Below are 442,976 nucleotides of genomic sequence, written 5' to 3'. Positions count from 1 at the left end.
GCAGTCAGCAACGGATCGCCTGACTGAACCGTTCGTCGGCATCACCTTCCGGAGCACTGCCATCGGCGCATCATTTGCTTGCCCCTTGGTCAAGGCTCGCTTGGGTGCCGCGCGACGGACCGGCCCGGCGCGGCTTCCGCGAATGAGCCTCCCTGTGGACTAGGCCGGAAGCGAGGTGCCCCATGCGCATGCCTCACCCCACCCCCACCGATCACCCGCTGCCGTTCGAACATTTCCGCGGCGGACTCACCGACGCCCTCGGCGCGCCGGCGGGCTTCCCCGAGATCGCCCTGTCGGGACCGGCCGTGGTCCGTTTCGACGAACTCGTCCATGAGCTCTACGCCGACGCCGCACGCGTCGACCAGCCGCGCCTGCAGCAACTGGTGGCCTGGCTGCTGTCGCTGCCGGAGGAAGAGGCGCAGGAGGAACTCGATGCGCGCCTGGCCCGCATGGATGAGCTGCGCGGCGTGCTCGAGGATCCCGCCTGGGACTGCACCGATGCGATGCGGATGCGCATCAACAAGCTGCTGGCGTACATCGACCGCGAGGACGACCTGATCCCGGACAGCCTGCCCCTGCTCGGCCGCCTCGACGACGTGCTGCTGATCGAACTGGCCTGGCCGGCCTTCGCCGAGGAAGCCAACGAGTACCGCGACTTCTGCCAGTACCGGCGCAGCGAGCACCCGGCCGGCACACCCGAAGAGCAGCGCAATGCCTGGCTGCGCGACCGCCTCGCCGAGCTCGAACTGATGCGGCAGAACACGCGGATGGAAGACGTGCATTTCAGCAACGGGCGCACGCCGGAAGGCCCGATGCGCGTGACCGGCTCGCCGCTGTAAACCTCTGACGGTTCGGCGGACCTGGCCCGGGTCCGCCCCTGCTCCGAATTGGTGCGGGGCGAAAGTCAATCTCGTGCGGCTTCGTCCCGGCTGCTAACCTGCGGGACCAGCCCGTCCCGGTCCGCATGTCCCGCTTCGTTCACCTCCACCTCCACAGCGAGTACTCGCTCGCCGACTCGACGATCCGCATCGGCGAGTTGGTCAAGCGCTGCGCGAAGCTGGAGCAGCCAGCGGTGGCGATCACCGACCTGGACAACCTGTTCGCGGCGGTGAAGTTCTACAAGGCCGCCGAAGGCGCGGGGATCAAGCCGATCATCGGCGCCGACATCGGCCTGGCCGACGGCAACGAGACGCCGGCGCGCATGACCCTGCTGTGCCGCGACCGCGCCGGTTACCTCACCCTGTCGCGCCTGCTCACGCGCGCCTGGATGGAAGGCCACCGCATCGACGGCGTGGCGATCCGCCCGGAGTGGCTGCGCGAGGAAAACGTCGGCCTGTTCGCGCTCGCCGGCCGCAAGAGCCTGGCCGGCCACCTGGTCGCGAGCCATCGCCATGAACTGGCCGAGGCTTCGCTCGCCGACTGGCGCGAAGTCTTCGGCGACCGCCTCCATCTCGAACTCACGCGCTCCGGCCGCGAGGGCGAGGATGCGTTCAACGCCTTCGCCCTGCATGCCTCGTCGCGCCGCGGCATTCCGCTGGTGGCGAGCAACGATGTGCGCTTCATCGACAGCGAAGGCTTCGAAGCGCACGAGGCGCGCGTGTGCATCGCCTCCGGCCGCGTGCTCGACGACCCCAAGCGTCCGCGCGAGTACAGCGCCGAGCAGTTCCTGAAATCGTCGGAAGAGATGGCGAAGCTGTTCGCCGACGTGCCCGACGCGATCGACAATGCGGTGGCGCTCGCCACGCGCTGCAACGTCACGATGAAACTGGGCGAATACGCCCTGCCCGCCTTCCCGGTGCCGAGCGAGCACACGATCGAATCGTGGCTGCGCAACACCGCGCGCGAAGGCCTCGTCGCGCGCATGGAAAAGAACCCCGTGGCCCCGGGCAAAACCCGCGAGGACTACGACGCGCGCCTGGAAGTCGAACTGGACGTCATCATCAAGATGGGGTTCCCCGGTTACTTCCTGATCGTGGCGGACTTCATCAACTGGGGTAAGGCGCAGGGCATTCCGGTGGGTCCGGGGCGCGGTTCGGGCGCGGGCTCGCTGGTGGCGTGGGCGCTGGGCATCACCGACCTGGATCCGCTGCCGTACGACCTGCTGTTCGAGCGCTTCCTCAATCCCGAACGCGTGTCGATGCCCGACTTCGACATCGACTTCTGCATGGACCGCCGCGACGAGGTGATCGACTACGTCGCGCGCAAGTACGGCCGCGACCGCGTCTCGCAGATCATCACCTACGGCACCATGGCGGCGAAGGCGGTGGTGCGCGACTCCGGCCGCGTGCTGGGCCATCCCTATGGCATGGTCGACGGCATCGCCAAGCTGATCCCCAACACGCTGGGCATTTCGCTCGACGATGCCCTGGGCGAATCCGAAGCCGCGAAGAAGGACAGCAACCTCGCCTCGGCCGAGCTGATCCAGCGCTACCACGCCGAAGACGAAGTGCGCGATCTGCTCGATCTCGCGCGCAGCCTCGAAGACCTCACCCGCAACGCCGGCAAGCACGCCGGCGGCGTGGTGATCGCGCCCTCGCCGCTGTCCGACTTCTGCCCGCTGTTCGCCGAACACGACGGCGAAGGCCGCGGCAAGAACCCGGTGACGCAGTTCGACAAGGACGACGTCGAAGCGGTCGGTCTGGTGAAGTTCGACTTCCTCGGCTTGCGCACGCTCACGATCATCGATTGGGCGGTGAAGGCGATCAACGTGCGGCGCCAGCGCGAGGGCCTGGAGCCGCTCGACATCACCACGCTGGAGCTGACCGACAAGCCGACCTACGAGCTGTTCGCGCGCGGCGACACGGTCGCGGTGTTCCAGTTCGAATCCCGCGGCATGCGCGAGCTGCTCAAGCGCGCGCGGCCCGACACCTTCGAGGACATCATCGCGCTCGCCGCGCTGTTCCGTCCGGGCCCCTTGGGCTCGGGGATGGATCGCGACTGGGTCGATCGCAAGCACGGCAACGCCGAAGTCACCTACCCGCACGAATCGCTGGAGCCGGTGCTGGCGCCTACCTACGGCGTCATCGTGTACCAGGAACAGGTGATGCAGATCGCGCAGGTGCTGGCGGGCTATACGCTCGGCGGCGCCGACATGCTGCGCCGCGCGATGGGCAAGAAGAAGCCCGAGGAGATGGCGAAGGAGCGCGCCAAGTTCGAGGAAGGCTGCCTGCAGCGCGGTATTCCGGCCCGGCAGGCGAGCCCGATCTTCGACCTGATGGAGAAGTTCGCCGAGTACGGCTTCAACAAGTCGCACTCGGCCGCGTACGCGCTGGTCGCCTACCAGACCGGTTGGCTGAAGGTGCACTACCCGGCCGAGTTCATGGCCGCGGTGATGTCCTCGGACATGGACAACACCGACAAGGTGGTGGGCTTCCTCGACGAAGCGCGCGTCATGGGCCTGACCGTGCTGCCGCCGGACGTGAATGCGTCGGCGTACATGTTCGAAGCCGTGACTCCAGACACCATCCGTTACGGCATCGGCGCGGTGAAGGGCGTCGGTCGCGGTGCCTGCGAAGCGATCGTGGAAGCACGTCGTTCCGGCGAATTCACCGATCTGCTCGATTTCTGCAAGCGCGTCGACAGCAGCAAGCTCAACAAGCGCGCGCTCGAAGCCCTGGTACAGGCCGGCGCGCTCGATGCGCTCGGGAAGAACCGCGCCAGTCTCTCGCTGCAATTGCCGGAAGTGCTGAAGGCCACCGAACAGCTCGCACGCGAACGCGAGGCCGGCCAGGTGTCTTTGTTCGGCGGCGTGGAGGCGGCCGCGCCGACGCTGCACATCGAGCTGAGAGAAACGGACGAGTGGCCGCTGGTGCAGCTGCTCAGCGGCGAACGCGAAACCCTCGGCCACTACCTCAGCGGCCATCCTTTCGATCCCTATCGCGAAGAGTTGCGCGCGCTGGTCGGTCACGACCTGGGCGACCTGGAAAGGATCTGGGACTCGCGCCCGGAAAGCGCGCGCAGCGGCTGGCGCCCGGAACTGGAGACCGTCGTCGCCGGCCAAGTGGTCGGCCTGCGCAAGAAGGGCGACAGCCAGATGTTCGTGCAGATCGAAGACGGCCGCGGTCGCCTCGAATGCGCCTTCTTCGCCGAGACCTACAACGAGTTCGCGCAGCTGATCGCGCGCGACCGCTTGCTGATCGTGCAGGGCGGCCTGCGCGAGGACGCCTTCAGCGGCGGCTTCGCCCTGAAAGCGCAGCGCTGCTGGGACTATTCGCAGCTGTGCGCCAAGCACGTGCAACGGCTGTCGCTGCGCCTGGACCTGCGCGTCCCGGGCACCTGGTCGCGCGTGGATTCGCTGCTGGCCAAGCACCGCCCCGGTTCGACGCCGCTGCGGCTGGACCTGCTGCGCGACGGCGCGGCGGGGATGCTCGATCTAAACGGCAGCCATTCGATCCGCGTGGATGCGGACTTGCCGGGGACGCTGCGCTCGCAGCCGGGCGTTAGGACCGTGAAGCTGGCGTTTTCGCGGCCTTGGGGATGATTTCCCAAACACCCCCGTACGGCCCCTTTGCTTCACCTCGGCTACACTTCCGCCCCTCACCGGCCCCGGCCAGCGCATGAACCCGAACTACCTCGACTTCGAACAACCCATCGCCGACCTGGAAGCCAAGATCCAGGAGTTGCGCCATGCCAGCCATGGCCCGGCGGTCAACATCGAGGCCGAAATCCACGCGCTGCAGGAAAAGCTGCGCCAGCGCACCGCGCATATCTTCCGCGACCTCACGCCGTGGCAGATCTCGCAGCTGGCGCGCCATCCGGCGCGGCCTTACACGCTCGACTACGTGCGCGTGATCTGCGACGAGTTCCAGGAACTCGCCGGCGATCGCGCCTTCTCCAACGACAATGCCATCGTCGGCGGCCTGGCCCGCATCGACGGCCGCAGCGTCGTGATCATCGGCCACGAGAAGGGCCGCGACACCAAGGCCAAGGTCCGGCGCAACTTCGGCATGCCCAAGCCCGAGGGCTACCGCAAGGCGCTGCGGCTGATGAAGCTGGCGGAACGTTTCAGCCTCCCGGTCCTCACCTTCATCGACACCGCCGGCGCCTGGCCGGGCATCGATGCGGAAGAGCGCGGCCAGTCCGAAGCCATCGCCCGCAACCTGCTGGAGATGTCCGAACTACGCGTGCCGATCATCTGCACCGTGATCGGTGAGGGCGGTTCCGGCGGCGCGCTCGCGATCGGCGTCGGCGACCGCACGCTGATGCTCGAATACGGCACCTATTCGGTGATCACGCCGGAAGGCTGCGCCTCGATCCTGTGGAAGACCGCGGAGAAGGCGAAGGACGCCGCCGAACAACTGGGCATGACCGCCAAGCGCCTGAAGGAACTCGGCCTGATCGACAAGATCGTGCGCGAACCCATCGGCGGCGCGCACCGCAATCCCACGCAGATGGCGAAGCGTTTGAAGGCCGTGCTGCTCAACGAGCTCGACGCGCTCGAGCAGATTCCGGTGCCGGATCTGCTCGACCGCCGCTACAAGCGCCTGCGCGGTTACGGGGCGTACGAGGCGGCGTAATTACTTCGCCGCCGCCGTCACTTCCGCCTCCGGCGCATCCCCCGCCCGCACCGCCAGCGGACGCACATCGTTGACCAGATGCATCAGGAACAGCCCCGGCTGCTCCTGCATCATCATGTGCGCCGAGTCGTCGAACCAGAACATCTGCTTGACCGGCGCCTGCAGCGTGTCGAACCAGCGTGCGGCCACCTCGGACGACGTGGTGTAGTCGTGGCGGCCGTTGAAGATGAAGACCGGCGTCTGGAAACGCGTGTTGCGGCTGAAGTCGACCGAAGCCAGCGGCGTGAGCAGGTGCTGCAGCGAGAACAGGCTGCCCTGATCGATCGCCGCCACTTCGGCGTTGCTGTAGTCCGGCGACAGCTTGCGCGCATCGTCGAAGGGCTTGAACTCGGTGCGGCCCCAGGCCAGGCCGCCGTAGTACATGGTCCATTTGCGTTGCGCACCGATGCGCTCGATGGTGAGCTTGTCGGCCGGGCCAGGGTACGGCGCCAGCGCTTCCAGTTCGCGAATCGCTTCCTGGTTGCCTTGCGCGCGCGCCTGCTGCAGCGCCCACTGGTAGCCGATCGCCTCGCTCGCGGGCATGTTCGCGATCTGGCCGGCGCCCAGGTACGCGTGCAGCCACTGCGGATGCCGGCGCGCGATCTCTTCGCCGACGACGCTGCCCCAGGAGTGGCCGAGCACGAAGATCTTCTGCTTGCCGTAGGTCGCCATCAGATAGCGGATCATGTCTTCGGCGTCGGCGACCATGCCGTCGATGCTCATGCGCGGCGCCATCGCCTCCGGCGTATTCGCGGCGAAGGTCTTGCCCGCGCCGCGCTGGTCCCATTGGACAACCGTGAAGAAGTCTTCCCATGGCCGCTGATAGCCGTAGGACTCGACCATCTCCACCGAACCCGGGCCGCCATGGATGTAGAGCAGGATCGGGTTGCGGCGATCGTTGCCGCGCACGGAGATCCACTGGCGGATGCCGCCGATCTCCACCAGCTTCAGTTCTTCCACACCGTGCGGGGACAGGATCTTGCGGCTCTGCGCGAGGATCGCGCGGGCGTCGTCCTGGCCGAAGGACTTGCGGGTCGCGGGCACGTCGCCGGCATGGGCCACGGATGCCGAGGCAACCACCGCCAATGACAGCGTCGCCAACAGCAGCGACGAAGCGAAGCGTCCAATCGAGTTCATCTGCATCCTCCTTGTGGGTTGCGATGGATTGTCGCGAAAGCCGGGCGCGTCTGGTCGTGCCATGCGTCACTGCAACCCTTCGCCGCCTTGCTGCAACACGCGCTGGGTGGCGCGGCCGCGCTACGATGCGGCGATGACCACGGCCCGGCTCATTTCGGCTTCGACCTTGCCCAGCGGCGGCGCGTTCGTGGTCGGACTCAGTGGCGGCCTGGATTCGATGGCCCTGCTGCATGCGCTGTCGGTGCTGCCGGAAGTGCGGCAACGCGGCCTGCGCGCACTGCACGTGCACCACGGCCTACATGCAGACGCCGATGCCTGGCAGTTGCACTGCGAAGACGCCTGCACGCAGTTGCAAGTGCCGTTGCGAAGCGTGCGCGTGGACGTCGCGCACGCAGGCGAGGGCTTGGAAGCGGCGGCACGGCAGGCGCGCCGCGCCGCGTTCGCCGGCGAACTCGAGGACGGGGAAGTGCTGGCGCTCGCGCATCATCGCGACGATCAGGCCGAGACCTTCCTGTTGCGGGCGCTGCGCGGTTCCGGCGTCGACGGGCTCGGCAGCATCCGGCCCGTGCAGCGCTTCGGAATCGGCTGGGTGTGGCGTCCTCTGCTCGACTGCGCCCGTGCGCAACTGCAGGCCTACGCACAAACGCAGCACTTGTCCTGGGTCGAAGACCCGAGCAACGCCGACGACCGCTTCGACCGCAACTTCCTGCGCAACCGCGTAGTGCCGCTGCTGCGCGAACGCTGGCCGCACGCCGCAGATGCGCTTGCCGCTTCGGCCGCACTGTGCGCGCAAGCGGACGAGCTGCTCGACGCCGAAGATGCGCGCGGCCTCGCATCGTCTCGCACCGCCGATCCGCAGGTCCTCTCGCGCGACGCGCTGCTCGTCCTGCCCGCAGCGCGACGCGCACGCGTGCTGCGCCGCTGGATCGAGGCGCTCGGCCTGCCGCCGCTGCCGGCCGAAGGCGTGGCCCGCATCGAGGCCGACCTGCTGCCGGCCCGTGCCGATGCCGAACCTTGCTTTCAATGGCAGGACGCGCAGATCCGCGCCTGGCGCGATCTCCTGCATGCCGCGCGGGTGCGGCCCGTATTGCCATCCTCATGGCGGCAGGCATGGGACGGCGCGGTGCCGCTGGCCTTGCCCGACGGTTCGACGCTGGCGCTGCGCGGCACCGATGCGTTCGATGCACCGCTTACGGTCCAGGCACGCCAGGGCGGCGAGCGCATGACCCTGCCCGGCCGCGCGCATTCGCACACGCTCAAGCACGTCCTGCAGGACCTGGGCGTTCCGCCCTGGGTGCGCGAACGGCTGCCGCTGCTGTGCACTGCCGACGAACTGCTGGCGGCCGCCGACATCGCCTATTCCGCCCGCTTCGATGCCTGGCTGCGCGAACGCGGCGCCCGGCTCGACTGGCGGCAGATTCCGATCGATGCCACCGGTCCGCACGATTGACCGTCCTGCACCCCGCCCTCAAACTTTCGCCATGGCCGCCCGCACCCCCGACAACGACACACCCGCCGCTTCGCCGGTCGCCGATTTCGAGCAGTCGCTGGACGCGCTCGAGCACCTGGTCGAACAGATGGAACGCGGCGACATGAGCCTGGAGGAGTCGCTGGCCGCCTACGAGCGCGGCGTCGGCCTCTATCGCAAGTGCCAGACCGCGCTGGAACAGGCCGAGCTGCGCGTGCGCCTGCTCAGCGATCCGCAGGACCCCGCCGGCGGCGAACCTTTCGCTTCGCCCGATGCCTGATTCGCTTTTCTCGCATTGGCGCGTCCGCGTCGATGCCGCGCTGACCCGCGCCCTGCCCGCCACCGACGCCTCGCCGCAGCGTCTGCACGCCGCCATGCAGCGCGCCGTGCTGCTGGGCGGCAAGCGCATGCGTCCTCTGCTGGTGTACGCCAGCGGCGCGCTGGCGGGCGCGAGCGAAACCGCGCTCGATGCGCCCGCGGCGGCGGTGGAACTGATCCACGCCTATTCGCTGGTGCACGACGATCTGCCCGCCATGGACGACGACTCGTTGCGCCGCGGGCAGCCGACCGTGCATGTCGTCTTCGACGAGGCCACGGCCATCCTGGCCGGCGACGCATTGCAGTCGCTCGCGTTCGAAGTGCTGGTGCAGACGCCGGTCGCCGATGCGATCCGCGTCGAACTGCTGCGCACCCTCGCCCAGGCCGCGGGCGTGGCGGGCATGTGCGGCGGGCAGGCATTGGACATCGACGCTACCGGCACCCGGCTGACGGTCGAGCAGCTCGAACGCCTGCACGCGCTCAAGACCGGTGCGCTGATCCGCGCGGCGGTGCGCATGGGCGCGCTGTGCGGCGGCTTCGGCGGCGAGGACTTGGAACGGCTCGACCGCTTCGCCACTGCGCTCGGCCTGGCCTTCCAGGTGCGCGACGACATCCTCGACGTGGAGAGCGACAGCGCGACGCTGGGCAAGACCGCCGGCAAGGACGTGGCTCAGGACAAGGCGACCTTCCCCGCGCTGATCGGATTGGATGCCTCGCGTGCGCGTCTGGCCGAGCTGGCCGACACGATGCGCAATGCGCTGGCGCCCTTCGGCGCGCGCGCGGATGCATTGGCCGCGCTGGGACGCGTGGCGATCGAACGCGATCGCTGAGTTCGCCCAACTCGGCAACGAAAAACGCCGGCAAGATGCCGGCGTTTTCGTATCCCGCAGTCGCGGCCGCAGCCGCGACACTTCGTCGGGATCAGCTGATCAGGCGCCACGTAAGGGGATAGCGATACGTTTCGTTTTCGCTGGTCTTGACCGCGGCAACGATGCACAGGATCAGGTTCGCCAGACAGACGGCCGGCAGAAGCAGGAAGCCGATCAGGACGAAGATCAGTAACCAGGAAACGATCATCGCGATGGCCACGGTGATCTGGAAGTTCAGCGCTTCCTTCGACTGTTCGACCAGATAGGCCTTGTCTTCCTTGTCCTTGTGAATCAGCCAGACGATCAGCGGCATGATGAAGCCGAGAAAGATCCCGGACAGATGAGTGATCATCGCCAAGGTCTTGTCATCGGACGACGCGGGTTCGTTCATTTGCTTTTCCCCTAAGCAGTGCGGCGGACGGATGGTCCCGCACTGTCCCGCGCCCGTCAGGGCCCTGTCAAGGGAAGGCCGAGGGAACCGGCGAGCGCCGGCGATCAGCTTTCGCCGGCCACCGTCATGCGCCCGACCAGGATCGAACCGGTGCGGATATGCGAGCGCGGATCGACGTCGGTGCCGACCGCTTCGATGGCATTGAACATCCCGCGCAGATTGCCGGCGATGGTGATGCCGTCGACGGGATAGGCCAGCGCCCCGTTCTCGACCCAGAAGCCCGCGGCACCGCGCGAATAATCGCCTGTCACGGTATTGACACCCTGCCCCATCAGCTCGGTGACGAGCAGGCCGCGTCCCATATCCTTCACCATCGCGTCCAGCGACCCGGCATTCGCGGCGACCTGCAGGTTGTGCACGCCGCCGGCGTTGGCGGTGGTCGCCAGGCCCAGCTTGCGCGCGGAGTAGCTGCCCAGCACGTAGCGTTCGAGGATGCCGGCGCGCACCAGCGAGGTTTCGCGCGTCGCCACGCCTTCGGCGTCGAAGGCGGAGGAGCGCAGCCCGCGCGGCAGGAACGGGCGTTCGTCGATGGCGAACCACTCCGGAAACAGCCGGGTGCCCACGCTGCCGACCAGGAAACTGGCCTTGCGGTACAGCGCGCCGCCGGAGACCGCGCCGATCAGGTGGCCGATCAGCGAACGCGCGACTTCCGCGGCGAACAGCACCGGATACTCGCCGGTAGGGACCTGCCGCGGCGACAGACGCGACACCGCGCGCTCCGCGGCCCGGCGACCGATGGCCGCGGCCGATTCCAGGTCTTCGGCGGCGAGCGCGTAGCTGTACCAGCCGTCGCGCTGCATGGCATCGCCACGGCCTGCGATCAGTGCGCAACCGATGCTGTGGTTGGTGCTGCGCTCGCGGCCCAGGAAGCCGTGCGAGTTGGCGTAGACGCTCAGGCTGCTGCCGCTGCCCAGCGAGGCGCCGTCTGAGTTCTCGATGCGCTTGTCGAGCGCGCGCCCCGCCGCTTCGCAGGCCAGGGCCAGATCGACGGCCTGATCCGCTTCGATCGCCCAGGGATGCCAGCCGTCGAATTCGCGCAGCTGCGTGGCCATCAGCTCGCGGTCGGCGAGCCCCGCGGCTTCGTCGTCCTCGGTGTGGCGCGCGATCGCGCAGGCCTGCTCGACGGTGGCATCGAGGCTGGCGTCCTGCAGGTCCGCCGTGCTCGCGCTGCCCTTGCGCTTGCCGAAGAAGACGGTGACCGCGATACCGCGATCGCGCGTGGCTTCGACCGTCTCCACCTCGCCCATGCGCACATTGACGCTGAGCCCGGTCTCCTCCGAGCACGACACCTCGGCCTGGCTTGCCCCGCGCTCACGGCAGCGGTCGAGCAGGCGCTGGGCGATGTCGGCGAGCCGGTCCAGGCGGGTCTGGCTGTCGTCTTGGGCGGGGGCGGCCGGGAGGATGGCGTTCAATGATTTATCCTTTTCGCAGGAGCCGGATGCCCGGCGTGCAATATTGAATGAGTGCTGCAACCGCAGGCACTACAACATGAGTGATGCGCGATGCGTGGTCGTGACGACGAAACCGGCGAATTTTTGAGCCCCAGCCGCAGCCAGAATCGGCGCGACGCGCTGGAAGTACTGGCGCTGGGCGAGAAACTGGTATCGCTGACCGAGGCCCAGCTGGCGAAGCTGCCGGTTCCCGAGTCGCTGCTGCCGCACATCCGCGAATGCAAGCGCATCACCCAGCAGATCGCGCACAAGCGCCAGCTTCAGTACCTGGCCAAGCAGATGCGCCGCGAGGACGACGAGGTGCTGGAGGCGATCCGCGACGCGCTGGATGAAAAGGGCGAAGCCGCCCGCCGCGAGGTTGCGGCGATGCACCGCGTGGAAACCTGGCGCGACAAGCTGCTCGCCGAGGGCGATGCGGCGCTGGCGCAGTTGCTGGACGAGTACCCGTCCGCCGACCGCCAGTTGCTGCGGCAACTGACGCGCAATGCGCTGGAAGAGCGCAAGCGCAACAAACCGCCGCGGGCGTTCCGCGAGTTGTATCGCGAACTGCGGACTGTGCTGCTGGGCGATGCTGCGGATGCCGACGCGGGCGACGAGCCCTTGGACGACGAAACCGAATAACTGCGCAAACATGAGCGTCACGCAGCCTGCGTGCCGCCCACCGTCAGCGCTTCGATCAGCAACGACGGCTGGCCCACGCCCACCGGGACGCTCTGCCCATCCTTGCCGCACACGCCGACGCCTTCGTCCAACGCGAGGTCGTGGCCGATCATCTTCACCCGCTGCATGGTTTCCGGGCCGTTGCCGATCAGCGTGGCGCCCTTTACCGGCGCGGTGATCTTGCCGTCTTCGATCAGGTAGGCCTCGGTCGCGGAGAACACGTACTTGCCGGAGGTGATGTCGACCTGGCCGCCGCCGAAGTTCACCGCGTACAGGCCCTTCTTGACCGAGCGGATCATCTCTTCCGGATCGTGCGTGCCGGCGAGCATGTAGGTGTTGGTCATGCGCGGCATCGGCAGATGCGCGAAGGATTCGCGGCGGCCGTTGCCGGTCGGCGCCATGCCCATCAGGCGCGCGTTGAGCGTGTCCTGCATGTAGCCGACGAGCACGCCGTCCTCGATCAGCGTCGTGCAATTGGTCGGCGTGCCTTCGTCGTCGACGTTGAGCGAACCGCGACGGCCCGGCAGCGTGCCGTCGTCGACGATGGTGACGCCGGGCGAAGCCACGCGCTGGCCGATGCGGCCGGCGTAGGTCGAGGTGCCCTTGCGGTTGAAGTCGCCTTCCAGGCCGTGGCCTACGGCTTCGTGCAACAGCACACCGGGCCAGCCGGAGCCCAACACCACTGGCATCACGCCGGCAGGCGCGTCGATGGCGTCGAGATTCACCAGCGCCTGGCGCAGGGCTTCCTTCGCCAGCGCCTCGGGCCGGCCGCCGCCCAGCAGTTCGGCGTACGAATAGCGGCCACCGCCGCCGGCATAGCCGCTCTCGCGGCGGCCGTTGTGTTCGACGATCACCTGCACGTTGAAGCGCACCAGCGGACGCACGTCGGCCGCGAGCACACCGTCGCTGCGCGCGACCAGGACCGTGTCGACGCCGCCCGACAGGCTCACCACCACCTGCTGCACACGCGGGTCCGCGGCGCGCACGTAGCGGTCGATGCGGCGCAGCGCTTCGACCTTCTCTTCGTTGCCGAGCGAATCGATCGGGTCGTCGCTGGTGTACAGCGCGCGGCCATTGCCGCGTGCCAAGGCGCGCGCATTGTGGGTCGAGCCATCGCGCGCGATGGCGCGCGCCGATTTCGACGCCTCCAGCAAGGCCGCCGTGTTGATCTCGTCGGAATAGGCGAAGCCGGTCTTCTCGCCGCTGATCGCGCGCACGCCCACGCCCTGCTCGATCGAATGCGCGCCTTCCTTGACGATCCCGTCCTCGACCGTCCAGCTCTCGCGGCGCGCGTGCTGGAAATACAGATCGCCGAAATCGATCCCCGGCCCCAGCAGCGTGCCGAACGCGCGTTCGAGTCCGCCGGTATCGAGGCCGGCAGGCAGCAGGAGACGGGATTCGGCGAGCTGGATGGGCAGGGTCATCAGGAAACCATGTTGGGGAGACTGGAGAGCGCGCGTGAAGGCGCGCGGGCAGCTGCGGCGGCCGTAGGCCACTCGGACATCATGGAGGTGCGCGGGCCGGAACCCAACCCGCGATCGCCTGACCCGATCAGGTCTGGGGGACGACGGGGGCCGTCCCGGCGCGGCTTTGTTCGCGCGTAATCACTTCGACCTTGGGCTCCTTCCACGGCCCGGTGACCCGATAGGTCTTCGCCGCCAGCGAGCCCAGGGGCTTGTTCAGCACGACATTGGCGGCCGCACCGATGGCGGCGCCCACCGGCCCGCCCGCCACGGCGCCGATCGCGGTGAGCAGGTTGCCGGCCTTGGGCCGCACCTCGATGGTCTGGTCGTAGCTCTGCGCCTGCAGATTGGCAGTGCCGCGGATGTCGATCGTGGCCGCGGGGCCGTCGATCACCAGCTTGTCGCTGCGCGCCTGGGCATTGGCGAAGTGCACCGTGCCCTTCATTTCGTTGAACGCGAAGCCCTTGGAGAAGAAGTCGCGGAAGTCCAGGGTCAGGCGCTTGGGCAACTGAGCCAGGCTTAGCAGGCCCAGCACGCGGCCGGCGCCCGGCTCGATTTCGAGCAAGCGTCCTTCGCGCGCGTCCAGCTGCAGGCTGCCTTCGAGGCGATCCAGGCGGAACCCGACCGGACTGCCCGGCCAACCGGCGTCGAACTTCACCGTGCCCTCGCCGCCGCCGAGGCGATTGCCCAGGCCGAAACCGGCCAGCAGCGCACCGAAGTCGTCGCTGCCGATGTCGAGCTTCAGGTGCGTGCTCGCGGTCGTGCCTTGGCCGTTCCAATCGCCGCTCAGGTCGATGCGGTGCTTGGGCGCGCGCGTCTGCACCTGCTCGATGCGCATGCCCGCCGCGGTGGGATGGGTGCGCACGCGGGCGTTGCCGAGCTTGGCGTCGCTCAGATGCAGATCGTCGATATCGATCGTGAGCGCGGGGATCTTGGCGGGGTTGATGTCGTCGCCGGTCGCGGGCGTGGTACCCGTCGTGGCCGCCGCGCTGTGCGAGGCGGTCGTTGCGGAATTGCCCGCGTTCGTCGATGCCGGCGGCGCCGCGGCGCCGCGCCAGTAGACGCGCTGCAGGCGGCCCGCGATCGCTTCGCTTTCGTTCGCCGGAATCAGCAATGCACCTTCCAGGGTGGCACCGTCGGCCTGCACCGCGATCGCGCCGCGCGGCGCCGGTGCGACGATCACATGCGTGTCCGGGAAGGTGCCGCCCAGCAATTGCAGGCGATGCGCGGTCACGTCGATGCGTTGCAGCGGCAGCGAAGCGCCGCCCGCGCCGCCGCGCGTGAATGCTATCCAGTCGATGGCATCGAGCGTCTCGGCTTTACCGGTTGCGATCAGACCTGACGCCGGCGGGACCTCGTCGACGCGGTTGGCGCCCAACGCGACGCGCACGCCGGTCTGGCCCTTGTTGCTGCGGGCACGGATCGCCATGACGTTGCCGAACCCGACCAGGATGTCGCCGCTACCCAGCGGCAGCGCCGTTTCGATCGACGTCGCCAGCGGCGTCGTCGCCGGCTTGCGCATCGGTGCCGGCAGGGTCAGCGCGGTGCCGACCAGATTCGACTGCAGCTGCAGCAGCGTCGGTGCGGTCTTGCCCGGTGCGGCCTTGGGAATCGCGATGCCCACGGTCCAGTTCGAACGCCCGGACAGATAGGGCTTCAGCCAGCTCATCTCCTGCGCACGGTCGATCAGCTCAACCGCGCCCAGACTCGCATCGAGTCCGGCTTCGAAGACATGGCGCTGATCGCGCACATAGTCGCTACCGGCACGCAGCGACAGGCGGCCAGGCTCGCCTTCGTTGCGCACGGCGAGATTCTCGGCACCGAAACCATTGTTCGAATACACGGCGTTGCCGCTGACCTGGTCGAAGGCGAGCTTCCAGCGCGGATCGGCGAGCTTGGCGTTCTTCAACGCGACCGTGCCGTCGATGCGCATCGGCTTGCCGTGCTGCAACGGCAGCGTCAGGCCGAATCCGACTTCGGCCGGGCCGCTGGCGCGCACGTTGTCGATGGTGTCGGCGTGCTCCTTCTGCAGCGGACTGTGCTTGAGCACCGCGAGCAATTGCGAGGCATCGCCATCGCCCTGCGCCTTCACGGTAAGCGCGCCGCCGCGGTAGTCATCGATGCCTGCATAGAGCTTGCGGATCGCGACGTCGCCGAGACGGCCGCTGCCGTCCACGTCGAAGCCGATACCGGTGAAGCGCGTTTCCGCCTCCACGCCCTGCGCAGCCGGCCAGCCTTCATTGAAACGGACCGTGCCGTCGCGGATGTGGCCGGTCGCTTCGAACAGGCCGGTGTTGTTGCGGAACGGCCAGTCGTCGAGATCGCCCGAGACCACCGCACGGCCGCCGGTCACGGTGCCGCCGACGAGCGCGGTGTCGAGCCAGTGCACCGTCGTCGGCGACATGTCCTTGCGCAGCCAGAAGCTCTTGGCGACCGGCACCGGGGTGTCGTCGATGTCGGCGGCGATGTCGATCCACGGGCGTGTGCCATCGCCCTGCCACCACAGGCCGCCGCGCGCATGCGCGCCGTAATTGCCGAATTCCGTGCGTGCGTCGATGTGCAGGCCGGTCGTGCCCACTCGCCAGCCGGCGCCTTCGCGCCAGCCTGCGGCTTCGCCACGCAGCTTCATGCGATGCACGACACCGAAGCCCCAGGGCCAGTCGAAGGCCACTTCGGCCTGCGGATCGAATTGCAGGGTGAAGCCGTTGCCGTCGCCGTCGATCGTGCCCGCCAGGTTATGCACACCGGGCGATTTGCCGACGGCATCGAAACCCAGTTCACTGACCGCCGCATGCGCTCGCAACGGACCGCTGCGGCGGCCGGCGATTTCCACGTCGCGCAGCACAGCCTTGGGGCGCGATGCCTGCAGCCAGCGTCGCAGGCCCGGCGACAGCCGGTCGCTCAGCGCCAGCGCCGCGAACAGCGGGCCGGCATCGACCTGTTGCGCCTGCACGGCGTAGCTCTCGCCGCCGGCTATGAGCAGGCCGTCCAACTTCTGTGCGTCGTCGCCGCGGCCGATGCGCAAGCGCGGCGCGTCGACACGCCAACCGCCACGGATGAGCCGGTAGCCGGCTTGGGCTTCGACGTGATCGAAGCGGCTGCGCGGCGACGGCGCGCCGGCCTCGATGGGTTTGCCGCGCAGCGCGACGTTGTCGAGCATCGCGTCCACGGTGATCGCGGCCACGCGATTGCCGCGCAGTTCGCCCCAGGCTTCGGCACGGCCGACGCCGCTTTCGACCGCGATGCCCTGCGCCTGCAGCAGCGGCGACCACGCCGCCAGATCGGCGCGCTTGGCGCCGGCATAGGCGCGGCCGTCGCCCTTCTTGCGATCGAAGTCGATCACCGCGTCCAGCGGCGTCGCATCGAGGTGCGGCCACGCGCGCACGCCGGCGCGCACGCGATTGCCGTCGACGCGCAAGCGCAGATTGATCTTGGGAATGCGCGCATCGATGCCGAGCGAAGGTGCGTGCACGGCCAGCTTGCCGCCGATCACCTGCAACTCGCCGAGCCCTTCCAGCGCGGAGAACGGATCGCTGCCGGCCTGCTGCTGTCCCGGCAAACCGCGCACCTGCCAGCGGCCGTCGGCGGCGCGCTCCAGAGTCAAATCGAGGCCACGCAGGCGCAGCTCGGAGAAGGCATGCCCGGGCAGCAGGCCCGCGTACACCGACACCAGCATCTCGGTATCGCCGACGGTGAACGCGCGCGCACCTTCACCGATGCGCAGATTGTCCAGCTTCAACAACGGGCCGCGGCGCGTCCATGCGGTTTCGACCCGGTCGAACGCTACCGGACGCCCGGCGCGTTGGCTCAGCCAGGCGGCGATGCGTTCGGGATGGCTTTCCGCCATCGGCAGCACCTGGCTCGCTGCGCCCAGCAGCAACGCCACCAGCACGAGCACGATCGCCACCGTGTAGCCGAAGCCACGGCGCGCCATGCGCAAGCGGCGGCGCATCGGGGTGGGCATCAGCGTCGCGCTCCGCGCGCCACTTCGCAACAAGCTACTTCACAACAACACGACATCGAACTGCTCCTGCGCGTACTGCTCATCCGCCTGGAAGCGGATCGACTTGCCCAGGAATTCCTCCAGCTCCGCAACGGACGCGGATTCCTCGTCGGTGATGCGCGTTACCACTTTGGGCGAGGCAATCACCAGCAGGCGCGCGGCGTCGAACTGGCGCACCTGGCGGACGATCTCGCGGAAGATTTCGTAGGTCACGGTCTCCGGCGTTTTCAGCGTGCCGCGGCCGCCGCACTCGTGGCAGGGTTCGCTCAGCTGGCGCTCCAGGCTCTCGGTGGTGCGCTTGCGCGTCATCTCCACCAGGCCCAACGGCGAGAATTCGTACACCGTGGTCTTGGCGTGGTCGCGCGTCAGCGACTTTTCCAGCTGCCGCAGCACCTGGCGGCGGTGCTCAGCGTCGATCATGTCGATGAAGTCGATGATGATGATGCCGCCCAGGTTACGCAGGCGCAGCTGACGGGCCACCGACTGCGCGGCCTCCAGGTTCGTCCGATAGACGGTTTCCTCGAGGTTGCGCTGGCCCAGGAATGAACCGGTGTTCACGTCGATCGTCGTCATCGCCTCGGTCTGGTCGATGACCAGGTAGCCGCCGGACTTGAGCGGCACTTCCTTGTCCAGCGCGCGCTGGATCTCGTCTTCGACCCCGTACAGGTCGAAGATCGGCCGCGCGCCGGTGTAATGCTCGATCTTCTCGGCCAGGCCCGGCATGTATTGCGCGGCGAAGGCCTTCAGCCGTTCGCTGGTCTCGCGCGAATCCACCTTCACCTTCTCCACGTCCTTGCGCATCAGATCGCGCACCGCGCGCAGCGGCAGGCTGAGGTCCTCGTACACACGCTCGCCGACCTTCGAGTTGGCGGATTTCTCCTCGATCAGCTGCCAGGCACGGTTGAGGTAGGCGATGTCTTCGGCCAGCGCCTCTTCCGGCTGGCCCTCGGCATTGGTGCGGACGATGTAGCCGTGGTGTGCGCCGGTCGGCGACAAGGTGCTGACATGCGTCTTCAGGCGGGCGCGCTCGGCCTCGTCCTCGATGCGCGCGGACACGCCGACGACGCGGTTGCGCGGCAGCAGCACGAGATAGCGCGAAGGAATGCTCAGCTGCGTGGTCAGGCGCGCGCCCTTGCTGCCGATCGGGTCCTTCACCACCTGCACGATGATGTCCTGGCCTTCGCGCAGCAGCTCGGCGATCGGGCGCGTCGGCGCGGGCGGCAGGGGTGCGGCATCGGCTTCGCCCTCGCCTTCGGTCACGACCTGCGCCGGCTTGACGATGTCGGCGGCGTGCAGGAAGGCTGCGCGCTCCAGGCCGATCTCGACGAACGCCGCCTGCATGCCCGGCATGACCCGCTGCACGCGGCCCTTGTAGATGTTGCCGACGACACCGCGGCGCCAGCCGCGCTCGATGTGCAACTCCTGCAGCATGCCGTTTTCGACCACGGCGACGCGGGTTTCGCGCGGGGTGACGTTGACCAGGATTTCTTCGGTCATGGTGCAGCCACCGGCGATCGCGACGGTGCGGCGTTGAACTCAGCAGGCCTGGATTCCGCCGGCACGGGTTCATAGCCGAACTGGCGCAGGAGCTGCGCGGTCTCGTGCACCGGCAGTCCCATCACGCCGGAATAGCTGCCGCTCAGGCCGGTGATGAAGGTTTCGGCGAAGCCCTGGATCGCGTACGCACCCGCCTTGCCCTGCCACTGATCGCCGCCGATATACGCGGCAATCTGCGCTTCGCTCAGCGCAGCGAAGGCGACTTCGGAAATGGACACGGTCTGCAGCTCGCGCGATGGAGAGACCAGCGACACGGCCGAGATCACCTGATGCGTGCGGCCCGACAGGCGGCGCAACATGCCGGCGGCATCCTCGGCGTCCCGGGGCTTGCCGAAGACCTCGTCGTCCAGCACCACTTCGGTGTCGCTGCCCAGCACCACGGCGGCCGGATTCGCCATCACCTTGAGCAGGCCGGCGCCGGCCTTTTCGCGGGCGACGCGGCGCACGTAGGCTTCGGCCGGCTCGCCCGGCGCCCGCTGCTCCGGAACGTCGAGATCGATGATGCCGAACGGCAGGCCGAGGCGGCCCAGCAGTTCACGCCGGCGCGGGGATTGGGAGGCGAGATAGAGCATCGGGTCCTTGGGGCCATGAGCGCCCGACAGGCTCGGTGAGGGCGGGCGCGGGGCTGAATTCGCGAGGCCGAAGAATAACCCGGGCTGACTGGACGCCACCCCGCCCATGGTCACGTAACCCTGACCGGACTCACGAATCGTTTACCGTAGCCGCGCCCAATGTCCGCAAGCCGGCGCTTCCCCTAGTCCAACACGGAGTCAGACCCCATGCCGTCGCTGTCCCGCCTTGCCCTGCAACCGCTTGCCCTGGCTGCCCTCCTCACCTTCGGAGCCTTCACGCCGATGTCCTCGAACGCCCAGACCACGCCCTTCGTCGCCACCGACGGCACGCTGCTGAACGTTTCCGCGCAAGGCGAAGCCAAGCGCGTGCCCGACATCGCGCGGATGTCCACCGGCGTGGTGACCCGCGCCACCGATGCCAATGCCGCGATGCGCGCCAACGCCGAACAGATGGCCAAGGTCGTCGCCGCGATCAAGGCCGCCGGCATCGCCGACAAGGACGTGCAGACCAGCGGCATCAACCTCAACCCGACGTACCAGTACCGCGACAACCAGCCGCCCGCGATCACCGGCTACGAGGCCAACAACACGGTGAGCATCGTCGTTCGCGACATTCCCAAGCTCGGCAAGATCCTGGATTCGCTCGCCGCGGTGGGCGCCAACCAGATCAACGGCCCCAGCTTCGATGTCGACAAGAAGGACGAGGCGCTGGACGAAGCCCGCCAGAAGGCCGTCGCCAGCGCGCAGACGCGCGCCGCGATGTATGCCAAGACCCTGGGCATGAAGGTGCGCCGCATCGTCAGCATCAGCGAGGGCGGCAGCTTCAGCCCGCCGATCCCGATGGCACGCGGCATGATGGCGATGAAGGCGGAAGCGGCTGACACCTCGGTGTCTCCGGGCGAGAACACGCTGAGCGTGAATCTGGACGTGGTGTTCGAACTCGGGCGCTGAGCCCTCCCGTCGCAGTGAAACAAGAGGCCCGCAAACGCGGGCCTTTTGCTTTTCCTTCTCCCCGCGCGCGGAAAAACAAATAGCCCTCCCTTCTCCCCGCCTGCGGGGAGAAGGTGGCGCGAAGCGCCGGATGAGGGGGAGCGAGCGCAGCGAGCTGCTTTTGCTTCCGACTCTGTGCTGCAAGAGCAGACGCAACAGCAGCTCGCTACGCTCGCTACCCCTCATCTGCCCTTCGGGCATCTTCTCCCCGCAAGCGGGGAGAAGAAGAAGCGCGCCGAATCTTCTCCAACCCCATTCGCCACATCGCCGCGTTGTCATCCATACCGACAACCTCTGGAGGTGGCCCATGGTTCGAACCCACGCTCTGCACACGCCGCGCTTTCGCTTCGGCAAGCTGGACTTCACCCGCATCTCGGCCGAAGCCGGTGCGATCGCCATCAACGGTGCGGCACTGCTCTTGTTGCTGGCGCCCTTGAACATGTATGTCCCGCCGGTGTTGGACAAGGAAACCATTGTTTTCCCGACCTACCCGAAGAAGGTCGATCCGCCGCCTCCGCCCGTTCCAACTGAGCACGTTGTAATCACACCACCGCGCCATGCGTCCGTGACTCCCACACTGCCGCAGCAGATCGAAACACCGCAGCATCCGGTGTTCGAAGACTCGCAGGCCGGCGACATCCCCGCCGATCCCGAACCGATCGCAAAGCTCGAACCCGGTCTCGGCGATTCCATCACACAGCCCCTAGCAGGCGCGCATCTGGAATATCTGGAAGCGCCGGCGCCGCGCTATCCGGTCGAAGCCATCCGTGAGGCGCTGACCGGGACGGTGACGCTGCGGGTACTGGTCGATGTGGACGGCAAGCCGCTCGACGTGCAGATCGAGCACAGCAGCGGCCATCGCGTGCTCGATGCCGCGGCGCGCAAGCAGGTGCTGGCGAAGTGGCGCTTCAAGCCGGCGACGGAGAACGGTCGCGCGGTGCAGGCGATCGGCCTGATCCCGGTCGTGTTCAACCTCAACCAGTGACTCCCGAAGAAAGAAGGCCCGGGCAACCGGGCCTTCTTCGTATTTGCGTGCCCCGCTACCGGCGGCGAACTAGGCCCGGTGATAAGGATGATTCGCCAGCAGCGCCGCCGCGCGATAGAGCTGTTCGGCGGCCACCAGCCGCACCAGCATGTGCGGCAGCGTGAGCGGGCCCAGCGACCACTGCTCGTCCGCGCGCGCGACGACATCGGGCGAATGGCCTTCGGGGCCGCCGATCAGCAAAGCCAGATCGCGCCCCTGCGCACGCCAGTGCTCCAGGCGTTGCGCCAGTTGTTCCGACGACCACGGCTTTCCGCGTCCGTCGAGCGCGACCACCGTCGCCTGCTTCGGCAGCGCCGCCAGCACGCGTGCGCCTTCGTCCTGCGTCGCGCGCGCGGCGTCGCGGCCCTTGCCGCGCAGGCCCGGTTCGATCTCGATCAGGTCCAACGGCAACCAGTGCGACAAGCGCTTTTGGTATTCGCCGAATCCTTCCGCGACCCAGCGCGGCGCGCGTTCGCCGACGGCGATGAGCTTGGCTTTCATGGCGGCATGGTAGCGGACGCGCCGCTGCCATGATGTCCCGCCGCTATGGTTGCGCGCTGCCCGCGCCTTCGCGGATGTAGCGGCGCGCGAACGGATCCAGCTCCATGTCACCGATGTCGGCGTAGTCGATTTCGCGCATGCCGTCGGTGCGGGTAAAGGCTTGCGCTACCGGCTCCGTCTTCAGTGCACGCAGCTCGAGCGTGTAGGCGGCCCTGCCCTGGCCGCTGCGATACGACGCGGGCAGCGCGGCTTGCTCCAGCCAACCCAGTTCCACCGGCACGCCGCGAACCTGGCCGCGATAGCGCTGCACCTCCGCTCCGTTCGCGCTGCGCGACCGTGTGCTGCCCTGCGCCTGCAAATGCTCGCGCACAGACGGGTCGACGACATGGTTCAGCGCAACCCAACCGGGATCGCGCCCGAGCGCGCGCAGATCGCCGGGCGTATAGCTCACCACCTGGCCTTCGGCGACGAAGACTTCCTGATGCGTGAGCCCATCCGCGCCGCGCATCCACACGCGAACCGGCTCACCGGCGATCCGGTACTCCACGCGATCGTCGCTGCGTGCCAGCACCAGCGTGCGGTCGCCCTGACCATCGTGCACGCGGTATTCGGCGACCCATGCGGTCGCGCTGTCCGCTCCGGTGCTATCCGAGGATGCCTGTGCCGCGGGGCCGGCCCAAACCTGGCCGGCCCCCAGCAGACATGTCGAAAGCAGGAACGCCCGCAGCAAGCGCGTGCGACGCATCACTTGCCTTTCGCCATGCCGGCAAGCAGATCGCTCACCATCAGCGGCGGTACGACCTTCACCGTGCGGCCGCAATTGCCGTACAGGTGACACAGGAACACGTTCACGCCCTGCTCGGACTGCGCCATCACGTGGAAGATCGTGTTCTGCTCGACCACGCCCTGGAACGCGTGCGCACCGGGACCGCGTGCGTAAACCGCGACGTCCTCGGCGGCGTGCGTTTCCGATTCCAGCGGCACGGCCGCTTCCTGCAGGAACGCCGGAGCGGTGGTGTCGGTCAAGGTCAGGTCGGGACGCGGACCGGGCACGCGATAGCCGGGACCGTTGGCATAGCCCAGCGTGGTGTAGGGCTTGCCGTTGGCGTCGAGCGCGAGCTGGCCGTTGGTGCGTACCTTGCCGAGGATGTCGTTGCCGCGATCGGGATAGCCGGCGACGGTGAAGGTGTGGCTATGGTCGGCGGTGACGACGATCAGCGTGTCGTCGGCGGAGGCCTTGCTCTGCGCGACGCGCACGGCGTCGGACAGCTCCACCGCGTCGGTGAGCGCGCGGAAGGCGTTGCCGGCGTGGTGCGCGTGATCGATGCGGCCGCCCTCGACCATCAGGAAATAGCCCTTCTTACCGCTGGCATTGAGCAGATCGATCGCCTTGGCGGTCATCTCCGCCAGGCTGGGCTCTTTGCCAGTATCGACCGGGCGGTCGTACTCGTATTCCATGTGCGAGCGTTCGAACAGGCCGAGCAGATGACGCGTGCTGCGCGGATCGATCGCGTCGAACTGCGCCTTGTTCCACACGTAGGCCGACTGCGGCTTGCCAGCCCATTCGGTGGCGAGATTGCGGCCGTCCTTGCGGCGGCCCTTGGCGCCGGCGTCTTCCGGATCGTTGAAGGTGTTGGGCAGGAAGTAGCTGCGGCCGCCGCCCAGCGCGACTTCGATGCCGTCGCCGAAGGGGAATTCGACCAACTGGCGCGCGATGTCCTTGCAGCCGTTGGCCTTGGCTTCGGCGCTGAGTTCGGCATCGCTTTCCCAATCGCGGTTGGGCGTGTGCGAATAGGTCGCCGCAGGCGTCGCATGGGTCAGGCGCGCGGTGCTGACGACACCGGTCGCCAGGCCCATCGCTTCGGACATTTCCAGCAGCGTCGCCACGCCCTGCCCACGCGCGGACGCGCAGTCGTTGTAGCGGACGGCCTGGGTGACGCCGATCACGCCCTGCTTGGTCTTGATGCCGGTCATCATCGCCGTCATGGTCGGCGCGGAATCCGGCGTCTGTCCGTCGACCGAATAGGTCTTGGACAGGCTGACGTAGGGGAAGCGCTCGAAGCTCAGCGAATTCTCTTCGCCGGGATGGCCGTTGAGCTGGCCTTCGAGGATGCGGGCGGCCGCTACGGTGGACAGGCCCATGCCGTCGCCGACGAACAGAATCACGTTCTTGGCGGGGCGATTGTTGGGACGCAGCGTGGCGCCGTTATGCGCGGCGCGTGCGCCGTCTTCGTACCACTGCTTCGGGCTTTCGGCAAAGCTCGGTGCGGCCGCAATAGCGGTCAACGCCGCACAGCACAACATCAGGGTGGACTGACGCATCGGGGGAACTCCATCCGGTGGAAAGCCGACAGCCTGGGGGGCCGATGTTGCGAGGAGATTGCGCGGATGCGACGCGCGCGCATCGCCCGGCACGAACGAATCCGGCGACGCCAACAAAAAGCGGCGCGTTTTCACGCGCCGCTCACGAGCGATTCCGTGCGGATCGAAGGTCAGTAACGACTGTCGGTACCGGTCTCGCCTTCGTAGTCGTCCTGTTCCAGGCGCGAGGGCGGCTGGTCGCCTACCGTCCACAGCCGCTCTAGCGCATAGAACTCGCGGATGCGCGGCAGCATGATGTGCACGACCACGTCGCCGAGGTCGACGAGCACCCATTCGGCTTCACGCTCGCCTTCTACGCCCAGCGGCTGGACGTCGAGGTTCTTGGCGAACTTGACGACTTCGTCGGCGATCGACTTCACGTGGCGGGTGGACGTGCCGGAGGCGATCACCATGTAGTCGGTGACGCTGCTCTTGCCCCGGACGTCGATCTCGGCCACATCCCGTGCTTTGAGTTCTTCTACCGCGGCGTGGACCGTCTTGAGCAGGACTTCGGTCGGCGGCGGGGGATTCGGAAGACGGGTCTTGATGACTTGGGCTTGGCTGGTCAAGGGTGCGTGGCTCTGTGGGATTGCCGGTGAATTATAGGGAACCCGAGTTTGGCTCGGCTGTCGAGTACAAACGGTGACGATCGATGAAACCGGCGACGGACGGCGGCAGCCAGTCCCGCCAGCCCGGATCGCCCGCCGCGATGCGGCGGCGCAGCTCGGTGGAGGACTCCGGGCGTAATTCTTGCAAGGGCAGCACCGCCAGGCCGCCGGCCGGCGCCTCCGCCAGTTCGGCCAGCGTGCGCCAGCGCGACGATACTTCGGCGGCCACCTCCGGCGCGGTGCGGGCCAGCGATTCCGGATCGATGTGCGCGCCCGGCCGCTGTACCGCCAGGATGTGCGCATGCGCGAACAGCTCGCGCCAGCGATGCCAGGTGTGCAACTGGTTGAGCGAATCGCCGCCGACCAGCCAGGCGATCGGCAACGCGCCGCCGAACTGCGCGCGCAATTCCATCAGCGTATCGACGGTGTAGGACGGGCCTTCGCGCTGCAGTTCACGGCGGTCGACCTTCAGTCCCGCTTCGCCCGCGGTCGCCAGGTCGAGCATGCGTGCGCGCTGCAATGCGTCCGCATGCGTGGGCCCCTTGTGCGGCGGATCGGCCGCCGGCAGCAGGAACACCGTCGAGTCCATCGCATCGCGCGCTGCGCGCGCCACCGCCAGGTGGCCGTTGTGCACCGGATCGAAAGTCCCGCCGTAGCAGATCATCGCGCGCATGCGGCGGCGTGGAGGCGACTCAGCCGCGCACCGTCAGCAGCCGCGCGGCGCGCGGTTCGGCGACGGCGAGCAGCAAGCGCTCCAGCGCCAGCCAGGCATCGTCCGGTTCCTGCCCGCGGCGCGGACGGCCCTTGGCGATGCTGTCGACACGACCGGCCTGGGCGAGGAAACCGTCCCAGCGCGCGGCTTCGTGCCGTTGCAGGGCGCGCCGATACATCGGCTGCTTGGATTCCCAGATGCGCTGCGCCTTGAACGCATTGGCCAGATTGCCCGCGCGCGCCAATGCGGCGGTGGTCTGCAGTTCCTTGATGACCATGCCCAGCAGCGCCGGCACGGCTTCGCCCTCGCCACGCAGGCCGCGGATCATGCGCACGACTTGCGCGCCCTGCCCGTTCATCGCGGCGTCGACCAGGCGGAACACGTCGAAGCGCGCCGCGTCGGCCACCAGGTCGTGCATGCGCGCGGAATCGAGGATCTCTCCGTCCGACAGCAGCTTGAGCTTTTCGATTTCCTGCGCCGCGGCCAGCAGATTGCCTTCGACGCGATCGGCCAGCACTTGCACGGCGTCGCGATCGGCTTTCAGGCCGCGCGAGCGCAGGCGACTTTCGATCCAGCCCGGCAGTTCGTGCGGCTTCACCGGCCAGGCGACGGCAATCTGACCGACGCGCGCGATCGCCTCGCTCCACTTGCCGCCGTGCTGCTTGCTCCACTCGCCAGCGGTGACGAGCAGGGCAATGTCGCCGGGAGGATTGGCGCAGAACTCGCTGATCACGCGCGCGCCTTCCGTGCCGGGCTTGCCGGTGGGCAGGCGCACTTCGAACAGGCGCTGGCTCGAGAACAGGCTGGGCGCACGCATGCTGGATTCCATCGCCGCCCAATCGGGCTCGCGCTGGTTGCCTTCGGCTTCGAAGATTTCCCGCTCGCTAAAGCCTTGCGCGCGTGCGGCCACGCGCACGGCGTCGGCGGCTTCCAGCACGCGCAGCGGTTCCGCACCGGCGATGAGATAGGCGGGACGCAGCGGGCCGGCTTGCACCTGCGCGGCCAGCTGTTCCGGTTTGAGTTCCATGGGGCCGGCGGTCAGCGCGGTTGCGGCGGATTGACCGGCGGCGGCTCGGGCTGGGGCTCGGGGCGCGCCTCAGGTTCCGGCGGCGGGTTGGCGTCGGCGGCTTCCAGCGCGGCGCGGGCGGCGTCTTCGGCGACCGGTTCGTCCAGGCGCGACTTCGGCGCGCCGGTCACGGTCCCCGCGCGTGCGACCGCATCGAGACGGCGCAGGATCGAGGCGGACATTTCCCGGCGCATTTCAATGACCAGCAACTCGCGCTCGCTCTCGGTACCGATCGCATTGACCGGATTGGAGATGTAGTCGCGCGAGAGTTCGACCGCCTGGCGCGGCACCGGCTTGCTGCCGTCGGCCTTGCGGACTTCGAAAACCACCGCATAGCGCAGGCTGTACTCCTGCGCGCGGCCCAATTGGTCGACGCTCAGCGGCGTGTCGCCCCAGCGTTCGGACAGGATGTCGAGCACGGTGGCTTCCGCGTCGCCTTCCTGCGCCATCTGCGCACCGGCCCGCCGGATCGACAGCGCCAGCGAATCGGCGAGCGGACTGTAGCGATCGACCGTATGGACGCGTACCGGCCCCAGGTCGCTCGGCAGGACCAGCGGGTTGCGGAGGTGGAAGCCGCAGGCCGCGAGGGCCAGTGCGAGGACGATGGGCAGGCTGCGACGAATCATGCGCGAAGTCTGGACGAGGCCGGCGCAGGCGGCAAGCCGGAGCGATGCGGCCGGCCTGCGCTAGGGTCCGGCGGCCGCATCGTTCACGGTCGTGTCACGGCGAGGGTGTCAGCGGCGCGGCTTGAGAATCGCCGCCATGCCCAGGCCGGCGAGCAACCACCCGCCCCACTGGTCGACCAGGTCGCTGATCAGGAAATCGGTGCTGAAGCCGTACCAGGTCCATTGCGACACCGAGATCGACAGCCAGGCCACGACACCGAAGGCGAACAGCGTGCCCGCGCGTGCGCTGTAGCTGCGCAGCGCAAGGCCGCCCACGGCCAGCGCCGCCACCAGCGCGGCGAGGAAGTTGCTGAGGAACTCGATCGACAATTCCCGCTTCATGTCCATGCTGACACCGCCGGTGCGCACCACCATCAGTGCGCTGGGACCGTTGGCGACCTTGTCGGCATAGACCTTCTGATCGGCTTCGCTGGCCTGCATGTAATTGAGGTGCGGGGCGACATACACGCCGTTCTCGGTGATGTTTCCGCGCAGCGCTTCGATCACGGCGGCTTCGTTCGGCACCGGCTTCAGCGCCTTCTCGGAGAATGGCAGCGCCATGTGCGCCACAGCGCCCCACAGGAACAACAACAAGCCGCCTACAACGGCTGCAATGATCGTTCTCACTTGCCCACTCCCCTTGGCTGGATGGTAGCGCCGCCCCTCGCGGCGACGGCGAACGCCGCCGGCGGATCATAGACCCGGGCGGGTGCGGCTGCGCTCCCCTGGATCAGGTGGTATTGCGCGCTGCAGGTGTAACGACGCGCAAGGGGCGCCGCTTCGTTCGCCCCTCATCCGCCCTGCGGGCACCTTCTCCCGCTGCGCGGGGAGAAGGAGATATAACCCCCTCGCCCCGCTTGCGGGGAGAGGGACAGCGTCGCGTAGCGACGCAGGGTGAGGGGACGTATCAGCCCAGTGAGGGGCCGTGTTCAGCCCACCACGATATTGACGATCTTCCCCGGCACGACGATGACCTTCTTCACCGTCTGCGTGCCCACGAATGCAGCGACGCTCGGTTCGGCCAGGGCCATGCGCTCGGCATCTTCCTTCGACACGCTCACCGGCACCTCAATGGTGCCGCGCAGCTTGCCGTTGACCTGCACCGCCAGGGTGATGCTGTCGCGCACCAGCGCGGCCGGATCGGCGACCGGGAACGGCACGTCCTCCAGCAGCGCTTCCGGATGGCCCAGCGCCTGCCACAACGCGTGGCAGACGTGCGGCGTGACCGGATTGAGCAGCAGCACCATCGCCTGCAGCGCTTCGTGGCGCACGGCACGGCCCTGGTCGCTCATGTCGTCGAACTTCGACACATGATTGAGCAGCTCCATCAGCGCGGCGATCGCGGTGTTGAAGCTGTGGCGGCGGCCGTAGTCGTCGCCGACCTTCTGGATCGTCTCGTGCAGCTGACGGCGCAGGGTCTTCTGCGCGGCGTCGAGCTGCGAAGCATCCACTTCCGGATGATCCGGCTGCGCCACATGCGTGAGCACTTCGCGCCAGAAGCGGCGCAGGAAGCGCGCCATGCCTTCCACGCCGGCTTCGTTCCATTCCAGCGACTGCTCCGGCGGCGCGGCGAACATCGAGAACAGACGCACGGTGTCGGCGCCGAACTTGCCCACCATCAGCTGCGGGTCGACGCCGTTGTTCTTCGACTTCGACATCTTCTCGGTGCCGCCGATGTGCACCGGCTTGCCGTCGGCCTTCAACTTCGCGCCGACGATGTGGCCGCGCGCGTCGCGTTCGACTTCGACGTCGGCCGGGTTGATCCAGTCCTTCGAGCCGTCGGCGTTGTCGCGGTAGTAGGTCTCGGCGATCACCATGCCCTGGCACAGCAGGTTGATCGCAGGTTCGTCCGAATCTACCAGGCCCTGGTCGCGCAGCAGCTTGTGATAGAAGCGGAAGTACAGCAGGTGCAGGATCGCGTGCTCGATGCCGCCGATGTACTGATCGACCGGCGTCCAATACTTGGCGCGCGCGTCGACCTGCTGCGCGGCGCCCGGTGAGGTGTAGCGCGCGTAGTACCAGCTCGACTCCATGAAGGTGTCGAAGGTGTCGGTCTCGCGCTCGGCCGCGCCGCCGCATTGCGGGCAGGTGGTCTTGCGCCATTGCGGATCGGCCTTGATCGGCGAGGCGACGCCGCTGAAGGCCACGTCTTCCGGCAGCACCACCGGCAATTGTTCTTCCGGCACCGGCACGTCGCCGCACTTGCCGCACAGGATCACCGGGATCGGGCAGCCCCAGTAGCGCTGGCGGCTCACGCCCCAGTCGCGCAGGCGGTAGTTCACGCGGCGCTGGCCGCGGGCGGCCTGCTCGAAGCGCGCGGCCAGGGCATCGAAGGCCTGCTGGTATTCCATCCCGTCGAGTTCGCCGGAATTCACCAGGAAGCCGCGGTCGGTATACGCACCCTCTTCGGCGATCTGGCGCTCGAATTCCCGCACCACCTGCACGGCGGCGCCGGTGGCGTACGCATCGAGCGCACCGCCCTCGCCCAGCGCGGTGCTCATGGCATCGCCGTGACGCGCGACGTCGCGGGTGATCTCTTCGATCGCATCGCGCACGTCGGCCGGCACGATCACCATCTTGATCGGCAGTTGGTAGGACCTGGCGAATTCCCAGTCGCGCTCGTCATGGCCCGGCACGGCCATCACCGCACCGGTGCCGTAGTTCATCAGCACGAAGTTGGCGACGTAGACCGGCACCTGTTCGCCGCTGAGCGGATGGATCGCGCGCAGGCCGGTGTCGCGGCCACGCTTCACCTGGGTTTCCAGTTCCGCTTCCGACACGCCGCCCTGGCGCAGGTCGGCGATGAATTCGGCCAGGTCGGCGTCGCTCTGCGCCGCGTGCTGCGCCAGCGGATGTTCGGCGGCGATCGACACGAAGGTCACGCCCATCAGCGTGTCCGGACGCGTGGTGAAGACGGTCAAGCCGCCTCCATTCGGCATGTTGACCGCATGGCCGTTGCCGTCGACCACGTCGAAGCGGATCTCCAAGCCTTCGCTGCGGCCGATCCAGTTTCGCTGCATGGTCTTGACCGCATCCGGCCAGCCCGGCAGAGCATCCAGGCCGTCGAGCAGTTCCTGCGCGTAGTCGGTGATCTTGAGGAACCACTGCGGGATCTCGCGCTTCTCCACCAGCGCGCCGGTGCGCCAGCCGCGGCCGTCGATCACCTGCTCGTTGGCGAGCACGGTCTGGTCGACCGGGTCCCAATTCACCACCGAGTTCTTGCGGTAGGCCAGGCCCTGCTTCATCAGGCGCACGAACATGCGCTGCTCATGCACGTAGTACGACGGCTGGCAGGTGGCGAATTCGCGCGACCAGTCGATGGCGTAACCCATCTGCTGCAGCTGCGCCTTCATATGCGCGATGTTGGCGTAGGTCCACTTCGCCGGCGCGGTGTTGTTCTTGATCGCGGCGTTTTCCGCCGGCAGGCCGAACGCGTCCCAGCCCATCGGCTGCAGCACGTTATGGCCGGTCATGCGCTTGTAGCGGCTGATGACGTCGCCGATGGTGTAGTTGCGCACGTGGCCCATGTGCAGCGCGCCCGAAGGGTACGGCAGCATCGACAGGCAGTAGTACTTGGGCTTGGCCGAGGCCTCGTCGACCTCGAAGGCCTTGTTGCCGGTCCAGAACCCCTGCGCGGCGGCCTCGACGGCTTGCGGGTCGTAGGCTTTGGGATCGGCGGTGGATTCGGTCTGGACGGCTTCGCTGGACACGGTCGGCAAAAGTACGGGAAAGACCGGAAAGCCTACCGCAGCGCACCATTCGCCGCCATTCGGCTGCAGCCGGCCGTCGGGCCGCCGACAGCCGTTCTGCAGGGTGCGGCCGGGAGCCCGGCCCGCGCGGCCGCTGCCTGCCGCTACTCCTGCAGCGCCGGTTCGGGCAGCGCAGGTTCGGACGGCGCTTGCGCGGGCGTATCCGCGAAGACCGACCGGTTCTCCTGCCGAGGCAGCCCGCCGGGCACACGGCGCACCAGATCGAAGCGGCAACACTCCGCACCGTTGTGCATGCACTGGGTCTCGTGGATTTCGACCACTTCGCCGAAATGATCCTTCAGTCCGCGCATGATGCCCTTGGCGACCATGCACAGCTTGCGCTCCGACTGGTAGGTGAGCTCCATCCGATTGGCATCCAGGCGCCGGGCGACCAGCCGCGGCGGCAGCCGCTTGGGGTTGTAGCGATGGATCGCGTCGTGGATGCGGGCGCTGGCGTTCTCGAGCACTTCGAACGTGCGCCACTCCGGCCGCACGAACATCTCGTAATAGGTGATCAGCTGCGGACCGGCGAAATGGCCGAAGTCCTCCAGCACCGCCGGCAGCGGCACCCGCAGCATGCGCGATGCGGTCGAGGCGAGCTTGACGATCTCCTCGTCCGGATACTGCACGACCGGGAAGTACACCTTGTAGCCGATGCCTGCCTCTTCGAGCAGGACTTCCCAGGTGGCGCGGCCACCATGACGCTCGATCACGTAGCTGCGCAAAAAATCGAAGATGACTCCGTACATGGCCTGCCCCCTGCAAGCGTCGACAACGGTTGGAATGCGACGGGCTGGCTCCCCTGAGCCAGTGACCCTGCGTCCGAACCGCTGCAACACCAATCCATGGCGGCCGGTGCACGAAACCTAATAGCTACCCGTGAAGGCCTGTGCGAACACGGTCACACTTCACGCGGTGGTCCTGCCTTCGGGCGCCAGCTTCGGCAAGGACGAAGTCGGAACGCGCGTGCTTAGAATCGGGCCCTTCGGCCTCCAGTCGGCCGCCAAGCAACGGGCGTTTCGCCCCAGGGGAAATCCATATGAGCCGTCTTGCACTCGCCGTTATCGCCGCCCTGGCAGCGGGCCATGCCGCCGCCGCGGAACCGGTGGCGCTCCACTGCGGAAAGCTGTTCGACGCGCGCAGCGGCAAGCTGCTCGAGGACCGCACCGTAGTCGTGCGCGAGGGCAAGGTCGCCGAAGTGCTCGCCGGCCACGCCGATGTGCAAGGGGCGAAGGCGGTGGATCTGTCCGGCCACACCTGCACGCCGGGCTGGACCGACCTGCACGTGCATCTGTCGTCGGAAAGCAGCCCCAAGGCCTACGAGGAAGAATTCCGCCTCGACGACACCGATTTCGCCTACCGCTCCGTGGTGTATGCGAAGAAGACACTGCTGGCCGGCTTCACCAGCGTGCGCGACCTCGGCGGCGAAGTGACGCTGCACCTGCGCAACGCCATCAATCAGGGCCTGGTGGAAGGGCCGCGCATCTGGGCCGCGGGCACCGCGATCGGCACCACCGGCGGCCATGCCGATCCCACCAACGGCTACAACGCCGAACTCTCGCACCTGATCGGCCCGCCCGGCCCGACGGAGGGCGTGGTCAATTCCGTCGACGACGCGCGCCAGGCCGTGCGCCAGCGCTACAAGGACGGCAGCGACGTCATCAAGATCACCGCGACCGGCGGCGTGCTGTCGTACGCGAAGTCGGCCGACGCGCCGCAGTTCACCGTCGAGGAGATCAAGGCGATCGTCGACACCGCGAAGGACTACGGCTACCGCGTGGCGGCACACGCGCACGGCACCGAAGGCATGAAGCGCGCGGTGCTCGGCGGTGTCACCTCGATCGAACACGGCACCTACATGACCGACGAAGTCATGACGCTGATGAAGCAAAAGGGCACCTGGTACGTACCGACGATCTACGCCGGCCGCTTCGTCGCCGACAAGGCCAAGGTCGAGGGCTACTTTCCCGAGATCATCCGACCCAAGGCCGCGCGCGTGGGCGCGCAGATCCAGGAGACCGCCGGCAAGGCCTACCGCAACGGAGTGAAGATCGGCTTCGGCACCGACATGGGCGTCGGCCCGCACGGCGACAACGCGCGCGAGTTCGTCTACATGGTCGAAGCCGGCATACCCGCCGCGTACGCATTGCAGGCTGCCACTATCAACGCCGCGCAGGTGCTGGGCGTGGACGACCAGGGCGTCATCGAAACGGGCAAGCGCGCGGACATCGTCGCCGTGCCCGGCAATCCGCTCGAAGACATCAAGACCGTGCTCAACGTCGACTTCGTAATGAAGGACGGCACCATCTACAAGCAACCGCAAGGTTGACGTAGTAGAGACCGCTCGCCTCCTCTTTGCTTTTTTTGCCGACGCAACCCAGATGTGTCAGAGGCAGGCGGTGCTGGTGGGCAGGCGTGACTGTCAGCGGCATGGATGCCGCTGACAAGCCTCCATGGATGGATTCACGGCGTGTCACGACTGCCCACCGGCGCCGCCTGCCTCGCCGGCGCGCTAACAGTCGCAAGCCCTTCTCCACGAGGCGGCACTGGCTCACACTGACGCCGCACACATACGCGGACGACACACCCAATGAACGGCGAATGGATCGGCTACATCGCGGCGACGCTGACGACATTCTCGTTCGTACCGCAGGCGATCAAGACGATCCGCACCAAGGACACCCGCGGCATCTCGCTGTGGATGTACGCCACGTTCACCGTGGGCATCATGGGCTGGCTGGCCTACGGCTTCGTGCTGATGTCGTGGCCGATGATTCTTTCCAACATCGTCACCCTGGCACTGTCGGCGACGATCCTGGTGCTCAAACTGCGTTACGGCTGAGCCGATCCGTACGGCGGTCGGCGACGATCGCCCAGGCGAACCAGATCGCGATCGCGATCCGTTGCGCCAGACCCGGCATCAGGACCTGCGACACGAACAACGCGAACATCGGCACCATCGCCGCGGCCAACATCGATCCGGCCGCGAACATCTGCCACGACTGCACCCGATGCATGGCCAACGCCAGCAGCCCGCCCCCGGTGGCGAAGGCGAGCCACCACAGCAACCAGGCCGCCGCGTGGCGGCCACTGGCCACGCTGTCGATGTCCCCATCCAAGGGCAGCAGGCCCTGCGCTAGGAACGCCAGCGCCGACAGCAACACCATCTGCGTGCCGATGCGCGCCAGCCAAGGCGCCTGCGCGGTCAGCGCGTTGCGCAAGCGAAGCGCACTGACCGCAACCAGCGCACCCGGCACGACGAACGCGAGCAGGTTGAACAGCAACCCATGCGCCGCGCCCTTCGCCCCGAGCAATGCCAGCGGATGCCACAGGTGCGAGTAGCCTTCGATCGCGGGGGCGAATACCACGACCGCAACCACACAGGCCGCGGCCGCGATGGCTCCGGAATGCCGCAGCACAAACGCCAGCGGCGGGTTCGACGATAGGTTCATCGCCACATGCTAGCGTGCCGCCGGTGCAAGGCTTGCCTTCGCTGCGGGCCGACCCCATCTGGACACGCATAACCTGCCCCGCCGGAACGCCCCATGGCCCTCGATACCGCCGCTCAGTCCCACGTCTTCGACGCCACCACCGCCAACTTCGAAGCCGAGGTCCTGCAGAAGTCCCTCGAGGTGCCGGTACTGGTCGATTTCTGGGCCGAATGGTGCGGTCCGTGCAAGCAGCTCGGACCGATCCTGGAAAAGCTCGCCGGCGACTACAACGGCGCCTTCCGCCTGGCCAAGGTCGATGTCGACAAGGAGCCGCAACTGGCGGGCGCCTTCCAGGTGCGATCGATCCCGACCGTTTTCCTGGTCAAGGGCGGCCAGCTCGTCGATGGCTTCCCGGGCGCGCTTCCCGAAGGCCAGCTGCGCGAATTTCTCCAACATCACGGCATCGCGCCGGCGTCCGGCGACGCCGCGGCCAACGAATCCATGGACGAAGCCATTGCCGAAGATCCGCACGCCGAAGTCGTCCGCTTGCGCGGCGCCGCGGCGGAACATCCCGAGGACGACAGCCTCAAGCTGGATCTCGCCCTGGCGCTGCTGAAGACCGGCGCGGCGCGGGAAGCCGAACAGTTGCTGGACGCCCTGCCCGCCAATCTCGCGCACGACGATCGCGCGGTGAGCGCGCGTGCGCGCCTGGGCTTCGCAGCGCTGCTCGACAACGCGCCGCCGACCGCCGTGCTCGAGGCGGCGATCGCGAGCAATCCCGATGATCTGCGCGCGCGCCACCTGCTGGGGGTGCATCGCATCGTCGCCGGCGACACCCAGGCCGGCCTGGATCAATTCCTGGAGATGCTGCGGCGCGACCGCAATTACGAGGACGGCCTGCCGCGCAAGTCGCTGATCGACGCCTTCCGCATCATCGAGGACGAAGACCTGGTCGGCACCTACCGCCGGAAGATGTCCTCGCTGCTGTTCTAGCCGTCCGGCCCGCCAGGGCTTGACTATACGCAAGCGTATGGCGAAGCTGCGGCCCGCCCTCCCCACGGCTAGCGCGGCATGAAACGTACCTTCGGCCCCGGCACCTTGCGCCGGATCCTCAACCTCTGGCCGCCGTTCCTGTTCAACGGCATCCACGTCGGCGCCATCGCCGCCGACTGGCGCAGCGCCAGCGTGGAACTGCGCGCGCGGCCCTGGAACCGCAACTACGTCGGCGTGCATTTCGGCGGCAATCTGTTCGCCATGGCCGATCCGTTCTGGATGCTGCTGACCATGCACGCGCTGGGCGGCGACTACATCGTCTGGGACCAGGCGGGCGCGATCGAATTCGTGAAGCCCGGCCGTGGCACCGTGCGCGCGAGCTTCCAGCTCGACGAGGCCATGCTGGCGCACTTGCGCGCGGCAACGGCCGACGGCGCCAAGCATCTGCAGTGGTTCGAGACCGAAATCGTGGATGCCGGCGGCGACGTGGTGGCGCGCGTGCGCAAGCAGCTATACGTGCGGCGCAAGCGCGCCCGTCCTGCCGAAGGCGAGAAACCGCGGCTCGCGGCGTAGGAGGAGTCGCGCCGGCCCGGTTGCATGCCGCGAATGGCGATGACGGTCACACTCTGCGTCCCGCCCGCCGCCGCGCGCATCATGCGAACCTGACCTGCCCACAGGGTATGCTTGCCTCGCCACAGGGGGCGCAGGAACCATGGCTGAAGAGCCACGACACGACGACGGAACACCGTTGCCGGAAATCGCCGGCTATCGAATGCTACGGGTGATCAACCACGGCGGCATGTCGACCGTGTATCTGGCGCGCCAGCATTCGCTGGGCCGCGACGTCGCGATCAAGGTGATGTCGCCGCAAGCCCTGTCCGACGAAACCAGCCGGCGCCGCTTCGAGAACGAGGTGCGCACCATCGCGCGCCTCGAGCACCCCAACGTGGTGCGCATCCACGAGGTCGGGCGCACGCTGGAAGGCCTGCCCTACTACGCCATGCCGTACATGGCGCGCGGCCACCTGGGCCAGCGCAACTACACCAAGAGCGAACGCCGCGCAGTCGAGATCGCCAACATGCTGTTGTCGGTGCTCGGCTACGCGCACGCGCGCAACATCGTGCATCGCGACGTGAAGGCCGAGAACGTCCTGTTCGACGACGCCGACCGCCCGCTGCTGGCCGACTTCGGCATCGCCCTGCGCAAGGACTGGGGCGGCGCGCGCATGACCGGCACCGGACTCGCCGTCGGCAGCACCGCCTACATGGCACCCGAGCAGGCCCGCGGCGAAGTCGTCGACGGCCGCGCCGACTTGTATGCGCTGGGCGTGCTCATCTGGGAGATGCTCACCGGCAAGCTGCCGTTCGAAGCGCAGGACGCGCTGTCCATGGCGGTGATGCACGCGCAGGATCCGATTCCGAAGTTGCCGGCGCACCTGGCCCATTGGCAGCACTTCATGAACCGCGCGCTGGCCAAGCAGCCATCGCAGCGTTTCGAGGACGCGGCGCAGATGCGCGCCGGCATCGAATCGGTGACGCAGCGCAGCCTGATGCCCGCGCTGCGCGACCGCCTGCACCGCCTGGCGCCACTGCAGCGCTACGCCAAGCCGATCTGGGCCACCTGCGCGCTGCTGGCGATCATGGGTGTGGGCGTGCTCGGCGTGGAATACCTCTCGCGTCGTCACGGCGATGGCGACCTGCCCAGTGGCGGCGCCGATGCTGCAAGCGTCGCCGCGCACAACGAAGTCACCGCCGCGATGCTCAAGCCGCTGGAGGACACGCCGGCCCGCCGCGCGATCGACACCGCGCGCAAGCGCATCGCCGCAGGCCAGCTGACCTCGCCGCTCGATGCGAACGCGTACACCAGCGTGCTGGAAGCCTGGAACGCGGATGCGACCAATCAGGAAGTGGTCACCGTCGTCGAAGAGCTCACCGACGCCTTCGCCGGCGCGATCTCCGCGCAGATCCGCGACCGCAACGACGCGCGTGCGCGCGAAATCCACGCCATGGCCACGGCCCTGGCGCAGCAGACCGGCACGGTGAACTCCGCGGCCTTCCAACGGCTGCATAGCCGCACGGAGGCCGCGGTAAAGGCGCGCTTCGAAGCCGCGGCCAAGCGCTACGACCGCGACGATGCAGGCATGGCCATCCAACTCGCCACCGATTTCGAACTGCCGCCGCAGCTCGCAGCGGCATGGACCAGCCGCGTCGACAAGCTACCCCGAATCGGCACTGTGCTACCCGATGGCGGCGTGGTGCGCGCCAGCACTACCGGCGCGGTCGCGGTGAACCGGCTGCCGATCACGCGTTCGGACTACGCGCGTTTCGTCGGCGCGACCAAGCGCATGCCTTCGCTCTGCCGCGAACGCGCCTCGCTGTTGCGGGTGCTCGCGCCGCGCGACTGGCGCACGCCCGGCTTCACCCAGGTGGAAACCGAACCGGTGGTCTGCGTGTCGCTGCAGGACGCGGAGGCCTACGCCGCCTGGTACAGCCGCCAGACCGGACAGCACTGGCGCCTGCCGACCGTGGTCGAAGCGCGCGATACGCCGGCGCAAGCGGGCAAGCGCGCGCTGGCGCTGTGGTCGCAGGACTGCGCCACCGGTTGCGCACTGCGCATGGTCAGCGGCCGTTCGTGGCGGACAGCGACGGCGCAACGCCCCTTGCTCGCCAATCGCGGCTATGACGACGTCGGCTTCCGTCTGGTCCGCGACCTGCAATAGGAAGCCACCGGTTCGGCGCGCGCAACGCCTACAATGCGCGCATGACCACGCCCCCCCGCGCCGCGCGCCCCAGCTTCCAGCGTCTTTTCCTCACCGGGCTGCTCACGCTGCTGCCGATCTGGCTGACCTGGGTCGTCATCAAGTTCGTCTTCGTCCTGCTCTCCGACATCAGCCGGCCGGTCGTGCAGCCCTTGCTGCAGGAACTGGCCACCACGGCGCCGAACGCCCTGGGCTGGGTCGTGCAGCCGTGGGTACAGACCGCATTGGGATTGCTGGCGACACTGGCTGTGATCCTCCTGTCGGGCGTGATGGCACGCCTGATCATCGGCCAGCGCATGCTGCGCTGGTTCGAAGCGCTGATCCGCCGCATTCCCCTCGCCAGCACGATCTACGGCAGCGCGCGACAGCTGCTCGACATCCTGCAGACCAAGCCGGACGGCACCCAGCGCGTGGTGCTCATCGACTTCCCGCATAACGAGATGAAGACGTTGGGATTCGTCACCAAGGTGATGCGCGAACACGGCACCGGCCGCGAGCTGGCTGCGGTGTATGTGCCGACGACGCCTAATCCGACTTCGGGCTATCTGGAAATCGTGCCGGTCGAGAAGATCACGCCGACCGATTGGAGCGTGGATCAGGCGATGAGCTTCATTATTTCCGGTGGTGCTGTGTCGCCGGATACGATTCCGTTTACGCCGCGCGGCGATAGCGTGTGACGCTGCGTCACGTCCCCTCACCCTGCGTTGCTTGCGCAACGCGGTCCCTCTCCCCGCAAGCGGGGCGAGGGGTGGCTTTTCCTTCTCTCCGCGCAAGCGGGGAGAAGGTGCCCGAAGGGCGGATGAGGGGCGCTTTTAAGGACGACAAGTGAACGACACCAGCACCCCCGCACTTTCGATCCCCGCCTCGCGCCTCCTCGACGATCGCGCGTTGCGCTTGTTCGTCATCCTGGCCACGTTCTTCTGCGCCAACGCGGTGCTGGCCGAATTCATCGGCGTCAAGATCTTCGCGCTGGAAGACACGCTCGGCATCGCGCCGCTGCAATGGAACCTGTTCGGGCAGAGCGGTTCGCTGAGCTTCACCGCCGGCACGCTGCTGTGGCCGGTGGTGTTCCTGATGACCGACGTGGTCAACGAGTTCTATGGCCGGCGCGGCGTGCGCCTGATTTCCTGGCTGGCGGCGGGACTTATCGCGTACGGCTTTCTCTTTGCCTTCGCCGCCATTTCGCTGGCGCCCGCGGGCTGGTGGGTGAAGGCTGCGCAGTCGCAAGGCGTGGCCGATTACCAGGCCGCCTTCGCCGCGGTGTTCGGTCAGGGGCTGTGGACGATCGGCGGCTCGCTGGTGGCCTTCATGTTGGGCCAGGTGATCGACGTGGCCGTGTTCCACCGCATCCGCGACGTCACCGGCGAGAAGCACGTATGGCTGCGCGCGACCGGCTCCACCGCGGTGTCGCAATTGGTCGACAGCTTCGTGGTGCTTTACATCGCCTTCGTGATCGGCCCTCAGCATTGGCCGACCTCGCTGTTCCTGGCCGTGAGCACGGTCAACTATGCCTACAAGATGCTGGCCGCCATCGCGATGATCCCGCTGCTCTACGTGATGCGGCGCGTCATCACCGGCTATTTGGGCGAGCGTCGGGCCGAGCAGCTGCGGATCGAGGCGGCGCAGTAGTCGGCGCGTAGAAGCGAAAAGCCCGCAGCCTGTTTTTCAAACGCGCTGCGGCGCGCTCTATTTCCCTATATGCGAGTCGTGTCGCGGCGCGCCATTACTTCCGACCGGGGTCCGGGCCGGCGTCATCGGCCATGCTTGGGATTCCGTCCCATGACCAGGAACCGTCATGACACTGCGTCCGCTCGTCCTTTCCGTTGCCTTGCTCACGGCCCTCGCTGGCTGTGCGAGCCATCCCGCTCCCGCCGAGGCGCCTCCTTCCGCGGCCGCCGCACAGGCGCCGGTGCAGGACAAGGCTGCCCGCCTTGAAGCGCTGTACGCGCAGTACTGGGAAGAGACGCTCAAGCTCAACCCGATCCAGGCGACGTTCCAGGGCGATCCCCGCTACAACGACCAGCTGCCCGACTTCCTGTCCGCCGACTATCGCCAGCAGACGCACGACTTCAACGAGCGCTGGCTCAAGGCGGTCAAGGACATCGGTTCCGACGGCCTCGATGGCCAGGCGCTGATCAGCTACGAAATCTTCGTACGCAACTCCGAGCAGTCGCTGGAATCCGAACAGTTCCCGGGCTGGATGCTGCCCATCGACCAGTTCAACAACATCGCCGGCTTCATCGCCCAGATGGGTTCGGGCACTAGCGCCCAGCCGTTCAAGACGGTGAAGGACTACGACAACTGGCTGGCGCGCGGCGCGCGGATTCCGGGCATCTTCGACACCGCCATCGCCAACATGCGCGAAGGCATGCAGACCGGCGTGGTGCAGCCCAAGGCGCTGATGGTGAAGGTGCTGCCGCAGTTCGACGCGCTGATCAAAGACAAGCCCGAAGACACGCTGTTCTGGAGTCCGATCAGCAATATGCCGAAGGACTTCTCCGCGGCGGACAAGGAACGGCTCACCGCCGCCTACCGCGAGCTGATCGGCCAGCAGTTGATGCCGTCCTATCGCAAGGTGCGTACCTTCATCGCCAACGAGTACATGCCGAAGACGCGCGCGACGCCGGGCATGGACGGGCTGCCCAACGGCAAGGCCTGGTACGCCTTCAACGCGCGCAACTCGACCACCACCGACAAGTCGCCCGAGGAGATCCACCAGATCGGCCTCAGCGAAGTGGCACGCATCCACGGCGAGATCCGCAAGGTGATGCAGCAGGTCGGCTTCAAGGGCTCGCTGCAGGACTTCTTCAAGTTCATGCAGACCGACAAGCGCTTCAACTTCAAGAGCGAGGATGCGCTGCTCGCGCATTACCGCGCGTTGGAAGCAAAGATCAACCAGAAGATCCCCGAACAGTTCTCGCTGATTCCGAAGTCGCCGTTCGAGATCCGCCCGGTGGAAGCGTTCCGTGCCAAGTCGGCCGCGGGCGGCCAGTACTACCCGCCGAGCGAAGACGGCTCGCGCCCCGGCATCTTCTACGTCAACACCTACGACCTGCCGACCCGCAAGACCTGGGACGCAGAAGACCTGTACCTGCATGAAGCCATCCCGGGCCACCACTTCCAGATCGCACTGCAGCAGGAACTGACCAACCTGCCGGCGTTCCGCCGCTTCGGCGGCGAAACGGCGTTCGCGGAAGGCTGGGGCCTGTACGCGGAATCGCTGGGCAAGGATCTGGGCGTGTACACCGATCCGTACGACTACTTCGGCTACCTGCAGAACGAACTGTGGCGCGCGATCCGCCTGGTCGTCGACACCGGCCTGCATAGCAAGGGCTGGTCGCGCGAGCAGGTAATCAAGTACATGCTCGACAACTCCGCCGAGTCCAAGACGCAGTCGACTGCGGAAGCCGAGCGTTACATGGCCATCCCCGGCCAGGCGCTGGCGTACAAGATCGGCGAACTCAAGATCCAGGAACTGCGCCACCGCGCCGAAACGGCGCTGGGCGACAAGTTCGACCCGCGCGAATTCCACGCCGAAGTGCTGAAGGACGGCGCCGTGCCGCTGTCGGTGCTGGAGGCCAAGATCGACCGCTGGATCGCAACGAAGAAGGGATAAGCACGCTTCCCAGTCTGTGCGCGGAGGGCCGGTCGATGACCGGCCCTTTTTTTGGAGCCGACCTAACGATCCAGCGGACTGACCACGGAGTCCAGTCTGGCCATCGCCTTTACCGCCTTCGGGCAAAAGGATCTCCTCGCCGGCGGACACTTACTTTGAGGCCGGCGGCCGGTACTCTGTTGCCGTCGTGGTCACGCCCAACCTGGAGGCATCTGCTGATTCGCAGTTGCACCCCTACTAGGCGATGGCCTAACAATTCATTCAAGCCGAAGCCGCTTCGCGGCTCGGCTTAATTCAGGCGTTAGGCCGCATGGACAGAGAAGTAGAACCCCAGCCCTCTCCTCACGTCGTTAGTCGCGGCGACATCTTCTGGGTCGCTGCCGACGAGACGAAAGGCTCGATTCCGGGGGTGCCTCACCCTCATGTTGTCGTACAAGAGGATGTCTTTAATCACTCTCGTATCAGCACTGTCATCGTATGCGCCTTGAGCTCAAACCTTCGCAAAGCCTCCGAGCCCGGCAATGTCCTGCTGGAGCCAGGTGAGGGAGGTTTGGAGCGGCAAAGCGTTGTGGTCGCCTCGCAAATATCCTGCATCTATAAAGCGCGGCTAGGCTCGCACATTGGGTCGTTGTCGCAGGCACGTATCGGCCAAGTTCTTTCGGGATTACGCTTTGTCCAAGAGGCCTTTCATCGCCGGGGCTAGAGCGCGAGATATGCGGCCTAACAATTCATTCAACCGGAAGCCGCTTCGCGGCTCGGCTTAATTCAGGCGTTAGGCCGCAGGAGCAAGATATGAAGCGCTTGTGGACAATCATCGGCGTAGCAGACGTAGCCCGCGCCTTCACGTGGTACCAGTCGCTCTTGGGGCTACCCGCCACGACACCTGCCCATGATTACTTTGGACAAATCCTCGATACGGACGGGACGGTATTGCTGTGCCTACACCAGTGGGGCGCGCACGAGCACCCCACCCTGGTCAGTCCAGATCGCGCGGGGACTGGAAACGGCCTACTTCTGTTCTTTCGCGTGGATGACTTTGACCAAGCGCTCAAGCGGGCACATAGCCTTGTCGCGGCGCTTGAAGAAGAGCCAAATATCAATTCCCACACAGGCACCAGAGAGTTTGCACTCCGTGATCCTGACGGTTACTACGTCATGGTCAGTGCGCTATCTGCGGCCTAACAATTCATTCAAACTCCGCAGCTCGATTCAATTCTGACGCTAGGATTTATGGGAAAGATCTCCACAACCATCTTGTTGCTAGTGGCTCTAGCGGCGCCAGTAGCGCTGCTCTTACTGCTCTGGCAGCAGTTCCACCTGCAGCCCCTGGTCGCGGCGGCTATTGCTGTTGCCACCGGCTGGGCCCTAAACGTAGCTTGGGCCTTCGCTGCTCAAGGCACCGTGTCCACCGACCCATCGCCGGCCAGCCGAAACGCTCTTTCAATCGCCGTGTACTTCGGTTGGGCATGCCCGGTCGTGTTGGTTCTCCTGACCTGGCTCGTCTGGCGTCTCGTCGCGTGAACACCCGAATTCAGGCGCGTTTGGTCGGTTGCTTCGCAATCAACCCAGGCCATGCTCTCGCGCATACTCAAAAAGCTCGACATCCGATTTCAGGCCGAGCTTCTTCATACCGTCCAACTTCTGCCTGCTGATCGTCTTGACGCTGCGGGCGCAGCGCTGCGCAATAGCGGACACTGACAGCCCGGAAACGAAAAGCCTAAATACCTCTGCCTCTCTCGGTGTCAACCTGCGCCCCGCTTTGGCTTTTGGGAATCTGGCCATACAGGTCCTGAAGCTCTGGCTCACGTACTCCCGTCCCCGACGTACAGCCTGTACTGCTGCGACCACATCCTGCACGTCCGAAGCTTTGTCGACGATGGCCAGGACGCCGCTCTTCATGAGCGCGATGTGTACGGCCGAATTCGCCATCATGGTGACTACCGCTATGGGTAACTGAGGGTGGTCGCGCCTGATCCCGCGGATGAGCGAAAGTCCATCCGCGAAGTCCCCCGGCATGGAATAGTCCGTCACCAGGATGTCGCAGTTAGTCTTCGCAAGGCACTCGATGAGTTCCTCCGCAGAGCGGGCCTTCGCGACCACTTGAACTTCCGGGATGCTGGCGAGCAGCGTCACGAGAGTGGCCAGTATCATGGGGTGATCGTCGGCGATCACCACGCGCGTTGGAGAGGTCTCGCTCTTGCGCTTCATTGCTGGCGCACATTGCGGACACACAGTTCCGCCTTGGCGATCGCTACGCCGATCAGGGGCAAGAGTTGCCTGCACATCGTGTCAAGCGAAGGGCCGTCCGCTTCCTGCTTGGCTTGCATCTCTATTTCGGCAAGCCGGCGGCTGATGGCGATTTCGCCCGCTTGATGAAATCCGGAGCGAAGTTTGTGCGACAGCTTCCCAGCTATGCGCCAGTTGCGTTCGGTGCACGCGGCTGTCCAGGCGTCCAGATCTTCATGCACGGACTGCACGAAAACCCCAAGCAGGTCGGCTACCGCCGCTTTGTCGCCTCGACAGATGCTCATTAGGTAGACGTAGTCTCCTAGCCGATCCATGTCCGGCGGAGCGATGCTCCATTGGCTATCGCTTTGCCGCTCGAAGCTTTGTGACTCTCCGCCTTGCGGATCAAATCTTTGCTGCTGGGCAGAGAGATCGGATGCTGGTCGGTAGGTGCCAACGGAACCCATATCGTTCACCATGATCATCAAGGTGATCCGATGCTGCACAGCTTTCGGTGCCGGCTCCATCAGGAAGCACGCAACTGCTGGTTGCAGAAACGACAATCGGCGCGCTGAGTCGGCGCAAGAAAACGGAGGAGCTAGTGCTCCTCCGATGGCCGGGCAGGCCGGGACATTTACCTCCCACATTGGGGGGGGAGATAGATGCCCTGGATCGATTCACCGATCCGCCCTATTCCTCCTCCGCCCGGCTAGGTGTGCAGGGCCCAGGTATTGCGGAGACGCCGATGTGTCGGTGTGGGTGCGCCCTGCAGTTGATCAGCACGGCGCACATGCCATCCAAGTCTCCAACCAGCGAGATCGGGTAGGAAGTTTGGCCTTCGTCCAGTGAGACGCGGATCTCCGCCTCCTGATCCTCGATGGACTGCAGCTCCTCGATCAGGCGCGCAACGGTCTTTCCCTTGCTGCCCGATCCAGAGTTGAAGGGCAGAAGACACGGACTCGACCTCGGTCGGACAGTCGACACCGTTCTCGCGTGATCCGCCGAAGCGACCTTCGCTCTACGTCGAATGAAGACCCTGCTGATTATGAGCCTTCGTAGTGAATCCACACCGGTGACGAGGAAGTAGGTCTTCCTTCCCAGCTGACACACACATTCGACAATGCCGTCTTCCGCCAATGCCACACAGAAGTCGTGGTGCACCGTGGTGCCGTACGGCTCGTAGCGATAGGCGCCTGGAACGAGAGGCGCCGAAGCTGCTACGAAAAGCCCTACCGGCTCCCCATTGAAGTAGAACTCGACCGCCTGATCAACATCCATATTGCTCGGACTCCAACCTTTGGCAGCTAAGACTGACGTTTGATCCGCCGCCCCTGAAGGGGGCGACGCCGATACTGCCCTGATTCCCTTGAAAACGGCGCGACCGGATTACGAACATCCTGTTCGTTCTCATGCAACACGAGACCGGATGGTTGGCGTGGCGGCGATGGTTGGTGCTGAGCGACGCCTTCCATTGGCTTGCTATTCGCACGCGCCACGCGCACTCATTCTTGGCAGTGGATATCGGCCGCGCGGCACCTGAAACTCCGTGTTTGGCAACGCGCAACCAATACTTTTGTCCAACGCGATATATAACTCGCGTTACCCACCCAGTTCCCTTGATACCGAACTTCTACCGACAAGAAGCACCATCCGATGCACGACCTTATCGATAACCTCTCTGCTATGGGCGATCACGAAACTCTGTCGTTGCTACGCAGATCGGGGTCGCACATGAACCAAGCCCATCCCACGGAGTTCTACCTCTACTTTCCCGAACTGTCCCCAGCGGAAAAGGCGTCGGCCCGCGTCGTGGCAAACGGCTATCGGGTGTCCGTGGAAACGTGCACGTTGAGTGGGCGTTGGCTGGTTCTTGCAGGCAAGTCCATCCTGCTCACCGCTGAAAACCTGGCTTTCGCGCGCTCGGAGCTGAGCGCGATTGCGGAGTCGGAAGGCGGTGTTTACGACGGCTGGGCCTCGCGCCTGATGCCGTCGCTGGCCGCCAACGCATTCGCAGAATCAACTGGTGAGAGCCACTAAGCCGCGAGCTTTCCCGCTGCGGCCTGCGCCTCAACTGCCATCGCATCAGCGTCGTTGGAGCGGGATACGGAACCACAATACATAGCCACCCGCCTGTGCTGGAACCAGTTCGATAGTCGCAGAAAGGTTGTTCATGAGCTGCTGGCTGATAGCCAAAGGCAAGCTGGCGGAAGGATTGCTGTAGAGCAAATCCCTCGTGGTCAACAAGGCACCGAACAACACGGCGGGGAAACCGACGGGGGAAGTCTCCAGCTCCACATCCATGCCCTTGTCATGGTGCAGCAGGGAAACTACCAGGCGCTTCTGGTCCAACCCATCGAGCGCGTGTACCACCAACCCCATCAGGACATGCCGTACGGCATTGAAGTCGACAGCCACCGGAACCGATCGCTCGGCGACATGAACCTCAAACTCGATGCCTCGCAGCTCGGCTTGCAATTGGAAGGCATCCTGTAGATAGATCGCCAGCTCGTGCAGGCTTCCCTGCTCTTCGCCTTGGCCATTGGAGGATTCGATGGCGCCCTGGAGACCGGCGGTTGACAGCGCCTCCAGACGGACGAGGGCACCGCGAATGGCTGCGACCGACCTCATCGACACTGCATCGTGCTCGAGGTGACCGGCCAGGAAACGAACATGGCCGGACATGAGGGCCACCGGGGACCGCATTTCCCGGATGACCGAACCCAACAGGCTGCTGCTCCGGAACGATACGCCACTCTCTTCATATATTTCGCTGCTGTCAGCCAAGCGCAGCGAAGTCTTCAGTTGGCGATGCAAGGCGCGGTGCTCGAGCAGCGCTTCGTTCTCCTTCTGCTGCCTTACGCGCAACACCTGCATCACTTCGGATGCATCTAACAGCACCAGATGGCGAAGACTTCCTTCAGCGAGAACATGGATGTCCGCGTACCGATCGGTCGATACCTCCACCGCACTCAGGGTCTCCGTGATCGAACCATCTCCGATCAGAAGGTCGTACATCCGGAGAAGCATTTGCTCCGCCGTGTCGTCCACTCCGACAAACTGGCGCACGTCGCCGACGACGTCCATGACCCTGCCGCGTTCGTCGAACGTAATGACGACCGGCGACTGGTCCTTGCCTCGCGACTCGCTCCGTCGCAACCGTTTCGTGGTTTTCATGGCGCCACCGCCCCCGCAAGCAGGGAGAAGGCTTGCTCGACCCCTTCGGCGGTTTTCGCGCTCACCGTAATTACGGGCAACTGTTGCTGAAGTGCCAGCATCCTGGCCGGCGTGACGGCCCAGCGGTCGGCGAGGTCGGACTTGTTGAGGACAAGAATGGCGGGCACGTCGCGGCCGAGCAGTTGAGCCGCTTGTTCCCGCAGATACAGCGCGGTATCCACCGTCTCCTGGCGCGAGCCGTCCGCCACCAGCAAAAGCCCCTGGGTGCCCTTGATGTAGCTCGATGACAACTGAGTGAGTGTGCTGGCTCCGGCGATATCCCACAGCACGATCCGCAGCTCCTTGTCGGCGCTGAGGCTTACCAACTTACTGTCCACCTTGACCCCGACGGTGGTCAGATATTTTTCGGAGAAGGTGTTCCGAACACCTCTGGCGACAATGCTGGTCTTGCCAACTGCAAAGTCACCGAGGAGACATACTTTTCTTGAGACGGACATCATGGCTAGTTGGTAGGTGTGGCGGCGACAGGACTAACCGGTGCCATGCATTCGCAGACAGGCTTCCGGGCAGCTCGTTGGATTCCACCTCTCGTCCGGGCGGACGCTGGCGACATTAGCCTTGCTGGGGCACATACTTCACGGCGAAGCGCTCCAATGAAGGGAGACCGGCCAATTTTTCGCTGAAGAAGTTGACGATCGCTTGCAGTTTCGGAGAGCCCCTTCTGCTGGGCGGGTACACGACCGAGATGGGGCTTGGCTTCGCGACGAACTGGGGCATGACGATCATCAGCGAGCCAGACGACACAGGCTCATCGAGCATGTAATCCGGCAGCATGGCCAAGCCGAGGCCGGCACGCGCGGCGTCGAGCAGCTGGAAGTTGCAGTCGCTGCGCATCCTCTCGTTGACTCGCACCAGGCAATCTTCACCGTCGGCGGAGAATTGCCATCCGTCGCCTCCGACGTTTGCATGTAAGAGACAGGAATGGGATTCCAACGCATCGACCGACTGCGGAGTCCCGCGTTCCTTCAAGTAGCCCGCGCTTGCAACCAACCAGTACCGGCAGTGCCCCACGGTCTTTGCCACCATCCCCGCGTCCAGCAACGAGCCGATGCGCAGTGCCAGGTCGAATCCGGAATCGTGCAGATTGCCCACAGTATCGTCGGCACGAACTTCTACCTTCAGCTCGGGGTAGAGAGAGGCGAATTCGGAAAACATCGGCGAGGTGACCAGCAGATTGAAGCACTTTGGCACCAGCGTCCGGATACTCCCACGAATCCCGCCATGGAAGCCTGTCACGAAGTCGTTTGCGGATTCGATGGACTCCAGGATGCGGACACATTTGGCGTAGTAGACCGCGCCCACCTCCGTTGGCCGAACCCGTAGCGCATTTCGGTCGATGAGCGAGACACCCAACTGCGCCTCCATGTCGCTGATGCGACGACTGATGACCGACTTGGAGACCCCTATACGACGGGCCGCGATCGTGAAGCTGCTTTCGCTGATGACCGCCACGAAAGTCGCCATGCCGGACACGTCGACCAATGCATCACCGCGAATCGAGGTTCCGGCAGTGAATACGTCCTGATTCATAGCCACCATCCGCAAGCTGCAGCCAGCCGATGAGTGTCACCAGGCCTGTCCGTTAAAGCCGCGCCTCTCGTGTCGAGTTCACATACGGGAAGAAGCCCCCCTTCGTCCAGAACGGGTCGTGGGGAATTCGGTTGAAGCGACATGATCTCCACTCTCCACTGGGTCAACTAGCGGTGTTCTCCTTCCGCATTCGGGCCCTCGCAGCTCGCGGCATTTCTGCGACGACTGCGAATATAGGTGCGCCTTCGCAAGCCAGACATTGGGAAAAGTCTTACTTCGCGGTGAACCGACATCGGTTCCGTCGCGTACCCCGTCGCCTTCCGAAGGGCGTCCATGCGGAAATGACTCTGCGTTGTGCGCGGCACAACGCTGCCTCCTGGGAATCTTGGCTCCAGCTTGAACATCTGGATCCGTCAATAATCTTGCATCGCTTGCCGACCAGGCGATCGCGGAGATGAGCAACCATCTGTTGCGGATAACGAAACCTCTCCCTAGGCGCCGCCCCCCGACTCGTGCAAACTCGGGCAGCGCCCCAACAATTGGTGGGTCTGAACCCGTCGCCGCCCGTGGGAACCATCTCGAATCTGAAAGATTGGCTGGCCCGTAGATCCCAGCCGGAGTTGCCGCCGGTCACGGTGGGCGCATTCGGCTTCACCGTTGGCTCTGCCTTCCTCGCCTGGCAAAACGTGTCCGAAGTATGGGGCTATAAGGCGGACCGCCTTACCACGGATGAGGTCTTTCTCGAGTTCGCCGCTGGCGGTCTGACCATCGAGGTTGGCGAGGGGCAACCGGGCTTCCTCGACCTGGAGGCAGCGATGATCGCCGTGTTTCCCACGACTTCAACGTGGCGCCAAGCGGTCCTGTATCCGGCTTTTGCCCGTAGCCGAACGCTGTTGTACCGTCGCGGCTGACTCTCACCACGAGTCCGACAAGAATCGAGGAGCCCACCATGACTAACAATCCTGTTGGCTGGTTCGAAATTTACGTGCAGGACATGGCACGAGCGAAGGCTAGGCCAAGTTTTCCATCGGCCAGTACGGTTTCATTGCCCTAGTGAACGACACGGAGGGCAACATGATCGGACTGCACTCATTGCAATGAATGGCCAGCCAATGCACGTGTCAGCCGTGAGCCAAGCGCCGATCGCCACCACGCTGCTTAGCGAAGAGGGCGACTTCCTGCTGCGCGCCTACGACATGGCGGATGCGCAGGCCCTGCATGCGGCCGTACGCGATTCGGTGGAATCGCTTTCGTATTGGCTGCCTTGGTGCCATGAGGACTATTCGCTCACCGATGCACAGGCGTGGGTGGCCTACTGCACGAACGCCTGGGCCGACCGCTCCGAGTTTCCCTTCGGCATCTTCGACCGCGCCAGCGGCGCCGTACTCGGCGGCATCGGCCTCAATCGCATCAACGGCCTCGACCGCTCCGCCAATGTCGGCTACTGGGTCAGTGCACCGCACCGTGGACGGGGCATTGCGACCCGCGCCCTCGCCCTGGCCGCAGCCTTCGGCTTCGAGGAACTCGGCCTGGTCCGGCTCGAAATCGTCGCGCTGGCGCAGAACCTCGCCAGCCAGCGCGTCGCGGTGAAAGCGGGCGCCACCCGCGAGGTGGAAGCCCGCAACCGGCTCATGTTCCAGGGCCGCCCCGCCAGCGCCGTGGTGTTTTCGCTCATTCCTGGCGATGTCCCGCAGATTCGCGCGCCGCTCCCCTGACTTTCGACACACCTCCCCGGCCCGCCGCCCGGCTAATGTCGCGGTTTGCCCCGCCTGCGGGGTGATGTCCATGCCTTTGGCCCCGGAGCCTGTCTGAACATGAATGCCGCAAAGAAGCCGCAAGTCCTGATGTTGTCCCTGGCCGTCGCAGCCGCGCTCGCCGGCTGCGCCAAGAAAGAAGAACCCGCAGCGACCGCGACACCCGCGACCGCCGACGGCGCGTTCAAGCTGGACGAGAGCAAGTTGCCGCCGGTGAATCGCTTCGCCATCGGCGATCTGGATGCGGCCAAGGACGCTTGCGTCGACTTCAACGGCTATGCCAACGGCAAGTGGCTGGCCAGCAACGCCATCCCCGGCGACCGCACTTCGTGGGGCTCATTCGAAATGCTCGGCGAGCGCTCCAAGGCCGTGCAGCGCCAGCTGGCCGAGCAGTCCGCGGCGAAGACGAATGCCACCGGCGTCGAGAAGATCGTCGGCGACCTCTTCGCCACCGGCATGGACGCGGAAAAGATCAACGCGCAGGGCATCGCGCCGCTGAAGTCGCGCCTGGACGCGATCGGCACGCTCGACAGCAAGGACAAGATCGCCGATTACCTGCGCACCAGCGCGGCCGAGGGTGAAAACGTCCTGTTCAACTTCTTCTCGTCGCCGGACTACAAGGACTCGACGATGAACATCGGCGTCGCCTTCCAGGGCGGCCTGGGTCTGCCGGACTCGACCTACTACACCGATCCGCAGAAGAAGGACAAAGTCGATCTGTACCAGGCCCACGTCGCCAAGGTGCTCGAACTGTCCGGCGTCGCCGCGGCCGATGCCGCGCAGCAGGCCAAGGACGTCGTCGCCTTCGAGACGCGCCTGGCCAAGGCCTCGAAGTCGCGCGCAGAGCTCTCGCGCGATGCCGAACTGTTCTATCACCCGGTCAGCCTCGCCGACGCCGACAAGGTCTCGCCGAACTTCTCGTGGAGCAAGTTCTTCGAATCGCAAGGCGTTGCAGCGCCGAAGATGTTCTCGCTGGCGATCCCGGCCTTCCACGCCGAGGTCAGCAAGATGCTCGACGACGTGAAGCCCGCCACCTGGCAGTCCTACCTGCGTTACCGCACCGTCGACACGGCTTCGCCGTTCCTGTCCGATGCGTTCGTGCAGGAGAACTTCGCGTTCTACAACCAGAAGCTGAGCGGCCAGAAGGAACTCAAGGAGCGCGGCAAGCGCGTGCTCGATCTGATCGAAAACCAGGCCGGCGAGACCATGGGCCAGCTCTACGTGAAGGTCGCCTTCCCGGCCGAATCGAAGGCGCGCATGGAAACGCTCGTGCAGAACATGCGCGAGGCGCTCAAGGCGCGCATCGAAAAGCTCGACTGGATGAGCGACGAGACCAAGAAGAAGGCGCTGGAGAAGTGGGCGGCGTTCACGCCCAAGATCGGCTACCCCGACAAGTGGCGCGACTGGACCGGCCTGAACACTTCGCGCGACAGCTACATCGGCAACGTGCTCGGGTTGAACGAGTTCAACTACAAGTGGGACATGGGCAAGATCGGCAAGCCGGTGGATCGCACCGAGTGGGGCATGCCGCCGCAGATGATTAACGCCTACTACAACCCGTCGCTCAACGAGATCGTCTTCCCGGCCGCGATCCTGCAGCCGCCGTTCTTCGATCCGAACGCTTCGGATGAAATGAACTACGGCGGCATCGGCGCGGTGATCGGCCACGAGATGACCCATGGCTACGACGACCAGGGCAGCCGCTTCGGGCCGACCGGCAACTTCGAGGTGTGGTGGACCCCTGCCGACGCCAAGGCATTCGCCGGCCGCACCGACAAGCTGGTCGCGCAGTTCAGCGGATACGAGGCCGCACCGGGCAAGCACGTCGATGGCAGCCATACGCTCGGCGAAAACATCGCCGACCTCGGCGGCCTGGCCACGGCCTACGATGCGATGAAGAAGGCCACCGACGGCAAGCCGGATCCCAAGACCGACGGTTTGACGCGCGACCAGCGCTTCTTCCTCAACTGGGCGACGGTGTGGCGCCGCAACTTCACGCCGGAAGAGCTGGAGAAGCGCATCACCACCGACGAGCACGCTCCGGCACCGTTCCGCGCGGTCGGCGCGCCCTCCAACCTGCCGGCGTTCGCCGCGGCGTTCTCGTGCAAGCCGGGACAGCCGATGGTGCGCGAAGGCGACAAGCAGGTAGTCATCTGGTAAGCGCGTGACCTCGCGCATCGGATGATGCAACGAAGGCTAGGCCGCCGGTCTCCGGCGGCTGACCCGAAGGCCCGGCACTCGTCGTCCGGGCCTTCTTTTTTGCCTGGCGAACAATGAGCAAGCCGTTCGCAGGGCCCTTGTTACACTCGGGCGCCCCTCCACCGGACCCGTTCGATGCGCACCCCACGCCCTCTCGCATTGGCCCCGATCGCGGCACTGATCGTCACTCTGATTGCAGGCGCAGCAAGCACCGACGCACAGGCCGCGAAGAAGAAAGCCAGCAAGGCGAAAGCGCCGGCGGCGACCAGCGTGACCGCATGCAGTGATTTCTACAGTTACGCGAACGCCAGCTGGTTGAAGGCGAACACCCTGCTGCCCGACGTGCCCTCGCTGTCCGCGATGGAACAACTCGGCGACCGCGCGCGCCAGCAGCAGATCGATCTGCTCGATGCGGCGATGACCGCGCCGCGCGGCAACGTGCAGAAACTGCTCGGCGATTTTTGGGCCAGCGGCCTGGATGAAGCGGCGGTAGAACGCGATGGCTCCAATCCGATCGCGCCCCTGCTCGGCCGCATCAACGCGATCAAGAAGGCCGGCGACGTGTCGGCGTCGATCGCGGCACTGCATCAGGTCGGCATCCCGGTAGCCTTCAACTTCGGCGCGGACATCGATCTCAACGATCTGGACCGCCACATCGGTTACTTCAGCCAGGGCGGATTGGGGCTGCCCGATCCCGCGTACTACACACGCTCCGATGCCGACACGCGCAAGCTGCTCGGGCTCTACAACGGCTACGTGCAGAAGATCCTGGTACTCACCGGCACCCCGCAGGACAAGGCCGCCGCCGAAGCCGCACAGGTCATCGACCTGGAAACGCGCATCGCACAGGCCAGCAAGCCACTGACCGATTTGCGCGACCCGCGCACGAACTACGCGCCGGTGGCGGTTTCCAGCCTGGCCAAGAGCTACCGCAAGTTGCAGCTGGCCGAGTTCCTCAAGGCGCAGGGCGTGAAGGACGACGCCGTGTCGATCGCGAATCCGCAATTGTTCGCACAGCTGGATTCGCTGATCGCTGCGGTGAAGCCCGCGCAATGGAAGGTGTATCTGCGCTGGCGCGTCGGCGATGCCGTGGCGCCGTACATGGCGCGGCCGTGGCGCGACGCCAGTTTCGACTTCCGCGGCCGTGTCCTCGGCGGCCAGTCCGCGCCGCCGTCGCGCCAGCAGGTGGTGCTCGATGCGATCAACCTCGCGGCGGGCCCGATGCTGGGCCACGAATACGTAGCCCGTTTCCTTCCCCAAGCGACGCGAACACGTGCCGAAGAGATCGCCGACAACGTACGCAAGGCGCTGGAGGCCGCCACCGACGGCGATCCGCGTCTGGGCGAGCAAGCACGCGCCGAGGCGAAGGCGAAGCTGGCCGCACTGAAGATCGAGATCGGCGCACCGCGTCGCGATCTCGACTACAGCGTGCAGCCGATGGGCCGAGGCAGCTTCGGCAGCAACATGCTGATCGCGTCCACTTGGCGGCATCGCGAAGAAATGAAGCGCATCGGCCGCGGCAACGCCGATCGCCGTTGGGACGTGCTGCCGCAGCAGCCCGCCCTCGCCTACGACCTCGCTGGCAATCGGCTCATCGTCACCGCCGCGGTACTGCAGCCGCCGGTCCTCGATGCGGTCGACAGTGTGGCGACGCAGTACGGCGCATTTGGCGCGCTGGCAGGCCGCGAGCTCAGCCATGCCCTCGACAACCGGGGCCGCCTCGTCGACGCAAAAGCGCAGGTCCGCGACTGGTGGTCACCCGCCGAGATGTCCGCCTGGGATGCCCTGGCCAATCGCGTGGCCGCGCAGTACGGCGCTTACGCCGTGCCGCTCGCCGGAAGCAAGGTCAACGGCAATCAGGTGCGCGACGTCGCGATCGCCGACCAGGCCGGCGTCGAACTGGCCTGGGCCGCTTTCAATGCGACGCAGTCCACTCCCGCGAAGGACGCGCGCCAGGCCTTCTTCAACGGCTGGGCGCACCTGTGGCCGCAACAGCTGACCCGCGAAGCGGCCGCCGAACACGCCGCGAACAGCGTCTATCCACCCGGCCAATGGCGGGTCAATGGCCCGCTGTACAACTTGCCTGCATTCGGCGATGCGTTCGCATGCAAAGCGGGGACGGCGATGCAGGCGAAAGCGGATCAGCGCGTCGTCGTGTGGCCTGCTTCGGCCCCGGAAAATACATCCAAGAAGTAGGCACGCGTTGCGCTAGGCACCGCGCCGACGGTTGCTCACTTGCTGATCTTCGCCACATTCGGGTAACCGAAGAAGACGGGGATCCGCACCTCCATCGGCGCCTTTTGGGCATGTGGATAGTATTCGTAGACACTCGCGCATGAACGCAGAGCCGCCCCAATTTTTGGAGTTGGAGAAAAGTTCTCCAGCACCACGCGCCCCACACTCCCATCCGGCATGATCTGCACGAGGTAGGACGCATATCCGGCCGTACGACTGATCACGCCGCTGCATAGATGCACGGCGCGTATGCGGGGTTCATCGGCAGCCGGGCCCCTCGAACTTGCCTTCACCGCTCTGGCGTCGGTCGCATCGATCGCAGCGAGAATCGCCACGCCGCTCTCCCCTTTCAGATACTCATTGAGATCGGCGCTGATCAGGGCGCGATCCAAGCGCGGCCGCGCGGCCCGCCATTCGCGATCCGCTCGCACCAGCAGGTCGGCGTTGTAGCCCGATCGCTCGAAGCTGTCGTCGGTGCGATCGTAGGCGGCTCTGTGCCTGAGCAGATAGAGATAGACCTGGGTCCATTTCATCGCCTCCCTGGCCTGCCCATTCCGAAGCGCCATCTCGGCCAGATCAGCGAAGGTGAGGAGATTGCCCAATTGTGCACTGCGCAGCAGCAGCTCGTGCGCCTGCGTGTCATCCCGCTCGACAGGGTTGCCTGGCAGGTCGGCTCCATGGCGGTACAGCAAGCCGAGCGAGCGTGCCGCATCCGGGCAATGCACCCGCTCCTTGAGCAGATGTAGCTGCTCCTGTCGCACTTCCGGCGCCGCCTCGGGATCCAGAAGGTCAAACAACCGGTAGGAGTTACTGTCGTCGTCGCAGGAAGGAGCCGGATCTGCGTAGGCATTGAACCCCAGGGCGCAGATCAGCGCGGCGAATAACCACTTCGGCATTCGCTTTTCCTCAACGAACGATGCGTGGACTGAAACGGCCGCGGCGTCGGCCGCGGCCAAACGGCGGCTTCCCGCTCCAATACCGCAGCAGCAACCATCCGAACAGCATGCCGCCCAAGTGGGCGAAGTGCGCGACGCCCGGCTGCCAACCGTTCAATCCGAACAGCAGCTCGGCGACGGCATACAGGATTACCAGCGTACGCGCCTTCATGGGGATCGGTGGGAACAGCAACATCACGCGCTGGTTGGGGAACATCAGTCCATACGCGAGCAACAGGCCGAAGATGCCGCCGGATGCACCGAGCGTCGGATACGGCTGCCCGCCCTGCGACAGGGTCCACCAGCCCACCGCCAACTGGCAGAGCGCAGCACCGACTACGCAGACCAGATAGAACGTAAGGAAACGCTTCTGGCCCCAGACGTATTCGACCTGCGAGCCGAACATCGCCAGGGTGAGCATATTGAAGACGATGTGCGGAAGGCTGCCATGCAGGAATGCATAGGTCACCAACTGCCACGGCATAAAGCCTAGGGAGAACCAATTGCCGTCGATGCCGATAGGCCACAACGCGAGCGTGTAGAACTGCTCGTCGCCTACGAGCCACTGCAGGAGAAACATCAGCCCGTTGGCAATCAACAGGCCCTTGGTCACGGGGGGAAGTCGGGAGAACATCGGGCACCTCGGGGGATGCCACATGGTAGCGGCAAGCGGCATCCACCGCGTCGCGACGTGGCTGGAATCGTCAGCGCTTGGGCGCCGGCGTTGTCTTCGACCTTGAACCGACCTTCGCAGCGGCCTTCCGAACCTTCTTCGCAGCAGACTTCACGCCATGCCGGTCTTGGTCTTGGACGCGGTCGACACGCGCCGCGACGGCGATAACGGCGGCGCGCCCCAGATTTCCGCATCCAACGCCTGTTCCGGCGTGACGGCCGCGTTCTGGCCGCGTACGCGGCCGTTCTCCACCCTCACGCCTTCGCTGCGCAGGCGGGCACTCTGTTCACGCCAGCCCTCGGAGCCTTCCGGGAATGCGATCCGGCCGTCCGAACGCAGCACGCGATGCCAAGGCAGGCGGCGGTCTTCGTTCTGGCTGAGCAGGCGCGCCACCAGGCGCGCGCGGCCCGGCAGGCCGGCGCGGCGGGCGACTTCGCCATAACCGGCCACTTCTCCCTTCGGAATCGCGCGGATCGCCGCGAGGATGCGTTTGGTCGTGTCCAGGTCCATCGCGGTAGCATAGCCGCCGATGCTGCAGACGGTCCCCCGGCCGCTTGCCCAAGACGAACGCAAGGAGCCCTATGGTGCGCAACTTCGAATCCCTCCGCCGCCACGTGAAGACCGCCGGCTACAACGCGACCCTGCACGAGGAGGACGTGATCTGCATCGAGCTGTCGCTGGAGAAAGGCACCCGGCACCAGTCGATCTTCCTGTCCGAACTCGACGACGACGATGGGCGCCCGTATCTGCGCGTGAGCACCGCGATCGCGCCGACCACCGGCATGGATGCGAAGCGCGCGCTGGCGTTCAACTGGCAGAGCGTCGTCGGCTATCTCGCGATCGGCGATCTGGACGGCGTGCCGTACCTGCAACTGGTCGAGAATCGCCCGTACGAAGGGCTGGACGCGGCGGAAATCGATCGCCTGGTGCTGGAAATCGGCGGGCTGGGCGATCGCATGGAACGGATGATGTCGGCGGGCGGCGATCTGCTCTGAATCCGGTGCAGTGCGCCACGAAAAAGGCCCGCATAGCGGGCCTTTTTTATTGCATGTCGTACGCGAGCGTCACGTCCAGCCCATCGCCTCGATCAGCTTGAAAAGCCCGTACGCGACACCGGCAGCGGCTGGAAGGGTCAGGATCCAGGCCCACACGATGCGTTCGATCACGGTCAGCTTGAGCTTGCGCGGATTCTTGCCGAAGCCCACGCCCATGATCGCGGTGGAAATGCTGTGCGTGGTCGAGACCGGCATGCCGAAATGCGCGGCGGTCACCAGGATGGTGGCCGAAGCGGATTCGGCGGCGAAGCCGTCGATCGGATGCAGCTTCACCATTTTGTGGCCCAGCGTCTTGATGATGCGCCAGCCGCCGGCAGCGGTACCGGCCGCCATCACCAGCGCGCACGAAACCATGATCCAGCTGTCGATGTCCTTCTCACCGCCATCGGGATGCAGGAACGCCAACCACGATGGCAGTCCATCCAGTACGCCCGAGCTCTGCGCGCCGAAGATCGCCAGCGCGATGATGCCCATGGTCTTCTGCGCATCGTTGGTGCCGTGGGCGAAGCCCATGTAGCCGGCCGACAACAGCTGCGCCTTGCCGAAGAAGGCATTGACCCAGCGCGGCCGCGCCGCGCGCGCCAGCGCGCCGCGTGCGCGCTTCATGCCGGCGATGATCGCGTACAACAGCGCGAGGATGAGGAAGCCGAGCAGGAAGCCCGCGACCGGCGAACTCACCATCGGCAGCAGCACCTTCCACAGCAGCCCCTTGTTCGAGGTCCAGCCTTCATCGCCGAGCTTGGACCAGATCAGCGCGGCCCAATTGTTGTGCGCCGCGGCCATCGCCGCACCGCACAAGCCACCGATCAGTGCATGCGACGACGACGACGGCAGTCCGCGCCACCAGGTGATCAGGTTCCACACGATCGCACCGGCGAGCGCGCAGATGATCACCTGCGAGCTGACATGGACCACGTCGGTGTTGATCAGGCCGGAAGAAATCGTCTTGGCGACCGCGGTGCCCCAGAACGCACCGATCAGATTCATCGCCGCGGCCAGGATCACGGCCTGCCCCGGCGATAGGACCTTGGTCGCCACGACCGTCGCGATGGAGTTGGCGGTGTCGTGGAATCCGTTGATGAACTCGAACAGCAACGCCATCGCGATGACGACGATCAGGAGGGTCAGCATGACCGGCGCCTCAGCTGTTCTTCAACACGATTTCGTAGGCGACCACACCGGCCTCGCGGCAGCGGTCGATAGCCTTTTCCAGGATCTCGAAGAATTCCTTGAGCAGGAACATCTGCAGATGGTCGAGCTTGCCGGAGTAGATGTCGCGGTACAGCTCGAGCATCAGGCGATCGGCTTCCATCTCGATCGAGCGCAGCCGGTCGTTGAGCTCCTTCATGCGCTCGAGCTTCATGTTGCGCAGGTCGTGGACCATCTCGACCACGACCGCGGCGGCCTGTTCCAGCATCGCCGCGCGCGGCGCGAAATCGATGCCCTGCAGATGGGTCAGGGCCAGCGAGTAGCGGTCGGCGAACTTCTCGACCTGCTTGGGGATCTTGTACAGCGCGGTGCCCAGCCCTTCGATGTCTTCGCGCTCGATCGGGGTGATGAAGCTGTTGACCAGCTCCTGGCTGATCTTGTCCGAGGCCTCGCGTTCGCGCTGGCGTGCCAGCTTGAAGGCATCCAGCGAAGGCGCCCGCCCGGTGTCCTTCAGCATCGCGTGCAGGGCCTTGGTGCTGTCGTGCGCCGCGTTGGCGGCCGCTTCCAGCAGCGTATAGAACTGCATGCCTTGGCCGAAGATGGTTTGCAGGGAGAACATGCTGGAGAGCCTCGTCGTCGATCTGGCAGCGGAATGGGCCGGTTGGCGGCGACGGATTATGACGGTTCGGTGACATGGAAGCCCACCCCCCGGCGATCCCGGCCGCTTGTCCCGGGCCGCCGCGGCCCCCAATACGAAGGGACGGCGTCCTTTCCGCATGCCGGGGCGCCGACAGGTAGCCTGCTAACATCCCCCCGCCCACGCTGCCGCCTTCCCATGGACGACGACCCAAAACCGCAGTTCCCCCCCGCCGCGCCCCCATCCTTCGGCGCTGACTTCCCCCTCATGGAACGGCCCGGATGCTGCATTTCCTGATCGTCCTGGCCCTGATCCTGTTCAACGCCTTCTTCGCGATGTCGGAGATGGCGGTGATGACATCCCGCAAGACCCGCCTCAAGCAGATGGCGCTGGGCAGCCGCCGCGCCGCCAAGGCGCTGGAGCTGGCCGAGCACCCCGAAAGCTTCCTGTCGGCGGTGCAACTGTGGATCACCTTGCTCAGCCTGCTGACCGGCTATTTCGGCGGCGAGTCGATGGGCGTCGAAATCGCGGCGCCGCTGCGCGATATACCGCTGCTTGCGCCGTATGCGGGCAAGATCGGATTCGCCTCCGGCTTCCTGCTGATGCTGTTCCTGTTCGGGCTGATCGGCGAACTGGTGCCCAAGCGCATCGGCACGCTGCGTCCGGAGCAGATCGCCGCGGCGGTGGCCTATCCGATGGACTTCTTCGCCAAGGCGGCCAAGCCCTTCGTGATGGCGCTCGCGTGGTGCACACGCAACGTCATGCGCCTGATCGGCCTGGGCAGCAGCGGCGGCGAGCGCGTGACCGAAGAGGAAATCCGCATGCTGGTGAGCGAAAGCCACGAGCAGGGCGTGATCGACGCCGACGAGCGCAAGATGATGCATCGCGTGCTCAGCCTGGGCGATCGCACCGCCGAGAGCCTGATGACGCCGCGCATGCGCATCGCCTGGCTCGACGCCTCCGCCAGCGCCGAAGAGAACCTCGCCGCGATGCGCGAGCATCCGTATTCGCGCTACCCCGTGTATCGCGGCAGCGACAGCGACGTGCTCGGCGTGCTCGAAGTGAAGCTCCTGCTCGACCGCATCGGCAGCGCCGAGGTGGACCTGTTCGGCGACCTGCGCGAGGCGCTGTTCGTCTCCGAATCCACGCACGCGCTGAAGCTGCTGGAGATCTTCCGCGAAGAGCAGCAGTCCTTCGCCCTGGTGGTCGACGAATACGGCGACGTCAGCGGCGTGGTCACGGTCAACGACCTGATGGGCGCGGTCATGGGCCGCGTCTACGACACGCTGCACGACGAGACCGACGCGCACGAACCGCCGGTCGTCCAGCGCGAGGACGGCTCCTGGTACATCGATGGCGCCCTACCGCTGGAAGAGCTGCGCGAACTGATCGGCGGCCGCCGCCTGCCGGGCGAGGAAGAGCACGACTTCCACACCGCCGCGGGCATGGTCATCGCGCATTTCGGCCGGATTCCCCACGTGGGCGAGAATTTCGACTGGGACGACTGGCGGATCGAAGTCGTCGACCTCGACGGCCCGCGCATCGACAAGCTGTTGCTGCAGTACACGCGCAAGGAAGAGGAAACGCAGGCCGATGACGCCGCCGAATAAGCACCGGCCGGCCGAGGCGCCGGAAGCCGACGCGCCCGAAGTCAGCACACCCGAAGTCAGCACGCGTGTCCTGCTGGACCGCTTCGCTCAGGGCGATCCGAACGAGGTCATCCGCCTCGACGACGTGCTCGGCGGCCTGGAGGAGCGCGCCTTCGGCATGCTCTTGTTCCTGTCGATCCCGACCGCCTTCATTCCCGGCGTGGCCGGCGTCATCAGCGGCCCCTTGGTGATCCTGGTGGGCGTGCAGCTGCTGTTCGGACGCAACGAGCCCTGGCTGCCCGACTTCCTCAGCCGGCGCGGCCCGCACCGTCACGCCATGGCGACGTTCCGCAACAAGCTCGGCCCGTGGCTGACACGGCTGGAACGCGTGGTGAAGCCGCGCGCGCACGTGCTGCTCGATCACCCCATCGCCAGCGCGTTCACCGGGCTCAACCTGGTCCTGCAAGGCGTACTGCTGTCGCTGCCGATTCCGTTTACCAACGTGCTGTTCGCGATACTGCTGCTGGTGTTCGCGCTGGCGCTGTTGGAGCGCGACGGCCGCTTGCTCGCTTCCGCCTGGGTCGCGAGTGTCGCGGCCATCGCGGTATTCGGCGTGCTGTCGGGCAGCCTGGCCTCCGCGGCCACGCGCTGGATCGACATGCTGATATAAGGCGCCGCGCCGCAGCGCCGCTGCGGTTACAGCAGCGCCTGGAATTCCGCCATCGTCAGCGGATGACCCAGTAGATAGCCCTGGGCCAGGTCGCAATCGCGTTCGCGCAGCAGGTCGTACTGCCCTTCGCGTTCGACGCCTTCGGCGATGACGATGATGCCCAGCGAATGCGCCATCGCGATGATCGCGGTGGTCAGCGCCAGATCGTCCGGGTCGCGCAGGATGTCGGCGATGAAGCTGCGATCGATCTTCACGCCGTCGATGGGCACGCGCCGCAAATGGCTGAGTCCGGAGAAGCCGGTACCGAAGTCGTCCAGCCACACCTGCACGCCGGTGCTGCGCAACTGCGACAGCAGCGCGCTGGCCAGGGATTCGTCGCCGAGCACGGCGGTCTCTGTGAGCTCCAGATGCAACTGGCCCGGATCCAGACCGGTGTCGTGCAGCACGCCGGCCACGATCTGCGGCAGATCGCCGGTGCGCAGCTGACGCGGCGACAGATTGACCGAAACGAACAGCGGCTCGCGATCGCCGCGCTTGTCGCCCCAGCGCACCGCGTCCTGGCAGGCCGCGCGCAGCACCTGCGGACCGAGCGTTTCGATCAGGCCGCTTTGTTCGGCGACGTCGATGAAGACGGACGGCGCGATCGTGCCGTGTTCGGGATGTTCCCAGCGCAGCAGCGCTTCCGCGCCCAGCAGCGCGTTGTCGGAAACCCGGTACAACGGCTGATACACCAGACTGAGTTCGCCGCGATCCCAGGCGCCACGCAGTTCGTGCTCCAGATGCACGCGGCGCTCGACCGCCTGATCCATCGCGCGGCTGTAGAAGCGGTAGCAGTTCTTGCCGGCCACCTTCGCCTGGTACATGGCGATGTCGCCGTTCTTCATCAGCGCGTTGGCGCCGGAGGCGTCCTGCGGGAACAGGGTGATACCGATCGACGTGCCCAGGAACACCTGGCGCTCGTGCACGGTGATCGGCTGGCCCAGTTCGATGACCAGCGCTTCGGCGAGGCGGCTGGCCACCTCGCGCGCGTCCTGGCCGGTCTGCGCGTCGGGCTCGACCAGGATCACGAACTCGTCGCCGCCGAAGCGCGCCAGTGCCGCACCGGCGCCGCCGATGCGGCGCACGGTTTCGCGGATGCGCTGGGCGAACTGCAGCAGCACCTCGTCGCCGGCGTCGTGGCCGAGCGTGTCGTTGACGCGCTTGAAGTCGTCGATGTCCGCGAACAGCAGCGCCAGTTGACGGCCCGCGCCCTGCATCTGCAGCAGGCGCTCGTCCAGCGTCTCGCGGAAGGCGAGGCGGTTGGCCAGGCTGGTCAGCGCATCGGTGTAAGCCATGCGGCGGATTTCGCGATCGTGGCGCGCGACCGAGGTGTTCATCCGGTTGAACGCGCGCAGCAGATCGCCGACTTCGTCGTTGCGGTTGCTGACCGGCGTACGCGCGGTTTCGAAATGCCCCATTTCGATCGAGTGCGCGGCATCGGCCAACTGCCGGATCGGTTGCACCAGGAAGCGCTGGATCAGCCACAGCATCAGCACACCCAGGCCGATCAGACTGGCGCTGAGCACCACCACCCACAACAGCTGACGGCGCGCCAGTTCGTCCAGGCGCGTGCGCAATTCGCCGACGGCCGCGTCCTGGTCGTTGCGCAGGCCGCGCAGGTCGAAGCCGACGCGGACGCCGCCGATGCGCTCATTGCCGATCATCACCGGCGCAGCGACGTCCATCACCTCATCACTGAACTGCGTGAGCAATTGCGGCGCGGCGATCGCCTGCGGCGCCATCGCGTCGTCCATGCGTTTGCCGTAGCTGGGAATTTCCTCGCTGCCGTCGTGCAGGATGTTGCCTTCGGCGTCGAAGACCAGCACGTAGCGGATGCCCGGCTGGTTGAGCGCCGTGCGGCTGAGCGCGCCGATCGCATCGAGGTCGAAGTAGTACAACGGGTTCGCCAGCGAGTCCGACAACTGCGTCACCAGCCCTTCGCCCTGGCGGCGCAGGCTGGCGCTGACGATGCGTTCCATGCCGTCGCGGGTGACGGTCTCGACTTCCGACTGCATGCGCGCCTGCCGGCTCCACAGCAGCGTCATCAACGCCAGCACCACCAGTAGCGCTAACGCCATCAGGGCAAGGAAGCGGGCCTGCAATCCGTAGCGAAGATTCATCCGCGGCAGGCCCTGTCGATCGCTCGCATGCGTCCTCGCCTCATTCCACTTCGCTACGGACACGGGCTACGCCATCGGCGAGATTGTCCAGTGCGTGCTTCGAGGCCGTGTCGACCGGCAGGAAACGCGTGGTCTGGAAGAAGCCCTGCAGGGCATCGCGCGCCTGCGGATCCTTCGCCGCATCGCAGAGTATCTGGCGCAGCCGCGCCTCGACCTTGGGATCCAGATCGCTGCGTACCAGTTCGAGCGCACGTGGCACATCGCCGGTCTGGCCGATCACGCGCAGGTCCTGGCGGAATGCGGTCGGTACCCGGCGCGGATTGTCCCAGTCCAGATTGCTCATGACGCCCACGTCCACCAGACGCTTGTGCACCCAGGTGGCGATGTTGAGTTCGGAGCGTGCGAAGACGTAACCGACGACGCTGGAATCCAGCTTGTCCGTGGGCGACAGCAGCAGTTCGAGCGAGTTGCCGCGATGCAGGAGCTCAGTGGCCGGCAAGAAGTACGCGCTGGTCGAACTCGGCCGCTGGAAGGCGACGCTATGCCCGCGCAAATCGTCGAGCGAGCGGATGTCGCTGTCGGCGCGGGCGAAGAAAACGGAGTGGTAGTGGCTGGTGCCGTCGCGCTCGGTGAGCAGCAGCGTCTTCGCCCCAGCGCGCTGCTTCAGCAGCATGCCGGTGCCGGCGGTTTCGGTGACCCAGTCGACGCGGCCGCGGCGCAGGTAACTGGCCATCTGGGTCGCGTCCTTGGCCATCAGGATGCGGCCCTCGCGGATACCGACGTCCTTCATCCGCGGCACCACGTAATCGAGCAGGGACTTGAGCTGTTCGTAATGCGCCTTCGGATCGTCGCTGATGCGGCCGATCACGAGCACGCCCGGATCTCCGGCCAGGGCCGGCAGCGGGAGCAGGAGGACGAAAGCGAGCGCCAGGGCGGCGATACGTCGCAATGGGGCAAACAGACTGGCGCTCAAGCAGGCGAACCGGAATGCAGACGACGCCGCAGACTAAAGCAAAAGGTCGAGCTAGGCGAATGCTCTTCACGCCGTTCCGTGTGCGCTATGCGCCGCCTATCCGACCCCTACTCCCCGCCCCTTTCCCCGGCCAGGCGGGCCATCCGCTGGGCGTCGGCGAGTACGCCCCGCAAAATCCGCACCTCGCGCGCATCCGGCTGGGCGCGCAGGAACAGGCGGCGCAGTTTTCGCATCGCCGATTCGGGGGCGCGGCCCTTGTGGAAATCGATGGCGTCCAGGGTTTGCGCCAGCTGGGCGAAGAACCCTTCCATTTCGGCATGGGGCACCGGCTCGTGGCGCTCCTCTTCGTCGGGCGCTCCGCCGGCCCCCAAGTCGCTCGCCAGCGCCGCCAAGCGCACTTCGTAGCTGAGCACCTGCACGGCCATGGCGAGGTTGAGCGAGCTGTAGTCCGGATTGGCCGGGATGTGCACCGCGGCGTGGCAGAGCTCGTATTCGTCGTTGCTCAGCCCGGTGCGCTCGCGGCCGAAGACGATGGCGACCTGCGCACCACCCACGGCGTCGCCGACGGCACGCGCGCCGGCCGCGTGCGGGTCCAGTTCCTCCAGGGCGATGCGGCGGCTACGGGCGGTGCAGCCCAGGACCCGCTGGCAATCGGCGACGGCCTCGGCCAGGGTCGGGAAGGTCACCGCCGCCGCCAGCACGTCGTCGGCGCCGGCCGCCAGGGCGTAGGACTCGGCGTCGGGCGCGCGCTCGGGCGCGACCAACACCAGCCGCGACAGCCCCATGGTCTTCATCGCCCGGGCCGCCGAGCCGATGTTGCCGGGGTGCTGGGTGCCGACCAGAACGATGCGGATGCGCTCGGCGGCAATGCTTTGGCCTGGGGAACGGCCGGTCGTGGAATCGGTACTCATGCGGGCCAATGGTAAACTCCGCGCCCCGGTCTCCGAACCGGTCCGCTCTTTCGCACCCGCCAGTCCGTCCCCCGCCCCCGATCAGAGAGGCTCGTAACGCCATGCAGAAACCCGCCGTCACCCTCATGATCAAGGCCGCCCGCGCCGCCGGCAACGTCCTGCTGCGCAACATGCACAAGCTCGACGCGCTCAATGTCGTGCAGAAGGAGCGGATGGACTACGCCAGCGAAGTCGATGGCCTGGCCGAAGCCGCGATCATCAAGGAACTGCGCAAGGCCACGCCTGACTACGCGATCCTGGGCGAAGAAGGCGGCGCGCAGGGCGCCGGCCGCTATACCTGGGTGATCGACCCGCTCGACGGCACCAGCAACTACCTGCACGGCTTCCCCCACTTCTGCATTTCGATCGCCCTGGTCGAGAACGGCGAGCCGATCCACGGCGTCATCTTCGACCCCCTGCGCAACGAGCTGTTCACCGCCAGCCGCGGCGGCGGCGCGGCCCTCAACGACAAGAAGATCCGCGTCGCCGAGCGCAAGGATCTGGCCGGGGCGATGCTGATCACCGGCTTCCCGCCGCGCGAGCGCAAGAACGTCAGCGCCCAGCTCAAGTGCATCGATACGCTGCTGCTCGAGGCCGAGGACATCCGCCGCACCGGTTCGGCGGCGCTGGACCTGGCCTATGTCGCCTGCGGCCGCGCCGACGCCTACTTCGAATCCGGGGTGAAGCCGTGGGACATCGCCGCCGGCGCGCTGATGGTGCGCGAGGCCGGCGGCAAGGTCGTCGACTACCGCGGCCGCAGCACCGGCCCGATGGACACGCGCGGCCTGATGGGGCGCGCGCTGGTCGCCGGCAACCTCAAGATCTGCGATGCCCTGCAGAACAAGATCGTGGCGACGGGATACGCGAACGCGTTGGATTGACCCCGCGACAAAAGAAAAGGCCGCGCATTGCGCGGCCTTTTTTGTTGCCTTCGAACCGGCTTACGGGCGACGCGCCAGTGCCGCCTCGTCGCGTGCCTTCGGCATCAGGTCCTGCTTGGTCACGCCCAGCCACATCAACAGCGGGCAGGCGACGAAGATCGAGGACAAGGTACCGATGATGATGCCGAGCATCTGCGATTCGGCCATGCCGCGCAGCGAGTTGCCACCGTAAATGTACAGCGCCAGCACGGTCAGGAAGGCCACGAACGAGGTGATCACCGTGCGCGACAGCGTCTGGTTGATCGACGCGTTGAGCACCTCCGACGGCGAGGCGCGCAGCGAACGGAAGTTCTCGCGCACGCGGTCGAACACCACGATGGTGTCGTTGACCGAGTAGCCCATCACCGATAGCGCACCGGCCAGCACGGTCAGATCGAACTCGTGTCCGGTCAGCGCGAACCAGCCGACCACGATCACCACGTCGTGCAGCGTCGTGATGATCGCCGCGACGGCGAACTTCCACTCGAAGCGGAACGAGATGTAGATCAGGAAGCCGACGACCACGAACACCAGGGCCAGAATGCCCTTGTCGCGCAGCTCCTTACCCACCTGCGCGCTGATCTCGGCGCTGCTGCGCACTTCGGCCGGGTTGTCGGCAGACGCGGCGGCCTGCCGCACTTCCTGCGCGATGCTGGTGGCGACGTTGCTGCCGCCTTCGCGCTTCTGCAGGCGGATCAGCAGGTCGGTGCCGGTGCCGAAGCTCTGCACCTGCGCGTTGTCGTAACCGGCCTTGGCCAGGTTCGAGCGCACGGTCTCGACGTCCACGGGCTTGGCGAAACGCAGTTCGATGCCGACGCCGCCGGTGAAGTCCAGGGCGAAGTTGAAGCCGTTGACGGCCATCGCACCGAACGCCGCGAACATCAGCAGGGCCGCGACGACCAGCGACGCCATGCGCACGCGCATGAAGTTGATCTTGCTGTCGTAAGGGAAGACGTTGAAGGGTTTCATGTAAGCGGCTTCCTCAGATCCAGATCGACTTCAGCTTGCGACGGCCGCCGTAGATCAGCGTGGCGATCGCGCGCGAGACGGACACGGCGGTGTAGGCCGAGGTGGCGATACCGAGCATCGTGGTGACGCCGAAGCCACGCAGCGGGCCGGTGCCGAACGCGGCCATGGCCAGGCCGACCAGGAACGCGGTGATGTTGGCGTCCAGAATGGTGCCGGCGGCACGGTCGTAACCGGTGGCGATCGCCGTCTGCGACGGCAGGCCCAGGCGCAATTCCTCGCGGATGCGCTCGTTGATCAGCACGTTCGCGTCGACCGACATACCCACCGTCAGCGCGATACCCGCCAGGCCCGGCAGCGACATGGTCGCGCCGAAGAACGACATCAGCGCGAACACCATCACCAGGTTGAGCAGCAGCGCGATGCAGGTGATCAGGCCGAACATGCGGTAGTAGACCAGGAAGAAGATCAGCGCGAAGGCGAACGAGAAGGTCACCGCCTTCAGGCCGCGTTCCACGTTTTCCTTACCCAGGCTCGGACCGACGATGCGCTCTTCGACGAAGTCCATCGGCGCGGCCAGCGAGCCCGATTTCAGCAGCTTCGACAGGTCGGCCGCTTCCTGGCTGCTCAGGCCGGTGGTCTGGAATTCGTTGCTGAAGACGCCCTGGATCGTGGCGACCGAGACGACTTCCTCGCTGACGCGGGTGCTGCGCACTTCCTTGCCGTCGACGATCTTCACCTCCGGCAGGCGCTCGATGTACACCACCGCCATCGGCTTGCCGACGTTCTCGCTGGTGAAATCGAACATGCGCTGGCCACCGGCGCTGTTGAGGCGCACCGACACCGTCGGCGAACCGCTGCGCTGGTCGAAGCCGGTGGTGGCGCCGACGAGCTGGTCGCCGGACGCGATCACGCGCTTGTTGAGCAGGATCGGGATCTGCTTGCCGTCCGGGCCGCGCTCGCGACGGTAATAGACGCGGGCTTCCGGCGGGATGTTGCCGCTCTCGACGGCTTCGACCGGATTGCCTTCGACCACGGCGCGGTATTCCAGCGTCGCGGTCGCACCGATCATGCGCTTGGCCTGCGCGGTGTCCTGCACGCCCGGCAACTCGACCACGATGCGGTCGTTGCCCTGGCGCTGGATGACCGGCTCGGCCACGCCCAGCGAGTTCACGCGATTGCGCAGCGTGGTGACGTTCTGATCGATGGCGTCGGCGGCATAGCGCTGCAGCTCGGCCGGCTGCGCCTGCAGCACGATCTGGTTGCCCTGCGGCTGCTGCTGCAGCGTCGGCTGGCTCTTGGCGATGAAGCCGGTAGCGGTAGCGACCGCACCCGGATCACGCAGCGTGGCGACGATGCTGTTGTCGGGGCGGCGATCGACCGAGACGTAGGGGATGCGGTTGTCGCGCAACAGCACGCGCAGGTCTTCGGCCGTCGCGTCCAGGCGCTTTTCCAGCGCCGCCTTCTGGTCGACCTGCATCAGGAAGTGCACGCCGCCCTGCAAGTCCAGGCCCAGCGACATCGGCCGCGCGCCGACCTTTTCCAGCCACTCGGGCGTGGTCGAGGCGATGTTGAGCGCGACGATGTAGTCGCTGCCCAGCTCCGGACGCAGCGCGTCGGCCGCCTTCACCTGCAGATCCGGATTGGTCAGGCGGACCAGCAGGTTGTTCTTTTTCTTGTCGACCTCGATCTGCTTGGTCGCGATGCCCGCCTTCTGCAGGCTGTCGGCGACGCGCTTGCGCAGCGCCTCGTCGACGGGCGCGCCGTGGTTGGCCGTGACCTGCACGGAGGGGTCCTGCGGAAACATGTTCGGCACCGCGAACACGGCACTGAGCAGCAGGACGAACAAAAGGACGACGTATTTCCAGCGTGCGTAAGTCAGCATCGAAGGGTTCCCGTGGCAGCTCCCCGGCCGCCAACTTGCCAAACGTGGTGGCGGCGGATCAGGCCGACTTCAAGGTGCCCTTGGGCAGAACGTTTGCGATGGCACCCTTCTGGATGCGCAGGCGCACGTTGTCGGCGACTTCGACCGTGATGAAGTTCTCGCCGATGTCGGTGACCACGCCGGCGATGCCGCCGTTGGTCAGCACTTCGTCGCCCTTCGACAGCTTGTCGAGCATGGTGCGGTGTTCCTTCTGCCGCTTCATCTGCGGGCGGATCATCAGGAAGTACATGATCGCGATCAGCGCGATGGGCATGATCAGGCCCAAGCCGCCGAAGCCCTGCGGCTGGGCCGCGGTCTGGGCATAGGCAGGGGCGATCAGGAGGTCGAGCAGGTTCATCTTGGATGCGTCCGGATGCGAAATAACGGCGGATTATGCCATGCCCCCGACCCTTGGCCGGGCAGCAATGGGCGGGGCTAGCCCCCCAGCGGGGGGACCGGCAGGGAACGTGCGGCGTAAAAGGACTCCCGGAACGCCAGGAAGGTTCCCGCGGCGATGGCTTCGCGCATCTGCGCCATCAGGCGCTGGTAATGGCGCAGGTTGTGCAAAGTCCCCAGAACCGGGCCGAGCATCTCGTTGCAGCGGTCCAGATGCCGCAAGTAGCTGCGGCTGAAGCCGTTGCGGCAGGTGTAGCAGTCGCAGCCCTCCTCGATCGGCCGGGTATCGCGCTCGTACATCGCATTGCGGATGCGCACGGCGCCGGTCGCGGTGAAGAAGTGGCCATTGCGCGCATTGCGGGTCGGCATCACGCAATCGAACATGTCGACGCCGCGCGCCACGGCCTCCACCAGATCCTCCGGACGCCCCACGCCCATCAGGTAGCGCGGCTGATCGGTGGGGAGCTGGGGCGCGGTGTGATCCAGCATGCGGTTGCGCTCTTCTTCGGTTTCGCCCACGGCGAGGCCGCCGATCGCGTAGCCGTCGAAGCCGATCGCCTTCAGACCGGTCGCCGAGCGCGTACGCAAATCGTGGTGCACGCCGCCCTGGACGATGCCGAACAGCGCCGCATCGTTGCCTTCGTGCGCGCGCTTGGAGCGCTCCGCCCAGCGCAGCGACAGTTCCATCGAGCGCTGCACGAGATCCGCGCCGACCGGCTTGCCTTCGATATGCACCGGCGGACATTCGTCGAAGATCATCACGATGTCGGAACCGAGCACCTTCTGGATGTGCATGCTCTCTTCCGGACCGAGGAAGACCTGCGAGCCGTCGGTGGGCGCGGCGAACTTCACGCCCTGCTCGGTGATCTTGCGCCGGTGCGCCAGCGAGAAGACCTGGAAGCCGCCGGAGTCGGTAAGGATCGGCCCGTTCCAGCGCGCGAAGCCGTGCAGGCCGCCGTGATCGCCGATGACGTCCAGGCCAGGGCGCAGGAACAGATGGAAGGTGTTGCCCAGGATGATCTCGGCGCCGAGTTCGCGGACCTGCTCGGGCAGCACGCCCTTCACCGAACCGTAGGTGCCCACCGGCATGAACGCAGGCGTTTCCACCGTGCCGCGCGGGAACGTGATCCGGCCACGACGCGCGGCGCCGTCGGTTTTCAGCAGTTGGAAGGACATCCGGCTCATGGGTGCGCTATTCCGGGGGGATTCGATTGAAAAGCCCGCACGTGGATTTTCATAACGCGTTGCGACGCGCTCATTCGCTCTGCCCGCCTATTTCATCTGGGCGCGGATACAACAACATCGCATCCCCATACGAGAAGAACCGGTACCGCTCCCGCACCGCATGCGCGTACGCGGCGAAGATCCGCGCCTTGCCGGCGAACGCCGACACCAGCATCAGCAGCGTGCTCTCCGGCAGATGGAAGTTGGTGATCAACGCATCCACCGAGCGGATGCGATAGCCCGGCAGGATGAACAAGCGGGTTTCACCGGCGAAAGGCTCGAGCTCGCGCTCGCCCGCCTTGTTCACGCGTGTCGCGCTTTCCAGCGCGCGCACGACGGTGGTCCCCACGGCGACGACACGGCCACCGGCGGCGCGCGTGCGCCGGATCTGTTCGATCAGTTCCGGGCCGACGTTGAGCCACTCGCTATGCATCACGTGCTGCGCCAGATCGTCGACGCGTACCGGCTGGAACGTGCCCGCGCCGACGTGCAGGGTGACATGGCCGAACTGCACGCCCTTCGCACGCAGCGTGTCGAGCAGCGCATCGTCGAAATGCAGGCCCGCGGTCGGCGCGGCCACGGCGCCGACTTCGCGCGCGAATACAGTCTGGTAGCGCTCGTCGTCGTCCGCGCCGGGTTCACGCTGGATGTACGGCGGCAGCGGCAGGCGGCCCGCGTGCAGCAGCCACTGCTCCAGCGATTCGGGCACGTGGAAGCGGACGAGATAGAACTCGCCTTCGCGGCCGAGCACTTCGAGTTCGCCGCCGGCATCCAACGCGATGCGCGCGCCCGTCTTGGGCGACTTGCTCACGCCCAGTTGCACGCGCGCGTCGAAACCGCCGAGCAGGCGCTCGATCAGGATTTCGACGCGGCCGCCGGTGGCCTTCTGCCCGAACAGCCGCGCCGGAATCACGCGCGTGTCGTTGAACACCAGCAAATCGCCCGCGCGCAGCAGCGAGGGCAGATCACGGAAGGCACGATCCTCGAAGCGATCCTCGAAGCGCCCGTCGGACGCACCCGGCGGCACCACCAGCAGGCGGCTCGCCGAACGCTCGGGCAATGGCGCCTGCGCGATCAGTTCCTGCGGCAGGTCGTAGTGGAAATCAGACTTCTTCAAAACGCGGAGGGACCTTTGGGGGGCGGCAATTGTAGGGCTTTCGGACGAAGTCGCCCGATCCCTCAGCGCTCGAACTTGGCCGACAGGATGATCGACGAGGTAGTGCGCTCGACGCCGTCGATGGCGCCGATGCGGTCGGTCAGTTCGTCCATCTCCGCGGCCGTGGGGACCACGCCCATCGCCACCAGGTCGAACGGACCACTGACCGAGTGCAGCGCCCGCACTTCCGGCATCGCGCGCAGGGCTTCCACCACGTTGTTCATCTGCTTGGGCAGCACGGTGATCATGATGTGCGCACGGATATGGCCGCGCTCGGCCGCATCGTTGACACGCACGGTGTAGCCGCCGATCACCCCCTCGCGTTCGAGCCGCTCGATGCGGCTCTGCACGGTCGTCCGGGAGAGCTTCAGACGGCGCGCGATTTCGGCGGTCGAGGCGCGCGCGTTCTCGCGCAAAACGGTGAGCAACTGCTGGTCGGAGGCGGTGATTTTCACAAATGCGCGGCAACTATCGGCGGATTGACGAAATATACGATTATTTCGTCCAAATCCGTACTACCGATCGACGAATTAATCCCGATAATGGTCGAATGGCCCCGACTCGGGGGGCCCCAGACCAGGAGACCTCCATGGGTATCACCGCCAAACTCGCGCCCCTGCGCGCCCATGCCGGCAAGCGCCGCACCGTAGGCCTCGACGATGCCGTCATCGTCCGCTTCGCCGCCTCTCACACCGACCTGGTCGAGGCCATCGACGCCGCCGCGAGCGAGTACGAGAAGATCAAGGGCGAATTCGCCGATCTGCTCGACCTGGACGAAGACGCGCAGCTGCACGCCGTGCAGGCCGGCTACGTCAACTTCTACCCGGACGACGGCGTGAACCCGTACGTCGCCCTCGCCGCCCGCGGCCCGTGGGTCGTCACCCTCAAGGGCGCGGTCCTGCACGATTCAGGCGGCTACGGCATGCTCGGTTTCGGCCACACGCCCAAGGCCGTGATCGCCGCGATGGCCAAGCCGCAGGCGATGGCCAACATCATGACGCCCTCGCTGTCGCAGCTGCGCTTCGAGAAGGCGATTCGCGCCGTCATCGGCCTCAGCCGCGGCGCCTGCCCGTACGACAAGTTCCTGTGCCTCAACTCCGGTTCGGAATCGGTCTCGCTCGCCTCGCGCATTGTCGACGCCAACGCCAAGACCATGACCGACGCCGGCGGCAAGCATGCCGGCCGCGCGATCAAGCGCCTGGTGGTGAAGGGCAGTTTCCACGGCCGCACCGAGCGTCCGGCGCTGTATTCGGATTCCACCCGCAAGACCTACATCCAGCACCTGGCCAGCTTCCGCGGCGAAGACACCGTGCTGACGGTGGAGCCCTACGACGTCGAAGCGCTGAAGAAGATCTTCGCCGATGCCGACGCCAACGGCTGGTTCATCGAAGCGATGTTCCTCGAGCCGGTGATGGGCGAAGGCGACCCGGGCCGCAGCGTGCCGGTCGCGTTCTACAACGCCGCGCGCGAACTGACCAAGGCGCACGGTGCGCTGCTGCTGGTCGACTCGATCCAGGCCGGCCTGCGCGCCAACGGCGTGCTGTCGATCATCGACTACCCCGGCTTCGAGAACGCCGAAGCGCCGGACATGGAGACCTACTCCAAGGCGCTCAACGCCGGCCAGTACCCGCTGTCGGTGCTCGCCGTGACCAAGCGCGCCGGCGACATCTACCGCAAGGGCCTGTACGGCAACACCATGACCACCAATCCGCGCGCGCTCGACGTTGCCGTCGCCGTGCTCGAACAGGTGACGCCAGCACTGCGCGAAAACATCCGCGCCAAGGGCAAGGAAGCGACCGACAAGCTGGAGAAGCTGAAGGCCGAACTGGGCGGCATGATCACCAAGGTCCAGGGCACCGGCCTGCTGTTCTCGTGCGAACTGTCCAACGAGTTCAAGTGCTACGGCGCCAACTCGACCGAAGAGTGGCTGCGCGAACACGGCATCGGCGTGATCCACGGCGGCGTCAACTCGCTGCGCTTCACCCCGACCTTCGGCATCACCAGCGAGGAGATCGACCTGGTGGTGGGCATGGTCGCCCGTGCACTCAAGGAAGGCCCGCGTGCGCAGCAAGCGGCTGCGGCCTGAGCGCTACCCCCTCCCCCAACTTGCGCTCCAGAAGGCCGGCTTTGCCGGCCTTTCTGTTTTTCGGACACCAACGGGAATGTGCGAAGAAGCCGGTGGTCGTGTCCCTTCGCGTGACTGTCAGCGGCATGGATGCCGCTGACAAGCCTCCAGGGATGGATTCACGGCGTGTCACGCGAAGGGGCACGGCCACTGGCTTCACCCGTAGCACTTACCCAGCAGCGCTTACCCAGCAGCGCAGCCACTGCAATCTGCGCTAGGCTCTCTCGCCATGAAAATCGTCGAAGTCCGCCACCCGCTGGTAAAGCACAAGCTCGGCCTGATGCGCGCCGCCGGCATCAGCACCAAGGAATTCCGCGAGCTGGCTTCGGAAGTCGCCACCTTGCTCACCTACGAAGCCACCGCCGACCTCGAAACCGAGGAAGTGGTGATCGCAGGTTGGGCCGGCCCGGTCGCGACGCAGCGCATCAAGGGCGCGAAGGTCACCCTGGTGCCCATCCTCCGCGCCGGCCTGGGCATGCTGCCCGGCGTGCTGGAGCTGATCCCCGCGGCGAAGGTCGGCGTGGTCGGCCTGCAACGCGACGAACGCACGCTACAGCCGATCGGCTACTACGAAAAACTCACCGGACGCATGGATGAACGCACCGCGCTCATCCTCGACCCGATGCTCGCCACGGGCGGCACCCTGATCGCCACCATCGACATGCTGAAGGCCGCCGGTTGCCGGCGCATCAAGGGCCTATTCCTGGTCGCCGCGCCGGAAGGGCTGCGTGCGCTGGAAGCCAGGCATCCGGACGTCGAGATCTACACCGCCGCGATCGACGAACGCCTCAACGAAGTGGGCTACATCATGCCGGGCCTGGGCGACGCCGGCGACAAGATCTTCGGCACGCGCCACAACTGAGGCGACGCTACTTCGGGTGATGCCGGCGCCAGCGCCGCGTCGCCACCACCAGCGCGGCGATCACCAGCAGCCCGGCACCGAAGAACGGCCAGACGCGCTGCGCGTGTTGCGGTTCGTTGGCCGTCGACGCGAGCTGAGCATTCGGACGCGTATCGCTGTTGGGATCGGCGACCAGTTGCCAGACGCCGTCACGCAACGCGATCTTGCCCGTCAGCGGCGGCAACACCAGTTCGCGCCAGGTGATGCGCAGGTCGCCGATCTGCGGTTCCAGCGGGTTCTCGGCGCTGCCCAGCCCCTCGCCTTCCGGTTGAAACGACGCGGCCAGATTGGCGGGCAAACGCGAAAACCCCGGACGCAACTCGCGCCACTCGCCCAGACTGCGCAGCACCGCCGGATCGAGCGGCTTGCCGTCCAGCGTCGGTTGCTCCGCCCACCAGCGGCGATTGTCGAGCGGGAGCTTCGGCGGATTCGCGTGCGCGGCATCCAGCCCGGTGGAATCGATCAGCGCCTCGTGCCACACGCGCTCGAACTTTCCTTCGGCGACGCGCCACTGGTACATCTCGACGCGGCGATCCAGACCGAACTGCCGCGTGGAAACCTTGAAGTCGGGATCCACCAGCATCGGACCCGGATCCGGAAAGCCTTCCGGCTCGCCCTGCGCCGCCGCTCGCGCCGCAGGCAACAACGAAAGCAACATCGCCAGTCCCGACGCGATCACGACGCGCGGCATGGCGATGGCAGCGCTCATGCCCCGAGCGCCCTGGCGTGCAGCTCGGCCACTTCGTGCGTGGTTGCGAACTTGCCCTTCTCGTCGCGGACCACCTGCGCCAGCGCGCAACCTGGATCGTGGGTAAAGAAAAGATGCACCTTGCGCGCGAGCTTGTCTTCCAGGAACAGCTTCTTCTCGTCGATCAGCAGCTCCGCGTTGCGGTCGTAGCCCATGGTGATCGGCACGTGCACCCACGGGCGCCCCGGGATCAGGTCGGCGCAGAACACCACACCGCCGTGCGCATCGCCGTTCACCAACTCGGGCCCGACGATCTCGGACAACATCAGTCCAGGCGTATGCCCGTCGCTGAAATGGAAGCGGACCGCCTGGCCCAGCAACTTCGAATACGCACCATCGACCAGTTCCAGTCGACCGGTCGCCTCCAGCAACCCGGGCAATTCGGCGATGAAGCTCGCACGGTCGCGCGGGTGCGGATGGCGCGCGCGTTCCCAGTGTTCGCGGCCGACGATGTAGCTCGCGTTGGGGAACACCAGGCGCGGCGCCACGCCCTCTTCCCACTTCGCCAGCACGCCGCCGGCGTGGTCGAAATGCAGATGCGAGAGCACGACGACATCGATGTCTTCGGGCTTGAATCCCGCGGCCGCCAACGACTCCAGCAGCACGTGGCGCTCCTCGTTGACGCCGTAACGCTCGCGCAGCTTCGGCTCGAAGAAGGCGCCGATGCCGGCTTCGAACAAGACCGTCTTGCCGGCGAGCGGCGTGGCCAGCAACGCGCGGCAGGCCAAGTCGATGCGGTTCTGCGCATCCGGCGGCGACCACTTCTCCCACATCGCCCGCGGCGCGTTGCCGAACATGGCGCCGCCGTCGAGCTTCTGGCTGTTGCCGAGCAGGGACCAAAGCTTCATTGCCGCCGTTCCATTCGGGTCACGAGCGGATTATCGCGCCGATCGATGCCGACGCGAAGCGAATATTGCGTCCCGGTCAGCGCGCGCCGTCCCGCAACACCTCCGCGCCGCCCACCGGATTGCGCGGATCGGTGCCGCCTTCGAGCTGGCCGGTGCGCTTGTCCCACGACACCGTCTGCAGGTTGCCCCAGGTCGGTTCGGCCGCGTTCACCGTGTGTCCCATCGCCTGCAATGCGGCGACGGTGGCCGGGTCGATCGCGCCCTTCTCCGCAGAAATCGCATCCGGCAACCACTGGTGATGGAAGCGCGGCAAAGCCGCGACCTGCTGCGCATTCAGACCGGCGTCGTAGCCGAGGATGCCGAGCAGCACTTCGGTGATGATGCGGCTGCCGCCCGGTGCACCGATCACGGCAAGCTTGTCCTTGGATTCGATGAAGCTCGGCGTCATCGAGCTGAGCATGCGCTTGCCCGCTGCGGGCGCGTTGGCGGCGAAGCCCATCACGCCGAACGCGTTCGGCGTGCCCGGGCGCAGCGCGAAGTCGTCCATCTCGTTGTTCAGCAGCACGCCGGTGCCGGGCGCGACCATGCCCGAGCCGTACAGCAGGTTCACCGTCTGCGTCGCCGACACGCGGTTGCCTTCGGCGTCGAGGATGGAGAAGTGCGTGGTCTCGTCATCCTCCAGCGGCGCGGGCTGGCCCGAGAGCAACGCGCTTGGCGTGGCCTTGTCCGGATGGATCGTCGCGCGCAGACCGGCGGCGTAGTCCGTGCTCATCAGGCGGCGGATCGGCACCTTCACGAAATCCGGATCGCCCAGATAGATCGTGCGATCGCGATACGCGCGGCGCATGGCTTCGACGATGACGTGGTGGCGATGGGCGTCGTCGAGCTTGGCGAGGTCCCAGCCTTCCAGCACCTGCAGGATTTCCGCCAGCGCGACACCGCCCGACGACGGCGGCGGTGCGGTGGTTACATCCCAGTCGCGGTAACGGAAGCGCAGCGGCTCGCGCTCCTTGACCCGATAGCCGGTGAGTTCGTCGGCGCGCCAGCGGCCGCCCTCTTCCTTCACCGCGGTAAGCAGCTTCTTCGCGGTCTCGCCGCGATAGAAGCCGTCGAAGCCCTTCTGCGCGATGAGTTCGATGGTGTGTGCAAGTTCGGGCTGCTTGAGGATTTCGCCCGTGGTGGGCGGCGTCCCATCGGCGAGGAACACCGCGCGCGTGCCGCGATAGCGCTCCATCACTTCGCGCCGGCTGGCGTAGCCCTTCTCCAGACGCGGGTAGATCTCGAAGCCATCGCGCGCCAGCTTGATCGCCGGCGCCAGCGTGGTCTTCAAGGGCAGCCGCCCGTATTTCTCGGCCAGATGCACCAGTGCCGCCGGCAAACCGGGAATGCCGGCCGACCACGGTCCGTTGGTGGCGCGATCGCGGTTGAGTTCGCCCTTCGCGTCGAGGAAGGCCGCCGGTGTCGCCGCAGCCGGCGCGGTTTCGCGCGCGTCGACGAAGATGTCGCGGCCGCTCTTGGCGTCGTGCAGCAGGAAGAAGCCACCGCCTCCGATGCCGGAACTGATCGGTTCGACCACCGACAAGGTCGCCGACACCGCGACGGCGGCGTCGAAGGCGTTGCCGCCCGCGCGGATCATGTCGAGTCCGGCCTTGGTAGCGAGCGCATGGCCGCTGGCGATGGCCGCGCCCGGCGGTTTCGCCTGCACCGTGCCGGCATCGCCGGCGGTCTGCGCCGCGGAGGCGACCGCCGGAACGCACAGCAGCAGGGAAAGAAAAAGCGTGCGCAACGGCCGGGGCATCTTCGTCACAGGCAGGTCACTCCTCCGCCCGTGCGGATCAGGCGGCTGGGTAGCAGGGTAATGCACGCGGGCTCAAGGCAGCCGCATCAGCCCTGCGTCTGCAAGCGCGCGAGCTTGGCCAGCAACTGCTCGTGGGATTCGGGGAAGGCGGGATCCGGATCGATGCACTCGACCGGGCAGACGACCACGCACTGGGGTTCGGCGAAATGACCCACGCATTCGGTGCAGCGCGCCGGGTCGATCACGTAGATGGTTTCGCCCTGCGAAATCGCCTGATTCGGGCAAGCCGGTTCGCAGACATCGCAGTTGACGCAGAGCTCGTTGATCTTCAGAGCCATGTTGGATCGGGTTCTCTTGCTCGTCATTCCCGCGTAGGCGGGAATCTAGTGACTTTGAGCTTCCGGCAGAGCAACTGCAACAGCAAAGTCACTGGATCCCCGCCTTCGCGGGGATGACGTTTGGCAAAGCCGCGCCCGCCGAAGCGGGCGCGGGCCAAACGTCACTTAGCTTCTACGAACTTGTAGCTTGCGCCCGACGGATCCACCGCCGCCTTGACGCGATCGCTGTCCGCCTGCGTGCCGATGAAGAGCACCTTGACGCCCTTCATGGCGTCGGGCATCGCCTTGGCGAAAGCCGCCACGGCCAGGTCGGCGCTCTTGGCCGAATTCGGGCCACCGAACGCGAGCAGCGTGCCTTCCACGCCGCCGCGCGACATGTCGGCTTCGGCCTTTTCCAGCTGACGATCGTAGGCGCCCTGGAAGTCCGGCGACGAGTCGGCCGGCAGCGTGTAGACGTAGGTGCTGGTCGCGTTGTCGAGGTTGCGGGTGACGACGTCGGTCAGGTACGCGTTCCAGGCGTTCTCGTCGGTGGCGGCGGCCGGCATGGCGACCGGGGCCTTCGCGGTTTCCTGCACGGCTTCCTGCTTCTTGCAGGCGCCCAGGAAGGGCAGCGCAAGGCAGGCGGCGAGCAGCAGTCGGGTCGAAATCTTCATCGGGCGTTCCCCCATTCTTGGTAGTGCGTGGTTGTAGTAGTTGGTTGGTGCGTGCGGATCATGCAACGTGATTGCGCTGCCATTGCGCCTGCAACGCGGAGGCCACCGCCGGCGGCACGAAAGCGGAGACGTCGCCGCCGAGGCGGGCGATCTCGCGAACCAGCGATGAGGAAATGAAGCCGTATTGCTCCGCCGGCGTCAGGAACAGGGTCTCGACGCCGGGGATCAGATGGCGATTCATGCTCGCCAGCTGGAATTCGTATTCGAAGTCGGATACGGCGCGCAGGCCGCGCATGATCACGCCGGCACCGACTTCCTCGACGAAATGCGCGAGCAGGCCGGAAAAGCCGCGCACCTCGACGTTGCCGTGGTGGGCGATGGCGTCCTGCGCGAGCTGCACACGCAGCTCCAGCGGCAAGGCCGGGCCTTTGCCGGGGCTGGCCGCGACGCCGATGATCATCCGCTCGAACAGCGGCGCGGCGCGGTCGACGAGGTCGACGTGGCCATTGGTGATCGGGTCGAAGGTGCCGGGATAGACGGCGATGCGGTTGCGGGCGGTCATTCGCGGGCTTTCAATTCGCTTGTATGGCTAGTTGGCGTTGGCGGCTGGCCCGGCCGGATTGGGCGCCAGTGTAACAGTGGCATCGGACTTGTCGGGGGCGCCGTCCTTGTCGGCCTCCGGCCTGCGCCGGTAGAGCGCGAAACGGACCTCGCGCGTATGCCCTTCGCGGTGCAGCGCCCAGCCCGGCGGCGGCGCGGCGTCGGCCGAGTGTGGGCATTCCACGTATAGCCAGCCTGCTTCGGCAAGCTTGGACGTAAGCGCCGGGAGCACGCCGCCCCACAGATTGGCGTCGAACGGCGGGTCGACGAAGGCAAGGTCGAAGCTGCCATCGGGCTGGCCGTTGAGCCAGGCCAGCGCATCCGCCTGGATCACGTTCACCGCTTCGCCGCCCTGCAGCCGCGCGGCCGTTGCGCGCAGTGCGGCGGTCAGCTTCGCATCGCGTTCGACCAGGACCGCCGCGGCTGCACCGCGCGAAACCGCCTCCAGGCCCAGCGCACCGCTACCCGCGAACAGATCCAGTACGCGCGCGCCCGCCAGCATCGGCTGCAGCCAGTTGAACAGCGTCTCGCGCACCCGGTCGCTGGTGGGACGCAGGCCCGGCGCGGCCGGCACGTCCAGGCGCGTGCCTCGCCAGCGGCCGGCGATGATGCGCACTTTGCCGGGCGCGGCGGGTGCGGAGGTCGAACGCGGTCGATTCATCGGGCAGCGCTGGGCGTGGGGGCTATCATGTGCCCCTATTCTCGCGCACTCCCGCTTCCCCCTCGCGATGCTCAATTTTTTCCGCCGCAAGAAGCCCGAGGCGTCGCCCGCGACGCCCAATGATCCGCGTGCACCGCAGGTCGCGCCCGAAGCCGGCGAGGCCAACGCTGCCGGCATCGCAATGCCTGCCGAACCTGCATCCGCACAGCCCGTGCCCGCCGAGATCATCGCAGCGGCCATGGATGTCGAGCCCGTATCGCAGCCCGGCGAGCCAACCGCCGAAGCCGCTCCCGCCGCTGCGCCCGGCAAGAAGGGCTGGCGCGAACGTCTGCGCGGCAGCGCTTTCGCGCGCACGCTGGGCGGCCTGTTCTCGCGCAACCCGCGCCTGGACGACGACCTGCTCGACGAGATCGAAACCGCGCTGCTGATGGCAGACGTCGGCGTGGCCGCGACCACGCATCTGGTCGGCGACCTGCGCAAGCGCATGAAGGCGCGCGAATTCGCCGACGCCAATGCGTTGCTGGCGGCGTTGCGCGGCGACCTGGTGGCGATGCTGCAGCCGGTCGCCCTGCCGCTGCAGATCGATCGCAGCGCCAAGCCCTTCGTGCTGCTGACCGTAGGCGTCAACGGCGTGGGCAAGACCACCACGATCGGCAAGCTGGCCCGGCGTTTCAAGGACGAAGGCCGTCCGTTGATGCTCGCCGCAGGCGACACCTTCCGCGCCGCCGCGGTCGCGCAATTGCAAGCCTGGGGCGAACGCAACGGCGTGCCCGTCATCGCGCAAGGACAGAACGCCGATGCCGCTTCGGTGGCGTTCGACGCCTTGCAGGCGGCGAAATCGCGCGGCACCGAAGTACTGATCGCCGACACCGCAGGCCGCCTGCACACGCAGCAAGGCCTGATGGCCGAGCTAGGGAAGATCAAGCGCGTGATCCAGAAGCTGGACCCCGCCGCGCCGCATGAGGTGCTGATGGTGATCGACGGCACCACCGGCCAGAACGCGTTGTCGCAACTGCGGCAGTTCCATGCCGCGGTCGGCGTCACCGGCCTGGTCGTCACCAAGCTCGACGGCACGGCCAAGGGCGGCGTGGTGTTCGCGCTCGCGCGCGAATTCGGCATACCGATCCGCTTCGCCGGCATCGGCGAGCGGCCGGAAGACCTGCGCGTCTTCGACGCCGAAGCCTTCGTCGACGCCCTGCTGCCTGAAGCCCTCGGGACGACCAGCTCCAACTGATGACGCGCCGCCGCATCCTGCTCGTCCTCGCGCTGGTGGCGGCTGCGCTGTTGTTGGCGCTGCTGTGGCTGTCGCGTCCGCGCACGGTCGCGGCGATCGTCACCCGCCAGATCGGTGCGGCGCTCGGGCTGGAAGTCGAAGCGCGCGGCGTCGCCGAATACCGCCTGCGTGGCGCGCCCATGCTGGTACTGCGCGACGTCAGCGTGCGCGAGCCAGGCGCGGCGACGCGGCTGTTGAGCGCAAGCCGCATCCATGTCGCCCTGCCCTGGTCGACGCTGCGTGCGGGCGGCAGCGAACTGGTCGCGCGCCGTATCGAACTGGATTCGCCACGCCTGGATCTGCCCGCGCTGCAGCACTGGCTGGCCACGCGTCCGCCTTCCGCAAAGCGCATGCCGACGCTGACCGACGGCCTGCGCATCCGTGACGGCGAAATCGTCAACAACGACTGGAGCATCGACGGCATCGACGCCGACATGCCCCTGCTGCATCCCACGCAGCCTTTGCGCGCGCGCCTGCGCGGCCGCTACCTCGATGCGCCCTTGGCCATACCCGTCGATCTGGCCGTGTCGATCATCCGGCCCGAGGCGCTGATCAAGAACGGCACGACCGGCTTCGCCACGCACGGCACGCTCGCGGTCGAGCACGGCAAGGACTGGCGCCTGCCCGCGACCGTGTCGCTGTCCGGCCCGCTGCGCATCGGCGAAGACGAATTGCGGATCACACCGGCGCGTGTCGGCGCGGCAGCCACTTACGAAGCCGGCACCACACGCATTCCGTTCGCACTCGGCGCGCACGGCCCGCTTCGCTTCGACGAGGCAACCTGGACGCTGGCGCCGGCCGGCGTGTCGCTGCGTCGGCGCAGCGAAGACCCGAGCGATCCCATCCCGGAGATGGACGCACACGGGACGCTCGCGCTGGGACGCAGGCTGACACTGCAGCTCGACGGTGAACTGGCGCAGTGGCCGGCGGCATGGCCGGCGCTGCCGCCACCGATCGGCCAGTCGCGATCCGCCCTGCCCTTCGCACTGCACTACGACGGCTCGGCGGCGTTCGAGGACGCCGCGACGCTGCGATTGGCGCGCGATGCGACGCGTTTCGAAGGCCGCTTCCGTCTGCCGCAAATGCTGGCCTGGATCGATCAGAAGGATGGCTCGCCGCTGCCGCCGCTGGCGGGTTCGCTCATGACACCGAAGCTCGAGATATCCGGCGCGACGCTGCAAGGCGTGCAAGTCGAGTTCGACGACTCCGAAAGTTCGTCAGAGGTAAGTACGCCGTGACGGTGCGAAGCAAACGCGTGGAAACCACCGCAACGGCGAAGCGCGAAGCGCAGGACGATTTCGCACCGCGCCTGCTGCGCTGGTTCGATGCCAGCGGCCGCCACGATCTTCCCTGGCAGCATCCGCGCGCACCGTATCGGGTGTGGCTGTCGGAAATCATGCTGCAGCAGACGCAGGTCAAGACCGTCATCCCCTACTTCGAACGCTTCGTCGCCGCGCTGCCGACGCTGCCCGCGCTCGCCGCAGCGCCGCGCGACGACGTCATGGCGCTTTGGTCCGGGCTCGGTTACTACGCTCGCGCGCGCAATCTGCAGGCGGCCGCGCAGCGCTGCGTGGAGCTGCACGGCGGCGACTTGCCGCGCGATATCGAAGCGCTGACGGCGCTGCCTGGCATCGGCCGCAGCACGGCCGCGGCGATCCTGTCGCAGGCCTGGGGCGACCGGCACGCGATCCTGGACGGCAACGTCAAGCGCGTGCTGACGCGTTACCACGGCGTCGATGGTTATCCCGGCCTGCCCGCGGTCGAGAAGCAGCTGTGGAAACTCGCCGAATCGCACCTGCCCGCCGCGCGCATGGCCGACTACACCCAGGCGCAAATGGATCTGGGCGCAACCCTGTGCACGCGCAGCGATCCCGCCTGCGTGCTGTGTCCCTTGCAGGATGACTGCGTCGCGCGTGTGCAGGGCCGTATCGCGGAACTGCCCACGCCCAAGCCCGGCAAGGCCGTGCCGCAGAAGCAGGCCTGCGTGCTGTGGCTCGAAAATGCGGACGGCGCGGTATTGATGCTGCGCCGGCCGCCGACCGGAATCTGGGCGTCGCTATGGACGCTGCCGCAGGCCGACGATGCAATGGCTTCGCAGGCATGGTTCGAGCGCGAAGTGCGCGGGGATTTCGAAGCGGCCGAATCGCTGCCGCCGATCGACCACGCCTTCAGCCACTACAAGCTGCGCCTGCAGCCGCTGCGGGTGCGCGATGTCGCGCTGCGCATGCGCGTCGGCGACAATGACGATCTACGTTGGGTCGCGCGCGCGGAACTGGCGACGCTCGGCATTCCCGCGCCGATCCGCAAGCTACTGGAAACCTGATCCATGCCCCGCACCGTCCATTGCGAATACGAACACCGCGACACCGAAGGCCTGGACTTCGTGCCCTGGCCCGGCGAGCTGGGCAAGCGTGTGTTCGCCAGCATCGGCAAATCGGCGTGGGCGAAATGGCTGGCGCACCAGACCATGCTGATCAACGAGAACCGCCTCTCGCCGATGAACCCGCAGCACCGCGCCTTCCTCGAAGGCGAGATGCAGAAGTTCCTGTTCGGCGGCAGTGCGGAAAAGCCCGCCGGCTACGTTCCGCCCGAAGAGTAAGCCGGCCTTAGCGGCTGGCCTGCTCTTTCTGGTGGCGGATGTCCTTCTCGGCGGACTTGATCGCCTTCACGTCGAGAGGGCGGATCTGCTGGATGTAGCACGGAATCGGGCGCGCCCCACCGCTGGCAAGCGGAAGCACCTTGTCGAAGCGCGAATAGACGATACCGAACTGGTGCGTGAGCCCGATCGCCTGGGCGAAGTCCAGATCGGGACAAGGTCCGCCGATTTCGAGCAGATACGCCTCGTTCGGTCGGGTCCAGATCGCCAGGGCCGAATCGCCCAGCGGGGTCCAGCCATCGATGCGATTGAGGTAACGGAAGCTGCCGACCGGCGCCATCGCGTGGGCACGGTAAAGCGCGAGCTTGTCGTTGTCCGACATCCGGTCGGTGGCGCAGGCGGACGCCGCGAGCGCGAGCGCTGCAAGCGCGATTTTCAAGGATTTCATCTGAGCCTCCCCGTGGGCGCATAGGGGTTTGAAGCCATGATGCGCTTGTCGATGCGTAGTGGAAGGCCCCGCCCGCTCGGTGTTCAGCGCAAATCCGGCTTGCCATCGGCCCGCCTGAACCGTATCATTCCGGTTCTTTCACGGCCGACGCACGGCTTGTGACCGGCCGGGTAGCTCAGTTGGTAGAGCAGGGGATTGAAAATCCCCGTGTCGGGGGTTCGATTCCCTCCCCGGCCACCATTAATTAGGATTCCGAGATGCGTCATAGCGTCTCGTGAGGCGCCAAAACCCCGCTAATCGCGGGGTTTTTTGTTTCCAGAACGGCCCTGCCCTTGCACTGCCACCGTAGGCATACCAGTCCACGCGTGGGGGGCGATTTTTCACAGGCCGACCAAGCTGGGACTGAAGTTCGCCGGCCCCAGAAGGTCCACGCCGCACTGCAGCGCCGCCAACCAGTCAAGAAACCGATCCGCTACCTCGCCGCGCATCGGCAAGCCGTGCTGGGGCACGATCATCGCCGGTTGCATGTCGCGCACCATCTGTACCCACAGCCGCACGACGCTGTTGGAAGCCATGTACCGACGGTGGAAGCCGGCCATGTTTGGCACGTGCGCGTCGAAGTCTTTGACGAAGACATAAGGTGTGTTGCTGGGAATCAGTGACGAACCGATGTCACCTGAAAACAGGATCCGGCTAATCGGATCGTAGAAACTGAAGTTGCCGACAGAATGCATGAAGTGCGCAGGCAGGGCGCGTATGTATGCGTCGCCCATCGGCACCCGTCCACCTTCATCTGGCAGCAGCAGGTAGCGGTCGCTTCCTGCATTGGCCATGTAGTGCGGCACCAAATGCGGGACGAAGCGGCCCCAAAGGCGAGAGCACACCACGGTGGCCTTGGAATAAAGCAGCCACTTGTCCACCGAACCGATGATGTCGGGATCCTGGTGCGAGCAAAGCAGCCAAGTCAGTTCGGTCGGCTGCATGTACGCGTTCAGCGCCAGAATGAGCGGGTTGTAGAGCAGCTGTCCTCCTGGATCGAGCAGGGCGCTGTGTCCGTCGTGCTGGATCAGAAACTGATTGGCCTGAATGCCATCCCCACCCCGCACCAGATCGCTGAAGGCCACGCAACGATGGCCTTGCTGTTCAAAGAGAATCGTCGCCATGCCGTCCGCCCTAACCGCACTTGCCGCAGCAACCGCAGTTGTCGGGCTTCTCCTCCGCATCCGCGGTCATTGCGAAGTCGATGACGAACGTGCCCGGTGCGCGCTCTATGTACCCAACCGCAAGGGTTCTGCCGAAGCGCTGTTGTAGCTGCGACAACAGCAGCAACGGATCGTGGTCATTGATCAGACGCATCGCCTTGCCCGGCTTCAGCGCATCGAGCGCGCCCAGGATGGCAGCGTCGCGGACGCACTGGCTGATACCGCGTGCATCGAAGTGGAGCGCGTGCTCATCATGGAAAGAGGCGATCATGGCGTCGGATGCGTATTGGGAAAGTCCCCCATCCTGCGATCCGGCTTTATGTCGGCGCTTGATCCTGATCAAACCGCTGACCCCGATTGGGGCAGACCAGGGAGCCACCCCGCTCAGGCGCGGCGGCGACGCGGCTCCTCGTTTTCGGCACTATGCGCGAGCCGGCCAAGGGCGGCAGGATCGCGGATGTCGATGCGGCGACCCACGCTTTCGATCACACCGTCGTCCTGCAGCTTGGTGAAACCGCGGCTGATGGTTTCCAACGCCAGGCCAAGATAGCGCGCGATGTCCTCGCGGCTCATCGGCAGCTTGAACTGCGTGGCCGACTGGCCGATGTTGCGGTAACGCTCCGACAAGCTATGCAAGAACAGCGCGATGCGGCTACTGGCTTGTTTGCGGAAGAGAATGCCCAGATGGGCCTGGCCGCGCTCTGCATCCAGACCGATGACGCGCAGCAACTGGTGGTGCAGGGTCGGCAGCTGCGCGGCGACGCTGGCCAACTGGTCGAACGGCACTTCGCAAACGTTGGCCGCCGTGAGCGCGACGGCCTCATAGCGATGCGTCCTCCCGCCCAGTGCATCGAGGCCGATCAACTCCCCTGCGAGATGGAAGCCGACGACCTGTTCCTCGCCATCCTCGCTGATGCTTACGATCTTGAACGCGCCGTCGCTGGCTACGCAGACCGCTGTGAGGGGAGCGCCCGGGCGATACAGGCGTTCGCCCCGCGCCACCGGGCGTCTACGTCGCACGATGGCGTCGAGCTGCTGTAACTCGTGCGAATCGATTCCCACCGGCAAGCACAACGGATGCAGCGAGCAATACGCGCAACTACGCCGCAAGGTCGCCAGATCGAGGACGGACGCGCTAGACATGGAGATATGGTGCCATGAACGGCGCGCGCCCATGTACCTGGGGCTGATCGCCGGTCCGGGCCCGAGCCCGGCCGGCGACGTTCGGCCGTCAGAACTTGAACACGTAGGCGGCGCCGTAGACCAGCGGGTCGATTTCCACCGTACCGAGCTTCGCGCCGTTCACGCTCGCTTCGGTGTCGATGTCGATCCAGCGCACATCCACCCGGATCGCGCCCTTCTCGCCGACCGCGAAGTCCAGGCCCGCATGCGCGGCGAGGCCCCAGGAATCATCGAGCTTGAGCTCGCTTCCTTGAAGCGCGCCTTTGGTGTCTTCGCTGAAAAAGGTCGTGTAGTTGAGGCCGGCACCGATAAACGGCGAAACAGTGCCGGTGCTGTTGAAGTGGTACTGCAGCGACACGGTCGGCGGCAGCTGTTTGGTGCTGCCTACCGTGGCACCACCGACGTCGATGTCGTGCTCGAACGGCAGCGCCGCCAAGACTTCGATACCCAGGTTATCGGCGACGAAGTATTCGCCGGTGATGGTCGGACGGACATTGCTGCCGACATCCAGGCCGTCGATGCCGCTATCGGACTTCGGATCGACCTGATGGACGCCTACACCCACGGTCCAAGTCCCGGCGGATTGGGCGAAGGCAGGCACGGCGGCCGTGGCTAAGATCAGACAGGTGGCACTACGGATGAGTCCTTTACGCACGTTGATCACTTGTTTGGGGAGGTGGCGCCACTATCCGCATCGGTCGGGACGGCGACTTGATCACGATCAAAATCGCGTTAAGAAGTCCGTCTACGATGACGCCATGATCGCCCCCGACCTCCACGCTGAAGCCCTCGGCACCTTCGACCAGTTGTTCGACGAAGCCGAGGCCGCCGGCGAACCCGACCGCACCGCCATGATCGTTGCCACGGCCACGCTAGACGCGCGGCCCTCGGCGCGGACTTTGCTTCTCAAGGCCCACGACGCACGGGGCTTCGTCTTCTACACCCACCTCGATGGCCGCAAGGGCCGCGAACTCCAGGCCAACCCGCATGCGGCACTGCTATTCCACTGGCCGCGCGTGCGCAACGGCGTGCAGGTACGCATTGAAGGCGTGGTGGACATCGTCAGCGACGTCGAAGCTGACGCTTACTTCGCCTCGCGCCCGCGTGGCAGCCAGCTGGGTGCCTGGGCGTCGAAACAGTCCGAGACGCTTGATTCGCGCGCGACATTCGAGCAGCACTTGGCAAGGGCCGAAAGCGATTTCGATGGCCGCGAGGTGCCGCGTCCACCGCGCTGGAGCGGCCTCCGGGTGAGGCCGGAAAGGATCGAGTTCTGGTTCGGCGCTGAGTTCCGGATGCACGAACGCTGGTTGTATGAGCTTCGCCCCGGCGGATGGGCTAAGCGGATGCTGTACCCGTGAATCCGGCCTAGCCGTTGCACACTTTCTCCGGGTAAGCGCGCATGACGAGCTCCACCGCACATTCAATTCTTGCCCCACCATCGGCGTGTGATGATGAGGGCATCGAGTCCAGGCAACCCACAGACAGCAGTACGAACTGATGCGCCAGGTTTTCCGGTCGCTCGCAGCCGCAGTGTCTTTCGAGAAGCCCTGCAAGGACGCCTTCTAGCGCGGCATAGCGTTGTTGCCACGCCTGCAGCTGCTGTGGAGCGAGGCGATGCTCTATTTCGGCAAGCCTTTTTGCCAACGAAATCGCCGCAGGGTGGGTGGACAGTCTTTGCAACTGCCACCCGATACCGACCAGCTGCTGACGAAGTGAAGAACCACGGGCAATGGGCGTAGCGCCAGGTACTTCATGCAGCCATCGGTCAATGACCGCATCTATCAGCGCGGATTTGCCGTCGAAGTAGTTGTACAGCGTGGCCTTCCGCACGCCGGCCGCCATGGCGACCTGATCCATGGTGGGCTGGTCGAAGCCATACTCTGCGAACAGACGGGTCGCTGCACGCAGGATGGTGGGTAGAAGCTTGCGCTTCCGGCCCAGTTGGCCCACCGACGGCAGACCTGTTGGTTCGTCCTGCTTCGTGTCAACCGTCGGCCCGGGTCTGCGATTCGCAGAGGCATTCGGAAATGGCTTTGAACCGGTGCACATCATGGCGTCGTTACGTCAAGCGGTAAGGGAAAGGAAAGCGGTCCAGCACCGCCGCAACGTCGGGCTTCGTGCGGTCATCCGTCAAGGTGACGCAAGTGCAGACGCCGTGCTTTCCTTCATCGGCTTCGATGTGGACTGAGCGCACCTGCACCCCGGCTTCATCCAACGCCTGCTGCAGCGCTTGCCCGACTTGGCGGCGCCTGAGTTCCGGCTTGAATATCTTGCCGACCGGTGTCAGAGGCATCTCATCGATCACCGTGATCGATTTTGGCATCGCGGCGCGCTCGGATATGCGCTCGCTGAGATACGCCAGTAGTTCCGCTTCTTCCGCCTGCTGATGCGGCTTGAGTTGCACATAGGCAACCGGAAGTTCGCCTGCATAGCTATCGGGTCGGCCGACTGCGGCGACAAGCTGTACGGAGGGATGCGCGTACAGCGGCTGTTCGATCACCGCCGGGTCGATGTTGTGGCCGCCGCGGATGATCAGTTCCTTCGTACGACCCGTGAGCCAGAAATAGCCCTCCGCATCCCGACGCGCCAGATCGCCGGTATGCAACCACCGCTCGCCATCGCCGAGATCGAGCCAGATACCTTGGTTCTGCTCCTCCAGGCGATACCCGGCAAACACGTTCGGCCCGCTGACGACGAGTACGCCTGGCTCGTCGTCGAGCGCATCGCGCTGATAGTTCCCGCTGGCATCGAGGATCACCGCCTTCATCGCCTGACCGGGAAGTCTCAATCCGATCGAGCCGCTTCGGCGCTCGCCAAGCGGCGGATTGAGGCTGCTGACACATGTGGCTTCGGTCAACCCATATCCCTCCAGGATCCTCACGCCCGTTTCCTGCTGGAAGCGGTTGAGCAGTTCCCGTGGCATAGGTGCTGCGCCGCAGATGCCGTATTCCAGAGATTCCACGCGGCATTCGCCGCGCGGCACCTGGAGAAGCGCGCTGTACACCGTTGGGACCGCACTGAAAAAATGGATGCGATGGCGCTCGACAATCGACCAGAATTTCTCGATTACGCCTTTGCCCCGATATCCTTGGGGCGTGCCCAACACCACGTGCGCTCCTCGGGAGAAAGGCAACAAGCCGGTCACCATGGCGCCGTTGACATGAAAGAGCGGCAATCCGCAGAAGATGTTCTTGCCTGGGCCGATGCCGTCACCGAGAACCTGCGCTGCGCTCCACGCGTTGGCCACTTCATTGCGGTGGCGACGCATAGCGATCTTGGGAGCGCCGGTGGTGCCGCCGGTGCAAAAGAACGACGAATAATCGTCGGGATGGATACGCCGTCCGCTCAGTAGTCTGTCCGCCGGCTGCCTGCGCAGCGCCCTGTCGAATTCGTGTATCCGGAAATTGCCGGCCGGTGCCTGCCTGACCGAACGCGCGACACTGCAAGCTTCGCGCCACTGCAGCATGCGGGCCGCCCAACGCCGAGTACCAACGACATGTTCGGCCAGGCTGACGAGCAGGACATGGCGAAGGCTGCCGACGCGCCCCAATGCCGGTCGCAACCGTTGCCACAGGTCTGTTCCCGGATAGGGCGCGAGCGTGACCAGGATGCTCGCATCCATCGCTTTCAACAGCTCCGCGATGGCCTCAGGCTCCAACATCGGATTGACCGCCGCGACGATGCCAGCGGCCTGCCCGCCCCAGATCACGAGATGCGTTTCGGGAAGGTTCGGCAGGACGAACGCAATTACGTGGTCCTTGTCCGCACCCAGGCTGTGGAAGAGGTTGGCCGTGCGGGTGATCTGGGCGAAGAGCTGGCGGTAGTTCCAGGTTTCCGGCTTGGTGTGGTCGATCGTACGCAGGAAGAACGAGAGCGCCGGCGCTTCCGGGTGCGCGGCCGCAGTGCGTCGGATCGCCTCGTAGGTGCTACCGGGCAGATTGGTCGGAGGGCCGTTCGCTTCGATTGCGGTGACCTCGGCCTGGGTGGCGATGCCGCGCATGTCAACGCTCCTTGACGATCCGGTTGCGCTGCACGCCCAGATCAATCGCGCCATCCGCGCTGCGGATGAACGCTTCGACAAGATCGCCCGGCTTCAGGTACTGCGGTCGCCGCGCCTGGATCTTGAAGAACAGCTCCCACTTCTTGCGTTCGGGCAACAACCCCACAAGTCGCTGCTTGGCCGGGGTGGGAACCGATAGCGCGCAGCCGGCGGGCGTGCCGGTGGCCAGCAGGTCGCCGGCGTGCAGATCGTGTACACCCGAAAGTTCGGTCAGGGTTTCCGCCGGACCGTAGACCAGATTGGCGGTGCTGTCGTTCTGGCGGATCTCGCCATTGACCACGAGTTTCAACTGCAGGCTGCGCAGCCGCGGAAAGTCGCTAGGTTCGAGGAGACACAGATACGGTCCGACCGGACCAAAGGTACGGAAGCTCTTCCCCTTGTAGAACTGCATCTGGGGAATCTGCACATCGCGGGCGGAGTAGTCGTTCACGATCACCAGGCCCGCCACGTACTCGTGAAGGTCGAGGTCGGTAATCGTCTTGGGACCGTGGATGCTGCGCTTCAGCACCACGCCCAGTTCGATCTCGTAGTCAAGAAAGCGGACCTGCCCCGGCATGACCACGTTCGAGTCGGCAGCTACGATGCAATCCGGCGACTTGGTAAAGATCATGTTGAACTTCTTTACGTCCGGGTCCATGCCGGACTCGATCATGTGCTGGCGGTAGTTGGCGCCCTGGCACAAGAATCGATGGTTGCGAGTGATCGGCGACAACAGCTGCAACTCGGTTTCCCGCAACACCGGGCCATCCAGCGACGCCAGGTGCGGGATCGTGTTGTAGATGATGAATTCGCTGGTCGTGGCAAAGTCCCCGGGGACGGGGGTGACCAGGCCATCGCGGACTACGCCCCATTGGGCTCGGCCGTTGTGTTTGAAATGAATGACGTTCAGTGCCATGGAGCTGTATCCGGAAATCGGTAGGGAGACGACGGAGTCATCCAAAGATCTTGGCGAGGGTGCGGAGCTTGGTAAGGCTCAGGTCGGGACTGCGACGCAGGTTGCGCACGATCGCAACGAGAGAAGAGAACGTGAGTTCGGGCCGAGTGAAACTGCCCGGCATTACCTGCCCCCACTGCGACATCGCTTCGCGGCTGACGGCGTGCAGGCCCGTCGGTTCATCGGCGGTGAACAGGTCTCCGTCGCAGTAGTGCTCATGCTTGGCGCCCCATGGGTCCTGCCAGTAGTCGAAGATCTGGCTGCCGAGAATGTGGCGGCCGATGCCCCAGGCGTGCTTCCATCCGCGTTCTCGCAGCACGCGCTGCCCCATGCCTACGGCGTCCGCATCGATCAGCTCGAAGGCGCTGTGGCTGTACTTCGGCGCGAACCCCTGCGCGAGCGCCAGGGTGTGGTGATCGGCAGGGGTGTCGCCGAGATCGAGTCGCATGAAGGCGACCGCCGGCGATCCGTCGGGAAGCACCTGCACGTCGCTTGGGATGAAACCGAAGTGTTGCGTGTACCACGCACAGGTGGCCTGGTAGTCGGCCAGTTCCATCACGACATGACCCAATCGCACGACTTCGGGCGGAGCGACCGGCGGCCGTTGGGTGCCGTTGATGCGTTCGACCGCATCGGTCGAGTTGAAACGCAGCATCGCGCGGTGTGGGAGCGCTTGCACCATCGCTTGCCCGTGTATGGCGTCGACACGGAAGCCAGAGGGATCGGTGAGACGCACGCGCAGCCCGCCGCCAGGCCAGTCCATGGGTTCGATCTCCCCGGCACCTTCCAGGCGCGACAACGCTTGCAGGTCTTCCTGCGTTTCGACCCTAAGGCCGAATCCGGCGAAGCCTGGCTTGTCCGCGCGCCGGACGACATAGCAGAACGGGGAAGCATCCGTCCCGCGCAGGAACAACATGTCGTCGTAGCGTTCGGCGCGTCGCAGTCCGAAGTCGGTCAGGAAGCGCTCGGCCTCGTCGAGATCCGGACGCTCGAAGATCAGGTATGCCAGTGCCGTTGCCCGCGTGGTCGGGCTTGGATGCCGGTTGGGTTGTTCGGTGGTCAGTCTCATGGCGATGAACTCATGCCTTGTATGCGAAGGTGTGGGTTACTGCTGCCGCACTGGCAGGCGCACCGAGCAGATCCAGGCTTTCGCGCACCAGCCGACTTGCATCGGCTACGGGGCCGTCATGGAGGATGGTGCGATCCGGCCGCAGCACTGCAGCCCAGCCCACGGGAGCGACGCCCGGCAGGAACACGCCATCGAGGTCTTCCCAGCAGCGCTCCTGCGCGACACGCAGACGCTGGCCGCGATGGGCGATCTGCACGACGGTGCCTCCCGCCGCGACGAATCGCTCCAGGACAACTTCGTCGAGCTGGGTCTGCGGGTCGTGTCCGAATCCCACGAGCGTGAGACCAAGCCCCATGATGTCGTCGCTCAGGCGTACGACGCCGTCGGCGTTGCGTACGCGACCCTGTGCGATCACAGCACCGCGGACTAGCTTCGGGCCCGCACGGCCCCTGACGAACAAACCCGTCGGAAACGCGTTCTTCGGCATGATCTCGAGTTCTTCGAACTTCCGGCGCAACGCAGGGATCAGCCAGATCAGGCGCATGAACCCGTGCGTCATCAGCGCCACCGCCGCGTTGCGCGGCATCACCAGCTTTCCCATCAGCTTGGCCATGTCGATCATGGCCTGCGCATGTGGGCGTCGCTCTTCGTCGTAGGTGTCGAGGATCTTCGCGGTGGCGCGTCCGTGGAGCACCCACGCCAACTTCCAGCACAGGTTCGCGGCATCGCGAAGGCCCGACACCATGCCCTGCCCTACGAAAGGCGGCGTTACATGCGCCGCATCGCCGATGAGGAACACGCGGCCCTTGCTGAAAGACTTTGCAGTGCGGGCGTGGAATCGGTAGACCGCCTTCCGCTCGATGGTCAACGGCTCCGCACAGCCCGACCGCGCGAGCAGTTCCTGAATACGGGCATCGGACTCCATTTCCGTCCGGCTTTCGCCGGGTTTCAGCATGAACTCCCAGCGTTCGCGTCCACCCGGTGCCGGCATATGCGGCCCGGGACGGCGGTAGTCGCAGATGAACTCGACGTGGTCGATGGGCTGAGCCGATCCGTGCGCATCCACGATCAGCCAGTCTTCACCGTAAGTCCTGCCTTCGAATTGTTGGCCGATCAGCTTGCGCACGAGCGAGCCGGCGCCGTCGGCGCCAATCAAATAGCGCGCGCGCACGGAAGCTTGACGTCCCTCGCCCAGGTCGAGAGTCGCCCGCAGGCCATCGGCACCTTCCTCGAATCCGGTCAGCGTCGCGCCTAGCCTGATCTGCACGCATTCGTGCCAAGCGAGATGTTTGCGCAGCGCGCGCTCCAGCTCGGGCTGGTAGAAGCTCATCACCTTGGCATGGCCGTCGGCGCTGCCCAGCGTATTGATGCGCGCGAATTCGCCCAGGAGGGGCGACCACATTCGGACATGTGGAATGGCGACGGTCTCGAAGGCGTCTTCAGCCAAGCCCGCGAGCTGCAATACGCGCATTCCCTCGTGGTCGATAATGATCGCGCGTGGCGCCGCATAGATCTCGGTCGCCTTGTCGATCGCCAGAGTGCGCACTCCGTAGCGGCCCAGCAGATTCGCGACCGTCGCACCGACGGGACCTAGTCCGACGACCAACACATCTACTTCCGCCGGCAAGTCGCCGTCCTGCGGTGGTGCAACGCCGCGCGTGACGCCGGTGAGTCTATTGGGGCCCAAATTCTCTACTCCGTTTGCAAGCGAGATCATTCACATGTACGTTTTAGTCATTACTGATAGTTTTGTCAATTATGACGCAACGCAACATTTCAGCCGATCTTTCAACGCGGAGAACACGCATGCAGCAGCACGGCTACACGCGCCTGACGGCGCTAGCGCTCGGTATCGCCGGCGCGCTGACGCTGGGCCAAGTCCAGGCCTCGGGCTTCCAGATCAAGGAAAACAGCGCCAAATCCATGGGCAGCGCATTCGCCGGCGCCGGCGTCCGCGACGACGACAGCTCGGTGGTCGTCAACAATCCGGCCACCATGGCGCGCTTCGAAGGCACGACCTTTCAGGCCGACGTGACGACGATCGATCCCGGCATCGAATTTCAGGGCGCGGGCACCGACGCCCTTGGCCGTCCGCTGACGGGTGGTAATGGAGGTGACGCCGGCAACATTGCCGCGATCCCCGCGCTGTCGGTGATCCACAAGCTCGACAACGGCCTGGCGTTCGGCGCCATGATCAGCGCGCCGTTCGGTCTGAAGACCGAATACGACAAGGGCTGGCGGGGGCGTTACTTCGCGCAGGAGTCCGAAGTCGAAATCGTCGACTTGACCCTGTCCGCAGCCCTCGACATCGTGTCGGACCGCTTCTCCGTCGGTGCTGGCCTGATCTATTCGCGCGCCGACGTGACTCTGTCGCAATCGGTCGATTTCGGGACCGCGCTGTTCTCCAATCCGGCCACCCGTCCACTGCCTTTCGCCAGTCCGCAGGCCGCCGACGGCTTCGCCAAAGTGAAGGGCGATGACACCGGCTTGGGCTTTATCGTGGGTGCGAATTTCTCTCCGACCGACAAGCTGGCGATCGGCCTGAGCTACCGTTCGGAAATCGACTACGAGATCTCCGGCTCCGTCGACTGGACGGTGCCGGACAACGTCGCCGGCGTGTTCGCGATGAGCCCAAGCACGCGTCCACTGTTCCAGGACGGCGCGATCACTGCCGATCTGACCACTCCGTCGATCACCAGCGTCGACATGCATTACGACGTCACTGACCGCTTCGCAGTGATGGCGACGTGGGCGGAAACCGGGTGGTCGTCGATGCGCGAGGTGCGCATTGAATTCGACAACCCGGACCCGGACACGGTGGAGCCCTTCGATTGGAGCGACACGGAGTTCATGTCGCTCGGCGCCGAGTTCAAGCTCAATGACAGCTTCACCCTGCGTGCCGGCGTGGCGTACGACGAAACACCCACCCCCATCGAAACGCGCAGTCCGCGCCTGCCAGACGCCGACCGCACCTGGTACTCGATCGGCGGAACCTGGAACGCCACTCAGGCGCTGGAAGTGAACTTCGGCTACACCTATCTCAAGCCGGATGCGCCACACGTGGACATTACCGCCCGTGGGTCGCACCTGATCGGTCCATTCGAAGGCCATGCCGATCTGTTCGCCGTTTCGATGCAGTACAAGTTGTGATCGAAACCCGTCATCGCAGTCACAAAAAGGCCCCGCTTCGGTGGGGTTCTTTTTTGCGGAGCGCCTGCCCCTTGTGATCTGCATGCGAGTTTCTTCTGAAGCCAAAGAAAGGCGGCCGCGACACAGCGAGCAGAAAGCCGGGTGGTGGGAGAGAGGACACCGCCGGGCAGGCTCTGTCTTGCCTGTGAATCTGCCCGCCTGTCGCGGACCGCCCATGCAGCTTCCTCGCAGGTGTCCCACGGATGACCTACGGATTCGCGAATTGGATTGGCCGCCCGCCTCATTTTCCCGCCAACTGAATCATAACTGATTGATTTGTCATTTATGACGCAATGCAATACACTCGGGGCTCCTGGACCACAGGTATCGTGATGCCCTCCCCCTCTTCCAGTGCCAAGAAACGCCCCGCTAAGAAGCGCCCCTCCTCGAAGGCCAAATCGATCGTCCCCGCGGCCAAGTCGACCATCCCCGTGGCCGAGCGCGAGCCGCGCGGTGCGCGGCGCAAACGCGAAACCAGACAGCGCTTGCTCGAAGCAGCGCTGCGCCTGATGGCGAAGAAGGGCATGGAAGGGGTGGTGATCAACGAGATCACCGAGGCGGCGGACGTGGGCTTCGGTTCCTTCTACAACCATTTCGAATCGAAGGAAGCGATCTACAGCGCGGTGGTAGATTGGGTGTTCGAGGATTTCGCCGATGCCCTGGATCGCCTGGTCAGCACCATTGCGGATCCGGCAGAGGTGGTCTCGGTGTCCGTGCGCCACACGCTGTTGCGGGCGCAGCGCGAACCGGTGTGGGGCCAGTTCCTGATCCGCGAAGGCTTTTCCGCGCGCGTGCTGGAACGTGGGCTCGGGCAACGATTGCTACGCGACATCAAAAAGGGAATCGCGTCCGGGCGCTTCAAGCGTGAAGATGCCCTGATGAGCTTCCTCTCCGTCGGCGGCACCGTGCTGGCGTCGATATCGGTCTGGCTTCAGTTCCATGAGGCCCACGGCGCACGCGCCGCCGCGATCCATCAGTTGGGCTTCAATGTGGACGACCTGTCGCAGCGAGTCGCCAAGACGCTGCTGTTGACGTTGGGCCTGACCCGCCTGGAAGCGGAGAAAATCGCCTACCGCCCGCTGCCCGGCGACGGCATGCTTCCGGACACGTCGACCGGATCCGCGGCAGCAGCTGCCGGATAACTCGCGGCGATCACGCTGCGTGACGAGAACAAAATGTCTGCAGTTCATCAAGGCGCAACGCCCGTACCGCAGCTGGCCAAGCTCACGCGGCCACGGCTTCATCGGGTGCTGCCGCGCGAACGTTTGTTCGCGCGTCTCGACGCCTGCAGAACGTCTCCGCTCATTTGGGTCACCGGCCCTCCCGGAGCCGGCAAGACCGCGCTCGCCGCAAGTTGGCTGGACTCGCGGCGCATCGGCGGAATCTGGTATCAGCTGGACTCCGGCGACAGCGACCTGGCGGCGTTTTTCCATTACCTGGACCGGGCCGCACCACGGGGAACGCGCAAGCACGCGCCTTTGCCGAAGTACACAACAGCGCATCAAATGGATCCGGCCGGTTTTGCTCGGCTGTATTTCCGTGCACTGTTCGAACGACTCAAGACACCAGCGGTGCTGGTCTTCGACAACTACCACGAGTTGCCCCCCGCAGCGCCGCTGCATGGGCTGCTGGAGACGATCGCGCGCGAAGTACCTGACGGGATCACCTTGCTGGTAACCAGCCGGAGCGATCCGCCGCCACAGTGTGCCGGGCTCCGCGCGAGCGACCGTCTTGCCCTGCTCGACTGGGACGCGCTGCGCCTGACCTTTGAAGAAACCTGCGGCATCGCCTCGTTGCGACGCGAGCTCGACGAAGACAGCCTGCGGGCGCTGCACGCGCAGGCGGACGGCTGGCCGGTCGGCTTGGTTCTCACCTTGGAGCACACCGGTCGGCAAGCGGCCGGCGCGCATCTTCCGCGTCCGGACAACCGCGAGATTCTCTTCGGCTACTTCGCTGGCCAGATCTTCGACGACTTGCCGGAAAATACGCGCAGCCAGCTCGCGCAGCTGGCGCTGCTGCCTCGGGCGACAGCGGAACAGGCCGCGGCGCTGACTGGCGATGCCGATGCGGGCGTCTTGCTCGAGGAGCTCTATCGCAGGCGACTGTTCGTCGAACGGCATGCAGACGCTTACCAGTTCCACGACCTATTCCGCTCCTTCCTATTAAGGCAGCTTGAGGCTAGAGCGGACGTCGAGTGTATTGCGGCGGTGCGGCGACGCGCTGTCGCGATGCTGGCCGACGCCGGGGAGCCGGAAGCTGCCTTCGATTGCGCCGCCCGCGGTGGCGACTGGGCCGATGCGACGTCGCTGATGCTGCGCTTCGCGCCCACGCTTTTCGAACAAGGACGCATTGCGACCCTGCGCACCTGGATCGGCGCGATACCGACCGCGCTGGTACAGGCTTCGGCGCAACTGTTGTTCTGGCAGGGAATCTCGCTGATATCGCACCCCCTGAAAGCCCGGCCGGTATTCGAGGCGGCCTACGAACGCTTTGGCGACGACACGATCGGCCGAATTCTTTGCTGTGGGGCGATCCTGTCGACCTATTACCTTGAATTCGGTCAGGGCGCGTTCGATCTCTGGCTGGACAGGCTCTTGTCGCTGCTGGCGTCCAATCCGGATTTTCCGGCGCCGGGGGCAGACCTGCGGGTACACGCCGGGCTACTGTTTGCATTGGGTTATCAGCGGCCGCGCGCCGATCTGATCGAAGCTTGCCTCGACCGCCTGCAGCGGTTGCTGCTCTTGCCCGATATCCCGCTGCACGCGCGTGTCGACGTGACGACGATGATGCTTGCGCATCACCAGGTGACAGGCGACTTCGACGAGGGCGAACGGATCGTCGCGATGGTCTCGCCCTGGATCGCCGATACGTCATTGACGCCGAACCATCGCGCAATGTGGATGCTGCAGCTGGGCCACTTCCGTTCCAAGCAAGGTCGTGACGCGGAGGCGGAGCAGCTCTTCGATGAGGCAGTGCGGATCGCCGACGCCAACGCCCTGGTGCTGCCGCCGCTGCGGATCTATTCCCATCTTGGGCGCACGGTGATCGCGTTGTGCGCAGGCAATCCCGAAGCGGCGGACGCGGCGCGGACGCAGGCCGCCGCACACTGGACGTTCGCACGCCCATTGGACCTTGCGCTCGATGCGTGCTTCCGCACCTGGATCGCGGTCCATCGTGGCGAGCATGGCCAAGCTCTTGTCTTCGCTCGCGAGCTGCGCGAGCGCATGGATCAGGTGGGACCGGTCTGGTTGCGCTGCATGGCACGCCTGCAGCTGGCCATCGCAGAACTGGAGTGCAACAAGGACGCAGACGTCGCAGTCCTGTTCGAACAGGCGCGACAGCTGCTGACCGGTACTTGCCTGACGCGCCTGGGCAGTGCGGTGGACGCGGTCGAGGCCTGGATGCACTTGCAGCGCGGCGACGCCTCGGCGGCGCGACCGCTGATCCAGAATTGCGTGGCCAGCCAAGGCGCCCTGCACGGGCAGTTCCTGCTGCGCCTGCATCCGCGGTTGCTGGCTGACGTGTATTCGGCGGCGCTCACATTCGGAATCGCGGAGGGCGAAGTACGCCGCGCCATTCGCGAATACGGTCTTCGAGCCCCCGCCGTGGATATCCCCGGCTGGCCATGGCCGCTCGAAGTTCGCATGCTGGGCCGTTTCGAGGTACTGCGTGACGGCCAGCCGCTCGTGTTTTCCCGCAAGGCCCCGAAGAAGACGCTCGCCTTGCTGAAGGCGATGGTCGCACTGGGCGGACGTGCCGTTTCCGAGCATCGCCTGCTCGATGCACTGTGGTCAGGCGAGGAGGGTGATGCCGCTGAGCGCGCGCTCGATTCGACGCTTCTGCGCCTGCGAGGGTTGTTAGGCGATCCGGCCGCGATCGAGCAGCAGGGCGGCAAGCTGAGCTTCAATCAGGAGCGCGTGTGGGTCGACGTGTTCGCTTTCGAACAGGCGATCGTTGCGGCAGACGACCAGCGGAATACCCCGTTGGAAGAGGCGCATCTCTCACGCGCCATCGAGCTGTATCAAGGAAGTTTTCTCACTGAGGACGGCGGCGAAGCCTGGCCGGTGGCGACACGCGAGCGCCTGCGGGGCCGATTCATACACGCCTTGAGTCGTCATGCCGAACGGCTGGAAGCCCACGACGACTTCGAGGGCGCCGTCAGCGTCTATCTGCGCGGTCTGGATGCCGACGCGATGATGGAAGCCTTCTATCAGGGCCTGATGCGCTGCTACCAGCAGTTGGGTCGGCGCAGCGAAGGGATCAGCGCGTATCAGCGGCTAAGGCAGGTCCTGTCGGTCACCTTGGGGCTTACCCCGTCTCCTGCCAGCGAAAAGCTCTTTCAGGCCCTGCGCACGCAGTCGCCGCCCTAGCCTTCAGCCGTCCTGAAATGCAGGGCCGCCGCCCTCGTCCCTGATCGTCAAGCGATTCACGACCTCCCGCCCGGCGCCCGCGGGACCGTCGACCAGTCGGATTTTCATAAAAGAAGGAAATCCGTAGGAACCCTCCGCTGATGCTCTCCACAGTTTCCAGGAGAGCCCAATGGCGTCCATTCGCAGCTACGTCGTCCGGATATACCGCAGCAGTCGTGCCGGCATTACCGGTGTCGTCGAAGACGTTCAAACCGGCCGCACGCAACCCTTCAGCTCGGTCACCGAACTTTGGCAGGCGCTACGCAAGCGACCGCGGCCAGCACAGCCGCCTATTGGCGAAGCCCAGCCCTCGCCGTCCGCGAACCCCTCCGACGTCTCCCCCGACTGACCGTCACCGCTACAGGTACCCTCCCATGTTCCGATCTCTCGCTACCACTACCACCTTGGTTCTGGCGCTGTCGGCCTGCGGTCACTCCGCCGATGCGGTGGAAGACGTCCGCCCGGTCCGCACGCAACAGATCAGCCGCGCCGGCGTCAACAACACCTCGACCTATTCGGGCGAGATCCGCGCCCGACACGAGGCCTCGCTCGGCTTCCTGGTCGGCGGCCGCATTCAGCGCCGCATGGTGGAGGTTGGCGACCACGTCGCCGTGGGCCAGCCGCTGTTCCAGATCGATCCGACCGATACCGCGCTCAACGCCAATGCCTCGCGCACGCAAGTCGAGTCGACCCGAGTCCAGTACATCAAGGCCCAGAACGATTACCAACGCTACGCCGAGTTGGGCCGCTCGCAGTTCGTCTCCAAGTCGCAAGTGGAGCAGATGCGCTTGGCCATGGAGACGGCGCGCGAGTCGCTGCGTGCCGCACAAGCGACCTACGGCGTAACCGCCAACCAGTCCTCGTACACCACGCTCCGCGCGAGCACATCGGGCGTGGTCACGTCGATCACCGCGGAGGCGGGCAACGTCGTCGCCGCGGGTCAGGTCGTGGTCAAGATCGCCGAGCGCGGCGAACGCGAAGTCGTCATCAGCATTCCCGAAGCGCGCGTGGACGAGCTGCGCAATGCGCGCGGCCTGTCCGTGGAGCTATGGGCGATGCCCGGGCGCAGCTACACCGGCCGCCTGCGCGAATTGGCGCCGGACACCGATGCAGTCACCCGCACCTATTCGGCGCGCATCAGCATCGTCAACGCCGACGACAAAATCGGCTTGGGCATGACGGGCAAGCTGCTGGTCTTCCTCAGCGGTGACGAGCGCTTGCGGCGCCTGCCGCTCACCTCGCTCTACGACCTCGACGGCCAGCCCAAGGTGTGGGTGGTGGACGCGAAGACCTCGCGCGTACAGCTGCGCAACGTCGTGGTCGCCCAGGCGCAACGCGACACCGTGCTCATCAGCCGCGGCCTGCGCGACGGCGAACTCATCGTCACCGCGGGCACCAACCTGCTGCACGCCGGGCAGAAGGTCCGTCCGGTCGATGCCAGCGAACTGCCAGGAGCCCGCTCATGAAGTCTTCCTTCAACGTGTCGGCGTGGGCTCTGAAGCACCAGCAGTTCGTGCTGTTCCTGATGCTGCTGCTCAGCATCGCCGGCGCCTACGCCTACCTCCATCTGGGCCAGGCGGAGGATCCCAAGTTCACCGTGAAGTCCATGGTCGTGCAGTCGGCTTGGCCGGGCGCCAGCGCCGACGACGTGGCGCAGCAGGTGACCGATCGCATCGAGCGCAAGCTGCAGGAAGTGCCGGAGATCGACTACATCACCAGCTTCTCCAAGCCGGGTGTCTCACAGATCACCATTACCTTGCTCGAGTCCACGCCTTCGAAGGACGTGCCTGACGTCTGGTACCAGATCCGTAAGAAGATCGGCGACATCCGGCCCACGCTGCCGCAGGGCGTGCAGGGGCCGGCATTCAACGATGAGTTCGGCGACACCTTCGGCAACCTCTACGCGTTCACCAGCGACGGCTTCAACTACGCCGAGCTGCGCCGCTTCGTCGACCAGGCCCGCGACGAGTTCCTCCGCGTCCAGGACGTGAGCAAGGTGCAGTACGTCGGCGTGCAGGACGAAAAGGTGTTCGTGGAAACCTCGTCCGCGCGCCTTGCGTCGCTGGGCATCGATCCGCGGCTGATCGAGGAAACGCTGCGCGCTACCAATGCCGTGGTACCTGCCGGTACCGTCGAAGGGGACCAGCAACGCGTGGCGCTGCGCGTCACCGGCGAGTTCGACTCGGTGGAGTCCATCGCCAACATCGGTATCCAGGCGGGCGACCGCCGGTTCCGTCTGGGCGACATCGCACGCGTCTACCGCGGCTACGTCGACCCGGTCGCCAGCAAGATGCACTTCAATGGCAAGGAAACCATTGGTATCGCCATCGCCATGCGCGACGGCGGCGACGTGATCCGCATGGGTAAGGAACTGGACGCGGCGGTGGCGCGCGTGCAAGCGGCAATGCCGGTGGGCGTGGAGATCCATGCGGTCTCCAATCAGCCGGAGGTGGTGCAGGAGTCGATCCACGAATTCACCAAGAGCCTGGCCGAGGCGATCGCTATCGTGCTGGCGGTGAGCTTCCTCTCGCTTGGCTGGCGCACCGGCATCGTGGTGGCGCTGTCGATCCCCTTGGTGCTGGCGATTACCTTCCTGGTGATGTTCGCGCTGGGCATCGATCTGCAGCGCATCTCGCTGGGCGCGCTGATCATCGCACTGGGCCTGCTCGTTGACGATGCGATCATCGCCGTGGAAATGATGGTCCTCAAGCTGGAGCAGGGCTGGGATCGGACGCGCGCGGCGACGTTCGCCTACACCGCGACGGCCTTCCCCATGCTTACCGGCACGCTGATCACGGCCGCGGGCTTCCTGCCGGTCGGGCTCGCCAAGTCCAGTGCGGGCGAGTACACCATCTCGATCTTCCAGGTCGTGGGCATTGCGCTCCTCCTGTCGTGGCTGGTCGCGGTCCTGTTCACACCCTACCTGGGCTACAAGCTGCTGCCGGAATCCAAGAAGCACGACTCCGGCCACGACGCGCATGCGGTCGACACGACCAAGGGCTTCTACGGGCGCTTCCGCGTGCTGCTCGAATGGTGCATGCACCACCGCGGCCTGGTGCTCGGCGTGACGCTGGCCGTATTCATCGGTGCCCTCGGCCTGTTCCGCACCGTGCCCCAGCAGTTCTTCCCCGCGTCGAGCCGCCCCGAACTGATGGTCGACCTGTGGCTGCCCGAAGCGGCCAGCATCACCGCCACCGAGCAGGCCGTGTCGAAGCTGGAAGCCAAGTTGAAGAAGGATCCGGACGTGAAGTCGGTCACCAGCTACATCGGCGTCGGCAGCCCTCGGTTCTATCTGCCGCTCGATGTGCAGCTGCCCAACACCAACTTTGGCCAGCTGATGGTCATGACCAAAGACACCGAATCGCGCGAGCGCGTGCTCGAACGCCTGCACAAGGGCTTCGAGAGCGGCTTTCCCAACGTGCGAGGACGCGTATCGCGGCTTGAGAACGGTCCGCCCGTCGGCTATCCGGTGCAGTTGCGCGTCTCCGGTCCTGACCAGAAGAAGTTGATGGGCATCGTGGCCCAGGTGCAGGACGTACTGCGCAAGGATCCAGCGATCCGTGCCGTCAACACCAATGCCGGCGAGCGCCTGCAGGCCATGCGCGTGATCGTCGACCAGGACAAGGCACGCGTGTTGGGCCTCACTTCCAAGCAAATCTCCGACGCCACGCAGAACTCACTGTCCGGCCTGGCGATCACCCAGTACCGCGAGGGCGACCAGTTGATCGACGTCGTTGCGCGCGTGGACCGTGCCGAACGAACGGATCTGGAGAACCTCAAGGACGCCAAGATCTATGTGCGCGACGGCCGCTTCGTGCCCTTGTCGCAGGTCGCCCGCATCGAGGTCGGTAGCGAGAGCAGCATCGTGTGGCGTCGCGACCGGATTCCCACGGTGACGGTACGTGCCGACGTCAGTGGCGCCGAGGGGCCCGACGTGACCGCGCGCGTGTGGCCGAACATTGAGAAGATCATCGCAACCCTGCCGCTGGGCTATCGCATCGAGGTCGGCGGCGCGACGGAGTCCAGCATGAGAGCCCAGCGCTCGATCGGCGCCGTTGCACCGCTCGCGGTCGCGGCCATCCTGATCCTGCTGATGATCCAGTTGCAGGACATGAAGAAGATGGCGCTGGTGCTGCTGACTGCGCCGCTGGGGATGATCGGCGTGTCGCTGGTCCTGGCGATCTTCCGCGTGCCGTTCGGATTCGTGGCGTTGCTGGGCACGATCGCACTGGCGGGCATGATCATGCGCAACTCGATCATCCTGATCGATCAGATCGATCAGGACCTTGCGCACGGCCTGGCGCCCTGGGAAGCAATCGTCGGCTCCACGCTGCGCCGCTTCCGTCCGATCGTGCTGACGGCACTTGCCGCGATCCTGGCGATGATCCCGCTCACACGTTCGACGTTCTGGGGCCCGATGGCGTGGGCAATCATGGGTGGGCTCTCAGTGGCCACGCTGATGACGCTGGTCGTCCTGCCCACGCTGTACGCGCAGTGGTACCGCGTGCGCCCCGACACTCCCGCTTGCCCGCGCTCTTCCGCGGAAGACGACGATGTTCCCCCTGCGATGCTGCCGGAGTCTGCGTGACGCGGACGACGCATCGCCACCCCCTGCTGCGCCGGTTCCGGCAATCGGCGCAGCCCTTCCTTCCCCCAGCCTCGATCCTTCCGTAGCGCCCGGCTTTCCGCGCCCCGCACAACCACTACCCACGTCAAGACACTGGAGTTCCCCATGCGTTTCACTGCCCGCGCCGCGACGCTCGTCGCTGCCCTGATGCTTTCCTCGCCGCTGTTTGCCGCCGGACTGTCCAATCCAACCCTCGAGGAACGGCAGGTCCTCGCCAAGGCCGAAGAAGCGCAGGTGCAGGAGAGTCCGCAAAAGCGCGCTTTCATCGACCAGCAGCTGGCCCTCTCGCCGCAAGACGCGGCGAAGTTCTGGCCCATATACGAACAGCACCAGGCCGCTCTCAACGACCTCAACCGTCGTAGCGTCGAAAACATTCTTACCTACGCGCGCGCTTGGAACGCCGGCAGCGTGGACGACGAGACCGCCAACCGTGTAGCGCGCGAAGCGATCGCGATCGAAGAAGACGAGGCCGCGCTGCTGAAGCGGACCTATGTGCACGCCAGCAAGGCGGTGTCTCCCGCGCAGGCGGCGCGTTACGTGCAGATCGAAGCCAAGGCGCGGTCGGTACTCCGCGCTCAGGCAATGATGAGCGTCCCGCTCATCAAGTAACCAACCCGTGCGAGCAGGGCATGGACATCTCGTCATGCCTTGGCTCGCAACGCAACTGCCCTAAGCCGCTCCTCGCCGTAGACAACCCACCATGCGCATCTCTTACCTTCCCCAATGGCTGCTAGCAGCCGCCATCCTCCCGGCCTGCGTATCGCAAAGCGCGCAGGCCCAGGAAGCAGACGCCTGCGGCAATGGCAACGTGCCCAGGCCTCCGGTCGTCAATCTGCGCGTCGACAACGACATCTTCGGCGGACAGGACCAGGGCTACAGCAACGGCCTGCAGCTGACACTGGTCTCGCCCAACCTTCGCGACTACGCCACCGATCCCTGCATTCCCCGCCTGGCGCAGTGGATCAATAGCCATCTCTCCGCACTGCAACCCAAGGGGTTCGAACAGCGGAACATGATCGGCACCTTCGCCCAAGGCATCTTCACCCCGACCGACAACGAACGCCGCGATCTGATCGGAGACGACCGCCCGTATGCGGCCGTGCTTCTGTTCGGCGTCGGCTACAACGCGCGCAACGAGGATCGCTTGCATACCACGCAGCTGCAGGTTGGCATCCTGGGGCCGGCGGCAATGGGCGAGCAGGTACAGAATGGCGTGCATGGAATGCTTGGCATCGACAAGTTCCGCGGCTGGGACAACCAGCTGAAGAACGAGCCCGTGTTCCGCATCGTCCACGAACGCATGCGGCGATTCGCACCCGAAGCGCATGACAGCGGCTGGGGCTGGGACGCCATCTCTCACTACGGCGGCAGCTTCGGCAACCTCACCACGTACGCTAATGCTGGTGGCGAAATTCGCTTCGGCCGTAACCTGCCCGACGACTTCGGCAGCACGCCCCTGCGTCCGGCCGGCGAGAACACCGCGCCGATCCGCGAGTCACGGAACAGCTATCCGCAGGGCGCGCACCTGTTCGTGCACTTCGACGCGCGCCTGGTCGCCCGTGACATCTCCTTGGACGGCAACACCTTCCGCGACAGCCACAGCGTCGACAAGCGCGAAGCGGTCGCGAACTTCGGCTACGGCTTCGCGTGGATGCTGAATCGATGGAAATTCGCGGTGGCCCGCTACCACAGCACGCGCGAGTTCGAAGGTCAGAAGGAGTCGCCGGTCTTCGGCAGCTTCACCATCAGCAAGGCCCTCTAAGGGTCGTACTGCTGAACCCCATACAGAGGCAGGCAACCATGACGCGAGTGCGCTCCACCCAGGCAGGATGGTTCCTCCTCCTGCTACTGATGGCCGTCTCAAGCGGCTGCGCCTTCATGCCTGCCGTGGGCGTCAAGACCGTAACGCCTAGCCAGTACATCATTGCCAAGCGCGGTGACATCCTCACGACCCGCCGACTCAGCGAAGCCACGGTCGAAACCGTCCGTGTCGCGGGCCTAAACGACGGGCCCTGCGCCGAGCCGTCCCCTGCCTGTATCCAAGCGCTGGGCAAGGTGAACGGCCTCTCGAACGAGCGCCGGCTGCTTGCTCTCTCCGAGCTGTGGCTGCAGCGGGCGATGTCCTTGCAGAACCACGCGCGGGCAGAACCAGACGACGTTCGGCTTGAAGCCTGGCTGGAAGTCGCGCGGCACGCGTACGCCTATCTGTTCTTCAGCGAGCGCACACCGGGAGAGCGCGCTTTCGAAGACCGCCAGACCCAGGCCCGCGACTACTACAACCTCGCCGTGCAGGAAGCCACTGTCGCCATCTTCGGCAAACAGGTTCGTGGGAAGGCGGATTTCGACCGCCTCGGCGTGATGCATCTTTCCCGCTGGACGGTCCGCGCCGACCTGTCGGGTCTGCGCCGGTCGGACACGCCCGAGGTACCGCAGGAACTGGTACCAGCAGACTCACTATCTTTTGCCGGCGTGCGCAGCGTGTACCGGCGCGACGGCTTTGGCGCCGAATTGGTGACCATGCTCGATGATCCCGCAAAAGAAGTAATGCGCGAGGAGCGCAGCAAGCCGGGCCTGCGCCCGCGGCGACCCGCCCCCGTGTGGAGCCAGATGCCGTCGCCGACCGTCACTGTACTGATCCGCTTTTCCGGCGAGACCTTGGCGGAGGTGATGAACACATCCGAGCTTGTCGTCGCTGCCTACGATCCCTTCCAGGTTGCGCGGGCGGACGTGCATGAGCAGGATGTCCCGCTGGCGGCGAACTTCACCGCAGGCTACGGCCTGTGGCTGGCGCATTCCGACTTCTCGCGGCAATCGATCCGCTCGTTGCTAGGCAGCCGACTCGGCATCGACCGTCCGCACCTCTACCTCATGCAGCCCTACGATCCGAACAAGCGGATCCTGTTGATGGTGCACGGGCTGGCGAGCAGCCCCGAGGCATGGGTGAACGTCGCCAACGAACTCATGGGCGACGAAGAGTTGCGGCAGCAGTTTCAGATTTGGCAGTTCTACTACCCCACCAACATGCCGATCGCGCTGAACCATGAAGCGATCCGGCAAACGCTGGATGACGCCATGCGGCACTTCGATCCGAGCGGTGGGAATCGAGCCTCGCGGGGAATGGTGATTGTGGGGCACAGCATGGGCGGCATCATCGCCCGCCTCATGGTGTCCTCGTCGGGAGACGCCCTGTGGGACCACCTGGTCGCCGAGAAGATTCACGACAAAACGCGCCTGGAACGTATCCGCCAGAAGGTGGCACCCATGCTTCGGTTCGATCCATTGCCGCAGGTGGAGCGAGTAGTGTTCATTGCTACCCCCCACCGTGGCACCGACCTGGCAGGCAGCCACCTGGGGCGATGGATCGGCCGCATGGTGCGTGTGCCGCTGGCAACACTGCAAAGGTTCGCCGACGTCCTGCCGGATCTAACTTCCAGCACCGATGGCGTCCGCCGGCCCACGTCGATCCCGACGAGCATCGAGAATCTCGACAAGTCGGATCCGTTCGTACAGGCCGCGGCCGATCTTCCGATTTCGACGCGCGTGCATTACCACTCAATCATCGCCCAGCGTCGGCCGGGGGTGCCGTTGGAAGCATCCGACGACGGCCTGGTGCCTTACTGGAGCTCCCACCTCGAGGGCGCAGTTTCGGAGGAGGTCGTCCATGCGGGCCATAGCGTCCAGGAAACCCCGCAAGCGGTGATGGAACTGAAGCGCATCCTGCATCTGGACATTCGCGAGAACGCCATCGATGGCGCAGCGGCGGCCCTGTAGATGTCTGCGGATCTGATCATGTTCATTCAATCGTTGCAGCACTACTGGAGCGGCAGTTTTCTCGCCGCCAATGGCTTTATCGGCTTGAATCTGCTTGGCGCGCTGCTGCTGGGCATGCTTGTGGGCTACGAGCGTTCCTATCAGGGCCGAGCGGCAGGCATGCGCACCTATGGTTTGGTTTGCATGGCGTCGACTGCCCTAACCGTTTTCGTAGGCTTTGCGTCGCAGTGGTACGGAGGCCACGGGACTCAAGCCATCGTCGATCCGACGCGAGTCGTCCAAGGCATCGTCACCGGCATCGGCTTTCTCGGCGCCGGTGTGATCGTGAGAGATGGCCTGAGCATCCGTGGCCTGACCACGGCAGCTTCGATCTGGGCTGTGTCCGCTGTAGGCGTGCTGCTCGGAGTCGGTCTCTACGCCGCCGCACTGTTCTTTGCGCTGCTGTGCGCACTTTCAATGTCGCTGCTACATCGCCTTGAAATGCGACTGCCAGGACGTGCCACTCTCGACGTTACGGTGAGCTTCCGCCCGGGCTTCAAGCCCGACTTCCAGGAGGTGGAACAAATTGCCACAGCACGTGGCTACCGCGTCCTGCGCGACAGCGTGACGATCACGTTCGCCGACAACCAGCCCGTATGGCGGTTCTGCGCCGTCGCGTTGGAACGTTCCCGCGCTCTATCTCCGGCAATGCTTGCCGATGAGCTCTCGGTGTCCGATGGCATAGCCAAATTCAGCATCACACCGGTTCGAAACTGAACCCGGCCGCCGGGGTCCGCTAGTTACACGCGCCGCCGCCTGAGAGCAAAATGCGTTCAACACATCCGCAAGAGACAACGGTCATGGCTGGCGCGGCGGCGGGCTCCGGGTCCCTGCGCGTCCGGTTCGACGAGTTCGAGCTGGATGAAGCTAACGCGCAGCTGTTGCAGGCCGGCAGTCCAATAGCGCTGGCTCCGACGCCATTCGAGCTACTGTGCGCACTCGCACGGCAGCCCGGCACCCTCCTGACCAAGCACGCCCTGCTCGACGCAGTCTGGGGGCATCGCTTCGTCAGCGATTCGGTCCTAAAAGGCGCGATCAGCGACATCCGGATCGCGCTAGGCGACGATCCTCGTCAGCCGCGCTTCATCGAGACAGTGCCGCGGCGCGGCTACCGCTTCGTGGCGCAGAAGCTCGACGCCCAGCCTGCGCCTTCTCCTGGCGGACGAGTCGAGGACGGTCAGCGTGTACTCGTTCATTCATTCCGGGACGCGGCACAGTCAGGCGAGTTCGTCGGCCGCGCGGCCGAGCTGACGGTGCTGCAGCGAGCCTGGCAGCAGGCGAGCCAAGGTCGTCGGATGGTGGCTTGGGTGGCTGGCGAGCCCGGCATCGGCAAGACCGTCCTGATCGAGCATTTCGTCGCCGGCCTTGGTGACATCGCCTACGCACACGGAAATTGCGTGCAGAGCTTCAGCGCGGGTGAGCCGTACCACGCCGTACTCGAGGCACTGGCAGAACTTGGCCGGCACGACGACACGGTCGCACCATTGTTGCGCGCCGTCGCGCCGACCTGGCTGCTGCAGCTGCCCTGGCTCACCACGGCGGAAGTCCGCGACGCGTTGCTGCGTGAGCTGGTTGGTGTCCATCCCGAGCGCATGTTGCGCGAGATGGGCGAGTTCCTCGACCGCTACACGGAGCATCGCCCGCTGCTTCTCGTCACCGAGGATCTGCACTGGGCCGATCGCGCGACAACGCAACTCATCGACTACATCGCGCGTCGCCGCGGTCCTGCCCGGCTCATGTGGCTATCGAGCTTCCGACTGACCGAGGTGATCGCGCTCGACCACCCGCTCGGCGCGCTGCGCAACGAGCTCCGTTTGAACGGACTGTGCGAGGAGATCGTGCTCGATTCGTTCACCGAGCGCGAGATCGCGGCCTACCTAGCCGGGCGCGCTCCGGAAATGGCGCAAGACGAAGACTTCGTGCGTGCGCTGCACGACCGCACCGAGGGCGTACCGTTGTTCGTCGCGTCGGTGGCTGGCGACGTAAGGTCGCGCATCCTCACCGGCTGCACCGCGACGGAGGCGCTCACCAACATTCCGGTGTCGCAAGGGCTGTCGACACTGATCGATCACTATTTTGGGCGCCTCGATGCAAGCCGCCGCGCGCTTCTGTCCGCGGCAGCGGTTTGCGGCACGCAGTTCCGTGTAGAAACACTCGCATGCGCCCTCGACCGCGACGTGCTTGAAGTAGCCGATACCTGCGACGCGCTGGCGCGCGAACAGCTCTGGCTCGTTACGGCGCAAGAGTCGCTTCCGGCCGATGCGCTTAACGTGCACTACCGATTCCGGCACGCGCTGTACCGCCAGGCGTTGATCGACCGCACGGCACCGGCGGCGCGGATCGAGTTGCACCGTCGGATCGGGATCGCGCTCGAACGAGAGCGTGCGGATGGCGGTCCGATCGCGGCATCCGAGCTCGCGGTCCATTTCGACCAGGGACGCGCGCCGTCATCGGCGCTGGGGTATTACGCCGAAGCTGCGCAGGCAGCACTGCAGCAACTGCGTCCGGCGGAATGCCTGGCACTCACTGAACGCGCGCTCGGATTGATCGATCAGACTGCCGCTGGCCCGGAGCGGGCCGCGCACGAACTCACATTGGGCACGTTGCGTGGTGTGGCGGCCTTCCATTCGCTTGGTGCGGGTGACGTTGCGCGCGACGCATTCTCACGCGCCGCGGCGTGTCTGGACCAGACGCCCGAACATCCGATGCGTGGCCTGCTGCTGCACGGGCTGGGCGTCCTGCTCAACCTGCGCGCCGAATATGACCAGGCGCTGCTGACGGCCGCCCGAGCCGAGGCGCTTGGCGAGGTAAAAGGCGACACACTGCTGGTGGTGGCGATGGGAACAGTGCAAGGCTTTGCACACGTGATGCAGGGCCGGCACGAGGCGGCGCGGCGCGCACTCGAGCGCACCCTGCCCGCACTAATCTCGCTCGCCGATGCCTCGGAGACACGGATGTACGGCTTCATCGCCGATCCCCAGGTCACGGCGCGCGCAATGCTGAGCCTTCCGCTGGTGCACTTGGGCCTCGTGCGCCAGGCGCGCGCACAACTGGACGCGGCGTACGCGCGTGCTCGCAGTCTCGGCCAGCCGATGGCGGTGATGATCGCGATCTGGTTCGACGCGCTGCACGAGACTCGGCTCGGCAATACAGGCCGAGTGGCTGCGCTCGCGGCGGAGATGCGGGCAGTTGTCGATGAGTATTCCCTGGCGCAGGGTCGCACGGCGTGCCGGTGGTTCCAGGGTTGGGCCGAGGCCCGCCTGGGACAGCCGCGTGAAGGCTTCCGCCGCATTCGGGACGCTTGCGACGAGAACATGTCGCTGGGAATGCTCGCCGGCGCTACCGAGACACTGACCTATGCGGCCGACGCCCTCATCGCAGCGGGCGACTTCGACGCGGCGCAGATGCAGCTCGACGAGGCACTCATGCTGGCGGATCGGCATGACGAGCGGATCTGTCTGCCGCAACTGCGGTTGAGCGAGGCGAACATCGCTCGACATAGGAGCAATCCGCGCCGAGCCGATAGCGCGATACGTGCCGCCATTGAGGAGGCACGTGCGCAGGGCGCGTCATGGTCGGAGCTGCTTGCACTGGTCGACCTCGTCGAGCACGCCAAGCCCGCCGCGGACGACTTCGCCGCGCTGGCTTCGCTGGTCGCACGGCTCGATGAATCGCAAGACACCCCCCTGGCCATTCGCGCGCGGGCGCTGCTCTCGGAACATCGACCAACGTAGCCCTGACCGAAGTTCCACCGATCCGCGACCACGTGCAGGTGACGGCTGCCTAGGATGGCCCGCAAGTCATCATCTTCGGTCATGCCATGATTCTGAAATCCGATTCCAAATACCCCTCCAGACGCGCCTACGTCGTCAAGGTCCGTAGCGATGCCACGCCCGGCGCGCTGCGTGGCCGCGTGGAGAACCTCCTTACCTGCAGGCACCATGACTTCGCGTCGGCGCAGGAGCTCGTCGAACTACTCGAGGCGGACCTGCAGGCGTACGGCCCGCCCCTTGCTGCGCCCTAGACCTGGAATCGCACGAGCCGACGCCGATGTGCTCACTGTCTTTTAGCGCTGCGCCTGGGCGCAGACCCACGCGCCTGAACGCACGGATGCCACGGCGCTGGTTGGCCACGAAAAGGTGACCGAGCGCCGACGCTTCGCTGACCACTCTTCGGGGCCTGCTCTCTATGCTCGGTCCCAGCAGAAGTGGAAACAGATTGCGACCATGAACCTCCTCGCCACCGCGCCCGATATGCAAGCCGATCTATCTCCGGCTGCCCGTGCGGTGCTGCTGACAGGCTCGGCCGGCTTCCTGTTCGCAAACTTCACCGCCCAGCTCCTGAGTGCCCACTATGGCGCGCATACCGGAGCGGACCTGTCTGCTACCTGGCACTCGTGGGCCACGGCCGCCTTCACGCTGGCCAGCTTTGTCGGAGTGATCTCCGCGCAGCCGCTCGAGCAACGATTGGGGATGCGCCGATACTTCGTGGGAGGCGCACTGCTCCTCGCGTGTTTTGGCTTGCTGCAAGCGCTCATGCCGTCCCAACCGGCGCTGCTTGCCATGCGCTCGTTCGAGGGCCTGGCCAGCGGCAGCTTTGGCCCAAGGGCGCTGCTGGCGGCCTTCATGTTCTACCGCGCCGGACGGCTGCCCATGGCGACGGCCCTCGCCGTGTTCTTTCTATTCGTCGCGGGCGTCATCGGATTCGTGATGTTCGGAGCGTCCGAGTCAGTGCTGGGTAGTCGCGGCCTGTTTCTCGTCCAGTTCGCGGTGGGTTTGCTGATGGCATTGGCGGGAGTGCGCTGGCTCCCGAGCATCAAGCGCATGGTGTCGCGGGCGCCTATTTGTTCCGTGGCGTCTGCGTCGATCCAGCGCTCCTTCAGCTCGTCGCGGCGCCGTCGCCGCGGGTATCGACACGGCGCTTGCCCAGCGCTGCGCTCGCGTGCGCCGTAGTGCCCGGCACTGTCGACCGCATCCCATCCCTATCTCCGCAGGAGCACCCAAGCAGTCCCTGCTTCCCAACGCAGCGCGAGCTGCGTTCGTTAGTACTCCTCACGCCAAACCGCACCACTGAAGGAACCTCCCTTTCCATGAATCTCCTGCATCTCGATTCCAGCATCCTCGGCCCGCAGTCCGTGAGTCGCTCCATGTCCGCCCGCGTGGTCGACCAGTTACGCCAGAAGGTGCCTGGCCTTCGCGTGACGTATCGGGACCTGGCAGCAGCGCCGATTCCTCAACTGTCCGGCCCGTACGTCGCGGTCACTCGCGGCGGTGGGACCGAACCACCAGACGAGGCGTTGAGCGAGGATCTGGCCCTGGGCGATACCGTCATGGAGGAATTTCTTGCCGCCGACATCGTGGTCATTGGCGTGGCGTTCTACAACTTTTCCATTTCCAGCCAGCTCAAGGCTTGGGTCGACCGCATCGCCATCGCCGGGAAGACCTTCCGCTATACGGAGTCCGGCCAACTGCAGGGTTTGGCTGGCAACAAACGCGTCATCTTGGCCATCGCACGCGGAGGCTTTTACGGCTATGCGTCACCGACGCGGTCGATGGAGCATGCGGAAACCTACCTGCGTAGTGCGTTCTCGTTCATTGGCGTGACCAACCTTGACGTCATCGAAGCAGATGGGCTAAAGACAAGCGCCGAACAACGGCAGATAGCGATCGCCCAGGCCGAACAGCGAATCGCGCAGACCGTCGCGGCGTTGGCATCCTGAGTGGGCTCGACCATGACCGCCAGCGGCTATTCGGGCCAGGCGCAATGGACGAGGGCCGCACGGTCATCGAGCTTCGTGACCTTCGTCCTACTCATGGTCGCAGGACTGTTCCCGCTGTTTTCCTGGTTCGCTGGTGGATCTTCGGCACCGTCGCAACCAGCGTCGATCGTCACCCGGTCGACGCTGATGCAGCCGGCACCAGCGTCGGTCGCCAGATCGGCACGCCACCGACACGAATGCATGCCATGAAGTAGTCGACGCCCTCGAGGGCATCGACACTGCGCTCGCCGCCAAGTCCACCGTTCTGGGGACGCGATTGGTTTATGGAACCTGACGTCGAGCGGCCGACTCGCGAGCAAGCGGTGCGGCCTTCTGTACGTAATCGCCTCGCCGCCATCCAACCGCTGCTTCCGCCAATGCCGCCGCCGAATCGAGATCGAGCTTGCGCTTGATGCTCTCGCGATGCGTCTCGATTGTTTTTACGCTCACACCCAGTTCGCGGGCGATCTGCTGAGTGCCCCGTCCATGTCCGATGCGTTGGAATATCTGGTACTCACGATCAGATAGGCCCAGCATGGGCAGCTTTACCGAATTTCGTAAGGGGCAGCTGCCGCAATAGCCTTGCCCCAGACGCGAGGCGCCACAAGCGCCAATCATGTGCAGTGCTGAGCGTATATGCCACAGGGGCGACTGTTCGCGCACGAAGCCGCAAGCGCGGCGCTCGCCACATGCCGACTCAGTGCCTATGTGATGACGCGCCGACAGCAATAGTACGCGCGGGCCGCCATCCATCAAATCGATCCCCTTGGCGCCGGCGTAGCCGTGCACATCGGTCACCAGTTCGTGGTCCAGCAACAGCACGTCCGGCTGATGGTGGACGAGTGCCTTTACGACACCCGGCCCATCGTTCGCGCTAGCGATGTGCACTACTTGCGGAACCTGCGGCAGCAACGACAACAAGCCAGCCCCTAGCAGTTCACTCCGCGCCGCAATCATCAACGTGGCTGGCTGTCCATCGTCCCCCGCATCCTTGCCAGGCCGGTTCTTGGAGCTCATAAGGTCTTGCGACATAAGTTGGTTTCGACCATATGGCGAGTTTGGCGAGCCAGCGCTGCGCTGCGCATCAGGGGTTCCCGGATACGCAACGGATGAAGCTTGGTGTCACGATGAAATCGTCGTGGCGTCCATGCCACATGGATATACGTCGTTGCACCGACGCGCACGATGTGGGGAGTATGGGGCCGCGTGTTCGATCTGCAATTGTTCAGCGTCCACCGACAGGGGAAACCGGTGGTGCGGCATACATCGTTGTCGGTGCAGAGTCCCGGCTTGCTCTTCATCGTCGGTTCCGGCGGTGCGGGCAAGTCGTCGTTGCTGGCTGCACTTGCGGGTGGCGACCGGGAAAACATCCTCCACATGGGCACCGCCCACCTAGATGGCGAAGAGCTGGGTGCTGCAGGCACGTGTGTCATCCAGGGAGCAGCTCGCGCGTAATCCGATGCGCCGATCCGCCCGGCGAAGGCCAGACGGCGCTTCGGTGCTTATCGTTTCGTGGTCGCGCCCGGGAAGCTCGCGAACATCCGGTCGATCGCTGCCTGCGTCTTGGCGGCCGCCTTGTAGCTGGTCTTCGGGAGCGCCCCCGACGCGGTGCCACGCCAGACGGCGCGCTTGGTCCTGGCGTCGAGGATATCCAGCACCAGCGTGCCCACCGTGTAGCTGCGAACGCTGGCCGAGCCACGGCCCGGAGGGCCCCAGCCGCCCCAGCCGCCGGAATTGAACGTGTCGATTGAAAGCTGTTCGCGCGTGATCACATGGGCGGTGATGACTGCATCCGCTGTAGCCGCCGGAGCGGGCGTCCAACCCATCGCGCCGAGCTTGCCATCGATGGATGTGGTAATGCGCTGCTGCATCAGGGGATCACCAAACTCTGGCGTCGCGGCCCACGTGTAGGTGCGATATAGACCGAACTGCGCTGCGGGATCGAAATCGGTCTGCACGTCAGGCGTGCTTGCGCACGCGGCCAGCATCATCGCGACGGTGGCCGCGAAAGCAAGGCGTTTCATGCTGTTTCCTTTGCGTCGGTAAATTGGAAGCGGCGCGGCTTCGGGAAAGGGATTCGGTGCGGTGCGGCCCGAGAAACCACACCGCCCGGCCAGGTTCATCGGCGTCGACTAAGAGCCGGTAGACGATGAGGCCTGCGTGGCCGTCGCGCGGTTGGACGTCCAGTCCGTCGTTGACGAGGTGGTGCCTTCACCAGGCGCCCTGAGGCCCGCTGCGCGCGCGCAGGCCTCGGCCTTGCGTAGAAGGCGATCGACTTCGGCCGGATCCGGCGGCGTGCTGCCGGGCTTCGGCAAGAGGCTCGACAGCCCGGCGGGCGAGAACTCCGTCGACGGGAGCGCGGGCAGCGTGCAGTTGTCCTGTTGCGTCGTCGCCTCGGTTTCCTGCTTCGAGGCGTCGGTGCCAGCCGCGGAGGTGCCGGAGCCGGCAGCCAGCAGGGGGACTGAGGCGAGCAGGGCAACCGCGAGCACGGTGACACCGGAGGGGATCTGCATGGGTAGTTCCTTCTGGAGCGAGGGAGAGAGGCGGCCGCGACGCAGCGGACAGAAAGCCAGCGGGAGGGGGAGAGAACCGCCGGGGGAAGCGACGGCACTGGCTGTGGATCTGCCCGCCGGTCGCGGACCGCAGGCATAGCTTCCTCGCGCGCGTCCTACGGATCACCTACGTATTCGTGAAGTGACTCGGCGATGACGGCCTAGCTACTCGAATGGGCCAAACGTGGCGAGCGATTTACAGAAGGCGCGTATCCACAGCGCAACTCAGGAAATTCACGGCTTTGAAGCGTCGTTGTCATGGAAATGTGATTGCGGCGCTGGGATCTGTCATGACTTGTTCAAGCCGCTCGCCGATGCGGCGCCCAGGGTTGGAGCGGGGAGTTGGCAGGGGGCGGGTACGCCTGAGGGCCATTCCCATTCCTTCAACCGAGAAACCACCAATGTCTGCAAAGCTGCCGTCCGGACTGCCACGTCATCTGCTCACCGCTGCGCTCCTTTCTACCCTCGCCTCGCCCGCCTATGCCGGGCTCAACTGCCAACTCGTCGACGACACCGGCGCCCCGATCGCGGTCGACAGCACCGCCCCGGGCGCGGAAGCGCTGGCCTGCGGGCCGAAGGCCAAGGCCGAAGGCGACGGCGCGACCGCCATCGGCGACGAAACCACTGCCACCGGCGCGAACACGACCGCCATCGGTTCCTGGATCGACCTGGACGGCGATGGCCTCGTTGATCCGGACGAGATCACCTGGGCCGTCGGCGACAACTCCACCGCCGTCGGCGCCGCGGCGCAGGCTATCGGCAATTCGAGCGTGGCCATCGGCGTGCACTCGGTGGCCGGCATCGACAACAGTGTGGCACTGGGCAACCAGTCGCAGACGCAGGCGGTAACGACCACGACCGTCGAGACCACCGTGCAGGGCGATCCTGATAATACGGTCACGAGCACAACAAGCACTGCGTCGGGGACGGGTACCGGCAGCGTGGCGATCGGCGACCAGGCGCGTGCCAACGGCGACAACAACATCGCCATGGGCACAGGTGCTACCACCGAGCTGGTGGAAACGACCCTCGACATGAGCACCACCGGTGGCGTGAGCACGCTGGTGTCGACGACCTCGGTCTCGCCGGCGCACGACGCGATCGCCATCGGCACCTACGCGCGCGCCAATGGCGACGGTGCGGTCGTGATCGGCAACGGTGCATTGGCGGAAGGACAGGTCGTCGAGCTGTTGAGCGGCTTCGGCAACAAGTATCCGTACTACCACGTCGCGCCAGCCACCAACGCGACAGTCATCGGCAACTACGCCATCGCCCAAGGCAACAACGATGTCGTGATTGGCGCCGGTGCCATGACGATGGGCGACATCGTGCTGCAGCAGGTCGATCCCAACACCGGGGTGCCGCTTACGGATCCCGTCACCGGTGAGTGGCTGTACCGGCCGGTGTTCAAGGATCACAACTCCACCGTCATCGGCACCGAAGCGGCCGCGGTGCGCGGCTGGGGTACCGCCCTGGGTTATCGCGCGGCTGCCTACGGCTACCAGAGCAATGCGCTGGGCAGCTTCAGCTTCGCCGTGGGCCAACAATCGACCGCGGTCGGCGGCTTTCTCGATTGGGCCGCCGCTTTCGGCAATCCGCCGCGGTCGGGACCCGTCGGCTACAGCCCTTATGGCCGTGCCGTCGCGCTCGGTATCGGTTCGCAGACGTTCGGCAGCGGCGCCTACACCTGGGGCAACTACGACACCGCGGTGGGGCCCGGCGCCCAGACCAGCGACAAAATGTTTTCCGATCCCAACTACGGCGGCAACAGCCTCGACGTGACCGTGATTAACGGCTCGGTCGCGGTCGGCTTCATGGCCAACGCCCATGGTCATTCGAGCGTCGCCATGGGTGTGAAGAGCATTGCGGCAATGGAGTACGCGGTCGCGATCGGCAATGAGAGCTATGCCGGCGCCTGGGCGACCGCCGTGGGCAATCAAAGCTCGGCGGACGGCAAATACAGCGTCGCGATCGGCGATAACGCCATCGGCGCGTGGCACGAGACCGTTGCGATCGGCCATGGCGCCATCGCCGGCATCGGCGGCGACGACGCCACCATGCAGGCCATCGCTGTAGGGACCAACGCAACCGCTACTGGCGGCAAGTCGCTTGCCATCGGCAACGAGGCGCAGGCAACGGCCGAGTCCACCTCCGCATACGGCGATGGCAGCCAGGCGATGGGCGAATTCTCATCGGCGTTCGGTGCGTATTCGTACGCCGCAGGTGGCTACAGCACCGCGGTGGGCACGAACGCCTTCGCGCTGGGCCTGAACAGCGCCGCGTTCGGATACAACAGCTACGCGGAAGGCAACAACAGCCTCGCACTGGGCGCCGGTGCAATGGTCAACAGCGACAATAGCGTGGCTCTCGGCGCGTACTCCTCCGCGACCGGCGCGACGCTGGGTGACGCCGCCTACTTGACCGGTGGCACCGCGACCGGCGAGGTGAACATCGGCACCGCGGGCAACGAGCGTCGCATCACCGGCGTGAGCGCTGGCTCGGCCGACACCGATGCGGTGAACGTGGCGCAGCTGAAAGTCGTGGACGCCCGCGTCGGCACGATCGAAGGCAACGTAGGTGCGCTGGACGGCCGCGTCACCTCGGTGGAGACCAGCCTCACCCAGGTCGACAACCGTGTCAGCAACGTCGAAGGCGATGTCGCCAGCCTGCAGACCGATGTCAGCTCCCTGCAGGGCAACGTGAACCAGTTGGACGGGCGCATGACCGCTGTCGAAGGCAAGTTCGCTTCGATCGACAATGCCGTGGCGTATGACAGCAGCGCTAAGAGCCAGGTCACCCTCAACAAGGGCGGCAACTCCGTGAAGCTGAGCAACGTGGCAGCAGGCACCGCGGCGACTGACGCCGCCAATGTCGGGCAGATGCAGGCCGGAGACGCCCAAACGCTCGCCGCCGCCAACACCTACACCGACACCACCGCCACGCAGACCCTCACCCGTGCCAACAATTACACGGACAGCCGCATGCAGGCGTTCGACACGCAGTTCGCACAGCTCAGCGATGACGTTTGGAACCGCCTGGGCGAGCAGGACGAGCGTATCGATCGCGAGGGCGCGATGAACGCCGCAATGATGAACATGGCGATCAACGCCGCCGGCGGCCGCACCCCGCGTGGCCGCGTCGCGGTCGGCGCCGGTTGGCAGAACGGCGAGAGTGCGCTGTCGGTGGGCTACTCCAAGCAGATCGGCGAGCGCGCGTCCTTCAGTCTGGGCGGTGCTTTCAGCAGCGACGACACCTCGGCTGGCATCGGCTTCGGCTTCGATCTCTAAAACAAGTCGATGGCGGCCGCCACCGCCGCGGCTCTAACGAATCTTTCTTCAGGACTCCGAATATGACCCTTCGTCGTACCACTCTCAGCCTGCTCCTCGCCGCCGCGTGCTCGCCGGCTTTTGCCGGCGCGCGCATCGATCTCTCCTCGCTCGATGACGCGACCGTTTCGCCGACGCCGCGCTTCATCATCAAGTACCGCGACGGCAGCGCCGAACGCACGCAGGCAGCGGCGCGCGCGCGTTCGCTCGCCGCTGCCGCGGGACGCGCGCAGCCGCAGATCCGCCAGACAGACGCCAACGGCCACAGGACCACGCTGCGTATCGACACGGTGCGTGCTACCGCGCGTGGCGGCATGCACGTGATCAAGGCTTCACAGCGCCTGTCGCACACCGAAGCCGAAGCGCTGATGCGTTCGATAGCCGCGGACCCGAACGTCGAATACGTTGCGGTCGACGCCCTGATGCACACGGCGGCGCTACCCAACGATCCGATACTGCCCACGCACCAGTGGCACTACGGCACCGGTAACGGCGGCGCGCGCGTCACCACGGCGTGGGACATGGGCGCCCGCGGCGCGGGCGTGGTCGTCGCGGTCCTCGACACCGGCGCCACCCATCACGTCGACCTGGAACCGAACCTGTTGCCGGGTTACGACTTCATCACCGACGCCTTCGTATCGCGCCGCGCAACCGACGAGCGCGTTCCGGGCGGCTGGGACCTGGGCGACTGGATGACGGCGGGCGACTGCGGTTTTGGCTCGCCAGCGAGGGACAGCAGCTGGCACGGCACGCACGTCTCGGGCACGATCGCCGAAGTCACCGACAACGGCATCGGCGGCGCCGGTGTTGCGCCGCAGGCGAAAATCCTGCCGGTGCGCGTGCTCGGCCGCTGTGGCGGTTATACCTCCGACATCGCCGACGCCATTGTCTGGGCTGCAGGCGGCACAGTTCCGGGTGTGCCAGCCAATCCGACCCCGGCCGAGGTCATCAGCATGAGCCTCGGCGGAGGCGGAACCTGCGAGCAGGTCACCCAGGACGCGATCAACGCAGCGGTGGCCCTCGGCACGACAATAGTCGTCGCGGCCGGAAACGACAATGACGATGCGTCGCACTACAATCCAGCGAGCTGCGCCAACGTGATCACCGTGGGCGCTACTGGCTACAGCGGCCAGCGCGCCAGCTATTCCAACTACGGTGCCAAGGTCGATCTCTCCGCACCGGGTGGTGCCGGCGTCGAAGGCTCGCCGAACGGTTACGTCTGGTCGACCATCAATGCCGGAAAAACCACGCCAGGTGCGGACACCTACGGTGGCTACACCGGCACTTCGATGGCAACGCCCCACGTCTCCGGCGTGATCGCGCTGATTCAGAGCGTTGCCGCGAAACCGCTGACACCCGCGCAGGTCGAAGGCTTGTTGGTTTCCTCGGCCCGGCCGTTCCCGGTAACGCCGAGCGTGGCGATCGGCAGCGGCATCCTGGATGCCGCCGCGGCTGTCGAGCGCGCCAAGACGTGGGGGCAACCGATCAGCGCGCTCCCATTGAGCAACGGCGTCACCGCTACGATGCCCTCGCTGGCTGCCGGTCAGAGCGTGCTGTATTCGATCGACGTGCCCGCTGGCGCGACGCGCCTGGAGTTCATGAGCTACGGCGGCACCGGAACGATTAGCGTGTACCTGAACTATGAGGCCGAGCCGTTCCCCACCGCGAATATCGGCACCTCGCTGCGCCCGGGCACCAACCAGACCCTGACGCGCAATTCGCCGGCGCCGGGCCGCTACTACTTCAAGGTCGTGGGCAAGACCAGCGCCTCGGGCGTGCTGCTTCGGGCGAAAGTCTACTGATGTTCCTTAGTCTTGGCGGCAACGATAAGAGCCGGGGCGACATCGCCCCGGCAAAGAAGCAACGAGGGTTCACCCATGTCTTTTCAATCACGCCGGTGGAGCATTCTGTTGATGCTCGCCCTCACCGCGTGCTACGCCACGTATGCGTATCGCCGCCTTGGCGAACAAGCTGCGCCCAGGCCTGAAGATGACGTCGCCAGTCATATCGGCGCACGACCGCCAGGGAATTGTCGCGAAACAACCGCCGATGCCGCGGCGCAGAAACCCAATCGTGTCGCCGGCCTGGAGCCGTCGGCGCTCGATGTTCTGCTGACGGATGCGTCAAAGCCGGTCTGCGTGTACAAGGGCCAGGCGTTGCGTATCCACTTGCCCGCGAGCCCGGCGATCGGCTACGAGTGGGTGCTGGAAGACGGCGCTCCCTCAGTGCTGCGCCTGGAGACCGACCCGGGCGGAGAGCCCACCAGCCGCCTGCTCACCGCCACGACCAGTGTGCAGAGTTGGGAGTTCCGTGCAGAGCACTCGGGCCGTGCAACGCTGCACTTCGCCTGTCAACGGCCTTGGGACGCTCATTTCATGCAGATGCGGACTGCGCGCTTCGACGTCATCGTTTTTTAGACTCTCCGGTACGGTACCGCGACGGATATGGATGGCTTAGCATCCGAGACGCGATGCTCGATTGCGTGTGCTGTCGGGGCGAGTAAATAAGGCAGGTCGGGCGTCATGCGCCTTCCGCTGTACCGGTTTGGCGAATTCGAACTCGACCCGGCTTCCCGAGAGCTCTCGCGCTTCGGCGAGCGTATCGGATTGCCGCCGAAGTCGTTCGAATGCCTCGTGTATCTGATTACGCATCGCGACCGCGCGGTCGGTCGCGATGAACTGATTTCCGCCGTGTGGGGACGCGTCGAGGTCAGCGATACCGTGGTCGCGCAGACGCTGCTGCGTGCGCGCAAGGCCCTCGATGAGACCGGTGACCGACAGTCCACCATCCGCACTGTGCCGCGCTTCGGCTATCGCTGGGTTGCGCCGGTGGAGGAAACCCGCCCGGAAGAGGCTCGCGGGCCTGCGCCAACGCCCTTTACAGCTCCCGCTGCACTCACACCTCCCGAGCCTGTGGTCGCACTTCCAGCCGCGCCGCGTAAGGCAAGGCTATGGCTTTGGGGATTGGCAGCGATCGCGCTGGCGGCGTTGGGATGGATCGTTTTGCGCGAACGGCCCGCGCCGATCGAGACAGAAGCTGTCGCACTGGTACTGCCGGTGGCCGTCGCCCCGACCAACGGCGATAACGCCTGGATTCGTCTGGGCGCCATGGATTACGTCGCGAATCGCTTACGCCACAGTGGACTGAAGGTTCTGCCCAGCGATCAAACACTACACCTGAGCGCGCAGTTGGGCGGAGGGGCGCTGACCACAACCGCATTGCAGAAGCTGCAGGCGGCCAGTGGCGCGCGATGGATTCTGGCGCCGGAAGCCGACTTCGACCGCGGTGGCTGGCGCATGCGCATCACCCTATTTGATGCGGGCCAGAAGCGCGTGCTCGAGGCGCGCGGAAGCACGGCGTTGGCGGCTGCGGCGGCGGTGTCGGATTCGTGGCTGCGTCGAATGGGTCGCCATAGTACCGACGGCGAAACCACGCCCAGCCCTCTGACCGAGCGCGTACAACAAATCGATGCCGAGCTCCTCGCGGGTCAGCTGGGCGTCGCGCGTGATCTCTTGGATAGCGCACCGAAGGCAGAGCAGAACGATGCACGGCTGCGGATACGGGCCGGCCAGATTGAATTCCGCGCTGGACGCGTCGACGCTGCGGCCGCGATCTTCCGCCAGGTCCTGGAACGCCAGCCTGAGGTGGCGGACGACCTGCGTGCAAAAGCTCTGATGGGGCAAGGCGCAGTCGAGATCCGGCGCAACAATTTCGCTGCCGCGGAAACGTATTACACCCGGGCGTTAGCCGTGCTCGAGCCCGCACCGCCCGGCGTGGTCGATCCGGTCGATTTTGGGAACGCCTACAACGGCCGCGGCGTAGCCCGTGTCCAGCAGCGGAAGATGGAAGCCGCAATACGTGACATGGGCCTGGCGCGAATCGCGATGCAACGCTCGGGCAACCTGATCGCAGCCGCCGGAGTGGGTACCAACCTCGGCACGATCGAAACCCAGCGCGGGCACTATGCGCAAGCACTCCAGGAATTCGATAGTTCCCTTGCGGTGTTCGAACGCTTCGACGTGCATGACTACACGGCCGCCACCTTGATGGGCAAGGCTGCTACGCAACTGGAGCAGGTTCAGCCCGCCGCCGCCGCCGCATCCATCCGGCGCGCATCGGAGCTGGCGAAATCATTGGAGGACCCCTATCTCGCCTCCGACATCGAGCTCGTCAGGACGCGCGCGCTGCTGGAGACAGGTCGACTGCGCGATGCGGGACGCAGCCTGGTTCGCCTGCAGTCGCTGGGATTCAACGGATCCGATCCGCGATGGCAGGAGTTGAACCTGCGCGTGAGGCTGTCGCTCGACGTGCGCACTGCGGGTGTGCTGGCCCGGCGCTACCCGGCACCGGGGGATGCTGTGCCCGGTTCGCTTGCTCTGGCGGCCGTTCAGGCCGCGCTACTCAATCACCAGGTCGCCATGGCGCAATCGTGGTTGTCGCGCGCGCCAGCACCTGCAAGCACGACAGACGTTGCTTGGACCGTGGCTGGGGCGCTGGTGGCCCAAGGCGAACACCGGGACGACAGCGCGTTGCAACTGGCACATCAGGCGATGGCCATCGCCGAACGCACGGGCAGTCCCAGCGACCGGGTGCGGACGGGCGTGCTGCTGGCGCGCTTGCTGCTCGCACAGGGCCATCGCGATGCTGCGGCAGCGGTCCTCGGAGATCTGGATGCGTTCGTCGCGTTGGACTATCGCGTGGCGTGGACGACCCTGGAGTTGTACCGCGAACTCGGCGATCAAGGCATGGTTCGCGATGCGCTCAAACGAGTACAGACGTTGCGCGGCGATCGCGACATAGAAATGGCGCCGCTGCTCTAGCGGACGTCAATGTAGACCTCGACACCCTGCCGCCCTTGCGCCTGGATCCAGCTGGCGTCGCCATGATGGCGTCTCGCGATTTGTCGGACCAGGCTCAATCCCAGCCCGGAGCCGCGCGCATTGCGCGACTCGCTGCGCCGGAAGAAGGGTTCGAACACGCGCTCGCGCTCCGCTTCGGGAATGCCGGGGCCGCTGTCCTCGACCAGAATGCGGACGCCATCGCCAACCGGGGCCACGGCGACACGGATGGGCGCGAGACCATGCGTGTGCGCGTTGTCCAACAGGTTGCGGAGCATGCTTCTCAGCAGCGCGGGCTCGCCGCGAACGACACAAGGCGCGCCTTCCAGTTCGACTTCGGGATAGCGGGCGCATTCCTCGGCCGCCAGCGCCAGCAGGTCGACGTCCTCTTGCGCGCCGGTTTCGGGAAGCGCATCGAGCTTGCTGGCCAGCAGTATCTCCTCGATCAGCCTGTCGAGCTCGGCGATGTCCTGATCCAGCCCTTCCTTCTGTTTCGCGTCCAGGGTCTGCTTCGCCAGCTCCACGGCGATGCGGATCCGCGTCAGCGGAGTGCGCAGCTCATGCGAAGCATTGGCAAGCAGTGCCTTGTGCGCGCCCACCAGTTGTTCGATACGCGAAGCCGCGCTGTTGAAGCTTCCAGCCAGCCGCGCCACCTCGTCCTTGCCCTCCACCGCGACGCGTGCGGACAGGTTGCCGCCGCCCAGGGATTCGACGCCCGATTGCAGTCGCTCCAACCGTTTCGTCAATCGGCGCGCCACCGGGAATGCACCGACAGCGACCGCCAAGGCAATCAGGGACAACGTCAGCAGCAGCGCATGGAGTGGATGGCGGTAGCCGGTCGGCATTGCCGCGGCGATCCAACGGCCGTCGGGCAGCCGCATCGACCACACCGGATCTTTCTCCCACGGGTGCAGCCAACCGCGCATCTGTTCGTGTTCGGTCGGCAGGGAGATGGGGCGTCCGATGGCGGCGATCGGTTCACGCGTCGGAGAAAGCAGGCTGATCTCCGCGTCCAGATTGTAGGCAAGGCGTCGCAACGCGGATTGCTGCTGTTCCATCGGCGCACCCGCCGGAGGCAGCGTGTTCTGGATCAACTGCGCGAACTTGGCGCCGCCGGGCTCCTGGACGCCGAGATGGCGCCAGAACACGGCGGTGACGATCACGAAGACGAGCAGGCTCGCCAGCAGCGCCAGGTAGAAACGAACGTAGAGGCGTAACACGTCAGGCCTGCGCTTTTGCGAACACGTAACCCGCGCCGCGCACGGTAATGATGCGGCGCGGCGCCTTGGGATCGTCTTCGATCGCGGCGCGGATGCGTGAGACATGCACGTCGATCGAGCGGTCGAACGCCTCGAACTGCTGCCCCTTGAGCGCATCCATCAGGAAGTCCCGCGACAACACGCGACCGGCGTTCTCGGCCAGCACCAGCAGCAGTGCGAACTGATGCGAGGTGAGATCGCACTCGCGGTCGTCCAGGCGGACCGATCGCGCGGCGCGGTCGACTTCCAGGCGCCCGAAGACCAGCGAAGCTTGACCCGCGCCGCCCGCGCCACGACGACGCATGAGGGCACGCAGACGGGCCAGCAATTCGCGTGGGTCGAATGGTTTCGACACATAGTCGTCGGCACCCAATTCGAGCCCCACCACCCGATCCGTCGCATCGCCGCGTGCCGTGAGCATCAGCAAAGGAACATCCGACTGCCGACGCAGCTGTTTGCAGACATCCAGCCCGTCCATGTCGGGGAGCATCAGGTCGAGCACGACGGCCTCGTACTGCCCGGCGGCGAGCTGCTGCAGTGCCGTGGCGCCCAAAGGCGCCACGGTCACCCGGTAACCCGCCTTGCCCAGATACTCGGAAGTCATCGCGGCAAGGCGGGCATCGTCTTCGACGAGCAGAATGCGTTCGGCCATATGTCGAAACTGTAGACCGTCACCTTCGGAACAGCCACAGGCGCTACGGCCTGCGCACGTATCAGCCGTGGCCACCGGCGTGATGCTGCCGGATCCGCTCCAGCAGGATCTTGCGCTGCGCCGGGGTCAGTACGTCCGACACATCCGCCACCAGATTCACCAGGATGCGCGAACCCTCGTCCGCCATCCGCAGATGCTCCTGGCGGGCGGCTTCGAGCGCCAGGCGATCGACGTGATCCTTGGCCAACAGTTCGTGCGCTACCGCGCGGCTGCCCTGCATCTGCTGGTAGAGCGGGATCAGTTGGTCGGCAGCTCGCTTGACGATCGGCCCGAGGCGACGCTTCTGTTCTTCGGTGGCGTCGATTTCGACGTAAACGTGCTGGAGCATCTTGTCGACGTGTGCGTCGCGCTGCGCCGGATCTGCCAGCGCGGCCAGATCACCGCGGCCATGATGCCAGCCTCCCATCGCGCCCGACTGCATGCCGACGGCAGCGGCTACGCCTGTCAGGCCGGCGAGGAGAACAAACGAAATCCGCGGTAACCACTTGCGGCTTGCCGAATCCCTTGTCGTTGCGGAACGGTGCATGGTCTTTCCCTGTTGGAGTGGGCGATTCCCACGGCGGGCAGATTGCTCGCGCCAGGTAAGAGCCGGATTTCGCGCATGTAAAGTTGTGTAAAGCGCTCAATCGATCGGCCTCACCCGGCGGAACAGGGCCAGCAATGCGAGGTCGTAGGCGATCTTCAATGCACCGCAGAGCAGCAAAGGCGCGGCCAGGTAGCCGGCAGCAAGCATCGCCGCGCTCAGGGCCGGGCTCGTCGCAGCGGCAAGGCTTCGAGGCACCAGCGTATAACCCGCCGCCGCGACTCGCTCCGGTGCGGACACTACCGACATGACATAGGACGAGCGGGTTGGAACGTCCATCTGCGACAGCAGCGACCGCAGTAGCAAAAAGCCCAGCGCCAGTTCGAGATTGGGAGCAAGCGCAGCCGCGATGAGCGCCAGACTGGACGGGATGTGAGTGAACACCATCGTATTGAGCAAGCCGATGCGCTTGGCGATCCACGGCGCGGCCAGTTGCGAAAGGGCCATCATCAGGCCGGCCCAGAAGAAGAAGCTTCCCGCCGCAGTCAGCGACAGATCGAAGCGCTTGAACAGCCACAACGCGAGCAAGGACTGCACCAGCAGTCCGCCCGCGAAAGCATCGACGGAGAACAATGCCGCGAGCTTTACGACGATGGGACGCGACTCGCCCAGTCCGATGGCAGGTGGATTCGGCGCCTGATCGGGACCGGGCAATTTCCGATAGAGCAACCAGATGGCCAGGCCCGCGACGGCATAGAGCCCGAACATGATGCGCATCGCCGGCAGCGCTTCCATGCCCATCTTCGTCAACTGTTCCGGCGTTGCCGCGGCCAGCGCACCCAGAGCCGCGCAGAGGGCTCCTACGAGGCCATAGCGGGCAAACAGTCGGGTTCGCTCGTGTCCTTCCGCAGCGTGGGCCAGGCGCGCATGCTCCAGTGGCAGGAACACGCTCACGTCGCCGGAACTCGGGTTCAACGTGCCGACGAATGCCACGACCGCCAACGGCCAAAAGTCCGAGAACGCGGCAAACGACAATCCCGTCAGCACCATCAGGATGGCCGCCATGCGCAGCAAATGGGCGCCATGCAGTCGATGGCCCCAGCGGCCGACCAGCAGTGTCATCAATGCGGAACCCAGCAATGTCGCCGTGCTCAGCAAACCCACCTGTAGCGTGCCCAGGCCAAGGGCCAGCAGATAGGCCGGAAGCAATACGGCTATGAAACCGTCGACGAGCGCGCGAATGCCCCGCCCCAGCAGCAGGAGCCTTGCTTCTTGCCGGTGGTCGACCGATGCGCTCAAGAGTGACGCCCAGGGAACGGACGCTCGCATACTAACGGCGCCCCCATCGGAGATGGGTACGCTCGGCCTGAGCCGACTTCTATCCAGCATCATGTCGCCATGACTTTCCACAGCAAATGGACACCGGGAATCGGCGCGGCCTTGCTGGCTGCGTTGCTGTTCGGCGCCAGCACGCCCTTGGCCAAACTGCTGATCGCGGAAGTCTCGCCGATGATGCTCGCGGGCCTCCTCTACGCCGGGTCCGGCCTGGGTTTGGGGCTCTGGCTGCTGCTCAGGCGCCTGCGCTCCCACAACGGTGGCGCTGAAGCGGCGTTGAGACGCCGCGATATTCCTTGGCTCGCCGGGGCCGTGTTATTCGGCGGCGTACTCGGTCCGGTCCTGCTCATGTTGGGTCTGGCCAGTACACCCGCATCCGCCGCCTCGCTGTTGCTCAACCTGGAGAGCGTGCTGACCGCATTGCTGGCGTGGGTGGTGTTTCGCGAGAACGTGGACGTGCGGATTTTCCTCGGCATGGTCGCCATCGTGGCCGGCGGCGTGTTGCTGTCGTGGACACAGACACCGCCTTCCGGGCTACCGTGGGGTGCCTTCGCGATCGCTGGCGCCTGCGCGTGCTGGGCGATCGACAACAACCTCACCCGTGTCGTGTCCGGCGGCGACCCGGTTCAGATCGCGGCGATCAAGGGTGGCGTCGCAGGCGCCATCAACATCACGGCGGCTCTGGTCATGGGACAACGGCTGCCGGATGCGTTGCACGTGCTGGCGGCCGGGGCCATCGGCCTGACCGGTTACGGGATCAGCCTGGTGGCGTTCGTGCTGGCCCTGCGCCACCTCGGCTCGGCCCGCACCGGCGCGTATTTTTCGACCGCGCCCTTCGTGGGTGCTGCGCTGTCGCTCGTCCTTCTGCGCGAAGCGCCGACCCTCAGCTTCTGGATCGCCGGCGCGCTCATGGCGCTCGGCGTCTGGCTGCACGTCAGCGAGCACCACGAACACGAGCATGCGCACGAGGCGATGGAACACGAGCATCTGCATGCGCACGACGAACACCACCAGCACACGCACGATTTCCCATGGGACGGCAGCGAGCCTCACTCGCACCCGCATAGGCACGAGCCCATGATCCACTCACATCCGCATTATCCCGACCTGCATCACCGCCACGGGCACGGCTAGCCCTTGGGCCTTCATACGCCTCCCCTGACTGATGGGGAGCATTCAGAGCTTGCGCCGACGATAGCCAGTGGGCATTCTCGCCACAGGCTCAACCACGGCCCCTCTCATGGACGACAGGCAAAAGCTATTTCACCGTGACAGCTACCCCATGCTGGTGTCGGAGGGGCGGGACCTGGGGGCAGGATACGAGCGAGGCAATCGCCTGGAATTTGGCGCGCTCATCCGCCAAACGCTCGCTGACGATAGGTTGTTTCGAGAAGCCGCCGATGCGAGCCGCGATCGTGGCTCATTGCTCTCCGACGACAAGCTGGCGAACCTGTACCTCATCATTCGATACGCGATGCCAGAAGATGCAACGTGCATCTTTGAGTTCGGCAGCTACATGGGTGGGTCGGCGGTATTCATGGCGACCATCCTTAAACGCCTGGGACGGCCGGGCAAGGTATTCGCCTTCGACACCTTCGCAGGCATGCCAGAAACGGACCCGGTGCGCGACCTACATAGGGCGGGGGACTTTGCAGACGCCCAATACGACGGCCTCGTTCGATACATCGCCGACAACGGGCTTGGCGATCACGTCGAGCTTGTCAAAGGGCTGTTCAGTGCCACGCTGCCCGCCGTGCTATCCGCAGGGAACAGGCCCAGCCTGCTGCACATCGACTGTGACATCTACGAGCCCGTCAAATACACGATCAACGCATGCTTGCCCTACCTGACGCCGGCATCCCACATCGTGCTGGATGATCCGCTACATGGGTCATGCTTGGGGGCATTCGACGCCGTGCAGGAGGTGCTTATCCGTCGCCGCAAGCTGACTGCCGAGCAAGCCTATCCCCACCTCGTGTTCCGGTATCCGCCACTGCCTGACCCGAGCGCAGGATGGATTTCGCGGGCCATTAACCGCTTACGCGCTACCGCCTAAGCGTGCGCCGGAGACGCCATCGCTTCTATCAGCCTGCCGATTCGCGCAATCTCCGGTTGGATATCGATTCCCTGCTCGAAGCTCACCGTCACGTGACCGCCCGGCACGGGCAGGATGTAGGCGTCGAAATTGCCGTAGCTCACCACGACATGGCGCAAGCCTCCGCAATCGATATTCCCTCGCTGCGTCAACAGCGTCAGCAGGGTCGGATTGACGATGATTTCCTCATATCGGTCGGATTCGTTGGATCCGAGCAGCTGCAGATCCGCGCGCGATCTCAGCGCCAGGGTGCGGTGCAAGTACGCCGCAACGTAACGCACATTGGGCGATGCCTCGAAACATGCGTCGATGATTGCTTCGCCAGTCGACATCGGTGTTCCTCTTGACGGTGGATGTGGGTTGCTGATCGCTACTCTGATGCCGCAAGGGCTCCCGCGGGAATTTGCAAGATCGCTTCCAGCCCCCCACCCTCGCGATTGCGCAGGGTCAGGTTGCCGCCTAATGAATCGGCGAGCTGCTGTGCGATCGCCAAACCCAGGCCGGTCCCGCCGGTGTCGCGGTTGCGCGAGGATTCCAGGCGGTAGAACGGCGCCAGCACCTTTCCCAGCTCGTCGTCGGGAATACCGGGGCCGCGGTCGGCTATGACGATGCGCACGCCGCCGCGGTCGTCGTTGCTTACATCCAATTCGGCCGCACCCGCGTACTTGATCGCGTTGTCGACCAGGTTCGCGACCACACGGCGCAAGGCGTGCGGGCGTGTGGTGACCGGGCCCAACACGCGGCCGGTGAGCGTTACCTGCCTGCCGCTGTCCACGTAGTCGTACACCAGGCTGTCGAGGAAGGCGTTGAGATCGATCCGCAGCGGCGGCTCCGACCCGCCATGGGCGCTGCGCGCATAGGCGATGCCCTCGCGCACCAGATGCTGCATCTGACCGAGGTCGTCGATCATCTTCTCGCGCCCCGGCGATTCGTCCATGGATTCGGCGCGCAATTTCATGCGCGTGATCGGCGTCTGCAGGTCGTGGGAAATCGCCGCGAGCATCTGCAGGCGATCCTGCATGTACTGGGCGATGCGATCCTGCATGGCATTGAACGCCGTCACCGCGTTCGCCACTTCCACCGGACCGCCTTCGTGCAGACGCTCGCCGTCGCCGGCCGGGCTCAGGGCCTCGGCCGCGTTCGCCAGCCGCTCCAGTGGCCGGGTCGCCAATCGCACCGCGGCCCAGGTGATCAACAGCAGCAGGGCCAACTGGGCGACGAGGACATAAGGCAGCCACTTGGCGGCCGGCATCACCGATGGCTGCACCTCGACCACGAGCGGACTGCCATCGCTCAAATGGAGATGCACCTGGAAGCGTTCGGGATCGTCCGAGACGACGTTCGCCTTGATCGGGTAGTCCGGCCCAAGCGCCGAGGCGATCATCTGGGTCATGCCGCGCGCGGTCTCGCTGGAGACCGGATGCCCACCCTGCCCCTCGCCCAGCATGTAACGGAAGGTGCGCCGCTTTAGCACAGGCACCCAATGCTCGCGCTCCTGGGGCGGGAGGCGATCGAGCAATTTCACCGCGACCACGACGTCCTGCTCCAGGTTGCTCATCAACATGGAAGTGGCGGATTCGTAGCGTTCGTAAAACGTCATGCCGAAGGACAGGCCGTACGCGATCAGCAGACCGCTGAAGAGGATCAGGTACAGGCGCGAAGCCATCGTCCTGGGCAGCCAGCGTGACCACGAGCTGTGGCGCGTCGCGTTCATTCGTCTTCGCCCAGCAGCGTCACCGCCGCGCTGAAGACATAGCCCTCGTTGCGCACGGTCTTGATGTAGCTCTGCTCGCGCGCGTCGTCCTGCAGGCGCTGCCGCAAACGACTGACCAGCAGATCGATGGAGCGATCGAAGGGCTCGGAGTCGCGCCCCTGCGTCAGGCTGAGCAACTGATCGCGGTTGAGCACGCGATTGGGATGATCCAGGAACACGCGCAGCAGGCGGAACTCGGCGCCGCTGAGCGCCACCGCGGTGCCTTCCGGATCGAGCAGATGGCGCGCCGTGGTGTCCAGGCGCCAACGGCCGAACGCCAGCGTGCGGCTGGCCTCGGTCACCTGCAGGTTCGGCGGCAACATGCGCGTACGCCGGATGACCGCCTTGATGCGGGCGAGCAGCTCGCGCGCGGCGAACGGCTTGGTGATGTAGTCGTCCGCGCCCATCTCCAGGCCGATGATGCGATCGGTCTGATCGTCGCGTGCGGTCAGCATCACCACGGGGATTGCGCGGTGTTTGCCGGCGCGCAGGTTGCGCGCGATGGTCAGGCCGTCTTCGCCCGGCATCATGAGGTCCAACACGATCAGGTCGACGGCATGGGTCTCCAGCAGGGCGCGCATCTCCCTGCCGTCGGCCGCGGTGGTCGCGCGCAAGCCGTTCTTCTGCAGGTAGTCGGCGACCATCTGGCGGATCTCGCGATCGTCGTCGACGACCAGGATGTGATCTACGTGTTCCATGCAATGCCTGGGCAATGGCTCGGTGAGCGAGGGCGATTATGCTCCGCGCCTCGCGGCTCCGTCAGGGCGCCGCGCGGCGGAGGTCAGTGGGCCGCCAAAAGTTGTTGGATCCGCGCTTCGGTCGTGTCGTAGTCGCCTTCGCCGTAATGGCGGTAGACGACTTTGCCCTCCTTGTCGATCAGGTACAACGCCGGCCAATAGCGGTTTCCATAGGCGTTCCAGGTGCGGTAGCCGTTGTCCTGGGCGACCGGAAAGGTAATGTCGAAGCGCCGCATCGCTGCCCGCAGATTGGCCGCGCTGTATTCCTCCGGCAATTCGGGGGTGTGCACGCCGACCACGACGAGTCCCTTGGCCTTGTAGTCCTGGTGCCATTGCTTCACGTGCGGCATCACGTGCACGCAGTTGATGCAGGCGAAGGTCCAGAACTCCACCAGCACGACCTTGCCCTTCAGCCCGGCCATGGTGAGCGGAGAGCTGTTGTACCAGCGGTCGATGCCGGTGAATTCCGGCGCAGGTTTGCCCTGCTCCGCGGATGCGACCGGAGCGCATCCCACACCGGCCAGGGTGAGGCACAGCATGGCGATGAAATTTTTCCACATGGCTCGGTTTCTCCTTGCGTTCTCCTGAAGCCACAGTCCGCCAGCAATGGCGGACCGTGGCGCAGGGACGAATCGACTAACTTAGGCGATCGCCAGCTCGACTTCGACGTTGCCGCGCGTCATGCGCGAGTACGGGCAGGTGTTGTGCGCGATCTCGACGAGTTCGCGCTTCAGCTCCTCATCCAGTCCCGGCAGATTGACATGCAGGGTCACTGCCAGCTGGTACTGGTCGGCGCTGGTCTTGCCGAGCGCGACATCGGCATCGACCGAGGCACCCTCGGGGAAACGTACCTTCTTGAAGGCGGCCGCGTGCTGCAGCGCACCGATGAAACAGGCCGAATAGCCGATGCCGAACAGCTGCTCGGGGTTGGTGCCGGGCTTGCCCGAGCCCGGCGTGCTCAGGGCGACGTCGAGGGCGCCGTCGCTGGAATTACCGCGGCCTTGGCGGCCGCCGGTGACGTGGGTATGAGCGGTATAGATGGTGGTGGCGAGTGCAGTCATGACAGTGTCTCTTTGAAGTGGGGGTTAGGTAGTGCGGAGGCTAGGTGGGTGCGGCTTGGCCGCTGGGTAACGCCATGGAGATGGCGGAAAACGGAATAGCGCGGATGGAAATTGCTCTAGGTCTGGTCAAGCGGGAACGGCTCCCGGCGACGCGATACCCAGCACTACGCCCTGGGCCTGCAGTTGCTGCAGCAGCGCCAGACCATGCGCGGTCATCTCGTCCGCCGGGATACCGGCTTGCGCTGCCAGCGCCGTCAGGTGCTCGCGGCCGGTGCGCTGCATGTTCTGCACGGAAGTCAGCAGTGCGTACGCCAGCGGTGCGATCCGGGCGAAGTGCACCTGGTGCTGCGCATCGCGATACACGAGCAGCGTGGTGATTTCCGCCGGCGGCGCGTCGGGAACGTGGGAAGGGCCGATCTCCATGACGGGCCAGCGATAGGCCAGCGGCAACGCCAGCGGCGAGAGCACCGGCACGCCTTCCAGCAGGTCGCTTTCGGAATCGTGCGCCGGCATCTGCGCGTCGCTGGTGAACAGCGCCTGCTCCACCCACTCGTAGTGCGCCAGTTCGGGCAACCACGGCGGCAGGTCGGCGTCATCGGCGCGTCCTTCGATGTAGGCGACGAACTCGCCGGCGATCTGCGGGAACAACGGCGTCGTGCTGCGGTACCCGGTATAGAAGGCCTGCACCAGCGCCTTCCATTCCGTCTCGCCCAGCGTCTCGCGAATAACCGGAAACCCGTTGGCCAGCAGGCTTTGAATGTTGTTGAAGAACAGCTCGCGGTACACGCGCAGGCGGCGCGCCTCGATGCCGGGCGGCGGCGCATGGGCGTCCGGGTCGCGCAGATGGCGCGCGAGCGTGAACTGCTGTTCGCGCAGGGTGGCGATGGCGTCAGGCTGCACGGCTCTGCTCCAGCAGGCGCGCGCGGTCGGTGTAGGCGGTCTGCATCATGCGGATGCGCCCCGTCTCCTCCAGCAACTCCTTCAGCGGCGGGAAGTTGAAGTCGCGCTCCAGCAGCGTCGGGCGCACGCCGAAGCGGCGATAGGCGCTGGCGAGCAAGGCCCACACGTCGGGCTTCACCGGCGCGCCATGCGTGTCGACCTTCAGATCGATGGCTTCGTCGTAATGGCCGGCGATGTGGTACTGGGCGATGCGGTCCACCGGCAGGCTCGCGAGGAAGTCCTCGGCGTCGTAGCCGTGATTGATGGAATTCACGTACAGGTTGTTGACGTCCAGCAGCAGGTCGGTGTCGGCCTCGGCCAGGACGGCGTTGATGAAATCGACCTCGGCCAGCGCCTGATACGGCGCGGCGTAGTACGAAACGTTCTCCACCGCGATGCGGCGGCCGAGCACGTCCTGCACCTGGCGGATGCGCGCGGCGACGTGATGGATCGCCTCTTCGGTGAAGGGAATGGGCATCAGGTCGTACAGCTGCCCTTCGTCGGAGGTGTAGCTGAGGTGCTCGCTGTACAGCGCGACGCCGAAGCGATCATTGAACTCGCGCGTGCGGTGCAGCAGTTCCATGTCCAAGGGTTCGGCACCACCGAGCGACAGTGACAGGCCGTGCGCGGTGATCGGGAAACGCGCCGACAACTGCGCCAGCTGCTCGCCGAATTGCCCGCCTACGCCGATCCAGTTGTCCGGCGCGACTTCGAGGAAATCCACCGCACCATCCTTCATGGCCAGCAACTGCGGCAGCAGGCCGCGACGCAATCCCAGGCCGGCGGAAGTGGAGGAGTTGATCGTGCGCATGGCGAAATCCTTGGACGGAAACTCTTGAAGAAGCGCGCCCCCTCGGGAGAGGGGGAGGGAAACGAGGGGGCGCGCCGGGGAACTACGAAACGGTCGACTTACTTGGCGTAGTTGGCGAACAGGCCGGCCGGGACCGACTTGCCATTGGCTTCGAAGGCGCGCTTGACGTTGTCGTACGCTTCCTTCTCGCTGATGTAGCCGTCGCTGCTCTTGTCGATCTGGGCGAAGTAGCCTTCGCCGTTCGGCACGACGGCGAGGAACTCGGCGCGCGAGACGCGACCGTCGTCGTCGGTGTCGGTCTGGGCGAAGCGGGCATCGCCGCACTTGCCTTCACCGCACTTGCCTTCGGCGGCCTTGCTCGCAGCTGTCGCGGCCTTGCCCGCACCACACTTGCCTTCACCGCACTTGCCTTCGGCCGCCTTGCTCGCGGTCGTGGCCTTCGCGGCCTCGGCCTTGCCGGCGCCGCACTTGCCTTCACCGCACTTGCCTTCGGCGGCGGCGTGGCTGGCGGCGACCATGTAGCCCTGGGCCAGCGGCTGCATGGCGAAGGAGGTGCCGCTGAGGACGAGGCCAGCCAGGGCGATGCCGAGCATGCCGACGGTGTTGCGGGTGGTGTTGGTGGACATTTGTATTTCTCCAGTTGGGGTGCGGACCGAGGCCGCGTGGGGGTGCCGGAATACGGCGGGATAAGGGATTCGGTGTTCGGTGCTGCGTTTCGGTGGTGCTATTTCGCGCTGCGCAGGTATCGCGCGCTTGTCGCGAAACCCTTGGATTTGTCTGCGAAGTTGGCCGCCGGGGCAGCCGATACATTCGGATACAAATCCCTATTCGCCCTGGAACTGCTTGAAGCGGCCGGCTGGCAGCGACTTGCCATTGGCTTCGTAGAGCGCCTTGATCGACTCGTAGGACTCCTTCTTGGCGATGTAGCCGTCGCCATCGACGTCCTTCTTCGCGAACTCGGCGATGCGCTCCGGCGAGGCCGCCAGGAACTCGGCTCGCGAGACGCGGCCGTCGTGATCGGTATCGACTTGGGCGAAGTGGTCGTCGCCGCACTTGCCTTCGCCGCATTTGCCTTCCGCAGCGGCGTGGCTGGTGGCGACCATGTAGCCCTGGACCAGCGGCTGCATGGCGAAGGCGGAACCACTGAGGACGAAGCCGGCCAAGGCGACACCGAGCGAGCCGAGGGTGACGTTGCGTGTTTTGTTCATGACGTTTCTCAGGCGGTGGCGAACGCAGCCGATGCACTGGCGCGGCTACGCGGCCAGGCCATGAGCACGATGCCGGCGATCGCCAGCGCACCGCCGGCCCACGGCAGCAGCAGGGAAACGGTGACGCCGATGGCGAAGAGCACCAGGCCCCAGGACTTGGTGTCGCCGGTGGTCGTGGCCGTACTGCGCGCACCGATCAGCTGATCGAGACTGAAGCGGCCAGGGCCGTTGAGCATCAGCGGCAGCAGCATCACCAGGTAGATCAGCGGCAGCTTGTAGTTGCCGAAGCCCTCGTTGCTGATCGCGTAGCCCTGCCACAGCTCGGACAAGCTCGACCATTCCGACGGCCAATGCACCGCGTAGATCGCGACCACCGTCAGCACCCACAGCGCAGCCGCGGCATAGCGCGTGCCCAAGCCGATCAGCAGGGCGATGCTGCCGACGATCTCGAACCAGGTGGCCAGGGTCCAGTTGACGTTGGGTCCGAGCAGCGAGAACGGCAGCGGAAACTTGTCGCCCAGATCGGCGAACCAGTTCTGGCCCTGCAGCTTCTCGCGGCCGGCTTCGAAGAATTCCCAGGCCAGCAGGACGCGCAGTCCGAGCGGCGCCAGCCAGTGGCCGACGCCATCGACGCGCGTCAGCAGCGGCGGGGTCTGTGGTGTTTCGGTAAGAGTGGACATTGCGACTTCCTCGGCCTGGCGGCCCTGCGTTTGGGTGGCGCCATTTCGAGCCGCTGCGGTATCCCGCATGTGTCACGGTCGCGGAGAATTTGTAGGAAAGCGCCGCGGTAGGCGGTGCTGGATACGTTCCGATACAAAAGCCGGCGGAGGAGAAGCTAGGCCTCGGCGGCCATGGCGTAAATGTCGAATGCCCTCGATTTGGGACATGAGCTGGAACGCGCCTCAACAAGCGCTTCGGCCAGCCCGCTTACGCCGGCATGACACGCGCATTGCGACGCATCGCCTGCGGCGGCTGGCCAAACGCGCGCAGGAACGCGCGGCGCATCCGCTCCGGATCGGCGAATCCGGTTTCGCTGGCCACCTCGTCCATGGTGTGGCGGCTCTGCTCGATCATCACGCGCGCCGCTTCCACGCGAAGGTTCTCCACCGCCTTCGCAGGCGACTGTCCGGTTTCCGCGCGGAAGGCGCGGCTGAACTGGCGCGGGCTCAAGTGCGCGGCCTCGGCCAGCTCTTCGACCGAGAGGGCCGCGCGCAGGTTTCGGCGCGCATAGTCGAGCGCGCTTTGGATGCGATCGGACTTGGCGCCCATCTCCAGCAACGCCGAATGCTGCGACTGGCCACCCGCGCGGCGGTGGTACACCACCAGTTTCTGCGCCACGGTGCGGGCGAGCTCCGCGCCGAAATCCTTTTCGATCATGCCCAAGGCCAGATCGATTCCCGCGCTCATTCCCGCCGAGGTCCAGATCGGACCATCGATGATGAAGATCCTGTCTTCCTCGACATGCGCCTCGGGGAATTGCTTTTGCAGTTCGCGCGCATGGAACCAGTGCGTGGTCGTGCGCCGTCCATCCAGCAATCCGGCTTCGCCGAGAATGAAGGCGCCCGTGCAGACGGAGGCGACTCGCCGGCTGGCTTCCGCCGCGCGGCGGATCAGTTTCAGCAGGTTCGGATTCGAGGGCTGCGGATGCAACAAGCCGCACACGATCAGCGTGTCCGGTTTGTGCCTGGCCAAGGCCCGGGTTTCCACCGCCATGCCGAGCGAATTGACGACCGCGCCGCCCTCCTCCGACAACAGCCGGATGTCGTAAAGGCGCTCCTTGGCGTTGGTGTTGGCCAGTTCGAACGCCGAAACGGCCGCCAGCCCCATGATCTGGAAACCCTGGGGAAGTACGAAACCGACGGTGAGCATGGCGGCACCTCTACGACTGCGGCCCAATAGGGTCATGGCCTAAAAGGAGGTATATACGTCATTTACGCCATGGTCAAGGCCCCCTAACTTTTGCCTCCCAACCGGCATCCGCCGGCTATCGGAGGCCTTTCATGAACACTCTTGCCCACCATGGCACCGCGCTGATCACCGGAGCGTCCTCCGGCATCGGCGCCCTCTATGCCGAACGCCTGGCCCGCGCCGGGTACGACCTCATCCTGGTCGCGCGTCGCGCCGACAAGTTGCGCGAGCTGGCGAAGGAACTGACCAACCGCACCGGGCGCTCGATCGAAACGATCGCGGCGGATCTGACCCGCCCGGCCGACCTGGCGCAGGTCGAAGACGTGCTGCGCACCGATGCCAGCATCACCCTGCTGGTCAACAACGCCGGCATCGGTGCGACCGCGCCGCTGCTGCAATCCGACGTCGGTGAAATGGAGCGCATGCTCACGCTCAACGTGAACGCGCCGATGCGCCTGGCCTACGCCGTGGCCCCGGCCTTCGTCGCTCGCGGCACCGGCACCATCATCAATATCGCGTCGGTCGTCGCCATCGCTCCCGAACTGCTCAACGGCGTGTATGGCGGGAGCAAGGCCTTCCTGCTCGCCTTCTCGCAGTCGCTGCAGCATGAGTTGGCCGACAAGGGCGTGCGCGTGCAGGCGGTCCTGCCCGGCGCGACCGCCACCGATTTCTGGGATGCCGCCGGAACGCCGATCGCGCATCTGCCCGAGCAGATCGTGATGTCCGCCGCGGACATGGTCGATGCCGCACTGGCCGGCCTGGCGCAGGGCGAGTCCGTGACGATTCCCGCGCTGCCCGATCTCGACGACTGGAACACCTTCGAGCAGGCGCGCAGAGCGTTGGGACCTGGCCTCTCCCGTTCCGTTCCCGCCGACCGCTATCGCGCGGCCGGCTGATCTATCACGCACGGCGGCCGCCCGATGGCGGTCGCCGCAGACACGATCAGGTGTGTCATGACCAACCTATCCACAGCACCCACGACCGCTGACCTGGAAGTCGCGCCCACACGGACACGACGTCGAAAAGTCATCGCCGCGGCGGTTACCGCGATCGCGCTTGTAGGCGGCGGATGGTTTGCCGCGCACTGGTGGAACGTCGGCCGCTTCGTCGAAGAAACCGACGATGCCTATGTCGGTGGCGACGTCACCGTCATTGCGCCGCGCGTCCCTGGCTACATCGTCGAGATGGCCGTGCACGACAACCAGCGCGTGCGCCGGGGCGAGCTGCTCTTCCGCATCGACGACCGCGATTTCCGCACGTCGCTGGCGAAGGCCGAGGGCGCGGTCGCGGCACAGGAGGCCCTGATCGACAACCTCGACGCCACCGCGCGCCTGCAGCAGGCCCTGGTGCGGCAGGCGTACGCCGGCATCGGCGCGGCACAAGCGGAAACCGCCCGCTCGCGCGCCGACGAGGTCCGCTACACCGCCCTGTCCGCGCAAAGTCTGGTCTCGCTGGAAAGCGCGCAACGCGTCCAGACCACCTATCTCACCGCCGTCGCCAATTCCGAACATGCGCAAGCCGGTTTGGATGCAGCGCATCGCCAGCTCGACGTGATCGCCTCGCAGCGCCGCCAGGCAGAAGCCGCCCTGGTCCAGGCCCGCGCCGAGCGCGATGCGGCGAAGCTGCTGGTGGGATACACCGAAGTGCGCGCTCCCGTCGACGGCGTCGTCGGCAATCGACGTGCGCGACTGGGTGCCTATGCGGCGGCGGGCACGCAACTGCTCGCCATCGTTCCGTCGCGCGGCTTGTGGGTCGACGCCAACTTCAAGGAAGACCAGCTCGCGCACATGCGCGAAGGCGCGCCGGTGGAAATCCGCGCCGACATTCTTAGCGGCAAGGTCTTCCATGGCCGCCTCGCCAGCCTCGCGCCGGCCACGGGCGCGCAGTTCAGCGTGCTGCCGACCGAAAACGCGACCGGCAACTTCACCAAGATTGTCCAGCGCGTGCCGGTACGGATCGTGCTGGAACCCAGGGACGCCGCGCTGGGATTGTTGCGCCCCGGATTGTCTGTGGTCGCCGAGGTGGATACGCGCGCCGCCCATGAGGACGCAGGGCCGTGAACGCGCAGGCGATCGGCGTAGGCAGAACCGCGCCGCCTTCCACGGGCGCCGCCACGGCGTTACCCATTGGCGCGCGCAAGATCCTGGCCTTCGCGGTGATGTGCGTAGGCATGTTCATTGCCCTGCTCGACATCCAGATCGTGTCGGCATCGCTGCGCGACATCGGCGGCGGCCTGTCCGCGGGCGCGGATGAAACCGCCTGGGTGCAGACGAGTTACCTGATCGCGGAGATCGTCGTGATCCCGCTATCGGGCTGGTTGTCGCGCGTATTCTCCACGCGCTGGCTGTTCACCGCCTCCGCGATCGGATTCACCCTGGCGAGCGTGCTGTGCGGCCTCGCCTGGGATATCCGCAGCATGATCGCCTTCCGCGCCCTGCAGGGTTTTCTGGGCGGTTCGATGATCCCGGCCTTGTTCACGGCCGCTTTCATCTTCTTCGACGGCAAGCAACGCATCGCGGCGGCGGCGACCGTCGGTGCGCTCTCCTCGCTCGCGCCCACGCTGGGCCCGACCCTGGGCGGGTGGATCACCGATCATGCGTCCTGGCATTGGCTGTTCTTCGTCAATCTGGTCCCCGGCACGTTGGTGGCGGTGCTCGTTCCGCGGCTGGTCCACATCGACAAGCCGGATCTCACGCTGCTGCGCGGCGCCGACTACATCGGCATGCTGCTGCTCGCGGTATTCCTGGGCTGCCTGCAGTACACGTTGGAAGAAGGCCCGCGCTGGGACTGGTTCGGCGACGACGCCATTCTCGCCACCGCATGGATCGCCGCCGGTACGGGTATAGCGTTCATCGCGCGCACCCTCAGCTACCGCCAGCCGGTGGTCGATCTGCGCGCATTGGCCGATCGCAACTTCGCCTTGGGCAGCCTGTTCTCGTTCGTGACCGGCATCGGCCTGTTCGCGACGATCTTCCTGACGCCCCTTTTTCTCAGCCGCGTCCGCGGCTACAGCGCACTGCAGATCGGCATCGCGGTCTTTTCCACCGGTGTCTTCCAGGTGATGGGTGTTGGCGTGTATGTCTGGTTGGCGAAGCGCTTCGACCTGCGCTGGATCTTGATGAGCGGACTGGCGCTGTTCGCGCTGTCCATGTGGGAGTTCACCCCCATCACCCACGACTGGGGGGCGCGGGAACTCCTGTTTCCACAGGCTTTGCGCGGCTTCGCGCAACAGCTGGCGGTTGCGCCGACGGTGACGCTCACGCTCGGCAGCCTGCCGCCGGCGCGGCTGAAACTCGCCTCGGGCTTGTTCAACCTGATGCGCAACCTGGGCGGTGCGATCGGCATCGCCGCCTGCGCGACCATTCTCAACGATCGCACCAATTTGCATTACCTGCGCCTGTCGGAACATCTCACCGCGAGCAACGAAGCCTTGAATGCATGGCTGGGCACGGCGGCCGAACGGCTTGGGACGAGTGCGCCGGATGCGCTGCTTCGGCCGCTGTGGCAGGCCGCTTTCCGCGAGGCGCAGACGCAGGCGTATTCGGATGCGTTCCTCGCGATCATGGTCGCCTTCGTCGTGGCGACGCTGTTGGTGCCGCTCATGCGCAAGGTGGCGCCGCCGCAGCAGCCGTCGGCGGATGCGCATTAGCAAGAGCAGCTCGCTGCGCTCGCTCCCCCTCACACCCCAAGGGTACTTCCTTCGGGCGTCCGCCCTGCGGGCACCTTCTCCCCGCCAGCGGGGAGAAGGAAAGCCCTCGCGATGCGCTAGGCCTTGGGCGTGAGACGGGCGAAACTCGCGCGCAGGCGCGGAATGGCGAAATCGACGAAGGCGCGCACCTTCGGCACAGCCAGGCGGCCGTACGGCGAAACGAGATTGACGGGGATGGGCGGCGGCTCCGCTTCCGGCAGGATGATCCGCAGTGCGTCCTGCTCGATTTCCGGCGCGACGTGGTACGACAGCAGCCGGGTCACGCCGTGCCCATCGACCGCCGAAGCCGCCGCCGCGCGCACGTTGTTGACGATCAGGCGCGGCGTGAACGAGACCGAGCGCGGTACCGACGATCCGTCCGCCGGCGGAAAACTCCACGAATCCAGCCCCATGTGCGTCATCGTGATGATCTGGTGCCTGGACAGATCGGCCAGCGCCTCGATGCGCGGATGCGCGGCGAGATAGCGTGGCGATGCCACCACCACGCGCCGCACTTCGGCGATCGGCTGCGCGACCAGCGTCGAGTCGGACAGATGGGTTACGCGCAGCGCCAGATCCATGCCTTCGTCGATCAGGTTGACCGCCCGCTCCAGTAGGTGCAGGCGCACGTTGACGGTCGGGTATTCCTCGATGAAGGCGTCGACGATCGGACGCAGCAGCTCCACGCCGACGAACACGGTGGAGGTGATCGTCAGCGTGCCGCGCGGCACCGAGCGCTCGCCCGCGGCCTGGCGGTCCGCCTCTTCGAGATCGGCAAGCACCTTCCTGCAGGCCATCGCGTAACGCTCGCCGGCTTCGCTGAGCTTGATCGAGCGCGTCGTGCGGTGCAGCAGCGGCACGCCGACATGCGCTTCCAGATACGCGACGGCGCGGCTGACCGCCGCGGCCGAACGGCCGGTCTTGCGGCTGGCTCCGGCGAGGCTTCCCTCGTCGAGCGCCGCAATGAAGATCTTCATCGCCTCGAGGCGATCCATGGGGCTGCCGATGCTCCGCGCTAGGAGCCTGCTGGTCCGGACTGCGATTTGAGCACTACGGAACGATGGCGTCGAGGTGGCGTCGCATCACCCCGGGGTCGCGGGCGCGTCGGACTTCACGTACTCGAACGACACGATGTCGCGCGGCTCGTGCCGGTGGACGATGACACCGATGGTCTTGGGATCGGCGCCGAGCGTCCGCGATGTCGCCTGCACCAGGTCGGAGAGGAGCGTGCGTTGCTGTTCGGGCGACAGATCGGTCGCAAGATGGCATTGGATGAGGGGCATGGCGGGGCCTGCTAGGAGCTGGATACGGGAGCGCCGAATTCCGGCAGATGCTGGTTGTTCTCGACGAAGTGGATGCCGGGCGCTTCGCGCATCACCAGCACGATGTTTTCGCGCGGCTCGCCGGTGGCGCGGCTGAGCACGTCGAGGACGGCGGCCGCGAACTGGCGCTTCTGCTCGTCCGTGCGGCCGACGCGCATGTCGATGGTGAGGATGGTCATGAGCCTGCTCGCTGAGTCGCACGCATCGTGCACGGTCCGCATAGCGTGGACCCGATCGGACGCCGCCAGAAACCGTGCCAGCCGGCAGACAGTCTTCCGCTCATTGCAACGATCGGCAGGCGGCGCTCACACCGCTTCGGCCGCCTGCACGCGGTCCTTACCCATGCCCTTGGCGTCGTATAGCGCGCTGTCCGCCGCACTCAACATCGGCACGAGCGAGTCGCCCGGGCTGGGAACCGCGCTGGCGACGCCGATGCTCACGGTCACGCGGCCCGCGCCAACGCCGCGATTGGGGATGGCCAGCTCGCGTACGCCGGCGCAGATCTGTGCGCCGATATCCATGGCACCACTGAGCGGTGTGGAAGGCAATACGACGGCGAATTCCTCGCCGCCGTAGCGGGCGGCGACGTCCGCGGGGCGTTTCGCGCATTTGCGGATCACCGCGGCGACCTGCCTGAGCACTTCGTCGCCGGCCATGTGTCCGTAGGTGTCGTTGTAGATCTTGAAATCGTCGACATCGACCATGAGCAAAGAGAAGTCGGCCTGTTCGCGCACGGCACGGCGCCACTCGGTGTCGAGGTAGGCGTCCAGATAGCGGCGGTTGTTGAGAGCGGTCAGGCCATCCACGTCGTTGAGCCGGCGCAGCGTCTCGTTCATCGCCATGAGCTGCTTCTGGTTTTCGCTCAAGGCGCGATAAGCGGCATCGCGTTCCAGCAGGTTGAGGTAGGCGGAGGAATGGTGGCGAAGGCGGGCGATGAGCTCGATCGACTCCGGCAACTTCACCAGGTAGTCGGCGGCACCGGTGGCGAAGGCCTGGCTCTTCACCGCCGCGTCCTCCTTGCTCGACAGCACGATCACCGGCACCTGGCGCAGCACGGGGTGGCGGCGATACAGATGCACCAGGGTCATGCCGTCGACGTCGGGCATCAGCAGGTCCTGCATGATCACGGTCGGCCGCAGCGATTCGGCCATCGTGAGGGCGTCCTTGGCGACGGCGCAGTAGTGCAGGTCGATGTCCTGCTCCCCGGCCAGCGCGCGTCGCACCGCCTCGCCGATGATGGGCTGGTCGTCGACCAGCAGCACGACGATGCGGCGTTCGCCGGCGAGTTCGGGAGAAAAGCTGAAATTCGACGGTGCAGTCGTCATTGCACGGCGCTCCTTGTGTCGAGAATGGCCCGTAGCCGCGGACCGATGCGATCCAGCGGAAGTATGTCGACGGCGGCGTTCAGTTCGGCCGCCGCCTTGGGCATGCCGTAGACGGCGCTGGTGGCCTTGTCCTGGGCGATGGTGTGATGGCCGCGCTCGCGCAGCGCGCGTAAACCCAGCGCGCCGTCGCGCCCCATGCCGGTGAGCAGCACGCCGACGATCGGTCCCTCCCAGGCGTCGTTGGCGCTGTTGAAGAACACGTCCACCGAAGGGCGATACGACAGATCCGCCGGCTCCTGCGTGTATTGCAAGGTACTGTCGGCGCGCATGATCAGGTGTTCGTTGGTACCCGCCAACAGGATCGTACCCGGCTGCGGACGCTCGCCCGCGCGCGCCACGTGCACGGGCATGTGTGCGTAACGACCGAGCCAGTCGGCCATGCTCGCCGCGAACTTCTCGTCGATGTGCTGCACGATCACCATGGCCGCGGGCAAGCTGGCGGGCACGTCGGCCAGCATGCGTGCCAGCGCCGCCGGTCCTCCCGCCGAAGCGCCGACCGCGATCAGCGGCATCGTGCTGCGTCGGCGCGGCGCCGGCCTGGCGATCGTGCGCACCGCATTCGCGCCGACGAGCCGTTCAATCAGGTCGATTTTCGCCAGCAGCGCTTCGACGCCCGGATCGTCGTCGACGCCGAGCGCGGGCAGATCCACGGCGTCCAGCGCACCGTGCCCCATCGCCTCGAACACCAGCGGTGCGTTGCCGCCGACGCTGACGGTTACGACCAGGATCGGACAGGGATGTTTCGCCATGATCCGACGCGTCGCTTCGACGCCGTCCATGCGCGGCATCAGCAGGTCCATCAGGATCAGGTCGGGCGGATCCTTGGCGCAGCGCTCCACCGCTTCCACGCCGTCGGCCGCCGTCCACGCGACGCTGTGCCGCGGCCGCTGCGCCAGGGCGCGGCGCAGCGCTTCCACGGCGAGTGCCAGATCGTTGACGATCGCGATTTTCATAGGGCGATTCTCATCGGCCGCCTCTCATGCGCGCGCCTCGCCGATCATGTCGATGACCGTCTGCAGCAGCGTCTCTTCGTGGAAGCCGCTCTTGGTCAGGTAGAAATCCGCGCCCGCATCGAGGCCGCGGCGGCGGTCCTCCTCGCGGTCCTTGTAGGACACGATCATCACCGGCAGCGACTGCAGCCGCGGATCCTTCTTGATCAGCGACACCAGCTCGATGCCGTCCATGCGCGGCATGTCGATGTCGGTGACCACCAGGTCGAACTGGCCTGAGCGCACCGCGTTCCAGCCATCCATGCCGTCCACCGCCACCTCCACCGCATAGCCGCCGCCTTCGATCAGCTTGCGTTCGAGTTCGCGCACGGTGAGGGAGTCGTCCACCACCAGCACGCGCTTGCGCGCCACTGCCGCATGGCCGTCGTCGCAGCGTACCTGCGCAAGATGACCGCTCGAAGCCAGCCGTTCGATCGAACGCAGCAGATCGTCGACATCCACGATCAGCAGCGGCGTGCCGTCGTCCAGCAGCGCGCCGGCGCTGATGTCCTTGACCTTGCCCAGGCGGGGATCCAGCGGCTGCACCACCAGCTCGCTCACGCCGCGGAAGGCATCGACGGCCAGCGCGTATTCGCGGTGGCGATCGCCCAGCACCACGACGTGCACGTGGTCGTGTGCGCTCGCGGCATCGCGCCCCTCCAGCACCTGCTGCGCCGAAACGAGTCCGACCTGGCGATCGTCGAGCAGGAAGTGCTGACGGCCCTCCAACCATTGCAGCTGCGCACGCCCCACCGTCGCGGTACGGACGATGTGCGCCAGCGGGAACGCATACGGCTCGCCGCCGACATCGACCACCAGCGCCTGCAGTACCGACGTGGTCAGCGGCAGGTGCAACTGGAAGACGGCGCCCTCGCCCGGCCGCGACGCCAGACGCAGGCTGCCGCGCAGCTGCTTGACCATGTTCTGCACGGCATCCAGGCCGACGCCGCGCCCGGAAATCTCCGTGACCTCGTCCTTCATGGTGAAGCCGGGCAGGAACAGGAACTCCAGCAGCTCGGCCTCGGTGAAGCGTTGCGCGGTCGCCGCGTCGGCCAGATTGCGGGCGACCACGACCGTGCGGAGCCGTTCCAGATCGACGCCGCGTCCGTCGTCCTTGACGTTGATCTCCAGCCGACCGGCCACGTGATGCGCCTGCAGCAGCACCGTGCCTTCGGCGGGTTTGCCCTGCGCCGCCCTTTGCGCGGGCGGTTCGATGCCGTGATCCACCGCATTGCGGAGCAGGTGTCCCAGCGGGCCTTCCAGTTTCGCCAGCACATCGCGATCGACCGGCGTCGCTGCACCTTCGATTTCCAGGCGGACTTCCTTGCCAAGTTCGCGTCCCAGGTCGCGGACCATCCGCTTGCAGCCGCGCGTGCCGTCCGCGAAGGGCCGCATGTGGCTGGACAGGGCTTCGTCGTAGAGTCGCCGGGTGACGCTGCTGAGGCGCCGCTCGAACGCATCCAGATGCGCGGTGCGGTCGCTCATTACGCGCTGGTTCTCGGCCAATGCGGTGCGCAGTTGCGCCAGCAGACTCTCCGCATGCGCGTCGGATGACAACGCGGGAAGTTCGGCGAGCCGATCCAGCGTGCGCGATGCGTTGCGATTCACCTGTTTGAGCCGCGCCAGCGAGCGCACGAAGGGATCCAGCCAGCGCGATTCGACCAGCGCTTCGCTGGTCAGGCCGAGCAGCCGATTCAGGTTGCTGGCCGCGATGCGGAGCACGCGTTCTTCGCCGGCGGATGCGTGCGACGGGTCTTCATTGGCGGGAGCCGGGGTGGCAGCCGGCGCCTGTGGCGCATGTCCGGAAGCGAGCGCGGTCGCGAGCGCCGTCTGGAAAGTGACGACTTCGGGGGCTTCGGCCGAGGTCCAGGCGGCTTCGCCCGAAGCTGCGTTCGCGATCCGCGAGAGCAGGTCCACTCCCGCCAGCAACACGTCGATGGTCGCGCGGCCCAGCACGATACGGCCGTGTTGCGCGTCGACCAGACAGTCCTCCATCGCGTGGGCGATCGCGACCGCCGCCGACAGGCCGACGATGCGTGCGGCACCCTTGAGCGAGTGCGCCGCGCGCATGCACGACTCCAGCTCTGCTGCCGACACCGGATCGCGCTCTAGTACCAGCAGGCCGTCGGTCAGGGTCGCGCGCTGCCCCTCCACTTCCATGCGGAAGAGTTCGTGCAGGGACAGGTCGCGCAGGTTTTCCGTGCTCATCCCAGGCGCCTGTCGACTGCGCGCGCCACTAGCTCCCCATCGAGCAGGCCCACGCTGCGGCCTTCGACGTCGAGCAGACCGGTCGCGAAGCGCGACGATGCATGCGCGACCGTGGCCGGAAGCTGGCGTAGGGCCGCAGGATCGAAGCGATGGATGCCGTGGACTTCGTCCGCCTCGAATGCCCAACGATGCTCGTGTTCCGCCAGCACGACCAGGCGCCGGCCGAGCACGCGGTGCGCCGCGCGCGATCCGATCTCCAATTGCAGCAACGATTCCAGCGCCACGCACACGGTCAGGCGACCGCCGATATTGGCCAGGCCGCGCAGGAATCCGTCGCGGCGGTGCGGCAGGCTGTGGATCGTCCGCGGCGGCACGACTTCGTCGGCGAATGAAGCGGGCAAGGCCAGCCATTCCTCGCCCAGGCGAAAGACGAAGATCGATGCGCTGGACGCCGATCGTTCGTTCTGGCGCGCGGCGGCGTTTTGCGTCGCGACGCGCACGTCGGCGGCTTCCAGCGTGCGCGCGAGCAGGCGCGCCACCGCGGAGTCGGCGGCCCCTTGGCTTGCCTTTTTCTGGACACGACGACTCATGGCGCCTCACGCGAATGGTGTCGACGGGCACGTTGCCGCAGCAGGCGCCCGCCCGCCGCGTCGCCGCGGTGTTCCAGCAATACGGCCAGATGCACGAGTGCCTCCGCATGATCGGGTTGCAGGTATAGCGCCTTGCGGAAGTGCACTTCGGCGAACTGCGGCCTTCCCGCTGCGCTATCGATGAGGCCGAGCAGGTAGTGCGTCTGCGCCGACGGACCGCACTGCCGGGCGTGCGCTTCGCACAGACGTGCGGCTTCGTCGAACTGGCCGGCGTCGGCCAGCGCTTGCGCGGCGGTGAGCGAGGGTGCAACTGCGGGTGTCGCGGTGACAGGGCGCGAAGGCGCCACGCGCGGCGTTGGTCGCGCAGGCTTCACCGCAACGGGCGCGTGGACAGGTCGTTGGGACACCTGCGCTTTCGTCGGCGGCGGCATCGAGACCGATGCGGCGGCGGGCTTGCCCTTCTGGAAGGCGAACGCCATCGGAATCTGTGCCGACGAAAATCCCAGGCTCAGCATGAGGCCGGTTTCCGACGGACCGACGAACAATAGGCCCTCCGGACGCAGCAACCGGGACAGCACGCCGACCGCCCGCGTCTGCGTCGCCTGGTCGAAATAGATCAGCAGGTTGCGGCAAAAGATCGCGTCGTAGAGCGATTCGCCGGGAAGGAAGCCCGGCTCCAGCATGTTGCCGCTACGGAAACTTGCCCGCGCGCGCACCTCGGCCGACAGCTCCCAACCATCCGCGGTCGCACGGAAATGGCGCTCGCGGTAATGCAGGTCCTGGCCGCGGAAGGAGTTCGCGCCGTAGATCCCGCGCCGCGCCTTTGCGAGCGCGCGTTCGCTGATGTCGACGGCGTCGACGCTCAGGCGTTCGATCGGATAACCGGCGTCGCGCAGCGCCATGATCATCGTGTAAGGCTCCTCGCCCGTGGAGCACGGCAGGCTGAGCAGACGCAAGGTCGCGTCCGCACGCGCCGCGAGCCAGGCCAGGTCGAAGGTCCGCGCAAGTGCGGCGAAGGCCTCGCGGTCGCGAAAGAACCAGGTCTCCGGCACCACCACGGCTTCGATCAGCTCCTGCTGTTCGACGGTGCGGCTGCGCAGGAGCTGCCAGTAAGCGGCGAGGTCGTTGCAGCCGCAGGCCTGCATGCGTTCGCGCACCGCGCGTTGCACGACCAGCGGACCGATGGTGGTGACGTCCAATCCCATCGTGTCCTTGAGCCAACGTTCGAAGCCGTCGACCTGCATCAGGCCTCCAGCGCTGTGCGATAGAGCAGATCGCGCAGCGACGCCGGCAACAGCGCCTCCACGTCGACCCGTTGCAATAGCCCGTCGCCGTCGCGCGCCACGGGCCCCAGGTATTCGGCTTCGTCGTGCGCGACGCCGCTGTCGGTGAAATCAGCCGGCTCGCGCCGGACCGTCTCCAGCACTTGTTCGGCGATCAAGCCCAGCGCGCGCTCGCGGCCGGCGACGGGATAGCGAACGACCATGGTGCGCGTGCTCATGCAGCGTTGCGCGGGGCGATCGAGCGCCAGCCGGCACAGGTCGATCAGCGGAATGGTTTCTCCACGGAACTCGAACACGCCCGCCACGGCGGCGGGCGTCTGCGGAATGGCCTTGGGTTCCACCAACGGCAGGACCGCGATCACCTGCCCCGCTTCGATCGCGTAGCGGTCGCGGTCCAGCCGAAACACCAGGAAAAGCATCCCGCCCTCCCGTCCGGGCCGTGCCCGGAGCCTGTGGTCACGCCAGCAACTTGAACCGCGATACGCCGTCGCGCAGACCGGCACTGACCTGATGCAGCTCGTCGATGGCCTGATTGGATTGCTTGAGCGCATCCACCGTCTGCTGCGCCGCCTCGCTGAGCTGGCTCAACGCCAGGTTGATCTGTTCGGCGCCGCCGGCCTGCGCCTGCACGCCTTCGTTGACTGCTTCGAAGCGCGGCACCATCGCCTGCACGTGCTCGATCACCTGCGAGAGCTGGCTTCCGACTTCCTGCACGTCATGCGTACCGCGGCGCATTTCTTCGGAGAACTTGTCCATGCCCATGACGCCGGCGGACACGGCCGACTGGATCTCGCGCACGGTCTGTTCGATATCCAGCGTCGCCACCGCAGTCTGATCGGCGAGGCGGCGGATCTCGGTCGCCACCACCGCGAAGCCGCGGCCGTATTCGCCGGCCTTTTCCGCCTCGATCGCGGCGTTGAGCGAGAGCAGGTTGGTCTGGTCCGCGACCTTGGTGATAGTGGTGACGACCTGGCTGATGTTGTCGGCCTTCTCCGCCAACACGGTGAGCTTGGCGCTGATCGCGGCGGTGGCGTCGATCATGCGGCCCATGGTCGCTTCCATCCGCACCAGCCCGGTCTGGCCGCTGCCGGCGAGCGCCGCGCTCTGCTCCGCGCCGGAGGCGACCGAGCCCATCGTGCGCGCCAGTTCCTTGGACGTCGCCGCGATCTCGCGCGCCGTCGCGCCGATCTCGGTGGTCGTGGCGGCGATCTGCGCGGCCGTCGCCTGCTGCTCGCGCAGGGTCGCGGTGATCTCGTTGATCGAGGAATTCACCTGGATGCCGGAGGTCTGCACCTGGCCCACCAGCGTGGACAGGTCCGAGCTCATCCGGTCGTAGCCTTCGGCCAGCACGCCGAATTCATCGCTGCGTGCGAATGCAAGGCGATGGCTGAAGTCGCCCTTCGCCAGCGTCTCCACCGCGCGACCGAGCCGCTGCAGGGGCTGGCTGATCGCGCGCAGCAGATAGAAGCCCGCCAGGCCCGCCAGTATCAGCGCGCCGACGAAGGTCACGCCGATCCCGGTATTGGCCGCCACCACGGCGGTGTTGATGCGCTCGCCGGCACTCGCGGCCTGGGTCCGGTTGTAGTCGAGCACCTGGTCGATCGACTGCGCCGCGCGTTCGAACGTGGTCTCCAGCTGGCTCGCGACCGCCGCCTGCCGTAGGTCCGCATCCGGACGCAGCAGCGCCTGGAACGCGGCGCTGTCGCGCTTGGCAGCTGCGAACAGCTGGCGGTCGGCCTCGGCGTAGATGGTGAGTTCGTAGCGCGCCAGGGCTGCATCGAATGCCTCGCGTCGCGCGCGAACCCGTTCAGCGGCATGCGGCCGTGCGGCTTCGTCGGCGGCGATCAGGCCATGCACCGCGGCGTAGTTGGCGTGCCAGGCGGACTGCATCTGGCTGGCGGCATACAGTCCCGGAATCGAATCCTTCCGCAGACGGTCCTCTTCGGCCTTGATGTGCCCCAGCCGCTGCAATGCCAGCGCGCCCATCACCAGCATCACGCCGAGAATCACGGCGAAGCTGAGCAGGATGCGCTGACGGATGGTGATATTCCTCATGATCCAGCTCCCTTCGGGAAGGTCGGCCAAGACGGCAATCACTGCTGATCAGGTCACTGCGGAACGCACTGCACACCGCGTCAGGGCGGTGGATGCGGACGCTGGAATAGTGGGGCCGCGCGCGATGGCGGCTGCGGGTTCCCTGCCTTCCGAGTCATGTCTCCTCCCCGGTCTCCATGCACACCATAGGAACTGCTCCTGTCCCCGGGCCCAAGGCCAGAGGCGTGCTGGCGCTGAATCTACACCGGTTTCACGCGCTGTTGCATGTGCAGGGCTCGCGTGGGGGGCGTGGCACGAACAAGAAAAAAGCCCGCATCGCTGCGGGCCTTTTCCGTTGAGCAGCGGTCCTCGCTGCGGTTGCGCGGCGTCAGTCCTCCGCCGCCTGGTACGCCGCCTGGTAACGGCCGGCCGCCACCGCGTAGGCGGCACGCGTCACCGTCTTGCTCGGATCGAAGTACGCATGCAGCGTCGGCTGCAGGTCGAACGGCCCCTGCGTCACGGCGAAGCGCGCATTGATCAGTCCCTGGTCCAGCGCCAGCTGCACATAGCCGCGCAGGCTTGCCGGAATCGAAGCGGCGTCGTCGATCGGGATGCGCTTGCCGTCGTAGAAGGCGGTGAGGCTGCCGTTGAACGCACGCGCCTGGTCTTGCAGGGCCAGCGACTGCACCAGCGAGTAGGCCAGGCTGACGCGGGTGACGTAGTCGTTCGGACGGAACTGCCCGTTGAGCAGGCCCATCACGCCGTCGTGCGCGTTGCTGAGGTCGCGCAGCGGCGCGCCCTTGGCGACCGCGGCTTCCGCATAGGCGTACACCGGCGACGTGGTCGATACGTCGGTGAAACTGCGCTGGCCGTTGAAGGGCAGATGTTGGCGAACGCTCGCGCCCATCAGCAGGTACTGCGCCATTTCGCCGCGACGCAGGAGCTGGTCGGGACGGAAGCTGCCGTCGGTGTAACCGTCCATCAGGCGGTTGGCGACGGCGAATTCGATCGCCTGCCGCGCCGCATGGTTGGATACGTCGTTGAGGCCGCTGTAGCCGCCGCTCTTGAGGAAGCTGACTTCACCGGTGATGGTGCCCGGCAACGCATAGCCGTTGGTGATCTTCAGCGGGTCCAGCCCCGTGCCCGAGACCGAGCCTACGCCGCGCACCGTGACCGTCCACGTGCCGGCCTTGCCGGGAGCGCCGGTGGTGACGGTGTCGCCGAGCACCGGCAGCGCGATCGCCGATCCGTACTTGTTGCCGTCCGGATCGGTGAGCACGATCGCGACCGGGTTCGCATCGACCGTCGCACGCGCCGCCACCCAGGCGATGTCGGAGCCGACGGTGAAGCTCTGCGACTCGACCGTGCCTACCGGCGCGAAGTCGATCGAGAACGGCACGTTGGGCACGCCGCCGACCAGGATCGCGTTGCTGTTGAACGTGCGCAGCGTATTGACGGTGCCGCCGAAGTCGTTGCGCAGGCCCGTCGCCGCGGCGAGCGCTTCGTACGCGTTGACGTGGCCGCTACCCGCTTCCCAGGCCAGGCGGCCGGTCATGTTCGAGGCGGTGCGGATCAGGATGTCCTTGACCTGCGCCGGGGTGAGGTTCGGATTCGCCTCCAGCAGCAGCGCGATGATGCCGGCCACGTGCGGCGTCGCCATCGAGGTGCCGCTCATGTGCGTGTAGAACGGCAGGTACTGCGGGTCGAGGGTTTCGGCGTCGTGCTGCGCTTCCAGCGGCGGCAGAGCGCCGGCGAGGTCGCGGGTCGAAACGATGTCGACGCCCGGCGCCACGATCGTCGGCTCGTTGTAGTAGGTCCAGCTCTTGCCGTCGGCGGTGGTGAACTTGCCGCTCTCACCGCGCTTGCCGCGCGAGGAGAAGCCGGTGAGCACGCCGTCCTTCTCGCCGGCGCCGACCGAGATCACCCAGGGCGCCTGCGCGTACGGGTTGTGGGTGTCTTCGCCCGGGCCGTCGTTGCCGGCGGCGAAGACGCTGACGATGCCGCGCTTGTACAGCTCGTAGCTGGCGATGTTCACCGGGTTTTCGGGGTCGAACTTGCCCGACGAACCCCACGAATTCGAGACCACGCGGATCGGCGTGCTGTAGTCGAACTGATGCGTCGCCGCATAGTCCAGGCCGCCCACCGCGTCGAGCACGAGCAGCACCGCGCCCGAGCCGTAGCCGACCAGATCGGCGCCCGGTGCCGCGCCACGGTACAGGCCGTTGCTGCGCGAACCGTTGCCCCCAACGATCCCGGCGCAATGGGTGCCGTGGCCGGAACCCAGATCGGTATTGGGCACGTTGTTGACGCGGGTGATAGGCAGGATGCCCGGGGCGACGTCGGCGGCGACTTCCGCCAGCACGTTCTGCGGTGCCAGCACGTTGTCGACCACGTGCGTGCCGAGCTTGACGTCGTCGTGGGTGGCGTCGATGCCCGAGTCGTTCACCATCACGGTGACGCCGCGGCCGCTGAAGGGAACGGCGCGGCCGTAGTCGCCCGGATTCGCCTGCGCACGCGCGGTGCTGGTGATCTCGCGCGCTTCCTGGTTGAAGTAGCGCAGCGGTGCGTTCCAATAGATGGACGCGACGTCGCTGCGCTGGGCCAGCGCGCGGATTTCCGCCGGCGTGGCGATCAGGCCCGCGATCGGCAGCGTGTGCATGGTCACACCCTTGCTGATGCCCAGCGATTGCAACGCGGCGATCTGGCCGGGGGTGACGGGAGCGGACTGCTTGTAGCTGACCACGACTTGTAGTTCGTCGGTAGAGCGGGCGCCGTCCATGCGCGCAAGCAGTTGCGGATCGAGATGCGCGTCGGCAAGGGCTACGCCACTGGCCAGCAGGCCGATGGCGAGGGCGCTGAGCTTGACGCTGCGCTGCATGGAAGCTTGGAACGGCATGGCGGACGATCTCCCGGTGGCGGCTCACGGAATGGAGCGCTGACCGGGAGTGTTCGGCCCCGGGCTTGTCGGTCCCATCCGGGAGAGCCTTCACGGCCCCCAGGGGAAAGCCCCCAACCGTCACACTTTCGCGACCGCACCCACACGGCCGCTTCACCGCCCTGAACCCGCCGCCAATCTGGGTGGAAATCCCTACTGACGCGGGCGATCGAGTCCACGTACGCTCGCGGGTGCGTGGCCTGGCATCGGGATGGCTGGGACGGGATGGCCGACAAGCCACGCGAAGGCACGCTGCCAGAGGCCCCGCGGCGTGCGATCCGGATCGGACCCCGGGTCACGGGGGATCGCTTCCGGAGCTGTCTCGATGAATTCGCTTTCGATCCAGGTCTCGCACCGCTACTCGCGGATGCTGGGTGCTTGTGCGGTCGTGCTCGGCCTGCTGTTGGCCAGCCCGGCGACCCGCGCGCAGGCCCTTCCCGTCAATGTGACCGTCTCCGGCAACCATGCCGAAGCCGTCATCGGCGTATCCACCAGCCCGATCGCCGAAGTGATCCTGGACTTCCAGGACGCGAGCAACCTCAGCGCCGCCAGCCTCGGGATCAGCGCGCAACAGGTGAGCCTGACCGATCCGGCCCTGCTCTCGCGCCTGCCCGATTTGAATCTCACCGCCCTGCAGAGCGCGCTGCCGCTGCTGGTGACGGTCGAGCCGCCCGCGACCGGCGGCCTCAGCTTCCGCAACACCGGACGCCTGGAGATCCACACCCACGCCCTGCCCTATGTGGTCGGCAGCTCGCTGCGCATCCTCAAGGCGCCGCTGGGCGGTCCCTTCCGCGACGTCACCGACGAAATCGCCCGCGGCAGCGTTCGAGCGCGCACGACCTACGGCGGTTTCTCGCAGTTCCTGATCGTGACCGACCTGCGCACCACCGCTGCGGTGATCGACGAGAAGATCGGCTGGCTGCGCGACAAGGTCGACGCACTGCCTTCAGCGGAACAACCGGCTCTCGAGGCGTACCTGGATCAGGCCGAAAGCGCGATCGACGACGCCGACTACTCGGCGGCGATCACCGCGATCGACGCCTTCCGCACCCGCGTGCAGGCACGCGCCGGGCAGTACATTCCCAACGAGTGGCGCGCCACGCGGGACGTCGACAACCAGGCCGGCAACCTGGTCGCGGGCGCCAATACCCTGCGCTTCAGCGTCGCCTACCTGAGCGACTTCGGACAGTAGTCCCCGCAACAACAAAAGCTGCCCCTCATCTGCCCTTCGGGCATCTTCTCCCCGCTAGCGGGGAGAAGAGATCCCCCGCTTGGCCCGGGTAGCTCTGCCCGGGCGCGCGGCGTGCGCGCGACGAAGCCCGCGTTAAGATGCGCGCCATGCAGGCACGCCTGATTGCGTATCCACCCGATGCCGCGGCCGTGAGCCGATGGCTGCAGCCCGAACAGCGGCTGCATATCGGCCGTGAGTTGCCCAGTGAAGGCGCCGAGTGCGGCCTGCTGATCCCGCATCCGTCCATATCCCGCGCGCACGCCGAGATCTACCACCGCGACGGCCGCTGGTGGCTGCGCGACCTGGGCAGCAAGAACGGCAGCTTCGTCGACGGCATCGCCGTCACCGACCATCCCCTGCCCGCCCAATGCTGGCTGCGCCTGGGCGACAGCTACTGCGACTTCGAACAGATGGACACGCGTCAGGCCGAGGCGCTGCGCAGCCGCCAGGCCGACCGGCGCGCGCTTTCCCAAGCCATGGCGCTGCGGATGTCGCAGCAGGCTGATGCCGACTCGCTGCCGGCGCACGTGCTGCGCGGCGTGATCGAGCTGTCGGGTTGCACGCGCGGCTTCATGCTCCTGGCCGATCCGCGCAGCGGCGAGTTGCGGGTCTCGGCGAGCCTGCGGCTGGACGGTGATCACGTGGACGAGCGCGCCTTCTCCGGCAGCGTCGGCGCAGTCCAGCGGGTGATCGCCAGCGGCCAGCCGCTGGTGGTCAACGACATCGGCAGCGAACGCTGGCTGTCCTCGCGCGCCTCGGTGATCGCGGGCGGGCTCACCACGCTGATCGGCCTGCCGCTGCTGGACGGCAGCAAAGTCTTCGGCGCGGTCTATGCCGACCGCCGCGGCCCCGGCGAGCCGATTACCGAATTCGATCTGGAGCTGCTGTCGGCCTTTGCCGAAAGCGCTTCCTTGTATCTGCTCACGCGCCAGGCGATGCGTTCGCTCGACGGCGCGCCGCGCTGGCAGACCCTCGTGGACAGCCAGGCCTCGGCCTCCGCTATAGATACGGCGACATGACCGATCCCACCGCCACCGGCCTCTACGCCCAGCATCAGCACGCGCCCGGCAGCGTTTTGGCCGGGCGCTTCCGTATCGAAGCGATGCTCGGCATCGGCGGGATGGGCGTGGTGTACCGCGCCACCGATCTGGCCTTGAACGTACCGGTCGCGCTGAAGCTGCTGCGGCCGGAACTGGCCGCGCGTCCGGACGCGTTCGAACGCTTCCGCCAGGAACTGCTAATGGCGCGGCAGGTCTCGAGCCCGCGCGTCGTCCGCATCCACGACATCGCCCAGCACGATGGCCAGTGGCTGATCAGCATGGATTACATCGACGGCGAAGGCCTCGATCGCAAGCTCGACCGCGACGGCGCGCTGACGCCGGACACCGCCGCCGGCATCGCCCGGCAACTGGCGGAAGGCCTTGCCGCCGCGCACGCGCGCGGCGTGATCCATCGCGACCTCAAGCCGGCCAACGTGCTGATCGATCGCGACGGCAACGCCTACATCAGCGACTTCGGCGTGGCCCGCTCGCTGGCCGGCACCGGGCTGACGCAGTCGGGTGCCGTCGTCGGCACGCCCGATTACCTCTCGCCGGAACAGGCGCGTGGCGACGCCATCGACGGGCGCAGCGATCTGTATTCGCTGGGCCTGATCCTGTACGAAATGCTCACCGGGGCGATGCCGTTCCAAGGCGGCACGCTCGGCGAGATCCTCGCCCAACGCATGCTGCGTTCGCCGCCGCCGGTGACGCAGGCCAAACCGCAGACGCCGGCGTGGCTCGCACGTCTGACCGATCGGCTGCTGCGCGTGCAGCCTGCGCATCGCCTGCCGACGGCGGAAGCGGTGATGCGCGCGATCGATACGCGCGAGGTGCCGCGCGACTTCCGCCTTACCCGCAAGCACGCACTTGTCGCCGCTGTGCTGGTCGCACTGCTGGGCGCGGGCGGGTACGGATTCTGGCGCTACACGCATCCGGCGACACCGGCCGGCATCGCCACCGTCGCTCCCTTGCATCGCGTGCTGGTGATGCCGCTGTCGCCACGCGGCGACGCGCTGGACGAGGCACGCGCGACGGCGCTGGGCGCATTGCTGCGCAATGCCTTGCAGGCGAGTCCCGGTCTGGCCGTGGTCGACGACGAACGCACCCTGCAGGCCTTGCGCCAGCTCGATCCTTCCGGCGCCGTCACCGTCGATGCCGTCGCCCTGCAACGCATCGTCGGCGCGGATCGCGTCCTGAAAGTCGAGCTGCAGCCCTCGGGCAAGGCGTGGCGGGCCAGCGCTCGTCTGCGTGCACCAGGTGCAGACACTCCGGCGACGATCGCCGACGCTGCCGATCCCGCCGTGGCTTTGGCGCACCTCATCGCTTCGCCGTCGTTCGCGCAAACGCTTGGCGTGCGCGCAGGAACGCTGGCCTTCGCGGCGCCGTGCGCGGAGCCGTGTGGCAGCCGCAGCCTGCAGGCGTTCGGCACGGCCCTGCTCGCCAGACAACGCAGCGCACCGGCGACCGCGCTGAACGAAGTGCGCAAGACGACGGCGCAGGCGCCCGATTTCGCCCCGGCATGGCTGCTGCAAGCGGAAATGGCGCAAGCGGTCGGTGAAGCGGATGTGGCCTACGAGGCGGTCGAAGCCGGACAGCGCAGCGCGGGGAAAGCACCGTGGACTTCGTTGCAGCGGCGCTTCGATGCCGAGCGCGCATTGCTCGACGGCGATCCGCCCACCGCGGCGGCGCAATGGCGCGCGCAGCTCGCGCAGACCCCCGACGACACCTACGCCGAACTCAGCCTGGCCCGCGCGCTGGGCGCGGGCGGCGACTTCAAGAGCGCGACCGCCGTTCTGCAGAAGCTGGTGACACGCGATCCCAACGATCCGCGCGCGTGGTTCGAACTGGGCAAGTTCTCGATCCTCGCCGGCGATGCGCAGCGTGCGGTCGACGAACACCTGGTGCGCGCGCTCGTGCTCTACAAGCGCAGCGGCAACCGCTATGGCGAGGCGGAAACCGCGAACGCGCTCGGCATCGGCTATGCGCGCCTGGGCCAGACCGCGGATGCGGAGAAGCAATACCGCGAAGCGGTGCAACTGCGGCGTGCCGTAGGCAACCGGCGTGGACTGGCGACCAGTCTGCGCAATCTCGGCAACATCCTCAGCCAACAGGGCAAATTCGACGAAGCCGCGCAGGTGCTGCGCCAGTCGGGCGAACTGCACGCGGCGCTCGGCGACCGCGGTGGCCTGGCCGCCGTGGAGAACGAATTGGGCATCCTCGCCGAAGAACGCGGCGACTACCCCACCGCGCTCGCGCATTTCCGCCGCGCGCTGCAGAGCTGGCAACAACTGGGCGAAACCGGGGGCACGGCGCAGGCGCTCAACGACATCGGTTTCGCGCATTACCAGCTGGGCGCCTACGACGATGCCCAGGCCTATCTGGTGCAGTCGGCCAACGCCTACCGCGAGCTGGGCGATCAGACCGGCATCATCCGCACTCAGCAGAACCTGGGGCTGCTCGCGATCGCACGCGGGCAATGGAACGAAGCGCGGCGGCAGCTCGAAGCCTCGCTCGGCGCCGCAGAAAAACAGCAGATGCTGGAGGAAGCTGCGGTCAGCCGGCGCAACCTCGCCGAACTGGAGCTGCAGCAGGGCCATCTCGATAGCGCGATCGCCCAGGCGACGCAGGCCGAGAAGTTGTTCCGCGAACGCGAGGACGGGCGCGGCCTCGCCGACGCCGGACTGCTGCGCGTGCAGGCGCTGCTAGCCGCGCACGCCGATGCCGACGCGCGCAAGGCGCTGGAGGGTTTGCACGACGCCATCGCACAGGCTTCCGCCGAACAACAAGGCATCGCGGTATTGCTGCAGGCCGAGCTGGCCAATCGCAACGGCCAGGCGGCCGAAGCGGCGCGCCACGTCGCCCAGGCACGGCAACTGGCGCGTGCTTCGGGCGTGAAGCAATTGCAGCTGCAAGTCGCGCTGCAGGAGCCGGGCTTGTTGCCGGCGGACCTCGACCGCGGTACGACCGCGCTGGGCAACGTGCCGCTGCGGCTTCGCTATCTGCTGGCGGCGATGCGCGCCGCCGCGGCGCGGAACGACGCGCGCGCACTGCAGTCCGCCTATCGCGAAGCCGCCCCGTTGCTGCGCCGCGGCGACTACCTCGACGCCTGGCGCCTGCACGAACTCGCCCGCGCGCAGTGCGTCGACAGCGGCGGGCAAGCCTCCGACACCTGCGGACGTGCCGCCGACACGGCGCTGGGGCGGCTGCGTTCGCGGATTCCGCAACCGCTGCGCGCCGGCTTCGACAAGGCCGCGCCGCAGGCCGCGGGCCAGCACTTATGAACGACGACCTCGACACGCTGCGCCAGCAGTACCGCGAACTGCTCGAGCGCCTGGAGCGCAACGAACGCGAATTCCGCCGCCTCGGCCGCGCCGTCTGGCGCGTGCAGGAGGACGAGCGCCGCCGGCTCGCGCGCGAACTGCACGACGGCGTCGGCCAGAACCTGACGGCGATCAAGCACCGCCTCGCCACGGTCGTGCGCACGCTTCCGGAAAACGACGAGGCAGCGCGCGCCGCACTGGAAGCCACCATCGCGCTGTGCGGCGACACCCTGGAAGATACGCGGCAGCTCTCCCGCCTGCTGCGTCCGCCGGTCCTCGACGACCTCGGCCTGGAAGCGGCGCTGCGCTGGCTGGCGCGTAGCCAGGGCGAAGCCACGGGCCTGGACATCGGCGTCGATATCGAACCGCTGCCACCCCTGGACACCGACCTGCAGACCTTGCTGTTCCGGGTCGCCCAGGAAGCGCTCAACAACATCGCCAAGCACGCCCAGGCGCGCAGCGTGCTGATCCGCGTGGTGCCGCGCGCCGGCTTCGTGCAGTTGCAGGTGGCGGACGACGGCCGCGGTTTCGATCCCGAGGCCGGCCTGCGCAGCGGCGGCAGCGGACTGGGCGGCATGCGCGAGCGCCTGCGGCTGTACGACGGCAGGCTGGAGATGCATTCGGCTCCCGGCGAAGGGACCCGCCTGCGGGCGGTCGTGCCGCTGCGTACGGGCTGACCTTCCGGCTTGACGCCACCGGCCCGCGACGCGCACGTTAGCGCGCATGGGGAACTTTGCCGTACGTGTCCTGATCGCCGACGACCACACGCTGGTCCGCGAGTCGCTGGTCAATCTCCTGCAGAGCTCCGCCGACATCCAGGTGGTGGCGCAGGCGTCGGACGGTCTGGAGACCGTCGAGAAGGCGCTGGCCACGCGGCCGGACATCGTCATTACCGACATCTCGATGCCCCACCTCAACGGAATCGAAGTGGTACGCCGCCTGCGCGAAGCGCTGCCGGAAGCGCGCGTGCTGGTGCTGACCATGCACAGCGAGGACGAGTACGTGCTGCAGCTGGTGCGCGCCGGCGCCTCGGGGTACCTGGTGAAGGACAGCGCGGCGTCGGAGCTGCTGGCTGCGATCCAGTGCCTGCGCGACGGTCGCGGTTACTTCGGCCCGCAGGCCGCGCGCATCCTGGCCGAGCAGTTGCAGCATCCCGAACGCCAGGTCGACGATCCCTATGGCCGGCTCACACCGCGCGAGCGCGAGGTCTTCCACCTCATCGCCGAAGGCATGACCACCAAGGAAATCGCGCGCGCGCTCGACATCAGCGCCAAGACCGCCGAGAACCACCGCGCCCGCGTGCTCGACAAGGTCGGCGTGCGCAATACCGCCGAGCTGGTCCGCTACGCGCTGCGCAAGGGTCTGCTGGACTGACGCCGGCTGAGGGTATTCCCGGATAGCCGCCGCCCCACGGCATACGCATGCTGCCTGCACCGCCCGGATGCAAGGCCCTGCATCTGGACGGGTGTGACCCAGGCCGTCCCATCCCATCCCACGGCCTGCTGAAGCCCGCTACAGGAGTGGCGGGCTTCATCTTTTGTGCGCGTTGTATGCTCGTCTCCCCGACACGGTGGAGCGAGCGCATGAAGGCAGGAGTTTGGGTACAGCTGTCACGAGTGCAGCGGTCATGGATGCAGCTGTTCACGATCGCCGCCGTCGTGCTGCTGGGCGCCTGCTCCCATGGCCAGGTGCGCCGGGTCTCCGAGCCCTCCGCGCTGATCCAGCAACTGACCGTGCGCACCGACGGACGCTGGGATGTGGAGCTGCGCATCGAGAACTTCAGCAGCATCCCGATGCGTTTCGATTCGGTCGACCTCGCGCTCACCATCGGCGACAGCGAGGCCGGCCATGTCACCGCGCAACCCGCCGTCTCGATCGGTCCCGAATCGGCCGACGTGGTCAGCACGGTGTTCACCCCGCAGGCCGCAGCCAAGCTGGCCGTCGCCGACGCCCTCGCTGGCGGACGCAGCATCGGCTACACGCTCGCCGGCACGATTACGGCAACGCCGGACGAAAAGCGCCAGCGCAGCTTCCAGGTCAAGCGCGGCAGCCAGCTCAATCCGGCACCGGGATTGCCGGGCGTCCTGCGCTGAGCGGCCCGCGCGCTCCTGCTGTCAGCGCGTTCTCCTACTGCTTGAAGTCCCGGCTCTAAACCGCGGCAGCAGACTTCGGCGCAACGCCGGCGAGTCCGCCGGCTCCCATCGCAACCTTCGGCGGCCGACATGAGTACCTACAAAGCTCCTCTCAGCGACATGCGCTTCGTGCTGTACGACATGCTCGGCGCCGAACAGGAATACGCCCGCCTCGGCCACACCGACGCGACCCGCGACGTGCTCGACGCCGTGCTCGACGAAGCCGCGCGCTTCACCGAAACCGTGCTCGCGCCCTTGAACGAAACCGGCGACCGCATCGGTTGCAAGTTCGACCCGGCGACCGGCGCGGTCACCACGCCGCCGGGCTTCAAGCAGGCGTATGCGCAGTTCGTCGAAGGCGGCTGGACCGGCCTGGTGTCGCCGGTGGAATTCGGCGGGCAGGGCCTGCCCTACAGCGCGGGCGTACCGCTGAAGGAAATGATCGACGCGTCGAACCTGGCCTGGGGCAACTTCCCCCTGCTCTCGCACGGCGCCACCGATGCATTGCTGCATCACGGCGAGGACTGGCAGCGCGAAGTCTTCCTCAAGCCGCTCGTCGACGGCCGCTGGACCGGCACGATGTGCCTGACCGAACCGCACTGCGGCACCGACCTGGGCCTGCTCAAGACCAAGGCCGCACCGAACGAAGACGGCACCTACGCGATCACCGGCACCAAGATCTTCATCACCGCCGGCGAGCACGACATGACCGAGAACATCATCCATCTCGTTCTCGCCAAGCTGCCCGACGCACCGGCGGGCAGCAAGGGCATCTCGCTCTTCATCGTGCCCAAGTACAAGGTCGCGCGCGACGGCAGCATCGGCGACGCCAATGCCGTGCGCTGCGGCAGCATCGAGCACAAGATGGGCATCCACGGTTCGGCCACGTGCGTGCTCAACTTCGACGGCGCGCAGGGCTATCTGATCGGCCAGCCCAACAAGGGGCTGATGGCGATGTTCACCATGATGAACACTGCGCGCCTCGGCGTCGGCGTGCAGGGCCTGGGGTTGTCCGACCGCGCATGGCAGAACGCATTGCGTTATTCGCGCGAACGCCTGCAGAGCCGTTCGCTATCGGGCCCGAAGTTCCCCGAGAAGCCGGCCGATCCGATCATCGTCCAACCCGACGTGCGGCGCATGCTGCTTACCTGCAAGGCGCTGGTCGAAGGCGGCCGCGCGCTCGGCTATTACGCCGGCTTGCAGGTCGATGTGTCCGAACGCGCGCCGACGCCGGAAGAACGCGAGCAGGCCGATGCGCTCGTCGGCTTCCTCACCCCGATCGTAAAGGCCTGCCTCACCGAATGGGGCGTGGAATGCACCTATCACGCGCTGCAGTGCTTCGGCGGCCACGGCTACATCGCCGAACACGGCATGGAGCAGCTCGCCCGCGATGCTCGCATCACCACGCTGTATGAAGGCACGACCGGCATCCAGGCGCTGGATCTGCTCGGCCGCAAGATCATGCAGTTGCAGGGTGCGGGGCTGAAGATCTTTCTCGGCGAGATCACGCGCTTCTGCGATGGCTGCACCAGCGGTGCGGTGCCGGGCAGCGAAGCGGCCGCCGAGTTCGTGGGTCCGCTGCGCGAGAAGGTCGCGCAGTGGCAACAGCTCACGCTGCAGATCGGCCAGCGCGCGATGAAGAACCCAGAAGAAGTGGGCGCGGCGTCGTATGACTATTTGATGTACTCGGGCTACGTCGCCCTCGCCTACTTCTGGGCGCGCAGCGTCGCGGCGGCGCAGGTCTCGGCGCATCCTGCAGCGTTCAAGCAGGCGAAGCTGGAAACCGCGCGCTTCTACTTCGCCCGCCTGCTGCCGCGCACGCTGACCCATGCGGCGGCGATCGCGAGCGATGCGAGCACGGTGACGGCGCTCGATGAGGCCGCATTCGACGCGTAGGCCCCTAGCCTCACGATGAATACGCCCCACGCGACGCTGACGAGTACACAAAACGTAAACATAGGCGTATAAGCTGATGTCCCAATGGAGACCGATAGAGCCAACCTGAGGCTGGTCCGAACTGGAACACGCGCGGCCGACATGCTTGCGCGTGATCCGGCCCTCCATTCGACGCCCGAATTTGCTGCCCGACCCTCGACGGACCGCCTCAATGCGGTCCGTTTGCTTTCTCTGGATGCCCACGGCCGCGTGCTGGACTGGATGAGCTGGCAGGACGCGGCGTGCCTGTATGCGCGCGGCGCGGTCGCCTGGACGCTCGGCGATCCCTGCCTGCAGGTCCACGGCGGCCTGTGCCGCCGCACCGGTTCGCAGAGCCTCATCGAACTGCATCCGATCGTCGCGGCGCGCGGCCATGCGCGCGCGCACGCTCTGGATCCGACGCCGGCGCTGACCAACGCCGCGCTGTTCGCCCGCGACGCCTATCTGTGCCTGTACTGCGGACGCGACTTCCCGCGCCCGCACCTCACCCGCGACCACGTGCTGCCGGTATCGAAGGGCGGCCGCGACGTCTGGGAAAATGTCGTAGCCGCCTGCTTCCACTGCAATTCGCGCAAGGGCAACCGCACTCCGCAGCAGGCGAACATGCCGCTGCTCGCGGTGCCGTATCGCCCGAGCTGGGTCGAGCACCTCATCCTCAGCAACCGCAACATCCTCGCGGATCAGATGGCGTTCCTGAAGGCGCAGTTGCCCAAGCGCACGCGTCCGGAACTCGTGGCGCTGTAACGCGCTATCGCCTTCCCCGCGGCGACCGTCGACCGCCGGTACGCGCGTGACTCCGGTCTCACCTGAACAGCGCGCGTCACAAGGTGACGTTCACCGCGCGTTGACGGCCCCAGGGAGCCGAGCAACACTCGCCGCCTTGTCACAATCACCAGAATGGATCGGAACATGCTCCCGACGTTCGGCCTCACCGGCATGGATGCCGCCACCGAAACCTCCCTGAAGTCCGCCTTCGCCGAAGCCAGCATGCGGCTGGGCGGCCGCTGGCCGCTGGTGTCGGAGCAGGACGCGACTCATGTGGTGGTCGACATGGACAGCATGTACGGGCCAATGAGCTGGCTGCGGCTGCACGGCGCCGGCAAGGTCGTCATTGGCCTGACCTCCGCACCGCGCGCGCAGACCGACTTCCGCCTGGGCAAGCCCTTCAACGCCGAATCCGTGGCGGACCTGCTGCAGCAGATCGCGCCTTCCGACGGCGCGCCGCACGGGGTCACACCCGCACCGGCGCCGCAGCACCAGTTGCCGGAAGAAGTCGCCAAACCGGTCAGCGAAGAAGCCGCCGCACCCGATCAGCGCCCTTCCGCTGCAGTCTCCGCGACGCTTGAAACACCCGCGGCACCGCCCGCGCCTGCGATCGAAGCGCCCAGCGCCGTTCCGCCGGCACCGAGCGCGACCGCACCGGTCGCACCGCCCGCTCCGGCTCCGGCGCCCGCGCCACAGCCCGTCCCGCCCAGCGACCGCACGCTGATCGACTGGCTCGCGCCGGGCCAGCTCAAAGGTCGGGTGCGCCTGGAACGCGGCGGCGTCGGCGTCCTGCTCGACCTCGACCAGCACCAGTACTTCGGCCCGGCGACGCTCAAGCCGTTGGCCTCGCACGTCGAGTCGGTGCTCAAGGCCGGCGACTTCAAGGACGTGGACACCGCGGCCTGGAACAGCGAATCCACCATGCACGGCCAGGCCCAGCCGCTGGCGCGCCTGCTGTGGTTCTGCGCGTTGCAGGCGGGCAAGGGCAAGCTGATGCCGGGCTTCGATCCGGGCGCGCAGTACCGCCTGCTGAAGTGGCCGCAGACCGAGCGCGAGTTCCCCAAGCACTTCCGCATCGCCACCGCGATGATGAAGGGCCCGGCCACGCTGGACGAAGTCAGTGCCGCCTGCGGCGTGCCGGTTCCCGACGTCGCCGACTTCGTCAATGCGAATCTTGCGACCGGCTATGCCGAGCCCTACCGCGAACCGGAGCCGGAACCGGAACATCAGAAGTCCGGCGGGCTGTTTGGGCGCCTGCGCGGGCGGTAAAGCTCAAGCCTGTAGCCGCGCATGGCTAGCCGCGCGCGCGGCATCACTTGACCGGTGGGTTGGATCTGCGGGGGGCGGCCCTCGTCGCTTCCGGCGCGTCGGTTGTCCCACGGGCGTCCTAGCGGGACAATGACGGACTTGTCGTCCGCGCCGTTCCAGGCTGCCCGCCCCGCATGATCGATCCGCAGCGTTATCCGCGCCTTTCCCGCATCCAGGTTCCCGCCGACCTGCGCCAGTTCCCGGAAGAGGAACTGCGCGCGGTCGCCGATGAACTGCGCGCCTACCTGATCGAGCAGGTGGCGATGGTCGGCGGCCACTTCGGCGCGGGCCTGGGCGTGATCGAACTGACCGTCGCCCTGCACTGGCTCTTCGAGACGCCGGTCGACCGCCTGGTCTGGGACGTCGGCCACCAGTGCTATCCGCACAAGATCCTGACCGGCCGCCGCGACATCATCCACACGGTCAAGCAGAAGGATGGCGTCGCGCCGTTCCCCAAGCGTGAGGAATCCGAATACGACACCTTCGGCGTCGGCCATTCCTCGACCTCGATCTCCGCCGCGCTGGGCATGGCGCTCGCGCTGCAGCGGATGGGCGACGAGCGCAAGGTCGTCGCCGTCATCGGCGACGGCGCGATGACCGCCGGCATGGCCTTCGAGGCGTTGATGCACGCCGGCGGCATGGGCGATGTCGACGACAGCAGCGAGCCGAACCTGCTGGTGATCCTCAACGACAACCAGATGTCGATTTCCGAGAACGTCGGCGGCCTCACCAAGATGCTCGGCCGCATGACCGGCAGCCGCACGCTCAACGCGATCCGCGAAGGCGGCAAGAGGTTGCTCGGCGACAAGCACCGCCCGGCGGCGAAATTCGTCAAGCGCTGGGAAGAACACTGGAAGGGCATGTTCGTGCCTTCCACGCTGTTCGAGGAGATGGGCTTCCACTACACCGGCCCGATCGACGGCCACGACATCGGCGCCCTGCTCGCCGCGATGAAGACGCTCAAGACCCTCAAGGGTCCGCAGTTGCTGCACATCATCACCACCAAGGGCAAGGGCTACGAGCTCGCCGAGGACGACCAGATCGGTTATCACGCTGTCGGCCCGTTCGATCCCACCAAGGGCCTGGTCGCCAAGCCCGGCGCGAAGAAGCCGACCTACACCGACATCTTCAGCGACTGGCTGTGCGACATGGCGGCGGCCGATCCGCGCCTGATGGGTATCACTCCGGCGATGCGCGAGGGCTCGGGCCTGGTGCGCTTCAGCAAGGAATTCCCCGCGCGCTACTTCGATGTCGCGATCGCCGAGCAGCACGCGGTGACGCTGGCGGCGGGCATGGCCTGCGAAGGTGCGAAGCCGGTGGTGGCGATCTACTCGACCTTCCTGCAGCGCGGTTACGACCAGCTGGTGCACGACGTGGCGATCCAGGATCTCGACGTGTTGTTCGCGATCGATCGCGGCGGCGTCGTCGGGCCCGACGGGGCGACGCATGCGGGCAATCTCGATCTGTCCTACCTGCGTTGCGTGCCCAACATGGTGGTGATGGCGCCCGCCGACGAGAACGAATGCCGGCAGATGCTGTCCACCGGTCACCACTACGAAGGCCCTGCTGCCGTGCGTTATCCGCGCGGTACCGGTCCGGGCGTCGCGGTGCAGCCGACGCTCGACACGCTGTCGATCGGCAAGGGCGAAGTGCGCCGCCGTGGTTCGCGCATCGCTCTGCTCGCGTTCGGCGCGATCGTGCCGGCGGCCGAGGTCGTAGGCGAGGAGCTCGGTCTCAGTGTCGTCAACATGCGCTTCGTGAAGCCGCTGGATCGCGAGCTGATTCTTGAGTTAGCGAAGACGCACGACGGCTTCGTCACGCTCGAGGACAACGTCGTCGCCGGCGGCGCGGGTTCCGGCGTCGCCGAGCTGCTTGCCGCCGAGGGCATCACCTTGCCGGTCCTGCATCTGGGCCTGCCCGACGAGTTCCAGCATCACGCCAGCCGTGAGCAACTGCTTTCCGAAGCAGGTCTCGATGCCGCCGGCATCCGCGCTTCGGTCCTGCAACGCTGGCCGCAACTGGGCGCCACGCATCCGCGCAGCGCCGCACTTTAAAAATTTTCCGCTCGTCATCTCCGCTCGTCATCCCGGCGAACGCCGGGATCCAGCCTTTGATGTTGCCGCTGCCGTTGCTCCTTATCACCGGCGGGAGGGCGGCGCCGGCGGGTAGGCGTGACACGCCGTGAATCCAGTCCCATCGTTCACCACAGACACGCGCTGCGGCGCGTTCGGCACAGTCATAACTTCCGTTCACGGGGGCGCGGCTTGTCAGCGGCATCCATGCCGCTGACAGTCACGCCTACCCACCAGCACCACCCTCCCCGATACATCTCGGGTTCGGCGCAAAAGAAAAGTCCAAGCCGTAGCAATTCACGTCATCCCGCAGTCATATGACTGCAACGGCCGGGACACGCCCGACGCCCAAGCTCCCCAAAACCGGGAGCTGTGCATGCGTTACGCCATCGTCACCGAGACCTACCCGCCGGAAATCAACGGCGTCGCCCTGACCGTTCAAGGGCTGGAACAAGGTCTTCGCGGCCGCGGGCACGAAGTCACCTTGGTGCGACCGCGCCAGGTGAGCGAAAGCGCCGACGCGACCGGCGCAGCACACGAATTCCTCGTCCGCGGCGCGCCGCTGCCGCGCTATCCGGGTCTGCGCTTCGGCTTGCCGGCGACCCGCAAGCTCGTCGCGCAATGGCAGAAATCACGGCCGGATGCCATCTACGTGGCCACGGAAGGCCCATTAGGATGGTCGGCGCTGCGCGCTGCGCGGCGTCTGGGAATTCCGGCCTCGACCGGCTTCCACACCCGCTTCGACGAATACATGCGCGACTACGGCGCGGCGTTCCTCGCGCAGACCGCGCTGCGCTGGATGCGCCGTTTCCACAACGGCGCGGACGCCACGCTGGTGCCGACGCGCGAGCTGCAGCAGTTCCTGCAGAGCAACGGCTTCAACGACGTGGTGTTGCTGCCGCGCGCGGTCGATACGACGCTGTTCGATCCTGCGCGGCGCGACAACGCATTGCGTGCGCAATGGGGCGTGGACGAAGACGGGCTCGTCGCCATCTACGTCGGCCGCATCGCAGCGGAGAAGAACCTCGATCTGGCCGTTCGTTCGTTCCGCGCACTGCAGAAGCAGCGTCCGGACGCACGCTTCGTCTGGGTAGGCGATGGCCCGGCCCGCGCCAAGCTGCAGCAGGAAAATCCCGACTTCATCTTTTGCGGCATCCAGCGCGACGAAACGCTGGCCAAGCACTTCGCCAGCGGCGACTTCTTCATCTTCCCCAGCCACAGCGAAACCTTCGGCAACGTCACTCTCGAAGCGATGGCCAGCGGCGTCCCGCCGATCGCCTTCGACTATGGCGCGGCGCGCGAGCACATGCGCGATGAAGTGCACGGCGCCGCGATCGCCGATGGCGACGACGAAGGCTTCATCCGCGCGGTCGTGCGTATCGCGACGGAGCCGGTGCTGCGCGCCGCGATGCGCCGCGCCTGCCGCGAAGCCATGCTCGGACTGCGTCCCGAACAAGTCGCGGCAGATTTCGACGCGTTGTTGCAGGCACTCGCCGACGAGCGCGCCGACGCCGAATCCTTCCAAGCCGATCCGCAAGCCGACCGGGAGATCGCATGAAGACGACCTTGCCCAAGCGTTTGCTCGCCAATGAATCGGGTTGGTGCCTGCGCGCCAACCGGCTGGGCGAACTCGGCAGTTCACGCGCCTACTTCGCCGCCATCAGCCGTCTCGGCGATGGCGTGTTCTGGTACGTGCTGATGGCCGCGCTGATCGCGGTCGACGGCATGAAGGGACTCGCCGCTTCCGCCCACCTGGCGGCGACCGGCCTGATCGCGCTCACCTTGTACAAGCTGCTCAAGCGCTGGACCCGCCGTCCGCGACCCTTCGCCAGCGATGCACGCATCCGCGCCTGGGTCGCGCCGCTGGACGAGTTCTCGTTCCCGTCGGGCCACACGCTGCATGCCGTTGCATTCACCGTGGTGGCGCTCGCCCATTACCCGGTACTGGCGTGGGTGCTGATTCCGTTCACCGCCAGCGTTGGCGTTTCGCGCGTCGTGCTCGGCCTGCACTACCCCAGCGACGTGCTCGCGGCGACGGGTATCGGTGTGGCGCTGGCGAGTCTGTCGTTGTGGCTGGTGCCGGGCGTTTCGCTGTTCGCCTGAGTTCCTCAGCGTCGCCGTGCTGTCCGCGGTAACGATCTCGGCGCGGGCAGGCGGCGCCGGTGGGTAGTCGCGACACGCCGTGAATCCGTCCATGGAGGCTTGGTCAGCGGCATCCATGCCGCCGACAGTCGCGCCTACCCACCGGCACCGCCTGCCCTCCCATAGATTTCGGGCGCGTTGGCAAAAAAACAAAGACGAAGCGCAGGATCCCGGCTCGCGCCGGGATCACGATCGACCATTACTGCGCCGGCAGCGGCGGTGGACGGCTCGCGGACAACTTGTACCAATCCACCTTGCGCGTGATCACCATGATCGTGGCGAGGATGACGAACAGCAGCACCGCCCCCAGCACCAGCGCGTTGTCCTCGGATATCAGTAGGCCGTAGAGCGCTGCATACAGCGTCGCCAGCATCGCAGCGAAGCCCCAGCCGCGCCCAGCGCTACGTAGCACCGCGCTCAGATAGAACCCGAGCAGGCCGATGCATGCCACGCTCGCGGCCAGATAGGCCCAAGGGAACGGGATGTGCTCGCTCAGGCTGACGAGCAGCAGGAAGAAGATGGCGAGCGCAAGACCGACCAGTCCGTACTGCACCGGGTGAATCGGCAATTGCTTGATCAGCTCGAACATGAAGAAGCCGACGAAGGTCAGCACCACGAACAACAGGCCGTACTTGCTGGCGCGATCGGCCTGCGAATACACATTGACCGGATCGACCAGCGCCACACCGACCGCATCGATACCGCTGGTGTCGAACGCCGGGCCATTGTCGCTAGCGCTTTCGCCGCGCTCGTAGCCGCGCGTGGTCTCCAGGCTCGGCAGTGTCTTGCCGGCAAGGAATTGCGCCTGCGCATTCGACGCCAGCGACGACACCTCCCAGCGCGCGGAAAACCCCTGGCCGCTCACGCTCGGCTGGCGCGGCAGGAAATCGCCGCCGAAGCGCGGATGCGGCCAGGCCGATTCGAGCCGGAACACATTGCTGCGCGCCAAGGGCACCAGCGCGAGCGACTCGGTGCCGGCAAGCTTCACATCCAACCGCGTATCGAGCTTCAACACCGAGCCCGCGGCCGGTTCCGGCAGGCGCACGTGCACACCACCGCCTTCGCGGCTGCCGAAGCCTTCCTGCAACTTCATGTCGCGACCATCCACGCGCAACTGCGGCGTCCCGGCCAAGCCGCGCACATCAGCGATGCCGTAACTCAACCACGGCCGCCCGATCTTCCGCGGCAACTCGGGATTATCATCAGCCGGAATGCGCGCGTCGAAACCGGCCTGCGCCAGCGCCTGCAGCTCGTACACGCGCACTTCGTGCAAGCCCAGCCGGCGCGTGTTCGGCAGCAGCTTGCCGCTCACGTCGAGGCGATCGGGGAAGAACGTCCAACGACCGGCTGCGCCGTCGCGCTTGACCTTGCGCACGACCTCGCCCTTGTCGTTCTTCTCTTCCACTTCGATGGTTTCCACGTACGGCACGATCAGCACCGGCCCCGAGAGCGCCTGTGCGCCGGCCGAACTGCGTGCGATGTTGGCCACCGCCTGGTTGCGGTAGTACTGCCGCTCGGTGATCGTGCCGCGGATCAACATGAGCGGAATCAGGATCGCGATCGTCATCGCGAATACGAAGAACAGCTTGAGCAACAAACGCATGGCTCCCTCCCGTCGTGGCGTTGGCGACAGGATGGGCAGCGCGCATGAGTGCACGATGGTGCGATGGTGAAGCGAGGGTGAAGTGCGGTCAGTGGACAGCCGGGATCTCCAGGCTCGCCCTGGCGCCGCCGGCTTCGCGGTTGTGCAACTCGGCGCTGCCCTCGTGCAGCGCGGCGACTTCCGCGACGAAGCACAGGCCCAGTCCGCTGCTGCGGCTGCCGCCGTGCGGACGCGGCAGGGAGTAGAAGCGTTCGAACACGCGCGACAAGGCGTAATCGGGAATCCCCGGCCCCTCGTCGTCGACTTCGAATCGCACCCGGCCTGCGTCGGACCGTGCGCGAATTCGGATCGTGGCGCCCTGCGGCGAGAAATCCGCCGCGTTCTCGATCAGGTTCACCAGCGCCTGGCGTAACAGAAAGGGATCGCCCTGCAGCGTCGGCAGCGGCTCGGACAGATCGGTCGCCAGTGCAAGTCGGTCACGGGACAGCCGCGGCGCGCATTGCTCGGCAGCCGCATGCACCAGCGCAGCAACGTCGACCGGTTCGGGGTTTTCCAGGCGTTGGCGATGCTCGACGCTGGCGAGCGCCAGCAGTTTGTCGATCATCTGCGCCAGGCGGTCGCTCTGCAGGCGGATGCTGGCGGCGAAACGGGCGCGGTCGGCTTCGGCCATCGGCTGCTCGCCTTGCGCCTCCTCCAGCAGTTCGGCGCTGCCGCGGATGGCCGCCAACGGGCTCTTCATCTCGTGGGTCAGCGCATGCACATACTGCTCGACGTACTGCTTGCCTTCCAGGCGGTTGCGCATCGTCTCCAGCGCGCGGCCCAGATCGTCGAATTCGCCGACGGTATCGGGCAAAGTCGCGCGCTCGCCAGCGGTCACCGCGTGTGCGTAGCGGCGCAACCCGCCAAGTTGCCTTGAAAGCCACCAGGCGGCGACGAGCCCGATCAGCAGGGCCACGCCGAGTAACACCGCACCCCAGCGGATCACCACCGCCTGGCTGCGCGCGATCACCGGCGCGATCGCGCGATTGGGCTTGGCGAGGGTAAGCACGCCGACGATGCGCCCCTGCGTGTCGTGCAAGGGCGCGGCGACGTACATCACCGACGACTTCTCATCGTTCGGATCGCTCGGTGTCGAACGCGCGCCGTAGCGGCCGCGCAGCGTCAGGTAGACATCGTTCCAGCGCGAGTAGTCCTGACCGACCGCCAGACCGTCGCTATCGAAGACCACGATGCCGCGCGCATCGGTCACGTAGACGCGGTAGCTGGTGCCGTGCTTGCGCAGGCCCCAGATCTCCGCATCGACCTTGCGGCTGCGCAAGGCGTGTACACGCCGGGCGAACTCGCCATCGTCGATGTGGCCGCTGAGGAAATCGGCGGTCGCCAGTTCGGCCAGGGTATTCGCCGTGTCGACCAGCGTATCCTCCATCGCCTGCCGCACGCCGGGCTTCACTTCGGCGACAAACACGCGCATGAGCAGGAACGCCGCCAGCGCGACGATCAGGAAGTAACCGAGGAAGATGCGCAGGCCGATTTTCATGCTTCGAGCGAATACCCCAGTCCGCGATGCGTCCGGATCGGATCTGTTTCCGGATCCACTACGCGCAGCTTCGCCCGCAGGGTCTTGATGTGCGTGTCGATCGTGCGGTCGCCGCTGTCCAGCGCATCGCCCCAGACGCGGTCCATCAGCTGCGCGCGCGACAGCACTGCGCCCGGTCGTTGCAGCAATGCCGCCAGCAGGCCGTATTCGTAGCGGGTCAGGTCAAGCACGCGGCCGCGGTAGCGGATGCGATGGCCCTCGGCATCGTGTTCGAAGCCATGCACCGGCGCAGCGGCGGCCGCAGCGTTCTGACCACGGCGCAGCACCACCCGCACACGCGCCACCAGCTCGCGCGGCGAGAACGGTTTGGTCACGTAGTCGTCCGCGCCGATCTCCAGGCCCAGGATGCGCTCGGCTTCGGCATCGTGCGCGGTGAGGAAGATCACCGGGATGTCGCGATCGCGTCGCAGCTCCCGGCATAGCGCGAAGCCACCGATATCGGGCAAGCCGACATCCAGCACGGCCAGGTCGAACCCCTCCTTCGCCACGCGCAGCGCCTCGCCGCCGGTGAGGCAGTGGCGGGCCTCGAAACCTTCGGCGCGCAAGGCATAAAGCACGGTCTCGGCGATGGCCGGTTCGTCTTCGACGATCAGGATGCGCATGGCGGGCCGGGAGGGATCTGGCATCGGGAATTCGAAAGAGCTTAAGGCCGGAGCGCCCGATGCTGTAGCTTTACCGGACCTCGAACCCCGTCCGGCACCAATGAACTACCGCCACGCCTTCCACGCCGGCAACCACGCCGACGTGCTCAAGCACGTCGTCCTGCTGGCGATCTGCGATGCGCTGACCGCAAAGCCGGCGCCCGTATTCGCGCTCGACACGCACGCCGGGCGGGGCCTCTACGCACTGGACAGCAACTCGGCCCAGCGCACCGGCGAGGCAGAGGACGGCATCGGCCGGCTGCTGGCGGAAACGCCCGGCAATCCGCTGCTACAGCGCTACCTGCAGGCCGTGCGCGCCTGCCGCCAGGAACACGGCCGCACCGCCTATCCCGGTTCGCCCTGGCTGCTCGCGCACGCCCTGCGCGAGGACGACCGCATCGCCGTCTGCGAGCTGCACCCCGAAGAAGCCGCGCAGCTGAAGGCCAACTTCGATGCCGACCCGCGCATCGCCGTGCACGCCCGCGACGGCTACACCGCGATGAAGGCACTGCTGCCGCCGCGCATCGGCGAGACGCGCTACGGCCGCGGCTTGGTGCTGATCGACCCGCCGTACGAAGCTCAGCTGGAAGAATTCGATACCGCGCTGGGCGCGCTGCGCGAGAACCTCGAGCGCTGGCCGCAGGGCTGCTATGTGCTGTGGTACCCGATCAAGCTGCGCCGCGCGCTGCAGTCGTTCTACCGTCGCGCCGCCACGCTGCCGGCGAAATCCGTACTGGTGGCGGAACTGCTGGTGCGCCCGGACGACTCGCCACTGCAGATGAACGGCAGCGGTTTGTTGATCCTCAATGCGCCCTTCCAATTGGATCAGAAGCTAGCGCCCGCGCTGCATGCCCTCGCCGCGGCGCTGGGCGAGCGCAAGCCGCATACGCACCTGGAGTGGTTGCGCGCGGCGCCTTAAGTGGCGCGCGCGGCCGCCGCGTCAAATCTGCGGCTTGATATCCGGCTCGAAGAAACTCCAGCGCACTTCCGGGAACTGCGCCTTGATCGCGCGTTCGACCCGATTGATTTCTTCGGCGAGGTGGTTCGTGGTCTGGCGCTCGTTCATTTCGGCCTGCACCGCGAGCATCACTTCGTTGCCCAGTTGCAGCGTGATCAGGCTGATGACGCGGCCGACTTCCTCGCGCGCTTCGATGAAGCGCCGCATTTCCTGCTCGCGCTCGGGATCGACGCTCTGGCCGATCAGCATCGCCTTGACTTCGATCGCGACGAAGACGGCGACGACCACGAGCAGTGCGCCGATGGCGATCGTGCCGATCGCGTCCCACAGCGGATTGCCGGTGACCACCGAGAGCACGACGGCGACCAGGGCGAACACCAGGCCCAGCAGCGCGGCGAGATCCTCGCCGAAGATCACCACCAGTTCGGCCTGGCGGCTCTGCCGGAACCACTGCCACAACGTGCGCGAGCCGCGCGCCTTGTTCACTTCCTGCAGGCAGGCGCGCATCGACATGGCTTCGGCGACGATGCCGAACACGAGCACGCCCACGGCCCACCACCACTGCTTCAACGGCTCGGGATGCTGCAGTTTGTGGATGCCTTCGTACAGCGAGAACATGCCGCCGACGCTGAAGAGCATCAGCGCGACCAGGAACGACCAGAAGTAGATCGCCTTGCCGTAGCCCAGCGGATAGTCGGGCGATGGCGGACGCTTGGCCTGGCGCATGCCGAGCAGGAGCAGCAACTGATTGCCGCAGTCGGCCAGCGAGTGCACGGTTTCGGCAAGCATCGCGCTGGAGCCGGTGAAGAACGCCGCGACGCCCTTGGACACCGCGATCGCGAAATTGGCGCCCAGCGCGAAGAAGATCGCGCGCGTCGAATCACCACCACCGGCCATGCATGAGTTCCTTGTGTACGTGCGGAAAGCCGCGAAATTCTAGCATCGGGCCGCTACCGGGCTGGGCTTCTGGCAGCGCCTGGCCTCGTTCAAGCGACGATGGGGATCAGCGCCTGCGCAACGGCGCCCACCAGCCCCGCCGCAGGCACGATCGCCCCCACCGGCCAGCGCCACCGCGCGAGGCCGACATACACCAGCGTCGCTAGGAGCACGGCCAAGGCGGCGGCGGGCCACGCCTGCGCGGACAGCAGCCGCCAGCCGAACCACAGCGCCAGGTGCGCGATCACTCCGACCACCGCGGCCGACACCGCCGCCAGGATCGCGTTCGCACGCGGCCAGCGGCCGATGCGTTCGATCCACGGCGCTGCGGTGAGCACGAACAGGAAGCTCGGCAGGAACGTGGCCCAGACCGCGACGGCCGCACCCAACAAGCCGGACGCCAGCGGCGAGGCGAAATCAGGATGCTGCCAGGCACCGGTGAAGCCGACGAATTCCAGCACCAGAATCAGCGGTCCCGGCGTGGTTTCGGCCAGCCCCAGTCCGGTCATCATCTGCGCAGAGGCCAGCCAACCCTGCACCTCGACCGCCTGCGTCGCCACATACGGCAACACCGCATACGCACCGCCGAGGGTGAGCAGCGCGGTCTTGCTGAAGAACACGCCCATCGCAAACGCCGTGCTGCCGCGTCCCAGCCACGCCCCTATCACGAGCAACGGCACCCACCACAACACCAGACAGGTAGCCGCGACACGGACCGCGCGCCACACGCTGGCGCGCGGCAAGGCGACATGCGCGGCGGCGGCCTGCTCCGCACCCGGCAGCCAGTGCGGCCGATAGCGCCACGCCCAGGCGCCGGCCAACGCAGCGGCAAGCAATAACAGCGGAAACGGCACGCGCAGGGCGGCGATCGCGAACAGCGCGACCAATGCCAGCGCGACGGAGAAGGGCGTCTTCAGCACGCGGCCGCCGATGCGCTGCGCCGCATGCACGACGATGCCGAGCACCGCGGCCTGCAAGCCGAACACCACGCCCGCCATCACCGGTAGATGTTGCCAGTGCAGATAGGCCCAACTCAGCAAAGCCATCAGCACCGCGGCTGGCAGCACGAACAACGCGCCCGCTGCTACGCCGCCGCGCAAGCCATGCAGACGCCAGCCCAGCCACGTCGCCAGCTGCATCGCTTCGGGCCCGGGCAGCAACATGCAGAAGTTGAGCGCGCGCAGGAACGCTTCCTCGCCGACCCAGCGCCGCTTGTCGACCAGCTCGTGATGCATGATCGCGATCTGCCCCGCCGGGCCGCCGAAGCTGATGCAACCTAGCAGCAGCCAGAAGCGCAGCGCCTGGGAGAGGCGCGGTGGCGGCGCCTCGGCCGGCGCGACGCCTACCGATGCGCCTTCAGTCCGCGAGCTCACGCTGTGCCCTCTTCGGCAGCTTCGCCCGCACCAGCTCGTAGCTGCGGCGGATCAGTTCGCGCAGTTCCGCGGCGGGCAAGGGCTTGGCCGTGGCTATTTGCACCCAGTGCGCCCGCGCCAGGTACGGCGCCGGGATGAAACCGGGCCGCGCGGTGAATTCCAGGAAGCGCTCGTCTTCCACCTTGAAGCTGATGGACCCCTTGTGCGGGCCGCGGATGCAGGTCACGCAGAACATCTTGCCGGCCACCGTGAAGACCAGGTCGTCTTCCCACTTGATCCCCGCATCGACGCCCGGCCATGCCGCGGTGAGCTTGCGCAACGCAATTTCGTTCATGTTTTCAGGGGCACCCGGTCGGGTGTGATGAAGTTCTAAACGGACAGTGTGCCAATATCGGCACCATGACAGGAGCATCCCCCACGCGCGAGCGCCTCCCGCCCTGGCATGAACGCCTGACGCTATCCAATGGACGGCAGGTGTTGATTCGTCCTATCCGCCCCGAAGATGCCGAGCCATTGCGCGCGGGCTTCGGTTTGCTGGAGCCGGACGAAATTCGCCAGCGCTTCCTCCACTCCGTGAAAGAGCTTTCGGCCGAAAGCGCCGAACGCCTTACTCACGTCAACCCACGCACCGAATTCGCCTTGGTGGTGGCCGAGCCGTTGCCGCCGGGCGAAGCGCTGATCGGCGCCGTCGCCCGCGTCGCCATCGACGAAAACGGCCGCGACGCGGAATTCGCGATTCTCGTCAGCCGCTACATCAAGCAGATGGGCCTGGGCCGCTATCTGATGACGCGCCTGGTGAAATGGGCGAAGGGCAAGAAATTGAATTGCCTGTACGGCGACGTGCTCGAGAACAACGGACCGATGTTGTCCTTGGCGCACTCGCTCGGCTTCCAGCGCGAATTCCGCCAGACCTCGCCAGGGCTGGTGCGGGTCACGCTGGAACTCAAGCCGCGCAGCCAGGGACGCGCGCCGTCTACGGAGTCGTCGGATCAGCGGCCGGCCGTCCAGTCGCACCAAAGCCGTTAGTCCTCTTCGAGGGAGTTCGCGGCACCACGCCGCACGTGCGTCCATTCCGATGAGGGTGAATCCATGCCTCGCTATGTCATCGAACGCGAGATTCCCGGCGCCGGCACCCTGTCGCCGACGGAGCTGCGCGCCATCTCGCAGAAGTCGTGCAGCGTGCTCGAGGCGCTGGGTCCGCAGGTGCAGTGGGACCACAGCTATGTCACCGGCGACAAGGTGTACTGCGTGTACATCTCGCCGAACGAGGACCTGATCCGCGAGCACGCGCGCCAGGGCGGCTTCCCAGCCGACCGCATCTCGGAAGTGAAGTCGATCATCGACCCGGTGACGGCGGAATAGACCAGCCGCTAGCCCGGCAGCACAACCGCACCGCAACGTTCCGCGGCGCGCGACTGCCCGCCACGGCACCCCGCGGTACACTGCGCGCCCTTGCGCTGGACGCCCGACGTGCGTCCGGCGCTGCCGTTGTTTTGCGCGCCGTGCCGCCTCGAACGATGTGTCCATGAAAGAGTCCGCTTCAGCCTCCCCATCCGTACTGTTCCCTGCCCCGCCCCTGCCCCAGGGCGGCCAGTCGCGCGCCTGGTGGCGCGCACCGGCATCGCCTTCGGCGCTGGCCTTCCACATCGCGGCGGCCGCGGCGGCACACGACGGTCCGATCCTGGCGATCGCGCGCGACAACCACGGCGCCAATCAGCTCGAATCCGATCTGCGCACGCTGCTCGGCAGCGATGCGAATCTGCCGGTGCTGCCCTTCCCGGATTGGGAAACGCTGCCGTACGACCAGTTCAGCCCGCACCCGGACATCGTCTCGCAGCGCCTGGCCGCGCTGCATCGCCTGCCCTCGCTCGCACGCGGCATAGTCGTGGTGCCGGTGCAGACGCTGCTGCAGCGCCTGGCCCCGCTCAAGCATGTGGTCGGCGGCAGCTTCGACGTGCGCGTCGGCCAGCGCCTGGATCTCGATGCGGAGAAGCGGCGCCTGGAAGGCGCGGGTTACCGACACGTGCCGCAGGTGCTGGATCCGGGCGACTTCGCGGTACGCGGCGGTCTGCTCGACGTGTATCCGATGGGCGCGGAATCGCCGTACCGCGTCGAGCTGCTCGACGACGAGATCGAGACGATCCGCGTCTTCGATCCGGAATCGCAGCGCTCGCTCGACAAGATCGACTCGGTCCACCTGCTGCCGGGCCGCGAACTGCCGCTGGACGAGAGCTCGGTGAAGCACGCGCTGGACAAATTGCGCGACCGCTTCGACGTCGATACGCGGCGCAGCGCGCTGTATCAGGACCTCAAGGCGGGCCTGGCACCGGCGGGCATCGAGTACTACCTGCCGCTGTTCTTCGACAAGACTTCGACGTTGTTCGACTACCTCGCGCCGAACGCGCTGCCCCTCATCGCCGATGGCGCGATGGAGGCCGCCGAGCATTTCTGGAAGCAGACCGCCGAACGCTACGAGCAACGCCGCCACGACCTCGAACGTCCGTTGCTGCCGCCGACCGAGCTGTACATGTCCGCCGATGCGCTGCGCGAGCAGCTCAACAAGGGTGACCGCGTCGAAGTCTGCGGCGAAGGGCATGCGCAGCGCGAGCGCTCTGCTGCACTGGGCGATCAGCCGGCGCCGTCGCTGCCGGTTGCGGCGAAGGATGCACAGCCCGCCGAGGCGCTGAAGTCGTTCCTGCGCAGCTATCCGGGGCGCGTGCTGATCGCGGCGGATTCGCCGGGGCGGCGCGAGGCGCTGCTGGAATTGCTGCAGGCGGCGGACGTGCGGCCTGCTGTTCTTCCCGACTGGACAGCTTTTGCAAGGAATGACGAGCAAGCGATCCGCTTCGCCATCGCCGTCGCCCCACTCGAAGACGGCTTCGCTCTAAGCGACCCCGCGCTCGTCGTCCTCACCGAGCGCCAACTGTTCCCCGAGCGCGCCTCGCAACCGCGCCGCCGCAAGCGTGCCGGACGCGAACCCGAAGCGATCATCCGCGACCTGGGCGAGCTCACCGAAGGCGCGCCGATCGTGCACGAGGATCACGGCGTCGGCCGTTACCGCGGCCTGATCACGCTCGAGGCCGGCGGCATGCCCGGCGAATACCTGGAGATCGAATACGCCAAGGGCGACCGCCTGTACGTGCCCGTCGCGCAGCTGCAGCTGATCAGCCGCTATTCCGGCGCCTCGCCGGAAACCGCGCCGCTGCATTCGCTCGGCGGCGAGCAGTGGGCCAAGGCCAAGCGCAAGGCCGCGGAGAAGGTGCGCGACGTCGCCGCCGAGCTGCTGGAGATCCAGGCCAAGCGCCAGGCGCGCGCGGGCCTCGCCCTCGATCTCGACCGCGCGATGTACGAACCGTTCGCGGCGGCCTTCCCGTTCGAGGAAACGCCCGACCAGCACGCGGCCATCGAGGCGGTGATTCGCGATCTGGCCAGTTCGCAGCCGATGGATCGCGTGGTCTGCGGCGACGTCGGCTTCGGCAAGACCGAGGTTGCGGTGCGTGCCGCCTTCGTCGCGGCGGCCGCGGGCAAGCAGGTCGCCGTGCTGGTGCCGACCACGCTGCTGGCCGAACAGCACTACCGCAACTTCCGCGACCGCTTCGCCGACTGGCCGATCAAGGTCGAAGTGTTGTCGCGCTTCAAGACCAAGAAGGAAATCGAAACCGAACTGCAGAAAGTCACCGAGGGCAAGATCGACGTGATCGTCGGCACCCATCGCTTGCTGCAGGGCGACGTGCGCTTCAAGGACCTGGGCCTGGTCATCGTCGACGAAGAACAGCGCTTCGGCGTACGCCAGAAGGAAGCGTTGAAGGCGCTGCGCGCGAACGTGCACCTGCTCACGCTCACCGCCACGCCGATCCCGCGCACGCTCAACATGGCCATGGCCGGCCTGCGCGATCTGTCGATCATCGCGACGCCGCCGGCGCATCGCCTCGCCGTGCAGACCTTCGTCGTGCCCTGGGACGACGCGCAGTTGCGCGAGGCCTTCCAGCGCGAGTTGGCGCGCGGCGGCCAGGTCTACTTCCTCAACAACGACGTCGAGCAGATGGGGAGGATGCAGCGCCAACTGGAGGAACTCGTGCCCGAATCGCGCATCGGCATCGCCCACGGACAGATGCCCGAGCGCGAGCTGGAACGGGTGATGCTCGACTTCCACAAGCAGCGCTTCAACGTGCTGCTGGCTTCGACGATCATCGAATCTGGCATCGACATTCCCAACGCCAACACCATTGTGATCCACCGCGCCGACCGTTTCGGCCTGGCGCAACTGCATCAGTTGCGCGGACGCGTGGGGCGTTCGCATCACCGCGCCTATGCCTACCTGGTCGTGCCCGATCGCAAAGCGATTACGGAAGATGCGCGCAAGCGCCTGGATGCGATCGCCGCGATGGACGAACTCGGCGCCGGCTTCACCCTGGCCACGCACGACCTGGAAATCCGCGGCGCAGGCGAACTGCTGGGCGAAGACCAGAGCGGGCAGATGGCCGAAGTCGGCTTCAGCCTCTATACCGAACTGCTGGAGCGCGCGGTGCGCAGCATCCGCCAGGGCAAGCTGCCCGACGTGGATGCACACGAAGCACGCGGCGCCGAAGTGGAACTGCACGTGCCGGCGCTGATCCCCGAGGACTATCTGCCCGACGTGCACACGCGCCTGACGCTGTACAAGCGCATCAGCGGCGCGCGCGACACGGAGGAGCTGCGCGAGCTGCAGGTGGAAATGGTCGACCGCTTCGGCCTGCTGCCGGAGCCGGCCAAACACCTGTTCACCGTCGCCGAGCTGAAGTTGCAGTCCACCGCGCTGGGTATCCGCAAGCTGGATCTGGGCGACAAGGGCGGACGCCTGCAGTTCGTCGAGCGCCCCTCGGTCGATCCGATGGCAGTGATCAAGCTGATCCAGGGCCAGCCCAAGCTGTACCAGATGGAAGGGCCGGACAAGCTGCGAGTGAAATTGGACTTGCCCGATGCGGCGGCACGCGTGGCGGCGGCGCGTGGCCTGCTCACCATGCTGGATCGCGCGGCATGACGCACGCGAGCCTGCATGAGGAGCGCTACTGATGGCCTTCGATCCCGTGCCCGAATGGACCGGCGACGTCCCTGCCCTGCGCAAGGTGCAGGAGGAACTGGCGCAGCGCGTGATCCTGAAGGATGCGTTCCCCAAATCGTTGCGCACCATCGGCGGTTTCGACGTAGGTTTCGAGGACGACGGCGCGACCACGCGCGCGGCCGCGGTGCTGCTCGACGCCGACAGCCTGCAGGTACTCGAAACGCAGCTGGTGCGGATGCCCACGCGCATGCCCTACATCCCGGGCCTGCTGAGCTTCCGCGAACTGCCGGCATTGCTCGAAGCCCTGTCGCGGCTCTCACACGCACCGGATCTCGCCTTCGTCGACGGACAGGGCATTGCCCATCCGCGCCGATTGGGCGTGGCCACCCACTTCGGCCTCGCCGCCGACCTACCGACGATCGGCGTCGCCAAAAAAGTGCTGATCGGCGAAAACGCGACCGCACTGCACGAGGTGCGCGGCGCCTTCACCACGCTGCGCGACAAGGGCGAACACATCGGCTGGCTGCTGCGCAGCAAGGTCGGCTGCCTGCCGCTGGTGGTTTCGCCCGGCCATCGCGTGGCGATGGCGACGGCGCCGGAAATGACGATGCGCTTCGTCACCACCTACCGCCTGCCCGAGCCGACACGGCTCGCCGATCGCCTCGCATCGCGTCGCGACGAATAAGCGGATGGACCGTTGCGCGGCTGCGGCCATCCGCGCGCGGAACGCGGTGCTAGCCTTATGGCAGTCTTCACCAGGTCGCCAGGGAGCTGCCATGGTCCGTCTGCTCGCCTTGAGTGCGTTGGTCCTGTTATCCGGATGCGCGACCAGTGCGGGCATCGCACCGGGCCAAAGCTTTGCACTGGCCGTCGGCGAACAAGTCGTGCTGCCCGATGCATCGACTTTGCGCTATGCCGGCATCGCCAACGACTCGCGTTGTCCCCCGGATGTGCAATGCATCCGTGCCGGCGACGCCGACGTGCTGTTGGATCATGCCGCCGGCGGCGCGGTCACGCGCATTACCTTGAACACCGAGCGCACGCCATCGACCGTGCTGGGGCCCTGGCGCTTGCAACTGCTCGAACTCGCGCCGGGCGACGCACCGCGCGCCACGTTCCACATCGATGCCAACGGAGCCACGCCATGACCCTCATCATCTCGCCGCGGGTCCACGACCTGGGCGGCTTTCAGGTGCGCCGTGCGGTGCCGTCGATCCAGGCACGCTCGGTCGGGCCCTTCGTCTTCGTCGATCACATGGGACCGGCGATGTTCGAAGCCGGACGCGGCGTCGACGTGCGGCCGCATCCGCATATCGGGCTGGCGACGGTGACGTTCCTGTGGTCTGGGCGCATTACTCATCGCGACACCCTGGGCAGCGTGCAGGACATCGAACCCGGCGACGTCAACTGGATGACGGCCGGCCGCGGCATCGCCCATTCGGAGCGCACGCCGCTGGCGGTGCGCGAGCACGCGCATCCGGTGCACGGCTTGCAGACCTGGGTCGCGCTGCCGCGCAGTCACGAAGAAACCGAACCGGGCTTCTTCCATCACGCTGCGGCCTCGCTGCCACAGCAACGCCGCGATGGCGCGTGGCTGCGCATCGTCGCCGGTCGCGGCTACGGCGAAGAGTCGCCGGTGCGTGTCTACGCCGACACGCTGTACGTCGCGATCGATCTCGACGCCGACGCGCAACTGGATCTCGAAGACAGTCACGCGCAGCGCGCGTTGTACGTGCTCGAAGGCGATGCGCAACTCGATGGCGCGGACATACCCGCACAGCATCTGATCGTGCTCGACCCCGGCACGCGCCCCCGCCTGCGGGCGAAGACGCCGCTCAAGGCGATGCTGCTGGGCGGCGAGCCGCTGGATGCGCCGCGGCACATGTGGTGGAACTTCGTGGCGAGCTCCAAGGAACGCATAGAGCAGGCCAAACAGGACTGGGTGGAGGGCCGATTCGGCGCAATCGCGGGCGAGACCGAATTCATCCCCTTGCCTGACCGCTAGGCGCACACGCAAAAGGCGGCGTAACTATTTGATCTATAAAGCGGTCGTTGCGATAGAAACGGTTTCAGTTGCGACCACCGCCCGATTCAGAGAAGTGAAACACCGGAATTTGTCAAGCCCCCGAAACAGCGCTATGTTCGGTTCCAGGCCGTATTTCACCGGCCTTTAACGAACTGGCAATACCGCAGGGGGACATGCCATGAACAAGCCTGTTTGGTTACTGCCGCTGCTGCTGCCGCTCGCCGGCGCCGCTGCGGCTCAGGACGCGGGCGCCTGCCCGTACCTCGCCGCCGATACCGGGCTGACCTGGGAACATCGCGGCAGCGCCGACTCCGATTTCTGCCGCGCACTGCGACAAGACGGCAGCGAGGCCTTCGGCATGACCATCGCGAAGGCGTCGCCGTTCAAGCCCAAGGGCGGCAACCGCGCCGAACGCGTCAACATCGACGGCCGCGAGGTCACCTGGTATCGCACCGAAATCGCCGGCACCAAAATCCAGGCGCGCGAAACCGTCGTGCAATTGCCGGACGGCCGTTTCGCCTACATGTGGGTGCAGGCCGCTTCGCCGGATCAGCTCAATCAGGTGCTGCAGCAGACGCAGTCGATGAAGTTCGGCGAGACGCGACTGAGCAGCAACTGATTTAGCCCGCAATACGAAGCGGCGCACGCGGGACGACCGCGGGCGCCGCTTTTCTTTTAGAACTTTTCTTTCAGAACCGGCCTTCCTGGAAATCCACGTACGCCTGCATCAATTCCTGCTTGGTGTTCATGACGAACGGACCGTAACGCGCGACCGGCTCGCGCAGCGGACGCCCGGCGACCAGGATCAGTCGTGCCTCCTTCGCGCCCGCGGCAACCTTGAACACGTCGCCGCCACCCAGCACCGCCATCTCGTGCGTGTCCAAGCGGCGCGCGTCTTCGCCATCGCCGACACGGGCCTCGCCTTCGAATACATAGGCGAAGGCGCTATGCCCTTCGGGCAACGCGTACTCCCACCCGCTGTCGGGCGCGAGCCCGATGTCCAGATACAACGGATCGGTGGCCGGCTGCGAGATCGGTCCACGCACGCCGTCGACTTCGCCGGCGATGATCTTCACGCTCACACCGTCGCGCGGCTGCACGACCGGCATCCGCTCGGCCGGGAATTCCTGGTAGCGCGGCGCGGTCATCTTCTCCATCGCCGGCAGGTTCACCCACAGCTGGAAACCGCGCATGCGACCTTCCTGCTGCTCGGGCATTTCCGAATGCACCAGTCCGCGCCCCGCCGTCATCCACTGCACCGCACCCGGCGTCAGCAGGCCTTCGTTGCCGTGGTTGTCGCGATGGCGCATGCGGCCGTCGAGCATGTAGGTGACAGTCTCGAAACCGCGATGCGGGTGCTCGGGAAATCCGGCGAGGTAGTCCTCGGGCCGATCGGTGCCGAACTCGTCGAGCAACAGGAACGGATCCAGATCCGGCAAGGTCGGTCCGCCGATCACGCGGGTCAGGCGCACGCCGGCGCCGTCGGACGTGGCCTGTCCGCGCAGCGTGCGCAAGGCACGGGCGTAACGGGTGGAAGTCTGTGTGTTCATGGCAACCGGCTCCTGTGGGCTTCGCCCAAGATGGCGCTGACCGTCGTAACCCGTAGTGATGCTGCGTCGAAGGAGCGTTCCGGGGATGGAAGCAATGCGGCGTCAGCTCACCGGCGCCGCAGCGGACCGTCGCGAGTACACGTACACCGTCGCGGGCGGCACGTTGCGCAGCACGAAGTCGCCACGATGCACCCTGAGGCCGAGTTCGCGCACCACCGGCTCGGCGACCGGCGCGGCCGGCCCATAGGTGAACTGCACGAACACGCCATCCGCGCGCAGGCAATCGAACGCCGCGATCAGGATGTCTCGCTGCAATGCCGGTGGCATGGTCAAAAGACCCAGCCCGGACACGACCGCGTCCGCCGGGCCCTCGTCGAGAAAGCCACAACCTTCGAGCAGCTCCGCCAGCGAACGCGCGTCGCCCAGCACCACGTGCACGCCGGGGAAGCGCGCGTGCAGGTGGGCATGCAATTCCTCGTTGAGCTCCAGCACCGCCAGCTGGGTGGCATGGATGCCGGCCGCGAGCAGTTCGCGGGTGATCGCGCCGGTGCCGCCGCCCAGTTCGATTACCTTCTGGGTGCCGTCCGGCAGCTCGGAAATCATCGCGTAGGCAAGTTCGGAGCTGGAAGGCACGACCGCGGCGGTGCGCAACGGGTTCTTCAGCCATTGCCAGAAGAACTTCCAGACACCGGGGCGCGGTCGCTTCATGGGCTCACAGGCGTGTCAGCTTCCAGCAACGATGGATGCGGGCATCGCGCTCGAAATCAAGCGGGATGGTCTCGCGGGTGATCTCGACGCAATGCGCGAACTGCGCCACCGCGACCTCGTCCAGGCGGAAGCGGCGGAAGTTGTTGGAGAAGTACAGCGCGCCCTCGCGCGAGAGCCGGGCCACGGCCGCGCGCAGGAGGTCGACGTGCGCGCCCTGCACGTCGAAGTCGTCGGCGCGCTTGGAATTGGAGAAGGTCGGCGGATCGCAGAAGATCAGGTCGTACTCGCCTTCGTCGTGCTCCAGCCATTCCATCGCATCGGCCTGTACGAGCCGGTGACGCGCGCCGCTCAGGCCGTTCTCGCGCAAGTTGTCCGAGCACCACTGCAGGTACGTGGCCGACAGGTCGACCGTGGTGGTCTGCCGCGCACCACCGAGCGCCGCATGCACGGTCGCCGCGCCGGTATAGGCGAACAGATTGAGGAAGCGTGCGTCCTGCGCTTCCTCGCCCAGGCGCAGGCGCAGCGGCCGGTGATCGAGGAACAGGCCGGTATCGAGATAGTCGAACAGGTTCACGCGCAGTCGCGCTCTGCCCTCGCGCACGACCACGAACTCGCCGCGCGTATCGAATTGCCCATACTTGCTGCCGCCCTTGCCGCGGGCGCGCGTCTTCAATGCGGTGCGTTCGCGCGGCACCGCCAGGACTTCGCGCGCGGCGGCCAGGGTTTCGTTGAGGCGGCGCCGTTGCACGTCCAGGGGAATCTCTGCCGGTGCCGCGTACTCCTGCACATGCAGGAACGTGCGCGACTCGCCGGTCGGATCGACGGCCGCATCGGTCGCGTAGACGTCGATGGCGGCCGCGTATTCCGGCATATCCGCGTCGTAGGCGCGGAAACACTGCACGTCCTCGCGCTCGCGCCAGGACTTCAGCTTGCGCAGGTTCTTGCGCAGGCGGTTGGCGACCATCTGCGCGCCTTCCGACAGCGCCTGCGCTTGTTCGGAGCGCTCGCGCGCCGGAGGTGCGATGGGGTCGGCCACGATCAGCGTGCATTCGATCGCGCCGTTGAACAGCTGGTACTTCTTGCCTGCGCGCAGGCCGGTGGCGTAGGCCAGATCGGCATCGCCGCAGAGCAGGCTGGCGCGCCACTGCGGCACGCTGCGCTTCAAGCCATCGCCCAGCGCGCGATACAACGCGGGATCGGCCGCGAGGCGCGCGTCGTAGGGTGGGTTGCAGGCGACGAGGCCGCGCTCGGGCGTTCCTTCCTGCGGCGCGAGCTGACGCACGTCTTCGACCTTCCATTCGATCGCCTCGGCCACGCCGGCCGATTCCGAGTTTTCGCGCGCCGCACGGACCGCATGCGGATCGATGTCGCTGCCGCGGAACACGGGGCGCAGGGCGGCACGTCCTTTCGCTTCGCGCTGCAGTGCGTCCTCGCGCAAGCGCGTCCACGCCTCGGTATCGAAGCCGCGCCAGCGCGTCGGCCGCAACCCGCCTTCGCGCTGCAGGCCGGGAGCAACGTCGGCGGCCATCAGCGCGGCCTCGATCACCAGCGTGCCGCTGCCGCACATCGGATCGAGCAGCGCGCCGCCTTCGGCATGGATGCGCGGCCAGTCGCCGCGCAACAACACCGCGGCCGCCAGGTTCTCCTTTAGCGGGGCTTCGCCCTGCACGCGCCGCCAGCCGCGGCGATGCAGCGGGCCGCCGCCCAGATCGATGGAAATCACCGCGCGGCCCTTGCGCACGACCAGATTGAGGCGCAGGTCGGGCATTTCGATGTCGACATCGGGGCGTGCGCCGGTGCGGGCGCGCATCACGTCGACCACCGCGTCCTTGACGCGTTGCGCGGCGTAACGCGCATGGGTGATCGCATCGCCGGAGACGTGCGCATCGACGGCCAGCGTGTCGCCGGCATTGAGGTGCTGCGGCCAGTCGATCGCTGCGACGCCTTCGTACAGCGCCAGCTCGTTGGGGCAGTCGAATTCGGCCAGCGGCCACAACACGCGGCTGGCCAGGCGCGACCACAGCACAGCGCGCTGCGCATCGAGCAGCGTGCCTTCGGCATTCGCACCCGCGATCGTCGCGGTCGCGCGCGCGCAGCCCAGCGCCATCAACTCGTCGGCGAGCAGGTATTCGAGCCCTTTACCGCAACTTGCGAAAAACTTCACAGCAACTCCAGGAATTGGCCGAACGCCACGGCGCTGGCGAGGACGTGCGAGGAAAGACGATGCGTGTCGCCGACCATAAGCAGGCGGGCGCGGCGCTGCTGCGCCCAGCCCATGACATCGGCGGCTGGAATCAGCTCGTCGTCCCAGCCATGGACGATGCTGATCGGTACCGCCGCCGCTTCGATCGGATGCGCGGCATCCAGGGTGATAGGGGGCGCCATGAGGAACAGCCCCTTCACCGGCACCTGCATCGACACCTTGCCGGCGATCCAGGCGCCCAGGCTCGAACCCGCCAGCACCAGCGGGCCGCGCGCGGCGGCGGCACGGGCCAGCGCAAGCAGGCGTTCGACCCGCGCATGGACGTCGCCCAGTTCGCTGACCTCGCGCTTGGCATCCAGGTCGCTGAAGTCGGGGCGTTCGTGCGTCCAGCCCAACTGCTCCGCAACGTCGGCCAACGCCGTCACCTTGGTGGCGTCGGGGCCGCTTTCGAAACCGTGGCAGAGGATGCAATGTCCGGGCATGTCGTTCTTCGTGAGTGAGTGGTGCGCGTGCGAGGACGCCCGCACGCAGCGGCTGCGCCGTCAGGGAAGCGCAATCACCGCATCGCCGATGCGCAACACGCCGCCTTCGACGATCCGCGCGCACAGGCCGCCGTGGCTGCGCATCGCGTTGAAACCGCCGGGACCCAGCGCGCGCTCCATGTTCGAGCACGGATCGCATTCGCCGGTCCCTTCCAGCACAACCTCGCCGATGCGGAAACGGCGTTCCTTCAGCGCGATCAGCGGCAGTCCCGACACCACCACGTTCCGCCGCAGCAGTGCGGGCAGCACGTTGGCGTGGCCCGACAGCGCCGCGATCACCGGCAGGTGCTCGGCCTGGATCAGGGTGACGCCGCGCTTGCCGCTGCCGCTGGCATAGCGGTCGCCGAGCAGGCCTTGGCCGGCGACGGCTTCGACGGACTCGACCTCGCGCATCGCCTGGCCGCGCGCGGGGCGCAGCCCGATCCATTCCACCCGGCCCGGACGCGGCAGGGTCGCCATCAACTTGCCCAGTTCGGAATCCGCCGGAGGCAGGGTCATGGCAGCCCTCGGAAAGCGTGCGGCGCTAGTGGAACAAAGGCGAATGCTAGCATCCGCCGCATGTTGCCCGACCTGCCGCCATTGCCCGTCACCGTCGACCTGCTGCCCTACGAGGCCCGCCTGGACGAACGTCCGCTGCAGCAGATCGAGCTGGCGGTGATCCATTGCACCGAGCTTCCGGACATGGCGATGGCGCGCGAATTCGGTGAGCGCGAGCTGTACGCCTCCGGCACCGGCAACAGCGGCCACTACTACATCGACCGCGACGGCAGCGTCTTCCAGTACGTGTCCCTGCAGCGCGTCGCCCACCACGTGCGCGGCTACAACGCGCGCGCGATCGGCATCGAACTGGTGAATACCGGCCGCTATCCCGACTGGCACGACTCGCGCCACCAGGCGATGGATGAGCCCTACACGCAGGCGCAGATCACGGCGCTGATCGCGCTGCTGCGGCAGCTGCAAGCCGAAGTACCGTCGTTGCGCCAGATCGCCGGGCACGAGGATCTGGACACGTCGACCGAAGCCGCCGCCGACGATCCGGCACTGCAGGTGCGGCGCAAACGCGATCCAGGACCGCTGTTCCCGTGGCCGCGGGTGCTCGAGGCGGTGTCGCTGGAGCGGCTGGTTCCGTAGCCCTCCGCGTTGTTGGGCCGCGATCGGCTATCGCACACCGGCCGGGCGGACGCCGCTCGTATAATTGCGTCTTCACCGCCCAGGCTTCGCTCATGACCTCCTCCCCCGTTTCCGAGCTCATCGAACTGCTCTCGCTCGAACGCCTGGAGGACAACCTGTTCCGCGGCCAGAGCCGCGACATCGGCACCAAGTACGTCTTCGGCGGGCAGGTGCTCGGCCAGGCGCTGTCGGCGGCGCAGGCGACGATGGATTCGGCCAGTGAGCCGCGCAATGCGCATTCGCTCCACGGCTACTTCCTGCGCGCAGGCAATATCGAAGCGCCGATCGTCTACGTCGTCGACCGCACGCGCGACGGCGGCAGCTTCTCGGTGCGGCGCGTGACCGCGATCCAGCACGGCCAGCCGATCCTGTTCCTGGCCGCGTCGTTCCAGAAGGACGAAGACAGCGCCGAACATCAGCTGTCGATGCCGGAAGTGCCCAAGCCCGAGGACATCGAGCCGGCCGCCGCGCTGGCGCCTGAGATCCTCGCCACGCTGCCGACCAAGGTGCAGCGCTGGGTGACCCGGCAGGGGCCGTTCGAATTCCGCCACGTGTACCCGCGCGACGAACTCAATCCGCCCAAGCGCCCACCCTATCAGCAGGTGTGGTTCCGCCTGTCCGAGAAGGTTGGCGACGCTCCGGAACTGCACCGTGCGCTGCTCGCGTACTGCTCGGACTTCCACCTGCTCGGCACCGCGACCTTCCCGCACGGCATCAGCTACTACCATCCCAACGTGCAGATGGCGTCGCTCGATCACGCGATGTGGTTCCACCGTCCGTTCCGCGCGGACGACTGGCTGCTGTATTCGATCGACAGCCCCAGCGCGCAATCCTCTCGCGGCCTGGCGCGCGGCCTGATCTACGACCGCGATGGTCATCTGGTCGCGAGCACCGCGCAGGAAGGCCTCATTCGCGTCGTTCAAGAAACCAAGGCGAAGTAAGCGATGCGTCAGGTATTCACCAGCCTCCGCCTGGAGAACGTCGAAGCGGTCGCGCAATTGCTTCGCGATGCCGGCATCGAAGTCCGCATCACCAACGGCCGCAGCTACAAGGGCAAGATGCGCAGTCGCGCCAGCTACAGCGACGACTCGGCGCCCAAGCCGGCGGTATGGGTGGTGCGTTCGGACGACCACACCCGTGCGCGCGAGATCCTGCGCGACAAGGGCTTGCTCGAATCCACGCGTCCTAGCGACAGCTTCCTGCCGCTGAGCTTCCGCACCGAGGAGGCGCGCTACGAAAAGTCGCCAGGGCAGAAGCGCATGTTCCGCTTCAAGCTGATCCTGCTGGGCGGTATCACTGTGATCATCGTGCTGGCGATGCTGCGCGGCTGCTACGCGCCGCGGCAGGCGGCGCCGGCCGCACCCGCCGTGCCGGTGGTGTCCAACCAGGCGGCGCGTCCGGGCGGCACGCCCGAATCGCTCGCGCTGGCCGTATTCGCGAAGGAAGTCGCCGATCCGAAAATGGTGCTGTGCCTGTCCATCGACGACATGGACGCATCGGGCGCAATCGTGGCGGCGATGACCCAGCCCGGCCAGGTGGTCGTGCCGATGTCGCAATGCGTGCGCGAGTTCGATCCCGACCGCGGCAGCTATCAGGCCGCCACCGGCAAGCCGGCGCTGCTCGCGACGGTGCGGTCGTTCAAGGCCACGGGGCCGGATACGGGCACGGTCGAGTTCGAGGCCTTCCACCACGGCCAGTTCGCCCATTACAAGACGCTGCAGGTGCAGCGCGTGGACGGCGCCTGGCGGGTGACCAAGGTGCTGCGCCACGTCGCGTCGTATGGCATGACCGAGTAGACCCGCGGAACGACGCGCGGCGGGGCAAATCACGCAACAGCCGCGCGGCATGGCGCTATGCTGCGGGCATGGGCACCGACCCCCGCCAATACGCGGACGATTTCCGCCTGTTCCAGACCACCGAGCACACCTGCGGGTACTGGCCCGATCGTGTCGCTCGCGACCTGGTGTTCGACCCGCGCGATCCGCGCATGCAGCAGTGGTATCCGCTCGCGCTGGGCTGGGGGTTCCGTCGTTCCGGCGACATCGTCTATCGCCCGCACTGTGCGAATTGCCGCGCCTGCGTGGCGGTGCGGGTGCCCGTGGACCGCTTCGCCCCGGACCGCAGCCAGCGCCGTTGCCTGGCGCGCAATACCGACGTCGACATTCGCGTGCGCCCGGCCGAACGTACCGAGGAACAGCTCGCGCTCTACCGACGCTACCTGGCTGCGCGCCATGCCGGCGGCGGCATGGACGGCCACGGCGCTTCTGAGTTCGACCAGTTCCTGGTGGGGAGTTGGAGCGAAGGCCGCTTCATCGAACTGCGCGAGCACGCGGCCCGCGGCAGTGGCCGCCTGCTCGCGGTGGCGGTGACCGACGTCGTCGATACCGCGATCTCGGCGGTGTACACCTTCTACGAGCCCGAGTTCGTCGAACGCAGCCTGGGCACCCTCGCCATCCTCAAGCAGATCGAATGGGCGCGCAGCACCGGGCGCACGCATGTGTATCTGGGCTACTGGATCGCCGGGCATCGCAAGATGGATTACAAGCGCCGATTCCGGCCGCTGGAAGGCTTCGACGGACGCGAATGGCGGGAGTTGGAATTCGTCTGAGGCGCATCGCCCCGGACGTAAAAACGCCAACTCGCCCTAGCACTGCAACATCGCATTCATGAACCGGTAACACGCGCGCCGTGAAGTAGCGGCTAACGATCGCGCCTCGCGATCTTCGCTCGTGGACCCTCATGAAGACCCAGATCGCTCTCCCGGCCCTGGCGCTGCTAAGCCTCGCGCTCGTGGCATGCTCCCAGGCCGAATCCAAGGACGCCACCAGCCCGACGGATAGCGTGATCGGCATCATCCAGTGCGACGACTACCTGGCCAAGGTCAACACCTGCATCCAGGACAAGGTCCCCGCCGAGCAGCGCACCGCGCTGACCGCCGAAGCGCACCAGATGTTCACGACGTGGAAGGAAGCGGCGGCCGACCCGCAACAGAGCGCGACCTTGCCGCAGGCCTGCAGCGCCACGCTCGACGCTGCCAGGGAAGACATGGCGAAGTACGGCTGCTCGCTGTAAGCAAAGCAACAGCAAGCTCGCTGCGCTCGCCGCCCCTCATCCGCCCTTCGGGCACCTTCTCCCCGCTTCGCGGGGAGAAGGTGAAATTTTGCCTGCTCTCTTGTCTTTCCCTTCTCCCCGCTTGCGGGGAGAAGGTGGCGCGCAGCGCCGGATGAGGGGAGCGAGCGAAGCGAGCTGCTACGCGCTCAGGGCTTCTGCGGCGTCTGCGTAGGCGCTTGCGCCGCCGCGGGCACCGACTGCGGCGCCGCTTGCGCCGGAGCTCCGGTCGGCCCCACCGGCGGCAGCGTCTGCGCCGGCATCCCGAGGACGCGCGGCTGGAATCCGAACTGCTCGTCGCCGTGCGCGGACACGATCATGCGCACCATCGAACCGGGCACCATCAGTTCGATCTGCACCGTGCGCCCGTCCGGCGCCTGCCCGGCAAGGGTCATTTCGATCAGCGCGCCTGCGGTGTCGATTTCGCGGCAGAGGATGTGCTGGTTCTCGCCCTCGCCCAGCAGATAGGGCCGGATCGGCGCGCCCAGCGCCTCCACCGCTTGCGGGTGCAGGAAGACGAAATACCCTTGTGCTTCGTTCATGGCAGCGACTCCGTCGAGGGCGTGACTGGGCGACGTTAACAGGAGATCAGCGCAATGCGATCTGCAGCTTTGCTGCGGCATCGCGTGCGCGCTCGCGCGCCTGCTCGATGTCGTTCGCCAGCGCGAGCGTGACCGCCACGCGCCGATGGCCTTCCACGCGCGGCTTGCCGAACAGACGCAGCTGCGTGTCGGCCTGGACCAGCGCCGCATCGACGCCCGCGAACACCGGCACGCCATGTCCCTGTGCGAGCACCGCGCAGGAAGCCGCCGCGCCCTGCTGGCGGATCGCCGGAATGGGCAGCCCGAGAATGGCGCGCGCGTGCAGCGCGAACTCGCTCAGATCCTGCGAGATCAGGGTAACCAGGCCGGTGTCGTGGGGACGTGGCGACACTTCGCTGAACCAGACTTCGTCGCCCTGCACGAACAGTTCCACGCCGAAGACGCCCCAACCACCGAGGTCATCGGTGATCGCGCGGGCGATCTCCTGCGCGCGTTCCAGCGCCTTGGCCGACATCGGCTGCGGCTGCCAGCTTTCGCGGTAGTCGCCGTCGCGCTGCAGATGGCCGATGGGTTCGCAGAAACTGGTGCCGTCGCGATGGCGGACGGTCAGCAGGGTGATCTCGTAATCGAAATGGACGAAGCCTTCGACGATCACGCGGCCCGCGCCGGCGCGGCCGCCGGTCTGCGCGTAGTCCCAGGCGGCGTCGACGTCGGCCTCGGTGCGCACCAGCGACTGGCCCTTGCCCGAGGAAGACATCACCGGCTTCACCACGCACGGCAGGCCGATCGCCTGCACGGCGGCGCGGTAGTCCTCGCGCGTGTCGACGAAGCGGTAGGGCGAGGTCGGCAGGCCCAGCGTCTCGGCGGCGAGGCGACGGATGCCTTCGCGGTCCATGGTGAGGCGTGCGGCGCGCGCGGTCGGGATGACCCGTGTGGCGTCGCCGCGCTGGGCGAATTCCTGTTCCAGCTCCACCAGCGTCTGGGTATGGATCGCTTCGATCTCCGGCACGATCAGATGCGGCCGTTCCTGTGCGATCAGCGCGCGGATCGCCGCGCCGTCGAGCATGTCGAGCACGTGGCTGCGATGCGCGACCTGCATTGCCGGCGCGTCCGCGTAGCGGTCGGCGGCGATGACTTCCACGCCGAAGCGCTGCAGTTCGATCGCCACTTCCTTGCCCAGTTCGCCCGAGCCGAGCAGGAGCACGCGGAAAGCATGCGGTGAGAGCGGCGTGCCGATCTGGGTCATGAGCTGTGGGGTATTTGTGGGGAGCGCTAGTTTACCGGGCGCGACTTCTGGCCACATCGGCCGTGGCCGGATCGGTGGACGCATGCGATGCTTTCGCCATGTCGCGTATCGGCCCTCTGTCGCTGCTCGTCCTCGCACCGCTGCGCGGTGCGATCGTGGTTGGCGCGCTCCTAAGCACCTTGCTGCTGGGCAGTGCGGGCTGTTCGCGCCAGGACGCCGCGAAGGACGCAGCGCGCAATGGCTCGCTATCGGGCGTGCTGCTGGATTCGCAGCTCGCCGAGATCAGCGGCCTGGCGGCGTCGCGGCGCCATCGCGACGTGCTGTGGCTGCACGACGATGGCGGCAATCCCGCGCGCTTGTTTGCGGTCAACACCGACGGCGACCGTCTCGCCACGATCCGCATCGAGGGCATGACCAAGACCGATTGGGAAGACATGGCGGCGTTCCGCATGGACGGACGCGACTACCTGCTGATCGCCGACACCGGCGACAACGGCGGGCTGCGCCGCACGCTGCAGTTGCACGTGATCGAGGAGCCCGCGGAGGTGCAGAACGCGCGGCTCAAGCCGGCGTGGTCGATCGCCTTCCGCTGGCCCGACGGTGCGCGCGACTGCGAAGCGGTCGCGGTCGACGAGCGCGCACGCCAGGTCGTGCTGATTTCGAAGAAGCGGCAGCCGCCGGAGGTTTTCGTGTTGCCGCTGGCGCCGTCGCGGGGGATCCAGACCGCGCGGCTGGTCGGTCATCTTGCCGGCGTTCCGCAGCCCGATCCCGCCGAACTGCGCGCCAATCCGAAGCAGGCGCGGATCATGAACCAGGTGACCGCCGCGGACATTTCTCCCGACGATCGCACTCTGGCGGTGATGACCTATCGCAATCTGCTGCTGTATCCGCGCCGCCCGGGCCAGAGTTGGGCACAGGCGGTGGCCGCTTCGCCGAAGGTATCCGAGCTGCCCTGGCTGCCGCAGGCCGAAGCCTTGGGTTGGACCGCAGACGGGAAGGCGCTGTACGCGACAGGTGAATTCATCCCTGCGCCGCTTTATCGGATCGAGCCTTAATCCTCTCCCCGCTTGCGGGGAGAGGGACAGCGTCGCGTAGCGGCGCAGGGTGAGGGGACGTGTTGCCGGCAACAGCGATCCCGGCACGGGCAGGCGGTACCAGTGCGGTCTGCGTGACACGCCGTGAATCCGTCCATGGAGGCTTGGTCGGCGGCATCCATGCCGCCGACAGTCACGCAGACCGCACTGGCACCGCCTGCCCTCCCACACATCTTTGGGCGCTGGCAAAAAGCAAAAGACAAAGCGGATGCAAAGCGCCTGCTCTTAGAAGCCGCACTCTTCACGCTCGCGATTAGCGCTGCCCGCCGGGATGGGGGTGGCGGAGAGCGGACCATGGATGGTCCGCGGCCCGACTAAAGGCAGGACTGCCGTCCGGAGGGTCGGAGCCACCCCCATCCCGGCGGGTAGCGCGCCCTTCCGAAGTCGGGCTCCAAGGCCGTTCGTCGGCTCCCGCTTGAAGTAGATATCAATTTGATATCACTCTATGGACAACCCAGGAGAGCAACTCATGAAAGAGAACCCGACCCAGTCCCTTCCCGGCATCCCCACCCTGCTGGTGCTGATCGCCACCTCGCTGCTGGCCGCCTGGTTGTTCATGACCGGCGTCCCTGCCCAGTCCCTGGCCATGATCGTGAGCGCGGCGGTCCTGGGCGCGCTGGCGATCTTCGGCTTCGTCGGCCTGTACATGGTCGAGCCCAACCAGGCCGCCGTGCTCAGCCTGTTCGGCAAGTACGTGGGCACCGTGAAGGACAACGGCCTGCGCTGGAACAACCCCTTCTACACCAAGAAAAAAGTCAGCCAGCGCGTGCGCAATTTCGAAAGCGGCAAGCTCAAGGTCAATGAGCTGGATGGCTCGCCGATCGAAATCGCCGCGGTGATCGTGTGGCAGGTCGTGGACAGCGCCGAGGCGGTCTACAACGTCGACGACTACGAGAGCTTCGTGCACATCCAGTCCGAGTCGGCGCTGCGCGCGATGGCGACCAGCTATCCCTACGACCAGCACGAGGAAGGCCAGCTCGCACTGCGCAGCCACGCCACCGAGATCAGCGCGCACTTGCGGCAGGAACTCGCCGACCGTCTCGCCGACGCCGGCGTGCAGGTGATCGACGCGCGCATCAGCCATCTGGCTTACGCGCCGGAAATCGCCCAGGCGATGCTGCAACGCCAGCAGGCCAACGCGATTATCGCTGCGCGCACGCGGATCGTCGCCGGCGCCGTCGGCATGGTCGAGATGGCCCTGGCCGAACTGCAGAAGAACGGTGTCGTGCACCTGGACGAGGAGCGCAAGGCGCAGATGGTCAGCAACCTGCTGGTCGTCCTGTGCGGCGAACGCGCGACCCAGCCCATCGTCAATGCCGGCACGCTGTACTGAGCCGCACGGGACGATGAGCGAGAAGAAGGCCTATCCGCTGCGCATCAGCGCCGACGTTCTCAACGCGGCGCAACGCTGGGCCGACGACGAGTTGCGCAGCCTCAACGCGCAGATCGAATACATATTGCGCGATGCGCTGCGCAAGGCCGGCCGGCTGCCGAAGCCGGCGACCGACGCGCCCGCCGAAGGAGACGAGGAATGAACCGTCAGGAATTCGCTGTGCAGCCTGTCGATGCACGGCTGGTGTGGCTGCTGCCTGGCATTGCGCTGGTGGCCGCGTTGGCGGGGATCGGCGTACTGCTTGCTCGCGAGCCTTCCGCCTGGATCGCACTGCCTGTCCTGATCCCCAGCGTGGCCATCATCGCCGTGGCGCTGCGCCGCCGCCGGGTCAGTCTCGACGATGGCCTGCTGACGATTGCCGCGGGTTTGAACACACGCCGCATCGCGCCCGTCGAATTCGACCTGACCAGCGCGCGCGTCGTCGACCTGCGCGAACATCGCGAGTTCGTGCCCACGATAAAGCTGTTCGGCACGCGCGTGCCCGGATTGAGCGCGGGCCATTTCTGGCTGCGCGATCGCAGCCGCGCCTTCGTCCTGCTCACCGGCAAGTCGCGCGTACTGGTACTCACCGAACGTTCCGGCCGGCGCCTGCTGTTGAGCCTGGCCCGACCGCAAGCGTTGTTGGAAGCCCTGCAGTCCCTGCAACGGCGCTGACAACATCCTCCACGCAAAGGAGTCCACGATGAAACCGTTCACCACTCTCGCCTGCCTGTTGCTGGCATTTATCGCCGCGATGCAACTCATGCGCTTCGCTTTGGGATGGACCATCATCGTCAACGGTTTCACGGTGCCGGTGTGGGCCAGTGCCGTGGCGGCGGCCATCACTGGCACGGTCGCGATCATGACCTGGCGCGAACGGCGCCACTGAAGCGCACGCGCCTCACGCCGCAGAAATGGCGCCGGCGATCGAAGCTCGCTAACCTGCGGCCATGCGCCCTGCCTCGCACCTACTGCTGAATACGCCCGACATCGAGATCTGGCCGGGCGGCCTGCTGCGCGCCCGCAGCAATCACGATGCGCGCGCCCTGTCGCGAGCGCGGCACGTGCTGCGGCGCAAGCGCGACGGCCAGTATCTCGCCGCCGATCTGCCCGAAGGCCTGCTCGCGCTAATACCGCGATTGCGCCACGAGGCGGGCATCGAGCACGCACTGGCACTGCTGGACCAGCTGTCCGAACCGCGCCGCGCCGGCCTCGATGCCATCGGCGAACTGCCGCTCGATCGCCTGCAGGAGCGGCTGCACTTGCTGGGTCTCGACGATGCGTACGGCGAACAGACCGGCCTGCCCCTGGTCGCGGAGCCGGCGGCGCTCTCGCTCGCCGGCTTCGACCGCTATCGCCGTCCGCTGTGGCTGATTTCTCCCGCCACGCGCGCATGGCGCTCCATGCAGGCCGCCGCGTTGCACGAAGGCATCGTGCTCGAAGCGATCTCCGGCTATCGCAGCCACGACTATCAATTGGGCATCTTCGAACGCAAGCTCGCGCGCGGGCAGACGGTAGAGGAAATCCTGACCGTCAACGCCGCGCCGGGCTACAGCGAGCACCATTCCGGCCGCGCGCTCGACATCAGCACGCTCGACGAGCCGCCGGCGGAAGAGAGTTTCGAGCGCACGCCCGCCTTCGCCTGGCTGCGCGACAACGCCTCCGCGTACGACTTTGTCATGAGCTACCCGCGCGACAATCCGCACGGAATCGTCTACGAGCCCTGGCACTGGCGCTACGACGGGCACTGAGCCCGCGCGACTGGGTTACTCCTGCGAACGCTTCGTCGGTTCCTTCGCCTTCGTGCCCGCGTCGGCGATACGCCACAGATACAGGCTCGCGTAGGTCCGGTACGGTCCCCAGCGCTCGCCGCGCTCCAGCAGTTCCTTGGGCTTGAGCATCTCGTCGAGCTTGTCGACCACCTGCGCACCCTTGCGCACGCCGAGGTCGTCGACGGGCAGCACGTCCGGGCGGCCCAGCCGGAACATCAGCATCATCTCCACGGTCCAGCGGCCGATGCCGCGGATATGGGTCAGCGCATCGATGATGGCGTCGTTGTCCATCGTGCTCATGCGGCGCAGGTCCGGAACCTCACCGCGCTCCTCGCGCGCAGCCAGGTCGCGCAGCGCCAGGGTCTTGTTGCCGGAGACGCCGCAGGCGCGCAGGCCGGCATCGTCGATCTTCGCCAGCGTGTCGCAATGGAAGCGGTCGCTGCCGATCGCGACTTCGACGCGTCCGACTATCGTCGCCGCGGCCTTGCCGCTGAGCTGCTGATACAAGATCGCCCGGGCCAGCGCGTCGACCGGATCGAAGGGCTTGCGCCAGCGCGGATCGCGCTCGATCGGCCCCAGCTTCTTCATCCAGGTGCCGAGCTTGCGGTCGCGGCGCGCGAGGTGTTCGAAGGCGGCGTCGGTATCGAAACCACGGCTGTGTCGCGGCATCGTTCAGCGCCTCAGGGCGGCGGCCGCATACAGCAGCCAGGACAGGATCAGCAGGCTGCCGCCGAAAGGCGCCAGCCGCAGCGGCACGTTGAGCAGGTGGTGCGACACCAGGCTGCCGGAAAACAGCAGCGTGCCCAGCAGCATTCCGGTCAGCGTGAAGAACTGGATGCGCAGCCGCGCCGGCGGCGCCAGCGCAGCGAGGGCGACGCCATGCCCGAAGGCGATGATCGCCGCGGTGTACAGCGCCGCCTGCGCGGGCCCAGGCGCGACGTGGGCGGCGTAAGCGGCCAGCGCGACGGCCGAGGCCGCCAGCACGCAGCCCGCGGCGGTCAGCACGCGCAATCGCTTGGCCAGCTGGTCGGGTGTGTACATGCGCGCACGATAGGGCGATGCGGCGCGTCTGGGTAGCCCCGCCCCCCAAAAAGCAAAACGCCGCGCAATGCGCGGCGTCTGCTGAAGCGATGCGGTGCGGCTTACTTGACCGACCACACCACGTCGTACTCGCCTTCCTGGCCCGGCGCGAAGCCCGGATCGATGCCGTTCTTCCACGACTCGTAGGCGCGCTCGGTGGTTTCGTAACCGCGGGTCATCGCCCAGGCGCGCAGCGCGTCGCGGACGTTCTGCAGGTTGGACATGTGGCCCTTGAACGCGACGACGGCGGTCTTGCTCGGCGGGTTGTAGAGCAGCTCGACGTTGTTGGCGAGCTTCAGGCCTTCCAGCTTGACGGTCGGATCGGCGCCGGCCTTGCGGACCTGCTGGGCGACGTCGAACGAATAGATCGAGCTGCCGTATTCGTTGGTGATGATGCGCACCGGACCGACGGCTTCAAGACCGTTGGCGGCGATGTTCTTCTTGATCCACTCGATGTTGGTCTTCATCTGGTTCTGGATCGTGATCTGGTTCAGCGGAACCGCGGCGTTCAGGACCAGCAGGTTCTCGCCCGGACGGTCGACCAGCTTCGGCGCCATCGCCGGATCGTCCTTGCCCAGGACGGTGTAGTCGAGGTTCGGGATCGTCGCCAGCATGTTGCTGAGGCTGGCCAGGCCGAGCTTCATCTTCTCGCCGATGTGGCTGGTCACGTACAGGCCGGAGTAGCGGCCCAGCAGGTTCATGCCGTAGTCGACGTCGTAGCTCTGGGTGATCTGGATGTTGCGGCCGCCCTTGCCCGTCTTGGAGAAGGTGAACTCCGAACGCTTGTTATGGCCGCGGTCGATGTCTTCGATCGCGTATTCGACCAGCTGGCCCGGCACGCTCTTGGTGATGGTCCAGTTGCCCGAGCCCAGCGCCTTCTCTTCGGATTCCCAGCTCACCTTGGCGCCCGGGCCCACATCCGGACCCGACAGGCTGATCTTGATCTTGGGATCGCCGCCGACGGAGGGGTTCCAATCCTTGAAGCGACGCACGCTGTTCAAGGTGTCGAACACGATGGTCATCTTGCGGTTGGTCTCAACCGAGCTTTCAAGATGACGGCTCGACGGCAGGATGAAGCCGACGACGGTAAACAGCACGGCGACGATCGCCAGGGAAATCAGGATCTCGAGCAAACGGGTCATTCAGGTTCTCCAGGGCCCGGTCTCGGCAATCGGCCGGGGCGCAAGTCGGCAATCGTAACCCAGCCGGCGGCCGCAACGCAGCACCGGTGCGGGCCCAAGCCCCCTCGGGACGGTGCCTGGGCCCGTGATCGCCACGAAAAAGCAAAGCCCGTCAAAAGACGTAGCCGAAGGCAAGGAACGTTTCGCGCCCCTGCGCCGACCGAAGCGGTTACTGCACGGCCCCAACTCCCCCTCTCCCGCTTGCGGGAGAGGGCAAGGGGTGAGGGCGGCTCAGGTCGCAGCTCACCCCACCCCTGCCAACGCCTCAAACCAACTGCAACTCGAACGCCTTCAACACCGCGCGGGTCCGATCGCGAACCCCCAGCTTGCTCAGGATGTTCGACACGTGGTTCTTAATCGTGCCCTCGGCCACGCCCAGCGAATTGGCGATTTCCTTGTTGGAAAAGCCGCCGGCCATCAGGCGCAGGATCTCGGTTTCGCGCTCCGTCAGCGGATCCGGCCGATCCAGGCTGACGAACTCGTTGCGCATGTGCTCCAGGCCCGAGAGCAGACGCTGGGTCATCGCCGGCTGCACCAGGGAGCCGCCGTCGGCGACGGCCTGGATCGCACCGACGAGTTGTTCGAGCGAGACGTCCTTGAGCAGATAGCCCTTGGCGCCGGCCTTCAGCCCGGCCAGGACCAGCTGATCGTCGTCGAAGGTGGTCAGGATGATGGTCGGCGGCAGCGTATTCGTGCGCGCCAGCGCCTGCAGCGCCTCCAGGCCCGACATGACCGGCATGCGCATGTCCATCAGCACCACGTCCGGGTTGATCTGCGGAATTATTTCCACCGCCTGCTTGCCGTCGCTGGCTTCGGCCACGACTTCGATGCCTTCGGCCAGGGCCAATAGCGACCGCACCCCCTGGCGCACCAGGGTCTGATCGTCTACCAGCAGCACACGGATGCTCTTTCCACTCATGCAATCGCTCCTTCGCTTGCGGCCAGGGTGGCCGAGGCCGGCAGCGTCAGCCGCAGGCGGAAACCGGATTGGGGCTGTGTATCGATGCGCAGGTCACCGCCGTGCTGGACCAGGCGCTCGCGCATGCCGCGCAAGCCATTGCCTGCCACCAGCGCATCGGCGCCGCGCCCATCGTCGCGAGCGTCCACGACTATCGTGCCACCTTCGCGGCGCGCGTTGATCCACAGGTTGCGCGCGTTGGCGTGACGCACGGTGTTGGTGATGATTTCCTGCGTGCAGCGCAGCAGCACGTGCGCGCGCTCGGGGTCGTCGAGGGTGAGCGGCGCCTGGATGTCCATGTGGATATCCAGCGCCGGGACGTTCTCCGACAAGGGCTGCAGGGCCGCGGCCAGGTCGATCGCCCCGCCTTCGCGCAATTGGCTCACCGCTTCGCGCACGTCGGTGAGCAGCAGCTTGGCCAGGGTATGCGCCTGCTGCACGTGCTCGCGGGCGCGGCCTTCCGGGGCGAGATGGCCGGCGACTTCGAGATTCAGGCTCAACGCCGTGAGGTGATGGCCTAGCAGGTCGTGGAGCTCGCGCGAGATGCGGGTGCGTTCGTTGACGCGCACGCTTTCGCCCAGCAGCGCGCGGGTGGCGCGCAGTTCCGAGTTGAGGCGGCGCTGCTCATCGCGCGCCTGAGCTTGCTGCCGTGCGACCAAGCTGGTCACGAAAATAAATCCAGAGAAGCCCGCATAAAGCACGGACTGCATCGTTGCTTCCAGGACCGGGAAATTCAGCCCGCTTACAAACACCGGCACGATCGCTAGCTGGCTAACCACCAGCCAACACACCCCCAGCCGAAGGGACAACAGCCAGGGCAGAACGCAGGCTGCCACCATGAGCAGAACACTGCCCAGCCCACTTTGGTTGTAGTAGCTGACCCCGATCGCCGCCATCGTCATGACGATCAGCAAAGCCAGCGCCCTAACCCCCGCATTACGTAGATTGGAGGTCAACCAGGCATAGCTGGCGCCAAATGCGCAATAGCACGCCCAGCCTTGCCAGGGCATGGGTTGCAGCACCTCCCCGCCCTCGCCAAGGATCGGATGAAGCCATGAATACAGGAGCGGGAGCGAAACTACGCCCCAGGTAAATAACCCGGCGTAACGCAACAGTTGATCGTGATTGAGGCGCAGCAGCATGGATGCATGCTAGACAGATCGCCCCCGGCGAGGGCCCACCCATAAGTAATGGGGTGCGCCGGGCAAAAGCGCAATATTCGGCGCTTTTGCCCGGCACGGTCAGTTATGAATCACACGCCCTTTAAGAACACCTCAAAAGACTAAAGTAGGGCATAACCACTGACGACGATCCCGTGCAGCCGAGCTTTTCCGTCGAGCTGACACCGCTCTGTACATTGGAAAAATCGGGCTTATCCGCGCCTCCGCCGACATTGGCGATCTCATCGACCGTCAGCTCGCGAATCCCCTTGCGATCTTCAACCTTGGACATCGTTCCCTACTCCTTGTCAGTTCGTTTTGAGTCAAGGGAGAAATTCCCTGGACGAACCCGATCCTAGGTACCGCCCTGCCGAGAACTATCAATAACGAAAATTTAACGACGCGAGCCTCGGCAGCCGTATGCGATAATCGCCCGGCCGAGGGCAACAGGGCCGCCCCCGGCAAGAACCATGGAGTTACGACGAAATGTCGATCGTTGTCCGCGACGTGCGTGAGCACGAGCTGGATTCCGTCCTCGCTCTCAACAACGCCGCCGGACCCGCCATCCTGCCGCTGGACGCGACCCGACTGCGCTACTTCTTCGATCAAGCCGAGTACTTCCGTGTCGCCGAGCGCGACGGGACGCTCGCCGGCTTCCTGATCGGCATGGGTTCGGGCGCCGAGCACGACAGCAGCAATTTCCGCTGGTTCCGCGAGCGCTATCCCGAATTCTTCTATATCGACCGCATCGTGGTGGCGAGCCGCCGCCGCGGCGGTGGTGTCGGCCGTGCGTTCTATGCCGACGCGCAGAGCTATGCCGAAGCGCGTTACCCGCACATGGCCTGCGAGGTCTTCCTCGACGGCACCAACGATCCGGTGCTGCTGTTCCATGGCAGCTTCGGTTTCCGCGAAGTCGGCCAGCACGTGATGGAGGAAACCGGCGTGCGCGCCGCCATGCTGATGAAGCCGCTGTGCAGCTATTCGTGGGTACGCGAGACCTACGGCGACGCCCTGCCCAACGTGCCGTGGCTGACCCAGCCGCGCACTCCGATCGCGCATGTGGCACCCCGCGCGACAGGGACCTGTCCATGAGCGTGGCGGTCGACTACGAGCTGGCCGGCGATCTGAAGATCGGCCAGGTAGGCATCGCCAATCTCCGCATCCGCACCCTCGACGTTCCGCGTCTCGTCGACGAGATGCGCGGCCGCGTGCAGCGCGCGCCCAAGCTGTTCGCGCGCGCGGCGGTGGTGCTCGATTTCGGCGGCCTGACCCAGGTCCCCGACGTCGATACCGCGCGCCAGCTGATCGCCGGACTGCGCGAGGCCGGCGTGCTGCCGGTGGCGCTGGCCTACGGCACCAGCGAGATCGAGCGCCTGTCGGAACAACTCGATCTGCCGCTGCTGGCCAAATTCCGTGCGTCCTACGAACGCGACGGTGAAACCGAAGCCGCGCCGCCGCCTCCACCGCGCGCGAAGCAGGAAGCCGCCGCCAAGCCCGAACCCGCCCCGCCCGCGCAACAGGCGCCTACCGCACCCGGCCTGATCCATTCCACGCCGGTGCGCTCGGGCCAGCAGGTCTATGCGGCCAACCGCGATCTCAGCGTGCTCGCCAACATCGGCGCGGGCGCGGAAGTCATGGCCGACGGCTCGATCCACATCTACGGCCCGTTGCGCGGACGCGCCTTGGCCGGCGCGCAGGGCTGGAGCCAGGCGCGCATCTTCTGCCGCGAATTCCACGCCGAACTCGTTGCCATCGCCGGCCACTACAAGGTGCTGGAAGACATTCCCAAGGACCTGCGCGGCAAGGCCGTGCAGATCTGGCTCGAAGGCGAGGAGCTGAAGATCGCCAAGCTCGACTGAATCACCCGCGCCGGGCTTCCCCGGCGTTTTTGTTGTAAATAGTGTCTCGACAAGAACGCGGGCCTGAGCCCGCCATTACAAGAAAGCACGGCGGACCTCCATTGCAGCGCCCGCCGTCGAAAACAGGACTGGGAGAGAAAACTTGGCAGAAATCATCGTAGTCACCTCGGGCAAGGGCGGCGTGGGCAAGACCACCACCAGCGCCAGCGTCGCCTGCGGACTCGCCCGTCGCGGCCACAAGGTCGCCGTCATCGACTTCGACGTGGGCCTGCGCAACCTCGACCTGATCATGGGCTGCGAACGTCGCGTGGTGTACGACTTCGTCAACGTCATCAGCGGCGAAGCCGCGCTGAAGCAGGCCCTGATCAAGGACAAGCGCTTCGACAACCTCTTCGTGCTGGCCGCCTCGCAGACGCGCGACAAGGACGCGCTGACCAAGGAAGGCGTCGAGAAGGTGCTGAAGGACCTGTCCGACGACGGCTTCGACTACGTTGTCTGCGATTCGCCGGCGGGTATCGAGAAGGGCGCATTCCTGGCCATGTACTTCGCCGACCAGGCGGTCGTGGTGGTGAATCCGGAAGTCTCCTCGGTCCGCGACTCCGACCGCATCCTCGGCCTGCTCGCCTCCAAGACCCGCCGCGCCGAAAACGGCGAGCGCGTGAAGGAATTCCTGCTGCTCACCCGCTACAGCCCCAAGCGCGTGGAGACCGGCGAGATGCTCAGCGTCGGCGACGTCGAGGAAATCCTCGGCCTCAAGACGATCGGCGTAATCCCCGAATCCGGCGACGTGCTCAACGCCTCGAACAAGGGCGAGCCCGTCATCCTCGAAGCCGAATCCGATGCGGCCCAGGCCTACGACGATGCGGTTTCGCGACTGCTGGGCGAGGATCGCCCGATGCGCTTCACGCAGGTCGAGAAGAAGGGCTTCTTCAGCAAGATCTTCGGAGCCTGATCATGGGTCTGTTCGATTTCCTCATTGCCAAGAAGCCCACCGCCTCGATAGCGAAGGACCGCCTTCGCATCATCGTCGCGCACGAGCGCAGCGGTCGCGGCAACAGCCCCGACTACCTGCCGATGCTGCAGCGCGAACTACTGGAAGTGATCCGCAAGTACGTCAAGGTCGAAGACGAAGCGGTGAAGGTCGACCTGATCGGCGAAGGCGACAACAAGGTGCTCGACATCTCCGTCGCCCTGCCGGAAAGCCCGGCGCAGGCATAGCCTCTGCTTTTCATCCCGGCGCATCGCCGGGATGAAGGGCCAAGTACCATGCTCACCCTCGCCGACATCGCCTTCGCCGACGTCGTCTCGCTGCTGGCCCGCTACGGCCTGCAATTCCAGCTCGTACCCCAGGGCGAAGCGATTCCCGGCAGCTACTGGGGCGAAACCGAAGCCGGCCTCATCGGCGCCACCGTCTACGCCCGGCTCGACACTCCCGTGCATTCCCTACTGCACGAGGCCGCGCACCTGATCGTGCTGCCGCCCGAGCGCCGTGCAGAAATCCACACCGACGCCACCGACTCGGTGGAGGAAGAAGACGCCGTATGCGTGCTGCAGGCACTGCTCGGCGACGAACTGCCCGGCGTCGGCCGCAACCGCGTGCTCGCCGACATGGATGCGTGGGGCTACACCTTCCGCCTGGGCTCGGCCCGCGCTTACTTCGAACACGATGCCGAGGCGGCGTGGGACTGGCTGGCCAAGCACGGCCTGATCGACGCGCCGCACGGCCGCCTGGTCCGGACCGCCGCCTGAGCGCCACCGGCGTCAGCGGCATTCGCCAATCGCGGAGACGCGACCCGCATCACTTGCAGGCCCCCGCCCGCCCACACTAGCCTCGCGGTTCTCGCGCCCGGTCCGGGCGCCCGTTGAGGGATTCGTCGTGAACCATCGTCATGCCCTGCTCGCGCTCGCCGTAGCCGTGGGCCTCACCTTGTCGGCCTGCAAGAAGGAACAGGCCCCCGCGGAAGCGGCGAAGGCGCCGGAGGGCGAGACCGCCGACCAGTTCGTCGCGCGCGTCAACGACGAGATGCGCAAGATCTATCCCGAGCTCAATGCTGCGCAGTGGACCTCGTCGACGTACATCAACGGCGACACCGAGATGCTCACGGCCAAGGCCAACGAGCGCTTCCTGACGCAACTCAACAAGTGGATCGACGAGTCGCGCAAGTTCGAGGGCCAGAAGATGTCGCCCGCGACCGCGCGCGCGATCAAGCTGCTGAAGCTGTCGGTGGCGATGCCGCCGCCGAAGGATCCGAAGAAGCTGGAAGAACTCACCGGGATTGCTACCCGCCTGGAAGGCATGTACGGCTCGGGCGAGTACTGCAAGGGCGAAGGCAGCGCGCGCAAGTGCCGCCAACTCGGCGAACTCGAGGACGTGCTGCGCGATCCCGCGGCGACTTATGAGGAACAGCTGGACGCCTGGCAGGGCTGGCACACCATCGCCCAGCCGATGCGCAAGGACTACACCCGCTTCGTCGAGCTGATCAACACCGGCGCGAAGGACATGGGCTTCGCCGACACCGGTGAACTGTGGCGTTCCGGCTACGACATGACCCCGGCGGAAATCGCCGCCGAGACCGACCGTCTGTGGCTGCAGGTCAAGCCGCTTTACGAACAGCTGCACTGCTACACCCGCACGCAGCTGGAGAAGAAGTACGGCGACCAGGGCCACGTGCAGGGCGGCATGCTGCCCGCGCACCTGATGGGCAACATGTGGCAGCAGGACTGGGGCAATCTCTGGCCGATCCTGCAGCCCTACAGCGACGCCCAGGCCGGTAGCCTGGACATCTCCAAGACGCTGAAGGATGCGCGCGACGCGAAGGAAGCCGCGCTGATGCGTGCGCTCGACCACGAAGCCACGTACGACGAACGCGCCGACCTCGCCCGCCAGGCCGACCTCGCCGAAGCCAAGGAAATGACCGAGCGCGCGCAGGACTTCTACACCTCGCTCGGCATGGCCAAGCTGCCGGAGAGCTACTGGACCAAGACCCAGTTCATCAAGCCGCGCGACCGCGACGTCGTGTGCCACGCCAGCGCATGGGACATCAACATGCAGGGCGACGTGCGCACCAAGATGTGCATCAAGGCGAACGAAGAAGACTTCACCACGATCTACCACGAGCTGGGCCACGTCTATTACTACATGGCCTACAACAACCAGCCGCCGATCTTCCAGCAGGGCGCGCACGACGGCTTCCACGAAGCCATCGGCGACACCATCGTGCTGTCGATGACGCCGGCCTACCTGCAGTCGATCGGCCTGGTCGGCGAGCAGAAGCCGAGCAACGAAGGCCTGATCAACGCGCAGATGCGCATGGCGCTGGCGAAGGTGGCGTTCCTGCCCTTCGGCCTGATGATCGACCGCTGGCGCTGGGGCGTGTTCGATGGTTCGATCAAGCCGGATCACTACAACCAGGCGTGGTGGGATCTGAAGGCCAAGTACCAGGGCGTGGCCCCGGTGACGGCGCGCGGCGAAGACTTCTTCGACGCGGGCGCGAAGTACCACGTGCCGGGCAACACGCCGTACACACGCTACTTCCTGTCGCACGTGTTGCAGTTCCAGTTCTACAAGGCGCTGTGCGATGCCTCGGGCTACAAGGGCCCGCTGCACGAGTGCAGCTTCTACGGCAACAAGACCGCCGGCGCAAAGTACCAGGCGATGTTGAGCAAGGGCGCCAGCCAGCCGTGGCAGCAAACGCTGAAGGAACTGACCGGCAGCGAGAAGATGGATGCATCCGCGGTGCTGGAATACTTCTCGCCGCTGCAGGCCTGGCTGAAGCAGCAGAACGAAGGCAAGACCTGCGGCTGGAATGCGGAAGCGGCGAAGGCCGCGGCGCCGGCCGCGGAGAAGAAGGCGGGTTGATCGGCGCCGACAGTTGCACAAAAAGGCCGGCGTACGCCGGCCTTTTTCTTTACCGCACCGTCGCCGCCGTCTGTCCAAACAGAATGCGACGTTCTTCGTCGGAAATATTGCTGCGCCCCTGATACGCCGGTGGCACGCCTTCGTACGTCCGCATCGTCGCCGGACGTGCCTTGATGGTTTCGAACCAGCGCTTGAGGTGAGGGAAATCGTCCAGGTTCTGCCCATGCGGTTCATACGGCACGATCCACGGATAGATCGCCATGTCCGCGATGGAGTACTCGCCGGCCACGAACTCGCGATCCGCCAGGCGCTTGTCCAGCACGCCGTACAGGCGGTTGGTTTCCTTCACGTAACGCTCGATCGCATACGGCACCTTCTCGGGCGCATAGACGACGAAATGTCCGTTCTGCCCCGCCATCGGCCCCAGGCCGCCGACCTGCCAGAACAGCCATTGCAGCACTTCGGCGCGGCCACGGATGTCGGACGGAATGAAGCGGCCGATCTTTTCGGCCAGATACAGCAGCATCGCCCCGGATTCGAACAGCGAAATCGGCGCGCCGCCGTCCGAAGGATCGTGGTCGACCAGCGACGGAATCTTGTTGTTGGGCGAAATGCGTAGATAGTCAGCCGCGAACTGCTCGCCCTTGCCGATGTCGACCGGAACGATCCGGTGCGGCAGGCCGCTTTCCTCCATGAACAGCTTGAGCTTGAGGCCGTTGGGCGTGCCCCAGTAATACAGGTCGATCATCGTGAGCTCCGGGGGGTAAGTATCCAATCCAAGGTTTGCGGCTCGGCGGCGTGTCATGCAAGTACGGCCATGGCTCGCAGCGTTGCAGTGGTCGTAGTGTGCGCTCCGCGCGCAGGCTCTCGGGGAACCAGATGCCGCCCTTTTCGGGGGCCAGTTGACCGGTTGCCACCGGCTGGCGGCACGCGCTCGAAGGGAGCGATACTCGCCGCATGAACCGACTCGACACCGCCCACGATCTCGCCCCCCAGCCGCTCGATCACGCCACCGCATTGCCGGCGCGCTTCTATGCCGATCCGTCGATAGTGGCCGTCGACCGCCGCCTGATCTTCGATCGCGGCTGGCAGCTGCTGGCCCACGTGTGCCAGTTGCAGAATCCGGGCGACCACGTCGTCGTCGACTTCGGCGGCCTGCCGGTGATTGGCGTGCGCGGCGGCGACGGCCAGATCCGTGCCTTCCACAACGTCTGTCGCCATCGCGCCGGTCCGCTCGCGCAATGCGACGGCCTCGCCGCACGCTCGCTGCGCTGCCGCTACCACGGCTGGACCTACACGCTGGAAGGCACGCTGCGCTCCGCGCCGGAAATGGGCACCGCCCCCGACTTCGACGTCTCGCAGATCAAGCTGCCGCAGCTCGCCGTGCGCGTGTGGCAGGGCCTGGTGTTCGCGGCGGTGGACGAAGCGCAGGCGCCGGCCTTCGAGGATTTCGTCGCCGGCATCGATGCGCGCATCGGGCCGGATGCACACCTGGAGCGCTACGGCTATCACAAGCGCGTGGGCTACGACGTCGCCTGCAACTGGAAGGTCTACATCGACAACTACCTCGAGGGCTACCACGTCCCGCACGTGCACCCGGGCCTCAACAAACTGCTCGACTATCGCAACTACGTCACCGAAACCGCGCGCTGGTATTCGCTGCAGTTCAGCCCGCTGGTGAGCAGCGCCACGCCGAGCCCGTACGGCAGCGGCGGCGACGACAGCGAGGCGCTGTACTACTGGCTGTGGCCGAACACGATGTTGAACATCCTGCCCGGCCGCCTGCAGACCAATCGCGTGGTTCCCAAAGGCGTGGGCCATTGCCGGGTCGAGTTCGACTTCTACTTCACCCTGGACGAATCCGAAGAAGCCGCGTCGCGCCGCCTGTCGGACCTGTCCTTCAGCGATGAGGTGCAGTTCGAGGACCTGGGCATCTGCGAAGACGTGCAGCGCGGCATGGCCTCGGGCTCGTACGTGCCCGGGCGCCTGAATCCGGTGCGCGAGAACGCCGTGCACCACTTCCATGAATTGCTGCGGGAGATCTACCGCGGCGACGACGGCGCCTGATCGCGCGAAGCGGCGTTACAAGGTTTCGCCCGGCACGGTCTCGGCTTCGGCGGTCGGCGCCTGCAGCGGCTGGGACACGCGCCGCTCCCAGGTCCAGAAGACGAAGGCCAGCAGCAGGAACAGCGACGACACGCCGACCATCCACAACACGTGCGCACTGATCAGCGGCGACAGCACGCCCGCGATCAGCGCATTGAGGACGAGGCTGGTGAACGCCTGCAGCGACGAGGCCGAACCGCGCTGCCGCGGATACATGTCGAGGATCGCGAGGGTCACGATCGGAAACACCAGCGCGATGCCGAACGCATTGAGCGAAATCGGCAACACCGCCCACGGCACGCGCGCGTGCTCGACCAGCAAGGTATAGGCGAAGTTGAGCAGCATCGCGATCGCACTGGCGGTGAAGCCGATGCGTACCAGCTTCTCGCCGCTGACCTTGCCGGCGAAGCGGCCGGATACGAACGATCCGGTCACCATGCCGGTGATCATCGGCACGAAGAACCAGCCGAACTCGCTCTCCCCCAGGTGCAGATGGTCGACCACGAACGCGGGCGCGGAAGCGATGAACAGCCATAGCGCGGCGAAATTGAACGCGCTCGCCGCCGCCAGGCGCTGGAAGCGCGGATTGGCGAAGATCGCCACGTAGTCGCGCAGCAGCGGGCCCATGCGCAGCGGCAGGCGCGCCGGCTTCGCATGCGTCTCCGGCAGGCCGAACCAGGTCACCAGCAACAACACCACCGAGAACAGTGCCAGGAACCAGAAGATCACCGGCCACGCGCTCCAGCCGAGGATCCAGCCGCCGATGATCGGCGCGATCGCCGGCGCGATGCCGAAGATCATCGATACCTGACTCATCAGCCTCTGCGCGGCTTCACCGTGCAGCACGTCGCGAATCACCGCGCGGCCGACGATCAGCCCCACGCCCGACGACAGGCCCTGCACGGCGCGGAACACCAGCAGCGTGGTCAGGTCCTGCGACAGTGCGCAGCCGATCGAAGCGAAGGTGAATACCACCAGCCCGCCGATGATCACGCGCTTGCGGCCGATGGCATCCGACAGCGGACCGTGCACCAGGCTCATCAGCGCATAGGCGACGAGATAAACGCTGATGGTCTGCTGGATCTGCACCTTGTCGGCATCGAGCTGGGCGCCGATCGCCGGGAAGGCGGGGAAGATCGTGTCGATGGAGAACGGGCCGAACATCGCCAGTCCGCCAAGCAACAAGGCGAGACGGCGGAAGGAGAGGTTGGAACTCGGGGTGTCAGTCATGTGGGCGCTTTTCTTGCGATTGCTTCGTTTCAATCGGGGGCGCCTTTCAGTTCGACCAAATTGCCCTCCGGATCGAACAGATATTGCGACGGCCCCTCGCCCTCCGCGCCATAGCGCGAACCGAAGTCGCCGATGCGCACGCCATGCGCCTGCAGGTGCTGGACGATCGCCTCGCGATCGAACGGATCGGCACGCAGGCACAGGTGATCCATATTGCGGCCTTCGGCACCGGGTGCCGCCCCGCCCATCGCGCCGAGCTTGCCGTCGACGGGTACCAGGTCGATCAGCGACTGCCCGGCGCGCAACTGCACCAGCCCAATCGCGTCCTGCCGGCGCTCCACCGTGCAACCGAGCACGTCGCAGTAGAACGCGACCATCGCCGTTTCATCTCGCACGCGCAGCACCACGTGATCGATCTGGCGCAGCGCGAACGGAGGCTTGCTCATGGCGGTCGTCCTTGTACGGGCGCCACAGGATATCAGGCCGCTGTCCGCGCCCATTCAGCACTCCATTCGTAACTGCCGGCCAACCAATCCTCGCAATCCCCAACCGGGTCGCGGAACGAGTGCAATCCGCGTCACGAAACGCGCCAAGCGCTTAATGGAAGCTCTACGCCCCTGCGGCTAACGTGCCCCCCATGCCCCTGCAGCAATCATCCAAGCGTGGCGTGACGGCGCACCAGCGCCGTGTTCGCCGACTGATTTCGGAGCTGCGCATTCTGCGCACTGCGATGGATGAACTGTCGGCGTATGTCTACGCCAAGGATCTGGCGGGACGCTACACCTTCGCCAACCGCGCGCTGCAGGCGCTGTATGGCGCGACCGCCAACGAAGTCCTTGGCTGCGACGACGCCCGCTTCTGGGACATGTCGCGTTCCGAGGCGCTCAGGCACAACGACCGTCTGGTGATCGAAGACGGCGTGCGCCTGGAAACCGAGGAGCAGCTGGCCTTGATCGAAAACGAACCGCGCACCTATTTCAGCGTGAAGGCGCCCGTGCGCGATGCGCGTGGACGCGTTACCGGCGTCGCCGGCGTGTCCACCGACATCACCCACTTCAAGCGCCTGGAGTCGGAGCTGCTGCAGAAAAATGCACTGCTGGAATCGCTGCTGGAAAACGTCGACGCCTGCATCTACACCAAGGACCGCGCACGCCGCTACACCTACGCCAACGCGAAGATGGCGGCGATAGTAGGCCGCGAACCGCACGAGCTGATCGGCCACACCGACGAAGAGCTGGTCGCACCCGAAGTCGCCGCCAACTGGCGCGTGCTCGACGATCGCGTCTTCGCCACCGGCTCGACCCAGTCGGGCGAACAGATTTCCACCTCTCCCAGCGGCGAGATCCGCCACTTCTGGGTCGTGCAGATCCCGCAACGCGATCGCGGCGGCGAGATCGTCTCCCTACTCGGCATCGCCACCGACTTCACCCAGTTCTACAAGTTGAAGGAAGAACTGGCGCGCCAGGCCACCACCGACGAACTCACCGGCGTGCGCAACCGGCGCAGCCTGCTGGAAACCGCGCGCCAGGAGTTCACCCGCGCGAATCGCTACCAGCATCCGCTGTCGGTGCTGATGCTCGACATCGATCACTTCAAGTCCATCAACGACCGCTACGGCCATGATGTCGGCGACAAGGTCCTGCGCGCGGTGGCCGACGCCTGCCGCCGCGAACTGCGCGACAGCGACGTGCTCGGCCGGCTGGGCGGCGAGGAGTTCGGCGTGGTCCTGCCCAACACCAGCCGCGACGGCGCCATGGCCGTCGCCGAGCGCCTGCGTGTCCGCATCGACGCGCTACGCCTGGGCGGCGACTGGGGCGGCAACATCACACCCAAGGTGAGTATCGGCGTGGCGTGCATCCAGGGCGCCACCCGCATCGAAGCGGTGCTCAAGCGCGCCGATCAGGCGCTGTATGCGGCGAAGGCGGCCGGACGCAATCGCGTGTACGTGGCGGACGAAGCGGCCGGCGACGACGACCACTTTCCTCCGGCCACGACTACCGGCTAGCCGCCGCCTTCGCGCCCGCGTCGTTACCGGGGCGCGCCTTCGCGGCGGGAACCTGCGGATGGTTCGGCCTGGGCGCCTGCCGCGCCACGGTCTGCAGCTTCGCGACACTCTCGATCGGTACGGCCTCGGCCGTCTGCGATTGCGGCCACCACAGGAACACGAAGGCACCGCTGCTGCCCAGCAGGCGCGCGGTGCCGGCCCGCGGTGCGCTGTCACCGGCCATGGTCACCTGCACGCGATGCCCCGCGCCCGCGCGGATGTACTTGCCCTTCTGCTGCACGTAATTCAGCGTCGCCCACAACATCGCGCAGCACATGGCGACCGACACACCGGTTTCCGGGGTCAAGCCGACGCCCTTCCAGCGCAGCCAGCGGCTTTCGGGAAATACCCAGCGGCCCCACCACCGCTCGCGCAGCGCAGCGGCGCGCTGCGGATAAGTGCGGCGGTAGAGGTCGGCGCCCGACACCGCCAGCGTCAGCGCCACCGACACTAGCAGGATGAGCGCATAGGTCGGGTCGCGCAGCCCGGCGACGAGGTAATCGCTGGCCTGCATGTATTCCAGGATCGGCAGGCCGAAGCCGCGGTAGAACCAGAAATTCGCCCACAGCCCGATGAAGGACACGAACAGGTAGGCCAGGGTGAACAGCAGCGTCGGTTCGCGGCACAGGCGCCGCCAGGCGCGCACCGCCAGCGGAACGGTCCCCATGGCTTCCGCCGCCGCGATGGACGGAGGCGGAAGGGTCCCCGGTTCCGACACCGGGCTGCTCGACGCCGCGCCCGTCGGGTCTTGCGTCGCTACGGCTTCACTGTTGCTCACGAGAGCCCCCTTTAATCCCTCCATCCTAGCCGCGCGCGCCGCGAATCTGAACGACCGGCCGAGATCGCGCGAAGCATCGGCAGCCCGCGCTCACCCGGTATAATTCCCGCTCCACGCACACGGTGGGAGAAGCGGCCGTCCGGACCCGGACGAACGCTGCCGAAGGCGCAACCGCCCGGAATCGCTCAGGCCCACGTACTTCCGTGTCGCGAACACTCTGGAGAGACCGGCTCGCACCGTTCGCCTAAGGGCGCTGCATCGCGAGAACCGGCGCCGAAGGGGCAAGAAGCCGCGCGGGGATCCCTCCCCTTCCGCGCGCTTCCAAACTCTCAGGCAAAAGGACAGAGGGGCACTCCACGTACGGGATCTCGCGATCTCCGCACGCCCGGCTGCAAGCCAACTATGGATGCCCCATGAGCCAGACCCAGTCCTCGCTGCGCGACCTCGAACACCACGGCGCTTTTCTTGAGCGCCATATCGGCCCCAACGACACCGAAATCGCGCACATGCTGCGCGCGGTCGGCCACACCTCGCTGGACGCGCTGACCGACGCCATCGTCCCCGGTTCGATCAAGTCGCCCAATCCGCTGGCGCTGCCGGCACCGATCACCGAAGTCGAAGCCATCGCCAAGATCCGCGCGATCGCCTCGAAGAACCAGGTGTTCAAGTCCTACATCGGCCAGGGCTACTACGGCACGCATACGCCGAACGTCATCCTGCGCAACATCCTCGAGAACCCGGCGTGGTACACGGCCTACACGCCGTACCAGGCGGAGATCTCGCAGGGCCGCATGGAAGCGCTGATCAACTTCCAGACCCTGTGCGCCGACCTGACCGGCATGGAGATCGCCAACGCTTCCCTGCTCGACGAGGCCACCGCCGCCGCCGAAGCGATGACGCTGGCCAAGCGCTCGTGCAAGTCGAAGTCGAACGTGTTCTTCGTGTCGAACGGCGTGCATCCGCAATCGCTGGAAGTCATCCGTACCCGCGCCGAGCCGCTGGGCATTGAGATCGTGGTCGGTAACGATGCCGACGCGATGAACGTCCATGCTTTCGGCGTAATGCTGCAGTACCCCAACACCTTCGGCCAGGTCGGCGATTACAAGGCGCTGGCCGATGCCGTGCATGCGCGCGGTGGCCTGGTCGCCGTCGCCACCGACCTTCTGGCGCTGACGCTGATCGCCGCGCCGGGCGAATGGGGCGCGGACATCGTCGTCGGCAACTCGCAGCGCTTCGGCGTGCCGTTCGGCTTCGGCGGTCCGCATGCCGCGTTCATGGCCTGCCGCGACGCCTTCAAGCGCTCGATGCCGGGCCGCCTGATCGGCGTGTCGGTCGATGCCGAAGGCAAGCCGGCCTACCGCCTCACCCTGCAGACGCGCGAACAGCACATCCGCCGCGAGAAGGCGACGTCCAACATCTGCACCGCGCAGGTGCTGCTCGCGGTGATGGCCTCGATGTACGCCGTCTACCACGGCCCCGAAGGCCTGATCCGCATCGCGCAGCGCACCCATCGCCTCGCCGCGATCCTCGCCGCCGCGCTGGGCAAGGCCGGCGTGAACGTGGGGCCGGACTTCTTCGACACCCTGCACGTCACCGGCATCGACGCCGCCGCGATCCACGCCAAGGCCAAGGCCGCACGCGTCAACCTGCGCGCTATCGACGCCGGCAGCGTCGGCATCAGCCTGGATGAAACCACTACGCGCGAAGACGTCGTCGCGCTGGCCAACCTGTTCGGTGCGAACGCCTCCGACATCGACGCGCTCGACGCGGCCACCGCCGATGCGATTCCGGCCGGCCTGAAGCGTACGTCGGCGTTCCTCACCCACCCGGTGTTCAACACGCATCACAGCGAGCACGAACTGCTGCGCTACATGCGCGCGCTGGCCGACAAGGACCTGGCGATGGATCGCACCATGATCCCGCTGGGCTCGTGCACGATGAAGCTCAACGCTACCGCGGAGATGATCCCGGTGACCTGGCCGGAATTCGGCAACCTGCATCCGCTCGCCCCGGCCGACCAGGCAAAGGGCTATAAGGAGCTGATCGACGGCCTGGAAGCGATGCTGGTCGAATGCACCGGCTACGACGCGGTGAGCCTGCAGCCGAACTCGGGCGCGCAGGGCGAATACGCCGGCCTGCTCGCGATCCGCGCCTACCATCGCGCACGCGGCGAAGCCCATCGCGACATCTGCCTGATCCCGGATTCCGCGCACGGCACCAACCCGGCTTCGGCGCAGATGTGCGGCATGACCGTCGTCGTCACCAAGACCGACAGCAACGGCAACGTCGACGTCGACGACATCCGCCGCAACGCGGAGAAGTACAGCGACCGCCTCGCCGCGATCATGATGACCTACCCCTCAACGCACGGCGTGTTCGAGGAAGAAGTCGTCGAGATCTGCGAGATCATCCACAAGCACGGCGGCCAGGTGTACACCGACGGCGCCAACATGAACGCCCTGGTCGGCGTGGCCAAGCCGGGCAAGTGGGGTTCGGACGTTTCGCACCTCAATCTGCACAAGACCTTCTGCATTCCGCACGGCGGCGGCGGCCCGGGCGTGGGTCCGTGCGCAGTGAAGTCGCACCTGGCCCCGTTCCTTCCGCGCGCGCTCGGCGACGATGGCCTGCGCACCCAGGGCGTCGGCGCGGGTAATGTCGGCATGGTCAGCGCGGCGAGCTTCGGCTCGGCTTCGATCCTGCCGATCAGCTGGATGTACGTGACCTTGATGGGCGCCGAAGGCCTGCGCAAGGCCACGCAGGTCGCCCTGCTCAACGCCAACTACATCGCCAAGCGCCTGGCGCCGCATTACGAGACGCTCTACACCGGCCGCAACGGACTGGTGGCGCACGAGTGCATCCTCGACCTGCGTCCGCTCAAGGACGCGACCGGCATCAGCGCCGAAGACGTGGCCAAGCGCCTGATCGACTTCGGCTTCCACGCGCCGACGCTGAGCTTCCCGGTCGCCGGCACGCTGATGGTGGAACCGACCGAGTCCGAGTCGTTGCACGAACTGGACCGCTTCATCGACGCGATGATCCAGATCCGCGACGAAATCCGCGCCATCGAAGACGGCAAGCTCGACCGCGAGGACAACCCGCTCAAGAACGCCCCGCACACCGCGACGGCCGTGTCCGCGAGCGAGTGGACCCACGCCTATCCGCGCGAACTGGCTGCTTTCCCGCTGCCGTCGCTGAAGCTGCAGAAGTACTGGCCGCCGGTGGCGCGCGTGGACAACGTCTACGGCGACAAGAACGTCATGTGCGCGTGCATCCCGGTGGATGCGTACAAGGATGAGGTCGAGGCGTAAGCCGCGGCTAGTTCTTCTCCCCGCTTGCGGGGAGAAGATGCCCGAAGGGCAGATGAGGGGGAGCGAGCGGAGCGAGCTGCTCTTCGGCAAGCAACAGCAAAACCAAAAGCAGCTCGCTGCGCTCGCTCCCCCTCACCCGCCCTTCGGGCACCCTCTCCCCGCACGCGGGGAGAGGGGCGAGTTCACGCAAGGCCTTCGATGATGCGCACATCGCGCTCGGCCGCGCCGACCAGATGCACGAGCGTGGCCTGGTAATCCGGACTCTCGTAAGCGGAGAGGGCCGCCTGCAGGCTATCGAACTCGACGATGACCAGGCGCGTGGCTACGCCCTCCTCATACGTCCGTGCAGGTTCACCGCCGGCGACGACGCGGCCGCCGTGCGCGAGGATGGCGTCTGTCGCGGGCGCGACGTAGCGCTCCACCGCGACGGGATCGGTAATGGATCGCCAGGCGATGACCCAGTAAGCCTTGTTCATTTCAACCTCCGGCGACCGTGGGCCGCTGCATCAATGGAATGACGCAACGCTACGCGCCTGCCTGGCGCGTGCGAATCCCTGGCTTCCGGCAGACATTCTTCCATGGCACGGAACAATGCCATTAAGGTGCTGCGCCCTGCATGCACCTGAGGCTTCTACTGGCGGCAGTACCGATCCGCCACGTGCAGGGCCTCGTCGATGATGGCCAGGCCGTCGCGCAGGGCCTGCTCTTCGATGTTCAGCGGCGGCGCGACGTGCAGGCGATTGGAGACCACAAATGGCCACAGATCGCGTCGCTTGCATGCGGCGGCGAATTCGGCCATCGGCGCATCGGCGCCACCGGAGGCGTTGAACGGCACCAGCGGCTCGCGCGTAGCGCGGTCGCGTACCAGTTCGAGCGCCCAGAAAGCGCCGAGCCCGCGCACGTCGCCGACCGAAGGGTGACGCTCCTGCAACGCGCGCAATGCCGGCCCGATCACTTCCTCGCCCAACCGGCGGGCGCGTGCAATCAGGTTCTCTTCCTTGTAGATGCCGATGCAGGCCACGGCCGCCGCGCACGCGAGCGGGTGACCGGAATAGGTGAGACCGCCCGGGTACGCACGGGTCGCGAAGCTGTTGGAGATGCTTTCGCTCATGATCACCCCGCCGAGCGGTACGTAGCCGGAGTTCACGCCCTTGGCGAAGGTGATCAGATCCGGCACGACGTTCCAGTGATCGACCGCGAACCATTCGCCACAGCGTCCGAACCCCACCATCACTTCATCCGCTATCAGCAGGATGCCGTGCGTATCGCACAGCGCACGCACGCCTTGCAGATAGCCGTCGGGCGGCACGAGGACGCCATTCGCGCCAACCACACTTTCGAGCAGGATCGCGGCGATACCCTGCGCGCCTTCGACCATGATCGTGTCGGCCAGATGCGCCAGCGCTCGCTCGCATTCTTCGGCTTCGTTCGTTGCATGGAAGGCCGAGCGATACGGATACGGCCCCCAGAAGCGCGCGATGCCGGGCGCACCGGGTTCCGACGCCCAGCGCCTGGGATCGCCGGTCGCGGTGATCGCACCGGCAGTCGCACCGTGGTAGCTGCGATAAGCCGTCAGCACCTTGTGGCGGCCGGTGTGCACGCGCGCCATGCGGATCGCGTTCTCCACGGCCTCGGCGCCACCGTTGGTGAAGAACACGCGGTTGAGATCGCCGGGCGCCAGCTCGGCGATCAGGCGGGCCGCTTCGCTGGTGGCCGCGTTCGCATGGTAGGGCGCGATCGTGCACAGCGTCTCCGCCTGCGCCTGGATCGCGGCGATCAGCTTGGGGTGTTGATGGCCGACGTTGGTGTTGACGAGTTGGCTGGAGAAATCCAGCCAGCGCCGACCCTCCTCGTCCCAGAAATGCGCGCCCGACGCACCGGTCACCACGACCGGCTGAAATGCACCGTGCGCCGACCACGAGTGCAGCACGTGTCGACGATCGCTTTGCCGCGCCGCCGAGAGCCCGCCGTCGTCGACGCGCTTGCTGGCAGCATCGAGCACGCCCTCCATGCCCGCCTCGTCATGCATGGCCGTCATCGCTCAGGGAATGAAGGTCTGTTCGGGATCGTCGAAGGACTTGAACTCCAGCGCGTTGCCGGACGGATCGAACAGGAACATGGTCACGTGCTGCCCGGGCTTGCCCTTCAAGCGCAGGTGCGGCTCTTCGTGGAATGCCACGCCAGCTGCCTTCAGGCGCCGGGCCAGTGCCTCCCAGGCCACGCGGTCCAGGTTCATGCCGAAGTGCGGCACCGGCACCGCCTCGCCGTCGAAACGACCGCCCTGCAAGGGCTGCCCCTCGGCGGAGATGTGCGCGACGAGGTGGTGCCCGAAGAAATCGAAATCCTGATAGGTCGTATCGCTCCTGCCCTTCGGACAACCCATCACCTCGCAGTAGAAGCGGCGGGCCTCGTCGAGATCGCGCACCGGAAAGGCGAGGTGGAACTGGGTGATGCGCTGAGGCGTCTCGGCCCGATTCACGACATGGCCCTCGAGCGTGCGTCGCTCGCTTCGAAGATGTTCTTCCAGAACAGGTTCCATGCGCCGATGCTGCGCTCGTAACCGCGCGCGAGCTCGGGCAGCGCGGCGGGTTCGTGACGGATGTAGTCGTCGATCGCCTTGCGCGTCAGTTCGCCATGGACGATGTCCACCTCGCCGGTGTGGATGGTCCAGAACTCCCAATCGATCCGGTCTGCGTGCTCGCGCATATACGGATGCACGCGCAGATGTTCGAACATCACCGCGAGATAAGTCTGGCAAAGGCATTCGCCGCCCATGCCGCGCAGTCCCACGCCGAAGGCCGGACCGCTTTCGGCTAGTTCATCCGTGAGCTCGTCGAGGATGACGCGATTCGCCGGAAGGCAACGATCCAGCTCCGCGGCATCGACGCCGATGCTCATCAGGAAGCGGTCGTAGATCGCGGGATGCGCGCGATTCTCGTCGCCGTCGCCGAGCTCTTCGGCGAGGATCTGACTGAGCAGGCTGCGTAGGCCACCGAAGGGCAGCTTGGCGAGCAGGAGCGACAGATCGCGTATGTAGTCGATCGTGAAGAAGCGATATTGCACGCATACCTGCCGCACCGAATCGATCGGCATTTGCGCCAGTGCCTGCATGCGCTGCCCGGCAAGCGCCTCGGTCGCTTCCTTCGCCTCGTCGGCGAATTGCCAGAAGGTCTGGCGATTCAAATCCCCGGTCGTCACCAGGGCGGGCATCGGCGGCTTCGCCGCCAGATTGGGGTCGTTCTGCAATGACATGCGCAATCCATGAGCGAGATTGTTGGTCGAAGAGTAGCTCCACACCATGTGGAGAAATGCGAAAAATCACGCCGCGACGATAGCCCGTGACACCGGCCATACAGTTCACGTCGCGTTGACGTCGTAATGCAAGAAGGCCCGTTAGGCTTCGCATCTACGCCGCGATCCGCGCATTCATCCATCGCCGCACATTCACCTTCGTCATGAAATTGCGACGATACTCGAGCTGCATGAACGGGACCGAACGCACCTTGTGTTTTGCTCTGCAATACCAGCGGAACATCCACCAGTAACCGCGCCTCACGCCCACAGGAGAATCCGTCCACCGATGGCCGCAGCGAACACATCGACGCGCGCGAGCTGCGTGAATCTGCTCTGGACCGGCGGATGGGACTCGACCTTTCGCCTGCTGCAACTGCTGCTATTGCATCGCGTAGCGGTCACGCCGCATTACCTGGAGGACGCGACCCGGCCCTCGACGCCGATCGAACTGGAAACGATCGCGCGCATCGGCGATCACCTGCGCGAGACCTATCCGCACACCCGCGAGTTGCTGCGGCCGCTGCGCGTAAGCCCGGTCGCCACGATTCCGGAAGATCCCGATGTCAACGAGGCCCTGCGGCAGATCCGCGAGAGGGTCTTCATCGGCAGTCAGTACGCGTGGCTGCCGGCGTATTGCCAGGTGGCGGGACTGGACGAGATCGAACTGGGCGTGCACATCGACGACAAGGTGCAGGCCCTGGTGCGTCCGTTCGCCCTGGAGTTCGAGCATCCGGGCGGGTTCCGCAGCGTGCGCGTCGATCCGCGCTACGCCGACACGCCCGAATATGTGCTTTTCCACAACTTCAGTTTTCCTTTGTTCCACATCGACAAAGTCGGCATCGACCGCGAAGCCAATGCACGCGGCTGGGGCGCGATCATGGACATGACCTGGTTCTGCCACCGCCCGGTGCGCGGCAGGCCGTGCGGCATCTGCGCGCCCTGCGTCTACACCATCGAGGAAGGGCTGGCGCGCCGTGTACCGCCGTCGCGACGCGTGGTGTCCTATTTCTACCGCCGTCTCGCCCTGCCCCTGAAGGAACCCCTGCAGCGCATGCGCGCCTCGTGGCATCGAACCCCAGCGGACCACGGTGCGACGACGTCCCCGGGACGTTGACCGGCGGTCACTGGCTTATCCCACGCCCCAGGGTCTACAGTCGGCTGGCCGGCGATGGACTCGGCTTCTGCCTGAGAGCGGGACGGCCGCTTCGGGCAGGAAAGGACGTTCGCTGGCAAGACGGACCCGCGCGACAAGGGGACACGCGGTCGGTCGGATACAGGGCGTGGACAGGTGCCCTGTTAGCTTCGCGGAGCCCAGCGGCATGGCACCGACAGGTGCGGGTCGCGCCGGATGCCTCGGCATTCCTACAGGGAGGTGGTGTTTGCCCACGGCCGAACTGCTTATCGTCGAGGACTCTCGCGCCGACGCCCACCTGGCGATGCGGGTGCTGTTCAAGCGCCATATCGCCGAGCGCATCGAATGGGCGCACGACGGCCAGGCCGCACTCGATTTCCTCTTCCGCGAAGGCGCATACGCCGATCGCGAGCCCGGCAATCCGAAGCTGGTCGTGCTGGACATCAACATGCCGGGGTTGAACGGTCTGCAGGTGCTAGACCGGATCCGCCTGCATCCATTGACCAAGCATGTCCCCGTCGTGTTGTTCAGTACCTCCGAAACTACGGCCGACATCCGGCTGGGCTATGAGCGCGGCGCGAACAGCTACCTCAACAAGCCGCTGGACCCCAAGGACTACGTGGAACTGCTGGCCAAGACCGGCGAGTACTGGATCAAGGAGAACCGCCTGCCGGGCTGATCGGCGTGGGTACAGCCATGGAAATTCCGCGCGAATTAACGGTTTACGACTCTTTATGGGAGTCGAGGCAGACGAGGGACGTCGGTTTCGGCTGCCCCTCTTTGTCAGTTTCGGACTTGTGATGTCGGTTCACTTTTTGCCGACGGTGATCGCAATCCCGCTTCGATCAAGTGCAAGCGAAGGACCCCTTTCAACGTGACGAGCGTCGCAAATCCGCACCAATCGTCTTGACCAAGCTTTCGCCAACGTCACTCACATCAAGGAGGAAGGCAATGGGCTATCGCATCGAATTTCGCACCCAGGGCGGCGACGCCGGCGTCATCGCAAGCACCCTGGACGACTCCCGGTTTCCAACCTTCGTGCAGGCCGTGGCGGCGGTGCGCGCCGAGGTATTGAACTGGGCCCGGGCACGGTCGCCCGAGGTGGTGGTCAACATCTTCGACCAGCGCGATCACCTGGCGAGCCGCCTGCAGCTGGCCGTGCCGACCAGTGGTTCCGTCCGTGGCTGAAATGGAGATGCTGCCATGTCACCGCTACCGAGAATTGCCGCCGGACTGGCAATAGCGTTCGCTTGCGGCCCCGTCTTCGCGCAGAGCGCCGGCTTCGGGCTGTCGCTGCGTGTGTTGCCACCGAGTACCACCGAGCAAACTGTAGAGCTGCCCACGCCTCCGCGCGCGCAGGCGCTGCCTCGGGGTAATCACGACAAGCGTCTCCTCTACGCCGGCAGTGCCGATGAAGCCGAGCGCTTCTACGAGACCGCGCTCCCTGCGCTGGGCTATTACCGGACCGAGCGAAAGCCCCATGGTGCCGTATGGGAACGCGGCGACGTGCGCACGGAGCTGCTGTTCTATCCCGTGACCGGGCAGCCGTTGGCGACCGGCATTCTCATCCGCAGCACCGAAGGTTGAATCCATCGGCCGTCGGATGAGTTGGAACGCACTGTAGCGCTGGTGCGCGGATAGCGATCCACCTCTTCGTGGAAGCCACGCCCCGCCTGTTCCAAGTGTTTTTGGTGCGGCAAGCGCGCCCATTGGCAACGCAACCGAAACGATCCTTCTTTTTTTCCGTCTTTGTCGGCCTGTGGGGCGCTACCCATACTTCGCGCCACGTTTCATCCATCCACGGCCGAGAGACCCACATGATCAAGCGCCTCACCCTTACCGCCGCCCTGCTGGGCCTGAGCGCCACGGCGTTCGCGGCCCCCGTCAGCTACAAGATCGATCCGAACCATACCGACGTCATCGCGAGCTGGAACCACCTGGGCTTCTCCACGCCTTCGGCCCACTTCGGCGACGTCGACGGCACCATCAACTACGACGCGAAGAACGTGAAGGCGTCTTCGGTCAAGGTCACCATTCCGCTCAGCGGCATGGATGTGTACTCGGTGAAGTTCGACCAGCACATCCGCAGCGACCAGCTGCTCGACGCGGCCAAGTTCCCGACGATCGCCTTCGAAAGCACCAAGGTCGAAGCGGTAGGCAAGGGCAAGCTGCGCGTCAGCGGCAACGTGACCGTCAAGGGCGTGACCAAGCCGGCCGTGCTGGACGTCACCCTCAACGGCCAGGGCGTGCACCCTATGGCCAAGAAGGAAGCGATCGGCTTCAACGCCACCACGACGCTGAAGCGCAGCGACTTCGGCCTGGGCCTGGCGGCGCCGGCGGTGAGCGACGAGGTGACGATTCGCATCACGACCGAGGCGCTGGTGCAGTAAGCCGACGCATACTGGCTGAACGAAAAAGGCCTCTTCTTCTCCCCGCTTGCGGGGAGAAGGTGGCGCGAAGCGCCGGATGAGGGGCGGCGAGCGCAGCGAGTTGCTCTTGCTCTTAGATAAGCAACAGCAACAGCAGCTCGCTTCGCTCGCTCCCCCTCACCCGCCCTTCGGGCACCCTCTCCCCGCTTGCGGGGAGAGGGAAAAATAAGAAGGCCCCTTTCGGGGCCTTCTTCGTTACTGCGTACTACTGTCTTTAGCGCGCAGGCGCCGAGCGATGCTGCTGCAACCAGGCATCGATCGCCGGCAGGCGTTCGCCCCGCACCTTGACCCGGTACTGGATGTTGGCGATAGCCGTATCGAATTCGCGACGCGAGCCGGCGGCGATGTAGTGCTCGGCGAACGCGGTGAGCTTGGCGATCGTCGCCGGGTCCAGCGAGTTGTTCGCCAGGCGCGGGTAGTAACGGCTCAGCGAGGTGGTGTCGACCTTGCTGTTCACCTGCTCGCGGTGCGTGGTGGCGAAGTCGAACGCCAGTTCCGGATTGCGGCCGGAAACGGCGGAAATCATCCGCGCGCTATTGGTCTCGCCCGGCTCCGGCGTCAGCGCCAGCTCGAGGGCACGCTGCGCCAGCGCCGCGTCCTCGCTCTCGGACAGCAGCAGGTAGTACTCGTCCTTGATCAGCGCCGTCTTTTCCGCCTGTGCCGCGGCATGCAGCTTGTCCCACGTAGCCGCGTCGGCATGCAGGGCGACGACACCGAGGATGGTCTTGCGCAGTGCCGTCGGCATCGAAGTCGCATCGCCGGCCGCGTAGCGGCGGCGCGCCTCGTCGATCACCGCCTTGTCGCCCAGCGCGCTCAAGGACTCGATCAGCTGCGTGCGCAGGACCACGACCGGATCGGCTTCGCCTTGCTTCGCTTCCCAGCCAACACGCGCGAACACCGGCGCGAGCGTGCGAACGGCGAAGTTACGGAACGTGGCCTGGCGTGCGGCATCGCCGCGGTAGTACTCGTCGATACCGACGAGGCGATCGGCGATCTCGCCCCAGATCTGCGGATCGGCTTCGACCGGTGTCGCGCGCGCCAGTTCGAGGTAATCGGTCGCAGGACGCAGACCGACCATGCCCAGTGACCAGGCATCGGTCAGCAGTCCCAATTGGTCCATCGGGTCGAGCTTGGCGAAACCGTCGCGTATCGCCGCGAACTGCGGTTGCGCATACAACGTGCGGTAGTAACCGCTCTGCCCGGCGTTGACGATGAGCGGACCGCAACCTGGCACGTCCAGCGTCGCCTTGCCGCCTTCGACCACCGTACGCACCGGCTCACCGCCAGCCTGCGCGATCACCGGCACTCGCCAGTGCAGCGGCGCCTTGCCGGGACGGTCCTTGGTGAACTCGCCCTGGGTGAGTTGCACCGTCGTCTTGCTGCCATCGCACGTCGCGGATTCGACGCGGATCAGCGGCACGCCGGGCTGCAGGGTGAAGTCGTGGGCGATATCGAGAATGGGCTTGCCGGCCGCCGACTGCACTTCGCGCCACAGATCGTCGGAGACCGTGTTGCCGTAAGCGTGAACCTTCATGTAATTGCGCACGCCTTCGCGCCAGGCCTGCTCGCCGACGAAGCCCTCGAGCATGCGGATCACCGCACCGCCCTTCTGATAGGTGATCGAGTCGAAGGCCTGGCTGGCCTGCTCCACCGTCTCCACGTGCTGCACCACCGGATGCGTGGAAGCCACCGCGTCGCGCGACATCGCGCTCTCGCGGCCGTGGACGGTGCTCAGGCGGGTGTTCCACTCCGGATGCAGCTTCGCGGTGGTCCGGCCGGCCATCCAGGTGGCGAAGCCCTCGTTGAGCCAGAGGTCGTCCCACCAGCTCATCGTCACCAGATCGCCGAACCACTGGTGCGCAATCTCGTGCGCCGCAACCGAATACACGCGCTGCTTGTCGGACTGCGTCGAGATGGACGGATCCAGCAACAGCGTGTGCTCGAAGGTGAAGATCGCGCCCCAGTTCTCCATCGCGCCGAAGAACTGGCTGCTGCCGGGCGAGGCGACGTTGTCGAGCTTGGGCAACGGGTACGGCGTATCGAAGTAGTCGTTGTATTCGCGCAGCACGTCGACGGACGAATCGAGCGCGAACCTGGCCTGGTCGATCAGACCGGACTGGGTGACGACGCCGACTTCGGTAGCGCCGAGCTTCGCGGTAGCGCGATCGAAATCGCCAAGGCTGAAGAACAGCAGATAGGTCGACATCTTCGGCGACTGGCCGAACTTCACCTGTTTGGTGCCGTTGCCCAGGTCGGTGGTTTCCGCGGCCGGCATGTTGCTGACCGCGAGCTGCTTGGCCGGCACGGTCGCGCTCAGCGAGAAGGTGGCCTTGTAGTTGGGCTCGTCCCACGAAGGCACGAACTTGCGCGCATCCGAGTTCTCGAACTGCGTGTAGAGCGCGCGTTTCTTGCCGGCCTGGGTGTCGTAGTCGATCGCGAACAGGCCGTTGGCCTGGGTGCCGATCTTGCCGGTGTAGTCGGTCGCCAGCGTGTAGCGGCCTGCCGTCAGGGGCTTGTCGAAGGCGAAAGTGGCGGTCTGGGCATCGGCGTCGGTCGTCACCTTCGGCGTCTTCGCCGCGCCCTTGGCGCCGGTGAGCATGGCATTGCTGAAGGTCATATCGACGGCGTTGAGGGTGATCGACGCCGTCGGCTCGAGCACGTCCAGCGTGATCGAGACATGGCCCTTGAACGTCAGCGATTGCGCATCGGGGGTTACCGCGATGTCGTAGTGCGCAGGGCGGACGTTGCGCGGAAGCTGCGTCGTCGCGTCCTTCACTTCCGGAGCGGTGATGGGCGCGGTGATGCCCGCTTCGGCAGCCAGGACGGGGGCGGTGCCGGCGAGCGCCAGTGCGATAGCGGTAACCAGGGTGCGACGCATGCGGTGTCCTTCGTTTCGGTGGGCTCTTTCCCGGATTGGCGCGACCATAGGCCTGGAGACGCAAGCCGGGCGTGAGCGGAACCCTCCGATGGTGGCGATCCTGGGCGGGGCGACCGACCGCCAGAAGTCATGGGCGCCAAAAAGCGCTCGCTGCGCTCGCTCCCCTCACCCGCCCTTCGGGCACCCTCTCCCCGCTCCGCGAGGAGAGGGTTTGTCCTGTGCCGTCCGATTTCGTCGCTTCCGGAGCCCGCTTCATCGCGCCTTCCCGCGTTCCATCGCACGCCCGCTTCCCACGCCAGCCCAGGCGCTCTACCTTCGCCGCAACCAAGACAGCCCCCGACACCCAAGAGACCGCCACGGTGATCCGAAACCTCTTTTTCGTTGCCCGCATCGCCATTGCCTGGGGAGTCGCGCTCATCGTGGTGGCGGCGTTCTGGGCCGAGATTCCGCTGATCGGCCGCTTCGACCTGCCGGTCGTGCTGCTCACCTTCATCACGCTCGGCCTGGTCGTCACCGCGGCGTTCTCCCACCTGCGCCGTGTCCGCCTCATCGCGGGCTCCGAAGCGGAGTCGCTGGGCAACCGCCAGCGCCGCCAGGTCGAGATCCCCTTCGAGGCCGGCGAAGCCTTCGATCTGCTCGAAGCCGCGATCCGCGAACTGCCGCGCACGCAAGACATCGAAGCGGCGCGCGACAGCCTGCAGGTGCGCGCGAAAGTGCAGCGCCCGGTCGACTTCGCCGAGCAGCCTTTAGGCAAGTGGCATCCGATGCACTGGTTCGGCAAGACCCGCAACCAGATCCTCGCCACGGTGACGCCGGTCAACGGCACCGGCAGCGTAACGCTCATCTGCGAGCCGGAAGCTGGCGCATGGAGCGACTGGTTCCGCGTCGACGAAGGCACCAACTTCGAGAACGCCAACGCGATCACCCGCGCGATCACCCGCCGCATCGCCGAGCGCAGGCGCAACGAGCAAGCCGCCGCCGCGCAGACCGCTACGGAAAAGGAGCTCACCGTCGCTCGGCTCAATCTGCTGCATGCGCAGGTCGAGCCGCACTTCCTCTACAACACGCTGGCCAGCGCGCAATACCTCACCCGCACCGATCCGGCTCGCGCCGATGAAATGCTCGGCCACCTGATCCAATACCTGCGCCATTCCCTGCCGCGCACCCGCGACGAACTGGCCACGCTGGGCGACGAGCTCGAACGTGCCCTCGCCTATCTGGAGATCCTCAAGATCCGCATGGGGCAGCGCCTCAGCGTGCAGGTCGATGTGCCTACCGACCTGCGCCAGACCAAGCTGCCGCCGATGATGCTGCAGACGCTGGTGGAGAACGCGATCAAGCACGGACTGGAACCGCGCACCGCCGGTGGCACTGTGTGGATTCGTGCCCGCGGCGGAGACGACGGGGTGTCGATTACCGTTGCCGACGACGGCGAAGGATTCAACGCACAGAGCAGCGGAACCGGCATCGGCCTGAAGAACGTGCGCGAACGCCTGCAGCTGGTGTTCGGCGGCAAGGCCTCGCTGGCGGTGGTCGCCAACTTCCCGTCGGGCGTCGCCGCGACGATCAGTGTGCCGGCGGTGACGGCCACGGCTTCGACTTCGGCGTCGTCTTCGCAGCCACCGGCGTGGCCGACGACCGCCAATGCAAGCACCGAGGAACGCAGCGATGTCTAATTCGCCGACCGCTGTGATCGCTGAAGACGAAGCACTGCTGCGCAGCGCAATGTTGGAACAGCTTCGCGCGGCATGGCCGCAACTGCAGATCGTCGCCGAGTGCGAGGATGGAGCCAGTGCGCTGGAAGCCATCGACGAGCATCAGCCCGACGTCGCCTTCCTCGACATCCGCATGCCCGGCCTCACCGGCCTGGAAGTCGCCGCGGCGGCCACGCAAGCGAGCCCGCAGACGCAGGTGGTTTTCGTCACCGCTTACGACCAGTACGCGATCGATGCCTTCGACCGCGGTGCGATCGACTACCTGCTCAAGCCCATCGCCCCCGAACGCCTGACCGCGACGGTGCAGCGCCTGAAGCTGCGCATGTCCTCCGGACCCAATGACGCAGCGGCGCTGGCCGAAGTGTTGCAGCGGCTTGGGGCGACGTTGCCGAAGAACTCCGCACGTCCGCCGCTCACCTGGCTGACCGCCAGTTCCGGCCGCGAGACCAAGCTGATCCTGGTCGACGACGTCGCCTACTTCCGCGCCGACCACAAGTACACGACGGTGATGACGGCCGAAGGCGAAGCGCTGCTGCGCACGCCGATCCGCGAGCTGCTCGCCGTGCTGGACACCGACACGTTCAAGCAGATCCACCGCTCCACCATCGTCAACCTGAAAGCGATCGCCTCCATCGTCCGCGACGACACCGGCAAGGGCACGGTACGGCTGAAGAACCGGCCGGAGACGCTTACCGTCAGCCAGCCGTTCATGACTCTGTTCCGTCACATGTAAGCGCCCGCCGCGTGCGAGCGGCGCGCTTCACCGGCACTTCAACAGCGCGGCATCGCCGCCAGCAAACTGCGAGAGACCATCATGCGCAATCTAATCGCCGCGGTTTACTTCCTGCTCGCCCTGTTCGGCTGCAACGGCGGCGGCACCGTCATGGACACCCGCTCGGTCGTCGACGGCATCGATGCCCTGCACAGCCGCATCCGCGTCAAGGCCGGGATCGCCCGCTTCGAATGCATCGCCAGCGCGAGCGGCGAATGCCACTACACGCTGTTCCCGCGCGAATGCGCGTCGGCATCCGGCGACTGCAGCAAGCGGCCGCCCGAACGCCTGACCATCGCCGCGGGCGCCACGCGCGAAGTCGTAGGCCTGCCTGCGTTCGATGCCTGCGTCGCGCAGGACGACCAAGCGCCTGCGGGCGATTGCAAATCCCGATGAGCCCCAAGGCTCATTTGCCTGACGGCATCACTATCGAATTTTCGTCGAGTCCCTATCACGAAGTGCCGCAGCGTGATGGGCGATGTGCTCGCCGATAAAACTGGCGATGAAGTAGTAGCTGTGGTCGTAGCCGACTTGGCGACGCAGCGTCAGCGGATGACCGGCCTGCCGGCAGGCCTGCTCCAGCAATTCCGGGTGCAGTTGGGTCGCGAGGAATTCATCGGCGTCGCCCTGGTCGATCAGAAGCGGCAACCGAGGTGCGTTCGGAGCGGATGAGCGGACAAGCTCGCACGCATCCCAGGCACGCCACGCGTCGCGATCCTCGCCGAGGTAAGCGATGAACGCCTTTTCGCCCCACGGCACTTGCGATGGAGCCACGATCGGCGAAAACGCCGAGACGCTGCGATAGCGCCTCGGATTGCGCAGCGCCACGACCAGCGCGCCGTGCCCGCCCATGGAGTGGCCACTGACCGCGCGTGCGTCGCTAGCGTTGAAATGCGCCTCGACCAGCACAGGCAACTCGTCGACGACGTAGTCGTGCATGCGGTAGTGCGCGGACCACGGCGCCTGCGTGGCGTTGAGATAGAAACCCGCGCCCTGTCCCAGGTCGTAGGAGTCCGCATTGGCGACGTGCTCGCCGCGCGGACTGGTGTCCGGCGCCACCACGATCACCCCATGCTCCGCGGCGTATCGTTGCGCGCCGGCCTTGGTGATGAAGTTCTGTTCGGTGCAGGTCAACCCGCTGAGCCAATACAGCACGGGGCACGCGGCTTCCGCGGCCTGCGGCGGCAGGTAGATGCCGAAGCGCATGTCGCAATCGAGCACCGCCGACCGATGCTGCCAGACTTCCTGAAAGCCGCCGAAGCTGGCATGGGATTCGATCTTCTGCATGCGCGATGCTTCAGTAATGAACGACGGTACGGATCGACTTGCCCGCGTGCATCAGGTCGAAGGCTTCGTTGATGCGATCCAACGGCAAGGTGTGGGTGACGAAAGGCGCCAGCTGAATGTCGCCGCGCATCGCCTGCTCGACCATGCCGGGCAATTGGCTGCGGCCCTTGACGCCGCCGAAGGCCGTGCCCTTCCAGGTGCGCCCCGTCACCAGCTGGAACGGGCGCGTGGAAATTTCCTGCCCCGCGCCGGCGACGCCGATGATCACCGACTGGCCCCAGCCGCGGTGCGCGCATTCGAGCGCCGCACGCATCACGTTGACGTTGCCGATGCATTCGAAGCTGTGATCCACGCCCCAGCCGGTCATCTCGACGATGACTTGCTGGACGGGTTTGTCGTGTTCCTTCGGATTGACGAAGTCGGTGGCGCCCATCTCCTTCGCCATGACGAACTTGTCCGGATTGGTATCGATGGCGATGATGCGGCCGGCCTTCGCCTGGCGCGCGCCCTGGATCACCGCCAGGCCGATACCACCGAGACCGAACACCGCGACCGTGTCGCCGGGTTGCACCTTGGCCGTGTTGTGCACGGCACCGATGCCGGTGGTGACACCGCAACCGAGCAGGCAGACCTGTTCGTGGTTGGCGTCCGGATTGATCTTTGCGAGCGACACTTCCGCCACCACCGTGTATTCGCTGAAAGTGGAGCAGCCCATGTAGTGATGAACCGGCGCGCCGTTGAACGAGAAGCGACTGGTTCCGTCCGGCATCACGCCCTTGCCCTGGGTGGCGCGCACCGATACGCATAGATTGGTCTTGCCAGACTTGCAGAACAGGCACTCGCCGCATTCCGCCGTGTACAACGGAATCACGTGATCGCCGGGCTTGACGCTGGTGACACCCTCGCCCACTTCCACCACGACGCCTGCGCCCTCGTGTCCCAGCACCACCGGGAACAGGCCTTCGGGATCATCGCCGCTCAACGTGAAGGCATCGGTATGGCACACGCCGGTGTGGGTGATGCGTACCATCACTTCCCCGGCGCGAGGCGGCGCGACGTCGAGTTCGACGATCTGCAAAGGCTGTCCGGGAGCGAAGGCGACGGCTGCGCGGGATTTCATCGCGTGTCCTTTCCTGAGGTTGGCAAATCTGCGGCTGGCAATTCGCTGCGTCGGCGCAGCGGAGCGGATGGCGTACTGCTTCGAAGCCGATTATGGGCGCAAACACCTAGGACAGGCAGACCACCGGGACGGGATTAGCCCGCGGCATGCACGTGCCGGCGCGACCGGCCAGAATCAGCACGGCCGTACTCCGCGCGTCACGGCATGATGGATCTTTTGACGGAGCGTCGGCATGACCGCACCCACTTCTCCGGCGGAATTCACCGTCGGCCAACTCTGGCGCTGCGCCGGCCGCAGCGGCGATGAAACACCTTTGGTGCTCATCAACCGCATCGACACGCATCCCCTCGGCACCGGCGAGATCTACCACGTCTCCATCAGCGGCGTACGCGTGAAGAACCTCGCCGCTCCGGGTGGCATCATCACATCGCTTCCGCACATCCCCGTGATTCGCCAGACGTTCGAACGAAGCCGTGCCGAGTTCGTTGGCGTACAAGCACCGAACCTGGACTACCTGACGGGCTATGCGCAATGGAAGCGCGAGTTCGACGCGGGCAAGGCGGGTTCGTTCGGCGTGAGTATTGCCGAGATGCTGGACTTTATCGAACGCTCGCTCGCCCCACGAGGATAGACACTCGGCTTTAATCCGCGGAGGTACGGTTGACTATTGCATCGCCGTGGAGCGGCTCGTCCTGAGCTGCGCTGGAACCAGACGACTCAGTTGCGACCGTACGTTTTGGCGCCGCGCTCATATTCAACCGCGCCACCCAGCTGGGCTGTTCTTCTTGGTCTTCGCCCAGCCTGAGCGATCGCCTGATGGCCGCGGCATCGAAATCGGGCAGACGATCCTGCAAACACACCAGGAGCCTGGTGTTTGTCTGCGCCAGCAAGGGCCGCAGCTCGTTGTTTACGTAGGTCGCATGCCCTTGCCAGTCCTTTCGCTTGGCTTTTAGCGCATCAATGATGCGTTCGTGGTCGTCGATCCTTCTCATCAGAAGATCCGCCACATGGATCAGCGCGCCTATTCGACTGTTGATTGTGGCCTCATCCCTTTGCAGCTTGAGTTGCCAAAGAGCCACAGCCAGTGCGATCACTGCAATGAGAAGTTCCATTGGGAGTCCGTCGTGTGGATATCAGCTGCTTGGCTTGGGCTGTTCCGACGCCCACACCCAATTGACGACGCATCGGGAGATCAGCACGGCCACGGCCATGACGGGAACCAGCACCGACGCCCACTGTCCGTTCGGCGCGACATCCTCGAGCAGGATCATCAGGAGCAACGCCAGGGGCACGGCCAACGTCCATTGCACGAACTGTTTGATGATTGATGGAATCACTGCTGCTATGCCTTCGAAGAATCGACCTTACGAGATGGGCCAAGGCTAGAAGCCCAATAGCGCGCAACAGCGCCTGATTTGCGAACGCCCTGTTCGCAGAAGGCGAACGCCAAGCAACGCAGGACAGCACCGCAATCGGTCAGCGATATTGACGCTGCTTCCACTGCACTGCAGCCGTGGGGATGCCGTTACCAATGGCAATCCTTACCGAGTGTTGTCCATGCGTCAGAACCTGCCCGTCACCGGCCGCGAGATCGATATTCCCGATGGCGATGAAATCGTCTCCCGCACCGACCTCAAGGGAAAGATCGTCTACGTCAACCCGACATTCGTGCGCATCAGCGGCTTTTCCGAGGCCGAGCTTCTCGGCCAGCCGCATAACATCGTTCGACACCCGGACATGCCGGAGGCTGCTTTTGCCGACCTTTGGGCGACGCTGAAAGCGGGCCGGCCGTGGATGGGCATGGTCAAGAATCGGTGCAAGAACGGGGACCACTACTGGGTCGAGGCCCACGCGATCCCCGTGTACGAGAATGGCGAGCGCGTGGGCTATATGTCGGTGCGCAAGAAGCCCATGCGCGAGCAGGTCCGCGCAGCCGAGGCCGCCTACGCACAGTTCCGCGCCGGCACGTCACGCAAGGAAGTCCGCCAGGGACGGGTGTGCGATCCCGAATCGATATTCAAGCGCCTGAACCCGCTGTGGAAGCTGTCGCTGCGCGCGCGCCTGCTCCTGTGCGCCGCGGGCATAGGCGCCTACGGACTAACTTTGATGTCGCTGTACCGCACCCATGCGCCGGCCTGGACCGTCATAGCCACGATCGCGGTGGCAACGCTTATCGCCGGCTACGGCGCCTGGTGGCTTGCCTGGGACATCGTCAATCGCCTGGAAGACGCCGGCCGGCATTTCCGGCTGTTGGCGAGCGGACGCTACGATGGCGCGATCCCGATTGACCGCGACGACGAAATCGGCGCGATGTTGCTCGGCATCAAGTCCGTGCAGGTACGGCTCGGATTCGAGATCCAGGACCAGCTGCGCATCGCGGCCGAGGCCGCGCGCGTACGCAGCGCGCTCGACGCGGCCGACGTCAACATGATGATCACCGATGCCGACCTCACCATCGTTTATGCCAACCCGGCGATGCGGCGCATGCTCGAGGTGGCGGAAGCCGATCTCAAGACGGCGCTGCCGAACTTCTCGGCTGCTGCGGTCGTCGGCAGCTCGATCGACATCTTCCATGCCAAGCCCGAGCGGCAACGCGCCATGCTCGCGGCGCTCGAGCAGCCGCATCGCGCGACGATCACGCCGGGCGGTCGCAAGTTCGAGCTTCTGGTCACGCCAGTGCGCGACGAGGCCGGGCGGCGCGTCGGTGTCGTGACCGAATGGCGTGATCTGACGCTCGCGATGAACGCATTGGCGCGCGACGTCCACGACGTGGTCCAGGCGGCGGGGCGGGGCGACTTCAGCCGCCGGATCCAGGTCGACGGCCAGGAAGGATTCCTGACGGTGCTGGGCGGCGGCGTCAACGACCTGCTCGCGACGACGGAATCGAGCCTGGGCGTCATCGGCGAGGCGCTCGCAGCGCTGGCGCGGGGCGATCTGCGTCCGCGCATCACCGCGCAGATGCACGGTCTGTTCGACGAAATCAAGCAGCGTACCAACGCGACGTTCGATCAGCTGGGTGCGATCGTACACACGATCCGCGAGGCGAGCGGCGACATCCACTCCGCATCGCGCGAGATTGCCGAAGGCAATGCCGACCTGTCGGCGCGTACAGAACAACAGGCGTCCGCGCTCGAAGAAACCGCAAGCTCGATGGAAGAGTTGACCGCGACCGTCCAGCAAAGTGCGGGCAATGCCGACAAGGCGAAGGCGCTGGCCGCATCCGCCTCCGAACGCGCATGCGAAGGCGGTGAAATCGTCGAGCGCGTCGTGTCGACCATGACCGAGATCCACGAGGCCTCGCGCAAGGTCGCCGAGACCGTGCAGGTAATCGACGCTATCGCGTTCCAGACCAACATTCTGGCGCTCAACGCCGCAGTCGAAGCCGCCCGCGCCGGCGAACAGGGCCGTGGTTTTGCGGTGGTCGCCGCGGAAGTACGCGCGCTTGCGCAACGCTCGGCGACATCGGCCAAGGAGATCCGCAATCTCATCGAACATTCCAACGACGCTGTCGATCGGGGCCGGATGCTGGTCGATCGCACGGGCACGGCCATCGGCGAGGTGGTGTCCGGCATCCGCAGCGTTTCGAATCTCGTGGCCGAAATAGCCGCGGCGTCGGCCGAGCAGTCGGCGGGAATCGGCCAGGTCAACCAGGCCGTCATCCACATGGACGAGGGCACCCAGCAGAACGCCGCCCTCGTCGAGCAGGCCGCGGCCTCCGCGCAGTCGCTCGAGCATCAGGCACGCCAGCTTGTCGGGGCCGTCTCGACCTTCCAGCTCGATTCGGGGGCGGCGCCATCACGGCCACAGTTGGTGGCGGTGTCGTGAGCGCGTCGAGTGCGTTCCTGGATAAGAAAAAACCCCGCGAATGCGGGGCTTTTTCGATCTTGCCTGGCAGGCCGAGGCTTACGCCCACGGATCCCGCAACACGATATTCGCATCGCGATCCGGACCGGTCGACACGATCGCCAGCTGGCAGCCGGAGAGTTCTTCCAACGCGCGCAAGTACGCGCGCGCAGCCGGCGGCAGCTTGTCCCACTCGGTGATGCCGGCGGTGGATTCTTCCCAACCCGGGAACTCGAGGTAGACCGGCGTGCACTCTTCCCAGCCGGCCGCATCGAGCGGCGCGTATTCGCTGCGTTTGCCGTGATATTCGTACGCGATGCAGACCTTGAGGGTCTTCATGCCGTCGAGGATGTCCAGCTTGGTGATGCAAAGGCCGGTGATGCCGTTGATCGCCACCGCGCGCTTGAGCGCGACGATGTCCATCCAGCCGCAGCGACGCGGACGGCCGGTGGTGGCGCCGTACTCCTGGCCGCGGTCGCGGATGCCCTGGCCGATCTCGTCGTTGAGTTCGGTCGGGAACGGGCCGCCGCCCACACGCGTGGCGTAGGCCTTGGCGATGCCGAGCACGTAGTCGATCGCATCGGCGCCGACGCCGGTGCCGGCATAGGCGCCGCCGACGGTGGTGTTGGACGAGGTGACGTACGGATAGGTGCCGTGGTCGATGTCGAGCAGCGAGCCCTGCGCGCCTTCGAACAGCACGCGCTTGCCCTGCTTGCGCAGGTCGTGAAGGATGCCGGCGACGTCGGACTTCATCGGTTCGACGTATTCGCCGAAGGCGAGCGCGTCATCGAGCGTCTTCTGGAAATCGACCGCTTCCACGCCCAGATACTTGGTCAGCACGAAGTTGTGGTAGTCCATCGTCGCGCGCAGCTTGTCGGCCAGTTCCTGCGGATAGCGCAGGTCGGCGACGCGGATGCCGCGACGGGCGACCTTGTCTTCGTACGCCGGGCCGATGCCGCGGCCGGTGGTGCCGATGGCGCCCTTGCCGGCAGCCTTCTCGCGCGCCTGATCCAGGGCGATGTGGTACGGCATGATCAGCGGCGTGGCCGGGCTGATCTTGAGGCGCGAACGCACCTCGACGCCGTTGCCTTCGAGCTCGGTGATTTCCTTCTGCAGCGCGCCGGGGTGCAGCACCACGCCGTTGCCGATCAAGCACAGCGCGTCGTCGCGCAGGATGCCGGACGGAATCAGATGCAGCACGGTCTTCTTGCCGCCGATGACCAGGGTATGGCCGGCGTTGTGGCCGCCCTGGAAGCGCACGACCGCGCCGATGTCCTGCGTCAGCAGGTCGACGATCTTGCCCTTGCCTTCATCGCCCCACTGGGCACCCAACACCACGACTGACTGACCCATTGGTCCGGACTCCTGGATTCGATACGGAAAAAGCCGGAGGGGCAGGGCCCCGTCCGGCTTTTGTGCATTATCCGGGTTTTGGGCGGACGGGGCTACCCTGCCCCGTGCTTTGGACCGGAAACGGCCCGATTTCGCACGCCGGCCCGCGCCAGCGGGCCTAGAAGTGCCTGACCAGGAACAGCGAGATCAGGCCGATGGCGATGAAGAGCCCGCCCAGCAGCCGGAGCCCCGCGTCCGAGAGCTGGTGCAGCAGCTCCACCGCCTGCCGCCAGCGGCGCGGCGCGACGAACAGGAACAGCCCCTCCAGCACGGCGACCAGGCATACGGCGGACAGCAGCTCGACGCCCATGGCGAACGCTCCCGGTAAAATCAGCGATCCGCCTTCATGTATTGCAGGAAGGGATCGTTGCGGTCGAGCACGATCACGCTCTGGCCGTCGCCGAAGGACGCCTGGTACGCCTCCAGGCTGCGCTGGAACGCATAGAAGGACGGATCCTTGTTCGCCGCCAGCGCGTACAGGCGCGTGGCTTCGGCATCGCCTTCGCCGCGCAGCTTTTGCGCGTCGCGCTCGGCTTCGGCGAGGATGACGGTCTGGTCGCGGTCGGCCTGTGCGCGGATCGCCCGTGCTTGTTCGACGCCCTCGGCGCGCAACTGGCTGGCGACCTGCTTGCGCTGCGAGCGCATCTGGTCGTAGACCGAGCTGACCACGTTGCTGTCCTGCGGCAGGTCGATGCGCTTGATGCGGATGTCGAGGACCTTCACGCCGAGCGTTTGCGCGCCAACGTTGATCGTCTTCAGCTGCTTGCCGACCACGGCGGTGCGATCGCCCGACACGACTTCCTGCAGCGTGCGCGAGTTGATCTCGTTGCGCAGCGAGTCACGGATGATCGGCGCCAGACGCTGTTCGGCGATCTCTTCACTGCCGCCGGTGGCGCGGAAGAAGGCGCGCATGTTTTCGATCCGGCCCAGGGCGAAGAAATCGACGCTGACGTCCTGCTTGTCTTCGGTGAGGTAACGCTCGGATTCGGCCGGGATCACCAGCAGGCGGCGATCGAAGACGCGCGCGCTCTCGATCAGCGGCACCTTGAAGTGCAGGCCGGGCCCGATATCGGTGCGGACGATGGTGCCGAGGCGGAAGACCATCGCACTATGTCCTTCGCGCACCACGAACACCGAGCCCAGCAGCGCCAGCAGGGCGCTGACGGCGATGGCGACCCACAGGGAAACTCTCATCGACGATCCTCCTCACGGCTCGGACGCGTCGCGCGCGCCGGCCGGCCGGTCTCATTGGGTTCGGCAGTAACGCTGGGCGACAGCACTTCCGGCGTCAGCAGCGGCGCATTGGCGGAACTCTGCGAGGAACGCCTGTCCTCCATCGGCACGTAGATCAGCTGACGCGAGTCGCCGCCGACGATCTTGCGGTTCTTGGCCAGCACGTCCTGCACTGTTTCCAGCCACAGGCGCTTGCGCGTGACCTCCGGTGCGGACTTGTACTGGTCGACCAGCAGCGAGAAGCGCGTGGCGTCGCCCTGCGCGCGCGCGATGATCGCGGTCTTGTAGCCCTCGGCGACGGTGCGCGTGCGTGCCGCGTCGCCGCGCGCTTCCGGAACGATCTTCTTGGCGTAGGCCTGGGCGTCGTTGATCAGGGTGTTCTTCTCGGCGCGGGCACGCTGGACTTCGTCGAAGGCGTCCTTGACGTCGTCCGGCGGACGCGCGTTGGGCAGGTTCAACTCGGTCAGCACCAGACCGGTGCGGTAGGCCTGCAGCGCCTTCTGCAGGTGATCCTTCACCTCCACCGTCAGCACGGCGCGGGCATTGAGCACGGTGTCCAGATCGGAACGGCCGACCTGCTCGCGCACGGCGCTCTGCGCGGCTTCCTTCAGCGTCTCGTCGGCGTCGCGGGTGCCGAACATGAAGAGATAGGGATCGCCGATGCGGTACTGGACGTTGATTTCCACGTTCACCAGATTGCCGTCGCGGGTGAACACGGGCACGTTGTCGCTGTAGGCATTGCTCTGCGTGGCGTTGACCTTCTCCACCGTCTCGATCGGCCACGGCGCCTTGAAGTGCGGGCCCGATTCCATGATGCGAGCGAAGCGGCCGAAGCGCAGGACGACACCGCGTTCCTGTTCGGTGACCAGGACGAAGGTGCTGAAGACCAGCCACAGCCCGAACACGACGGCGATCCAGCGCCAAATCGAACTGCCGCCTCCACCGAACAGGTCGCGCGCGGTATCGGCGAGCGTGTCGAGGATGCCGCCGCTCTTGCGCGGGCGATGCGGCCGGCGGCCGTCGGGATTGTTGCCGCTATTGCCGCTACCGGGACCGCTACTACCGGGTGTGTTCCAGGCCATGCCTGCTCCAAGGGGGACTGCACCAACGGGTGGTGCGCGCCCGGTCGGGCGCGCGTCGATTCTAGGTTAGGGCCGCAGAGGCCTCAAACAAGGCACAGGCCGGGTCAGCGTTGCCAGTCCGCCGCTTCCTCCAACGCGCCCGCGGACTCCAGCAACGGCCGCAAGGCTTCGCCATGCGCCTGCGCGAACAGCTTGAGTGCATCGGCGATGGCCAGATCGACCTGGAGCCGCCAACCCTCCGCATCGTGCGACTCCTCGCGGATGGCGCCAATCGCATGCAGGCGCGCGTGCAGACGCGCGGCCTGCGACGGCAGACGCAGTTCGCCGGCGACGTGGCGCAGTTCGAGTACCTCTGCCAGCGCCTTGCGCAAAACATCCAGGCCCAGGCCGAGCTGGGCGGATACCCATACGCGGTGGCGGCCTTCGGCGGGCCGGTCGTGGCGCGGCTCGGGCGCGGCGTTGTCTTCGCGTTCGAGCCGGTCGATCTTGTTGAAGACCAGCAGCTGCGGCAGTTCGCCCGCACCGATCTCCGCGAGCACTTCGTCGACCTGGGCAATGCGCTCCTCGCGCAACGGATCGGCCGCGTCGACAACGTGCAGCAGCAGGTCTGCCTCGCGCGCTTCGGACAAGGTCGAACGGAACGCGGCGACGAGTTCGTGCGGCAGATCGCGCACGAAACCCACAGTATCGGCCAGCACCGCACCGCCGCCGGGCAGCGCGATGCGGCGCACGGTGGGATCCAGCGTGGCGAACAGTTGGTCCGCGGCGTAGGCAGCCGCGCCGGTCAGTGCGTTGAAGAGTGTGGACTTGCCGGCGTTGGTGTAGCCGACCAGCGCGATCCGCGGCAGTTCGCTGCGCATGCGCGCGCGGCGCATCTGCGTGCGCTGCACTTCGACCTTGTCGAGGCGGCGCTGCAGTTGCTCGAGGCGTTTCTGCAGCAGGCGCCGGTCGGTTTCCAGCTGGGTTTCACCCGGGCCACGCAGGCCGATCGAACCGCCGCGCTGGCGCTCCAGGTGGGTCCAGCCGCGGACCAGGCGTGTGGCCATGTGCTTGAGCTGGGCCAGCTCGACCTGCAGCTTGCCTTCGGCGCTTTGTGCACGCTGCGAGAAGATGTCCAGGATCAGGCCGGTGCGATCTACGACGCGCCGCTGCAGGATCTTCTCCAGGTTGCGTTCCTGGCCCGGCGAGAGCCCATAGTTCACGAGGATCAGATCGGCGCCGCTGGCGTCGGCGGCCGCCTTCATCTCCTCGAGCTTGCCGCTACCCACCAGCGTGGCCGGGTTGGGGCGATCGATGCGTGCGGTCAGCAAAGCCGCGACGGAAGCGCCGGCCGAGCGGGCCAGGTCCGCGAACTCTTCCATCAGCCCTTCGTCCGGCGGACCGCCGGCATGGGGCTGGATCAGCAATGCATGCTCGCCCTTACGGGAACGTTCGAACATTCGGCCTGTGCGCTCCTTCCCCGGGATCGGGGGAAGGAGGAATGGGGACGGCGTGGCCGCGCTTCAAGCAAGCCGAGCCCGGGACCCGCTCATCCTGAGCCTGTCGAAGGACCTGGAGCCCGTCGAAGGACGGCTTATTCGCCGTCTTCGCCTTCTTCCCCACCTTCACCGGACTGCACTTGCCCGCCGCCCGGCCCCACGCGCACGTTGCGCGCCGGCACTACGGTCGAGATCGCGTGCTTGTAGACCATCTGGCTGACCGTGTTGCGCAGCAGCACCACAAACTGGTCGAACGATTCGATCGTGCCCTGCAGCTTGATGCCGTTGACCAGGTAGACCGAAACCGGCACGCGTTCGCGCCGCAAAGCATTCAGGAACGGGTCCTGCAAGGATTGCCCCTTCGACATCGTTTTCCCCACGTTCTTTCTAGTTATAGGTGGCGAAAGGTGCGGTGCGGCACGGGTGACTGCAGCGCGTCCAATCGCATCGCCGGGGCTGTCCCCGCACCGACGACGACCGGATGGTAACCCAGCCGGGCAGGAAGCGAGCGGGATGCGGGCCGCGTTTGCATGAACCGGCCGCCCGTGGCGCCGCACCGGGTCATCAAGCCGGCAGGAACAGGCGCAACGCCTCCTCCAGCGCCCCGGCCTCGTGCTGCGGGTCGAACCAGCGCGCATCGAGCTCGCCCCGCAGCCAGGTCAGCTGGCGCTTGGCCAGCTGCCGGGTGGCGAAGATGCCGCGGTCGCGGAATTCGGCGGCGGCGTAGCGGCCGTCGAGGTGTTCCCAGGCCTGCCGGTAGCCCACGGCGCGCAGGGCCGGCAGGTCCAGCGGTCGCGGATGCGCCTGCAGTTCCGGCAAGGCGCGCAGGCGTCCCACTTCTTCCAGAAAGCCGCCGCGGAGCATGGCGTCGAAGCGCTGCTCGATGCGCCCATGCAGCACGGCGCGATCGCGCGGCGCGAGCACCAGCTTGAGCACGCGGTACGGCAATCGCGGCGTGCCGGCGGCGGCGCGACGCCAGTCGCTGATGGTGCGCCCGGACAGGCGAAAGACCTCCAGCGCGCGCTGGATGCGCTGCGCGTCGGTGGCGTGGATGCGCGCGGCGGCTTCGGGATCGATGCGTTGGAGTTCGGCGTGCAGCGCGGCCCAGCCGCGCTCGTTCGCCTCGGCTTCGATTTGCGCACGCGTGCCGGCATCGGCTTCCGGCATGTCGGACAGACCGTGCAGCAAGGCATGAAAGTAAAGACCGGTGCCCCCAGCGAGGATGGGCAGGCGCCCGCGTCCGGCGATGTCGTCCAGTGCACGGCGTGCATCGTTAGCGAACTCCGCCGCGGAATACGTCTGCCACGGATCGCGCAGGTCGAGCAGGTGATGCGGGACCGCGGCCTGCTCCACCTGCGTCGGCTTGGCCGCGCCGATGTCGAGGCCGCGGTACACCAGCGCCGAATCGACGCTGACGATTTCTCCGCCCAGACGCTGCGCCCAGTCGAGCGCGAGCGCCGTCTTGCCCGACGCGGTCGGGCCCATCAGGGCGATGGCAAGGGGGCGGGTATCCAAGTTCATGCGGTGCGGCAGGAAGTCCGCGAATTCGAAGTCGCGCAAGCTTAGCGTGCGCGCCGCGGAGTTCGGCTAGCCTAGGCGCGGCTAAGGCAAGCCGGCGAGGAGGACCCTTCGTGACCACGTACCCGCACACCGGCGGCTGCCACTGCGGCGCCCTGCGCTGGACGCTCGTCTCGCCGCAGACGCTGGCTTCGTTCACGCCGCGCGCTTGCGATTGCGATTTCTGTACACGGCACCGCGCGGCGTGGGTATCGGATTCGCAAGGGACCTTGCGCATAGAAGGTGCGGACCAGGCCCGCCGCTATCGGCAGGGCTCGGGCCAGGCGGACTTTCTGTTCTGCGGCCAGTGCGGCGTACTGGTCGCAGTCGTCTGCGCCGATGAAGCGGGAGCGTTGCGCGGCGCGGTGAACCGCAACAGTTTCGACCAGCGCCATCTGCTCGGCGCCGAAGTCGTCGCATCGCCGCAGCAGTTGGCGGCGGACGCGAAGCTGGCGCGCTGGTCGCAGCTGTGGACACCGGCGGTACTGGCCTGACGCGCGGTCCGCGTAGTTGCCCACAGCCGTTGTGGACAGCTTTCGCGGACAACCTGTGGACAACGTGCTGGACGCCTTGCGGGACAAGCGTGTCAAGCGGTTTGGCGAAAAAATGACCAGCCTTTCTTGCAAATAAAATTGGCGAAAATTTCGCCAACCCTATTGACACCCTTGTCGCTGCTGGGCCGCAGCGATTTGTCCACAGGATGTCCGCGAAAGCTGTCCACAGCCCTTGTGCACAACTTACTGCGACAGCTCGCTGCGCTCGCTCCCCTCACCCGCCCTTCCCTCAGCGGCCTATCGGCCACTTCGACCCTCTCCCCGCAAGCGGGGAGAGGGAAAGCAGGTCAGTCGTCGTCCGGCCAGCGGATGGTGGGCGCGGAGGGCTTGGCGCGGATCGAAGGCTGTGCGGCCACGGCACTCCAGACCTTGAGCGCATCCACGGTGGCGGCCACGTCGTGCACGCGCACCAGCTTGGCGCCGCGCTGCGCCGCGATCACATGGGCGGCGACCGAGCCGAAGACGCGCTGGTGCGGATCGTCGCGGCCGGTGAGCTCGCCAATCGTCTTCTTGCGCGACAGTCCGGCCAGCACCGGCACGCCCAACTCGGCAAAGCGCTCCAGCTGCGCGAGCAGGAGCAGGTTGTGCTCGCGGTTCTTGCCGAAGCCGAAGCCCGGATCGACCACGAGTTTTTTCTTCGGGATGCCCGCCATCTCCGCGGCGAAGATGCGCTCGGCGAGGAAGCGGTGCACCTCGGCGACGACATCGTCGTACTGCGCGGCGGCCTGCATCGAACGCGGCTCGCCCTGCATGTGCATGAGCACGACCGGAACGCCCGTGGCCGCGGCGGCTTCCAGCGCGCCTTCGCGTCGCAGCGCATAGACGTCGTTGATGAGGCCCGCGCCCGCGGCGACCGCGGCGCGCATGACCTCGGGCTTGGAGGTATCGATGCTGATCGGCAGCGCGGTTTCCTTCGCCAGCCGTTCGATCACCGGGATCACCCGGCGCAGCTCTTCCTCCAGGCTGACTTCATCGGCGCCGGGACGGGTCGATTCGCCGCCGACGTCGAGAATGTCGGCGCCCTCCTCCGCCAGCCTCAGGCCGTGCGCTACGGCCGCTTCGGTGCTGGCGTGCTCGCCGCCGTCGGAAAACGAGTCGGGCGTGACATTGACGATGCCCATGACGCGCACGCGATCGAGGACGAGCGCACGGCCATTGCAGTCCAGGGTTGGGGACAGATCGAACATCTCAGCTCTAAAGAAAAAGGCCAGAGCGGACTCTGGCCTTTTCGGATCGAAGCGGCAACCGACGGATCAGGTCTGCGCGGCCGGACCGGCGATGGGCGGCAGCGGCGGGACTTCGGTCGACTTGCCGTTGCCGTTCTTGCCCCAGCCTTCCGGCGGCGGCGGTTCGCGGCCTTCCATGATCGCGTCGATCTGGCGCGCGTCGATGGTTTCGTACAGCAGCAGCGCCTCAGCCATCGTATGCAGCTTGTCGAGGTGGTCGTTGAGGATCTGCGTGCTGCGCGCGTAGGCGCGGTCGAGGATGATGCGCACGACTTCGTCGATCTTGCGCGCAGTCTCGTTGGAGACGTTCTTGTGCTGGGTCACGGAGCGGCCGAGGAACACCTCGTCCTCTTCCTCGCCATAGGCGATCGGACCCAGCTCGTCGGACAGGCCCCACTTGGTGACCATGTTGCGGGCCATCTTGGTGGCGCGCTCGATGTCGTTGGACGCACCCGTGGTGACCTTGTCGTTGCCGAAGATCAGCTCTTCGGCGACGCGGCCGCCGTACAGCGAGCACAGCTGCGATTCGATCGCGGTCTTGTTGTAGCTGTACTTGTCGCCTTCCGGCAGGTACATGGTCACGCCCAGCGCACGGCCGCGCGGAATGATCGTGACCTTGTAGACCGGATCGTGCTCGGGAACCATGCGGCCGACGATGGCGTGGCCGGCTTCGTGATAAGCGGTGAGCTTCTTCTCGTCCTCGCTCATCGCCATCGAACGGCGTTCGGTGCCCATCAGGATCTTGTCGCGGGCGCGGTCGAAGTGGTCCATGCGGACTTCCTTCGCGTTCTCGCGCGCGGCGAACAGCGCGGCCTCGTTGCAGAGGTTGGCCAAATCGGCGCCGGAGAAGCCCGGGGTGCCGCGCGCGATCGTCATCGGCACGACGTCGTCGGCGAGCGGCAGCTTGCGCATGTGCACGCGCAGGATCTGCTCGCGGCCCTTCACGTCCGGCAGGCCCACCACGACCTGGCGGTCGAAGCGGCCCGGGCGCAGCAGCGCCGGGTCGAGCACGTCGGGGCGGTTGGTCGCGGCGATGACGATCACGCCTTCGCCGCCTTCGAAACCGTCCATCTCGACCAGCAGCTGATTGAGGGTCTGCTCGCGCTCATCATGACCGCCGCCCAGACCGGCGCCGCGATGACGGCCGACCGCGTCGATTTCGTCGATGAAGATGATGCACGGCGCGTGCTTCTTGGCCTGCTCGAACATGTCGCGCACGCGCGAGGCGCCGACGCCGACGAACATCTCGACGAAGTCGGAACCGGAAATCGAGAAGAACGGCACCTTGGCCTCGCCGGCGATGGCGCGCGCCAGCAGCGTCTTGCCGGTACCCGGCGGGCCGACCATCAGCACGCCGCGCGGAATCTTGCCGCCCAGCTTCTGGAACTTGCCCGGATCGCGGAGGAACTCGACCAGCTCCTGCACTTCTTCCTTGGCCTCGTCGCAGCCGGCGACGTCGGCGAAGGTGACCTTGACCTGGTCCTCGCCCTGCATCTTCGCGCGCGACTTGCCGAAGCTCATCGCGCCCTTGCTCCCGCCCTGCTGCATCTGCCGCATGACGAAGATCCAGAAGCCGACGATCAGCAGGATCGGCAACAGGTTGAATACGATCGACCAGAACGACGGACCGGAGCTGGGCGCCTTGCGGGTGATCTCGACGTTGTGGTCGAGCAGTTCCTTGATCAGGTAATCGTCGGCCGGGCCGTTGACCACGCCGGATGTGCCGTCGCTGCGCTCGAAGTGGAGCACGTTGACGGTCAGGCCGGTCTCGTCGGTGTACTCGACCGACTTCATGCGGCCGGCATCCACGTCCTTGAGGAACTGTGAATAGGAGACGTCGGTATTGGCCGTCCCCAGTCCCGTGCGCGGGCCGAACGCCTGGAACACCACCATCAGTACGACGGCGACGATGACCCAGAGCAGGAGATTTTTTGCGAGATCGTTCATTGGTTCGCCCGTTCAGCGGTCCTTACCGGCCTGAATGACTTGTGCTGCTAACTACGCGTTTGCGCGGCTTCCCGAAGGAGGTCCGCAAACCGGGCCGTTAGGGTCGCAGAAAACTGCTGAGAGTTCCGGGTTTCACCCGACATTTCCCGCATTTGCCGCCCTCCCGGACAGGTTTACTTCATCTGCGCCAGCTTTCCCTGTGCCAGCGCATAGACCTCCGGCGATCGCTTGCGCGAAGCCGCAGGCTTGCGGATCACGACCTTGCCGTAGCGACGGCGCAACTCGCGCACGTAGTCGTCGAAACCGACGCCCTGGAACAGCTTGATCAGGAACGTCCCTCCGACCCGCAAATGGTGGTCGGCAAAGTCCATCGCCAATTCCGCCAGATGCATCGCCCGCGGCAGGTCCACCGCGTCCACGCCACTCATATTGGGGGCCATGTCGGAGAGGACAAGGTCCACAAGTTGGCCCTGCAGGGTTTGTTCCAGCTGCGCCAGCACGGACTCTTCACGGAAATCGCCGTGAATGAACTCGACCCCGGCCAGTCCCGGCATGTCCAGGATGTCCAGCGCGATCACCCGCCCCTTGTCGCCCAGCGACTGGCGGACCCACTGCGACCAGCCCCCGGGGGCGGCACCCAGGTCCACGACGACCATGCCGGGCTTGAGCAGCCGGTCGCGTTCGACCAGCTCCTCCAGCTTGTAGGCGGCGCGCGAACGCAGGCCTTCGGCCTGCGCCTTCTTCACGTAGGGGTCGGAAAAATGTTCCTGAAGCCAGCGATGGCTGCTTTTGCTGCGGGTAGCCACGAGGCGCTCGGCCGGGGAATTCGGGCCGTCATGATACCCTGCACGCCCGTTCCGCCCCCTGTAATCCATCCGAATGAGCCTCCACCTGACCTCCGCCCAGACCCGTTTCCTGCGTGGCCAGGCGCACGACCTCAGGGCGATGCTGCAAGTAGGCGGCAAGGGGATCACCGACGCACTGATCGCCGAGATCGACCTGGCCCTGGAACACCACGAGCTGATCAAGGTGAAAGTCGCCGCGGAAGACCGCGAGGCCCGCGACAGCATGATCGGCGAGATCGCCGACCGCGCCGGCGCCGCCCTGGTGCAACGCATCGGCCATACCGCCGTGCTGTACCGCCCGAGCAAGGACAAGCGGCAGATCGTGCTGCCGCGCGCGTAAACCCGGTCGTTGCGATGCAACTGAACCTGGAACATCCGGATCACGAATTCCTGCTGCGGGGCGCCGACGGCGCGACCGCCAAGGTCAACGAGCGGCTGCTGACTTCCAGCTTCGTCCTGGCACCGGATCGGTTGGTCGAGTCCTGGCCGGTAACGGATCCGCGCGCTTTGACGCCCGAGAATCTGGACTGGCTGCTGCGGCTGGAGCCGGAAGTCGTCCTGCTGGGCACGGGTCACGGCCAAGTCTTTCCGCCGGCTGCGGTGCTCGCCGCGGGGCTAAGCCGCGGCATCGGTATCGAAGTGATGACCAATGCGGCCGCGGCTCGCACTTTCAATGTGCTCGCCAGCGAAGGGCGACGTGTGGTGGCGGGGTTCATTCTCGAAAAAGCGGCTTGACTATGCGTCGGTTGGGCGCCGTTGCGCTGTCGGTGGATGCCGTTGATGCCGGTGCATCAACTTGCGCCCTGGTCACCGCGTCAACTGCCGCGTCCGAACAAGCCTGGGGATTCTCCGCGCGGTCCCGCTGCAGGGCCGCAATTCGTTCGTTGCGAAGGCAGTCGACGAATGGGCGATCGTCGCGCGGCCACAGACCCTTGCGGTGACAGGCCAGAATCCTCGTGATTAGTAGCGTGGGACTTTCGTCCGTCTGTTCGCGCCAGTTGGAGTCGTGAGCGAACTGCACGGCGATGTCGCAACTGTCGGCCGTGATGGGGCCTGTCAACTCGAAGGCCAGCGGTTCCTCTTTGCGCTCTGTCGGTGGCGCTGGCTGTTCGACCGTTTGCGGTAAGCGGACGACGCCCATGATGCGGGCCGTTAACCCGGCCATGCTTCCGAGCACGAGCACGATGATGAAGATCTTGCCGCTAAGCGGAGTGTGACTGAAATAGAGCCAGCTCGCCCTGGGCATGTCCAGGATCGACACGTTGAGCGTGCATCGTCGCCACCTTTCCGCAAGGGATGGGGCAATCTGCATGGCCAGCCAATCCGGACTCCGTTTCTGCATGCGATTCAGGACAGGCCACAAGGCGTACGCCCGCCAGCGCTCGGGTTTCTCCTGTCTGGCTGCGAGAATGACGTTCCATTCTTTGCGGCGCGTGGATTCGGCTTGCCGATGCCATTGCTCACGCTGGCGCAGCACGCGTTCAATCCAGTCGTGCACCTCGCCTTCGATCGCCAGAGGAATGACTCGGCTCCATTCGAAGCGTTCGGCACAGGCTTCGAACAAAACCGCGCATCCGCCCCTTGCGTGCATGAAGTGCGCCAATACGGCCTGCAGACGGACCTCGGCCTCCGGGTGTTGCAGGTGTTCATTCGCAAAAGCGGCGTCGAGCAGCGTCTTCGGGTCCTCGCCCGGGTCGAGATCCTGCAGGCGGCCGAACCAGTAGTTGACTGCGGCGGTGCGCTGGCGGCGTTCGAATTCGTGATCGACGACCGACGCCATACCGGCTGACGAAGGCGAAGCAGACGGCACCTGACCGTAGACGACGACCATCGGGTCGATGGATGAAGATGCCGGCGCCGGGTCCAGGTTCTGGTCATCGACCTGCGGGGGAGTCACGCTGGGGCCGGGATCGGGAACTTCCGACTCGTCCACATCTTCGTCCGCGCAGTCTTCCTCGATGTCTCGCGCCCAGTCCATGGCCCACAGGTAAGCCTCGCGCAACTGTTCGAAGGCCTCGCGCTGCGTTGCCTGGTCGAGCCGTTTCAGCGCGATCGCGTAGGCGCGCCGGATCTCGCCAGGATCATGGGTCGGCGCGATTCCCAGCCGTTCGAAAAACCAAAACCGGTGCATCAGTCGAACAAGCCAAGGAACGTCTCGTCGTTGCGCTCGACATGCGCGATGATCTCATTCAAACGTTCGCTCGCTGGGGCGATAGTGCGTTCTTCCTGGGATTCCAGGGCCTCTTCGAAGCGGGCGATTTGGCGACCCATCCATTCGCGGCGTTCGCCCAGCAACTGCTGGAACAGGGTTTCTGCCTGTGCAAGCAGTGTGCGGTTGACGGCCTTGTCACGCGGATGGATTTTCAACTCGGCCAGCTCGGCCAGACGCGTTTGGATCTGCTCGTCCGTCATCACGCCGTCGTTGCCCTGGATCACGACGCGGTGTTTCTCGCCCGTCTTTCGCACGGTCGCCTCTACCTCCAGCAGACCGTTGACGTCGTAAGTGAAACGCACATCGACTGCAGACTCGTGCCGCGGCAGGTGCGGCAACTGCACTTTCAGATTGCCTAGCTTGATGTTGTCCTTCACCAGCCGCGCTTCACCTTGGAAGATGTCGATGTCCATGTAACTTTGGAAATCCTTGGTCGCGACATAACTCTTGACGCGACTGACCGGCACCACGGTGTTGCGTTCGATGATCGGCGAGAACCAGCCGCGCACCTCCCGGCCATTGTCGAATTTCTCGATTACGTCAGTCCCGAGTGTGTAGGGGCACACGTCGGTCATGACCACTTCCTTCAGAGCCTGATCCTTGGCCTGCAGACCGGCCATGACCGCGGCTCCAACCACGATGACCTCGTCCGGATTGAGCTCGGTGTTAGGAAACCGGCCGAACATGCGCGTGACCAGTTGCCGCACCAGCGGCATGCGCGTGGCGCCGCCGGCCAGAACGACCGCGTCGATGTCGGTGTTGGCGATGCGTGCATCGCGCAGGGCGCGCTCCACCGGAGCACGCAAGCGGGCCAGCATGGGCTCGCAGATCTGGCCCAGCAGGGCCTGGTCGAGCGCCATGCGATAGTCCTGGCCCTGCCAGTGCACGCTGATTTCGGCGCTGGCCTGCTGGGACAGCTGTCGTTTGGCGGCCTCGGCTCGTGCGATGAGGATCTGCATCATGGAGGCGTCGGCTGCGGCCGCGGCGGGAATGCCGCTGTCCTGAAGGAAGCGCTTGACGATCGCATCGGCGAAGTCCTCGCCCCCGAGGAAGTTGTCGCCGGCGGTCGCGCGCACCTCCATTACACCTTCGAACATTTCCAGGATCGAAACGTCGAACGTGCCGCCGCCCAGGTCGAACACCAGGAACTGGGTCGCCTCCTCGTCCTGGTGCAGGCCGTACGCCAGTGCCGCAGCGGTGGGTTCGTTGATCAGCCGCTCCACTTTGAGCCCGGCCAACTGGCCAGCAACGCGCGTGGCCTTGCGCTGCGCATCCGAGAAATACGCCGGCACGGTGATGATCGCCTCGTCGACCGGTTCGCCAAGCAACGCTTCCGCGTCCGCCTTCAACGCGCGCAGAACCAACGAGGACAGCTCCTCGGCGCGGAACGTGCGGTTACCCAGCTTGAAGACCTTGGCGCTGCCCATGTGTCGCTTGAACAGCGCGACGGTCTTCTCAGGGTGGGTTTGCAGGCGCTCCCTGGCGGCCTGGCCGATGAGGACGGTGCCGTCCTCGTCGATGCCTACGCACGAAGGCGTCAGCACGGTCCCGAGGGCGTTGGGAACCAGGAGCGCCTTGCCATCGCGCCAGACGGCTGCGAGGCTATTCGTAGTGCCGAGGTCGATGCCAACGATCATGCTCTAACCAATACTCGATCTGATACATATGCCGACTAGGCTGCGTGCCTAACAGGGATCAAAGGACGGAGGAATTAAGCGAAGCCAATTACCTCCGCCCATTTTTTGGTCGAATCTATTCGACGCTTTTCCACGTTCCATCGGCCTCCTTCTTGGCCAAAACGATGAACGCCTGAGTAGTTTCCTGATCGGCGCCCGGCATTTTGACGGTGACATCGACCGCGCAAGCGTAGACATCCTTGGCGGTGTCGTGATTGCACAGACCCTTCTTGCGCACGGTCGCAGATTTGGCGACAGCGAGCAGTGCGGCCCTCTGGCTGGCGTCACCATCGCCTAGACTTTCGGCCATGCTTTGACGGGCTAAATCCTCAACTTGCTTGTCGCTGGGACCACCTAGCAGGCTGCATGCCGAAAGCCCGATGAGTGCGATGGCGATAATGGGGAAAATCTTCACGGACATTTTCCTTCCCGCGCTCATAGCTCGGGCGTCGTTGATTTGAGGGATGATCACTGCAGCTGTCCAGTCAGCGCGGCGATCTCGTCATCCGCGAAGTGGATGTCTGCTTTCGGCCCGGTATCTTCGAGGATCTTCTTTGCGATCAACTGGGTCACGGGCGCAACGATGCTGAAATGGTTACCGCCTTCAATGCGAAAAGCGTGGAATTGGGCGCCCTTTTCGTTTGCTTCTTCCTGCACCCGGTCGAACTCATCCCAATAGTCGTTGGAACCTTCGAAGTAGAAGGTGGGCGACCTCATTGAACCAACGAAGTGCATCGGCGAGCGAAGTCGATACTCCTCCGGGTTATTGAGATCGAACGGAGGATCCGTTGACGTCTTTCCCGCTTCCAGCCTGATTTTCAGATCGGGAATCCCACCCAGCGAAAAAGCGGCACGGAAACCGCCTTTGAGTTCGCTGGCCAGCAACGTCATGGTCCCGCCCGTGCTGTGGCCCGCCACGTAAATCCGCTCAGGGTCGACGTAGGGCAACTTGGCCAGGTAATCGCGTGCGGCGTGGAGATCGTCAACCTCTCCGTAGAACATTTCGAAGCGACCTGGGTTGTCGTTCTCCTGACGCCAGCTTGGCGTCATCACTACAATCCCTGCGTTTCTGAAAGCGTTGGTGCTTTGGTCGTTGTCCGCGGACTGCTCCTCCCAGAGGAAGCTGCCGATCCCACCGTATCCGCCATGCGCCCAGATCACCGCGGGATGGCGCTTCCCGTCACCGGGGTCCGGCGACACGTAAGCCACGAGTTCGCCGACGGGCGATGGGTAGTGCACGACGTTGAACACCTCCTTCGGCGGGACATCTGCCGGGCCGGCAGCCTCCAGGGTGTCCGCGACCAGCCGCGTAGCGAATGATTTGCGCTCTTCGGCTAGCGACGGAGATTGCTTGGTAGCTCGGGAGGCGGTTGCAGTCGATGCATTAGACCTGCTGGCATTACAGGAGCTCAACGCGACGAGCGACGTCAGCACGATCATCGCGTAGGCGCACTTGGAGAAATTTCTCATGGGTCAGTTGTCGAAATACGTTGAATGGTAGACATCCGGCGCGCTCCCCTGTGGCGCAGCGAGGTAATCAGCTGGACGCGAGCGGCTCGGATCCATATTTATTACCAATGGAGACAGCGCGCTGGGCGCATATGACGAAGATGACAAGAGTTCCCACAAAAAGAAGAGCGTCGAAGATGTGGATCAGCTGTACCCAGCCAGACTGATTTGTGTCATGCAAGCGGCGGCACGTTACGGCCATGCGTGGGAAAGCCGTTGCAAACTGCCATACGAGCCAGAGCACCCTCATAGCAAGGGCTGTCTCGCGAAAGTGAGGTTCAATGGCGATCGAGAGAACCAAGACGCCAATCCATATCACGTAATGGACAAGCATATAGGTCCAATACTCCTCTCGTCCCGCTCGGCCATTGAAATCAGCGTACTTGCGGGTTACACATTCCAGATAGTGAATTTTCATGTTGATCAGTTGTGCAATTGTGGATGCCAGTTGGTTCGCGATTGCGCGCCGCACCTGCCTTTGCGGTCAAAACGACAATGCTTGCGCTGCTTCGAAGCTAATGAATCGGTGCACATTTAAGGGCAATATCCCTAATCAGAACGAGCATCCAAGTTTTGCGAAGGTGTCGCTCATCCCATTCAAGTCGGCCCTGCATTCCGCAGCCCGGCTCGGCTTATCAGCCGTGGCGGTAGTCGCCCAAAACGTACTGAGCTGCTTCATGTTCGCCTTGAAGAGTTCGCGTTCCTCTGCAGTTGTCTTGTCAGCGTTGTCCGCAGCACAGGAAAGCATCTTCGTTAGGTAGTCATCACACTCCGGGATACCCGTGTCCACGTTCAGGCCATCGCTGGGCAGCGCCGGCACCGGCGCATCAACTGGAGACGCGCCTGACGCTTCAGAGGTTGCGACCGCTGCCTCCGCCGGAGCCCCGTCGTTTTTCTTGGCGCAGGCAGCGATGGATGTCGCAACTAAGGTGATGCATACAAAGGTTCTTAAGCGCATGTGATCCAATTCTGTGGCTTGTGAAACAGCCTGCCGAGATCTCCAGCTCCCGGCCGGAGACCTCGAAATGATGACTCGACGATCAGAACGAGCATCCCATCGCGGCGAAATTTTCCTTGGCCTGATCCATGGCAGCCTTGCAGCCTGCAGCGAGGGAGGACTTGTCGGAGGTCGCAGCCCAACCTGCCCGAGACTCTTCGATGCTCCGCTTCCACATGTCGCGCTGCTCTGCCGGCATCTTGTCGGCGACGCAGGCGTACATCTTCGTCAGATAGTCATCGCACTCCGGGATGCCCGTGTCCGCGTTGACGCTGCCGGTATCGGCGGATGTCGCAACTGCCGCTTCAGCGGCAGGGGCAGCGGCTGCCGTGTTGACCGCGGCTGCAGCAGGCGCTTCAGCAGGAGCAGCTTCTGTGGCCGCCGTCGGAGCAGCGGCCTCCGCATCGGTCTTCTTGGCGCAGGCAGTGAGGGCAATTGCAGCGATGGTGGTGCATGCAAGAATGTTGAAACGCATGTGATGTAGTTCCTATAGGTAGTGAAATATTGAAGAATGGATTGTGCGAACTTGATACAGCTCAGGGGTGGCGCACGACGGCCTTTGGATTCGGCCCATAGGCGTTGGTGTGCATTTCGCTGTCTTGAGCCAGCAGATAGATCAGGTACAAGCCGACCACTGGAATCAGCGCGACGAGCATGAACCAGCCGCTTTTTCCAATGTCATGCAAGCGCCTGGCCGTCACACCAATACCTGGAAGCAGGATCGCAAAACTGTAGAGGCCCGCTAACCACGGCATCTTGATCAGGCCGAATATCAACGAAAGCGCAATACATGCGATCACGTTGAACAACGTGAACATCCAGTACTCCTGCCGCCGGGCGCGCCCGACGAAGTCGAAGTAGTGGTTCTTGATGACGTTTAAATAGAAGTTGTTGATTTGTTCCATGAGAGACCCCAGTTATTTGCATGTACTGCGACGTGGCAGGCCGACGATTGCCGCAAGGAGCACGCAGCCATCCATCGCCGTTCCATCACTGATCGCCGCACCCTGTGTGAATGCGAGCTTGCATTCACCCCAGGTCCATTCTTGCGCTGACTATCGGGCTGGTAACGCTCGTTTTGCGAACACGATGTTCGATGTTCTGCAACGCAGGTTTTGGCCGTCCTGGCGTTGTTTGGGCCCATTCTTCGCCGCGCGCAAATGCGCGATGCACTCAACTCGTTCTGGGAACGGCTATCGTTCTTGCGCGTTCCGATCCCTCAGCCTTCGCTGATCGGCATCGACACCTTGCAGACTGGCGCTGACACTTCGCTGTCAGGCACCGCCACACCATCGTCCGTCGTGAGGTGCCGCGCCTGCTTCACCAAATCGACGTCGATTCGGCGCGCCAGGTACAACACGACCTCTCCTAACCATCACCGAATGACTTCTTGGGTCGCAGCGCACACTGAGGTGGCGTGGAGTATTCGCGGAGGCCCCATACACTGACCTTCGCACTGACTAGAGTCGGTGCAGGTTTTGCCCGCATCCAGGGTTTGCCTGTAATGCACCCCAGGCAACTCTGACTCCCGCCACTGCCCCCGCCCCTTCGTCCGGTCCCAACTTATCCGGCAGGGGCCAAAGGTCGCGGAGTCGCAGCGGGCGTCTCCCGCCGTCGCGCAGCCATCGAATTTGTAGGCCTGACAAAAGAAGTCCACTTGCAGTTCGCCGACCACCAGCACGTCGCCCTGTTTCGGCCACATCTTGTCGTCACTGCGAACGGCGACTTCGCTCTCTCTGGAATAGTCTTTCGCACTGGCGCCGTCGCGGGGTTTCATTTGCCAATTGCGGCCCACAGGCCATCCCTCTTGTGTTTCCAGCGCGCCGCCCTCCAGCTCCACGACGAAGCCGTCATCAGGCCACCCGCCGAACGAGGTGTAGGTGATCGGCCGGCCGTTGAGCCTGACCACGTCTGCCAGCGTGGTCCCCATCTTGATGCCGGTGTCCATGCGCCACTGTGACTCGGGATCGTTGATGACTATTTGAGTAAGGTTGCGCAGCCTGGCCTCGTCCTCAAAGTAAAAGTAGGCGCGGCGCGTCGGGTCGCCGGGAAAGAGGATCACCCTTCCGCCCTCATCGATCTTCACATTCGCCGCGCTGAAAGTCCGGCGCAGGGAATCGGGCGTGGTGTCGGGTGTGAACAGGCCGGGGAGCACGAGACTCTCCTTGTACGGCGGCGGTGGGCCCGGGTAGACGCTACTGAGTTCAGCCGGCCCCGGCAGCACGGGCGAGGATGCCTGCGATGCGGCCGGCGCCGCTTCGCGGTTGCAGGCCGCGAGCAGCAGGGCGCAGGTGATGGCTAGGCCAGCCCGTGTACTCCAGGCGGCAGCGGCAGCCCGACACGATACGCCTTGCGGAAAACTTTGTGGGGCAACGGACATCGAACCTCCCCCTTCCCTTCGAGCTGGATGGATTCCTTGACCAAGCTCATGCTGAGGGGGCTAACGCGATTATTTGTGGCCCCCGAAGGCAACGCCGGATTGCGTGGCGTGCAACGGGTAACTTGCGCTTGGATCAATCCGATGCAGCGAATTGATGTGAACCCGCGACCACTTGCGCCTGCTCGCCCGACTGCCCGGGCCGCGCGCAGTCGGCGACTGAAGATGCTCTCAACCAAGCCGCAACAGAGTCCCGCTGTTGAGAATTGTCCAATAGACAGCAACAGTGATGCGTGCTGCTATCGGACAACACTAGTAACAAATGCGAAGTTCATGACGGTTGGGTAGTCGGGATTGCAAAACAATTCAAGCGCATCTCCGAGATTCCCCGGCGTCAGACAGAAGCCCTCCGGCACCTTGGTGAGGCTCGTGGGGCTCATCGAAATCAACGCCGATACTCAGGCTCCACCAGCGCGACCGGTGCTGGGTTCGATATGACCCAGGCGACAGCGAGTTCGCTCATCCGGTAAACCTGCCTGTCATCGCCGTCGCCTGAGCGGAGCATCTTGGCCAGACTCTGCGCTTCACGCAGTTCATCCGCCGGCAACGGCGTCCCGCTGCCGAGGTGGACCGGAATGACGGCGAGCATCGCCTTGAAGTCGCCGTCCCAGTTCGGACTGCCGTTGTCGAGGATTTCCCGCGCGATCTTTCCGGTGAGGCGGATTACTTCGCCCTGCACCGTCGCCGCGGCGCCTTGCGACGGCACCAGGAGTTCCCAGAGGGCCTGATGTTGCTCATGCCACTTGCCTGCGGGCACCTTGATTGGAGAGACGCCGTCATGCCGCTGTAGTGCAGCGACAGGAGTCGCGCCGAAGAGGCGGTAGAGTTCGGTGAGCCCGGCTTGGGTCTTGTCGAGCAAGTCGGGATTGAAGCGTTCCCGATGGAACTCGAAATCCTTCCCGATCCGCTCCACGGCCTCACGCATCTCGTCCGTCACTACCGCACCGGCAGCGATGAGGAGCTTCGCTACCTGCGCCATCCCGGCAATGTCCGCGTTGTTCGTGCGCTGGAGCGCGTGCAGTAGCGGCGTTTGGCCCATCCCGTTTTTGGCGTGGACGTTGGCACCGTGCTCCAGGAGAACCCGCGTCGCCTCCGGACGCTGACGGCCCGCGGCACCGTGCAGCGGGGTACCGCTGCGCTCCCGCTCTCGCTCGATGTCTGCGCCGAGCGACAGGAGCAGCGGGATCTGCGCAGCCCGACCGAGATCGGCGCGCTCCCACAACGGCGTCGCGCCGTAGTCGTCGACCGCATCTACGTCGAGTCCTTGCTCGACTAGCCACGTGATGAGCGAGTCCGGGCATTCGACGAAGCCGATCGCCGTGTGCTTCGCGTAACTACCGCGCGCGTCGATCAGGCATTTGTCGAAGACGGCCTTGAGCTCGTCCAACGGAGCGGACCGGAGCAACTGGTCGAAATCCTTCGGCAGGGTTTTGCGCTTAGCCATAAGGTCTCTTCTCCACGCACAGGAAACGCAAGGCTAAACCGAGCGTGTCTCCAGCTTGAACGATTTGTCATGTTGCAACGATTGTCTGCCGGAGGATGCCTGGTGCGCGCCGACGTACATTGAACTCTGACCGCAGCATCTCCCCGCCAATGCTGTACGGCAAAAGGAGCTTGTTGGCTCGGCAGCCGGCCAGAGGCGAAAAGTGTCCGTCCCCACCAGGCGCTAAGTAACTAACTATTACGCTGTAGTTAGCGCGGACACGCCCCAGGAGCCGGGAGACAGACTCTGCATTGGCGGAACTAACCAAAGCGTATGAAATACGCTCTAGATCACCCGGACTTGGATCTTGGTCTGTATGCAGGCGAACGGACAAGCCGAAGTGTTGCAGAGCCTCTGCCATGCAAACCGTGAAGCATCCGAACTCGTCTGTGTAACGACAACGGTCTATGACCTCGTGCGGGTCGGCGGCGATGCCGTGGCGAGACAGTACAAGCCACACCGATGCCGGGCCGCAGGGTCCCATGAGCTGCGAAATCTCGCGGGGAATATTCTCGACGGGCTGGTAGAGCTTGCCTTGCAACATACCTAGTCCTGGATCCCCGCCTTCGCGGGGATGACGGGCGCGGCTCGGTGCGCTCCGCCGCTTCCGTGGCTGTAACAGCTAGCGTTTTGGAAGATACGTCAACGGATCCACCGGCTTCCCGTTGAAGCGAATCTCAAAATGCAGCATGTCGCGAGGAGCACCGGTGCGACCCATAACACCGATCTGCTGGCCGGCTTTCACGATGGCGCCTTCGTTGACCATGCGCGCGCGGTTGTGGCCGTAAGCCGACAACCATGCGTCGTTGTGCTTGATGATGATCAGCTCGCCGTAGCCGACCAGGCCGGAGCCGGAGTACACGACGACGCCGTCGGCCGCCGCGTTCACCGGGGTGCCGCCGTCGCTGGTGATGTCGATGCCCTGCTTGGTCGGTTCGCCCGCCACGAAGCGGGTGAGGAGCGTGCCTTCGGCCGGCCAGCGCCAACGGATGCTGCTCGCGGGCGGGGTGGCCGGCAGCACGGGCGGCTTTGCGATCGGAGCGGTTGCGACAGTTTCCGGCGAGCCCTGCGGCGGAGTCGTCGTCGCAGGCCGCGTTGGGCCCGTGGCCGGCGCGGGCTTGGACCCTGCTGGCTTCGCGCCTACTGCTTTCGGTTCCTGCGGTGCCGATTGTGTCGTCGCGGCAACGGCCTGGCGCGGATACAAGCGCAGGATCTGCCCGGGATAGATCGTGTACGGCGCGTTGAGGCTGTTCCATGACGCCAGGTCGCGCACGTCGATGCCGTTGCGGAAGGCGATGCCGTACAGCGTGTCGCCGCGCTCCACCTTGGTGGTGACGTAATACTTGGGCGTGGACACGCGCGGCGGTGGCGCGCTGCCCGCGGTCCGGCGCACCACGGTGCTGGTGCAGGCGGCCAAGGCGATCGCGATGGCGGCCACTAGCGCAATGCGTTGCTTGTTGGTCATACGCCCTGCTTCGCCCTCCACACCAGCCACGCCACCAAACCTGCGAGCAGCAGCATCGCGAACCAGCCGACCGGTTCGATATAGCGGCGCAGCGCCGCCTCAGCGCGCGGACCGCCCATGCGGATCACGATCGCCAGCAGGTACACGCGTTTGCCGCGGCCGATCAGCATGCTCAGTATGTATTGCAGCATGGGCACGCCAACGATGCCCGACGCCCAGGTGAACACCTTCATCGGGATCGGCATGAAGCCGCCCAGCACCAGGAAGGTAAACACCGCCCAAGGCGATTCGGCCATCTTCGCCTGCACGACGCTGATGCCCGACTCGATGCCGTGCAGCATGCCCAGCGCGGCGAACACCGGCTTCAACGCCTCGAACGCGTAATGCCCCAGCGCATAGCCGACCAGCGCGCCGACCATGGAGCCGGCCAGGCTGATCGTCGAGAACCACAGACCCCGGCGCGGCTGAGCGACGCACATCGGCGCCAGCATCACTTCGGGCATCACCGGAAAGATGATCGCTTCGAAGAAGCTCAGCACCGTGAGATAGATCGGTGCACGGGGATGGCGCGCCCACCGCAGGGCACGTTCGTAGAGCGGACCGAAGATCTTCAATCGACCATCCCGGAAAGAAGGGGCACGAACACGACCGGCGCCAGCACTTCCTGAGTGATCTGGCCGTCGCTGTCCTTGTGCAGTTTCATCAGCGATTGCGAAGACGCTCCGCCGACCGGCGCGATCAGGTTGCCACCCGGCGCGAGCTGCGCGGTCAGCGCATCCACCAGTGCGGGTGCGGCGGCGGTGACCAGGATCGCGTCGAACGGGCCGTTTTCCGGCCAGCCGATGCGGCCGTCGTCGTGCTTGCTGCGGATGTTCAGGCCCAGCGTGCGGAAGCGCTTGCGGGCGGTGCGCAGCAGTTCGCCGATGCGCTCCACGGTGTGCACTTCCAGTCCCAGGGCGGCCAGCACGGCGGCCTGGTAGCCGGAGCCGGTGCCGATCTCCAGCACCTTGTTCGGCGCGCCTTCCAGCACCGCTTCGGTCATCTTCGCGACCACCCACGGCTGCGAAATGGTCTGCCCCTGGCCGATCGGAAGCGCAGTGTCCTCGTAGGCGCGGGTGGCCAGCGCTTCGTCGACGAAGAGGTGGCGCGGCACGGTGCGGATCGCGTTGAGCACGCGTTCGTCGCGGATGCCGTTCTCGCGCAGGCGCTCGACCAGGCGGTCGCGCACGCGCTGCGAGGTCATGCCGGTGCCGATGGCTTCGGGCTGCAACTTCATGCGCACCATCATGCGGCCTTCCCCGTGGATGCGGCGAGACCACCGACCCAACTGGCGACGTGTTCGAGTGCGGTGTAGCGGGTCAGGTCGACCTGGATCGGCGTGATCGAGATGTGGCCGCTGCGCACCGCGTGGAAATCGGTGCCCGGTCCCGAGTCGGCCTCGGGCCCCGCGGGACCGATCCACCACCACTGCCGGCCGCGCGGATCGCGCTGCGGGATGCAGGGTTCGGCGCGATGGCGGTTGCCCAGGCGCGTGGCTTCGAAGCCGGCCAGTTCTTCCCACGCCAGGTCGGGCACGTTGACGTTGAGGATGGTGTCGGCCGGCAGCGGCTCGGCGACCAGCCGCGCGACGATCTCGACGACGGCGCGGGCGGCGGTTTCGTAGTGCTCGCCGCGGTGGTCGGCGGTGACCAGCGACACCGCCACCGCGGGCAGGCCCAGGAACCGGCCTTCCATCGCCGCGGCGACCGTACCGGAATAGATGACGTCATCGCCCAGATTGGCGGTGTTGTTGATGCCGGACACGACGATGTCGGGTTCGACGTCGAGCATGCCGGTGATGGCGACGTGGACGCAGTCGGTGGGTGTGCCGAACACGCGCCAGGTCGACGCGTCCTGCGCGATCACCCGTACGGGCATGTCCAGGGTGAGTGAATTGCTGGCGCCGGAACGGTCGCGGTCGGGGGCGACGATCACCACCTCGTGGCCGGCGGCGCGGAGCCCCGCGGCCAGAACCTTGATACCGGGGGCGTCGACACCGTCGTCGTTGCTGACCAGAACGCGCATCTATTCGTGAAAAGTGGGAGCTGGAGCGGAACGGCCATGATAGCCGATGCCCTGCCGTGCCCGGGGCTGGCCGCTTGCGCAATGCGCCAACCACACGGGCCGCGCTACGCTGGCGACACGATGTCAGACAAGATCATCCCAGACGAAGATGACGACGCCGATCTGTTCCGCTCCGCGGTCGGCCCGGTGCGGCGCCTGCGCGACAGCGCACCGCCGCCGTCGGCGCCGAAACCCAAGCCACGTGCACGCATGGCCGAGCGCGACGAAGCGGCGGCGCGCGAGGAATTCCGGCATGCGCTCGATGCCTCGCTGGCCGAAGCCGGCGACGTGCTGTCCTATCGCCGCGACGCCTTACCGCCGCGCACGCTGCAGCGCCTGCGTCGCGGGGAGATCGCGGTGCAGGACGAACTCGATCTGCATGGGGCCGACATCCGCGAAGCCGAGGCGCTGCTACGCGCCTTCCTCGTGCACGCACGCGAACACGATGCGGGCTGCGTCCGCATCATCCACGGCAAGGGATTGCACGGCGGCTCGGTCCCCTTCACTGGCCGCGATGCGCCGGTTCTGAAAAACCTGGTGGATCGCCTGCTCCGGCAACGCGCAGACGTCCTCGCCTTCCACTCCGCGCCGCCGACTCAGGGCGGCACTGGAGCGGTGCTGGTGCTGTTGGCGCCGCGCCGGCTTCGCCCTGCCTGAGTCATCCCCGAGGCAGGGAGAACGGTACGGCGCAACGGTTCATTGCTTCGCGACGATCTTACGCGGCGGGTTCACCCAGGTCAGATCGATGCCACGACGACGCGCAGCGGCTTCGACGCGAGCCATGTAAAGCTCGTCGTTGCTCATGCGTGTCTCGACATAGGTCTTCTGGACTCCCGGAGCGCTGGTCGTCCCGCCGCTGCTCGCGCAGGCGGCAAGAGCGACCACGGAAGCGGATAACACGGCCATGCGTAATTTCATGACGGCATCTCCTTGGAGGCGCCCCTGCGCTTGCCGCAAGAGCGGCCCCGGCCACGCCGGGTGCACTTCCGGCTTATACGCCCGCCCGCCGGGGCAACCAGTGTCGTCGATGTCTTTCCGACAAGCGGTCGTCAGGCGCGAACTGCCGAGCTGACCTCGCCAAGTTCTGCCAATACCGTCGTGGCATAACCGCCCGGCGGGAGTGCGAAAGAAAGCTCGAGCACGCCGGGTCCCGGCCAGCGCCAGGCCAGATCGCCGGGACGGAAGCGCAGCGCGCGCCGCTCCTGCTCGAGCCCGCCTGCTTCCAGGCCGTTGCGCAGCGCGGTCGGCATATCGCCGGCCACGGCAGCGAGTTCGAGCGCGGCGGCGGTACCGCGCGTACGCAGCTCGCCCTTGCCCCAAAGCGGCCCGCTCGGATGGATATCGAACGCGGCCAGCCGCTGCGCCAATTCGTCGGTGAACGGCTCGGGCCCGAAGACGCTGCGGCTGCCGTCCAGGGACCAGACCTCGCCGTCCACCGGAACGTTCCAGTAGCCGGCGAGCACACGCGCGGCCAGCACGCGATTGAACAATTCCGAGCGCGCGGCGGAAAGCAGCAACGTGCGGTCTTCACGGCGCACCCGCCGCCCCGCGAACATCGCCAGCGCCTGCGCGACGTTGTCGCCCTCGCGGCCGAAGCGCTGCACGCCGAAATAATTAGGGACGCCATGCTCCGCGATCGCGCGCAGGCGCTGGTCGATCGCGGCCGCATCGCCGACCACGTCGCGCAGTGTCAGTACGAAGCGGTTACCGGCAAGCGCGCCGCGCGGCAATTTGCGCGAATGCCAGGCGTGTTCCAGAACGCGGAAATCGTCCGCTTCCAGCGCGGCCAGATCCGGTGCGACCTTCTTCGGCAGATGGACACTGAACCGCTGGCGGGTGACCGCATGCCGGTCCTTGAGTCCGGCATAGCTCACGCCCATCTCCGGCACGCGCGCCCATTGCGCGATGCGCTTGGCGGCGAACACCGTGTTCATGCTGCGCTTTTCGACGGTCAGCAGCAGATGCTCGCCGCTGCCGCTGGGCGCGAAGGCAGGAAGCTCTTCGACGAAGAAATCTTCCGGCTGGACGCGCATGCGCGCCGTCAGGACCGGCGCGCCGTGCGCACGGGGTAGTCCGTTTTGCTCTTTCATATCGACCTCAGGAACGAACCAGCAGCACGACCGCCTGGGCCGCGATGCCCTCGCCGCGTCCGGTGAAACCCAGCTTCTCGCTGGTCGTGGCCTTGATGCTCACCGCATCCTCGGCGATGCCGAGATCGGCGGCCAGCAGCGTACGCATCGCATCTGCATGCGGCCCGACCTTCGGCCGCTCGCAGACGACGGTGACGTCGGCATTGCCGACACGCCAGCCGCGCGCGCCGATCAGCGCATTGCAATGGCGCAGGAACGCGCGGCTGTCGGCGTCCTTCCATTGCGGATCGCTCGGCGGAAAGTGTTTACCGATATCGCCCAGCGCCAGCGCGCCCAGGATCGCGTCGCACAGCGCGTGGATGACCACGTCGCCGTCGGAATGCGCCACCACGCCGCGATCGTGCGGGACGCGCACGCCGCCGAGGACGACGTGGTCGCCGTCGCCGAAGGCGTGGACATCGAAGCCCTGGCCGATGCGGATGTTCATGCGCGCTGCTCCGTAGGGGTTCGGCTTCGTTTCATTGCGACAGCAGGTAACGCGCCAGCTCCAGATCGGCCGGCGTGGTGACCTTCAGATTGTCTTCGCGGCCTTCGACCAGGGCCGGATGCGCGCCCATGCGCTCCATCGCCATCGCTTCGTCGGTGACGACGAGTCTGTCCGCGCGCGCGCGTTCGAGCGCGGCGGTCAGCGCGCCGCGCCGGAAAGCCTGCGGCGTGAACGCACGCCACAACGCCGCGCGCGGTTCGGTAGCGACGATGTGCGCGTTCGCATCGGCGCGCTTGAGTGTGTCGCGCACCGGTGCGCCGAGGATGGCGCCGTCGCGATGCGAGAGCGCGGCATCGATCAGACGGTCGAGATCGGAACTGCGCAGGTTCGGGCGCGCCGCGTCGTGCACCAGCACCAAGGCGTTGGCGCCGACGTCGGCCGGCAACGCGTGCAACGCGGCCAGGACCGAGTCGGCACGCTCGCCACCGCCCACGCAACGCAGCACGGGTTTGCCCTGGCGTTCGGTCCAGCCGGGCCAGAGCAGGTCGTCGGCGGACAGCGCGACCATGGCGCCGGTCACGCGCGGATGCGACAACAGCGCGTCGAGCGCATGCGCGATCAACGGCTGGCCTGCCACTTCCAGATATTGCTTGGGAACCTCGCCGCCGAAGCGCGTACCGCGACCGGCGGCGGGAATGACGGCCCAGATGCGAGCTTTCGAACCGGTGTTCGCGTCGGTCATGGCTCGGGCTTGGGCTCGTCGGCCGCGTCTGCGGGAGCGCTGCTTTCCACCGGCGCGTCCGGCGTCTGCGGCTCGACCACGCGATAAAAGGTCTCACCCGGCTTGATCATGCCCAGCTCGCTGCGCGCCCGCTCCTCGACCGCCGCTTCGCCCGCCTTGAGGTCTTCGACTTCCGCGGCGAGTGCGGCATTGCGCTGCTGCAGGCCTTCGTTCTCGTGGCGCTGCTGTTCGACCTGCGTGTGCAGGGCAGCCACCGAACGGCGGCCGCCCTCGCCCCACCACAGGCGGTATTGCAGGAACGCCAACAGCGCGAGCAGCGCCACCAGCAGGAGCCGGCCAATGGGAAGCTGCCAGCGCTGCGCCAAGTGCGGCCTCAGCGCTTCAGCGAAACGAAGGCGTCGCGACCGGCGTACTTCGCCGCCGCACCCAGTTGTTCCTCGATGCGCAGCAGCTGGTTGTACTTGGCCACGCGATCGCTGCGGCACAGCGAACCGGTCTTGATCTGCGTCGCCGTGGTGGCGACTGCAATGTCGGCGATGGTCGTGTCTTCGGTTTCGCCCGAGCGGTGCGACACGATCGCGGCGTACTTGGCCGCGTCGGCCATCGCGATCGCTTCCAGCGTCTCGGTCAGCGTGCCGATCTGGTTGACCTTGATCAGGATCGCGTTGGCCACGCCCTGGTCGATGCCTTCCTTGAAGATCTTCGGATTGGTGACGAACAGATCGTCGCCGACCAGCTGCACCTTGTTGCCGATGCGATCGGTGAGCTGCTTCCAGCCGGTCCAGTCGTGCTCGGACATGCCGTCTTCGATGGTGACGATCGGGTACTGCGCGCACCAGTTGGCGAGGAAGTCGACGAACTGCTCGCTGGTCAGGCGCTTGCCTTCGCCGGTGAGGTTGTACTTGCCGTTCTCGAAGAACTCGCTCGAGGCCACGTCGAGGCCGAGCAGGATGTCTTCGCCGGCCTTGTAGCCGGCCTTGCCGATCGCTTCGAGGATGGTTTCCAGCGCTTCTTCGTTCGAACGCAGGTCGGGAGCGAAGCCGCCCTCGTCGCCGACCGCCGTGCTCAGGCCGCGGCCCTTGAGCACCGACTTGAGCGCATGGAACACCTCGGTGCCCGCGCGCAGCGATTCGGCGAAGCTGTTCACGCCCACCGGCAGGATCATGAATTCCTGCAGGTCGACGTTGTTGTCGGCGTGCGCGCCGCCGTTGATGATGTTCATCATCGGCACCGGCAGCACGGCCTGGCGGCCATGCGCGAGGTACTGCCACAGCGGCAGCTTCTTCGACGCGGCCGCGGCATGCGCGTTGGCCAGCGAAACGCCCAGCAGTGCGTTGGCGCCGAGGCGGCCCTTGTTCTCGGTGCCGTCGAGGTCGATCAGGCGCTTGTCGAGCGCGGTCTGATCGGCGGCATCCATTCCGGTGAGCGCCGATGCGATCGTCGTATTGACGTTCTCGACCGCCTTGCGCACGCCCTTGCCGAGGTAGCGGGTCTTGTCGCCGTCGCGCAGTTCGACGGCTTCCTTGGTGCCGGTCGAAGCGCCCGAGGGCACGGCCGCGCGGCCGAAGCTGCCGTCGCTCAGTGTGACTTCGGCTTCCAGGGTGGGATTACCGCGGCTGTCGAGAATCTCGCGGGCGTGAACTTTGGCGATCGTGGTCATCGTCAGGGATCGGAAATTGAAGGGAGTTTTTGTTTTCAGACGCCGGCTTCGAGGAAGCCGTTCTTCTTGGTGATGCGGTCGATCTCGAGCAGCGTTTCCAGCAGCGCGCGCATCTTCGGCAGCGGCCACGCGTTGGGGCCGTCGCTCAGGGCTTCTTCCGGCTTGGGATGCGTTTCCATGAAGATGCCGCTGATGCCCACCGCCATCGCGGCGCGCGACAGCACCGGCACGAATTCGCGCTGGCCGCCGCTCTTGCCGCCGGCGCCGCCGGGCAACTGCACCGAGTGCGTGGCGTCGAACACCACCGGGCAACCCGTATCGCGCATCACGCTGAGCGAGCGCATGTCGCTCACCAGGTTGTTGTAGCCGAAGCTGGCGCCGCGCTCGCAGACCATGATGTCCTGGTTGCCGGTCGCCAGCGCCTTGTCGGCGACGTGCTTCATTTCCCACGGCGACAGGAACTGGCCCTTCTTGATGTTCACCGGCTTGCCGGCGCGGGCCACGTTCTGGATGAAATCCGTCTGGCGGCACAGGAAGGCCGGCGTCTGCAGCACGTCGACGACTGAAGCGACTTCGTTCATCGGCGTGTATTCGTGCACGTCGGTCAGGACCGGCAGGTCGAGCTGGCGCTTCACTTCGCTCAGCACCTTCAGGCCCTCTTCCATGCCCGGGCCGCGGAAGCCCGACACGGACGTGCGGTTGGCCTTGTCGAAGCTCGACTTGAAGATGAAGTTGATGCCGAGTTCGGAAGTGATTTCCTTCAGCGTGCCGGCCGTATCCAGCTGCAGCTGCATCGACTCGATGACGCAGGGACCAGCGATCAGGAAGAACGGTTTGTCGAGACCGATCTCGAATCCGCAAAGCTTCATGCCGTCACTTCCTTAAGCAGGCGGCCGCCCGCCTTGTGCTCGCGCGCGGCGCGGATGAAGCCGATGAACAGCGGGTGGCCGTCGCGCGGGGTGGAGAGGAATTCGGGGTGCGCCTGGCAGGCGAGGAACCAAGGATGCTTCGCGCGCGGCAGCTCCACCATCTCCACCAGCGTCTCGTCCATGGACTTCGCGCTGATGACCAGGCCCGCGTTCTCGAGCTGGTTGAGATAGCGGTTGTTGAATTCGTAGCGATGGCGATGGCGCTCGCCGACCACGTCCTTGCCGTACAGCTCGCGGGCGAGCGTGCCGGGCTTGATGCGCTGGTCCTGCAGGCCCAGGCGCATGGTGCCGCCCAGGTCGGACTCCTCGTTGCGGCGCTCGACGTCGCCGCTGGCCGTGCGCCATTCGGTGATCAGGCCGATCACCGGATGCTGGGACTGCTTGTTGTTCTCGGTGCTGTTGGCGTCGGCCAGACCGAGCACGTGGCGCGAATAGTCGACCACCGCGGCCTGCATGCCGTAGCAGATGCCGAAGTACGGGACGCCGTGTTCGCGCGCGTATTGCGCGGTCAGCACCTTGCCCTCGAAGCCGCGATCACCGAAGCCGCCCGGGACGAGAATGCCGTCCACGCCTTCCAGCACCTTGCCGCCGTTCTGCTCGATGTCGGTGGACTCGAGCCACTTCAGCTTGACCTTGGTGCGCTGGCGCAGGCCGCCGTGCTTGAGCGCCTCGGCCAGCGACTTGTACGCATCCTGGTGGTCGATGTACTTGCCGACCACGGCGATCGTGACGACGTCGACCGGATGCTCGGCCGCGTCGACCACTGCATTCCATTCCGACAGATCGGCTTCCGGCTTAGCCTTGTTCTCCAGGCGCAGGCGTTCGACCACGATCTGGTCGAGGCCCTGCTGGTTGAGCCACATCGGGATCTTGTAGATGTTGTCCAGGTCCAGCGCCGAGATGACCGCTTTTTCCGGCACGTTGGTGAACAACGCGATCTTGCGGCGCTCGCCGTCGGGCAGCGCCTGCTCGCTGCGGCACAGCAGGATGTCCGGCTGGATACCGATCGAACGCAGTTCCTTGACCGAGTGCTGGGTCGGCTTGGTCTTCAGCTCGCCCGCGGCGGCGATGAAGGGCACCAGGGTGAGGTGCATGAACAAGGCCTTGTCCGGACCGCGTTCGGTGCGGATCTGGCGGATCGCCTCCAGGAACGGCAGCGACTCGATGTCGCCGACCGTACCGCCGATCTCGACCAGGCCCACGTCGAAGCCGGCCGTGGCCTCGTCGATGCGGCGCTTGATCTCGTCGGTGATGTGCGGGATCACCTGCACGGTGCCGCCCAGGTAGTCGCCGCGGCGCTCCTTGCGGATGACCGATTCGTAGATCTTGCCGGTGGTGATCGAGTTCTTGCCGGACAGGCGGACGCGCAGGAAGCGCTCGTAGTGGCCCAGGTCCAGGTCGGTTTCGGCGCCGTCGTCGGTGACGTAGACCTCGCCGTGCTGGAACGGGCTCATCGTGCCCGGATCGACGTTGATGTAGGGGTCGAGCTTCATCATCGTCACGCGCAGGCCGCGTGCTTCGAGGATGGCGGCCAACGAGGCGGCCGCGATGCCCTTGCCAAGCGAAGACACCACGCCGCCAGTAACAAAGACGAGCGGCGTTATGGAATTTTGGGGGGTCATGGGGAAGCGGGCTCCCGGAAAGCCATAGTTTACAGATTGGAGACGGCCGGGGCGAGCTTGACTGGCGCCACGAAGCGTTGCAGCGCATTCCCTTGCGAAGCGTCCGTGGCGATCGATTCATCGCGGACCGCCCCAAAACAGCAACGCCCCGCCGAAGCGGGGCGCTGGGACTGCAGAACCGGCCGCAGGGACCGGCCGCAGAAAAATGCTGCGATCAGTGACCGTCTTCCTCGGGCTCGTCGGGCTGTTCGTCGGCGCTGGAGCGGGCGTCCTTCTTGCCGGACTTGTTCTTGGCGTCCTGCTTGTCCTTGCGCGCGTCGGCCTTGTCGGCGTCGCTCTTGGACGCATCGGCCTTGCGCGCCTCGTCGGTCTTGGCCTGGCCCGCCTTGTCAGCGACCTTGGGCTGGGGAGCCTGCTGGGCGAAGGCCGGCGCCGCCAGGGCGGCCGCGATCAGGGTCGGAAGCAGCAGCTTGCGAATGGTCATGTTCTAACTCTCCTCTGCGCTGCCGAATCCGGCAGCGGGCGCCACCTTACGACATGCGCCCGCGACTGCGACTGAACGGCGGCGGCCGGCCCGCATGCGGGCCGGCCAACCGTTTCGAGGGTCAGCAGAAATCAGCGGCGCTGTTCGTCGCGACGGCCCTGCTTTTCTTCCGGGTCCTTTTCCTTGCCCTTGCCCTTGCCGGTCGCGGCCGGCTGTTCGGCGCTCTTGCCTGCCGCTGCGTCGCCGTGGGTCATCGCCTGGGTCGCGGCCTGGGCATTGCCTTCGACAGCGCCCGTGGCCTGCGCTTGGCCCGCGACGCCCGCGGCGACATCAGCAGTACCCGCAGCCTGCGCCGTGCCCAGCACGGAATTCGCGGCCGCATTGCCCTGGCCGTTGACGGATTCGACGGCCTGCTCGCTGGCGTGGCTGGCCGCCTGTGCGCCCGCACGTGCGGTGTCGCGCGCCTTCGACCCAACCTTCCTGCCCTTTTCCACGCCGGTCTGCACGGCGTCATTGGCGGTGCCCGCGACCTTGTGCGCCGCGTCGTCAACGCCGGCAGCACGCACGCCGGCTTCGACATTCTTATGTGCGTCGATGCGCGAGTTGCGCATGTCCACGCCGAGGTCGCCGCGTCCGGCGCCGCCAACGCCGATCGAGCCGGTGTTGACGCCGACATTGCCGCCGCCGCCCAGGCCGATGCCCACCTGGGCCTGGGCCGCCGGTGCGAACAGAACGCCCGCGATCATCGCGGTCAAAAGTGCCTTATGCATATAGATCTCCTGCAGGTTCGGGGGAAGCCGCACGGGCTACCCCTCTGCGGCGTCGCGGTTTGCGACGTGGCGACCGTAGGCAGCGCGCGCCGACTCGTCGCTGAATTCGGCGATAGGGAGTTACACCCAGGAAACAGCGGGCATTCATGCTTGACCGTTCAGGACCGGGTCGCCATGCTCGCGGCTCCTTGAAGGGGGAATTCATGAACGTGTTTCGCTTGGGCCTCGCGCTGCTCCTGCTTCTTCCGGCCTCCACCGCGGCCTTGGCAGCCGCCGCTCCGACGCCTATTGCGCCGGCGCAGGTCAAAGTGAACGAACTCACCCAGGACCTGCAGCGCACCAGCCAGTCGGCCGAAAGCCTCGACCTGATCTGGTGGATCCCCGTCGAGTTCTGGGACGTGGTCCTGGCGAACGAGAAGGGCATGGACGAGAAGACCCGCCGCGAATTCAGCGATCTGTTCCGCAGCTACACCGTCGTCGCGGCGGTGAAGGGAACGATCGGCTCGTTCGGCGTCAGCACCTTCGAATCGGAAGCCGACCTGCGCGCCAAGTTGCGCGTGCGCGACGCGAGCGGAAAGCAGTACCCGCCGATCGCCGCCGACAAGATGGACCGCCGCCTGACCATGCTCATCCAGATCATGCGGCCGATGTTCAAGAACCTGCTCGGCGAAATGGGCGACAACCTGCAGTTCTATGCCTTTCCCGGCAAGGGCAGCGACGGCAAGCGTCTCGCCGATCCGATCGGTTCGGGCACCTTCTCCGTGAATCTGGGCGACGAGAGTTATTCCTATCGCCTGCCGTTGGGCAGCCTGCTGGTGCCGAGCCGCGATGCGAAGACCGGCGAAGTGTTCCCGGGCAGCTACCGCTTCAATCCCTACACCGGCAGCGAACTGACGACCGAGTCGCCGTGACGTTCGCGCCAACGATCAACCGCTCCCGCAGAACACATAGCAGTAGATAGATGAGCTCACGCTACAACGCCGCCGATATCGAAGTTCTCTCCGGCCTGGATCCGGTCAAGCGCCGCCCGGGCATGTACACCGACACCACGCGGCCCAACCACCTCGCGCAGGAAGTCATCGACAACGCGGTCGACGAGGCCCTGGCCGGTCACGCCCGCAGCATCGACGTCACGCTGTACAACGACGGCAGCTGCGAAGTCTCCGACGACGGCCGCGGCATGCCGGTGGACATCCATCCGGAAGAGAAGATTCCCGGCGTCGAGCTGATCCTCACGCGCCTGCATGCGGGCGGCAAGTTCAGCAACAAGAACTACACCTTCTCCGGCGGCCTGCACGGCGTCGGCGTGAGCGTGGTCAACGCGTTGTCTAAGCATGTCGATGTCTTCATCAAGCGCGAAGGCAACGAGTACAAGATGAGCTTCAAGGACGGCGACCGCGCCTCCAAGCTCGACATCATCGGCAGCGTCGGCAAGAAGAACACCGGCACGCGCCTGCGCTTCTGGCCGGATCCGAAGTACTTCGATACACCCAAGTTCAACCTGCGCTCGCTCAAGCATCTGCTGCGCGCGAAGGCGGTGTTGTGCCCGGGCCTCACCGTCAAGCTGTTCGACGAGGCGACCGGCGACCGGCACGAGTGGATGTACGAAGACGGTCTGCGCGACTACCTCAAGGGCGAACTGGCGGGCATCGAGCTGCTGCCGCCGGATCTGTTCGTCGGCTCGCTGAAGAAGGACACCGAAGTCGTCGACTGGGCCGTCGCCTGGCTGCCCGAAGGCGAGCTGGTGCAGGAAAGCTACGTCAACCTGATCCCGACCGCGCAGCACGGCACCCACGTCAACGGCCTGCGCACCGGCTTCACCGATGCGCTGCGCGAGTTCTGCGATTTCCGCAATCTGCTGCCGCGCGGCGTGAAGCTGGCGCCGGAAGACGTGTGGGACCGCGTGTCGTTCGTGCTGTCGATCAAGATGACCGACCCGCAGTTCAGCGGCCAGACCAAGGAGCGGCTGTCGTCGCGCCAGGCCGCGGGTTTCGTCGAGAGCGCGGCGCACGATGCGTTTTCGCTGTGGCTCAACCAGCACACGGACTTGGGCGAAAAAATCGCGCAGCTCGCGATCGAGCGCGCCGCCGCGCGCCTGAAGACCGAGAAGCAGATCGTCCGCAAGAAGGTCACGCAGGGCCCTGCCCTGCCCGGCAAGCTCGCCGACTGCACGTCGCAGGATCTGTCGCGCACCGAATTGTTTTTAGTCGAAGGCGACTCCGCGGGCGGCAGCGCCAAGCAGGCGCGCGACAAGGATTTCCAAGCGATTCTTCCGCTGCGCGGCAAGATCCTGAACACCTGGGAAGTCGCATCGGGCAGCGTGCTGGCGTCGCAGGAAGTGCACGACCTCGCCGTCGCGATCGGTTGCGATCCCGGCAAGGACGACATTTCCGGCCTGCGCTACGGCAAGGTCGTCATCCTGGCCGACGCCGACTCCGACGGCCTGCATATCGCGACGCTGCTCAGTGCCTTGTTCGTGAAGCACTTCCCGGCGCTGGTGGATGCCGGCCATGTTTTCGTGGCGATGCCGCCGCTTTTCCGCGTCGACGTGGGCAAGCAGGTGTTCTATGCACTGGACGAGGAAGAGAAGCGTCTGCTGCTGGACAAGATCGAGCGCGAAAAGATCCGTGGCCAGGTCAACGTCACCCGCTTCAAGGGCCTGGGCGAGATGAATCCCGGGCAGCTGCGCGAATCCACGATCCATCCGGATACGCGCCGCCTGGTCCAGCTCACCGTCGACGACAGCGTGGAAACACATTCGCTGATGGACATGCTGCTGGCGAAGAAGCGCTCGGGCGATCGCAAGGCCTGGCTCGAAAGCAAGGGCGACTTGGCGACGCTCGAAGTCTGAGCGTAGGGCGTCTTCTTCGGTGGGACGCGCTACCCGCCGGGATGGGGGTGGCTCCGACCCTCCGGACGGCAGTCCTGCCTTTAGTCGGGCCGCGGACCATCCCTGGTCCGCTCTCCGCCACCCCCATCCCGGCGGGCAGCGCTAAGCGCGAACGTGAAGTTAGTGGCTTCTAAAAGGTGGGCGCTTTTGCGTCCGCTTTATCTGTGTCTTTGGCTTTTTGCCAACGTGCCCGAGATGTGTAAGGGGCAGGCGGTGCCGGTGGGTCTGCGTGACTGTCGGCGGCATGGATGCCGCCGATCAAGCCTCCATGGACGGATTCACGGCGTGTCACGCAGACCCACCGGCGCCGCCTGCCCGCCCGTAGCATCAACACGGCACTACTTCGTCAACGCCGCGTACTTCCCTGCCACCCAATGCCCAATCTGCTGCAACTCAACCGGGAACAACGTAACGAAGGCCCAGTAAATAGCGATCGCCGCCACGATCAGCACGGCCAGCGAGTACAGGAAATGTCCCTGTTTCCGGGGCGGCCTATTAGCACTGAGATGGGTCATGACAACGCAGCCTCCAACAGGGAACGAATGACCGCCTGCGCCGAGGCAGCCTTATCCGGATCGTATTCGAAGGTTTCCTCGTCCATGTAGATCCGCTGGCCGATCTCCAGCTGGATGGCATCGATGCCGCGCGCCGTATCGGCGTAATGGCGCGTGATGTAGCCGCCCTTGAAGCGACCGTTCACGACGAAGTCATAGCGCGACTGCGCCGCCAGCGCCGCCTCCACACGCGACTGCCGCTGCGGCGCGCAACTGGCACCGGCCGACGTGCCGAGATTCAGATCTGGCAACCGATCCGGGAACAAAAACGCCAACTCACTGCCCTTGATCGAATGCCCTTCCCACAACAGCGCGCCCCCATGCGCGGCATGGATGCGCGCGAGCTCTTCCTGCAAGGCATCGTGATAAGGCCGCCAATACGTTTCCGTGCGCACCGCGATCTCGTCCGCCGAGGGCGCCTGCCCTTCGAGATAAACCGGCTCCCCTGTGAACTGCACCGCAGGACACAGCCCCGTGGTGTTCTGCCCCGGATACAGCGAAGTGTCGTCCGGCGGACGATTGAGATCGATCACGTAGCGCGAGTAGCGCGGCACCAGCAACGACGCACCTAGCTCGCGCGCGAACGCATACAACCGAGCGACATGCCAGTCGGTATCGGGTGCACTACGCGCACGCTCGACCATGCGTTGTCGCAGCGCCTCGGGAATCTCACTGCCGTTGTGCGGCAGGCTCACCAACAGCGGCGCGGTACCGGGGTGCAATTCGAAAATGGCGTTCATGGCTTAGCGGAAGCGTTCCGGTCGATACGGCATGGGGTCCATGGCCGGATCGCGGCCCGTCATCAGATCGGCGAGCAACTGCCCGGTCGCCGCGCTCATGCTCACGCCCATCATGCCGTGCCCGGTGGCGAGCCACAGCCCCTCGCGGTGCGGCACGCGTCCGATCAGCGGTACGTCGTCGATGCACATCGGCCGCCAGCCGTACCACTTCTCGACGACTTCGGGCCCGACCGGGCGACGCAGATATTCGGCGGCGCCGCGCTCCAGCGCGGCCAGGCGCCGCACGTTGAGGCTGTCGTCGTAACCGGAGAACTCCATCGTGCTGCCCAGGCGGAAACCACTGCCCCATGCGGTCACGCATACCGAGCGTTCGCGCAGCACGATCGGCCGCCGCGGCACCAACGATGGCGCCGAATAAGTGATCGAGTACCCCTTGCCCGGCTGCATGGCACGGCGCAACGCGGGGAAACCAATCGCGGCCGCCTGCTTCGGCGACCACGCGCCGAGCGCGAACACGACGTCGCGCGCCTGCATGTCGCCCTGCGTCGTGCGTAGCGAAACACCATCGCGGCCGGCATCGACCGCCTCGAACGCACAATGCTCCACGATCTCCCCGCCCCGTTCGCGGACCAATCGCGCCAGCTCGTCCACGTAGCGATCCGGACGCAACACCGCATCGCCGTCGAAGCGCATCGCACCGGCGACGCCGGGCTTGAGCGCGGGCTCCATCGCTTCGTAGTGGCGGCCGTCGATCGCTTCGATCGCCACACCCAGCTCGCGCAACAACGGTATTTCGTGCTGCTCTTCGGCGAATGCGCGCGGGTCGCGGAAGACGTAGTCGACACCGGCTTCGGCAAACTCGCATTCGAGCGCGTAGTCGCGCACCCACTGCGCGAGCCGTGCTCGCGAGTCGTTGAGCAGCGCCGCCTTGGCCAAGGCACTGCGTCGCCAGTCGTCGGGATTGCAGCGCATGGCGAAACCGAGCAGCCAGCGCCACAGCCCCAAATCGACCCGCGGCTTGATGTACAGCGGCGCATCGGGCGTCAGCATCCAGCGCAGCGCCACCCCGACCATGCCCGGCGCGGCCAGGGGCGGCGCATGGCTGGGCGTGATCGTGCCGCAGTTGCCGTGCGAGGCGCCGCCACCGACGGTCCCCGCGTCGATCACGCGCACCGAACGCCCCGCCTCGAGCAGGGTCAGTGCGCTGGCGAGGCCGACCACCCCGGCGCCTACGATCACCACGTCTTTGTCTTTGTGCATCGCAATAAGAATTTGATTTGAAACCGATTCCATCCGGCGATCAGCCGAAATCCCCTAGAGATTGCTGCACTGCGACATGACAGATTGGGCAAAGTTACACCCTAATCCGCTACCCGCCGTGCTGCATGGGCCGCAGTCCGGACTGGTCGCCTCAATCGCTTTTCGACGCCGCGTGTTCCGGGTGCCGGCAAGTGTATGTGCGCAGTCCCGGCTTCGTCCGGTCCCATCTCTCGACAGGGGTTCCCTTAGATGCAATTCCGTCTGCTCAGCACGGCCGTCCTGGCCGCGCTCACCGTCTCCGCGCCCGCTTTCGCCGCCAAGTCCGATTCCCCCGCCGCTCTGCGCGCGCAGGGCCTGATCGCCGGCAACGGCGCCGCCGCCGTCCAGCGCGCCGATGCCGACAGCTTCACCGTCAAGAACGTCGTGGTCGACCGCGACGGCACCGAGCACGTCCGTTTCGATCGCAGCTACCGCGGTCTGCCGGTCGTCGGCGGCGACGTCGTCGTGCACTCGAAGAACGGCCAGTTCAAGTCGGCCAGCCTGACCCTGAAGACCAAGGGCCGCCCGGACCTCGTCCCGCAGATCAGCGCCGACCAGGCCATGATCGAAGCCGGCGCCGAATTCGGCCCGGGCTTCCAGGGCATGCCGACGGCCAGCCTCGTCGTCTATGCGCGCGGCGCACAGCCGGTGCTGGCGTACGAAGTGCGCATGAACGGCGTCAAGGCCGACCAGACCCCGACCGAGATGCGCTACTTCGTCGACGCGAAGAACGGCAAGGTCCTGGACGGTTGGGACACCGTCGAGACCGCCGCGGCCGTCGGCACCGGCAACACGCTGACCCTCGGCACCGTCACGATCAACACCAACTCGATCACCGGCGGCTACGAGCTGAAGGACACCACCCGCGGCAACGGCTACACGCTGGACAACCACAACGGCTCCACCACCTCGACCACCGGCACGCAGTACGTCGATGCCGACAACGTCTGGGGCAACGGCAGCAACGCCGACCGCGCCACCGCCGCCGCCGACGCTCATTACGGCGTCGCCGCCACGTGGGACTACTACAAGAACACCTTCGGCCGCAGCGGCATCAAGAACGACGGCATTGGCGCCAAGAGCCTGGTGCACGTCGGCAGCAACTGGGTGAATGCCTCGTGGAGCGACGGCTGCTTCTGCATGCGCTATGGCGATGGCGACGGCGTGACCTACCGTCCGCTGGTCGCGCTCGACGTGGCCGGCCATGAAATGACCCACGGCGTGACCGCGGCCGTCAACGGCCTGGCCTACTCCGCCGATGCCGGCGGCCTGAACGAAGCCTCGTCCGACATCATGGGCACGATGGTCGAGTTCTCGGTCAACAACGCCAACGATCCGGGCGACTGGCTGATCGGCGAGGAGATCTACATCTCCAATCCGAACGGCACCAAGGCTCTGCGCCAGATGTTCAAGCAGGACCTCGATGGCGGCTCGTTCGTGTGCTACCCGAGCCGTGGTTTCTCGCGCCGCAACGACCCGCACTACACCTCGGGCGTCGCCAACCGCTTCGCCTATCTGCTGTCGGAAGGCGCAGTGGTTCCGGCCGGCTTCGGCGCTGGCACGAGCTACAACCTGACCTCGGCTTCGCTGGTGTGCAACGGCGACACCACCATCGCCGGCATCGGTCGCGTCAAGACCGCGGCGATCTGGTACCGCGCGATGGATCTGTACTTCACCTCCAGCAGCACCTACCCGCAGGCCCGCGCCGCCACGCTGCAGGCCGCCGCGGATCTCTACGGCACCGGCTCGGTGGAATACAACACCGTCGCCCGCGCCTGGAGCGCTGCCGCCGTCAACTGACGGCTGCGGAAACGGGATGGCCCGCGCTGCGTGGCCATCCCGTTCTTCAGATCGACTCGTCTTCACATCGACTCGCTCGTCTTTTCACTATCCAAGTCCCCCGTTTCCACTGGATCAGAAGGACCACCGGAATGAAGCTGATCAACGTCGTGTCCTGCTCCGCTCTGCTCGTCGGCACCATTGCCGCCGCCGCGTCCGCGCAACCTTCCGCCAAAGCCAATCCGCTGCGCGTGAGCCTCGTTGCCGCGCAGGCTTCGAGCGGCGGCTTCCTCGGTTCCGTCGACGTCACCATCACCAACACCAGCAACCACACCGTGCGCGTGCCGAAATGGGAGCTCCCGTCCAGCTTCCTGGAAGCCAAGCTGTTCCAGGTCAGCCGCGACGGCCAGCCGGTGCAGTACGAAGGCCCGATGATCAAGCGCGGCCTGCCTGCCGCCGCCGATTTCGCGATCCTGCGCGCTGGCGAAACCCTGCGTACGACGGTCGATCTCTCGGGCAGCTATGACCTGGCCAAGAGCGGCGAATACGTCGTCACCCTGTCCTCGCCGCTGCAGCACGCGTCGATGTCCAATGGCGAAATGCTGAAGAACGCCAACGGCACGCCGATGGCGATCCAGTCCGTGCCGCTGCGCCTGTGGGTGGACGGCGCCGACGTTCTCGGCAAGGGTGCGACCCTGGCCGGCGCGAAGGCCAAGCCCGGCACCGGCGGCACCATCGTCAACGGCGTCTCCTATGTCGGCTGCACCACCACGCAGATCAACGGCGCCGGACAGGCCGTGGTCGAAGCACGCAAGTACTCCGAGAACGGCAAGGGCTACCTCGCCGGCACCGCGGGTCCGCGCTACACCACCTGGTTCGGGGCGTACACCAGTGCGCGCTGGAGCACGGCGGGGCAGCACTTCGCTGCAATCGATTCGGCGATCGACCAGAACGCCGGCGAGGTCAAGATCAACTGCGGCTGTAACCAGAGCTACTACGCCTACGTGTATCCGACCCGTCCGTACGAGATCTTCGTCTGCCGCGCATTCTGGACCGCACCGCTGACCGGTACCGACTCCAAGGCCGGCACGCTGATCCACGAGATGAGCCACTTCAACGTCACGGCCGGCACCGACGATCACGTCTACGGCCAGTCGGGTGCGAAGAGCCTGGCGATCTCCGATCCGGCTTCGGCTCTGGACAACGCCGACAACCACGAGTACTTCGCCGAGAACAACCCGTTCCAGAACTGAGCGAAGCGGCTTTTGCAAACGAAGAACGGCCCGCGCAAGCGGGCCGTTCTTTATTGCGCGCGCTGAGCAGCTCGCTGCGCTCGCGCCCCTCATCTGCCCTTCGGGCATCTTCTCCCCGCAAGCGGGGAGAAGACTATCGACCTAAAACGACAACGGCCCGCACAGGCGGGCCGTTGTTGGCGTAGCGCTCAGCGCTGCGCTTAGTGGTGGTGACCACCCTCGCCGTGCACGTGGCCGTGCTCGACTTCCTCGGCCGAGGCTTCGCGCACGTCGGCGATCTCGACTGCGAAGTGCAGGTTCTTGCCGGCCATCGGATGGTTGAGGTCGACGTCGACCACGCTCATGCCGACCTTCTCGATGGTCACCGCGCGCGGGCCGAAGTTGGTCTGCAGGATGACCTGCATGCCCGGCTCCAGGCGCTGGTTGCCGAAATGCTTCTTCGGAATGCGCTGGCTCAGGCCATCGCGCTTCTCGCCGTAGGCGTCGGCGGCGGCGACGTCGACTTCGAACTTGTCGCCCGCTTCGCGCCCTTCCATCGCCTGTTCCAGGCCCGGAATGATGTTGCCGTGGCCGATCAGGATGACCAGCGGGTCGCGGCCGAACGAGCTTTCGATCGCTTCCTGGCCTTGCTCGCTGACGGTGTAGTGGAAGCTGACGACGCGGTCTTTCTCGATCTTCATTGCGTGACTCGGTAGTGGGCCGCCAGAGCAGCCAAGAAATGCCGGCGCCTTGCCGGCAGCGGCGGGAGCGGCCAAGCTACGGTGCGTGAAGACGCCAGTTCCGAGCCCCGCCGAGGGAGCCGCGCATTATCCCGGCAAGCTCCGCGCCTTGCCAGCGCGCAGCTGGCTTCAGCTTTCTATAGTTGCGGTCCTCGCTGCAGCGCTCACGGCCTGCGGCGGGGACAAGCTCGTGCGGCAGCCGCTGCCGAGCCATCGCGACTGGCCGGTCGTCGCGCCCGACGATCCGGTCCGCGCCAATGCGGTGCTGATGCGCGCCATCAGTCTGGTCGGCACGCCCTACCGCTACGGCGGCAATACGCCCGAGAGCGGCTTCGACTGCAGCGGGCTGGTCAACTACGTCTATCGCGACGTCCTGGACCTGCGCCTGCCGCGCACGTCGCGGGAGCTGGCCGCCTGGCAGGGCCCCCGCGTCCGGCCGGAACGCCTGGCCGCCGCCGACCTGGTCTTTTTCGGCTCCGGCGACAGCGTGAGCCATGTGGGTATCTATGTGGGCGAGGGGCGCTTCGTCCACGCACCCAGCACCGGCGGGACCGTCCGTCTCGATTATCTGGACGGTCCGTACTGGCGCGATCACTACACCGGCGCCCGGCGGGTGCTGGAGTAGGAATTGCCGGTTCTGGGACTTGGGGCGTCCGGGTTAACGGGTCTTTAACTTATTCTGAACATTCTCCCCTGACCGGGTGGGCATGATTCCCCCGTCCTGAATTCGTGATGACTGCGTGACGACCCGAAAGTCCGGCCGCCTTGCCGCCACCACCGCTGATTTCACTGCCCGGCCCGCCGGCATCTGGGCGCGCCTCGCGCTCTCGATCGCCCTGTGCGTGCCGGCGCTCGCCGCCTCCGCCGCTCCGGCCGATGACGACGCTCCCTTCCCGACCAAGGCCAAGCAGACCGAAGTCGCGGCACTGCCGGCTGCCAAGCCCTCGTTCACCGAGCGCGCCTTTGGCCTGGTCGCCGACGCCAACCGCTTGTTGATCCCCGCCTCCTCGTTCCAGCTGCCGGCCGAAGCCATCGGCACCCCGGTCGGCGAGGACAGCAAGGTCAAGTCCGTACTGCAGAAGGCACTGACCTTGCTCGGCACGCCCTACCGCTGGGGCGGCACCGATCCGTCCAAGGGCCTGGATTGCAGCGGCCTGGTCGGCTACGTCTTCCGCAGCGCGCTGGGCATCGAGTTGCCGCGCGTGTCCCGCGACATGGCCAAGAACGGCGAACTGGTCACCGACCGCGCCAAGCTGATGGCCGGCGACCTGGTCTTCTTCGGCTTGAAGGGCCGGGTGAACCACGTCGGCATCTACCTGGGCGACGGCCGCTTCGTACACGCGCCGAGCCGCGGTAAGGACGTGACGGTTTCCAGCCTCGACCAGGGTTACTGGAGCGGGCGCTTCCTGCAGGCGCGCCGCCTCGGCGTCGACGGGACCTGAGTTCCGCGCGCCGGTAAACGAAGGCCGCCTCCGGGCGGCCTTTTGCTTTCCGCTTCAGGCCCCCGCGACGCGATAGCGCTCGATGGTCTGCTCGATGCCCTTGCTCAGTTCCATCACTTTGGTGGCGTACTCCGCCAGCCGGCGGTCTTCTTCGCTGACGATCTGCAGCGGCGGCACTGGGACCGGCTTGCCTTCCACACCGTCGAGCGCGACGAACACGATCACGCAATGCGTGCATAAGCGCGGCGGATCGCCACTGATCGGATCGGCCGCCATCACGTCGATGGCGAAATGCATGCTGCTGGTGCCGGTGTGCACCAGCTTGGTCGACACGGTGACCAGGTCGCTGATGCGGATGGGCGCGACGAAGCGGATGCCGCCGACGGCCACGGTCACGCTGTAGCGCCCGCTCCAGCCGACCGCCGCGGCATAGCCGGCCTGGTCGATCCACTTCATCACCATGCCGCCGTGGACCTTGCCACCGTAATTGACGTCGGTGGGTTGGGCGAGGAAGCGCAGGGTGAGTTCTCGTTGTTGTCCGCTCATAGGGGTTGCTGCGCGCAGGGGCGAAGTCGGCAGTGTGCACTCTTGCGGCCCGGCGCGGGGCTGGGCGATGCTCGCGGTTGGCGTTGGGGAAACGCACTTTCGGAGAGCACACGCATGGGCCGTACGATCCTGGGCATTGTCGCGGGCGTAGTCGTCGCCTGGCTGGCCATTTCGCTGTGCGAATTCGCCAGCCTGTTTCTGCATCGGCCGCAGCCGGGCATGGATCTGCGCGATCCGCAGGCGCTCGCCGCGTACATCGCCGCGGCGCCGTTGTCGTCGATGCTGCTGGTGGTGCTGGGCTGGTCGATCGGCGCGTTCGGCGGCGGCTGGGTCGCGGCGCGGATTGCCCGCCACAAGACCGTCGCTGCGCTGACCATCGGCGCGCTGGTGCTGTTGGGCGTGATCGCCAACAACGTGATGATTCCGCATCCGCTGTGGATGACGATCGCGGGTGTCGTGCTTCCGATTCCTTTGGCCTGGCTGGCGGCGCGTGTGGCGAGACCTCGTAGCGCAAGCTGATCGCTTTGGGTGCCACGGAGGGCAGGCGGCGCCGGTGGGCAGTCGTGACACGCCGTGAATCCGTCCATGGAGGCTTGTCAGCGGCATCCATGCCGCTGACAGTCACGCCTGCCCACCGGCACCGCCTGCCCGCCAAACATCGCGGACGCGTGAGTTAAAAGCGAAGTGCGCGATGGGATGGACTGGTCCGGCCTTGCGCAATCGCAGACACTGTGTCGCCCACCGCTCCACACGATCCATCCGACACGATGCGACGCCTCGTCTTCTGCCTGTTCGCCGCCGCTTTTGCGCTCACCGCTTCCGCACAAGCCGCCGAACCCGTTCTTCCGCAATCCTCCCGCTATGAAACCGACGATGCCTGGCGTCAGCCGATCGCGCCGTTCGCGTTGGCCGAGCACACCTGGTACATCGGCACGCAAGGCCTCACCGCGCTGCTGATCCGCACGCCGGAAGGCGCGGTGTTGATCGATGGCGGACTACCGCAGGCCGCGGACATGCTGCTGCAGCGCATGCGCGAACTGGGCGTGCAGCCGCACGATCTAAAACTGATCCTGCACAGCCATGCGCACGGCGACCACGCCGGTCCGATCGCGGCGATCAAGCGCGCCACCGGTGCGCGCGTGGTGAGCAATGCCGAATCCGCCGCGTTGCTCGCGCGCGGTGGCAGCAACGACCTGCACTTCGGCGACGGCATCCTGTATCCGGCGGTGCAGACCGATCGCCTGGTGATGGACGGAGAAGCCGTGGAACTGGGCGGCCTGCGCTTCACCGCGCATTTCACCCCCGCGCACACACCGGGCAGTCTGAGCTGGACCTGGACCGACACGCGCGATGGCAAGGCGGTGGCGATCGCGTATGTGGACAGCCTGTCGGCGCCCGGTTACCAGCTCATCGACAACCCGCGCTATCCGCACATCGTCGAGGACTATCGGCGCGGTTTCGCCGCGGCGCGCGCGCTGCCCTGCGACTTGCTGATCACGCCGCACCCCGACGCGAGCGGCTGGACACCCGCCGACACGGCCCAGCCGCATCCCAAGCCGCTGACCTGTCGCGCCTATGCCGACCAGGCCGAGGCACGCCTGGATGCGCAGCTCGACAAGCAGCGCAAGGAAGCCCGCAAGGAAGCACCCTGATGCCCTACACCCCGATCGTCGCCACGCTGGGCTACGTCCTGTCGCCGGACGGCAGTCGCGTCCTTATGGTCCACCGCAACGCGCGGCCCGACGACCACCAGCTCGGCAAGTACAACGGCCTGGGCGGAAAGATCGAACCGGACGAAGACGTGCTCGCCGGCATGCGCCGCGAAATCCACGAGGAAGCCGGCATCGACTGCGTCGATCTGTCGCTGCGCGGCACGATCAGCTGGCCCGGCTTCGGCAAGCACGGCGAGGATTGGCTCGGCTTCGTCTTCGTCGTCACCCGCTTCACCGGCACGCCGTTCGAGCGCAATGCGGAAGGCACGCTGGAGTGGGTCGCGCGCGAACGCCTGCACGAGCTGCCGATGTGGGAAGGCGACCGCCAGTTCCTGCCCTTGGTGTTCGACGACGATCCGCGGCCGTTCCACGGCGTCATGCCGTACCGCGACGGCCGCATGGTCTCGTGGAAGTACTCGCGCGCGTGATGCACCGAGCGTGAGACACCCGAATCGCGTACCGCGCTAATCCATGCTGTGCGGCGCGACGATGTATTCCATGTTGACTGAGGCCGGCGCGGTTTCGACGAAGCCGTACTTCGCGTACAGGTGGCGCGCCTCGCCGTCGGCGACGAGCGTCACGTAGGCAGACGGCTCGGCGTTCTGCCGCAGCCAGGCATCGAGTGCGCTCATGATGCGCTTGCCCAGCCCGTGCCCCTGGAAGGCCGGCGTCACGGCGATGTCGACGACCGTGTAGAAGCAACCGCCGTCGCCGATGATGCGGCCCATGCCGATCACTTCGTCGTCACGCTTCAGGCTTACCCCATAGAGGGTATTGGGCAATCCTTTCAACGCCGCTTCCAGCGTCTTCGGCGACATGCCGGCTTCCTGGCGCAGCCGGCAGTAATCGGCGGGTTCGGGAAAATGCTCGATCAGTTGGATGTTTTCTACGGCAGCCATGATCATCGCTCCACCATAAATCGTCACCGGTCAACCGGGTTCGCATCGAATCATCCGTGCGCATGGTGCGGCGAACCCGAGCAACAACGCGTGAGGTCGAGCGCAATGCGCCGCCACCGGTTTACCTGACGTTGCCGCCGCCCGCCCGCGCCTAACGCACCTCCGCCGCCTCGCCTTCGGCGACGCCGACATTGCTCGATGCCGCCTCGTAGACCTCGCGATCCAGCAATCCGGTCTCCTTCGCCACCAGCACGGGTACCAACATCTGCCCGGTGACGTTGGTCATCGTCCGCATCATGTCGAGAATGCGGTCGATGGCGTAGAGATAGCCGATGGCCTCCAGCGGCAATCCGGCGGCACTCAGGACCACGGTCGCCATGATCACCGCGGTGCCCGGCACGCCCGCGGTGCCGAAACTGCCCAGCACCGAGGCCAGCGCGATGATCATGTACTTGTCGAAGGTCAGGTCGATGCCCGCGTACTGCGCAATGAACACCGCCGCCAGCGCCGGATAGATCGCCCCGCAGCCGTCCATCTTGATGGTCGCGCCCAGCGGCACCGCGAAGGCGGCGTAGTCGCGGTCCACACCATGGTTGTGCACCACGCTGCGCAGCGACACCGGCATGGCGGCGAAACTCGACGAGGCGACGAACCCCACCTGCATCGCCGGCGCCGCGCCACGGAAGAACTTCAGTGGATTCAGGCCGTGCGCCAGCAGCAGGCCCGTGTACACCACGACGATCTGGAACGCACAGGCCGCATACAGCGCGATCACGAAACTGCCCAGCGGTTTGAGCTGCTCGAAGCCGTAGCCGCCGACCAGCGACGCGATCAGGCCGAATGTGCCCAGTGGAGTGAATTCCAGCACGAAGCGCGTGACCTGGATCATCGTCTCGCTGGCTTCGCCGACGAGCTTGCGCAGGTTCGCGGTCTTCTCGCCGAGCTTGACCAGGGCAAAGCCGATCAGCCCGGCGAAGAAGATCACCTGCAGCACGGTGCCGTTGCGCGGCACCAGCACCTTCATGCCGTCCGCGGTCTTCGCCGTGTCCGCGCCCGCCATCGCGGCAATCGGATTGGCGGGGACGAGGTTGAAGAGCACGTCGAGCGCACTGGGCGGCGTCTTGGGAACGTAGTCCGACGCGACCTTGAGGTTACCGACGTCGACGCCCGCGCCCGGCTTCACCACCCAACCGGCGAGCAGGCCCACGGCTACCGCGAGCACGGCGGTCAGCGCGAACCAGAGGAAAGTCCTGCCACCCAACGCCGCGATCGACTTCTGCCCATGCAAGGCGCTGACCGCGTTGATCACCGCGAAGAAGACCAGCGGCACCGCGATCATCTTGATCAGGTTGACGTAGACATCGCCCAGCGGCCCGAACCAGGTTTCCGCATCCTTGCCGAACGCCCAGCCCGCCAGCGCGCCCAGGACGAAGCCGAGCACCACGCGTTGCCAGAACGGAATCCGCAACCAACCGGACACCAGCTTCATCATTCGGACGTCTCCTTCGCGACGGTCGCTTCGCGGCCAGCCGGGCAATTTGCCGGTTGTGGCGGGTAAGCCCGCACCATAGCGGAGCGGACCGTGGGGTGGGAGTCCACGGGTGCAAACCGCCCGCCGCTCACCTGATGCCGCGATGAGGATAATGCCGCGCGCGCGGCTGGTGATAACAAATCGCCAGCGTGCAATACGCCATTGGCATAATCGCCTACTCATTCCGCCGACGACCGATCTCCATGCACGTACTGCGCACTACCGGCATCGCCCTGGCTTCCACCTTGCTCGGCGCCTGCGCCAGCGTTGCGCCGGGCGCACCGATCGCTACGTCCGCTGCGATCGGCGGTGAAGTCGCCGGCATTCGCGTCGACGTTCCGCAGATCAAGCGCCCCGACGGCGAAACACCGGCCTGGTGGTTCCGCGACGGCGCGGCCCAGGCCGCCGGGCGCGGCGCCATGCAAGGCCGCGCGAAGAACGTGATCCTGTTCGTCGGCGACGGCATGAGCCTCCCCACCGTGGCCGCCGCCCGCATCTTCGAAGGCCAGCGCAAGGGCGCGTCCGGCGAGGAGAACCGCCTGGGCTGGGAGAACTTCCCGGCCACCGCGCTGAGCAAGACCTACAACACCGATTCGCAGACGCCGGATTCGGCCGGCACGATGTCGGCGATGGCGACCGGGGTGAAGACCCGCTTCGGCGTGCTCAGCATCGGCCAGGAAGCCAAGCTCGGCGATTGCGCCGCTGCACTCAAGACACCCCTGCTCACGCTGTGGGAACTGGCTGCAAGCAGCGGCCTGGCCACCGGCGTGGTCACTACCACGCGCGTCACCCATGCGACGCCGGGCGCGACCTTTACCCATTCGGCTCATCGCAGCTGGGAAAACGACAACGAGATCACGCCGAAGGACACGCAGGCCGGCTGCATCGACATCGCGCGGCAACTGGTGGAATCGCCGTACGGCCATGGCCCCGACGTGCTGATGGGCGGCGGGCGCGAGAACTTCATGACCGTCGAACAGCGCGATCCGGAAGAGGACGACAAGGTCGGCCAGCGCCTCGACGGCCGCGACCTGATCGCGGAGTGGAAGCAGCGCCATCCGGGCGGCGCGTATGTCTGGAACGCCGCGCAACTGGCCCAGGCGCCTGCCGACCAAGCGCTGCTGGCCCTGTTCAATTACGACCACATGAATTTCGAACACGACCGCAAGCAGGACATCGCCGGCGAACCCTCGCTCGCCGAGATGACGCGCGCGGCGATCACCCGCCTGCGGCGCAACGACAAGGGCTACGTGCTGCTGGTCGAAGGCGGCCGCATCGACCACGCGCATCACTACGGCAACGCCTATCGCGCACTGACCGACACCGTCGCGCTGAGTGACGCGGTGCGTGCGGCCGACGAGATGACCTCGGACCAGGACACGCTGATCCTGGTCACCGCCGACCACTCGCACACGCTCAGCTTCGTCGGCTATCCGGTGCGCGGCAACGCCATCCTCGGCAAGGTCCGCGGCAGCAGCGGCGAAGGCAGCAGCGACGGCATCTACGCCCGCGATGCGCTGGGCCTGCCCTACACCACGCTCAACTACAGCAACGGCCCCGGCTACGTCGGCGCGTCGGCGCAACAGCCCGAGGGCCCCAAGACCTTCCTGCACGAGGCGAATGGTTTCGAGGAAGCCAAGCACGGCCGTCCCGACCTGACCAAGGTCGACACCGAAGCACCCGACTACATGCAGGAAGCGCTGGCGCCGGCCAGCAACGAGACGCACGGCGGCGACGACGTCGGCATCTGGGCCCGCGGTCCCGGCAGCAGCGCAGTGCGCGGCAGCGTCGAGCAGAACGCCATCTATCACTTCATGCTGCAGTCGATGCCGGCATTGCGCGAAGCGCTATGCGCCAAGGGCGACTGCGACCGCAACGGCGTGCCGGTAGAACTACCGAAGCCCGGGGATTTCAGTTCCCGGCGCCGCGCCGAGTCGGGCAAACCGACGGGCGCGTAACAGCCTTCTTCAACAGCTCCAGGGTGATGCAATCGCACCATCAGCGATGGCGGTGAGCGTCGCGTTCTTGATGCGCCTGCAGCGGCAGCGTGAGCAAGACTTCGAGCCCGCCTCCCGTTCGCTTGGAGGCGTTGACGTGCCCCCCGTGCATTTCGATGGCTCGCCGGGCGATCGCAAGGCCCAAGCCTGCGCCATGGACAGGTGCGCTGCCTTCCACGCGAGTAAAGGGTTGAAAGATTGCCTCCAGCATGTCCTCCGGCACGCCAGGACCACGGTCGCGCACAATTGTCTCCAGTACACGGCCGTCATCCGTAACCCGGCATCGAACCTCTACGGTGGCACCCTCCGGGCTGAACTTGACGGCATTCCGGATCACATTCTCGAATGCCCGGTAGATCAGATCGCCATTGACGTTCGCGACGAACGGGCATGGAGCTTCAATAGTCACCGAGCGCGAGGAGGCGCGCGCTTCGAAGTCGGCGTCCTCTGCTATCGCGTATAGCAGTTCGACAACGTCAACGCGCTCGCGAACCGCGTCGCCTGCCTCCATGCGGTGCAGGGTCAGCAACTCCTCGATCAACGCATCGAGCCGATCGCTCTCGCGCCCGATACGGCTGATCATCGCGTCGCTCTGCGATGGGTCTTGTCGCAATAGACCGATCGCTGCCTGGATGCGCGTCAATGGGGAGCGCAGCTCATGGGAAATGTCGTGGAGCAGCATCTTGCGCGACTCGGTGAGCTGCTGCAGCTGAACCGCCATGCGGTCGAAGTCCTGCGCCAGATCGACGATTTCGTCGCTACGACGCCCCATCAGCGGTTGTACGCGCGTATCCAGGCGGCCCTCGGCCATCTGACGCAGCGCCCAACGCAAGTGCTGCAGGGGACGCGACAGATACCAGGCCAGCGCCAGCCCCGTGATGAGGATTGCGATTCCAGCCGACACAAGAGGCGCCAGCGGGAACATGTCGATTCGCGCGATTCCGCCGGGCGGCGGCAGCGGCGGCCCGTGGCCAGTGAGATGGAAATAGGTCCCTGCGCCTCCGATCGACAGGATCATGCTGATCCACAACGCAAGCAGCAGCTTCCAGAACAAGCGTCCGGGCGTCCACCTGAACATGTCAGTCCTCCAGGAGCTGGTACCCCAGCCCTCGCACACTCTGGATCCAGGGCTGGCCATCCGATCTCGTACCCAGCTTCTGACGAATGCTACTGATGTGCACGTCGATGCGGCGGTCGAATCGGGCCAAGGGACGGTCGAACGCCTGCAGCGAAATGTCCTGCTTGCTGACCAGTTGCCCGGAGTGCCGGGCAAGCACTTCCAGCAGACTGAACTCCGTGCCGGTGAGTTCCAGCGGCGCACCACGCCAGGTCGCACGCCGGCTGCCCGGCCACAGCGAGAGGCCACCGACCTGCAGCACGCGCGGGGCGCTTGCGGCGCCTGCTGAACCGCGACCCTCCGCACGCCGCAGGATCGCGCGTATACGCGCCACCAGTTCTCCGGGCGTGCAAGGTTTCGGCACATAATCGTCTGCGCCCATGTCGAGCCCGACTATGCGATCGATGTTGTCGCCCCTGGCGGTGAGCATCAGGATGGGAACTGCGCTGATAGCCCGGATACGGCGTAACGCCTCGATACCCGAAAGGCGCGGCATCATGATGTCCAGCACCACGAGCGCGTAATCGTTGGAGATCGCCTCCATGACCCCGGTCTCACCGTCCTGAACCGTGGTCACGTCGAATCCCTCTCGCACCAAGTACTGCGAGAGCAAAGAGGTGAGGTCGACGTCATCGTCGACAAGCAAGACCTTGGCCATGCCAGCAGTATCTACTCAGCGTCGCCGAAAAACATCCGTTTTCGAGGGACTTTACGCAACTTTACCCCACCGAACGGCAACGAACGGTTTGGGTTTCTACGATGCCCCAACACTTCGCCCGGTTCTGGTACGCATGTGATCGCCACAAGCACCGATCCGGGGAGAAGGAGGGCGACGTAAATGAAGCGATCTCTGCCGAAAGCAAAAAAGCACTGGATCCTCGGCACGACAACCGCGCTGATGTCCGTAGCAGCCTTTGCCCTCTGGTCGTTGCGTCCGCCGGTACCGCCAGCGCTCCTAACTTCGCCGGCGACCATTGCCGACATCGAGGACGCCGTCATCGCAACGGGCACAATTGATGCAGCCAAGCTGGTCAGCGTGGGTGCGCAGGCGTCAGGACAAATCAAGTCGCTTAAGGTGGAGCCGGGCGACCAGGTAAAGGCCGGCGACGTGATCGCGGAGATCGACGCCACCAATCAGGAAAATTCGCTGCGCAATGCGGAGGCCGCCATTGCCAGTGTGCGCGCCCAACGCAGCGCGCAGATGGCCGCGCTCAAACAGGCTCGACTCGCCTTCGCGCGACAGAAGCAGCTGGTGGCCAGACAGTTGGTCGCAAAGGCCGACTACGACAGCGCTGAAGCCACGTTGAGTTCGACTCAGGCGCAGATCGCGGCGTTGGACGCCCAGATCAGGCAGAGCCAGACTTTATTGGACACGGCTCGGACCAACCTCGGGTACACCATGATCGTGGCGCCGATCGACGGCACGGTGGTGGCCGTGGTCGCAAAGGAAGGCCAAACAGTGAATGCCCTGCAGTCCGCGCCGACGATTGTGAAACTGGCCAAGCTCGATACGGTCACCATCAATGCGGAAATCTCCGAAGCGGACGTGATCAAGGTGCGGTCCGGACAAGCGGTCTACTTCACCATTCTGGGCGACCCGACAAAGCGCTACTACGCCAGGCTGCGTACGGTGGAACCTGCTCCTTCGTCGATTGAAACCAACGACACCACGTCGGATAGCACGAGCAAGGCCATCTATTACAACGCACTGTTTGACGTGGACAATCCAAACGGTGTGCTGCGCATTGCAATGACTGCGCAAGTTCACGTGGTAATGGCGCAGGCCAAGGGCGCAGTGACCATTCCCGCAGCAGCGCTCGGCGCGAAGACGAAAGACGGCAGCTACAACGTGCAAGTCGTGGACGATAGAGGCCGGCCGATACCTCGCACGATCAAGGTGGGGATCAACAACAACGTCACCGCGCAGGTGCTTGGCGGCCTGGGCGCGGGCGAGAAAGTCGTGGTCGGCGAAGCTGCCGCAGTCACGGACGCCACGCAGGCCCAGCAACGGAGGGGCCCGCCCACGATGATGGGAGGACCTGGATGATTCGCCCACTCCTTCGGCTGCGCAAGCTGCGGCGCGAGTTTCCGTCTGGCGACGAGACGCTGGTCGTACTCAACGACGTCGATCTGGACATCTACGCTGGAGAGATGGTCGCGATCGTCGGCGTGTCCGGTTCCGGCAAGTCCACATTGATGAACATCCTCGGCTGCCTCGATCGGCCGACGTCGGGGAGCTATCAGGTTGCCGGCCGTGAAACCGGCGAGATGCTGCACGAAGAACTTGCGCAGCTACGTCGCGAGCATTTTGGTTTTATCTTCCAGCGCTATCACCTGCTCAGCGATCTCGACGCAAGGGCCAATGTCGAGATGCCAGCGGTCTACGCCGGCACTCCCGCATTGATGCGCCGGACCCGCGCATCATCCCTGTTGCAACGCCTGGGCTTGGGCGAGCGCACCGGTCACACACCGGGGCAGCTTTCCGGGGGGCAGCAACAACGGGTGAGCATCGCCCGGGCACTGATGAACGGCGGCGAGGTGATCCTGGCCGACGAACCCACCGGTGCACTGGACAGCAGATCAGGCGATGAGGTGATGAAGATCCTCGGCGAACTGAACGCGGAGGGCCACACGATCATTCTGGTCACCCATGACATGGCCGTGGCCGAACATGCCAAACGCATCATCGAGATCAGCGACGGGATGGTCGTTGCCGACCGCCGCACCGACAAGATGGACGTACCGCATACAGGCAGCTCGAGGCCCACGAGGGTAATGGGGAGTAATAACCGCTGGCGACCGGCGCGCGACCGCTTACTGGAAGCCATCCGCATGGCGCTGCTGGCAATGAGCGCCCACCGCATGCGCACTTTCCTCACCATGCTCGGCATCATCATCGGTATTGCCTCGGTGGTGTCGGTGGTCGCGCTTGGCAACGGCTCACAGCAACGCATTCTGAGCGACATCAGTTCGCTTGGCACGAACACCATCGACATCTATCCCGGGCAAGACTTTGGCGACATGCGATCGGGAAAGGTGCAGAGCTTGCGTGCCGAAGATGCCGAGGCACTTGCGGCGCAGACTTACGTCGATAGTGCGACTCCGAACGTGTCCGCCTCGGTCAGCGCGCGCTACGGCAGCCGGTCAGCGGACATGCAGGTCAATGGCGCCAGTGATCAGTATTTTCAGGTCAAGGGATTGAAGATCGCCGAGGGCGCATTCTTCGATGCCGACGCAGTCGAACGGATGGACCAGAGCGTGGTGATCGATCCGAACACGCGCAAGCAGTTCTTCGGCGACAGCCAGGTCAGCCCGATCGGCAAGATCATCCTGCTTGGCAACATGCCGGCGCGGGTAATCGGGGTAACCCAGAAACAGAACGGCGGATTCGGCAGCAGCAACAGCCTTCGCGTGTGGGTGCCGTATACGGCGGTGATGGGCCGCATGCTCGGACAGAGTTACGTCTCCAGCATCACGGTCCGCGTCAGCGACGATGCGGCCATCGGCGCTGCCGAGCAGTCGATCACAAAGCTGCTAGCCATTCGTCACGGCAGCAAAGACTTCTTTCTCAACAATACCGCCGAGATCCGCGAGACGATCGAGCAGACGACACGGACCATGACGCTGTTGATCGGTGCAATCGCGGCGATCGCGCTGGTGGTCGGCGGCATCGGCGTAATGAACATCATGTTGGTATCGGTGACCGAGCGCACCCGCGAGATCGGCGTGCGCATGGCCGTGGGCGCACGCCAGAGCGACATCCTGCAGCAGTTCCTGATCGAAGCCGTGCTGGTCTGCCTGCTCGGCGGCGTGCTCGGTGTGATGCTGGCATTGGCCATCGGGTATCTGTTCAATGCTCTGGGTGGCAGCTTTGCGATGGTGTTTTCAGTCGGATCGGTTGTTGCGGCATTTGCCTGCTCGAGTCTGATCGGTTTGACGTTCGGGTTCCTGCCCGCCCGCAATGCTGCGCAACTCGATCCGGTGGAGGCTTTGGCCCGCGAATGAGGCCAGTCATGCAGCATGCTCATGATCATTCATCGCACTTGTGATCCCGGTGGTGTTCGCGCACATCGGCGACGTATTGGTGTGGTGCCCGCTTGAAGGTCTGGCATCGACGAAATCCTCCGCCAAATCCGAGCGCCTTGTATTCAGCGCGGTGCGGTTCGAGCGGACGATATCGCTGGTCACGTTGGAGCGGCGCGCTTTCTGTACCGTAGCTGTAGACCAGCAGATCTTTACCTACGCTTACGCAACTAGACAGAAAACATACCGCGCTTGACGCTGCTTTCGGCGACGCTTTGGCTTCCCCCAGATTGCCATCCTGTAATGATCACGGTCACGAAGTTACGGTTTCCGACGCCAGTCTTCGATAGCCCAGTCTCCACGCGCCAATCGCCAACCTGCAGGACCGTTGTCCCGAAGGTCTGCACAAGGCGCGCGGCCCTGTCTTTGTTGTGCCTTATCATCGCGCTATCCCTTCCGGCGACGGGCATCGCGAGCACAGATCCGAGCGATGCTCCAGCGGTAGTGGCATACGCCGGCTACAGCGGCCGATGGACTCCTGATAGCGACGCCAACGCGAAGATCGCCAAGAAGCTGCGTAAGCAGTTGCGCGCGCGAATGGCCAAGCTGAAGCCCGCAGCGCCTCCGCCTGGTGGTGGTCCGGGTGGTGATGGTGGTCCGGGTGGTGGTGGTGGTCCGGGCGGTGGTATGCCTGGCGGTAGCATGCCCGGCGGCGGTCCGAAAGAACCACCGACCGATATGCCCGAAATGCCGGCGCCAAACGCAGTCGGCCTGCTGCGTCCAGAAATGGATTTCGCCGCGCCCTTGGAGGGAGACCTCTTCATCCTTCAGGACGAAGGAATGATCGCCTTGGGCAAGGATGCGGACCATCCCGTGATCCTGCCCTACGAACGCGGCGCGATAGACCTCGGAAACGACGGCCTGACAGCGCTAGCAACGCTGTCGTCGGGGAATCTCGTCATCGAGTTCCATACGGACGACGGCGTGACGATTACGCACACCTATTCGTTAGAGGGCGGTGGTACGCAGCTACACGTTCGAACGCATGTGGCCGGTGGCCAGATCCCCATTCCTGGCGGACTGGATCTGGAACGCCTTTACAACCGCGTACAGACCACGATGCCGCCCTAGCAGCCAAAGCGGATCCTGCGACGCAAAAAACTCCTGGGCCGTGCGCCCTTGGATGCGGATTGCATCCGTCTTTTGCCCGCTGGCTATCACAGCGGCGGGCGCCTTCTTTTATCCGAGCATCTCGATGAGCATTCCTACTCCGCTTCCGCACGGCTTTTTCGCTACCGATATTTCCGCGAGGCCCAGAACGGATTCCGGCGGCGTAGAACCTATGCGGCGGTTCCACTACGCAACGCAGCACGAGGTCGATGAATCAACCTTACAGGTGTGGTGGCAAACCTTCGACGATGAGGTACTTAACCACTTCATCGAGGCGTGCCTCAAACAGAATGCCGAATTGTCCCTGGCGTCGTTGCGCGTCACTGAAGCCTGCGTCGCGCTAACCGGAACGTTGGAGGACGTGGCGACGCAGCCCGACTGCCTGAAGGCATGGGTGCTGTTTCATTCCTTACGCGTTCGCCTCGTCGCGGCCACTGCGCGCACTTATGTCGACGTACTGGCATTACAAGAACGCCTTCTTTGCGTCGAACTCGCCATCCGCCATCAGTGCGCATTGCTGCAATACGGGCATGCCCCGCCGATGGATCGCGCTTTCGACGCGAGCCACTCGGCGCAAGCCGCTGACCTTCCCGAACTCCACCTGCATCGGGTGCGCGTGCAGGGCGAGCGCGACGCAGCGCTGGCCGGACTCGCTTGGCTGGTCGGGGAGCCATTGGACCTGGTGCTGACTCGGGTCGATGGACGCATGCTGTCGCCTGCAATATCCGCCATCCCCGCGTCCGGAACGCCCGATGCGTTGGAACTACGACGTCCGGATCTACTAGCGGCCGCGCTTCAAGCCCCGTCGCAGGGAAACGAAGACGCACACCAGACCCGTGTAGATGCGATCCGCCGCGAGCAGGCCTTCGACCGGGCCGTCTGTGAAGTGGAACGCGCGCTAGCTGTCCTGACATCCGCGATTGGCGAGTCGCCTCCGGCGCGCGCCGCAGCCCTGTCGGCCGGCAATCGCGCGAGCGCCTTGGTGCAAAAGATGCGTGCCGGCCAACCCGATTTTGAGGCGATGCTTCACGCAAACCGTCTCTACCACGGTCATTGCGACCGCGAAATCGAAGTCCGTGCGCGCGGCTATCGCGCGTTGGTCGACTTGTACGAAGCATTGGGCGCCGGTTGGCCTGCCCCCATCGAGGCCGCTAAAGCATGATGCGGCCGGTATCGAGCCCCTTGCCGCCTCGCCGGCTTCTATTCGCCGCGGTGATGTACTCCTTTCTCGGCGTCGTACATGCCGAGGATTTGCACGTCGTCTCCGATATTCGTGTCGATGGCCTGCGCCGCATCGCAATGGGCACTGTCCTGACCTATCTCCCCATTGAGCGGGGCGACACCGTCGATTCGACCAAGGCTGCCGCAGCCATCCGCGCGCTCTACAAGACCGGATTCTTCGAGGACATCCGCCTGGATCGCCAGGGCGACATTCTCGTGATCACGGTGCAGGAGCGCCCGGCGATCAACGCACTGAAAGTAACCGGCAACAAGGACATCCAGAGCGAAGACCTGCTCAAGAGCCTGAGCGAAAACGGGATGGCCGAAGGCGACACGTTCAATCGTCTCGTGCTCGACAAGATGGGCCAGGAGTTGACGCGGCAGTACCAGAACCGCGGCAAGTACAACGTCGAGATCACCCCGACCGTATCGCGCCTGGACCGCAACCGCGTCGACGTGGCGATCGCCATCAAGGAAGGCAAGGCCGCCCGAATCCAGCACATCAACCTTATCGGCAACGATAAGTTCGCCGACGAGGACATCATCGACACCTGGGAATCCGCCGAGCGCAACTGGCTCAGCTGGTACCGGCGAGACGACCAGTATTCGCGCGAGAAGCTCTCCGGCGACCTGGAAAAGCTCAACAACTACTATCTCGACCGCGGCTACGTCGACTTCAACATCGATTCCACGCAAGTGGCGATCAGCTCCGATCGCACCGACATGTTCATCACCGCCGGCATCTCCGAGGGCGACCAGTACAAGGTCTCGTCGGTGCAGCTGACGGGCGAGACTGTGCTCCCAAAGGCGGAGCTGGAGAAGCTGGTGCTTGTAAGTGACGGGCAGATCTTCTCCCGCCGCCTGCTGGAGCTGACCTCCGACTCGATCACCTCGACCCTGGGCAACATCGGTTACGCGTTCGCGCAGGTCAATACGGTTCCGGACGTGAATCGCGAAACCAAGACCGTGGGCATCAACCTGCAGGTCGTCCCGGGGCAGCGAGTCAACGTTCGACAGATTTCCTTCAAGGGCAACAATCGCACCAACGAAGAGGTTCTCCGGCGGGAACTCCGTCAGCTCGAGGCGAGTTGGTACTCGCAGGCCGCAATCGATCGCTCGAAGATTCGCTTGCAGCGCCTAGGGCTCTTCGAGTCGGTCGAGGTTGAGACCAAGCCTGTACCCGATCGCAATGACCAAGTGGACGTGCTGTACACGGTCAAGGAAGCCTCCTCGGGCGAGTTCCGAGCCGGCCTGGGATACTCGCAAGACGATGGCATCACGGCCACGCTCAGTGTCACTCAGCGAAACTTTCTCGGGACAGGCCGCACTTTCGGTGTGAACGTAACCCGGAGCAGCTCGTCCGAGCGATATGGCTTCACCGTATCCGAACCCTACCTCAGCGATCTCGGCGTGGGATTTGGCTACGGGGTCAATTGGTCGAAGACCCGGTATGACAGCGACGACGAAAGCAGTTACGACTCGCAACAAGGATCGGTCAACACGTCCGCAACGATTCCACTGTCGGAGAACAACGCCTTTACCGTAGGCCTCGGCTGGGATACGAGAACGCTATACCTCTACGAAGGCTATTACCCGCCTTCGTACCTTACATTCCTGGATAACCTGGGGACCAATCGCATTGATAGCTGGACCCTACGTTCGGGCTGGTCCAGCGATACGCGCAACGATGTGCTGACGCCCACAGGTGGCGCCTACTACAGCTTGTCAGGCGAGGTCGCGCTGCCTGGCTCGGACGTTACCTACTACAAGGTCGACTTTGAAGCACGGCATTACTGGCGCATGGGCCCCACGCTTCTGCTCACCCGTAGCGAGTTGGGGTACGGCGATACGTACGGCGATGGCGATCAGATCGGCTATCCGTTCTATCGCGGTTACTACGCAGGTGGCGCTGGTTCGCTGCGCGGTTTCCGCGATAACACCTTGGGTCCCTGCGAGTACGTGACGTACTACAACGAGTGCCGTCCCACCGGTGGTCAGGTAAAGACACTGGCGGGGCTCGAGTTCTCGGTCCCGGGCTTGTTCGGCAAAGCCGCGCACGGAACACAACTGGCCTGGTTCCTGGATGCCGGCAATGTCTTTAAGGACAAGGACACCATCGATAGTGGAGACATCCGCGCATCGACTGGGCTTTCCTTACGGTGGCGTTCCCCGATGGGCCCAATCTCGATCAGCTACGGCTTGCCGATCCGGCAAAAGGAGGACGACGACATTGAACGGCTGCAGTTTACTTTCGGGAGCCAGTTCTAGGCCTCCTCGGCCATCGCAGCCTCAGAACGGCTTCGCCAGTACCAGGTAAACGATCGCGATCAGCAAAAACACCGGCAACTCGTTGAACCAGCGCAGCGTGCGCGAGGAAGGCAGCGCGCGGCCGGCTTCGACGCCTTTCAGCCAGCGCCCGGCGACGATGTAGTAAGCAAGCATCACCGCGACCAGGCCGAGCTTGGCATGCAGCCAGCCGCCGTTGACCTTGAAGTACAGCCACAGCGCCAGGCCCATAACCAGCGCCAGCCCGAACATGATGTGGCCGAAGCGATACAGGCGCCGCCCCATCAGCACCAGGCGCGCGCGCACGGCCGCATCGTCGCCGGCTTCGGCAAGGTTGACCAGGATGCGCGGGAGATAGAACACGCCGCCCATCCAGGCCATGACGAATACGACGTGGGCGGTCTTGGTCCAGAAATAGGCTTGCATGCGGGTTCCCCGAAGAGTCGCGATAGCATGACATGAACGACTTGCGCTCCAGCCCCATGACCAAACGCTACGACCAACACTACTTCGACACCTGGTACCGCCAGCGCGGCATCGGCGATCGCGCGCGGCTCGCGCGCAAGGTCGCGATGGCAGTGGCGACGGCCGAGTACCACCTGGAGCGCCCGCTGCGCACCGTACTCGACATCGGCTGCGGCGAAGGCGTGTGGCGCGCACCGCTGCTGAAGCTGCGCCCCAAGGCGCGTTACCTCGGCTTCGACGGCAGCGAGTACGCGATCCGCCGCTACGGTGCGCGCCGCAACCTGCACCTGGCGAACTTCGGCGACTTCGCGCTGCTGCGCCCCTGCCCTCCGGTCGACCTGCTCGTCTGCAGCGACGTGATGCATTACCTCGACGCGCGCGAGCTCGATCGCGGCCTGCCCGGCCTGGCCGAGTTGTGCGGCGGCGTCGCCTTCCTGGAAACCTTCGTCCGCGAGGACGGCGCCGAAGGTGACGAGCACGACTTCCGCAACCGGCCCGCCAGCTTCTACCGCAAGCGCTTCGAGAAGCTCGGCTTCCAGCGCATCGGTTCGCACCTGTGGCTGTCCCCAGGCCTGCATGGCCACGCCACCGCGCTCGAAGTGGACGACTGAAGCGCCCACGATGTGTGGGGGGCAGGCGGTGCCGGTGCGTATGCGTGACTGTCGGCGGCATGGATGCCGCCGATCAAGCCTCCATGGACGGATTCACGGCGTGTCACGCATACGCACCGGCACCGCCTGCCCCGCAGGGAACCCATAGCGCCGGCGACGCACCGTTCCGCGACCCGCTTCACAAACCACCCGCCCCCATCGGCTATGCTGCGGTGCGTCATATGGCGCCGGCCGGGGTTCAGGGGCCCCTACGCGAATGCTGCTCTATCACCTGCACGAACTCGGCCGCGCCTGGATGCAGCCGTGGAATTACTGGGCCGAGGCCAACTCGCGCATGTTCGGCGCGTCCGGCAGTTGGCTGTCCTCGCTCCCCGGCGCCTCGCGCCTGGCCGCCGGCTACGAACTGCTCTACCGCATCGGCAAGGATTACGAGAAGCCGGAATTCGGCATCCACGCGATCGAGAAGGACGGCAAGAGCTTTCCCGTCGTCGAACGCGAAGTGCTGAAGAAGCCGTTCTGCCGCCTGCTGCGCTTCAAGCGCTTCGCCGACGACCCGGGCAGCATCACCGATTTCAAGGACGATCCGTCCGTGCTCGTGGTCGCGCCGCTGTCGGGACATCACGCCACGCTGCTGCGCGACACCGTCAAGACTTTGCTGCAGGACCACAAGGTCTACATCACCGACTGGGTCGATGCGCGCATGGTCCCGCTCGAGGACGGCCCGTTCCACCTCGACGATTACGTCGCCTACATCGAAGAATTCATCCGCACGATCGGCGCCGACAACCTGCACGTGATCAGCGTGTGCCAGCCGACCGTGCCCACGCTCGCCGCGGTGTCGCTGATGGCCGCGCGCGGCGAGAAGACGCCGCGTTCGATGGTGATGTTCGGCGGCCCGATCGACACGCGCCAGAACCCGACCAAGGTCAACGACCTGGCCACCGAGAAACCGCTGTGGTGGTTCGAGGCGAATCTCGTGCACGCCGTGCCGCCGAACTATCCGGGACACAACCGCCGCGTCTATCCGGGCTTCCTGCAGCACGGCGGTTTCGTCGCGATGAATCCGGAACGCCACTTCCAGTCGCATTGGGACTTCTACCAGGACCTGGTGAAGGGCGACCTAGACGACGCCGAGTCGCATCGCCGCTTCTACGACGAATACAACGCCGTGCTCGACATGCCGGCCGAGTACTACCTGGAAACCGTCGAAGTTGTCTTCCAGCGCCACCTGCTGCCCAAGGGCGAATGGGTGGTGCGCGGCGAGCGCGTGGATCCCGGCGCGATCAAGGACACCGCGATCATGACGATCGAGGGCGAGCTGGACGACATCTCCGGCCAGGGCCAGACGCGCGCGGCGCACGCGCTGTGCACCGGCATCACGGAACCCGATCACCGCCACCTCACCGTCGAAGGCGCCGGTCACTACGGCATCTTCAGCGGCCGCCGCTGGCGGACGCAGGTGTATCCGCAGGTGCGGGATTTCATTGCGCGGTATTCGGGGTCTTAAGTCAAAAGCAAAAGCGCCCCTCATCAGCCCTTCGGGCAGCTTCTCCCCGCGAGCGGGGAGAAGCGAACAACCCATGCTTTTCCCTTCTCCCCGCGTGCGGGGAGAAGGTGCCGCAGGCGGATGAGGGGCGCGAGCGAAGCGAGCTCTAATCAGTCGTACTGCGACGTCTTCACCAGCATGTGCTTCGCCAGCTGGCCATGCAGATAACCCACAGCGCGGGCGATGTGCAGGGTCAGGAACAGCAGGCCCACGCCGACGATGAAGCACAGCGGCAGCATCCACCAGCCGTCGATCCCGATCACGTTGACGTCGTCGATCCAGATCCCGCCCGCGCTGCCGCCGAACAGGGCCACCACCGGCGCGGCAATCAGGCCCAACGAAGTCGACAGCCCCGTCACCGCGATCGTGAAGTAGGCGATGCCCAGCGGCAGCATCAACAGGAAGTACAGCTGCGTCGCCCACGTGCGCGGATCGGTGAACAACTCCTTGATCCGCTCCATCAGCGGCTTGCCGCGGGTGGAATACAACGGCCGGCGCGGCATGCGTTCACCGAGCATGGTCTCGACGATGCGGCCTTCGACCAGGGACAGGATCCGCACCGAGCCGAAGTACAGGATCACGAAGGGAATGCCGATGATCAGCACCGCCAGCCCGCCCGAGAGCGACACGCCGGTGACGACCCAGGTGAAGTAGAAGATGCCCGTCGCCAGCGCCAACAGCATGTAGAACAGCGACGCGTACGTGCGCGGCTCGGCGATCACGCCGAAGAAGCGCGCCGCCCACGAGCGCTGGGTGGCCGCAGGACGCGTGGTCGGCGTTCGCAGTGCGCTTTGCACTTTGACTTCGGTGTCGCGGTAGATGTCCGCGACTTCGTCCGGCGCGCCGTAGCTGCCGGCGACCGAAGCGATCACCTCGGCTTCGGACTTGCCCGGGTTTTCAGTCAGCTCGGAGCGCAGGTATTCCTCCGCGTCGTACAGCGCGTCCTGTACCAGCGCCGGATCGGCACCGGCCAGCGAGCGCCGCAACTGCTCCAGGTAATCGGGAATGGTGGTGGGTAGGACAGTGGCGTTCATTTGGTTTCCCCAGACTGATGTGGAGCAGGCTGATGCGGAGCAGGCGGAGTAAGGGCGTCTACGCCCTGCAGGACGGCGTCGACGGAATCGCGGGTGGCGCGCCACGCGGCGGACCAGTCGCGCAGGGCTTCGCGCCCGGTTCCGGTGATGCGGTAGTAGCGGCGCGGCGGGCCGGACACGGAGGGCTCGACGAAGCTGTCGAGCAAGCCGCCGCCCTCCAGATTGCGGAGCACGGGGTACAGGGCGCTCTGCTTGCCACTCAGCACGCCCTCGCCTTGCTGCTCCAGGCGCTTGGCGATCTGGTAGCCGTACATGGGCTCGGCAGTCGTGCCCAGGACGGCGAGCAAGGCCAGCGAAACGGTGCCGGCGCTGAGCTCCTTCTGGAACTTCCGCAGGTGGCTGTCTAACGAATCGAGAGAGGCGGGGGTCATGGCTCGGTCCAGTCCCGGTAGCTTGAAGCAAACACTATTACTTACTTCGCTATACCGGCTCTGCCATTAGTCATGACAGGCCATTGGTCATGGCCGCAGGCCGACGGCCACTGTCGCCCGGCCACATCGAGGAAAGTGTCCGCATCGGCTGGGCCACCGTGAACAAGCGCACCGGCGGTGCGCGTGGCCGCAAGAAGTCGACGAAGAAGAGCGCGCGCAAGTCACCGCGATAGCCACCTGCAAACGCGACGACTTGCTGTTGCTTTTTTTTGCCGACCAACCGAGATGTGTGTGAGGGCAGGCGGTGTCGGTGGGTAGGCGCGACTGTCGGCGGCATGGATGCCGCCGAGAAGCCTCCATGGACGGATTCACGGCGTGTCGCGACTGCCCACCGGCGCCGCCTGCCCGCCCGTAGATCGTGACAGTCGGCAGCACATCCCCTCACCCTGCTTCGCTGCGCGAAGCTGTCCCTCTCCCCGCAAGCGGGGCGAGGGAGTGTCGTAGCCGCCTACGGCTTTGGTTATCCTCGCCCCCTTCCCTAGCCTGGGTTAGAACCAACCATGGACATGCCGCGTCCCGGCGCCGAACACGAGCGCCTGTTCTCCCGTCTGCAAGGCCGATGGCTTGGCGACGAGCAGCTCTCCCCTTCACCCTGGGGCGAAGGCGGCGCCGCGATCGGTCGCACGCATTGCCGCGTCGCGCTCGACGGCATGACGCTGATCCAGGAGTACGAGGAAGAAAAGGATGGTCGCACCAGCTTCCACGGCCACGGCATTTTCCTGATCGAACCGGGCAGCGGCGACGTGCTGTGGTGGTGGTTCGACAGCATGGGCTTTCCGCCCGACCCCGCGCGCGGCCGCTGGGACGGCGAGACGCTGCTGTTCGAGAAGAAGACCCCGCGCGGCGAAGCGCGCTATCGCTACGAATTCGCCGGCGACAGCTACCGCTTCCTCATCGAAAACCGCTTCCCCGGCCAAGCCGATTTCACCGAGTTCATGCGCGGCGACTATCGCCGCGAATGACCGCACAGCGCGCGGATACCGCGCCGCATCGCCGCGACCCCAGGAGATTCCATGCAAGTCCATCGCGTAGCCCTGCTTGCCGCCCTGCTCGGCCTCACCTGCAACGCCCACGCCGCCAAGCCGAAGAAGCCCGCCGCGAAAGCAGCGACGCACAAGGCCGCAGCCGCAAAACCGGCCGCGAAGGCCGACACCCCGGCCACCAAGCCCAAGTCCATGCAGGAGATCCTCGACGCAACCAAGCCGGCGGATTGGCGCACGCTCGATCCGGCCAACACGCTCTATCTCGATCTCGCTTCCGGCCGTGTCGTGATCGAACTGGCGCCGAACTTCGCGCCCGCACACGCCGCCAACATCCGCTCGCTGGCGAGGGAAGGCTATTGGAACGGGCTGAGCATCAATCGCTCTCAGGACAACTTCGTCGTGCAATGGGGTGACGCGGCCGAAGACGATAAGCAGAAGAAGCCACTGGGCACGGCCAAGGCGAAACTACCCGCGGAATTCGAGCGCAGCAGCAAGGGCGTGAACTTCACCCGCCTGCCCGACAGCGACGGCTGGGCGCCGCAGGTCGGTTTCGCCGACGGCATGCCTGCCGCGCGCGATCCGCAGGCCGGCAAGACCTGGCTGGCGCACTGCTACGGCGCCGTGGGCGCGGGCCGCGACGTCGCGGCCGATTCCAGCAACGGCACCGAACTGTATGTGGTCACCGGGCAATCGCCGCGCCAGCTCGATCGCAACATCACCATGGTCGGCCGCGTCGTGCAGGGCATGGAATTCCTCTCCGTGCTGCCGCGCGGCACCGGCCCGCTCGGCTTCTACGAGAAGCCCGAACAGCGCACGCCGATCAAGGCGATCCGTCTGGCCTCCGAAGTACCGGAAAACGACCGTGTGCCGCTGGAGCTGCTGCGCACGGATACGCCCGCCTTCACCCAGCTGGTGGAAGCCCGCCGCAATCGTCGCGACGAGTGGTACAAGCGGCCCGCGGGGCATATCGACCTGTGCAACGTGCCGTTGCCGGTGCGGACGCCGAAGAAGTGATGCCTACGAGCTGACGGCCTCGGGAAGGAAACGGGCAAGGCAGCGCTGGAGTTCCTGCATTTGCAGCGGCTTTGTCAGGTAGGCGCTCATCCCCGCTTCCAGGCACCGCTCTCCCTCGCCTTGCAGTGCGCTCGCGGTGATGGCGACGATGGGTATAGGTGGCGCACCGACGCTGTGTTCGTAATCGCGAATCCGTCGCGTGAGCTCGTAGCCGTCCAGACGCGGCATATGGCCATCGGTGAGCAGTAGTGCATAGCGGCTAATGCCCGACTGCAGCATGGTCCATGCCTGCTCACCATCTTCGGCCATGTCGCAGGCATAACCGAGCCGGGCAAGCTGGAGTGAAATAACCTCACGATTAACCGCGTTGTCCTCGGCCAGCAGGATCAGTCGCTGGGCGGCCTCCTCTCCCTCGCGGACGGGTGACTGAGAGACTTCACCGACTTCGGCGGTCACCGTCGCGGGAATCCGCGCGCTGGCACCGCCGGGCTCCGCGGCCATCGACTCGATCCTATCGTGTTCGCCGACTGGCACGACCTGCATCGGAATGACGACACTGAAACGGCTGCCCTGCGACGGTTTGCTTTCGCATTCCACTGTGCCGCCCATCAGTTCGGCCAATTGCTTGACGATGCTCAGGCCCAGGCCCGTTCCCCCAAAACGTCGGGTCGTCGCCGCATCCGCCTGATGGAACGGCTGGAACAGCGCCTGCACGGTTTCTGCGCTCATGCCTATGCCGGTATCGACGACGTCGAAGCGAATGACCGCACGGCCCTCGAGATCGTGTTCCTCCAGACCGACAGACACCGTTACGCTGCCTCGCTCGGTGAACTTGATGGCATTGCCGACCAGGTTGGTGAGTATCTGCCGCAGCCGTACCTCGTCGCTCATCACGCATCGCGGTACCTCGGGGGCAACATGGGCGTTCAAATCGATGCCTTGCTGCGAGGCATACGTTCCCAGCGTTTCTGCCACCCCTTCGACCACGCGGCGCAAAGACACGGATGCATGTTCGAGATCGATCTTTCCAGCCTCGATCTTCGAGAAGTCGAGAATGTCGTTGAGAATGGTCAACAGGGCGAACGCCGAGTCTTTACAGGACTTCAGCATGCGCTGCTGCGTAGGTCCCATCAGGGTGTCCGCCAGCAGCTCGATCATGCCCACGATGCCGTTCATCGGCGTCCGGATCTCGTGGCTCATCATCGCCAGGAAGCGGGCCTTCGATTCGGTCGCCATCTGCGCCTCGTGGGCCTTCTGGCGCAGGTCTGCCTTGAGGTTCTCCTCGTCGGTGATGTCGCGGACGATGCCGGTGAAGCGCAATTCCTCGTCGGTCGAGGCGCCCCGGCGAGCGACCAAAGCGCCGCGCACGGCGACCACGCGTACTTCGCCCCCCCGGCGAATGCGGTAAGTGTCGGAGTAGCTGCCGTCGTCGTGCGCTAGTGCTTCCATCATCCTGGCCAGGGCACGATCGCGATCTTCGGGATGCAGGATCTCCAGATACGCACGGCGCGTGATCCGCTGATCGGAAGGCAGGCCCCAAATCCGGCGCGCATTGGCGTCGACATCTATCTCGACGTCGAGCTGGTCCGTAATGAGCGTCCGGCTGCGCACCTCCGAATGCCAGATGCCAAGCTGGCCGCTTTCGAGGGCCAGGGCGAGGTCCAGACGCGATCTTTCCAATGCCTCCCGGGCGCGATCGGCACGCTCCTTCGCCTGGGCGAAGGCGAGCTCGCGCCGCTCGCGCTCGAACACCAGGAAATACAGCATCGCCATCAACAGCACGCTGAGTTCGATGGCCAGGTGCGCAAGGTTGAGAAAACCTAATGGCGTCCCGTTCTGGGTGGCCGCGCTAGACATGGCGAACACCATCCCGAACAGGCTGAGCGACAGCAACGGCATCGACCATCGCGGTCGCAGCCGCCACACGCACCAACCCAGCAGCACGAACAGGATGAAGCGGTAGTCCATCAGCACGATACCGCCGTTACCCGGGGCACTCAGCGCTTCGTGAATGCGTTTGCTCGCGGCGAGGCTGCCGATAACGCTCACGCATAGCAGCACCGGCCAAAGCCACTCGCGTGTCGACAACCTCTCCCTTTTGGGCGCCGACTTCTCGCACCATGCCATCACCAGAGGAAAGGTAATGATGGCCACGCCGAAGTGCTTGGCGAATAGCACCTCCACCGCCGCGGTGGCGATCTCGTCGCCCGGGTAAGCTCGGAACTTGGATGCCGCGCCAATCGCGGTCAGCCCAAGGGGGCACAGCAGCAGGCCTATGCCCGCGAACCTGGCCAGATCCCGCGTGTCGACTCGCATTGAACCCGGAAGCTTGGGCCAACCCATCCATTTGGCGCATAGCAACAACCAGCCCAGCTCAACGCATGCGCAACCATGCCGGTCGGCACCGCTATCGCCATGTGGTATGCCTGCCAATAGCCCCGCACCAGCCAACCGAAAAACAAGATCACGACAACGCCGGCAAGGACCCGACGGTCGCGTTCCAGCAAGGCGATCGCGAGCAGCAACCCGACGTGCAACTGCACCAGGGATACGCCAGGCTCCACGTTTCCGAACAGCGTCGCGGTGTAAAACACCGGCACCTGCTGCAGCAACAAACCCAGCGCCCCCAGCAGGAGCACCTTGCCGCCAGGACTTTTCATCCAGGGTGCCAATAGCCCATCATTTGGCCGAACGTCGTTCGTCATGGAGCCTCTGCCTCCCAGCCCTGCGCTTTGCCACGAACCGCCCAGGCGCGACCTCGCTGGCGATTATGCTCCCATCACGCGTTCTTCCACCGCCCACGCCTAGCCTGAACCGGCCCAAGCGGAGGCCTTCCATGCCACAACTGCGTATGCGGATCACCGGTAGCGAGGACGATGCGCGCGCGATCAGCAATCTGCTGGCGAGCATCGAGGGCATCGAGCACGTCGAGGAAGTCGCCGACCTCATGGGCCACATGGACGACGACGATTCCAGCTCCGCCGGCCTGCCCGACGATCAGGGGCCAGGCGTGCACGAGCTGGAGATCGAGGCGCCCAACGATTCCACCGCGCGCAAGGTGCGCGTGGCGGTCGAGGCGCTGGCGTTCGAGCTGGACGTGATCGTCGAGTTCGAATCCGACGAGGAATGGGGCGAGTAGGACCCGCGGCGATGCGGCGGCGCGTGGCGGCGGCGATGTCCAGGGAAATTCTGCACAAGTGGGCCCGGTGCCCTGTGCTCGCATGCGCTTTGCTCGTATTTGTCGCGCCTCCCGCCTCGGCCTGGGCGGCTGCAGAAACCGTGCACTGTCCCGCGATCCCGCTGGTGGCCCTGGACGGCGACAACTCCTTCGCCAACCTGCAGACGCGCGCGCCCATTCCGCTGCGGTCGCCGCAGCGCACCGTGCGCTACGAAATCGGCGCTGCCTTCGATGCGAAGAGGCACGTCGTGCGCGGCAGCGAGCGCGTGCATTGGCGCAATCGCAGCGCGGCGACGGTGTGCACGCTGTACCTGCACCTGGACCTCAACGCGTTCGAGAGCTACGGCACGCGCTACATGAGCGCGCAACGCGCGCGCGGCATCGACATCGAAGTGCCGTCCGGGGAATGGGGTTACAGCGACCTGACCCAGCTGCGCCAGGACGGCGTGGACGTGCCCTGGATCCCGGCACCGGCGCCGGACGGTCCCGCTGCGGATCGCAGCGTGGTGCGCATGGATCTACCGTTTCCGGTGCCGCCTGGCGAAACGGCGACGCTGGACATCGGCTTCGTCTCGCGCCTGCCGGGCGATTGGGCTCCGAGCGGGCACTCGGGCGATTTCACCGCCGCCTTCGGCTGGTTCCCGCAGATCGCGACGCTGCAATTGCCGGGCGAACAGGGCGCACCGGCATTACGCTGGAATGCGCCGGCCTATATCGGCAGCCTGGGCGCACGCGAACGCGCCGACTTCGACGTGCAACTGGAAATGCCCTACGGCTACGTCGCGGCGTCCAGCGGCGAAGCGCGCGGCGCACAACGCGCGCGCAATGGCCGGCGGCTGTATCGCTACACGCAGGAAGATGCGACGACTTTCGCCTGGGCGACCGATCCGCAGTTTTTCGCGCAACCGCTCGAATACGTCTACTACCCCAGCGAAGGCGGGCCGGTCACGCTGCGCGTGTTCTACCGGCCCGGCCACACGGCGACGGCGGTTAACGTCCTGGGCACCATGGCCGATGCGTTGTCGCGCTACACGCTGGCGCTTGGCGCGTATCCGACCCACACGCTGACCGCGGTCGTGGCCTCGGATCGCACGCACGCATTGTCGAATCGCGCCGTACCCGGGCTGTTTACTGCCCGCACGCCGGACGCCGGCGCCAACGGCGCATTGCAGCGCGACGTGCTGGGTGCGATCGGTCTCGCCTACCTGCCCGAAGGCACCGATGACGCCTTCCGCAATGGCGTGCAGCGCTATTGGTCCACGCGTTTCCTGCAGGCGGAAAACGGCGGCCGCAACGACATCGGTACGGGTCATTGGCTGCGCGACCTGGTCGCGCCGTGGATCACCGCCTTCAGCGCCGAACGGGCCCACGTGCAGGAGCGGCTGGATGCGGAAGCCACGCGCGCCAATCACGTGGCGCGCGTGCTGCACGATCTGGAACAGCGCATCGGCGCACCGGCCATGGACCGCGCCTTCCGTGCCTGGCGTCGCGGTGCACGCGCGGGTTATCCGGACACGGGCCAGGTGCGTTGGCTGATGGCCGACGGCAGCGGCCGCGCCGATGTATTCCTGCACGCATTCGCGATCATGGATGCGGGCCTCGCCGCCGACGATCGCATCGTGCGGTTCGCGAGCAACGAGGAGCTTCCGCAACCGGGCTATGTGCTGCGCGGCGACGTTCGCACCGAAGCGACCGAAGACGATGTCCGCCGCGCGATCCGGGCAACGCGCGAGCAGTGGCGCCGGCACCCGCGCGGCGCCCGACCCTTCCCGTATCGCACCGAAGTCGTCGTGCAACGCGACGGCGCGAAAGTGCCACAGACGCTCACCGTCGCCTTCGCCGACGGCAGCACGCGCAGCGTGCAATGGGACGACATGCGCAATCCGGTCCGCTTCGAATGGAACACGCCGTCGCCGGCCGTGTCCGCGCAACTGGATCCGCAGCGGCAGGTGACGCTCGATCCGGACAAGCTCGACGACGGCCGCACCGTGCAGGCCGATCTCAGTCCGGTGCGGCGGTGGGGCGAAGCCGTCGCCGCCTGGGTCGAAATCGCCGCGACATGGGTGGCGCTGCTATGAGCGCGCAGCCTACCGATCACGCGCCGCCCGGCATGACTCCCGATGCGACACCGGCCGCGGATGCGCCTAGCGCGCAGGTCGCGGCGCTGCATGCACGCAGCGGCTGGGGCGCGCTCTTTGCCGGACTACGCCGCGGCTTCCACCCACAGCTGCTGATCGCGTGGCTGCTGATGGTGTGGCTGCCCGCCGCCATTGTCGCGCTGCCTGCGGTGCTGTGGCTCTATCTCAACGTCGGACATTCGCCGCAGGCTGCAACGCTTGCAGCGGATGCATCGGGCGACTTCCTCTCCCAGGCCCTGACCGCCATGCGCGGCGAGGAAGCGTTGCTCGCCGCCGGCGCCGGCTTCGGCCTGCTGCTGGCGGTGCTGCTGTCGCCGTGGCTGACCGGCATGATCGTCGCGCAGATCCGCACGGTGTATCGCCTGCGCCTGGGTGGCGTGATCCGCGCCGGACTGGGCGAATACCTGCGCATGCTGCGCATGCTGGCCTGGTCGCTGCTGCTGATGATGGTGGCGGCGGCGCTGGGCGTGGCCGCGATGCTCGGCATCGAATGGATGGTGCAGAACGCCGCCTCCGTTCCCGTCTCCGAGCAACCGCTCGCGCTGGCCGATGCCGGCTGGTTCCTGCCGCTGCTGTTCGTGCTGCTCGTGCACGTCACGATGGAAGCCGGGCGCGGCTGGCTCGGCGCCGACCTCGCCCTGCGCTCCGTGCTGGAAGCCTGGCATCGCGGTCTGCACATGCTGCTGCGGCGACCGGGCGCGACGATGGTGGTGTATCTGGGCACCACCCTGGTCGGGCACGGCCTGGCGTTCGGCTTCCTGCGCCTGCGCACGCTGCTGGAGGTGGACGGATGGCCGGGCTGGCTGCTCGCCTTCGCGTGCACGCAGTTGATGGTGGCATCGCTGGCCTGGGGCCGCAGTGCGCGCCTGCATGGCCTGGCCGACCTGGCGACCGCGGAAGTCATCGCCGCTCCAAAGGAAGAACGCGCATCCCGCCCGCGCCGATCGAGTTTGCCGCGTCGGTCCCGTCGCCTCCCGGACCTGTGAACCGGGCCTAGTGGCCCGCGCAGGGTGGTCGGCGTAACGATATCCTCGGAATGTCGCGGCTGTGCCGCCCTATCGAGACGTCTCCACCCATGCGCCTGCGTCCGTCTTTCCCAGCGAATGTTCCTTCCGCGATTCGAACCGCGATTCCGACTTCGATCGCGCTGGCCGTCCTGATCGCCACGTCCGCCTGCCAGAAGCAGGAAGCCCCGGCGGGCAGCGCCACGCCGGCCGCGGCCACGCAGGCCGCTACCGCGCAGGCCGATGCGAAGTTCGCCGACGTCTCCAAGCGCTGGCTCGACGGCTGGCTGGAGCAGCAGCCGGTCAGCGCCACGCAGACCGGCCGCCACGACTTCGACGATCGTCTCGATGACCTCAGCGCCGCGGGCCGGCAGAAGTTCGTCGATTTCAGCAAGCAGATGCTGACCGAAATCGACACGCTCGACGCCGCCAAGCTCTCGCGCGAGAACCAGGTCGACCTCGCCATCCTGCGCAACCAGGTCCGCTACGACATCTGGCAGATGGAGACGCTGCAGAGCTGGGCGTGGGACCCGCAGGTCTACAACAGCCTGGCCGGCGGCGCGTTGTACACGCTGATGGCGCGCGACTTCGCGCCGATGCCGCAGCGGCTGAAGTCGGCGACCGCGCGCATGGAGAAGATCCCGGCGCTGTTCGCGCAGATGCGCGAGAACCTCGACCTCGCACGCGTGCCGAAGATCCACGCCGAGACCGTGCAAAAGCAGAACGCCGGCATCAACAGCATCATCGACGACATGATCCTGCCGCACGCAGGCGAGCTCAGCGGCGAAGACCGCAAGCACCTGGAGGCCGCCGCCGGTGCGCTGAAGAAGGCCGTCGCCGAAAACCAGGAATGGCTCGACAAGACCCTGGTGCCTAACGCCAAGGGCGACTTCCGCATCGGCCAGAAGCTGTACGACGAGAAGCTCGCCTTCGCGTTGAACTCGCCGCTGACCCGCAAGGAAATCCGCACCCGCGCCGAAGCCGCGATCAAGCAGACCCGCGCCGAGATGTACGACATCGCGCGCAAGGTGCTGGCCGGCAAGCCGACGGCGCCGAAGGAAATGCCCGACGCACCCAGCGACGAGCAGCAGCAGAAGACCATCGAGGCCGCGCTCGAACTGGCCTACGCCGATCGCCCGGCGCGCGACAAGGTGGTCGAGCTCGCCAAGCAGTCCACGGCGGAAGCCACGGCGTTCGTGAAGGAGAAGCAGCTGGTGAGCGCACCGGATACGCCGGTGCAGATCATCCTGATGCCGGAGTTCCAGCGTGGCGTCTCGGTGGCGTACTGCGATTCGCCCGGCCCGCTCGACAAGGGTCTGGACACCTTCTACGCCGTGTCGCCGATTCCGGACGATTGGAAGCCCGAGCAGGTCGATTCCTTCCTGCGCGAATACAACACCCGCTCGATCCACGAGCTGAGCATCCACGAAGCGATGCCGGGCCACTACCTGCAGCTGTGGCACTCCAACAAGTACCCGTCGACGCTGCGCGCGGTGTTGGGCTCGGGTTCCTTCATCGAAGGCTGGGCGATGTATGGAGAGAAGGTGATGGCCGATGCCGGCTACATGAACAACGATCCGCTGATGCAGCTGATCCAGCGCAAGTGGGCGCTGCGCGCGATGGCCAACGCCATCCTCGACCAGGCCATCCACGTGGACGGCATGAGCCGCGAGGACGCGATGAAGCTGATGACGGTGACCACGTTCCAGCAGGAGCGTGAGGCCGCCGGCAAGTGGGTGCGCGCATCGCTGACCTCGGCCCAGCTGCCGACCTACTTCGTCGGCTACAGCGAACACCTGGACCTGCGCAACGAAGTGCAGAAGCGCGAGGGCGACAAGTTCAACCTCAAGGCCTTCCACGACAAGGTGCTGTCGTTCGGTTCGCCGCCGGTGCGCTTCGCCCGCGAGCTGATGCTGGATGAGCCGATCCAGTGACGAATCGAGCCGGGCGTGCGCAAGCGCGCCCGGCTTTGCCGGTTCGTCATCCCCGCGTGCTTCAGGCGGGGATCCAGGGACTTTGCTTTAGCTCCCGCGTGAGCCCCGTGCAATGAAACGCTCTCTCCTGCTCCTCTCCACCCTCCTGCTGGCCGCCTGCGCTCATAACGAACCCGCGCCGACCGCCCAGCAAGTCGACCTGCTGATCGACAACGCCACCGTCATCGACCTGCACGACGGACGCCTGCTCGAACATCGCCACATCGCCGTGCGCGACCACCGCATCGTCGCCGTGGCCGACGAGCGCGAGGCGCGCCGATACGACGCCACCCGCCGCATCGACGCCAGCGGCACGTTCGCCATTCCCGGCCTGTGGGACATGCACGTGCACTTCGGCGGCGGCCAGGCGCTGATCGACGAGAACCGCGACCTGCTGCCGCTGTACGTCGCGCATGGCATGACCACCGTGCGCGACGCGGCTGGCGATCTCAGCGAGCAGGTCCTGCAATGGCGCGAGCAGATCAAGCGCGGCGAGTTGCAGGGGCCCACGATCTACACCTCCGGCCCCAAGATCGAGGGCAAAGGCTCGATCTGGCCAGGCGACATCGAAGTCGCCGACGAAACCGAACTGCGCGCCGCCTTCGACCGCCTGCAGGCGATGCAGGTCGACTTCGTCAAGATCACCGACAGCGCGTTGTCGCCACAACTGTTCAAGGCCGCGCTGGCGGAAGCCGAGCGGCGCGACATGAAGACCTCGGCGCACGTGCCGATGTCGCTCATGCTGGACGAGGTCAGCGCCGCAGGCCTGGATTCGATCGAACACATGGGCTATGCGCTCAAGGCCGGCTCCACGCGCGAGCGCGAAATCGCGGACGCCTCCGCGGCCGGCAAGCTGCCGTATCGCGACGCGCTGGTGCAGGCCGCCGACTCGTTCGATCGGACTACGGCCTTGGCCGTCTATCGCCGTCTCGCGGCGCGCGGTACCGCTATCACGCCGACGCTTTATGGCAGTCGCGTGACCGCCTACCTCGACCAGGACGACCATCGCGGCGACGACTACCTGCACTACATCGGCCCCGGACTGAAGGCGACCTACGCCTGGCGCGTGGAGCGCGCCGCCAAGGACGACGCGGCAGCCATCGCCGCGCGCCATCGCGTGTACGAGCAGAGCGCCACCTTGCTGCCGCTGCTGCAGCAATCCGGCGTGACCATCCTGGCCGGCACCGACGCCGGCTTCCTCAACTCCTACGACTACCCCGGCATCGGCCTGCACGATGAGCTGGCGGAGTTCGTGCGCTATGGCCTGACCCCGTTGCAGGCCCTGCAGTCGGCGACCCTGCACAATGCCGCCTTCCTCGGCCACGACGGCGACTCGGCGGACATCGCCGCCGGCAAGGTGGCCGATATCCTCCTGCTCGACCGTAATCCTCTGCAGGACATCCGCGCCACGCGGGCGATCCATGCGGTCGTGCTCAAGGGCGACTACCTGGACCGTAACACCCTGGATGCGATGCTGGCGGCCGTACGCGACCGCGTCGCCGCCCGCGAAGCCGCCGCCGCACAAGGAGTCCGTTGACCCGTGGCCAGTTCCCGTCCGCAGCTCGAAGCATTCCCCGCAGCGACGCCCGCCGTCGACGGCATCCGCGTCGGCATCGGCGGCTGGAACTTCGCGCCCTGGCGCAACAACTTCTATCCCGCCGGCCTCGTGCAGCGGCGCGAACTGGAATACGCCTCGCGTTATCTCAGCGCCATCGAGATCAACGGCACCTACTACGGCGCGCAGAAACCAGCCACGTACGCGAAGTGGGCGGCCGAGACGCCCGAGGGTTTCGTGTTTTCGTTGAAGGCGCCGATGCGGATCATGCAGTCGCGCGTGCTGGCGAAGACTGGCGCGCAGATCGACGACTTCCTCGGCGGCATCGCCTCGCTGGGCGACCGCCTCGGCCCGGTGGTGTGGCAATTCGACATCGGCCGCAAGCTCGAGCGCGAAGACTTCACCGCTTTCGTCGACCTGCTGCCGGAAGAAGTCGATGGACGCCGTCTGCGCCACGTGCTGGACGTGCGCGATTCTTCCTTCGTCGATGCGCGCTTCATCGCGCTGATGCGCGAACGCAAGCTCGGCACCGTGTTCACCGACTCGCGCGATTACCCGTCGTTCGCCGACATCACCACGGACTTCGTCTACGCGCGCCTGATGCGCTCGCGCAGCGAGATCGCAAGCGGCTACACCGCGGAAGAACTGGAACACTGGGCGCACCGCGCCCGCCAGTGGGCGCACGGCCAGCATCCCGACGACCTGCCCTACATCTCGGCCAACGGCACGCCGCCCGCGCAACGGCGCGACGTGTACGTGTTCTTCATCAGCGCCGCCAAGGAGCGCAACCCGGCGGCGGCGATGGCGTTGATCGAGCAGTTGAAGCAGGCGCGGTGATCGCGAGCAACAACCGCTTCAATGCTTGTCGGCGATATAACGCTCCAGATTCTTGGCGCGCTGCTCCGATGCGGGGTGACTGTCGAGTAGTCCCGTGCGCTTGCCGCCGCCGAGCTTCTTCATCACTTCGACCGCAGCAACCGGATCGATCTTGTGGCGGCGCAGGAAGTCGACTCCATACTCATCGGCTTCCGTTTCGCCGCTACGGCTGAACTTCGCGTTGATCGCGGCTTCGCCGATCGCGCCCAGTTCGGAAGCAGCCAAGGCCCCGACATTCCCGCCCGCCGCAGCGGCGCCCTCGCGTGCCGCCCGAGTGAGATAGGCCGCCTTGAAGTGTTCGGCGGAGTGACCCTTCTTCACGTGGCCGATTTCGTGTCCGATCACCGCCATCAGCTCGTTGTCGTTGGGGATGAGGTCCATCAAGCCGGCGAAAACCCGGACGCAACCGTCCGCTGTAGCGAAGGCATTTACGTCCTTCACCATATAGACCTTGAAGTTGAGCTTGAGGCCGTCTTCGTTCTGCAACCCCTTGGCAAGCTTGGCCAGGCGCTTGGCGTATGCGCTGCCCGCCGGTGCGATCGGATTGCTCTTGTCCATTTCGACCATGGATTCTGCGGACATCTTCTTGATATCCGCTTCGCTCAGCGTCAGGCCTTTGATGGCCGTACTGCCGGCGTTGAGTGCCTTGTCGTTTCCAAGCAGGGAACCGAGCTTGCCGGCCTGCGCGGGCATGGAGGAAGCGAGGGCCGCCAGTGTGAGGCCCAATGCGATGGTCATTTTGTTCATGCGCGATCCTTTTCCCAAGAAATTTATCGTTGCCGTTGCGGCATGTGCCGGCCTACCAAGTAGGACCGCGGCACCATACCGACACGGTTACGGGGCAAAAGGACGGGGGAAGCAACCTGCAGTTGCGCGATACGCAACACGCTAAAAGCTGAGTACGTTGCCGCTTTGAGCAACGTACTCTGGTACCGCTTTCGTGAGGTCAGTACGCCACGGTAAAGCGTTGCCGCGAATGCGCCGGGCGCTCGAGCTCGTCGATCATCGCCACGGCATAGTCCTGCACCGAGATCCGGCTGTTGCCCTGCTCATCGACGAGCAACTGATCGCCGCCGAGGCGGAACCGGCCCGTGCGTTCGCCCGGCTGGATCAGCGCCGCGGGACTCAGTAGGGTCCAGTCCAGCGTCCGTTCGCCACGCAGGCGATCCAAAGTGTCGCGTGCGCCCAAGGCCGAGCCCTTCCACTGCTCGGGAAACTCCGGCGTGTCGACCAGTTGCACACCCGGCGCAACCTCCAGGCTGCCTGCGCCCCCGACGACGAGCAGGCGCGGCACGCCGGCGTCTCGCACGGCCTTCACGATCGAATCGATGCCGCGCCCGTAATAGCCGCGGACATCCTCTTGCGCGTGACCGCTGAAGGCGCTGATTACGGCGTCATAGCCGGCCAGTTGCCGGGTCAGGCGCGCGGTATCCAGCACGTCCGTGCCGGCGACGGTGAGGCCCGGGCGCGGCGCGAGCTTTTCCGGATGCGCCACCAGCGCGGTTACCTGGTGGCCACGGGCGAGGGCTTCGGCCAGCAAGCCAGAACCGATAAAGCCGCTGGCGCCGATCAGGACGATGTTCATGCAATACATCCATAAGCAGTTGGGAGGCGTCCAGTATTCGCGCTTACAACCGGACAGATAAGTCGGTTAAATTCGCTATCACTATGAAGTCAGACTTCACAATCGATCGACTCAAGCGCATGGCCTTGTTCGTCCGGGTGGTCGAATTGGGGTCGATGAGCGCCGCCGCACGCGAGCTGCAGATGACCGCCTCCGCGGTCAGCCAGCAGATCCGCCAACTGGAAGCGGAGACCGGCATCGCGCTGCTGCATCGCTCGACGCGCAAACTCACCACTACCGAAGTGGGCCGCGCGTACTACGAAGATTGCGCCGCGATGCTGCACGCGGCTCACGCCGCGGAGCGGCGGCTGGGCGATCTGCGCGACGAGCCACGCGGAGAGCTGCGCGTAGCCATTCCTGTCGGCTTCAGCGCGCAGCTCGCGGCGGCGTTGGCGCCCTTGCTGAGGGCCCATCCGCAACTCTCGCTGCGTGTTTTCGCCGAGGATCGACAGATCGATCTCATCGCCGAGCGCATCGATCTGGCAATTCGAATAGGGTCGCTCGGCGACTCGACACTGGTCGCGCGGCGCCTGGACGAGTGGAGACATCTATTGGTCGCCACGCCCGCCTATGCAGAACAACACGGGCTGCCGCAAACGCCGGAGGAATTGGGTCGACATCCGGTGTTGATCCTGAGCGTGCTCAACCGCCCCGAATTCATCGAACTGCATCGCGCCGGCCAGACGCACCGTGTGCGCATTTCCGGCCCGGTCGCAGGCAACAGCGCGGTGGCCTTGAAGGAGATGATGTTGCAGGGATTAGGCATAACCCGCCTGCCCGAGCCGGATGCCGCGCCGCTTATCGCCGCCGGTCGCGCCGTCGCCGTGCTGGAGGAATGGTCGATGGCGCCCTTGGGCGTCTACGCGCTGACCGTGCAACGCGATTCGCAGCCGGCCAAGGTGAGGCTGGCGATCGCTGCGCTGCGCGACTATCTCGGGTCCACGGCCGAAAACCGTTAGCCCGCGGAACGCACCTCGTAGTGCGTCACCTGCGGCTCGAACTCGAGCAGGAAGCCCTCGTCCTCCGGGTAATACTTCGCCTTCAGCAGATCGTCGCCGGCGAAGGCGCGGATCGCGTCTTCGTCTTCCCAATAGCTGACGGTGACGAAGTGCGCGACTTCGCCGTCGTCGCGGCGCAGCACCTGCGCGCCGAGGTTGCCGGGCGTGCCGCGGTAGTCGGGCATCGCGCGATCGCCGAGGAAGGATGCGTAGGCGTCGGCGCGATCGAGCCGGGTGGTGCCGTGCCAGAGTCGGGCGATCATGGCCGTGCTCCTAGAGGCAAACTGTCTGAAGGCAGCCTGCCGATAAGGTATCGCGGATCAGCGCGACGGTTGCTGGCTCATGGCCACGCTGCCGAGGATGAGCGCAGCAGAGATTGCCATCGTCCAGGTTAAGGACTCGCCAAGCAGCAGCCAGGCCCAGGCCACGCCGAACACCGGGATCAGGTAGGTCACGGTCGAGGCGCGGCTGGCGCCGATGCGCGCGATCAGGCGGTAGTACATGACGAACGCGATACCCGTGCACAGCACACCGAGCGTCCCCGCCGACAGCCACGACTTCAGCGGGATCGCATGCTGTGGCCAATTGGCCAGTGCGAACGGCAGCGTCAGCAGCGCCGAGGTGCCCAGCGTGGCGGCCGCGACCGCCGCCGGTGGCAGACCGGTGAGATGGCGACGCACCAGATTGATGCCGATGCCATAAAGGAACGACGCCGTGCTGCCCGCGACCACCGCCCAGCCGATGCTGGCACCGGCGGTCTTGCCGCTGGCCAGCACCACCACGCCGGCGAAACCGGTGAACAGTGCGATCGCGCGCTTGGCACCGATCTTTTCGCCGAAGAACAGGAACCCGACCAGCGCCGTGAACAACACGGTCATAGCATTGGCGATCGCGCCCACGCCCGCCGGCGCGCGCTGCGCCGCCCAGGCGAAGAGCATGAAGGGCAGCGCGGAGTTGATCGCACCGATCAGCGCGAGCTTGCCCCACAACTTCGGCGACGCGAACTGCGCCCGCGCGCGCCACAGGAACGGCAGTAGCACCAGCGAGCCCAGCGCTAGACGCACTTCCACCAGCGGCATCGGGCCGAAGTCGTTCGCCGCGACACGCATGAAGAGGAAGGAAGCACCCCAGATGGCGCCCAGTAGCCCCAGCTCGACCGGCGTCAGCCAGGCGGCCGAGCGCAATCCGGACAGGGGCTGATTGGTGGCGATCGAATTCATGCGTGGGTCCTCTTTCGTCCTTGTGGCTGGCGCGGAAGGCGCTCAGCCCTGACTGTAGTTGAAGCGATGCGCCCGGCTCAGCGCCTCGCGCGCGGCATTCATCGCCGCGGGGTCGAGATTGAAACCGATCAGCCGCACGCCGGTGTCCGTGCGCGGTCGATGGCTGGTGCCCGGCAGGAAACGCACGTAGGTGCCGGCACCATAGCGGGCGCGTCCTTCGATCACTTCGCCTTCGATCACATAGTAGTGCTCGCCGGTGTCGTGATCGTCGACATACGGCCAGAGGCTGCCCGGCTCCATGTCGACGACCCAGACGCGCACGGCGCCGTCGTAGGCGAGATCGCGCCGCGTACAGCCGGCGCCGACGCGCACTGCCGGGATATCGTCGATACGCGATGCCTGCACGGTGGAAACCGAAATCGCATCCAGTCGGCCCATGGGGATCTTTTCCGTTGCGATGGGCGCGCCGTGGGGGGAGAGCCCGAGAGGGGGAGAGCGCGGCGTCCGCGTTCGCACGGGCCGTCGGCTGTGATCCATTTTGGGCAGACGCCGGAACGGCACAAGCGCATACTTTCGCCGACAGACACAAGCCAGATTTGAGGCTCGCATGGCCCTACGCGCGGACCTGCTCCCGGCACTGGCGGCATTCGAATCCGCCGCCCGCCATCAGAACTTCGCCCACGCGGCGGAGGAGCTGCACCTCACCGCCAGCGCGGTCAGCCACCACGTGCGCAAGCTCGAGGCGCGGCTGGGCGTGAGCCTGTTCCAGCGCCATGCGCGCGGCGTTTCGCTCACCGCCGAAGGGCGCCAGCTCGCCGACGCCGCCGGCAGCGCGATGGCCGACATGGAAAGCGTCGTGCGCAGCCTGCGCATCGCGCGCACCGAGCAGGAGCGCGTGCACATCACCACCCTGCACTCGCTCACCTACACCTGGCTGCAGCCGCGCCTGCCGCAGTTCACGGCGCTGCATCCGCACGTGCGCCTCACCGTGGACACGGAAGTCGCGCTGACCCGCTTCGATGAAGGCGGACCGGACGTGGGCATCCGCCACGGTGCCGGGCATTGGCCCGGCCTGACCTCGATGCATCTGATGGACGACTATCTGTTTCCGGTGGCCTCGCCGACCTTGCCCGGCGTCGAAGCCGTGCGCGATCCGGCCGGCATCACCCGTCTGCCGCTGGTGTCGGATCTCGCGCGCCAGGGTTGGCTCGACTGGCTGCGCGCAGCGGATGTGCACGGCGCTGCGATCGAGGAGCGCTATCGCTTCAGCGACACGACCGCGGCGTTAAATGCCGCGGTCCACGGCCTGGGCGCCGCGCTGGCGCGCGAGAAGATCGTGGCGCCCTATCTTGCGGCCGGCGTGCTTACCCGCCTGCCGGGCCCGGCGCTGAAGGCGCGCTGGGGGTATTACGTCGTCTACCCGGCGCACAAGCGTCTCAAGCCTGCGGCGCGTGCCTTCGTCGACTGGCTGCTGGCACTGCCGCAGGAACGTCCGCCCACCTGAGGCATGCGGGCTGGGCGGACCTAGGCTTATGTGGTGCTAGCGCTTGCGCTTCGCCCGCTTCCCCACCGGCTTGCGCTTCGCCGCTTCGATGGCGCGCATGGCCCAGGGCCGCATCGCCTGCGGCGACTCCAGGGCTTCCTCCGGCAGCGACCAGTAGCTCATTTCGAGGGTCTTGCCTTTGGCCTCATATACCGCCGGTGCGCAGCCGGCCGCCTCGAAGTCTGCGCGCGTCTGCGTGTCGGTCTTGAAGTACGGCGTCTCGTCGAGGATCACGCCGATGATCAGGCCCTCGAAGTAGATCCCGTAGCCGCCGAACATCGCTCTAGCCGAAATCGGGCCCAGCGGCGCGAATAGATCGCGCAGATGCTCGATCAATGCATCGCTCATGTCGTGACCACTCGATTACGGCGAAGGGTAAGCAGGCGATCGACGCCCACCAGCACGCAGCCAACGAGCACGAAGACAGCGAAAACGCCCACGATGTTGCGCGCCACCGTCGCCACGTCGAGCGCGGTGAGATCAAGGAAGGGATACGGGTACTCGTGCGCCCACGCGCCGCGCGCCAGCACCCAGCCCAGATAGGCCAGCGGAAACAGCAGCCAACGCGGCAGATCTCGCCAACGCAGCACGCCATGCGGCACGCACACGACCCACCACGCCAGATACAGCAACGGTACGGCGTAGTGCAGCGCGGTGTCGGCCCACCACTGCGCGCCCTGCGGCTGCCACAGATGCCGCAGCACCAGGAAATAGATGCCCATGGTGACGGTGATGCACATCGCGACCGCGCCGCGGACCAGCGCAGTCGTCAGCAATCCACTCCCGCGTCGCGCCGCAGTCGCCGTGACCAGCAACACCAGCAGGTTGCTCAGGATCGTGAAATAGCTGAAGAAACGCACCGTCGCCAGCACCGGCCCTATGTTGGCCAGGGTGAGTTTGATCAACAGCACGTACTGCAGGATCAGCGCCATCGCGGCTATGGCGGCGACCGAGGCGGCAAAGCGGCGTGAAGCATCCGGTGGCACGGCGTCTCCTTCGGCAGAGCCCGGTCGCGCCATCATCCTGCGCCGGGACGATGAGGTACAGGGGTTCGTGCCCGAAGGTCGTCACCCGCCCGCGACTCTGCAAAACTACCGCCCTCCCCCGCCCCGGATTCGACCCGCAAATGGCGATGACCGACACCCGCAAGGCTTTTCTGCAGATTCATTTCTGCGTGGTGCTGTGGGGCTTCACCGCCATCCTGGGCAAGATGATCTCCCTGCCGGCGCTGCCGCTGGTGTGGTGGCGCCTGCTGATCGTGATCGCCGCGCTCGCGCTGGTTCCGCGCGTCTGGCGGGGACTACGGGCGATGCGGCCGCGGCTGATGCTTGCCTATGCGGGCATCGGCGCGCTCGTCGCGCTGCACTGGTTGACGTTCTATGGTGCGATCAAGCTGTCCAATGCCTCGGTCGGCGCCACGTGCATCGCTCTGGGCACGGTCTTCGTCGCCATGATCGAGCCCTGGCTGACTGGCACGCGCTTCTCCAAGCGCGAACTGGCGCTGGGTGTCCTGGTGCTGCCGGGCGTAGTCCTGGTCGTCGGCGGCGTGCCGCATGGCATGCGCGCCGGCATCGCGGTCGGCGCTTTCTCGGCACTTTTGGTCGCGATCTTCGGCTCGCTCAACAAGCGTCTGGTCGAACACGGCGATCCGCTTACCGTCACCGCTCTGGAACTCGGCGCGGGCGCGATCGTGCTCACCATCCTGGCTCCGTTGATGCCGTTGCTGTTTCCGGCGTTTGCCGGCGACCTGCTGGTCGTGCCAGGCACGCGCGACATCCTGCTCCTGCTCGGCCTGTCGCTGGCCTGCACGCTGCTGCCCTTCAGCCTGTCGCTGGTGGCGCTGCGGCACATGAGCGCGTTCGCGCAGCAGCTCGCGGTGAACCTGGAACCCGTTTACGCCATCGTTCTGGCCGCGCTGCTGCTGGGCGAACAGCGCGAACTGACGGTGCAGTTCTATCTCGGCGTCGCGATCATCCTCGCCGCCGTCTTCATCCATCCGCTGCTGGGGCAACCGCACCGCCTGCAGCCGGAGCTGCTGGGCACCGCCGAAAGCAAGGGCGCTGCGGAATAGCCCGCGCAACGATCGGCGAAAAGAAAAGCGGCAGCCCTTTCGGGCTGCCGCCTAAGCACACGTGTTGCGGAAAAATCAGAACTTCTGCGAGAACTTCACGCCGAACGTGCGCGGCTGGTTGATGGCAGTGTAGATCTGGCCATTCGGATATTCCGGCACGACTCCCTTGGCGCCGCAGAAGCTTTCGGCGCATAGGGTGAACTTGTTCATCTCGGCGACTTCGTCGAACAGGTTGTTGACGTAGAAGTCGAGATTCCAGTTGTCCTTGCCGAAGCCGAACGACAGATCGGCGAGGTTGTAGGCATCGAGCTCGCCCAGGATGTCGTTCTCCACATCACGCAGATCCGTGCGCCGCTTGCCCACATGCGCGCCGGCCAGCTGCCAGTAGGCGTCCATCGATCCCACGTTGAAGGTGTAACGCGCGGTCAGGGTGCCCTTGAACTTCGGCGTCACCGGCAACTGCGTACCCTCGGCCGCTTCCGGAGCCGGACAGTCGGTCACGGGTTTGCCGTTGCTGTCGGTGAAACCGCAGTAGTTCTCCGTCAGCTGGGCGTCGTAGAACGCCGCACCAGCGCCGATGTGCAGGTTGTAGGTCGCGGCCCAGTTGAGGTCCATTTCCAAACCGTCGATGCGCGCCTGGTTGGCGTTCTTGATCTCGGTCAGGCCATTGGCACCCAGGATGGAGAACTGGAAGTCCTTCCACTCCTGACGGAACACCGATCCGTTGAACACCACCCGGTTGTCCATCCAGCTCGTCTTCCAGCCCAGCTCGTAGTTGGTCAGCCAGTCGGTGAGATAAGGCGGCAGCGTGCCGCGGCGGTTGATGCCGCCCGGCCGGTAGCCTTCCGACCAGGTGCCGTAGATCATCTTGGTCGGCGTGATGTTCCAGGTCAGGTTGGCCTTGCCGAGCGTGTCCTTTTCCTTGACGTTCTTGTCGAAGATCTTGCACGGCGCGCCGTTGAAGGTCGGAGCGCCAGCCGGGCAGATGGCTTCGCCGTACGACGACACCCAACCCCAGTCGGCAAAGCCGAAGAAGCCCTTCAGGCTGTTGTCCGCGCGGAAGTGGCGTGCACCGATCGTGCCGGTGAGCTTGTCGGGAATGAAATCGAACGAGAGTTCGCCGAACACCGCCTCGTCGTGGTCCTCACGCTCCTGCTTGGTCAGCCACAGGGTGTCTTCCCAGCCGGTGATGGACTGCTGCGGCGAGAGGCCGTCGATGCGATAGCGCTGCTCGATGTCGTGCTTCTGGGTCTGCCAGAACAATCCGACGACGAAGCGCAGGCGGTCCTCGGACGGCGAGGCCAGGCGCAGTTCATGGCTGTCCTTCTTGTAACGATCCTTGCCCTGGATGTACTGCGACGGGTTGATCAGCGACCCGGTCGCGGTGCAGGTGAACGTATTCGGATCGAAGTCGTCGCAGATGTAGGCACCGTAGCCAGCCAGGGTGTCGTACCAGAACGAGTAATCGTTGTAGTCCGAATCCACATCGACGTCGCGCTTGAGGTGTGCGTAGGCGTAGGTCAGGTCGAAGTTGCCGATCTTGCCTTCGACCGTGAGCGCGGCCTGCCACCAACGATCGTCGGAGCGTTCCGGGTAGAAGTGCGTCACCGCACGCTCACCCACCTGCGGATCGGTGAAGAAGACGCCGTTCTCTTTTTGCTTCTGGGCCATCAGGCCCGGGGTGATGGTCCAGTTGTCGTTGAGGTCGACCTTAAGCGCCATGCGCGCGCCGGTCGTGTCCATGTCGTTGTAGTCGTCTTTGGCGCGGCCGTGGCATTCGAACGACGGGCCCGGCACGCAATCGCGGGCGTTGCTGATGGTGATGCCCGAGGACGGGAAGGTGCGCGTGCCCGCCTTGTTGTCGATGAACCCGGCGTCGTGCTGATGCCAGCCCACAGCGCGCAGCGCCGCGGCTTCGGTCAACGGCACGTTGACGAAGCCTTCGGCCGAGTAGCCCACGCCGCCATGGCTGACGGTATTGGTCTCCACGCTGTATCCGGCTTCGAACCCACTGGGATCCGGCTTGTTGGTAATGATGCGCAGCGCACCGGCCTGGGCGCTGGCGCCGTACAGGGTGCCCTGCGGACCCGACAGCACCTCGACGCGGTTGATGTCGTACATGTGGATGTCGAGCGCGCCCTGGATCGTGGTGACCGGCTGCTCGTCCAGGTAGATGCCCACGCTGGGCAGCGAACCGGAATGGTTGCCGTCGCCGCCGCTGGCCACGCCGCGCATGTAGACCTGGGCGAAGCCCGGGCCGCCGCTGGTGTAGGACACGCTGGGCAGGAACTTCACGTAATCGTCGAAGTCGCTGACGTTGAGTTCTTCAAGCTGCTCGGTGCCCAGCACCTGGATGCTGATCGGCACCTTCTGCAGGTTTTCGGTGCGCTTCTGCGCGGTCACCGTGATCGTTTCGAGCGTCGCGGTGCGTTGCGACGGCGCGGCCGGTGCGGGCTGCGCCTGCTGTGCAGTCGTCTCCGGCGGCTGGTCGGTGGTGGCCGGCGGCTGCGTGGCGTCCTGGGCATAGGCCGCGCCACTCACGGCAAGCCATATGGCCGCGGTCAGCGGCAAGCGGCTGAAGGCGCGATGTGTCCGGTTGGCGCCTGCGGGTTTTCTTGATCGGTACATCGACATCCCTCCCCGTTGTTATGAATTCTCGACTTGCGGCTTCGACTGCGATTCCTTCTTTCGACTGCGATTCTTCTGCGGTGGAACTGCAATGAACTGTCACTGGGTACGAACAACAAACTCTGGTACGGCTGGATAGGCATCGAGCACCGGTCCGAGCGCTTGCTGCAGCGGACCGAGCCAGGGTTCGAAATGGCGCCAGTGGTCGACGCCTTCGCGGTAGATGGGCTTGCGCACCTGCTCCGAGCTGGCCGTGCGCACCGGGCGCTCGTTCTCGAAGAAACGCAGGCACTGCGCCTCGAACGGCAGCCCGCAGTAATCGAGCAGGCGACGGACTTCGCCTTCGGTGTCTTCGACCATGCGTTCGTAGACGACGCGATGGATGCGGCCGGGCAGGACCGCGTCGAAATGCGCCATCAGCTCGACGTAGTCGCGGTAGTAGCGGCCGATGTCGTCCAGGCTGTAGCTGAAGCTCTGGCCGCGCGCGAAGTGCTGCTTGAAACCCGAGAAGCAGCACGCCAGCGGATGCCGCCGCGCATCGATGATGCGCGCGTTGGGCAGCATCAAATGGATCAGGCCGATGTGCATGAAGTTGTTGGGCATCTTGTCGATGAACAACGGCGCATCGGTCTTGCGCTGGATCCGCGTGTGTTCCAGGTACTGCTCGCCCAAGGCGCGCAGGCCGGCCGCGTCCAGCTCGGCGACCGCGTCGTGGTAGGGCATCGCGCTGCCTGCGCCCTGCGCGCGCAGCGAGCGCGTGATCGAAATGATTTCCGGCAGCTCCATCGTGCCTTCGACGGCGCTGTGGCTGGACAGGATCTGCTCCAGCAGCGTGGAGCCCGAGCGCGGCAGGCCGACGATGAAGATGGGATCGCGCGCCGGACTGCCCCAGCCTTCGCGCTGGGCGAAGAACTCGCGCGTGTACTGGCTGCGGATGTGCCGCGCGCGCGAAGAAGTTTCGTCGGCGCTGTAGAGCAGCTGTCCGCGGCGCAGTGCATTGCCGCGCTCGTAATGGCCGAACGAAGCAGCGTATTCGCCCGCATCTTCCTGCGCCTTGCCGAGCGCGAACTCGAGATGCAGGCGATGCTCGTCGGCCAGATCCGTGCGCAGCAGTTGCTGCCGCATGGCGTTCACGTCGTCCTGGGTGAAGCGGAACGTCTTGAGATTGGCCAGGCTCCACCAGGCTTCGCCCAGCGCCGGATCCATCTCGATGCTCTTGCGATACGCGGCGACGGCGCGCTCGGTCTGTCCGGCGGTCTTCAACGCGTGGCCGAAGCTCATCCACACCTTCGGGTTGCGCGGATAGTGGGCGAGCAGCTCGTCGTAGATCTCGATCGCCGGCGCGTAGTCGCCGATGCGGCACAGCACGACGGCCTTGAGATTGCGGTAGCCGGGATTGGCGGGATCGACCGCGAGCAACCGTTCGATTTCCGCCAGAGCCGCTTCGGGCTTGTTGGCCCGGTGCAGCATCAGGGCGTAGTTCTGGCGCGCGGCATGGAAGCCGGGAGAGAGTTCGAGACAGCGCGCGAGGAGGTTCTCTGCGTCCTCGTGGCGTCCCAGCCGCGCCGCGAGTTCGGCGAACATGCGGATCGCCGCGACATCGGTGGGCATCTTGCGCAGATGTTCGCGCAGCAGCTGCTCGGCCTCGGGAATGCGGTTCTCGGACAGCGCGGCGGCGGCCTGCAGCAGGGCCGGATCGCGGATCGAGTGACGGACATGGGCGGCGTAGGCCGCATCGGCGCCGGCGTTGTCGCCGACCGCGGTGAGGTGATCGCCCAGGGCGAGCCAGGCCGTCGGCAGATCCGGCTTCAGCGCCACCGCGCGTCGCAGCGCCACCAGCGCTTCATCGCCGCGGCCCAGGCGGCCCAGGGCGATGCCGAGTTCGAGCTGGGTGCGCGCCGACTTCGGTTGGGCCGCAGCCAAGGACAGCAGGATGTCCGCGGCTTCGCGCGAATTGCCGCGCGCGTTGTGCGCGGTGGCGAGCAGCAGTTGCGCGATCGGATGACCGGGGACGGCGCGGAGGATTTCCGCGGCCTGTTCGCCGGCGAGCGCGGGGTCGACCTCCAGCAGCCGCGATGCGTGCGCCAACGCTCCTTCGAGCGAAGCGGTGGGCTCGGGCTGCGCACTCGTCGACATCAACCACGCCTCCTTGTTTTTGAGCGATCCGGAGCGGCCGGCGTTGCGTCCCCTGATGCGCAGTTGCGCAACGCCGGGCACGGCGATTTGCCGAATCTGTCCCGAAGCATCCCAAATCCGGGGCGGACCCGCCAGCGCCTTTCGCTATGGCCCCTGCGATCGGCGTAGTCGCCGCGGTCCGCCGGGCCGGTCACCCCACCGACTCCAGCGCGAGCGCGACCCCTTGGCCCACGCCCACGCACATGGCCAGCAGCGCGCGTTGGCCTGGCCGTTGCGCGAGTTCATGCATCGCGGTCAATGCCAGGCGTGCACCGCTCGCCCCCAGGGGATGACCCAGCGCGATCGCACCGCCGTGCCGATTCACCTGCGCGGCATCATCGGCCAGCCCGAGCGCGCGCGTCACCGCCAGCACCTGTGCGGCGAAAGCCTCGTTGATCTCGATCGTCGCGAAGTCGTCCAGTCTCGCTTCCAGCCGCGTGAGCAGCCGGGTGATGGCCGGCACGGGACCGATGCCCATCGTCCGCGGCGGCACGCCCGCGGCGGCCATGCCGAGCACGCGCGCACGCGGCCGCAGATGCCAGCGGGCGATGGCCTCCTCGGAGGCGAGCAGGAGCGCGCAGGCGCCGTCGTTCAAGCCCGAGGCGTTGCCCGCGGTGATGCTGGTGCCGGCGCCGAGGAGCGGTTGCAGTGCGGCAAGCTTCGGCAAGGAGGTGTCGGCGCGCGGCTGCTCGTCGGTGTCGAAGTGTCCGGCCCGGCTTGCCACGGCCATGATCTCTACCGCGAAACGGCCCGATGCCACCGCAGCCGCGGCGCGCTGCTGCGAACGCAGCGCGAAGGCATCCTGGTCTTCGCGCGCGATGCCGTGTTCGCGGGCGAGGTTCTCCGCGGTCTGGCTCATCGCATCGACGCCGTACTCCGCCTGCATGCGCGGATTGACGAAGCGCCAGCCCAGCGTGCTGTCCTCCAGTTGCTGCGCGCGGTCGAACGGCGCGAGCGCCTTACCCATCACATAAGGTGCGCGCGACATGCTTTCGACGCCGCCAGCGAGCACGACGTCCGCTTCGCCCGTCGCGATCGCGCGTGCGCCCTGCCCGACCGCTTCCAAACCCGACGCGCACAGGCGATTCACCGTCACCGCCGGCACGCTGACCGGCAATCCCGCCAACAGCACGGCCATGCGTGCGACGTTGCGGTTGTCCTCGCCCGCCTGGTTGGCGCAGCCCAGGATCACCTCGTCGATGGCCTCCGCCGGCAGCGACGCATTGCGCTCCAGCAGTCGCCGCAGCGACAACGCGGCCAGATCGTCCGTGCGGATCTCCGCCAGTGCCCCGCGATAGCGCCCGAACGGCGTGCGTATCCCGTCGCAGAGATACACCGGCCGGGCGGCGCGGTTCATGCCGTGACCGGCGCCAGCCGCGCGGCGGGCAGACAACTCTCGATCGCCGCCGCGGTCTGTTGCAACGGCGGCAGGATGGTATGGATCGCATGCCGCGCCGCGTCGGGGTGATACGGCATGCTCACGTTGATCGCGGTGGCGACGCGGCCTTCGCCGTTGCGGATCGGCACGGCGATGGAGCACAGGCCGAGTTCCAGCTCCTGCTCGACGTAGGCGTAACCCTGGCCGCGCACGTCGTCGACGATGCGGCGCAGGCGTTGCGGATCGGTCACCGTGTGCGGCGTCAGCCGCGCCGGCTGGCAGGCGTCGAGCCAGGTATCGAATTCCGTCGTGGTCAGGCCCGACAGCAACACGCGCCCCATCGCTGCGCAGAACGCCGGCAGCCGCGCGCCGATACCCAAGGTCACGCTCATGACCCGCTGCCCTGGCACGCGCACCACGTAGACGATCGACTGGCCGTCGAGCACGGCCATCGAGCTGCTCTGGTTCACCTGCCGCGCCAGGTCTTCCATCAGCGGCTGCGCCAGGTCGGCGATGTTCAGCGAGCCCAGGTAACCGAAGCCCAGTTCCAGCACGCGCGGGCCCAGCACGTAGGTGCGGCCGACTTCACGCACGTAGCCCAGATGCTGCAGGGTGAGGATCAAGCGGCGTGCCGCGGCGCGCGACAAATCGGCACGGCTGGCAATTTCGCCCAGGGTGAGGCGAAAGTGGTCGCGATCGAAGGCGGTGAGCACCGCCAGGCCACGCGCCATGGATTGCACGTAATCGCGGCTGTCTTCGAAGCGCGCGCTGTCCGCTGTTCTCTTTGCCATGCGTCCGGTCTGCTGCCGTTCCCCAATGTCCGCCCGATCGCCTCGGTCTGCGTCCATGGAAGGACACACCAAAGACGCGATCCGGCGAGTTGACGGCGAGAGTAGGCGTTCATAGCATGGTGCGCAATACGCACATCACGTGCGCTATGCGCACAATTGCACTCGGGAGCGGCCCATGGGGCGATCGGGGGATGCGATCTTGTTGGCGACGGAGATGCCGATGACCGAGCGCCAATCCGTGCTGCACAGCTGGTCGGTCCAGGCCGACTGGAACGCGCCCACCGTCGTCGGCGGGCACGGCGCCTGGCTGCATCTGGCCGACGGCCGCCGCATTCTCGACCTGAGCAGTCTGGCCGAATGCAGCAACCTTGGCCATCAGCACCCGCGCCTGGTCGCTGCGATTCGTGCGCAGGCGGAGCAGCTGTGCTTCGTCACCAATGCCTGGGGCGCACAGCCGCGCGCGGATCTCGCGCAGGCGCTGCTGGATCGCTCGGGCTTCGAAGGCGGCCGTGTCTTCTTCACCCTGGGCGGTGCCGACGCCAACGAGAACGCGGTAAAGATCGCGCGCCAGGCCGCGCGCAAGCCGCGCGGCGCGATCATCGCCCGCGACCGCTCGTATCACGGCGCCACGCATCTGGCGATGGCGCTTTCCGGCGACGCACGCACCCGCGCGCAGCTGGACCCCGCGGCGTTCCGCGTGCATCACGTGCCGCCGCCCTACGCCTACCGCTGTCCATTCAATAGCCGTGATGAGGATGAGTGCGGCAAGCTCGCGGCCGACGCGGTCTCCGATCACATCGATCGTCTCGGCCTGGAGAACGTCGCCGCGGTGATCATGGAACCCAATGCCGGCACCAACGGCGTCGTCCCGCCCGACAGCTACTGGCCGACGCTGCGCCGCCACACCGCCGATCGCGGCGTGTGGCTGATCGCCGACGAAGTGATGAGCGCCTTCGGCCGTTGCGGCGAATGGTTCGCCTGGCAGCGCCATGGCGACGCCGGGCGCCCCGATCTGATGACGCTCGCCAAGGGTTTGACCGGCGCGTCGGTTCCGCTGGGCGCGGTGGTGATCAGCCGCGAAGTCGCCGAGTGCATCGAACACGAGATGCTCTACGCCGGCCTGACCTACTGCGGCCATCCGCTCGCCTGCGCCGCGGGGCTGGCTGCGCTGCAGACCTACGCCGACGAAGGCCTGATCGATCGCTCGCGCGCACTGGGCGCTTCGCTGCATGCGCAACTGCTGCAGCTGCAGCGGCGTCACCCGGTGATCGGCGACGTGCGCGGTGGGCACGGACTGTTCGCCGTGCTCGAACTCGTCGCCAACCCGGTGACCCACGCGCCGCACGTGCCGTGGCCGCAGACGCCGGCGCCGCTCAAGGCCCTGGTGGAGGCGGCCATGGAGGAAGGCGTTTCGCTGGCGACGCGCGGCAACCTGATCCTGCTCGCGCCGCCGCTGGTGATCGAAGAGCGCGAACTGGCCGACGCGCTGGCCTTGCTCGACCGGCTGCTGTCCCGCTTCTTCCCCGAATGATCTTTCCGCGATAACGCTCCGCTACAGAACGAGGCATGCGATGACCTTCCGCCTGACCTACGCGACGATGTTCAACCCGCCTGCGCAGATGCACACGCAGTTCGAGGCGGCGCTGGCGAAACTGGAAGCGACGTTCGGCCAGCGCCATCCCTTGTTCGTCGACGGGGCCGACCGCGAGCCCGCGGCCTGGGCACAGAAACACAGCCCGATCGACACGAGCCTGGTGCTGGGCGAATTCCCGCTTGCCGATGCGAGCGACGTCGACGCCGCCATGCGCGCCGCGCACGCCGCCTACCCCACCTGGCGCGCCCTGCCCGTCGCCGAACGCGCGGCGCTGCTGCGCAAGGCCGGCGACCTGATGCAGCAGCGCGTCTACGAGATCGCCGCCGCGCTCACCCTGGAAGTCGGCAAAAACCGGATGGAGGCGCTGGGCGAAGCGCAGGAGACCGTCGACTTCTTCCACCACTACGCCGACGACTTCGAAAAGCACCAGGGTTTCGACAACCCTCTGCCGAACGATCCGATCGACGGGGTGATCTCGCGCAATCGCAGCGTGATGCGGCCGTACGGCGCCTGGGTGGTGATCGCGCCGTTCAATTTTCCCTTCGCCCTCGCGGGCGGGCCGGTCGCGGCCGCGCTCGTGACCGGCAATACGGTCGCGTTCAAGTCTGCGACCGACACGCCGTGGTCGGGGCGCCTGCTCGCCGAAGTGCTGCGCGATGCGGGCTTCCCCAAGGGCACGTTCAACTATCTGTCGGGGGCCGGCCGCGAAGCGGGCGAAGCGCTGGCCAAGCATCCGCTCACCGCGGGCATCACTTTCACCGGCTCGGTCCCCGTCGGTCGCAACCTGATGCAGCAGATGGCCGGCGGCGCGTATCCGCGCCCCTGCATCGCCGAGATGGGCGGCAAGAATCCCTGCATCGTCACCGAGAATGCCGATCTCGATCGCGCCGCCGCGGGCATCGCGCGCTCGGCCTTCGGCATGGGCGGGCAGAAGTGTTCTGCCCTTTCCCGGCTCTATGTGCACGAGTCCGTCGCCGATGCCCTGATCGAAAAGCTCAACGCGCAGATCGACGCGATCGACATAGGCGACGCACGCCGCCGTGAACACTGGCTGGGCCCGGTGGTCAACGCCTCGGCCTACGCCAATTACGCGCGCTACGTGCTCGACCTCGAAGCCGGCGGCGCCAAGCTAGTGCGGGGCGGCAAGCAGTTGCGCGGCAGCGATGCGGCGGCGCGCGGCTATTACGTCGAACCGGTACTGGCCGAAGCCAGCCTCGAACATCCGCTGTGGAAGCAGGAGATGTTCCTGCCGATCGTGATGCTGCACCGCTATCGCGATCGCGACGAGGCGATGCGCTGGGCCAACGACACCGACATGGGCCTGACCGCCGGCTTCTACGGATCGGGCGACGAAGTCGCGTGGTTCCAGGACAACATCGAAGCCGGCGTTACCTATGCCAACCGCGCGCAGGGCGCGACCACCGGCGCCTGGCCCGGCTATCAGCCTTTCGGCGGCTGGAAAGGCTCGGGCTCGACCGGCAAGGCGATCGCGTCCTTCTACTATCTGCAGCAATACCTGCGCGAACAGTCGCGCACGGTGGTGGAGTAAGACGCGTGACCTTCCTGTCGCTGGCGGAAGCGATCCGAACGCACGTCCCCGACGGCGCCAGCGTCGCGCTGGAAGGTTTCACCCATCTGATTCCCTTCGCCGCGGGCCACGAACTGATCCGCCAGCGCAAACGCGACCTGCACCTGATCCGCCTGACCCCCGACCTCGTCTACGACCAGCTGATCGGCATGGGCTGCGCGCGCAAGCTGACGTTCTCCTGGGGCGGCAATCCCGGGGTGGGTTCCTTGCATCGGCTGCGCGACGCGGTCGAACAGCAATGGCCGCACGCACTGGAACTGGACGAACACAGCCACGCCGGCATGGCCGCCGCGTACTGCGCTGGCGCGGCCAACCTGCCCTTCGGCACCTTGCGCGGCTACATCGGCAACGACCTGCCCGGCGTGAATCCGCGCATCCGCACGGTGACCTGCCCGTTCACCGGTGAAGAACTCGCGGCGGTGCCCGCGCTCCAACCTGATGTGACCATCCTGCATGCGCAACGCGCCGACCGCGAAGGCAACGTCGCCCTGCACGGCATCGTCGGCGCGCAACGCGAAGCCGCGCTCGCCGCGCGCGCCGTGCTGGTGACGGTGGAGGAAATCGTCGATCGCCTGCCGCCGATGATGAATGCCATCGTCCTGCCGCACTGGGTCGTGACCGCGGTGTCGCACTGCCCGGGTGGTGCGTATCCGTCATACGCGCATGGGCATTACCTGCGCGACAACGCTTTCTATCAGCAGTGGGATGCGATCGCGCGCACGCGCGATGGTTTCCTCGACTGGATGCAACGGCACGTACTGCAGACCGCCGACCACAGCGAATTCCTCGCCAGCTTGCAGAGGAAGGCGGCATGACCACACCGGCCACCGCGACGCGCGACGAGTGGATGACCGTGGCCGCCGCGCGGCTGCTGTGGGATCGCTGTGTCTGCTTCGTCGGCATCGGCCTGCCCAGCGAAGCCTGCAATCTCGCCCGCCTTACCCATGCGCCGGACATCGTGCTGGTCTACGAGTCCGGCACGATCGGGACGCGTCCCGATGTGTTGCCGCTGTCGATCGGCGATGGCGAGCTGGCCGACACGGCCGCTTGCGTGGTCCCGCTGCCGGAAATCTTCGCGTACTACCTCCAGGCCGGACGCGTCGACGTCGGCTTCCTGGGCGCGGCCCAGATCGATCGTTACGGAAATATAAATAGCACCGTAATCGGGCCTTACCATATGCCCAAGACGCGGCTGCCGGGTGCCGGCGGCGCTCCCGAGATTGCGGCGCACGCGAAGCAGACCTTCGTGATGCTCAAGGCTTCACCCCGCAGCTGCGTCGAGCAACTGGATTTCCGGACCAGTGCGGGTTTTCTCGTTGGTCACGGCGCGCGAGCGCGCAGTGGAATGCGCGGTACAGGGCCGCGCGCCGTGATCACCGACTTTGGCGTCCTCACGCCGCATCCGCAGAGCGAAGAGCTGCAGCTGAGCGGCTTGTTCGCCGAAGCCAGCGTCGACGAGGCGCGCGCCGCGATCGGCTGGCCGTTGCAAATCGCCGACGACGTGCACGTCCTGCCTCCACCCACGCCACTCGAACTGGACGCCCTGCGCGCCCTGAAGGCGCGCACGCGCGAAGCGCACCAGCGTCCCGTCGAACTGCCGGCGTGGACCTCCATGACCGGCACCGCTACCGAGCTTTCCTGATGGCCACCGTCCTGCGCAGCACCCACATCCGCACCGAACTGCCCGGCCCGAAGGCGCGCGCCATGCTGGCGCGCGACGCGGAGGTGATATCGCCCTCGTATCCGCGCGACTACCCGTTCGTGATGTCGCACGGCCGCGGCACGCAAGTGTGGGATGTGGACGGCAATCGTTTCCTCGACTTCGCCGCCGGCATCGCGGTGTGCAGCACGGGCCACGCGCATCCGCACGTGGTGCAGGCGGTGAAGGACGCCGCGGACAAATTCCTGCACATCTCCAGCGACTACTGGCACGAGGAGATGATTGCGCTCGGCGAGCGCCTGGCGCGTCTTGCGCCCATGGGAGAACCGGCGATGAGCTTCTTCTGCCAGTCCGGCACCGAAGCGGTGGAAGCGGCGCTAAAGCTCGCGCGCTACGTCACTGGCCGCTCGCGCTTCATCGGTTTCCTCGGCGGCTTCCATGGCCGCACGATGGGCTCGCTCGCCTTCACCTCGAGCAAGTACACGCAGCAGAAGGGCTTCTTCGCGACGATGCCCGGCGTCACCCACGTGCCCTATCCGGACCCGTATCGCCCGCTGTTCGCCGGCGCAGATCAGGGCAAGGCGGTGCTCGATTACATCCGCATGCTGTTCGAGCGCAACGTGCCGGCATCGGAAGTCGCGGCGATCCTGGTGGAGCCGATCCAGGGCGAAGGCGGCTACGTCGTGCCGCCCGACGGCTTCCTCGCCGGCCTACGCGCGCTGTGCGACGAGCACGGCATCCTGCTGATCTTCGACGAAGTACAGTCGGGCGTGGGTCGCACCGGACGCATGTTCGCCAGCGAACACTGGGGCGTGCAGCCGGACATCATGACTTTGGCGAAGGGCCTTGGCTCGGGCCTGCCGATCGGCGCGATGGTGGCGAAGAAGCGTTTGCTGCAGCAGTGGAAGCGCGGGGCCCATGGCAACACTTACGGCGGCAATCCGCTGGCCTGCGCGGCGGCCAACGCCACGCTCGATCTGGTCGAAGGCGGTCTGGCCGCGCATGCCGCCGCCATCGGCGAATACTTCATCGAGCGCTTGCGCCAGTTGGCCGCTGACTACCCCTGCATCGGCGAAGTCCGCGGCAAGGGCCTGATGATCGGCGTGGAGTTGATCGAGAACGACGCCGAACGCACGCCCGCGCGCGCACTGAGCGATCGCACCATCACCCGCGCCTTCCACAACGGCCTGCTCCTGCTGCCTTGCGGCGCCAGCACGATCCGCTTCATGACCCCGCTCAACGTGAGTCGTGACGAGATCGACGAGGGCATCGAACTGCTGCGCCTCAGCCTCGACGAAGCGATCGCCGGGGCCTGAACCGGATGCGGAATCGCCGCAGGCAAGCCCTCGCGCTGTATTCCGGCGCTGCGCTCGCGTGCCTGCTGGGCCTGGGAGGTGTCGGCGAACTTCGCGCAGCGGGCCGGGAACCGGTTCTGAAGCAGGTCGATTTGCCGCACAGCTATTACTGGCGCGAACTCTACCTGCCGCAGCTCACCACCGGCCCCTCATCGGCCAGCTTCATGCCCGACGGACAGGCGCTGGTCTACAGCATGGCCGGCTCGCTCTGGCGTCAGCGCATCGACGGTGACGAAGCCATCGAACTGACGCACGCCAAGGCTGCCTACGACTACCAGCCAGATGTGGCCCGCGACGGCCGCAGCGTGGTGTTCACCCGCCACGACGGCCAGGCGATGGAGCTGTGGCGGCTCGACCTGGCCAGCGGTCGCACGCAGGCGCTGACCGCGAACGGCGCGGTCAATGTCGAACCGCGGCTGTCGCCGGATGGAACGCGGATCGCCTGGGTATCGACGCAGGAAGCGGGCGAAACCAAGGCCGGCCATTTCAATCTGTTCATCGCCGATATCGATGCCAAAGGCCTGCGCAACGCGAGGCCGTTGCTGGGCGAACGCAAGAGCACGCTCGACCGCTACTACTACGCGGCCTTCGATCACGCGATCAATCCGTCGTGGTCGCCCGACGGGCAAAGCCTGCTCTACGTCGCCAACACGGAAGTGGCTTGGGGTAGCGGCGACGTCTGGAGCGTGTCGCTGCGCGACCCGTCGCAGCGGCGCAAGATCCTCAGCGAAGAGACCAGTTGGAGCGCACGCCCCGAACTCGCGCCGGACGGCAGGCGCCTGCTCTTCAGCAGCTATCACGGCCGGCAGACGCACCAGCTATGGCTGAGCACGCTGCAGGGAGTGGCGCCGCTGCCGCTCACCTTCGGCGACAGCGAACGCCGCAACGCGCGCTGGTCGCCCGACGGACAGCGCATCGCGTACATCGGAAACGGCGAAGCCAGTGGCAACACGTCCCTGGAAGTGATCGACGTGATCGGCGGCGCGCGCCACGTCATGAATGCGAAGCGGCGACGCACGCTCCAGCCAACGGCACGCATCGAGCTCACCATCACCGATGGTCATGGGCAGCCTACGCCCGCTCGCGTGAGCGTACGCGGCAGCGACGGGCGCGCGTACGCAACCGCGTCGTCGTGGATGCATGCCGACGATGGCTTCGACCGCGACACGCAAGCTACGGAGACGCACTACTTCCATTGCGTCGCCGTATGCGTGGTGGACGTGCCGGCCGGCGCAACCGATATCACCGTGCAACACGGCTTCGCCCATGCGATCTGGCGCCAGAACGTGCAGGCGGTGCCCGGTCGTCCGCAACAGATTCGCGTCGCCCTGCTGCCGCAGACGCTGCCGCCGGAATTCGGCCGCTGGGTCAGCGCCGACCTGCATGTGCATATGAACTACGGCGGGCACTATCGCAACGACCCGCAGCACCTCGCCTGGCAGGCGCGCGCAGAAGATCTCGACGTGGTCGAGAACCTCATCGTCAACAAGGAAGAGCGCATTCCCGACGTCGCCTATTTCGGCGCGGACCACAGTCCCGGCGCGCCGGGCAACATCGCGCATGCGCAGGAATTCCATACCAGCTTCTGGGGACACCTGGGCCTGCTGGGATTGCGCGATCACCTGATCACGCCCGACTTCGCCGCTTACCGCCATACCGCGCTCGCCAGCCCATGGCCACACAACGGCGTGATCGCCGACCTCGCGCACGCGCAGGGAGGGCTGGTCGGCTACGTGCATCCCTTCGATACGGTCCCCGATCCGGCGAAAGACCCCGTGCTCACGCACCAGCTGCCGGCCGACGTGGCGCACGGCAAGGTCGACTATCTGGAAATCGTGGGCTTCGCCGACCACAAGGCGACGGCGGAGGTGTGGTATCGCCTGCTCAACCTCGGCTATCGCCTCGCCGCGGGCGCGGGCACCGATGCGATGGCGAACTACGCTTCGCTGCGCGGGCCGGTCGGCATGAATCGCGTGTTCGTGGATCTGGGCGATGCCAGTGCGGACACGGCGTCCGATGCGGCGAGGATTCTCGCGCCGCTCAAAGCCGGGCACGCCTTCGTGAGCAATGGCCCCTTGCTGGGACTGCTGTTGGGTGGAAGCAAGCCCGGCGACACGTTGGCGATGGCGGGTAAAGGCAAGCAACGCTATCAGGTCGCCTTGCGCTCGCCGGTCGCGGTGGATCATCTGGAACTGGTGCAGAACGGCCACGTGCTCCAGCGCTTCGACCTCTCCGGTGACCGTCGCCGTTTCGATGCGACTGGCGAGCTCGACATCGGCGAAGGCGGCTGGATCCTGCTGCGTGCATGGAACGACGGCGCCGATCCGCAGGTGCTCGACTTGTACCCCTACGCGACGACGAATCCGGTATGGGTCGATCTGCCGGGCGGCGCGCCGCCGGCACACGGCGATGCGACCTACTTCGCCGCCTGGATCGACCGCCTGATAGCGGCCGCCGATGCGCGCGACGATTACAACACCGCGCAGGAGAAGCGCGACACACTCGCCTACCTGCGCGAAGCGCGCGCCATCTTCCAGCGCAAAGCCGAGGAGAAGTAAGGCGATGGCGACCACGGCCAAGCGATGGCTTTGCATCACCGCCCTGCTGCTCGCAACGCCCGCCGGCGCGGCGGAGCCTGTGCGCTTCGGCATCGACGACATGGCGCGCCTCGCCGATGTCGCCGAACCGAATCTTTCGCCCGACGGCACTGCGCTGGTCTATAGCGTCAGCACCGTCAACGCGAAGGAAGACCTCGCCCAGACCGACCTGTGGCGCGTCGGTTACGACGGCGCGCGTCGCCTGCAGCTGACGCACACGCCCAAGCACAGCGAGTCGCGGCCGCAATGGTCGCCCGATGGGCGCTCGATCGCCTTTCTGTCCGATGCGCCCGCACCGCACAAGGCGGAGCCTGGAAAAGAGGGCGATGACGAAGAAGAGACACTCAGCCAGATCTGGCTGATGCCCGCAGGCGGTGGCGCGGCTCGACGCATCACCGCCTTCGCCAGCGGCGTCGAGGACTACGTCTGGGCGCCCGACGGCACGCGCATCGCCGTGATTGTGCGCGACCCGGAGCGTCCCGCCGGCACGCCCAAGCCGAAGAACCCGCCGCCGATCGTCACCGAACGCTATCAGTTCAAGGAAGACGGCACCGGCTATCTCGATGCGCGGCGCACGCACCTGTACGTGGTCGACATCACGAACGGCAAGGCCGAGCAGATCACTTCCGGCGCGCACGACGAACTGCTGCCCGCGTGGTCTCCCGACGGCAAGCACATCGCCTATGTGACCAAGCGCGGTGCCGATCCGGATCGCCATCTCAACTACGACATCTACCTGGTCGAACCGCATGCCGGCGCGGCCGAGCGCCAGCTCACCACGTTCACTGGTTCCGACCTGGATCCGTATTGGGAAACGCGTCCCGCCTGGAGTCCGGACAGCACCCGCATCGCCTATCTGCGCAGCGGCGAGGACAAGTGGATCTACTACACGCCCTGGCAGCTCGCCGTGGTCGATGTCGCCACCGGCCGCGAAACCGTGCCCGCACCGATCGACCGCTGCTTCTACAAGCCGCACTGGTCGGCCGACGGCCAGAGCATCTATGCGCTGGTCGAACAAAGTCGCGTCACCCATCTCGCGCGCATCGATCTGGCGAACGGCGCGGTGACCGAACTCACCCACGGACCGCGCTTCGATTACGACCTCGACGTCGCCCATTCGCGCGGCGCGCCCGATCGCATCGTCGTACTGGGTGAAGGCGATCTACGTCCCTACCGCATCGCGGCGATCGAGGACACGAACCTGCGCGTGCTCGCCGACCACAATGAATTCCTCGCGGGGCGCACGCTCGCGGCCGCCGAGGACATCGCCTTCCGCAGCGCCGACGGCACGCAGCTAGAAGGGCTACTGATCAAGCCCGTCGACTACCGCCCGGGCCAGCGCTATCCAACCATCCTGCGCGTGCACGGCGGCCCGGTGTATCAGTTCAGCCATGAGTTCATGGTCGATTGGCAGGTGTATGCGGCCCACGGCTACGCGGTGCTGGCGGTGAATCCACGCGGCAGTTCCGGTCGCGGTTTCGATTTCGCCAAGGCCATCTACGCCGACTGGGGCCGGCTCGACGTGCAGGACGTGCTGGCGGGCGTCGACTTCGCCGTGACGAGCGGCGTCGCCGATCCGCAACGCCTCGGGATCGGCGGCTGGAGCTATGGCGCCATCCTGACCAACGCGGTGATCGCGCGCGACGCGCGCTTCCAGGCGGCGATCAGCGGCGCGGGCGCGTCCAACATGTACGCGATGTACGGGCACGACCAGTACGTCCGCGAATACACACTCGAACTCGGCGCGCCCTGGAACAACCGCGAGCAGTACGACCGCGCGAGCTGGCCCTTCCTGCACGCGGACCGCATCGCGACGCCGACCCTGTTCCAGTGCGCGCAGGCCGACTTCAACGTGCCCTGCCTCGGCGCCGAGCAGATGTACCAGGCGCTGCGTTCGCGCGACGTGCCGACGCAGCTGGTCCTGTATCCCGGGGAGAACCACCAGCTGACCGTGCCGAGTTACCTGCGCGACCGGATGCAGCGGAACCTGCGCTGGTACGACCGGTTTCTCAAAGCGACGAAGGACGCCCCATGAAGCCGATGCGCAGCGCCGCCCTCTTGTTGCTGTTGTGTGCGAATGCGACGGCGGCCGAACGCGCACGCGATCTGGGCGTGCCGTTCGAGGGCACGCCAGGCCCGCTCGATGCGATCACGGATGTCGCCGGCGTCAGCGTCGGCCAGGTGACGCTGATCGAGGACCAGCCCGACGGACACAAGGTGCGCACCGGCGTCACCGCGATCCTGCCGCGTGGCCGCGACAGTCTGGACAAGTGGGTATTCGGTGGCTGGTTCGCGCTCAACGGCAACGGCGAGATGACCGGCACCGCCTGGCTCGACGAATCCGGCCAGCTCGAAGGCCCGGTGATGCTGACCAATACCCACAGCGTCGGCGTCGTGCGCGACGCGGTGATCGCCGAACGCATCAAGGCCGGCGGCGCCGATGCCAGCGGCTACTGGTGGTCGTTGCCCATCGTCGCCGAGACCTGGGACGGCCACCTCAACGACATCAACGGCTTCCACGTGCGGCCGGAGCATGTCGCGCAGGCCCTACGCGACGCGAAGAGCGGCCCCGTCGCCGAAGGCAACGTCGGCGGCGGCACCGGCATGGTCTGTCACGAATTCAAGTGCGGCATCGGTACGGCCTCGCGCCGCCTGCAACAGGACGGTCGCGACTACATCATCGGCGTGCTGGTGCAGGCGAACTACGGCGTGCGCGACACCCTGCGCATCGCCGGCGTGCCCGTCGGCCAGCACCTGCGCAACGATCGCGTCTACACCGATGCGGCCATCACCGGCGATACCGGATCGATCGTGATCGTAATCGCCACCGACGCGCCACTGCTGCCGCACCAGTTGAAGCGGGTCGCCAAGCGCGCGGGTATGGGCCTGGCACGCATGGGCAGCTACGCCGGCAACGGCTCGGGCGATCTCTTCATCGCCTTCTCCACCGCCAACGCCGACGTCGCCAATGGGCCGGCACTGGGCCAGGCGGAGTTCATCGGCAACGATCATCTCGACGGCCTTTTCCAGACCACCGTGCAAGCGACCGAAGAAGCCATCGTCAACGCCATGATCGCCGCGCGCGACATGCGCGGCGAAGGCGGTCGCTACGCCAAGGCTATCGACCATGCAGCGCTGGTGCGCTTGCTCAAGCGGTATAACCGCTACGTCCCGCACGGCCAGACGCATTGAACCTGATCACGACACGGCCAAGTGCTCTTGAATACCCGTTCCTGAAGCCGAAGAACGCGCCATGAATCTGATGCATCAGGCAATAGCGGCTGAAGTAACTTTGCTCGCTGCCCGCCAATATTCCCACAAGATCCACATACCGCCCAGCAGGGTTCCTAATCCCGTGGCAATGCAATCCAGCCAACCGTTAGGCATTGCCACCTTGTCGGAAGCCACCTGCACATCAATAAGGATTTGCAATCCAAATACCATAGTAAACGCAATCGCTGCCACCCATTTCCGGTAGTTTGGTGCGGTTCCGGCAGCTGTTGCAATGAACACGAACGTGACACAAATTTGGACGACGAAGTTCGCTCCAATACATCTCCAGCCGATTCCGCTGTCAGGTAATTGGAGCGCATGGTCGACCATTACACCTTCAATAGATCTGACTGACGCTGCCAAAAGCAGCGCAGCGGGAAGGATAAGTAACCAGCGAAGAAACGCGGGCCAGTTGCGCATCCACTTGTACCCGTTGTCGATGAAGTCCCGGAATTCTGCTTGCTTCAACGCCGATTTGGCTTGCGCGTCTAGTTTTCCTTTGCTCATTCTGCTCTTCTCCGAAGCGTGCGGTCGATCGCGGCGCTCAGCCGCTAGAGCGAAGCTACAACTGAGAAGTGGACATCAAGTACTGAAAAAGCGAACAGGGGGTTCTCGATACCAAAACAACGTTCAGCCCCTAAGCAATCCGCATGAAGTGTTGTTCCCGCCAGCGTTGACTACCGCTACTGCAGCCACTCCGACAGGATCGCCATGACCCGACTCGCCCCGCTCGCCTTCGCTCTGACTCTGTTCGCCGGTGCGACCCACGCCGGCACCGTCCTAGTCCACGCCGGCCACCTGGTCGACGTGGACCACGGAAAGGTGCTTACAGACCAGGCCGTGCGCATCGAAGGCGAACGCATCGTCTCGATCGCACCGTGGTCAGCCGACGCGGCGCGCGACGCGACGCTGGTCGACTGGTCGCGCTACACAGTGCTGCCCGGACTGATGGACATGCACACGCATATCGCCGACGAGGGCCAGTCCGCCGATCCGGCCGGGCCGTTGAAAAGCACGCCGGTGCGCGACGCCTTCATCGGCGCGAAGAACGCGCGCGACACCTTGTTCGCCGGCTTCACCACCGTACGCGACGTCGGCGTCTATCGCGGTTTCGCCGACGTGGCCCTGCGCGACGCGATCAACGCCGGTTACGTGCCGGGGCCGCGCATGTTCGTCGCCGGCGCCTACATCACCGTGCCGGGCGGCGGTGGCGAGATCACCGGGCTGCCCGCGGGCACGGTAGTGCCGGACGAGTTCCGCCGTGGCGTCGCCAAGGGCGAAAACGAAGTGCGGCAGAAGGTGAACTACCTGTTCGACCACGGCGCCGATTTCATCAAGGTCATCGCGACCGGCGCCGTGCTCACCGACGGCACCGAACCGGGCCAGTCCGAATACAGCGAAGCGGAGATCCGCGCCGCCGTCGAGGAAGCCGGCAAGCGCGGCAGCTTCGTTGCCGCTCACGCCCACGGCGCGGAAGGCATCAAGCGCGCGGTGCGCGCCGGCGTGCGTTCGATCGAGCACGCGTCCTATCTCGACGACGAAGGCATCAAGCTGATGAAGCAGCACGGCACCTGGCTGGTGGCCGACATCTACAACGGCGACTACATCGATACCGTCGGTCGCCAGGAGCATTGGTCGGCCGAAAAGCTGCGCAAGAACCTGGAAACCACCGACGTCCAGCGCGCGGGTTTCCGCAAGGCGGCCAAGGCCGGCCTCAACATCGCCTATGGCACCGACAGCGGCGTCTATCCGCACGGCGACAACGCGCACCAGTTCGCCTACATGGTGCGTTACGGGCTGACCCCGATGCAGGCGATCCAGTCCGCGACGATCAACCCGGCGCGCCTGCTGGGGCGTGCCGACCAACTCGGTTCGATCGCCGCGGGCAAAGCGGCCGACCTGATCGCGGTCCAGGGCGACCCGCTGACCGACATCGAGGTGCTGCGCCGCGTCCAGGCGGTCATCAAGAACGGGACGCTGGTTTGTGCGGACATTGCCCAGTGCGGTAATGATGGGCGATAACCACTCGGTGCGGCAGCGACAGGGGAGCGACATGCAGCAAGGGCAAGACCAGGCCGGCGATACCTCGCGCGGACACGATCCGCAGCGCAAGCTCGGCTTCTGGATGTGCACGGCGCTGGTGGTGGGCAACACCATCGGCATGGGCATCTTCCTGTTGCCGGCCTCGCTGGCGCCGTATGGGTTCAACGCGACCCTGGGCTGGCTGGTCACGGTGCTGGGCTGCCTGGTGCTGGCGCGCGTATTCGCACGCCTGCCGCGGGAACTGCCGCAGGCCGACGGCCCCTACGGCTATATCCGGCACACGCTCGGCGACATCCCCGCGTTCCTGTCGATCTGGTGCTATTGGGTGTCGCTGTGGATCACCAACGCGGCCCTCGCCACCGGCGTGGTCGGCTATCTCGATGCGGTGTTCCCGGCGCTGTCCGGCGTACAGCCGGCGATCATGGCGCTCGGCCTGCTGTGGCTGTTCGCGATCATCAACATGCTCGGTGTGCGCACCGGCGGTCGCGTGCAGGTCGTGACCACCGCGCTGAAGCTGCTGCCGATGTTCGCCGTCGCCGCGCTCGGCGTGTGGCTGCTGCTGACCTCGCCCGCAACCTACACCGAACATCTGCCCACGACGCCGGTGCACCTGGGCGACGTGATGGCGGCGTCCACCATCGCGCTGTTCGCCATGCTCGGCCTGGAATCGGCCACGGTGCCTGCCGGTCGCGTGGAAGATCCCTCGCGCACCATTCCGCGCGCGACCATGGCGGGCACGATTCTCACCGCCGTCGTCTACATCATCGTCTCCACCGTGCCGATGCTGCTGATCCCGCAACAGGAACTGGCCAGCGCCAGCGCGCCGTTCGCGATGGTGATGGATCGCCACCTGGGCGCCGGCTTCGGGCGCTGGCTCGCGCTCTTCGTCGTGGTCAGCGGCCTGGGCGCGCTCAATGGCTGGACCCTGCTGGTGGGCGAACTCACCCGCACCATGGCACTGAATGGGGTGATGCCCGCGGTGCTGTCGCGCAACAACCGCCGCGGCGCGCCGGCGCTGGCCTTGCTGGTGACCGGCATATTCGCCTCGGCGATGGTGCTGATGAGCTACAGCAAATCGCTGGTCGAAGGCTTCACCTTCCTCAGCAAGGTGGTGACCGCGGCGAACCTGCCGCTGTACCTGTGCTGCTCGCTGGCGCTGGCGGTGCTGTGGCATCGCGGCGGCCGCAGCGCGGCGCGCGGCATGCTGGCCGTGGGGCTGCTGGGCGCGGGCTACGTGGTGTTCGCCTTCATCGGCCTGGGCCGCGAGCCGTTCCAGCTCGGCCTGCTGCTGGCCGCGGCGGGCATACCGCTGTACGTCCTCATGCGCTGGCGTACGCTCGCCGCCGGACGCGCCTGAGCGACTAAGATCGAAGCCGTGGAAGCAGGGTTCGCACCGACGCGCACCCAGCACTCGACCGCCTGACCGGACCCGACGCATGACCGCTTTCGTTCCCGACGTGGAGGACAGCCAGCAGCAACTGCAGCGCGCGGTGAACGCGCAGTTGCAGCAGCCCGACGCCGGCCTGCCACGCTACTTCTACCGCTCCGCGGTGACCTACCAGCGCGAGCTGGACACGATCTTCTTCAAGAGCTGGCTGTACGCGGGCCATGTCAGCCAGATCCCCGGGAAGGGCGACTACTTCCTGTACGAGATCGCCGAGGAATCGGTGATCGTGGTGCGCGGCGAAGACGACACCATCCGCGCGCTGATCAATTCCTGCCGGCATCGCGGCTCGCGCGTGTGCGAGACGAGTTCCGGCCACTGCAAGACCTTCGTCTGCCCGTACCACGGCTGGGTCTACGGCGCCGACGGCAGCCTGCGCGCCGCCCGCCACATGGAGGCGATGCCGGAGTTCCGCCGCGAAGACCACGGCCTCAGGCAGGCGCGCGTGGCCGTACGCTTCGGCCTGATCTTCATCAACTTCGACCCGGACGCCTACGACTTCAACGAGTGCCTGAAGGAAGTCGACGCGCAGATGGCGCCCTACCACCTGGACAAGGCCAAGATCGCGCACCGCGAAACCTATTCGGTCGACGCCAACTGGAAGATCGCGCTGGGCAACTACCTGGAGTGCTACCACTGCGACACCGCGCACCGCGCGTACTCCAAGATCCACACCTTCAAGGAGCGCGAGCAAGTCGCCGCGCCGATCAACCGTGCGATGTGGGCGCGGGCGGAGAAGGAAACCGGCATTCCGAATATCGAAAAAGCCTTCTATCGAATGTTCCGTGAGGCGCCGGGCTTCGGCTCCTGCGTGTACACCAGCCGCTACGCGCTGTTCGACAGCTACAAGACCGGCAGCCGCAACGGCGAGCCCCTGGCTCCTCTGATGGGCGACTTCAAGGGCTTCGACGGCGGCGCGGGCGATTACCAGTTCGGCCCGCTGACCTACATGCTCAACTACCCGGACCATTGCATCTTGTTCCGCTACGTGCCGCTGGGCATTAACAAGACGGACATGGAGATCGTCTGGTTCGTCAATGGCGACGCGCGCGAAGGCGTCGACTACGACCGCGACGAGCTGGTCTGGCTGTGGCACGTCACCACGCTGGAAGACAAGCGGATCATGACGCTCAACGCCGCCGGGGTGAATTCGCAGTTCTTCGAGCCCGGCCCGCAGCATCCGGAATTCGAAGACACGCCCAAGCGCTTCCTCGACTGGTACCTGCACGCGCTGGCCGGCGACTTCAGCGTGATCGCGCCGACGGTGCGCGCGCACCGCGTCAGCTCCTGCGAAATGACCTCACCCGAATAACCACCTCGAAGCGTCCGCATGTTCGAACTCAAGCACACCCCTTTCCACGAGCGCACCTCGAAACTGAGCGTGCCGCAGAACTGGCGCCGCTGGGCCGGGCACATCGTGCTCGGCTCTTACGATCTGCATCTCGACCGCGAGTACTGGGCGATCCGCGACGCCGTCGCGATGATCGACGTCTCGCCGCTGATGAAGTACATGATCGAGGGTCCCGACGCGGCGCGGCTGTTGCACAAGCTCACTCCGCGCGACGTGCACAAGATGGCGGTGGGCCAGGTCGGCTACACCGGCTGGTGCGACGACGAGGGCAAGCTGCTCGACGACGGCACGATTTCGCGCCTGGGCGAGAACCTGTTCCGCATGACCTCGGCCGAGCCCTCGTTGCGCTGGCTGACGATGAATGCCGTCGGCATGGACGTCACCATCACCGAGGTGACCGAGCAGGTCGCCGCACTGAGCCTGCAGGGCCCGAAGTCGCGCACCGTGCTGAACCTGGTCTGCGACAAGACGCTGGACAAGCTCAAGTACTTCCGCGTCGTGCAGAACAAGCTGGCCGGCAAGCCGGTGACGATTTCGCGCACCGGCTACACCGGCGATCTGGGCTACGAGATCTGGATGGACGCCGCGGACGCGCTGCACGTGTGGGACGCGCTGATGAAGGCGGGCCACGACTACGGCATCGTGCCCTGCGGCATCCTGGCGATGGACATGGCGCGCGTCGAAGCCGGACTGTTCATGATCGACGTCGACTACACCGCCGCCAATCACGCCTGGATCGAAGGGCAGAAGTCCTCGCCGCTGGAGATGGGACTGGACTGGGCGGTCGCGCTCGACAAGCCGGGCTATTTCGTCGGCCGTCGTGCACTCGAACGCGAGCATCGCGAAGGATCGGCGTGGAAGCTGGTGGGTTTCGAAGTGGACTGGGAAGGCATGGAAGCGCTGTTCTCGCCGGTCGGCCTGCCGCCGCAGGTGCCGGCGATGGCGGTACGCGCGAGTCTTCCGGTCATGCACGAGGGCAAGCAGGTCGGCTACGCCTCCACCAGCACCTGGTCGCCGGTGCTGAAGAAATACATCGCGCTGGTGCACCTGCAGCGTCCGTACTACGAGCCGGGCACGCGCCTGTCGCTGGAAGTCACCGTCGAACACAAGCGGCTGCACGCGCCGGGCAAGGTGGTGAAGCTGCCGTTCTATGAGCCGGAGTGGAAGAAGAAGTGACGCACACCACTCTCGGATTCTTCAGCAAGAGCAAAACCTTATGACCTCCAACCAATACGACGCCGTCGTCATCGGCGCCGGCCACAACGGCCTGATCGCCGCGGCGTACCTCGCCCGCGCCGGCAAGAAAGTCGCCGTGCTCGAACGCCGCGAAGTCGTCGGCGGCGCCGCCGTCACGTCCGAACCGTTCCCCGGCTATCGCTTCAGCCAGTTCTCCTACGTGGTGAGCCTGCTGCGGCCCGAGATCATCCGCGACCTCGAACTGCCCCGGCACGGCCTGAAGATCCTGCCGCTGCCCAGCACGGTCACGCCGCTCGACAACGGCGACTATCTGGCCGGGTGGGACGACCATGACCTGACCCGCAAGGAGCTGTACCGGCATTCGCCGCGCGACGCCGAAGCCTCGGACGAATATGGCCGGGTGATGGCGCGCGCCGCCAAGGCGATCAAGCCGATTCTCGGCCTGGTGCCGCCGGATCCATCCTCGCTGAGCCTGCGCGACCTCAAGGGACTGCTCAAGCTCGGCCAGTACGGCAAGAGCCTGTCGGAGAAGGAGCTCTATCAGATCTCCAAGCTGCTCACGCAATCGGCGGGCGACCTGCTCAACGACTGGTTCGAATTCGATCCGCTCAAAGGCACCAAGTCCGCGAGCGGCATCATCGGCACCTTCCTCGGCCCGTATTCGCCCGGCACCGCCTACGTGCTGCTGCATCACTACATGGGCGAGATCGACGGCTCGTTCCGCGCCTGGGGCTTCTGCAAGAACGGCAACGGCGGCGTGACCCAGGCGATCGCCAGTTCCGCGCGTGCGCTCGGCGTCGACATCCGCACCAATGCCTCGGTGCAGCAGGTCATCGTCAAGGGCGGCCGCGCCGCGGGCGTGGTGCTGCAGAACGGCGATGAGTTGCAGGCCAAGGTCGTGATTTCCGCGGCCGATCCCAAGCGCAGCTTCCTGCAGTTCGTCGAGGAGAAGCATCTGCCCGGCGAATTCGTGCAGCAGATCCGCAACTTCCGCGTGCGCGGCTCCTCGGGCAAGGTCAACATCGCGCTTAGCGAACTTCCCGACTTCACCTGCCTGCCGGGCGAAGGTCCGATGCACCGCGGCGCGATCTCGATCAGCCCGAGCATGGAGTACATCGAGCGCGCCTATGACGAAGCCAAGTACGGCCAGTTCGCCAAGAACCCGTACATCGACATGATCATCCCGTCGATGATCGACCGCGACATGGCGCCGCCAGGCCACCACGTGATGTCCTGCTTCGTACAGTACGCGCCCTACGACATCGAAGGCGGCTGGGACGACGCCAAGCGCGATGCGTTCGGCGAGACCGTCATCTCCACCATCGAACGCTACGCGCCGAACATCCGCCGCGCGATCGTCGGCAAGCAGGTGATCACGCCGAAGGACATCGAGAACATCGCCGGCATCACCGGCGGCAACATCTTCCACGGCGAGCTGTTGTTGCATCAGCTGTTCTTCCTGCGGCCCGCGCCGCAGTGGGCCGACTTCCGCACACCGCTGCCGGGCTACTACTTCGGCGCATCCGGCGCGCATCCGGGTGGTGGTGTGATGGGCGCGGCCGGCAAGCTGGCGGCGCAGGAAGTGTTGAAGGACTGGAAGTGACATCCATGAGCAAATCCAATTACGACGTCATCGTCGTCGGTGCCGGACACAACGGCCTGGTGGCTGCGACCTATCTGGCCAAGGCCGGCAAGAAAGTACTGGTACTCGACCGGCTGGAACGCGCCGGCGGGCAGCTCGCGCAACGCGCGTTCGACGACGGTTCCCGCTTCGAACCGCTGCATGCCGGCGCGCAGCTGCGTCCCGACATCGTGAGCGACCTGGGCCTTGCACGGCACGGCCTGGCCGCGACCACCGCCGCTGCGCCCGCGTACATTTCCCTGTTGCCGGAAGGCCGACGCTTGCAGTTGTCCACGGCGCCGGGCGACAAGGCGACGCTGGAATCGATCCGCCAGTTCTCGCAAACCGATGCGGCGAAGTGGCCGGAGTTCGTCGCCTTCATGGATCGCGCCGCCGCCTTCCTCGATGCGGCCTATCGCACGCCGATGCCGCGCCTGCCGCATGTCGGCCTGGCCGAAGGCTGGCCGCTGGCCAAGCTCGCGTGGACGCTGCGCCGGCTCGGCGGGCGCGACATGTTCCGGGTGATCCGCTCGATGTCGATGTCGACTGTGGAATTCACCGAGGAGTGGTTCGAGTCCGAGGAGCTCAAGGCCGCCATCGCCGCGGTCGGCATTCACGGGCACACGCTGGGTTCGATGTCCGCCGGCACCGGCTACACGCTGATGCACAACTGGCTCAATCGCGGCGGCCTCGCCCATCGTCCCGGCGCCCATATTGCCGACGCACTGGTCGCGGCGCTGGCCGCGCATGGCGGCGAGCTGCGCATGAATGCGGGCGTGCAGCGCATCGTCGTCGACAAGCAGCGCGCGACCGGCGTGGTGCTCGACAACGGCCAGGAAATCAGCGCGCCCGCGGTATTTTCCGCGGCCGACCCGCGCCATACCCTGCTCGACCTGGTGGGTGCGCCGGAGCTGCCGCCGGAATTCGTCTGGCACACGCGCTCGATCAAGATGCGCGGCGCCGTCGCCAAAGTGCATCTGCTCACCGACGGCAGCCATGGCCTGCCCGCGGGTACTCTCGCGGTGGCACCGACCCTCAAGTATCTGGAACGCGCCTTTGATGCGGCCAAGTACGGCGAGATCTCCGCACAGCCGTATCTGGAAGCGACGACGGCGGGCGACGTGGTCTCCATCCATTTCCAGTTCGCGCCGTACAAATTGCGCCAGCAGGATTGGGACAGCGCGCGCGCGACGATCGAGCAGCGTGCGATCGATACGCTGTCCGCCCATTTCCCGGCGTTGAAGGGATCGATCCGGCAGACCCGTTCGTTGACGCCGGTCGATCTCGAAAGGATGTTCGGGCTCACCGAAGGCGACCCCAATCACGGTCAGCTGATCCTCGACCAGATGTTCTTCATGCGCCCGCTGCCGGGCTGGTCCGATCACCGCACGCCGGTGGACGGCCTGCACCTGTGCGGCAGCGGCGGGCACGGCGGTGGCGGCATCAGCGGCGCCTGCGGGCGCAATGCGGCGCGGGCGTTCTTGAAGGCAAAAGCGTAGAGCAGGGTTCGATCCGCTTGCGGCGGACACCTCTTCTCCCCGCTTGCGGGGAGAAGATGCCCGCTAGGGCAGATGAGGGGGAGCGAGCGCAGCGAGCTTGCTCTGTGACGCCTCAGCGAAGATCAAGAGCAACAGCAGCTCGCTACGCTCGCCCCCCTCACCCGCCCTGCGGGCACCCTCTCCCCGCAAGCGGGGAGAGGGAATCATTAGCGAGCGGGCTTGACCCGCCCCAGCAGGTGGCAGCTAATGGCGGGCCTAAGCCCGCCTGCGATCCCGTCATGTATCTCGAGCACTACGGCCTGAAAGAACCGCCGTTCTCGATCACGCCGGACCCGCGCTTCGTCTTCCTCAGCGAGCGCCACCGGGACGCGCTCGCGCACCTGCTGTTCGGCATCGGCCAGGGCGGCGGCGGCGGTTTCGTTCAGCTCACCGGCGAGGTGGGCACCGGCAAGACCACGTTGAGCCGTCTGCTGCTGGAACAGATCCCGCAGCTCGAAAACAGCGTGCCCACGCGCGTCGCCCTGGTGCTCAACCCGCGCCTGTCGCCGGTCGAACTGCTGGAAACCATCTGCGAGGAGCTGCACCTGCCCATCGAGGGCAAGCGCGGCAGCGTGAAGGCGCTGACCGACACGCTCAACGCCTATCTGCTCGAGGCCTACGCGCAGGGCCTGCGCGTGGTGCTGATCGTCGACGAAGCACAGAACCTGTCGGTGGACGCGCTCGAACAGGTGCGGCTGCTCACCAACCTCGAAACCGACACGCAGAAACTGTTGCAGATCATCCTGCTCGGCCAACCGGAGTTGCGCGACATGCTCGCGCGTCCGGACCTGCGCCAGCTCGCCCAGCGCATCACCGCGCGCTATCACCTCACGCCGCTGGATGCGAACGAAACCGCCGGCTACCTGCGCCACCGTTTCCGCGTGGCCGGTGGCCTGCACCTGCCCTTCGATGCGGCGGCGATCAAGCGCATCCACGCGCATTCGGGCGGCGTGCCGCGCTTGATCAATGTCATCGCCGAGCGCGCGCTGCTCGGCGGCTACGCGCACGACGACACCCGCATCGATGCGCGCAGCGTCGATCGCGCGGCGAAGGAAGCGTTGGCACCGCGCGCGCGTTCCTCGCGGCGCTGGCTGCTGCCGGCCGGCGTCGGCGCGGCGGCGCTGTTGTTGATCGCCGGCGTGTACGCATGGCGCGCGCCGCCGGTTGAATCCGCGAGCCGTTCCGCTTCCGCAGCCAATACCGCACCCGCTGCGACCACCGTCGCGTCGCGGCGGCCGCAAGTCGAAACGCTCGACGCGGACGCGCTGGCCGCGCGCATTGGCGGCGCCGCACCGGCTTCTCCGCTCGCATGGAAGCAACTGCTCGGGCAGTGGCGATTGCCGACGGACAATCTGAGCATCGGCATCGCCGCGAGTTGTCCGTTCGCGATCGCCGCCGACGCGTACTGTTTGCGCGCACGCGGCGAACTCGACCGTCTGGTCGCGCAGGATCGGCCGGTGTTACTGCATCTGGCCGATCAAGGTCATGGAGCCTGGGTGGTGCTATTGGGAGCCGACGCGCGCCGCGCGCGCCTCTCGCTCGACGGGCACAGCTTCGACGTCGATCGTCTCGCCCTGGCCCGCTACTGGAATGGCGACTACGCCGCCCTGTGGCGGGGTCCCGCCGACGTTACGCTTCCGCTCGCCGAGGATGCGCCGTCGCTGGCGTGGATTCGCGATCACCTGACGACGCGCTACCTGCCCGTCGATGCCGTCGCGCGGATGGACGCAGACATGCAGGCAGCCGTGCGTCGCTTCCAGGCGGATCGCGGCCTGGTCAGCGATGGCGTGATCGGCCCGGAAACCCTGATGGCGCTGGCCTCGCGCGACGACGAAGGGCCGCGACTGTTGAAGGGGCTGGAGTAACCATGGCGCCGATCCCATGTCACTGATCCTCGAAGCCCTGCGCAAATCCGAAGCCGAGCGCCGCCGCGGGCAGACGCCGGATCTGCTGACCGACGTCGCACCCGTTGCGCCCTCCACCCGCGCGACGACGCAGGATCGGCGTGCGTGGGCGGTGCTGGGAATCGCCGCCGTCATTACCGTGTTGCTGGTGCTGTGGTGGCTGCGTCCCGTTTCCCAGGCCGAACCGGCCACGCAAGCAGTCGCGACGACCGCGCGGGCTGCACCTTCCGCGCGTCCATCACCATCCGATGCTGCAGCGACGACGCTGCCGCTGCGGCCGCCCGCCACGCCGCCGCCGCATCGCGCTTCGCCCTCGCCCACCGTTGCGGCGTCGGCGTCTGCGGAACCCGCGCACGCGACGGCGTCGTTGCCGGCTTCCGCACTGCCGCCTCCACCACCCGCGAGCGAACCCGCAGCGCCACGTCCGGTTGCCACCGCGAAGTTGCCGGAACCACCCGCGGCCGCTTCGGTGTTCAGCAGCCCCGACGTCCCCTTGCGGCTTGCCGATCTGTCGTCCGAAGACCGTCAGCAACTCCCCGCGCTCAAGCTGAGCATGCACATGTGGGCACCCGTTGCGGCCGATCGCTTCGTCATCATCGACGGCACGCGCGTCAACGAAGGCGATCGCGTCGGCGACGCTGTAGTCGAGGCGATCCAGACCGACGGCGTGATGCTGTCCTGGCACGGCCGCCGCATCCGCCTGCCGATCCGCTAAAGGCGCGTTACTCGCGTCCCGGGCCGCAAAAAAGAAAAGCGGGCTTTCGCCCGCTTTTCGTTTCATCCACTGCCGGCTATGTCAGGCGGCACGCGCCTGGGAAAACCCGACCATGCGCCGGGTCTCTTCGCACCACAGCTTCAGCCTTGCGCTCTTCAGGCTGGTCCACAGCGTGATGCGCGGCGCGGCCTGCAGCAGCGGGCTGGATTCGAACGCTTCGCGCAGGCGGTAGTTGGGAATGCGGCTGGCCAGGTGATGGATGTGGTGATAGCCGATGTTGCCGGTGAACCAATGCACGACGCGCGGCAGGTCGTAAAAGGAGCTGCCGGCGATCGCCGCCTGGCTGGAATCCCATTCGTCCTTGCGCGTCCAGTACGTGTCTTCGAAGGTGTGCTGCACATAGAACAGCCACACGCCCGCGGCACCGGCGATCAGCACGATCGGCAGATGCACCATCAGCACCGTGTGCCAGCCGAGCCACCAGGCCAGCAGGCCACCGGCGACCAGCAGGACGAGATTGTTGAGCAGCACGCTCGCCCATTCCTTCTTCCAGGTGAAAGGAAGGTCGAACGGGAAGCGGTGCTTGAGCACGAACTGATACAGCGGCCCCACGCCCAACAACACCGGCGTGCTGCGGTAGAGGCGATAGCCGAAGCGGCCGAGCCACGAGCGCGAGCGGTATTCGGCCACGGTCAGGGTTTCGATGTCGCCCATTTCGCGGCGGTCGAGGTTGCCCGAGGTGCCGTGATGGATCGCGTGCGTCTTCTTCCAGTAGCCGTACGGGAACAGCGTGACCACGCCGAGCACGCGGCCGACCATGTCGTTCGCGCTGGAGCTGGCGAAGAAGGAACCGTGCCCGCAGTCGTGCTGGATGATGAAGGTGCGCACGTACAAGCCCGCGGCCGGGATCGCCAGCAACAGCGTCCAGCCGTAGCCCCATTCGCCGACCACGCTCCACGCCATCAGCACCCACAGGGCGGCGAAGGGGAGCAGCGTGTTGATCAGCTGCCAGACAGCGCGGCCGAGGTGGGGGGTGGTGAACTGCGCGCAGAGCTTGCGCAGGTTGGTGGGCGGTGCAGCAGTGGCGGCGTGCGATACAGCGGTGTTCAAGGCATTCTCCCGACGGACGCACCCATTGTCGGGGCGCGGCCGGGCCACCGCAAACGACGCTGGCGTATGGTCTCGCCGCAAGTGCGCTCCCCGTCACAGTCCACTTGCGGACCTGAGTCCCGGCTGAGACCCTGCCGCCAACTTCGTTCAGGCACCAGCATGCAACGCATCACCTTCGAACTCGATCGCGACCACGTCGAACTCAATCAGCTGCTCAAACTCACCGGGCTGTGCGACAGCGGCGGGGCCGGCAAGCAGCTCGTCGCCAGCGGCGCGGTCCGGGTGGACGGGGCGGTGGAACTGCGCAAGACCTGCAAGATCCATGCGGGGCAGCGCGTGCGCCTGGGCGATGTCGAGATCGAGGTCGTGGCGGCCCACTGAAACTCGGTGTACGCGTCCTCATAACGCGACGCCGACGGATCTTCGGTGTGGGGGGCCACCCGCGCCATGCGCGCCGAGGTGCCGGAAAACTGGTTTACCCTTCGGCCTCCAGCGCCCCGGAGATCCAATGCAGTGGATGCCGTCACCCGCTTTCTCGACCGCCGCGATGTCCTGCTGCCACGCCTGGACGAACAACTCCAGCAGGCCACGACGCCGACCGAGGTGGCCTGGGTGCTGTGCGAATTCACGGGGCGCGAGCTGAATCTGGCCGATTGCGTCGTGTACCTCCCCGCCGACGGCGACGTGCTGTTGCAGACGGCCGCGTGGGGTTCGCTGCGCGGCATCGAGCATCTTCCCGAGTCGCGCCTGCGCGTTCCCGTCGGCCAGGGCATCGCCGGTCATTGCGCGCGCACGCTCAAGATCCAACTCATCGGCGCTACCCGCAACGACCCGCACTTCGTCGAAGGCGACGAACTGTGCGTGTCCGAACTGGCGGTGCCGATCGAGCACGACGAAGTCCTGCTGGGCATCCTCGACAGCGAGAGCCCCGAGGAAAATTTCTACGACGCGCGCTACGAAGCCGCTTTCGCCGCGATCGCGGCCAGCGGTGCCGGACGGCTGTGGTGGCTGCAGGGGCAGCGCGCGAAGGTTCGCTGACTGCTGCGTCCCCGCGCCGGGCGACAGCCCTGAACCCGCCTCCCGCGCTCCCCCCGGACCGCGATGGCCTGAATCTCCTTCGCCTCGCGTTGAAGGGAGCTGGGCCTAGTGAGGAACAAGCGATATGCGGCGGGTAGTGAAGTGGTCGGCCATGGGGCTGGCGATCGTGTTGGTGGCCGTGGCGGCCTTGTTCGCCGTGTCCTGGGCGGTGACCGGCAAGGCGATGTCGCGCACCTACGCGGTCAACGATCCGCCGCTGCACGTCGAAGCGAACGCCGAGGCCCTCGCGCGCGGCAAGCACCTGTTCGACACCCGCGGCTGTGGCGATTGCCATGGCCCGCAGGGCGCCGGGCGCGTGCTGATCGACGATCCCGTGCTCGGCCGGATCGTGCCGCCGAATCTGTCGCGCAGCCTGCGCAATCCGGCTTACGGCGACGATGCGCTCGCGGCCGCCATCCGCCACGGCATCCGTCCCGACGGCACGCCGTTGCTGATCATGCCCTCAGGCGAATTCGCCGATCTGGACGATCGCGATGTCGGTGCGTTGATCGCCTACATGCGCTCGCTGCCGGCCAGCGACAACCAGCCCGGCACCAATCTCGTCCGCCCCTTGGGCCGCGTGCTGTATACGCTGGGCAAGGTGCCGCTGTTTTCCGCCGAACGCATCGATCACGCGCCGCGCCCGCGCCAAGCGCCGCCGATGGCCGTCACGCCCGAATACGGGCGCTACATCGCGCAATCGTGCAGCGGTTGCCACGGCGCGGATCTGGCTGGCGGCATCATGCTGGTCCCCGGCAGTCCGAAGTCGGCCAATCTCACGCCGCACGCGAACGGCCTGGGCGCGTGGAAGGAAACGGACTTCCTGCATCTGATGCACACCGGCCGCCGTCCCGACGGCACCGCGGTCGATCCGCTGATGCCGTGGCCGGTCTACGACCACATGTCCGAAACCGAGCTGCGCGCCGTGTGGGCCTATCTGCGCACCGTCTCGCCCGCTGCAGGCAAGGTTCGCAACTGACGCGCCGCTTCGGGCCGCCCTACGCGGCGCGATCGTGCGACAGCGACCGCTCCGGCGGCCCGAACAATTGCTTGCCCGCCGCGCGCCAGCCTTTGGCGCGCGCCGCATCGCGGAACATCGCAATCCACTCGTGGAAGGTGAGCCGGAGCGGATTGTGGCTGTGGATCTGGCCGACGATGCCGTACTCGCACGGCACTGCCGGATCCTCTTCGACGAAGCTGCCGAACAGCTTGTCCCACACGATCAGCACGCCGGCGTAGTTGCGGTCGATGTACTTCGCATTGCGCGCGTGATGCACGCGATGGTGCGAGGGCGTGTTGAAGACGTGCTCCAGCCAGCCCAGGCGACCCACAGCCTGCGTGTGCACGAAGAACTGGAAGCCGAGATTGATCGCGACCACGGCGACGATGTGCGCAGGCGCGAAGCCCAGCCACGCCAGCGGCAGCCAGAACAGCCACATGCCGGAAATCGGATAGGTGAGGCTCTGGCGGAACGCGGTCGACAGGTTGAGGCGTTCGGACGAGTGATGGGTGACGTGCGAGGCCCACATCCAGCGGATGCGATGGCTGGCGCGATGGAACCCGTAGTAGAAGAAGTCCTGCGCCAGAAACAGCGCGGCGATAGTCCACGCCGACGCGGGCAAGTCGAACAGACGGTGGCGGTACACCGCGTAGTACAGACCGATCACCACCAGCCAGGACACCGCATCGGCGGCCTGATGCATCAGTGCGAGCGCGGCGTTGGACAGCGTATCGATGCCGCTGTACATGCCCGGTCGCCGCTTGTGCCAGTACCACGCCTCCAGCGCGATCAGCGCCAGGAACACCGGCGCCATGCCGAGCAGAATCCATTTCTCCATCGAGCGGGTCCTTCCAGGGGAACAGGGCCCGGCGAGTCTGCCGGCTACCCGCCGCAGCGTCCAGACGGCTGCGTACGGAACCTGTCCCTCTCCCCGCTTACGGGGAGAGGGTGCCCGAAGGGCGGGTGAGGGGAAGCGAGCGCAGCGAGCTGCTTCTACCGTTGCCTGTTCCGATCGTTGGGCGACCAACGGGTTAGGCGCCCGCTGCGGCCGGCAGGCATGCTCGCCGCATGAACGTCAGTCCCTCCTCCCCCCGCCGCGCCGCCCTCGTGGCGCTGTCCGTCGCCGCCGCGGCCTACGCCGCCTCGCTGTTCGTCCTGTCCCATACCGCGGACTTCAGCCTGGTCGAACCCCTGTTCCTGTTCGCGATGCTCGGCGTCGTGTTCCCCCTGCTGGCCTGGGTCAGCACGCTGAAGCCGCAACGCGCGCCGACGCCGCTGCCCGAGGCGCATCAGCTGCCGCGCGTGCTGGGCTACCTGGCGGTGTTCGCCCTGGCGGTGCTGGGCTGGGGCTTCAGCGCGATCAACACGACTTTCCCGGACGAGCCGGCGCAATCGATCGTGCAGGTCGTGGTGAAGCTGGTGACGATGGTGGCGCTGCCGGCCGCCTTGTTCCTCGGCTTCCGCTTGAATGCCCGCGCGACGCTGCCGGCGAAGCGCCTGTTGCTGGTCTTCGTGGTGATGTCGCTGGCCTATCTCGCCATGCAATCGGTGTTCGGCCGCGGCCCGATCACGCTGCGCGAGCTGGCGCCGTCGGCAATTACGCTGGCCTGGGCGATTCCCGCGTGCTTCCTGTGGCAGACCATCGAAGCCGGCCTGTGCGAGGAAGTGCTGTTCCGTCGCGTGCTGCAGGAAAAGCTCGCGATCGCCACGGGCTCGCAAGTGGCGGCCGTAGCCTGGGCGTCCCTGCTGTTCGGCCTGGCCCACGCACCGGGGCTATGGCTGCGCGGCGGCCATCTGATGGAAGGCGTGGCGCAGGCCACGCCGGCATGGGCCATCGCCTACTCGATCGTGATGATCGCGCCGGCCGGCATCGCCTTCGGCGTGCTGTGGGCGCGCACGCGCTCGCTGTGGCTGATCGTGCCGCTGCACGGCATGGTCGATCTGCTGCCGCAGCTGGCGCCGTTCATTCGTGCGTGGACGGGCGTCCACTGAGCATGGACCGGTAACGCGCCGGCGCGAATCAGCCCGGTAATCGCGTCAACGACCAGAACCCGACATCGCGGCGATGCGCGAAACCGATCCGCTCGTACAGCTGCTTGGCACGGGCGTTCTCGTGGCTCACGTGCAGGAACGGTATGCGGCCGCGCTCCAGCGTGTCGTTGGTGAGCATGGCGGTCAGCCGGCGCGCGTAACCGCGGCCGAGAAAATCCGGATGCGTGCAGATCGCGCTCATCTCGGTGTAGGTCTCGGTGCCGAGGCGCTCGCCGATGATCGCGGCGAGCCGACCGTCCTGATAGATGCCGAAGTAGCGGCCCATGTCCATGGTGCGCGAACGGAAATAGTGCGGATACACCAGCGCGGTCAACGCCAGCACGTCGCTGCGGTGCGATTCGTCCAGCGGAATGATCCCGGGCCCATCGATCACTTCAAGCCGCTGCGTGGCGACCATCTGCGCCAGCGGACGGAAGGCCTCCAGCGTCCAGCCCGCCGGCACCGATGGCGCGACGCCGATGAGATAGACGCTCTCGCCGGGCGCGACCAGCGGCGCTACGGCCTGATCCACATCCACCTGTGCGTGCGCGATGCCCAGAAACGGCGCGTATTCGGCCGGATAGCGCGCGGCGTCGCCGTTGCGCAACGCGATCTCGCGATGCCGCGTGCACAGTGAACTCCAGAAGGGGTTGTCGAGTTCGGGAGCGATCATGCAGTACGACCCAAGGTTGCCTGCGGTAATGGTGGTTCCTCCACCACGGCCATGGCAACCGGGTCGTCACCGGCGACGATCACCTTCTACGATCAGCGCCGATCGCGTCTGCCTTCCCGATCGATCCGCTCCAGCGCACGTGCCGTTGCCATTGGCACCGGCATAGGCAGCGGCTCGATCACGAAGATCTCGCCGTCCAGATCGAGCAGGTAGACATTCCCGGCCTCGTCCACGCCGAAGCTCGCGATATTGGTGAAGGCGCCCACGTTCGGCACGAAGTCCGCATTGCGCACGGTGAACTGGGAAGCAGGCAGTGTGGTGCCGAGCGCGACCTGGGACACCGGGATCGACCAGACATTCGGGTTAATGAAGTCGGCGAACAGATACAACCCGCGCAGCTGCTGGATACCCCCGCGATACACATAGCCACCGATGACCGTATCGCCCTGGCGCGTGCCTATGCCGTGCAGATATTCGGCCACGGGCGGCGTCAGTCCAGCGGTAGAACCGCCGCGAAACACCGCCGTGCCTTCCAGGATCGGCCAGCCGAAATTGGCGCCGCCGTCGCCGGGACGCAGCAGGTCGATTTCCTCCACCGCGTCCTGGCCCACGTCGCCGATCCACAGATTGCCCGTGGCCGGATCGAAGCTGTTGCGGAACGGATTGCGCAGGCCGTACGCGAATACTTCCGGCGCACCGCCGCCGCTCACGAACGGATTGGCCGACGGAATGCCGTAGTCGCGTGCCGCATCGGTGGGGAAATCGTCGCGCGAGGGATCGACGCGCAGGATCTTGCCGAGCAGCGTGTTGGTGTTCTGGCCGTTGTTGTCCGGATCGCCTCCGCCGCCGCCATCGCCTATCGCGATGTAGAGCAGGTTGTCCGGGCCAAAGGCGATCCAGCCGCCGTTGTGGTTGTTGCGCGGATGGGCGACACGCAGGATCGCGTCGCCCGTCGCCGGATCGGCGCGGTTGCGGTCGCCGGCGAATGTGCGATAGCGGCGAACCTCGATCGTGCCGCCGGGAATCGTCACGAAGACGTAGAACGTGCCGCTGCTGCCGAAATCCGGCGCGGTGGCGAAGCCGAGCAGACCGCGCTCGCCGTCGGTCGACAGCTGACCGCTCAGATCGAGGAAAGGCGTAACGGCGACGGCGCCGGTCGACGGCGTCAGGATCAGGATGCGGCCGGCGAGTTCGGTCACGAACACGCGTCCGCTGCCATCGGGCACCGGCGCAAGGAACGCCGGCTGGTTGAGTCCGGCGACGACGCGGCGCACGTGGTACACGCTGCTTTCCGTCACGTCGGTGACGGCCACCGCCAGTGCCAAGGTGACGCTCGCGCGCCCATCGCTCACCGAAAGATCGACCTGATAGACGTTGTCGCGATTGCTGTCCGCGGGTTGTTCGAAATCCGGCGGCGACGCGAACGAGAGCAGGCCCGCCGCGGTGATACGGAATTGGTCGCGATCCACGCCACCGGCGATGGAGAAGGTCAGCGCATTGCCGTCGGGATCGGTCGCCGTCGCGGTATAGAACGCGCCCGCGGAGTTCTCCGGCACGGTCGCCGCACTCGCCGAGGTAAACACCGGCGGCCTGTTCATAGGCACCGGTATGCGGCTGCCCCCGCCTCCCCCGCCGCCACCGCATGCGCTCAGCACGAGCAGCAGGACCGCAAACGCTCCGGTTCGCCCTGACCTGGCCATCGGCAATCCTCCCCGGCCCCAGCCGGACAGCCGCTCAAGGCTCCTCCCGCCACCGCTTTGGTTTTGTGAAGGCGGAGTGCTCACAGGGCTCGCGACACGGCAGAATCGCGCGGCATGAGTTCCTGGTTCCTCTACCTGCTCGAATGCCGCGACGGCAGCATCTACACCGGCATCGCTACCGACGTGGCGCGGCGCTACGCCCTGCACCTCGCCGGTCGCGGTGCGCGCTACACGCGCTCGCGGCCGCCGCGCCGGCTGCTGGCGCATTTCGCCTTCGTCGATCGATCGGCCGCTAGCCGCGCCGAATACGCGGTCAAGCAGCTCACGCCCGAGCAGAAGCGCGCGGTCGCTGCCGGCCTGTGGCCCGCCGCGCTTGCGGCCCTACAGCCGCTGGCGAGCTATCCGGGCGACGCTGACTGACGAACGGTGGTCTTCGCACTGTCGATTCCGCCGCGCTCCATGCGTCGATAACGGGAAAGGCGCTACAACATTCCCTCCCCCGCGACAGGAGCATGACCATGCCGTACATCGATGGCTTCGTGATCGCCGTTCCGACGGCCAACAAGGACAAATTCATCCACCACGCCAACAGCGGCGATTCGGTGTTCGTCGAATACGGCGCGACCCGGGTGCTGGAATGCTGGGGCGACGACGTGCCCGACGGCAAACTCACCGATTTCCGCCGCGCCGTGCAGGCCAAGGACGACGAGACCGTGGTGTTCTCCTGGATCGAATGGCCCGACAAGGCGGCGCGCGATCAAGGCATGGAACGCGCGATGAAGGACTCGCGCCTGTCCCCGGAGAACAACCCGATGCCGTACGACGGCAAGCGGATGATCTATGGCGGGTTCTCACCGATCGTGGACCTGGGCCCGCACTGACGGCTCAGTCACGGCAACGCGCCGCCAATGCCGCGGTGAGCTGTGCCGCCGGAATGGCGGCGCAGCCGCGCGTATTGGTGCCCGACCACAGCGGCGAGAAATCGCCGCTGTGCTGGCGTTCGGCCGCCGCGCGTAGGGGCGCGACTGCAGCGCTGGCGAGCGGGAATTCCGGTGGCAGCGCACCGATCGGACCGAGTTCGCGCATCAACCGGTTGACGATGCCGCGCGCGGGGCGACCACTGAAGAGGTTGGTGAAGGCGGTTTCGCGCGCCGCGTCGCTTTGCAGCGCGGCGCGATGCACGGCACTGGTGGTTGCTTCGGGACAGAGCAGATAGGCCGTGCCGATCTGTACGCCGGCAGCGCCGGCGGCTATGGCAACGGCGACATCGTCGGCGGTGCCGATGCCACCCGCGGCAATCACGGGCACACGCACTGCCTGCGTGAACTGCCGCACCAGCGCGAGGGTATCCGCCGCATCGTCGAGCGACGGCGACAAAAAATAACCGCGATGCCCACCCGCCTCCCTGCCCTGGGCGATGATCGCGTCGACGCCGCGCGCTTCCAGCCAGCGCGCCTCGTCCAGCGACGTCGCCGAAGCCAGCACGCGCGAACCCCAGCCACGCACGCGCGCCAACAGATCATCGGCGGGCAAGCCGAAGTGGAAACTCACCACCGGCGGCCGGAATTCTTCCAGCACATCGGCCGCGTCATGACCGAACGGCGTGCGGCCCGGGCCCGCGGTGATCGTGTCGGGATCGATGCCGAACTCGGCGTAGTACGGCGCCAGGGCTTCGCGCCAGCGCGCCTCGCGTACGGCATCGGGCACCGGCGGCACATGGCAGAAGAAGTTGACGTTATACGGACGATCGGTATCGGCGCGGATCGCGGCGAGTTCCTTACGCAGCGCATCGGGTCCCAGCATCGCGCCGGGCAGCGAGCCCAGCCCGCCCGCCTTGCTGACCGCGACAGCCAACGCATGATCCTGCACGCCGGCCATCGGCGCCTGGATCAAAGGTAGCGAGACATCGAGCAGGGCCGACAAGCTCATGCCGTTAGCTTGGCACAACGTCGGCGGCGATGTTCCCTCTCCCCGCTTGCGGGGAGAGGGTGCCCGAAGGGCGGGTGAGGGGGAGCGAGCGCAGCGAGCTGCCTTTGCCCTTCCTACACCTGCACCGTCTTCCACTTCCCCCGCGAGAACAGCCACAGCGTGAACAGGCCCACCGAGGTCTCGGACACGAACACCGCCCAGAACACACCGGTGTGCTGCCAGTTCAAATGGATCGCAAGCCAGTACGCCAGCGGAATCTGGATCAGCCAGAAGAACACGACGTTGATCCGCGTCGGCGTCATCGTGTCGCCCGCGCCGTTGAAGGCCTGCACCGAAACCATCCACCAACCATAGACGAAGTACGAGTACGACAGGATCCGCAGCCACTCGCCGCCGATGGCGACGACCTTGGGATCGGCCGTGAAGATCGCGATCAGCTGCGTCGGCAGCAGGAAGAACAGCACCGAGATCGCCAGTGTGAACGCCATGTTGTACCAGCCGATGCGCCACACCGAGGCTTCGGCGCGGCCCGGCTCCTGCGCACCGAGATTCTGTCCGACCAGCGTCGCCGCGGCATTCGACATGCCCCAGGCCGGCATCAGCGTGAACATCATGATGCGGATCGCGATCGTGGCGCCGGCGACGGCCTCGCTGCCGATGCTGGCGAGGATGCGCATCAGGAAGATCCACGAGGTCATCGCCACGATCATCTGGCCGATGCCGCCGAGCGAGGTACGCATGATGTTCCAGAGAATCGCACCGTGCCAGGCCAGCTGCGAAGCCACCACACGGATGTGCTTGCCCCCGCGGAACAGCACCCACAACTGGAACAACACGCCCACGCCGCGCCCGATGTTGGTCGCCAGGCCCGCGCCTTCGATACCCAGCGCCGGCACCGGACCGAGACCGAAGATCAGCAGCGGACACAGCAGGATGTTCAGGCCGTTGGACAGCCACAGCACGCGCATGGCGATCGCCGCATCGCCCGCGCCGCGATAGATCGCGTTGATGACGAACAGCAGCATGATCACCGCGTTGCCGCCGAGCATCCACTGCGTATAGCGATAGCCGTGTTCGATCGTCCACGGATCGCCGCCCATCAGGCGCAGCAGATCCGGCGCGAAGAAAATGCCGATCAGCGCCGGAGGTATCGACACCAGCAGCGCGAGGAAGATCGCCTGCACCGCGGTAATCGCCGCCTCTTCGCGCTTGCCCTCGCCGATGCGTCGCGCGACCACCGCCGTCACCGACATCGCCAGCCCCATCGCGACGGAATACAACAGGAACAGGTAACTCTCGGTCAGCCCCACGGTCGCCACCGCCGATGGCCCGAGCTTGGCGACGAAGAAAATGTCGACCACGGCGAAGGTGGACTCCAGCACCAGTTCCAGCACCATCGGTACCGCGAGCAGGAATACCGCCCGGCGCAGCGGAATCTTGGTGTAGTCGGCGCCGGTGCCGCGGATGGCTTCGCGCAGCTCGGACCAGAGTGGGCGGTTGTCGCTCATGGCGGCAGCGCCGGCTTCTGCATCTACGGCGGGTTGGGGTTCTGTGCTCATCGGGTGTCCGTTCGCGCGTTGGCCTGGGCATGGTACGGCGGGTTTTCCCGCCGTACGGATTCAGGAATACGACGAATACGGATCGGCGAAATCGACACCCTGGCAGGGCGGGATTTCCTTACAGGTCACGCATCCGTGCCGGTCGGCAACGGCAATGAGTCTGGAGCTTCGGCATTCGGGTCGTAGATCGCGACTTGCTTCGGATCGGTGACGATGACGTGGGTCTGGTAGTAGAACTTTCCGGTCGGCATGCCGCCATGGAGAAAGTCGATGCGCACGCGTCGGGCCGCTCCTACCACCGTGATCTTCTTGCCTTTCAGCGCCGCATCGGGATCTTCGCCGTGCAGTTTCCGGTAGACGGCAGCCGCCTTGGGCGTAAATGCGATCGTGAGGTTGCGCTGATCGCGATAGTCGGCCTCGGAGTTGAGGTAGACCCCGCCGCGGTCGCGTCCCGTCGCCACGACATCGATACCGAATACTCCAGCCGCTCCCTCGTCCTCCGCATCCGCGGCCAGCAGCACGGCCAGCTTCGGCGGAATCAGTTGCGCACGCCGGGTATCCCGCAACGTGTACAGCAGCGGCATCGTTGCCCAGAGGCTGCAGACCGTGCCCGTGATCTGCGCCGGATCACCTGGTGCGTATCGAACCGCTTTGTCCCAGGCACGCTCGGCTTCGCTCGCGCGTCCTTTGCGCACCTTCTCGGCCCAATCGGCGTAGAGGGCGGCAGCAAGCGTAGTGCGGGCCATGCCGTAGTCCATCAACTCCAACGCGGACTGCGCATACTCGATAGCCGCTTGCGGCTTGTCCATTGCGCATAGCAGATAGTTGGCGTAGTTGCCCCGGATCCAGGGATGCTGCGGGTGCCGCTTGATCGTCGCCCGATACAGCGCGTCGACTTCATCGTCGTGGCCGAGCCCTCGAAGTGCGTCGCGCATGCATCCTTCTGCCGCATCCAGCACGTGGTCGCTGACGTTGCCCCGCTTGGCCACGGCGCGGCACATGGAGAGGGCGTCCGCAAACTTCGTTTCATCCAAAAACAGTTCGGCTTCATTCAACGCCAACCAGGGACTATCGCTGCCTAAGGAGCGCGCGCGTTGCAGCGATGCCTTGGCGTCCGCGGGCCGCTTCTGCAGCTTGTAGAGACTGCCGCGCAGCACGAAGGCCGGGGCATAGTTCGGAGACAGCGCGATCGCATGATCGAGCGACTTCTCGGCCAGCACCAGCTTGGCCGGGTCGTATTGCCGGGAGTTGATCATCCCCGAGTCGATGAAGTAACGCGCGTACTGGACGTACGCTTCCACCGCCGCGGGATTCTTGGCGAGCACGGTGTCGAGTTCCGTGCGTGCGGCCTGCAGTTCCTCCGGCCTGCCCATCCATGCGTCGAGATGCGCCTGCGCACGCGCGATCGCGGCAGATTCGTCACCGGCAACCGATGGTGCACTGGCGCTTTCTGCCGCGATGGCCGTCGACGACAGCCCGCACGCCAGCGCGCCCGCGATCAGCACTCCCAAACCGTGGCGCCAGCCCGCCATGACCCGTCCCCGTACCACGATCATATTCATCCCCCGACATACCTATCGTCTTGGACGAAGGATACCGTGGGCGCTGTCCGTGCCGAGATGTTGGCGGCGGGTCACGACCCGCGCCCGGAGGTCATCGCGGCGACTCAGCGCGCAGGCAGGCGAGAGGCATGGCTCGCCGCCAGAATCCAATTCCCGTCGCGATACACCCAGGTGTCGGTGAAGCGAAAGTCGGCCTGGAAGGCTTCGCCGCCGGCCGTGCCTTTGATGCTGGTGATGCCGGTGACGATGGCCGCATCGCTGTAGATTCGGATCGACTGGTCGTGATTACGGAATTCCTGGTAGCGCGGCTCGCGCGCCGCGACTTCGGCCAGATTCTGCGCGAGATCGGTCACCGTTCCGCGTGAATCCACGAGGGTGAAGCGCGAGTCCAGTGCGGTGCGCAGGTATTCGGCATCGCCCACTTCGAAGGCATGGCAGATAGCCGCTTCGACTCGCCGAATCTCACGCTCGTCCTGCGCGGCGTCGCGGGCCTGCGCCGGCGACGCGGCCAGGATCAACAGAGGCGTCAGCATCCAGCCTTTCATCGCGTGCTCCCGGTATGAAGAGCCGCCATGCTACGAAAGCCGGAGCTTCACAATCTTGGCCGCACGGCGGCGCCGGTTCAGCCTCGTTTGGCCGCCGCGATCTGCCTAAGTGCCTGTTCGAACAGCTCAACCGGCTGTCCGCCCGAGATCAGGTGACGCTGCTCGATGATGACCGCCGGCACCGCGTTGATGCCGTGATCGAGGAAGAACTGCTCCTCCGTGCGCACCTCATCGGCGTACTCGTCGGTGGCAAGAATCTCCCGTGCACGTTCGGCGGGCAGGCCGACGCTGGCAGCGACGCGCACCAACGTCTCGCGATCCGACACGTTCTGCCCTTCGCTGAAGTAGGCGCGCAACAAGGCGTGTTTGAGCGCCGCCTGCCGGCCTTCGTCCTCGGCCCAATGCAGCAGGCGATGCGCATCGAAGGTGTTATAGATGCGGCTGCGGCGGTCCATGTCGAAGACGAAGCCGAGCGCCGCGCCGCGCTGGCGGATGGACTCCTGGTTCTGCGCCAGTTGCTGCGCCGACATGCCGTATTTCTTCTGCAGGTGCTCGGCGATGTCCTCGCCTTCCGGCGCCATCTGCGGGTTCAGCTCGAAGGGGCGGAAATGGATCTCGACCTGGACGTCATCGCCCAGGCGTTGCACGGCTTGCTCCAGCGACGCCAGGCCGATGGCGCACCACGGACACACCACGTCCGAGACGAAGTCGATGCGTAACGATGTTGCATCTGCCGTTGTGTTCATTGTCGCTGGGCCCTGTGCATGCACTCGCAAGCGACATTGTATATGTCACGTTTTCCTTGCGGGACTTGCGGCCCCTGCGCAAGGCGGGCAGATCCCCGCCTTGCGCGCATGCCATTGGCTCAGCGCTTGGTCGCGGTGGACGTGGGATTACCGTCGACGTCGTTGCCGGACAGGCGATTGTCCCCGAACGACTGAATGATGCCGCCACCCGAGGACACCAGGCCCGCCGCGTTGTTGGTAATCAGATTGTCGGAAATTCGTACGAGCGCGAGACTTCCATTAGCGACGATGCCGGCGCCGCCGGACGCGCCCCAGCCGTTGTCGGAAATCGTCGAACCTTCGATCGTGACCTGGACCGGATCGGCCAGGCCGATCGCCACGACGCCGTTGTTCCAGGTGCTGTTGAGGGTCGAGTTGCGGATCGTAACCACGCTGTTCCCGTCGGCGCGCACACCCCAGCCGACGTTGTTGCTGATGGTGGTCTTTTCGATCGTCACGTCGGCCAATGCGCCTCCGGTCGGCTGGATGTGTATGCCGCCGCTCGACCCCTGACCGTTGTCGGTGATCACACTGTTCTTGATGAACAAGCGGGCATTGACGCTACCCGAAGGAGCGAACGTCACGCCGCTCGCACTCGCGCTGCCGCGGAATCCGCGGATCTGACAATCCTCGATGTGCAGGCTTTGTCCCGAATTGAAGCGCACACCGGCCAGGCCGCTGCCCAGTCCTTCGATCGTCAGGCCGCGAAGCGTGACTCTGTCGCCGCCGCCCGCCGCGATGACGATGGCATTGGTTCCGCTGACCAGGACACCGCCTTCGCCTGCTTCGGCGCCGTTGATGAGGATGGACTTGGTGATCGTCACACCGCCGTATCCGCCCGGATCGAGGATGCTGATTTCGCCACCGGCCGCGGTCTTGGAAATGGCACCGGCGAACGTCTTGCAAGGAGCAGTGCGACTGCACGGGTTGGCGTCATCACCGACCCCGGATACCCAGGTGCGCGTTGCCTGCGCCGAGGCAATGCCCTGAGCCGACATAAAGATAACGGCCGCCATGACCAGCCGACCGGCGAGTTTCTTCTTCCACATTGTCCTTCCCCTTTTTATGAACGATATCGGCGCCACGCGCCGTCCTGAGCCCAGCGCCCTACCGGGCGGCAGGAGACATGCTCTACCCGCCACTACCCCTAAACGGAAAGACAAAGAAAAAGCGGCCCCGAGATTGCGGGCCGCTTCGTTTGGCGCACGTGAAGAAATCAGAGCATCGGCAGCTTCAGACCCTGCTCCTTCGCGCACTGCTTGGCGATGTCGTAGCCGGCATCGGCATGACGCATCACGCCCGTGCCCGGGTCGTTCCACAGCACGCGGGCGATGCGCTTGTCAGCGGCTTCGCTGCCGTCGCACACGATCACAACACCGGAGTGCTGCGAATAGCCCATGCCGACGCCGCCGCCGTGGTGCAGCGAGACCCAGGTCGCGCCACCGGCCACGTTGAGCATGGCGTTGAGCAGCGGCCAGTCGGAGACGGCATCGGAACCATCGCGCATGGCCTCGGTTTCGCGGTTGGGCGAAGCGACCGAGCCGCTGTCGAGATGATCGCGGCCGATCACGACCGGCGCCTTGAGTTCACCGTTGCGCACCATCTCGTTGAAGGCGAGGCCGAGCTTGTGGCGCAGACCCAGGCCGACCCAGCAGATGCGCGCCGGCAGGCCCTGGAAGCTGATGCGTTCGCGCGCCATGTCGAGCCAGCGGTGCAGGTGCGGATCATCCGCGATGATTTCCTTCACCTTGGCGTCGGTCTTGTAGATGTCTTCCGGATCGCCGCTGAGCGCGACCCAGCGGAACGGGCCGACGCCGCGGCAGAACAGCGGCCGCACGTAGGCCGGGACGAAGCCGGGGAAATCGAAGGCATTCGCGCAGCCTTCGTCCTTCGCCATCTGGCGGATGTTGTTGCCGTAATCGACCGTCGGGATGCCCTGCGCGTGGAAGGCGAGCATTGCTTCGACGTGCACACGCATCGACTTCTTGGCCGCATCGCGGACCTTGGTCGGATTGGCCTTCTGTTCTTCCAGCCACTGCTCGACGGTCCAGCCGATCGGCAGGTAGCCGTGCACCGGGTCGTGCGCGGAAGTCTGGTCGGTGACGCAGTCAGGACGCACGCCGAGCTTGACCATCTCCGGCAGGATTTCCGCGGCATTGCCGAGCAACGCGATCGACTTGGCTTCGCCGGCCTTCGTGTACTTCTCGATCCGGGCGAGTGCGTCGTCGAGGTTGCTCGCCTGTTCGTCGACGTAGCGCGTGCGCAGGCGGAAGTCGATGCTGCTCTGGCGGCATTCGATCACCAGCGAGCACGCGCCGGCGAGCGATGCGGCCAGCGGCTGCGCGCCGCCCATTCCGCCGAGGCCGGCGGTGAGGATCCACTTGCCCTTGAGGCTGCCGTTGTAATGCTGGCGGCCCATCTCGACGAAGGTCTCGTAGGTGCCCTGCACGATGCCCTGCGAGCCGATGTAGATCCACGAGCCGGCCGTCATCTGGCCGTACATCATCAGGCCCTTCTTATCGAGCTCGTTGAAGTGCTCCCAGTTCGCCCACGCCGGCACCAGGTTGGAGTTGGCCAGCAGCACGCGCGGCGCGTCCGGATGCGTGGGGAAGATACCGACCGGCTTGCCCGACTGGATCAGCAGCGTCTCGTTGTCTTCCAGCTCGCGCAGCGACTTCAGGATCGCGTCGTACGACTCCCAGTCGCGCGCGGCGCGGCCGATGCCGCCGTAGACCACCAGGTCGGCCGGGTTCTCCGCGACTTCCGCGTCGAGATTGTTCTGCAGCATGCGGTACGGGGCTTCGGTGAGCCACGACTTGCAGTTGAGCGTGGTGCCACGCGGGGCGCGGATGCTGCGGGACGGATCGTGCCTGTTCGAAGCGGACATGCGGGCTTTCCTGCGGGAGTAACTAGGTTGGAAAAATTATCGCGCCGCCGCTTCCGCCCAGGCTATGCGCAGGACCCGGTGCAGGCTCGGAAACTGCGCGTGGCGGTCGGGTTCCAGCCCCTCAGGGCCGCTTTTGTATACGCTGTATACATGCCCGCCCGCCTGCCCACCGCCGAACGCATCCTTCGCGCCGCCCGCACCCTGTTCGAGGGCGGCGGTGCGGACGCGGTGAGCATGCGCCGCGTCGCCGACGCGGTCGGGCTGACGCCGATGGCGATCTACCGCCACTTCCCCAATCGCGAAGCGCTGCTCAAGCGCATCGGCGACGACAGTTTCGATGAGATCGCGCGGCACTGGATCGCGCGCAACCAAGGCGGCGACGTGATGGCGCGGGTGATCGGCCTGCAACGCATCTATTTGGACTATGCGTTGGCGCATCCGCATCTGTTCGATCATGCGTTCTCGGCACGGCGCGCGGATGCGCGGAAGTATCCGGACGATTTCCGTGCGGGGCGCTCGCCTACGCTGACGGTCGCGGCCGAAGCGGTAGCCGAAGCGATGCACGTCGGACTGCTGCGCGACGACGACGCCTGGGACGTGGCGATGACGCTGTGGGCGCATACGCACGGGTTGGTGGCGTTGTACCGCGCAGGACGCTTCAGCTACGACGAGACGCAGTTCCGCACGTTCTACGAGGCATCGTTGCAACGGTTGCTGCGTGGATTGATGCCATCAGCAATCCCAGTGAATTGAGCGCACCCGCGACAGAAGCCTCCTCGGAAAAACTCATGAGCGATCCAATACTTACCTTTAAAAATCAAGCTGAGTGGGAGTCTTGGCTTGAGCTCAACGAAAGCGCCGCAACGGGCGCGTGGCTGCGTCTTGCCAAAAAAACTGCCATGCGGCCAACGGTCTCCTATGCCGAAGCACTCGAGAGCTCTTTGTCACGGCTGGGTTGACGGTCAGAAGCAAGCGGAAAGCGAACAATATTGGCTTCAACGATTCACGCCCAGGACAGCCAAAAGTATCTGGTCCAAGATCAACAAGGCAAAAGCTGAAGCCCTAATCTCTGCGGGAAGGATGCGTCCTTCTGGTCTTCGTGAAATCGACCGAGCGAAGCAAGATGGGCGCTGGGACTCAGCGTATTCATCAGCCAGTAGATCCACCGTCCCTAACGACTTCCAACAAGCCCTCGACGCCAATAAGAAGGCCAAGGCGTTTTTCTCAAAACTCGACAGTCAGAATCGATTTTCCATTTTGTTCAGGATTCAAAATGTCAAAAAGGCAGAAACTCGCGCCAAAAAGATCTCTCAGTTCGTCGAAATGTTGGCCAAGGGCGAAAAACTTCACACTTAACGCCAGCGGCCCAAATTCATTCAAGCTGAAGCCGCTTCGCGGCTCGGCGTAATTCAAGCGTTAGGTGCACACCCACGTTTGTCTTGGCGCTGCCGGCTTCTCTTACACCGGTCGAACTTTCATTGTGGCCACGTCGAGCGAAGTGACCGTGTATGGAAGAAATGGCAACTAACCCTTCCATCGAGCGTGCGATCCATGCCTTCATGGATGGCCAAAAAAAACGCCCGGCATTGCCGGGCGTTTGCTTGCTGCATGCGCAGCTGCGCTCAGTGGATCGACGGATCCAACGTACGCAGCGCGTCGGCAATATCGATCCGACCGGTGCGGTCGAGATCCTCGCGGGTGTAAGCGCGGCCGATCTGGCCGTTGCTGCACATCCGCTGCTTCTTGCCATCGCTACGCTCGTCGCTGCGATGGGTGATGCGCGTGCCGGTGTAGCGCAGGCAGTGGCGGTCATCCATATCGGTCTTCTTCGCGGCGTCCTGCGACGCGGCAGCGGCATCTGCGTTGGGTGCAGGCGAAGGATTGGCTTGCGGCTGCGCGGCCTGGGCGGCACCGGCGATGAACAGGGCGCCCAGCAAGAGAGTTAGTTGTTTCATGGTCGGCTCCCGTAGCGACTCTGTAGTCACCATACGCCCGGCGGCGCGCAGGGGCATGTGCCGAATGCGCGCCTTCGGGCCGCTCGTCAGCTGCGGTTGGGATTGGCGGACGGGCTGCACTGCGCACGGCCGGCTTCGAAGGCCGCCGCTTCCTCGGCCGTGGCCGGCTTGGGATCTACGCCGTCGTCGAACAGCACGCGCCAGACACCGTCGGCGTCCTTGTGCCAGACCGAATGGAAGGCGCCGATGTGGTAGCGCTGCTTCGCGTTCGGATCCAGGGCTTCGAACAGCGTGGGGCCGCTGGACCAGGCGGTGTCGTTCACGCCGGTAGCCATGGTCACGCGCGTCGGATACCAGCGCAACGTTACGCGCTTGCCTTCGATGATCGGCATCCAGCGCGGGACGATGGCGGCGCGGCCGCGATGGGGTTCGCGGGTACTCGCGCCGAAGGCGGCGTTCTCGCTCACATGCCCGGCGAAGGCGGTGGCGTCGTGGCTGGCGACGGAACGGGCGAAGCTCAGCTCGCGCTGCCATACCGCGCACTCCTCCGAGGTCAGTTGCGGCGGAGCCTGCGGGGTCGGCTGGGCGGCGGGCTGGGGGGGCGCCGGGGCCGCGCCCTGGGCGGCGGCCAGCGCGACGACGGGGACCGACAACAGGACGGCAACAGCAATCGAACCAAAGCGCATTGCGACTCTCCGGAAACGGCACTTCGAATGGTCGGCCATCTTGCCAGTGCGGGCGCAATGCTCGCCCTGCAATACTTGTCGCAAGAACGGCTGGCTATGATCGCCCGATGTCATCGAACCCCCTGCGGGCGCTCGCCGCCCTCCTTGCTGCCCTCTTCGCCGTCCTGACCCTGGGCGGCTGCGCTTCGAAAGCGCCTGCATCGGGCGAGCCCGCACCGCTGCTGCTGGTGTCGATCGACAGCTTCCGCGCCGATTACCTGGACCGCGGCATCACGCCCAACCTCAGCCGCATCGCCCGCGACGGCGTGCGCGCCCAATGGATGAATCCGTCGTATCCGTCGCTGACCTTCCCCAACCACTACACCCTGATCACCGGCCTGCGGCCCGATCACCACGGCATCGTGCACAACACCATGCGCGACGCCACCCTGGGCGACTTCAGCAATTCCAATGAAGCCGCCGTGCGCAACCCGGCGTGGTGGGGCAGCGAGCCGCTGTGGGTCACCGCGGAGAAGGCCGGCCTGCGTACCGCCACCTTGTTCTGGCCGGGCAGCGAGGCGCCGATCAATGGCACCTGGCCGACCGACTGGCTGAAGTACGACGACTACATGCCGTTGACGCAGCGCGTCGACACGGTGCTGGGCTGGCTGTCGCGGCCGGCGGGCCAACGGCCGCGGCTGACGACGCTGTATATCGGCGCACTGGACCACACCGCGCACGATTTCGGTCCGGACGCTCCGCAAACCAATGCGACGCTCAAGGAAGTGGATGCGGCGATCGGCCGGCTGCTTGCGGGCTTGAAGCATCGCGGCCTGGGCGGTCGCGTCAATCTCGTCGTGGTCTCGGACCACGGTATGGCGCCGGTGCCGGCGTCGCACAACTTCGACGTCACCACCTTGGCCGATCCGAAAGATGCGACGTATGTGACCTATGGCGAAGTGCTCGGCTTCGCTCCGCAGCCGGGGCACGAAGCCGCCGCGGAACGCCAATTGCTGGGACGTCATGCGCATTACGAATGCTGGCGCAAAGGCGAACTCCCGGCGCGCTGGCAGTACGGCCAGCATCCGCGCGTGCCGCCGATCGTGTGCCAGGTCGACACGGGTTGGGAGGCGGAAACGCCCAAGCGCCTGGCGCAACGCAAGCCCGGCACGATGCGCGGCGCGCACGGTTACGATCCGGCCGATGCCACGATGCGTGCGCTGTTCATCGCGCAGGGCCCGGCGTTCCGCAGCGGCACGGAACTGGCGCCGTTCGACAACGTCGATGTCTATCCGCTGCTGGCGCAATTGCTCGGCGTCGCGCCGCAACCCAACGATGGCGAGCTTGCGCCGCTGCTGCCCGCACTGAAATAGGGTTCGCCACATCAATGTCCGAATCCGGCGAGTTCAGGCACCCGCGCGGTGCTAGCCTGCACCCATGTCGAACCTCGCCGCCGCCACGACCGTCCCCGATGCGCAGACCTGCGAGCAGGCCCGACGCAGCCGCGATCCGCGTTTCGACGGCCTGTTCTTTACCGCCGTGCTCAGCACGAAGATCTATTGCCGGCCGGTGTGTCCCGCGCCGATGGCCAAGCGCGTCATGTATTACGCCAGCGCGGCGGCCGCCGAAGCCGCGGGTTACCGACCCTGTCTGCGCTGCCGTCCGGAGCTCTCGCCCGGCGACGGCGCGTGGCGGCGCGGCGATGAGGTAGTCGCCCGCGCGCTGAAGCTGATCGATCAGGGCGTATTGGACGACGCGCCGTTGTCCGCACTCGCGCAGCGCGTCGATATCGGCGAACGCCAGCTGCGCCGGCTGTTCGTCGAGCGACTGGGCGTGCCGCCGATCGGCGTGCAAGGCACGCGCCGCCTGTTGTTCTCCAAGCAGCTGCTGACCGAAACCGCATTGCCGATTACCGAGGTCGCGCTGGCCGCTGGCTTCGGCAGCCTGCGCCGTTTCAACGCGGCCTTCCTCGAGGCTTATCGCATGGCGCCGCGCGATCTGCGCAAGCAACGTGCGGAAGCGCCCGGCGAAACCCTAACGCTGCGCCTGGGTTATCGCCCGCCCTACGATTTCACCGCGATGCTCGACTTCCTGCGCGGACGTGCGTTGCCGGGCGTGGAAGTCGTCGATGCCGACAGTTATTCGCGCGTGATCGGGCCGATCGACGCGCCCGGTTGGCTGCGCGTCTCGGCATGGCCTACCACCAGCAGGCATACGGACGAACACGCGCTGAAACTGGAACTGCGTGGCGCGCGACCGTCGCAGATGCTGGACATCGTCAACCGCCTGCGGCGCATGTTCGATCTGGACGCGGACCCGCGCGCGATCGCCGATGCGCTGTCGGTCGATGCGCGGCTGCGCCCGCTGCTGAAGCGACGCCCCGGGCTGCGCGTACCCAGCGGCTGGGACGGCTTCGAGATCGCGATACGCGCGATCATCGGTCAGCAGATCAGCGTGGCCGGCGCGCGTACGCTGACCTCGCGCTTGTCGCAGCGTTTCGGGCAGCCGTTGCAGGCGCCGTTCGCGCCGGGACTGGAGCACCTGTTTCCCACGCCGGAGTCGCTGGCCGATGCCGACCTGGCGTCGATCGGTCTGACCCGCGCCCGCGCGGACACCGTGCGTACCGTGGCGCGCGCCTTGCTCGACGGCCGCGTCGATTTCAAACCGGAACGCACGCTGGACGAATTCACCGCGCGCTGGGTGGAACTGCCCGGCATCGGCCCGTGGACGGCGCACTACATCGCCCTGCGTGCGCTCGGCCATCCCGATGCGTTTCCCGCCGACGACCTGGTGCTGCAGCGCGCGGTGCCGAACGATGGTTCGCGCATGACGGCCAAGGCACTGACGGCGCGTTCGGAAGCGTGGCGGCCGTGGCGCGCGTATTCGGTGATCCAGTTGTGGAAGGATTCGATGGGCGCCGCCAAGCCGGCGAAGGCGGCGACATGAGTGTTTTCTATCGCCAGATCGACAGTCCGGTCGGGCCGCTGCTGATCGCCGGCAACGATGCCGGACTGCAGCTCATCGAGTTCCATGCACCACGGCATCCGTACGCACGCGGGGCGGATTGGCGAGAAGGCGATCATGCCGTCCTGCGCGATACGCACGAACAGCTGAAGGAATACTTCGCGGGCAAGCGCCGTCGCTTCGATCTCGCGCTCGCGCCGCAGGGCACTGCGTTCCAATGCCAGGTGTGGTGGGAATTGGCGAACATTCCCTTCGGCGACACCATCAGCTACGCCGATCTTGCGCTGCGCCTGGGCCGGCCGACGGCGACACGCGCCGTGGGCGCGGCCAATGGCCGCAATCCGATTCCCATCGTGCTGCCCTGCCATCGTGTGATCGGCGCCGACGGCAGCCTCACCGGTTTCGGCGGCGGATTGCCGACCAAGCAATACCTGCTGCAGTTGGAAGGCGCGCTGCCGTGCGAAACGGACCTGTTCGCCTGACGATCAGCTCAGCAGCGTGCGCATGACATCGCCGTAGCGCCGGGCGATGCCTTCGCGATCGCGATGCACGCCGTCGCGGACGACCGCTTCGCCGGCTACGTACACGTCGCGCACCAGGTTGCGGTTGCCGCTGAAGATCCAGCGATCGACCGCATCCTCGCGCTGCACACCGGCGAACGCCGGCGCATCGGCATCCAGCACCAGGAAGTCCGCAGGTTCGCCGGCGGCCAGCGCGCCGATGGCGTGTCCGCTCGATCGCGCCGCGCTGTCCAGCGCGTCACGCAGCAGGGTCTCGCCGACACTGCCGGAAGCACCGCCGACGGCAGCGCCGCCGACAAAGGCCGGCCGCACGGCGATATTGCGATGGCGGGTTACCAGGCGCTGGCCGTATTCGAGCCAGCGCAGTTCTTCGATAGGCGAGACCGAGATGTGCGAATCCGAACCCACGCCCCAGGCACCGCCCGCATCCAGGTAATCCCGCAGCGGAAACAGGCCGTCGCCGAGATTGCCTTCGGTCGTGGTGCAGATCGCCACGGTCGCGCCGCTGTTGGCGACCCGGAGCGTTTCCGCGGCGCTGAGATGGGTGGCGTGCACCAGCGTCCAGCGCGCGTCCACTGCCGCGTTGTCCAGCAGCCATTCCACCGGACGGGCATCGCGCAGCGCGAGGCAATCCTGCACTTCGCCCAATTGCTCGGCGATATGGATGTGGATGCGCACTTCCGGCGGCAGCGCCGCCAGCACCACCTGCATCGCGTCCGGCGGGACGGCGCGCAAGCTGTGCAGAGCGCAGCCGATACGCAGCGCCCCGTCTTCTTCGCCGCGCAGGGTGTCGAGCAGGCGCAGGTAGGCGTCGACGTTATGGCCGAAGCGCTGTTGCCGTTCGCCCAACGCGCGGCCGTCGAAGCCGCCGGTCATGTACAGCACCGGCAGCAGAGTCAGGCGGATGCCGGTATCGCGCGCGGCCTGGATGAGGGCGCGCGACATCGCCGCGGCATCGGCGTAGGGACGGCCGTCCGGCGCATGGTGCAGGTAGTGGAATTCGCACACGGTGGTGTAGCCGGCTTCGAGCATTTCCGCATACAGCTGCGCGGCGACGGCGTACAGCGATTCGGGATCGAAGCACGCGGCAAAGCGGTACATGGTTTCGCGCCAGGTCCAGAACGAATCGCTGGGATGGGTCTGGCGTTCGGCCATGCCGGCCATGGCGCGCTGGAAGGCGTGCGAGTGCAGGTTGGCGATGCCGGGAACCACCCAGCCGTCGCTGCCGCTGGGCTGCGCATTGCGGCGGACGGCGACGCGGCCGCGGGCGTCGATATCGAATCCGGCATCGGCCTGCCAACCGGCCGGGGTCCACAGCATGGCGGCGTCGAAGGTCTTCATGCCGCCATTCTCGCCGATCGCCCCGGCGTGCGGATCATTCCGCCGCGCGCCCGATCCGGGGCAGCCCGCTTAGAATCGCGCGATGACGACCCGTCCCTTCGATACGCTCCTTCTTGGCCCGAGCCTTGCAACGCTCGACGCCGCCAGCGGCTACGGCGAAATCAGCGATGGCACGCTCGCCTGGCGCGACGGCGTGCTGACGTTCGTCGGCCCGCGTTCGCAATTGCCCGGGGCGGCGCACGAACTCGCAGACGAGGTGATCGAAGCCGACGGCTGGATCACGCCGGGACTGATCGACTGCCACACCCACCTGGTCTTCGCCGGCGACCGTGCGCGCGAGTTCGAACTGCGCCTGCAAGGCGCGACCTACGAGGAAATCGCCCGCGCCGGCGGCGGCATCGTCTCCACCGTGCGCGCCACCCGCGAAGCGGACGAGGCCGAACTGCTGCAACAGTCGCTGCCGCGCGCCCGTGCCCTGCTCGCCGACGGCGCCACCACGCTTGAGATCAAATCCGGCTACGGCCTCGACTTCGACAACGAGCGCAAGACGCTGCGCGTAGCGCGGCAGGTCGGCAAAGAACTCGGTATCAGCGTGCGCACAACCTATCTGGCCGCGCACGCATTGCCGCCCGAATTTAAGGATCGCGCCGACGCCTATATCGACGCCGTATGCGAATGGTTGCCGCGATTGCATGGCGAAGGCCTGGTCGATGCAGTGGATGCGTTCTGCGAAGGCATCGGCTTCAGTCCGGCGCAGACCCGGCGCGTGTTCGAGGCCGCGCGAGCGCTCGGACTGCCGGTGAAGCTGCATGCCGACCAGCTCAGCGACCTGGGCGGTGCCGCGCTCGCGGCGGAGTTCGACGGTTTGTCCGCAGATCACGTCGAACACACTTCGCTCGACAGCGTGCGCGCGATGGCGCAGCACGGCACCGTCGCGGTGTTGCTGCCCGGCGCTTTCCATGTGCTGCGCGAAACCAAATTGCCGCCGCTGCAGGCGTTCCGCGAGCATGGCGTGGCGATGGCGGTCGCCACCGACTGCAATCCCGGGACATCGCCGCTGTTGTCGCTGCGACAGGCGATGCAGCTGGCCTGTACGCATTTCCGCCTGACGCCGGAGGAGGCGCTGCGCGGCGCGACCGTGCACGCGGCGCGTGCGCTCGGCCTGCGCGATCGTGGCGTGTTGCGCGTGGGCATGCGTGCGGATTTCGTACGCTGGGACGTGCGTCATCCGGCCGAGCTTTGTTACTGGCTAGGCGGACGCTTTGCCGCGCAGGTGTATGCCGGCGGTCGCGCCCTCTGATCTTCCGCGCTGCCACGGCCATGGCAGCACTCTGTTTGGAGAATGCATGAGACTCACTGCCTTCGCATCGCTCGTCGCCCCCGCGCTGCTTGCTGCCCTGCCGTTGTCCATCGCTCACGCGCAGGCCTCCGATGCGGCGCGACGCCTCGCCCAGGACGCCACGATCGTCGACACGCACATCGACGCGCCGACGGAGCTGGCCGATCACTGGAACGATCTGGGCGTCGCCACGCCGACGCGCGAATTCGATTATCCGAAGGCGCGCGAAGGCGGCTTGGATATCGCCTTCATGTCGATCTACACCTCGGCCGACGAGGACGATCAGGGCAAGGCCTGGCAGACCGCCAACACGCAGATCGACGCGGTCGAGGCGCTGGTGCAGCGGCATCCGGACAAGTTCGCGCTAGTTTCGTCGCCCAAGGATTTCAAGCGTCTACAGCGCGGCGGGAAGGTGCTGCTCGCGTTGGGCATGGAGAACGGGGCGCCGATCGCCGACGACATCAAGCAGCTGGCGGCGTTTCATGCGCGTGGGGTGCGTTACATCACTCTCGCGCATGGCCGCAATAACCGCATCAGCGATTCGGCCACCGATTTCTCGCCGCGCTGGAATGGCCTAAGTCCGTTCGGACGCGATGTGGTGAAGGAGATGAACCGGCTCGGCATCATGGTCGATGTTTCGCATCTGTCGGAGGATGCGATCCGTCAGGCGGTGGAGTTGAGCCGTGTGCCAGTGATCGCCAGTCATTCGGCGCTGCGCTATTTCACGCCGGGGTTCCAGCGCAATCTCAGCGACGAGAACGTCAAGGCGATCGGGGCGAAGGGCGGCGTGGTGCAGGTGCCGTTCGGCAGCATCTTCATCGATGCGCAGGCGGCGCAGACTTACTCGGCGTTCCTGCGTGAACGTGAGGCGTTCCGCGTCGCGAAAGCGGCGGCGCTTGCGGCCGGTAAGCCGGCACCCGGCCCAGAGCCGCAGTTCCCGAAGCTGCAGCCGACCTCGCTCAAGTCGGTGCTCGACAACATCGATCGCGTGGTGCAACTGGCCGGTATCGATCACGTCGGCATCGGTTCAGACTTCGATGGCGTGAACGGCGCATTGGCCGCGGAGCTGCACTCGGTTGCCGATTACCCGGTGCTGATCGCTGGCTTGCAGCAGCGCGGCTATAGGGATGCCGATATCCGCAAGATCCTCGGCGGGAATTTGCTGCGGGTTTGGGGTGAAGTCGAACGGAGCGCAGAGCAGTAGGGCTGCGGGCAGGCAGGCGGCGCCGGTGGGCCTGCGTGACACGCCGTGAATCCGTCCATGGAGGCTTCTCGGCGGCATCCATGCCGCCGACAGTCACGCAGACCCACCAGCACCGCCTGCCTCTCACACATCTCGGAGGCCTTGGCAAAAGGCATAAAAAAAGCCCCGCGATGCGGGGCTTTTTGTTACCTCTGAAGATTCCGCTTAGGCGGCGCTCTTCTTGGCCACGGCCTTCTTTGCCGGGGCCTTGGAAACGGTCTTGGCTGCGGCCTTCTTCGCGACCGGAGCGGTCGCGGTGCCGGCGGCCTTGGTCACGGCCGAGGCGCTGCGGGCATTCCCGTAGCTGGAGTTGTAGCGCTTGCCCTTAGCGGTCTTGCGGTCGCCCTTACCCATGTTCCTACTCCTGAAGCTGTCGAAAAATACGCCGCACCGGTGCGGCTGAAAATGTTCGCGGCGCGCGCGAGGCCGCGAAGTCTACCACGCCAGATCCTATCCCTCAGACCCATGCAAACGAGTCGCTCAATGCGCGCAGGTCGCATTGTGGACGTGGACATGGTTTAGCCGGAGGTTGGCCAGGTGGGCCAGGCCCACCAGCGTGCCGCCGAAGGTCATCGCAAGGGCGTGCGGCACCAGGGCATGGTGCAGCGGGTCGTACAGGATTCCGGTCCACAGCACCGCCAGACCCGGCAGGAGCAGGCCCAGGGCGCGCACTGCGCCATGGCGGCGATAGCCCCAGATGACGCTGAACAGGCCCAGCAGCGTCGCAAAGATCACGAAGCCACGCTCAAAGTCGTCGCCCAGCCAGGCCGCGATGCCGAGTGACGGCAGCACCGCGATCACCAGCGGCAGCAGTGCGCAATGGATCGCGCACAGCAACGAGCCGACCGCCCCCAGCCGATCGATCAGCGACCGGGTGGTGCGATGGACGCTGGATCGGGGGGAGTAGTCGCTCATCGCGTTACATTGTAACAGTTGCAAGCCTTTGATCCGTCAGGAAGCGGCGTCGAAAACGGGCCGTTCCGTTTCATGGGCGGGATGCGAGCGGCGGACCGCAGGGACGGCCTGGGCCAGCAAGGCACAGCCGGCCAGCGTCCACACGATCATGGCGCCGCTGGGCAGGTCGAGTACCGCCGAAAGCCCCAAACCGAGGATGTAGCCCAGCGCCCCGATGACGTAGGCCGCCACCAGGCGGCCACGGCCCTTCATGCCCGCCGTTGCCAGCGCCGGCACGATCAGGCTGGCGAAGACCAGGTACACGCCGACCAGCTGCACCGAGGCCGTGATCGCGAGGGCGAACAACGCGTAAAACAGCAGCCCGGCCAGCTTGCCGCCACGCAGCCACATGAAGGCCAGCAGGGCCACCGACAGCACGATCGCCGGAATCAGCTGCGAATAGCTGACCCATAGGATCTGCCCCACGAGTAGATCCTTGAGGTGCTCGCCGCCCTGCGGGTTGTCGGCCAGCAGCAGCAGGCCGCCGGTTGCGGCCAGGGCGAACAGGGTGCCGATCAGCGGCTCCTGATATTCCGGCCAGCGCCGGTCCGTCCACGACAACAGACCGGCACCGGCCAAAGCGGCGGCCGCCGCGGCCACCTGTACGCCCAGGCCATGCTCATCGATACCGAGGTACTGCGCGAGGATTACACCGAGCCCGGCGATCTGTGCGATCGCCAGGTCGATGAAGATGATGCCGCGCGACAACACCTGTTTGCCCAGCGGCACGTGCGTGGAAAGCACCACGAGCCCGGCGACGCACGCCGGGCCCAGGATGCTGAGGTCGAGACCTTCCCAATTGAGTGTCACTTGGCGGCTCCCAGCAGCTTGCTGATGGTCGAATCGAACAGGCCGAACAGATCCTTCGATTGCGCGTCGCCGCCGACGGTGAACGGCAGCGACACCGCCGGCACGCCGGTGCGGCCGGACAACCATTCCGACGGCTTCCCGTCCTGATAGGCCGCGCGCACGATCGCGAGCGTGTTGCCGTTCTTGGTAGTCGTGATCAGGCTCGCCAGATGCGCGCTGGTCGGCGGTACGCCCGGCTTGGGCTCGAGCGCACCGATCTGGTTCATGCCGAGCCAATCCCACAGATAGACCCAGCTGATGTGGTGGACGACGACATTGCGGCCCTTCAGCGGCGCCGCCTGCGCCTTCCACTTCGCCATCGCCGCCAGCCAGCGCTTGCTGAAGTCGGCCAGACGCTGCTGGTAGGTCGCGGCATTGGCAGGATCGAGTTGGGCCAGGCGCGCATCGAGCGCCTTGGCGATCACCAGCACGCGGCGCGGATCCATCTGCACGTGCGGATTGCCGTCGGGATGCACGTCGCCGTAGGCGCGGTCCAGCGCGGTCGGCTTCTCCAGCGTCTTCACCTGCGCGGCGGCCATGAAGTTGCCGGCGCCCCCAGTGATCTTCGAGTTGCCAGACTGGCGGACCAGCTGCGGCAGCCAGCCCACTTCGAGTTCGGCACCGGTGCACACCAGCAGGTCGGCGCTGCGCACCTTGGCGATCAGGCTGGGCTTGGCTTCGATCTGGTGCACGTCCTGCAGTGCGGACGTACCGACATCGACGTCGACCTTGTCGCCGGCCAGTTCCTGCACCAGCGAACCCCATTCCGGTTCGCAGGCGAAGACTTTCAGCTTGGCCTGCGCGGGCGTCGATACCAGCGCGGAGAGCAGCAATGCGGAGATGGCGAAGACTTTCATCGTAAGGGCCTCGAACTTAGAACTTGTGCGCGCCGTGCGCGCCCAGGCTGGTCTGATATTGCAGGGTGACGGCGTTGTCGCTGTCTTCGGCGTTGGGTTTGTCGCGGCTCAGCTGCAAACGGAACAGGCTGAATTCACTGTTGCGCCAAGTGAGTTCGGCAGTATGGCGATACGGATCGAAATCGCTGGCATACGGGCCGCTCGCGTCCGCCCAAAGCTTGTCGTAGCGGTAGCCGACGTCCCAGAGGCGATTGAGCCGGTACACGGCTTCGACGTAGCCGCCGCGGCGCTGGCCGTTCCAGGCCGAGGTGATCGTCTCGTCTTCCGGATCGATGAACACGCCGTCGCGATCGTCGAGGAAGTATTCGGTGCGCAGGGTGACGCCGCCGTCCTTGAAGTTGCCCTGCGGCGCCCACTTCCAGGTCGCGTCGGCGAGATAGATCTTCGCGTCGCCGCTGAAGCCGTCTTCGCCGCCTTCGGTCTTGGTTTTCAGCATCGACACGCCGGCGAGCCAGGAATTTTCGCTGCCGACGTCGCCACCGACGTGCGCGAACAGCGTGCGCGTGCCGAGGCCGCCATCTTGCGCACCGCCGCTGGGATAGTTCTGGCCGCGCAGCACTTCGCCGCCGACTTCGAACAGCAGGCTGGTCGGCGCGACCCAGCGCAGCTGCACGCCGTCGTCGCCGTACTGGCCGCCGAGGAAGGCCTGATAGGCCAGCGGGCGATCGAAGAAGTTGTCGGTGTGTGCGTGATGGCTGTTGAGGTAGCCGACGTTGGAGAAGAAGCGACCCATGCGCAGGCTGAAACCGGCCGGCAACGAGGTGGTGTCGATGTAGGCCTCTTCGATGCCGACGTGGTCCTCGCCGTCCTCGCTCTCGATCGCGGCGGTGAGTTGGCCGTAGAACTTGTCGTCGATGTTGGCGGCGAAGGAGACCTCGCTCTCGCCCAGCGAAAAACCGTTCGCGCTGGGACCGCTCTCGCCCACCAGCGGGAAGCCGGCGCGCGCGTAGCTGTCGGGATCGAGCGAGTGATGCGAATAGCTGCCGTTGAGGATGATGCTGATCGCCGGGTTGAACGCGTTGCCATTGGCGCCGCTGGCGCTGGTGGCGCCCTCCGGGGCCGCGAGGGCAGCCGTGGTGTCGGCGGGCACAGCGGCGGTCGTGTCGGACTCGGGCGTGGCGGCCAGGGCGTCGATTTCGGCCTGCTCGCTGCTGGCCGGCTCGCCGGCGGTCGGGGCCGGGGCGGCGGGCGTCGTGCTTTGGGACTTCAGCGCCTGCAGTTCCACCTGTAGCGCCTTGACCTGGGCTTCGAGTGCTTCGATACGGCGATCGGTGGCGGCGTCGGCGGCGAACGCCGGGGACGTGCCCAGCGCGCTCAGGACACCGATGACAAGCAAGGCCTTCCGCATGGGCTTGGAGTCTCGTTAAGGGGACGGGTTGACGGGATGTAATAACATAACACTCACGCCAGGCGGTCAATAGGACGCAGGTCATGGGCCGGCATGGGTTCAGGCGATCGGGCCGATCCGGCAAATGCGCGGATGCGACGCCAGCGTTTCACCCGCGTCGCCGATGGCGGCCGCTCCGCGCTCGATACTGCCGCGGATGAAAACGACCGCCGACATCAACAGCCCGGCTGCGGCCGCCTCCACCGCGCACTACTGGCCGCTGGTCCTGGCCGCCACCGCGATGCTCATGGTCACCATGGGCATCCGCCAATCGATGGGGCTGTTCGTCAGCCCGATCGGCAAGGCGACCGGCCTGGGCATCGCGCAGATCAGCTTCGCGCTTGCGATCGGCCAGTTCGTGTGGGGTGCGGTGCAGCCGGTGTTCGGCGCGATCGCGGACAAACAAGGCCCCGGACGCGTGCTCGTGATGGGCGGTCTGCTGCTGGTGGCGGGCACGGCGCTGGTGCCGTTCTTCGGCTCCGAATGGGGCCTGATGCTGACGCTGGGCGTTCTGACCGCCGCGGGTGCGGGCGCTGGCAGCTTCTCGGTATTGATCGGCGCGACCGCACAGCAGGTGCCGGCGACGAAGCGTTCGATGACCGGCGGCGTGATCAACGCGGGTGGTTCGCTCGGGCAATTCCTGTTCGCTCCGTTCACGCAGGCGGTGATCAGCGCCTTCGGCTGGGCGGCGGCGATGTGGACGCTGGCGATCGCGGCGCTGGCGACTTTGCCGCTCGCCTTCCCACTGCGGCGTCGTGCGGCCGCAACGCCCAGCCACGTGGCCGTCATAACCGGCGCGGGCGGGATGACATTGCGCGAACAGCTGCGCATCGCCCTGCGCGATCGCAGCTACTGGATGCTGCACATCGGCTTCTTTACCTGTGGCGTGCACATCGCCTTCCTGGTCACGCATCTGCCGACGGAAATCGCGATGTGCGGACTGTCGCCGCAGGTGTCGGCGATCAGCCTGGGCTTGATCGGACTGTTCAACATCGGCGGCAGCCTGGGCATCGGCTGGCTCGGCCAGCGCTATCGCATGAAGAATCTGCTGGCGCTGATGTACGCAAGCCGCGCCGTGCTGGTCGGCGTGTATCTCGTTTCCCCGCCCACGCCGATGACGTTCTTCCTGTTCGCCGCGGGCCTGGGCGTCACCTGGCTGGCGACGGTGCCGCCGACGGCGGGCCTGGTGGGCAAGCTGTTCGGGCCGCGCTACCTGGGCACGCTATTCGGCCTGACCCTGCTGTCGCATCAGATCGGCGGCTTCCTGGGCGCGTGGGTCGGCGGCCTCGTGGTCGAACGCTTCGGTGGCTATACCTGGATGTGGTACGCCGACATCGTGCTGGCGCTGCTGGCCGCTGTCGCCAACCTACCCATCCGCGAAACCCGTCCGGTGCTGCAGCCCGCGACCGCTTGAATCGCTAGCTCGCCGCGCCCTGCTTCGCGCACGCGGCGCACAGCCCATGCACTTCCAGCGTCTGCGCCTGCGGCATGAAGCCCAGCGCGCGTGCGCTGGCATCGAGCGAATCGACGATGTCCGCGTCTTCCAGCTCGGTCGCGGACTGGCAGTTGTCGCAGATCAGGAACGGCACCGCATGCGATTCGCCGCCCGGATGGTGGCAGCCGACGTAGGCATTGATCGACGCGAGCTTATGAATGAAGCCGTTTTCTAGCAGGAAATCGAGCGCGCGATAGACCGTCGGTGGCGCCGCGGCATCGTGCGTCGCCTTCATCTGATCGAGCAGGTCGTAGGCCTTGATCGGCCGGCCCGCGTCGGCGATCAGCCGCAACGCGTTCGCACGGATCGGGGTCAGACGCAGGCCGCGCTGCTCGCACGCACGCTCGACCTCGCGCACGAAGCCATCGCCGTCGTGGACGTGGTGCTTGGGGTCGGTGCAGGCGTGGGAATGGGTCATGGCAACCCCTGATTTATGCCCCAACCGGCAGCTTTGCAAGGGCCGCGTCGATGCGCGCCACCGCCTCGCCCTGCCCCGCCAGATAGACGGTGTGCGAGATATCCGGGCTGACCTGGGTGCCGGTGATGGCCACGCGCATGGGCTGGGCGACCTTGCCCATGCCGATGCCGAGCGCTTCGGCCGTCTCGTGCAGCGCGGCGGCGACGGATTCGGCCGTCCACGACGGCAGCTTCGCCAGGCGTTCGCGCGCATCGGAGAGCGGCGCCTGCGCGGCCGCAGTGAGGTGCTTGGCGACGGCGGCCTCGTCGTATTGCGTCAGTGGCTGGAACCACACCGCGGCGCGCTCGGCCATGTCCTTCAATGTCTGCACGCGGTCGCGCAGGGCGACGACGATGTCGGCGGGCTTGGGGCCGCGCGCCAGGTCGTAACCGTTGTTCTGCAGATGCCACTCCAGGTGCGTGGCCACATCATTCGGATCGTCGCTCTTGAGGTACTGCTGGTTGAGCCAGCCCAGCTTCGCCGGATCCAGGCGCGAGGCCTTCGCGTTGACGTCCTTGAGATCGAACAGCGAGGTCATCTCCGCGATCGAGAAGATCTCCTGATCGCCATGCGACCAGCCCAGCCGCACCAGATAGTTCAGCAGCGCATGCGGCAGATAGCCCGCATCGCGGTACTGCATCACGTCAGCCGCGCCGGTGCGCTTGGACAGCTTGGCCCCGTGCTCGTCGAGGATCATCGGCAGGTGCGCGAAATGCGGCACCGGCTTGCCCAGCGCGTGATAGATGTTGATCTGGCGCGGCGTGTTGTTGACGTGGTCGTCGCCGCGCACGACATCGGTGATCGCCATGTCGATATCGTCGACGACGACGGCGAAGTTGTAGGTCGGATAGCCGTCGGAACGGAAGATCACCAGGTCGTCGAGCTCGGCATTGCTGATCTCGATGCGGCCCTTGACCTTGTCCTCCCAAGCGACCGCGCCGTCGAGCGGGTTTTTGAAGCGGATGACGCGGTTGGGATCGTCGCGGAAGCCTGCGTTCTGCTCGCGATAGGCGCCGTTGTAGCGCGGCTTCTCGTTCTTCGCCATCGCCGCTTCGCGCATGGCTTCGAGCTCTTCCTTGGTCTCGTAGGCGTAGTACGCGTGACCCGAAGCGACCAGCTGCTCGGCGACTTCGCGATAGCGCGCAAGGCGGTGGGTCTGGTAGATCGGGCCCTCGTCGTAGTCCAGGCCCAGCCACTGCATGGCATCGAGGATCGCGTCGATCGCGGCCTGCGTGCTGCGCTCCTGATCGGTGTCCTCGATGCGCAGGATGAACTGCCCGCCGTGGCGGCGCGCCTCCAGCCAGCAGTACAGCGCGGTGCGCGCGCCGCCGATATGCAGATAGCCGGTGGGACTGGGGGCGAAGCGGGTGCGGGTCATCGTGGTGCTCGGCGGTACGGCGGAAAGTCGCTGATTTTAACGGACGGGGATGGTTCCGGCCCGCGTCGCCTAAAATGGCCCCCATGACCACCCTTTTCATCTCCGACCTGCACCTCGATGCCGAGCGCCCGCAGGTCACCGATCTGTTCGGCCGTTTCCTGCGTGAAGAAGCACGCCGCGCCGACGCGCTGTACATCCTGGGCGACCTGTTCGAAGCCTGGGTGGGCGACGATGATCCGTCCGAAACCGGCGCCTTCGTGGCCGCTGAACTGCGCGCGCTCGCCGACGGCGGCGTGCCGGTGTACTTCATCCGCGGCAACCGCGATTTCCTGCTCGGCGACGCCTATGCGCGCCGCGCGGGTGCGACCATCCTGCCGGATCCGGCGGTGGTGGAGCTATACGGGGAACCGACCCTGATCATGCACGGCGACACCTTATGCACCGACGACGTGGCCTACCAGCAGTTCCGCGCGCAGGTGCGCAATCCGGCGTGGCAGCAGCAGTTCCTGTCGCAGCCGCTGGCGGCGCGCTTGGCGTTCGCACAGCAGGCGCGCGCGGCAAGCAAGGCGCATCAGGCCGGCCTGCAGGACAAGGGCACGATGGAAAGCATCACGGATGTGTCGCAGCAGACCGTTGAGGCGACGCTAACGAGGTTCGGCATCAAGCGCCTGATCCACGGGCATACGCATCGGCCAGCGATCCATGAGCTGCAGATCGACGGGCGTACGCATCAGCGGATCGTGCTGGGAGATTGGTACGACCAAGGTTCGGTACTACGCGTCAGCAGAGACGACGCGGAACTGTCTTCGCTCTAGAAGCGGGCGCCCTACTTCGCCGCTTCGCCACAACCCTTGTACGTGGCGTCACCCAGAATGAAGGTCGCCACGAACTCGTAGCGGTTGTCCGACATGCCGTCGCTGCAGGCACCGGGCGTCAGGGTCAGGTTGAAATCGCGGTCGCCGTCCTTGCCGGCGAAGACCATGCCGGTCAGCGAGGGCATGCGGCGTCCATGCAGTGTCGTTCCTTCCTGGTTTTCCGGCGTGCTGAACACCAGCGTGTCGCCATCCACGCGCGCGCCCCAGAACGGCTCGTTGCCGAAGCCGCGGAACGCCAGCACCGGTTCGTTCTCCTGGCCCGCGGCGCGTTTGCCTTTCGCGCCCTGCGGCGGCGTCGCGTCTTTCATATCGGCAGCTTCCTTCGTGGCCGGATCGTTCGATGGCGCCGGCGGCGGCACGTTGCGCGGGCAGGCGGCCAAAGCCAGGACCACGGCCACCCATGTCATCGAACGAGGAAGAGTCATGGACACAGCTCCGTCAGAACGGCCGCACGCTAGCGGCCCCCATGTTATCCAGCGGTGAGGCTCGCCGCTGCCGAAGCTTCGGCTTGCAGGCTTTGCAGCTCGTCCGCATCGAAGCCCGCCTCCAGTCGCGCGGCGGTGTTGAACGGGCCGTGCAGCACGCCGCCGGCGAATTCGCGCAGCAGTTCGCGAAAACGCGCGCGCGGCTCCACGCCGGCGCGTTCGCAATACCAGCGATACCAGCGCGAACCGGCGGCTACGTGGGCGACCTCTTCGCCCAGGATTACTTCGAGGATCTCCGCCGTCACCGCATCGCCCAGCGAGCGCAGCTTCACGATCATGCCCGGCGTGACATCTAGCCCGCGCGCCTCCAGCACGCGCGGCACCAGCGCCATGCGGGCGAGGCCGTCGTGCGCGGTCTTCTCGGCCATTTCCCACAGGCCGTTGTGCGCGTCGAAGTCGCCGTAGTCGTGGCCGAGCTGCTGCAGTCGTTCGCGTAGCATGGCGAAGTGGCGCGCTTCGTCGTGCGCGACGCCGATCCAATCGGCGTAGAAGGACGCAGGCAGGCCACGGAAGCGGTAGGCCGCGTCCCAGGCCAGGTCGATCGCGTTGAATTCGATGTGCGCGACGGCGTGGATGAAGGCCGCCAGTCCGTCCTTGCTGCCGAAGCCGCGGCGCGGCAGATCGCGCGGATGCACCAGCTTCGGCCGCTCGGGACGGCCGGGCATGCGGATCGGCTCGGGAGCTGGCGCGTCCTGCGCAATCGCCAACTCGCCGCGGTGGAACGCGGCGACCGCGGCGAAGGTGCTCGCCAGCTTAGCGTCGGGCGACGCTGCGTCGAGGCAGGCGCGCGCCGCTTCGAATAGCGAGTTCATTCCCGCCTTACGACGCCCGCCGCGTCTTCTTCGCCTCGTCCGAGCGCAGCTGCTTGATGCGATCGAAGTAGCCGTCCTCGATACCGGTCACGTACTCGCCGTTGAAGCAGGACGAATCGAAGTGCTCCATGCGGTGCTTGGGCCCGGACACGGCTTCCTCCAGGTCCGCGAGGTCCTGGTAGATCAGCCAGTCGCAGCCGAGCAACTTCTGCACTTCCTCTTCGCTGCGGTCGTGCGCGACCAGCTCTTCCGCCGACGGCATGTCGATGCCGTAGACGTTGGGATAGCGCACCGGCGGCGCGGCGGAGGCGAGATACACCTTGCGCGCACCGGCGTCGCGCGCCATCTGCACGATCTGCTGCGAGGTCGTGCCGCGCACGATCGAGTCGTCGACCAGCAGTACGACGCGGTTCTTGAACTCCAGCGGGATCGGGTTGAGCTTGCGGCGCACCGACTTCGAGCGCTGGCCCTGCCCCGGCATGATGAAGGTGCGGCCGACGTAGCGGTTCTTGATGAACCCCTCGCGGTACTTCACGCCCAGCACGTTGGCGATTTCCAGCGCGGCGTCGCGCGAGGTGTCTGGGATCGGGATGACCGTGTCGATGTCGTGGTCCGGGCGCAGGCGCAGGATCTTCTCGCCGAGCTTCTGGCCCATGCGCATGCGCGCCTTGTGCACCGAGATGTTGTCCATCATCGAGTCGGGGCGGGCGAAGTACACGTATTCGAAGATGCACGGCGTGTGCACCTGCGGCGGCGCGGTCTGCCGGGTGAACAGCTCGCCGCGTGCGGTGATCACGACACATTCGCCCGGCGCGACGTCGCGCACGCGCTCGAAACCGAGCAGGTCGAGCGCGACCGATTCGGAGGCGACCGCGTATTCGTCCGATCCATTCTTGGTGCGCTTGCCCAGCACCAGCGGACGAATGCCGTGCGGATCGCGGAAGGCCACCAGGCCCAGGCCCAGCACCGAGATCACCACCGCGTAACCGCCGATGCAGCGACGGTTCACGCCCTCGATCGCCTTGAACACCGCATCCGGCGTCAACGCCTTCTGCAGGCTCAGCTCGTGCGCGAACACGTTGAGCAGCACCTCGGAGTCCGACTCGGTGTTGACGTTGCGCAGGTCCTGCTCGAACACCTCGCGACGCAGCTTGTCGGTGTTGATCAGATTGCCGTTATGGGCCAGCGCGATGCCGTAGGGCGAGTTGACGTAGAACGGCTGCGCTTCGTCCGAACCTTCCGAACCGGCGGTCGGATAGCGGCAGTGTGCGATGCCGAACTTGCCCTGCAGCAACAGCATCGAGTTTTCGTCGAAGACGTCGCTGACCAGGCCGTTGCCCTTGTGCACGCGCAACTTGCCGCCATCGGCGGTGGCGATACCGGCCGCGTCCTGGCCGCGATGCTGCAGCACCGTCAGGCCGTCGTAGAGCTGGGCGGCGACATCCGTGTTGCCGACGATTCCGAGAATGCCGCACATAGCAGTAAACCTTTTTTCAGTGGACTTCGACCGCGTGCGGCGAACCGTTCGCGGGCGTGTCCGGGGTGACCGGTTTCGGATCCGGCGGCGGCGTGGTTTTTACCGACGCTGCCGGCGGAAGAATTTCGGGGATCGACTCGGGCAATGCTTCCGGCATCACCCGCTTGAGTTGTTCGGTCTGCGCTTCGACCTGTGCCTGCAGCGAGGTGCCACGGCCTTCCAGATCGACGCGTTGCGCCATCCACGGCGGCATCGCGGCGCGCATCCATTGCGCCACCGGCAGCAGCAACGCTACGCCGGCGGATTCATGCCACGCGTCCTTGCCGGGAATACTGGTCAGTCCGAGCATCAACAGCAGCGCGCAGGCGAGAAACAATCCGCGCACCACGCCGAGGCCGAGGCCGAACAGGCGATCCACGCCCGACAATCCCGCGCCGTGGACGAGGCGCCGCACCACCAGGCCGACCAGCGCCACCGCGATCCACACGACGGCGAAGCTCAGCGCGTAACCGCCCAGGTATTCGCCCCAGCCCGCCTGACCGTCGGTCAACAGGCTACGGCCCACGTCGTCGCCGAACAGATATGCGGCCAGTCCGCCCAGCAACCAAGCCACCAGCGACATCACCACGCCGATCAGTCCGCGGAACAGCCCCAATACGGCCGACACGCCGACGATCAGCAGCAATACCCAATCCAGCGCCGTCATGGCTCGTAACTCCTACAACCTTTGCCTGGCCGCGAGCGGACGCGGGTACGTCACGGATGCGGCTTGACGATGGCGTCGCCGATACCGAGCTTCGCCGCCACCTGGGCGCGCAGCTGATCGGCTTCCGCACGCGTCAGCACCGGGCCGACGCGGACGCGGCTCAGCACGCCCTTGTCGGTGCGCACGGATTCGACGAATGCGCGCAGACCCGCGGCACGCGCGCGGTCGCGCAGCTTGTTGGCTTCGGCGGCGCTTGCGAAGGCGCCCAGTTGCACGGCGAATCCGGTCCCGGTCGCGGCGGCGGGCTTGGGCGCTGCCGGCTTGGGTGCCGGCTCCTTGGGGGCCGCCGGCTTGGGCGCGGGCTCGGCAGGCCTCGCCGGAGCCGGCTTGGTCTGCGCCAGCGGTTCGGGCTTGGCGGGAGGCGGGGAAGCGGCCGCTACCGGTTGCGAGGCCGAAGACTCCGGCTGGGTCGAAGGCGTGGGCTCGGCCGAAGACGCGGGCGAAGCCGGCTGGGCGGCGTCCGCGTTCAGCACGATCACCTTGGCGCCGACATCGTCGCGCACATGCGCGGCGCGCAGGCGGGCCGATTCGGCGTCCGCCTGGGTGGCGAACGGACCGATGCGGACGCTGTAGAGGGTGCGGCCCTTGTCGGTGGCCGCTTCCTGATAACCGGGCAATTGCGAATTGCGTAGGACGGCGACGACCTTGTCGGCGTCGGCAGCGGTGGCGTAGCGACCGAACGAGACTGCGTAATCGCCCCCGGCAGTGGAAGCCGGCATCATCCCGGCCTGGACGCCGGCGGCCGGCTCGGGCTGGCTCGCGTCCATGCCGACGACGCCGCTCGCGGGCGCCGCGGCGGGCGCGACCAGCGGCAGTTCACGGGTCTGCATCGAGCCGTCGGCCTGCGGAGCATCCGGGAGTTTCAGTGGAACATCGGAGACGCCGCTTTCGGGCGCCGGGCCCTTGATCAGCATGGGCAGAAAGATCACCGCCAATGCCACCAGCACAACTGCACCGACCACTCGCTGCTTCAGGGCGGGTTCCATCGAATCGGGGGCCTCGGGGGAATGCGCGGCGATTATAACCGTCGCGCTTGCGCCCGGCCTGAAGCGGAATTCATATCGTCGCCCGTGAGACCGGTCTGCTCAGTCTTCGCGGAGCCATTGCAGGGCGGCGGCCGCGGTATGGAAGGAACCGAAGACCAGCACGCGCTGTCCCGGCGCCGCGGCGGCGATGGCCGCTTCCAGCGCCTGTTCCACCGTGGCGTGGCGCGAACCGGCGGCGGCGGCCGTACCGGACAGGCGCTGCGCGAACGCCTCGACCGGCAGCCCGCGCGGCCCGTGCTCCGCCAGGCCGGCCAGGTGCCAGGTGTCGATATGCGGCGCGAGCGTCTGCACCACGGCGCGCGCGTCCTTGTCCCCCAGTGCGGCGAAGACCGCGTGGACCGGGCCTCGCGCCGAGGAAGCGGCCAGCCATTGCGCCAGTTCGCGCGCCGCCTGCGGGTTGTGGCCGACGTCGATCACGACTTCGACGCCGTCGCGCTCGAAACGCTGCAGGCGCGCCGGTATCTGCGCGTGGGCGACGCCTTCCGCTACCGCCGCGGCCGGCAGCTTTTTGCCCAGCGCGCGCAAGGCGGCGATGGCGGTCGCGGCGTTGCGCACCTGCGCCGGCGCAGCCAGTTGCGGCAGCGGCAGATCCTTGAAGCTCTGGCGTGTTTCGCGCCAGGTCCAGCGACCTGCGGCCGGCAGTACGGCATCGGTGGGGCTGTAGCGGTTGCCCTGCCCCTGCGCGGTTTCGAAGAAGAAATCGCAACCGGCGCGAATGGCCGATGCGCCGATCGCATACGCATGGCGCAGCACCGACGCGGGCGGATCGTCGTCGCCCAGCACCAGCGGTTTCCAGGCGCGGGCGATGCCGGCCTTCTCGAAGCCGATGGCTTCGCGGTCGTCGCCGAGATAGTCCTGGTGGTCCAGATCCACGGTCGTGATCACCGCGACGTCGGGGTCGACCAGGTTGGTGGCGTCGAGGCGGCCACCGAGTCCGACTTCGAGGATCGCCAGATCGAGGCCGCTGCGTTCGAACAGCCACAGCGCGGCGAGCGTGCCGTATTCGAAGTAGGTCAACAGCGTCTGGCCGCGCGCGGCTTCGATCGCTTCGAACGCGGCGACCAGATCGGCATCGCCGGCGTTGCCGCCCTCGATGCGCACGCGCTCGTTGTACGTCAGCAAGTGCGGCGAGGTGTAGGCACCGACCTTCCAGCCCGCGGCGCGCGCGATCGCCTCGATGAAGGCGACCGTCGAGCCCTTGCCGTTGGTACCGCCGACGGTGATGACTTTCTTCGCCGGACGTTTGAGACCCAGGCGTGCGGCGACTTCGCGGACGCGGTCCAGGCCCATGTCGATGGTTTTGGGGTGTTGGCGCTCGATGTAGTCGAGCCATTCGGCGAGCGATTGCGGCATGGGCGCATTGTAGAAGCGAAAGTCAAAAGCACCCCTCACACCCCAAGGGTGCTTCCTTCGGGGCGTCCGCCCCTTCGGGGCACCTTCTCCCCGCTGTGCGGGGAGAAGGAACAGCAGTCACCCCTCGCCCCGCTTGCGGGGAGAGGGACAGCGTCGCGCTGCGACGCAGGGTGAGGGGACGTCGCCGACAGCGATTCGGCGAGCGCTACAACGCCCGATGCACCGCCTCCCCAAACAACGCCGTGTGATGGCTGCAATCATTCAGCCGCACCACGTCGAGATGATCCACGTCTGGCCCCTCAAGCAAATTGAGCGTCGTCGGCGCCTGCCGGAACGACCACAACTTCGACAACGGCATGCCGAGAATGCGGCACAACAGAACGCGATTCACCGCATCGTGCGCGACCACCAGCAGCGTCTGGTGCGCACCGAGTCCTTCGCAAGCGCGCGCGAACGCGGGCCAGGCGCGATCGAGCACGTGCTGCAAGGACTCGCCCTGCGGCATCAGCACTTCGTGCGGCGCGTGCCGCCAGGCATGCATCAGCTCCGGATCGCGCTCGCGGATTTCTTCGGCGAGCAAACCTTCCCAGGTGCCGTGGGCGATTTCCTTGAGCCCGTCGTCGAGCGACAGCATCGCCACACGCTCGTCGCCGAGCGCCAACTGCGCGGTGCGCGCGGCACGCACCAGCGGCGAAGCGACGGCGCGGTCGATGCGCACGTCGGCCAGGCGTTCGCCCAGCGCGCGCGCCTGCACTTCGCCCACGGGCGAGAGCGGGATGTCTTCCTGGCCCTGGTAGCGGCCTTCGGCGTTCCAGGGGGTTTCGCCGTGGCGTGCGAGCAGGATCTTCATGCTTACACCTGCTGCAGCGAGAGCACGCCGGGCGTGGCGCGGAGCTTGTCGAGCTGCGATTCGCTCAACGGTTGATCGACCGTGATCGCCGCGCGCGCCTGGCCGTCGCCGGCAGCACCCAAGGCGAAGTTGACGATATTGATGCCGGCGCCGCCCAGCAGCGAACCCACCGTGCCGATCATGCCGGGACGGTCTTCGTTGCGCATGAGCAGCACGTTGGCCTGCGGATCGAACTCGATCTCCACGCCATCCAGGCGCACCACGCGCGGGCCGCGATGCAGGGTCGCTTCGATCTCGCGCGGCTTCTTGCCGCCTTCGACACGGATGCGCAGCAGGCGATCGAAACCGTCGCCGTCGCCACCCACGGTTTCGGCCACGACCAGGCCGCGGCCTGCGGCTTCCTGCAGCGCGTTGACCGGCGTGACGCGGCCCGAGTGCGTGCCCAGCAGCGCGGCGACGAGCAGGCGCGTCAGCGGGCGCGTGTCGAGCGCTTCGGTGCGGCCGGCGTAGGTGATCGTCAGCTTGGTCGGCGCATCGACCAGGCGTGCGGCGAGCTTGCCGAGCGCGGTCATCAGCGGCATCCACGGGCCGACTTCGCGCGCGGCCTCGGCGGTGAGCGGCGGCAGGTTGACGCAGCCGGCGACGGCGCCGGTGGCGGCGAAGTCGATGATCTGCCGGGCCAGGATGGTGCTCACGGCCTGCTGCGCTTCGCTCGTCGATGCGCCCAGGTGCGGGGTGAGGATCAGCCTGGGATGCCGGCGCAGCGGCGAATCGCTCTGCAATGGTTCGGTGGCGAAGGTATCGAGCGCGGCGCCGGCGATCTGGCCTTCGTCGAGCAGACGCAGCAGCGCCGTTTCGTCGACGAGGCCGCCGCGCGCGGCGTTGATGATGTACGCGCCCTTCTTCATCGCGCGCATGCGTTCTTCGGAGAGCAGATTGGTCGTCTCCTTGGTGCGCGGGATGTGCAGCGTCACGATGTCGGCCCAGGCGAGCAGCTCGTCCAGCGTCTTCAAGGGCACGCTGCCCTTGCCCGCGGCCGCGGCCGGCAGGAACGGATCGTGCGCGGCGACTTCCATGCCGATGCCCTGCGCCTTGCGCGCGACGGTGCCGCCGATGCGGCCGAGGCCGATCACGCCGAGTTTCTTACCCTCCAGTTCGAAGCCGGTAAGGCCGGCCTTGGGCCACTCGCCCGCCTTCATGCCTGCATCCGCGCGGGGGATATGCCGTGCGAGCGCGAACAACAGCGAGATCGCATGTTCGGCCGCGGCGAGGGTGTTTCCGTCGGGCGCATTCATCACCGCGATGCCCTTGGCGGTGGCGGCGTCCACGTCGATGGTGTCGACGCCGGCGCCGGCGCGCCCGATCACCTTCAAGTGGGGCGTGTTGGCGATCGCTTCGGCGGGCACCTTGGTCGCCGAACGCACCAGGATGGCGTCGACATCGGCGAGGGCCAGGGCGAGGACTTGGGGATCCTTGATCGGATCGTTGGCGACGACGACTTCCCAGCCCGCATCGCGGAACAGGGCCAGACCGTCTTCGTGAATGCCATCGCAAGCCAGTACTTTCATCGCAAGCTCCAGTGTGAGGTGGGAGCGCGGAAAGCCTGCGAGCCGGCACTGCGTGACCTGTGGCGTCGGGCAACGGATGGATCTGTTGCGGGACGCATGCGTCGCACGGAAGGCGCAGACGCGGTAACACACGGGTCGGGAGACGGGGCCGGCTGGCATGGGAATCCGCGACGGCCACAGCCTAGCAGAGGTGGTACCGGGATTCGCAACAGTTGCTTATGAAATCGCATGCAGGGGGCGCGTACGATGCGGCCTTCCCCCGCTCAAGGACGCGAAGCAATGAACCAGCAGGTCAAAGGCCCCTTCGACGTGAAGCGCACCGCCATGGAAGCCGTCGATGCGGGCGGCGATGCCAGCTTCGGCCGCATCCGCTTCGAGAAGCGCTTCCATGGCGACCTGGACGCCACCAGCGTGGTGGAGATGCTCAGCGCCGGCAATCCCGCTACTGGTTCGGCCGGCTACGTCGCGGTCGAACACCTGATCGGTTCACTGCAGGGACGCCGCGGCCGCTTCATGATGCAGCACAACGGCGTGATGAATCGCGGGCAGGCCTCGCTCACGCTCACCGTGGTGCCCGACTCCGGCACCGACGAACTGGCCGGCCTGCACGGCCGCATGCAGATCGACATCGCCGAAGACGGCGCGCACTTCTATACCTTCGATTACGCGATCGACTGATTCACTCCGCCGGAAGATTCATTTCCTTCAGCAGGTGCGGCGCCGGATACACCTTGGCCAGCAGCCAGCGCAGGTAACGCAGGTCGACGTGGATGGCGCGCTTGTAGTGCGGGTCGAACATCCAGCTCGCGCTCACCGCTTCCCAATTGCTGTCGAAGTTCAAACCGATCAGGCGCCCGCGCGCATCCATCACCGCCGAACCGGAATTGCCGCCGGTAGTATCGAGGTTGGTGAGGAAATCCACCGTCTGCGTGCCCAGGCTCGGTTCGGCGGTCGTGCCGAAGTCGCCCTTGGCGATCGCTTCGCGCAATGGCTGCGGCGCATCGAACGGCTCGGCTCCGGTGTGCTTCTCGACGATGCCCTGCACCGTCGTCAGCGGCCGGTAGCGCACGCCGTCGCGCGGATCCATCGCACTGACGCGGCCGTAGCTCACGCGCAAAGTCGAATTCGCATCCGGATACACCGCACGTCCCTGCGACTTGCGGAAGCCGATCAGTGCGCGCATGTAGGCGGGCCGCAGGCGCAGCAGTTCGCCGGCGCTGGCCTTGTTTTCGTCTTCCACGCGCAGCAGCGCCGGCAACAGGGTGGCGGCTGCCTTGAGCAGGCTGTCGTTCGACGCGGTCAGGGCAGCGCGGTCGGCCTGCATCGCGTTGAGCCGTTCGGCTTCCGCGCCGAGTTTCGTGTTGGCATACAACGCATCGAGGCTGGTCTTCAGCTGCTGCGGCGTCGTGCCGAACACGGCATCGAACTCCTGCACGTGCTGCGCGGCAGGCAGGGCCTGGTACTGGCTGACCAGGTCGGTGAGCAGGGCCTTTTCGACTTCGGGCGCGTAACGGCGCTGCACCTGCTTGAGCTGGCCGGCGATCAGCACTTCGTCTCGCTGCTGGTAGCCGCTTTCGCGTTCGGCATCGCGCTTGCTGCGTTCGTGCGCGAGCCGCTGCAGGGTCACCGCGGATTTCAGCAGCTGCGTCTGCGAGACGATTACGCCCAGCAGCTGGTCGCGCTCGCGCATCGCCGCAGCCTGATCTAGCACGGCCTGCGCGGCGGTGATGTCGGTGCGGACCGCGCGGGCATCGGACTGCTTGTCCAGCCAGGCGTACATCGCCTGTTCGTCTTCGCTTCGCACGCGCACGGCGTCGCTGCGGCGCAGGCCGTCGAGTTCGCCCTGCGCACGCTTGAGGCTGTTCTTCAGGCTGCGCACCTGCGAGGCGTAGGCGACGCGCGCGGTTTCGTCCTTCGCCGCGGTGCCTTCGATCGTATCGATCATGCGTTGGTACAAGGCGACGCGCGACGGCAGTTGCCATTCCACCTGGCTGGCGAATTCGGAGGCCATGCGGTGGCGGAACGTGACGCCGGGATAGCCCGCCAGCATCGCGTAGTCGCCTTCCTTGAAGTGCTGCGTCGACACCTGCAAATGCGACGGCGGCACGAACGGCACGTTGTCCGGCGAATAGTCGGCGGGTTTGCCGTCCTTGCCGACATAGGCGCGCAGCAGGGTGAAGTCGCCGGCATGGCGCGGCCAGACGAAGTTGTCGACTTCCCCGCCGTAGTTGCCGATCGCGCTCGGCGGCGCGTAGACCAGGCGTACGTCGCGCAGTTCGAGCTGGCGCACCAGATAGAAGTCGGTGCCGTAGTACATGTTGGCGACGCTGCAGCGATAGCCCGGCTCGCGTTCGCACTCGGCGACGACGGCCTTGGTCGCATTGTCCACCGCGTCGTAATAGGCGCGGCCCTGCTTGCCCCGGGCGCCGGCCAGGATGCGATCGGTCACGCGGTCGAAGCCGGTGGTGACCAGCACGCGGTAGTCCGGGTTCGCCGGCAGCTCGGCACTGCGGTCGGCGGCGATGTAGCCGTCCTTGATCAGGTCGCGGTCTGGCTTCGAGTTGTACTGGATCACGCCGAAGGCGACGTGGTGGTTGGTCAGCACCAGGCCCTGGTTCGAGACGAATGCGCCGCTGGCACCGCCGACCTTCACGACCGCGTTCATGGGTGCCTTGGCGAGCTGGGAGAGTTCGCGCGGATTGCCCTCGAAACCGGCGGCCTTCATCTGCTTGGCGATGTCCGGCAGCTGCGACGGCATCCACATCCCTTCGTCCGCGTGCGCGGTGGTTCCCAGCACAAGCAGAAGGGACAGGGGCAGCAGACGGTGGCGCATGGTCGTCACTCGACAGGGTGTGGCGGAAGGAGCCGGCGACGATAGGCGAAGGCCACGCTTTTCAGCAAATGGCCGCAGCGCGGACGGGCCAGCGCACGACCCGGCCGCAACGCGGGCCGGGCGTATAATTTCGCTCCTCTCGCGCCTTGAGCTCCAACGGCATGGCGCGGGCCGCTCCCAATCCCCGCTTGCCGGGCAATCCTACGAAGCAATCAAGCAAGGCAATCCCCATGTCGCAAACGATGAAGGCGCTGGTCAAGCGCGAAGCCGCCAAGGGCATCTGGATGGAACAGGTGCCGGTGCCGACGCCCGGCCCGAACGAAGTGCTGATCAAACTGGAGAAGACCGCGATCTGCGGCACCGACCTGCACATCTACCTGTGGGACGAGTGGAGCCAGCGCACGATCAAGCCCGGCCTGGTGATCGGCCATGAGTTCGTCGGCCGCATCGTCGACATGGGCCCGGGCGTCACCGGCTACAAGCTCAATCAGCGCGTGTCGGCCGAAGGCCACATCGTCTGCGGCCACTGCCGCAACTGCCGCGCCGGCCGCCAGCACCTGTGCCCGAACACCGTCGGCATCGGCGTGACCCGCAACGGTGCATTCGCCGAATACATCGTCATGCCGGCGTCGAACCTGTGGCCGATCCCCGACCAGATCCCGAGCGAACTGGCGGCGTTCTTCGATCCCTATGGCAACGCCGCGCACTGCGCGCTGGAGTTCGACGTCGTCGGCGAAGACGTGCTGATCACCGGTGCCGGCCCGATCGGCATCATCGCGGCCGGCATCTGCAAGCACATCGGTGCGCGTAATGTCGTGGTGACCGACGTCAACGACTATCGCCTCAAGCTCGCCGCCGACATGGGCGCGACGCGCGTGGTCAACGTCACCAACACCTCGCTCAAGGACGTGATGAAGGACCTGCACATGGAAGGCTTCGACGTGGGCCTGGAAATGAGCGGCAATCCGCGCGCCTTCAACGACATGCTCGACTGCATGTACCACGGCGGCAAGATCGCGATGCTCGGCATCATGCCCAAGGGCGCCGGCGCCGACTGGGACAAGGTCATCTTCAAGGGCCTCACCCTGCAAGGCATCTACGGCCGCCGCATGTACGAGACCTGGTACAAGATGACGCAGCTCGTGCAGGGTGGCTTCCCGCTCGGCAAGGTGCTGACGCACCAGCTGCCGATCGACGAGTTCCAGCAGGGTTTCGAACTGATGGAATCGGGCAAGGCCGGCAAGGTCGTGCTGAGCTGGAACTGAGGACACGCCATGTCGCTGACGCAACGTTACGCCGAGACCCTCGACGAAATCCGCGCTGCCGGGCTGTTCAAGTCCGAACGCATCATCACCTCGCCGCAGTCTGCCGAGATCACGCTCGAAGACGGGCGCACGGTGCTGAACTTCTGCGCCAATAACTACCTCGGCCTGGCCGATCATCCCGATGTAATCGCGGCGGCAAAGGAAGCGCTCGACACGCACGGTTTCGGGATGGCCTCGGTGCGCTTCATCTGTGGCACCCAGGACTTGCACAAGCAGTTGGAGAAGACGATCGCCGACTTCTTCGGCACCGAGGACACGATCCTCTATGCCGCCTGCTTCGACGCCAACGGCGGGCTGTTCGAGCCGCTGCTGGACGAGAAGGACGCGATCATCTCCGACGCACTCAACCACGCCTCGATCATCGACGGCGTGCGCCTGTGCAAGGCCAAGCGCTATCGCTACGCCAACAGCGACATGGCCGACCTGGAGAAGCAGCTGCAGCAGGCCAAGGCCGATGGCGCCCGCACCATCATGATCACCACCGACGGTGTGTTCTCGATGGACGGCTTCATTGCCCCGCTCGACGAGATCACCGCGCTCGCCAAGAAGTACGGCGCCCTGGTGCACATCGACGAATGCCATGCCACCGGCTTTCTCGGCAAGACCGGCCGCGGCTCCGCCGAAGTGAAGGGCGTGATGGACAAGATCGACATCTTCACCGGCACGCTGGGCAAGGCGATGGGCGGCGCGCTGGGCGGTTTCACCACCGCGAAAAAGGAAGTGATCGAACTGCTGCGCCAGCGCTCGCGCCCGTATCTGTTCTCCAACTCGCTGCCGCCGCACGTGGTCGCCGCGGGCATCAAGGCTTTCGAGATGCTCTCCGCCGCCGGCGACCTGCGCGAGCAGCTGGCCGCGAACACCGCCTACTTCCGCGAGCAGATGACCGCCGCCGGCTTCGACGTGAAGCCGGGCGTGCATCCGATCTCGCCGGTGATGCTGTACGACGCGCCGCTGGCGCAGAAGTTCGCCGCACGTCTGCTGGAGGAAGGGATCTACGCGATCGGCTTCTTCTTCCCGGTCGTCCCGCAGGGGCAGGCGCGCATCCGCACGCAGATGTCGGCGGCGCATACGCGCGAACACCTGGACCGCGCGATCGCGGCGTTCATCAAGATCGGCCGCGAGCTGGGCGTCATCAAGAGCTGATTCGCGAAGCCCGGCGCATCGCCACTTCGAACCGTGCAAAGAAAAACGCCCCGCGGCTCAGGCCGCGGGGCGTTTCGTTTTTGGCCTGGATTACTTGGAGCCCTTCTTCGGCTCTTCTTCCTTCGCCTTGGCTGGCGCACCGGTGGCGACGCGGTAGCCGTTCTTCTTCATCCACGCGTCGAAATCGTCGGCGGTCATCTTCTTGCCGTCCTGCGTCATGTTGAAGCGCTTGCTCTCCGGCGCCAGGGTGGTGCTCGGGGCCGCCGGCTTCGCGGCGGCCTTGGCCTTCTTTTTCTTGGTCGGGGCGGCTGCTTCGACCGTGCCGTCCATGCGGATGGCCGGCGCGCTCTTGGCATGGCTGCCATCGAGTGCGGTCGCCATCAGGACGCCATCGGCGCCGTGGCGCATATCGAGCATGGGGGCTTCCTTCGCGAGAAGGACGCCGCTGAAGAGCAGGCACGGCAGTGCCACCAGGATCTTGCGCATGAGGTATTCCCCTAATCCCCGTCCGTCGGGTATGGGGTGTAAGAGACCACGGCCAAGCCGTAAAAAAGGGTGCGAACAGGCACATTTTGCGAAAACGGCGTGGCGCGCTTCGCGCCCAGGCTGATGAATACGTGGCTTGGCGCACATATTCACGCCGGGATCGTTCAGGCGGCGGCCTTCGCTATCGCAGTCGCGCGATCTCGGCTTCGCTCAGTCGTCGCCATTGCCCCTTGGGCAGCTCACCCAGCACCAGATCGCCGATGGCGACGCGCACCAGCCTCAGCACACCGATGTCGAAGGCCGCCAGCAATCGGCGGATCTGCCGGTTGCGGCCTTCGTCGAGCACGACTTCGATCCATGCATTGCGTTCGCCGGCGCGCAGCAGGCGCGCCGATTTCGCGCGCAGGCGCTCGCCCTCATGATCGACGCCCCGCTCCAGTGCGGCCAGTAGCGATTCGTCCGGAAGCGTGTCGATCTGGACGTGATAGGTCTTGTCCGGACCGGTCAGCGGATCGGTGATGCGCGCCGCCCACTCCGGATCGTTGCAGAACAACAGCAGGCCTTCGCTGGCCTGATCCAGGCGCCCGACCGGAGCCAGCCACGGCAAGGCCTCGCCATCGATCTGCGCGCCTTCGAAACAACGGTAGACCGTGTCGCGCCCGCGTTCGTCGCGGGCCGTGGTGACCAGGCCGCGCGGTTTGTTGAGCATCACGTAAAAGCGCGTGGCGTCCGCCAATCCTTGGCCGTCGACGAGAATGCGCTGGCGTCCATCGGCGCTGATCGGGAATTCGGGATCGCGCACCACGCGCCCATCGACGCTCACCCGGCCGGCGGCGATCCAGCGCGCGGCTTCCGTCCGCGAACACACGCCGCGCTTCGACAGCGCGCGGGCCAGTCCATGGCGCGGCACGCTCGTCTTCATTCGCGGCTCGCCGTCTTACTTCTTCTTTTCCGGCGGCTTGGGCGGCTCGACGGGTGTCGGCGTGGTTCCCGCCCCCTTGGCCACGCGCACACCGCGCGCCTTCATCCAGGCATCGAACTCTTCGGCGGTCATGCGCTTGCCGTTCTGGCTCATGTCGAAGCGCCACGGCGTATTGTCGAACTGCGTCTTCGGCTTGTAGGCCGCCGGGTTGGACGAGGAAGGCAGCGCGGGCGATGTTGCCGAGGGCGCCTTGGCCAGGGCCAGGCAGCTCTGCAGTCGCTGGCGCAGGAGCACGTTGTCTACGCCCAACGACTCATCGAACGCTTGAGCCAGGACACCGGTCGGTGCCCCCAACTGGTGTCGGGGCGCCACCAGCTCGGGCGACAGCGGCGCGAGCATGGTCGGCTGCACCGGGAGGCCGGCTCCCACCGACGCGCACTGGCTGGACTGCGCATGCACGGCGCCTGCAAGGCCCAACAGCATCAATCCGAATGTCAGGCGCTTCATGCCGTCTCCGCAAAATCGATTCCGTCGCGAGTGTAGCGCGGATGCGCATTGCGCCACGTGCAGAGCCTCGTGCGCGCGATTGGGAGCATTCCGAAAAAACGAAGCCCGGCATTCGCCGGGATTCAAAAAACGAAGCCCGGCGAATGCCGGGCTTCGATGTACTGCTGCTGATTCCAGATTAGTTCTGGACGTTCAGCTCGGTGCGGCGGTTGCGCTCGCTCTTGCACGCCGGCGACTTCTGGCCCAGGTCTTCCAGCGGACGGCTTTCGCCGTAGCCGTTCGGACCCGTCAGACGCGAACCGTCGATGCCGTTGCTGGTCAGGTAGTCGTACACGGCGCGTGCACGACGCTCCGACAGCGCCTGGTTGTAAGCGTCGCTGCCGCACTGGTCGGTGTGACCGGCCACTTCGGCCTTCAGTTCCGGATAGCGCTTGAAGATCTCGACGGCTTCGCCAAGGATCTGCACGGCATCCGGACGCAGCGTCGACTTGTCGAAGTCGAAGTTCACGCCCTTCAGGTCGATCGACACCGGCACCGGGCAACCGTCCGGACCGATCGTCTGGCCGGCCTGCGAACCCGGGCACTTGTCGTCGCAGTTGTTCACGCCGTCGCCGTCGTCGTCCTTGTCGGCGCAGTTTTCAGCCGGCGGCGGCGTCGGAGCAACAGCGGCCGGAGCGGCAGCGGCGCCCAGCGGCACGATGATGCCGACCGAAGCCAGGAAGTCACCGAAGGAATCTTCGCCCGGAGCGTTCACGCTCTGGTCGTCGAAATCAGCGCGGTAGGCCAGCTCGGTGCGGACGCCGTAGCTGCCCATGTCGCCCTGCATACCGATACCGACCTTGGCGGCGAGGTTGCCGTCTTCGCGCTCGCCCGGCGAGTTCACGCTCGGCGACGCATCGAATTCTTCTTCCGAACGCTGGTAGCCCAGGCCCATCAGGACGTACGGGTTCCAGTTGCGGCCTTCGGCGATGAAGTGGCGACGCAGGTCGAGCGAGACGCCGTACTGGCTCCAGTTAAGGTCCTGGTTGGCGTCGTTATGCGGATTCTGATAATTCAGCTCGCCATCCAGCGACCAGTTGTCGCTGATGAACTTGCCGACACCCAGGCCCACGAACGGCGCATTGCGCGTGCCGCGATCGTTGTCCTGCATGTTGAAACCGGCGGAACCCGTGAGGTACCAGCGGTCATCGAAATCCTGCGCGTTGGCCGTCTGCGCAAACGCCAGGCCAGCGAGCAGAGCTGTGCTCAACAAGCGGATCTTCATCTTTCTGACTCCTTAGAAATGTCGGGAAATCTCACGGCACCACTGAAACTGTGACCGGGATGGTCCAGCAAGCGTGACCCCCATTCACGATCTCTGGCCGGGGGATCATACACCTTGAGCTGCGTTTGTTAACAACGCTTAACGTAGCACTCCAACTGCCTGACCTAACCCGCCATTCAGCTTTCCAGAAAAGCGAAGCCCGGCGCAAGGCCGGGCTTCGGTTCCGCCCCTGGAAGGCGCCTTCCCTGGACGTGGGTTAGCGCCGTAGCTCCCCTCAGTTCTGGACGTTCAGCTCGGTGCGGCGATTGCGCTCGCTCTTGCACGCCGGCGACTTCTGGCCCAGGTCTTCCAGCGGACGGCTTTCGCCGTAGCCGTTCGGACCGGTCAGACGCGAACCGTCGATGCCGTTGCTGGTCAGGTAGTCGTACACGGCGCGTGCACGACGCTCCGACAGCGCCTGGTTGTAAGCGTCGCTGCCGCACTGGTCGGTGTGACCGGCCACTTCGGCCTTCAGTTCGGGATAGCGCTTGAAGATCTCGACGGCCTCGCCGAGGATCTGCACGGCATCCGGACGCAGCGTCGACTTGTCGAAGTCGAAGTTCACGCCCTTCAGGTCGATCGACACCGGCACCGGGCAACCGTCCGGACCGATCGTCTGGCCGGCCTGCGAACCCGGGCACTTGTCGTCGCAGTTGTTCACGCCGTCGCCGTCGTCGTCCTTGTCGGCGCAGTTCTCGGCGGGCGGCGGGGGCGGCGGAGCGGCCGCGGCGGGCTCAGCCCCCAGCGGCACGATGATGCCGACCGACGCGAGGAAGTCGCCGAACTGGTCTTCGTCCGGGGCTGCGACGCTCTGGTCGTCGAAATCGGCGCGATAGGCCAGCTCGGCGCGGATGCCGTAGCGGCCCATATCGCCCTGCATACCGACACCGACCTTGGCCGCCAGGTTGCCGTCTTCGCGCTGGCCGGGCGAGTCCACGCTCGGGAACGCGTCGAACTCTTCTTCCGAACGCTGGTAGCCCAGGCCCATCAGGACGTACGGGTTCCAGTTGCGGCCTTCGGCGATGAAGTGGCGACGCAGGTCCACCGAGATGCCGTACTGGCTCCAAAGCAGATCCTGGTTGTCGTCGAACTTCGGGTTCTGATAGTTCAGCTCGGCATCCAGCGACCAGTTGTCGCTGATGAACTTGCCGACGCCCAGGCCGACGAACGGCGCATTGCGGGTGCCGCGATCGTTGTCCTGCATGTTGAAACCGGCGGAACCCGTCAGGTACCAGCGATCGTCGAAGTCCTGCGCCTGTGCCGCCTGCGCGAGGCTCAAGCCGCCCAACAGAGCGGCGCATAGGAGTTTCTTGTTCATCTTTTCTGCTCCTTGAAGAGAAGGAAGCCCGAGGCGGCCTGAAAACTATGACTTGCTGAACGACAGGCCGCAGGCTATGTGCGCCGCGGTGAAGACGACGTTAAAAAACAGAAAAATCCGCCAGTTTTCGCACAGGACTCAGGGGCTCGATTGCGCGTTAGCGCAATGCCGCCAGCAGCCTCATGAATTCGGTCACTGGAAGTCTGCGCAGCTCATCTTTTTGCCTGGCCAGTCGAAGCAGTGCGTCGATGCTGGCGTCGGCCAGGCGCGCCTGGATCGCGGCATCGAACTTCGCCATCAGTAGTGGAGCGCTTTCGCGACGGCGCTTGCGATGCCCGATCGGATAATCGATGGACACCTTCTGCGTGGAGGTACCGTCTGTGAAGATCACCTGCACCGAATTGCCGATGTAGCGCTTGTCCGGATCGAAGTAGTCGGCGGTGAACTGCGGGTTTTCCGCCACGACCATCTTTTCGCGCAGGGCGTCGATGCGCGGATCCGCGGCCACCGCATCTGCGTAGTCGTCCGCGGTCAACCGACCGAAGATGAGCGGTATCGCGACCATGTATTGCAGGCAGTGGTCGCGGTCGGCGTAGTTCGCGAGCGGGCCGGTCTTGTCGATGATGCGCAGGCCGGCTTCCTGCGTCTCCAGCACGACGCGTTCGACCTCGTCCAGGCGATCGCGCACATAGGGATGCAGCGCCATCGCGCACTCCACCGCGGTCTGCGCGTGGAACTCGGCGGGATAGCTGATCTTGAAGAGCACGTTCTCCATCACGTAGCTGCCGAACGGACGCTCGAACTCGAACGGCTTGCCGCCGAACGCCACGTCGTAGAACCCCCACTCCGGCGTGCTCAGCGCGCCGGGATAGGACACCACGCCCTTCATCGCATTGAGTGCGTGGATCACCGCGCGGCGGCAGGCATCGCCCGCCGCCCAGCTCTTGCGCGGGCCGGTATTGGGCGCGTGGCGATAGGTGCGCAGCGCGCCGTTGTCGATCCAGCTGTGCGAGACCGCGGTAACGACTTCGTGTTTGCCGCCGCCGAACATGCGCGTCGCCACCGCCGCCGAGGCCAGGCGCACGAGGATGACGTGATCGAGGCCGACCCGATTGAAGGCATTGCGCAGCGCGTAACAGCCCTGGATCTCGTGCGCCTTGATGGCGTAGGCCAGGACGTCGCCCATCGTCGGCACGGCTTCGCCGGCGTTTTCCGCGCGACGCCCCAGATAGTCGGCCACCGCCAGAATCGTCCCGAGATTGTCCGAAGGATGCCCCCACTCCGCCGCCAGCCACGTGTCGTTGAAGTCGAGCCAGCGGATCTGGGTACCGATGTTGTAGGCCGCCTGTGCCGGATCGAGTTCGTGCGTCGTGAACGGCACGCGCGCACCGCCGCGCAAGTCGGCGCCCGGCACCAGCGGCCCGAGATGGCGGACGCAGGCCTCGTGATCCATGGCCAACGCGGCGCAGGCCAGCGAATCGAGCAACATGTAGTGCGCGGTCTCGAAGGCCTCCGGCGAGTCGATCCGGTCGTCGACGACATAATCGGCGATGTCGACCATCGGCCGGTCGGGAGCGGGACGCGCGGCGGAGCGGACATCGACGTGATCCACGGACATGCTCCTGTTGGAAGAACGGATCGCGTCGCTCGGACTTACGGCATTGCCGCAGTCCCGGGAACACACCGACGTGCACCGCACGCTTGGAATCTACGCCCGATAGCGCCAACCTGAAGCAATGGACGCTCCCGTACGCCTGCCCACGCTGTTTCTTTCACACGGCTCGCCGATGCTGGCAGTCGAGGACTCGCCTGCGGGGCGATTTCTCGACGGGCTCGGGGCCGCCCTGCCGCGTCCGCGCGCGATCGTGGTGGCGTCGGCGCATTTCCTGACCGAGCGCCCGATGGCGGGCGGACACGACCAGCCGCATACCGTGCACGACTTCGGCGGCTTTCCCGAGCCGCTCTATCAGATCCGCTATCCGGCCCCGGGATCGCCGCCGCTGGCGGAAGCGATCGTCGCCCGCCTGGCCCAGGCGGATCTCCAGGGCAAGATTCGTCCGGGCCATGGCCTCGATCATGGCGTGTGGGTGCCCTTGCGGCGTATGTATCCGGAGGCCGACATTCCGGTGGTTCCCCTGTCGGTGAATCCGTTCGCGGACGCCGCCCGGCATCGGGCGCTGGGTCTCGCCCTGGCCGGGCTTCGCGAGGAAGGCGTGCTGGTGATCGGCTCGGGCGGCTTCGTCCACAACCTGGGCGACTTGGACTGGCAGCACCGCGACGCCCCTCTGGCGCCCTGGGCCGCCGAGTTTTCCGCTTGGATGCACGAAAGGCTGGGCGCCCACGACTGGCCCGCCCTGCTCGACTGGCAGAACCAGGCGCCCCACGCCCGGCACGCGCATCCGACGACCGAACATCTAATGCCGCTCTTCGTCGCCATCGGTGCGGCCGGCGAGGCGCCCGAAATCGAGGTCCTGCACCGCTCGCACGAGCTGGGAACCCTGGCGCTGGATGCCTTCGCGTTCCACTGATTCGCCCAGGTTATTTTCCTGAACAGGGCTGCGGCCTAGCACCGATGGCCGCCGGGCACAATCCGTGACCGGGGTCACCGATTCAGGCTTGGTTCGGAAAACCGCCGCTACCTTGCGCCAACTTTCCAGCCGCCCCCCCGGCGGCACCCTCGCAACGCCCGCGTCCATTTACGCGGTCCCGATGCCCGGGCAAAGCACGCCAGAGAGCGTGCCGCCCTCCCTAGAACGCCATACCGATTTCGCCCCAGGCGCCCGCCTCCGCAAGGAGACGATGCCGAAGTGCGGTCCGGCCAACGGAGCAAGGAGTACGTCATGAAACTCGCCTGGATCCTGTGGCTGGCCTCCGTGCTGCCGCCGCAATCCGCCGATTCGCTGTGCCTCAGCACCACCGTCTATCTGGAAGCCCGTGACCAGTCGGTCCGGGGCCAGCAGGCCGTCGCCGAGGTCGCCCTGCGCCGCCGCGACAGCGGCCTGTGGGGCAACACCGTGTGCGACGTGGTGACTGCCAACAAGCAGTTCGCCCCGACGCTGGTCTCCCCGTCCACCCGCCTGGGCAATACCGAAGCCTGGGCGCGTGCGGTCACGGTGGCGTTGGCCGCCGAGAACAACTGGGCTCTGCCCGCTGGCCAGCGCAAGGAGATCGTGCCGGGCGCCAGCCACTTCGCCGCCCTGGGCATCGCCAGCCCGTCGTGGCGCAACGCCTATCAGGTCGCGACCATCGGCGATCACACCTTCTATAAGGTGCAGTCGCTCAAGCCGCGTCGGCATTCCTGACGCTGCCTGGCGAGCCGTGTCGAGCGCCCTGCGCTCGCGCACGCAGCCCTCAACCGTTCCGCTTTAAGAGCGAAGTCCACTTCGCCGATTTTGGGATCCGCCTCGCGCGGATCTTTTTTTGTCCGCAACGCGCTGTTTCGTCATTGCGATTGAGGCGGTGGCGGCTCCGCGCGATAGTGCTCGTTGTCCTGCCTGAGGGGATTTGCATGAAGCTCTATTCTTCGCCCGGCGCCTGCTCCACCGCCGATCACATCGTACTGCAATGGACCGGCGGCGATTTCGAAGTCGAGATCGTCCCGCGCGAGAAGCGCCAGTCGCCCGAATATCTCGCCATCAATCCGGCCGGCGCCGTGCCTGCCTTGCGCGATGGCAACTACGTCCTTACCCAGAACGCCGCGATCCTCGGCTACATCGCCGACAGCTGGCCGCAGGCGAACCTCGCCGGCGACGGCAGCGCACGTCAGCGCGGCGAAGCCAATCGCTGGCTGGCCTTCGTGAATTCCGACCTGCACCCGGCCTTCAGGCCGATCTTCGGTCCCGCGCGTTACATCGCCGACGAAGCGCAGCACGACGCGGTGAAGTCGCAGGCACGGGCGAATGTGCGCGCCTTGTTCGAACGCGCGGACGCGCAACTGCAAGACCAACCGTGGCTCGCGGGCTTCCGCAGCTATGCCGATCCGTATCTCTACGTCACGCTGCGCTGGGCCGCCAACTGCGGCATCGATCTGGATGGCCTCGACAACCTTGCCGCGTTCAAGCAGCGCATGGATGCCGATCCGGGCGTGCAAGCGGCGCTGAAGGCGGAAGGGCTGAGCTAAGTCGGACTTCGCGCACGCAACAAAAAAGGCCGCGCATCGCGCGGCCTTTTTCTTTTCTTCGGATGAAGCGTCAGCGCTTCTCGATCGGAACGTACTCGCGATCTTCCGGCCCTACGTAATTCGCGCTGGGGCGGATGATCTTGCCGTCCTCGCGCTGCTCGATGACGTGCGCGCTCCAGCCGGTGGTGCGCGCGATCACGAACAGCGGCGTGAACATCGGCGTCGGGATACCCATCATGTGATAGGCGGACGCCGAGTACCAATCGAGGTTCGGGAACATCTTCTTGGTGTCCATCATCAGGTTCTCGATGCGCTCGGACACGTCGAACAGCGTCTGGTTGCCGCCGTCCTTGCACAGCTTGCGCGAGAGTTCCTTGATGATCGGATTGCGCGGATCGCCGATCGTGTACACCGGATGGCCGAAGCCGATGATGATCTCCTTACGCTCCATGCGCGCGCGGATATCGGCTTCCGCCTCGTCGGCGCTGCCGTAGCGGCTGATGATGTCCATCGCCACTTCGTTGGCGCCGCCGTGCTTGGGTCCGCGCAGCGCGCCGATCGCGCCGGTGATGCACGAATGCATGTCGGAACCGGTACCGGCGATCACGCGCGCGGCGAAGGTCGACGCGTTGAACTCATGCTCGGCGTACAGGATCAGCGACTTGTCCAGCGAGTCGGCGTGCAGTTGCGAGGGCTCCTCGCCGTGCAGCAGGTGCAGGAAGTGCGCGGCGACGGAATCGTCGTCGGTCTCCACGTCGATGCGGCGGCCGTTGCGGGTGAAGTGCCACCAGTACAACAGCATCGAACCGAAGCTGGCGATCAGCTTGTCGGCGATATCGCGCGCTTCCGAGGCAGGATGATTTTCCCGTTCCGGCAGCACGGTACCGAGCACCGAGCATCCGGTGCGCAGCACGTCCATCGGGTGCGCATTGGCCGGCACCAGCTCCAGGGCTTCCTGAACGATGACGGGCAGGCCGCGTAGGCGCTTGAGCTTGGCCTTGTAGGCCTGCAGCTGCGACACCGTCGGCAGCACGCCGTGCACCAGCAGATGCGCGACTTCCTCGAAGGTCGACTTCGTGGCGAGGTCGTGGATGTCGTAGCCGCGATAGTGCAGGTCGTTGCCGCTGCGACCGACGGTGCAAAGCGCGGTATTACCGGCGGCCGTGCCGCTCAAGGCTACGGATTTCTTGGCCTTGGGAAGGACCTGGGCGGAGTCTGTCATGGTTTTTTCTCCTGGAATTGCCGCGACCGAATCGTTCATGCGGTCGGCTGGATCTACTGTCCGGTCGTGCCGGGATGGAACGTTGTACAGAGCAAATGGGGTAAGCGCCTCAGTGCGACTGGCAAGTCGCAACGACCGTGGCGGGCCACTATCGCGCTCGCTGCGGTCGTCGGGCGGAAAGGACGCGCCGGCGGGGAAGGTTACGGGGGGCACGCACAGCGTGAACCACTTCCATGCCCCGTCGGCCGACCCGCCGCGCGTCACTTCTCGCGTGCGAACAACGCGTCGAGCTTGTCCTCGTAAGCGTGATAGCCAAGGTAGTCGTACAGCTCGGCGCGCGTCTGCAGCGTATCGATGATGCCCTTCTGCGTGCCTTCGCGGCGCACGGTTTCGTAGAAGTTGAGCGCCGCCTTGTTCATCGCGCGATACGCGCCGCAGCAGTACAGCGCAATGTCGACGTTCGCGTCGCGCAGTTCATCGGTGGTGAAGAACGGCGTGCTGCCGAACTCGGTGAGGTTGGCGAGGATCGGCACCTTCACCGCGGCCTTGAAACGGCGATAGTCGTCGAGCGTCGCCATGGCTTCGGGGAAGATCATGTCGGCACCGGCTTCGACGTAGGCGACGGCGCGTTCGATCGCCGCATCGACGCCTTCGGTCGCGGCGGCGTCGGTACGCGCCATGATCACGAAGCTCTCGTCCGTGCGCGCGTCGACGGCGGCCTTCACGCGGTCGACCATTTCCTCCTTCGGCACCACTTCCTTGCCGGGACGATGGCCGCAGCGCTTCTGACCGACCTGGTCTTCCATGTGCACGGCGGCGACGCCGACGTTGATGAAGGAGCGGATGGTGCGCCCGATGTTGAACGCGCCGCCCCAACCGGTATCGATGTCGACCAGCAACGGCATCTGCGTGGCGTCGACAATGCGGCGCGCGTCGGTGAGCACGTCTTCCATCGTGCTGATGCCCAGGTCGGGCATGCCCAGCGAGTTGGCGGCAACGCCGCCGCCGGACAGGTACAGCGCCTTGTAGCCCACGCGCTTGGCCATCAGGCCGGCGTAGGCGGTGATGGCGCCCATCACCTGCAGCGGGGCTTCTTCTTTGACGGCGGCGCGGAAGCGTGCGCCGGCGGAGGACGTCGAGGTCATGGCAACTCCTGGTGAAGCCGGTATTTTAGCCGAGCGTGCCGGGAGATCGTTCGCGGCCCATTCGCCCGCTCCGTGTGACGCCTCGGGGCGCAGGCCCAGCCCTCCCGGCCGGGCCGGGCTGGGCTGGGCTAGGCGTGTGACACACCCCGGCACAAACGCGTGTGGACGCGGTAAAAGGATGCTCGGCCCGACCCAAGATGTCCCCGCCCGCTCATATCGGAACCACGACATGAAATCCTCCGGCTCGCGTTTCTACCTGTGGGTGCTCGGCGCGATCGTGCTGGGCGGTGTCATCGGCCATTTCTTCCCCGCGACCGGCGTCGCCCTCAAGCCGTTGGGCGACGCATTCATCGGCCTGGTCAAGATGCTGATCGCGCCGATCATCTTCCTCAGCGTGGTGCTGGGCATCGCCGGCGTATCCGACGTCAAGAAGGTGGGCCGCGTCGGCGTCAAGGCGATTCTCTACTTCGAAGTCGTGTCGTCGATCGCGCTGCTGATCGGCCTGCTCGTGGTCAACACGCTCAAGCCGGGCGCCGGCTTCAACGCGGACCCGGCCACGCTGGATGCCGGCGCGGTGGCGAAGTACGCGGCGGCCGCCAAGGAACAGAGCACGGTCGAGTTCCTGCTGCACATCATTCCCAAGACCTTCACCGATGCCTTCACCGGCAATGGCGACCTACTGCAAGTGCTGCTGTTGGCCGTTCTGTTCGGCTTCGCCCTGCTGCACCTAGGCAAGCTGGGCGAACAGGTCGTCGACGTATTCGAGGCGATCGCGAAGGTGTTCTTCGGCATGATGGCGATGATCATGAAGCTCGCGCCCATCGGTGCGGGCGCAGCCATGGCCTTCACCATCGGCAGGTACGGCGTGGATGCGCTGGGACCGCTGGCGAAGCTGATGGGCAGCTTCTACCTGACCTGCGCGTTGTTCATCCTTGTCGTGCTCGGCACGATCGCGCGGTTGTGCGGCTTCAGCATCCTGCGCTTCATCCGTTACATCCGCGACGAGCTGTTGCTGGTGCTGGGAACGTCGTCGTCGGAGTCGGCGCTGGTGCCGCTGATGCGCAAGCTGGAGCGGCTGGGCTGCTCCAGGCCGGTGGTCGGACTGGTCATCCCCAGCGGCTATTCCTTCAACCTCGACGGCACCAACATCTACCTGACGATGGCCGCGATTTTCGTCGCTCAGGCCTTGAACGTGGATCTCACGCTGACGCAGGAAATCACCCTGCTCTCGGTGGCGATGCTGACCTCCAAGGGCGCGTCCGGCGTCACCGGTGCCGGCTTCATCACCTTGGCTGCGACGATGGCCGTGGTGCCCTCGGTGCCCGTGGCGGGCCTGGCGTTGATATTGGGTATCGACCGCTTCATGAGCGAAGCGCGCGCAATGACCAACCTCATCGGCAACGGCGTCGCCACGATCGTGGTGGCCCGATGGGAAAACGAACTCGATCGCGAGACGCTGCAGCGCGAGCTGCTCAATCCGCCCAGCGCCACCGACCTCGACGAGCCGCTGGTCGCGGCCGCCACTGCCGGCGGCGACATCGAAGACTGAGCCGCAAAAAGAACAGGGCGGCCAAGGCCGCCCCGTTCGTCCAATCACACTGGTGCTCAGCCCAGCAGGTGCGCGACGCCGGCGCGTTCTTCTTCGAGCTCGGCGAGGGTCTTGTCCATCGCCGCGCGGCTGAAGTCGTCGACCGGGAGACCTTCAATGCGGGTGTATTCGCCGTTCGCGCAGGTCACCGGCACGCCGTACATCACGCCTTCCGGAATGCCGTAGCTGCCGTCGGACGGCACGCCCATGGTCACCCACTCGCCGTTGGTGCCCAGCGCCCAGTCGCGCATGTGGTCGATGGCGGCGTTGGCGGCCGAAGCGGCCGAGGACAGGCCGCGCGCTTCGATGATCGCCGCACCGCGCTTGCCGACCACCGGGATGAAGGTGTTGGCGTTCCAGTCGGCGTCGTTGATCTTGTCCTTCAGCGACGCGCCGTCGACGGTGGCGAAGCGGTAGTCCGGGTACATGGTCGGGCTGTGGTTGCCCCACACGACCATCTTCTTGATGTCCTTGACCGCAACGCCGGCCTTGTTGGCCAGCTGCGACAGCGCGCGGTTGTGGTCGAGGCGCAGCATCGCGGTGAAATTCTTCGCCGGCAGCGACGGCGCCGACTTCATGGCGATGTAGGCGTTGGTATTGGCCGGGTTGCCCACGACCAGCACCTTGACGTTGCGCGAAGCGACGTCGTTCAGCGCCTTGCCCTGCACGGTGAAGATCTCGGCGTTCTTCAGCAGCAGATCCTTGCGCTCCATGCCCGGGCCGCGCGGCATCGCGCCGACCAGCAGGGCGTAGTCGGCGTCCTTGAACGCGACCTTCGGGTCATCGGTGCCGACCATGCCGGCCAGCAGCGGGAACGCGCAGTCCTCGAGCTCCATCATCACGCCCTTCAGCGCGGCCTGGGCCTTCTCCAGCGGCAGCTCCAGCATCTGCAGGATGACGGGCTGGTCCTTGCCGAGCATTTCGCCGGAAGCGATGCGGAACAGCAGGGCATAGCCGATCTGGCCGGCAGCACCGGTGACGGCAACGCGGACGGGGGTCTTCATGGGGAACTCCGTGATTCGTGGTTCGTTATGTGTGATTCGATCAAGCAGCTCGCGCCGGTGATTCGTGATCCGCCTCGCGAATCACGAATCGCCCGTCGCGGATCACTGCAGCTCGTTGAAAAACTCGGCGAAGCGCTGCAGACCCGGCGCCAGCTGCGGCGTCGGGCAGGTGTAGCTGATGCGCAGCGCGCGCGGTTCGCCGAAGGCCGAACCAGGCACGCAGGCGACGCCCTTGGCCTCGAGCAACGCATTGCAGAAGTCGACGTCGTTGTTGATCTTGATGCCGGTCGGACCATGCGTCTTGCCAAAGGCGACGCTGATGTCGGGGAACACGTAGAACGCGCCCTGCGGCCGCGGGCAGACCACACCGGCCAGCGAATTCATCACGTCCATCACCTGGTCGCGCTTGGCCTGGAACTCCGCGCACTTCTGCGCCGGCACGTCCTGCGGGCCGCACAGTGCGGCGACCGCGGCGGCGGTGACGATTTCCGGGATGTTGGTGATGTGGTTGGAGTTCATTGTCGCGATCGCCTGTGCGACCACTTCGGGACCGGCCATGAACCCCACGCGCCAGCCCGGCATGCCGTAGGTCTTGGACAGCGAGTCGATGAAGATCACGCGATCGCGCAGCTCGGGACGCGCGTGCACGAAGTTGTAGTAACCCACCCCGTCGAACACCATGCGGTTGTAGATGTCGTCGGTGATGATCCAGGTGTCCGGATACTTCGCGATGACGTCGGCGAGCGCGGTGACTTCCTCCTTCGAATAGACCATGCCGGTCGGATTCGAAGGATTGTTGAACAGGAATACCTTGGGCTTCTTCGCGAGCGCCGCCTCGAGCTGTGCCGGGGCGAGCTTGTAGTCCTGCGAGGGCGGGCACGGCAGCAGATCGATCTTCGCGTTGACGATTTCCGCGATGTCGAGATAGCTGGTCCAGTACGGCGTCGGGAACGCGATGGTGTCGCCTTCGTCGAGCAGCGCCTCGGCCAGGTTGTAGATCACGTGCTTGGCGCCGATGCCGGTGGCGACATTGACCTTGGCATAGCCATCAAGGCCGATCTTGTGGATGTGCGCCAGGAAGGCATCGAGCAGAACGTCGGCGCCGCGATTGCTGCCGTACTGGCCGCTGTCCTTGGCCAGCGCCTCGCGTGCGGCGGCATAGACGTGCTCGGCGGGAAGAAAGTTGGGGACACCGATCGAGAAACTGATGATGTCGCGACCTTCGGCCTTGAGGCGCTTGGCCTTTTCGGCCACCTGCATGATCGCGCTCGGCTTGGCGCGACCGATGCGCCGGGCAAGCTGGGGCATGGGGCGAAAACCTGTGGGAGGAAGCTACATAGTGTAGCGGTGCCGCTGTTGCATCGCAGCTCACGCAGTTTTCCAAGCCCGCAAACGCCAAGCCTGAAACAGAACGGGGGCGCTGAGCGCCCCCGTCCACTGCCGCCGTGCTGCGGATCAGGCGGCCAGGATCTTGTTCCATTCCGCCACGCGGTCGGCCTTGGCGGCCAGCACCGCCGCGGTATCGCCCTCGATCTTCAGCGACTTGATCAAGTCGCCCTGCTTGATCGAATCGACCACGTCCTGGCCTTCCAGCACCTTGCCGAAGACGGTGTGCTTGCCGTCCAGCCAGCCGCAGGGCACGTGGGTGATGAAGAACTGGCTGCCGTTGGTGTTCGGGCCGGCATTGGCCATGGACAGCACGCCGCGCTCGTGGCGCAGGCCGTTGCTGGCCTCGTCCTCGAAGCGGTAGCCCGGGCCGCCGGTGCCGGTACCCAGCGGGCAGCCGCCCTGGACCATGAAATCGTTGATGACGCGGTGGAACTTGAGGCCGTCATAGAAGCCGCGCTGGGCCAGATTGACGAAATTGGCGACGGTCAGCGGGGCCTTGTCGGCGGCCAGCTCCACGCGGATGGTGCCGCGGTCGGTGTCGAAATTGGCGATCAGGCTCATGGAACGGGCTCCTGCGAAGGTGGGATCAGGCCCCGGATATGGGGCCAATGAACGGGACCGACAAGAATACCGCAGGCGTCCAGACTGAACGGGACGCGGGTAACCCGCACAGGCTATAATTTCCGGCTTCCTTCCGCTGCCCTGGTGCCGGTCTTCGGCGCCCCTCCCCGCATGTCCATCGAACGCCTGCGCAATATCGCCATCGTCGCCCACGTCGACCATGGCAAGACCACCCTCGTCGACTGCCTGCTCAAGCAGTCGGGCACCCTGTCCGAACGCACGGTGCTGGCCGAACGCGCGATGGACAGCAATGACCAGGAAAAGGAGCGTGGCATCACGATCCTGGCCAAGAACACCGCCATCACCTGGCAGGGCAACCGCATCAACATCGTCGACACCCCAGGCCACGCCGACTTCGGCGGCGAGGTCGAGCGCGTGCTGTCGATGGTCGACTCGGTGCTGATCCTGGTCGATGCGATGGACGGCCCGATGCCGCAGACACGCTTCGTGACCCAGAAGGCGTTCGCGATGGGCTTCAAGCCGATCGTGGTCGTCAACAAGATCGACCGCCCGGGCGCGCGTCCGGATTGGGTCATCGACCAGGTGTTCGACCTGTTCGACAAGCTCGGCGCCACCAACGAGCAGCTCGACTTCCCGATCGTCTACGCCTCGGCGCTGCACGGCTACGCCAGCCTCGACGATGCCGCGCGCGACGGCGACATGACCCCGCTGTACGAAGCGATCATGAAGCACGTGCCGCCGCCGCAGGTCGACCTCGACGGCCCGTTCCAGATGCGCATCAGCCAGCTGGATTACAGCAACTTCGTCGGCCTGATCGGCATCGGCCGCATCCAGCGCGGCAAGGTCCGCCGCAACATGCCCGTCAGCGTGGTCGACCGTGAAGGCAAGAAGCGCCAGGGCAAGGTCCTGCAGGTGCTCGGCTTCATGGGCCTGGAGCGCCTGGAGACCGAAGAAGCCGAAGCCGGCGACATCGTTGCCATCTCCGGCGTCGCGGACCTCTCCATCTCCGACACCGTCTGCGCGCTGGACAACCCGGAAGCCCTGCCCGCCCTCACGGTGGACGAGCCGACCATCAGCATGACCTTCCAGGTGAACAACTCGCCGTTCGCCGGTCACAAGGAGCTCAGCGGCGGCAAGTTCCTCACCAGCCGCCAGCTGCGCGAGCGCCTGGAGCGCGAAACGCTGCACAACGTCGCACTGAAGGTCGAAGAAGGCTCCGATCCGGACAAGTTCCTGGTCTCGGGCCGCGGCGAACTGCACCTGTCGGTGCTGATCGAGAACATGCGTCGCGAAGGCTTCGAACTGGCCGTGTCGCGCCCGGAAGTCATCATCAAGGAAGTCGACGGCCAGCTGATGGAGCCGGTCGAGCAGCTGGTGGTCGACATCGAAGAGCAGCACCAGGGCGGCGTCATGGAAAAGCTCGGCACCCGCAAGGCCCAACTGAAGAACATGGAACCCGATGGCAAGGGTCGCGTGCGTCTGGATTACATGATCCCGGCGCGCGGTCTGATCGGCTTCCAGAACGAGTTCCGCACCCTCACCCAGGGTTCGGGCCTGCTGTTCCACGTGTTCGACCACTACGGCCCGAAGGAAACCGGCGCGATCGCCAAGCGCATCAACGGCGTGATGATCGCGAATGCCGCCGGCGCCACGCCCGCCTACTCGCTGGGCCCGCTGGAAGAGCGCGGCCGCCTGTTCGCGGCCGAAGGCGACAACGTGTACGAAGGTCAGCTGATCGGAATCCACTCCAAGGACAACGACCTGACCGTCAACGCCATCAAGACCAAGCCGCTCACCAACATGCGCGCTTCGGGCAAGGATGACGCGATCAAGCTGACGCCGGCGATCAAGTACTCGCTGGAGCAGGCGCTGGACTTCATCGAGGACGACGAGCTGGTCGAAGTCACCCCGAAGGAAATCCGCCTGCGCAAGAAGTTCCTCACCGAAAGCGATCGCAAGCGCGCCTCGCGCGCCGCCTGATCGCGCCGTTGAGCGACGACGGCTTCGTGGATAACGGGCTTCGCCAGCCGATGACGGGTGCTCCGCATGAGGAGCACCACTACAACCCCGATCCGCATGCGCATCCGGGGTTGCACGTCATCGCGGTCTTCGAGGCGGTCAAGGGCTTGCTGGCGCTGCTCGCCGCCAGCGGCCTGGAAATCCTCGGCCCCGTGCCGCTGCAGCGTTGGCTGCATGAGCTGATCAACCGCTTCCAGCTCGATCCGCACCACGGTGCGATCGACTGGCTGTCGCGCATTATCAATCCCGATTCGGTGCACCTGGCGGCGGGCATCGGCCTGGCGTACGCGATCCTGCGCTTCGTCGAAGGCTGGGGCCTGTGGCAGGTGCGCACGTGGGCCTCGTGGCTGGGCTGCATCAGTGCGGCGGTCTATCTCCCGCTGGACATCTATGCGCTGATCCAGCATCCGGGCTGGCTGTCGGTGGCCGTGTTCGCGGTCAACGTGATCGTGGTCTGGGTCCTGGCGCGCGATCTCTTCAAGCGTCGCCACTGAGCCGTGCCCTCGCGGCACTCGTCGAGCGCTGCCGCGCATTCGCTAAGCACCGCTCGACGAGCCGAATAGCCCGGCCGTCGGCTTCGCCGAAACCTCATGCGTACAGCGTGACGCGGTGCACGCCTTGGCCGCTGCCCCGCCCTTGTCCCCTCCCGGTGTGAAGGCCATGCTGCGCAGGTCCGCGCCAAGCCGCGGTTAGGGGAAATGCATGTCTGTCCTGAGCCGTTTCTGCGGTGGGCGCTCCGTGCCCGCGACCCTGTTGGCCCTGGCCATCGCGACGACGCTGGGAGGATGCGATCAGCTCAAGAGCATCGCTTCCTCCGATGACGCTGCGCCCGCGTCGACGGCGGCCGGCGACTTCCCCTTTACCGAAGCCAGCATCAGCGATCTGAGCGCACGCATGGCGCGCGGCGAACTCGACAGCCAGCAACTGACGCAGGCCTATCTCGACCGCATCGCCGCCATCGACGACGCCGGCCCGAAGCTCAACGCGGTCATCGAACTCAATCCCGACGCGCTCAAGGAAGCCGCCGCACGCGACGCCGAACGCAAGGCCGGCCGCGTGCGCAGCCCGCTGCACGGCATCCCGGTACTGCTCAAGGACAACATCGATGCGACGCCGATGGTGAATTCGGCCGGTTCGCTTGCGCTCGCGCAGCATCGGCCGGCTCACGATGCATTCGTCGTCGAGCGCTTGCGCGCGGCCGGTGCCGTCATCCTCGGCAAGACCAATCTCAGCGAGTGGGCCAACTTCCGCTCCGTGCATTCCACTTCGGGCTGGAGCGGGCGTGGCGGTCTGACGCGCAATCCGTATGTGCTCGATCGCAGCGTGTGCGGATCGAGTTCGGGCACCGCGGCCGCGATCGCGGCGAATCTCGCCGCGGTAGGCGTGGGGACCGAAACCGATGGCAGCATCCTGTGCCCGTCATCCGTGTCCGGTCTGGTGGGCTTGAAGCCCACCGTGGGACTGGTAAGCCGCAACGGCATCATTCCGATTTCCAGCAGTCAGGACACCGCCGGCCCGATGGCGCGCAGCGTCGCCGACGCGGCCTACCTACTGGCGGCGATGGTCGGGCGCGACGAAGGCGACGCGGTGACCGCCAACAGCGTGGGCCGTGCGGTGTTCGACTATCCACTGCACCTCAAGGCCGACGGCTTGCACGGCGCGCGTATCGGCGTGCTGCGCAACAAGATGGGCGTGGATGCGGATGTCGATGCGGCCATGGAACGCGCCATCGCCGCGATGCGGCGTGCCGGTGCCGTCGTAGTCGATGCGCAGATTCCCACCGACGGACAATGGGAAGCCGGCGAGCTCGACGTGCTCACCTGGGAATTCAAGGCCGGCCTGGAGCACTATCTGGAAAGCCGCAATGCGCCAGTCCGCACGCTCGCGGAGCTCATGGATTTCAACAGGCGTCACGCGGGCGACGAGTTGAGCTACTTCGGCCAGGACCTGTTCGAGCAGGCCGATGCGAAGGGCCCCTTGAGCGACCCCGTGTATCTGGACACACGCAGCACCATCCGGCGGCTCGCCGGTGTGGAAGGCATCGACGCAGCGTTGCAGGCGCAACGACTGGATGCCTTGATTGCGCCGGCGACCCGCGCGGCGTGGATGGCGGACATGACCAACGGCGATCCGCAGGTGCCGTCCGGGTACGGCGCGGCCGCGGTGGCAGGCTACCCCAGCCTGACCGTGCCGATGGGCGATGCGCGCGGACTGCCCTTGGGCCTGGTCTTCATGGGCACGGCGTGGAGCGAACCGCGTCTGCTCGAACTGGGCTATTCGTTCGAACAGACGACCAAGGCGCGCAAGGCACCGCAGTTCCTGGCGACGCTTCCGATCGCCGGCACTCAGGCTACTGCAGCGAAGTAGGCGATCTGCCGGCGAGGCCGCGGCCGGTTATTCCGGCCGGGCCAGTTGCGCCTGCTTGCGCACGATCAACATCGCGATTTCCAGCGCCTGCTCGTAGTTGAGGCGCGGATCGACGGTGGAGCGGTAGGCGCGTTCCAGATCGCTCTCGGTGAGTTCGCGCGCGCCGCCCAGGCATTCGGTAACGTCTTCGCCAGTGAGCTCCAGATGCACGCCACCCAGTCGCGTGCCGGCCGCGGCGTGCAACTCGAACGCCTGCTCCAGTTCGCTGCGGATATTGCGGAAGCGGCGCGTCTTGTAGCCGTTGGTGGTGCTCTCGGTATTGCCGTGCATCGGATCGCACACCCACAGCACGCGGCGGCCGTCGCGCTTCACCGCATCCAGCAGCGCCGGCAGCTTCTCCGCGACGTGCGCGGCCCCCATGCGATGAATGAGCGTGAGGCGGCCGGGCTCGTCGTTGGGATTGAGCGCGTCGATGACGCGCAGCAACTGATCGGGCGTCGCCGACGGACCGACCTTAAGGGCGATCGGGTTGCGGATGCCGCGGAAGTATTCGATGTGCGCGCCATCGAGCTGCGCTGTGCGCATGCCGATCCATGGGTAATGCGTGCTGAGGTTGAACCAGCCCCACTGTCGCGGCACCTGGCGCGTCTGCGATTCCTCGTACGGCAGCAACAGGGCTTCGTGCGACGTGTAGAAATCGACGCGGTTGAGGTTATGCACCTCGCTGCCCGACAAGGTCTCCATGAACCGCACGGCATCGCCGACGCCGTCGACCATGCGCTGGTATTCGTCGGCCAGCGGCGAGTGGCCGACCCAGCTCAGGTTCCAATATTCGGGATGATGCAGGTCGGCGAATCCGCCATCGATCAGCGAGCGGACGAAATTCATCGTCATCGCGGAGCGCGCATGCGCCTTGACCATGCGGCGCGGATCCGGAATGCGTGCTTCCTCGGTGAAGTCCGGTCCGTTGATGATGTCGCCGCGATAGCTCGGCAAAGTGACGCCATCGCGGGTTTCGCTATCGGCCGAGCGCGGCTTCGCGTACTGACCGGCGAAACGGCCCACACGCACCACCGGCAGGCGCAGGCCGTGCACGAGCACCAGGCTCATCTGCAGCAGCACCTTCAGGCGGTTGGAAATGACTTCCGGCGTGCAAGCCTCGAACACTTCCGCGCAATCGCCGCCCTGCAGCAGGAAGCGCTTGCCTTCCTGTGCTTCGGCGATCTGCTTCTGCAGCGCGAGGATTTCCCACGACGTGACCAGCGGCGGCAGCGCATGCATTTCCTGCAGCACGCCTTCGAGCGCGACCGGATCGGGATACGTCGGCAACTGCAGCGCCGGATATCCGCGCCAGCTTGCCGGGGACCATTCGGTCGGCAGGTTGACGGCGCGGAGATTGCGATCGGAAGCGGACATGGTCTCGAACGTTGGCAGTTGCTGCGATGCAGCGAATTTCCATCATCCGCCTGAAATGCAGGCGCTGCAACGGTTACAGCGGCAACGGCTGATGCCGTGTTGGAATACCGGACGCCGCCGATAGCGCGCGTGAAATCAGCGCCTGCGGAAGGCCGCGTAACCCGCCCACACCGCGAGCACGATCAGCGACAGCAGGCTCCATGCTGGCATCGACATGCCGAGGAACGTCCAGTCGACCTTCGCGCATTCACCCGAGCCGGTCATCACCTTCTCGATGAGCTTCAACGGGCCCATGGTCTGGCGCATGAATTCGAACGGCGCGCCGCAGCTGGGCACCTGGTCCGCGGGCAGATGCGTGATCCAGACGTGACGTCCCGCGATCACGATCCCCGTGCCGGCCGCGATCAGCGCCAGCACACCGTAGACGCGACGCCATGCCGCCTTCGCGGGGCCGTGCAAAGCACCGATCAGGAACACGACGCCGAGGGAGAAGAACGCGATGCGCTGGAAGATGCACAGCGGACACGGCTCCAGCGGATTCACATCGCGGAACTGGGTGTGGAAGGCATAACCCAGCATCGCGGCACAGGCGAGGAACCCGAGCAGGAACTGGATGCGGAACGAGGCGCGGAAGGGATTCATGTCGTTACCTTAACGGCTGGCCGGATGCGTGCAAAGACAGCAATGGTCGCGGCGGGTTCCGCGCGGCCGCACGAACGGTCCGCTCGCGCGCGCCAACGGCAGTTCCTTTTCCAGAAAGCGAAAGCCCCGGCCAAGGCCAGGGCTTTCGTATGAACCGGTTGAAGCGGCGCGCTTACTGCGCGGCTTCCGGACGATCGACCAGTTCGACGTAGGCCATCGGCGCGTTGTCGCCAGCGCGGAAACCGCACTTGAGGATGCGCAGGTAGCCGCCCGGACGGGTCGCGTAACGCGGGCCGAGGGTGGTGAACAGCGTGCCCACAGCTTCCTTGTCGCGCAGGCGCGAGAAGGCGAGACGACGGTTGGCGACGCCATCCTTCTTGGCCAGGGTGATGAGCGGCTCGGCGACGCGACGCAGCTCCTTGGCCTTCGGCAGGGTGGTGCGGATGAGGCCGTGCTTGATCAGCGAGGCGGCCATGTTGCTGAACATCGCTTCGCGATGGGCGGTGGTGCGGCTGAGGGCACGACCGGATTTCTGGTGGCGCATGATTTTGATTCCTGATGAATGTTGGAACTATTGGATTTCGCTGTCGCCATCGTGGCGTTGGAACTTGGACTGCGGATGGTCCGAACCGATCTTTTCCCTGATCGGCGTGTCGCGAACCTTCAGGTCCGTCGACGGGTGTTGCACGATCCCCGTCCGAGGACGGGGATCGCTTGTTGCTCTTAGCCCATCATCCCGTGGGAAGCGATACCGGCCGGCGGCCAGTTCTCGAGCTTCATGCCGAGCGAAAGACCACGCTGCGCGAGGACTTCCTTGATCTCGGTGAGCGACTTCTTGCCGAGGTTCGGCGTCTTGAGCAGCTCGACTTCGGTCTTCTGGATCAGATCGCCGACGTAGTAGATGCTCTCGGCCTTGAGGCAGTTGGCCGAACGCACGGTCAGTTCGAGGTCGTCGATCGGACGCAGCAGAATCGGATCCACGCCGCCGGTCTGCGGCTTGGCAGCGCCGCGATCGCGGTGGGTGAAGTCGCCGAACACCGACAGCTGATCGCTGAGGATGTCGGCGGCGGTGCGCACGGCTTCCTCGGCGTCGATCGTGCCGTTGGTTTCGATGTCCAGGACCAGCTTGTCGAGGTCGGTGCGCTGCTCGACACGCGCGGCTTCCACGGCGTAAGCGACGCGGCGGACCGGCGAGAACGAGGCGTCCAGCATCAGACGGCCGATCGCGCGGGTTTCCTCGTCCGGACGACGACGGGCAGCCGCCGGCTGGTAGCCGAAACCGCGCTCGATCTTCAGACGCATGTTCAGCGCAGTGTCCTTGGTCAGGTGCGCGATCACGTGTTCCGGGTTGAGGATTTCGACGTTGTGGTCGGTCTTGATGTCGGCCGCAGTGACGATGCCCGGACCCTGCTTGCTCAGCGACAGCATGGAGCTGTCACCGGTGTGCATGCGGATGGCGACGTCCTTGAGGTTCAGCAGGACTTCCAGCACGTCCTCTTCGAGGCCTTCGACGGTGGTGTACTCGTGCAGCACGCCGTCGATGTCGACTTCGGTGATAGCGAAGCCGGGGATCGAGGACAGCAGCACGCGGCGCAGCGCGTTGCCGAGAGTGTGGCCGTAGCCGCGCTCGAGCGGCTCGATCACGACCCTGGCGCGATGGCCGGAGATGCGTTCGATCTGGGGACCACGGGGGCGCAGAACCTGATTGGCGGTAACCGTCATGTTGTTGCTTTCTCCTGCAATGCCGTCGTTTCGTTAGGGGGATACGATGGCTTTTAGGCTTTTGGAGCTCCCTCCAGTTGGAGGGAGAGGCCGGTGCGCGGCGCGCACCAGCCTGGCTTTTGGCGGTGGCGACCCTTGCGGGTCGCGCCCGTCCTTACTTCGAGTACAACTCGACGATCAGCGCTTCGTTGATGTCGCTCGGCAGGTCGGAACGATCCGGCACAGCCTTGAACACACCAGCGAACTTCTTGGCATCCACTTCAACCCACGACGGCGAGAGTTCCATCTGAGCGGAGACGCCCAGGGATTCCTGCACGCGCAGCTGCTTCTGGGCGCGTTCCGACAGGGCGATCGCGTCGCCGGCCTTGACCTGGAACGACGGCAGGTTGACCGACTTGCCGTTGACCGTGACGCCGCGGTGCGAAACCAGCTGGCGAGCGGCCGGACGGGTCACGGCGAAGCCCATGCGGTAGATGACGTTGTCAAGACGGGTCTCGAGGAGCTGCAGCAGGTTCTCACCCGTGTTGCCCTTCTTGTTCGAGGCCTTCTTGTAGTAGTTACGGAACTGACGCTCCAGCAAGCCGTAGATGCGCTTGACCTTCTGCTTCTCGCGCAGCTGCGTGGCGTAGTCCGACAGCTTGCCCTTGCGGGCGGTCGGGCCATGCTGGCCGGGCTTTTGTTCGAGCTTGCACTTCGAGTCGAGAGCGCGGACGGGCGACTTCAGCGAGAGGTCGGCGCCTTCACGACGGGAGAGCTTGCACTTGGGACCAATATAACGAGCCATGTGTCTTCAGCTCCTCAGACGCGACGCTTTTTGGGCGGACGGCAGCCGTTGTGCGGAATCGGCGTGACGTCGATGATGTTGGCGATCTTGTAGCCGACGTTGTTCAGCGAACGAACGGCGGACTCGCGACCCGGACCCGGACCCTTGATACGCACTTCAAGCGTCTTCAGGCCGTAGTCGAGGGCAGCACGGCCGGCCTTTTCGGCGGCGACCTGCGCGGCGAACGGGGTCGACTTGCGCGAACCGCGGAAACCCGCGCCGCCCGAAGTCGCCCACGACAGCGCGTTGCCCTGGCGGTCGGTGATCGTGATGATGGTGTTGTTGAAAGAAGCGTGGACGTGGGCGATGCCGTCGGTGACGACACGCTTGATCTTCTTCTTGGTCTTGGCAGCAGCAGCCGGCTTGGCCATGGTCTTCTACCCCTTACTTCTTGATGGCCTTGCGCGGACCCTTGCGGGTACGTGCATTGGTACGGGTGCGCTGACCACGCAGCGGCAGGCCGCGGCGGTGACGCAGGCCGCGATAGCTGCCCAGGTCCATCAGACGCTTGATCGAGATGCCGATCTCGCGGCGCAGGTCGCCTTCGACCACAAACTTCGCGATCTCGGCGCGCAGGCGCTCAACTTCCGGTTCCGACAGGTCACGGATCTTGGTGGTCTTGGTGACGCCAGCGGCGTCGCAGACCTGCTTGGAACGGGTACGGCCGATGCCGTAGATACTTTGCAGCCCGACCCAGACGTGCTTCTGGGCAGGCAGGTTGACGCCAGCAATACGCGCCATGACGCGATTCTCCAACTGGTTTGGCAGCCGAGCTATGAACTCGGCGGAGTGAACAAGAGATTTTAACAGGGTCTCGGGTTACTTGGAAGTACCGGGACCGAAGTCCCAATACCCGGCATGGGGAGTGTGCCCATGCTCCGGCGACAGTCCCGGACTGGCCGAACCGGTAAGCGCCTCCTTACGGAGGACCTACCTGCCCGGCCCCGCGCACTACTCTGGTGCGCGAAAGGCCCGGAACCACCCGTGCGCGAGACGCCGCCCGGGTCGCCCATCTGAATCCCGGTGCCTATCCGGGATTCGTTGCGGCCGGGAAGATTCCCGAACCGCCAATCAGTCCCGACCAGGTCGGAACCGCGTTGTTTCTATCAGCGGCCGAGGCCGCCACGCGAACCCTTAAGGTTCGCCTTCTTCAGCAGGCTTTCGTACTGATGCGACATCAGGTGCGCCTGGATCTGCGCAATGAAGTCCATCACCACCACCACCACGATCAGCAGCGAGGTGCCGCCGAAGTAGAACGAGGTACCCAGCTGCGTGCGCATGATCTCCGGCAGCAAGCAGACCAGCACCAGGTAGATCGCACCGGCCGCGGTCAGGCGGGTTAGCACGCCGTCGACGTAGTCGGCGGTGGCCTTGCCCGGACGGATGCCCGGGATCAGCGCGCCCGACTTCTTCAGATTGTCGGCGGTTTCCTGCGAATTGAACACCAGCGCGGTATAGAAGAACGCGAAACCGATGATCAGCGATGCATACAGAATCATATGCAGCGGCTGGCCCGAGTTGAGCATCTGCGCCAGCTTCTGCAACCACGTGGCCGAGCTGCCTTGGCTGAACCAGGCAGCCGCGGTCGCCGGGAACATCACGATGCTCGAAGCGAAGATCGGCGGGATCACGCCCGACATGTTGAGCTTGAGCGGCAGGAACGAGGACTGGTTCATGTACGCGCTGCGGCCGCCTTGGCGCCGCGCGTAGTTCACCGTGATCCGGCGTTGGCCGCGTTCGACGAACACCACCAGGTAGGTGAAGCCCAACACCAGGGCCGCCACCACGAGCGCCGCGATGGCATTCATGTCGCCGTTGCGGATCTGCTCGAACATGCCGATCACCGCAGCCGGCAGGCCGGCGACGATGCCCGAAAAGATGATCAGCGAGACGCCGTTGCCGATGCCGCGCTCGGTGACCTGCTCGCCCAGCCACATCAGGAAGATGGTGCCGGCGGTCAGCGCGATCACCGCGGTCAGGATGAAGCCGGGACCGGGGTTGTAGACCACCGGAATGCCCTGGGCCGCGCCGCCGCTCTGCAGCGCCGTCGCAATGCCCCAGGCCTGGAATACGGCCAGCGGGATCGCGCCCATGCGCGACCACTGGTTGATCTTGCGACGACCCGACTCGCCTTCCTTCTGGATGGCCTTCAGGCTCGGCACGATCTGGGTCAGCAGCTGCACGATGATCGATGCCGAGATGTACGGCATGACGTTCAGTGCGAACAGGCTGAAGCGGTGCAGCGCGCCACCCGAGAACATGTTGAACATGTCGACGATGGTGCCCTGCTGGGTCTGCATCAGCTCCAACATCTTGTCGGGGTTCACGCCCGGCACCGGGATGTAGCAGCCGATGCGGTAGACGACCAGGGCGCCGACGACGAACAGCAGGCGCTGGCGCAGCTCGGTGAACTTACCGAGTCCGCCGCCGAGACCGGCCATTGCGTTGCTGCTTTTCGCCATCTTGATGCCTGCTCCGATTCTGGTCAGTGCTTTTGCGAATTTCAGATGCGCTACGCATCCACTAACATTCGCCGCCCGCCGTTACCGGCGGGCGGCGCTTTACAACTTAGGCGATGGAGCCGCCAGCCGCTTCGATCGCGGCCTTGGCGCCGGCCGTGGCCAGCAGACCCTTCAGCGCGAACTTCTTGGTCAGCTCGCCCTTCTTCACGATCTTGGCCTGCTTGGCGTTCGGCGGCACGAGCTTGGCGGCCTTGAGGGCGGCCAGGTCGATGTCACCGGCGTCGAGCTTATCCAGCGCGTACAGCAGGACTTCAGCGGTGTCCTTCTTGATCAGCGAACGGAAGCCGATCTTCGGCAGACGACGCTGCATCGGCATCTGACCGCCTTCGAAGCCCGCCTTGATCTTGCCCTTACCGGAGCGAGCGAACGAACCCTTGTGACCGCGACCCGCGGTCTTGCCCAGGCCGGAACCGATACCGCGACCGACGCGCTTGCGTTCGGTACGGGCGCCGTCGGCAGGCTGCAGAGTGTTGAGACGCATGTTGATTACTCCTCGACGCGAACGAGGTAGTGGAGCTGATTGATCAGGCCGCGCACAGACGGGCTGTCCTTCAGTTCACGCACATCGTTGAGCTTGTTCAGGCCCAGCGCCTTCACCGAAAGACGGTGACGGGCCTGGGTGCCACGAAGACCCTTGACCAGACGGACCTTGACGGTGCCGGCGGCTGCCGCTTCCTTCTTAGCCATGGTTCAGGTCCTCCACCTTCTTGCCGCGCTTGGCCGCGATCTTGGCCGGCGAATGCATCTCGCCCAGGCCCTTCATCGTGGCGCGGACCAGGTTGATCGGGTTGCGCGAACCGGTGGCCTTGGCCAGCACGTTCTTCACGCCCACCGCTTCGAGCACGGCGCGCATCGCACCGCCGGCGATCACGCCGGTACCTTCCGAAGCCGGCTGCATGAACACGCGAGCCGCGCCGTGGCCGGACTTGACCGAATGCCACAGGGTGCCGTTGTTCAGATCGACGTTCACGAAGCTCTTGCGGGCGTATTCCATCGACTTCTGGATGGCGACCGGCACTTCGCGCGCCTTGCCGTAGCCGAAGCCGACCTTGCCGTTGCCGTCGCCCACCACCGTCAGCGCGGTGAAGGTGAACTGGCGACCGCCCTTGACGGTCTTGCTGACGCGATTGACGGCGATCAGCTTCTCGATCATGCCGTCATCCATTTCCTCGCGCTGGCGATCGCGATCACGGTCGCGGCCGCGCGGTGCACGCTGTTCTTCTGCCATTTCGATTACTCGGTAGTTAAGGGATTTGCGGCGTGGCCGCTTATCGTTGTGGGCTGCTGCGGATGTTTCGCGGAACCGGCAATCCGGCAACGCGCCCGGTGTAATCCACACCGGCAGGTTGGCACTGCGTGGAGGCGAACCTCCCAGCTTTCAAGCGAAGGGCGGACCAAAGTCCGCCTCGCCTTCTGTGCGATTTGCGGCGGAAAAGTTCCGCCGCAATGAATCAGAACTGCAGGCCGCCTTCGCGCGCAGCGTCAGCCAGAGCCTTGATGCGGCCGTGGTAACGGTAGCCCGAACGGTCAAACGCGACCTTCTCGACACCCGCGGCCTTGGCCTTCTCGGCGATGGCGCGACCGACCTTGGCGGCGGCTTCGACGTTCTTGCCGCTGCTCAGGCCAGCCTTGACGTCGGCCTGGGTGGTCGAGGCCGCAGCCAGGACCTTGGAGCCGTCGGCGGTGAAGACCTGGGCGTACAGGTGCTGGCCCGTGCGCAGCACGGTCAGGCGCGGCACGCCGAGTTCGCGGATGTGCGCGCGGGTCGACTTGGCGCGGCGCAGGCGGGCGGTGTTCTTGATGCTCATGATCTGGTTCCTCGAAGCCGAAAGCCCGGTTAGGCCTTCTTCGCTTCCTTACGGATGATGACTTCGCCGGCGTACTTCACGCCCTTGCCCTTGTACGGCTCCGGCGGACGGAAGCCGCGGATCTTGGCGGCGACTTCGCCCACGCGCTGCTTGTCGGCGCCCGAGACGACCACTTCGGTCTGGGTCGGGGTGGCGATGGTGATGCCTTCCGGGGCCGTGAACAGCACCGGGTGCGAATAACCCAGCGACAGGTTCAGGTCCTTGCCCTGCATCGCGGCGCGGTAACCGACGCCCACCAGTTCGAGCTTGCGCTCGAAGCCTTCGGAGACGCCCTTCACCATGTTGGCGAGGATCGCGCGCAGGGTGCCGGTCAGAGCGACCTGCTCGGCGTTCTCGGTCGAGAATACGGCGTTGCCGCCGTCGACCTTCAGTTCGATGCCGGCCGGCTTGACCACGTTCAGGGTGCCCTTCGGGCCCTTGGCGGTGATGGTGTCGTTGGCGACGTTGACGTCGACGCCCTTCGGCAGGGCGATCGGCTTCTTGGCTACACGAGACATATTAGCGAGCTCCTGTTAGGCCACGAAGCACAGGACTTCACCGCCGACGCCCTGCTGGCGCGCCTGCGCATCGGTCATGATGCCCTTGGAGGTGGAGATGATGGCGACGCCCAGGCCACCGAGGACCTTCGGCAGCGCGTCCTTGCCACGGTACTGGCGCAGACCGGAACGCGAGTAGCGCTCGAGGCGCTCGATCACCGGCTTGCCTTCGAAATACTTCAGCACGACTTCGAGCTCGGCCTTGGCGCCGTTCTGGGTCACGCGGAAATCAGCGATGTAGCCCTCGTCCTTCAGGACGCCGGCGATCGCGGTCTTGATCTTGGACGACGGCATCTTCACCGTCTGCTTCCGAACAGCCGCCGCATTCTTGATGCGGACCAGCATGTCGGCGATGGGATCAGTCATGCTCATGAAAAGTCACCTATGAGTGCACCGATATCCGCAGGATTGCGAATACTTAGTTGTAACGCCCAGCCGGGCTGGATAGCCGGGCCGGGCGCTTGGAGCAGCCGGCAAGTCTAGCAGACTCGCCGGCCTTGTTGCTTACCAGGACGCCTTACGCAGACCCGGAACGTCGCCGTTCATGGTCGCCTTGCGCAGCATGTTGCGGCCCAGGCCGAACTTGCGGTAGACGCCGCGCGAGCGGCCCGACAGTTCGCAACGGTTGCGCTGACGGCTCTCGGAGGAGTCGCGCGGCAGCTTCTGCAGCTTGGTCGCGGCTTCGATCTTCTCTTCGTACGACGCGGTCAGGCTGGAGATGATCTTCTTCAGCGCTTCGCGCTTCGCGCCGTGCTGCTTGTTCAACTTCTTCCGCTTGATTTCGCGGTTGATCATTGAGGTCTTGGCCATGATCTATGTCTCTCGAAATCAGTTACGGAACGGGAAGCGGAACGCTTCGAGCAGCGCCTTGGCTTCGGCGTCGGTCTTGGCGGTGGTCGTGATGGCGATATCCATGCCGCGGATCGCGTCGACGGCGTCGAAGTCGATTTCCGGGAAGATGATCTGTTCCTTCAGGCCCATGTTGTAGTTGCCGCGGCCGTCGAACGAACGGCCCGACACGCCGCGGAAGTCGCGGACGCGCGGCAGCGAAACGTTGATCAGGCGATCGAGGAACTCGAACATGTGCGCGCGGCGCAGCGTGACCTTGCAGCCGATCGGCCAGCCGTCACGGATCTTGAACGAAGCCACCGACACGCGGCTCTTCGTCACGATCGGCTTCTGACCGGCGATCTTGGTCAGGTCGGCGACGGCGTTTTCCAGGATCTTCTTGTTCGTGGCGGCTTCGCCCACGCCCATGTTGATCGTGATCTTGGTCAGACGCGGCACTTCCATCGGGTTCGTGTAACCGAACTTCTTGGTCAGGGCCGGGACGACTTCGTCCTTGTAGAACTTTTCGAGACGGGTGCTCATGTCAGATAGCCTCGCCGCTGGAGCGGAACACACGCAATTTGCGTCCATCCTCCAGCACCTTGAAAGCAACGCGTTCGCCCTTGCCGGTGGCCGGGTTGAACAGCATCACGTTGGAAATATGGATCGGCGCCTCACGCTCGATCACGCCACCGGGCTGGCCGGCCTGCGGGTTCGGCTTGGTGTGGCGCTTGATGACGTTGACGTTGGACACGACGACCTTGTCGCCGGCCACGCGGATCACGTCGCCCTTCTTGCCCTTGTCCTTGCCGGCGGTGACGACAACCTGGTCGCCCTTGCGGATACGGTTCATCTCAATTCCTCCGCTCAGAGCACTTCAGGTGCCAGCGAGACGATCTTCATGAACTTCTCGGTACGCAGCTCGCGGGTCACTGGCCCGAAGATGCGGGTACCGATCGGTTCCTGCTTGTTGTTCAGGAGCACGGCGGCGTTGCCGTCGAAGCGGATCAGCGAACCGTCCGGACGACGCACGCCCTTGCGGGTGCGCACGACGACGGCGTCGTAGACGTCGCCCTTCTTGACCTTGCCGCGCGGGATCGCGTCCTTCACGGTGACCTTGATGATGTCGCCGATGCCGGCGTAGCGGCGCTTGGAGCCGCCCAGCACCTTAATGCACATCACTTCCTTGGCACCGGAGTTGTCAGCCACGTCGAGGTAGCTCTGCATCTGGATCATGAGTCAGCCCTCCTCTTATTCGGCCGCACGAGTGACGATCGTCACCACGCGCCAGTTCTTGGTCTTGGACATCGGCGCACATTCGGCCACGCGGACGATATCGCCCTCGTTGCACGAATTGTCGGCGTCGTGAGCGTGCAGCTTGGTCGAGCGGCGGATGTACTTGCCGTACAGCGCGTGCTTGACCTGACGCTCGACGAGAACCGTCACCGTCTTGTCCATCTTGTTGCTAACGACCCGGCCTTCTACCGTGCGCAGCGCCTTCTCTGTTTTGTTGTCGGTCATGACTGCGGGTCCTTACTTCTTCTGCCCGAGCAGCGTGTTGACGCGAGCAATCTCGCGGCGCACGCGGCGGGCTTCGTGGGTCTTGGCGAGCTGGCCGGTAGCCTTCTGCATGCGGAGCGCGAACGTCTCCTTGTGCAGGTCGGCCAGGTGGGCCTTCAGCTCGTCGGCCGACTTCGCGCGGAGTTCTTTCAGTTCCATTAGCGCACCGTACGGGTCACGAAAGTGGTGGTGACCGAGAGCTTGGCCGCGGCCAGACGGAACGCTTCGCGCGCCGTGGCTTCGTCCACACCTTCGATCTCGTAGATCATGCGGCCGGGCTGGATCTGGGCGACCCAATACTCGACGTTGCCCTTACCGGAGCCCATTCGGACTTCGATCGGCTTCTTGGTGATCGGCTTGTCGGGGAACACGCGGATCCACATCTTGCCGCCACGCTTGACGTAACGGCTGATGGAACGACGTGCAGCCTCGATCTGGCGCGCGGTCAGCTGACCGGTCGCCGTCGACTTCAGGCCGTACTCGCCGAAGCTGACAGCGTTTGCGCTCCAGCTCAGGCCGTCGTTGCGGCCCTTGTGCATCTTGCGATACTTGGTTCGCTTGGGTTGCAACATGGTCAATTACCTCGCTTCGCGGGCCGGACGGCCACGGCCGGGACGGTCGTTGCGATCCTTGCGGTCGCCACGGTCCGGACGGTCACCACGCTCAGCGCGCGGGGCCGCGGAATCGTCCTGCTTTTCCTGGCCAACCTGGGAGAAATCGAAGATTTCGCCCTTGTAGACCCATACCTTGATGCCGATGATGCCGTAGGTCGTCTTGGCTTCAGCGAAGCCGTAGTCGATGTCGGCACGCAGCGTGTGCAGCGGCACGCGACCTTCGCGGTACCACTCCGAACGCGCGATTTCGGCGCCGTTGAGACGGCCGGCGACGTTCACCTTGATGCCCAGCGCGCCCAGGCGCATCGCGTTGCCGACCGCACGCTTCATCGCGCGGCGGAACATGATGCGGCGCTCCAGCTGCTGCGCGATCGACTCGGCGACCAGCTGTGCGTCCAGTTCGGGCTTGCGGACTTCGGTGACGTTGATGTGCGCCGGAACGCCCATCACGTCGCTGACTTCCTTACGCAGCTTCTCGATGTCCTCACCACGCTTGCCGATCACCACGCCCGGACGGGCGGTGTGGATCGTGACGCGGGCGTTGTTGGCCGGACGCTCGATCAGGATCTTGGAGATGCCAGCTTGCGCAAGCTTCTTGCGCAGCATCTCGCGGACCTTGAGGTCAGCCGCCAGGAAACCGGCGTACTGCTTCTTGCCGGCGAACCACTTGGAGGTCCAGTCCTTGGAGATGCCAAGGCGGATGCCGGTCGGATGTACTTTGTGACCCATATCTGTGCTCCGCCTTACTTGCCCGCGCCCACAACCACAGTGATGTGGCTGGTGCGCTTGAGGATACGGGTACCGCGGCCCTTGGCCCGCGCCATGAAACGCTTCAGGGCCGGACCTTCGTCGACCATGATCGTCTTGACACGCAGCTCGTCGACGTCGGCACCCTGGTTGTTTTCGGCGTTGGCGATCGCGGATTCCACGACCTTGCGGATCAGCGCCGCAGCCTTCTTGTCCGAGAACTTCAGCAGGTTGACGGCGCGTTCGGCCGACAGGCCACGCACCTGGTCGGCGACCAGGCGGGCCTTCTGCGGGGAGATGCGCGCAGTGCGCAGGATGGCTTTCGCTTCCATGGTCATCTCCTTACTTACCCGACTTCTTGTCGCCGCCATGACCCTTGAACGTACGGGTCAGGGCGAACTCGCCGAGCTTGTGGCCAACCATCTGCTCGTTGACCAGCACCGGAATGTGGTTCTTGCCGTTGTGCACGGCAATGGTGAAACCCACGAACTCCGGGAGGACCGTCGAACGACGCGACCAGGTCTTGATCGGCTTCTTGTTGTTACCCGCGGTCTCCACCTTCTTCATCAGATGGTGGTCGACGAACGGGCCCTTCTTCAGTGAACGTGCCATGGCCGATTAGCTCCTACGATCGCGCACGATGAACTGCGAGGTGCGCTTGTTCTTGCGGGTCTTGTAACCCTTGGTCGGAACACCCCACGGGGTGACCGGATGCGGATTACCCTGGCCGGCCTTGGCTTCACCACCACCGTGCGGATGGTCGACCGGGTTCATGGCCGCACCGCGGACGGTCGGCTTGATACCGCGCCAGCGCTTGGCGCCGGCCTTGCCGAGCTTCTCGAGGTTGTGTTCGTCGTTGCCGACTTCACCGATGGTGGCGGCGCAATCGACCGGCACCTTGCGCATTTCGCCGGAGCGAAGACGCAGCGTGGCGTAACCCTGTTCGCGAGCGACCAGGTAGACGCTGGCGCCGGCCGCGCGGGCCAGCTGGGCGCCCTTGCCCGGCTTCATCTCGACGCAGCACACCGTCGTACCGACCGGGATGTTGCTCAGCGGCAGCGTGTTGCCGACGCGGATCGGGGCTTCGCGGCCCGAGATCACCTGGTCGCCATCCTTCAGGCCCTTGGGCGCGATGATGTAGCGACGCTCGCCGTCGACATAGCACAGCAGCGCGATGTGCGCGGTGCGGTTGGGGTCGTACTCGATGCGCTCGACGCGGGCGGGGATGCCGACCTTGTCGCGCTTGAAGTCGATGATGCGGTAGTGCTGCTTGTGACCACCACCGATGTGACGGGTGGTGATGCGGCCGTGGTGGTTACGGCCACCGGTCTTGCCCTGCTTCTCAACGAGCGCCGCGTGCGGCGCGCCCTTGTGCAGGCCCGGCGTCACCACGCGGACCGCGCTACGGCGACCGGCGGAGGTGGGCTTGAAAGTCATCAATGCCATGAATCTGTCCTCAGGCCGTGGCCATCACGTCGATCGACTGGCCTTCGGCCAGCGTCACGTACGCCTTGCGCCAATCGCCGCGACGGCCCATGCGGAACTTGAAGGCCTTGTTCTTGCCCTTCACGTTCACGACGTTGACCGCCTCGACCTTGACGGCGAACAGCTTTTCCACGGCGACCTTGATGTCGGCCTTGGTTGCGTCGTTCGCGACTTCAAAGACGTACTGGTTCGAAACTTCCTGCAGGCGCGCGGTCTTTTCGGACACGCGCGGCGCACGGATGATGCTGTAGAGCTTGGCGTCGTTCATGCCAGCCACTCCTCGATCTTCTTGACCGCGTCGGCGGTGACCACGACCGAGTCGGCGCCAACGAGGGCAACCGGATCCAGGCCCTGGACGTCACGCACTTCGACGTACGGCAGGTTGCGCGCCGAGAGGTACAGGTTCTCGGTGGCGTCTTCGGTAACGATCAGCGGACGCTTGCCGACTTCCAGGCCCTTGAGCTTGGCAATCAGGTCCTTGGTCTTCGGCGCTTCGATGTCGAACGACTCGACGACCATGATGCGGCCCTGACGGTTCAGTTCCGACAGGATCGCGGCGATCGCGGCGCGGTACATCTTGCGGTTGACCTTCTGCGCGAAGCTGCGCGGCTTGGCCGCGAAGGTCACGCCGCCGCCAACGAAGATCGGAGCGGTCAGAGCGCCGTGACGAGCACCGCCGCCCTTCTGCTTCTTCGACTTCTTGGTCGTGCCGTTGACTTCGGCGCGGGTCTTCTGCGCCTTGGTGCCGGCGCGACCGGCGTTGCGATAGGCAACGACCACCTGGTGAACCAGGTCTTCGCTGAATTCGCGGCCGAAGATCGCGTCGGAGACCGACAGCGTCTTGCTGCTATTGGTAATGGTGAGTTCCATCATCAGACTCCCTTGCTCGACGGACGCACGATCACGTCGCCGCCCGGAGCACCCGGAACCGCGCCCTTGATCGCGATCAGGCCGCGCTCGGCGTCGACCTTGACCACTTCCAGGCCTTGCGTCGTCTGCTGCACGTCACCCATGTGGCCGGACATCTTCTTGCCCGGGAACACGCGACCCGGCGTCTGGCGCTGGCCGATGGAGCCCGGCGAGCGATGCGACAGCGAGTTACCGTGGGTGGCGTCACCCATGGTGAAGTTCCAGCGCTTGATGGTGCCCTGGAAGCCCTTGCCCTTCGTGACGCCCTGGACGTCGACGATCTGGCCGGCTTCGAAAATGTCAGCCTTGATCTCGCCGCCGATTTCGAAGCCACCGATCTGGTCGGCTTCGACGCGCAGCTCCCACAGGCCGCGACCGGCTTCGACCTTGGCCTTGGCCAGGTGGCCGGCTTCGGGCTTGGTCAGCAGCGAGGCGCGCTTCACGCCAGCGGTCACCTGCACGGCGCTGTAGCCGTCGGATTCGACCGTCTTGATCTGGGTGATGCGGTTCGGGGTGGCTTCGATCAGGGTCACCGGGACCGACTTGCCGTCGGCGGTGAAGAAACGGCTCATGCCGGCCTTGCGGCCGACGATGCCCAACGAATACTTCTTCGCGGTCATAGTGGCAGGCCTCAGGTCAGCTTGATCTGCACGTCGACGCCAGCCGCGAGTTCGAGCTTCATCAGCGCGTCCACGGTCTTGTCGTTGGGGTCGACGATGTCGAGCACGCGCTTGTGCGTGCGGGTCTCGTACTGGTCACGCGCGTCCTTGTCGACGTGCGGGGACACCAGGACGGTGTAACGCTCGATCTTCGTGGGCAGCGGGATCGGGCCCTTGACCTGGGCACCGGTACGCTTGGCCGTCTCGACGATCTCGCTGGCCGAGCGATCGATCAGACGATGATCGTACGCCTTCAGCCGAATCCGGATCTTTTGGTCCGCCATGGCGGAAACTCCTTCGTTAAAGAGCGACAGGCCCGGCAACTGGGTGTGCCGGACCCCTGGACTTTTTTGGTGCTTCAAACTCCCCGGGACCGCACCAAACCCCGGAAATCTTTCAAAAACAAAGGCAGACCGGTTGCCCGATCCGCCCAGACTGGAAGTCATGAACGCGCAAACGGCCCCGTCATAAATGTCCCGAACTATTTTTCGGAACGGACGGAGCGCTGCCGCGCGACATTTCCCTGTCTGGCGAAAACGAAGCGCTTCCTGCACCTCATTTCGCTGGTTCGTGGCCGTTCGATAAGTCGAATGGCCGCGAGGGTCTTGCATTCTAGAGGGTATCGCCTGGCTATTGCAAGCCTGGCTTGGCCCTAGAGCAGACCCGGGTGCGCCTTGGGGCGCACCCGGGTCAATTCGTCACTTCAGGATCTTCGACACCACGCCGGCGCCGACGGTACGGCCGCCTTCGCGGATCGCGAAGCGCAGGCCT

Annotated in this window: 432 protein-coding genes, 1 tRNA gene and 1 riboswitch; of the genes, 184 read left to right on the top strand and 249 right to left on the bottom strand. The window is 66.0% G+C overall.

Features of this window, described 5'->3' with window-relative positions:
- Window positions 1–188: 188 nt before the first annotated feature.
- The 3 genes from ACYVJ8_RS02165 (at window position 189) to ACYVJ8_RS02155 (ending at window position 5,516) form a co-directional block, all read left to right on the top strand.
- Window positions 189–839 carry a hypothetical protein gene (locus ACYVJ8_RS02165; protein ID WP_460709253.1) on the top strand — a complete coding sequence of 217 codons (651 nt, stop codon included), beginning with the start codon at window positions 189–191 and terminating at the stop codon, window positions 837–839.
- 125 nt (window positions 840–964) lie between these two features.
- A complete protein-coding gene (dnaE, locus tag ACYVJ8_RS02160; RefSeq protein WP_460709252.1) occupies window positions 965–4,480 on the top strand; it encodes a DNA polymerase III subunit alpha in 3,516 nt (1,171 codons plus the stop codon).
- 76 nt (window positions 4,481–4,556) lie between these two features.
- On the top strand, window positions 4,557–5,516 hold the full coding sequence (locus ACYVJ8_RS02155) for an acetyl-CoA carboxylase carboxyltransferase subunit alpha (protein WP_460709251.1): 960 nt from the start codon (window positions 4,557–4,559) through the stop codon (window positions 5,514–5,516).
- Here ACYVJ8_RS02155 and ACYVJ8_RS02150 read toward each other — a convergent pair whose 3' ends face one another.
- Window positions 5,517–6,692, bottom strand: a complete 1,176-nt coding sequence (locus ACYVJ8_RS02150; RefSeq protein ID WP_460709250.1) for an alpha/beta fold hydrolase — start codon at window positions 6,690–6,692, stop codon at window positions 5,517–5,519. It abuts the gene before it with no gap.
- A gap of 133 nt (window positions 6,693–6,825) precedes the next feature.
- Here ACYVJ8_RS02150 and tilS point away from each other — a divergent pair, with 133 nt between their 5' ends.
- Genes tilS through ispA form a run of 3 tightly spaced genes read left to right on the top strand, consistent with a single transcriptional unit; the run spans window position 6,826 to window position 9,308 of the window.
- On the top strand, window positions 6,826–8,142 hold the full coding sequence (gene tilS, locus ACYVJ8_RS02145) for a tRNA lysidine(34) synthetase TilS (protein WP_460709249.1): 1,317 nt from the start codon (window positions 6,826–6,828) through the stop codon (window positions 8,140–8,142).
- A gap of 31 nt (window positions 8,143–8,173) precedes the next feature.
- Window positions 8,174–8,440 (top strand): exodeoxyribonuclease VII small subunit, encoded by a 267-nt coding sequence (locus ACYVJ8_RS02140; RefSeq protein WP_460709248.1) that lies wholly within the window; start codon window positions 8,174–8,176, stop codon window positions 8,438–8,440.
- Window positions 8,433–9,308, top strand: coding sequence for a (2E,6E)-farnesyl diphosphate synthase (gene ispA / locus ACYVJ8_RS02135; protein ID WP_460709247.1), 876 nt, complete (start codon window positions 8,433–8,435; stop codon window positions 9,306–9,308). The genes ACYVJ8_RS02140 and ispA overlap by 8 nt, the downstream gene beginning before the upstream one ends.
- A gap of 91 nt (window positions 9,309–9,399) precedes the next feature.
- Here the strand turns inward: ispA and ACYVJ8_RS02130 are convergent, their stop codons facing one another.
- Together ACYVJ8_RS02130 and pmbA are read right to left on the bottom strand one after the other, a co-directional pair.
- Entirely contained in the window at window positions 9,400–9,738 is a 339-nt protein-coding gene (locus tag ACYVJ8_RS02130; protein WP_460709246.1) for a DUF4870 domain-containing protein, read from the bottom strand.
- Window positions 9,739–9,842: 104 nt separating this feature from the next.
- The gene (gene pmbA / locus ACYVJ8_RS02125) at window positions 9,843–11,210 is read right to left on the bottom strand and encodes a metalloprotease PmbA (RefSeq protein ID WP_460709245.1); all 1,368 of its coding nucleotides are present in this window, start codon (window positions 11,208–11,210) and stop codon (window positions 9,843–9,845) included.
- A gap of 90 nt (window positions 11,211–11,300) precedes the next feature.
- On the opposite strand from pmbA, the gene yjgA reads away from it, so the two are divergent.
- On the top strand, window positions 11,301–11,870 hold the full coding sequence (gene yjgA, locus ACYVJ8_RS02120) for a ribosome biogenesis factor YjgA (protein ID WP_460709244.1): 570 nt from the start codon (window positions 11,301–11,303) through the stop codon (window positions 11,868–11,870).
- Between the two features lie 17 nt (window positions 11,871–11,887).
- Here yjgA and tldD read toward each other — a convergent pair whose 3' ends face one another.
- The 4 genes from tldD to ACYVJ8_RS02100 all read right to left on the bottom strand — a co-directional run bounded on the left by tldD (window position 11,888) and on the right by ACYVJ8_RS02100 (window position 19,504).
- The gene (tldD, locus tag ACYVJ8_RS02115; RefSeq protein ID WP_460709243.1) at window positions 11,888–13,333 is read right to left on the bottom strand and encodes a metalloprotease TldD; all 1,446 of its coding nucleotides are present in this window, start codon (window positions 13,331–13,333) and stop codon (window positions 11,888–11,890) included.
- Window positions 13,334–13,460: 127 nt separating this feature from the next.
- The gene (locus tag ACYVJ8_RS02110; RefSeq protein ID WP_460709242.1) at window positions 13,461–17,336 is read right to left on the bottom strand and encodes a YhdP family protein; all 3,876 of its coding nucleotides are present in this window, start codon (window positions 17,334–17,336) and stop codon (window positions 13,461–13,463) included.
- A gap of 39 nt (window positions 17,337–17,375) precedes the next feature.
- Window positions 17,376–18,872 carry a ribonuclease G gene (gene rng, locus ACYVJ8_RS02105; RefSeq protein WP_460709241.1) on the bottom strand — a complete coding sequence of 499 codons (1,497 nt, stop codon included), beginning with the start codon at window positions 18,870–18,872 and terminating at the stop codon, window positions 17,376–17,378.
- Window positions 18,869–19,504, bottom strand: a complete 636-nt coding sequence (locus ACYVJ8_RS02100; RefSeq protein ID WP_460709240.1) for a Maf family protein — start codon at window positions 19,502–19,504, stop codon at window positions 18,869–18,871. The genes rng and ACYVJ8_RS02100 overlap by 4 nt, the downstream gene beginning before the upstream one ends.
- A 207-nt stretch (window positions 19,505–19,711) precedes the next feature.
- Here ACYVJ8_RS02100 and ACYVJ8_RS02095 point away from each other — a divergent pair, with 207 nt between their 5' ends.
- Both ACYVJ8_RS02095 and ACYVJ8_RS02090 read left to right on the top strand, forming a co-directional pair.
- A complete protein-coding gene (locus tag ACYVJ8_RS02095) occupies window positions 19,712–20,455 on the top strand; it encodes an SIMPL domain-containing protein (protein WP_460709239.1) in 744 nt (247 codons plus the stop codon).
- A gap of 346 nt (window positions 20,456–20,801) precedes the next feature.
- Window positions 20,802–21,479 carry an energy transducer TonB gene (locus ACYVJ8_RS02090; RefSeq protein ID WP_460709238.1) on the top strand — a complete coding sequence of 226 codons (678 nt, stop codon included), beginning with the start codon at window positions 20,802–20,804 and terminating at the stop codon, window positions 21,477–21,479.
- 69 nt (window positions 21,480–21,548) lie between these two features.
- Here ACYVJ8_RS02090 and rlmH read toward each other — a convergent pair whose 3' ends face one another.
- From rlmH to ACYVJ8_RS02040, 10 genes are all read right to left on the bottom strand, one after another.
- Window positions 21,549–22,019 carry a 23S rRNA (pseudouridine(1915)-N(3))-methyltransferase RlmH gene (gene rlmH, locus ACYVJ8_RS02085; protein WP_460709237.1) on the bottom strand — a complete coding sequence of 157 codons (471 nt, stop codon included), beginning with the start codon at window positions 22,017–22,019 and terminating at the stop codon, window positions 21,549–21,551.
- 43 nt (window positions 22,020–22,062) lie between these two features.
- Window positions 22,063–22,764, bottom strand: a complete 702-nt coding sequence (locus ACYVJ8_RS02080; RefSeq protein ID WP_460709236.1) for a hypothetical protein — start codon at window positions 22,762–22,764, stop codon at window positions 22,063–22,065.
- On the bottom strand, window positions 22,764–24,341 hold the full coding sequence (locus ACYVJ8_RS02075; protein WP_460709235.1) for an alkaline phosphatase: 1,578 nt from the start codon (window positions 24,339–24,341) through the stop codon (window positions 22,764–22,766). Before ACYVJ8_RS02075 ends, ACYVJ8_RS02080 begins: the two co-directional genes overlap by 1 nt.
- A 170-nt stretch (window positions 24,342–24,511) precedes the next feature.
- Window positions 24,512–24,949: a ribosome silencing factor gene (rsfS, locus tag ACYVJ8_RS02070; protein WP_460709234.1), complete on the bottom strand. Its 438-nt coding sequence runs from the start codon at window positions 24,947–24,949 to the stop codon at window positions 24,512–24,514.
- A 31-nt stretch (window positions 24,950–24,980) separates the two neighbouring features.
- Window positions 24,981–25,661 (bottom strand): nicotinate-nucleotide adenylyltransferase, encoded by a 681-nt coding sequence (nadD, locus tag ACYVJ8_RS02065; protein ID WP_460709233.1) that lies wholly within the window; start codon window positions 25,659–25,661, stop codon window positions 24,981–24,983.
- A gap of 19 nt (window positions 25,662–25,680) precedes the next feature.
- The gene (gene holA / locus ACYVJ8_RS02060; protein WP_460709232.1) at window positions 25,681–26,727 is read right to left on the bottom strand and encodes a DNA polymerase III subunit delta; all 1,047 of its coding nucleotides are present in this window, start codon (window positions 26,725–26,727) and stop codon (window positions 25,681–25,683) included.
- Window positions 26,728–26,738: 11 nt separating this feature from the next.
- The gene (locus ACYVJ8_RS02055) at window positions 26,739–27,392 is read right to left on the bottom strand and encodes an LPS-assembly lipoprotein LptE (RefSeq protein ID WP_460709231.1); all 654 of its coding nucleotides are present in this window, start codon (window positions 27,390–27,392) and stop codon (window positions 26,739–26,741) included.
- A 108-nt stretch (window positions 27,393–27,500) separates the two neighbouring features.
- Window positions 27,501–28,058, bottom strand: a complete 558-nt coding sequence (locus tag ACYVJ8_RS02050) for a hypothetical protein (protein WP_460709230.1) — start codon at window positions 28,056–28,058, stop codon at window positions 27,501–27,503.
- Window positions 28,059–28,360: 302 nt separating this feature from the next.
- Window positions 28,361–31,141, bottom strand: a complete 2,781-nt coding sequence (gene leuS, locus ACYVJ8_RS02045; protein WP_460709229.1) for a leucine--tRNA ligase — start codon at window positions 31,139–31,141, stop codon at window positions 28,361–28,363.
- Window positions 31,142–31,284: 143 nt separating this feature from the next.
- Window positions 31,285–31,929, bottom strand: coding sequence for a heme NO-binding domain-containing protein (locus ACYVJ8_RS02040; RefSeq protein ID WP_460709228.1), 645 nt, complete (start codon window positions 31,927–31,929; stop codon window positions 31,285–31,287).
- 290 nt (window positions 31,930–32,219) lie between these two features.
- Between ACYVJ8_RS02040 and ACYVJ8_RS02035 the strand changes: the two genes are divergently transcribed.
- Window positions 32,220–33,509, top strand: coding sequence for a metal-dependent hydrolase family protein (locus ACYVJ8_RS02035; protein WP_460709227.1), 1,290 nt, complete (start codon window positions 32,220–32,222; stop codon window positions 33,507–33,509).
- A gap of 261 nt (window positions 33,510–33,770) precedes the next feature.
- Window positions 33,771–34,022 carry a SemiSWEET transporter gene (locus tag ACYVJ8_RS02030; RefSeq protein WP_460709226.1) on the top strand — a complete coding sequence of 84 codons (252 nt, stop codon included), beginning with the start codon at window positions 33,771–33,773 and terminating at the stop codon, window positions 34,020–34,022.
- Here ACYVJ8_RS02030 and ACYVJ8_RS02025 read toward each other — a convergent pair.
- The gene (locus ACYVJ8_RS02025) at window positions 34,003–34,632 is read right to left on the bottom strand and encodes a DUF998 domain-containing protein (protein ID WP_460709225.1); all 630 of its coding nucleotides are present in this window, start codon (window positions 34,630–34,632) and stop codon (window positions 34,003–34,005) included. The two genes, ACYVJ8_RS02030 and ACYVJ8_RS02025, sit on opposite strands and share 20 nt — an antisense overlap.
- 93 nt (window positions 34,633–34,725) lie before the next feature.
- Here ACYVJ8_RS02025 and trxA point away from each other — a divergent pair, with 93 nt between their 5' ends.
- The 8 genes from trxA to ACYVJ8_RS01985 all read left to right on the top strand — a co-directional run bounded on the left by trxA (window position 34,726) and on the right by ACYVJ8_RS01985 (window position 43,160).
- Entirely contained in the window at window positions 34,726–35,604 is an 879-nt protein-coding gene (gene trxA / locus ACYVJ8_RS02020) for a thioredoxin (protein ID WP_460709224.1), read from the top strand.
- Window positions 35,605–35,682: 78 nt separating this feature from the next.
- Window positions 35,683–36,177 (top strand): DUF4442 domain-containing protein, encoded by a 495-nt coding sequence (locus ACYVJ8_RS02015; protein WP_460709223.1) that lies wholly within the window; start codon window positions 35,683–35,685, stop codon window positions 36,175–36,177.
- Window positions 36,178–36,316: 139 nt separating this feature from the next.
- The gene (locus ACYVJ8_RS02010) at window positions 36,317–38,323 is read left to right on the top strand and encodes a serine/threonine-protein kinase (protein ID WP_460709222.1); all 2,007 of its coding nucleotides are present in this window, start codon (window positions 36,317–36,319) and stop codon (window positions 38,321–38,323) included.
- A 41-nt stretch (window positions 38,324–38,364) separates the two neighbouring features.
- Window positions 38,365–39,039, top strand: coding sequence for a DUF502 domain-containing protein (locus ACYVJ8_RS02005; protein ID WP_460709221.1), 675 nt, complete (start codon window positions 38,365–38,367; stop codon window positions 39,037–39,039).
- Between the two features lie 178 nt (window positions 39,040–39,217).
- A complete protein-coding gene (locus ACYVJ8_RS02000) occupies window positions 39,218–39,991 on the top strand; it encodes a queuosine precursor transporter (protein ID WP_460710994.1) in 774 nt (257 codons plus the stop codon).
- A gap of 166 nt (window positions 39,992–40,157) precedes the next feature.
- The gene (locus ACYVJ8_RS01995; protein WP_460709220.1) at window positions 40,158–41,978 is read left to right on the top strand and encodes a DUF885 domain-containing protein; all 1,821 of its coding nucleotides are present in this window, start codon (window positions 40,158–40,160) and stop codon (window positions 41,976–41,978) included.
- Between the two features lie 310 nt (window positions 41,979–42,288).
- Window positions 42,289–42,681: a type II toxin-antitoxin system PemK/MazF family toxin gene (locus tag ACYVJ8_RS01990; protein ID WP_460709219.1), complete on the top strand. Its 393-nt coding sequence runs from the start codon at window positions 42,289–42,291 to the stop codon at window positions 42,679–42,681.
- 89 nt (window positions 42,682–42,770) lie between these two features.
- Window positions 42,771–43,160: a VOC family protein gene (locus ACYVJ8_RS01985; RefSeq protein ID WP_460709218.1), complete on the top strand. Its 390-nt coding sequence runs from the start codon at window positions 42,771–42,773 to the stop codon at window positions 43,158–43,160.
- Window positions 43,161–43,538: 378 nt separating this feature from the next.
- Here ACYVJ8_RS01985 and ACYVJ8_RS01980 read toward each other — a convergent pair whose 3' ends face one another.
- From ACYVJ8_RS01980 to ACYVJ8_RS01970, 3 genes are all read right to left on the bottom strand, one after another.
- The gene (locus ACYVJ8_RS01980; protein WP_460709217.1) at window positions 43,539–44,186 is read right to left on the bottom strand and encodes a response regulator; all 648 of its coding nucleotides are present in this window, start codon (window positions 44,184–44,186) and stop codon (window positions 43,539–43,541) included.
- A complete protein-coding gene (locus tag ACYVJ8_RS01975) occupies window positions 44,183–44,689 on the bottom strand; it encodes a hypothetical protein (protein WP_460709216.1) in 507 nt (168 codons plus the stop codon). Before ACYVJ8_RS01975 ends, ACYVJ8_RS01980 begins: the two co-directional genes overlap by 4 nt.
- Before the next feature lie 205 nt (window positions 44,690–44,894).
- Window positions 44,895–45,482, bottom strand: coding sequence for a hypothetical protein (locus ACYVJ8_RS01970; RefSeq protein WP_460709215.1), 588 nt, complete (start codon window positions 45,480–45,482; stop codon window positions 44,895–44,897).
- A gap of 375 nt (window positions 45,483–45,857) precedes the next feature.
- On the opposite strand from ACYVJ8_RS01970, the gene ACYVJ8_RS01965 reads away from it, so the two are divergent.
- Window positions 45,858–46,241, top strand: coding sequence for a ribonuclease E inhibitor RraB (locus ACYVJ8_RS01965; protein WP_460709214.1), 384 nt, complete (start codon window positions 45,858–45,860; stop codon window positions 46,239–46,241).
- 45 nt (window positions 46,242–46,286) lie between these two features.
- Here ACYVJ8_RS01965 and ACYVJ8_RS01960 read toward each other — a convergent pair whose 3' ends face one another.
- The 3 genes from ACYVJ8_RS01960 to ACYVJ8_RS01950 all read right to left on the bottom strand — a co-directional run bounded on the left by ACYVJ8_RS01960 (window position 46,287) and on the right by ACYVJ8_RS01950 (window position 48,968).
- Window positions 46,287–47,378, bottom strand: a complete 1,092-nt coding sequence (locus ACYVJ8_RS01960; protein WP_460709213.1) for a sensor histidine kinase — start codon at window positions 47,376–47,378, stop codon at window positions 46,287–46,289.
- Entirely contained in the window at window positions 47,375–47,878 is a 504-nt protein-coding gene (locus ACYVJ8_RS01955) for a Rab family GTPase (protein WP_460709212.1), read from the bottom strand. Before ACYVJ8_RS01955 ends, ACYVJ8_RS01960 begins: the two co-directional genes overlap by 4 nt.
- A gap of 112 nt (window positions 47,879–47,990) precedes the next feature.
- Complete coding sequence (locus ACYVJ8_RS01950) at window positions 47,991–48,968, bottom strand: LysR family transcriptional regulator (protein ID WP_460709211.1); 978 nt, start codon at window positions 48,966–48,968, stop codon at window positions 47,991–47,993.
- Window positions 48,969–49,510: 542 nt separating this feature from the next.
- Here ACYVJ8_RS01950 and ACYVJ8_RS01945 point away from each other — a divergent pair.
- The 4 genes from ACYVJ8_RS01945 to ACYVJ8_RS01930 all read left to right on the top strand — a co-directional run bounded on the left by ACYVJ8_RS01945 (window position 49,511) and on the right by ACYVJ8_RS01930 (window position 55,117).
- Window positions 49,511–49,879 carry a hypothetical protein gene (locus ACYVJ8_RS01945; RefSeq protein WP_460709210.1) on the top strand — a complete coding sequence of 123 codons (369 nt, stop codon included), beginning with the start codon at window positions 49,511–49,513 and terminating at the stop codon, window positions 49,877–49,879.
- A gap of 216 nt (window positions 49,880–50,095) precedes the next feature.
- Complete coding sequence (locus tag ACYVJ8_RS01940; protein WP_460709209.1) at window positions 50,096–50,683, top strand: GNAT family N-acetyltransferase; 588 nt, start codon at window positions 50,096–50,098, stop codon at window positions 50,681–50,683.
- A gap of 126 nt (window positions 50,684–50,809) precedes the next feature.
- Window positions 50,810–52,882, top strand: a complete 2,073-nt coding sequence (locus ACYVJ8_RS01935) for a M13 family metallopeptidase (protein ID WP_460710992.1) — start codon at window positions 50,810–50,812, stop codon at window positions 52,880–52,882.
- A 174-nt stretch (window positions 52,883–53,056) separates the two neighbouring features.
- Window positions 53,057–55,117 carry a M13-type metalloendopeptidase gene (locus tag ACYVJ8_RS01930; protein WP_460709208.1) on the top strand — a complete coding sequence of 687 codons (2,061 nt, stop codon included), beginning with the start codon at window positions 53,057–53,059 and terminating at the stop codon, window positions 55,115–55,117.
- A gap of 35 nt (window positions 55,118–55,152) precedes the next feature.
- Here the strand turns inward: ACYVJ8_RS01930 and ACYVJ8_RS01925 are convergent, their stop codons facing one another.
- From ACYVJ8_RS01925 to ACYVJ8_RS01915, 3 genes are all read right to left on the bottom strand, one after another.
- Window positions 55,153–56,052, bottom strand: coding sequence for a hypothetical protein (locus tag ACYVJ8_RS01925; RefSeq protein ID WP_460709207.1), 900 nt, complete (start codon window positions 56,050–56,052; stop codon window positions 55,153–55,155).
- 10 nt (window positions 56,053–56,062) lie between these two features.
- Window positions 56,063–56,725 carry a rhomboid family intramembrane serine protease gene (locus tag ACYVJ8_RS01920; protein WP_460709206.1) on the bottom strand — a complete coding sequence of 221 codons (663 nt, stop codon included), beginning with the start codon at window positions 56,723–56,725 and terminating at the stop codon, window positions 56,063–56,065.
- Between the two features lie 150 nt (window positions 56,726–56,875).
- A complete protein-coding gene (locus ACYVJ8_RS01915; protein ID WP_460709205.1) occupies window positions 56,876–57,274 on the bottom strand; it encodes an MGMT family protein in 399 nt (132 codons plus the stop codon).
- A gap of 74 nt (window positions 57,275–57,348) precedes the next feature.
- On the opposite strand from ACYVJ8_RS01915, the gene ACYVJ8_RS01910 reads away from it, so the two are divergent.
- Window positions 57,349–57,759: a hypothetical protein gene (locus ACYVJ8_RS01910; protein ID WP_460709204.1), complete on the top strand. Its 411-nt coding sequence runs from the start codon at window positions 57,349–57,351 to the stop codon at window positions 57,757–57,759.
- A gap of 69 nt (window positions 57,760–57,828) precedes the next feature.
- On the opposite strand, the gene ACYVJ8_RS01905 is transcribed toward ACYVJ8_RS01910, so the two are convergent.
- Together ACYVJ8_RS01905 and ACYVJ8_RS01900 are read right to left on the bottom strand one after the other, a co-directional pair.
- A complete protein-coding gene (locus tag ACYVJ8_RS01905; RefSeq protein ID WP_460709203.1) occupies window positions 57,829–58,950 on the bottom strand; it encodes an inorganic phosphate transporter in 1,122 nt (373 codons plus the stop codon).
- 10 nt (window positions 58,951–58,960) lie between these two features.
- On the bottom strand, window positions 58,961–59,587 hold the full coding sequence (locus tag ACYVJ8_RS01900) for a DUF47 domain-containing protein (protein ID WP_460709202.1): 627 nt from the start codon (window positions 59,585–59,587) through the stop codon (window positions 58,961–58,963).
- A gap of 299 nt (window positions 59,588–59,886) precedes the next feature.
- Between ACYVJ8_RS01900 and ACYVJ8_RS01895 the strand changes: the two genes are divergently transcribed.
- The gene (locus ACYVJ8_RS01895) at window positions 59,887–61,215 is read left to right on the top strand and encodes a hemolysin family protein (RefSeq protein WP_460709201.1); all 1,329 of its coding nucleotides are present in this window, start codon (window positions 59,887–59,889) and stop codon (window positions 61,213–61,215) included.
- Window positions 61,199–61,864 carry an exopolysaccharide biosynthesis protein gene (locus ACYVJ8_RS01890; RefSeq protein ID WP_460709200.1) on the top strand — a complete coding sequence of 222 codons (666 nt, stop codon included), beginning with the start codon at window positions 61,199–61,201 and terminating at the stop codon, window positions 61,862–61,864. Before ACYVJ8_RS01895 ends, ACYVJ8_RS01890 begins: the two co-directional genes overlap by 17 nt.
- A gap of 26 nt (window positions 61,865–61,890) precedes the next feature.
- On the opposite strand, the gene ACYVJ8_RS01885 is transcribed toward ACYVJ8_RS01890, so the two are convergent.
- The 3 genes from ACYVJ8_RS01885 to ACYVJ8_RS01875 all read right to left on the bottom strand — a co-directional run bounded on the left by ACYVJ8_RS01885 (window position 61,891) and on the right by ACYVJ8_RS01875 (window position 65,907).
- Window positions 61,891–64,023 carry a putative bifunctional diguanylate cyclase/phosphodiesterase gene (locus ACYVJ8_RS01885; protein WP_460709199.1) on the bottom strand — a complete coding sequence of 711 codons (2,133 nt, stop codon included), beginning with the start codon at window positions 64,021–64,023 and terminating at the stop codon, window positions 61,891–61,893.
- Between the two features lie 40 nt (window positions 64,024–64,063).
- The gene (locus tag ACYVJ8_RS01880) at window positions 64,064–64,996 is read right to left on the bottom strand and encodes a phosphate/phosphite/phosphonate ABC transporter substrate-binding protein (RefSeq protein ID WP_460709198.1); all 933 of its coding nucleotides are present in this window, start codon (window positions 64,994–64,996) and stop codon (window positions 64,064–64,066) included.
- A gap of 107 nt (window positions 64,997–65,103) precedes the next feature.
- A complete protein-coding gene (locus tag ACYVJ8_RS01875; protein WP_460709197.1) occupies window positions 65,104–65,907 on the bottom strand; it encodes an RNA methyltransferase in 804 nt (267 codons plus the stop codon).
- Between the two features lie 101 nt (window positions 65,908–66,008).
- Between ACYVJ8_RS01875 and ACYVJ8_RS01870 the strand changes: the two genes are divergently transcribed.
- Window positions 66,009–66,827 (top strand): inositol monophosphatase family protein, encoded by an 819-nt coding sequence (locus tag ACYVJ8_RS01870; protein ID WP_460709196.1) that lies wholly within the window; start codon window positions 66,009–66,011, stop codon window positions 66,825–66,827.
- A gap of 60 nt (window positions 66,828–66,887) precedes the next feature.
- Here ACYVJ8_RS01870 and secF read toward each other — a convergent pair whose 3' ends face one another.
- From secF to ACYVJ8_RS01840, 6 genes are all read right to left on the bottom strand, one after another.
- Window positions 66,888–67,835, bottom strand: coding sequence for a protein translocase subunit SecF (gene secF, locus ACYVJ8_RS01865; protein WP_460709195.1), 948 nt, complete (start codon window positions 67,833–67,835; stop codon window positions 66,888–66,890).
- 13 nt (window positions 67,836–67,848) lie between these two features.
- Window positions 67,849–69,717: a protein translocase subunit SecD gene (secD, locus tag ACYVJ8_RS01860; protein WP_460709194.1), complete on the bottom strand. Its 1,869-nt coding sequence runs from the start codon at window positions 69,715–69,717 to the stop codon at window positions 67,849–67,851.
- Between the two features lie 58 nt (window positions 69,718–69,775).
- The gene (yajC, locus tag ACYVJ8_RS01855; RefSeq protein WP_460709193.1) at window positions 69,776–70,114 is read right to left on the bottom strand and encodes a preprotein translocase subunit YajC; all 339 of its coding nucleotides are present in this window, start codon (window positions 70,112–70,114) and stop codon (window positions 69,776–69,778) included.
- A gap of 77 nt (window positions 70,115–70,191) precedes the next feature.
- Window positions 70,192–71,337, bottom strand: coding sequence for a tRNA guanosine(34) transglycosylase Tgt (gene tgt / locus ACYVJ8_RS01850; RefSeq protein WP_460709192.1), 1,146 nt, complete (start codon window positions 71,335–71,337; stop codon window positions 70,192–70,194).
- A 70-nt stretch (window positions 71,338–71,407) separates the two neighbouring features.
- Complete coding sequence (gene queA, locus ACYVJ8_RS01845; protein WP_460709191.1) at window positions 71,408–72,493, bottom strand: tRNA preQ1(34) S-adenosylmethionine ribosyltransferase-isomerase QueA; 1,086 nt, start codon at window positions 72,491–72,493, stop codon at window positions 71,408–71,410.
- Window positions 72,494–72,555: 62 nt separating this feature from the next.
- On the bottom strand, window positions 72,556–72,987 hold the full coding sequence (locus ACYVJ8_RS01840) for an Lrp/AsnC family transcriptional regulator (protein ID WP_460709190.1): 432 nt from the start codon (window positions 72,985–72,987) through the stop codon (window positions 72,556–72,558).
- A 134-nt stretch (window positions 72,988–73,121) separates the two neighbouring features.
- Here ACYVJ8_RS01840 and ACYVJ8_RS01835 point away from each other — a divergent pair, with 134 nt between their 5' ends.
- Together ACYVJ8_RS01835 and upp are read left to right on the top strand one after the other, a co-directional pair.
- Entirely contained in the window at window positions 73,122–74,618 is a 1,497-nt protein-coding gene (locus tag ACYVJ8_RS01835; protein ID WP_460709189.1) for an aminotransferase class III-fold pyridoxal phosphate-dependent enzyme, read from the top strand.
- A gap of 268 nt (window positions 74,619–74,886) precedes the next feature.
- The gene (gene upp / locus ACYVJ8_RS01830) at window positions 74,887–75,519 is read left to right on the top strand and encodes a uracil phosphoribosyltransferase (protein ID WP_460709188.1); all 633 of its coding nucleotides are present in this window, start codon (window positions 74,887–74,889) and stop codon (window positions 75,517–75,519) included.
- 7 nt (window positions 75,520–75,526) lie between these two features.
- On the opposite strand, the gene ACYVJ8_RS01825 is transcribed toward upp, so the two are convergent.
- The 7 genes from ACYVJ8_RS01825 to rsmD all read right to left on the bottom strand — a co-directional run bounded on the left by ACYVJ8_RS01825 (window position 75,527) and on the right by rsmD (window position 81,204).
- Window positions 75,527–76,267 (bottom strand): TMEM43 family protein, encoded by a 741-nt coding sequence (locus ACYVJ8_RS01825; protein ID WP_460709187.1) that lies wholly within the window; start codon window positions 76,265–76,267, stop codon window positions 75,527–75,529.
- Window positions 76,264–77,154 carry an MBL fold metallo-hydrolase gene (locus ACYVJ8_RS01820; RefSeq protein WP_460709186.1) on the bottom strand — a complete coding sequence of 297 codons (891 nt, stop codon included), beginning with the start codon at window positions 77,152–77,154 and terminating at the stop codon, window positions 76,264–76,266. Before ACYVJ8_RS01820 ends, ACYVJ8_RS01825 begins: the two co-directional genes overlap by 4 nt.
- A 76-nt stretch (window positions 77,155–77,230) precedes the next feature.
- Window positions 77,231–78,952 (bottom strand): gamma-glutamyltransferase, encoded by a 1,722-nt coding sequence (ggt, locus tag ACYVJ8_RS01815; protein WP_460710990.1) that lies wholly within the window; start codon window positions 78,950–78,952, stop codon window positions 77,231–77,233.
- A gap of 86 nt (window positions 78,953–79,038) precedes the next feature.
- A complete protein-coding gene (locus ACYVJ8_RS01810) occupies window positions 79,039–79,290 on the bottom strand; it encodes a YfhL family 4Fe-4S dicluster ferredoxin (protein WP_460709185.1) in 252 nt (83 codons plus the stop codon).
- Between the two features lie 161 nt (window positions 79,291–79,451).
- On the bottom strand, window positions 79,452–79,943 hold the full coding sequence (locus ACYVJ8_RS01805) for a hypothetical protein (RefSeq protein ID WP_460709184.1): 492 nt from the start codon (window positions 79,941–79,943) through the stop codon (window positions 79,452–79,454).
- Between the two features lie 58 nt (window positions 79,944–80,001).
- Entirely contained in the window at window positions 80,002–80,505 is a 504-nt protein-coding gene (gene coaD / locus ACYVJ8_RS01800; RefSeq protein ID WP_460709183.1) for a pantetheine-phosphate adenylyltransferase, read from the bottom strand.
- Between the two features lie 27 nt (window positions 80,506–80,532).
- Entirely contained in the window at window positions 80,533–81,204 is a 672-nt protein-coding gene (rsmD, locus tag ACYVJ8_RS01795; protein ID WP_460709182.1) for a 16S rRNA (guanine(966)-N(2))-methyltransferase RsmD, read from the bottom strand.
- Between rsmD and ftsY the strand changes: the two genes are divergently transcribed.
- From ftsY to ACYVJ8_RS01775, 4 genes are read left to right on the top strand one after another with little or no spacing between them, the layout of a single operon-like run.
- Window positions 81,149–82,438, top strand: a complete 1,290-nt coding sequence (gene ftsY / locus ACYVJ8_RS01790) for a signal recognition particle-docking protein FtsY (protein ID WP_460709181.1) — start codon at window positions 81,149–81,151, stop codon at window positions 82,436–82,438. The two genes, rsmD and ftsY, sit on opposite strands and share 56 nt — an antisense overlap.
- On the top strand, window positions 82,438–83,715 hold the full coding sequence (locus ACYVJ8_RS01785; protein ID WP_460709180.1) for an AsmA family protein: 1,278 nt from the start codon (window positions 82,438–82,440) through the stop codon (window positions 83,713–83,715). Before ftsY ends, ACYVJ8_RS01785 begins: the two co-directional genes overlap by 1 nt.
- Window positions 83,716–83,732: 17 nt before the next feature.
- The gene (gene mutY / locus ACYVJ8_RS01780) at window positions 83,733–84,800 is read left to right on the top strand and encodes an A/G-specific adenine glycosylase (RefSeq protein WP_460709179.1); all 1,068 of its coding nucleotides are present in this window, start codon (window positions 83,733–83,735) and stop codon (window positions 84,798–84,800) included.
- A 3-nt stretch (window positions 84,801–84,803) separates the two neighbouring features.
- Entirely contained in the window at window positions 84,804–85,076 is a 273-nt protein-coding gene (locus ACYVJ8_RS01775; RefSeq protein ID WP_460709178.1) for an oxidative damage protection protein, read from the top strand.
- Between the two features lie 7 nt (window positions 85,077–85,083).
- On the opposite strand, the gene ACYVJ8_RS01770 is transcribed toward ACYVJ8_RS01775, so the two are convergent.
- Window positions 85,084–85,521 (bottom strand): DUF6491 family protein, encoded by a 438-nt coding sequence (locus ACYVJ8_RS01770; protein WP_460709177.1) that lies wholly within the window; start codon window positions 85,519–85,521, stop codon window positions 85,084–85,086.
- Window positions 85,522–85,685: 164 nt separating this feature from the next.
- Here ACYVJ8_RS01770 and ACYVJ8_RS01765 point away from each other — a divergent pair.
- Window positions 85,686–85,761 (top strand) — tRNA-Phe (locus tag ACYVJ8_RS01765).
- A gap of 140 nt (window positions 85,762–85,901) precedes the next feature.
- Here the strand turns inward: ACYVJ8_RS01765 and ACYVJ8_RS01760 are convergent.
- The 4 genes from ACYVJ8_RS01760 to ACYVJ8_RS01745 all read right to left on the bottom strand — a co-directional run bounded on the left by ACYVJ8_RS01760 (window position 85,902) and on the right by ACYVJ8_RS01745 (window position 88,560).
- Complete coding sequence (locus ACYVJ8_RS01760; protein ID WP_460709176.1) at window positions 85,902–86,684, bottom strand: oxygen-binding di-iron domain-containing protein; 783 nt, start codon at window positions 86,682–86,684, stop codon at window positions 85,902–85,904.
- 10 nt (window positions 86,685–86,694) lie between these two features.
- Entirely contained in the window at window positions 86,695–86,994 is a 300-nt protein-coding gene (locus ACYVJ8_RS01755) for a DUF2249 domain-containing protein (RefSeq protein WP_460709175.1), read from the bottom strand.
- Window positions 86,995–87,107: 113 nt separating this feature from the next.
- On the bottom strand, window positions 87,108–87,866 hold the full coding sequence (locus ACYVJ8_RS01750) for a helix-turn-helix domain-containing protein (protein WP_460709174.1): 759 nt from the start codon (window positions 87,864–87,866) through the stop codon (window positions 87,108–87,110).
- 88 nt (window positions 87,867–87,954) lie between these two features.
- Complete coding sequence (locus ACYVJ8_RS01745; RefSeq protein ID WP_460709173.1) at window positions 87,955–88,560, bottom strand: OmpW/AlkL family protein; 606 nt, start codon at window positions 88,558–88,560, stop codon at window positions 87,955–87,957.
- On the opposite strand from ACYVJ8_RS01745, the gene pdxH reads away from it, so the two are divergent.
- Window positions 88,544–89,263 carry a pyridoxamine 5'-phosphate oxidase gene (pdxH, locus tag ACYVJ8_RS01740; protein WP_460709172.1) on the top strand — a complete coding sequence of 240 codons (720 nt, stop codon included), beginning with the start codon at window positions 88,544–88,546 and terminating at the stop codon, window positions 89,261–89,263. The genes ACYVJ8_RS01745 and pdxH overlap by 17 nt on opposite strands.
- A gap of 7 nt (window positions 89,264–89,270) precedes the next feature.
- Here pdxH and ACYVJ8_RS01735 read toward each other — a convergent pair whose 3' ends face one another.
- Genes ACYVJ8_RS01735 through ACYVJ8_RS01715 form a run of 5 tightly spaced genes read right to left on the bottom strand, consistent with a single transcriptional unit; the run spans window position 89,271 to window position 95,655 of the window.
- The gene (locus ACYVJ8_RS01735) at window positions 89,271–89,954 is read right to left on the bottom strand and encodes a TetR/AcrR family transcriptional regulator (protein WP_460709171.1); all 684 of its coding nucleotides are present in this window, start codon (window positions 89,952–89,954) and stop codon (window positions 89,271–89,273) included.
- 10 nt (window positions 89,955–89,964) lie between these two features.
- Window positions 89,965–91,905 (bottom strand): acyl-CoA synthetase, encoded by a 1,941-nt coding sequence (locus ACYVJ8_RS01730; protein WP_460709170.1) that lies wholly within the window; start codon window positions 91,903–91,905, stop codon window positions 89,965–89,967.
- Window position 91,906: 1 nt separating this feature from the next.
- Window positions 91,907–92,905 (bottom strand): fumarylacetoacetate hydrolase family protein, encoded by a 999-nt coding sequence (locus tag ACYVJ8_RS01725; RefSeq protein ID WP_460709169.1) that lies wholly within the window; start codon window positions 92,903–92,905, stop codon window positions 91,907–91,909.
- Entirely contained in the window at window positions 92,898–93,968 is a 1,071-nt protein-coding gene (locus ACYVJ8_RS01720; RefSeq protein ID WP_460709168.1) for a VOC family protein, read from the bottom strand. Before ACYVJ8_RS01720 ends, ACYVJ8_RS01725 begins: the two co-directional genes overlap by 8 nt.
- A 10-nt stretch (window positions 93,969–93,978) precedes the next feature.
- Entirely contained in the window at window positions 93,979–95,655 is a 1,677-nt protein-coding gene (locus ACYVJ8_RS01715; RefSeq protein ID WP_460709167.1) for a bifunctional 3-(3-hydroxy-phenyl)propionate/3-hydroxycinnamic acid hydroxylase, read from the bottom strand.
- Between the two features lie 119 nt (window positions 95,656–95,774).
- Between ACYVJ8_RS01715 and ACYVJ8_RS01710 the strand changes: the two genes are divergently transcribed.
- From ACYVJ8_RS01710 to ACYVJ8_RS01640, 15 genes are all read left to right on the top strand, one after another.
- Window positions 95,775–97,118: an OmpP1/FadL family transporter gene (locus tag ACYVJ8_RS01710; protein ID WP_460709166.1), complete on the top strand. Its 1,344-nt coding sequence runs from the start codon at window positions 95,775–95,777 to the stop codon at window positions 97,116–97,118.
- A gap of 371 nt (window positions 97,119–97,489) precedes the next feature.
- Window positions 97,490–98,299 (top strand): TetR/AcrR family transcriptional regulator, encoded by an 810-nt coding sequence (locus ACYVJ8_RS01705; protein ID WP_460709165.1) that lies wholly within the window; start codon window positions 97,490–97,492, stop codon window positions 98,297–98,299.
- A gap of 33 nt (window positions 98,300–98,332) precedes the next feature.
- Complete coding sequence (locus ACYVJ8_RS01700; protein WP_460709164.1) at window positions 98,333–101,527, top strand: BTAD domain-containing putative transcriptional regulator; 3,195 nt, start codon at window positions 98,333–98,335, stop codon at window positions 101,525–101,527.
- A 169-nt stretch (window positions 101,528–101,696) separates the two neighbouring features.
- Complete coding sequence (locus ACYVJ8_RS01695; protein WP_460709163.1) at window positions 101,697–101,915, top strand: hypothetical protein; 219 nt, start codon at window positions 101,697–101,699, stop codon at window positions 101,913–101,915.
- A 25-nt stretch (window positions 101,916–101,940) separates the two neighbouring features.
- On the top strand, window positions 101,941–103,032 hold the full coding sequence (locus ACYVJ8_RS01690) for an efflux RND transporter periplasmic adaptor subunit (protein ID WP_460709162.1): 1,092 nt from the start codon (window positions 101,941–101,943) through the stop codon (window positions 103,030–103,032).
- Window positions 103,029–106,154 carry an efflux RND transporter permease subunit gene (locus tag ACYVJ8_RS01685; RefSeq protein ID WP_460709161.1) on the top strand — a complete coding sequence of 1,042 codons (3,126 nt, stop codon included), beginning with the start codon at window positions 103,029–103,031 and terminating at the stop codon, window positions 106,152–106,154. The genes ACYVJ8_RS01690 and ACYVJ8_RS01685 overlap by 4 nt, the downstream gene beginning before the upstream one ends.
- A gap of 144 nt (window positions 106,155–106,298) precedes the next feature.
- Entirely contained in the window at window positions 106,299–106,802 is a 504-nt protein-coding gene (locus ACYVJ8_RS01680; protein WP_460709160.1) for a hypothetical protein, read from the top strand.
- Window positions 106,803–106,893: 91 nt separating this feature from the next.
- Window positions 106,894–107,955 (top strand): lipid A deacylase LpxR family protein, encoded by a 1,062-nt coding sequence (locus ACYVJ8_RS01675; protein ID WP_460709159.1) that lies wholly within the window; start codon window positions 106,894–106,896, stop codon window positions 107,953–107,955.
- A gap of 38 nt (window positions 107,956–107,993) precedes the next feature.
- The gene (locus ACYVJ8_RS01670; RefSeq protein ID WP_460709158.1) at window positions 107,994–109,964 is read left to right on the top strand and encodes an esterase/lipase family protein; all 1,971 of its coding nucleotides are present in this window, start codon (window positions 107,994–107,996) and stop codon (window positions 109,962–109,964) included.
- A gap of 18 nt (window positions 109,965–109,982) precedes the next feature.
- Window positions 109,983–110,720: an MgtC/SapB family protein gene (locus ACYVJ8_RS01665; RefSeq protein ID WP_460709157.1), complete on the top strand. Its 738-nt coding sequence runs from the start codon at window positions 109,983–109,985 to the stop codon at window positions 110,718–110,720.
- Window positions 110,721–110,770: 50 nt separating this feature from the next.
- Entirely contained in the window at window positions 110,771–113,737 is a 2,967-nt protein-coding gene (locus tag ACYVJ8_RS01660) for an AAA family ATPase (protein WP_460709156.1), read from the top strand.
- Window positions 113,738–113,823: 86 nt separating this feature from the next.
- Window positions 113,824–114,027 carry a hypothetical protein gene (locus tag ACYVJ8_RS01655; RefSeq protein WP_460709155.1) on the top strand — a complete coding sequence of 68 codons (204 nt, stop codon included), beginning with the start codon at window positions 113,824–113,826 and terminating at the stop codon, window positions 114,025–114,027.
- Between the two features lie 202 nt (window positions 114,028–114,229).
- Entirely contained in the window at window positions 114,230–114,955 is a 726-nt protein-coding gene (locus ACYVJ8_RS01650; protein WP_460709154.1) for an MFS transporter, read from the top strand.
- Window positions 114,956–115,092: 137 nt separating this feature from the next.
- On the top strand, window positions 115,093–115,722 hold the full coding sequence (locus ACYVJ8_RS01645) for an FMN-dependent NADH-azoreductase (protein ID WP_460709153.1): 630 nt from the start codon (window positions 115,093–115,095) through the stop codon (window positions 115,720–115,722).
- A gap of 44 nt (window positions 115,723–115,766) precedes the next feature.
- The gene (locus ACYVJ8_RS01640) at window positions 115,767–115,976 is read left to right on the top strand and encodes a hypothetical protein (RefSeq protein ID WP_460709152.1); all 210 of its coding nucleotides are present in this window, start codon (window positions 115,767–115,769) and stop codon (window positions 115,974–115,976) included.
- Window positions 115,977–116,043: 67 nt separating this feature from the next.
- On the opposite strand, the gene ACYVJ8_RS01635 is transcribed toward ACYVJ8_RS01640, so the two are convergent.
- Window positions 116,044–116,778: a response regulator transcription factor gene (locus ACYVJ8_RS01635; protein WP_460709151.1), complete on the bottom strand. Its 735-nt coding sequence runs from the start codon at window positions 116,776–116,778 to the stop codon at window positions 116,044–116,046.
- A gap of 189 nt (window positions 116,779–116,967) precedes the next feature.
- Here ACYVJ8_RS01635 and ACYVJ8_RS01630 point away from each other — a divergent pair, with 189 nt between their 5' ends.
- Window positions 116,968–117,216, top strand: a complete 249-nt coding sequence (locus ACYVJ8_RS01630) for an ATP-binding cassette domain-containing protein (RefSeq protein ID WP_460709150.1) — start codon at window positions 116,968–116,970, stop codon at window positions 117,214–117,216.
- Between the two features lie 47 nt (window positions 117,217–117,263).
- Here ACYVJ8_RS01630 and ACYVJ8_RS01625 read toward each other — a convergent pair whose 3' ends face one another.
- Both ACYVJ8_RS01625 and ACYVJ8_RS01620 read right to left on the bottom strand, forming a co-directional pair.
- Window positions 117,264–117,785 carry a DUF4136 domain-containing protein gene (locus tag ACYVJ8_RS01625; protein WP_460709148.1) on the bottom strand — a complete coding sequence of 174 codons (522 nt, stop codon included), beginning with the start codon at window positions 117,783–117,785 and terminating at the stop codon, window positions 117,264–117,266.
- A gap of 108 nt (window positions 117,786–117,893) precedes the next feature.
- Window positions 117,894–118,274, bottom strand: coding sequence for a hypothetical protein (locus tag ACYVJ8_RS01620; protein ID WP_460709146.1), 381 nt, complete (start codon window positions 118,272–118,274; stop codon window positions 117,894–117,896).
- A gap of 440 nt (window positions 118,275–118,714) precedes the next feature.
- Between ACYVJ8_RS01620 and ACYVJ8_RS01615 the strand changes: the two genes are divergently transcribed.
- The 4 genes from ACYVJ8_RS01615 to ACYVJ8_RS01600 all read left to right on the top strand — a co-directional run bounded on the left by ACYVJ8_RS01615 (window position 118,715) and on the right by ACYVJ8_RS01600 (window position 126,459).
- Window positions 118,715–121,600, top strand: a complete 2,886-nt coding sequence (locus ACYVJ8_RS01615; protein ID WP_460709144.1) for a YadA-like family protein — start codon at window positions 118,715–118,717, stop codon at window positions 121,598–121,600.
- Window positions 121,601–121,662: 62 nt separating this feature from the next.
- The gene (locus tag ACYVJ8_RS01610; protein WP_460709142.1) at window positions 121,663–123,441 is read left to right on the top strand and encodes a S8 family peptidase; all 1,779 of its coding nucleotides are present in this window, start codon (window positions 121,663–121,665) and stop codon (window positions 123,439–123,441) included.
- 111 nt (window positions 123,442–123,552) lie between these two features.
- Window positions 123,553–124,056, top strand: coding sequence for a protease inhibitor I42 family protein (locus ACYVJ8_RS01605; protein WP_460709140.1), 504 nt, complete (start codon window positions 123,553–123,555; stop codon window positions 124,054–124,056).
- Window positions 124,057–124,161: 105 nt separating this feature from the next.
- Window positions 124,162–126,459 carry a winged helix-turn-helix domain-containing protein gene (locus ACYVJ8_RS01600; protein ID WP_460709138.1) on the top strand — a complete coding sequence of 766 codons (2,298 nt, stop codon included), beginning with the start codon at window positions 124,162–124,164 and terminating at the stop codon, window positions 126,457–126,459.
- Here ACYVJ8_RS01600 and ACYVJ8_RS01595 read toward each other — a convergent pair.
- The 4 genes from ACYVJ8_RS01595 to ACYVJ8_RS01580 all read right to left on the bottom strand — a co-directional run bounded on the left by ACYVJ8_RS01595 (window position 126,456) and on the right by ACYVJ8_RS01580 (window position 130,270).
- Entirely contained in the window at window positions 126,456–127,697 is a 1,242-nt protein-coding gene (locus ACYVJ8_RS01595; RefSeq protein ID WP_460709136.1) for a sensor histidine kinase, read from the bottom strand. The two genes, ACYVJ8_RS01600 and ACYVJ8_RS01595, sit on opposite strands and share 4 nt — an antisense overlap.
- A gap of 1 nt (window position 127,698) precedes the next feature.
- A complete protein-coding gene (locus ACYVJ8_RS01590) occupies window positions 127,699–128,388 on the bottom strand; it encodes a response regulator (RefSeq protein WP_460709134.1) in 690 nt (229 codons plus the stop codon).
- A 61-nt stretch (window positions 128,389–128,449) separates the two neighbouring features.
- Window positions 128,450–128,854 carry a Spy/CpxP family protein refolding chaperone gene (locus ACYVJ8_RS01585; protein ID WP_460710989.1) on the bottom strand — a complete coding sequence of 135 codons (405 nt, stop codon included), beginning with the start codon at window positions 128,852–128,854 and terminating at the stop codon, window positions 128,450–128,452.
- A 216-nt stretch (window positions 128,855–129,070) separates the two neighbouring features.
- Window positions 129,071–130,270 carry an MFS transporter gene (locus tag ACYVJ8_RS01580; RefSeq protein WP_460709132.1) on the bottom strand — a complete coding sequence of 400 codons (1,200 nt, stop codon included), beginning with the start codon at window positions 130,268–130,270 and terminating at the stop codon, window positions 129,071–129,073.
- A 99-nt stretch (window positions 130,271–130,369) separates the two neighbouring features.
- On the opposite strand from ACYVJ8_RS01580, the gene ACYVJ8_RS01575 reads away from it, so the two are divergent.
- Entirely contained in the window at window positions 130,370–131,440 is a 1,071-nt protein-coding gene (locus ACYVJ8_RS01575) for a DMT family transporter (RefSeq protein ID WP_460709130.1), read from the top strand.
- Window positions 131,441–131,546: 106 nt separating this feature from the next.
- Window positions 131,547–132,362: a class I SAM-dependent methyltransferase gene (locus ACYVJ8_RS01570; RefSeq protein WP_460709128.1), complete on the top strand. Its 816-nt coding sequence runs from the start codon at window positions 131,547–131,549 to the stop codon at window positions 132,360–132,362.
- Here the strand turns inward: ACYVJ8_RS01570 and ACYVJ8_RS01565 are convergent.
- From ACYVJ8_RS01565 to ACYVJ8_RS01515, 11 genes are all read right to left on the bottom strand, one after another.
- On the bottom strand, window positions 132,359–132,733 hold the full coding sequence (locus ACYVJ8_RS01565; RefSeq protein ID WP_460709127.1) for a hypothetical protein: 375 nt from the start codon (window positions 132,731–132,733) through the stop codon (window positions 132,359–132,361). The genes ACYVJ8_RS01570 and ACYVJ8_RS01565 overlap by 4 nt on opposite strands.
- Before the next feature lie 38 nt (window positions 132,734–132,771).
- Entirely contained in the window at window positions 132,772–134,115 is a 1,344-nt protein-coding gene (locus ACYVJ8_RS01560; protein WP_460709125.1) for a sensor histidine kinase, read from the bottom strand.
- On the bottom strand, window positions 134,112–134,852 hold the full coding sequence (locus ACYVJ8_RS01555; RefSeq protein WP_460709123.1) for a response regulator: 741 nt from the start codon (window positions 134,850–134,852) through the stop codon (window positions 134,112–134,114). Before ACYVJ8_RS01555 ends, ACYVJ8_RS01560 begins: the two co-directional genes overlap by 4 nt.
- Window positions 134,853–134,935: 83 nt before the next feature.
- On the bottom strand, window positions 134,936–135,451 hold the full coding sequence (locus ACYVJ8_RS01550) for a redoxin family protein (RefSeq protein ID WP_460709121.1): 516 nt from the start codon (window positions 135,449–135,451) through the stop codon (window positions 134,936–134,938).
- 81 nt (window positions 135,452–135,532) lie between these two features.
- A complete protein-coding gene (locus ACYVJ8_RS01545; RefSeq protein ID WP_460709119.1) occupies window positions 135,533–135,952 on the bottom strand; it encodes an organic hydroperoxide resistance protein in 420 nt (139 codons plus the stop codon).
- A 126-nt stretch (window positions 135,953–136,078) separates the two neighbouring features.
- On the bottom strand, window positions 136,079–136,852 hold the full coding sequence (locus ACYVJ8_RS01540; protein WP_460709117.1) for an HvfC family RiPP maturation protein: 774 nt from the start codon (window positions 136,850–136,852) through the stop codon (window positions 136,079–136,081).
- Complete coding sequence (locus ACYVJ8_RS01535; RefSeq protein ID WP_460709115.1) at window positions 136,842–137,702, bottom strand: HvfB family MNIO-type RiPP peptide maturase; 861 nt, start codon at window positions 137,700–137,702, stop codon at window positions 136,842–136,844. The genes ACYVJ8_RS01540 and ACYVJ8_RS01535 overlap by 11 nt, the downstream gene beginning before the upstream one ends.
- A 98-nt stretch (window positions 137,703–137,800) precedes the next feature.
- Window positions 137,801–138,328, bottom strand: coding sequence for an HvfA family oxazolone/thioamide-modified RiPP metallophore (locus ACYVJ8_RS01530; RefSeq protein ID WP_460709113.1), 528 nt, complete (start codon window positions 138,326–138,328; stop codon window positions 137,801–137,803).
- 198 nt (window positions 138,329–138,526) lie between these two features.
- Window positions 138,527–138,910, bottom strand: coding sequence for an HvfA family oxazolone/thioamide-modified RiPP metallophore (locus tag ACYVJ8_RS01525; RefSeq protein ID WP_460709111.1), 384 nt, complete (start codon window positions 138,908–138,910; stop codon window positions 138,527–138,529).
- A gap of 8 nt (window positions 138,911–138,918) precedes the next feature.
- Complete coding sequence (locus ACYVJ8_RS01520) at window positions 138,919–139,590, bottom strand: HvfX family Cu-binding RiPP maturation protein (RefSeq protein ID WP_460709109.1); 672 nt, start codon at window positions 139,588–139,590, stop codon at window positions 138,919–138,921.
- A 247-nt stretch (window positions 139,591–139,837) separates the two neighbouring features.
- Window positions 139,838–140,779 (bottom strand): GlxA family transcriptional regulator, encoded by a 942-nt coding sequence (locus ACYVJ8_RS01515; protein WP_460709107.1) that lies wholly within the window; start codon window positions 140,777–140,779, stop codon window positions 139,838–139,840.
- Window positions 140,780–140,910: 131 nt separating this feature from the next.
- Here ACYVJ8_RS01515 and ACYVJ8_RS01510 point away from each other — a divergent pair, with 131 nt between their 5' ends.
- The 3 genes from ACYVJ8_RS01510 to ACYVJ8_RS01500 are packed head-to-tail and all read left to right on the top strand — an operon-like array spanning window position 140,911 to window position 144,467.
- Window positions 140,911–141,714, top strand: coding sequence for an SDR family NAD(P)-dependent oxidoreductase (locus ACYVJ8_RS01510; protein WP_460709105.1), 804 nt, complete (start codon window positions 140,911–140,913; stop codon window positions 141,712–141,714).
- Window positions 141,715–141,771: 57 nt separating this feature from the next.
- Window positions 141,772–142,878, top strand: a complete 1,107-nt coding sequence (locus ACYVJ8_RS01505; protein WP_460709103.1) for an HlyD family secretion protein — start codon at window positions 141,772–141,774, stop codon at window positions 142,876–142,878.
- On the top strand, window positions 142,875–144,467 hold the full coding sequence (locus tag ACYVJ8_RS01500; RefSeq protein ID WP_460709101.1) for a DHA2 family efflux MFS transporter permease subunit: 1,593 nt from the start codon (window positions 142,875–142,877) through the stop codon (window positions 144,465–144,467). The genes ACYVJ8_RS01505 and ACYVJ8_RS01500 overlap by 4 nt, the downstream gene beginning before the upstream one ends.
- A gap of 116 nt (window positions 144,468–144,583) precedes the next feature.
- On the opposite strand, the gene ACYVJ8_RS01495 is transcribed toward ACYVJ8_RS01500, so the two are convergent.
- The 11 genes from ACYVJ8_RS01495 to ACYVJ8_RS01445 form a co-directional block, all read right to left on the bottom strand.
- Complete coding sequence (locus ACYVJ8_RS01495) at window positions 144,584–145,501, bottom strand: LysR substrate-binding domain-containing protein (RefSeq protein ID WP_460709099.1); 918 nt, start codon at window positions 145,499–145,501, stop codon at window positions 144,584–144,586.
- Between the two features lie 87 nt (window positions 145,502–145,588).
- Window positions 145,589–145,789, bottom strand: a complete 201-nt coding sequence (locus tag ACYVJ8_RS01490; protein WP_460709097.1) for a tautomerase family protein — start codon at window positions 145,787–145,789, stop codon at window positions 145,589–145,591.
- Between the two features lie 11 nt (window positions 145,790–145,800).
- Window positions 145,801–146,007, bottom strand: a complete 207-nt coding sequence (locus ACYVJ8_RS01485; protein WP_460709095.1) for a tautomerase family protein — start codon at window positions 146,005–146,007, stop codon at window positions 145,801–145,803.
- A gap of 126 nt (window positions 146,008–146,133) precedes the next feature.
- Window positions 146,134–147,153: a GGDEF domain-containing response regulator gene (locus tag ACYVJ8_RS01480; RefSeq protein ID WP_460709093.1), complete on the bottom strand. Its 1,020-nt coding sequence runs from the start codon at window positions 147,151–147,153 to the stop codon at window positions 146,134–146,136.
- Complete coding sequence (gene cheB / locus ACYVJ8_RS01475) at window positions 147,150–148,166, bottom strand: chemotaxis-specific protein-glutamate methyltransferase CheB (RefSeq protein ID WP_460709091.1); 1,017 nt, start codon at window positions 148,164–148,166, stop codon at window positions 147,150–147,152. Before cheB ends, ACYVJ8_RS01480 begins: the two co-directional genes overlap by 4 nt.
- A 24-nt stretch (window positions 148,167–148,190) precedes the next feature.
- Window positions 148,191–150,410, bottom strand: a complete 2,220-nt coding sequence (locus ACYVJ8_RS01470) for a response regulator (protein WP_460709089.1) — start codon at window positions 150,408–150,410, stop codon at window positions 148,191–148,193.
- Entirely contained in the window at window positions 150,407–151,000 is a 594-nt protein-coding gene (locus ACYVJ8_RS01465) for a chemotaxis protein CheW (protein ID WP_460709087.1), read from the bottom strand. Before ACYVJ8_RS01465 ends, ACYVJ8_RS01470 begins: the two co-directional genes overlap by 4 nt.
- Complete coding sequence (locus ACYVJ8_RS01460) at window positions 150,997–152,244, bottom strand: CheR family methyltransferase (protein WP_460709085.1); 1,248 nt, start codon at window positions 152,242–152,244, stop codon at window positions 150,997–150,999. The genes ACYVJ8_RS01465 and ACYVJ8_RS01460 overlap by 4 nt, the downstream gene beginning before the upstream one ends.
- Complete coding sequence (locus tag ACYVJ8_RS01455; RefSeq protein WP_460709083.1) at window positions 152,244–152,702, bottom strand: chemotaxis protein CheW; 459 nt, start codon at window positions 152,700–152,702, stop codon at window positions 152,244–152,246. The genes ACYVJ8_RS01460 and ACYVJ8_RS01455 overlap by 1 nt, the downstream gene beginning before the upstream one ends.
- 37 nt (window positions 152,703–152,739) lie before the next feature.
- Window positions 152,740–154,338, bottom strand: coding sequence for a methyl-accepting chemotaxis protein (locus tag ACYVJ8_RS01450; RefSeq protein WP_460709081.1), 1,599 nt, complete (start codon window positions 154,336–154,338; stop codon window positions 152,740–152,742).
- A gap of 367 nt (window positions 154,339–154,705) precedes the next feature.
- On the bottom strand, window positions 154,706–157,213 hold the full coding sequence (locus ACYVJ8_RS01445) for a S8 family serine peptidase (RefSeq protein WP_460709080.1): 2,508 nt from the start codon (window positions 157,211–157,213) through the stop codon (window positions 154,706–154,708).
- Between the two features lie 364 nt (window positions 157,214–157,577).
- Here ACYVJ8_RS01445 and ACYVJ8_RS01440 point away from each other — a divergent pair, with 364 nt between their 5' ends.
- The 12 genes from ACYVJ8_RS01440 (at window position 157,578) to ACYVJ8_RS01385 (ending at window position 173,158) form a co-directional block, all read left to right on the top strand.
- A complete protein-coding gene (locus ACYVJ8_RS01440) occupies window positions 157,578–158,444 on the top strand; it encodes a DUF6689 family protein (protein ID WP_460709078.1) in 867 nt (288 codons plus the stop codon).
- A 146-nt stretch (window positions 158,445–158,590) separates the two neighbouring features.
- Window positions 158,591–159,502 (top strand): FHA domain-containing protein, encoded by a 912-nt coding sequence (locus tag ACYVJ8_RS01435; protein WP_460709076.1) that lies wholly within the window; start codon window positions 158,591–158,593, stop codon window positions 159,500–159,502.
- On the top strand, window positions 159,499–162,804 hold the full coding sequence (locus ACYVJ8_RS01430; RefSeq protein WP_460709074.1) for a protein kinase domain-containing protein: 3,306 nt from the start codon (window positions 159,499–159,501) through the stop codon (window positions 162,802–162,804). Before ACYVJ8_RS01435 ends, ACYVJ8_RS01430 begins: the two co-directional genes overlap by 4 nt.
- Complete coding sequence (locus tag ACYVJ8_RS01425; protein ID WP_460709072.1) at window positions 162,801–163,520, top strand: sensor histidine kinase; 720 nt, start codon at window positions 162,801–162,803, stop codon at window positions 163,518–163,520. The genes ACYVJ8_RS01430 and ACYVJ8_RS01425 overlap by 4 nt, the downstream gene beginning before the upstream one ends.
- 46 nt (window positions 163,521–163,566) lie before the next feature.
- Window positions 163,567–164,217, top strand: a complete 651-nt coding sequence (locus ACYVJ8_RS01420) for a response regulator (protein ID WP_460709071.1) — start codon at window positions 163,567–163,569, stop codon at window positions 164,215–164,217.
- A gap of 242 nt (window positions 164,218–164,459) precedes the next feature.
- Window positions 164,460–164,936, top strand: coding sequence for an LEA type 2 family protein (locus tag ACYVJ8_RS01415; protein WP_460710987.1), 477 nt, complete (start codon window positions 164,460–164,462; stop codon window positions 164,934–164,936).
- Window positions 164,937–165,065: 129 nt separating this feature from the next.
- Window positions 165,066–166,871 (top strand): acyl-CoA dehydrogenase C-terminal domain-containing protein, encoded by a 1,806-nt coding sequence (locus ACYVJ8_RS01410; protein WP_460709069.1) that lies wholly within the window; start codon window positions 165,066–165,068, stop codon window positions 166,869–166,871.
- A gap of 84 nt (window positions 166,872–166,955) precedes the next feature.
- Window positions 166,956–167,654 (top strand): HNH endonuclease, encoded by a 699-nt coding sequence (locus tag ACYVJ8_RS01405; protein ID WP_460709067.1) that lies wholly within the window; start codon window positions 166,956–166,958, stop codon window positions 167,652–167,654.
- Between the two features lie 153 nt (window positions 167,655–167,807).
- Complete coding sequence (locus tag ACYVJ8_RS01400; RefSeq protein WP_460709065.1) at window positions 167,808–168,944, top strand: hypothetical protein; 1,137 nt, start codon at window positions 167,808–167,810, stop codon at window positions 168,942–168,944.
- 173 nt (window positions 168,945–169,117) lie between these two features.
- Window positions 169,118–171,037: a 1-deoxy-D-xylulose-5-phosphate synthase gene (gene dxs, locus ACYVJ8_RS01395; RefSeq protein ID WP_460709063.1), complete on the top strand. Its 1,920-nt coding sequence runs from the start codon at window positions 169,118–169,120 to the stop codon at window positions 171,035–171,037.
- Window positions 171,038–171,431: 394 nt separating this feature from the next.
- Window positions 171,432–172,613, top strand: a complete 1,182-nt coding sequence (locus tag ACYVJ8_RS01390) for a glycosyltransferase family 4 protein (protein ID WP_460709061.1) — start codon at window positions 171,432–171,434, stop codon at window positions 172,611–172,613.
- Window positions 172,610–173,158, top strand: a complete 549-nt coding sequence (locus ACYVJ8_RS01385; protein ID WP_460709059.1) for a phosphatase PAP2 family protein — start codon at window positions 172,610–172,612, stop codon at window positions 173,156–173,158. The genes ACYVJ8_RS01390 and ACYVJ8_RS01385 overlap by 4 nt, the downstream gene beginning before the upstream one ends.
- Before the next feature lie 238 nt (window positions 173,159–173,396).
- On the opposite strand, the gene creD is transcribed toward ACYVJ8_RS01385, so the two are convergent.
- The 3 genes from creD to creB all read right to left on the bottom strand — a co-directional run bounded on the left by creD (window position 173,397) and on the right by creB (window position 177,023).
- Window positions 173,397–174,800: a cell envelope integrity protein CreD gene (gene creD, locus ACYVJ8_RS01380; protein ID WP_460709057.1), complete on the bottom strand. Its 1,404-nt coding sequence runs from the start codon at window positions 174,798–174,800 to the stop codon at window positions 173,397–173,399.
- Window positions 174,801–174,888: 88 nt separating this feature from the next.
- Complete coding sequence (creC, locus tag ACYVJ8_RS01375) at window positions 174,889–176,337, bottom strand: two-component system sensor histidine kinase CreC (protein WP_460709055.1); 1,449 nt, start codon at window positions 176,335–176,337, stop codon at window positions 174,889–174,891.
- The gene (gene creB, locus ACYVJ8_RS01370; protein WP_460709053.1) at window positions 176,334–177,023 is read right to left on the bottom strand and encodes a two-component system response regulator CreB; all 690 of its coding nucleotides are present in this window, start codon (window positions 177,021–177,023) and stop codon (window positions 176,334–176,336) included. Before creB ends, creC begins: the two co-directional genes overlap by 4 nt.
- A gap of 76 nt (window positions 177,024–177,099) precedes the next feature.
- On the opposite strand from creB, the gene ACYVJ8_RS01365 reads away from it, so the two are divergent.
- The gene (locus ACYVJ8_RS01365; protein ID WP_460709051.1) at window positions 177,100–177,957 is read left to right on the top strand and encodes a 23S rRNA (adenine(2030)-N(6))-methyltransferase RlmJ; all 858 of its coding nucleotides are present in this window, start codon (window positions 177,100–177,102) and stop codon (window positions 177,955–177,957) included.
- Between the two features lie 21 nt (window positions 177,958–177,978).
- On the opposite strand, the gene ACYVJ8_RS01360 is transcribed toward ACYVJ8_RS01365, so the two are convergent.
- The 3 genes from ACYVJ8_RS01360 to ACYVJ8_RS01350 form a co-directional block, all read right to left on the bottom strand.
- Window positions 177,979–178,893, bottom strand: coding sequence for a cation diffusion facilitator family transporter (locus ACYVJ8_RS01360; RefSeq protein WP_460709049.1), 915 nt, complete (start codon window positions 178,891–178,893; stop codon window positions 177,979–177,981).
- 89 nt (window positions 178,894–178,982) lie between these two features.
- Window positions 178,983–180,305 (bottom strand): chromate efflux transporter, encoded by a 1,323-nt coding sequence (gene chrA / locus ACYVJ8_RS01355; protein ID WP_460709047.1) that lies wholly within the window; start codon window positions 180,303–180,305, stop codon window positions 178,983–178,985.
- The gene (locus ACYVJ8_RS01350; RefSeq protein ID WP_460709045.1) at window positions 180,289–180,639 is read right to left on the bottom strand and encodes an MmcQ/YjbR family DNA-binding protein; all 351 of its coding nucleotides are present in this window, start codon (window positions 180,637–180,639) and stop codon (window positions 180,289–180,291) included. Before ACYVJ8_RS01350 ends, chrA begins: the two co-directional genes overlap by 17 nt.
- 65 nt (window positions 180,640–180,704) lie before the next feature.
- Here ACYVJ8_RS01350 and ACYVJ8_RS01345 point away from each other — a divergent pair, with 65 nt between their 5' ends.
- The 7 genes from ACYVJ8_RS01345 to ACYVJ8_RS01315 all read left to right on the top strand — a co-directional run bounded on the left by ACYVJ8_RS01345 (window position 180,705) and on the right by ACYVJ8_RS01315 (window position 187,991).
- A complete protein-coding gene (locus ACYVJ8_RS01345) occupies window positions 180,705–181,331 on the top strand; it encodes a GNAT family N-acetyltransferase (RefSeq protein WP_460709042.1) in 627 nt (208 codons plus the stop codon).
- A gap of 63 nt (window positions 181,332–181,394) precedes the next feature.
- On the top strand, window positions 181,395–181,667 hold the full coding sequence (locus tag ACYVJ8_RS01340) for a DUF4242 domain-containing protein (protein ID WP_460709040.1): 273 nt from the start codon (window positions 181,395–181,397) through the stop codon (window positions 181,665–181,667).
- 163 nt (window positions 181,668–181,830) lie between these two features.
- Entirely contained in the window at window positions 181,831–185,325 is a 3,495-nt protein-coding gene (gene mfd / locus ACYVJ8_RS01335; RefSeq protein WP_460709038.1) for a transcription-repair coupling factor, read from the top strand.
- 28 nt (window positions 185,326–185,353) lie between these two features.
- Window positions 185,354–186,031: a deoxyribonuclease V gene (gene nfi, locus ACYVJ8_RS01330; protein WP_460710985.1), complete on the top strand. Its 678-nt coding sequence runs from the start codon at window positions 185,354–185,356 to the stop codon at window positions 186,029–186,031.
- Window positions 186,032–186,122: 91 nt separating this feature from the next.
- Window positions 186,123–186,494 (top strand): hypothetical protein, encoded by a 372-nt coding sequence (locus ACYVJ8_RS01325; RefSeq protein ID WP_460709036.1) that lies wholly within the window; start codon window positions 186,123–186,125, stop codon window positions 186,492–186,494.
- On the top strand, window positions 186,491–187,351 hold the full coding sequence (locus tag ACYVJ8_RS01320) for a pirin family protein (protein ID WP_460709034.1): 861 nt from the start codon (window positions 186,491–186,493) through the stop codon (window positions 187,349–187,351). The genes ACYVJ8_RS01325 and ACYVJ8_RS01320 overlap by 4 nt, the downstream gene beginning before the upstream one ends.
- Before the next feature lie 199 nt (window positions 187,352–187,550).
- Entirely contained in the window at window positions 187,551–187,991 is a 441-nt protein-coding gene (locus ACYVJ8_RS01315) for a hypothetical protein (RefSeq protein ID WP_460709032.1), read from the top strand.
- 70 nt (window positions 187,992–188,061) lie between these two features.
- Here ACYVJ8_RS01315 and ACYVJ8_RS01310 read toward each other — a convergent pair whose 3' ends face one another.
- The 5 genes from ACYVJ8_RS01310 to ACYVJ8_RS01290 all read right to left on the bottom strand — a co-directional run bounded on the left by ACYVJ8_RS01310 (window position 188,062) and on the right by ACYVJ8_RS01290 (window position 192,873).
- Window positions 188,062–188,922 carry a pirin family protein gene (locus tag ACYVJ8_RS01310; protein WP_460709030.1) on the bottom strand — a complete coding sequence of 287 codons (861 nt, stop codon included), beginning with the start codon at window positions 188,920–188,922 and terminating at the stop codon, window positions 188,062–188,064.
- A gap of 102 nt (window positions 188,923–189,024) precedes the next feature.
- Complete coding sequence (locus tag ACYVJ8_RS01305; protein WP_460709028.1) at window positions 189,025–189,630, bottom strand: class I SAM-dependent methyltransferase; 606 nt, start codon at window positions 189,628–189,630, stop codon at window positions 189,025–189,027.
- Between the two features lie 4 nt (window positions 189,631–189,634).
- Window positions 189,635–191,794 carry a bifunctional 23S rRNA (guanine(2069)-N(7))-methyltransferase RlmK/23S rRNA (guanine(2445)-N(2))-methyltransferase RlmL gene (rlmKL, locus tag ACYVJ8_RS01300; protein WP_460709026.1) on the bottom strand — a complete coding sequence of 720 codons (2,160 nt, stop codon included), beginning with the start codon at window positions 191,792–191,794 and terminating at the stop codon, window positions 189,635–189,637.
- Window positions 191,791–192,315 carry an alpha/beta hydrolase gene (locus ACYVJ8_RS01295; RefSeq protein ID WP_460709024.1) on the bottom strand — a complete coding sequence of 175 codons (525 nt, stop codon included), beginning with the start codon at window positions 192,313–192,315 and terminating at the stop codon, window positions 191,791–191,793. Before ACYVJ8_RS01295 ends, rlmKL begins: the two co-directional genes overlap by 4 nt.
- A 60-nt stretch (window positions 192,316–192,375) precedes the next feature.
- Window positions 192,376–192,873 carry an MOSC domain-containing protein gene (locus tag ACYVJ8_RS01290; RefSeq protein WP_460709022.1) on the bottom strand — a complete coding sequence of 166 codons (498 nt, stop codon included), beginning with the start codon at window positions 192,871–192,873 and terminating at the stop codon, window positions 192,376–192,378.
- Window positions 192,874–192,933: 60 nt separating this feature from the next.
- Between ACYVJ8_RS01290 and ACYVJ8_RS01285 the strand changes: the two genes are divergently transcribed.
- The 5 genes from ACYVJ8_RS01285 to ACYVJ8_RS01265 all read left to right on the top strand — a co-directional run bounded on the left by ACYVJ8_RS01285 (window position 192,934) and on the right by ACYVJ8_RS01265 (window position 196,617).
- Window positions 192,934–193,506 carry an N-acetylmuramoyl-L-alanine amidase gene (locus tag ACYVJ8_RS01285; protein WP_460709020.1) on the top strand — a complete coding sequence of 191 codons (573 nt, stop codon included), beginning with the start codon at window positions 192,934–192,936 and terminating at the stop codon, window positions 193,504–193,506.
- A gap of 92 nt (window positions 193,507–193,598) precedes the next feature.
- Window positions 193,599–194,486 carry an acyl-CoA thioesterase gene (locus ACYVJ8_RS01280; protein ID WP_460709018.1) on the top strand — a complete coding sequence of 296 codons (888 nt, stop codon included), beginning with the start codon at window positions 193,599–193,601 and terminating at the stop codon, window positions 194,484–194,486.
- Between the two features lie 3 nt (window positions 194,487–194,489).
- Window positions 194,490–195,341 carry a hypothetical protein gene (locus ACYVJ8_RS01275; RefSeq protein WP_460709016.1) on the top strand — a complete coding sequence of 284 codons (852 nt, stop codon included), beginning with the start codon at window positions 194,490–194,492 and terminating at the stop codon, window positions 195,339–195,341.
- Between the two features lie 68 nt (window positions 195,342–195,409).
- Complete coding sequence (locus ACYVJ8_RS01270) at window positions 195,410–196,153, top strand: arginyltransferase (protein WP_460709014.1); 744 nt, start codon at window positions 195,410–195,412, stop codon at window positions 196,151–196,153.
- A gap of 131 nt (window positions 196,154–196,284) precedes the next feature.
- A complete protein-coding gene (locus ACYVJ8_RS01265; RefSeq protein ID WP_460709012.1) occupies window positions 196,285–196,617 on the top strand; it encodes a hypothetical protein in 333 nt (110 codons plus the stop codon).
- Between the two features lie 185 nt (window positions 196,618–196,802).
- Here the strand turns inward: ACYVJ8_RS01265 and ACYVJ8_RS01260 are convergent, their stop codons facing one another.
- Entirely contained in the window at window positions 196,803–197,195 is a 393-nt protein-coding gene (locus tag ACYVJ8_RS01260) for a hypothetical protein (protein WP_460709010.1), read from the bottom strand.
- Window positions 197,196–197,241: 46 nt separating this feature from the next.
- A complete protein-coding gene (purT, locus tag ACYVJ8_RS01255) occupies window positions 197,242–198,441 on the bottom strand; it encodes a formate-dependent phosphoribosylglycinamide formyltransferase (protein ID WP_460709008.1) in 1,200 nt (399 codons plus the stop codon).
- A gap of 98 nt (window positions 198,442–198,539) precedes the next feature.
- Here purT and ACYVJ8_RS01250 point away from each other — a divergent pair, with 98 nt between their 5' ends.
- The 6 genes from ACYVJ8_RS01250 (at window position 198,540) to ACYVJ8_RS01225 (ending at window position 202,658) form a co-directional block, all read left to right on the top strand.
- Window positions 198,540–199,496: a hypothetical protein gene (locus ACYVJ8_RS01250; RefSeq protein WP_460709006.1), complete on the top strand. Its 957-nt coding sequence runs from the start codon at window positions 198,540–198,542 to the stop codon at window positions 199,494–199,496.
- A gap of 508 nt (window positions 199,497–200,004) precedes the next feature.
- Window positions 200,005–200,868, top strand: a complete 864-nt coding sequence (locus ACYVJ8_RS01245; protein ID WP_460709004.1) for an SPFH domain-containing protein — start codon at window positions 200,005–200,007, stop codon at window positions 200,866–200,868.
- 13 nt (window positions 200,869–200,881) lie between these two features.
- Window positions 200,882–201,070: a type II toxin-antitoxin system antitoxin gene (locus ACYVJ8_RS01240; protein ID WP_460709002.1), complete on the top strand. Its 189-nt coding sequence runs from the start codon at window positions 200,882–200,884 to the stop codon at window positions 201,068–201,070.
- Entirely contained in the window at window positions 201,067–201,582 is a 516-nt protein-coding gene (locus tag ACYVJ8_RS01235) for a PH domain-containing protein (protein WP_460709000.1), read from the top strand. The genes ACYVJ8_RS01240 and ACYVJ8_RS01235 overlap by 4 nt, the downstream gene beginning before the upstream one ends.
- Before the next feature lie 28 nt (window positions 201,583–201,610).
- A complete protein-coding gene (locus ACYVJ8_RS01230; protein WP_460708998.1) occupies window positions 201,611–201,796 on the top strand; it encodes a hypothetical protein in 186 nt (61 codons plus the stop codon).
- Window positions 201,797–201,857: 61 nt separating this feature from the next.
- Window positions 201,858–202,658 carry a M15 family metallopeptidase gene (locus ACYVJ8_RS01225; protein ID WP_460708996.1) on the top strand — a complete coding sequence of 267 codons (801 nt, stop codon included), beginning with the start codon at window positions 201,858–201,860 and terminating at the stop codon, window positions 202,656–202,658.
- A gap of 15 nt (window positions 202,659–202,673) precedes the next feature.
- Here ACYVJ8_RS01225 and ACYVJ8_RS01220 read toward each other — a convergent pair whose 3' ends face one another.
- From ACYVJ8_RS01220 to ACYVJ8_RS01195, 6 genes are all read right to left on the bottom strand, one after another.
- Window positions 202,674–203,348, bottom strand: a complete 675-nt coding sequence (locus tag ACYVJ8_RS01220; RefSeq protein ID WP_460708993.1) for a DNA-3-methyladenine glycosylase family protein — start codon at window positions 203,346–203,348, stop codon at window positions 202,674–202,676.
- Between the two features lie 3 nt (window positions 203,349–203,351).
- A complete protein-coding gene (locus tag ACYVJ8_RS01215) occupies window positions 203,352–203,720 on the bottom strand; it encodes a DUF423 domain-containing protein (RefSeq protein WP_460708991.1) in 369 nt (122 codons plus the stop codon).
- 101 nt (window positions 203,721–203,821) lie between these two features.
- Window positions 203,822–204,901, bottom strand: coding sequence for a polyketide cyclase (locus ACYVJ8_RS01210; RefSeq protein WP_460708989.1), 1,080 nt, complete (start codon window positions 204,899–204,901; stop codon window positions 203,822–203,824).
- 304 nt (window positions 204,902–205,205) lie between these two features.
- Window positions 205,206–205,859: a response regulator gene (locus ACYVJ8_RS01205; RefSeq protein ID WP_460708987.1), complete on the bottom strand. Its 654-nt coding sequence runs from the start codon at window positions 205,857–205,859 to the stop codon at window positions 205,206–205,208.
- Complete coding sequence (locus ACYVJ8_RS01200) at window positions 205,856–207,040, bottom strand: sensor histidine kinase (RefSeq protein WP_460708985.1); 1,185 nt, start codon at window positions 207,038–207,040, stop codon at window positions 205,856–205,858. Before ACYVJ8_RS01200 ends, ACYVJ8_RS01205 begins: the two co-directional genes overlap by 4 nt.
- A 121-nt stretch (window positions 207,041–207,161) precedes the next feature.
- Window positions 207,162–207,350: a hypothetical protein gene (locus ACYVJ8_RS01195; RefSeq protein ID WP_460708983.1), complete on the bottom strand. Its 189-nt coding sequence runs from the start codon at window positions 207,348–207,350 to the stop codon at window positions 207,162–207,164.
- Between the two features lie 194 nt (window positions 207,351–207,544).
- Between ACYVJ8_RS01195 and ACYVJ8_RS01190 the strand changes: the two genes are divergently transcribed.
- The 6 genes from ACYVJ8_RS01190 to ACYVJ8_RS01165 all read left to right on the top strand — a co-directional run bounded on the left by ACYVJ8_RS01190 (window position 207,545) and on the right by ACYVJ8_RS01165 (window position 212,776).
- Window positions 207,545–208,150 (top strand): GNAT family N-acetyltransferase, encoded by a 606-nt coding sequence (locus tag ACYVJ8_RS01190; RefSeq protein ID WP_460708981.1) that lies wholly within the window; start codon window positions 207,545–207,547, stop codon window positions 208,148–208,150.
- Window positions 208,147–208,917 (top strand): septum site-determining protein MinC, encoded by a 771-nt coding sequence (minC, locus tag ACYVJ8_RS01185; RefSeq protein ID WP_460708979.1) that lies wholly within the window; start codon window positions 208,147–208,149, stop codon window positions 208,915–208,917. The genes ACYVJ8_RS01190 and minC overlap by 4 nt, the downstream gene beginning before the upstream one ends.
- 142 nt (window positions 208,918–209,059) lie before the next feature.
- Entirely contained in the window at window positions 209,060–209,869 is an 810-nt protein-coding gene (minD, locus tag ACYVJ8_RS01180) for a septum site-determining protein MinD (RefSeq protein WP_460708977.1), read from the top strand.
- Window positions 209,870–209,871: 2 nt separating this feature from the next.
- The gene (gene minE, locus ACYVJ8_RS01175; protein ID WP_460708975.1) at window positions 209,872–210,135 is read left to right on the top strand and encodes a cell division topological specificity factor MinE; all 264 of its coding nucleotides are present in this window, start codon (window positions 209,872–209,874) and stop codon (window positions 210,133–210,135) included.
- 48 nt (window positions 210,136–210,183) lie between these two features.
- Complete coding sequence (locus ACYVJ8_RS01170; protein WP_460708973.1) at window positions 210,184–210,666, top strand: hypothetical protein; 483 nt, start codon at window positions 210,184–210,186, stop codon at window positions 210,664–210,666.
- Between the two features lie 127 nt (window positions 210,667–210,793).
- Window positions 210,794–212,776, top strand: coding sequence for a M2 family metallopeptidase (locus ACYVJ8_RS01165; RefSeq protein ID WP_460708971.1), 1,983 nt, complete (start codon window positions 210,794–210,796; stop codon window positions 212,774–212,776).
- A gap of 49 nt (window positions 212,777–212,825) precedes the next feature.
- Here ACYVJ8_RS01165 and ACYVJ8_RS01160 read toward each other — a convergent pair whose 3' ends face one another.
- Entirely contained in the window at window positions 212,826–213,524 is a 699-nt protein-coding gene (locus tag ACYVJ8_RS01160) for a glutathione binding-like protein (RefSeq protein WP_460708969.1), read from the bottom strand.
- Window positions 213,525–213,733: 209 nt separating this feature from the next.
- Here ACYVJ8_RS01160 and ACYVJ8_RS01155 point away from each other — a divergent pair, with 209 nt between their 5' ends.
- Window positions 213,734–214,843, top strand: a complete 1,110-nt coding sequence (locus ACYVJ8_RS01155) for an aromatic ring-hydroxylating oxygenase subunit alpha (protein ID WP_460708967.1) — start codon at window positions 213,734–213,736, stop codon at window positions 214,841–214,843.
- A gap of 15 nt (window positions 214,844–214,858) precedes the next feature.
- Here ACYVJ8_RS01155 and ACYVJ8_RS01150 read toward each other — a convergent pair whose 3' ends face one another.
- Both ACYVJ8_RS01150 and ACYVJ8_RS01145 read right to left on the bottom strand, forming a co-directional pair.
- Window positions 214,859–216,112 (bottom strand): multidrug effflux MFS transporter, encoded by a 1,254-nt coding sequence (locus ACYVJ8_RS01150; protein WP_460708964.1) that lies wholly within the window; start codon window positions 216,110–216,112, stop codon window positions 214,859–214,861.
- A 29-nt stretch (window positions 216,113–216,141) separates the two neighbouring features.
- Window positions 216,142–216,558 carry a VOC family protein gene (locus tag ACYVJ8_RS01145; protein ID WP_460708962.1) on the bottom strand — a complete coding sequence of 139 codons (417 nt, stop codon included), beginning with the start codon at window positions 216,556–216,558 and terminating at the stop codon, window positions 216,142–216,144.
- A gap of 191 nt (window positions 216,559–216,749) precedes the next feature.
- On the opposite strand from ACYVJ8_RS01145, the gene ACYVJ8_RS01140 reads away from it, so the two are divergent.
- Window positions 216,750–218,117, top strand: coding sequence for a sensor domain-containing diguanylate cyclase (locus ACYVJ8_RS01140; protein WP_460708960.1), 1,368 nt, complete (start codon window positions 216,750–216,752; stop codon window positions 218,115–218,117).
- Here the strand turns inward: ACYVJ8_RS01140 and ACYVJ8_RS01135 are convergent.
- A complete protein-coding gene (locus ACYVJ8_RS01135; RefSeq protein ID WP_460708958.1) occupies window positions 218,107–218,823 on the bottom strand; it encodes a hypothetical protein in 717 nt (238 codons plus the stop codon). The two genes, ACYVJ8_RS01140 and ACYVJ8_RS01135, sit on opposite strands and share 11 nt — an antisense overlap.
- 318 nt (window positions 218,824–219,141) lie before the next feature.
- A riboswitch (glycine riboswitch) is annotated at window positions 219,142–219,289 on the top strand.
- Between the two features lie 58 nt (window positions 219,290–219,347).
- On the opposite strand from ACYVJ8_RS01135, the gene gcvP reads away from it, so the two are divergent.
- Window positions 219,348–222,242, top strand: coding sequence for an aminomethyl-transferring glycine dehydrogenase (gcvP, locus tag ACYVJ8_RS01130; RefSeq protein WP_460708956.1), 2,895 nt, complete (start codon window positions 219,348–219,350; stop codon window positions 222,240–222,242).
- Window positions 222,243–222,424: 182 nt separating this feature from the next.
- Here gcvP and ACYVJ8_RS01125 read toward each other — a convergent pair whose 3' ends face one another.
- From ACYVJ8_RS01125 to ACYVJ8_RS01110, 4 genes are all read right to left on the bottom strand, one after another.
- A complete protein-coding gene (locus ACYVJ8_RS01125) occupies window positions 222,425–222,718 on the bottom strand; it encodes a DUF1330 domain-containing protein (protein WP_460708954.1) in 294 nt (97 codons plus the stop codon).
- A 155-nt stretch (window positions 222,719–222,873) separates the two neighbouring features.
- A complete protein-coding gene (locus tag ACYVJ8_RS01120) occupies window positions 222,874–224,280 on the bottom strand; it encodes an aminotransferase class III-fold pyridoxal phosphate-dependent enzyme (protein ID WP_460708952.1) in 1,407 nt (468 codons plus the stop codon).
- A 3-nt stretch (window positions 224,281–224,283) separates the two neighbouring features.
- Window positions 224,284–224,721, bottom strand: a complete 438-nt coding sequence (locus ACYVJ8_RS01115; RefSeq protein WP_460708950.1) for a VOC family protein — start codon at window positions 224,719–224,721, stop codon at window positions 224,284–224,286.
- Window positions 224,718–225,494 carry an iron-containing redox enzyme family protein gene (locus ACYVJ8_RS01110; protein ID WP_460708948.1) on the bottom strand — a complete coding sequence of 259 codons (777 nt, stop codon included), beginning with the start codon at window positions 225,492–225,494 and terminating at the stop codon, window positions 224,718–224,720. The genes ACYVJ8_RS01115 and ACYVJ8_RS01110 overlap by 4 nt, the downstream gene beginning before the upstream one ends.
- A 328-nt stretch (window positions 225,495–225,822) precedes the next feature.
- On the opposite strand from ACYVJ8_RS01110, the gene ACYVJ8_RS01105 reads away from it, so the two are divergent.
- From ACYVJ8_RS01105 to ACYVJ8_RS01085, 5 genes are all read left to right on the top strand, one after another.
- Entirely contained in the window at window positions 225,823–226,650 is an 828-nt protein-coding gene (locus tag ACYVJ8_RS01105; RefSeq protein WP_460708946.1) for a hypothetical protein, read from the top strand.
- 265 nt (window positions 226,651–226,915) lie between these two features.
- A complete protein-coding gene (locus ACYVJ8_RS01100; protein WP_460708944.1) occupies window positions 226,916–227,347 on the top strand; it encodes a response regulator in 432 nt (143 codons plus the stop codon).
- Between the two features lie 272 nt (window positions 227,348–227,619).
- Window positions 227,620–227,856 (top strand): hypothetical protein, encoded by a 237-nt coding sequence (locus ACYVJ8_RS01095; protein WP_460708942.1) that lies wholly within the window; start codon window positions 227,620–227,622, stop codon window positions 227,854–227,856.
- Window positions 227,857–227,871: 15 nt separating this feature from the next.
- Window positions 227,872–228,255 carry a hypothetical protein gene (locus ACYVJ8_RS01090; RefSeq protein ID WP_460708940.1) on the top strand — a complete coding sequence of 128 codons (384 nt, stop codon included), beginning with the start codon at window positions 227,872–227,874 and terminating at the stop codon, window positions 228,253–228,255.
- 230 nt (window positions 228,256–228,485) lie between these two features.
- The gene (locus ACYVJ8_RS01085; protein ID WP_460708938.1) at window positions 228,486–229,058 is read left to right on the top strand and encodes a YceI family protein; all 573 of its coding nucleotides are present in this window, start codon (window positions 228,486–228,488) and stop codon (window positions 229,056–229,058) included.
- Between the two features lie 253 nt (window positions 229,059–229,311).
- Here ACYVJ8_RS01085 and ACYVJ8_RS01080 read toward each other — a convergent pair whose 3' ends face one another.
- Window positions 229,312–231,975: a M1 family metallopeptidase gene (locus ACYVJ8_RS01080; RefSeq protein WP_460708936.1), complete on the bottom strand. Its 2,664-nt coding sequence runs from the start codon at window positions 231,973–231,975 to the stop codon at window positions 229,312–229,314.
- 359 nt (window positions 231,976–232,334) lie between these two features.
- Here ACYVJ8_RS01080 and ACYVJ8_RS01075 point away from each other — a divergent pair, with 359 nt between their 5' ends.
- The 3 genes from ACYVJ8_RS01075 (at window position 232,335) to ACYVJ8_RS01065 (ending at window position 234,858) form a co-directional block, all read left to right on the top strand.
- The gene (locus tag ACYVJ8_RS01075; RefSeq protein ID WP_460708934.1) at window positions 232,335–233,651 is read left to right on the top strand and encodes a sensor histidine kinase; all 1,317 of its coding nucleotides are present in this window, start codon (window positions 232,335–232,337) and stop codon (window positions 233,649–233,651) included.
- Window positions 233,644–234,423, top strand: a complete 780-nt coding sequence (locus ACYVJ8_RS01070; RefSeq protein WP_460708932.1) for a LytR/AlgR family response regulator transcription factor — start codon at window positions 233,644–233,646, stop codon at window positions 234,421–234,423. Before ACYVJ8_RS01075 ends, ACYVJ8_RS01070 begins: the two co-directional genes overlap by 8 nt.
- An 81-nt stretch (window positions 234,424–234,504) precedes the next feature.
- A complete protein-coding gene (locus ACYVJ8_RS01065) occupies window positions 234,505–234,858 on the top strand; it encodes a hypothetical protein (RefSeq protein WP_460708930.1) in 354 nt (117 codons plus the stop codon).
- A gap of 30 nt (window positions 234,859–234,888) precedes the next feature.
- Here the strand turns inward: ACYVJ8_RS01065 and fghA are convergent, their stop codons facing one another.
- A complete protein-coding gene (gene fghA / locus ACYVJ8_RS01060; RefSeq protein ID WP_460708928.1) occupies window positions 234,889–235,749 on the bottom strand; it encodes an S-formylglutathione hydrolase in 861 nt (286 codons plus the stop codon).
- Window positions 235,750–235,759: 10 nt separating this feature from the next.
- Complete coding sequence (locus ACYVJ8_RS01055) at window positions 235,760–236,869, bottom strand: S-(hydroxymethyl)glutathione dehydrogenase/class III alcohol dehydrogenase (protein WP_460708926.1); 1,110 nt, start codon at window positions 236,867–236,869, stop codon at window positions 235,760–235,762.
- A gap of 232 nt (window positions 236,870–237,101) precedes the next feature.
- On the opposite strand from ACYVJ8_RS01055, the gene ACYVJ8_RS01050 reads away from it, so the two are divergent.
- Entirely contained in the window at window positions 237,102–237,500 is a 399-nt protein-coding gene (locus tag ACYVJ8_RS01050) for a hypothetical protein (RefSeq protein WP_460708924.1), read from the top strand.
- Window positions 237,501–237,510: 10 nt separating this feature from the next.
- On the opposite strand, the gene ACYVJ8_RS01045 is transcribed toward ACYVJ8_RS01050, so the two are convergent.
- On the bottom strand, window positions 237,511–237,981 hold the full coding sequence (locus ACYVJ8_RS01045) for a hypothetical protein (RefSeq protein ID WP_460708922.1): 471 nt from the start codon (window positions 237,979–237,981) through the stop codon (window positions 237,511–237,513).
- Window positions 237,982–238,002: 21 nt separating this feature from the next.
- Window positions 238,003–238,206 carry a hypothetical protein gene (locus ACYVJ8_RS01040; protein ID WP_460708920.1) on the bottom strand — a complete coding sequence of 68 codons (204 nt, stop codon included), beginning with the start codon at window positions 238,204–238,206 and terminating at the stop codon, window positions 238,003–238,005.
- Window positions 238,207–238,426: 220 nt separating this feature from the next.
- On the opposite strand from ACYVJ8_RS01040, the gene ACYVJ8_RS01035 reads away from it, so the two are divergent.
- On the top strand, window positions 238,427–240,694 hold the full coding sequence (locus ACYVJ8_RS01035) for a methyl-accepting chemotaxis protein (protein ID WP_460708918.1): 2,268 nt from the start codon (window positions 238,427–238,429) through the stop codon (window positions 240,692–240,694).
- Window positions 240,695–240,772: 78 nt separating this feature from the next.
- Here the strand turns inward: ACYVJ8_RS01035 and ACYVJ8_RS01030 are convergent, their stop codons facing one another.
- From ACYVJ8_RS01030 to miaA, 7 genes are all read right to left on the bottom strand, one after another.
- A complete protein-coding gene (locus ACYVJ8_RS01030; RefSeq protein ID WP_460708917.1) occupies window positions 240,773–242,065 on the bottom strand; it encodes an adenylosuccinate synthase in 1,293 nt (430 codons plus the stop codon).
- A 157-nt stretch (window positions 242,066–242,222) separates the two neighbouring features.
- The gene (locus tag ACYVJ8_RS01025) at window positions 242,223–242,414 is read right to left on the bottom strand and encodes a DUF2065 domain-containing protein (RefSeq protein ID WP_460708915.1); all 192 of its coding nucleotides are present in this window, start codon (window positions 242,412–242,414) and stop codon (window positions 242,223–242,225) included.
- 20 nt (window positions 242,415–242,434) lie between these two features.
- On the bottom strand, window positions 242,435–243,298 hold the full coding sequence (gene hflC, locus ACYVJ8_RS01020; RefSeq protein WP_460708913.1) for a protease modulator HflC: 864 nt from the start codon (window positions 243,296–243,298) through the stop codon (window positions 242,435–242,437).
- Window positions 243,295–244,419 (bottom strand): FtsH protease activity modulator HflK, encoded by a 1,125-nt coding sequence (gene hflK, locus ACYVJ8_RS01015; RefSeq protein ID WP_460708911.1) that lies wholly within the window; start codon window positions 244,417–244,419, stop codon window positions 243,295–243,297. The genes hflC and hflK overlap by 4 nt, the downstream gene beginning before the upstream one ends.
- A 104-nt stretch (window positions 244,420–244,523) precedes the next feature.
- On the bottom strand, window positions 244,524–245,858 hold the full coding sequence (gene hflX, locus ACYVJ8_RS01010) for a ribosome rescue GTPase HflX (RefSeq protein ID WP_460708909.1): 1,335 nt from the start codon (window positions 245,856–245,858) through the stop codon (window positions 244,524–244,526).
- Window positions 245,859–245,992: 134 nt separating this feature from the next.
- A complete protein-coding gene (gene hfq / locus ACYVJ8_RS01005) occupies window positions 245,993–246,265 on the bottom strand; it encodes an RNA chaperone Hfq (protein ID WP_460708907.1) in 273 nt (90 codons plus the stop codon).
- Between the two features lie 196 nt (window positions 246,266–246,461).
- Window positions 246,462–247,418: a tRNA (adenosine(37)-N6)-dimethylallyltransferase MiaA gene (gene miaA / locus ACYVJ8_RS01000; RefSeq protein ID WP_460710983.1), complete on the bottom strand. Its 957-nt coding sequence runs from the start codon at window positions 247,416–247,418 to the stop codon at window positions 246,462–246,464.
- A 110-nt stretch (window positions 247,419–247,528) separates the two neighbouring features.
- Between miaA and ACYVJ8_RS00995 the strand changes: the two genes are divergently transcribed.
- On the top strand, window positions 247,529–247,948 hold the full coding sequence (locus ACYVJ8_RS00995; protein ID WP_460708905.1) for a GFA family protein: 420 nt from the start codon (window positions 247,529–247,531) through the stop codon (window positions 247,946–247,948).
- Between the two features lie 347 nt (window positions 247,949–248,295).
- Here ACYVJ8_RS00995 and folP read toward each other — a convergent pair whose 3' ends face one another.
- The 3 genes from folP to rlmE all read right to left on the bottom strand — a co-directional run bounded on the left by folP (window position 248,296) and on the right by rlmE (window position 251,987).
- Window positions 248,296–249,195 (bottom strand): dihydropteroate synthase, encoded by a 900-nt coding sequence (gene folP, locus ACYVJ8_RS00990; RefSeq protein WP_460708903.1) that lies wholly within the window; start codon window positions 249,193–249,195, stop codon window positions 248,296–248,298.
- Between the two features lie 66 nt (window positions 249,196–249,261).
- Window positions 249,262–251,181, bottom strand: coding sequence for an ATP-dependent zinc metalloprotease FtsH (gene ftsH, locus ACYVJ8_RS00985; protein ID WP_460708901.1), 1,920 nt, complete (start codon window positions 251,179–251,181; stop codon window positions 249,262–249,264).
- A 173-nt stretch (window positions 251,182–251,354) separates the two neighbouring features.
- Window positions 251,355–251,987, bottom strand: coding sequence for a 23S rRNA (uridine(2552)-2'-O)-methyltransferase RlmE (rlmE, locus tag ACYVJ8_RS00980; protein ID WP_460710981.1), 633 nt, complete (start codon window positions 251,985–251,987; stop codon window positions 251,355–251,357).
- A gap of 73 nt (window positions 251,988–252,060) precedes the next feature.
- Here rlmE and yhbY point away from each other — a divergent pair, with 73 nt between their 5' ends.
- Together yhbY and ACYVJ8_RS00970 are read left to right on the top strand one after the other, a co-directional pair.
- Window positions 252,061–252,366, top strand: a complete 306-nt coding sequence (gene yhbY, locus ACYVJ8_RS00975) for a ribosome assembly RNA-binding protein YhbY (RefSeq protein WP_460708899.1) — start codon at window positions 252,061–252,063, stop codon at window positions 252,364–252,366.
- A gap of 14 nt (window positions 252,367–252,380) precedes the next feature.
- Window positions 252,381–252,761, top strand: coding sequence for an Mth938-like domain-containing protein (locus ACYVJ8_RS00970; RefSeq protein WP_460708897.1), 381 nt, complete (start codon window positions 252,381–252,383; stop codon window positions 252,759–252,761).
- Here the strand turns inward: ACYVJ8_RS00970 and ACYVJ8_RS00965 are convergent.
- The 15 genes from ACYVJ8_RS00965 to surE form a co-directional block, all read right to left on the bottom strand.
- Entirely contained in the window at window positions 252,739–254,157 is a 1,419-nt protein-coding gene (locus tag ACYVJ8_RS00965) for a J domain-containing protein (protein ID WP_460708895.1), read from the bottom strand. The genes ACYVJ8_RS00970 and ACYVJ8_RS00965 overlap by 23 nt on opposite strands.
- The gene (locus ACYVJ8_RS00960) at window positions 254,157–255,875 is read right to left on the bottom strand and encodes an Hsp70 family protein (protein ID WP_460708893.1); all 1,719 of its coding nucleotides are present in this window, start codon (window positions 255,873–255,875) and stop codon (window positions 254,157–254,159) included. Before ACYVJ8_RS00960 ends, ACYVJ8_RS00965 begins: the two co-directional genes overlap by 1 nt.
- A gap of 115 nt (window positions 255,876–255,990) precedes the next feature.
- Window positions 255,991–256,329, bottom strand: coding sequence for a hypothetical protein (locus ACYVJ8_RS00955; protein ID WP_460708892.1), 339 nt, complete (start codon window positions 256,327–256,329; stop codon window positions 255,991–255,993).
- 53 nt (window positions 256,330–256,382) lie between these two features.
- The gene (locus ACYVJ8_RS00950; RefSeq protein WP_460708890.1) at window positions 256,383–257,384 is read right to left on the bottom strand and encodes an alpha/beta hydrolase family protein; all 1,002 of its coding nucleotides are present in this window, start codon (window positions 257,382–257,384) and stop codon (window positions 256,383–256,385) included.
- Window positions 257,385–257,451: 67 nt separating this feature from the next.
- Window positions 257,452–257,841 carry a DUF805 domain-containing protein gene (locus tag ACYVJ8_RS00945; RefSeq protein ID WP_460708888.1) on the bottom strand — a complete coding sequence of 130 codons (390 nt, stop codon included), beginning with the start codon at window positions 257,839–257,841 and terminating at the stop codon, window positions 257,452–257,454.
- Between the two features lie 135 nt (window positions 257,842–257,976).
- Window positions 257,977–258,381: a hypothetical protein gene (locus ACYVJ8_RS00940; protein WP_460708886.1), complete on the bottom strand. Its 405-nt coding sequence runs from the start codon at window positions 258,379–258,381 to the stop codon at window positions 257,977–257,979.
- Between the two features lie 82 nt (window positions 258,382–258,463).
- Window positions 258,464–258,895 (bottom strand): hypothetical protein, encoded by a 432-nt coding sequence (locus ACYVJ8_RS00935; RefSeq protein WP_460708884.1) that lies wholly within the window; start codon window positions 258,893–258,895, stop codon window positions 258,464–258,466.
- 61 nt (window positions 258,896–258,956) lie between these two features.
- Window positions 258,957–259,325 carry a DUF805 domain-containing protein gene (locus ACYVJ8_RS00930; protein WP_460708882.1) on the bottom strand — a complete coding sequence of 123 codons (369 nt, stop codon included), beginning with the start codon at window positions 259,323–259,325 and terminating at the stop codon, window positions 258,957–258,959.
- Window positions 259,326–259,639: 314 nt separating this feature from the next.
- A complete protein-coding gene (locus tag ACYVJ8_RS00925) occupies window positions 259,640–259,780 on the bottom strand; it encodes a hypothetical protein (protein ID WP_460708880.1) in 141 nt (46 codons plus the stop codon).
- 15 nt (window positions 259,781–259,795) lie between these two features.
- On the bottom strand, window positions 259,796–260,800 hold the full coding sequence (locus ACYVJ8_RS00920) for a hypothetical protein (RefSeq protein WP_460708878.1): 1,005 nt from the start codon (window positions 260,798–260,800) through the stop codon (window positions 259,796–259,798).
- Between the two features lie 442 nt (window positions 260,801–261,242).
- Complete coding sequence (locus tag ACYVJ8_RS00915; RefSeq protein WP_460708877.1) at window positions 261,243–262,301, bottom strand: ankyrin repeat domain-containing protein; 1,059 nt, start codon at window positions 262,299–262,301, stop codon at window positions 261,243–261,245.
- A gap of 661 nt (window positions 262,302–262,962) precedes the next feature.
- Window positions 262,963–263,805, bottom strand: coding sequence for a peptidoglycan DD-metalloendopeptidase family protein (locus tag ACYVJ8_RS00910; protein WP_460708875.1), 843 nt, complete (start codon window positions 263,803–263,805; stop codon window positions 262,963–262,965).
- Complete coding sequence (locus tag ACYVJ8_RS00905; protein ID WP_460708874.1) at window positions 263,802–264,419, bottom strand: YqaA family protein; 618 nt, start codon at window positions 264,417–264,419, stop codon at window positions 263,802–263,804. Before ACYVJ8_RS00905 ends, ACYVJ8_RS00910 begins: the two co-directional genes overlap by 4 nt.
- Window positions 264,416–265,093 carry a protein-L-isoaspartate(D-aspartate) O-methyltransferase gene (locus tag ACYVJ8_RS00900; RefSeq protein WP_460708872.1) on the bottom strand — a complete coding sequence of 226 codons (678 nt, stop codon included), beginning with the start codon at window positions 265,091–265,093 and terminating at the stop codon, window positions 264,416–264,418. The genes ACYVJ8_RS00905 and ACYVJ8_RS00900 overlap by 4 nt, the downstream gene beginning before the upstream one ends.
- Entirely contained in the window at window positions 265,090–265,869 is a 780-nt protein-coding gene (gene surE, locus ACYVJ8_RS00895) for a 5'/3'-nucleotidase SurE (RefSeq protein WP_460708870.1), read from the bottom strand. Before surE ends, ACYVJ8_RS00900 begins: the two co-directional genes overlap by 4 nt.
- A 120-nt stretch (window positions 265,870–265,989) precedes the next feature.
- Between surE and ACYVJ8_RS00890 the strand changes: the two genes are divergently transcribed.
- Entirely contained in the window at window positions 265,990–266,565 is a 576-nt protein-coding gene (locus tag ACYVJ8_RS00890; RefSeq protein WP_460708869.1) for a Smr/MutS family protein, read from the top strand.
- Between the two features lie 39 nt (window positions 266,566–266,604).
- On the opposite strand, the gene ACYVJ8_RS00885 is transcribed toward ACYVJ8_RS00890, so the two are convergent.
- The 10 genes from ACYVJ8_RS00885 to ACYVJ8_RS00840 form a co-directional block, all read right to left on the bottom strand.
- Window positions 266,605–266,826: a hypothetical protein gene (locus ACYVJ8_RS00885; protein WP_460708867.1), complete on the bottom strand. Its 222-nt coding sequence runs from the start codon at window positions 266,824–266,826 to the stop codon at window positions 266,605–266,607.
- Window positions 266,827–266,957: 131 nt separating this feature from the next.
- Window positions 266,958–267,998: a tRNA pseudouridine(13) synthase TruD gene (gene truD / locus ACYVJ8_RS00880; protein ID WP_460708865.1), complete on the bottom strand. Its 1,041-nt coding sequence runs from the start codon at window positions 267,996–267,998 to the stop codon at window positions 266,958–266,960.
- A gap of 7 nt (window positions 267,999–268,005) precedes the next feature.
- Window positions 268,006–268,485, bottom strand: coding sequence for a 2-C-methyl-D-erythritol 2,4-cyclodiphosphate synthase (ispF, locus tag ACYVJ8_RS00875; RefSeq protein WP_460708863.1), 480 nt, complete (start codon window positions 268,483–268,485; stop codon window positions 268,006–268,008).
- A 31-nt stretch (window positions 268,486–268,516) separates the two neighbouring features.
- Window positions 268,517–269,227 (bottom strand): 2-C-methyl-D-erythritol 4-phosphate cytidylyltransferase, encoded by a 711-nt coding sequence (gene ispD / locus ACYVJ8_RS00870; RefSeq protein WP_460708861.1) that lies wholly within the window; start codon window positions 269,225–269,227, stop codon window positions 268,517–268,519.
- On the bottom strand, window positions 269,224–269,568 hold the full coding sequence (gene ftsB, locus ACYVJ8_RS00865) for a cell division protein FtsB (protein ID WP_460710979.1): 345 nt from the start codon (window positions 269,566–269,568) through the stop codon (window positions 269,224–269,226). The genes ispD and ftsB overlap by 4 nt, the downstream gene beginning before the upstream one ends.
- Window positions 269,569–269,600: 32 nt before the next feature.
- Entirely contained in the window at window positions 269,601–270,887 is a 1,287-nt protein-coding gene (eno, locus tag ACYVJ8_RS00860) for a phosphopyruvate hydratase (RefSeq protein WP_460708859.1), read from the bottom strand.
- 35 nt (window positions 270,888–270,922) lie between these two features.
- Complete coding sequence (gene kdsA, locus ACYVJ8_RS00855) at window positions 270,923–271,756, bottom strand: 3-deoxy-8-phosphooctulonate synthase (RefSeq protein ID WP_460708857.1); 834 nt, start codon at window positions 271,754–271,756, stop codon at window positions 270,923–270,925.
- Window positions 271,753–273,420 carry a CTP synthase gene (locus ACYVJ8_RS00850; protein ID WP_460710977.1) on the bottom strand — a complete coding sequence of 556 codons (1,668 nt, stop codon included), beginning with the start codon at window positions 273,418–273,420 and terminating at the stop codon, window positions 271,753–271,755. Before ACYVJ8_RS00850 ends, kdsA begins: the two co-directional genes overlap by 4 nt.
- A gap of 232 nt (window positions 273,421–273,652) precedes the next feature.
- Window positions 273,653–273,922 (bottom strand): hypothetical protein, encoded by a 270-nt coding sequence (locus ACYVJ8_RS00845; protein ID WP_460708855.1) that lies wholly within the window; start codon window positions 273,920–273,922, stop codon window positions 273,653–273,655.
- Window positions 273,923–274,053: 131 nt separating this feature from the next.
- Window positions 274,054–274,692 (bottom strand): hypothetical protein, encoded by a 639-nt coding sequence (locus ACYVJ8_RS00840; RefSeq protein ID WP_460708853.1) that lies wholly within the window; start codon window positions 274,690–274,692, stop codon window positions 274,054–274,056.
- Between the two features lie 203 nt (window positions 274,693–274,895).
- Between ACYVJ8_RS00840 and ACYVJ8_RS00835 the strand changes: the two genes are divergently transcribed.
- Together ACYVJ8_RS00835 and parE are read left to right on the top strand one after the other, a co-directional pair.
- Entirely contained in the window at window positions 274,896–275,603 is a 708-nt protein-coding gene (locus ACYVJ8_RS00835) for a hypothetical protein (RefSeq protein ID WP_460708851.1), read from the top strand.
- Window positions 275,604–275,653: 50 nt separating this feature from the next.
- A complete protein-coding gene (gene parE, locus ACYVJ8_RS00830; protein ID WP_460708849.1) occupies window positions 275,654–277,543 on the top strand; it encodes a DNA topoisomerase IV subunit B in 1,890 nt (629 codons plus the stop codon).
- Between the two features lie 377 nt (window positions 277,544–277,920).
- Here parE and ACYVJ8_RS00825 read toward each other — a convergent pair whose 3' ends face one another.
- The 3 genes from ACYVJ8_RS00825 to ACYVJ8_RS00815 are packed head-to-tail and all read right to left on the bottom strand — an operon-like array spanning window position 277,921 to window position 280,136.
- Entirely contained in the window at window positions 277,921–278,097 is a 177-nt protein-coding gene (locus tag ACYVJ8_RS00825) for a hypothetical protein (protein ID WP_460708847.1), read from the bottom strand.
- Entirely contained in the window at window positions 278,094–278,876 is a 783-nt protein-coding gene (gene hutG / locus ACYVJ8_RS00820) for an N-formylglutamate deformylase (protein ID WP_460708846.1), read from the bottom strand. The genes ACYVJ8_RS00825 and hutG overlap by 4 nt, the downstream gene beginning before the upstream one ends.
- Before the next feature lie 3 nt (window positions 278,877–278,879).
- Entirely contained in the window at window positions 278,880–280,136 is a 1,257-nt protein-coding gene (locus ACYVJ8_RS00815) for an NAD(P)/FAD-dependent oxidoreductase (protein ID WP_460708844.1), read from the bottom strand.
- Between the two features lie 249 nt (window positions 280,137–280,385).
- Between ACYVJ8_RS00815 and ACYVJ8_RS00810 the strand changes: the two genes are divergently transcribed.
- Together ACYVJ8_RS00810 and ACYVJ8_RS00805 are read left to right on the top strand one after the other, a co-directional pair.
- Complete coding sequence (locus ACYVJ8_RS00810; RefSeq protein ID WP_460708842.1) at window positions 280,386–281,975, top strand: M4 family metallopeptidase; 1,590 nt, start codon at window positions 280,386–280,388, stop codon at window positions 281,973–281,975.
- A gap of 131 nt (window positions 281,976–282,106) precedes the next feature.
- On the top strand, window positions 282,107–283,207 hold the full coding sequence (locus tag ACYVJ8_RS00805; RefSeq protein ID WP_460708840.1) for a M35 family metalloendopeptidase: 1,101 nt from the start codon (window positions 282,107–282,109) through the stop codon (window positions 283,205–283,207).
- A 200-nt stretch (window positions 283,208–283,407) separates the two neighbouring features.
- Here ACYVJ8_RS00805 and ACYVJ8_RS00800 read toward each other — a convergent pair whose 3' ends face one another.
- A complete protein-coding gene (locus tag ACYVJ8_RS00800; protein WP_460708838.1) occupies window positions 283,408–283,887 on the bottom strand; it encodes an FKBP-type peptidyl-prolyl cis-trans isomerase in 480 nt (159 codons plus the stop codon).
- A 148-nt stretch (window positions 283,888–284,035) separates the two neighbouring features.
- Between ACYVJ8_RS00800 and ACYVJ8_RS00795 the strand changes: the two genes are divergently transcribed.
- Together ACYVJ8_RS00795 and ACYVJ8_RS00790 are read left to right on the top strand one after the other, a co-directional pair.
- Window positions 284,036–284,551 (top strand): C40 family peptidase, encoded by a 516-nt coding sequence (locus tag ACYVJ8_RS00795; RefSeq protein WP_460710975.1) that lies wholly within the window; start codon window positions 284,036–284,038, stop codon window positions 284,549–284,551.
- Between the two features lie 115 nt (window positions 284,552–284,666).
- Window positions 284,667–285,368 carry a C40 family peptidase gene (locus ACYVJ8_RS00790; protein ID WP_460708836.1) on the top strand — a complete coding sequence of 234 codons (702 nt, stop codon included), beginning with the start codon at window positions 284,667–284,669 and terminating at the stop codon, window positions 285,366–285,368.
- Window positions 285,369–285,422: 54 nt separating this feature from the next.
- Here the strand turns inward: ACYVJ8_RS00790 and ACYVJ8_RS00785 are convergent, their stop codons facing one another.
- The gene (locus ACYVJ8_RS00785) at window positions 285,423–285,914 is read right to left on the bottom strand and encodes an acyl-CoA thioesterase (RefSeq protein ID WP_460708834.1); all 492 of its coding nucleotides are present in this window, start codon (window positions 285,912–285,914) and stop codon (window positions 285,423–285,425) included.
- Window positions 285,915–286,028: 114 nt separating this feature from the next.
- On the opposite strand from ACYVJ8_RS00785, the gene ACYVJ8_RS00780 reads away from it, so the two are divergent.
- From ACYVJ8_RS00780 to ACYVJ8_RS00770, 3 genes are all read left to right on the top strand, one after another.
- Window positions 286,029–286,433, top strand: a complete 405-nt coding sequence (locus tag ACYVJ8_RS00780) for a hypothetical protein (protein ID WP_460708832.1) — start codon at window positions 286,029–286,031, stop codon at window positions 286,431–286,433.
- 248 nt (window positions 286,434–286,681) lie between these two features.
- Entirely contained in the window at window positions 286,682–287,566 is an 885-nt protein-coding gene (gene bla, locus ACYVJ8_RS00775) for a subclass B3 metallo-beta-lactamase (RefSeq protein ID WP_460708830.1), read from the top strand.
- Window positions 287,566–288,054, top strand: coding sequence for an NUDIX hydrolase (locus tag ACYVJ8_RS00770; RefSeq protein WP_460708828.1), 489 nt, complete (start codon window positions 287,566–287,568; stop codon window positions 288,052–288,054). The genes bla and ACYVJ8_RS00770 overlap by 1 nt, the downstream gene beginning before the upstream one ends.
- Window positions 288,055–288,090: 36 nt before the next feature.
- Here the strand turns inward: ACYVJ8_RS00770 and ACYVJ8_RS00765 are convergent, their stop codons facing one another.
- Together ACYVJ8_RS00765 and ACYVJ8_RS00760 are read right to left on the bottom strand one after the other, a co-directional pair.
- On the bottom strand, window positions 288,091–288,525 hold the full coding sequence (locus tag ACYVJ8_RS00765; RefSeq protein WP_460708826.1) for a GNAT family N-acetyltransferase: 435 nt from the start codon (window positions 288,523–288,525) through the stop codon (window positions 288,091–288,093).
- A gap of 151 nt (window positions 288,526–288,676) precedes the next feature.
- Window positions 288,677–290,014, bottom strand: coding sequence for a dicarboxylate/amino acid:cation symporter (locus ACYVJ8_RS00760; RefSeq protein ID WP_460708824.1), 1,338 nt, complete (start codon window positions 290,012–290,014; stop codon window positions 288,677–288,679).
- A gap of 245 nt (window positions 290,015–290,259) precedes the next feature.
- Between ACYVJ8_RS00760 and ACYVJ8_RS00755 the strand changes: the two genes are divergently transcribed.
- On the top strand, window positions 290,260–292,014 hold the full coding sequence (locus tag ACYVJ8_RS00755) for an alkaline phosphatase (RefSeq protein WP_460708822.1): 1,755 nt from the start codon (window positions 290,260–290,262) through the stop codon (window positions 292,012–292,014).
- Between the two features lie 40 nt (window positions 292,015–292,054).
- Here ACYVJ8_RS00755 and ACYVJ8_RS00750 read toward each other — a convergent pair whose 3' ends face one another.
- Window positions 292,055–293,131 (bottom strand): HAMP domain-containing sensor histidine kinase, encoded by a 1,077-nt coding sequence (locus ACYVJ8_RS00750; protein ID WP_460708820.1) that lies wholly within the window; start codon window positions 293,129–293,131, stop codon window positions 292,055–292,057.
- A gap of 1 nt (window position 293,132) precedes the next feature.
- Window positions 293,133–293,828, bottom strand: a complete 696-nt coding sequence (locus ACYVJ8_RS00745) for a response regulator (RefSeq protein WP_460708818.1) — start codon at window positions 293,826–293,828, stop codon at window positions 293,133–293,135.
- Between the two features lie 180 nt (window positions 293,829–294,008).
- Here ACYVJ8_RS00745 and ACYVJ8_RS00740 point away from each other — a divergent pair, with 180 nt between their 5' ends.
- Together ACYVJ8_RS00740 and ACYVJ8_RS00735 are read left to right on the top strand one after the other, a co-directional pair.
- Window positions 294,009–295,217, top strand: a complete 1,209-nt coding sequence (locus ACYVJ8_RS00740; protein WP_460708816.1) for an efflux RND transporter periplasmic adaptor subunit — start codon at window positions 294,009–294,011, stop codon at window positions 295,215–295,217.
- Entirely contained in the window at window positions 295,214–297,175 is a 1,962-nt protein-coding gene (locus ACYVJ8_RS00735; protein WP_460708814.1) for a MacB family efflux pump subunit, read from the top strand. The genes ACYVJ8_RS00740 and ACYVJ8_RS00735 overlap by 4 nt, the downstream gene beginning before the upstream one ends.
- Before the next feature lie 6 nt (window positions 297,176–297,181).
- Here the strand turns inward: ACYVJ8_RS00735 and ACYVJ8_RS00730 are convergent, their stop codons facing one another.
- Window positions 297,182–297,358: a hypothetical protein gene (locus tag ACYVJ8_RS00730; protein ID WP_460708812.1), complete on the bottom strand. Its 177-nt coding sequence runs from the start codon at window positions 297,356–297,358 to the stop codon at window positions 297,182–297,184.
- Window positions 297,359–297,496: 138 nt separating this feature from the next.
- Here ACYVJ8_RS00730 and ACYVJ8_RS00725 point away from each other — a divergent pair, with 138 nt between their 5' ends.
- From ACYVJ8_RS00725 to bamA, 3 genes are read left to right on the top strand one after another with little or no spacing between them, the layout of a single operon-like run.
- Window positions 297,497–298,324 carry a hypothetical protein gene (locus ACYVJ8_RS00725; protein ID WP_460708810.1) on the top strand — a complete coding sequence of 276 codons (828 nt, stop codon included), beginning with the start codon at window positions 297,497–297,499 and terminating at the stop codon, window positions 298,322–298,324.
- A gap of 52 nt (window positions 298,325–298,376) precedes the next feature.
- Window positions 298,377–299,525, top strand: a complete 1,149-nt coding sequence (locus ACYVJ8_RS00720) for a hypothetical protein (protein WP_460708808.1) — start codon at window positions 298,377–298,379, stop codon at window positions 299,523–299,525.
- Window positions 299,525–301,852, top strand: coding sequence for an outer membrane protein assembly factor BamA (gene bamA, locus ACYVJ8_RS00715; RefSeq protein WP_460710973.1), 2,328 nt, complete (start codon window positions 299,525–299,527; stop codon window positions 301,850–301,852). Before ACYVJ8_RS00720 ends, bamA begins: the two co-directional genes overlap by 1 nt.
- A 21-nt stretch (window positions 301,853–301,873) precedes the next feature.
- On the opposite strand, the gene ACYVJ8_RS00710 is transcribed toward bamA, so the two are convergent.
- Window positions 301,874–302,296: a CopD family protein gene (locus ACYVJ8_RS00710; RefSeq protein ID WP_460708806.1), complete on the bottom strand. Its 423-nt coding sequence runs from the start codon at window positions 302,294–302,296 to the stop codon at window positions 301,874–301,876.
- A 56-nt stretch (window positions 302,297–302,352) separates the two neighbouring features.
- Between ACYVJ8_RS00710 and ACYVJ8_RS00705 the strand changes: the two genes are divergently transcribed.
- Both ACYVJ8_RS00705 and ACYVJ8_RS00700 read left to right on the top strand, forming a co-directional pair.
- Window positions 302,353–302,946 carry a class I SAM-dependent DNA methyltransferase gene (locus ACYVJ8_RS00705; RefSeq protein WP_460710971.1) on the top strand — a complete coding sequence of 198 codons (594 nt, stop codon included), beginning with the start codon at window positions 302,353–302,355 and terminating at the stop codon, window positions 302,944–302,946.
- Between the two features lie 259 nt (window positions 302,947–303,205).
- Entirely contained in the window at window positions 303,206–304,453 is a 1,248-nt protein-coding gene (locus ACYVJ8_RS00700; RefSeq protein ID WP_460710969.1) for a polyhydroxyalkanoate depolymerase, read from the top strand.
- Window positions 304,454–304,602: 149 nt separating this feature from the next.
- Here ACYVJ8_RS00700 and ACYVJ8_RS00695 read toward each other — a convergent pair whose 3' ends face one another.
- A complete protein-coding gene (locus tag ACYVJ8_RS00695; protein WP_460708804.1) occupies window positions 304,603–305,526 on the bottom strand; it encodes a sensor domain-containing protein in 924 nt (307 codons plus the stop codon).
- The gene (locus ACYVJ8_RS00690) at window positions 305,523–305,957 is read right to left on the bottom strand and encodes a PadR family transcriptional regulator (protein WP_460708802.1); all 435 of its coding nucleotides are present in this window, start codon (window positions 305,955–305,957) and stop codon (window positions 305,523–305,525) included. The genes ACYVJ8_RS00695 and ACYVJ8_RS00690 overlap by 4 nt, the downstream gene beginning before the upstream one ends.
- Before the next feature lie 560 nt (window positions 305,958–306,517).
- Between ACYVJ8_RS00690 and ACYVJ8_RS00685 the strand changes: the two genes are divergently transcribed.
- Window positions 306,518–306,979, top strand: coding sequence for a DUF1579 family protein (locus ACYVJ8_RS00685; protein WP_460708800.1), 462 nt, complete (start codon window positions 306,518–306,520; stop codon window positions 306,977–306,979).
- 213 nt (window positions 306,980–307,192) lie between these two features.
- Window positions 307,193–308,014 (top strand): peptidylprolyl isomerase, encoded by an 822-nt coding sequence (locus tag ACYVJ8_RS00680; RefSeq protein ID WP_460710967.1) that lies wholly within the window; start codon window positions 307,193–307,195, stop codon window positions 308,012–308,014.
- Between the two features lie 3 nt (window positions 308,015–308,017).
- Here ACYVJ8_RS00680 and ACYVJ8_RS00675 read toward each other — a convergent pair whose 3' ends face one another.
- Together ACYVJ8_RS00675 and ACYVJ8_RS00670 are read right to left on the bottom strand one after the other, a co-directional pair.
- On the bottom strand, window positions 308,018–310,330 hold the full coding sequence (locus tag ACYVJ8_RS00675) for an ATP-binding protein (protein WP_460708798.1): 2,313 nt from the start codon (window positions 310,328–310,330) through the stop codon (window positions 308,018–308,020).
- Complete coding sequence (locus ACYVJ8_RS00670) at window positions 310,288–310,719, bottom strand: hypothetical protein (RefSeq protein WP_460708796.1); 432 nt, start codon at window positions 310,717–310,719, stop codon at window positions 310,288–310,290. Before ACYVJ8_RS00670 ends, ACYVJ8_RS00675 begins: the two co-directional genes overlap by 43 nt.
- A gap of 131 nt (window positions 310,720–310,850) precedes the next feature.
- On the opposite strand from ACYVJ8_RS00670, the gene ACYVJ8_RS00665 reads away from it, so the two are divergent.
- The 6 genes from ACYVJ8_RS00665 (at window position 310,851) to ACYVJ8_RS00640 (ending at window position 318,699) form a co-directional block, all read left to right on the top strand.
- Window positions 310,851–311,153: a hypothetical protein gene (locus ACYVJ8_RS00665; RefSeq protein WP_460708794.1), complete on the top strand. Its 303-nt coding sequence runs from the start codon at window positions 310,851–310,853 to the stop codon at window positions 311,151–311,153.
- A gap of 140 nt (window positions 311,154–311,293) precedes the next feature.
- The gene (locus tag ACYVJ8_RS00660; RefSeq protein WP_460708792.1) at window positions 311,294–313,270 is read left to right on the top strand and encodes a gluzincin family metallopeptidase; all 1,977 of its coding nucleotides are present in this window, start codon (window positions 311,294–311,296) and stop codon (window positions 313,268–313,270) included.
- Complete coding sequence (locus ACYVJ8_RS00655) at window positions 313,267–314,316, top strand: hypothetical protein (protein ID WP_460708790.1); 1,050 nt, start codon at window positions 313,267–313,269, stop codon at window positions 314,314–314,316. Before ACYVJ8_RS00660 ends, ACYVJ8_RS00655 begins: the two co-directional genes overlap by 4 nt.
- A gap of 89 nt (window positions 314,317–314,405) precedes the next feature.
- Window positions 314,406–316,268 carry a DUF885 domain-containing protein gene (locus ACYVJ8_RS00650; protein ID WP_460708788.1) on the top strand — a complete coding sequence of 621 codons (1,863 nt, stop codon included), beginning with the start codon at window positions 314,406–314,408 and terminating at the stop codon, window positions 316,266–316,268.
- 112 nt (window positions 316,269–316,380) lie between these two features.
- Window positions 316,381–317,844 carry an amidohydrolase family protein gene (locus ACYVJ8_RS00645; RefSeq protein ID WP_460708786.1) on the top strand — a complete coding sequence of 488 codons (1,464 nt, stop codon included), beginning with the start codon at window positions 316,381–316,383 and terminating at the stop codon, window positions 317,842–317,844.
- A 3-nt stretch (window positions 317,845–317,847) separates the two neighbouring features.
- Window positions 317,848–318,699, top strand: a complete 852-nt coding sequence (locus ACYVJ8_RS00640; protein ID WP_460708785.1) for a DUF72 domain-containing protein — start codon at window positions 317,848–317,850, stop codon at window positions 318,697–318,699.
- Between the two features lie 18 nt (window positions 318,700–318,717).
- Here ACYVJ8_RS00640 and ACYVJ8_RS00635 read toward each other — a convergent pair whose 3' ends face one another.
- A complete protein-coding gene (locus ACYVJ8_RS00635; RefSeq protein ID WP_460708783.1) occupies window positions 318,718–319,485 on the bottom strand; it encodes a M48 family metalloprotease in 768 nt (255 codons plus the stop codon).
- Window positions 319,486–319,684: 199 nt separating this feature from the next.
- Entirely contained in the window at window positions 319,685–320,323 is a 639-nt protein-coding gene (locus ACYVJ8_RS00630) for an NAD(P)-dependent oxidoreductase (RefSeq protein WP_460708781.1), read from the bottom strand.
- 119 nt (window positions 320,324–320,442) lie between these two features.
- Here ACYVJ8_RS00630 and ACYVJ8_RS00625 point away from each other — a divergent pair, with 119 nt between their 5' ends.
- Entirely contained in the window at window positions 320,443–321,321 is an 879-nt protein-coding gene (locus ACYVJ8_RS00625) for a LysR family transcriptional regulator (RefSeq protein ID WP_460708779.1), read from the top strand.
- Here the strand turns inward: ACYVJ8_RS00625 and ACYVJ8_RS00620 are convergent.
- The 3 genes from ACYVJ8_RS00620 to ACYVJ8_RS00610 are packed head-to-tail and all read right to left on the bottom strand — an operon-like array spanning window position 321,318 to window position 323,018.
- Window positions 321,318–321,623, bottom strand: coding sequence for an antibiotic biosynthesis monooxygenase family protein (locus ACYVJ8_RS00620; protein WP_460708777.1), 306 nt, complete (start codon window positions 321,621–321,623; stop codon window positions 321,318–321,320). The genes ACYVJ8_RS00625 and ACYVJ8_RS00620 overlap by 4 nt on opposite strands.
- Window positions 321,624–321,680: 57 nt before the next feature.
- Window positions 321,681–322,580 carry a DMT family transporter gene (locus tag ACYVJ8_RS00615; protein ID WP_460708775.1) on the bottom strand — a complete coding sequence of 300 codons (900 nt, stop codon included), beginning with the start codon at window positions 322,578–322,580 and terminating at the stop codon, window positions 321,681–321,683.
- Between the two features lie 42 nt (window positions 322,581–322,622).
- Window positions 322,623–323,018, bottom strand: a complete 396-nt coding sequence (locus ACYVJ8_RS00610; protein ID WP_460708773.1) for a cupin domain-containing protein — start codon at window positions 323,016–323,018, stop codon at window positions 322,623–322,625.
- A 169-nt stretch (window positions 323,019–323,187) separates the two neighbouring features.
- Between ACYVJ8_RS00610 and ACYVJ8_RS00605 the strand changes: the two genes are divergently transcribed.
- Window positions 323,188–324,084, top strand: a complete 897-nt coding sequence (locus ACYVJ8_RS00605; protein ID WP_460708771.1) for a LysR substrate-binding domain-containing protein — start codon at window positions 323,188–323,190, stop codon at window positions 324,082–324,084.
- A 36-nt stretch (window positions 324,085–324,120) separates the two neighbouring features.
- Here the strand turns inward: ACYVJ8_RS00605 and ACYVJ8_RS00600 are convergent, their stop codons facing one another.
- On the bottom strand, window positions 324,121–324,471 hold the full coding sequence (locus ACYVJ8_RS00600) for a TfoX/Sxy family protein (protein ID WP_460708769.1): 351 nt from the start codon (window positions 324,469–324,471) through the stop codon (window positions 324,121–324,123).
- Complete coding sequence (locus ACYVJ8_RS00595; protein WP_460708767.1) at window positions 324,468–325,109, bottom strand: Pr6Pr family membrane protein; 642 nt, start codon at window positions 325,107–325,109, stop codon at window positions 324,468–324,470. Before ACYVJ8_RS00595 ends, ACYVJ8_RS00600 begins: the two co-directional genes overlap by 4 nt.
- 140 nt (window positions 325,110–325,249) lie before the next feature.
- On the opposite strand from ACYVJ8_RS00595, the gene ACYVJ8_RS00590 reads away from it, so the two are divergent.
- Complete coding sequence (locus ACYVJ8_RS00590) at window positions 325,250–326,194, top strand: DMT family transporter (RefSeq protein WP_460708765.1); 945 nt, start codon at window positions 325,250–325,252, stop codon at window positions 326,192–326,194.
- Between the two features lie 75 nt (window positions 326,195–326,269).
- Here the strand turns inward: ACYVJ8_RS00590 and ACYVJ8_RS00585 are convergent, their stop codons facing one another.
- The 4 genes from ACYVJ8_RS00585 to ACYVJ8_RS00570 all read right to left on the bottom strand — a co-directional run bounded on the left by ACYVJ8_RS00585 (window position 326,270) and on the right by ACYVJ8_RS00570 (window position 333,166).
- Window positions 326,270–328,822 (bottom strand): TonB-dependent receptor, encoded by a 2,553-nt coding sequence (locus ACYVJ8_RS00585; protein WP_460708763.1) that lies wholly within the window; start codon window positions 328,820–328,822, stop codon window positions 326,270–326,272.
- Between the two features lie 99 nt (window positions 328,823–328,921).
- Window positions 328,922–330,958, bottom strand: a complete 2,037-nt coding sequence (locus ACYVJ8_RS00580) for a tetratricopeptide repeat-containing sulfotransferase family protein (RefSeq protein ID WP_460708761.1) — start codon at window positions 330,956–330,958, stop codon at window positions 328,922–328,924.
- A gap of 190 nt (window positions 330,959–331,148) precedes the next feature.
- Window positions 331,149–332,354, bottom strand: coding sequence for a 3-oxoadipyl-CoA thiolase (pcaF, locus tag ACYVJ8_RS00575; protein ID WP_460708759.1), 1,206 nt, complete (start codon window positions 332,352–332,354; stop codon window positions 331,149–331,151).
- Window positions 332,351–333,166, bottom strand: coding sequence for an IclR family transcriptional regulator domain-containing protein (locus tag ACYVJ8_RS00570; RefSeq protein WP_460708757.1), 816 nt, complete (start codon window positions 333,164–333,166; stop codon window positions 332,351–332,353). Before ACYVJ8_RS00570 ends, pcaF begins: the two co-directional genes overlap by 4 nt.
- Before the next feature lie 220 nt (window positions 333,167–333,386).
- Between ACYVJ8_RS00570 and ACYVJ8_RS00565 the strand changes: the two genes are divergently transcribed.
- Genes ACYVJ8_RS00565 through ACYVJ8_RS00530 form a run of 8 tightly spaced genes read left to right on the top strand, consistent with a single transcriptional unit; the run spans window position 333,387 to window position 345,152 of the window.
- Window positions 333,387–334,697 (top strand): aminotransferase family protein, encoded by a 1,311-nt coding sequence (locus tag ACYVJ8_RS00565; protein ID WP_460708755.1) that lies wholly within the window; start codon window positions 333,387–333,389, stop codon window positions 334,695–334,697.
- A gap of 40 nt (window positions 334,698–334,737) precedes the next feature.
- On the top strand, window positions 334,738–336,309 hold the full coding sequence (locus ACYVJ8_RS00560; RefSeq protein ID WP_460708753.1) for an aldehyde dehydrogenase family protein: 1,572 nt from the start codon (window positions 334,738–334,740) through the stop codon (window positions 336,307–336,309).
- A gap of 14 nt (window positions 336,310–336,323) precedes the next feature.
- Window positions 336,324–337,163, top strand: a complete 840-nt coding sequence (locus tag ACYVJ8_RS00555; RefSeq protein ID WP_460710965.1) for a CoA transferase subunit A — start codon at window positions 336,324–336,326, stop codon at window positions 337,161–337,163.
- Window positions 337,160–337,990 carry a CoA-transferase subunit beta gene (locus ACYVJ8_RS00550; RefSeq protein ID WP_460708751.1) on the top strand — a complete coding sequence of 277 codons (831 nt, stop codon included), beginning with the start codon at window positions 337,160–337,162 and terminating at the stop codon, window positions 337,988–337,990. Before ACYVJ8_RS00555 ends, ACYVJ8_RS00550 begins: the two co-directional genes overlap by 4 nt.
- Window positions 337,990–339,324, top strand: coding sequence for an acetyl ornithine aminotransferase family protein (locus tag ACYVJ8_RS00545; RefSeq protein WP_460708749.1), 1,335 nt, complete (start codon window positions 337,990–337,992; stop codon window positions 339,322–339,324). Before ACYVJ8_RS00550 ends, ACYVJ8_RS00545 begins: the two co-directional genes overlap by 1 nt.
- Window positions 339,325–339,329: 5 nt before the next feature.
- Window positions 339,330–341,921, top strand: a complete 2,592-nt coding sequence (locus ACYVJ8_RS00540) for a CehA/McbA family metallohydrolase (RefSeq protein WP_460708747.1) — start codon at window positions 339,330–339,332, stop codon at window positions 341,919–341,921.
- A gap of 4 nt (window positions 341,922–341,925) precedes the next feature.
- Window positions 341,926–343,995: a S9 family peptidase gene (locus ACYVJ8_RS00535; RefSeq protein ID WP_460708745.1), complete on the top strand. Its 2,070-nt coding sequence runs from the start codon at window positions 341,926–341,928 to the stop codon at window positions 343,993–343,995.
- Window positions 343,992–345,152, top strand: a complete 1,161-nt coding sequence (locus ACYVJ8_RS00530) for a DmpA family aminopeptidase (RefSeq protein ID WP_460708743.1) — start codon at window positions 343,992–343,994, stop codon at window positions 345,150–345,152. The genes ACYVJ8_RS00535 and ACYVJ8_RS00530 overlap by 4 nt, the downstream gene beginning before the upstream one ends.
- 75 nt (window positions 345,153–345,227) lie before the next feature.
- Here the strand turns inward: ACYVJ8_RS00530 and ACYVJ8_RS00525 are convergent, their stop codons facing one another.
- The gene (locus tag ACYVJ8_RS00525) at window positions 345,228–345,740 is read right to left on the bottom strand and encodes a hypothetical protein (RefSeq protein WP_460708741.1); all 513 of its coding nucleotides are present in this window, start codon (window positions 345,738–345,740) and stop codon (window positions 345,228–345,230) included.
- Between the two features lie 204 nt (window positions 345,741–345,944).
- On the opposite strand from ACYVJ8_RS00525, the gene ACYVJ8_RS00520 reads away from it, so the two are divergent.
- From ACYVJ8_RS00520 to ACYVJ8_RS00485, 8 genes are all read left to right on the top strand, one after another.
- Window positions 345,945–347,255 carry a Xaa-Pro dipeptidase gene (locus ACYVJ8_RS00520; RefSeq protein WP_460708739.1) on the top strand — a complete coding sequence of 437 codons (1,311 nt, stop codon included), beginning with the start codon at window positions 345,945–345,947 and terminating at the stop codon, window positions 347,253–347,255.
- A gap of 31 nt (window positions 347,256–347,286) precedes the next feature.
- On the top strand, window positions 347,287–348,633 hold the full coding sequence (locus ACYVJ8_RS00515) for an amino acid permease (protein ID WP_460708737.1): 1,347 nt from the start codon (window positions 347,287–347,289) through the stop codon (window positions 348,631–348,633).
- A gap of 79 nt (window positions 348,634–348,712) precedes the next feature.
- A complete protein-coding gene (locus ACYVJ8_RS00510; protein ID WP_460708735.1) occupies window positions 348,713–350,032 on the top strand; it encodes an aromatic ring-hydroxylating oxygenase subunit alpha in 1,320 nt (439 codons plus the stop codon).
- Between the two features lie 18 nt (window positions 350,033–350,050).
- The gene (locus ACYVJ8_RS00505) at window positions 350,051–351,247 is read left to right on the top strand and encodes an aminomethyltransferase family protein (protein ID WP_460708733.1); all 1,197 of its coding nucleotides are present in this window, start codon (window positions 350,051–350,053) and stop codon (window positions 351,245–351,247) included.
- A gap of 40 nt (window positions 351,248–351,287) precedes the next feature.
- Window positions 351,288–352,871 (top strand): phytoene desaturase family protein, encoded by a 1,584-nt coding sequence (locus tag ACYVJ8_RS00500; RefSeq protein WP_460708731.1) that lies wholly within the window; start codon window positions 351,288–351,290, stop codon window positions 352,869–352,871.
- A gap of 5 nt (window positions 352,872–352,876) precedes the next feature.
- Window positions 352,877–354,388 (top strand): phytoene desaturase family protein, encoded by a 1,512-nt coding sequence (locus tag ACYVJ8_RS00495; RefSeq protein ID WP_460708729.1) that lies wholly within the window; start codon window positions 352,877–352,879, stop codon window positions 354,386–354,388.
- Window positions 354,389–354,666: 278 nt separating this feature from the next.
- Window positions 354,667–356,292 carry an AAA family ATPase gene (locus tag ACYVJ8_RS00490; protein ID WP_460708727.1) on the top strand — a complete coding sequence of 542 codons (1,626 nt, stop codon included), beginning with the start codon at window positions 354,667–354,669 and terminating at the stop codon, window positions 356,290–356,292.
- Between the two features lie 16 nt (window positions 356,293–356,308).
- Window positions 356,309–357,046 carry a general secretion pathway protein GspB gene (locus ACYVJ8_RS00485; RefSeq protein ID WP_460708725.1) on the top strand — a complete coding sequence of 246 codons (738 nt, stop codon included), beginning with the start codon at window positions 356,309–356,311 and terminating at the stop codon, window positions 357,044–357,046.
- An 81-nt stretch (window positions 357,047–357,127) separates the two neighbouring features.
- On the opposite strand, the gene ACYVJ8_RS00480 is transcribed toward ACYVJ8_RS00485, so the two are convergent.
- Complete coding sequence (locus tag ACYVJ8_RS00480; protein WP_460708723.1) at window positions 357,128–358,156, bottom strand: fatty acid desaturase; 1,029 nt, start codon at window positions 358,154–358,156, stop codon at window positions 357,128–357,130.
- Between the two features lie 159 nt (window positions 358,157–358,315).
- On the opposite strand from ACYVJ8_RS00480, the gene ACYVJ8_RS00475 reads away from it, so the two are divergent.
- From ACYVJ8_RS00475 to ACYVJ8_RS00465, 3 genes are all read left to right on the top strand, one after another.
- On the top strand, window positions 358,316–358,537 hold the full coding sequence (locus tag ACYVJ8_RS00475; RefSeq protein WP_460708721.1) for an RNA-binding S4 domain-containing protein: 222 nt from the start codon (window positions 358,316–358,318) through the stop codon (window positions 358,535–358,537).
- Window positions 358,538–358,669: 132 nt separating this feature from the next.
- Window positions 358,670–359,194: a GAF domain-containing protein gene (locus ACYVJ8_RS00470; RefSeq protein ID WP_460708719.1), complete on the top strand. Its 525-nt coding sequence runs from the start codon at window positions 358,670–358,672 to the stop codon at window positions 359,192–359,194.
- Window positions 359,195–359,318: 124 nt separating this feature from the next.
- The gene (locus tag ACYVJ8_RS00465) at window positions 359,319–360,212 is read left to right on the top strand and encodes a c-type cytochrome (RefSeq protein ID WP_460708717.1); all 894 of its coding nucleotides are present in this window, start codon (window positions 359,319–359,321) and stop codon (window positions 360,210–360,212) included.
- A gap of 19 nt (window positions 360,213–360,231) precedes the next feature.
- Here ACYVJ8_RS00465 and ACYVJ8_RS00460 read toward each other — a convergent pair whose 3' ends face one another.
- Window positions 360,232–361,071 carry a sterol desaturase family protein gene (locus ACYVJ8_RS00460; protein WP_460708715.1) on the bottom strand — a complete coding sequence of 280 codons (840 nt, stop codon included), beginning with the start codon at window positions 361,069–361,071 and terminating at the stop codon, window positions 360,232–360,234.
- A 230-nt stretch (window positions 361,072–361,301) separates the two neighbouring features.
- Here ACYVJ8_RS00460 and ACYVJ8_RS00455 point away from each other — a divergent pair, with 230 nt between their 5' ends.
- Window positions 361,302–362,225 (top strand): CPBP family intramembrane glutamic endopeptidase, encoded by a 924-nt coding sequence (locus tag ACYVJ8_RS00455; RefSeq protein ID WP_460708713.1) that lies wholly within the window; start codon window positions 361,302–361,304, stop codon window positions 362,223–362,225.
- 28 nt (window positions 362,226–362,253) lie between these two features.
- Here the strand turns inward: ACYVJ8_RS00455 and ACYVJ8_RS00450 are convergent, their stop codons facing one another.
- Window positions 362,254–362,937 (bottom strand): GNAT family N-acetyltransferase, encoded by a 684-nt coding sequence (locus ACYVJ8_RS00450; RefSeq protein WP_460708711.1) that lies wholly within the window; start codon window positions 362,935–362,937, stop codon window positions 362,254–362,256.
- 92 nt (window positions 362,938–363,029) lie between these two features.
- The gene (locus ACYVJ8_RS00445; protein WP_460708709.1) at window positions 363,030–364,535 is read right to left on the bottom strand and encodes a PQQ-dependent sugar dehydrogenase; all 1,506 of its coding nucleotides are present in this window, start codon (window positions 364,533–364,535) and stop codon (window positions 363,030–363,032) included.
- Between the two features lie 216 nt (window positions 364,536–364,751).
- Between ACYVJ8_RS00445 and ACYVJ8_RS00440 the strand changes: the two genes are divergently transcribed.
- Window positions 364,752–365,057, top strand: coding sequence for a GIY-YIG nuclease family protein (locus tag ACYVJ8_RS00440; RefSeq protein ID WP_460708707.1), 306 nt, complete (start codon window positions 364,752–364,754; stop codon window positions 365,055–365,057).
- Between the two features lie 98 nt (window positions 365,058–365,155).
- Window positions 365,156–365,518 carry a DUF1428 domain-containing protein gene (locus ACYVJ8_RS00435; RefSeq protein ID WP_460708705.1) on the top strand — a complete coding sequence of 121 codons (363 nt, stop codon included), beginning with the start codon at window positions 365,156–365,158 and terminating at the stop codon, window positions 365,516–365,518.
- A gap of 4 nt (window positions 365,519–365,522) precedes the next feature.
- Here the strand turns inward: ACYVJ8_RS00435 and ACYVJ8_RS00430 are convergent, their stop codons facing one another.
- From ACYVJ8_RS00430 to hutU, 7 genes are all read right to left on the bottom strand, one after another.
- Window positions 365,523–366,566 carry an NAD(P)H-dependent flavin oxidoreductase gene (locus tag ACYVJ8_RS00430; protein ID WP_460708703.1) on the bottom strand — a complete coding sequence of 348 codons (1,044 nt, stop codon included), beginning with the start codon at window positions 366,564–366,566 and terminating at the stop codon, window positions 365,523–365,525.
- 113 nt (window positions 366,567–366,679) lie between these two features.
- Window positions 366,680–368,125: an MATE family efflux transporter gene (locus ACYVJ8_RS00425; RefSeq protein ID WP_460708701.1), complete on the bottom strand. Its 1,446-nt coding sequence runs from the start codon at window positions 368,123–368,125 to the stop codon at window positions 366,680–366,682.
- A 125-nt stretch (window positions 368,126–368,250) separates the two neighbouring features.
- Window positions 368,251–369,687 (bottom strand): tetratricopeptide repeat protein, encoded by a 1,437-nt coding sequence (locus ACYVJ8_RS00420; protein WP_460708699.1) that lies wholly within the window; start codon window positions 369,685–369,687, stop codon window positions 368,251–368,253.
- Between the two features lie 104 nt (window positions 369,688–369,791).
- A complete protein-coding gene (locus tag ACYVJ8_RS00415) occupies window positions 369,792–370,232 on the bottom strand; it encodes a nuclear transport factor 2 family protein (RefSeq protein WP_460708697.1) in 441 nt (146 codons plus the stop codon).
- Between the two features lie 77 nt (window positions 370,233–370,309).
- Window positions 370,310–370,978 carry a DsbA family oxidoreductase gene (locus ACYVJ8_RS00410; RefSeq protein WP_460708695.1) on the bottom strand — a complete coding sequence of 223 codons (669 nt, stop codon included), beginning with the start codon at window positions 370,976–370,978 and terminating at the stop codon, window positions 370,310–370,312.
- Window positions 370,979–371,097: 119 nt separating this feature from the next.
- Window positions 371,098–372,102: a right-handed parallel beta-helix repeat-containing protein gene (locus ACYVJ8_RS00405; RefSeq protein WP_460708693.1), complete on the bottom strand. Its 1,005-nt coding sequence runs from the start codon at window positions 372,100–372,102 to the stop codon at window positions 371,098–371,100.
- 131 nt (window positions 372,103–372,233) lie between these two features.
- A complete protein-coding gene (gene hutU / locus ACYVJ8_RS00400; RefSeq protein WP_460708692.1) occupies window positions 372,234–373,904 on the bottom strand; it encodes a urocanate hydratase in 1,671 nt (556 codons plus the stop codon).
- 150 nt (window positions 373,905–374,054) lie between these two features.
- On the opposite strand from hutU, the gene ACYVJ8_RS00395 reads away from it, so the two are divergent.
- Together ACYVJ8_RS00395 and ACYVJ8_RS00390 are read left to right on the top strand one after the other, a co-directional pair.
- Window positions 374,055–374,657: a TetR/AcrR family transcriptional regulator gene (locus ACYVJ8_RS00395; protein ID WP_460708690.1), complete on the top strand. Its 603-nt coding sequence runs from the start codon at window positions 374,055–374,057 to the stop codon at window positions 374,655–374,657.
- 87 nt (window positions 374,658–374,744) lie between these two features.
- The gene (locus ACYVJ8_RS00390; protein ID WP_460708688.1) at window positions 374,745–375,260 is read left to right on the top strand and encodes a YdeI/OmpD-associated family protein; all 516 of its coding nucleotides are present in this window, start codon (window positions 374,745–374,747) and stop codon (window positions 375,258–375,260) included.
- A gap of 266 nt (window positions 375,261–375,526) precedes the next feature.
- Here ACYVJ8_RS00390 and ACYVJ8_RS00385 read toward each other — a convergent pair whose 3' ends face one another.
- Complete coding sequence (locus tag ACYVJ8_RS00385; protein WP_460708686.1) at window positions 375,527–375,859, bottom strand: hypothetical protein; 333 nt, start codon at window positions 375,857–375,859, stop codon at window positions 375,527–375,529.
- Between the two features lie 86 nt (window positions 375,860–375,945).
- Entirely contained in the window at window positions 375,946–376,545 is a 600-nt protein-coding gene (locus ACYVJ8_RS00380; protein ID WP_460708684.1) for a YybH family protein, read from the bottom strand.
- A gap of 107 nt (window positions 376,546–376,652) precedes the next feature.
- Between ACYVJ8_RS00380 and ACYVJ8_RS00375 the strand changes: the two genes are divergently transcribed.
- The 3 genes from ACYVJ8_RS00375 to ACYVJ8_RS00365 all read left to right on the top strand — a co-directional run bounded on the left by ACYVJ8_RS00375 (window position 376,653) and on the right by ACYVJ8_RS00365 (window position 379,970).
- Window positions 376,653–377,897 (top strand): alkaline phosphatase family protein, encoded by a 1,245-nt coding sequence (locus tag ACYVJ8_RS00375; protein ID WP_460708682.1) that lies wholly within the window; start codon window positions 376,653–376,655, stop codon window positions 377,895–377,897.
- A gap of 64 nt (window positions 377,898–377,961) precedes the next feature.
- Window positions 377,962–379,470: a DNA-3-methyladenine glycosylase 2 family protein gene (locus ACYVJ8_RS00370; RefSeq protein WP_460708680.1), complete on the top strand. Its 1,509-nt coding sequence runs from the start codon at window positions 377,962–377,964 to the stop codon at window positions 379,468–379,470.
- Entirely contained in the window at window positions 379,467–379,970 is a 504-nt protein-coding gene (locus tag ACYVJ8_RS00365; RefSeq protein WP_460708678.1) for a methylated-DNA--[protein]-cysteine S-methyltransferase, read from the top strand. Before ACYVJ8_RS00370 ends, ACYVJ8_RS00365 begins: the two co-directional genes overlap by 4 nt.
- A gap of 3 nt (window positions 379,971–379,973) precedes the next feature.
- Here the strand turns inward: ACYVJ8_RS00365 and ACYVJ8_RS00360 are convergent, their stop codons facing one another.
- Window positions 379,974–381,350 (bottom strand): formimidoylglutamate deiminase, encoded by a 1,377-nt coding sequence (locus tag ACYVJ8_RS00360; protein WP_460708676.1) that lies wholly within the window; start codon window positions 381,348–381,350, stop codon window positions 379,974–379,976.
- Window positions 381,351–381,432: 82 nt separating this feature from the next.
- Between ACYVJ8_RS00360 and hutI the strand changes: the two genes are divergently transcribed.
- Complete coding sequence (hutI, locus tag ACYVJ8_RS00355) at window positions 381,433–382,650, top strand: imidazolonepropionase (RefSeq protein ID WP_460708674.1); 1,218 nt, start codon at window positions 381,433–381,435, stop codon at window positions 382,648–382,650.
- Between the two features lie 46 nt (window positions 382,651–382,696).
- Window positions 382,697–383,893, top strand: coding sequence for a dipeptidase (locus ACYVJ8_RS00350; RefSeq protein ID WP_460708672.1), 1,197 nt, complete (start codon window positions 382,697–382,699; stop codon window positions 383,891–383,893).
- A 204-nt stretch (window positions 383,894–384,097) separates the two neighbouring features.
- Here ACYVJ8_RS00350 and ACYVJ8_RS00345 read toward each other — a convergent pair whose 3' ends face one another.
- The 5 genes from ACYVJ8_RS00345 to ACYVJ8_RS00325 form a co-directional block, all read right to left on the bottom strand.
- The gene (locus ACYVJ8_RS00345) at window positions 384,098–384,286 is read right to left on the bottom strand and encodes a 30S ribosomal protein THX (protein ID WP_460708670.1); all 189 of its coding nucleotides are present in this window, start codon (window positions 384,284–384,286) and stop codon (window positions 384,098–384,100) included.
- A 126-nt stretch (window positions 384,287–384,412) separates the two neighbouring features.
- A complete protein-coding gene (locus ACYVJ8_RS00340) occupies window positions 384,413–384,847 on the bottom strand; it encodes a MerC domain-containing protein (RefSeq protein WP_460708668.1) in 435 nt (144 codons plus the stop codon).
- A 36-nt stretch (window positions 384,848–384,883) separates the two neighbouring features.
- Window positions 384,884–385,696, bottom strand: coding sequence for a metal ABC transporter permease (locus tag ACYVJ8_RS00335; protein WP_460708666.1), 813 nt, complete (start codon window positions 385,694–385,696; stop codon window positions 384,884–384,886).
- The gene (locus tag ACYVJ8_RS00330; RefSeq protein WP_460708665.1) at window positions 385,693–386,592 is read right to left on the bottom strand and encodes a metal ABC transporter substrate-binding protein; all 900 of its coding nucleotides are present in this window, start codon (window positions 386,590–386,592) and stop codon (window positions 385,693–385,695) included. The genes ACYVJ8_RS00335 and ACYVJ8_RS00330 overlap by 4 nt, the downstream gene beginning before the upstream one ends.
- Before the next feature lie 16 nt (window positions 386,593–386,608).
- On the bottom strand, window positions 386,609–388,000 hold the full coding sequence (locus ACYVJ8_RS00325; RefSeq protein ID WP_460708663.1) for a hypothetical protein: 1,392 nt from the start codon (window positions 387,998–388,000) through the stop codon (window positions 386,609–386,611).
- A 196-nt stretch (window positions 388,001–388,196) separates the two neighbouring features.
- On the opposite strand from ACYVJ8_RS00325, the gene ACYVJ8_RS00320 reads away from it, so the two are divergent.
- A complete protein-coding gene (locus ACYVJ8_RS00320) occupies window positions 388,197–389,453 on the top strand; it encodes an MFS transporter (protein ID WP_460708661.1) in 1,257 nt (418 codons plus the stop codon).
- Window positions 389,454–389,457: 4 nt separating this feature from the next.
- On the opposite strand, the gene ACYVJ8_RS00315 is transcribed toward ACYVJ8_RS00320, so the two are convergent.
- Entirely contained in the window at window positions 389,458–389,952 is a 495-nt protein-coding gene (locus ACYVJ8_RS00315) for a transcriptional repressor (protein WP_460708659.1), read from the bottom strand.
- 13 nt (window positions 389,953–389,965) lie between these two features.
- On the bottom strand, window positions 389,966–391,369 hold the full coding sequence (gene gltX, locus ACYVJ8_RS00310; RefSeq protein ID WP_460708657.1) for a glutamate--tRNA ligase: 1,404 nt from the start codon (window positions 391,367–391,369) through the stop codon (window positions 389,966–389,968).
- An 83-nt stretch (window positions 391,370–391,452) separates the two neighbouring features.
- Between gltX and lpxH the strand changes: the two genes are divergently transcribed.
- Window positions 391,453–392,184, top strand: coding sequence for a UDP-2,3-diacylglucosamine diphosphatase (lpxH, locus tag ACYVJ8_RS00305; protein WP_460708655.1), 732 nt, complete (start codon window positions 391,453–391,455; stop codon window positions 392,182–392,184).
- 11 nt (window positions 392,185–392,195) lie between these two features.
- Here lpxH and ACYVJ8_RS00300 read toward each other — a convergent pair whose 3' ends face one another.
- From ACYVJ8_RS00300 to serA, 8 genes are all read right to left on the bottom strand, one after another.
- The gene (locus ACYVJ8_RS00300; RefSeq protein WP_460708653.1) at window positions 392,196–392,669 is read right to left on the bottom strand and encodes a COG3650 family protein; all 474 of its coding nucleotides are present in this window, start codon (window positions 392,667–392,669) and stop codon (window positions 392,196–392,198) included.
- Between the two features lie 44 nt (window positions 392,670–392,713).
- Window positions 392,714–393,541, bottom strand: coding sequence for a ferritin-like domain-containing protein (locus ACYVJ8_RS00295; RefSeq protein WP_460708651.1), 828 nt, complete (start codon window positions 393,539–393,541; stop codon window positions 392,714–392,716).
- Between the two features lie 7 nt (window positions 393,542–393,548).
- Window positions 393,549–395,018 (bottom strand): amidophosphoribosyltransferase, encoded by a 1,470-nt coding sequence (gene purF / locus ACYVJ8_RS00290; protein ID WP_460708649.1) that lies wholly within the window; start codon window positions 395,016–395,018, stop codon window positions 393,549–393,551.
- A 16-nt stretch (window positions 395,019–395,034) separates the two neighbouring features.
- The gene (locus ACYVJ8_RS00285) at window positions 395,035–395,724 is read right to left on the bottom strand and encodes a CvpA family protein (protein WP_460708647.1); all 690 of its coding nucleotides are present in this window, start codon (window positions 395,722–395,724) and stop codon (window positions 395,035–395,037) included.
- Between the two features lie 50 nt (window positions 395,725–395,774).
- Window positions 395,775–396,770 (bottom strand): SPOR domain-containing protein, encoded by a 996-nt coding sequence (locus ACYVJ8_RS00280; RefSeq protein ID WP_460708645.1) that lies wholly within the window; start codon window positions 396,768–396,770, stop codon window positions 395,775–395,777.
- Between the two features lie 99 nt (window positions 396,771–396,869).
- The gene (folC, locus tag ACYVJ8_RS00275; protein ID WP_460708643.1) at window positions 396,870–398,183 is read right to left on the bottom strand and encodes a bifunctional tetrahydrofolate synthase/dihydrofolate synthase; all 1,314 of its coding nucleotides are present in this window, start codon (window positions 398,181–398,183) and stop codon (window positions 396,870–396,872) included.
- A 205-nt stretch (window positions 398,184–398,388) separates the two neighbouring features.
- Window positions 398,389–399,033 (bottom strand): histidine phosphatase family protein, encoded by a 645-nt coding sequence (locus tag ACYVJ8_RS00270; RefSeq protein ID WP_460708641.1) that lies wholly within the window; start codon window positions 399,031–399,033, stop codon window positions 398,389–398,391.
- Window positions 399,034–399,035: 2 nt separating this feature from the next.
- Window positions 399,036–400,601 carry a phosphoglycerate dehydrogenase gene (serA, locus tag ACYVJ8_RS00265; protein ID WP_460708639.1) on the bottom strand — a complete coding sequence of 522 codons (1,566 nt, stop codon included), beginning with the start codon at window positions 400,599–400,601 and terminating at the stop codon, window positions 399,036–399,038.
- A gap of 279 nt (window positions 400,602–400,880) precedes the next feature.
- On the opposite strand from serA, the gene ACYVJ8_RS00260 reads away from it, so the two are divergent.
- Window positions 400,881–401,279 (top strand): DUF3224 domain-containing protein, encoded by a 399-nt coding sequence (locus tag ACYVJ8_RS00260; RefSeq protein WP_460708637.1) that lies wholly within the window; start codon window positions 400,881–400,883, stop codon window positions 401,277–401,279.
- Between the two features lies 1 nt (window position 401,280).
- Here the strand turns inward: ACYVJ8_RS00260 and ACYVJ8_RS00255 are convergent, their stop codons facing one another.
- The gene (locus ACYVJ8_RS00255; RefSeq protein ID WP_460708635.1) at window positions 401,281–403,434 is read right to left on the bottom strand and encodes a S46 family peptidase; all 2,154 of its coding nucleotides are present in this window, start codon (window positions 403,432–403,434) and stop codon (window positions 401,281–401,283) included.
- Window positions 403,435–403,664: 230 nt separating this feature from the next.
- Here ACYVJ8_RS00255 and tdh point away from each other — a divergent pair, with 230 nt between their 5' ends.
- Window positions 403,665–404,699 carry an L-threonine 3-dehydrogenase gene (gene tdh / locus ACYVJ8_RS00250; protein WP_460708633.1) on the top strand — a complete coding sequence of 345 codons (1,035 nt, stop codon included), beginning with the start codon at window positions 403,665–403,667 and terminating at the stop codon, window positions 404,697–404,699.
- A gap of 9 nt (window positions 404,700–404,708) precedes the next feature.
- Window positions 404,709–405,902, top strand: a complete 1,194-nt coding sequence (gene kbl / locus ACYVJ8_RS00245) for a glycine C-acetyltransferase (protein WP_460708631.1) — start codon at window positions 404,709–404,711, stop codon at window positions 405,900–405,902.
- Between the two features lie 90 nt (window positions 405,903–405,992).
- Here kbl and ACYVJ8_RS00240 read toward each other — a convergent pair whose 3' ends face one another.
- The 6 genes from ACYVJ8_RS00240 to ACYVJ8_RS00215 form a co-directional block, all read right to left on the bottom strand.
- Window positions 405,993–406,388: a hypothetical protein gene (locus ACYVJ8_RS00240; RefSeq protein WP_460708629.1), complete on the bottom strand. Its 396-nt coding sequence runs from the start codon at window positions 406,386–406,388 to the stop codon at window positions 405,993–405,995.
- Window positions 406,389–406,569: 181 nt separating this feature from the next.
- The gene (locus ACYVJ8_RS00235) at window positions 406,570–407,310 is read right to left on the bottom strand and encodes a pseudouridine synthase (protein ID WP_460708627.1); all 741 of its coding nucleotides are present in this window, start codon (window positions 407,308–407,310) and stop codon (window positions 406,570–406,572) included.
- A 15-nt stretch (window positions 407,311–407,325) separates the two neighbouring features.
- Entirely contained in the window at window positions 407,326–407,817 is a 492-nt protein-coding gene (locus ACYVJ8_RS00230; RefSeq protein WP_460708625.1) for a hypothetical protein, read from the bottom strand.
- A gap of 178 nt (window positions 407,818–407,995) precedes the next feature.
- Window positions 407,996–409,081 carry an OmpA family protein gene (locus ACYVJ8_RS00225; RefSeq protein WP_460708623.1) on the bottom strand — a complete coding sequence of 362 codons (1,086 nt, stop codon included), beginning with the start codon at window positions 409,079–409,081 and terminating at the stop codon, window positions 407,996–407,998.
- 274 nt (window positions 409,082–409,355) lie between these two features.
- Window positions 409,356–410,438: an OmpA family protein gene (locus tag ACYVJ8_RS00220; protein WP_460708621.1), complete on the bottom strand. Its 1,083-nt coding sequence runs from the start codon at window positions 410,436–410,438 to the stop codon at window positions 409,356–409,358.
- A 157-nt stretch (window positions 410,439–410,595) separates the two neighbouring features.
- A complete protein-coding gene (locus tag ACYVJ8_RS00215; protein ID WP_460708619.1) occupies window positions 410,596–412,056 on the bottom strand; it encodes a bifunctional 2-methylcitrate dehydratase/aconitate hydratase in 1,461 nt (486 codons plus the stop codon).
- Window positions 412,057–412,174: 118 nt separating this feature from the next.
- Between ACYVJ8_RS00215 and ACYVJ8_RS00210 the strand changes: the two genes are divergently transcribed.
- The 3 genes from ACYVJ8_RS00210 to ACYVJ8_RS00200 all read left to right on the top strand — a co-directional run bounded on the left by ACYVJ8_RS00210 (window position 412,175) and on the right by ACYVJ8_RS00200 (window position 414,558).
- Window positions 412,175–412,966: a DODA-type extradiol aromatic ring-opening family dioxygenase gene (locus ACYVJ8_RS00210; protein WP_460708617.1), complete on the top strand. Its 792-nt coding sequence runs from the start codon at window positions 412,175–412,177 to the stop codon at window positions 412,964–412,966.
- A 312-nt stretch (window positions 412,967–413,278) separates the two neighbouring features.
- On the top strand, window positions 413,279–413,740 hold the full coding sequence (locus ACYVJ8_RS00205) for a cell wall hydrolase (protein ID WP_460708615.1): 462 nt from the start codon (window positions 413,279–413,281) through the stop codon (window positions 413,738–413,740).
- A 206-nt stretch (window positions 413,741–413,946) separates the two neighbouring features.
- Window positions 413,947–414,558: a glutathione S-transferase N-terminal domain-containing protein gene (locus ACYVJ8_RS00200; RefSeq protein ID WP_460708613.1), complete on the top strand. Its 612-nt coding sequence runs from the start codon at window positions 413,947–413,949 to the stop codon at window positions 414,556–414,558.
- Between the two features lie 70 nt (window positions 414,559–414,628).
- Here ACYVJ8_RS00200 and prpC read toward each other — a convergent pair whose 3' ends face one another.
- Both prpC and prpB read right to left on the bottom strand, forming a co-directional pair.
- A complete protein-coding gene (prpC, locus tag ACYVJ8_RS00195; RefSeq protein WP_460708611.1) occupies window positions 414,629–415,780 on the bottom strand; it encodes a bifunctional 2-methylcitrate synthase/citrate synthase in 1,152 nt (383 codons plus the stop codon).
- A 260-nt stretch (window positions 415,781–416,040) separates the two neighbouring features.
- Window positions 416,041–416,925: a methylisocitrate lyase gene (gene prpB, locus ACYVJ8_RS00190; protein ID WP_460708609.1), complete on the bottom strand. Its 885-nt coding sequence runs from the start codon at window positions 416,923–416,925 to the stop codon at window positions 416,041–416,043.
- A 229-nt stretch (window positions 416,926–417,154) separates the two neighbouring features.
- Between prpB and ACYVJ8_RS00185 the strand changes: the two genes are divergently transcribed.
- Complete coding sequence (locus ACYVJ8_RS00185; RefSeq protein ID WP_460708607.1) at window positions 417,155–418,474, top strand: dicarboxylate/amino acid:cation symporter; 1,320 nt, start codon at window positions 417,155–417,157, stop codon at window positions 418,472–418,474.
- Between the two features lie 56 nt (window positions 418,475–418,530).
- Here ACYVJ8_RS00185 and ACYVJ8_RS00180 read toward each other — a convergent pair whose 3' ends face one another.
- The 3 genes from ACYVJ8_RS00180 to ACYVJ8_RS00170 form a co-directional block, all read right to left on the bottom strand.
- Window positions 418,531–419,517 carry a malate dehydrogenase gene (locus tag ACYVJ8_RS00180; protein ID WP_460708605.1) on the bottom strand — a complete coding sequence of 329 codons (987 nt, stop codon included), beginning with the start codon at window positions 419,515–419,517 and terminating at the stop codon, window positions 418,531–418,533.
- Window positions 419,518–419,619: 102 nt separating this feature from the next.
- Window positions 419,620–420,825 (bottom strand): pyridoxal phosphate-dependent aminotransferase, encoded by a 1,206-nt coding sequence (locus ACYVJ8_RS00175; RefSeq protein WP_460708603.1) that lies wholly within the window; start codon window positions 420,823–420,825, stop codon window positions 419,620–419,622.
- 147 nt (window positions 420,826–420,972) lie between these two features.
- Window positions 420,973–421,467: a peptidylprolyl isomerase gene (locus ACYVJ8_RS00170; protein ID WP_460708601.1), complete on the bottom strand. Its 495-nt coding sequence runs from the start codon at window positions 421,465–421,467 to the stop codon at window positions 420,973–420,975.
- 171 nt (window positions 421,468–421,638) lie between these two features.
- Between ACYVJ8_RS00170 and typA the strand changes: the two genes are divergently transcribed.
- The 3 genes from typA to ACYVJ8_RS00155 all read left to right on the top strand — a co-directional run bounded on the left by typA (window position 421,639) and on the right by ACYVJ8_RS00155 (window position 425,874).
- The gene (typA, locus tag ACYVJ8_RS00165; RefSeq protein ID WP_460708599.1) at window positions 421,639–423,468 is read left to right on the top strand and encodes a translational GTPase TypA; all 1,830 of its coding nucleotides are present in this window, start codon (window positions 421,639–421,641) and stop codon (window positions 423,466–423,468) included.
- 50 nt (window positions 423,469–423,518) lie between these two features.
- A complete protein-coding gene (locus ACYVJ8_RS00160) occupies window positions 423,519–424,001 on the top strand; it encodes a DUF2127 domain-containing protein (protein ID WP_460710963.1) in 483 nt (160 codons plus the stop codon).
- 259 nt (window positions 424,002–424,260) lie between these two features.
- Entirely contained in the window at window positions 424,261–425,874 is a 1,614-nt protein-coding gene (locus tag ACYVJ8_RS00155) for an amidase (RefSeq protein WP_460710961.1), read from the top strand.
- Between the two features lie 27 nt (window positions 425,875–425,901).
- On the opposite strand, the gene ACYVJ8_RS00150 is transcribed toward ACYVJ8_RS00155, so the two are convergent.
- The 30 genes from ACYVJ8_RS00150 to ACYVJ8_RS00005 all read right to left on the bottom strand — a co-directional run.
- Window positions 425,902–427,290: a class II 3-deoxy-7-phosphoheptulonate synthase gene (locus ACYVJ8_RS00150; RefSeq protein WP_460708597.1), complete on the bottom strand. Its 1,389-nt coding sequence runs from the start codon at window positions 427,288–427,290 to the stop codon at window positions 425,902–425,904.
- A 135-nt stretch (window positions 427,291–427,425) separates the two neighbouring features.
- Window positions 427,426–427,932, bottom strand: a complete 507-nt coding sequence (locus ACYVJ8_RS00145) for a disulfide bond formation protein B (protein WP_460708595.1) — start codon at window positions 427,930–427,932, stop codon at window positions 427,426–427,428.
- A gap of 172 nt (window positions 427,933–428,104) precedes the next feature.
- Window positions 428,105–428,476, bottom strand: coding sequence for a 50S ribosomal protein L17 (gene rplQ / locus ACYVJ8_RS00140; protein WP_056135955.1), 372 nt, complete (start codon window positions 428,474–428,476; stop codon window positions 428,105–428,107).
- Window positions 428,477–428,655: 179 nt separating this feature from the next.
- The gene (locus tag ACYVJ8_RS00135) at window positions 428,656–429,654 is read right to left on the bottom strand and encodes a DNA-directed RNA polymerase subunit alpha (RefSeq protein ID WP_460708592.1); all 999 of its coding nucleotides are present in this window, start codon (window positions 429,652–429,654) and stop codon (window positions 428,656–428,658) included.
- A gap of 154 nt (window positions 429,655–429,808) precedes the next feature.
- The gene (gene rpsD, locus ACYVJ8_RS00130; RefSeq protein ID WP_460708590.1) at window positions 429,809–430,438 is read right to left on the bottom strand and encodes a 30S ribosomal protein S4; all 630 of its coding nucleotides are present in this window, start codon (window positions 430,436–430,438) and stop codon (window positions 429,809–429,811) included.
- A 14-nt stretch (window positions 430,439–430,452) separates the two neighbouring features.
- Window positions 430,453–430,848, bottom strand: a complete 396-nt coding sequence (gene rpsK / locus ACYVJ8_RS00125) for a 30S ribosomal protein S11 (RefSeq protein ID WP_187711379.1) — start codon at window positions 430,846–430,848, stop codon at window positions 430,453–430,455.
- Window positions 430,849–430,861: 13 nt separating this feature from the next.
- On the bottom strand, window positions 430,862–431,218 hold the full coding sequence (gene rpsM / locus ACYVJ8_RS00120; RefSeq protein ID WP_460708588.1) for a 30S ribosomal protein S13: 357 nt from the start codon (window positions 431,216–431,218) through the stop codon (window positions 430,862–430,864).
- Window positions 431,219–431,583: 365 nt separating this feature from the next.
- The gene (secY, locus tag ACYVJ8_RS00115) at window positions 431,584–432,918 is read right to left on the bottom strand and encodes a preprotein translocase subunit SecY (RefSeq protein ID WP_460708586.1); all 1,335 of its coding nucleotides are present in this window, start codon (window positions 432,916–432,918) and stop codon (window positions 431,584–431,586) included.
- Between the two features lie 127 nt (window positions 432,919–433,045).
- Entirely contained in the window at window positions 433,046–433,486 is a 441-nt protein-coding gene (gene rplO / locus ACYVJ8_RS00110) for a 50S ribosomal protein L15 (protein WP_460710959.1), read from the bottom strand.
- Window positions 433,486–433,686 carry a 50S ribosomal protein L30 gene (gene rpmD / locus ACYVJ8_RS00105; RefSeq protein WP_460708584.1) on the bottom strand — a complete coding sequence of 67 codons (201 nt, stop codon included), beginning with the start codon at window positions 433,684–433,686 and terminating at the stop codon, window positions 433,486–433,488. The genes rplO and rpmD overlap by 1 nt, the downstream gene beginning before the upstream one ends.
- Window positions 433,679–434,227: a 30S ribosomal protein S5 gene (gene rpsE, locus ACYVJ8_RS00100; protein WP_460708582.1), complete on the bottom strand. Its 549-nt coding sequence runs from the start codon at window positions 434,225–434,227 to the stop codon at window positions 433,679–433,681. Before rpsE ends, rpmD begins: the two co-directional genes overlap by 8 nt.
- A 223-nt stretch (window positions 434,228–434,450) precedes the next feature.
- Window positions 434,451–434,807, bottom strand: a complete 357-nt coding sequence (gene rplR, locus ACYVJ8_RS00095; RefSeq protein ID WP_460708580.1) for a 50S ribosomal protein L18 — start codon at window positions 434,805–434,807, stop codon at window positions 434,451–434,453.
- 29 nt (window positions 434,808–434,836) lie between these two features.
- Entirely contained in the window at window positions 434,837–435,364 is a 528-nt protein-coding gene (gene rplF, locus ACYVJ8_RS00090) for a 50S ribosomal protein L6 (RefSeq protein ID WP_460708578.1), read from the bottom strand.
- Window positions 435,365–435,379: 15 nt separating this feature from the next.
- Complete coding sequence (gene rpsH, locus ACYVJ8_RS00085) at window positions 435,380–435,775, bottom strand: 30S ribosomal protein S8 (protein ID WP_460708576.1); 396 nt, start codon at window positions 435,773–435,775, stop codon at window positions 435,380–435,382.
- Between the two features lie 132 nt (window positions 435,776–435,907).
- Window positions 435,908–436,213, bottom strand: a complete 306-nt coding sequence (rpsN, locus tag ACYVJ8_RS00080) for a 30S ribosomal protein S14 (RefSeq protein WP_310053768.1) — start codon at window positions 436,211–436,213, stop codon at window positions 435,908–435,910.
- Window positions 436,214–436,231: 18 nt separating this feature from the next.
- Window positions 436,232–436,774: a 50S ribosomal protein L5 gene (rplE, locus tag ACYVJ8_RS00075; protein WP_460708574.1), complete on the bottom strand. Its 543-nt coding sequence runs from the start codon at window positions 436,772–436,774 to the stop codon at window positions 436,232–436,234.
- Window position 436,775: 1 nt separating this feature from the next.
- Window positions 436,776–437,084, bottom strand: coding sequence for a 50S ribosomal protein L24 (rplX, locus tag ACYVJ8_RS00070; RefSeq protein ID WP_460708572.1), 309 nt, complete (start codon window positions 437,082–437,084; stop codon window positions 436,776–436,778).
- A 14-nt stretch (window positions 437,085–437,098) separates the two neighbouring features.
- Window positions 437,099–437,467: a 50S ribosomal protein L14 gene (rplN, locus tag ACYVJ8_RS00065; protein WP_056136003.1), complete on the bottom strand. Its 369-nt coding sequence runs from the start codon at window positions 437,465–437,467 to the stop codon at window positions 437,099–437,101.
- A gap of 15 nt (window positions 437,468–437,482) precedes the next feature.
- Entirely contained in the window at window positions 437,483–437,752 is a 270-nt protein-coding gene (gene rpsQ, locus ACYVJ8_RS00060) for a 30S ribosomal protein S17 (protein ID WP_056136006.1), read from the bottom strand.
- Window positions 437,753–437,764: 12 nt separating this feature from the next.
- A complete protein-coding gene (rpmC, locus tag ACYVJ8_RS00055; RefSeq protein ID WP_460708569.1) occupies window positions 437,765–437,950 on the bottom strand; it encodes a 50S ribosomal protein L29 in 186 nt (61 codons plus the stop codon).
- Window positions 437,950–438,363, bottom strand: coding sequence for a 50S ribosomal protein L16 (gene rplP / locus ACYVJ8_RS00050; RefSeq protein WP_056136011.1), 414 nt, complete (start codon window positions 438,361–438,363; stop codon window positions 437,950–437,952). The genes rpmC and rplP overlap by 1 nt, the downstream gene beginning before the upstream one ends.
- 6 nt (window positions 438,364–438,369) lie before the next feature.
- Entirely contained in the window at window positions 438,370–439,134 is a 765-nt protein-coding gene (gene rpsC, locus ACYVJ8_RS00045) for a 30S ribosomal protein S3 (protein ID WP_187711366.1), read from the bottom strand.
- Between the two features lie 14 nt (window positions 439,135–439,148).
- Complete coding sequence (gene rplV, locus ACYVJ8_RS00040; protein ID WP_187711365.1) at window positions 439,149–439,484, bottom strand: 50S ribosomal protein L22; 336 nt, start codon at window positions 439,482–439,484, stop codon at window positions 439,149–439,151.
- 10 nt (window positions 439,485–439,494) lie between these two features.
- The gene (gene rpsS, locus ACYVJ8_RS00035) at window positions 439,495–439,764 is read right to left on the bottom strand and encodes a 30S ribosomal protein S19 (RefSeq protein WP_187711364.1); all 270 of its coding nucleotides are present in this window, start codon (window positions 439,762–439,764) and stop codon (window positions 439,495–439,497) included.
- 6 nt (window positions 439,765–439,770) lie between these two features.
- Window positions 439,771–440,598: a 50S ribosomal protein L2 gene (gene rplB / locus ACYVJ8_RS00030; RefSeq protein ID WP_460708565.1), complete on the bottom strand. Its 828-nt coding sequence runs from the start codon at window positions 440,596–440,598 to the stop codon at window positions 439,771–439,773.
- Window positions 440,599–440,608: 10 nt separating this feature from the next.
- Window positions 440,609–440,905 (bottom strand): 50S ribosomal protein L23, encoded by a 297-nt coding sequence (gene rplW, locus ACYVJ8_RS00025; RefSeq protein WP_386754269.1) that lies wholly within the window; start codon window positions 440,903–440,905, stop codon window positions 440,609–440,611.
- On the bottom strand, window positions 440,902–441,507 hold the full coding sequence (gene rplD, locus ACYVJ8_RS00020; protein ID WP_460708563.1) for a 50S ribosomal protein L4: 606 nt from the start codon (window positions 441,505–441,507) through the stop codon (window positions 440,902–440,904). Before rplD ends, rplW begins: the two co-directional genes overlap by 4 nt.
- Before the next feature lie 2 nt (window positions 441,508–441,509).
- Window positions 441,510–442,166 carry a 50S ribosomal protein L3 gene (rplC, locus tag ACYVJ8_RS00015; protein ID WP_460708561.1) on the bottom strand — a complete coding sequence of 219 codons (657 nt, stop codon included), beginning with the start codon at window positions 442,164–442,166 and terminating at the stop codon, window positions 441,510–441,512.
- Between the two features lie 11 nt (window positions 442,167–442,177).
- Entirely contained in the window at window positions 442,178–442,489 is a 312-nt protein-coding gene (gene rpsJ, locus ACYVJ8_RS00010; RefSeq protein ID WP_187711359.1) for a 30S ribosomal protein S10, read from the bottom strand.
- A 414-nt stretch (window positions 442,490–442,903) separates the two neighbouring features.
- Window positions 442,904–442,976, bottom strand: a 73-nt coding sequence (locus tag ACYVJ8_RS00005; protein ID WP_217650079.1) for an EF-Tu C-terminal domain-related protein, incomplete at its 5' end; no start/stop codon positions are given.

The organism is Lysobacter terrae (genome assembly GCF_054782215.1).
The sequence above is the reverse complement of the archived record's forward strand: the minus strand, read 5'-3'. Positions and strand labels throughout refer to the sequence as shown.

What these genes read in the sequence shown, in the direction of transcription:
- ACYVJ8_RS02165 (WP_460709253.1), top strand. Translation starts at nt 189, where the DNA reads ATGCCTCACCCCACCCCCACCGATCACCCGCTGCCGTTCGAACATTTC.
- dnaE (WP_460709252.1), top strand. Translation starts at nt 965, where the DNA reads ATGTCCCGCTTCGTTCACCTCCACCTCCACAGCGAGTACTCGCTCGCC.
- ACYVJ8_RS02155 (WP_460709251.1), top strand. Translation starts at nt 4,557, where the DNA reads ATGAACCCGAACTACCTCGACTTCGAACAACCCATCGCCGACCTGGAA.
- ACYVJ8_RS02150 (WP_460709250.1), bottom strand. Translation starts at nt 6,692, where the DNA reads ATGAACTCGATTGGACGCTTCGCTTCGTCGCTGCTGTTGGCGACGCTG.
- tilS (WP_460709249.1), top strand. Translation starts at nt 6,826, where the DNA reads ATGACCACGGCCCGGCTCATTTCGGCTTCGACCTTGCCCAGCGGCGGC.
- ACYVJ8_RS02140 (WP_460709248.1), top strand. Translation starts at nt 8,174, where the DNA reads ATGGCCGCCCGCACCCCCGACAACGACACACCCGCCGCTTCGCCGGTC.
- ispA (WP_460709247.1), top strand. Translation starts at nt 8,433, where the DNA reads ATGCCTGATTCGCTTTTCTCGCATTGGCGCGTCCGCGTCGATGCCGCG.
- ACYVJ8_RS02130 (WP_460709246.1), bottom strand. Translation starts at nt 9,738, where the DNA reads ATGAACGAACCCGCGTCGTCCGATGACAAGACCTTGGCGATGATCACT.
- yjgA (WP_460709244.1), top strand. Translation starts at nt 11,301, where the DNA reads ATGCGTGGTCGTGACGACGAAACCGGCGAATTTTTGAGCCCCAGCCGC.
- tldD (WP_460709243.1), bottom strand. Translation starts at nt 13,333, where the DNA reads ATGACCCTGCCCATCCAGCTCGCCGAATCCCGTCTCCTGCTGCCTGCC.
- ACYVJ8_RS02110 (WP_460709242.1), bottom strand. Translation starts at nt 17,336, where the DNA reads ATGCCCACCCCGATGCGCCGCCGCTTGCGCATGGCGCGCCGTGGCTTC.
- rng (WP_460709241.1), bottom strand. Translation starts at nt 18,872, where the DNA reads ATGACCGAAGAAATCCTGGTCAACGTCACCCCGCGCGAAACCCGCGTC.
- ACYVJ8_RS02100 (WP_460709240.1), bottom strand. Translation starts at nt 19,504, where the DNA reads ATGCTCTATCTCGCCTCCCAATCCCCGCGCCGGCGTGAACTGCTGGGC.
- ACYVJ8_RS02095 (WP_460709239.1), top strand. Translation starts at nt 19,712, where the DNA reads ATGCCGTCGCTGTCCCGCCTTGCCCTGCAACCGCTTGCCCTGGCTGCC.
- ACYVJ8_RS02090 (WP_460709238.1), top strand. Translation starts at nt 20,802, where the DNA reads ATGGTTCGAACCCACGCTCTGCACACGCCGCGCTTTCGCTTCGGCAAG.
- rlmH (WP_460709237.1), bottom strand. Translation starts at nt 22,019, where the DNA reads ATGAAAGCCAAGCTCATCGCCGTCGGCGAACGCGCGCCGCGCTGGGTC.
- ACYVJ8_RS02080 (WP_460709236.1), bottom strand. Translation starts at nt 22,764, where the DNA reads ATGCGTCGCACGCGCTTGCTGCGGGCGTTCCTGCTTTCGACATGTCTG.
- ACYVJ8_RS02075 (WP_460709235.1), bottom strand. Translation starts at nt 24,341, where the DNA reads ATGCGTCAGTCCACCCTGATGTTGTGCTGTGCGGCGTTGACCGCTATT.
- nadD (WP_460709233.1), bottom strand. Translation starts at nt 25,661, where the DNA reads ATGCGCGCGATGATCTGCTACGGCGGGACTTTCGATCCGGTGCACAAC.
- holA (WP_460709232.1), bottom strand. Translation starts at nt 26,727, where the DNA reads ATGGAACTCAAACCGGAACAGCTGGCCGCGCAGGTGCAAGCCGGCCCG.
- ACYVJ8_RS02055 (WP_460709231.1), bottom strand. Translation starts at nt 27,392, where the DNA reads ATGATTCGTCGCAGCCTGCCCATCGTCCTCGCACTGGCCCTCGCGGCC.
- ACYVJ8_RS02040 (WP_460709228.1), bottom strand. Translation starts at nt 31,929, where the DNA reads ATGTACGGAGTCATCTTCGATTTTTTGCGCAGCTACGTGATCGAGCGT.
- ACYVJ8_RS02035 (WP_460709227.1), top strand. Translation starts at nt 32,220, where the DNA reads ATGAGCCGTCTTGCACTCGCCGTTATCGCCGCCCTGGCAGCGGGCCAT.
- ACYVJ8_RS02030 (WP_460709226.1), top strand. Translation starts at nt 33,771, where the DNA reads ATGAACGGCGAATGGATCGGCTACATCGCGGCGACGCTGACGACATTC.
- ACYVJ8_RS02025 (WP_460709225.1), bottom strand. Translation starts at nt 34,632, where the DNA reads ATGAACCTATCGTCGAACCCGCCGCTGGCGTTTGTGCTGCGGCATTCC.
- trxA (WP_460709224.1), top strand. Translation starts at nt 34,726, where the DNA reads ATGGCCCTCGATACCGCCGCTCAGTCCCACGTCTTCGACGCCACCACC.
- ACYVJ8_RS02015 (WP_460709223.1), top strand. Translation starts at nt 35,683, where the DNA reads ATGAAACGTACCTTCGGCCCCGGCACCTTGCGCCGGATCCTCAACCTC.
- ACYVJ8_RS02010 (WP_460709222.1), top strand. Translation starts at nt 36,317, where the DNA reads ATGGCTGAAGAGCCACGACACGACGACGGAACACCGTTGCCGGAAATC.
- ACYVJ8_RS02005 (WP_460709221.1), top strand. Translation starts at nt 38,365, where the DNA reads ATGACCACGCCCCCCCGCGCCGCGCGCCCCAGCTTCCAGCGTCTTTTC.
- ACYVJ8_RS01995 (WP_460709220.1), top strand. Translation starts at nt 40,158, where the DNA reads ATGACACTGCGTCCGCTCGTCCTTTCCGTTGCCTTGCTCACGGCCCTC.
- ACYVJ8_RS01990 (WP_460709219.1), top strand. Translation starts at nt 42,289, where the DNA reads ATGGACAGAGAAGTAGAACCCCAGCCCTCTCCTCACGTCGTTAGTCGC.
- ACYVJ8_RS01985 (WP_460709218.1), top strand. Translation starts at nt 42,771, where the DNA reads ATGAAGCGCTTGTGGACAATCATCGGCGTAGCAGACGTAGCCCGCGCC.
- ACYVJ8_RS01980 (WP_460709217.1), bottom strand. Translation starts at nt 44,186, where the DNA reads ATGAAGCGCAAGAGCGAGACCTCTCCAACGCGCGTGGTGATCGCCGAC.
- ACYVJ8_RS01975 (WP_460709216.1), bottom strand. Translation starts at nt 44,689, where the DNA reads ATGATCATGGTGAACGATATGGGTTCCGTTGGCACCTACCGACCAGCA.
- ACYVJ8_RS01970 (WP_460709215.1), bottom strand. Translation starts at nt 45,482, where the DNA reads ATGGATGTTGATCAGGCGGTCGAGTTCTACTTCAATGGGGAGCCGGTA.
- ACYVJ8_RS01965 (WP_460709214.1), top strand. Translation starts at nt 45,858, where the DNA reads ATGCACGACCTTATCGATAACCTCTCTGCTATGGGCGATCACGAAACT.
- ACYVJ8_RS01960 (WP_460709213.1), bottom strand. Translation starts at nt 47,378, where the DNA reads ATGAAAACCACGAAACGGTTGCGACGGAGCGAGTCGCGAGGCAAGGAC.
- ACYVJ8_RS01955 (WP_460709212.1), bottom strand. Translation starts at nt 47,878, where the DNA reads ATGATGTCCGTCTCAAGAAAAGTATGTCTCCTCGGTGACTTTGCAGTT.
- ACYVJ8_RS01950 (WP_460709211.1), bottom strand. Translation starts at nt 48,968, where the DNA reads ATGAATCAGGACGTATTCACTGCCGGAACCTCGATTCGCGGTGATGCA.
- ACYVJ8_RS01930 (WP_460709208.1), top strand. Translation starts at nt 53,057, where the DNA reads ATGCGCACCCCACGCCCTCTCGCATTGGCCCCGATCGCGGCACTGATC.
- ACYVJ8_RS01925 (WP_460709207.1), bottom strand. Translation starts at nt 56,052, where the DNA reads ATGCCGAAGTGGTTATTCGCCGCGCTGATCTGCGCCCTGGGGTTCAAT.
- ACYVJ8_RS01920 (WP_460709206.1), bottom strand. Translation starts at nt 56,725, where the DNA reads ATGTTCTCCCGACTTCCCCCCGTGACCAAGGGCCTGTTGATTGCCAAC.
- ACYVJ8_RS01915 (WP_460709205.1), bottom strand. Translation starts at nt 57,274, where the DNA reads ATGGACCTGGACACGACCAAACGCATCCTCGCGGCGATCCGCGCGATT.
- ACYVJ8_RS01905 (WP_460709203.1), bottom strand. Translation starts at nt 58,950, where the DNA reads ATGCTGACCCTCCTGATCGTCGTCATCGCGATGGCGTTGCTGTTCGAG.
- ACYVJ8_RS01900 (WP_460709202.1), bottom strand. Translation starts at nt 59,587, where the DNA reads ATGTTCTCCCTGCAAACCATCTTCGGCCAAGGCATGCAGTTCTATACG.
- ACYVJ8_RS01895 (WP_460709201.1), top strand. Translation starts at nt 59,887, where the DNA reads ATGCTGCATTTCCTGATCGTCCTGGCCCTGATCCTGTTCAACGCCTTC.
- ACYVJ8_RS01890 (WP_460709200.1), top strand. Translation starts at nt 61,199, where the DNA reads ATGACGCCGCCGAATAAGCACCGGCCGGCCGAGGCGCCGGAAGCCGAC.
- ACYVJ8_RS01885 (WP_460709199.1), bottom strand. Translation starts at nt 64,023, where the DNA reads ATGAATCTTCGCTACGGATTGCAGGCCCGCTTCCTTGCCCTGATGGCG.
- ACYVJ8_RS01875 (WP_460709197.1), bottom strand. Translation starts at nt 65,907, where the DNA reads ATGAGTACCGATTCCACGACCGGCCGTTCCCCAGGCCAAAGCATTGCC.
- ACYVJ8_RS01870 (WP_460709196.1), top strand. Translation starts at nt 66,009, where the DNA reads ATGCAGAAACCCGCCGTCACCCTCATGATCAAGGCCGCCCGCGCCGCC.
- secF (WP_460709195.1), bottom strand. Translation starts at nt 67,835, where the DNA reads ATGAAACCCTTCAACGTCTTCCCTTACGACAGCAAGATCAACTTCATG.
- secD (WP_460709194.1), bottom strand. Translation starts at nt 69,717, where the DNA reads ATGCTGACTTACGCACGCTGGAAATACGTCGTCCTTTTGTTCGTCCTG.
- yajC (WP_460709193.1), bottom strand. Translation starts at nt 70,114, where the DNA reads ATGAACCTGCTCGACCTCCTGATCGCCCCTGCCTATGCCCAGACCGCG.
- tgt (WP_460709192.1), bottom strand. Translation starts at nt 71,337, where the DNA reads ATGAGCCGGATGTCCTTCCAACTGCTGAAAACCGACGGCGCCGCGCGT.
- ACYVJ8_RS01835 (WP_460709189.1), top strand. Translation starts at nt 73,122, where the DNA reads ATGGGTATCACCGCCAAACTCGCGCCCCTGCGCGCCCATGCCGGCAAG.
- upp (WP_460709188.1), top strand. Translation starts at nt 74,887, where the DNA reads ATGAAAATCGTCGAAGTCCGCCACCCGCTGGTAAAGCACAAGCTCGGC.
- ACYVJ8_RS01825 (WP_460709187.1), bottom strand. Translation starts at nt 76,267, where the DNA reads ATGAGCGCTGCCATCGCCATGCCGCGCGTCGTGATCGCGTCGGGACTG.
- ACYVJ8_RS01820 (WP_460709186.1), bottom strand. Translation starts at nt 77,154, where the DNA reads ATGAAGCTTTGGTCCCTGCTCGGCAACAGCCAGAAGCTCGACGGCGGC.
- ggt (WP_460710990.1), bottom strand. Translation starts at nt 78,952, where the DNA reads ATGCCCCGGCCGTTGCGCACGCTTTTTCTTTCCCTGCTGCTGTGCGTT.
- ACYVJ8_RS01810 (WP_460709185.1), bottom strand. Translation starts at nt 79,290, where the DNA reads ATGGCTCTGAAGATCAACGAGCTCTGCGTCAACTGCGATGTCTGCGAA.
- ACYVJ8_RS01805 (WP_460709184.1), bottom strand. Translation starts at nt 79,943, where the DNA reads ATGAAGATTTCGACCCGACTGCTGCTCGCCGCCTGCCTTGCGCTGCCC.
- coaD (WP_460709183.1), bottom strand. Translation starts at nt 80,505, where the DNA reads ATGACCGCCCGCAACCGCATCGCCGTCTATCCCGGCACCTTCGACCCG.
- ftsY (WP_460709181.1), top strand. Translation starts at nt 81,149, where the DNA reads ATGATGCGCACTTTGCCGGGCGCGGCGGGTGCGGAGGTCGAACGCGGT.
- rsmD (WP_460709182.1), bottom strand. Translation starts at nt 81,204, where the DNA reads ATGAATCGACCGCGTTCGACCTCCGCACCCGCCGCGCCCGGCAAAGTG.
- ACYVJ8_RS01785 (WP_460709180.1), top strand. Translation starts at nt 82,438, where the DNA reads ATGACGCGCCGCCGCATCCTGCTCGTCCTCGCGCTGGTGGCGGCTGCG.
- ACYVJ8_RS01775 (WP_460709178.1), top strand. Translation starts at nt 84,804, where the DNA reads ATGCCCCGCACCGTCCATTGCGAATACGAACACCGCGACACCGAAGGC.
- ACYVJ8_RS01770 (WP_460709177.1), bottom strand. Translation starts at nt 85,521, where the DNA reads ATGAAATCCTTGAAAATCGCGCTTGCAGCGCTCGCGCTCGCGGCGTCC.
- ACYVJ8_RS01760 (WP_460709176.1), bottom strand. Translation starts at nt 86,684, where the DNA reads ATGGCGACGATTCTCTTTGAACAGCAAGGCCATCGTTGCGTGGCCTTC.
- ACYVJ8_RS01755 (WP_460709175.1), bottom strand. Translation starts at nt 86,994, where the DNA reads ATGATCGCCTCTTTCCATGATGAGCACGCGCTCCACTTCGATGCACGC.
- ACYVJ8_RS01750 (WP_460709174.1), bottom strand. Translation starts at nt 87,866, where the DNA reads ATGTCTAGCGCGTCCGTCCTCGATCTGGCGACCTTGCGGCGTAGTTGC.
- pdxH (WP_460709172.1), top strand. Translation starts at nt 88,544, where the DNA reads ATGAGTCCTTTACGCACGTTGATCACTTGTTTGGGGAGGTGGCGCCAC.
- ACYVJ8_RS01735 (WP_460709171.1), bottom strand. Translation starts at nt 89,954, where the DNA reads ATGTGCACCGGTTCAAAGCCATTTCCGAATGCCTCTGCGAATCGCAGA.
- ACYVJ8_RS01730 (WP_460709170.1), bottom strand. Translation starts at nt 91,905, where the DNA reads ATGCGCGGCATCGCCACCCAGGCCGAGGTCACCGCAATCGAAGCGAAC.
- ACYVJ8_RS01720 (WP_460709168.1), bottom strand. Translation starts at nt 93,968, where the DNA reads ATGAGACTGACCACCGAACAACCCAACCGGCATCCAAGCCCGACCACG.
- ACYVJ8_RS01710 (WP_460709166.1), top strand. Translation starts at nt 95,775, where the DNA reads ATGCAGCAGCACGGCTACACGCGCCTGACGGCGCTAGCGCTCGGTATC.
- ACYVJ8_RS01705 (WP_460709165.1), top strand. Translation starts at nt 97,490, where the DNA reads ATGCCCTCCCCCTCTTCCAGTGCCAAGAAACGCCCCGCTAAGAAGCGC.
- ACYVJ8_RS01700 (WP_460709164.1), top strand. Translation starts at nt 98,333, where the DNA reads ATGTCTGCAGTTCATCAAGGCGCAACGCCCGTACCGCAGCTGGCCAAG.
- ACYVJ8_RS01695 (WP_460709163.1), top strand. Translation starts at nt 101,697, where the DNA reads ATGGCGTCCATTCGCAGCTACGTCGTCCGGATATACCGCAGCAGTCGT.
- ACYVJ8_RS01690 (WP_460709162.1), top strand. Translation starts at nt 101,941, where the DNA reads ATGTTCCGATCTCTCGCTACCACTACCACCTTGGTTCTGGCGCTGTCG.
- ACYVJ8_RS01685 (WP_460709161.1), top strand. Translation starts at nt 103,029, where the DNA reads ATGAAGTCTTCCTTCAACGTGTCGGCGTGGGCTCTGAAGCACCAGCAG.
- ACYVJ8_RS01680 (WP_460709160.1), top strand. Translation starts at nt 106,299, where the DNA reads ATGCGTTTCACTGCCCGCGCCGCGACGCTCGTCGCTGCCCTGATGCTT.
- ACYVJ8_RS01675 (WP_460709159.1), top strand. Translation starts at nt 106,894, where the DNA reads ATGCGCATCTCTTACCTTCCCCAATGGCTGCTAGCAGCCGCCATCCTC.
- ACYVJ8_RS01670 (WP_460709158.1), top strand. Translation starts at nt 107,994, where the DNA reads ATGACGCGAGTGCGCTCCACCCAGGCAGGATGGTTCCTCCTCCTGCTA.
- ACYVJ8_RS01665 (WP_460709157.1), top strand. Translation starts at nt 109,983, where the DNA reads ATGTTCATTCAATCGTTGCAGCACTACTGGAGCGGCAGTTTTCTCGCC.
- ACYVJ8_RS01660 (WP_460709156.1), top strand. Translation starts at nt 110,771, where the DNA reads ATGCGTTCAACACATCCGCAAGAGACAACGGTCATGGCTGGCGCGGCG.
- ACYVJ8_RS01655 (WP_460709155.1), top strand. Translation starts at nt 113,824, where the DNA reads ATGATTCTGAAATCCGATTCCAAATACCCCTCCAGACGCGCCTACGTC.
- ACYVJ8_RS01650 (WP_460709154.1), top strand. Translation starts at nt 114,230, where the DNA reads ATGAACCTCCTCGCCACCGCGCCCGATATGCAAGCCGATCTATCTCCG.
- ACYVJ8_RS01645 (WP_460709153.1), top strand. Translation starts at nt 115,093, where the DNA reads ATGAATCTCCTGCATCTCGATTCCAGCATCCTCGGCCCGCAGTCCGTG.
- ACYVJ8_RS01640 (WP_460709152.1), top strand. Translation starts at nt 115,767, where the DNA reads ATGGACGAGGGCCGCACGGTCATCGAGCTTCGTGACCTTCGTCCTACT.
- ACYVJ8_RS01635 (WP_460709151.1), bottom strand. Translation starts at nt 116,778, where the DNA reads ATGAGCTCCAAGAACCGGCCTGGCAAGGATGCGGGGGACGATGGACAG.
- ACYVJ8_RS01625 (WP_460709148.1), bottom strand. Translation starts at nt 117,785, where the DNA reads ATGAAACGCCTTGCTTTCGCGGCCACCGTCGCGATGATGCTGGCCGCG.
- ACYVJ8_RS01620 (WP_460709146.1), bottom strand. Translation starts at nt 118,274, where the DNA reads ATGCAGATCCCCTCCGGTGTCACCGTGCTCGCGGTTGCCCTGCTCGCC.
- ACYVJ8_RS01615 (WP_460709144.1), top strand. Translation starts at nt 118,715, where the DNA reads ATGTCTGCAAAGCTGCCGTCCGGACTGCCACGTCATCTGCTCACCGCT.
- ACYVJ8_RS01610 (WP_460709142.1), top strand. Translation starts at nt 121,663, where the DNA reads ATGACCCTTCGTCGTACCACTCTCAGCCTGCTCCTCGCCGCCGCGTGC.
- ACYVJ8_RS01605 (WP_460709140.1), top strand. Translation starts at nt 123,553, where the DNA reads ATGCTCGCCCTCACCGCGTGCTACGCCACGTATGCGTATCGCCGCCTT.
- ACYVJ8_RS01600 (WP_460709138.1), top strand. Translation starts at nt 124,162, where the DNA reads ATGCGCCTTCCGCTGTACCGGTTTGGCGAATTCGAACTCGACCCGGCT.
- ACYVJ8_RS01590 (WP_460709134.1), bottom strand. Translation starts at nt 128,388, where the DNA reads ATGGCCGAACGCATTCTGCTCGTCGAAGACGATGCCCGCCTTGCCGCG.
- ACYVJ8_RS01585 (WP_460710989.1), bottom strand. Translation starts at nt 128,854, where the DNA reads ATGGGAGGCTGGCATCATGGCCGCGGTGATCTGGCCGCGCTGGCAGAT.
- ACYVJ8_RS01575 (WP_460709130.1), top strand. Translation starts at nt 130,370, where the DNA reads ATGACTTTCCACAGCAAATGGACACCGGGAATCGGCGCGGCCTTGCTG.
- ACYVJ8_RS01570 (WP_460709128.1), top strand. Translation starts at nt 131,547, where the DNA reads ATGGACGACAGGCAAAAGCTATTTCACCGTGACAGCTACCCCATGCTG.
- ACYVJ8_RS01565 (WP_460709127.1), bottom strand. Translation starts at nt 132,733, where the DNA reads ATGTCGACTGGCGAAGCAATCATCGACGCATGTTTCGAGGCATCGCCC.
- ACYVJ8_RS01560 (WP_460709125.1), bottom strand. Translation starts at nt 134,115, where the DNA reads ATGAACGCGACGCGCCACAGCTCGTGGTCACGCTGGCTGCCCAGGACG.
- ACYVJ8_RS01555 (WP_460709123.1), bottom strand. Translation starts at nt 134,852, where the DNA reads ATGGAACACGTAGATCACATCCTGGTCGTCGACGACGATCGCGAGATC.
- ACYVJ8_RS01550 (WP_460709121.1), bottom strand. Translation starts at nt 135,451, where the DNA reads ATGTGGAAAAATTTCATCGCCATGCTGTGCCTCACCCTGGCCGGTGTG.
- ACYVJ8_RS01545 (WP_460709119.1), bottom strand. Translation starts at nt 135,952, where the DNA reads ATGACTGCACTCGCCACCACCATCTATACCGCTCATACCCACGTCACC.
- ACYVJ8_RS01535 (WP_460709115.1), bottom strand. Translation starts at nt 137,702, where the DNA reads ATGCGCACGATCAACTCCTCCACTTCCGCCGGCCTGGGATTGCGTCGC.
- ACYVJ8_RS01530 (WP_460709113.1), bottom strand. Translation starts at nt 138,328, where the DNA reads ATGTCCACCAACACCACCCGCAACACCGTCGGCATGCTCGGCATCGCC.
- ACYVJ8_RS01525 (WP_460709111.1), bottom strand. Translation starts at nt 138,910, where the DNA reads ATGAACAAAACACGCAACGTCACCCTCGGCTCGCTCGGTGTCGCCTTG.
- ACYVJ8_RS01520 (WP_460709109.1), bottom strand. Translation starts at nt 139,590, where the DNA reads ATGTCCACTCTTACCGAAACACCACAGACCCCGCCGCTGCTGACGCGC.
- ACYVJ8_RS01515 (WP_460709107.1), bottom strand. Translation starts at nt 140,779, where the DNA reads ATGCTCACCGTCGGTTTCGTACTTCCCCAGGGTTTCCAGATCATGGGG.
- ACYVJ8_RS01510 (WP_460709105.1), top strand. Translation starts at nt 140,911, where the DNA reads ATGAACACTCTTGCCCACCATGGCACCGCGCTGATCACCGGAGCGTCC.
- ACYVJ8_RS01505 (WP_460709103.1), top strand. Translation starts at nt 141,772, where the DNA reads ATGACCAACCTATCCACAGCACCCACGACCGCTGACCTGGAAGTCGCG.
- ACYVJ8_RS01495 (WP_460709099.1), bottom strand. Translation starts at nt 145,501, where the DNA reads ATGGATCGCCTCGAGGCGATGAAGATCTTCATTGCGGCGCTCGACGAG.
- ACYVJ8_RS01490 (WP_460709097.1), bottom strand. Translation starts at nt 145,789, where the DNA reads ATGCCCCTCATCCAATGCCATCTTGCGACCGATCTGTCGCCCGAACAG.
- ACYVJ8_RS01485 (WP_460709095.1), bottom strand. Translation starts at nt 146,007, where the DNA reads ATGACCATCCTCACCATCGACATGCGCGTCGGCCGCACGGACGAGCAG.
- ACYVJ8_RS01480 (WP_460709093.1), bottom strand. Translation starts at nt 147,153, where the DNA reads ATGACGACTGCACCGTCGAATTTCAGCTTTTCTCCCGAACTCGCCGGC.
- cheB (WP_460709091.1), bottom strand. Translation starts at nt 148,166, where the DNA reads ATGAAAATCGCGATCGTCAACGATCTGGCACTCGCCGTGGAAGCGCTG.
- ACYVJ8_RS01470 (WP_460709089.1), bottom strand. Translation starts at nt 150,410, where the DNA reads ATGAGCACGGAAAACCTGCGCGACCTGTCCCTGCACGAACTCTTCCGC.
- ACYVJ8_RS01465 (WP_460709087.1), bottom strand. Translation starts at nt 151,000, where the DNA reads ATGAGTCGTCGTGTCCAGAAAAAGGCAAGCCAAGGGGCCGCCGACTCC.
- ACYVJ8_RS01460 (WP_460709085.1), bottom strand. Translation starts at nt 152,244, where the DNA reads ATGCAGGTCGACGGCTTCGAACGTTGGCTCAAGGACACGATGGGATTG.
- ACYVJ8_RS01455 (WP_460709083.1), bottom strand. Translation starts at nt 152,702, where the DNA reads ATGCTTTTCCTGGTGTTTCGGCTGGACCGCGACCGCTACGCGATCGAA.
- ACYVJ8_RS01450 (WP_460709081.1), bottom strand. Translation starts at nt 154,338, where the DNA reads ATGAGGAATATCACCATCCGTCAGCGCATCCTGCTCAGCTTCGCCGTG.
- ACYVJ8_RS01445 (WP_460709080.1), bottom strand. Translation starts at nt 157,213, where the DNA reads ATGCCGTTCCAAGCTTCCATGCAGCGCAGCGTCAAGCTCAGCGCCCTC.
- ACYVJ8_RS01440 (WP_460709078.1), top strand. Translation starts at nt 157,578, where the DNA reads ATGAATTCGCTTTCGATCCAGGTCTCGCACCGCTACTCGCGGATGCTG.
- ACYVJ8_RS01435 (WP_460709076.1), top strand. Translation starts at nt 158,591, where the DNA reads ATGCAGGCACGCCTGATTGCGTATCCACCCGATGCCGCGGCCGTGAGC.
- ACYVJ8_RS01430 (WP_460709074.1), top strand. Translation starts at nt 159,499, where the DNA reads ATGACCGATCCCACCGCCACCGGCCTCTACGCCCAGCATCAGCACGCG.
- ACYVJ8_RS01425 (WP_460709072.1), top strand. Translation starts at nt 162,801, where the DNA reads ATGAACGACGACCTCGACACGCTGCGCCAGCAGTACCGCGAACTGCTC.
- ACYVJ8_RS01420 (WP_460709071.1), top strand. Translation starts at nt 163,567, where the DNA reads ATGGGGAACTTTGCCGTACGTGTCCTGATCGCCGACGACCACACGCTG.
- ACYVJ8_RS01410 (WP_460709069.1), top strand. Translation starts at nt 165,066, where the DNA reads ATGAGTACCTACAAAGCTCCTCTCAGCGACATGCGCTTCGTGCTGTAC.
- ACYVJ8_RS01405 (WP_460709067.1), top strand. Translation starts at nt 166,956, where the DNA reads ATGGAGACCGATAGAGCCAACCTGAGGCTGGTCCGAACTGGAACACGC.
- ACYVJ8_RS01400 (WP_460709065.1), top strand. Translation starts at nt 167,808, where the DNA reads ATGGATCGGAACATGCTCCCGACGTTCGGCCTCACCGGCATGGATGCC.
- dxs (WP_460709063.1), top strand. Translation starts at nt 169,118, where the DNA reads ATGATCGATCCGCAGCGTTATCCGCGCCTTTCCCGCATCCAGGTTCCC.
- ACYVJ8_RS01390 (WP_460709061.1), top strand. Translation starts at nt 171,432, where the DNA reads ATGCGTTACGCCATCGTCACCGAGACCTACCCGCCGGAAATCAACGGC.
- ACYVJ8_RS01385 (WP_460709059.1), top strand. Translation starts at nt 172,610, where the DNA reads ATGAAGACGACCTTGCCCAAGCGTTTGCTCGCCAATGAATCGGGTTGG.
- creD (WP_460709057.1), bottom strand. Translation starts at nt 174,800, where the DNA reads ATGCGTTTGTTGCTCAAGCTGTTCTTCGTATTCGCGATGACGATCGCG.
- creC (WP_460709055.1), bottom strand. Translation starts at nt 176,337, where the DNA reads ATGAAAATCGGCCTGCGCATCTTCCTCGGTTACTTCCTGATCGTCGCG.
- creB (WP_460709053.1), bottom strand. Translation starts at nt 177,023, where the DNA reads ATGCCAGATCCCTCCCGGCCCGCCATGCGCATCCTGATCGTCGAAGAC.
- ACYVJ8_RS01365 (WP_460709051.1), top strand. Translation starts at nt 177,100, where the DNA reads ATGAACTACCGCCACGCCTTCCACGCCGGCAACCACGCCGACGTGCTC.
- ACYVJ8_RS01360 (WP_460709049.1), bottom strand. Translation starts at nt 178,893, where the DNA reads ATGGCCGGTGGTGGTGATTCGACGCGCGCGATCTTCTTCGCGCTGGGC.
- ACYVJ8_RS01350 (WP_460709045.1), bottom strand. Translation starts at nt 180,639, where the DNA reads ATGAACGAAATTGCGTTGCGCAAGCTCACCGCGGCATGGCCGGGCGTC.
- ACYVJ8_RS01345 (WP_460709042.1), top strand. Translation starts at nt 180,705, where the DNA reads ATGACAGGAGCATCCCCCACGCGCGAGCGCCTCCCGCCCTGGCATGAA.
- ACYVJ8_RS01340 (WP_460709040.1), top strand. Translation starts at nt 181,395, where the DNA reads ATGCCTCGCTATGTCATCGAACGCGAGATTCCCGGCGCCGGCACCCTG.
- mfd (WP_460709038.1), top strand. Translation starts at nt 181,831, where the DNA reads ATGAAAGAGTCCGCTTCAGCCTCCCCATCCGTACTGTTCCCTGCCCCG.
- ACYVJ8_RS01325 (WP_460709036.1), top strand. Translation starts at nt 186,123, where the DNA reads ATGGTCCGTCTGCTCGCCTTGAGTGCGTTGGTCCTGTTATCCGGATGC.
- ACYVJ8_RS01320 (WP_460709034.1), top strand. Translation starts at nt 186,491, where the DNA reads ATGACCCTCATCATCTCGCCGCGGGTCCACGACCTGGGCGGCTTTCAG.
- ACYVJ8_RS01315 (WP_460709032.1), top strand. Translation starts at nt 187,551, where the DNA reads ATGAACAAGCCTGTTTGGTTACTGCCGCTGCTGCTGCCGCTCGCCGGC.
- ACYVJ8_RS01310 (WP_460709030.1), bottom strand. Translation starts at nt 188,922, where the DNA reads ATGAACACACAGACTTCCACCCGTTACGCCCGTGCCTTGCGCACGCTG.
- ACYVJ8_RS01305 (WP_460709028.1), bottom strand. Translation starts at nt 189,630, where the DNA reads ATGAAGCGACCGCGCCCCGGTGTCTGGAAGTTCTTCTGGCAATGGCTG.
- ACYVJ8_RS01295 (WP_460709024.1), bottom strand. Translation starts at nt 192,315, where the DNA reads ATGCCCGGACATTGCATCCTCTGCCACGGTTTCGAAAGCGGCCCCGAC.
- ACYVJ8_RS01290 (WP_460709022.1), bottom strand. Translation starts at nt 192,873, where the DNA reads ATGACCCTGCCTCCGGCGGATTCCGAACTGGGCAAGTTGATGGCGACC.
- ACYVJ8_RS01285 (WP_460709020.1), top strand. Translation starts at nt 192,934, where the DNA reads ATGTTGCCCGACCTGCCGCCATTGCCCGTCACCGTCGACCTGCTGCCC.
- ACYVJ8_RS01280 (WP_460709018.1), top strand. Translation starts at nt 193,599, where the DNA reads ATGACCTCCTCCCCCGTTTCCGAGCTCATCGAACTGCTCTCGCTCGAA.
- ACYVJ8_RS01275 (WP_460709016.1), top strand. Translation starts at nt 194,490, where the DNA reads ATGCGTCAGGTATTCACCAGCCTCCGCCTGGAGAACGTCGAAGCGGTC.
- ACYVJ8_RS01270 (WP_460709014.1), top strand. Translation starts at nt 195,410, where the DNA reads ATGGGCACCGACCCCCGCCAATACGCGGACGATTTCCGCCTGTTCCAG.
- ACYVJ8_RS01265 (WP_460709012.1), top strand. Translation starts at nt 196,285, where the DNA reads ATGAAGACCCAGATCGCTCTCCCGGCCCTGGCGCTGCTAAGCCTCGCG.
- ACYVJ8_RS01260 (WP_460709010.1), bottom strand. Translation starts at nt 197,195, where the DNA reads ATGAACGAAGCACAAGGGTATTTCGTCTTCCTGCACCCGCAAGCGGTG.
- purT (WP_460709008.1), bottom strand. Translation starts at nt 198,441, where the DNA reads ATGACCCAGATCGGCACGCCGCTCTCACCGCATGCTTTCCGCGTGCTC.
- ACYVJ8_RS01250 (WP_460709006.1), top strand. Translation starts at nt 198,540, where the DNA reads ATGTCGCGTATCGGCCCTCTGTCGCTGCTCGTCCTCGCACCGCTGCGC.
- ACYVJ8_RS01245 (WP_460709004.1), top strand. Translation starts at nt 200,005, where the DNA reads ATGAAAGAGAACCCGACCCAGTCCCTTCCCGGCATCCCCACCCTGCTG.
- ACYVJ8_RS01240 (WP_460709002.1), top strand. Translation starts at nt 200,882, where the DNA reads ATGAGCGAGAAGAAGGCCTATCCGCTGCGCATCAGCGCCGACGTTCTC.
- ACYVJ8_RS01235 (WP_460709000.1), top strand. Translation starts at nt 201,067, where the DNA reads ATGAACCGTCAGGAATTCGCTGTGCAGCCTGTCGATGCACGGCTGGTG.
- ACYVJ8_RS01230 (WP_460708998.1), top strand. Translation starts at nt 201,611, where the DNA reads ATGAAACCGTTCACCACTCTCGCCTGCCTGTTGCTGGCATTTATCGCC.
- ACYVJ8_RS01225 (WP_460708996.1), top strand. Translation starts at nt 201,858, where the DNA reads ATGCGCCCTGCCTCGCACCTACTGCTGAATACGCCCGACATCGAGATC.
- ACYVJ8_RS01220 (WP_460708993.1), bottom strand. Translation starts at nt 203,348, where the DNA reads ATGCCGCGACACAGCCGTGGTTTCGATACCGACGCCGCCTTCGAACAC.
- ACYVJ8_RS01215 (WP_460708991.1), bottom strand. Translation starts at nt 203,720, where the DNA reads ATGTACACACCCGACCAGCTGGCCAAGCGATTGCGCGTGCTGACCGCC.
- ACYVJ8_RS01210 (WP_460708989.1), bottom strand. Translation starts at nt 204,901, where the DNA reads ATGACCCGTTTGCTCGAGATCCTGATTTCCCTGGCGATCGTCGCCGTG.
- ACYVJ8_RS01205 (WP_460708987.1), bottom strand. Translation starts at nt 205,859, where the DNA reads ATGAGTGGAAAGAGCATCCGTGTGCTGCTGGTAGACGATCAGACCCTG.
- ACYVJ8_RS01200 (WP_460708985.1), bottom strand. Translation starts at nt 207,040, where the DNA reads ATGCTGCTGCGCCTCAATCACGATCAACTGTTGCGTTACGCCGGGTTA.
- ACYVJ8_RS01195 (WP_460708983.1), bottom strand. Translation starts at nt 207,350, where the DNA reads ATGTCCAAGGTTGAAGATCGCAAGGGGATTCGCGAGCTGACGGTCGAT.
- ACYVJ8_RS01190 (WP_460708981.1), top strand. Translation starts at nt 207,545, where the DNA reads ATGTCGATCGTTGTCCGCGACGTGCGTGAGCACGAGCTGGATTCCGTC.
- minC (WP_460708979.1), top strand. Translation starts at nt 208,147, where the DNA reads ATGAGCGTGGCGGTCGACTACGAGCTGGCCGGCGATCTGAAGATCGGC.
- minE (WP_460708975.1), top strand. Translation starts at nt 209,872, where the DNA reads ATGGGTCTGTTCGATTTCCTCATTGCCAAGAAGCCCACCGCCTCGATA.
- ACYVJ8_RS01170 (WP_460708973.1), top strand. Translation starts at nt 210,184, where the DNA reads ATGCTCACCCTCGCCGACATCGCCTTCGCCGACGTCGTCTCGCTGCTG.
- ACYVJ8_RS01160 (WP_460708969.1), bottom strand. Translation starts at nt 213,524, where the DNA reads ATGATCGACCTGTATTACTGGGGCACGCCCAACGGCCTCAAGCTCAAG.
- ACYVJ8_RS01155 (WP_460708967.1), top strand. Translation starts at nt 213,734, where the DNA reads ATGAACCGACTCGACACCGCCCACGATCTCGCCCCCCAGCCGCTCGAT.
- ACYVJ8_RS01150 (WP_460708964.1), bottom strand. Translation starts at nt 216,112, where the DNA reads ATGACTGACACCCCGAGTTCCAACCTCTCCTTCCGCCGTCTCGCCTTG.
- ACYVJ8_RS01145 (WP_460708962.1), bottom strand. Translation starts at nt 216,558, where the DNA reads ATGAGCAAGCCTCCGTTCGCGCTGCGCCAGATCGATCACGTGGTGCTG.
- ACYVJ8_RS01140 (WP_460708960.1), top strand. Translation starts at nt 216,750, where the DNA reads ATGCCCCTGCAGCAATCATCCAAGCGTGGCGTGACGGCGCACCAGCGC.
- ACYVJ8_RS01135 (WP_460708958.1), bottom strand. Translation starts at nt 218,823, where the DNA reads ATGGGGACCGTTCCGCTGGCGGTGCGCGCCTGGCGGCGCCTGTGCCGC.
- gcvP (WP_460708956.1), top strand. Translation starts at nt 219,348, where the DNA reads ATGAGCCAGACCCAGTCCTCGCTGCGCGACCTCGAACACCACGGCGCT.
- ACYVJ8_RS01125 (WP_460708954.1), bottom strand. Translation starts at nt 222,718, where the DNA reads ATGAACAAGGCTTACTGGGTCATCGCCTGGCGATCCATTACCGATCCC.
- ACYVJ8_RS01120 (WP_460708952.1), bottom strand. Translation starts at nt 224,280, where the DNA reads ATGACGGCCATGCATGACGAGGCGGGCATGGAGGGCGTGCTCGATGCT.
- ACYVJ8_RS01110 (WP_460708948.1), bottom strand. Translation starts at nt 225,494, where the DNA reads ATGTCATTGCAGAACGACCCCAATCTGGCGGCGAAGCCGCCGATGCCC.
- ACYVJ8_RS01105 (WP_460708946.1), top strand. Translation starts at nt 225,823, where the DNA reads ATGGCCGCAGCGAACACATCGACGCGCGCGAGCTGCGTGAATCTGCTC.
- ACYVJ8_RS01095 (WP_460708942.1), top strand. Translation starts at nt 227,620, where the DNA reads ATGGGCTATCGCATCGAATTTCGCACCCAGGGCGGCGACGCCGGCGTC.
- ACYVJ8_RS01090 (WP_460708940.1), top strand. Translation starts at nt 227,872, where the DNA reads ATGTCACCGCTACCGAGAATTGCCGCCGGACTGGCAATAGCGTTCGCT.
- ACYVJ8_RS01085 (WP_460708938.1), top strand. Translation starts at nt 228,486, where the DNA reads ATGATCAAGCGCCTCACCCTTACCGCCGCCCTGCTGGGCCTGAGCGCC.
- ACYVJ8_RS01080 (WP_460708936.1), bottom strand. Translation starts at nt 231,975, where the DNA reads ATGCGTCGCACCCTGGTTACCGCTATCGCACTGGCGCTCGCCGGCACC.
- ACYVJ8_RS01070 (WP_460708932.1), top strand. Translation starts at nt 233,644, where the DNA reads ATGTCTAATTCGCCGACCGCTGTGATCGCTGAAGACGAAGCACTGCTG.
- ACYVJ8_RS01065 (WP_460708930.1), top strand. Translation starts at nt 234,505, where the DNA reads ATGCGCAATCTAATCGCCGCGGTTTACTTCCTGCTCGCCCTGTTCGGC.
- fghA (WP_460708928.1), bottom strand. Translation starts at nt 235,749, where the DNA reads ATGCAGAAGATCGAATCCCATGCCAGCTTCGGCGGCTTTCAGGAAGTC.
- ACYVJ8_RS01055 (WP_460708926.1), bottom strand. Translation starts at nt 236,869, where the DNA reads ATGAAATCCCGCGCAGCCGTCGCCTTCGCTCCCGGACAGCCTTTGCAG.
- ACYVJ8_RS01050 (WP_460708924.1), top strand. Translation starts at nt 237,102, where the DNA reads ATGACCGCACCCACTTCTCCGGCGGAATTCACCGTCGGCCAACTCTGG.
- ACYVJ8_RS01045 (WP_460708922.1), bottom strand. Translation starts at nt 237,981, where the DNA reads ATGGAACTTCTCATTGCAGTGATCGCACTGGCTGTGGCTCTTTGGCAA.
- ACYVJ8_RS01035 (WP_460708918.1), top strand. Translation starts at nt 238,427, where the DNA reads ATGCGTCAGAACCTGCCCGTCACCGGCCGCGAGATCGATATTCCCGAT.
- ACYVJ8_RS01030 (WP_460708917.1), bottom strand. Translation starts at nt 242,065, where the DNA reads ATGGGTCAGTCAGTCGTGGTGTTGGGTGCCCAGTGGGGCGATGAAGGC.
- ACYVJ8_RS01025 (WP_460708915.1), bottom strand. Translation starts at nt 242,414, where the DNA reads ATGGGCGTCGAGCTGCTGTCCGCCGTATGCCTGGTCGCCGTGCTGGAG.
- hflC (WP_460708913.1), bottom strand. Translation starts at nt 243,298, where the DNA reads ATGAGAGTTTCCCTGTGGGTCGCCATCGCCGTCAGCGCCCTGCTGGCG.
- hflK (WP_460708911.1), bottom strand. Translation starts at nt 244,419, where the DNA reads ATGGCCTGGAACACACCCGGTAGTAGCGGTCCCGGTAGCGGCAATAGC.
- hflX (WP_460708909.1), bottom strand. Translation starts at nt 245,858, where the DNA reads ATGTTCGAACGTTCCCGTAAGGGCGAGCATGCATTGCTGATCCAGCCC.
- hfq (WP_460708907.1), bottom strand. Translation starts at nt 246,265, where the DNA reads ATGTCGAAGGGGCAATCCTTGCAGGACCCGTTCCTGAATGCTTTGCGG.
- miaA (WP_460710983.1), bottom strand. Translation starts at nt 247,418, where the DNA reads ATGAACTTGGATACCCGCCCCCTTGCCATCGCCCTGATGGGCCCGACC.
- folP (WP_460708903.1), bottom strand. Translation starts at nt 249,195, where the DNA reads ATGTTCGATCTGTCCCCAACCCTGGACTGCAATGGCCGTGCGCTCGTC.
- ftsH (WP_460708901.1), bottom strand. Translation starts at nt 251,181, where the DNA reads ATGAACGATCTCGCAAAAAATCTCCTGCTCTGGGTCATCGTCGCCGTC.
- yhbY (WP_460708899.1), top strand. Translation starts at nt 252,061, where the DNA reads ATGAGCCTCCACCTGACCTCCGCCCAGACCCGTTTCCTGCGTGGCCAG.
- ACYVJ8_RS00970 (WP_460708897.1), top strand. Translation starts at nt 252,381, where the DNA reads ATGCAACTGAACCTGGAACATCCGGATCACGAATTCCTGCTGCGGGGC.
- ACYVJ8_RS00965 (WP_460708895.1), bottom strand. Translation starts at nt 254,157, where the DNA reads ATGCACCGGTTTTGGTTTTTCGAACGGCTGGGAATCGCGCCGACCCAT.
- ACYVJ8_RS00960 (WP_460708893.1), bottom strand. Translation starts at nt 255,875, where the DNA reads ATGATCGTTGGCATCGACCTCGGCACTACGAATAGCCTCGCAGCCGTC.
- ACYVJ8_RS00950 (WP_460708890.1), bottom strand. Translation starts at nt 257,384, where the DNA reads ATGAGAAATTTCTCCAAGTGCGCCTACGCGATGATCGTGCTGACGTCG.
- ACYVJ8_RS00945 (WP_460708888.1), bottom strand. Translation starts at nt 257,841, where the DNA reads ATGAAAATTCACTATCTGGAATGTGTAACCCGCAAGTACGCTGATTTC.
- ACYVJ8_RS00940 (WP_460708886.1), bottom strand. Translation starts at nt 258,381, where the DNA reads ATGCGCTTAAGAACCTTTGTATGCATCACCTTAGTTGCGACATCCATC.
- ACYVJ8_RS00935 (WP_460708884.1), bottom strand. Translation starts at nt 258,895, where the DNA reads ATGCGTTTCAACATTCTTGCATGCACCACCATCGCTGCAATTGCCCTC.
- ACYVJ8_RS00930 (WP_460708882.1), bottom strand. Translation starts at nt 259,325, where the DNA reads ATGGAACAAATCAACAACTTCTATTTAAACGTCATCAAGAACCACTAC.
- ACYVJ8_RS00920 (WP_460708878.1), bottom strand. Translation starts at nt 260,800, where the DNA reads ATGTCCGTTGCCCCACAAAGTTTTCCGCAAGGCGTATCGTGTCGGGCT.
- ACYVJ8_RS00915 (WP_460708877.1), bottom strand. Translation starts at nt 262,301, where the DNA reads ATGGCTAAGCGCAAAACCCTGCCGAAGGATTTCGACCAGTTGCTCCGG.
- ACYVJ8_RS00910 (WP_460708875.1), bottom strand. Translation starts at nt 263,805, where the DNA reads ATGACCAACAAGCAACGCATTGCGCTAGTGGCCGCCATCGCGATCGCC.
- ACYVJ8_RS00900 (WP_460708872.1), bottom strand. Translation starts at nt 265,093, where the DNA reads ATGATGGTGCGCATGAAGTTGCAGCCCGAAGCCATCGGCACCGGCATG.
- surE (WP_460708870.1), bottom strand. Translation starts at nt 265,869, where the DNA reads ATGCGCGTTCTGGTCAGCAACGACGACGGTGTCGACGCCCCCGGTATC.
- ACYVJ8_RS00890 (WP_460708869.1), top strand. Translation starts at nt 265,990, where the DNA reads ATGTCAGACAAGATCATCCCAGACGAAGATGACGACGCCGATCTGTTC.
- ACYVJ8_RS00885 (WP_460708867.1), bottom strand. Translation starts at nt 266,826, where the DNA reads ATGAAATTACGCATGGCCGTGTTATCCGCTTCCGTGGTCGCTCTTGCC.
- truD (WP_460708865.1), bottom strand. Translation starts at nt 267,998, where the DNA reads ATGAAAGAGCAAAACGGACTACCCCGTGCGCACGGCGCGCCGGTCCTG.
- ispF (WP_460708863.1), bottom strand. Translation starts at nt 268,485, where the DNA reads ATGAACATCCGCATCGGCCAGGGCTTCGATGTCCACGCCTTCGGCGAC.
- ispD (WP_460708861.1), bottom strand. Translation starts at nt 269,227, where the DNA reads ATGACCGACGCGAACACCGGTTCGAAAGCTCGCATCTGGGCCGTCATT.
- eno (WP_460708859.1), bottom strand. Translation starts at nt 270,887, where the DNA reads ATGACCACGATCGCCAAAGTTCACGCCCGCGAGATTCTCGACAGCCGC.
- kdsA (WP_460708857.1), bottom strand. Translation starts at nt 271,756, where the DNA reads ATGAAGCTTTGCGGATTCGAGATCGGTCTCGACAAACCGTTCTTCCTG.
- ACYVJ8_RS00845 (WP_460708855.1), bottom strand. Translation starts at nt 273,922, where the DNA reads ATGACCATTCGCAAGCTGCTGCTTCCGACCCTGATCGCGGCCGCCCTG.
- ACYVJ8_RS00840 (WP_460708853.1), bottom strand. Translation starts at nt 274,692, where the DNA reads ATGCATAAGGCACTTTTGACCGCGATGATCGCGGGCGTTCTGTTCGCA.
- ACYVJ8_RS00835 (WP_460708851.1), top strand. Translation starts at nt 274,896, where the DNA reads ATGAACGTGTTTCGCTTGGGCCTCGCGCTGCTCCTGCTTCTTCCGGCC.
- parE (WP_460708849.1), top strand. Translation starts at nt 275,654, where the DNA reads ATGAGCTCACGCTACAACGCCGCCGATATCGAAGTTCTCTCCGGCCTG.
- ACYVJ8_RS00825 (WP_460708847.1), bottom strand. Translation starts at nt 278,097, where the DNA reads ATGACCCATCTCAGTGCTAATAGGCCGCCCCGGAAACAGGGACATTTC.
- hutG (WP_460708846.1), bottom strand. Translation starts at nt 278,876, where the DNA reads ATGAACGCCATTTTCGAATTGCACCCCGGTACCGCGCCGCTGTTGGTG.
- ACYVJ8_RS00815 (WP_460708844.1), bottom strand. Translation starts at nt 280,136, where the DNA reads ATGCACAAAGACAAAGACGTGGTGATCGTAGGCGCCGGGGTGGTCGGC.
- ACYVJ8_RS00810 (WP_460708842.1), top strand. Translation starts at nt 280,386, where the DNA reads ATGCAATTCCGTCTGCTCAGCACGGCCGTCCTGGCCGCGCTCACCGTC.
- ACYVJ8_RS00805 (WP_460708840.1), top strand. Translation starts at nt 282,107, where the DNA reads ATGAAGCTGATCAACGTCGTGTCCTGCTCCGCTCTGCTCGTCGGCACC.
- ACYVJ8_RS00800 (WP_460708838.1), bottom strand. Translation starts at nt 283,887, where the DNA reads ATGAAGATCGAGAAAGACCGCGTCGTCAGCTTCCACTACACCGTCAGC.
- ACYVJ8_RS00785 (WP_460708834.1), bottom strand. Translation starts at nt 285,914, where the DNA reads ATGAGCGGACAACAACGAGAACTCACCCTGCGCTTCCTCGCCCAACCC.
- ACYVJ8_RS00780 (WP_460708832.1), top strand. Translation starts at nt 286,029, where the DNA reads ATGGGCCGTACGATCCTGGGCATTGTCGCGGGCGTAGTCGTCGCCTGG.
- bla (WP_460708830.1), top strand. Translation starts at nt 286,682, where the DNA reads ATGCGACGCCTCGTCTTCTGCCTGTTCGCCGCCGCTTTTGCGCTCACC.
- ACYVJ8_RS00770 (WP_460708828.1), top strand. Translation starts at nt 287,566, where the DNA reads ATGCCCTACACCCCGATCGTCGCCACGCTGGGCTACGTCCTGTCGCCG.
- ACYVJ8_RS00765 (WP_460708826.1), bottom strand. Translation starts at nt 288,525, where the DNA reads ATGGCTGCCGTAGAAAACATCCAACTGATCGAGCATTTTCCCGAACCC.
- ACYVJ8_RS00760 (WP_460708824.1), bottom strand. Translation starts at nt 290,014, where the DNA reads ATGAAGCTGGTGTCCGGTTGGTTGCGGATTCCGTTCTGGCAACGCGTG.
- ACYVJ8_RS00755 (WP_460708822.1), top strand. Translation starts at nt 290,260, where the DNA reads ATGCACGTACTGCGCACTACCGGCATCGCCCTGGCTTCCACCTTGCTC.
- ACYVJ8_RS00750 (WP_460708820.1), bottom strand. Translation starts at nt 293,131, where the DNA reads ATGTTCAGGTGGACGCCCGGACGCTTGTTCTGGAAGCTGCTGCTTGCG.
- ACYVJ8_RS00745 (WP_460708818.1), bottom strand. Translation starts at nt 293,828, where the DNA reads ATGGCCAAGGTCTTGCTTGTCGACGATGACGTCGACCTCACCTCTTTG.
- ACYVJ8_RS00740 (WP_460708816.1), top strand. Translation starts at nt 294,009, where the DNA reads ATGAAGCGATCTCTGCCGAAAGCAAAAAAGCACTGGATCCTCGGCACG.
- ACYVJ8_RS00735 (WP_460708814.1), top strand. Translation starts at nt 295,214, where the DNA reads ATGATTCGCCCACTCCTTCGGCTGCGCAAGCTGCGGCGCGAGTTTCCG.
- ACYVJ8_RS00725 (WP_460708810.1), top strand. Translation starts at nt 297,497, where the DNA reads ATGATCACGGTCACGAAGTTACGGTTTCCGACGCCAGTCTTCGATAGC.
- ACYVJ8_RS00720 (WP_460708808.1), top strand. Translation starts at nt 298,377, where the DNA reads ATGCGGATTGCATCCGTCTTTTGCCCGCTGGCTATCACAGCGGCGGGC.
- bamA (WP_460710973.1), top strand. Translation starts at nt 299,525, where the DNA reads ATGCGGCCGGTATCGAGCCCCTTGCCGCCTCGCCGGCTTCTATTCGCC.
- ACYVJ8_RS00710 (WP_460708806.1), bottom strand. Translation starts at nt 302,296, where the DNA reads ATGCAAGCCTATTTCTGGACCAAGACCGCCCACGTCGTATTCGTCATG.
- ACYVJ8_RS00705 (WP_460710971.1), top strand. Translation starts at nt 302,353, where the DNA reads ATGACCAAACGCTACGACCAACACTACTTCGACACCTGGTACCGCCAG.
- ACYVJ8_RS00695 (WP_460708804.1), bottom strand. Translation starts at nt 305,526, where the DNA reads ATGAACGCCACTGTCCTACCCACCACCATTCCCGATTACCTGGAGCAG.
- ACYVJ8_RS00690 (WP_460708802.1), bottom strand. Translation starts at nt 305,957, where the DNA reads ATGACCCCCGCCTCTCTCGATTCGTTAGACAGCCACCTGCGGAAGTTC.
- ACYVJ8_RS00685 (WP_460708800.1), top strand. Translation starts at nt 306,518, where the DNA reads ATGGACATGCCGCGTCCCGGCGCCGAACACGAGCGCCTGTTCTCCCGT.
- ACYVJ8_RS00680 (WP_460710967.1), top strand. Translation starts at nt 307,193, where the DNA reads ATGCAGGAGATCCTCGACGCAACCAAGCCGGCGGATTGGCGCACGCTC.
- ACYVJ8_RS00675 (WP_460708798.1), bottom strand. Translation starts at nt 310,330, where the DNA reads ATGCGAGTCGACACGCGGGATCTGGCCAGGTTCGCGGGCATAGGCCTG.
- ACYVJ8_RS00670 (WP_460708796.1), bottom strand. Translation starts at nt 310,719, where the DNA reads ATGACGAACGACGTTCGGCCAAATGATGGGCTATTGGCACCCTGGATG.
- ACYVJ8_RS00665 (WP_460708794.1), top strand. Translation starts at nt 310,851, where the DNA reads ATGCCACAACTGCGTATGCGGATCACCGGTAGCGAGGACGATGCGCGC.
- ACYVJ8_RS00655 (WP_460708790.1), top strand. Translation starts at nt 313,267, where the DNA reads ATGAGCGCGCAGCCTACCGATCACGCGCCGCCCGGCATGACTCCCGAT.
- ACYVJ8_RS00650 (WP_460708788.1), top strand. Translation starts at nt 314,406, where the DNA reads ATGCGCCTGCGTCCGTCTTTCCCAGCGAATGTTCCTTCCGCGATTCGA.
- ACYVJ8_RS00645 (WP_460708786.1), top strand. Translation starts at nt 316,381, where the DNA reads ATGAAACGCTCTCTCCTGCTCCTCTCCACCCTCCTGCTGGCCGCCTGC.
- ACYVJ8_RS00635 (WP_460708783.1), bottom strand. Translation starts at nt 319,485, where the DNA reads ATGAACAAAATGACCATCGCATTGGGCCTCACACTGGCGGCCCTCGCT.
- ACYVJ8_RS00630 (WP_460708781.1), bottom strand. Translation starts at nt 320,323, where the DNA reads ATGAACATCGTCCTGATCGGCGCCAGCGGCTTTATCGGTTCTGGCTTG.
- ACYVJ8_RS00625 (WP_460708779.1), top strand. Translation starts at nt 320,443, where the DNA reads ATGGCCTTGTTCGTCCGGGTGGTCGAATTGGGGTCGATGAGCGCCGCC.
- ACYVJ8_RS00620 (WP_460708777.1), bottom strand. Translation starts at nt 321,623, where the DNA reads ATGATCGCCCGACTCTGGCACGGCACCACCCGGCTCGATCGCGCCGAC.
- ACYVJ8_RS00615 (WP_460708775.1), bottom strand. Translation starts at nt 322,580, where the DNA reads ATGAATTCGATCGCCACCAATCAGCCCCTGTCCGGATTGCGCTCGGCC.
- ACYVJ8_RS00610 (WP_460708773.1), bottom strand. Translation starts at nt 323,018, where the DNA reads ATGGGCCGACTGGATGCGATTTCGGTTTCCACCGTGCAGGCATCGCGT.
- ACYVJ8_RS00605 (WP_460708771.1), top strand. Translation starts at nt 323,188, where the DNA reads ATGGCCCTACGCGCGGACCTGCTCCCGGCACTGGCGGCATTCGAATCC.
- ACYVJ8_RS00600 (WP_460708769.1), bottom strand. Translation starts at nt 324,471, where the DNA reads ATGAGCGATGCATTGATCGAGCATCTGCGCGATCTATTCGCGCCGCTG.
- ACYVJ8_RS00590 (WP_460708765.1), top strand. Translation starts at nt 325,250, where the DNA reads ATGGCGATGACCGACACCCGCAAGGCTTTTCTGCAGATTCATTTCTGC.
- ACYVJ8_RS00585 (WP_460708763.1), bottom strand. Translation starts at nt 328,822, where the DNA reads ATGTACCGATCAAGAAAACCCGCAGGCGCCAACCGGACACATCGCGCC.
- ACYVJ8_RS00580 (WP_460708761.1), bottom strand. Translation starts at nt 330,958, where the DNA reads ATGTCGACGAGTGCGCAGCCCGAGCCCACCGCTTCGCTCGAAGGAGCG.
- pcaF (WP_460708759.1), bottom strand. Translation starts at nt 332,354, where the DNA reads ATGAACCGCGCCGCCCGGCCGGTGTATCTCTGCGACGGGATACGCACG.
- ACYVJ8_RS00570 (WP_460708757.1), bottom strand. Translation starts at nt 333,166, where the DNA reads ATGGCAAAGAGAACAGCGGACAGCGCGCGCTTCGAAGACAGCCGCGAT.
- ACYVJ8_RS00565 (WP_460708755.1), top strand. Translation starts at nt 333,387, where the DNA reads ATGACCGAGCGCCAATCCGTGCTGCACAGCTGGTCGGTCCAGGCCGAC.
- ACYVJ8_RS00560 (WP_460708753.1), top strand. Translation starts at nt 334,738, where the DNA reads ATGACCTTCCGCCTGACCTACGCGACGATGTTCAACCCGCCTGCGCAG.
- ACYVJ8_RS00550 (WP_460708751.1), top strand. Translation starts at nt 337,160, where the DNA reads ATGACCACACCGGCCACCGCGACGCGCGACGAGTGGATGACCGTGGCC.
- ACYVJ8_RS00545 (WP_460708749.1), top strand. Translation starts at nt 337,990, where the DNA reads ATGGCCACCGTCCTGCGCAGCACCCACATCCGCACCGAACTGCCCGGC.
- ACYVJ8_RS00540 (WP_460708747.1), top strand. Translation starts at nt 339,330, where the DNA reads ATGCGGAATCGCCGCAGGCAAGCCCTCGCGCTGTATTCCGGCGCTGCG.
- ACYVJ8_RS00535 (WP_460708745.1), top strand. Translation starts at nt 341,926, where the DNA reads ATGGCGACCACGGCCAAGCGATGGCTTTGCATCACCGCCCTGCTGCTC.
- ACYVJ8_RS00530 (WP_460708743.1), top strand. Translation starts at nt 343,992, where the DNA reads ATGAAGCCGATGCGCAGCGCCGCCCTCTTGTTGCTGTTGTGTGCGAAT.
- ACYVJ8_RS00525 (WP_460708741.1), bottom strand. Translation starts at nt 345,740, where the DNA reads ATGAGCAAAGGAAAACTAGACGCGCAAGCCAAATCGGCGTTGAAGCAA.
- ACYVJ8_RS00520 (WP_460708739.1), top strand. Translation starts at nt 345,945, where the DNA reads ATGACCCGACTCGCCCCGCTCGCCTTCGCTCTGACTCTGTTCGCCGGT.
- ACYVJ8_RS00515 (WP_460708737.1), top strand. Translation starts at nt 347,287, where the DNA reads ATGCAGCAAGGGCAAGACCAGGCCGGCGATACCTCGCGCGGACACGAT.
- ACYVJ8_RS00510 (WP_460708735.1), top strand. Translation starts at nt 348,713, where the DNA reads ATGACCGCTTTCGTTCCCGACGTGGAGGACAGCCAGCAGCAACTGCAG.
- ACYVJ8_RS00505 (WP_460708733.1), top strand. Translation starts at nt 350,051, where the DNA reads ATGTTCGAACTCAAGCACACCCCTTTCCACGAGCGCACCTCGAAACTG.
- ACYVJ8_RS00500 (WP_460708731.1), top strand. Translation starts at nt 351,288, where the DNA reads ATGACCTCCAACCAATACGACGCCGTCGTCATCGGCGCCGGCCACAAC.
- ACYVJ8_RS00495 (WP_460708729.1), top strand. Translation starts at nt 352,877, where the DNA reads ATGAGCAAATCCAATTACGACGTCATCGTCGTCGGTGCCGGACACAAC.
- ACYVJ8_RS00490 (WP_460708727.1), top strand. Translation starts at nt 354,667, where the DNA reads ATGTATCTCGAGCACTACGGCCTGAAAGAACCGCCGTTCTCGATCACG.
- ACYVJ8_RS00485 (WP_460708725.1), top strand. Translation starts at nt 356,309, where the DNA reads ATGTCACTGATCCTCGAAGCCCTGCGCAAATCCGAAGCCGAGCGCCGC.
- ACYVJ8_RS00475 (WP_460708721.1), top strand. Translation starts at nt 358,316, where the DNA reads ATGCAACGCATCACCTTCGAACTCGATCGCGACCACGTCGAACTCAAT.
- ACYVJ8_RS00465 (WP_460708717.1), top strand. Translation starts at nt 359,319, where the DNA reads ATGCGGCGGGTAGTGAAGTGGTCGGCCATGGGGCTGGCGATCGTGTTG.
- ACYVJ8_RS00460 (WP_460708715.1), bottom strand. Translation starts at nt 361,071, where the DNA reads ATGGAGAAATGGATTCTGCTCGGCATGGCGCCGGTGTTCCTGGCGCTG.
- ACYVJ8_RS00455 (WP_460708713.1), top strand. Translation starts at nt 361,302, where the DNA reads ATGAACGTCAGTCCCTCCTCCCCCCGCCGCGCCGCCCTCGTGGCGCTG.
- ACYVJ8_RS00450 (WP_460708711.1), bottom strand. Translation starts at nt 362,937, where the DNA reads ATGATCGCTCCCGAACTCGACAACCCCTTCTGGAGTTCACTGTGCACG.
- ACYVJ8_RS00445 (WP_460708709.1), bottom strand. Translation starts at nt 364,535, where the DNA reads ATGAACAGGCCGCCGGTGTTTACCTCGGCGAGTGCGGCGACCGTGCCG.
- ACYVJ8_RS00440 (WP_460708707.1), top strand. Translation starts at nt 364,752, where the DNA reads ATGAGTTCCTGGTTCCTCTACCTGCTCGAATGCCGCGACGGCAGCATC.
- ACYVJ8_RS00435 (WP_460708705.1), top strand. Translation starts at nt 365,156, where the DNA reads ATGCCGTACATCGATGGCTTCGTGATCGCCGTTCCGACGGCCAACAAG.
- ACYVJ8_RS00430 (WP_460708703.1), bottom strand. Translation starts at nt 366,566, where the DNA reads ATGAGCTTGTCGGCCCTGCTCGATGTCTCGCTACCTTTGATCCAGGCG.
- ACYVJ8_RS00425 (WP_460708701.1), bottom strand. Translation starts at nt 368,125, where the DNA reads ATGAGCACAGAACCCCAACCCGCCGTAGATGCAGAAGCCGGCGCTGCC.
- ACYVJ8_RS00420 (WP_460708699.1), bottom strand. Translation starts at nt 369,687, where the DNA reads ATGAATATGATCGTGGTACGGGGACGGGTCATGGCGGGCTGGCGCCAC.
- ACYVJ8_RS00415 (WP_460708697.1), bottom strand. Translation starts at nt 370,232, where the DNA reads ATGAAAGGCTGGATGCTGACGCCTCTGTTGATCCTGGCCGCGTCGCCG.
- ACYVJ8_RS00410 (WP_460708695.1), bottom strand. Translation starts at nt 370,978, where the DNA reads ATGAACACAACGGCAGATGCAACATCGTTACGCATCGACTTCGTCTCG.
- hutU (WP_460708692.1), bottom strand. Translation starts at nt 373,904, where the DNA reads ATGTCCGCTTCGAACAGGCACGATCCGTCCCGCAGCATCCGCGCCCCG.
- ACYVJ8_RS00395 (WP_460708690.1), top strand. Translation starts at nt 374,055, where the DNA reads ATGCCCGCCCGCCTGCCCACCGCCGAACGCATCCTTCGCGCCGCCCGC.
- ACYVJ8_RS00385 (WP_460708686.1), bottom strand. Translation starts at nt 375,859, where the DNA reads ATGAAACAACTAACTCTCTTGCTGGGCGCCCTGTTCATCGCCGGTGCC.
- ACYVJ8_RS00380 (WP_460708684.1), bottom strand. Translation starts at nt 376,545, where the DNA reads ATGCGCTTTGGTTCGATTGCTGTTGCCGTCCTGTTGTCGGTCCCCGTC.
- ACYVJ8_RS00375 (WP_460708682.1), top strand. Translation starts at nt 376,653, where the DNA reads ATGTCATCGAACCCCCTGCGGGCGCTCGCCGCCCTCCTTGCTGCCCTC.
- ACYVJ8_RS00370 (WP_460708680.1), top strand. Translation starts at nt 377,962, where the DNA reads ATGTCGAACCTCGCCGCCGCCACGACCGTCCCCGATGCGCAGACCTGC.
- ACYVJ8_RS00365 (WP_460708678.1), top strand. Translation starts at nt 379,467, where the DNA reads ATGAGTGTTTTCTATCGCCAGATCGACAGTCCGGTCGGGCCGCTGCTG.
- ACYVJ8_RS00360 (WP_460708676.1), bottom strand. Translation starts at nt 381,350, where the DNA reads ATGAAGACCTTCGACGCCGCCATGCTGTGGACCCCGGCCGGTTGGCAG.
- hutI (WP_460708674.1), top strand. Translation starts at nt 381,433, where the DNA reads ATGACGACCCGTCCCTTCGATACGCTCCTTCTTGGCCCGAGCCTTGCA.
- ACYVJ8_RS00350 (WP_460708672.1), top strand. Translation starts at nt 382,697, where the DNA reads ATGAGACTCACTGCCTTCGCATCGCTCGTCGCCCCCGCGCTGCTTGCT.
- ACYVJ8_RS00345 (WP_460708670.1), bottom strand. Translation starts at nt 384,286, where the DNA reads ATGGGTAAGGGCGACCGCAAGACCGCTAAGGGCAAGCGCTACAACTCC.
- ACYVJ8_RS00340 (WP_460708668.1), bottom strand. Translation starts at nt 384,847, where the DNA reads ATGAGCGACTACTCCCCCCGATCCAGCGTCCATCGCACCACCCGGTCG.
- ACYVJ8_RS00330 (WP_460708665.1), bottom strand. Translation starts at nt 386,592, where the DNA reads ATGAAAGTCTTCGCCATCTCCGCATTGCTGCTCTCCGCGCTGGTATCG.
- ACYVJ8_RS00325 (WP_460708663.1), bottom strand. Translation starts at nt 388,000, where the DNA reads ATGCGGAAGGCCTTGCTTGTCATCGGTGTCCTGAGCGCGCTGGGCACG.
- ACYVJ8_RS00320 (WP_460708661.1), top strand. Translation starts at nt 388,197, where the DNA reads ATGAAAACGACCGCCGACATCAACAGCCCGGCTGCGGCCGCCTCCACC.
- ACYVJ8_RS00315 (WP_460708659.1), bottom strand. Translation starts at nt 389,952, where the DNA reads ATGACCCATTCCCACGCCTGCACCGACCCCAAGCACCACGTCCACGAC.
- gltX (WP_460708657.1), bottom strand. Translation starts at nt 391,369, where the DNA reads ATGACCCGCACCCGCTTCGCCCCCAGTCCCACCGGCTATCTGCATATC.
- lpxH (WP_460708655.1), top strand. Translation starts at nt 391,453, where the DNA reads ATGACCACCCTTTTCATCTCCGACCTGCACCTCGATGCCGAGCGCCCG.
- ACYVJ8_RS00300 (WP_460708653.1), bottom strand. Translation starts at nt 392,669, where the DNA reads ATGACTCTTCCTCGTTCGATGACATGGGTGGCCGTGGTCCTGGCTTTG.
- ACYVJ8_RS00295 (WP_460708651.1), bottom strand. Translation starts at nt 393,541, where the DNA reads ATGAACTCGCTATTCGAAGCGGCGCGCGCCTGCCTCGACGCAGCGTCG.
- purF (WP_460708649.1), bottom strand. Translation starts at nt 395,018, where the DNA reads ATGTGCGGCATTCTCGGAATCGTCGGCAACACGGATGTCGCCGCCCAG.
- ACYVJ8_RS00285 (WP_460708647.1), bottom strand. Translation starts at nt 395,724, where the DNA reads ATGACGGCGCTGGATTGGGTATTGCTGCTGATCGTCGGCGTGTCGGCC.
- ACYVJ8_RS00280 (WP_460708645.1), bottom strand. Translation starts at nt 396,770, where the DNA reads ATGGAACCCGCCCTGAAGCAGCGAGTGGTCGGTGCAGTTGTGCTGGTG.
- folC (WP_460708643.1), bottom strand. Translation starts at nt 398,183, where the DNA reads ATGCCGCAATCGCTCGCCGAATGGCTCGACTACATCGAGCGCCAACAC.
- ACYVJ8_RS00270 (WP_460708641.1), bottom strand. Translation starts at nt 399,033, where the DNA reads ATGAAGATCCTGCTCGCACGCCACGGCGAAACCCCCTGGAACGCCGAA.
- serA (WP_460708639.1), bottom strand. Translation starts at nt 400,601, where the DNA reads ATGAAAGTACTGGCTTGCGATGGCATTCACGAAGACGGTCTGGCCCTG.
- ACYVJ8_RS00260 (WP_460708637.1), top strand. Translation starts at nt 400,881, where the DNA reads ATGAACCAGCAGGTCAAAGGCCCCTTCGACGTGAAGCGCACCGCCATG.
- ACYVJ8_RS00255 (WP_460708635.1), bottom strand. Translation starts at nt 403,434, where the DNA reads ATGCGCCACCGTCTGCTGCCCCTGTCCCTTCTGCTTGTGCTGGGAACC.
- tdh (WP_460708633.1), top strand. Translation starts at nt 403,665, where the DNA reads ATGTCGCAAACGATGAAGGCGCTGGTCAAGCGCGAAGCCGCCAAGGGC.
- kbl (WP_460708631.1), top strand. Translation starts at nt 404,709, where the DNA reads ATGTCGCTGACGCAACGTTACGCCGAGACCCTCGACGAAATCCGCGCT.
- ACYVJ8_RS00240 (WP_460708629.1), bottom strand. Translation starts at nt 406,388, where the DNA reads ATGCGCAAGATCCTGGTGGCACTGCCGTGCCTGCTCTTCAGCGGCGTC.
- ACYVJ8_RS00235 (WP_460708627.1), bottom strand. Translation starts at nt 407,310, where the DNA reads ATGAAGACGAGCGTGCCGCGCCATGGACTGGCCCGCGCGCTGTCGAAG.
- ACYVJ8_RS00230 (WP_460708625.1), bottom strand. Translation starts at nt 407,817, where the DNA reads ATGAAGCGCCTGACATTCGGATTGATGCTGTTGGGCCTTGCAGGCGCC.
- ACYVJ8_RS00225 (WP_460708623.1), bottom strand. Translation starts at nt 409,081, where the DNA reads ATGAAGATCCGCTTGTTGAGCACAGCTCTGCTCGCTGGCCTGGCGTTT.
- ACYVJ8_RS00220 (WP_460708621.1), bottom strand. Translation starts at nt 410,438, where the DNA reads ATGAACAAGAAACTCCTATGCGCCGCTCTGTTGGGCGGCTTGAGCCTC.
- ACYVJ8_RS00215 (WP_460708619.1), bottom strand. Translation starts at nt 412,056, where the DNA reads ATGTCCGTGGATCACGTCGATGTCCGCTCCGCCGCGCGTCCCGCTCCC.
- ACYVJ8_RS00210 (WP_460708617.1), top strand. Translation starts at nt 412,175, where the DNA reads ATGGACGCTCCCGTACGCCTGCCCACGCTGTTTCTTTCACACGGCTCG.
- ACYVJ8_RS00205 (WP_460708615.1), top strand. Translation starts at nt 413,279, where the DNA reads ATGAAACTCGCCTGGATCCTGTGGCTGGCCTCCGTGCTGCCGCCGCAA.
- ACYVJ8_RS00200 (WP_460708613.1), top strand. Translation starts at nt 413,947, where the DNA reads ATGAAGCTCTATTCTTCGCCCGGCGCCTGCTCCACCGCCGATCACATC.
- prpC (WP_460708611.1), bottom strand. Translation starts at nt 415,780, where the DNA reads ATGACAGACTCCGCCCAGGTCCTTCCCAAGGCCAAGAAATCCGTAGCC.
- prpB (WP_460708609.1), bottom strand. Translation starts at nt 416,925, where the DNA reads ATGACCTCGACGTCCTCCGCCGGCGCACGCTTCCGCGCCGCCGTCAAA.
- ACYVJ8_RS00185 (WP_460708607.1), top strand. Translation starts at nt 417,155, where the DNA reads ATGAAATCCTCCGGCTCGCGTTTCTACCTGTGGGTGCTCGGCGCGATC.
- ACYVJ8_RS00180 (WP_460708605.1), bottom strand. Translation starts at nt 419,517, where the DNA reads ATGAAGACCCCCGTCCGCGTTGCCGTCACCGGTGCTGCCGGCCAGATC.
- ACYVJ8_RS00175 (WP_460708603.1), bottom strand. Translation starts at nt 420,825, where the DNA reads ATGCCCCAGCTTGCCCGGCGCATCGGTCGCGCCAAGCCGAGCGCGATC.
- ACYVJ8_RS00170 (WP_460708601.1), bottom strand. Translation starts at nt 421,467, where the DNA reads ATGAGCCTGATCGCCAATTTCGACACCGACCGCGGCACCATCCGCGTG.
- typA (WP_460708599.1), top strand. Translation starts at nt 421,639, where the DNA reads ATGTCCATCGAACGCCTGCGCAATATCGCCATCGTCGCCCACGTCGAC.
- ACYVJ8_RS00160 (WP_460710963.1), top strand. Translation starts at nt 423,519, where the DNA reads ATGACGGGTGCTCCGCATGAGGAGCACCACTACAACCCCGATCCGCAT.
- ACYVJ8_RS00150 (WP_460708597.1), bottom strand. Translation starts at nt 427,290, where the DNA reads ATGTCCGCTTCCGATCGCAATCTCCGCGCCGTCAACCTGCCGACCGAA.
- ACYVJ8_RS00145 (WP_460708595.1), bottom strand. Translation starts at nt 427,932, where the DNA reads ATGAATCCCTTCCGCGCCTCGTTCCGCATCCAGTTCCTGCTCGGGTTC.
- rplQ (WP_056135955.1), bottom strand. Translation starts at nt 428,476, where the DNA reads ATGCGCCACCAGAAATCCGGTCGTGCCCTCAGCCGCACCACCGCCCAT.
- ACYVJ8_RS00135 (WP_460708592.1), bottom strand. Translation starts at nt 429,654, where the DNA reads ATGACGGTTACCGCCAATCAGGTTCTGCGCCCCCGTGGTCCCCAGATC.
- rpsD (WP_460708590.1), bottom strand. Translation starts at nt 430,438, where the DNA reads ATGGCTCGTTATATTGGTCCCAAGTGCAAGCTCTCCCGTCGTGAAGGC.
- rpsK (WP_187711379.1), bottom strand. Translation starts at nt 430,848, where the DNA reads ATGGCCAAGCCGGCTGCTGCTGCCAAGACCAAGAAGAAGATCAAGCGT.
- rpsM (WP_460708588.1), bottom strand. Translation starts at nt 431,218, where the DNA reads ATGGCGCGTATTGCTGGCGTCAACCTGCCTGCCCAGAAGCACGTCTGG.
- secY (WP_460708586.1), bottom strand. Translation starts at nt 432,918, where the DNA reads ATGGCCGGTCTCGGCGGCGGACTCGGTAAGTTCACCGAGCTGCGCCAG.
- rpmD (WP_460708584.1), bottom strand. Translation starts at nt 433,686, where the DNA reads ATGGCTAAGAAGGAAGCGGCAGCCGCCGGCACCGTCAAGGTCCGTCTG.
- rpsE (WP_460708582.1), bottom strand. Translation starts at nt 434,227, where the DNA reads ATGGCAGAAGAACAGCGTGCACCGCGCGGCCGCGACCGTGATCGCGAT.
- rplR (WP_460708580.1), bottom strand. Translation starts at nt 434,807, where the DNA reads ATGAGCATCAAGAACACCGCCCGCCTGCGCCGCGCCAAGTCGACCCGC.
- rplF (WP_460708578.1), bottom strand. Translation starts at nt 435,364, where the DNA reads ATGTCTCGTGTAGCCAAGAAGCCGATCGCCCTGCCGAAGGGCGTCGAC.
- rpsH (WP_460708576.1), bottom strand. Translation starts at nt 435,775, where the DNA reads ATGAGCATGACTGATCCCATCGCCGACATGCTGGTCCGCATCAAGAAT.
- rpsN (WP_310053768.1), bottom strand. Translation starts at nt 436,213, where the DNA reads ATGGCCAAGACCTCAATGATCAACCGCGAAATCAAGCGGAAGAAGTTG.
- rplE (WP_460708574.1), bottom strand. Translation starts at nt 436,774, where the DNA reads ATGAGCACCCGTCTCGAAAAGTTCTACAAGGACGAAGTCGTCCCGGCC.
- rplX (WP_460708572.1), bottom strand. Translation starts at nt 437,084, where the DNA reads ATGAACCGTATCCGCAAGGGCGACCAGGTTGTCGTCACCGCCGGCAAG.
- rplN (WP_056136003.1), bottom strand. Translation starts at nt 437,467, where the DNA reads ATGATCCAGATGCAGAGCTACCTCGACGTGGCTGACAACTCCGGTGCC.
- rpsQ (WP_056136006.1), bottom strand. Translation starts at nt 437,752, where the DNA reads ATGACCGACAACAAAACAGAGAAGGCGCTGCGCACGGTAGAAGGCCGG.
- rpmC (WP_460708569.1), bottom strand. Translation starts at nt 437,950, where the DNA reads ATGGAACTGAAAGAACTCCGCGCGAAGTCGGCCGACGAGCTGAAGGCC.
- rplP (WP_056136011.1), bottom strand. Translation starts at nt 438,363, where the DNA reads ATGTTGCAACCCAAGCGAACCAAGTATCGCAAGATGCACAAGGGCCGC.
- rpsC (WP_187711366.1), bottom strand. Translation starts at nt 439,134, where the DNA reads ATGGGTCACAAAGTACATCCGACCGGCATCCGCCTTGGCATCTCCAAG.
- rplV (WP_187711365.1), bottom strand. Translation starts at nt 439,484, where the DNA reads ATGGAAGCGAAAGCCATCCTGCGCACTGCGCGCATCTCCCCGCAGAAG.
- rpsS (WP_187711364.1), bottom strand. Translation starts at nt 439,764, where the DNA reads ATGGCACGTTCACTGAAGAAGGGCCCGTTCGTCGACCACCATCTGATG.
- rplB (WP_460708565.1), bottom strand. Translation starts at nt 440,598, where the DNA reads ATGGCATTGATGACTTTCAAGCCCACCTCCGCCGGTCGCCGTAGCGCG.
- rplW (WP_386754269.1), bottom strand. Translation starts at nt 440,905, where the DNA reads ATGAACGACGCCAAGCTCTACAGCATCATCCGTGCGCCGCGCGTGTCC.
- rplD (WP_460708563.1), bottom strand. Translation starts at nt 441,507, where the DNA reads ATGGAACTCACCATTACCAATAGCAGCAAGACGCTGTCGGTCTCCGAC.
- rplC (WP_460708561.1), bottom strand. Translation starts at nt 442,166, where the DNA reads ATGACCGCGAAGAAGTATTCGTTGGGCATCGTCGGCCGCAAGGCCGGC.
- rpsJ (WP_187711359.1), bottom strand. Translation starts at nt 442,489, where the DNA reads ATGGCGGACCAAAAGATCCGGATTCGGCTGAAGGCGTACGATCATCGT.